Origin of the sequence: Shinella sp. NM-101 (genome assembly GCF_021401195.1) — a bacterium.
Classification (GTDB): Bacteria; Pseudomonadota; Alphaproteobacteria; order Rhizobiales; family Rhizobiaceae; genus Shinella.
In genome coordinates, this window is record NZ_JACBFT010000002.1 from 224,412 (window position 1) to 674,532 (window position 450,121).

General features: G+C 65.5%; 419 protein-coding genes, 4 tRNA genes, 1 other RNA gene and 4 pseudogenes (2 of these 428 only partly in view). 225 read left to right on the forward strand and 203 right to left on the reverse strand.

The window, feature by feature from the left end:
- Positions 1-314, forward strand: partial view of a hypothetical protein gene (locus tag L0976_RS04900; RefSeq protein WP_203316115.1) — the 3' portion only. It extends 91 nt beyond the left edge of the window; 314 of the gene's 405 nt are visible here — the last part of the coding sequence; its start codon lies off the left edge, out of view; it ends in the stop codon at positions 312-314.
- 4 nt (positions 315-318) lie between these two features.
- Here the strand turns inward: L0976_RS04900 and L0976_RS04905 are convergent, their stop codons facing one another.
- A complete protein-coding gene (locus L0976_RS04905; protein WP_234186372.1) occupies positions 319-1,098 on the reverse strand; it encodes a gamma-glutamyl-gamma-aminobutyrate hydrolase family protein in 780 nt (259 codons plus the stop codon).
- 456 nt (positions 1,099-1,554) lie between these two features.
- Between L0976_RS04905 and L0976_RS04910 the strand changes: the two genes are divergently transcribed.
- From L0976_RS04910 to L0976_RS04935, 6 genes are all read left to right on the forward strand, one after another.
- On the forward strand, positions 1,555-3,864 hold the full coding sequence (locus L0976_RS04910; protein ID WP_203316113.1) for a bifunctional diguanylate cyclase/phosphodiesterase: 2,310 nt from the start codon (positions 1,555-1,557) through the stop codon (positions 3,862-3,864).
- Positions 3,865-4,028: 164 nt separating this feature from the next.
- Positions 4,029-4,802: a hypothetical protein gene (locus tag L0976_RS04915; protein WP_234186373.1), complete on the forward strand. Its 774-nt coding sequence runs from the start codon at positions 4,029-4,031 to the stop codon at positions 4,800-4,802.
- Positions 4,803-5,053: 251 nt separating this feature from the next.
- On the forward strand, positions 5,054-5,278 hold the full coding sequence (locus L0976_RS04920) for an aa3-type cytochrome c oxidase subunit IV (protein WP_203316111.1): 225 nt from the start codon (positions 5,054-5,056) through the stop codon (positions 5,276-5,278).
- 84 nt (positions 5,279-5,362) lie between these two features.
- A complete protein-coding gene (locus L0976_RS04925; RefSeq protein ID WP_203316110.1) occupies positions 5,363-6,517 on the forward strand; it encodes a Re/Si-specific NAD(P)(+) transhydrogenase subunit alpha in 1,155 nt (384 codons plus the stop codon).
- On the forward strand, positions 6,517-6,927 hold the full coding sequence (locus L0976_RS04930; RefSeq protein ID WP_203316109.1) for a proton-translocating transhydrogenase family protein: 411 nt from the start codon (positions 6,517-6,519) through the stop codon (positions 6,925-6,927). The genes L0976_RS04925 and L0976_RS04930 overlap by 1 nt, the downstream gene beginning before the upstream one ends.
- Positions 6,928-6,937: 10 nt before the next feature.
- A complete protein-coding gene (locus tag L0976_RS04935) occupies positions 6,938-8,335 on the forward strand; it encodes an NAD(P)(+) transhydrogenase (Re/Si-specific) subunit beta (RefSeq protein ID WP_234186374.1) in 1,398 nt (465 codons plus the stop codon).
- A 454-nt stretch (positions 8,336-8,789) separates the two neighbouring features.
- Here the strand turns inward: L0976_RS04935 and L0976_RS04940 are convergent, their stop codons facing one another.
- A complete protein-coding gene (locus tag L0976_RS04940; RefSeq protein ID WP_234186375.1) occupies positions 8,790-9,353 on the reverse strand; it encodes a recombinase family protein in 564 nt (187 codons plus the stop codon).
- Positions 9,354-9,530: 177 nt separating this feature from the next.
- Between L0976_RS04940 and L0976_RS04945 the strand changes: the two genes are divergently transcribed.
- Positions 9,531-9,848 carry a hypothetical protein gene (locus tag L0976_RS04945; RefSeq protein ID WP_234186376.1) on the forward strand — a complete coding sequence of 106 codons (318 nt, stop codon included), beginning with the start codon at positions 9,531-9,533 and terminating at the stop codon, positions 9,846-9,848.
- Positions 9,849-9,876: 28 nt separating this feature from the next.
- Here L0976_RS04945 and L0976_RS04950 read toward each other — a convergent pair whose 3' ends face one another.
- Positions 9,877-10,776 (reverse strand): tetratricopeptide repeat protein, encoded by a 900-nt coding sequence (locus L0976_RS04950; RefSeq protein ID WP_203316105.1) that lies wholly within the window; start codon positions 10,774-10,776, stop codon positions 9,877-9,879.
- A gap of 224 nt (positions 10,777-11,000) precedes the next feature.
- The gene (rpsU, locus tag L0976_RS04955) at positions 11,001-11,228 is read right to left on the reverse strand and encodes a 30S ribosomal protein S21 (RefSeq protein WP_119256642.1); all 228 of its coding nucleotides are present in this window, start codon (positions 11,226-11,228) and stop codon (positions 11,001-11,003) included.
- A 331-nt stretch (positions 11,229-11,559) separates the two neighbouring features.
- Between rpsU and L0976_RS04960 the strand changes: the two genes are divergently transcribed.
- From L0976_RS04960 to L0976_RS04980, 5 genes are read left to right on the forward strand one after another with little or no spacing between them, the layout of a single operon-like run.
- Positions 11,560-12,813, forward strand: a complete 1,254-nt coding sequence (locus tag L0976_RS04960) for a sarcosine oxidase subunit beta family protein (RefSeq protein ID WP_234186377.1) — start codon at positions 11,560-11,562, stop codon at positions 12,811-12,813.
- Positions 12,813-13,211: a hypothetical protein gene (locus L0976_RS04965; protein WP_203316103.1), complete on the forward strand. Its 399-nt coding sequence runs from the start codon at positions 12,813-12,815 to the stop codon at positions 13,209-13,211. Before L0976_RS04960 ends, L0976_RS04965 begins: the two co-directional genes overlap by 1 nt.
- 14 nt (positions 13,212-13,225) lie before the next feature.
- The gene (locus tag L0976_RS04970) at positions 13,226-13,570 is read left to right on the forward strand and encodes a sarcosine oxidase subunit delta (protein ID WP_234186378.1); all 345 of its coding nucleotides are present in this window, start codon (positions 13,226-13,228) and stop codon (positions 13,568-13,570) included.
- The gene (locus L0976_RS04975; RefSeq protein ID WP_234186379.1) at positions 13,567-16,560 is read left to right on the forward strand and encodes a sarcosine oxidase subunit alpha; all 2,994 of its coding nucleotides are present in this window, start codon (positions 13,567-13,569) and stop codon (positions 16,558-16,560) included. The genes L0976_RS04970 and L0976_RS04975 overlap by 4 nt, the downstream gene beginning before the upstream one ends.
- Positions 16,553-17,101 (forward strand): sarcosine oxidase subunit gamma, encoded by a 549-nt coding sequence (locus L0976_RS04980; protein ID WP_234186380.1) that lies wholly within the window; start codon positions 16,553-16,555, stop codon positions 17,099-17,101. The genes L0976_RS04975 and L0976_RS04980 overlap by 8 nt, the downstream gene beginning before the upstream one ends.
- A gap of 4 nt (positions 17,102-17,105) precedes the next feature.
- On the opposite strand, the gene L0976_RS04985 is transcribed toward L0976_RS04980, so the two are convergent.
- From L0976_RS04985 to ilvD, 15 genes are all read right to left on the reverse strand, one after another.
- Entirely contained in the window at positions 17,106-17,630 is a 525-nt protein-coding gene (locus L0976_RS04985; RefSeq protein WP_234186381.1) for a GNAT family N-acetyltransferase, read from the reverse strand.
- A complete protein-coding gene (locus L0976_RS04990) occupies positions 17,627-18,115 on the reverse strand; it encodes a MaoC family dehydratase (RefSeq protein WP_234186382.1) in 489 nt (162 codons plus the stop codon). Before L0976_RS04990 ends, L0976_RS04985 begins: the two co-directional genes overlap by 4 nt.
- 109 nt (positions 18,116-18,224) lie before the next feature.
- On the reverse strand, positions 18,225-20,198 hold the full coding sequence (gene glgX, locus L0976_RS04995) for a glycogen debranching protein GlgX (RefSeq protein WP_234186383.1): 1,974 nt from the start codon (positions 20,196-20,198) through the stop codon (positions 18,225-18,227).
- Position 20,199: 1 nt separating this feature from the next.
- Positions 20,200-21,831 carry an alpha-D-glucose phosphate-specific phosphoglucomutase gene (locus tag L0976_RS05000; RefSeq protein ID WP_234186384.1) on the reverse strand — a complete coding sequence of 544 codons (1,632 nt, stop codon included), beginning with the start codon at positions 21,829-21,831 and terminating at the stop codon, positions 20,200-20,202.
- A 4-nt stretch (positions 21,832-21,835) separates the two neighbouring features.
- The gene (gene glgA / locus L0976_RS05005; protein ID WP_234186385.1) at positions 21,836-23,275 is read right to left on the reverse strand and encodes a glycogen synthase GlgA; all 1,440 of its coding nucleotides are present in this window, start codon (positions 23,273-23,275) and stop codon (positions 21,836-21,838) included.
- A 7-nt stretch (positions 23,276-23,282) separates the two neighbouring features.
- Positions 23,283-24,545, reverse strand: a complete 1,263-nt coding sequence (gene glgC, locus L0976_RS05010; RefSeq protein ID WP_203316094.1) for a glucose-1-phosphate adenylyltransferase — start codon at positions 24,543-24,545, stop codon at positions 23,283-23,285.
- A gap of 69 nt (positions 24,546-24,614) precedes the next feature.
- Positions 24,615-26,828: a 1,4-alpha-glucan branching protein GlgB gene (gene glgB / locus L0976_RS05015; RefSeq protein WP_203316093.1), complete on the reverse strand. Its 2,214-nt coding sequence runs from the start codon at positions 26,826-26,828 to the stop codon at positions 24,615-24,617.
- A complete protein-coding gene (locus L0976_RS05020; protein WP_370643579.1) occupies positions 26,828-29,287 on the reverse strand; it encodes a glycogen/starch/alpha-glucan phosphorylase in 2,460 nt (819 codons plus the stop codon). The genes glgB and L0976_RS05020 overlap by 1 nt, the downstream gene beginning before the upstream one ends.
- A 206-nt stretch (positions 29,288-29,493) precedes the next feature.
- A complete protein-coding gene (locus tag L0976_RS05025) occupies positions 29,494-30,717 on the reverse strand; it encodes a pilus assembly protein TadG-related protein (protein ID WP_370643580.1) in 1,224 nt (407 codons plus the stop codon).
- Between the two features lie 146 nt (positions 30,718-30,863).
- Positions 30,864-31,748 carry a transglutaminase family protein gene (locus tag L0976_RS05030; RefSeq protein WP_234186386.1) on the reverse strand — a complete coding sequence of 295 codons (885 nt, stop codon included), beginning with the start codon at positions 31,746-31,748 and terminating at the stop codon, positions 30,864-30,866.
- A 22-nt stretch (positions 31,749-31,770) separates the two neighbouring features.
- Complete coding sequence (locus tag L0976_RS05035; protein WP_370643581.1) at positions 31,771-34,206, reverse strand: circularly permuted type 2 ATP-grasp protein; 2,436 nt, start codon at positions 34,204-34,206, stop codon at positions 31,771-31,773.
- A 92-nt stretch (positions 34,207-34,298) separates the two neighbouring features.
- Positions 34,299-37,616 carry a DUF2126 domain-containing protein gene (locus L0976_RS05040; protein WP_234186387.1) on the reverse strand — a complete coding sequence of 1,106 codons (3,318 nt, stop codon included), beginning with the start codon at positions 37,614-37,616 and terminating at the stop codon, positions 34,299-34,301.
- A 118-nt stretch (positions 37,617-37,734) separates the two neighbouring features.
- On the reverse strand, positions 37,735-38,511 hold the full coding sequence (locus L0976_RS05045) for a VOC family protein (protein ID WP_234186388.1): 777 nt from the start codon (positions 38,509-38,511) through the stop codon (positions 37,735-37,737).
- A gap of 34 nt (positions 38,512-38,545) precedes the next feature.
- Positions 38,546-39,280, reverse strand: coding sequence for a thioredoxin family protein (locus L0976_RS05050; RefSeq protein ID WP_234186389.1), 735 nt, complete (start codon positions 39,278-39,280; stop codon positions 38,546-38,548).
- Positions 39,281-39,435: 155 nt separating this feature from the next.
- Positions 39,436-41,271 (reverse strand): dihydroxy-acid dehydratase, encoded by a 1,836-nt coding sequence (gene ilvD / locus L0976_RS05055; RefSeq protein WP_203316087.1) that lies wholly within the window; start codon positions 41,269-41,271, stop codon positions 39,436-39,438.
- A gap of 214 nt (positions 41,272-41,485) precedes the next feature.
- On the opposite strand from ilvD, the gene L0976_RS05060 reads away from it, so the two are divergent.
- Complete coding sequence (locus L0976_RS05060) at positions 41,486-42,502, forward strand: GntR family transcriptional regulator (protein ID WP_234186390.1); 1,017 nt, start codon at positions 41,486-41,488, stop codon at positions 42,500-42,502.
- A 10-nt stretch (positions 42,503-42,512) separates the two neighbouring features.
- On the forward strand, positions 42,513-42,866 hold the full coding sequence (locus tag L0976_RS05065) for a VOC family protein (protein ID WP_234186391.1): 354 nt from the start codon (positions 42,513-42,515) through the stop codon (positions 42,864-42,866).
- Here L0976_RS05065 and L0976_RS05070 read toward each other — a convergent pair whose 3' ends face one another.
- A complete protein-coding gene (locus tag L0976_RS05070; protein WP_234186392.1) occupies positions 42,867-44,396 on the reverse strand; it encodes a UxaA family hydrolase in 1,530 nt (509 codons plus the stop codon).
- 163 nt (positions 44,397-44,559) lie between these two features.
- Here L0976_RS05070 and L0976_RS05075 point away from each other — a divergent pair, with 163 nt between their 5' ends.
- From L0976_RS05075 to L0976_RS05085, 3 genes are all read left to right on the forward strand, one after another.
- Positions 44,560-45,306 carry a FadR/GntR family transcriptional regulator gene (locus tag L0976_RS05075; protein ID WP_234186393.1) on the forward strand — a complete coding sequence of 249 codons (747 nt, stop codon included), beginning with the start codon at positions 44,560-44,562 and terminating at the stop codon, positions 45,304-45,306.
- A gap of 49 nt (positions 45,307-45,355) precedes the next feature.
- Positions 45,356-46,504, forward strand: a complete 1,149-nt coding sequence (gene dgoD / locus L0976_RS05080; RefSeq protein ID WP_234186394.1) for a galactonate dehydratase — start codon at positions 45,356-45,358, stop codon at positions 46,502-46,504.
- A gap of 110 nt (positions 46,505-46,614) precedes the next feature.
- Positions 46,615-46,749 carry a lipoprotein gene (locus L0976_RS05085; RefSeq protein WP_162911367.1) on the forward strand — a complete coding sequence of 45 codons (135 nt, stop codon included), beginning with the start codon at positions 46,615-46,617 and terminating at the stop codon, positions 46,747-46,749.
- A gap of 174 nt (positions 46,750-46,923) precedes the next feature.
- On the opposite strand, the gene L0976_RS05090 is transcribed toward L0976_RS05085, so the two are convergent.
- The 9 genes from L0976_RS05090 to L0976_RS05130 all read right to left on the reverse strand — a co-directional run bounded on the left by L0976_RS05090 (position 46,924) and on the right by L0976_RS05130 (position 53,288).
- Positions 46,924-48,408, reverse strand: coding sequence for a nucleobase:cation symporter-2 family protein (locus L0976_RS05090; protein WP_203316082.1), 1,485 nt, complete (start codon positions 48,406-48,408; stop codon positions 46,924-46,926).
- Between the two features lie 591 nt (positions 48,409-48,999).
- A complete protein-coding gene (locus L0976_RS05095; protein ID WP_234186395.1) occupies positions 49,000-49,302 on the reverse strand; it encodes a hypothetical protein in 303 nt (100 codons plus the stop codon).
- A 331-nt stretch (positions 49,303-49,633) separates the two neighbouring features.
- Positions 49,634-50,035, reverse strand: a complete 402-nt coding sequence (locus tag L0976_RS05100) for a hypothetical protein (protein ID WP_234186396.1) — start codon at positions 50,033-50,035, stop codon at positions 49,634-49,636.
- Positions 50,032-50,334, reverse strand: coding sequence for a hypothetical protein (locus L0976_RS05105; protein ID WP_234186397.1), 303 nt, complete (start codon positions 50,332-50,334; stop codon positions 50,032-50,034). Before L0976_RS05105 ends, L0976_RS05100 begins: the two co-directional genes overlap by 4 nt.
- A gap of 1 nt (position 50,335) precedes the next feature.
- Positions 50,336-50,680 carry a DUF6527 family protein gene (locus L0976_RS05110; RefSeq protein ID WP_234186398.1) on the reverse strand — a complete coding sequence of 115 codons (345 nt, stop codon included), beginning with the start codon at positions 50,678-50,680 and terminating at the stop codon, positions 50,336-50,338.
- Complete coding sequence (locus L0976_RS05115; protein ID WP_234186399.1) at positions 50,680-51,384, reverse strand: TIGR02594 family protein; 705 nt, start codon at positions 51,382-51,384, stop codon at positions 50,680-50,682. The genes L0976_RS05110 and L0976_RS05115 overlap by 1 nt, the downstream gene beginning before the upstream one ends.
- 87 nt (positions 51,385-51,471) lie before the next feature.
- On the reverse strand, positions 51,472-52,629 hold the full coding sequence (locus L0976_RS05120) for a phage late control D family protein (protein ID WP_234186400.1): 1,158 nt from the start codon (positions 52,627-52,629) through the stop codon (positions 51,472-51,474).
- A gap of 10 nt (positions 52,630-52,639) precedes the next feature.
- On the reverse strand, positions 52,640-52,852 hold the full coding sequence (locus L0976_RS05125; protein WP_234186401.1) for a tail protein X: 213 nt from the start codon (positions 52,850-52,852) through the stop codon (positions 52,640-52,642).
- 7 nt (positions 52,853-52,859) lie between these two features.
- Positions 52,860-53,288: a phage tail protein gene (locus L0976_RS05130; protein WP_234186402.1), complete on the reverse strand. Its 429-nt coding sequence runs from the start codon at positions 53,286-53,288 to the stop codon at positions 52,860-52,862.
- Positions 53,289-53,376: 88 nt separating this feature from the next.
- Between L0976_RS05130 and L0976_RS05135 the strand changes: the two genes are divergently transcribed.
- Positions 53,377-53,895, forward strand: a complete 519-nt coding sequence (locus L0976_RS05135) for a hypothetical protein (protein WP_234186403.1) — start codon at positions 53,377-53,379, stop codon at positions 53,893-53,895.
- Positions 53,896-53,911: 16 nt separating this feature from the next.
- On the forward strand, positions 53,912-54,529 hold the full coding sequence (locus L0976_RS05140) for a hypothetical protein (protein ID WP_234186404.1): 618 nt from the start codon (positions 53,912-53,914) through the stop codon (positions 54,527-54,529).
- Positions 54,530-54,537: 8 nt separating this feature from the next.
- Here the strand turns inward: L0976_RS05140 and L0976_RS05145 are convergent, their stop codons facing one another.
- The 39 genes and pseudogenes from L0976_RS05145 to L0976_RS05330 all read right to left on the reverse strand — a co-directional run bounded on the left by L0976_RS05145 (position 54,538) and on the right by L0976_RS05330 (position 88,535).
- A complete protein-coding gene (locus L0976_RS05145; protein ID WP_234186405.1) occupies positions 54,538-56,646 on the reverse strand; it encodes a phage tail tape measure protein in 2,109 nt (702 codons plus the stop codon).
- A gap of 124 nt (positions 56,647-56,770) precedes the next feature.
- Positions 56,771-57,043, reverse strand: coding sequence for a phage tail assembly protein (locus tag L0976_RS05150; RefSeq protein ID WP_234186406.1), 273 nt, complete (start codon positions 57,041-57,043; stop codon positions 56,771-56,773).
- A gap of 43 nt (positions 57,044-57,086) precedes the next feature.
- Positions 57,087-57,596 (reverse strand): phage major tail tube protein, encoded by a 510-nt coding sequence (locus tag L0976_RS05155; RefSeq protein ID WP_234186407.1) that lies wholly within the window; start codon positions 57,594-57,596, stop codon positions 57,087-57,089.
- Between the two features lie 27 nt (positions 57,597-57,623).
- A complete protein-coding gene (locus L0976_RS05160; protein WP_234186408.1) occupies positions 57,624-59,087 on the reverse strand; it encodes a phage tail sheath subtilisin-like domain-containing protein in 1,464 nt (487 codons plus the stop codon).
- 96 nt (positions 59,088-59,183) lie between these two features.
- The gene (locus L0976_RS05165; RefSeq protein ID WP_234186409.1) at positions 59,184-59,777 is read right to left on the reverse strand and encodes a hypothetical protein; all 594 of its coding nucleotides are present in this window, start codon (positions 59,775-59,777) and stop codon (positions 59,184-59,186) included.
- 441 nt (positions 59,778-60,218) lie between these two features.
- The gene (locus L0976_RS05170; protein WP_234186410.1) at positions 60,219-61,682 is read right to left on the reverse strand and encodes a hypothetical protein; all 1,464 of its coding nucleotides are present in this window, start codon (positions 61,680-61,682) and stop codon (positions 60,219-60,221) included.
- Between the two features lie 13 nt (positions 61,683-61,695).
- Positions 61,696-64,911, reverse strand: a complete 3,216-nt coding sequence (locus L0976_RS05175) for a DUF4815 domain-containing protein (protein ID WP_234186411.1) — start codon at positions 64,909-64,911, stop codon at positions 61,696-61,698.
- Between the two features lie 3 nt (positions 64,912-64,914).
- Positions 64,915-66,030: a phage tail protein gene (locus L0976_RS05180; protein ID WP_234186412.1), complete on the reverse strand. Its 1,116-nt coding sequence runs from the start codon at positions 66,028-66,030 to the stop codon at positions 64,915-64,917.
- Entirely contained in the window at positions 66,027-66,896 is an 870-nt protein-coding gene (locus tag L0976_RS05185; protein ID WP_234186413.1) for a baseplate J/gp47 family protein, read from the reverse strand. The genes L0976_RS05180 and L0976_RS05185 overlap by 4 nt, the downstream gene beginning before the upstream one ends.
- Positions 66,893-67,312: a GPW/gp25 family protein gene (locus tag L0976_RS05190; protein WP_234186414.1), complete on the reverse strand. Its 420-nt coding sequence runs from the start codon at positions 67,310-67,312 to the stop codon at positions 66,893-66,895. The genes L0976_RS05185 and L0976_RS05190 overlap by 4 nt, the downstream gene beginning before the upstream one ends.
- A complete protein-coding gene (locus tag L0976_RS05195; protein ID WP_234186415.1) occupies positions 67,263-67,466 on the reverse strand; it encodes a hypothetical protein in 204 nt (67 codons plus the stop codon). The genes L0976_RS05190 and L0976_RS05195 overlap by 50 nt, the downstream gene beginning before the upstream one ends.
- A gap of 9 nt (positions 67,467-67,475) precedes the next feature.
- Positions 67,476-67,733, reverse strand: coding sequence for a PAAR domain-containing protein (locus tag L0976_RS05200; protein WP_234186416.1), 258 nt, complete (start codon positions 67,731-67,733; stop codon positions 67,476-67,478).
- The gene (locus L0976_RS05205; RefSeq protein WP_234186417.1) at positions 67,733-68,158 is read right to left on the reverse strand and encodes a hypothetical protein; all 426 of its coding nucleotides are present in this window, start codon (positions 68,156-68,158) and stop codon (positions 67,733-67,735) included. The genes L0976_RS05200 and L0976_RS05205 overlap by 1 nt, the downstream gene beginning before the upstream one ends.
- The gene (locus L0976_RS05210) at positions 68,155-68,922 is read right to left on the reverse strand and encodes a hypothetical protein (protein WP_234186418.1); all 768 of its coding nucleotides are present in this window, start codon (positions 68,920-68,922) and stop codon (positions 68,155-68,157) included. The genes L0976_RS05205 and L0976_RS05210 overlap by 4 nt, the downstream gene beginning before the upstream one ends.
- Positions 68,922-69,302: a hypothetical protein gene (locus tag L0976_RS05215; RefSeq protein WP_234186419.1), complete on the reverse strand. Its 381-nt coding sequence runs from the start codon at positions 69,300-69,302 to the stop codon at positions 68,922-68,924. Before L0976_RS05215 ends, L0976_RS05210 begins: the two co-directional genes overlap by 1 nt.
- A 4-nt stretch (positions 69,303-69,306) precedes the next feature.
- Complete coding sequence (locus tag L0976_RS05220; protein ID WP_234186420.1) at positions 69,307-69,657, reverse strand: hypothetical protein; 351 nt, start codon at positions 69,655-69,657, stop codon at positions 69,307-69,309.
- A gap of 102 nt (positions 69,658-69,759) precedes the next feature.
- Positions 69,760-70,776 (reverse strand): major capsid protein, encoded by a 1,017-nt coding sequence (locus L0976_RS05225; protein ID WP_234186421.1) that lies wholly within the window; start codon positions 70,774-70,776, stop codon positions 69,760-69,762.
- Between the two features lie 9 nt (positions 70,777-70,785).
- A complete protein-coding gene (locus tag L0976_RS05230) occupies positions 70,786-71,169 on the reverse strand; it encodes a head decoration protein (protein ID WP_234186422.1) in 384 nt (127 codons plus the stop codon).
- Between the two features lie 3 nt (positions 71,170-71,172).
- Entirely contained in the window at positions 71,173-71,583 is a 411-nt protein-coding gene (locus L0976_RS05235; RefSeq protein ID WP_234186423.1) for a hypothetical protein, read from the reverse strand.
- Between the two features lie 124 nt (positions 71,584-71,707).
- The gene (locus L0976_RS28735) at positions 71,708-72,697 is read right to left on the reverse strand and encodes a S49 family peptidase (protein ID WP_234186424.1); all 990 of its coding nucleotides are present in this window, start codon (positions 72,695-72,697) and stop codon (positions 71,708-71,710) included.
- Entirely contained in the window at positions 72,640-72,894 is a 255-nt protein-coding gene (locus L0976_RS05245; protein ID WP_234186425.1) for a gpW family protein, read from the reverse strand. Before L0976_RS05245 ends, L0976_RS28735 begins: the two co-directional genes overlap by 58 nt.
- Positions 72,894-74,495 carry a phage portal protein gene (locus L0976_RS05250; protein WP_234186426.1) on the reverse strand — a complete coding sequence of 534 codons (1,602 nt, stop codon included), beginning with the start codon at positions 74,493-74,495 and terminating at the stop codon, positions 72,894-72,896. Before L0976_RS05250 ends, L0976_RS05245 begins: the two co-directional genes overlap by 1 nt.
- On the reverse strand, positions 74,492-76,480 hold the full coding sequence (locus L0976_RS05255) for a phage terminase large subunit family protein (protein WP_370643582.1): 1,989 nt from the start codon (positions 76,478-76,480) through the stop codon (positions 74,492-74,494). Before L0976_RS05255 ends, L0976_RS05250 begins: the two co-directional genes overlap by 4 nt.
- On the reverse strand, positions 76,477-77,094 hold the full coding sequence (locus tag L0976_RS05260) for a hypothetical protein (protein WP_234186428.1): 618 nt from the start codon (positions 77,092-77,094) through the stop codon (positions 76,477-76,479). The genes L0976_RS05255 and L0976_RS05260 overlap by 4 nt, the downstream gene beginning before the upstream one ends.
- 162 nt (positions 77,095-77,256) lie before the next feature.
- Positions 77,257-77,826, reverse strand: a complete 570-nt coding sequence (locus tag L0976_RS05265; protein WP_234186429.1) for a hypothetical protein — start codon at positions 77,824-77,826, stop codon at positions 77,257-77,259.
- A 100-nt stretch (positions 77,827-77,926) separates the two neighbouring features.
- Complete coding sequence (locus L0976_RS05270) at positions 77,927-78,760, reverse strand: hypothetical protein (protein WP_234186430.1); 834 nt, start codon at positions 78,758-78,760, stop codon at positions 77,927-77,929.
- Between the two features lie 417 nt (positions 78,761-79,177).
- Positions 79,178-81,019, reverse strand: coding sequence for a phage/plasmid primase, P4 family (locus L0976_RS05275; RefSeq protein ID WP_234186431.1), 1,842 nt, complete (start codon positions 81,017-81,019; stop codon positions 79,178-79,180).
- Positions 81,016-82,362, reverse strand: a complete 1,347-nt coding sequence (locus L0976_RS05280) for a P4 alpha zinc-binding domain-containing protein (RefSeq protein WP_234186432.1) — start codon at positions 82,360-82,362, stop codon at positions 81,016-81,018. Before L0976_RS05280 ends, L0976_RS05275 begins: the two co-directional genes overlap by 4 nt.
- Complete coding sequence (locus L0976_RS05285; protein ID WP_234186433.1) at positions 82,359-83,363, reverse strand: phosphoadenosine phosphosulfate reductase family protein; 1,005 nt, start codon at positions 83,361-83,363, stop codon at positions 82,359-82,361. The genes L0976_RS05280 and L0976_RS05285 overlap by 4 nt, the downstream gene beginning before the upstream one ends.
- Before the next feature lie 10 nt (positions 83,364-83,373).
- Complete coding sequence (locus L0976_RS05290) at positions 83,374-84,159, reverse strand: hypothetical protein (RefSeq protein ID WP_234186434.1); 786 nt, start codon at positions 84,157-84,159, stop codon at positions 83,374-83,376.
- A gap of 16 nt (positions 84,160-84,175) precedes the next feature.
- Positions 84,176-84,664: pseudogene (locus tag L0976_RS28740) on the reverse strand (DNA cytosine methyltransferase); the annotation flags it as partial.
- Positions 84,661-84,888 (reverse strand): hypothetical protein, encoded by a 228-nt coding sequence (locus tag L0976_RS05295; protein WP_234186435.1) that lies wholly within the window; start codon positions 84,886-84,888, stop codon positions 84,661-84,663. The pseudogene L0976_RS28740 and the gene L0976_RS05295, both read right to left, overlap by 4 nt.
- Complete coding sequence (locus L0976_RS05300) at positions 84,885-85,154, reverse strand: hypothetical protein (protein ID WP_234186436.1); 270 nt, start codon at positions 85,152-85,154, stop codon at positions 84,885-84,887. Before L0976_RS05300 ends, L0976_RS05295 begins: the two co-directional genes overlap by 4 nt.
- Entirely contained in the window at positions 85,151-85,444 is a 294-nt protein-coding gene (locus tag L0976_RS05305) for a hypothetical protein (protein ID WP_234186437.1), read from the reverse strand. The genes L0976_RS05300 and L0976_RS05305 overlap by 4 nt, the downstream gene beginning before the upstream one ends.
- The gene (locus tag L0976_RS05310; RefSeq protein ID WP_234186438.1) at positions 85,437-85,703 is read right to left on the reverse strand and encodes a hypothetical protein; all 267 of its coding nucleotides are present in this window, start codon (positions 85,701-85,703) and stop codon (positions 85,437-85,439) included. The genes L0976_RS05305 and L0976_RS05310 overlap by 8 nt, the downstream gene beginning before the upstream one ends.
- 13 nt (positions 85,704-85,716) lie before the next feature.
- Positions 85,717-87,213, reverse strand: a complete 1,497-nt coding sequence (locus L0976_RS28690; RefSeq protein ID WP_304951589.1) for a DNA methyltransferase — start codon at positions 87,211-87,213, stop codon at positions 85,717-85,719.
- Positions 87,210-87,731, reverse strand: coding sequence for a GcrA family cell cycle regulator (locus L0976_RS05320; protein WP_234186439.1), 522 nt, complete (start codon positions 87,729-87,731; stop codon positions 87,210-87,212). Before L0976_RS05320 ends, L0976_RS28690 begins: the two co-directional genes overlap by 4 nt.
- Positions 87,728-88,231, reverse strand: a complete 504-nt coding sequence (locus L0976_RS05325) for a hypothetical protein (RefSeq protein ID WP_234186440.1) — start codon at positions 88,229-88,231, stop codon at positions 87,728-87,730. The genes L0976_RS05320 and L0976_RS05325 overlap by 4 nt, the downstream gene beginning before the upstream one ends.
- Before the next feature lie 228 nt (positions 88,232-88,459).
- Positions 88,460-88,535, reverse strand: a tRNA-Met gene (locus tag L0976_RS05330).
- Between the two features lie 373 nt (positions 88,536-88,908).
- Here L0976_RS05330 and L0976_RS05335 point away from each other — a divergent pair.
- From L0976_RS05335 to L0976_RS05430, 20 genes are all read left to right on the forward strand, one after another.
- Complete coding sequence (locus L0976_RS05335) at positions 88,909-89,559, forward strand: S24 family peptidase (RefSeq protein ID WP_234186441.1); 651 nt, start codon at positions 88,909-88,911, stop codon at positions 89,557-89,559.
- Positions 89,560-89,782: 223 nt separating this feature from the next.
- Positions 89,783-90,076, forward strand: a complete 294-nt coding sequence (locus L0976_RS05340; protein WP_234186442.1) for a hypothetical protein — start codon at positions 89,783-89,785, stop codon at positions 90,074-90,076.
- A 286-nt stretch (positions 90,077-90,362) separates the two neighbouring features.
- Entirely contained in the window at positions 90,363-90,542 is a 180-nt protein-coding gene (locus L0976_RS05345; RefSeq protein ID WP_234186443.1) for a hypothetical protein, read from the forward strand.
- The gene (locus L0976_RS05350) at positions 90,539-91,420 is read left to right on the forward strand and encodes a hypothetical protein (RefSeq protein WP_234186444.1); all 882 of its coding nucleotides are present in this window, start codon (positions 90,539-90,541) and stop codon (positions 91,418-91,420) included. The genes L0976_RS05345 and L0976_RS05350 overlap by 4 nt, the downstream gene beginning before the upstream one ends.
- A 54-nt stretch (positions 91,421-91,474) precedes the next feature.
- Positions 91,475-92,008, forward strand: a complete 534-nt coding sequence (locus tag L0976_RS05355) for a hypothetical protein (RefSeq protein ID WP_234186445.1) — start codon at positions 91,475-91,477, stop codon at positions 92,006-92,008.
- 35 nt (positions 92,009-92,043) lie between these two features.
- Positions 92,044-92,664, forward strand: coding sequence for a hypothetical protein (locus tag L0976_RS05360; RefSeq protein WP_234186446.1), 621 nt, complete (start codon positions 92,044-92,046; stop codon positions 92,662-92,664).
- Positions 92,661-93,155 (forward strand): single-stranded DNA-binding protein, encoded by a 495-nt coding sequence (ssb, locus tag L0976_RS05365; protein ID WP_234186682.1) that lies wholly within the window; start codon positions 92,661-92,663, stop codon positions 93,153-93,155. The genes L0976_RS05360 and ssb overlap by 4 nt, the downstream gene beginning before the upstream one ends.
- Positions 93,156-93,171: 16 nt before the next feature.
- Entirely contained in the window at positions 93,172-93,489 is a 318-nt protein-coding gene (locus L0976_RS05370; RefSeq protein WP_234186447.1) for a hypothetical protein, read from the forward strand.
- Between the two features lie 52 nt (positions 93,490-93,541).
- The gene (locus tag L0976_RS05375) at positions 93,542-93,886 is read left to right on the forward strand and encodes a hypothetical protein (RefSeq protein ID WP_234186448.1); all 345 of its coding nucleotides are present in this window, start codon (positions 93,542-93,544) and stop codon (positions 93,884-93,886) included.
- Positions 93,887-93,920: 34 nt separating this feature from the next.
- On the forward strand, positions 93,921-94,886 hold the full coding sequence (locus L0976_RS05380) for a DUF2303 family protein (protein ID WP_234186449.1): 966 nt from the start codon (positions 93,921-93,923) through the stop codon (positions 94,884-94,886).
- Entirely contained in the window at positions 94,883-96,049 is a 1,167-nt protein-coding gene (gene dnaN / locus L0976_RS05385; protein ID WP_234186450.1) for a DNA polymerase III subunit beta, read from the forward strand. The genes L0976_RS05380 and dnaN overlap by 4 nt, the downstream gene beginning before the upstream one ends.
- 3 nt (positions 96,050-96,052) lie before the next feature.
- Complete coding sequence (locus L0976_RS05390) at positions 96,053-96,958, forward strand: dATP/dGTP pyrophosphohydrolase domain-containing protein (protein ID WP_234186451.1); 906 nt, start codon at positions 96,053-96,055, stop codon at positions 96,956-96,958.
- Positions 96,951-97,484 (forward strand): hypothetical protein, encoded by a 534-nt coding sequence (locus L0976_RS05395; RefSeq protein ID WP_234186452.1) that lies wholly within the window; start codon positions 96,951-96,953, stop codon positions 97,482-97,484. Before L0976_RS05390 ends, L0976_RS05395 begins: the two co-directional genes overlap by 8 nt.
- Positions 97,477-98,565 carry a phage Gp37/Gp68 family protein gene (locus tag L0976_RS05400; RefSeq protein WP_234186453.1) on the forward strand — a complete coding sequence of 363 codons (1,089 nt, stop codon included), beginning with the start codon at positions 97,477-97,479 and terminating at the stop codon, positions 98,563-98,565. The genes L0976_RS05395 and L0976_RS05400 overlap by 8 nt, the downstream gene beginning before the upstream one ends.
- Positions 98,562-98,996: a dihydrofolate reductase gene (locus tag L0976_RS05405; protein WP_234186454.1), complete on the forward strand. Its 435-nt coding sequence runs from the start codon at positions 98,562-98,564 to the stop codon at positions 98,994-98,996. Before L0976_RS05400 ends, L0976_RS05405 begins: the two co-directional genes overlap by 4 nt.
- Positions 98,997-99,198: 202 nt before the next feature.
- Positions 99,199-100,131 carry a hypothetical protein gene (locus L0976_RS05410; protein WP_234186455.1) on the forward strand — a complete coding sequence of 311 codons (933 nt, stop codon included), beginning with the start codon at positions 99,199-99,201 and terminating at the stop codon, positions 100,129-100,131.
- Positions 100,132-100,175: 44 nt separating this feature from the next.
- Complete coding sequence (avd, locus tag L0976_RS05415) at positions 100,176-100,553, forward strand: diversity-generating retroelement protein Avd (RefSeq protein WP_234186456.1); 378 nt, start codon at positions 100,176-100,178, stop codon at positions 100,551-100,553.
- Positions 100,511-101,872: a reverse transcriptase/maturase family protein gene (locus tag L0976_RS05420; protein ID WP_234186457.1), complete on the forward strand. Its 1,362-nt coding sequence runs from the start codon at positions 100,511-100,513 to the stop codon at positions 101,870-101,872. The genes avd and L0976_RS05420 overlap by 43 nt, the downstream gene beginning before the upstream one ends.
- 10 nt (positions 101,873-101,882) lie before the next feature.
- Entirely contained in the window at positions 101,883-102,281 is a 399-nt protein-coding gene (locus L0976_RS05425; protein ID WP_234186458.1) for a hypothetical protein, read from the forward strand.
- 110 nt (positions 102,282-102,391) lie between these two features.
- The gene (locus L0976_RS05430; protein WP_234186459.1) at positions 102,392-103,321 is read left to right on the forward strand and encodes a hypothetical protein; all 930 of its coding nucleotides are present in this window, start codon (positions 102,392-102,394) and stop codon (positions 103,319-103,321) included.
- Positions 103,322-103,337: 16 nt separating this feature from the next.
- On the opposite strand, the gene L0976_RS05435 is transcribed toward L0976_RS05430, so the two are convergent.
- Both L0976_RS05435 and cpdR1 read right to left on the reverse strand, forming a co-directional pair.
- Positions 103,338-103,412: transfer RNA gene (locus L0976_RS05435), tRNA-Val, on the reverse strand.
- Between the two features lie 95 nt (positions 103,413-103,507).
- A complete protein-coding gene (cpdR1, locus tag L0976_RS05440; protein WP_069061148.1) occupies positions 103,508-103,870 on the reverse strand; it encodes a response regulator CpdR1 in 363 nt (120 codons plus the stop codon).
- 190 nt (positions 103,871-104,060) lie between these two features.
- Here cpdR1 and L0976_RS05445 point away from each other — a divergent pair, with 190 nt between their 5' ends.
- Positions 104,061-104,945, forward strand: coding sequence for an N-formylglutamate amidohydrolase (locus L0976_RS05445; protein WP_203316081.1), 885 nt, complete (start codon positions 104,061-104,063; stop codon positions 104,943-104,945).
- Positions 104,946-105,214: 269 nt separating this feature from the next.
- Positions 105,215-105,988 (forward strand): histidinol-phosphatase, encoded by a 774-nt coding sequence (hisN, locus tag L0976_RS05450; protein ID WP_234186460.1) that lies wholly within the window; start codon positions 105,215-105,217, stop codon positions 105,986-105,988.
- Between the two features lie 5 nt (positions 105,989-105,993).
- Here hisN and L0976_RS05455 read toward each other — a convergent pair whose 3' ends face one another.
- Complete coding sequence (locus L0976_RS05455; protein ID WP_370643584.1) at positions 105,994-106,989, reverse strand: alpha/beta fold hydrolase; 996 nt, start codon at positions 106,987-106,989, stop codon at positions 105,994-105,996.
- Positions 106,990-107,452: 463 nt separating this feature from the next.
- On the opposite strand from L0976_RS05455, the gene L0976_RS05460 reads away from it, so the two are divergent.
- Positions 107,453-107,914, forward strand: a complete 462-nt coding sequence (locus L0976_RS05460; RefSeq protein WP_203316078.1) for an Hsp20 family protein — start codon at positions 107,453-107,455, stop codon at positions 107,912-107,914.
- A gap of 88 nt (positions 107,915-108,002) precedes the next feature.
- On the opposite strand, the gene L0976_RS05465 is transcribed toward L0976_RS05460, so the two are convergent.
- Complete coding sequence (locus L0976_RS05465; protein WP_234186461.1) at positions 108,003-109,049, reverse strand: low specificity L-threonine aldolase; 1,047 nt, start codon at positions 109,047-109,049, stop codon at positions 108,003-108,005.
- Positions 109,050-109,530: 481 nt separating this feature from the next.
- Between L0976_RS05465 and gltB the strand changes: the two genes are divergently transcribed.
- Together gltB and L0976_RS05475 are read left to right on the forward strand one after the other, a co-directional pair.
- The gene (gene gltB / locus L0976_RS05470; RefSeq protein WP_234186462.1) at positions 109,531-114,255 is read left to right on the forward strand and encodes a glutamate synthase large subunit; all 4,725 of its coding nucleotides are present in this window, start codon (positions 109,531-109,533) and stop codon (positions 114,253-114,255) included.
- Between the two features lie 139 nt (positions 114,256-114,394).
- On the forward strand, positions 114,395-115,852 hold the full coding sequence (locus L0976_RS05475) for a glutamate synthase subunit beta (protein WP_234186463.1): 1,458 nt from the start codon (positions 114,395-114,397) through the stop codon (positions 115,850-115,852).
- A gap of 560 nt (positions 115,853-116,412) precedes the next feature.
- Here L0976_RS05475 and L0976_RS05480 read toward each other — a convergent pair.
- A complete protein-coding gene (locus L0976_RS05480) occupies positions 116,413-117,564 on the reverse strand; it encodes a DUF459 domain-containing protein (protein WP_234186464.1) in 1,152 nt (383 codons plus the stop codon).
- Between the two features lie 135 nt (positions 117,565-117,699).
- Complete coding sequence (locus L0976_RS05485; protein WP_234186465.1) at positions 117,700-118,923, reverse strand: lytic murein transglycosylase; 1,224 nt, start codon at positions 118,921-118,923, stop codon at positions 117,700-117,702.
- Positions 118,924-119,125: 202 nt separating this feature from the next.
- Here L0976_RS05485 and galU point away from each other — a divergent pair, with 202 nt between their 5' ends.
- Complete coding sequence (gene galU / locus L0976_RS05490) at positions 119,126-120,013, forward strand: UTP--glucose-1-phosphate uridylyltransferase GalU (RefSeq protein ID WP_234186466.1); 888 nt, start codon at positions 119,126-119,128, stop codon at positions 120,011-120,013.
- Here galU and L0976_RS05495 read toward each other — a convergent pair whose 3' ends face one another.
- On the reverse strand, positions 120,014-121,519 hold the full coding sequence (locus L0976_RS05495) for an outer membrane beta-barrel protein (protein WP_234186467.1): 1,506 nt from the start codon (positions 121,517-121,519) through the stop codon (positions 120,014-120,016). It abuts the gene before it with no gap.
- A 132-nt stretch (positions 121,520-121,651) separates the two neighbouring features.
- Between L0976_RS05495 and L0976_RS05500 the strand changes: the two genes are divergently transcribed.
- Positions 121,652-122,647: an SIS domain-containing protein gene (locus L0976_RS05500; RefSeq protein ID WP_203316071.1), complete on the forward strand. Its 996-nt coding sequence runs from the start codon at positions 121,652-121,654 to the stop codon at positions 122,645-122,647.
- Here the strand turns inward: L0976_RS05500 and L0976_RS05505 are convergent.
- The 9 genes from L0976_RS05505 to L0976_RS05545 all read right to left on the reverse strand — a co-directional run bounded on the left by L0976_RS05505 (position 122,644) and on the right by L0976_RS05545 (position 133,304).
- The gene (locus L0976_RS05505; RefSeq protein ID WP_203316070.1) at positions 122,644-123,102 is read right to left on the reverse strand and encodes an NfeD family protein; all 459 of its coding nucleotides are present in this window, start codon (positions 123,100-123,102) and stop codon (positions 122,644-122,646) included. The genes L0976_RS05500 and L0976_RS05505 overlap by 4 nt on opposite strands.
- A gap of 2 nt (positions 123,103-123,104) precedes the next feature.
- On the reverse strand, positions 123,105-124,136 hold the full coding sequence (locus L0976_RS05510) for an SPFH domain-containing protein (RefSeq protein WP_234186468.1): 1,032 nt from the start codon (positions 124,134-124,136) through the stop codon (positions 123,105-123,107).
- A 90-nt stretch (positions 124,137-124,226) separates the two neighbouring features.
- Positions 124,227-125,255 (reverse strand): ferrochelatase, encoded by a 1,029-nt coding sequence (gene hemH, locus L0976_RS05515; RefSeq protein ID WP_203316068.1) that lies wholly within the window; start codon positions 125,253-125,255, stop codon positions 124,227-124,229.
- A 125-nt stretch (positions 125,256-125,380) separates the two neighbouring features.
- A complete protein-coding gene (locus L0976_RS05520; RefSeq protein ID WP_234186469.1) occupies positions 125,381-127,324 on the reverse strand; it encodes a 5'-nucleotidase C-terminal domain-containing protein in 1,944 nt (647 codons plus the stop codon).
- Between the two features lie 200 nt (positions 127,325-127,524).
- Positions 127,525-127,896, reverse strand: coding sequence for an outer membrane lipoprotein Omp10 (gene omp10, locus L0976_RS05525; RefSeq protein ID WP_203316066.1), 372 nt, complete (start codon positions 127,894-127,896; stop codon positions 127,525-127,527).
- A gap of 169 nt (positions 127,897-128,065) precedes the next feature.
- On the reverse strand, positions 128,066-129,517 hold the full coding sequence (locus L0976_RS05530; RefSeq protein WP_234186470.1) for a homospermidine synthase: 1,452 nt from the start codon (positions 129,515-129,517) through the stop codon (positions 128,066-128,068).
- Between the two features lie 152 nt (positions 129,518-129,669).
- On the reverse strand, positions 129,670-130,290 hold the full coding sequence (locus tag L0976_RS05535) for an aminotransferase class IV family protein (protein ID WP_234186471.1): 621 nt from the start codon (positions 130,288-130,290) through the stop codon (positions 129,670-129,672).
- The gene (locus L0976_RS05540; RefSeq protein WP_234186472.1) at positions 130,275-131,432 is read right to left on the reverse strand and encodes an aminodeoxychorismate synthase component I; all 1,158 of its coding nucleotides are present in this window, start codon (positions 131,430-131,432) and stop codon (positions 130,275-130,277) included. Before L0976_RS05540 ends, L0976_RS05535 begins: the two co-directional genes overlap by 16 nt.
- Before the next feature lie 18 nt (positions 131,433-131,450).
- Positions 131,451-133,304, reverse strand: a complete 1,854-nt coding sequence (locus tag L0976_RS05545) for a M3 family oligoendopeptidase (RefSeq protein WP_234186473.1) — start codon at positions 133,302-133,304, stop codon at positions 131,451-131,453.
- A gap of 165 nt (positions 133,305-133,469) precedes the next feature.
- Here L0976_RS05545 and L0976_RS05550 point away from each other — a divergent pair, with 165 nt between their 5' ends.
- Complete coding sequence (locus tag L0976_RS05550) at positions 133,470-134,999, forward strand: sigma-54 dependent transcriptional regulator (protein WP_234186474.1); 1,530 nt, start codon at positions 133,470-133,472, stop codon at positions 134,997-134,999.
- A gap of 174 nt (positions 135,000-135,173) precedes the next feature.
- Positions 135,174-136,916 carry a DUF882 domain-containing protein gene (locus L0976_RS05555; RefSeq protein WP_370643585.1) on the forward strand — a complete coding sequence of 581 codons (1,743 nt, stop codon included), beginning with the start codon at positions 135,174-135,176 and terminating at the stop codon, positions 136,914-136,916.
- 73 nt (positions 136,917-136,989) lie between these two features.
- Here L0976_RS05555 and L0976_RS05560 read toward each other — a convergent pair whose 3' ends face one another.
- From L0976_RS05560 to L0976_RS05570, 3 genes are all read right to left on the reverse strand, one after another.
- On the reverse strand, positions 136,990-137,256 hold the full coding sequence (locus tag L0976_RS05560; protein ID WP_160785259.1) for a DUF2312 domain-containing protein: 267 nt from the start codon (positions 137,254-137,256) through the stop codon (positions 136,990-136,992).
- 117 nt (positions 137,257-137,373) lie between these two features.
- On the reverse strand, positions 137,374-137,679 hold the full coding sequence (locus tag L0976_RS05565; RefSeq protein ID WP_203316060.1) for a DUF1244 domain-containing protein: 306 nt from the start codon (positions 137,677-137,679) through the stop codon (positions 137,374-137,376).
- 10 nt (positions 137,680-137,689) lie between these two features.
- On the reverse strand, positions 137,690-138,478 hold the full coding sequence (locus L0976_RS05570) for an N-formylglutamate amidohydrolase (protein ID WP_234186475.1): 789 nt from the start codon (positions 138,476-138,478) through the stop codon (positions 137,690-137,692).
- Positions 138,479-138,773: 295 nt separating this feature from the next.
- Here L0976_RS05570 and L0976_RS05575 point away from each other — a divergent pair.
- Both L0976_RS05575 and pyk read left to right on the forward strand, forming a co-directional pair.
- Positions 138,774-139,151, forward strand: a pseudogene (locus L0976_RS05575) (DUF1036 domain-containing protein); the annotation flags it as partial.
- Complete coding sequence (gene pyk / locus L0976_RS05580; protein ID WP_203316057.1) at positions 139,151-140,590, forward strand: pyruvate kinase; 1,440 nt, start codon at positions 139,151-139,153, stop codon at positions 140,588-140,590. The pseudogene L0976_RS05575 and the gene pyk, both read left to right, overlap by 1 nt.
- 68 nt (positions 140,591-140,658) lie before the next feature.
- On the opposite strand, the gene L0976_RS05585 is transcribed toward pyk, so the two are convergent.
- The 5 genes from L0976_RS05585 to L0976_RS05605 all read right to left on the reverse strand — a co-directional run bounded on the left by L0976_RS05585 (position 140,659) and on the right by L0976_RS05605 (position 143,436).
- The gene (locus L0976_RS05585) at positions 140,659-141,270 is read right to left on the reverse strand and encodes a hypothetical protein (RefSeq protein WP_234186685.1); all 612 of its coding nucleotides are present in this window, start codon (positions 141,268-141,270) and stop codon (positions 140,659-140,661) included.
- 83 nt (positions 141,271-141,353) lie between these two features.
- A complete protein-coding gene (gene ykgO / locus L0976_RS05590; protein WP_119256688.1) occupies positions 141,354-141,479 on the reverse strand; it encodes a type B 50S ribosomal protein L36 in 126 nt (41 codons plus the stop codon).
- Positions 141,480-141,659: 180 nt separating this feature from the next.
- Positions 141,660-142,718: a 5-(carboxyamino)imidazole ribonucleotide synthase gene (locus L0976_RS05595; protein ID WP_234186476.1), complete on the reverse strand. Its 1,059-nt coding sequence runs from the start codon at positions 142,716-142,718 to the stop codon at positions 141,660-141,662.
- Complete coding sequence (purE, locus tag L0976_RS05600) at positions 142,715-143,182, reverse strand: 5-(carboxyamino)imidazole ribonucleotide mutase (RefSeq protein ID WP_160785349.1); 468 nt, start codon at positions 143,180-143,182, stop codon at positions 142,715-142,717. Before purE ends, L0976_RS05595 begins: the two co-directional genes overlap by 4 nt.
- A gap of 50 nt (positions 143,183-143,232) precedes the next feature.
- The gene (locus L0976_RS05605) at positions 143,233-143,436 is read right to left on the reverse strand and encodes a YdcH family protein (RefSeq protein ID WP_203316054.1); all 204 of its coding nucleotides are present in this window, start codon (positions 143,434-143,436) and stop codon (positions 143,233-143,235) included.
- Between the two features lie 215 nt (positions 143,437-143,651).
- Between L0976_RS05605 and L0976_RS05610 the strand changes: the two genes are divergently transcribed.
- Entirely contained in the window at positions 143,652-143,825 is a 174-nt protein-coding gene (locus tag L0976_RS05610) for a YdcH family protein (protein WP_203316053.1), read from the forward strand.
- 189 nt (positions 143,826-144,014) lie between these two features.
- Here L0976_RS05610 and L0976_RS05615 read toward each other — a convergent pair whose 3' ends face one another.
- On the reverse strand, positions 144,015-144,275 hold the full coding sequence (locus L0976_RS05615; protein WP_203316052.1) for a helix-turn-helix transcriptional regulator: 261 nt from the start codon (positions 144,273-144,275) through the stop codon (positions 144,015-144,017).
- A gap of 62 nt (positions 144,276-144,337) precedes the next feature.
- Complete coding sequence (locus L0976_RS05620; RefSeq protein WP_234186477.1) at positions 144,338-145,108, reverse strand: sulfite exporter TauE/SafE family protein; 771 nt, start codon at positions 145,106-145,108, stop codon at positions 144,338-144,340.
- 94 nt (positions 145,109-145,202) lie between these two features.
- Between L0976_RS05620 and L0976_RS05625 the strand changes: the two genes are divergently transcribed.
- The 5 genes from L0976_RS05625 to L0976_RS05645 all read left to right on the forward strand — a co-directional run bounded on the left by L0976_RS05625 (position 145,203) and on the right by L0976_RS05645 (position 150,188).
- Entirely contained in the window at positions 145,203-145,856 is a 654-nt protein-coding gene (locus tag L0976_RS05625; RefSeq protein ID WP_234186478.1) for a thiamine phosphate synthase, read from the forward strand.
- Positions 145,857-145,865: 9 nt separating this feature from the next.
- Positions 145,866-146,993 carry a tetratricopeptide repeat protein gene (locus tag L0976_RS05630; protein WP_234186479.1) on the forward strand — a complete coding sequence of 376 codons (1,128 nt, stop codon included), beginning with the start codon at positions 145,866-145,868 and terminating at the stop codon, positions 146,991-146,993.
- A 179-nt stretch (positions 146,994-147,172) separates the two neighbouring features.
- Complete coding sequence (locus tag L0976_RS05635; RefSeq protein WP_234186480.1) at positions 147,173-147,973, forward strand: inositol monophosphatase family protein; 801 nt, start codon at positions 147,173-147,175, stop codon at positions 147,971-147,973.
- 110 nt (positions 147,974-148,083) lie between these two features.
- The gene (locus L0976_RS05640; RefSeq protein ID WP_234186481.1) at positions 148,084-149,154 is read left to right on the forward strand and encodes a MotA/TolQ/ExbB proton channel family protein; all 1,071 of its coding nucleotides are present in this window, start codon (positions 148,084-148,086) and stop codon (positions 149,152-149,154) included.
- A 2-nt stretch (positions 149,155-149,156) separates the two neighbouring features.
- On the forward strand, positions 149,157-150,188 hold the full coding sequence (locus L0976_RS05645) for a peptidoglycan -binding protein (RefSeq protein WP_203316046.1): 1,032 nt from the start codon (positions 149,157-149,159) through the stop codon (positions 150,186-150,188).
- A 9-nt stretch (positions 150,189-150,197) separates the two neighbouring features.
- Here the strand turns inward: L0976_RS05645 and L0976_RS05650 are convergent, their stop codons facing one another.
- Positions 150,198-152,021 (reverse strand): ABC transporter transmembrane domain-containing protein, encoded by a 1,824-nt coding sequence (locus L0976_RS05650; protein WP_233290608.1) that lies wholly within the window; start codon positions 152,019-152,021, stop codon positions 150,198-150,200.
- 190 nt (positions 152,022-152,211) lie between these two features.
- Here L0976_RS05650 and rpmE point away from each other — a divergent pair, with 190 nt between their 5' ends.
- On the forward strand, positions 152,212-152,433 hold the full coding sequence (rpmE, locus tag L0976_RS05655) for a 50S ribosomal protein L31 (RefSeq protein WP_203316044.1): 222 nt from the start codon (positions 152,212-152,214) through the stop codon (positions 152,431-152,433).
- A gap of 299 nt (positions 152,434-152,732) precedes the next feature.
- Here rpmE and L0976_RS05660 read toward each other — a convergent pair whose 3' ends face one another.
- The 3 genes from L0976_RS05660 to L0976_RS05670 form a co-directional block, all read right to left on the reverse strand.
- Positions 152,733-153,251, reverse strand: a complete 519-nt coding sequence (locus L0976_RS05660; RefSeq protein ID WP_203316043.1) for a DUF1465 family protein — start codon at positions 153,249-153,251, stop codon at positions 152,733-152,735.
- Between the two features lie 381 nt (positions 153,252-153,632).
- Positions 153,633-153,821 (reverse strand): DUF1192 domain-containing protein, encoded by a 189-nt coding sequence (locus L0976_RS05665; RefSeq protein ID WP_203316042.1) that lies wholly within the window; start codon positions 153,819-153,821, stop codon positions 153,633-153,635.
- Positions 153,818-155,095, reverse strand: coding sequence for an MFS transporter (locus L0976_RS05670; protein WP_234186482.1), 1,278 nt, complete (start codon positions 155,093-155,095; stop codon positions 153,818-153,820). Before L0976_RS05670 ends, L0976_RS05665 begins: the two co-directional genes overlap by 4 nt.
- A gap of 150 nt (positions 155,096-155,245) precedes the next feature.
- On the opposite strand from L0976_RS05670, the gene L0976_RS05675 reads away from it, so the two are divergent.
- Positions 155,246-155,401 carry a hypothetical protein gene (locus L0976_RS05675; RefSeq protein ID WP_203316040.1) on the forward strand — a complete coding sequence of 52 codons (156 nt, stop codon included), beginning with the start codon at positions 155,246-155,248 and terminating at the stop codon, positions 155,399-155,401.
- Between the two features lie 275 nt (positions 155,402-155,676).
- Here the strand turns inward: L0976_RS05675 and pgk are convergent, their stop codons facing one another.
- The 4 genes from pgk to tkt all read right to left on the reverse strand — a co-directional run bounded on the left by pgk (position 155,677) and on the right by tkt (position 160,519).
- Positions 155,677-156,876, reverse strand: a complete 1,200-nt coding sequence (pgk, locus tag L0976_RS05680; protein ID WP_234186483.1) for a phosphoglycerate kinase — start codon at positions 156,874-156,876, stop codon at positions 155,677-155,679.
- 15 nt (positions 156,877-156,891) lie between these two features.
- The gene (locus L0976_RS05685) at positions 156,892-157,455 is read right to left on the reverse strand and encodes a putative glycolipid-binding domain-containing protein (protein WP_234186484.1); all 564 of its coding nucleotides are present in this window, start codon (positions 157,453-157,455) and stop codon (positions 156,892-156,894) included.
- Between the two features lie 11 nt (positions 157,456-157,466).
- The gene (gene gap, locus L0976_RS05690; RefSeq protein WP_203316037.1) at positions 157,467-158,468 is read right to left on the reverse strand and encodes a type I glyceraldehyde-3-phosphate dehydrogenase; all 1,002 of its coding nucleotides are present in this window, start codon (positions 158,466-158,468) and stop codon (positions 157,467-157,469) included.
- A gap of 68 nt (positions 158,469-158,536) precedes the next feature.
- The gene (gene tkt / locus L0976_RS05695; RefSeq protein WP_203316036.1) at positions 158,537-160,519 is read right to left on the reverse strand and encodes a transketolase; all 1,983 of its coding nucleotides are present in this window, start codon (positions 160,517-160,519) and stop codon (positions 158,537-158,539) included.
- Positions 160,520-160,848: 329 nt separating this feature from the next.
- Here tkt and L0976_RS05700 point away from each other — a divergent pair, with 329 nt between their 5' ends.
- The 3 genes from L0976_RS05700 (at position 160,849) to ssrS (ending at position 161,772) form a co-directional block, all read left to right on the forward strand.
- Positions 160,849-161,121 (forward strand): DUF4164 domain-containing protein, encoded by a 273-nt coding sequence (locus tag L0976_RS05700; protein WP_203316035.1) that lies wholly within the window; start codon positions 160,849-160,851, stop codon positions 161,119-161,121.
- Between the two features lie 21 nt (positions 161,122-161,142).
- Entirely contained in the window at positions 161,143-161,514 is a 372-nt protein-coding gene (locus L0976_RS05705) for a cell division protein ZapA (protein WP_203316034.1), read from the forward strand.
- Between the two features lie 99 nt (positions 161,515-161,613).
- A non-coding RNA gene (gene ssrS / locus L0976_RS05710) (6S RNA) lies at positions 161,614-161,772 on the forward strand.
- 75 nt (positions 161,773-161,847) lie between these two features.
- Here ssrS and tal read toward each other — a convergent pair.
- Entirely contained in the window at positions 161,848-162,813 is a 966-nt protein-coding gene (gene tal / locus L0976_RS05715) for a transaldolase (RefSeq protein WP_234186485.1), read from the reverse strand.
- A 293-nt stretch (positions 162,814-163,106) separates the two neighbouring features.
- Between tal and L0976_RS05720 the strand changes: the two genes are divergently transcribed.
- Positions 163,107-164,093, forward strand: coding sequence for a sugar-binding transcriptional regulator (locus tag L0976_RS05720; RefSeq protein WP_203316032.1), 987 nt, complete (start codon positions 163,107-163,109; stop codon positions 164,091-164,093).
- Positions 164,094-164,095: 2 nt separating this feature from the next.
- Here the strand turns inward: L0976_RS05720 and L0976_RS05725 are convergent, their stop codons facing one another.
- Entirely contained in the window at positions 164,096-164,320 is a 225-nt protein-coding gene (locus tag L0976_RS05725) for a transcriptional regulator (RefSeq protein WP_234186486.1), read from the reverse strand.
- 187 nt (positions 164,321-164,507) lie between these two features.
- Between L0976_RS05725 and L0976_RS05730 the strand changes: the two genes are divergently transcribed.
- On the forward strand, positions 164,508-165,092 hold the full coding sequence (locus L0976_RS05730) for a 5-formyltetrahydrofolate cyclo-ligase (protein WP_234186487.1): 585 nt from the start codon (positions 164,508-164,510) through the stop codon (positions 165,090-165,092).
- 9 nt (positions 165,093-165,101) lie between these two features.
- Complete coding sequence (locus L0976_RS05735; protein WP_234186488.1) at positions 165,102-165,926, forward strand: YmdB family metallophosphoesterase; 825 nt, start codon at positions 165,102-165,104, stop codon at positions 165,924-165,926.
- Between the two features lie 6 nt (positions 165,927-165,932).
- On the opposite strand, the gene L0976_RS05740 is transcribed toward L0976_RS05735, so the two are convergent.
- Entirely contained in the window at positions 165,933-166,472 is a 540-nt protein-coding gene (locus L0976_RS05740) for a pyridoxamine 5'-phosphate oxidase family protein (protein WP_234186489.1), read from the reverse strand.
- 270 nt (positions 166,473-166,742) lie between these two features.
- On the opposite strand from L0976_RS05740, the gene L0976_RS05745 reads away from it, so the two are divergent.
- Positions 166,743-167,489 (forward strand): YebC/PmpR family DNA-binding transcriptional regulator, encoded by a 747-nt coding sequence (locus L0976_RS05745; RefSeq protein ID WP_203316027.1) that lies wholly within the window; start codon positions 166,743-166,745, stop codon positions 167,487-167,489.
- Between the two features lie 222 nt (positions 167,490-167,711).
- Here L0976_RS05745 and L0976_RS05750 read toward each other — a convergent pair whose 3' ends face one another.
- Entirely contained in the window at positions 167,712-168,713 is a 1,002-nt protein-coding gene (locus tag L0976_RS05750) for an LLM class flavin-dependent oxidoreductase (RefSeq protein ID WP_234186490.1), read from the reverse strand.
- A 315-nt stretch (positions 168,714-169,028) separates the two neighbouring features.
- Between L0976_RS05750 and ruvC the strand changes: the two genes are divergently transcribed.
- The 20 genes from ruvC (at position 169,029) to serA (ending at position 189,145) form a co-directional block, all read left to right on the forward strand.
- Positions 169,029-169,541, forward strand: a complete 513-nt coding sequence (ruvC, locus tag L0976_RS05755; RefSeq protein WP_234186491.1) for a crossover junction endodeoxyribonuclease RuvC — start codon at positions 169,029-169,031, stop codon at positions 169,539-169,541.
- A 55-nt stretch (positions 169,542-169,596) separates the two neighbouring features.
- Positions 169,597-169,857 carry an AbrB/MazE/SpoVT family DNA-binding domain-containing protein gene (locus L0976_RS05760; protein ID WP_203316024.1) on the forward strand — a complete coding sequence of 87 codons (261 nt, stop codon included), beginning with the start codon at positions 169,597-169,599 and terminating at the stop codon, positions 169,855-169,857.
- On the forward strand, positions 169,838-170,254 hold the full coding sequence (locus L0976_RS05765) for a type II toxin-antitoxin system VapC family toxin (RefSeq protein ID WP_234186492.1): 417 nt from the start codon (positions 169,838-169,840) through the stop codon (positions 170,252-170,254). Before L0976_RS05760 ends, L0976_RS05765 begins: the two co-directional genes overlap by 20 nt.
- Positions 170,255-170,265: 11 nt before the next feature.
- On the forward strand, positions 170,266-170,883 hold the full coding sequence (ruvA, locus tag L0976_RS05770; RefSeq protein WP_234186493.1) for a Holliday junction branch migration protein RuvA: 618 nt from the start codon (positions 170,266-170,268) through the stop codon (positions 170,881-170,883).
- Between the two features lie 40 nt (positions 170,884-170,923).
- Positions 170,924-171,964: a Holliday junction branch migration DNA helicase RuvB gene (gene ruvB / locus L0976_RS05775; RefSeq protein ID WP_234186494.1), complete on the forward strand. Its 1,041-nt coding sequence runs from the start codon at positions 170,924-170,926 to the stop codon at positions 171,962-171,964.
- Positions 171,965-171,977: 13 nt separating this feature from the next.
- Entirely contained in the window at positions 171,978-172,463 is a 486-nt protein-coding gene (locus L0976_RS05780) for an NUDIX hydrolase (RefSeq protein ID WP_234186495.1), read from the forward strand.
- Entirely contained in the window at positions 172,460-172,936 is a 477-nt protein-coding gene (gene ybgC, locus L0976_RS05785; RefSeq protein ID WP_234186496.1) for a tol-pal system-associated acyl-CoA thioesterase, read from the forward strand. Before L0976_RS05780 ends, ybgC begins: the two co-directional genes overlap by 4 nt.
- Positions 172,937-173,243: 307 nt before the next feature.
- A complete protein-coding gene (tolQ, locus tag L0976_RS05790) occupies positions 173,244-173,960 on the forward strand; it encodes a protein TolQ (RefSeq protein WP_203316019.1) in 717 nt (238 codons plus the stop codon).
- 30 nt (positions 173,961-173,990) lie between these two features.
- On the forward strand, positions 173,991-174,443 hold the full coding sequence (gene tolR, locus L0976_RS05795) for a protein TolR (protein WP_203316018.1): 453 nt from the start codon (positions 173,991-173,993) through the stop codon (positions 174,441-174,443).
- 9 nt (positions 174,444-174,452) lie between these two features.
- A complete protein-coding gene (locus L0976_RS05800; protein ID WP_203316017.1) occupies positions 174,453-175,565 on the forward strand; it encodes a hypothetical protein in 1,113 nt (370 codons plus the stop codon).
- Positions 175,566-175,586: 21 nt separating this feature from the next.
- Complete coding sequence (gene tolB / locus L0976_RS05805; RefSeq protein ID WP_203316016.1) at positions 175,587-176,891, forward strand: Tol-Pal system beta propeller repeat protein TolB; 1,305 nt, start codon at positions 175,587-175,589, stop codon at positions 176,889-176,891.
- Between the two features lie 312 nt (positions 176,892-177,203).
- On the forward strand, positions 177,204-177,743 hold the full coding sequence (pal, locus tag L0976_RS05810) for a peptidoglycan-associated lipoprotein Pal (RefSeq protein WP_203316015.1): 540 nt from the start codon (positions 177,204-177,206) through the stop codon (positions 177,741-177,743).
- A gap of 150 nt (positions 177,744-177,893) precedes the next feature.
- Positions 177,894-178,895 (forward strand): tol-pal system protein YbgF, encoded by a 1,002-nt coding sequence (gene ybgF / locus L0976_RS05815; protein ID WP_234186497.1) that lies wholly within the window; start codon positions 177,894-177,896, stop codon positions 178,893-178,895.
- Positions 178,896-178,915: 20 nt separating this feature from the next.
- Positions 178,916-180,208, forward strand: a complete 1,293-nt coding sequence (gene tilS, locus L0976_RS05820) for a tRNA lysidine(34) synthetase TilS (protein WP_234186498.1) — start codon at positions 178,916-178,918, stop codon at positions 180,206-180,208.
- Positions 180,209-180,421: 213 nt separating this feature from the next.
- A complete protein-coding gene (gene ftsH / locus L0976_RS05825; protein WP_203316012.1) occupies positions 180,422-182,344 on the forward strand; it encodes an ATP-dependent zinc metalloprotease FtsH in 1,923 nt (640 codons plus the stop codon).
- Positions 182,345-182,625: 281 nt separating this feature from the next.
- A complete protein-coding gene (glmM, locus tag L0976_RS05830) occupies positions 182,626-183,978 on the forward strand; it encodes a phosphoglucosamine mutase (RefSeq protein ID WP_234186499.1) in 1,353 nt (450 codons plus the stop codon).
- 383 nt (positions 183,979-184,361) lie between these two features.
- On the forward strand, positions 184,362-185,207 hold the full coding sequence (locus L0976_RS05835) for an outer membrane protein (protein ID WP_234186500.1): 846 nt from the start codon (positions 184,362-184,364) through the stop codon (positions 185,205-185,207).
- 183 nt (positions 185,208-185,390) lie between these two features.
- Positions 185,391-186,116 carry an outer membrane protein gene (locus L0976_RS05840; RefSeq protein ID WP_234186501.1) on the forward strand — a complete coding sequence of 242 codons (726 nt, stop codon included), beginning with the start codon at positions 185,391-185,393 and terminating at the stop codon, positions 186,114-186,116.
- Between the two features lie 176 nt (positions 186,117-186,292).
- Positions 186,293-187,474, forward strand: a complete 1,182-nt coding sequence (locus tag L0976_RS05845; RefSeq protein ID WP_234186502.1) for a phosphoserine transaminase — start codon at positions 186,293-186,295, stop codon at positions 187,472-187,474.
- Between the two features lie 75 nt (positions 187,475-187,549).
- Complete coding sequence (serA, locus tag L0976_RS05850) at positions 187,550-189,145, forward strand: phosphoglycerate dehydrogenase (RefSeq protein ID WP_234186503.1); 1,596 nt, start codon at positions 187,550-187,552, stop codon at positions 189,143-189,145.
- A 64-nt stretch (positions 189,146-189,209) separates the two neighbouring features.
- Here serA and L0976_RS05855 read toward each other — a convergent pair whose 3' ends face one another.
- On the reverse strand, positions 189,210-190,103 hold the full coding sequence (locus L0976_RS05855) for a DMT family transporter (RefSeq protein ID WP_234186504.1): 894 nt from the start codon (positions 190,101-190,103) through the stop codon (positions 189,210-189,212).
- A gap of 216 nt (positions 190,104-190,319) precedes the next feature.
- Between L0976_RS05855 and L0976_RS05860 the strand changes: the two genes are divergently transcribed.
- Both L0976_RS05860 and L0976_RS05865 read left to right on the forward strand, forming a co-directional pair.
- A complete protein-coding gene (locus L0976_RS05860) occupies positions 190,320-191,615 on the forward strand; it encodes an adenylosuccinate synthase (protein WP_234186505.1) in 1,296 nt (431 codons plus the stop codon).
- Positions 191,616-191,684: 69 nt separating this feature from the next.
- Positions 191,685-193,964, forward strand: a complete 2,280-nt coding sequence (locus L0976_RS05865) for a hypothetical protein (RefSeq protein WP_234186506.1) — start codon at positions 191,685-191,687, stop codon at positions 193,962-193,964.
- Between the two features lie 70 nt (positions 193,965-194,034).
- Here the strand turns inward: L0976_RS05865 and rpoH are convergent, their stop codons facing one another.
- Positions 194,035-194,940 (reverse strand): RNA polymerase sigma factor RpoH, encoded by a 906-nt coding sequence (gene rpoH / locus L0976_RS05870; RefSeq protein ID WP_203316003.1) that lies wholly within the window; start codon positions 194,938-194,940, stop codon positions 194,035-194,037.
- Between the two features lie 238 nt (positions 194,941-195,178).
- Complete coding sequence (locus L0976_RS05875; protein WP_203316002.1) at positions 195,179-196,222, reverse strand: RluA family pseudouridine synthase; 1,044 nt, start codon at positions 196,220-196,222, stop codon at positions 195,179-195,181.
- 37 nt (positions 196,223-196,259) lie between these two features.
- Here L0976_RS05875 and L0976_RS05880 point away from each other — a divergent pair, with 37 nt between their 5' ends.
- Together L0976_RS05880 and L0976_RS05885 are read left to right on the forward strand one after the other, a co-directional pair.
- Positions 196,260-196,649: a hypothetical protein gene (locus L0976_RS05880; protein WP_234186507.1), complete on the forward strand. Its 390-nt coding sequence runs from the start codon at positions 196,260-196,262 to the stop codon at positions 196,647-196,649.
- Positions 196,650-196,655: 6 nt separating this feature from the next.
- A complete protein-coding gene (locus tag L0976_RS05885) occupies positions 196,656-197,486 on the forward strand; it encodes an RNA methyltransferase (RefSeq protein ID WP_234186508.1) in 831 nt (276 codons plus the stop codon).
- Here L0976_RS05885 and L0976_RS05890 read toward each other — a convergent pair.
- Positions 197,483-198,634, reverse strand: coding sequence for a hypothetical protein (locus tag L0976_RS05890; RefSeq protein ID WP_234186509.1), 1,152 nt, complete (start codon positions 198,632-198,634; stop codon positions 197,483-197,485). The two genes, L0976_RS05885 and L0976_RS05890, sit on opposite strands and share 4 nt — an antisense overlap.
- Before the next feature lie 139 nt (positions 198,635-198,773).
- Entirely contained in the window at positions 198,774-199,352 is a 579-nt protein-coding gene (locus L0976_RS05895) for a DUF1134 domain-containing protein (RefSeq protein ID WP_203315999.1), read from the reverse strand.
- A gap of 220 nt (positions 199,353-199,572) precedes the next feature.
- On the opposite strand from L0976_RS05895, the gene chpT reads away from it, so the two are divergent.
- Both chpT and L0976_RS05905 read left to right on the forward strand, forming a co-directional pair.
- Complete coding sequence (chpT, locus tag L0976_RS05900; protein ID WP_203315998.1) at positions 199,573-200,226, forward strand: histidine phosphotransferase ChpT; 654 nt, start codon at positions 199,573-199,575, stop codon at positions 200,224-200,226.
- A 118-nt stretch (positions 200,227-200,344) separates the two neighbouring features.
- Positions 200,345-200,707, forward strand: a complete 363-nt coding sequence (locus tag L0976_RS05905; RefSeq protein ID WP_203315997.1) for a PleD family two-component system response regulator — start codon at positions 200,345-200,347, stop codon at positions 200,705-200,707.
- A gap of 154 nt (positions 200,708-200,861) precedes the next feature.
- Here the strand turns inward: L0976_RS05905 and ctrA are convergent, their stop codons facing one another.
- Positions 200,862-201,563: a response regulator transcription factor CtrA gene (gene ctrA / locus L0976_RS05910; RefSeq protein WP_119256748.1), complete on the reverse strand. Its 702-nt coding sequence runs from the start codon at positions 201,561-201,563 to the stop codon at positions 200,862-200,864.
- Positions 201,564-202,092: 529 nt separating this feature from the next.
- On the opposite strand from ctrA, the gene L0976_RS05915 reads away from it, so the two are divergent.
- Positions 202,093-202,443, forward strand: coding sequence for a flagellar export protein FliJ (locus L0976_RS05915; RefSeq protein ID WP_119256749.1), 351 nt, complete (start codon positions 202,093-202,095; stop codon positions 202,441-202,443).
- 104 nt (positions 202,444-202,547) lie between these two features.
- Here L0976_RS05915 and L0976_RS05920 read toward each other — a convergent pair whose 3' ends face one another.
- Positions 202,548-202,829, reverse strand: coding sequence for a GNAT family N-acetyltransferase (locus L0976_RS05920; protein WP_203315996.1), 282 nt, complete (start codon positions 202,827-202,829; stop codon positions 202,548-202,550).
- A 141-nt stretch (positions 202,830-202,970) separates the two neighbouring features.
- Between L0976_RS05920 and L0976_RS05925 the strand changes: the two genes are divergently transcribed.
- Positions 202,971-203,420: a paraquat-inducible protein A gene (locus L0976_RS05925; protein ID WP_234186510.1), complete on the forward strand. Its 450-nt coding sequence runs from the start codon at positions 202,971-202,973 to the stop codon at positions 203,418-203,420.
- 34 nt (positions 203,421-203,454) lie between these two features.
- On the opposite strand, the gene L0976_RS05930 is transcribed toward L0976_RS05925, so the two are convergent.
- Entirely contained in the window at positions 203,455-203,730 is a 276-nt protein-coding gene (locus L0976_RS05930; protein ID WP_023515011.1) for a DUF1153 domain-containing protein, read from the reverse strand.
- 439 nt (positions 203,731-204,169) lie between these two features.
- On the opposite strand from L0976_RS05930, the gene L0976_RS05935 reads away from it, so the two are divergent.
- From L0976_RS05935 to L0976_RS05955, 5 genes are all read left to right on the forward strand, one after another.
- Complete coding sequence (locus L0976_RS05935; RefSeq protein ID WP_203315994.1) at positions 204,170-204,919, forward strand: LuxR family transcriptional regulator; 750 nt, start codon at positions 204,170-204,172, stop codon at positions 204,917-204,919.
- A 255-nt stretch (positions 204,920-205,174) separates the two neighbouring features.
- The gene (gene mnmA, locus L0976_RS05940; RefSeq protein WP_370643587.1) at positions 205,175-206,371 is read left to right on the forward strand and encodes a tRNA 2-thiouridine(34) synthase MnmA; all 1,197 of its coding nucleotides are present in this window, start codon (positions 205,175-205,177) and stop codon (positions 206,369-206,371) included.
- 133 nt (positions 206,372-206,504) lie between these two features.
- Positions 206,505-206,581, forward strand: a tRNA-Met gene (locus L0976_RS05945).
- Positions 206,582-207,056: 475 nt separating this feature from the next.
- Complete coding sequence (locus L0976_RS05950) at positions 207,057-208,271, forward strand: M24 family metallopeptidase (protein WP_234186687.1); 1,215 nt, start codon at positions 207,057-207,059, stop codon at positions 208,269-208,271.
- Between the two features lie 69 nt (positions 208,272-208,340).
- Positions 208,341-209,216, forward strand: coding sequence for a LysR family transcriptional regulator (locus L0976_RS05955; protein ID WP_203315992.1), 876 nt, complete (start codon positions 208,341-208,343; stop codon positions 209,214-209,216).
- 462 nt (positions 209,217-209,678) lie between these two features.
- Here L0976_RS05955 and L0976_RS05960 read toward each other — a convergent pair whose 3' ends face one another.
- From L0976_RS05960 to L0976_RS05975, 4 genes are all read right to left on the reverse strand, one after another.
- Positions 209,679-210,959, reverse strand: a complete 1,281-nt coding sequence (locus tag L0976_RS05960) for an ArgE/DapE family deacylase (RefSeq protein ID WP_234186511.1) — start codon at positions 210,957-210,959, stop codon at positions 209,679-209,681.
- 72 nt (positions 210,960-211,031) lie between these two features.
- A complete protein-coding gene (locus L0976_RS05965; protein WP_234186512.1) occupies positions 211,032-212,405 on the reverse strand; it encodes an aspartate aminotransferase family protein in 1,374 nt (457 codons plus the stop codon).
- A 34-nt stretch (positions 212,406-212,439) separates the two neighbouring features.
- A complete protein-coding gene (locus L0976_RS05970; RefSeq protein ID WP_234186513.1) occupies positions 212,440-213,936 on the reverse strand; it encodes an NAD-dependent succinate-semialdehyde dehydrogenase in 1,497 nt (498 codons plus the stop codon).
- 117 nt (positions 213,937-214,053) lie between these two features.
- Entirely contained in the window at positions 214,054-214,536 is a 483-nt protein-coding gene (locus L0976_RS05975; RefSeq protein WP_234186514.1) for an Lrp/AsnC family transcriptional regulator, read from the reverse strand.
- Between the two features lie 66 nt (positions 214,537-214,602).
- On the opposite strand from L0976_RS05975, the pseudogene L0976_RS05980 reads away from it, so the two are divergent.
- The 12 genes and pseudogenes from L0976_RS05980 (at position 214,603) to L0976_RS06035 (ending at position 225,412) form a co-directional block, all read left to right on the forward strand.
- Positions 214,603-216,023: pseudogene (locus L0976_RS05980) on the forward strand (PLP-dependent aminotransferase family protein).
- A gap of 122 nt (positions 216,024-216,145) precedes the next feature.
- Positions 216,146-216,931, forward strand: coding sequence for an ectoine/hydroxyectoine ABC transporter ATP-binding protein EhuA (ehuA, locus tag L0976_RS05985; protein ID WP_234186516.1), 786 nt, complete (start codon positions 216,146-216,148; stop codon positions 216,929-216,931).
- A 71-nt stretch (positions 216,932-217,002) separates the two neighbouring features.
- The gene (ehuB, locus tag L0976_RS05990; protein ID WP_370577063.1) at positions 217,003-217,848 is read left to right on the forward strand and encodes an ectoine/hydroxyectoine ABC transporter substrate-binding protein EhuB; all 846 of its coding nucleotides are present in this window, start codon (positions 217,003-217,005) and stop codon (positions 217,846-217,848) included.
- A gap of 214 nt (positions 217,849-218,062) precedes the next feature.
- On the forward strand, positions 218,063-218,722 hold the full coding sequence (gene ehuC / locus L0976_RS05995; protein ID WP_234186517.1) for an ectoine/hydroxyectoine ABC transporter permease subunit EhuC: 660 nt from the start codon (positions 218,063-218,065) through the stop codon (positions 218,720-218,722).
- A gap of 2 nt (positions 218,723-218,724) precedes the next feature.
- Entirely contained in the window at positions 218,725-219,387 is a 663-nt protein-coding gene (ehuD, locus tag L0976_RS06000) for an ectoine/hydroxyectoine ABC transporter permease subunit EhuD (protein ID WP_203315983.1), read from the forward strand.
- The gene (eutA, locus tag L0976_RS06005; protein WP_370643588.1) at positions 219,387-220,163 is read left to right on the forward strand and encodes an ectoine utilization protein EutA; all 777 of its coding nucleotides are present in this window, start codon (positions 219,387-219,389) and stop codon (positions 220,161-220,163) included. The genes ehuD and eutA overlap by 1 nt, the downstream gene beginning before the upstream one ends.
- 3 nt (positions 220,164-220,166) lie before the next feature.
- A complete protein-coding gene (gene eutB, locus L0976_RS06010; RefSeq protein ID WP_234186518.1) occupies positions 220,167-221,168 on the forward strand; it encodes a hydroxyectoine utilization dehydratase EutB in 1,002 nt (333 codons plus the stop codon).
- The gene (gene eutC / locus L0976_RS06015) at positions 221,165-222,157 is read left to right on the forward strand and encodes an ectoine utilization protein EutC (protein ID WP_234186519.1); all 993 of its coding nucleotides are present in this window, start codon (positions 221,165-221,167) and stop codon (positions 222,155-222,157) included. The genes eutB and eutC overlap by 4 nt, the downstream gene beginning before the upstream one ends.
- Positions 222,158-222,191: 34 nt before the next feature.
- Complete coding sequence (gene doeA, locus L0976_RS06020; RefSeq protein WP_234186520.1) at positions 222,192-223,373, forward strand: ectoine hydrolase DoeA; 1,182 nt, start codon at positions 222,192-222,194, stop codon at positions 223,371-223,373.
- Positions 223,374-223,376: 3 nt separating this feature from the next.
- Positions 223,377-224,387, forward strand: a complete 1,011-nt coding sequence (gene doeB, locus L0976_RS06025) for a N(2)-acetyl-L-2,4-diaminobutanoate deacetylase DoeB (RefSeq protein WP_234186521.1) — start codon at positions 223,377-223,379, stop codon at positions 224,385-224,387.
- Between the two features lie 119 nt (positions 224,388-224,506).
- Positions 224,507-225,142 (forward strand): thermonuclease family protein, encoded by a 636-nt coding sequence (locus L0976_RS06030; RefSeq protein WP_203315978.1) that lies wholly within the window; start codon positions 224,507-224,509, stop codon positions 225,140-225,142.
- Positions 225,143-225,250: 108 nt separating this feature from the next.
- Positions 225,251-225,412, forward strand: coding sequence for a hypothetical protein (locus L0976_RS06035; RefSeq protein ID WP_234186522.1), 162 nt, complete (start codon positions 225,251-225,253; stop codon positions 225,410-225,412).
- Between the two features lie 60 nt (positions 225,413-225,472).
- Here the strand turns inward: L0976_RS06035 and L0976_RS06040 are convergent, their stop codons facing one another.
- Positions 225,473-226,312: a fumarylacetoacetate hydrolase family protein gene (locus L0976_RS06040; RefSeq protein WP_234186523.1), complete on the reverse strand. Its 840-nt coding sequence runs from the start codon at positions 226,310-226,312 to the stop codon at positions 225,473-225,475.
- A 107-nt stretch (positions 226,313-226,419) separates the two neighbouring features.
- Between L0976_RS06040 and L0976_RS06045 the strand changes: the two genes are divergently transcribed.
- Complete coding sequence (locus tag L0976_RS06045) at positions 226,420-227,121, forward strand: GntR family transcriptional regulator (RefSeq protein ID WP_234186524.1); 702 nt, start codon at positions 226,420-226,422, stop codon at positions 227,119-227,121.
- Between the two features lie 72 nt (positions 227,122-227,193).
- Here the strand turns inward: L0976_RS06045 and L0976_RS06050 are convergent, their stop codons facing one another.
- The gene (locus L0976_RS06050) at positions 227,194-228,621 is read right to left on the reverse strand and encodes an efflux transporter outer membrane subunit (RefSeq protein ID WP_234186525.1); all 1,428 of its coding nucleotides are present in this window, start codon (positions 228,619-228,621) and stop codon (positions 227,194-227,196) included.
- 63 nt (positions 228,622-228,684) lie between these two features.
- Between L0976_RS06050 and L0976_RS06055 the strand changes: the two genes are divergently transcribed.
- From L0976_RS06055 to L0976_RS06065, 3 genes are all read left to right on the forward strand, one after another.
- Complete coding sequence (locus L0976_RS06055; RefSeq protein ID WP_234186526.1) at positions 228,685-229,209, forward strand: hypothetical protein; 525 nt, start codon at positions 228,685-228,687, stop codon at positions 229,207-229,209.
- Between the two features lie 71 nt (positions 229,210-229,280).
- Positions 229,281-229,499: a hypothetical protein gene (locus L0976_RS06060; protein WP_203315972.1), complete on the forward strand. Its 219-nt coding sequence runs from the start codon at positions 229,281-229,283 to the stop codon at positions 229,497-229,499.
- 152 nt (positions 229,500-229,651) lie between these two features.
- A complete protein-coding gene (locus L0976_RS06065; RefSeq protein ID WP_234186527.1) occupies positions 229,652-231,208 on the forward strand; it encodes a VOC family protein in 1,557 nt (518 codons plus the stop codon).
- Positions 231,209-231,271: 63 nt separating this feature from the next.
- Here L0976_RS06065 and L0976_RS06070 read toward each other — a convergent pair whose 3' ends face one another.
- On the reverse strand, positions 231,272-231,829 hold the full coding sequence (locus L0976_RS06070) for an NADPH-dependent FMN reductase (protein WP_234186528.1): 558 nt from the start codon (positions 231,827-231,829) through the stop codon (positions 231,272-231,274).
- A gap of 68 nt (positions 231,830-231,897) precedes the next feature.
- Positions 231,898-232,851 (reverse strand): ring-cleaving dioxygenase, encoded by a 954-nt coding sequence (locus L0976_RS06075; protein ID WP_203315969.1) that lies wholly within the window; start codon positions 232,849-232,851, stop codon positions 231,898-231,900.
- 389 nt (positions 232,852-233,240) lie between these two features.
- On the opposite strand from L0976_RS06075, the gene L0976_RS06080 reads away from it, so the two are divergent.
- The 4 genes from L0976_RS06080 (at position 233,241) to L0976_RS06095 (ending at position 241,323) form a co-directional block, all read left to right on the forward strand.
- Entirely contained in the window at positions 233,241-235,565 is a 2,325-nt protein-coding gene (locus L0976_RS06080) for a methyl-accepting chemotaxis protein (protein WP_234186529.1), read from the forward strand.
- A 528-nt stretch (positions 235,566-236,093) separates the two neighbouring features.
- Positions 236,094-237,164, forward strand: coding sequence for an efflux RND transporter periplasmic adaptor subunit (locus L0976_RS06085; RefSeq protein WP_234186530.1), 1,071 nt, complete (start codon positions 236,094-236,096; stop codon positions 237,162-237,164).
- Positions 237,161-238,234, forward strand: coding sequence for an efflux RND transporter periplasmic adaptor subunit (locus L0976_RS06090; RefSeq protein ID WP_234186531.1), 1,074 nt, complete (start codon positions 237,161-237,163; stop codon positions 238,232-238,234). The genes L0976_RS06085 and L0976_RS06090 overlap by 4 nt, the downstream gene beginning before the upstream one ends.
- The gene (locus tag L0976_RS06095) at positions 238,231-241,323 is read left to right on the forward strand and encodes an efflux RND transporter permease subunit (RefSeq protein ID WP_234186532.1); all 3,093 of its coding nucleotides are present in this window, start codon (positions 238,231-238,233) and stop codon (positions 241,321-241,323) included. Before L0976_RS06090 ends, L0976_RS06095 begins: the two co-directional genes overlap by 4 nt.
- 207 nt (positions 241,324-241,530) lie before the next feature.
- Here the strand turns inward: L0976_RS06095 and cysQ are convergent, their stop codons facing one another.
- Complete coding sequence (gene cysQ / locus L0976_RS06100; RefSeq protein WP_370643589.1) at positions 241,531-242,346, reverse strand: 3'(2'),5'-bisphosphate nucleotidase CysQ; 816 nt, start codon at positions 242,344-242,346, stop codon at positions 241,531-241,533.
- Between the two features lie 154 nt (positions 242,347-242,500).
- On the opposite strand from cysQ, the gene L0976_RS06105 reads away from it, so the two are divergent.
- The 20 genes from L0976_RS06105 (at position 242,501) to ureG (ending at position 260,676) form a co-directional block, all read left to right on the forward strand.
- Positions 242,501-243,751, forward strand: a complete 1,251-nt coding sequence (locus L0976_RS06105; protein WP_234186533.1) for a sarcosine oxidase subunit beta family protein — start codon at positions 242,501-242,503, stop codon at positions 243,749-243,751.
- Between the two features lie 8 nt (positions 243,752-243,759).
- Entirely contained in the window at positions 243,760-244,035 is a 276-nt protein-coding gene (locus L0976_RS06110; protein WP_234186534.1) for a sarcosine oxidase subunit delta, read from the forward strand.
- Positions 244,032-246,989 carry a sarcosine oxidase subunit alpha family protein gene (locus L0976_RS06115; RefSeq protein WP_234186535.1) on the forward strand — a complete coding sequence of 986 codons (2,958 nt, stop codon included), beginning with the start codon at positions 244,032-244,034 and terminating at the stop codon, positions 246,987-246,989. The genes L0976_RS06110 and L0976_RS06115 overlap by 4 nt, the downstream gene beginning before the upstream one ends.
- A gap of 10 nt (positions 246,990-246,999) precedes the next feature.
- Positions 247,000-247,554: a sarcosine oxidase subunit gamma gene (locus tag L0976_RS06120; RefSeq protein ID WP_234186536.1), complete on the forward strand. Its 555-nt coding sequence runs from the start codon at positions 247,000-247,002 to the stop codon at positions 247,552-247,554.
- Positions 247,555-247,842: 288 nt separating this feature from the next.
- Positions 247,843-248,745, forward strand: a complete 903-nt coding sequence (locus tag L0976_RS06125) for a branched-chain amino acid ABC transporter permease (protein ID WP_203315960.1) — start codon at positions 247,843-247,845, stop codon at positions 248,743-248,745.
- 3 nt (positions 248,746-248,748) lie between these two features.
- Positions 248,749-250,134 carry a high-affinity branched-chain amino acid ABC transporter permease LivM gene (gene livM / locus L0976_RS06130; RefSeq protein WP_234186537.1) on the forward strand — a complete coding sequence of 462 codons (1,386 nt, stop codon included), beginning with the start codon at positions 248,749-248,751 and terminating at the stop codon, positions 250,132-250,134.
- Positions 250,134-251,042: an ABC transporter ATP-binding protein gene (locus L0976_RS06135; RefSeq protein WP_203315958.1), complete on the forward strand. Its 909-nt coding sequence runs from the start codon at positions 250,134-250,136 to the stop codon at positions 251,040-251,042. The genes livM and L0976_RS06135 overlap by 1 nt, the downstream gene beginning before the upstream one ends.
- Positions 251,039-251,764, forward strand: coding sequence for an ABC transporter ATP-binding protein (locus L0976_RS06140; protein WP_203315957.1), 726 nt, complete (start codon positions 251,039-251,041; stop codon positions 251,762-251,764). The genes L0976_RS06135 and L0976_RS06140 overlap by 4 nt, the downstream gene beginning before the upstream one ends.
- A gap of 20 nt (positions 251,765-251,784) precedes the next feature.
- Positions 251,785-252,129: a DUF6867 family protein gene (locus L0976_RS06145; RefSeq protein WP_203315956.1), complete on the forward strand. Its 345-nt coding sequence runs from the start codon at positions 251,785-251,787 to the stop codon at positions 252,127-252,129.
- A gap of 110 nt (positions 252,130-252,239) precedes the next feature.
- A complete protein-coding gene (locus tag L0976_RS06150; protein WP_203315955.1) occupies positions 252,240-253,358 on the forward strand; it encodes a branched-chain amino acid ABC transporter substrate-binding protein in 1,119 nt (372 codons plus the stop codon).
- Between the two features lie 154 nt (positions 253,359-253,512).
- The gene (locus L0976_RS06155) at positions 253,513-254,349 is read left to right on the forward strand and encodes an urease accessory protein UreD (RefSeq protein WP_234186538.1); all 837 of its coding nucleotides are present in this window, start codon (positions 253,513-253,515) and stop codon (positions 254,347-254,349) included.
- Between the two features lie 120 nt (positions 254,350-254,469).
- On the forward strand, positions 254,470-254,772 hold the full coding sequence (locus L0976_RS06160) for an urease subunit gamma (RefSeq protein WP_203315954.1): 303 nt from the start codon (positions 254,470-254,472) through the stop codon (positions 254,770-254,772).
- Positions 254,773-254,776: 4 nt separating this feature from the next.
- Positions 254,777-255,031, forward strand: coding sequence for a DUF1272 domain-containing protein (locus tag L0976_RS06165; RefSeq protein ID WP_203315953.1), 255 nt, complete (start codon positions 254,777-254,779; stop codon positions 255,029-255,031).
- An 8-nt stretch (positions 255,032-255,039) separates the two neighbouring features.
- Positions 255,040-255,345 carry an urease subunit beta gene (locus L0976_RS06170; protein WP_203315952.1) on the forward strand — a complete coding sequence of 102 codons (306 nt, stop codon included), beginning with the start codon at positions 255,040-255,042 and terminating at the stop codon, positions 255,343-255,345.
- A 122-nt stretch (positions 255,346-255,467) separates the two neighbouring features.
- Positions 255,468-256,103, forward strand: coding sequence for a Urease operon accessory protein (locus L0976_RS06175; RefSeq protein ID WP_234186539.1), 636 nt, complete (start codon positions 255,468-255,470; stop codon positions 256,101-256,103).
- Between the two features lie 2 nt (positions 256,104-256,105).
- A complete protein-coding gene (gene ureC / locus L0976_RS06180) occupies positions 256,106-257,812 on the forward strand; it encodes an urease subunit alpha (protein WP_203315950.1) in 1,707 nt (568 codons plus the stop codon).
- Between the two features lie 102 nt (positions 257,813-257,914).
- Positions 257,915-258,745: a GGDEF domain-containing protein gene (locus L0976_RS06185; protein ID WP_234186540.1), complete on the forward strand. Its 831-nt coding sequence runs from the start codon at positions 257,915-257,917 to the stop codon at positions 258,743-258,745.
- 103 nt (positions 258,746-258,848) lie between these two features.
- Positions 258,849-259,313, forward strand: a complete 465-nt coding sequence (ureE, locus tag L0976_RS06190; RefSeq protein ID WP_234186541.1) for an urease accessory protein UreE — start codon at positions 258,849-258,851, stop codon at positions 259,311-259,313.
- The gene (locus tag L0976_RS06195) at positions 259,297-259,971 is read left to right on the forward strand and encodes an urease accessory protein UreF (RefSeq protein WP_370643599.1); all 675 of its coding nucleotides are present in this window, start codon (positions 259,297-259,299) and stop codon (positions 259,969-259,971) included. The genes ureE and L0976_RS06195 overlap by 17 nt, the downstream gene beginning before the upstream one ends.
- A gap of 93 nt (positions 259,972-260,064) precedes the next feature.
- Positions 260,065-260,676 carry an urease accessory protein UreG gene (gene ureG, locus L0976_RS06200; protein WP_234186543.1) on the forward strand — a complete coding sequence of 204 codons (612 nt, stop codon included), beginning with the start codon at positions 260,065-260,067 and terminating at the stop codon, positions 260,674-260,676.
- Here ureG and L0976_RS06205 read toward each other — a convergent pair whose 3' ends face one another.
- From L0976_RS06205 to L0976_RS06260, 12 genes are all read right to left on the reverse strand, one after another.
- Entirely contained in the window at positions 260,677-261,360 is a 684-nt protein-coding gene (locus L0976_RS06205; protein WP_203315946.1) for a Crp/Fnr family transcriptional regulator, read from the reverse strand.
- Between the two features lie 152 nt (positions 261,361-261,512).
- Complete coding sequence (locus L0976_RS06210; RefSeq protein WP_234186544.1) at positions 261,513-264,824, reverse strand: efflux RND transporter permease subunit; 3,312 nt, start codon at positions 264,822-264,824, stop codon at positions 261,513-261,515.
- A 119-nt stretch (positions 264,825-264,943) separates the two neighbouring features.
- Positions 264,944-266,104 (reverse strand): efflux RND transporter periplasmic adaptor subunit, encoded by a 1,161-nt coding sequence (locus L0976_RS06215; RefSeq protein WP_234186690.1) that lies wholly within the window; start codon positions 266,102-266,104, stop codon positions 264,944-264,946.
- A gap of 353 nt (positions 266,105-266,457) precedes the next feature.
- Entirely contained in the window at positions 266,458-267,450 is a 993-nt protein-coding gene (locus L0976_RS06220; protein WP_203315943.1) for an ABC transporter substrate-binding protein, read from the reverse strand.
- 22 nt (positions 267,451-267,472) lie between these two features.
- Positions 267,473-268,342: an ABC transporter permease gene (locus tag L0976_RS06225; protein WP_234186545.1), complete on the reverse strand. Its 870-nt coding sequence runs from the start codon at positions 268,340-268,342 to the stop codon at positions 267,473-267,475.
- Positions 268,339-269,223, reverse strand: coding sequence for an ABC transporter permease (locus L0976_RS06230; protein WP_234186546.1), 885 nt, complete (start codon positions 269,221-269,223; stop codon positions 268,339-268,341). The genes L0976_RS06225 and L0976_RS06230 overlap by 4 nt, the downstream gene beginning before the upstream one ends.
- A 3-nt stretch (positions 269,224-269,226) precedes the next feature.
- Entirely contained in the window at positions 269,227-269,562 is a 336-nt protein-coding gene (locus tag L0976_RS06235; protein ID WP_203315940.1) for a hypothetical protein, read from the reverse strand.
- Positions 269,562-270,356: an ABC transporter ATP-binding protein gene (locus tag L0976_RS06240; protein ID WP_370643593.1), complete on the reverse strand. Its 795-nt coding sequence runs from the start codon at positions 270,354-270,356 to the stop codon at positions 269,562-269,564. The genes L0976_RS06235 and L0976_RS06240 overlap by 1 nt, the downstream gene beginning before the upstream one ends.
- 223 nt (positions 270,357-270,579) lie before the next feature.
- Entirely contained in the window at positions 270,580-270,954 is a 375-nt protein-coding gene (locus L0976_RS06245; RefSeq protein ID WP_234186548.1) for a hypothetical protein, read from the reverse strand.
- Positions 270,954-272,408, reverse strand: coding sequence for a dihydropyrimidinase (gene hydA / locus L0976_RS06250; protein WP_234186549.1), 1,455 nt, complete (start codon positions 272,406-272,408; stop codon positions 270,954-270,956). Before hydA ends, L0976_RS06245 begins: the two co-directional genes overlap by 1 nt.
- Positions 272,405-273,046 (reverse strand): endonuclease domain-containing protein, encoded by a 642-nt coding sequence (locus L0976_RS06255; protein WP_234186550.1) that lies wholly within the window; start codon positions 273,044-273,046, stop codon positions 272,405-272,407. The genes hydA and L0976_RS06255 overlap by 4 nt, the downstream gene beginning before the upstream one ends.
- Before the next feature lie 4 nt (positions 273,047-273,050).
- Positions 273,051-274,301 carry a Zn-dependent hydrolase gene (locus L0976_RS06260; RefSeq protein ID WP_234186551.1) on the reverse strand — a complete coding sequence of 417 codons (1,251 nt, stop codon included), beginning with the start codon at positions 274,299-274,301 and terminating at the stop codon, positions 273,051-273,053.
- A 275-nt stretch (positions 274,302-274,576) separates the two neighbouring features.
- On the opposite strand from L0976_RS06260, the gene L0976_RS06265 reads away from it, so the two are divergent.
- Positions 274,577-275,227, forward strand: coding sequence for a TetR family transcriptional regulator C-terminal domain-containing protein (locus L0976_RS06265; protein WP_203315934.1), 651 nt, complete (start codon positions 274,577-274,579; stop codon positions 275,225-275,227).
- A 3-nt stretch (positions 275,228-275,230) separates the two neighbouring features.
- On the opposite strand, the gene L0976_RS06270 is transcribed toward L0976_RS06265, so the two are convergent.
- Positions 275,231-275,395, reverse strand: a complete 165-nt coding sequence (locus L0976_RS06270) for a hypothetical protein (RefSeq protein ID WP_234186552.1) — start codon at positions 275,393-275,395, stop codon at positions 275,231-275,233.
- Positions 275,396-275,527: 132 nt separating this feature from the next.
- A complete protein-coding gene (locus L0976_RS06275) occupies positions 275,528-276,160 on the reverse strand; it encodes a DMT family transporter (protein ID WP_234186553.1) in 633 nt (210 codons plus the stop codon).
- A 154-nt stretch (positions 276,161-276,314) separates the two neighbouring features.
- On the opposite strand from L0976_RS06275, the gene L0976_RS06280 reads away from it, so the two are divergent.
- Positions 276,315-276,953, forward strand: coding sequence for an exopolysaccharide biosynthesis protein (locus L0976_RS06280; protein ID WP_234186554.1), 639 nt, complete (start codon positions 276,315-276,317; stop codon positions 276,951-276,953).
- A gap of 229 nt (positions 276,954-277,182) precedes the next feature.
- On the opposite strand, the gene preA is transcribed toward L0976_RS06280, so the two are convergent.
- Both preA and L0976_RS06290 read right to left on the reverse strand, forming a co-directional pair.
- Positions 277,183-278,496, reverse strand: coding sequence for an NAD-dependent dihydropyrimidine dehydrogenase subunit PreA (preA, locus tag L0976_RS06285; protein ID WP_234186555.1), 1,314 nt, complete (start codon positions 278,494-278,496; stop codon positions 277,183-277,185).
- A gap of 12 nt (positions 278,497-278,508) precedes the next feature.
- Complete coding sequence (locus L0976_RS06290; protein ID WP_234186556.1) at positions 278,509-279,870, reverse strand: NAD(P)-dependent oxidoreductase; 1,362 nt, start codon at positions 279,868-279,870, stop codon at positions 278,509-278,511.
- A gap of 257 nt (positions 279,871-280,127) precedes the next feature.
- Here L0976_RS06290 and L0976_RS06295 point away from each other — a divergent pair, with 257 nt between their 5' ends.
- The 9 genes from L0976_RS06295 (at position 280,128) to L0976_RS06335 (ending at position 290,231) form a co-directional block, all read left to right on the forward strand.
- Entirely contained in the window at positions 280,128-281,081 is a 954-nt protein-coding gene (locus L0976_RS06295; protein ID WP_203315930.1) for a sugar-binding transcriptional regulator, read from the forward strand.
- A gap of 179 nt (positions 281,082-281,260) precedes the next feature.
- The gene (locus L0976_RS06300; RefSeq protein WP_203315929.1) at positions 281,261-282,571 is read left to right on the forward strand and encodes a sugar ABC transporter substrate-binding protein; all 1,311 of its coding nucleotides are present in this window, start codon (positions 281,261-281,263) and stop codon (positions 282,569-282,571) included.
- A gap of 253 nt (positions 282,572-282,824) precedes the next feature.
- Entirely contained in the window at positions 282,825-283,697 is an 873-nt protein-coding gene (locus tag L0976_RS06305; RefSeq protein WP_203315928.1) for a carbohydrate ABC transporter permease, read from the forward strand.
- Positions 283,698-283,708: 11 nt separating this feature from the next.
- Positions 283,709-284,533: a carbohydrate ABC transporter permease gene (locus tag L0976_RS06310; RefSeq protein ID WP_203315927.1), complete on the forward strand. Its 825-nt coding sequence runs from the start codon at positions 283,709-283,711 to the stop codon at positions 284,531-284,533.
- Positions 284,534-284,560: 27 nt separating this feature from the next.
- The gene (locus L0976_RS06315) at positions 284,561-285,562 is read left to right on the forward strand and encodes an ABC transporter ATP-binding protein (RefSeq protein ID WP_234186557.1); all 1,002 of its coding nucleotides are present in this window, start codon (positions 284,561-284,563) and stop codon (positions 285,560-285,562) included.
- Positions 285,559-286,332, forward strand: coding sequence for an L-iditol 2-dehydrogenase (locus L0976_RS06320; RefSeq protein WP_234186558.1), 774 nt, complete (start codon positions 285,559-285,561; stop codon positions 286,330-286,332). The genes L0976_RS06315 and L0976_RS06320 overlap by 4 nt, the downstream gene beginning before the upstream one ends.
- A 61-nt stretch (positions 286,333-286,393) precedes the next feature.
- Positions 286,394-287,878, forward strand: a complete 1,485-nt coding sequence (locus L0976_RS06325; protein ID WP_234186559.1) for a mannitol dehydrogenase family protein — start codon at positions 286,394-286,396, stop codon at positions 287,876-287,878.
- Between the two features lie 77 nt (positions 287,879-287,955).
- Positions 287,956-288,648 (forward strand): HAD family phosphatase, encoded by a 693-nt coding sequence (locus L0976_RS06330; RefSeq protein WP_203315923.1) that lies wholly within the window; start codon positions 287,956-287,958, stop codon positions 288,646-288,648.
- Positions 288,648-290,231 (forward strand): FGGY-family carbohydrate kinase, encoded by a 1,584-nt coding sequence (locus tag L0976_RS06335; RefSeq protein ID WP_234186560.1) that lies wholly within the window; start codon positions 288,648-288,650, stop codon positions 290,229-290,231. Before L0976_RS06330 ends, L0976_RS06335 begins: the two co-directional genes overlap by 1 nt.
- A gap of 296 nt (positions 290,232-290,527) precedes the next feature.
- Here the strand turns inward: L0976_RS06335 and L0976_RS06340 are convergent, their stop codons facing one another.
- Positions 290,528-291,322, reverse strand: a complete 795-nt coding sequence (locus L0976_RS06340; RefSeq protein ID WP_203315921.1) for a response regulator — start codon at positions 291,320-291,322, stop codon at positions 290,528-290,530.
- 158 nt (positions 291,323-291,480) lie between these two features.
- Between L0976_RS06340 and L0976_RS06345 the strand changes: the two genes are divergently transcribed.
- The 3 genes from L0976_RS06345 to L0976_RS06355 all read left to right on the forward strand — a co-directional run bounded on the left by L0976_RS06345 (position 291,481) and on the right by L0976_RS06355 (position 293,861).
- Positions 291,481-291,669, forward strand: a complete 189-nt coding sequence (locus L0976_RS06345; protein WP_203315920.1) for a NepR family anti-sigma factor — start codon at positions 291,481-291,483, stop codon at positions 291,667-291,669.
- Between the two features lie 7 nt (positions 291,670-291,676).
- Positions 291,677-292,231: an RNA polymerase sigma factor gene (locus L0976_RS06350; RefSeq protein ID WP_203315919.1), complete on the forward strand. Its 555-nt coding sequence runs from the start codon at positions 291,677-291,679 to the stop codon at positions 292,229-292,231.
- A 124-nt stretch (positions 292,232-292,355) separates the two neighbouring features.
- Complete coding sequence (locus L0976_RS06355; RefSeq protein ID WP_234186561.1) at positions 292,356-293,861, forward strand: sensor histidine kinase; 1,506 nt, start codon at positions 292,356-292,358, stop codon at positions 293,859-293,861.
- 45 nt (positions 293,862-293,906) lie between these two features.
- On the opposite strand, the gene L0976_RS06360 is transcribed toward L0976_RS06355, so the two are convergent.
- The 6 genes from L0976_RS06360 to L0976_RS06385 form a co-directional block, all read right to left on the reverse strand.
- Positions 293,907-294,338, reverse strand: coding sequence for a hypothetical protein (locus L0976_RS06360; RefSeq protein ID WP_234186562.1), 432 nt, complete (start codon positions 294,336-294,338; stop codon positions 293,907-293,909).
- Positions 294,339-294,403: 65 nt separating this feature from the next.
- A complete protein-coding gene (locus tag L0976_RS06365) occupies positions 294,404-294,802 on the reverse strand; it encodes a DUF883 family protein (protein WP_203315916.1) in 399 nt (132 codons plus the stop codon).
- A gap of 124 nt (positions 294,803-294,926) precedes the next feature.
- On the reverse strand, positions 294,927-295,715 hold the full coding sequence (locus L0976_RS06370) for a heme ABC transporter ATP-binding protein (protein WP_203315915.1): 789 nt from the start codon (positions 295,713-295,715) through the stop codon (positions 294,927-294,929).
- 4 nt (positions 295,716-295,719) lie between these two features.
- Positions 295,720-296,835 carry a FecCD family ABC transporter permease gene (locus tag L0976_RS06375; protein ID WP_370643595.1) on the reverse strand — a complete coding sequence of 372 codons (1,116 nt, stop codon included), beginning with the start codon at positions 296,833-296,835 and terminating at the stop codon, positions 295,720-295,722.
- Positions 296,822-297,772: a hemin ABC transporter substrate-binding protein gene (locus L0976_RS06380; protein ID WP_203315913.1), complete on the reverse strand. Its 951-nt coding sequence runs from the start codon at positions 297,770-297,772 to the stop codon at positions 296,822-296,824. The genes L0976_RS06375 and L0976_RS06380 overlap by 14 nt, the downstream gene beginning before the upstream one ends.
- A 41-nt stretch (positions 297,773-297,813) precedes the next feature.
- Positions 297,814-298,860: a hemin-degrading factor gene (locus L0976_RS06385; protein WP_234186563.1), complete on the reverse strand. Its 1,047-nt coding sequence runs from the start codon at positions 298,858-298,860 to the stop codon at positions 297,814-297,816.
- Between the two features lie 208 nt (positions 298,861-299,068).
- On the opposite strand from L0976_RS06385, the gene L0976_RS06390 reads away from it, so the two are divergent.
- The 5 genes from L0976_RS06390 (at position 299,069) to L0976_RS06410 (ending at position 301,838) form a co-directional block, all read left to right on the forward strand.
- Positions 299,069-299,500, forward strand: a complete 432-nt coding sequence (locus L0976_RS06390; RefSeq protein ID WP_234186564.1) for a hypothetical protein — start codon at positions 299,069-299,071, stop codon at positions 299,498-299,500.
- Positions 299,501-299,641: 141 nt separating this feature from the next.
- The gene (locus L0976_RS06395; RefSeq protein ID WP_234186565.1) at positions 299,642-300,448 is read left to right on the forward strand and encodes an energy transducer TonB; all 807 of its coding nucleotides are present in this window, start codon (positions 299,642-299,644) and stop codon (positions 300,446-300,448) included.
- A gap of 399 nt (positions 300,449-300,847) precedes the next feature.
- A complete protein-coding gene (locus L0976_RS06400; RefSeq protein ID WP_234186692.1) occupies positions 300,848-301,243 on the forward strand; it encodes a DUF2325 domain-containing protein in 396 nt (131 codons plus the stop codon).
- A 23-nt stretch (positions 301,244-301,266) separates the two neighbouring features.
- Entirely contained in the window at positions 301,267-301,509 is a 243-nt protein-coding gene (locus L0976_RS06405; protein WP_255695809.1) for a hypothetical protein, read from the forward strand.
- A gap of 14 nt (positions 301,510-301,523) precedes the next feature.
- Positions 301,524-301,838: an antibiotic biosynthesis monooxygenase gene (locus tag L0976_RS06410; protein ID WP_203315909.1), complete on the forward strand. Its 315-nt coding sequence runs from the start codon at positions 301,524-301,526 to the stop codon at positions 301,836-301,838.
- Between the two features lie 363 nt (positions 301,839-302,201).
- On the opposite strand, the gene L0976_RS06415 is transcribed toward L0976_RS06410, so the two are convergent.
- Positions 302,202-302,567, reverse strand: coding sequence for a DUF423 domain-containing protein (locus L0976_RS06415; RefSeq protein ID WP_203315908.1), 366 nt, complete (start codon positions 302,565-302,567; stop codon positions 302,202-302,204).
- A 5-nt stretch (positions 302,568-302,572) separates the two neighbouring features.
- Positions 302,573-302,989, reverse strand: coding sequence for a group II truncated hemoglobin (locus L0976_RS06420; protein ID WP_234186567.1), 417 nt, complete (start codon positions 302,987-302,989; stop codon positions 302,573-302,575).
- Between the two features lie 129 nt (positions 302,990-303,118).
- Here L0976_RS06420 and L0976_RS06425 point away from each other — a divergent pair, with 129 nt between their 5' ends.
- From L0976_RS06425 to L0976_RS06440, 4 genes are all read left to right on the forward strand, one after another.
- Positions 303,119-303,679: a TetR/AcrR family transcriptional regulator gene (locus tag L0976_RS06425; protein ID WP_234186568.1), complete on the forward strand. Its 561-nt coding sequence runs from the start codon at positions 303,119-303,121 to the stop codon at positions 303,677-303,679.
- Between the two features lie 38 nt (positions 303,680-303,717).
- Positions 303,718-304,059, forward strand: a complete 342-nt coding sequence (locus L0976_RS06430; RefSeq protein WP_234186569.1) for an SMR family transporter — start codon at positions 303,718-303,720, stop codon at positions 304,057-304,059.
- A 108-nt stretch (positions 304,060-304,167) separates the two neighbouring features.
- Positions 304,168-304,953, forward strand: coding sequence for a ThuA domain-containing protein (locus tag L0976_RS06435; protein WP_203315904.1), 786 nt, complete (start codon positions 304,168-304,170; stop codon positions 304,951-304,953).
- Positions 304,954-304,960: 7 nt separating this feature from the next.
- Positions 304,961-306,004, forward strand: a complete 1,044-nt coding sequence (locus L0976_RS06440; RefSeq protein WP_234186570.1) for a Gfo/Idh/MocA family protein — start codon at positions 304,961-304,963, stop codon at positions 306,002-306,004.
- 1 nt (position 306,005) lies between these two features.
- Here L0976_RS06440 and L0976_RS06445 read toward each other — a convergent pair whose 3' ends face one another.
- A complete protein-coding gene (locus tag L0976_RS06445; RefSeq protein WP_234186571.1) occupies positions 306,006-307,025 on the reverse strand; it encodes a LacI family DNA-binding transcriptional regulator in 1,020 nt (339 codons plus the stop codon).
- Positions 307,026-307,336: 311 nt separating this feature from the next.
- Here L0976_RS06445 and L0976_RS06450 point away from each other — a divergent pair, with 311 nt between their 5' ends.
- The 3 genes and pseudogenes from L0976_RS06450 (at position 307,337) to epsE (ending at position 310,606) form a co-directional block, all read left to right on the forward strand.
- Complete coding sequence (locus tag L0976_RS06450; protein WP_234186572.1) at positions 307,337-308,461, forward strand: hypothetical protein; 1,125 nt, start codon at positions 307,337-307,339, stop codon at positions 308,459-308,461.
- A 387-nt stretch (positions 308,462-308,848) separates the two neighbouring features.
- Positions 308,849-309,203, forward strand: a pseudogene (locus L0976_RS06455) (ABC transporter permease); the annotation flags it as partial.
- Positions 309,204-309,397: 194 nt separating this feature from the next.
- Positions 309,398-310,606: an exopolysaccharide biosynthesis GT4 family glycosyltransferase EpsE gene (gene epsE / locus L0976_RS06460; RefSeq protein WP_234186573.1), complete on the forward strand. Its 1,209-nt coding sequence runs from the start codon at positions 309,398-309,400 to the stop codon at positions 310,604-310,606.
- A 46-nt stretch (positions 310,607-310,652) separates the two neighbouring features.
- Here the strand turns inward: epsE and L0976_RS06465 are convergent, their stop codons facing one another.
- Entirely contained in the window at positions 310,653-311,411 is a 759-nt protein-coding gene (locus tag L0976_RS06465) for a response regulator transcription factor (protein ID WP_203315899.1), read from the reverse strand.
- A 723-nt stretch (positions 311,412-312,134) separates the two neighbouring features.
- Here L0976_RS06465 and rfbC point away from each other — a divergent pair.
- The 6 genes from rfbC (at position 312,135) to L0976_RS06495 (ending at position 320,339) form a co-directional block, all read left to right on the forward strand.
- Entirely contained in the window at positions 312,135-312,713 is a 579-nt protein-coding gene (rfbC, locus tag L0976_RS06470) for a dTDP-4-dehydrorhamnose 3,5-epimerase (protein WP_234186693.1), read from the forward strand.
- Positions 312,714-312,715: 2 nt separating this feature from the next.
- Positions 312,716-313,774 (forward strand): dTDP-glucose 4,6-dehydratase, encoded by a 1,059-nt coding sequence (gene rfbB, locus L0976_RS06475; RefSeq protein WP_234186694.1) that lies wholly within the window; start codon positions 312,716-312,718, stop codon positions 313,772-313,774.
- Positions 313,775-313,779: 5 nt separating this feature from the next.
- Entirely contained in the window at positions 313,780-314,706 is a 927-nt protein-coding gene (rfbD, locus tag L0976_RS06480; RefSeq protein ID WP_234186574.1) for a dTDP-4-dehydrorhamnose reductase, read from the forward strand.
- Complete coding sequence (gene rfbA / locus L0976_RS06485; protein ID WP_234186575.1) at positions 314,703-315,566, forward strand: glucose-1-phosphate thymidylyltransferase RfbA; 864 nt, start codon at positions 314,703-314,705, stop codon at positions 315,564-315,566. Before rfbD ends, rfbA begins: the two co-directional genes overlap by 4 nt.
- A 244-nt stretch (positions 315,567-315,810) precedes the next feature.
- A complete protein-coding gene (locus L0976_RS06490; RefSeq protein WP_234186576.1) occupies positions 315,811-317,940 on the forward strand; it encodes an acyltransferase family protein in 2,130 nt (709 codons plus the stop codon).
- Positions 317,937-320,339 (forward strand): SDR family NAD(P)-dependent oxidoreductase, encoded by a 2,403-nt coding sequence (locus L0976_RS06495; protein ID WP_234186577.1) that lies wholly within the window; start codon positions 317,937-317,939, stop codon positions 320,337-320,339. Before L0976_RS06490 ends, L0976_RS06495 begins: the two co-directional genes overlap by 4 nt.
- A 21-nt stretch (positions 320,340-320,360) precedes the next feature.
- Here the strand turns inward: L0976_RS06495 and L0976_RS06500 are convergent, their stop codons facing one another.
- Both L0976_RS06500 and L0976_RS06505 read right to left on the reverse strand, forming a co-directional pair.
- Positions 320,361-321,434 carry a hypothetical protein gene (locus L0976_RS06500; RefSeq protein ID WP_234186578.1) on the reverse strand — a complete coding sequence of 358 codons (1,074 nt, stop codon included), beginning with the start codon at positions 321,432-321,434 and terminating at the stop codon, positions 320,361-320,363.
- A gap of 58 nt (positions 321,435-321,492) precedes the next feature.
- The gene (locus L0976_RS06505; RefSeq protein WP_234186579.1) at positions 321,493-323,049 is read right to left on the reverse strand and encodes an O-antigen ligase; all 1,557 of its coding nucleotides are present in this window, start codon (positions 323,047-323,049) and stop codon (positions 321,493-321,495) included.
- A 301-nt stretch (positions 323,050-323,350) separates the two neighbouring features.
- Here L0976_RS06505 and L0976_RS06510 point away from each other — a divergent pair, with 301 nt between their 5' ends.
- The 5 genes from L0976_RS06510 to L0976_RS06530 all read left to right on the forward strand — a co-directional run bounded on the left by L0976_RS06510 (position 323,351) and on the right by L0976_RS06530 (position 329,745).
- A complete protein-coding gene (locus L0976_RS06510; RefSeq protein ID WP_234186580.1) occupies positions 323,351-324,868 on the forward strand; it encodes a hypothetical protein in 1,518 nt (505 codons plus the stop codon).
- A gap of 253 nt (positions 324,869-325,121) precedes the next feature.
- Positions 325,122-326,357, forward strand: coding sequence for a polysaccharide biosynthesis/export family protein (locus tag L0976_RS06515; RefSeq protein ID WP_234186581.1), 1,236 nt, complete (start codon positions 325,122-325,124; stop codon positions 326,355-326,357).
- A 30-nt stretch (positions 326,358-326,387) separates the two neighbouring features.
- Complete coding sequence (locus L0976_RS06520) at positions 326,388-327,860, forward strand: hypothetical protein (protein WP_203315893.1); 1,473 nt, start codon at positions 326,388-326,390, stop codon at positions 327,858-327,860.
- A 57-nt stretch (positions 327,861-327,917) separates the two neighbouring features.
- Positions 327,918-328,727, forward strand: a complete 810-nt coding sequence (locus tag L0976_RS06525) for a hypothetical protein (RefSeq protein ID WP_203315892.1) — start codon at positions 327,918-327,920, stop codon at positions 328,725-328,727.
- A gap of 49 nt (positions 328,728-328,776) precedes the next feature.
- On the forward strand, positions 328,777-329,745 hold the full coding sequence (locus L0976_RS06530) for a glycosyltransferase family 2 protein (RefSeq protein ID WP_234186582.1): 969 nt from the start codon (positions 328,777-328,779) through the stop codon (positions 329,743-329,745).
- A gap of 18 nt (positions 329,746-329,763) precedes the next feature.
- On the opposite strand, the gene L0976_RS06535 is transcribed toward L0976_RS06530, so the two are convergent.
- From L0976_RS06535 to L0976_RS06565, 7 genes are all read right to left on the reverse strand, one after another.
- On the reverse strand, positions 329,764-331,848 hold the full coding sequence (locus L0976_RS06535) for an NAD-dependent epimerase/dehydratase family protein (protein WP_234186583.1): 2,085 nt from the start codon (positions 331,846-331,848) through the stop codon (positions 329,764-329,766).
- 7 nt (positions 331,849-331,855) lie between these two features.
- A complete protein-coding gene (locus L0976_RS06540; protein ID WP_234186584.1) occupies positions 331,856-334,078 on the reverse strand; it encodes a glycosyltransferase in 2,223 nt (740 codons plus the stop codon).
- Positions 334,075-335,007, reverse strand: a complete 933-nt coding sequence (locus tag L0976_RS06545) for an NAD(P)-dependent oxidoreductase (protein ID WP_234186585.1) — start codon at positions 335,005-335,007, stop codon at positions 334,075-334,077. The genes L0976_RS06540 and L0976_RS06545 overlap by 4 nt, the downstream gene beginning before the upstream one ends.
- Entirely contained in the window at positions 334,995-336,137 is a 1,143-nt protein-coding gene (locus L0976_RS06550; protein WP_255695796.1) for a Gfo/Idh/MocA family protein, read from the reverse strand. Before L0976_RS06550 ends, L0976_RS06545 begins: the two co-directional genes overlap by 13 nt.
- Before the next feature lie 208 nt (positions 336,138-336,345).
- A complete protein-coding gene (locus tag L0976_RS06555; RefSeq protein ID WP_234186587.1) occupies positions 336,346-336,570 on the reverse strand; it encodes a hypothetical protein in 225 nt (74 codons plus the stop codon).
- 127 nt (positions 336,571-336,697) lie between these two features.
- Positions 336,698-338,137, reverse strand: a complete 1,440-nt coding sequence (locus L0976_RS06560) for an undecaprenyl-phosphate glucose phosphotransferase (RefSeq protein ID WP_234186588.1) — start codon at positions 338,135-338,137, stop codon at positions 336,698-336,700.
- Between the two features lie 296 nt (positions 338,138-338,433).
- Entirely contained in the window at positions 338,434-339,633 is a 1,200-nt protein-coding gene (locus L0976_RS06565) for a glycosyltransferase family 2 protein (RefSeq protein ID WP_234186589.1), read from the reverse strand.
- 230 nt (positions 339,634-339,863) lie between these two features.
- Between L0976_RS06565 and L0976_RS06570 the strand changes: the two genes are divergently transcribed.
- Complete coding sequence (locus L0976_RS06570) at positions 339,864-340,658, forward strand: WecB/TagA/CpsF family glycosyltransferase (protein ID WP_234186590.1); 795 nt, start codon at positions 339,864-339,866, stop codon at positions 340,656-340,658.
- Here L0976_RS06570 and L0976_RS06575 read toward each other — a convergent pair.
- Together L0976_RS06575 and L0976_RS06580 are read right to left on the reverse strand one after the other, a co-directional pair.
- A complete protein-coding gene (locus L0976_RS06575) occupies positions 340,655-341,335 on the reverse strand; it encodes a 4'-phosphopantetheinyl transferase (protein ID WP_234186591.1) in 681 nt (226 codons plus the stop codon). The genes L0976_RS06570 and L0976_RS06575 overlap by 4 nt on opposite strands.
- Position 341,336: 1 nt before the next feature.
- A complete protein-coding gene (locus L0976_RS06580; protein ID WP_234186592.1) occupies positions 341,337-345,953 on the reverse strand; it encodes a MupA/Atu3671 family FMN-dependent luciferase-like monooxygenase in 4,617 nt (1,538 codons plus the stop codon).
- Between the two features lie 327 nt (positions 345,954-346,280).
- Here L0976_RS06580 and L0976_RS06585 point away from each other — a divergent pair, with 327 nt between their 5' ends.
- The 3 genes from L0976_RS06585 (at position 346,281) to L0976_RS06595 (ending at position 355,589) form a co-directional block, all read left to right on the forward strand.
- Positions 346,281-352,805 carry a type I polyketide synthase gene (locus tag L0976_RS06585; protein WP_234186593.1) on the forward strand — a complete coding sequence of 2,175 codons (6,525 nt, stop codon included), beginning with the start codon at positions 346,281-346,283 and terminating at the stop codon, positions 352,803-352,805.
- Positions 352,806-352,845: 40 nt separating this feature from the next.
- Positions 352,846-354,345, forward strand: a complete 1,500-nt coding sequence (locus L0976_RS06590; protein WP_234186594.1) for an oligosaccharide flippase family protein — start codon at positions 352,846-352,848, stop codon at positions 354,343-354,345.
- 317 nt (positions 354,346-354,662) lie between these two features.
- Complete coding sequence (locus tag L0976_RS06595; RefSeq protein ID WP_234186595.1) at positions 354,663-355,589, forward strand: DUF535 family protein; 927 nt, start codon at positions 354,663-354,665, stop codon at positions 355,587-355,589.
- A 33-nt stretch (positions 355,590-355,622) separates the two neighbouring features.
- On the opposite strand, the gene L0976_RS06600 is transcribed toward L0976_RS06595, so the two are convergent.
- The 5 genes from L0976_RS06600 to xylF all read right to left on the reverse strand — a co-directional run bounded on the left by L0976_RS06600 (position 355,623) and on the right by xylF (position 360,669).
- Positions 355,623-356,912, reverse strand: a complete 1,290-nt coding sequence (locus L0976_RS06600) for a glycosyltransferase family 4 protein (RefSeq protein ID WP_234186596.1) — start codon at positions 356,910-356,912, stop codon at positions 355,623-355,625.
- 197 nt (positions 356,913-357,109) lie between these two features.
- A tRNA-Arg gene (locus tag L0976_RS06605) sits at positions 357,110-357,186 on the reverse strand.
- A 152-nt stretch (positions 357,187-357,338) separates the two neighbouring features.
- On the reverse strand, positions 357,339-358,124 hold the full coding sequence (locus tag L0976_RS06610; RefSeq protein WP_234186597.1) for an ATP-binding cassette domain-containing protein: 786 nt from the start codon (positions 358,122-358,124) through the stop codon (positions 357,339-357,341).
- A gap of 14 nt (positions 358,125-358,138) precedes the next feature.
- Positions 358,139-359,452: a sugar ABC transporter permease gene (locus L0976_RS06615; RefSeq protein WP_203319654.1), complete on the reverse strand. Its 1,314-nt coding sequence runs from the start codon at positions 359,450-359,452 to the stop codon at positions 358,139-358,141.
- 176 nt (positions 359,453-359,628) lie between these two features.
- Positions 359,629-360,669, reverse strand: coding sequence for a D-xylose ABC transporter substrate-binding protein (xylF, locus tag L0976_RS06620; protein ID WP_234186598.1), 1,041 nt, complete (start codon positions 360,667-360,669; stop codon positions 359,629-359,631).
- Positions 360,670-360,913: 244 nt separating this feature from the next.
- Here xylF and L0976_RS06625 point away from each other — a divergent pair, with 244 nt between their 5' ends.
- Positions 360,914-362,134 carry an ROK family protein gene (locus tag L0976_RS06625; RefSeq protein WP_234186599.1) on the forward strand — a complete coding sequence of 407 codons (1,221 nt, stop codon included), beginning with the start codon at positions 360,914-360,916 and terminating at the stop codon, positions 362,132-362,134.
- Between the two features lie 72 nt (positions 362,135-362,206).
- Here the strand turns inward: L0976_RS06625 and iolG are convergent, their stop codons facing one another.
- The 6 genes from iolG to L0976_RS06655 form a co-directional block, all read right to left on the reverse strand.
- The gene (iolG, locus tag L0976_RS06630) at positions 362,207-363,199 is read right to left on the reverse strand and encodes an inositol 2-dehydrogenase (RefSeq protein ID WP_203319651.1); all 993 of its coding nucleotides are present in this window, start codon (positions 363,197-363,199) and stop codon (positions 362,207-362,209) included.
- 101 nt (positions 363,200-363,300) lie between these two features.
- Positions 363,301-364,320, reverse strand: a complete 1,020-nt coding sequence (locus tag L0976_RS06635) for an ABC transporter permease (RefSeq protein ID WP_234186600.1) — start codon at positions 364,318-364,320, stop codon at positions 363,301-363,303.
- A gap of 36 nt (positions 364,321-364,356) precedes the next feature.
- Entirely contained in the window at positions 364,357-365,895 is a 1,539-nt protein-coding gene (locus tag L0976_RS06640; RefSeq protein ID WP_234186601.1) for a sugar ABC transporter ATP-binding protein, read from the reverse strand.
- Positions 365,896-365,998: 103 nt separating this feature from the next.
- Complete coding sequence (locus tag L0976_RS06645) at positions 365,999-366,928, reverse strand: sugar ABC transporter substrate-binding protein (protein ID WP_234186602.1); 930 nt, start codon at positions 366,926-366,928, stop codon at positions 365,999-366,001.
- Between the two features lie 255 nt (positions 366,929-367,183).
- Positions 367,184-367,996, reverse strand: coding sequence for a TIM barrel protein (locus tag L0976_RS06650; protein ID WP_234186603.1), 813 nt, complete (start codon positions 367,994-367,996; stop codon positions 367,184-367,186).
- Positions 367,997-368,158: 162 nt separating this feature from the next.
- A complete protein-coding gene (locus L0976_RS06655) occupies positions 368,159-369,190 on the reverse strand; it encodes a LacI family DNA-binding transcriptional regulator (RefSeq protein WP_234186604.1) in 1,032 nt (343 codons plus the stop codon).
- Positions 369,191-369,352: 162 nt separating this feature from the next.
- Here L0976_RS06655 and L0976_RS06660 point away from each other — a divergent pair, with 162 nt between their 5' ends.
- The 5 genes from L0976_RS06660 to L0976_RS06680 all read left to right on the forward strand — a co-directional run bounded on the left by L0976_RS06660 (position 369,353) and on the right by L0976_RS06680 (position 373,282).
- Positions 369,353-370,438, forward strand: a complete 1,086-nt coding sequence (locus L0976_RS06660) for a fatty acid desaturase family protein (RefSeq protein ID WP_234186605.1) — start codon at positions 369,353-369,355, stop codon at positions 370,436-370,438.
- Positions 370,439-370,462: 24 nt separating this feature from the next.
- Entirely contained in the window at positions 370,463-370,777 is a 315-nt protein-coding gene (locus tag L0976_RS06665; protein WP_234186606.1) for a MocE family 2Fe-2S type ferredoxin, read from the forward strand.
- A 74-nt stretch (positions 370,778-370,851) separates the two neighbouring features.
- Positions 370,852-372,075, forward strand: coding sequence for an NAD(P)/FAD-dependent oxidoreductase (locus L0976_RS06670; protein ID WP_234186607.1), 1,224 nt, complete (start codon positions 370,852-370,854; stop codon positions 372,073-372,075).
- 12 nt (positions 372,076-372,087) lie between these two features.
- Positions 372,088-372,882 carry a 3-methyl-2-oxobutanoate hydroxymethyltransferase gene (locus tag L0976_RS06675; RefSeq protein WP_234186608.1) on the forward strand — a complete coding sequence of 265 codons (795 nt, stop codon included), beginning with the start codon at positions 372,088-372,090 and terminating at the stop codon, positions 372,880-372,882.
- Positions 372,883-373,045: 163 nt separating this feature from the next.
- Positions 373,046-373,282: a hypothetical protein gene (locus tag L0976_RS06680; RefSeq protein WP_234186609.1), complete on the forward strand. Its 237-nt coding sequence runs from the start codon at positions 373,046-373,048 to the stop codon at positions 373,280-373,282.
- 146 nt (positions 373,283-373,428) lie between these two features.
- Here L0976_RS06680 and L0976_RS06685 read toward each other — a convergent pair whose 3' ends face one another.
- Together L0976_RS06685 and L0976_RS06690 are read right to left on the reverse strand one after the other, a co-directional pair.
- Entirely contained in the window at positions 373,429-373,908 is a 480-nt protein-coding gene (locus L0976_RS06685) for a hypothetical protein (protein ID WP_234186610.1), read from the reverse strand.
- Between the two features lie 15 nt (positions 373,909-373,923).
- Complete coding sequence (locus L0976_RS06690) at positions 373,924-374,931, reverse strand: LysR family transcriptional regulator (RefSeq protein ID WP_203319641.1); 1,008 nt, start codon at positions 374,929-374,931, stop codon at positions 373,924-373,926.
- Positions 374,932-375,187: 256 nt separating this feature from the next.
- Between L0976_RS06690 and chvE the strand changes: the two genes are divergently transcribed.
- The 6 genes from chvE (at position 375,188) to L0976_RS06720 (ending at position 382,599) form a co-directional block, all read left to right on the forward strand.
- Positions 375,188-376,261: a multiple monosaccharide ABC transporter substrate-binding protein gene (gene chvE / locus L0976_RS06695; protein ID WP_203319640.1), complete on the forward strand. Its 1,074-nt coding sequence runs from the start codon at positions 375,188-375,190 to the stop codon at positions 376,259-376,261.
- 120 nt (positions 376,262-376,381) lie between these two features.
- A complete protein-coding gene (gene mmsA / locus L0976_RS06700) occupies positions 376,382-377,917 on the forward strand; it encodes a multiple monosaccharide ABC transporter ATP-binding protein (RefSeq protein WP_234186611.1) in 1,536 nt (511 codons plus the stop codon).
- A complete protein-coding gene (mmsB, locus tag L0976_RS06705; protein WP_203319638.1) occupies positions 377,917-379,125 on the forward strand; it encodes a multiple monosaccharide ABC transporter permease in 1,209 nt (402 codons plus the stop codon). Before mmsA ends, mmsB begins: the two co-directional genes overlap by 1 nt.
- Before the next feature lie 127 nt (positions 379,126-379,252).
- The gene (araD1, locus tag L0976_RS06710; protein ID WP_234186612.1) at positions 379,253-380,248 is read left to right on the forward strand and encodes an AraD1 family protein; all 996 of its coding nucleotides are present in this window, start codon (positions 379,253-379,255) and stop codon (positions 380,246-380,248) included.
- A 61-nt stretch (positions 380,249-380,309) separates the two neighbouring features.
- Positions 380,310-381,743 carry an aldehyde dehydrogenase family protein gene (locus L0976_RS06715; protein ID WP_203319787.1) on the forward strand — a complete coding sequence of 478 codons (1,434 nt, stop codon included), beginning with the start codon at positions 380,310-380,312 and terminating at the stop codon, positions 381,741-381,743.
- Positions 381,744-381,960: 217 nt separating this feature from the next.
- On the forward strand, positions 381,961-382,599 hold the full coding sequence (locus tag L0976_RS06720) for a hypothetical protein (protein ID WP_234186613.1): 639 nt from the start codon (positions 381,961-381,963) through the stop codon (positions 382,597-382,599).
- Positions 382,600-382,636: 37 nt separating this feature from the next.
- Here the strand turns inward: L0976_RS06720 and L0976_RS06725 are convergent, their stop codons facing one another.
- Genes L0976_RS06725 through L0976_RS06735 form a run of 3 tightly spaced genes read right to left on the reverse strand, consistent with a single transcriptional unit; the run spans position 382,637 to position 385,829 of the window.
- The gene (locus L0976_RS06725; RefSeq protein WP_234186614.1) at positions 382,637-383,473 is read right to left on the reverse strand and encodes a transglutaminase family protein; all 837 of its coding nucleotides are present in this window, start codon (positions 383,471-383,473) and stop codon (positions 382,637-382,639) included.
- A gap of 15 nt (positions 383,474-383,488) precedes the next feature.
- Positions 383,489-384,430 (reverse strand): alpha-E domain-containing protein, encoded by a 942-nt coding sequence (locus L0976_RS06730; RefSeq protein ID WP_234186615.1) that lies wholly within the window; start codon positions 384,428-384,430, stop codon positions 383,489-383,491.
- A gap of 4 nt (positions 384,431-384,434) precedes the next feature.
- Positions 384,435-385,829, reverse strand: a complete 1,395-nt coding sequence (locus L0976_RS06735) for a circularly permuted type 2 ATP-grasp protein (RefSeq protein ID WP_234186616.1) — start codon at positions 385,827-385,829, stop codon at positions 384,435-384,437.
- Positions 385,830-386,152: 323 nt separating this feature from the next.
- Here L0976_RS06735 and L0976_RS06740 point away from each other — a divergent pair, with 323 nt between their 5' ends.
- Positions 386,153-387,037 carry a DMT family transporter gene (locus L0976_RS06740; RefSeq protein WP_234186617.1) on the forward strand — a complete coding sequence of 295 codons (885 nt, stop codon included), beginning with the start codon at positions 386,153-386,155 and terminating at the stop codon, positions 387,035-387,037.
- 63 nt (positions 387,038-387,100) lie between these two features.
- On the opposite strand, the gene L0976_RS06745 is transcribed toward L0976_RS06740, so the two are convergent.
- Positions 387,101-388,525 (reverse strand): DEAD/DEAH box helicase, encoded by a 1,425-nt coding sequence (locus tag L0976_RS06745; protein ID WP_234186618.1) that lies wholly within the window; start codon positions 388,523-388,525, stop codon positions 387,101-387,103.
- 426 nt (positions 388,526-388,951) lie between these two features.
- Here L0976_RS06745 and L0976_RS06750 point away from each other — a divergent pair, with 426 nt between their 5' ends.
- Positions 388,952-389,404 (forward strand): host attachment protein, encoded by a 453-nt coding sequence (locus L0976_RS06750; RefSeq protein WP_203319630.1) that lies wholly within the window; start codon positions 388,952-388,954, stop codon positions 389,402-389,404.
- A 4-nt stretch (positions 389,405-389,408) separates the two neighbouring features.
- Here the strand turns inward: L0976_RS06750 and L0976_RS06755 are convergent, their stop codons facing one another.
- A complete protein-coding gene (locus L0976_RS06755; RefSeq protein WP_234186695.1) occupies positions 389,409-391,001 on the reverse strand; it encodes a trimethylamine methyltransferase family protein in 1,593 nt (530 codons plus the stop codon).
- A 215-nt stretch (positions 391,002-391,216) separates the two neighbouring features.
- Here L0976_RS06755 and L0976_RS06760 point away from each other — a divergent pair, with 215 nt between their 5' ends.
- Positions 391,217-394,861 (forward strand): PAS-domain containing protein, encoded by a 3,645-nt coding sequence (locus tag L0976_RS06760; RefSeq protein WP_234186619.1) that lies wholly within the window; start codon positions 391,217-391,219, stop codon positions 394,859-394,861.
- 4 nt (positions 394,862-394,865) lie between these two features.
- Here L0976_RS06760 and mnmD read toward each other — a convergent pair whose 3' ends face one another.
- Positions 394,866-395,588 (reverse strand): tRNA (5-methylaminomethyl-2-thiouridine)(34)-methyltransferase MnmD, encoded by a 723-nt coding sequence (gene mnmD, locus L0976_RS06765; protein ID WP_234186620.1) that lies wholly within the window; start codon positions 395,586-395,588, stop codon positions 394,866-394,868.
- On the opposite strand from mnmD, the gene L0976_RS06770 reads away from it, so the two are divergent.
- On the forward strand, positions 395,587-396,765 hold the full coding sequence (locus L0976_RS06770; protein WP_234186621.1) for an FAD-binding oxidoreductase: 1,179 nt from the start codon (positions 395,587-395,589) through the stop codon (positions 396,763-396,765). The genes mnmD and L0976_RS06770 overlap by 2 nt on opposite strands.
- Before the next feature lie 6 nt (positions 396,766-396,771).
- Here L0976_RS06770 and L0976_RS06775 read toward each other — a convergent pair whose 3' ends face one another.
- The gene (locus L0976_RS06775; RefSeq protein ID WP_233290776.1) at positions 396,772-397,146 is read right to left on the reverse strand and encodes a PRC-barrel domain-containing protein; all 375 of its coding nucleotides are present in this window, start codon (positions 397,144-397,146) and stop codon (positions 396,772-396,774) included.
- A gap of 139 nt (positions 397,147-397,285) precedes the next feature.
- Here L0976_RS06775 and puuE point away from each other — a divergent pair, with 139 nt between their 5' ends.
- From puuE to L0976_RS06790, 3 genes are read left to right on the forward strand one after another with little or no spacing between them, the layout of a single operon-like run.
- Positions 397,286-398,218, forward strand: a complete 933-nt coding sequence (gene puuE, locus L0976_RS06780; RefSeq protein ID WP_234186622.1) for an allantoinase PuuE — start codon at positions 397,286-397,288, stop codon at positions 398,216-398,218.
- Positions 398,215-398,712 carry a 2-oxo-4-hydroxy-4-carboxy-5-ureidoimidazoline decarboxylase gene (gene uraD, locus L0976_RS06785; RefSeq protein WP_234186623.1) on the forward strand — a complete coding sequence of 166 codons (498 nt, stop codon included), beginning with the start codon at positions 398,215-398,217 and terminating at the stop codon, positions 398,710-398,712. Before puuE ends, uraD begins: the two co-directional genes overlap by 4 nt.
- A gap of 51 nt (positions 398,713-398,763) precedes the next feature.
- Positions 398,764-399,258: an ureidoglycolate lyase gene (locus L0976_RS06790; protein WP_234186624.1), complete on the forward strand. Its 495-nt coding sequence runs from the start codon at positions 398,764-398,766 to the stop codon at positions 399,256-399,258.
- A gap of 205 nt (positions 399,259-399,463) precedes the next feature.
- Here L0976_RS06790 and guaD read toward each other — a convergent pair whose 3' ends face one another.
- From guaD to L0976_RS06805, 3 genes are all read right to left on the reverse strand, one after another.
- Positions 399,464-400,771: a guanine deaminase gene (gene guaD / locus L0976_RS06795; protein ID WP_234186625.1), complete on the reverse strand. Its 1,308-nt coding sequence runs from the start codon at positions 400,769-400,771 to the stop codon at positions 399,464-399,466.
- Between the two features lie 162 nt (positions 400,772-400,933).
- Entirely contained in the window at positions 400,934-402,121 is a 1,188-nt protein-coding gene (locus L0976_RS06800; RefSeq protein ID WP_234186626.1) for an MFS transporter, read from the reverse strand.
- A 176-nt stretch (positions 402,122-402,297) separates the two neighbouring features.
- Positions 402,298-403,212, reverse strand: coding sequence for a LysR substrate-binding domain-containing protein (locus tag L0976_RS06805; RefSeq protein WP_234186627.1), 915 nt, complete (start codon positions 403,210-403,212; stop codon positions 402,298-402,300).
- A 79-nt stretch (positions 403,213-403,291) separates the two neighbouring features.
- On the opposite strand from L0976_RS06805, the gene L0976_RS06810 reads away from it, so the two are divergent.
- Positions 403,292-403,477 (forward strand): hypothetical protein, encoded by a 186-nt coding sequence (locus L0976_RS06810; protein ID WP_234186628.1) that lies wholly within the window; start codon positions 403,292-403,294, stop codon positions 403,475-403,477.
- On the opposite strand, the gene xdhC is transcribed toward L0976_RS06810, so the two are convergent.
- Together xdhC and L0976_RS06820 are read right to left on the reverse strand one after the other, a co-directional pair.
- Positions 403,474-404,295 carry a xanthine dehydrogenase accessory protein XdhC gene (xdhC, locus tag L0976_RS06815; protein ID WP_234186629.1) on the reverse strand — a complete coding sequence of 274 codons (822 nt, stop codon included), beginning with the start codon at positions 404,293-404,295 and terminating at the stop codon, positions 403,474-403,476. The genes L0976_RS06810 and xdhC overlap by 4 nt on opposite strands.
- Before the next feature lie 39 nt (positions 404,296-404,334).
- On the reverse strand, positions 404,335-405,108 hold the full coding sequence (locus L0976_RS06820) for a 3-hydroxybutyrate dehydrogenase (RefSeq protein WP_234186630.1): 774 nt from the start codon (positions 405,106-405,108) through the stop codon (positions 404,335-404,337).
- Positions 405,109-405,300: 192 nt separating this feature from the next.
- Between L0976_RS06820 and glpK the strand changes: the two genes are divergently transcribed.
- From glpK to sbmA, 8 genes are all read left to right on the forward strand, one after another.
- A complete protein-coding gene (glpK, locus tag L0976_RS06825; protein WP_234186631.1) occupies positions 405,301-406,791 on the forward strand; it encodes a glycerol kinase GlpK in 1,491 nt (496 codons plus the stop codon).
- Positions 406,792-406,842: 51 nt separating this feature from the next.
- Positions 406,843-407,247 carry a YkgJ family cysteine cluster protein gene (locus L0976_RS06830; RefSeq protein ID WP_234186632.1) on the forward strand — a complete coding sequence of 135 codons (405 nt, stop codon included), beginning with the start codon at positions 406,843-406,845 and terminating at the stop codon, positions 407,245-407,247.
- A gap of 94 nt (positions 407,248-407,341) precedes the next feature.
- A complete protein-coding gene (locus tag L0976_RS06835; protein ID WP_234186633.1) occupies positions 407,342-407,716 on the forward strand; it encodes a YciI family protein in 375 nt (124 codons plus the stop codon).
- Complete coding sequence (locus L0976_RS06840; protein ID WP_234186634.1) at positions 407,713-408,978, forward strand: RNA polymerase sigma factor; 1,266 nt, start codon at positions 407,713-407,715, stop codon at positions 408,976-408,978. The genes L0976_RS06835 and L0976_RS06840 overlap by 4 nt, the downstream gene beginning before the upstream one ends.
- 81 nt (positions 408,979-409,059) lie before the next feature.
- Positions 409,060-410,121, forward strand: coding sequence for an LLM class flavin-dependent oxidoreductase (locus L0976_RS06845; RefSeq protein WP_234186635.1), 1,062 nt, complete (start codon positions 409,060-409,062; stop codon positions 410,119-410,121).
- A gap of 46 nt (positions 410,122-410,167) precedes the next feature.
- Positions 410,168-410,920, forward strand: coding sequence for a type I methionyl aminopeptidase (map, locus tag L0976_RS06850; protein ID WP_234186636.1), 753 nt, complete (start codon positions 410,168-410,170; stop codon positions 410,918-410,920).
- A gap of 76 nt (positions 410,921-410,996) precedes the next feature.
- The gene (locus tag L0976_RS06855) at positions 410,997-412,187 is read left to right on the forward strand and encodes a YbfB/YjiJ family MFS transporter (RefSeq protein WP_234186637.1); all 1,191 of its coding nucleotides are present in this window, start codon (positions 410,997-410,999) and stop codon (positions 412,185-412,187) included.
- A gap of 103 nt (positions 412,188-412,290) precedes the next feature.
- Entirely contained in the window at positions 412,291-413,568 is a 1,278-nt protein-coding gene (gene sbmA / locus L0976_RS06860; RefSeq protein ID WP_203319610.1) for a peptide antibiotic transporter SbmA, read from the forward strand.
- A gap of 3 nt (positions 413,569-413,571) precedes the next feature.
- On the opposite strand, the gene L0976_RS06865 is transcribed toward sbmA, so the two are convergent.
- Positions 413,572-414,585 carry a polysaccharide deacetylase gene (locus L0976_RS06865; protein ID WP_255695797.1) on the reverse strand — a complete coding sequence of 338 codons (1,014 nt, stop codon included), beginning with the start codon at positions 414,583-414,585 and terminating at the stop codon, positions 413,572-413,574.
- A 137-nt stretch (positions 414,586-414,722) separates the two neighbouring features.
- On the opposite strand from L0976_RS06865, the gene L0976_RS06870 reads away from it, so the two are divergent.
- The 3 genes from L0976_RS06870 (at position 414,723) to der (ending at position 417,550) form a co-directional block, all read left to right on the forward strand.
- On the forward strand, positions 414,723-415,307 hold the full coding sequence (locus L0976_RS06870) for an NnrU family protein (RefSeq protein ID WP_234186639.1): 585 nt from the start codon (positions 414,723-414,725) through the stop codon (positions 415,305-415,307).
- A gap of 103 nt (positions 415,308-415,410) precedes the next feature.
- A complete protein-coding gene (locus L0976_RS06875) occupies positions 415,411-416,082 on the forward strand; it encodes a tetratricopeptide repeat protein (protein ID WP_203319608.1) in 672 nt (223 codons plus the stop codon).
- Positions 416,083-416,119: 37 nt separating this feature from the next.
- Positions 416,120-417,550 (forward strand): ribosome biogenesis GTPase Der, encoded by a 1,431-nt coding sequence (gene der / locus L0976_RS06880; RefSeq protein WP_234186640.1) that lies wholly within the window; start codon positions 416,120-416,122, stop codon positions 417,548-417,550.
- Positions 417,551-417,554: 4 nt separating this feature from the next.
- Here der and L0976_RS06885 read toward each other — a convergent pair whose 3' ends face one another.
- The gene (locus L0976_RS06885) at positions 417,555-418,469 is read right to left on the reverse strand and encodes a sugar kinase (protein ID WP_234186641.1); all 915 of its coding nucleotides are present in this window, start codon (positions 418,467-418,469) and stop codon (positions 417,555-417,557) included.
- A 15-nt stretch (positions 418,470-418,484) separates the two neighbouring features.
- Positions 418,485-419,489, reverse strand: a complete 1,005-nt coding sequence (locus L0976_RS06890; protein WP_234186642.1) for an Ldh family oxidoreductase — start codon at positions 419,487-419,489, stop codon at positions 418,485-418,487.
- 149 nt (positions 419,490-419,638) lie between these two features.
- Between L0976_RS06890 and L0976_RS06895 the strand changes: the two genes are divergently transcribed.
- Positions 419,639-421,282 (forward strand): alpha-glucosidase, encoded by a 1,644-nt coding sequence (locus tag L0976_RS06895; protein WP_234186643.1) that lies wholly within the window; start codon positions 419,639-419,641, stop codon positions 421,280-421,282.
- 163 nt (positions 421,283-421,445) lie between these two features.
- Here the strand turns inward: L0976_RS06895 and L0976_RS06900 are convergent, their stop codons facing one another.
- The 10 genes from L0976_RS06900 to L0976_RS06945 form a co-directional block, all read right to left on the reverse strand.
- Positions 421,446-421,715, reverse strand: a complete 270-nt coding sequence (locus L0976_RS06900; RefSeq protein WP_234186644.1) for a type II toxin-antitoxin system RelE/ParE family toxin — start codon at positions 421,713-421,715, stop codon at positions 421,446-421,448.
- Positions 421,712-421,912, reverse strand: a complete 201-nt coding sequence (locus L0976_RS06905; protein WP_234186645.1) for a hypothetical protein — start codon at positions 421,910-421,912, stop codon at positions 421,712-421,714. The genes L0976_RS06900 and L0976_RS06905 overlap by 4 nt, the downstream gene beginning before the upstream one ends.
- Positions 421,913-421,969: 57 nt before the next feature.
- Complete coding sequence (gene ade / locus L0976_RS06910; RefSeq protein WP_234186646.1) at positions 421,970-423,664, reverse strand: adenine deaminase; 1,695 nt, start codon at positions 423,662-423,664, stop codon at positions 421,970-421,972.
- Positions 423,665-423,833: 169 nt separating this feature from the next.
- Positions 423,834-424,703, reverse strand: a complete 870-nt coding sequence (locus L0976_RS06915; RefSeq protein WP_234186647.1) for an aldose 1-epimerase family protein — start codon at positions 424,701-424,703, stop codon at positions 423,834-423,836.
- Between the two features lie 489 nt (positions 424,704-425,192).
- A complete protein-coding gene (locus L0976_RS06920; protein ID WP_234186648.1) occupies positions 425,193-426,518 on the reverse strand; it encodes an aspartate aminotransferase family protein in 1,326 nt (441 codons plus the stop codon).
- Between the two features lie 175 nt (positions 426,519-426,693).
- Positions 426,694-427,032, reverse strand: coding sequence for a helix-turn-helix transcriptional regulator (locus L0976_RS06925; protein ID WP_234186649.1), 339 nt, complete (start codon positions 427,030-427,032; stop codon positions 426,694-426,696).
- A gap of 175 nt (positions 427,033-427,207) precedes the next feature.
- Positions 427,208-427,972, reverse strand: coding sequence for a HugZ family protein (locus L0976_RS06930; RefSeq protein WP_234186650.1), 765 nt, complete (start codon positions 427,970-427,972; stop codon positions 427,208-427,210).
- An 86-nt stretch (positions 427,973-428,058) separates the two neighbouring features.
- Positions 428,059-429,099, reverse strand: a complete 1,041-nt coding sequence (gene choV / locus L0976_RS06935; protein WP_203319596.1) for a choline ABC transporter ATP-binding protein — start codon at positions 429,097-429,099, stop codon at positions 428,059-428,061.
- On the reverse strand, positions 429,096-429,971 hold the full coding sequence (gene choW, locus L0976_RS06940) for a choline ABC transporter permease subunit (protein WP_203319595.1): 876 nt from the start codon (positions 429,969-429,971) through the stop codon (positions 429,096-429,098). The genes choV and choW overlap by 4 nt, the downstream gene beginning before the upstream one ends.
- Positions 429,972-430,062: 91 nt before the next feature.
- The gene (locus L0976_RS06945) at positions 430,063-431,022 is read right to left on the reverse strand and encodes a choline ABC transporter substrate-binding protein (protein ID WP_203319594.1); all 960 of its coding nucleotides are present in this window, start codon (positions 431,020-431,022) and stop codon (positions 430,063-430,065) included.
- 230 nt (positions 431,023-431,252) lie between these two features.
- On the opposite strand from L0976_RS06945, the gene L0976_RS06950 reads away from it, so the two are divergent.
- From L0976_RS06950 to L0976_RS06985, 8 genes are all read left to right on the forward strand, one after another.
- The gene (locus L0976_RS06950; protein ID WP_203319593.1) at positions 431,253-431,840 is read left to right on the forward strand and encodes a thymidine kinase; all 588 of its coding nucleotides are present in this window, start codon (positions 431,253-431,255) and stop codon (positions 431,838-431,840) included.
- 25 nt (positions 431,841-431,865) lie between these two features.
- Complete coding sequence (locus L0976_RS06955) at positions 431,866-432,246, forward strand: cytochrome c family protein (protein WP_234186651.1); 381 nt, start codon at positions 431,866-431,868, stop codon at positions 432,244-432,246.
- A 162-nt stretch (positions 432,247-432,408) separates the two neighbouring features.
- Positions 432,409-433,497, forward strand: coding sequence for a hypothetical protein (locus tag L0976_RS06960; protein WP_234186652.1), 1,089 nt, complete (start codon positions 432,409-432,411; stop codon positions 433,495-433,497).
- A gap of 202 nt (positions 433,498-433,699) precedes the next feature.
- Entirely contained in the window at positions 433,700-434,848 is a 1,149-nt protein-coding gene (locus L0976_RS06965) for a hypothetical protein (RefSeq protein ID WP_203319590.1), read from the forward strand.
- A gap of 3 nt (positions 434,849-434,851) precedes the next feature.
- Positions 434,852-436,762, forward strand: coding sequence for an AAA family ATPase (locus L0976_RS06970; RefSeq protein ID WP_234186653.1), 1,911 nt, complete (start codon positions 434,852-434,854; stop codon positions 436,760-436,762).
- 10 nt (positions 436,763-436,772) lie between these two features.
- Positions 436,773-438,074 carry a DUF6638 family protein gene (locus L0976_RS06975; protein WP_234186654.1) on the forward strand — a complete coding sequence of 434 codons (1,302 nt, stop codon included), beginning with the start codon at positions 436,773-436,775 and terminating at the stop codon, positions 438,072-438,074.
- Positions 438,067-439,218 (forward strand): DUF2333 family protein, encoded by a 1,152-nt coding sequence (locus tag L0976_RS06980; protein WP_203319587.1) that lies wholly within the window; start codon positions 438,067-438,069, stop codon positions 439,216-439,218. Before L0976_RS06975 ends, L0976_RS06980 begins: the two co-directional genes overlap by 8 nt.
- A 77-nt stretch (positions 439,219-439,295) precedes the next feature.
- A complete protein-coding gene (locus L0976_RS06985; protein ID WP_234186655.1) occupies positions 439,296-440,975 on the forward strand; it encodes a formate--tetrahydrofolate ligase in 1,680 nt (559 codons plus the stop codon).
- Between the two features lie 36 nt (positions 440,976-441,011).
- On the opposite strand, the gene L0976_RS06990 is transcribed toward L0976_RS06985, so the two are convergent.
- The 3 genes from L0976_RS06990 to L0976_RS07000 all read right to left on the reverse strand — a co-directional run bounded on the left by L0976_RS06990 (position 441,012) and on the right by L0976_RS07000 (position 442,767).
- A complete protein-coding gene (locus tag L0976_RS06990) occupies positions 441,012-441,518 on the reverse strand; it encodes a DUF1993 family protein (protein ID WP_234186656.1) in 507 nt (168 codons plus the stop codon).
- Between the two features lie 95 nt (positions 441,519-441,613).
- Entirely contained in the window at positions 441,614-442,363 is a 750-nt protein-coding gene (locus L0976_RS06995) for an extensin family protein (RefSeq protein ID WP_234186657.1), read from the reverse strand.
- Positions 442,364-442,458: 95 nt separating this feature from the next.
- A complete protein-coding gene (locus L0976_RS07000) occupies positions 442,459-442,767 on the reverse strand; it encodes a hypothetical protein (RefSeq protein WP_234186658.1) in 309 nt (102 codons plus the stop codon).
- Positions 442,768-442,778: 11 nt separating this feature from the next.
- Between L0976_RS07000 and L0976_RS07005 the strand changes: the two genes are divergently transcribed.
- From L0976_RS07005 to L0976_RS07020, 4 genes are all read left to right on the forward strand, one after another.
- Positions 442,779-443,018 (forward strand): hypothetical protein, encoded by a 240-nt coding sequence (locus L0976_RS07005; RefSeq protein WP_234186659.1) that lies wholly within the window; start codon positions 442,779-442,781, stop codon positions 443,016-443,018.
- Positions 443,019-443,181: 163 nt separating this feature from the next.
- Positions 443,182-445,398 carry a TonB-dependent hemoglobin/transferrin/lactoferrin family receptor gene (locus tag L0976_RS07010; RefSeq protein WP_234186660.1) on the forward strand — a complete coding sequence of 739 codons (2,217 nt, stop codon included), beginning with the start codon at positions 443,182-443,184 and terminating at the stop codon, positions 445,396-445,398.
- A 269-nt stretch (positions 445,399-445,667) separates the two neighbouring features.
- Entirely contained in the window at positions 445,668-447,857 is a 2,190-nt protein-coding gene (locus tag L0976_RS07015) for an anthranilate synthase (protein WP_234186661.1), read from the forward strand.
- Positions 447,858-448,143: 286 nt separating this feature from the next.
- Positions 448,144-449,070 carry a cation diffusion facilitator family transporter gene (locus L0976_RS07020; protein ID WP_234186662.1) on the forward strand — a complete coding sequence of 309 codons (927 nt, stop codon included), beginning with the start codon at positions 448,144-448,146 and terminating at the stop codon, positions 449,068-449,070.
- 48 nt (positions 449,071-449,118) lie between these two features.
- On the opposite strand, the gene L0976_RS07025 is transcribed toward L0976_RS07020, so the two are convergent.
- Complete coding sequence (locus L0976_RS07025; RefSeq protein ID WP_234186663.1) at positions 449,119-449,697, reverse strand: HupE/UreJ family protein; 579 nt, start codon at positions 449,695-449,697, stop codon at positions 449,119-449,121.
- A gap of 269 nt (positions 449,698-449,966) precedes the next feature.
- On the opposite strand from L0976_RS07025, the gene L0976_RS07030 reads away from it, so the two are divergent.
- On the forward strand, positions 449,967-450,121 hold the beginning of the coding sequence (locus L0976_RS07030) for an ATP-dependent Clp protease proteolytic subunit (protein WP_234186664.1). It continues 424 nt past the right edge of the window; only the first 155 of its 579 coding nucleotides appear in the window; the start codon lies at positions 449,967-449,969; its stop codon lies beyond the right edge, outside the window.

Below are 450,121 nucleotides of genomic sequence, written 5' to 3' on the forward strand. Positions count from 1 at the left end.
TCTCGGGCTCCATTCCGGCCCGGGCCGCGGGGCACAGCTACACGATCTCCAACGCGGTGGCGAACACGGCCTGCCTTGCCGAGCGCGGCAGCCCCATTTCGAGCCGCAGCGCGCGTTTCGAGGCCGGCGCAGACTGCGACGCCGTCTGGCCCGGCCTTTCCAAGGCGCGGACCTGGACGAACAACGGCGACGGCACGGCCGTCGTCGCCGACGCACGGGGCGAGTCGATCCTCACCGTCGTCGATGGCGACGGTTTCGCCTACGAGGCGGTGGAGCCCGCCGACGCCCTGATCACGATGATGTCCGCCGACTGACGGCCTATTCCGCCGCCGTCCGGTGAACCATGCCCTGCCTGGCGGCGGCATACTCCCGCACGGCCTCGCCGAAGGCGGCGAAGAGCCTGTTGGAGGGCTGGTCGGAGCCGACCCAGTATTCCGGATGCCACTGCACGCCGACGGCGAAGGCCTTCGCGCCGATGACCGAGACGGCCTCGACCGTGCCGTCCTCGGCGACGGCTTCCACGGCAAGGCGCGGCGCCATCTCGGAGATGGCCTGGCGGTGGAGGGAGTTCACCTGCACCTCGCCGGCGCCGATGACGCCCGCAAGGCAGCTCCCTTCCTTGACGATCACCTTCTGGCGGATGCCGTAGGCGACGTCGAGCACCGGGGTATCGGGCTTGCGGTGATCCCACATGCCGGGCTGTTCCTGGATCTCGTTGGCGAGCGTGCCGCCAAGCACCACGTTGAGCTCCTGGATGCCGCGGCAGATGGCCAGGAGCGGGATGCCGCGCTCGAGCGCCCGCCGGATGAGCGGCAGGCTGGTCGAGTCGCGCGCCGTGTCGTAGGGGCCTTCCGCCTCGGTGGCTTGCTTGCCGTAGAGGGAGGGATGGACGTTGGTGCGTGAGCCGCTGACCAGAAGCCCGTCCACCCGGTCGAGGATGCCGTCGAAATCGTTGTCGGCTTCCAGCGCCGGGACGAGGAAGACGGTCACGCCCGCGCCCTTCACGGCGGCGCGCACATACTGGTTCGGGGTGGCCTGCCAGACGTTGCCTTCGATTTCCCTGATGTCGGCGGGAATGGCGACGACGGGTTTGGACATGGTGGGCTCCGGAGAATGAAATACCAAAAGAGGATTTGCTATCAAAACCGGCATCAGTCAATTCCCCCTTTCCGGCGAAATGACGACGGAACCGCCGGTCCGGGCGGCATGGCATCCGGCGCGCCGGCACGGCGCTGACCAGTTTTCACGGTGTTTCCTGATGCAGGTTGTTAACCACGCGATTGCAATCCTCATTTGCAGCGCGGCTTTTTTCTTGCGCTGGCATGCGCAATACTCTGTCCTGTACAGGAAAGGAAGTTGCGCGATTGGCATATGTCAGGTTGAGTGACTTGCGCGAAAAGGCTTTTTCCTGCAATATTGAGTTGAATGTATCTTCTCATGGTTGAATGCACGTGCAATAGTGCCGCCACCCTCCCTTTTTATTAGGTAATTTCCCGAAATCATTCATTAAATTTTGGCCGGTAACCCTCGAACGTCATAGGGAGTGCCGAGTCCATGAAGGATAAGGGTCAAAACACACTGCCAGCTGATGTCTATCTGTCGTTCGTCAGCTCGCTGTATGGGAACCGCCAGACCCTTTTCGTGGGCATGATTTCGCATGTCATCACGTTCTCCTTCGTCTACGCCAAGACCGACGATCCATTCTTCCTCGCCTGGAGCGCGCTTGTCATCCTCATCTGGTCGCTGCGCGCGCGCGGGATGCGCCGCTTCGACCGTGCGGACAAGGCCTCGCTCGGCATGGAGGGCATCCGCTACTGGGAAAACTGGTACAATCTCGGCGCCGTCGGCACGACGCTCGCGCTCGGCACGGCCTGCTGCTACAGCCTGATGGTCAGCCGCGACAGCTTTGCGGAGATCGCCTGCCTTTCGGTGACGTTCGCCACCATGGTCTCGGTCGTCGGCCGCAACTACGGTTCGCCGCGGGCGGTCAACTACATGGTGTTCTCCGCCTGCTTTCCGATCGTCGTCGGCTTTCTCGGCCTGCAGGACTTCTACCACGCCGTGCTCGCCTCCCTCGTCCTGCCGTTCGCCATTACCACGCGGACCATGGCGAACGGCGTGCGCACCTTTCTCTACGAGAATGTCCTTGCCGCCCGCGAACTTGCGACCATCGCCGACCGCTTCGACACGGCGCTCAACAACATGCCGCACGGCCTGTTCATGCTGGATGCGGACCACCGCATCCTCGTTGCCAACCGGCGCGCCTGCGAACTCCTGCATCTCGGCAACCAGGACCGGCTGAAGGATTGCCATCTCGACGTGGTGCTGCGCTTCGGCGTGCGCAACACCTTCTTCAACGCCGAGCAGAGCCGGACGATCCTGCGCCAACTCGACGAGCTCCTGAAAGGCGAGCGCTCGCGGGCGCTCGTGCAGGTGACGGACGGGCTCTATCTGGAATTCACCGCCGCGCCGCGCGAGAACGGCGGCGCCGTGCTCATCTTCGAAGACGTGACGGCGCGCGTGCGGGCGGAAAAGAAGATCCTGCACATGGTGCGCTACGACAGCCTCACCGGCCTGCCGAACCGCACCTATTTCGCCGATCTCGTGCAGGAGGCGCTGGCCGAGCGCAGGAAGCCCGGCATGGTCGGCTTCATGGTGCTCGACGTCGACGACTTCAAGCATGTCAACGACATGAAGGGCCACGTCACCGGCGACCGGCTGCTCTGCACCATCGCCGAACGGCTGCGCCGGCTTGCCGGCGAGCGGGAGATCGCCGGCCACCTGATGGGCGACGAGTTCCTGCTGTTCTTCCCGAACGAGGCGAACAGGCGGGACCTCGAGACCCGCATGCGCCGCTTCCACGAACAGTTGCGCGGCAATTACGAGGTCGACGGCACGACGTTCTTCGTATCGTTCAGTGCGGGCTGCGTGACCGTGGCGAGCGACGATTTCCGGCTGGAGGAAATGCAGATCCGCGCGGACCTTGCCCTGTTCGAGACCAAATCGCGCGCCAAGGGCAGCGTCACCATCTTCGAACGGGAGATGGATGCGCGCTACGTGGACCGCCAGAAGCTCAAGGACGACCTGCGCGAGGCGCTTGCCGGCGACGCGCTCTCGGTCGCCTACCAGCCGATGTTCGTGCCGGACGGATCGCGCATCGAGTGCTGCGAGGCGCTGTCGCGCTGGACGCATCCCGAGCGCGGGCCGGTGGCGCCCAACGTCTTCATCCAGATCGCCGAGGAGATGGGGATCGTCTCCGAGATCACGCGCTTCATGATCAACCGCGCCTGCGCCGACTGCGCGACGTGGCCGGCGCATATGGGCGTCTCCGTCAATCTTTCCGTCCAGGACCTGCGCGGCACCGGCATCATCGACGTGGTGGCCGAAGCGCTGGCCAAGGCGGACCTGGAGCCGCACCGCCTGCATCTCGAAGTCACCGAAAGCTGCCTGATGGAGGAGCCGGTCAAGGTGCAGGCGATCCTGCAGGAACTGCGCGCCCGCGGCATCACCATCGCCATCGACGACTTCGGCACGGGCTATTCCAGCCTCAGCTATCTCGACCAGCTTCCGCTCGACGTCATCAAGATCGACCGGTCCTTCGTGCGCAATATCGGCGAGGACCCGCGCCGCTTCAAGCTGCTGCGCGGCACCGTGAACCTCTCGCGCGAACTCGGCCTTCGCATCGTCATCGAAGGCGTCGAGACGCAGGAGCAGCTCGCCCTCATCAACAAGTACCATTGCGCCGACCTGGTGCAGGGCTATGTCTTCGCCGCGCCGATGTCGCCTGACGCGCTGCGCGACCGCTACGAAAGCCTCGGCGACAATCCGGACGAGCCGCGCCGCCGCGGCCGCCGCGTCGCTTGACGATCCCGATGATACGTAATTCGACATGATGTATCAGCTTATTCGAAATTAGCGTTAACCATTTATTAAGGTTAATGAATGGTATTTTACACAAATTGTCCTATATCGGTGATTATGGAGTCGGCGGCGGGTGCGGCCGGCTTTTTCGATCGGGGATATGGGCAATGGCCAATATGGAAATGGCGAACGGTCGCTTTTCCGAAAAGCTTCTCGGGCTGCTCGACAGGGTGGAGTACCGCCGGGTCGAAACGAGCGAGGACATGGAGGACGTCGCGCGCGTCCGCTACAAGGCCTACAAGGCCGGCAGCGTGATGCATCTTGCGGAAGATTCGCATCTTCTCATCGACGAGGTCGATTTCGACAGCCAGGCCTATGTCTTCGGCGTCTACCATGAGGAGCGGCTGATCTCGACGGTGCGCCTGCACCATGTGACGCCGGATCACCGCGTCACCTCGTCGGGCAAGGTTTTCCCGGACGAGATCAAGGCTTTCCTCGATGCGGGCATGTCGCTGATCGATCCGGTCCGGCTTGCCGCCGATCCGGAAATCTGGAGCGAGATGCCGGCGATCCCGTACCTGACGCTGCGCCTTGCCACGATGGCGGCGGACTATTTCGACGCCGACCGCGTCCTGCAGATGGTCAAGCCGGCGCATGCGGCCTTCTACCGGCGCGTCTTCGACGGCGATTTCGTCGCCTCGCCCAAGAGCAACCAGGGCAAGTTCATCATCGACCTGATGCTGATGGCGACGCGCTGCAAGGACGTGCGCTCCTCGCTCTATGCGCGCTTTCCCTTCTTCCAGTCGGAGCCCTTCGAGCGGCGCATGCTGTTTGCCCGCGGCGAGGAGATGCCGTTCAGCCCGCTGACGGTGCGCCCGACCGCCCGCCTTGCCGAATCCCATCGGCGGATCCAGCTTTCCGGCAGTGCCTACGCAGGTTAGGGCTTGCGTTTCAATGTCGCATGACGGGCCGGTTTCCAACGAAACCGGCCCGTTTCGTTTCGGAAACGATGCAGGTGCGAAACGCGGGCGCGCCTTGCCGTTGCGCTTTGCCGATCCATTGTGTATGGCCAGAAAGACGCGCGCTTTCGCGCTTGAGGGAATCGCCGGCCGTTTCGGGGCCGGCCTGTTTTAGGCGCTCATCGGGTGGGGCTTTCCGGCTGGCGGGTGCGGCTGCTTAGGAGAAGGTGACAATGGCTGAACATCATAACGGACCGGTCGAACTCGGCGCTCCGATGGATTATCCCGAGCACGAGAAGACCTACAACTTCTTCCTCAATGCGGCCAAGTACGGCACGCTGTTCTGCGTTGCGCTCCTGATCGCCATGGCCGCAGGCTTCTTCACCAGCGCCGGTTTCTTCAGCGGCGTCCTGCTGTTCATCATCCTCAACGTCGTCGGCTACTTCCTGCTGCGTTGATCTGAAAAGCCGCATTCGCGGTTTGCCGCGGCGTCATCCGGCGCCGTGATCCAACACGGCCAGTCTCGGGGGGAGGACCACGGTTTGAGTCAGTGTGTTTTTGTCGCGCGGGAAAGCGACCCGGCCGAAGGCCGCGTTGCCGGATCCGTTGATACCGTCAAGAAAATGAAGGCCCTCGGGCTTGACGTCGTGGTCGAGGCCGGCGCGGGCCTTGCCTCGCGCATCCTCGATGCGGACTATGAGGCCGCCGGCGCCCGCATCGCCGGAAAGGAAGAGGCGAAGACGGCCGATGTCGTGCTCAAGGTGCGCCGGCCGACCGCTTCGGAGATCGCCGGCTACAAGCCCGGCGCGATCGTCATCGCCACCATGGATCCCTACGGCAACGAGGCCGCCATCGCCGAAATGGCGCGGGCCGGGCTCACCGCCTTTGCCATGGAGCTGATGCCGCGCATCACGCGCGCCCAGTCGATGGACATCCTCTCCTCGCAGGCCAACCTTGCCGGCTACCAGGCCGTCATCGACGCCGCCCATGAATTCGACCGCGCCATGCCGATGATGATGACCGCCGCCGGCACCGTTCCGGCCGCCAAGGTCTTCGTCATGGGCGCGGGCGTCGCGGGCCTGCAGGCCATCGCCACGGCCCGCCGCCTCGGCGCCGCCGTCTCCGCGACGGACGTGCGCCCGGCCGCCAAGGAGCAGGTCGCCTCGCTCGGCGCCAAGTTCATCGCCGTCGAGGACGACGAGTTCAAGGCCGCCGAGACCGCCGGCGGCTATGCCAAGGAAATGTCGAAGGAATACCAGGCCAAGCAGGCGGCGCTCGTCGCCGACCACATCGCCAAGCAGGACATCGTCATCACGACGGCGCTGATCCCCGGCCGGCCGGCGCCGCGCCTCGTGACGCGCCAGATGCTGGCCGCCATGAAGACCGGCTCCGTCGCCGTCGACCTCGCGGTCGAGCGCGGCGGCAATATCGAGGGCTCGGAACCGGGCAAGGTCGTCGAGGTCGAGGGCGTCAGGGTCATCGGCTATCTCAACGTGCCGGGCCGCATTCCGGCCTCCGCCTCGGCGCTCTATGCCAGGAACCTTCTCACCTTCCTGGAGACCATGGTCGACAAGGAAACCAAGACGGTCTCGGTCAATGCCGAGGACGAACTCGTCAAGGCGACGATGCTGACCCATGGCGGGGCCGTGGTGCATCCGAACTTCGGCGGCGCCGTTCATGAAGGGGAGGGCAAGTGATGGCGAACGAACTTCTCGACAAGGCGCTGACCGATCTCGAACGCGCCGTGGAGGCTGTGCGCACCGCCTCCGAATATGTACCCGATGCGGCCGGTGCCGTGGCGCATGGCGTTTCCGGCGGGGCGATCGATCCCTTCGTCTTCCGCCTGGCGATCTTCGTGCTGTCGATCTTCGTCGGCTACTATGTCGTCTGGTCGGTGACGCCGGCGCTGCACACGCCGCTGATGGCCGTCACCAATGCGATCTCATCGGTCATCGTCGTCGGCGCGCTGCTCGCCGTCGGCATCTCGCTCTCGGGTGTTGCCACGGGTTTTGGTTTCGTGGCGCTGATCCTCGCCTCCGTCAACATCTTCGGCGGCTTCCTCGTCACCCAGCGCATGCTGGCGATGTACAAGAAAAAAGAGAAGTGAGGGCGGCCCGATGAACGCAAACTTCGCAGCCTTCCTCTATCTCGTCTCCGGCGTGCTCTTCATCATGGCGCTGCGCGGCCTGTCGCATCCGACGACCAGCCGGCGCGGCAACATGCTCGGCATGGTCGGCATGGGCATCGCCATCGGCACGACGCTGCTGCTGGCGACGCCCTCCTTCGGCGGTCTCGTGCTCATCGTGCTCGGCCTTGCCATCGGCGGGGGCGCCGGCGCCTATATCGCCCGCTCGATCCCGATGACGTCGATGCCGCAGCTCGTCGCCGGCTTCCACTCGCTCGTCGGCCTTGCCGCCGTGCTGGTCGCCGCCGCCGCGCTCTATTCGCCCGTGTCGTTCGGCATCGGCGAGGTCGGCTTCATCCATGGCCAGGCGCTCGTCGAGATGGCGCTCGGCGCGGCCATCGGCGCGATCACCTTCACCGGCTCGATCATCGCCTTCCTGAAGCTCGACGGGCGCATGTCCGGCAAGCCGATCATGCTGCCCTACCGCCATGTCATCAACATCGTGCTGCTTGCGGCGATCGTCGTCTTCATCGTCGGCCTGACGCTGTCGGAAAGCCATTTCGACTTCTGGCTGATCGTCATCCTGGCGCTGGCGCTCGGCGTGCTGCTGATCGTGCCGATCGGCGGGGCGGACATGCCCGTCGTCGTCTCGATGCTCAACTCCTATTCGGGTTGGGCGGCGGCCGGCATCGGCTTCACGCTCGGCAACCTCGCGCTGATCATCACCGGCGCGCTGGTCGGCTCCTCGGGCGCGATCCTGTCCTACATCATGTGCAAGGGCATGAACCGCTCGTTCATCTCGGTCATCCTCGGCGGCTTCGGCGGCGAGACGGCGGCAGCGGCGGACGACGGCGTCCAGCGCACGGTCAAGCAGGGCTCGGCGGACGATGCGGCCTTCCTGATGGCGAACGCCTCCAAGGTCATCATCGTGCCGGGCTACGGCATGGCGGTGGCGCAGGCGCAGCACGCGCTGCGCGAGCTTGCCGACAAGCTCAAGGAGCAGGGCGTCGAGGTGAAATACGCGATCCACCCGGTCGCCGGCCGCATGCCCGGCCACATGAACGTGCTGCTCGCCGAGGCGAACGTGCCCTATGACGAGGTGTTCGAGCTTGAGGACATCAACTCGGAATTCGCCCAGGCCGACGTCGCCTATGTCATCGGCGCCAACGACGTGACGAACCCGGCGGCGCGCGACGACAAGTCCTCGCCGATCTACGGCATGCCGATCCTCGACGTCGACAAGGCCAAGACCTGCCTCTTCGTCAAGCGCTCCCTCGGCTCCGGCTATGCCGGCATCGACAACACGCTGTTCTACAAGGACGGCACGATGATGCTGCTGGGCGACGCCAAGAAGATGACCGAGGACATCGTCAAGGCGATGAACCACTGAGGGCAGGACCCCTCCCGAACCCCTCCCCACAAGGGGGAGGGGCTTACCGTGCCATTCCATTTTGAACGATGAGCACGCCTCCCGCTTTCTCCCCTTGTGGGGGAGATGCCGGCAGGCAGAGGGGGGCCCCACGTAGCAAGAGCGTTACACGGGCAGTCCTCTCCCTAAATCCCTCCCCACAAGGAGAAGGGGCTTACGGTGCCGCGCCCTTTGCATTCCATTTGAACGATGAGCACGCCTCCCGCTTTCTCCCCCCTTGTGGGGGAGATGCCGGCAGGCAGAGGGGGCGCCCCCGCGAAGCCGGGCGTTACGGGAAGACCCATCCCTAAATCCCTCCCCACAAGGGGGAGGACTTGAACTGTCGCTCCGTCTACTTTCCATTTTGAATGATGAGCAAGCCTCCTGCTTTCTCCCCCTTTGCGGGGGAAATGCCGGCAGGCGGAGGATCTTCACTTCACCGGCAGGCTTCCCCCCGCCGCAATGCCCGGGTCATCGTCCAGGGGGCGACGCCGAAGGTGCGGGCGAGGGCGGTGATGGTTTCGCCGTGGCTGAGTCGTTCGCGGGCGAGGCGGAGCTGCCGGTCGTCGAGCTTGGGCGGGCGGCCGAGGCGGGAGCCGCGCTTGCGGGCGGCAAGAAGCCCCTCGCGGGTGCGCTGCGACAGGGTCAGCCGCTCGAATTCCGCCAGCCCGCCCATGACCGTGTAGAGGAAACGGCCGGTCGGCGTCGTCGTGTCGATGCTGAGCTTGGCGATATGGAAGTGGATGCCCCGCTGCTGGAGGGCGTCCAGCTCGGCCAGCGCGTCCCTTGCCGAGCGGTAGGCGCGGTCGAGGTCCCAGATGACGAGGAGGTCGCCGGCCTCAAGGCCCGCGGTGACCGCCTCGTAGACCGGCCGGCGGCGGCTCACCGCCGAGAGCGTCTCGACGTGAAGCTCGTCGCAGAGGTCCCTCAGCCCTTCGATCTGCCGGTCGGGATTCTGGTCGACCGTGCTCACCCGCAGATAACCGATCTTCTTCGCCATGCGCTGCCTTCCGTTTCATGTTGCTTTTTCCAACATAAACGAACGTTTTTGTTGATTGTTCCTTTTCGATGGCGCAAACTCGAATTCTACTTGTCGCCCAAGCAATCAGCCGCACAATTTCGCAAATATATCCCTTCAAATATCCCCGCTCGAAAACGTTCCTTATCGTGGCCCGCAATGAAAATCGCCGAACTGAAAGCGGAGCTTCTGCTCCTCGTCATCGCCGTCCTGCCGATCGTGTCCTTCGTCCTGCGCTATACGGCCGAGCGGGATGTCGTTCAGGTCATCGAGGCCGCCTTCGTGGACGGCTACCATGTCGATGCGCTGCTGAAGGCCGAAGGCCGCAGCGGGATCGTCAGCGTGTGGATAGAGCAGGGCGGCGTGAGGATGTGCGACACGGTCGCCCATCTTCCGCGCGGCGAGCCGCGGAAGGTGACGGTGCTCTGCCCCGAGCTGACGCCGGAGCCCTTCAAGGTGGGCGTGCGGGCGCAGTAGCGCCCGCATGCGGTCACGCGGGTGACGCTCAGGCGGGCTTTGCGGTATTGGCTGCGCCGCGGGTGCGGGCGAGGCCGTCCTTGGCCGGCTTGTAGTTCGGGTCGAGACGAAGCGCCTGCGAATATGAGCGGGCGGCCTTGGCCATGTCGCCGCGGCGCTCGTAGATGAGCGCCTGGTTGGCCCAGGATTCGGCCAGCTTGCCGTCGAGGTTGATGGCGGTGTTGAAATCCGAAAACGCGTTGTCGTCGTCGCCGAGCGCGGCGTAGGAGATGCCGCGGCCGTTATAGGGCTCGGCCGAGTTCGGCGAGAGCGAGATGGCCTTCGAGAAGTCCTCGATGGCCTTGTCGTGCTGGCGGCGCGACTGGTAGATCAGGCCGCGGTTGTGATAGGCGCGCGGATCGGTCGTGTCGAGCTGGATGGCGCGGTTGAAGTCGCGGAAGGCGTCGTCGAGACGGCCGGCCTGGCGATAGAGGTTGCCGCGGCCGATATAGGCAACATCATAGTTCGCGTTGAGCTGGAGCGCGGTGTTGTAGTCGGACGCCGCTTCCGCCTGCCGGCCCATGCTGCGCTGGACGAGCGCGCGGTTGGCGTAGGCCTGGTAGAAGCGCGGGTTGAGCTCGATGGCGCGGTTGAAGTCGTCCATCGCCCGGCGGTACTCGCCGGCGCGGCCATAGGCCGAACCGCGCACGTTGTAGCCTTCCGGATCCTGCGGGTTTGCGGCGATCACCGCCGAAAGCGATGCGATGTTCTCCTGCGAACCCTGCGCGCGCTCGACCTTCAGCACGTCCGTCGATGTCGCGGTCGACTGGCAGCCGGCAAGCACGAGGGCGAGCGAGGCGGCCGCGACGGCGGCCGACAGGGAGCGGCGAATGCGCACGGACGAGGAAGAGAGACGATCGGTCGGGAACCCGGTAGATGCTGCAGCCATGTCCAAGTGCGAATCCTCAAAATGGGCTTCATCGCGCATCATGCGCGAAGAATACGCTACGGCCTTGAAAGGCAATTCCGGAAAGGGTGCGTAGCGGGTGCGCCCGGAATTGCACGGGAAGCGTTTCACAAGGGTGAAATTCTTCAGGTCATGTCAAAAAAGGCGGCGGCGAATTCATCGCCCCCGCCCGGTCTTGCATCCGAAAACGTCGAAAAGACGACCGATCAGCGGGCGCCAGGACGGCCGCCGATGAGGCCTTCGCGCTGGGCGCGCTTGCGGGCCAGCTTGCGAACGCGACGAACGGCTTCGGCCTTTTCACGCGCACGCTTCTGCGACGGCTTCTCGTAATAGTCGCGCATCTTCATTTCACGGAAAATACCTTCGCGCTGCATCTTCTTCTTGAGAGCGCGGAGAGCCTGATCAACGTTGTTGTCGCGGACAAGTACCTGCACGAGAATCCCGTTCCTTTGGTTAGTTGCAAGCCCGGCGATTCCTTGAGGTCGTCAGGCAAATAAGTGACGTTCGCGCAGCCCGGAAGGCTGACGATTGGGGGGTCGGATACCAGAATGCCTGGCAGAAGTCCAGTCTTCCCAGCCGCGATTATCGGGGATTTTACGGGGATGACCGGTAAAACCTTTGCGAAGCCCCCGGCGGGGCATGTCGCATGTGGTACAAGGTGCGCCTGAACGCGTCGCAAAGGATACGGCGTCCGGCGTCAGGATTTGCTTTGTAGTGCAACAGGAAACAGCCGGCGAGGCCGGCGAGACATCGAGGACCTGGGTAATGCGCAAATATTCGGTTTTCGCCGTCGCCCGCGAGGCGATGCGCGGCCACAAGGGATGGGAGGCGCAGTGGACCTCGCCCGAGCCGCGCAAGGAATACGACGTGATCATCGTCGGCGGCGGCGGCCACGGCCTGGGCGCTGCCTACTATCTCGCCAAGGAGCACGGCATCACCAATGTGGCGGTGATCGAGAAGGGCTGGCTCGGCGGCGGCAATACCGGCCGCAACACGACCATCATCCGCTCGAACTATCTCTATGACGAGAGCATGGACATCTACGAGCACTCGCTGAAGCTCTGGGAAGGCCTCAGCCAGGACCTCAACTACAACGTCATGTATTCGCCGCGCGGCGTCATGATGCTGTCGCACAATGTGCACGACAAGCAGTCCTTCCAGCGGCACGTCCACGCCAACCGTCTCTACGGCATCGACAACGAATGGCTGACGCCGCAGCAGGCGAAGGACTTCGTGCCGGTCCTCGACATCTCCGCCACGGCCCGCTACCCGATCAACGGCGCGGCCCTCCAGCGCCGCGGCGGCACGGCCCGCCACGACGCCGTCGCCTGGGGCTATGCCCGCGCGGCGTCGGACCGCGGCGTGCACATCATCCAGAACTGCGAGGTCAAGGGCATCCGCCGCGGGCCGGACGGCGCGGTGACGGGTGTGGAGACCTCCAAGGGCTTCATCGGCGCCAAGAAGATCGCGGTCTCGGCCTCCGGCCACAACTCGGTCATCCTGTCGATGGCCGACGTGAAGCTGCCGCTGCATTCCGTGCCGCTGCAGGCGCTGGTTTCCGAGCCGATGAAGCCGATCTTCCCGTGCGTGGTCATGTCCAATTCGGTGCATGCCTATATCTCGCAGTCGGACAAGGGCGAGCTCGTCATCGGCGCCGGCACGGACCAGTACAACTCCTATTCCCAGACCGGGGGCCTGCAGATCATCACGCATACGCTCGATGCCATCTGCGAGCTCTTCCCGATGTTCCGCCGCGTCAAGATGATGCGCCAGTGGGGCGGCATCACCGACAACACGCCGGACCGCTCGGCGATCCAGGGCGTGACGCCGGTTCCGAACCTCTTCGTCAATTGCGGCTGGGGTACCGGCGGCTTCAAGGCGACGCCGGGTTCGGCCCATCTCTTCGCCCATCTCATCGCGAAGGGCGAGCCGCACAAGCTGGCGGCCGGCCTGACGCTCGACCGCTTCCGCACCGGCCGCCTCATCGACGAGGCGGCGGCGGCGGCCGTCGCCCACTGATGAACGGCGCGCTGCTCGCTGGACTTCTGATGACGGCTGGCGCCGTTCACGCCGGAGACATTATTCCCGAAGCGGGGGATTTCCGGTTCCAGAAGATCCAGAGGGCGGCGGGCGAAGCGGAATGGCCCTTCGTCGCCAGGGGCGGGATGCTGGGGTGCACGAAAGTGCTGGGCAATCGGGCGGTCTATTTCATTCCCGATGAAACGGACATGAACCGTGCCTTCAACCTCGACATGAACGTCTTTGCGATGAGCATCGTCAATTTGGGAATGAACGACATTCTGGCCCCTTACGACAATGTCGAGCAGCTCGTGCACCGGATTGCTCCCTTCGTCACCATGGGCCAGCGACTTTGCGACCAGGCTCCCGGCACGTTCGTGTCGGGACCAGAGCTTTAAACAGGTAGGATAAAATGCTGCTGATCTACTGCCCCTACTGCGAGGAAGAGCGCTCGGAGCTCGAATTCCGCCACGGTGGCGATGCGCACATCGCCCGGCCGACCGGCATCGCCGACATCACCGACGAGGCGTTCGAGGATTATTTCTTCCTGCGCGACAACCCGAAGGGCCTGATCTTCGAGCGCTGGCGCCATATCCATGGCTGCGGCCGCTTCTTCAATGCGGCGCGCGATACGGTCAGCGACAGGTTCTACATGAGCTACAAGGCCGGCGAGCCGAAGCCCGATATTCCGGGCGTCACGCCCGCCACCGAAAAGACCGTCGAAACCTATGAAGCCACGGAAGGAACCGCGAAATGAGCGGTGCTAATCGCATTGCCGGCCAGGGCCGCCTGACGCCCGCCAGAACGGCGCGTTTCACCTTCGACGGAAAGACGTTCGACGCGCTGGAAGGCGATACCGTCGCCTCCGCGCTGCTCGCCAACGGCGTGCATCTCGTCGGTCGTTCCTTCAAGTACCACCGCCCGCGCGGCATCCTGTCCGCCGGCGCGGAAGAGCCGAACGCGCTGGTCGACGTCTCGCGCGATGCCGCGCGCCGCCAGCCGAACGTGCGCGCGCCGGTGCAGGAAGTCTTCGACGGCATGAAGGTGGAATCGCAGAACCGCTGGCCGTCGCTCGCCTTCGATATCGGCGGCGTCAACAACCTGATGTCGCCCTTCTTCGCGGCCGGCTTCTACTACAAGACCTTCATGTGGCCGAAGGTCGCCTGGGAAAAGGTCTACGAGCCCTTCATCCGCAAAGCCGCGGGCCTTGGCGTCGCGCCGACGGAGGAGGATCCGGACCACTACGCCAACCGCTATGCCCATTGCGACGTGCTGGTCGCGGGCGCCGGCGTGGCCGGTCTTTCCGCCGCGCTTGCCGCCGCGGAGGCCGGTGCACGCGTCATCCTCGTCGACGAACAGCCGGAAGTGGGCGGTGCGCTGCATTACGACACGTCGGTGAAGATCGACGGCCAGAACGGCTACGACTGGGCGCAGGCGACGGCCGCCAAGCTCAAGGCGATGGAGAACGTCACCGTCCTCACCCGCACGACGGCCTTCGGCTACTACAACCACAATTTCGTCGGCCTCGTCGAGCGCGTGACGGACCATCTCGCCCGCCCCGACAGGAAGCTGCCGCGCGAGCGGCTGTGGCAGGTGCGCACCAAGCGCGTCATCCTCGCCACCGGCTCCATCGAGCGCCACATGGTGTTCGCCAACAACGACCGGCCGGGCATCATGCTCGCTTCGGCGGCGCGCACCTATCTCAACCATTTCGGCGTCGCGGTCGGTCGCAAGGTCGGCGTCTACACGGCGAACGATTCGGCCTATGAAGCCGCCTTCGACCTGAAGCGTGCCGGCGTCACCGTCGCCGCCATCGTCGATGTCAGGGAAAAGCCCGGCGAGGCGGTGCTGACTGAAGCCCGCAGGCTCGGCATCGAGGTGCTGGCAGGCCATTCGGTGGTCGACACCAAGGGCAAGCTTCGCATCTCCTCCATGTCGGTCGCCCGCAACGGCGGCGGCTCGGTGCGGTCCATCCCGGTCGATGCGCTGCTGATGTCGGCCGGCTGGACGCCTTCCGTCCACCTCTTCTCGCAGTCGCGCGGCAAGGTGGCCTATGACGCGGCCACCGGCCGCTTCCTGCCGGGCACCTATGCGCAGGATTGCCTTTCGGTCGGCTCGTGCAACGGCACGGACGGCCTGCAGGCGACGATCGAAGAATCGCTTGCGGCGGGCGAGCTGATGGCGCGCGCCACCGGCAACGAGGGCGGCGGCAAGGTCGAGCTTTCCGGCGAGAATGCCTTCGACTGGACCGGCGGCATGGCAGGCAGCGGCGAGGGCGCCGGCGTCGACACGACCGTCAAGGCCTTCGTCGACTTCCAGAACGATGTCTGCGCCAAGGACATCCGCCTCGCCGTGCGCGAGGGCATGCACTCGATCGAGCACATCAAGCGCTTCACCACCAACGGCATGGCGACGGACCAGGGCAAGCTGTCCAACATCCACGGCCTTGCCATCGCCTCGGAAGTCTTGAACCGCGAGATCCCGAAGATCGGCCTTACGACCTTCCGCGCGCCCTACACGCCCGTCACCTTCGGCGCGCTGATCAGCCATTCGCGCGGCGATCTCTTCGACCCGACGCGCAAGACGCCGATGCACGACTGGGAAGTGGCGCATGGCGCGGTCTTCGAGGACGTCGGAAACTGGAAGCGCGCCTGGTACTATCCGCGCTCCGGCGAGACCATGCACGATGCGGTCAACCGCGAGTGCCGCACGGTGCGTAACGTTGCCGGCCTGTTCGATGCCTCGACGCTCGGCAAGATCGAGGTCGTCGGCCCGGATGCGGGCGCGTTCATGAACCTCATGTACACCAACGCCTGGGATACGCTGAAGCCGGGCCGCTGCCGCTACGGCATCATGCTGCGCGAGGACGGCTTCGTCTATGACGACGGCGTCGTCGGGCGCCTGGCGGAGGATCGCTTCCACGTCACCACCACGACGGGCGGCGCGCCGCGCGTCATGCACCACATGGAGGACTATCTCCAGACGGAGTTCCCGCATCTCAAGGTCTGGCTGACCTCGACCACCGAACAGTGGGCGGTCATCGCGGTGCAGGGCCCGAAGGCGCGCGAGATCCTCGAACCGCTGGTCGAGGGCATCGACATCTCGAACGAAGCCTTCCCGCATATGAGCGTGCGCGAGGGCAAGATCTGCGGCGTGCCGACCCGGCTCTTCCGCATGTCCTTCACGGGTGAGGCGGGCTACGAAGTCAACGTCCCCGCCGATTACGGCCAGGCCGTCTGGGAAGCCATCTGGGCGCGGGCCGAACCGCTCGGCGCCTGCGCCTACGGCACGGAGACGATGCACGTCCTTCGCGCCGAGAAGGGCTACATCATCGTCGGCCAGGACACGGACGGCACGGTCACGCCGCACGATGCGAGCCTGAGCTGGGCCGTCTCGAAGAAGAAGACGGACTTCGTCGGCATCCGCGGCCTCAAGCGGCCGGACCTCGTCAAGGAGGGCCGCAAGCAGCTTGTCGGCCTCCTGACGAAGGATCCGAACGTGGTGCTGGAGGAGGGTGCGCAGATCGTCGCCGATCCGAACCAGCCGAAGCCGATGACCATGCTCGGCCATGTCACGTCGTCCTACTGGTCGGAAAACTGCGGCCGGTCGATCGCCATGGCGCTCGTCGCCGGCGGCCAGGCCCGCATGGGCCAGACGCTCTACGTGCCAATGCCCGACCGCACCATCGCGGTCGAGGTCAGCGACATGGTGTTTATCGACAAGGATGGAGGACGCCTCAATGGCTGATCAAGTTCTTCGCAAGGCGCCGCTTGGCCGTAGCCACGGCGGCTCCGCCGGCGCGCGCGTCACGCCCGCCGCTCCCGCAACGCGCCTGTCGCTGCGCGCCGGCGCCGATGCGCTCGGCGCTCTCTCGTCGGCCTTCGGCCTGACGCTGCCGACGCGCCCGAAGACCTCGGCCTCGGCGAACGGCCGCCATGCGCTCTGGCTCGGCCCGGACGAATGGCTGCTGATCGACGAGACCGGCGCGGACCTGATGGCGGCTGCCGCCAGTGCCGGCGTGCTGCATTCGGCGACGGACGTCTCCCATCGCAACACGGCGGTCCTCGTTTCCGGGCCGGATGCGGCCGGGGCGATTGCCAGCGCCTGCCCGCTCGATCTCGGCAATGCCGTCTTCCCCGTCGGCGCGGCGGCGCGCACGGTGCTGGGCAAGATCGAGATCGTGCTGTTGCGTTCGGGTGAAGAGGATTACCGCGTCGAATGCTGGCGCTCTTTCGCGCCCTATGCCTTCGGCATTCTCGCGGAAGGCGCGGAAGACGCCGTGCTCTGATCTCTCAGAGAAAACGGTAGAAGAACAGGGCTGTTTCCCGCGTGCCGGGGGACAGCCCTTCGTACAGGTGCCGGTCGTGGCCGCCGAGCACGAAGCCCTGGCGCAGATAGAAGCGGCAGGCGGCGACATTGTTCGTCTGGGTTTCAAGCCGGATGCCCGGAAGGGCTTTCTGTCCTGCCCAGTCGAGCGCCTGATGCATCAGCCGCTGTGCGGCGCCGGTGCCGCGCCATTGTGCGTCGAAGGCGATGTCGTCGACAAAGGCGAGGTTGTTCCAGCCGGCGGAGAGAGCGACATAGCCGACCGGTATCTCGTCGCCGACGGCAACGAAGAGCGCCTTGTCGTCGTCCGCGATATGTTCCTCCATCTCCTGCGGGTCGAAGCCGTAGGCTTTCGGGTAGGGCTCGACCGGCCGGGTGTGCGTCAGCCAGTCGCCCTCGAAAGGCGGCACGGCTTCGCGGGTCACGAGGAAGGAGAAGTCGCAGGCCGCAAGCACCGGCAGGTCTTCCGGCGTGGCGGGGCGGATCCTCACACGTTCTCCGGCCGGTCCTTCGGGTCGAACTGGATGATGGTGATCCAGTCGGCGGTCAGCGCCGGCTTGCGCTCCGCCTCGATTTCCACGGTCACGTCGTAGCGGATCGTCACCATGCCGGCGCCGCGGAAGCGGGCTTCGGCCAGGTTGAAGCGGCCGCGCACCCGCGTGCCGCTCTTCACCGGCGCCATGAAGCGAACCTTCTCGAAACCGTAGTTGATGCCCATCGTCTGCTCGATGATGCGCGGCACGCAGTCGAAGTTCATGGCCGACAGCAGAGAGAGGGTGAGAAAGCCGTGGGCGATGGTGCCGCCAAAGGGCGTTTCGGCCGCCGCGCGCGCGGGATCGGTGTGGATGAACTGGTGGTCTTCGGTCGCATCGGCGAAGCGATCGATCATCGTCTGATCGACGACGAACCATCGCGAGACGCCGAGTACCGTTCCGACGAGGGCTGGAATGTCTTTCAAATGGATATTCGCTGGCATCTGGCTTTCCCGCCCGGCTGGCGTTTCTTTTCAAGCAGTTCCGGACTCGGAATTCCTTCGCACTTTTGCTGGATTTGCTCCAGAGGAACGCCCTGCCCGGTAATCGACTTCAATACTTTTCGACAAAAATCTCCACGGCTCGCGCCTGCAGCATGCCGGCGGGCGGGTGGTTGGCGGTGAGGAGGCTCACCCATTCGCGCCCGTGCGGCGGCGGCAGGGCGAGCGCCTCATGGTCATGGGTGCGATTGATGGCGATAGCGAGGCGGACCGTGCGCCGCTGCTGCAGGTCGGGCGTTTCCAGAAGCATGAGCAGGGTGCCGGCGAAGGGGGCTTCCCAGTTCGCGACTGTCATAGGATTGCCGGCAAGCGTCAGCCATTCGACGTCGCCCGCGCCGCTGAGGAACGTGGTTTCGCCGAGGGCCGGGAAACGCCTGCGGATCGCCGAGAGCATGGCGGTGTGCTCGGCAAGCCCCTCGTCCAGCCTGTCCCAGTGCAGCCAGGTGATGGCGTTGTCCTGGCAATAGGCGTTGTTGTTGCCCTGCTGGCTGCGCCCGCCCTCGTCGCCGGCCGTCAGCATGATGGTGCCGCGCGAGAGGAAGAGGCTGGAAAGCAGGGCCTTTGCGTCCGCGCGGCGGGCGGAGAGCACTGCGCCGTCGGTCGTCTCGCCCTCCGCACCGTTGTTCCAGGAATGGTTCTCGTCGTGGCCGTCGCGGTTGTCCTCGCCGTTCGCCTCGTTGTGCTTCACCCTGTGCGAGACGAGGTCCATCAGGGTAAAGCCGTCATGGGCGGCGAGGAAGTTCACCGTGCGCGTGCGGGTTCCGCCATGGCGCGCGAAGATGTCGGAGGAGCCGGCAAGGGCGGTGACGAAGGCGCCGAGCCGGTAGCTGTCGCCGCGCCAGAACATGCGCGTGTCGTCGCGGAAGCGGTCGTTCCATTCGAGGAAGGGGGCGGGGAAATTGCCGAGCTGGTAGCCGCCCGGGCCGATGTCCCAGGGTTCGGCGATCAGCACGCGGTCCTTCAGGAGCGGATCGGCGCAGATGTCGGAAAGGAGGGCGGCGCTGGCGGAAAAGCCGTCCGCCTGCCGGCCGAGAATGGTGGCGAGGTCGAAGCGGAAGCCGTCGACGCCGGCATGGCGCACGAAATGGCAAAGGCTGTCGAGCACGAGCTGGCGCACGACGGGGTGTTCCCCGGCGATCGTGTTGCCGCAGCCGGTGTCGTTGATCAGCTCGCCCGGCCGGTCGGGCACATGGCGGTAGTAGGTGAGGTTGTCGAGGCCGCGCATGGAGAGCGTCGCGCCGTGGCGGTCGCTCTCGCCGGAATGGTTGAAGACGAGGTCGAGGATGACCCCGACGCCTTCGGCGCGCAGCGCCGCGACGGTGTCGGCGAGCTCCTTCATGCCGCCGGGCACGAGGCGCGGGTCGAGCGCCATCAGGGCGACGGGGTTATAGCCCCAGCTATTGGACAGGCCGAGCGGCGGCAGGTGGCGCTCGTCGATCCAGGCGGTGATCGGCATCAGCTCCACCGCATCGACGCCAAGGCGCTTGAGATGCGCAAGCACGGCGGGATGGGCGAGGGCGCCGACGGTGCCGCGCATTGCCTCCGGCACATCGGGATGCAGCATGGTGAAGGCACGCACGGCGATTTCGTAGACGAAGCCGCCGGGGCGGAAGATCGGCGGCTTCACCGCGACGGGCCGGTCGCGCGTGACGATCGCCTTGGGCACGATGTCGGCCGTGTCCACGCCGAAGCGGGCCAGCCGGCCGTCATGGGCGAAGCGGCGGTCCAGCTCCTTGGCATAGGGATCGACGAGCAGCTTCGCCGGATCGAACCAGAGGCCGTGGTCCGGCGAATAGACGCCGTCGGCGCGGAAGCCGTAGCGCGTGCCGGCCGCCGCGCCTTCGACGAAGACGCGGTGGAAGCCGTTCTCGTCGCGGCCCATGGCAAGGCGGGCCAACTCCCTGTCGCCCTCGTTGTCGAACAGGCAGAGATCGACGCGGGCGGCGTCGCGCGAATAGACGGCAAACTCCACCCCGTCCCCGGAGAGCGTGGCGCCCGGTGCGAAGGAGGGGGCGGTTAAGGCCATGTTACGTGATCACGCTGGGTTGGTCGCGGCCGGTGCGGGTCTTGATGCCGGCGATCTCGTCGGCCACGGCGATGAGGTCGGCAAGGGCCTCCTGCGTGTCGACGTCGTGGCGGGCGGCGTCGGGCTCGAAGCGCTCGATATAGACGCGCAGCGTGGCGCCGGACGTGCCGGTGCCCGAGAGGCGGAAGACCACGCGCGAGCCGCCCTCGAAGAGGATGCGGATGCCCTGGTTCCGGCTGACGGACTGGTCGACCGGGTCGTGATAGGCGAAATCGTCCGCCGTCTCGACCCTGAGCGCGCCGAAGCTCCTGCCGGGAAGGGTGGCGAGCTCTCCGCGCAGGTTCTCCACCAGGCCGTTCGCGGCATCGCTGTCGACCTCCTCGTAGTCGTGGCGGGAATAGTAGTTGCGCCCGTAGGTCGCCCAGTGTTGGCGGACGATGTCGATGACGCTTTCCTTGCGCACGGCGAGGATGTTGAGCCAGAGGAGGACCGCCCAGAGGCCGTCCTTCTCGCGCACATGGCTGGAGCCGGTGCCGGCGCTTTCCTCGCCGCAGATCGTCGCAAGGCCGGCGTCGAGCAGGTTACCGAAGAATTTCCAGCCGGTCGGCGTCTCGTAGAGGCCGATGCCGAGCTTTTCCGCTACGCGGTCGGCCGCGCCCGATGTCGGCATGGAGCGGGCGATGCCGGCAAGGCCCGCGGCATAGCCGGGGGCGAGATGGGCGTTGGCGGCGAGCAGCGCGAGGCTGTCGGAGGGCGTGACGAAGATGCCCTTGCCAATGATGAGATTGCGGTCGCCGTCACCGTCGGAGGCGGCGCCGAAGTCCGGCGCGTCGTCGGCCATCATCGTCTCGTAGAGCGCGCGGGCGTGGACGAGGTTCGGGTCGGGGTGATGGCCGCCGAAATCGGGCAGCGGCATGAAGTTGAGGACGGAACCCTTGACGGCGCCGAGGCGGTTTTCAAGGATTTCCTTGGCATAGGGGCCGGTGACGGCGCTCATCGCGTCGAAGACGATGCGGAAGCCGCCGGCAAGCAGCGCGCGGATCGCCTCGAAGTCGAAGAGGCTTTCCATCAGCTCGGCATAGTCGGCGACGGGGTCGATGACCGTGACGGTCATGCCCTCGATCTCGTGGGTGCCTTCAAGATCGAGGTTGACGTCCGGGACGTCGGCGATCCTGTAGCTATCGATGGCCCTGGTGCGGGCGAAGATGGCGTCGGTGATCTTCTCCGGCGCCGGGCCGCCATTGCCGATATTGTACTTGATGCCGAAGTCCTCGGTCGGGCCGCCCGGATTGTGGCTGGCCGACAGCACGATGCCGCCGAAGGCCTTGTTCTTGCGGATGACGTTGGAGGCGGCAGGCGTCGAGAGGATGCCGCCGCGGCCGACGAGGACGCGGCCGAAGCCGTTGGCCGCGGCCATCTTGATGGCAAGCTGGATGACCTCGCGGTTGTAGAAGCGGCCGTCGCCGCCGATCACCAGCGTCTCGCCCGCAAAACCCTCCAGCGAATCGAAGATCGACTGGATGAAATTCTCCGCATAGTTCTTCTGCTGGAAGACGGGGACCTTCTTGCGCAGGCCCGACGTGCCGGGCTTCTGGTCGGTGTAGGGCGTGGTCGTCACGGTCTTGATGGTCATAGGCTCATACTCGCGAAAGGAGGCTGGAATAGAGGTCGGCGTAGCGCGCGGCGCTGTTTTCCCACGAAACGTCCGACTTCATGCCCTGGTTCTGGATGCGGGCCCAGATTTTCGGTTCATGCCATGCCCTGAAGACCCGGCGCAACGCCTGGCGCAGGCCCTCGGCGTTGATCGGCGTGAACTGGAAGCCCGTGGCGACGCGGGCGGAAAGGGCGGCCTCGTTGGCGTCGATCACCGTATCGGCAAGGCCGCCGGTGCGCGCGACGACGGGGATGCAGCCATAGCGCAGGCCATAGAGCTGGGTGAGGCCGCAGGGCTCGAAGCGCGACGGGATGAGGATCGCGTCGGCGCCGGCCTGCATGAGATGGGACAGCGGCTCGTTGTAGCCGATGACGATGCCGACATGGCCGCGGTGGCGCGAGGCGGCGGCCAGCAACGCGCCTTCCAGCCCCTGGTCGCCGGAGCCGAGCACCGCGAGCTTGCCGCCGTGCTGCACGATCCAGTCGGCGACCTCGGCGATGATGTCGATGCCCTTCTGCCAGGTAAGGCGGCTGACGATGCAGAAGATCGGCCCGTCGTCCTCGACGAGGTTGAAGCGCTCGATGAGGGCCTGGCGGTTGGCCGCGCGCTTCTTCAGCGAGCCGGCCGCGAAGGGACGGGCGATGTGCGCATCCGTCTGCGGGTCCCAGACGGCGGTGTCGATGCCGTTCACGATGCCTACCAGGTCGGCCGCGCGGTCGTTGATGAGGCCTTCGAGCCCCATGCCGTATTCCGGCGTCATGATCTCGTGCGCATAGGTGGGGCTGACGGTGGTGATCGACCAGGCCGTGCGAAGGCCGCCTTTGAGGAAGCCGACGTCGCCGTAATATTCGAGCCCGTCCACGGTGAAGGCTTCCGCCGGCAGGCGCAGATCGGCGAAGATCTCCGGCCCGAACTGGCCCTGGAAGGCGAGGTTGTGCACCGTGACGATGCTGGGAATGTGCCGGAGGCCGGTGTAGCGCATGTAGACGGCCGTCATGGCCGCCTGCCAGTCGTGGGCGTGCACGATGTCGGGTTGCCAGCCGGGCAGGAGGCCGCGGGCGATTTCGGTGCCCGCGAGCGACAGTGCGGCGAAGCGCTGCCAGTTGTCGACGAAATCCTTGCCGGTGGCATCCGTATAGGGCCCGCCCTGACGGTCGAAGAAGCCCGGCGCGTCGAGCACGAGGATGTCGAGGCCCTCGTGCTTGGCGGCGAGGATGCGGGCCGGCTCCCCGAGCAGGTCCTCGAAGGTGGCGACCGGCTCTGTCTTCGCCAGGCGCTGCATGACCGCGGGATAGCCGGGCACCAGCGTGCGCATGTGGATTCCATGCCCGGCGAGCGCGATCGGCAATGCGCCGGCGACGTCGGCGAGGCCTCCCGTCTTGATGAGCGGGAATACTTCGGATGCCACCGAAAGGATTTTCATTTCCGGGCTAGAGCTCCAGCTTGTCGATCATGTTCTGGGTGATGAGGCAGATGCCGTTCTCCGACCGGCGGAAGCGGCGGGCGTCGAGCTCCGGGTCCTCGCCGACGACGAGGCCTTCGGGGATGACGACGCGGCTGTCGATGACGACATTCTTCAACTGCGCATGGCGGCCGATCATGACGTTCGGCAACACGACGGCGCCTTCGAGGCGGGAATAGGAATTGGCGCGGACGCCGGTGAACAGGAGGCTGCGGTTCAGCGAGGCGCCGGAGATGATGCAGTCCCCCGAAATCAGCGAGGAGGTCGCCGAGCCGCGGCGGTTCTCGTCGTCATGCACGAACTTGGCCGGCGGCTTGATCTCCGCGAAGGTCCAGATCGGCCAGGAACCGTCATAGATGTCGAGCTCCGGGGTGATATGCGTCAGGTCGATATTGGCCTGCCAGTAGGCGTCGATGGTGCCGACGTCGCGCCAGTAGGCCTCGCGCTCGAAATCGGAGCGCACGCAGGAGGCGGCGAAGCGGTGGGCGACGGCTTTGCCGTGCTCGACGATATAGGGGATGATGTCCTTGCCGAAGTCGCGGCTCGACGTCGGGTCGGCGGCGTCGCGGCGCAGCAGGTCCATCAGGAACTTCGTGTGGAAGACGTAGATGCCCATGGAGGCGAGCGCCATGTCCGGGTTGCCGGGAATGCCCGGCGGGTCGGCCGGCTTTTCCACGAAGGCGATGATCTCGTCCTTCTCGTCGACATGCATGACGCCGAAGCCGGTCGCCTCCATGCGCGGCACTTCCAGGCAGCCGATGGTGACCTGGGCGCCCGAATCCACATGCTGCTGGAGCATCAGCTCGTAGTCCATCTTGTAGATGTGGTCGCCGGCGAGGATGACCATGTATTCGACGCCGTAGTCCTCGATGATGTCGATGTTCTGGTAGACGGCGTCGGCGGTGCCTTCGTACCACTGGGTCTCGGAGACGCGCTGGCTGGCCGGCAGGATGTCGAAGCTCTCGTTGCGCTCCGGGCGGAAGAAGTTCCAGCCGCGCTGCATATGGCGGATCAGCGAATGGGCCTTGTACTGGGTGGCAACGCCGATGCGGCGGATACCGGAGTTCAGGGCGTTGGAAAGCGCAAAGTCGATGATGCGCGCCTTGCCGCCGAAATAGACGGCGGGCTTTGCGCGCCGGTCGGTCAGTTCCTTGAGGCGGCTGCCGCGTCCCCCCGCCAGAACATAGGCCATCGCGTCACGGGCGAGGGGTTGATTGCGCTTCTGCTCCATAGGTGTCTCCTCCCGACGAGAGCAGTTCCGGCAAAGGTAGCGTTTTGCGCCGGAACTGCGTCAAACTTTCTATGCGTCCAGCTCGAGCATCAGCGTCGCCAGCGGCGGCAGCGTGATGCTGGCTGCGATCTTTCCGTTTCCATGCTTCTTGGCCTGTACGGCGCCGCCGTTCCCCTTGCCGCTGCCGCCGTAGATCTCGGCATCGGTGTTGAGGATCTCCCGCCACCGGCCCTCCACCGGCAGCGGCACCCCGTAGTTCTCGCGGTAGACGGGGGTGAAGTTGGTGACGACGGCGATCGGCTTTTCGCCAGGCGCCTTGCGCAGCCAGGCGAAGACCGAATTGTCGCGGTCGTCGGCGATCAGCCACTCGAAGCCTTCCCCCTCGCAGTCGCGGGCATGCAGCGCGGCCTTGCGGCGATAGGTGCCGTTGAGGTCGCGCACGAGGCGCCGCATGCCTTCGTGCAGCGGATATTCGAGCAAGTTCCAGTCGAGCGTGCGGGCCTCGCTCCATTCCTGCCACTGGGCAAATTCCTGCCCCATGAAGAGCAGCTTCTTGCCGGGATAGCCCCACATGAAACCGTAATAGGCCCTGAGATTGGCGAATTTCTGCCAGTCGTCGCCGGTCATCTTGGCGATCAGCGAGCCCTTGCCGTGCACCACCTCATCGTGGCTGAGCGGCAGCACGAAGTTCTCCGTGAAGGCGTAGATGAGGCCGAAGGTCATGTCGTTGTGGTGGAACTTGCGGTGCACGGGCTCGCGCGAGAGATATTGCAGCGTGTCGTGCATGAAGCCCATGTTCCACTTGAAGCCGAAGCCGAGGCCGCCTTCATGAACGGGGGCCGAGACCTTCGGCCAGGAGGTGGATTCCTCGGCGATCGTCAGGATGCCGGGATGGGCGCCATAGACATGACGGTTCATGGATTGCAGGAAGCGGACCGCCTCCAGGTTCTCGTTACCGCCGTATTCGTTCGGGATCCATTCGCCGTGCTTGCGCGAATAGTCGAGATAGAGCATCGAGGCGACCGCATCGACGCGCAGGCCGTCGAGGTGGAACTTCTCCGCCCAGTAGAGCGCGTTGTTGATGAGATAGGCGAGCACCTCGGCGCGGCCGAAATTGTAGATCGCCGTGTTCCAGTCGGGATGATAGCCCTTGCGCGGGTCCTCGTGCTCGTAGAGCGCCGTGCCGTCGAACCAGCGCAGGCCGTGCGCGTCCGTCGGGAAATGCGCCGGCACCCAGTCGAGGATGACGCCGATGCCGACCTTGTGGCAACCGTTGACGAAGCGCGCGAAGCCCTCCGGCTCGCCGAAGCGGGCGGTCGGCGCATAAAGGCCGGTCGTCTGGTAACCCCAGGAGGGATCGAAGGGATATTCGGAAATCGGCAGGAACTCGATATGGGTGAAGCCCATGTCGATGCAGTAGGGGATGAGACGGTCGGCCATCTCGTCCCAGGTGAGGAAGCTGCCGTCATCGCGCCGCTGCCAGGAGCCGGCATGCACCTCGTAGATCGAGATCGGCTGGCGGCGGGCATCGGCGGCGGCCCAATGGGCAAGGTGCGCCTCGTCTTCCCAGTCCTGCGCAATCGGCCCGGCCGTCATCGACGCGTTGTTGGGACGCAGCTCCGAGCGGCGGGCGAAGGGGTCGGCCTTCAGCGGCAGGACCTCGCCGTTGATGCCGACGATTTCGTATTTGTAGGCGTGGCCCTCGGTGAGGCCGGGCAGGAAGATCTCCCAGATCCCGGTATCCCGGCGCAGGCGCATCGGATTGCGCCGGCCGTCCCAGTCGTTGAAATTGCCGACGATGGAGACGCGGCGGGCATTCGGCGCCCAGACGGCGAAGTGAAAGCCCTCGATGCCTTCAAGCGTCATGGGATGGGCGCCCATCCGGTCGAAGAGGCGCAGATGCGAGCCTTCGCGGATATAATAGTCGTCCATCGGGCCGAGCACGGGGCCGAAGCTGTAGGGGTCGATCACCGTCCACTCGCCGCCCTCGTTGCGGGCGCGATAGCGGATCGGCTGGAGTTTCCTGGCGGCGACCTCGCCGGCGAAGATGCCGGCTTCGTGGAACTGCGCCAGCGTTCCGATCTCCTTGCCGGCCAATGTCTCCGCCACCACCTCGGCGGCGCCGGGCAGGAAGCAGCGGGCGACGTACCTGTCGCCGACCGCATGAAGGCCGAGCACGGCGAAGGGGTCTGAGTGCCGGCTTTCCAGGATCGCGTCGATGTCCGCCTTCGCCAGAAGCTCTGACGGTGTTTCCGTCGTGCCTTGTTTCGGCGGTGCGGTCATCAGGCTCTCCAGATTTCCTTGGCGTATTGGCGAATCGTGCGGTCGGAGGAGAACCAGCCCATGCGGGCAGTGTTCCGTATGGTCTTGGAATACCAGGAGGACTTGTCGTTCCAGATGGAATCGACATCGCGCTGGGCCTTGGCATAGGCCTCGAAATCGGCCGCCACCATGAACCAGTCGTGGTTGTAGATGCCGTCGACGAGGCCGGCGAAACGGCTGCGGTCGTCGGGCGAGAAGACGCCGGAGGAAATGGCGGCGAGCGCCTGGGACAGTTCCCGCGACTGCTCGATGACGGCGCGGGGATTGTGCCCTTCGGCGCGCACCTTCGTCACCTCTTCCGCGGTCATGCCGAAGATCACGATGTTCTCCGCGCCGACATGGTCGCGCATCTCGACATTGGCGCCGTCGAGCGTGCCGATCGTCAGCGCGCCGTTGAGCGCGAACTTCATGTTGCCCGTTCCGGAGGCCTCCATGCCTGCGGTGGAGATCTGCTCGGAGAGGTCGGCGGCGGGCACCATGATCTCGGCGAGCGAGACGTTGTAGTTGGGCACGAAGACGACCTTGAGGAGGCCGCGCACGGCGGGGTCGTTGTTGATCACCTTCGCCACGTCGTTGGCGAGCTTGATGATCAGCTTGGCGTTGTAGTAGCTCGGCGCCGCCTTGCCCGCGAAGAGTTTTACGCGCGGCACCCAATCCAGTTCGGGATGCGAGCGGATCTGGTCGTAGAGCGCCACGGCCTCGATGATGTTGAGGAGCTGGCGCTTGTATTCGTGGATGCGCTTGATCTGGATGTCGAACATCGCGGCGGGATCGATGCGCACGCCCATGCGGCTGCCGACGAGATTGGCGAGGCGGTTCTTGTTCTCCCGCTTGATCGCCGCGAAGCGCTCCTGGAAATCCTTGTTGTCGGCGAAGGCGTCGAGCGCCTTCAGCGCTTCCAGGTCGCTCATGAAGCCGTCGCCGATCGCATCGCGGATCAGGCCGAACAGCCCGGGATTGCACTGCATCAGCCAGCGGCGCGGCGTGATGCCGTTGGTCTTGTTGTTGATGCGGTCCGGATAGAGCTTGTGCAGGTCGGCGAAGACCGTTTCCTTCATCAGTTCGGTGTGCAGTGCCGACACGCCGTTGATCGAATGCGAGCCGACGAAGGCGAGGTTGCCCATGCGCACGCGGCGCTCGCCCGATTCCTCGATCAGCGAGATGTTGCGGATGCGCTGGTCCTCGAAGCTCTTGTCCTTGCGGGCTTCGACGAGGATCTTCGCGTTGATCGCGTAGACGATCTGCATGTGGCGCGGCAAAAGCCGCTCGAAAAGCGGCACCGGCCAGCTTTCCAGCGCTTCGGGCAGCAGCGTGTGGTTGGTGTAGGAGAAGGTGCGGCGCGCGATGTCCCAGGCCGTGTCGAAGTCGAGGCCGTGCACGTCGATGAGGAGGCGCACCAGCTCGGCCACCGACACGGCGGGATGCGTGTCGTTGAGCTGGATGGCGACCGCGTCCGGCAGTGAGGTGAAGTCCGGATACTGCTGGAGATGGCGGCGCAGGATGTCCTGCAGGGATGCCGAGCAGAAGAAGAACTCCTGGCGAAGGCGCAGTTCCTGGCCGGCGGGCGTGGCGTCGGCCGGATAGAGAACGCGCGTCAGGCTTTCCGCCTTGTTGCTCTCGCGAAGGGCGCCGATATGGTCGCCGGCATTGAAGGCGTCGAGCAGGATCGGGTCGATGGGGTTGGCGGCCCACAGGCGCAGCGTGTTGACGCGCTTTGCCTGCCAGCCGACGGCCGGCGTGTCGTAGGCGGTCGCGATGACGCGCTCGGCGGGCTTCCACACGAAGCGCTGCCTGTCCTCGCCGATATTGATCGTCTCGACGGCGCCGCCGAAGCCGATCTCGTAGGAGCTCTCGCGGCGCTCGAATTCCCAGGGATTGCCATGGGCGAGCCAGGTTTCCGGCAGCTCGACCTGCCAGCCGTCCGCCATCTGCTGGCGGAAGAGGCCGTGCTCGTAGCGGATGCCGTAGCCGTAGGCGGGCACGTCGACGGTCGCCATGCTCTCCATGAAACAGGCGGCAAGGCGCCCGAGGCCGCCATTGCCGAGGGCGGCGTCCGGCTCCAGTTCGGCGATGACGTCGAGATCGACGCCGAGCGAGGCCAGCGCCTCGCGCATCTCGTCGAGGATGCCGATATTCGTCATGGCGTCGCGCATCAGGCGGCCGATGAGGAATTCGAGCGAGAGGTAGTAGACGCGCTTTGCGCCGGTCGCATAGGTGCGGCGCGTCGAATCCATCCACTTGTCGGTGACGCGGTCGCGGGCGACGAGAATCGCGGCGGTCAGCCAGTCATGCGGCTTGGCCACTTTCGGGTCCTTGCCGATGCGGTACTTGAGGCGTTCCAGAAGTTCCGTCGCGAGCTGTTCGCGATCCGATGACCGGGGGGCGGGTGCGAGGTCGTTGGTGGTTACCCGGTTCATCATCGGTGCGCTGTGCCCCTCGCATTACCTGCATTCATTCCGCGAAAACCGCGTTTAAATCAATTTATGCATCTATCCGAAGCGCTTGCAATATGCCTTTTCAAGAAAGGGCGCATGCATTTTCGCCATGGCTGAAACATGCCGGAAATGCCAGAAAGCCCGCCGCGCTGAGCGCGACGGGCCTTCGGGGCAGGCCTTGCCGGCGGAGGTTACTGGGTCAGGCGCGAGGCGATGGCTGCCGCGCTTTTGCCGATTTCCTCGAAAGCGGAAATGAGTCCCGTCATATCCTCTGCCGCGTAGTAGTTCGCAGAGCTCGAGGCGCAGCTTCTCAACAGCGTCTGGCCGCGCGTCGGCGCCATGAAGGCGACGGTGTATACCGTTATCTTGGCCGCCTTGGCCGCGGTGCAGGCGGTCAGCGTGTCATCGTCGGACTTCTTCGCATATGTGGTGCCGCTCTTGCCGTCGTAGTGGGTGTTCTCGCCGTCGGTCATGAAGACGATGAACTTGACCGGGTCCAACCCGCTTTTCTTCTTGTGCTCGCCGATTTCCGTCTCCTTGGACGCATCGGTCGGGGCGAGCTTCTCGTAAGCTTTTGCGAAGGCGCTGTGGGAGTCCGTGCCGCCTTCCGGCTTCTCCGGCAGGGCGTTGACGTAACTCATGGCGTTGGCCGTGCCCCAGGCGAGCGGCTTTTCCGTCTGCATGACGTCGTTGTAGGAGACGGCGCCGGCGCGCACATACTCGTTGTTGGGATCGATCTTGTTCAGCACGCCGAAGAGACTTGCCACCGCGGTCTTCAGGGCGCCGATCTTCCTGACGTAGCACGGCGTCGTCGCCTTTGGATTGCCGCCCCAGTTCGAGCTGGTCCAGTTCTGGCAGGCCACGGTCGTGCTTGCGATCTCGTTCGTCTGGAACGACATCGAGCCGGACCTGTCCAGCACGAGGAACATGGACAGCGCGTTCTTCGACCCGGTCGCGCTTTCGGCCGTCCCGGCGGCAGAGATCGTGCTCGACGTCTGGCCCATCAGGCGGGTGAGGGCATTGAATTCGACCTTGAGGTCGGAGGACGTGCTGACCTTGAACGACTTGGCGCTGCCGGCAAGAGCCTTTTCCTGGATGTCGACCTTGAAGGCGGAAGCCGCGCTCGAATCGGCGGTCTTGTTGGTCATCTGGGTCTTGAAGAAGGTCAGGGCGATCGCCTTGGCCTCGGTGACGCTCTTCTTGTCGCTCGACAGGGCGGAGGCGGCGGCCAGCGCGGCGCTGTCGAGCGCATCCTGCAATTCTGCCTTCTTCAACACCATGTTGCTGAGGTCCATGGCAAAGCCGCCGGCGGCCAGGATCACCGGCAGAGCGAATGCCGTCATCATCGCGAAATTGCCTCGGCGGTCACTGCCGAGCCGGGACAGCAACATGCGTTTCTGCGTCATCTTCGTCATGAGACTTCACCCACCATCGTCATAATGTTGGCTGAAGCTAGCAGGGAAATGTTATTCAACGGTTCGGGCGCGTGGTATAGTTTTCGTAAAATTCGAGGGGTCCCGAAGTTCTGCCGTTCACGGCTGTTTCCAAACGGGAATCGGCCTTACGGATGCCGCACCGGGATGACGTCGACGGCCTGGGTGGTCCGGTGCTGGCCGTAGCCCTTCAGCACGCCGATGACCGGGGCGACGTCGGCATAGTCGCGTCCGTAGGCGACGACGATGTGGTCGGTGCCTGCGGGAATGTCGTTGGTCGGGTCGAGCTCCATCCAGCCGTTCACCCGGCCGCACCAGAACCGCACCCAGGCATGCATGGCGTCCGCCCCTTCCAGCCGCTCCTTGCCCGGCGGCGGGATCGTGCGCAGGAAGCCGCTGACATAGCCGGCCGGAATGCCGAGACTTCTCAGCGCCACGATCATCACATGGGAAAAATCCTGGCACACGCCGCGCTTTAGCTTGAAGGCCTCGCGCGGGGTCGTGTCGACGCCGGTCGCCTCGGGGTCGTAGGTGAAGTCCTTGTGGATGCGGGCGCAGATGGCCGTCGCGACCGCGCGGATCGTCATGCCGGGCCGTGCGAGCGCGCGGGCATATTCGGCGATTTCCCGGCAATCACCGAGGCGGGGGCTCGGACCGGTGAAGTGGTGCGGGGAGCCGGCATCGAGCGACCAGTATCCCGCGATCTCCTCCGGCAGGTCGGCGACGAGCGGGGAGAAATCCGCCACCGGCTCCGGCGTGTCGACATGGACGCGCGCCTGCATGCGGATGTCGAGGCTCTCGTGCTGGCTGCGAAAGAGGACCGCGCTCATCGGATTGTCGAAGAAATCGTGATGGTCGACCCGCTCGCCCGGCGCCGGCGCGACGCCGACCGTGCCGGCAACCAGCCGCTGGCGCCCGCTTATCGAGAGCGGCAGCACGCGCACGATATGCCGGCCGCCGGAAACCGGCGTGTCGTAGAGGTAGCTTATATGGAGGTTGACGTCATAGAGCATGGTCGCAGCGCCTCCCCTTTGCTCAGCTCAGATAGGTCTGGGCGAGAATGTCCGACAGCTTTTCGAGTTCGGCCTCCAGGCGCTCGTAGACCGCATCCGTCATCGTCTCCGGCGTCATCACCGCAAGCCCCGCATGAAGGCGCATGGCCTCGCGGTAGAAGGGCGACATCTGGCCGTTGGCATAGGCGTCCGGCAGTTGCTCGATCTCGTTCTTGATCTCGTTGAGCTGGTAGAGGATCGAGCGGGGGTTGAGTGCATCGAGTGCCAGCAGGTCGGTGACGGTGAGGTGGGCCGTGGCCACGTTGTAGCGGCGGCGGTGGGTCATGACGCTGTCGCCGATCTCCAGCAGCATGTCGAGCGCGCCGTCGGGCGCGTCCTCGCCGGAGAGGTGGCCGAGCAGGCGCGTCATGTGCAGGCCGCGTTCGAGATAGCGGCCGATGGACAGGAACCGCCAGCCGGTGAAGCGATACATGTTCTCGTGCACAAGGCCGGCGAAGCCCGCGAGCTTGCGCAGCAGCACCGTCATGGCGCGCGTCGCGTCGTCGCCGGGCTCGATGCTGACATGGAAGCGGCGGGCGGTCTTGGAGAGGTCGTTCAGTGCCAGCCAGCCGTCCGGCGAGAAGCGGTCGCGGATGTTGCTGGCGGAGAAGACGGCGCTGTCGATGTTGCGGATGAGGCTGGTCGGCACCGCCTCGGCCGTGTCGATGTCGAGGGCGTCGAGATAGTCGGTGACGTCCTTGAGGAGCGGCTGCTCGGGGTCGGCATATTCGGCGTAGCGGCCGTGCCAGGCGCGCAGCACGCGCAGCGCCCCCTCCGACCGCTCGATATAGCGGCCGAGCCAGAAGAGGTTGTCGGCCGCCCGGCTCGGCAGGCTGCCGGGCATGGTGCGGGTGAATTCCTCCTCCGCCGGCAGCAGCGAGGTGCGCTCGACGGGCTTGCGGCTGACGATCCACACGTCGGCGGCCGAGCCGCCTTCCTGCATGGCGATGGCCGAGACGTTGTCGCCCGAGCCGATGCGGGCGAAGCCGCCAGGCATGATCTGCCAGCCGTCACGGGTGCGGGCGGCGAAGACGCGCAGCGACATCGGCCGCGGCACCAGCCTGCCATCCACGAAGGCGGGCGTGGTGGAGAGCGTGACGGCTTCCTGGCCGACGAGCCTGGCGCCGTCGGTCGCCAGCCATTCGGTGATCGACTGCCTGGCCGTGTCGCGCAGGCCCGAGCCGAGCACGGACTGTCCGTTGTCGTCGAAGAAGGGGCGGGTGGAATAGGCCGGGCCGATCACCATGCGCCCGACATTGGCGGCGACATGCGCACGCTCTTCCTTCTGGCCGCACCACCAGGTGGCGATGGAGGGAAGGCGCTGCTCCTCGCCCAGCAGGTGGCGACAGATGTTCGGCAGGAAGGCGAGGAAGGCGCGCGTTTCAACGATGCCGGCGCCGAGTGCATTGACGAAGGTGACGGAGCCGGAACGCAGCGCCTCGACCATGCCGGGCGTGCCGATATGGGAGTTCTGGTTGAGCTCCAGCGGATCGGCGAAGGCGGCGTCGAGGCGGCGCCAGAGCACGCCGACGGGCTTGAGGCCGGCGACCGTGCGCACCATGACCCTGCCGCCGACGACCGTCAGGTCCTCGCCCTCCAGCAGCATGAAGCCGAGATAGCGGGCGATGTAGGCGTGCTCGAAATAGGTTTCGTTGGCAAGGCCGGGCGTCAGGACGGCGATACGGTCGTCCGGGGCCTTGCCGGCCTGCAGCGTGCTGCGGAAGGCGCCGAAGAAGCCGGCGAGGCGGTGGGCATGGGTCTCGGCATAGACGTCGGAGAAGGCGCGCGTCGTCGCCACGCGGTTTTCGAGCGCGAAGCCGGCGCCGGAGGGGGCCTGCGTGCGGTCGGAGAGGACCCACCAGTTGCCATCAGGCCCGCGGCCGATCTCGAAGGAGACGAAGTGCAGGAAATGCCGGCCGGCCGGCTGCACGCCGACGAGCGGGCGGAGGAACTCGTCGTTGGAGGCGACGAGGGCGGGCGGCAGGAGGCCGTTCGCGACGAGCGCGTTCGTGCCGTAGATGTCGGCGACGACGGCCTCCAGCAGTTCGGCGCGCTGCACGAGGCCGCGCGACAGGCTCTCCCACTCGTCCTCGTCGATGAGGACCGGAATGTGGGAAAGCGGCCAGGCGCGGTCGGTGCCGGCCTCCTTGCCGTAGGCGCGGTAGAAGACGCCGGCGTCGCGCAGGTACCGGTCGGCGCGCGCGAAGCGGCCGGCGAGCTCGGTCTCGTCCATGCGCTCGAGCGCCGAGAGGAAGGGGCGCCAGACGGGGCGCACCCGGCCTTCCGTATCGACCATCTCGTCGGCGACGCCGGGAAGCGGCGCATAGGCGCGCGCGGGCGCGTCCGCTAGCGCGGCCTCGATGCGTTCGGCTTGCGCATTCGTGGTCTTCAATCGATGTCTCCCAGGAGGCTGCGGCATTTTCGCTTTTCCCGAATCGCGAACACGCTCCAGCCCTTTGTTATCATGCAATTCCGGACGCAAAACCGCTGCGCACTTTTTCCGGAACTGCTTCAGATCCCGGGCGGCCGGCGCAGATCCAGCGTCAGCGGGAAATCCGCCGGCGGTGTTTCCGGCCACAGCGTATAGCCGCCCGCCCTGTGCCCCCATGGCTCGAACCGCGCCAGCCGGCGCGCCTCGGCCTCGTTGCCGTTTACCGGGAAGGTCTCATAGTTGCGTCCTCCCGGATGGGCAACGTGATAAATGCAGCCCCCGATCGCTCTGCGCGACCATGTATCATAAATGTCGAAAGTAAGCGGGGTGTTGACGGGCAGGACGGGATGCAGGCCCGAGGCCGGCTGCCAGGCCTTGAAGCGCACGCCCGCGACCGAGACGCCTTTCGTTCCCGTGGATTTCAGCGGTACCGGACGGCCGTTGCACGCGACGGCGTAGCGCTCGGGATTGGCGGTTTCCAGCTTCACCTGCAGGCGCTCGACGGAGCTGTCGACATAGCGCACCGTGCCGCCGATCGCGCCCTGCTCGCCCATGACGTGCCAGGGCTCCAGCGCCTGCCGCAGTTCGAGGTTCGCGCCCTCGTATTCCACCTCGCCGCAGAAGGGAAAGCGGAATTCGAGCTGTGCGGCGAACCATTCCGGGCGCAGATCGAAGCCGTTCGTCCTGAGGTCGGTAAGGACGTCGAGGAAATCCTGCCAGACATAGTGCGGCAGCATGAAACGGTCGTGCAGCGTGGTGCCCCAGCGCACGAAGCCGCCCTCGGCCGGGTTCTGCCAGAAGCGGGCGATGAGGGCACGCACGAGGAGTTGCTGGGCAAGACTCATGCGGGCGTTCGGCGGCATCTCGAAGCCGCGGAACTCGACGAGGCCGAGCCGGCCGGTCGGCCCGTCCGGCGAGAAGAGCTTGTCGATGCAGATTTCCGAGCGGTGCGTGTTGCCGGTGACATCCGTCAGGAGGTTGCGGAAGAGGCGGTCGACGAGCCAGGGCAGCGGCGGGGCGCCTTCGCCGGGGCGCGGCACCTGCGACAGCGCGATCTCCAGTTCGTAGAGCGCATCGTGCCGGGCCTCGTCGATGCGCGGGGCCTGGCTGGTCGGGCCGATGAAGAGGCCGGAGAAGAGGTAGGAGAGCGAGGGATGGCGCTGCCAGTGCAGAACGAGGCTCTTCAGGAGGTCCGGGCGGCGCAGGAACGGGCTGTCGTTCGGGTTCGCGCCGCCGACGACCACATGGTTGCCGCCGCCGGTGCCGGTGTGGCGGCCGTCGATCATGAACTTGTCGGCGCCGAGGCGGCACTGGCGCGCCTCCTCGTAGATCGCCGTGGTGATGCCGACGCAGTCGTCCCAGTTGGAGGCCGGGTGGATGTTGACCTCGATGACACCGGGGTCGGGCGCGACGCGGATGACATTCACGCGCTCGTCGTGCGGCGGGGCATAGCCCTCGATATGGACGGGCAGGCCAAGCCTGTCGGCGGCGCGCTCGGCGGCGGTCACCAGTTCGAGATAGTCCTCGATCCGCTCGACGGGCGGCATGAAGATACACAGGCGACCGTCGCGGGCCTCGACGCTCATCGCGGTGCGCACCGCGCCGGCAATGTCGCTGCGGACCTGTTCGACGCGCTCCTGTCCGGCCTCGCCCGGCTGGAACGAAGCCTCGGCCATCGCGCGGCCGCGTTCGGCGAAATCCGGCAGCGGAGGTCTGGCCTCGGAGGGATCGGCGGGATTGATGTAGGGATAGTCCGAGGGCGCCAGGTGGGGCAGCGTGCCGAGCGGCAGGCGGTAGCCGACGGGGCTGTCGCCCGGCACGAGGAAGATCTTGCCGCGGCGGGTGCGCCACTTCTCGCTGATCCAGCGCTGGCCTTCGGCGCGGGCGTTCCAGGCCTGGATTGGCAGGATATGGCCGGTCGGCTCGGTCAGGCCGCGCTCGAAGACGCGGGCGATGCGGCTCCTTTCCTCCGGGTCCTTCAGCTTCGAATTGGACGGGTCGACATTGTCAGGCAGGTTGCCTTCCTTGACGATCCATTCGGCGGGGTCCTCGTAGGCCGGCTGTACCATGTCCGGCTCGACGCCGAGTTCCTCGGCGATGCCGGTGAGGATGGCCTTCGCGTCGGCCTGCCCGACGCCGGCATCGCTGCCTTCCTCGGCAATCAGGTCGGCGTTTCGCCAGATCGGCTTGCCGTCGCGCCGCCAGTAGAGCGAGAAGGTCCAGCGCGGCAGGCTTTCGCCGGGATACCACTTGCCCTGCCCGTAATGCAGGAAGCCGCCCGGCGCGAAGCGCTCGCGCAGCCGCCGGATCAGCGTGTCGGCCTTCTCGCGCTTGGTGGGGCCGACGGCGGCGGTGTTCCATTCCTCCGATTCGAAATCGTCGATGGAGACGAAGGTCGGCTCGCCGCCCATGGTGAGGCGGACGTCATTGGCCGAGAGCATGTCATCGACGTCGCGGCCGAGCGCGTTCAGCGCCTCCCAGCTCTCGTCGGAGAAGGGTTTGGTGATGCGCGGGTGCTCGGCGACGCGGGTGACCGTCATGGCGAAGTCGAATTCGGTGTTCGCCGTGCCGAAATAGCCGCCGCTGATGGGAGCGGCGTTGCGATAGTGCGGGGTGGCGGCGAGCGGGATGTGGCTTTCGCCGGTCAGAAGGCCGGAAGTCGGATCGAGGCCGATCCAGCCGGCGCCAGGAATGTAGACCTCGCACCAGGCGTGCAGGTCCGTGAAATCGACCTCGGTGCCGGAGGGGCCGTCGAGCGCCTTGAGGTCGGGCGTCAACTGGATGAGGTAGCCGGAGACGAAGCGGGCGGCCAAACCGAGATTGCGCAGGATCTGGACGAGCAGCCAGCTCGAATCGCGGCACGAGCCCCGCGCGATGGTCAGCGTTTCCTCCGGCGACTGCACGCCGGGCTCCATGCGGATGACGTAGCCGATCTCCTGCTGCAGCCGTGCATTGAGGCCGACAACCATGTCGACCGTGCGCTGGCGCGAACGGTCGACGGTCGCCATGAAGGCTCCGAGTGCCGGGCCCATCGGCTCGGGCGTGCGGTAGATCGCCAGGTCTTCGGCAAGGTCCTCCGGGTAATCGAAGGGCCAGTGCTCGGCCTCCTCCTCCACGAAGAAGTCGAAGGGATTGTAGACCGTCATGTCGGCGACGAGGTCGACCTCGATCTTCAGTTCCGTGACCGGATCGGGGAAGACGTAGCGGGCGAGATAGTTGCCGTAGGGATCCTGCTGGAGGTTCACGAAGTGGTTTTCGGGCGAGACCTTCAGCGAATGGCTGATGACCCTGGTCCTGGAATGCGCCGCCGGCTTCAGCCGGATGATCTGGGGTCCGAGACGGACCGGGTTGTCGTATCTGTAGTGGGTCAGGTGGTAGATACCGGCCTTGATCGACATACGCTTTCTGTTCCCCTCGGTGACGGTCTCATGCCGTCATCGCGGGGAGTTTGTGCAATGCGAAGAGAGATTGCAAGCGAAGAGGTGCCGGCGGGGGCCGGCACCCGGCCTCGGGGGCTCAGCGGGTCATGGCGACCAGCGAGAAATGCGCGCCCTGCGGATCGAGGCAGTTGATAATCCAGGCGCCGCCCGGCACCTCCATCGGCTCCATCAGGATCCTGCCGCCGCCGTCGGTCACCCGCCTGCCGGCGGCATCCAGCCCTTCGACGACGAAATAATAGCCCCAGAAGGGTGGGGCAGGCAGGTCGGCGGGCTTCGTCATCATGCCGCCGACGGCATCGCCGCCACGCACGGAGAAAGTCTGGTAGATGCCCATGCCGCCTTCCGACATGTCCATGGCCCTGTCCTTCGTCCAGCCGAAGGTCTTGGCGTAGAAGTCCCAGGCACCGTCGAGGTCGCCGGCCATCAGTTCGTTCCAGCCGATATGGCCGGGCTTCATCATGCCGGGCTGGTCCGGGGCGTCGTCCTCGGTATTGAAGAGGCAGAAGACCGCGCCGTGCGGATCGGCGACCACGGCGAAGCGGCCGACGCCGGGAATATCCTCCGGCTGGCGATGGATCGCACCGCCATAGGCGGCGATGTCCTTCACCGTCTTTTCGATGTCGTCGGTAAAGATGTAGCCCATCCACATCGCGGGCATGCCCCCGGCCTCGGCGGGGACCTCCATCATGCCGGCCACCTGGCTCTCCCCGGCATAGGCGAGGGTGTAGTTCATGCCCTCCATGCCGGAATCCCTCGTCGACCAGCCGACCACCGACGCATAGAAGCGTTCGGCAGCGGGCACGTCCGGGGTCATCAGTTCGTACCAGCAGAACCGGCCATAGTCCTTGTGCATCGGTCTTTCCTCTTGTCCGTTGGGGTCGGGTGGTTCAGTCGCAGCAGGATTGCGCCTTTTGCGCGCCGGCATACTCGTCCTTCCGCCTGACGAAGCTGAGGGTGCCGGTCTCGTTGCGGCCCTTGGGCGCGCGGTCGAGGATCATCAGCGTGCCGAGCGCCTCCTCGCCGCCGCGGGCATAGTCGGAATAGGTGTGGTAGACCGTGCCTTCCCCATCCTTGAAGAAGGCGCTGAGGCCGGGAAGTTCGTCATGGGCGTCCGCCGCGTCGGTCTCGCGGTAATTGTACATGACCTTGCCGCTGGCCAGTTCCTCCTTCGTGAAGGAGACGTGGTAGTCGAAGTTGAAGTCGCTGCCGTGGGAGGAAACCCAGGGAAATTTCCAGCCCATGCGCTTCCTGTAGGCCTTCAGCTTTTCCAGCGGCGCGCGGGAGGCGGCGATCATCGTGACGTCGTGGTTGTTGAGATGCGGCAGCATGCCGTCGATATGATCCGCCATGAAGGAGCAACCGGGGCAGCCGGCGTCCCAATCCGGGCCATACATGAAGTGGTAGACGATGAGCTGGCTGCGGCCGTCGAACAGCTCCGCCAGCGTCCTGCGGCCTTGCGGCGTGTCGAAGGTGTAGGCCTTGTCGACCTTGACCCAGGGGAGGGCGAGGCGCTCGGCGCGCACCCTGTCGCGCAGCTTCGTTTCCTCCTTCTCCAGGGCGAGCAGGGCCTTGCGGGCGGCCAGCCACGCCTGCCGGGATACGATCTCGTGGTTCGGTCTCATGCTCGGAACTCCTCTTTCACGGGCTTTCGACAAATAAGTTGGTATCAACATTTATTGTCGATGTCAAAGCCGCGCCTCATCGGGCGCTGCGGTGTCGATCGTGGCAGGGAGGCAGAGGCGCGGGCGCAGCCTTTCGGCCGCGCCCGGCGGAACGCTTATTCCGGCAGGATGCGCACGGCGCCCTTGTCGGCGCTGGCGGCGAAGGCGGCATAGGCCTTCAGCGCCGTCGTGACGTTGCGCCTGCGGGGGGCGGCCGGCTTCCAGCCGAGCCTGTCCTGCTCGGCGCGGCGGACGGCGAGTTCCTCTTGCGAAACCGCAAGGTTGATCGTGCGATTGGGGATGTCGATCTCGATGAGGTCGCCCTGGCGCACGAGGCCGATGGCGCCGCCCTGCGCCGCTTCCGGCGAGGCGTGGCCGATGGAAAGGCCCGAGGTGCCGCCGGAGAAGCGGCCGTCGGTGATGAGCGCGCAGGCCTTGCCGAGGCCCTTCGACTTCAGGTAGCTCGTCGGATAGAGCATTTCCTGCATGCCCGGGCCACCCTTCGGGCCTTCGTAGCGGATGACGACGACGTCGCCGGCCTTCACCTCGCCGCCGAGGATGCCCTTGACGGCCGCGTCCTGGCTTTCGAAGACGACGGCGGGGCCGGAGAACTTCAGGATCGATTCATCGACGCCGGCCGTCTTCACGATGCAGCCGTCCAGCGCGATGTTGCCGGAGAGGACGGCAAGGCCGCCGTCCTTGGAGAAGGGATGCTCGACGGAGCGGATGACGCCCTTTTCGCCGTCGGTGTCGAGCTCGTCCCAGCGCGCTTCCTGGCTGAAGGCGACCTGGGTCGGGATACCGCCCGGCGCTGCGCGGAAGAAGGTGCGCACGGTCTCGCTGCTCGTGCGGGTGATGTCCCAGCGGTCGATGGCGTCGCCCAGCGTCTCGGCGTGCACGGTCGGCGTGTCGCGGTGGAGAAGGCCGCCACGGTCGAGCTCGCCGAGGATGCGCATGATGCCGCCGGCGCGGTGCACGTCTTCCATGTGCACGTCCTGCTTAGCGGGCGCGACCTTGGAGAGGCACGGCACCCTGCGCGACAGCTGGTCGATGTCGTCGAGGTCGAAATCGATGCCGCCTTCATAGGCGGCGGCGAGAATGTGCAGGACCGTATTGGTCGAGCCTCCCATGGCGATGTCGAGCGACATGGCGTTCTCGAAGGCCTTCTTGTTGGCGACCGAGCGCGGCAGGATGCTTTCGTCGTTCTGCTCGTAGTAGCGGCGGGCGAGATCGACGATCAGGTGGCCGGCCTCGACGAAGAGGCGCTTGCGGTCGGCATGGGTTGCCAGCGTCGAGCCGTTGCCGGGCAGCGACAGGCCGAGGGCTTCGGTCAGACAGTTCATCGAGTTGGCCGTGAACATGCCGGAGCAGGAGCCGCAAGTCGGGCAGGCGGAGCGCTCGATGGCCTTGACGTCGTCGTCGGAGATGCTGTCGTCGGCGGCGGCGACCATGGCGTCGACGAGGTCTAGCGCGTGGGTCTTGCCGTGGAGAACGACCTTGCCGGCCTCCATCGGGCCGCCGGAGACGAAGACGGCGGGGATGTTGAGGCGCATGGCGGCATTCAGCATGCCGGGGGTGATCTTGTCGCAGTTGGAGATGCAGACCATGGCGTCGGCGCAATGGGCGTTGACCATGTATTCGACCGAGTCGGCGATGATCTCGCGGCTCGGCAGCGAATAGAGCATGCCGTCATGGCCCATGGCGATGCCGTCGTCGACGGCGATCGTGTTGAATTCCTTGGCGACGCCGCCCGCAGCCTCGATCTCGCGCGCGACGAGCTGGCCGAGGTCCTTGAGGTGCACGTGGCCGGGGACGAACTGGGTGAAGGAATTCACCACCGCGATAATCGGCTTTCCGAAATCCGAGTCCTTCATGCCGGTCGCGCGCCAGAGGCCGCGGGCACCGGCCATGTTGCGGCCGTGGGTGGTGGTTCGGGAGCGATATGCGGGCATGGTCAATTCCTCGAGATGGACGCGGCTTGCATATGGGCCCTGAAGGGCCGGATTGCGAGCCTCAGCAAGGTTCCCTAACGCAAAACGCCCCCCGCGTCACGAAAGGAATGGAGATTTTTTGGCGGCGCGGCGCAATTTCCTTGCCGGTCCGGACGGGCAGACATGACCGTTGTCGGCACAGTGCATTCGTGCCATGGTCCGCGCCATGAACGGCATGGCACAGGTTTTGGCGGAAGAGGCGGAGGCGGGGTTCGACAAGAGCCCGCTCTACCTGCGCATCCGCGACGTGCTGGCGGAGGCCATCGCCTCCGGGCGGTTGCCGCGGGGCGCGCTTTTGCTGGAAGGGCCGGTCGCCGGTCTCTTCGCCTCGACGCGAACGCCGGTTCGCCAGGCCTTCGCTCTCCTGGAGGAGGCCGGGGCGATCCGGCGCTTCGACGGGCGCGGCTTCCTCGTGGGGCAGGGGCGGAGCGGGCCGAAGCGCGTGGCGCTGACGGCGGAGATGCTCGGCCTCGGCGAGGAGGCGCCGGCCCTGCGCAAGGCGCCGGGCTGGGAGGCGATCTACGAGAGCCTTGAGCGGGAGATGGTGCATCTTTCCGTCTTCGGCCGCCACCGGATCAACGAGGTGGAACTGGCGCGCGCCCGCGGCGTCGGCCGGCAGGTGGCGCGCGATGCGCTGACCCGGCTGGAAGCGCTCGGCATCGTCGAGAAGGACGAGCGCATGCGCTGGACGCTGGTGCCGCTCGACGAGCAGCGCATGCGCGACCTGCACGATATCCGCGTCTCGCTGGAGCCGCTGGCGCTGGTGCGCGCCGCGCCCTTCCTGCCGCCCGCCGGGCGCAGGGCGATGACGGAGCGGCTGGAGGAGGCGCTGGCGGTTTATCCGGACCTTTCCGTCGAGGCGATGGACGATCTCGAGACGGATCTCCACATCACCTGCCTCGGCTACTGCCCGAACCGGGAGCTGCTGATCGCCCTGCGCCGCGCCCGTTTCATGCTGAATGTCAGCAAGCACATCATCGGCGTCTCGCACCGAATGCCCGCCGACGAGCCCTTCATCGCCGAGCATCTGGCGGTGTTCCGGGCGCTCGACGTCGACGACGGCGCGCGGGCGGCCGAGACGCTGCGCCATCATATCGTCATGTCCCTGCCCAAGGTCATCGGACGTGTCGCGGAACTGCGCGCCGCGCACCGGCCGGACATGCCGGCCTATGCCATGCCCATCGCGCGCTGAGGAGGTTGCCATGAAGGTCAGGCGTATCGTCGCCAATATCGAGACAGCCGATCCGGCCGCCGTCGCGGGCTTCTACCGGGAGGTGCTCGGGCTGGACCTCCTGATGGATCACGGCTGGATCGCCACCTATGGCACCGATGGCACCATGCCCTTGCAGGTGAGCTTCGCCACCGAGGGCGGTTCGGGAACGCCGGTGCCCGGCCTCTCCATCGAGGTGGACGATCTGGAGGCGGTTCATGCGGCCGTCGTGAAGGGCGGCTATCCGATCGAATACGGGCCGGCGGACGAGCCATGGGGCGTGCGGCGCTTCTTCGTGCGCGATCCGGCCGGCACGCTGGTCAACATCCTCATGCACACGGGCTGATCAGGTGATCGCGCCGACCTGCCAGGGCACGAATTCGTTGTCGCCGTAATCGAAGGCCTCGCTCGCCGTCTTGCGGCCGGAGGCGGTCTCGATGACGAATTCGAAGATGCGGCGGCCGGCCTCCTCGATGGTCTCGGTGCCGTCGACGATGGTGCCGCAGTTGATGTCCATGTCCTCCCGGATGTGCTCGTACATGGGGGTGTTGGTGGCGATCTTGATGCAGGGCGCGGGTTTGTAGCCGGAGACGGAGCCGCGGCCCGTGGTGAAGGCGACGAGGTTGCAGCCGCCGGCGATCTGGCCGGTCACGGCAGCCGGGTCGTAGCCGGGCGTGTCCATGAAGACGAAGCCCGGCTCCGTCACCTCTTCGGCATATTCGTAGACGGCGTTGAGCGGCATGGAGCCGCCCTTGGCGACCGCGCCGAGCGACTTTTCGAGGATGGTCGTCAGCCCCCCGGCCTTGTTGCCGTGCGAGGGGTTGTTGTTGAGTTCGGCATCGTTCTTCGCCGTATAGTCCCGCCACCAGTCGATGCGCGACAGCAGCTTCTCCGCGACCTCCGGCCGGGCGGCCCTGCGGGTGAGGAGATGTTCGGCGCCGTAGATCTCCGGCGTTTCGGAAAGCACGGTCGTCGCGCCTTCCTTCACCAGAAGGTCGGAGGCGATGCCGAGGGCGGGGTTGGCGGAGATGCCGGAATAGCCGTCCGAGCCGCCGCATTCGAGCGCCAGCTTGATGCCGGAAAGCGGCAGCACGGTGCGGCGGATGCGGCCGACATCCGGCAGCATGTCGTCGATCATCTCGCAGGCCGCCTCGATGGCCCTGCGCGTGCCGCCGTGGTTCTGGATCATCATGGTGCGGAAGGTCCTGCCTTCCTCCAGCCCCGCCTCCTCGACGAGCGGGCCATACTGGAAGGTCTCGCAGCCGAGGCCGACCATCAGGATGCCACCGAAATTGGGGTTGCGGGCATAGCCCTTGAAGGTGCGGGTGAGGATGCGCCCGCCCTCGGATTTCAGGTTCAGCGCGCAGCCGCCGCCATAGGTCAGCGCCACCACGCCGTCGATATTGTCGTGGCCCGTCTCGCGGAACCGGCGGGCATAGTGCTCCGCAATGTAGCGCGAGACGGTGGCGGAACAGTTCACCGTCGAAAGGATGCCGATATAGTTCCGTGTGCCGATGCGTCCGTTGCCGCGGTCATAGCCCTCGAAGGTGCGGCGCTCGGCTTCGGGCACCATGACGGGCGGGGCGTTGTCGACGCAGAATTCATGCTTCAGCGCGACGTCGAGGATGGCGAGGTTCTGCAGGTGCACATGCTCGCCGGGGCGGATCGCCCGCGTCGCGTAGCCGATGATCTGGCCGTATTTCAGGACCGGCGCGCCTTCCGCGATGGGCGCGATGGCGACCTTGTGGCCGCGCGGAATGCGCTCGGCGGCGGCAATGCCGTTCACCAGCGTCCGGCCCGCATCGACATTGGCGGGAACCACGCCGACATTGTCTTTCGGGTTGAGGACGAGCACGGCGGGCAGATCGGCAAGCATGGCGGCTCCTGCGATGGGGACCGGCGCATTATGCACTTTGTCGGCATAAGTCAATATTGCGAATTATGTTCGCCTGGAAATGCAAGGCCGTGGTGTCCGCCCTTGATATGTCATATAATTGAAAATTATTTGTATGATGAATTATCCGGGTGGTGGAACTGGCGTGGCGGACAGGGCGAAAAGGCAGGCACACCGGTCGTTGTCGCGCCGCCCGCGCGTGCGCCACAACGTGACGGCCGCCATCGGCGCCGACATCTGCGGCGGGCGTTTTCCGCCAGGAACGGCCCTGCCGCGCGAAAGCGACCTGTGCGAGACCTATGATGTCAGCCGCACGGTCATCCGCGAATCGCTGAAGGTGCTGGAGACCAAGGGGCTCGTGCGCGGCCGCCCGCGCGTCGGCACGCTCGTCTCGGACCGCTCCGAGTGGAACGTCCTCGACGCGCAGATCCTCGAATGGATGGGCCCGGACGTGTTTTCGGCGGAGCTGCTCGGCTCGATCCTCGAGGCGCGGCGCACCGTCGAGCCCGCGGCTGCCTTTCTCGCCGCCGCGCGCGCCACGACACAGGAGATCGCGGACCTCGAGCGCGCCTGCGACGAGATGCACGCGGCGCAGGGCGACCTGGAGGCCTTCACCGCCGCGGACACCCGCTTCCACGAGACGCTTCTGAGGGCGAGCCACAACAAGGTCTTCCACCAGCTTTCCTCCATCATCCATGCCGCGCTCTCCCATGCGCTGCATGCCTCCAACAGCGCCTCGCCGCGGCGCGAGGAGGCGCTGGGCGTGCACCGGGAACTCGTCGATGCGCTGCGCCTGCGCGACGGGGCGCGTGCGGAAGCCTGCTCGCGCAGCATCCTGGATCTTGCCGCGCGCGACCTTTCCGGCCTGATGAACAGGACCGGCGGCACCTGACGAATTGCGCGGGGCGACCGGGCATGACCTCACGAGGGAAGCAAACTCCATGAAGATCACGAAGCTGACGACCTATATCGTGCCGCCGCGGTGGCTGTTCCTGAAGGTGGAGACGGACGAGGGGATCGTCGGCTGGGGCGAGCCGGTGGTGGAAGGACGCGCGCTGACCGTGGAGGCGGCGGTGCACGAGCTTTCCGACTATCTCATCGGCAAGGACCCGCTGCTGATCGAGGATCACTGGCAGGTCATGTATCGCGGCGGCTTCTATCGGGGCGGCGCCGTGCACATGTCGGCGCTCGCCGGCATCGACCAGGCGCTCTGGGACATCAAGGGCAAGGCCTATGGCCAGCCGATCCATGCCCTGCTCGGCGGGCAGGTGCGCGACAGGATCAAGGTCTATTCGTGGATCGGCGGCGACCGGCCGTCCGATGTCGCCAACAATGCCCGCGAGGTCGTCGCCCGCGGCTTCAAGGCGATCAAGCTCAACGGCTGCGAGGAAATGCAGATCGTCGACAGCTGGGAGAAGGTGGAGAAGGCGGTGGAGACCATCGCCATCATCCGCGAGGCCATCGGCCCGCATATCGGCATCGGCGTCGATTTCCACGGCCGCGTGCACCGGCCAATGGCCAAGGTGCTGGCGAAGGAACTCCAGCCCTACAACCTGATGTTCATCGAGGAACCGGTGCTTTCGGAGAACCGCGAGGCGCTGAAGGAGATCGCCAACCATTGCTCGACGCCCATCGCGCTCGGGGAGCGGCTGTTCTCGCGCTGGGACTTCAAGTCGGTCCTTTCGGACGGCTATGTCGACATCCTCCAGCCGGACCTGTCGCATGCCGGCGGCATCACGGAATGCCGCAAGATCGCGGCGATGGCGGAAGCCTATGACGTGGCGCTGGCGCCGCATTGCCCGCTGGGGCCGATTGCGCTCGCCGCCTGCCTGCAGGTGGACGCCGTTTCCCACAATGCCTTCATCCAGGAGCAGAGCCTCGGCATCCATTACAACAAGGGCAACGACATCCTCGACTACATCTCCAACAAGGAGGTGTTCCACTATGCGGACGGTTTCGTGTCGATCCCGCAGGGGCCGGGGCTCGGCGTCGCGGTGGACGAGGCCTATGTCATCGAGCGGGCCAGGGAAGGCCATCGCTGGCGCAATCCCGTCTGGCGCCACGAGGACGGCAGCGTCGCCGAGTGGTGAAACCCTTTCGGCCAGGCCCGGATTCGTGCCGGGCTTTTCGGCTTGCGCCCCGGTGGACGGAATCACCGCAAGCCCCTATGTGATAGGGGCACGTCACAAAGGAGAGGACCATGCGCCCCATCACGGGTTTCATCGTTGCCGCGCTCGCGGTTCTGGCGCTTGCCGGTTGCAGCACCACGGCGGCCGACAACACGACCTATGCCCGCCCGGCGGAAACCGGCGGCGTTCGCGTTCCGCTGAACTGATCGATCGGCCCTGCCGAAAGAAAAGCCGGCCCGTGCGAACGGGCCGGCTTTCTGTTTTTCGGGCGCTGCCTTCTAGAGCATTTCCGCTTTTCTTCGAATCGCGAAAACGCTCTATCCTTTTGTTTCTACGCAATTCCGGACGCAAAACCGCTGCGCACTTTTACTGGAATTGCTCTAGTGACTGTCGGCGAGGCGCGCGGCGTCGATCGCGGCGGACTGCTCGAAGCGGATGCCGTTGAAGAAGGCGTTCAGGATAACGGCCGCGATGGAGGCGAGCACGATGCCCGATTCGATGATCGGGTGGATCGCGTGCGGCATCCACATCAGGTAGTTCGGCGCCAGCAGCGGGATGAGGCCGAAGCCGACCGAGACGGCGACCACGAAGAGGTTGTTGCGCGAGGTCTTGAAGTCGACCGTGGCAAGGATGCGCACGCCCGTTGCCGCGACCATGCCGAACATCACGAGGCCAGCGCCGCCGAGGACGAAGGTCGGCACCGCCTCCACCAGCGCACCCATCTTCGGGATGAGGCCGAGCACGATCATGATGATGCCGGCCGCCACGCAGACATAACGGCTCTTGACGCCCGTCACCCCGACGAGGCCGACATTCTGCGAGAAGCTCGTATAGGGGAAGGTGTTGAAGAGGCCGCCGATCATTGTGCCGATGCCGTCGACGCGAAGGCCGGCCGTCAGGTTCTGCTGCGAGATGGTCTTGCCGGTGATCTCGCCGAGGGCGAGGAACATGCCGGTCGATTCGATCATCACCACGATCATCACGAGCGTCATCGTGGCGATGAGGACCGGGTCGAAGATCGGCATGCCGAAGCGCAGCGGCGTGACGACGGCGAACCAGCCGGCGTCCGCCACGCGGTCGAAATGCATCATGCCGAGCACGGCCGCGGCGATGCAGCCGATGACGACGCCGCTCAGGACGGCGATGTTGCTGATGAGGCCGCGGCCGAAGCGGGCGATGACCAGGATGGAGATGAGCACCAGGGCGGAAAGGGCGATATGGGCCGGTTCCGCATAGAAGGGATTGGAGACGGTCGGCGCGAGAGCGAGGCCGTCCGGAACGGCCGGTCCGCCGGTCCCGGCCAGCGTCTTCATCTGCGCCAGCCATTCGGCATGGGCGGGGTCGATCACCTTGGGCGCGGTGGGGCCGAAGGGATTGCCGAAGGTCCAGTTGATCCCCACGCGCATCAGCGACACGCCGATGACGAGGATGATCGTGCCGGTCACGACCGGCGGGAAGAAGCGCAGGAGCCGGCCCATGATCGGGGCGAGCAGGAATGCGACGAAGCCCGCGCCGATGATGGCGCCGAAGATCATGCGCGCCCCTTCGGCGCCCGGCGTCATGGTCGCCATCGAGACCATCGGCCCGACGGAGGCGAAGGTGACGCCCATCATCACGGGCAGTCGGATGCCGACATGGCGGCTGACGCCGAGCGACTGGATGATGGTGACGAGGCCGCAGACGAAGAGGTCTGCGGAAATCAGGAAGGCGACGTCCTGCGGGCTGAGCTGCAGGGCGCGGCCGACGATGAGCGGAACCGCGACGGCGCCGCCATACATGACGAGTACGTGCTGGATGCCCAGCGTCGCAAGCCTGCCTGCGGGCAGCCTTTCGTCCACCGGGTGTATGCTGGATGCGTCGCTCATGGATCCTCCTCCCATCACATCGACCGTCCGAAAGCCCGTCCTCCAACGGGGAGCGCCATCTTTGGGAGCGAGGCGGGAGGCCGCAAGCATAGCCAGGCGATAAACACTTTCCGGTTTTCCGGGGTAATCGTGCGAGGGGGATGGTATGCCGCGTCCCGCCCGCTTGGGCAATTGCGATGGCATTACACCGGCTTGGCGCCGATCTGCGGCGCGCTGCGCGGCATGAACCGACCGGCAGTTGACAGCAAAACACCCGGCGCCGTCAACTCTTTCCTGCAAGGCATATGTGTATTTCCGCGCAGCGCCCGAAAGGGCGCAAGGAAGGCCCGGGGCTGCGCGGAAATACCCCTTGCCGGGCACGTTCGAAGCCCGAAAGCAAAAGGCCTTCCGGTTTCCCGAAAGGCCTCTGGAATTCGAATGGTGGGCGTGACAGGGATTGAACCTGTGACCCCTACGATGTCAACGCAAATGTCAGGAGCCGGAATCGCGGCAGAACGGCGGTTTTCAAGGCAGTTCGCAGCAGAACGTATAGCGAACTATGCGCGAACATGGCAGGTTCTTCCTGCAAGTTGCCTGCAAGTTTGCGGGCGGTCAAGGGCTGCTTAGGCGCTGGATCAGCCATTCAAGGAAACTGTTGCCGATCCACATCAGGAAGCCACCGAGCAGTGTCCACCCCGCGATGATGATGGCGAGGACCGTCTTCGACTTGTCCCTGATAGATCCGAAGTCGCGGGCGAGCGGCTCGATGTCCTTGATCACCTGCTCGGAGTCCTTGAGGCGATCCTCTATGTTGTCGACAACGTTCCCCAGTTCGTCGAGGCGATCATAGACCCGCCGGCGGCTCTCGGATGACCTCTGATCCTGCGCCTCTATGAGACGGGTTAGGTTCTTCACGTCCGACTGCAGGGAACCGATCGCCTTATAAATTTCGTTCAAACTTGTCGGCACAATGCGCCCCTCTCTATGAAAGCAGGACGATCACGGCGAAGGTCGCCGCGATCACCACCCACATCCCCCAGAATTCCAGCCTCAACGTCCTTGCGCCTCGATCGCGCCGATGCCGTCAACAAGGGCGCGATGTCGCCGGCCGCACTCGCCCAGCGCCGAACGATCTGCCCCCCAAAGGCGCGCGACTTCCGCCGATGACAGATCCCGTTCGGGCAAGTCCGTCACGCCCGCGCAGGATTCTTTGAGTGTCGACGGAATGCGCGCCAGTTCCGGCCGGTCAGCGACCGATCGCGTCAAGCTGCCGGGACAGCCCGCGAGGAATGGCAGGGCGGCACACAGGGCCAGCATGGTTGTCGGTTTCCGCATCATCGGTCTCCATCTGTGCGATTGCTGCCTCGAGATCGGCGATCAGCACGGCGTCGCGCTGTCGACCCTTGAGGTAGTCCTGTTCGATCTCGTCGATTCGCAACTGCGCCTTGCGACGCTCGGCGTCCATCTGCTCGCGCAGATCGCGCGTCGCCTTTTCCCATGCGACACGTTCGATAGCCTGGCCCTCACGGAAGCCGGCATGGTGCCGGTAGCCTCCCCATGCCCAGACGCCGGCGGCGGCGAGGGCGAGCATCGCCGCCCAGACGCCGAGGGTCGAGATTCCGGTGAGGCGAGCGATGGTGGTGATCATCCCGGCCTCCCTTCGTCGTCGGCTGGAGGGGCAATGTCGGCCGGCCAACCTTCGGGGGCGCCCGGCCGGTCGCGATAGGCATCGCGGCCGAGGGTCTTCATCACGTTCTTGTCATCCCACGCCGCGCCGAAGACATAGGAGCCGATCACCGAAATGGCCGTGCCGAAAAGGCCGTAGGCGATCGTCTCGTGAAGGCGGCTGTCGGCCTGCCCATAAATCATCAGATAGACGATGCAGCCCGCGCAAAAGCCGAGGGCAGCGATGACGATCCGGCGGCGGACTTTCCAAGAGGGACGCATTTCAAGCCTCATCAAAGGGTTTCAGGGGAACGGCTCGGCCGGCGAGCGCGTGCGTGCAGTCGCCGAGGAACTCGATCTGTCCGTCGCGCACGAAGGAGTGGCAGACGGTCGGCTCCGGCTTGATTGTTTCGCCGGCCATGATGCGACGGTGCTCGTCGTCCGTGATGGCGCGCGAGCCGCGCACGAGGATCGACGGCGTGAATGTCGGCCGCTCATAGTTGCCGTCAAAGCCCCAGCGCGGCCCCGGCCCCGTGCCGACCTGCACCTGATGCGCGCCATCGCAGCCAGGGCACCAGAACATCAGCCGTCCGCCCTCTATCGTTCGGAGAACGCCACGGGCCGCCATTATCGCGTTCCCGCCGCGGTGCCATCCGAATAGGACCGGCCCGTGAACGCCGGGAAAACCCGGATCGGATAGACCTCCGGCCAGCGGAAGGCGATGAACTTGTCGAGCGGAAACCATGTGAGGTTGACGCTGTCGCTCTGGTTTCCACCGAGCAGGAGAACGAGCCTGCGGGCCGCGTCATAGGCTGCCACGAAGCCGACATGACCCGAGGTGGCGCTCCACCGGATCACGCCGATCGACCCGACCTTGGGGCCACCTGCGTCAATGCCGAAATCCTTCCATCCCTGCGCCCAGAACGGATTGTTCGGCACCACGGCGCCGGGCAGCGTCTTGACGATGCAGGTCTCGACGAAATCGCCACACCACGGAAGTTTCGCCGGATCGCCGAGATACTTCCCGAGTTTCAGGAAGGTCGCCAAAACCGCATTGTCGCGACGCTCGTGCAGGTCTATGCGCCGCCTGGCCTCCGCCATCCACGGGGGAAGGGTTTCGGCTGGCGGTTCCGTCGCGGCCACCTTGGACTGCCCCGGCTCGGCACGAAGCGCCGCAACGGTGGCGGCATCGGCGACGCCGGTCTGCCGGATCTTCTTCTGGCGTTGGAACGCGATCAGGGCGCGGGTCGTTTCCCCGCCGATTGCGCCATCCACGGCGATCTTGTGACCGTGCGCGACAAGGCGGCTCTGAAGCCAGGCTTCAAAGGACATGACATCTCCTTCCCCCGACAGGTGCCGGGCGGCTCATGGTTTCGGTTGTGGGCGAGATGGTGCCGCCCTAGTCGGCGGCGGTCTCGGTCAGTTTTCGTCCGTCCGTCCGTAACGACGGGTCGACGCCCATTCGGCGGGCGTTGCCGGCGTGCCGGCCGGCGCATCCTTCGCGACGTTATCCTTCGAAACGGCGGAGCCTGTTTCGCCAGCGGCACCGTCGCCGCCGGCACCATCGCTCTTCTTTTTCGCGGACGAGCCGTCATAGAGCTTCGCGCTGATCTGGGTGCGATAGCCTTCGGACTTGCGATAGGTGTGGGTGGCGGTATCTATAATGAAGGGAACCCCATCAAAACCGGGCCGGACCCCTTCGAACATCAGCGGAGCGCCGGCGACGATCGCGGTATCGCCGACCACCGTCACGGACGCCGCCCCTTCACCCCGCTTCAGTTCCTTGGCTTTCGCCTGGGCCGCCTTGTCCGCCTCGGCGACATCGGCGAAAGGCTCGGGGATACGGTAGACGCTGTCCCCATCCGCGTCCGCGTCCGCCTCGATCTCAACGCGCTCGGCCCTTCCCTTGTCCTGATGATACGAAACGACCTTCTTGTATTTCGTGCGGTCGTTTGCCTCGAAGCTACATGAGCCCTGAATGATGACGCCGGGATGCACAACGACCGAACCGAGAAAACGGCCGCTCGCTGCATTGCCAGACCCGCGCTTGGAGAAGACGAGGCGACCGTCCCGAACCTTGAAGAGCGCATTGTGGCGCTCAGCGAGACGCCGCAGGACATGGACGTTGCTCTCGTCCTGCTGGCCAAACCATTCGTATTCATGGTCGCCAATTTCCTCGTCGACAGAAGCGGAGAGGCCACTGTCCGCGGCAACATCGCCGACGATGTCCTTGACCTTCTTGCGGTCCCAGTGGCGCTCCTGCTTTTCCTTCATCTTGCCGGATCGCATATCGCGTGCCTTCCCGGAGATCGACATGGAGTAGGGAAGACAATTCACCTTCACCTTATCGACGACGAATAGCCCGAGGCTTCGGGCGCCGCCGTAGCCGATGCGGATGTCAACGATCGCGCCCTTGCGCGGAATAGCGAGGAAAGATGGCGGCCCGTCGTTCAGATCCATCTGGAAGGTGTCGGAGGCAAAGCCCTCCTTGTCGGTGACCGAAACGGACACCAGCCTTTCGTAGAATCCGCCGGCAACGGGCGCGCCATCGACAACGATCTCGACTTTCGGATGCATGGCGGCGTTCCTACGTCCAGAGGCTGACGAGTGGTCGCGCCGCCGGCGAGGGAGGGGCATCCGGCATCAGTATCCGCGTGCCCATCGGCAGGACGGCATCGCTCGCGGCGAGAGCCGGGTTGGCGGCAAGCACCAACTCCGTGACATCGGCTGTGCGGCCATAATGGCGATAGCAGGCAAGGTCGATCGTCTCGCCCTGTTTCGTGATGTAGGTCGTCGGCATCGGCACCTCAGCGGAACAGATCGATGATGCGCGTGAGCGAGGACGCGGCGCTGCCGGCTCCGCTGTAGCGCTTCAGGTTGATGGAATAGGCATTGCGCATCGGCGTGCCGCGCGCGGTGTGGAAGGAGCGATCCTCGTCGACAGACTGGACGGTGAACATGCCATGGATGATGCCGGCCGCCTCGCTGCCGGACACGAGCATCATCGGCACGCCGGCGCTCGCGGCAGCGGCGATGCCGTCGAGCGATTCCTGTCCGCCGAGTTCGACGGGAAATAATACCCCTTTGATGATGACTTCATCGGACGTCGGCCCCGTCCATTGCTGCTGATTGAAATCTTGAGCAACAGCGACGTCGGCCCATGGTGTCTGCAGCCGGCGCTGGACACCATCATAGCCAAATCCAAGGGCCTCAAATCCAAAGGAACCCAACATCATTGCGACAGGTCCGGACACAATCAATCCTCTTCTACGTGCACTTGCCCGCAGGCGTATTCACGCCTAGCCTGTGATGGGAGGGCAATACATGGGATGGTTTCTATTACTGATAGCGGTGGCATTCCTCGCTGCGCTGCTCATGCAGAAGAAGGAACGTCGATCTGATCTTCCATCAAATGAGCATCGTGCCTATGGAGCAAAACGCACCGACTACAGCCGCCTGACAATTGATACCTCTGTCTCAACTCCCCAGCGAACCAGAAGCATAGGATCGATGAGTGACGTTAGCATCGAAAGCACCCTCAGAACGCGTCAGGTGACCGTGCGCCAGTATCGCTCCCAGCAAAAAAGGATCAGCAAGCAGACCGAGGCCGCCTCGAAACAATGGAAATTCGATCCCGCCCTTCAGTTGGAGGCGATGAAAGTCCGCACTGACATTCGTCCGATGATTACCGCTCTCCAGCAAATGGAGGACGACGTCCTTCTTGCCTCCGACAAGATCGTCAACAAGCTTGCGGCCTTGATCGACGAACTTGAAGATATCGACGGCTATTTGGAGGAGGCGGTCGACATCCTCGACGATATAAGGGCGCACCCGGAAGAGTGATGACAAGGGAGTGGCAATGATGAAGGAAGTTATGAATGGGTTGTGGGGACTATTTGTACTAAGCTGTCTGGCTGTATTTATGGGATGGATGGATATCCCCAAGCCGATAATAGCCCTAATCGACAAGATTAATGGTGACGACGAGAGCGTGTTCGCAGATGTGGTGAAATACGCACCGGGAAATCAGTTACGCTTCCTTCGTGTGGTCAACGACGCCATGAAAGCTTACCATGATGCCCCTAACGAGATGGCAAAGGGATCTCTCCGACCGAAGAGAAAATTGGCCATTTGTGACCTCAATACTAAAAGTACTGATGGAGATTGGACCGGACTGATTGAAAAATTGTCCACAAACAATGATGGAGAAGGAGTACTAGCAATCAAGATTGCTCCCCATATCGTTGTGAAAACTTGGAACAACAGCCTATCGGATATCGGCAGGGACACCCTCCTTCAGCCCGATAGCCCCGTCTACGCCGCTGCAATAACCCTGCGAGAGGGGGATATGGTGAAGTTCACTGGCACGTTTTTTCCGGACGACATCGATTGCATAGATGAGGCAAGCCTTACGATCGATGGATCGATGACAGCCCCGGAATTCATCATCAAGTTTGCATCCCTGAGTAAATTTTAGAGATGATATTAATCAGTATCCGCTGCCTCGACGGCATCTTTCACCTTTTGCCCCATCTGAGAAATTGCCGCATCTGCAGCGGCCTCTGGAGACGCAATTCCGTTTATTACAATCGAGGCATTAACTGTTACATGCGGCTTTTCTTTATTTGTTACGCGAACATCTTGAATGCCGCGTGATGGCTGCATGATCTGTGAGATCGTATTTGCATCGAGTGCAACGGGTCTGCTTCCCTCTACTGGGCCTGCACCAAGTCCAACTCGATGTCTGCCTCCCTCAAAGGCCACGCCGCCGAAACGGTTCTGCTCTGCCTGCAAACGTGCTGGCAATTCCGGGTCATCCTTTATGGCGCTAGCCATCGCATCATGAGGAACTGAATCCAGCGCTTTGTAACCTGTCAGAAGGGCAAGCAGCGATGGATTCCGAGCAAGAAAGCTCGCGGAGCTTTTGCCGGCGGCGATGAGCGCCGGCAGAATTCCACCTCTGGCGGCGGCACCTGCGGCGGCGGCACCTGCCGCACCCGCTGCGGCGCCAGCAGATCCGCCGGCAGATGCCAGTCCTCCCATACCTAAGATGCCACCGATTTTTCCAACGGTCTTCAAGAGACCAATGGCAGTTGTAATGCCCGTCAAAAAAGCAATAGCGCGCGCTAGCTTCATGATCGCCCCAGCGGCAATAGAGAAGCCAATAGCTGCCAGCATCAGCTTGAAACCATGACCGGCCATTTCCCCGAAGAACTGCGCTATCGGATTGTCGCGGATCGCATCCGACAATTCCCGGACTGAAGCGCCCCATTCCTTCGCCTGCATGAAGATGCGGCCGATCTTGTCCGCTGCGCCGTCTCCGTCCACCTTACCGAACAGCAGGTCGCCGAGATCCTCGACCATCTCGCGGACGCTGCTGTCATAGCCGAGGCCGTTCATGAAGCCTTGAACGCTGGCCGACATCTGATCGAAGATCGACGCGCGCTCACCCAGGGTATCGAGCACATAGCCGATCCCCGCAACGCCCTCCTTGATGGTCGGAAGCCACTCCTTCCCCATCCCCTCGAAGACATAGGCGAACTTGTTGCCGAGGATTTGCAGGGCGTTTTCAACCGTGCTCGCGCGCGCCACGTATTCCTTGAACGCCGAGCCGGCATATTTCGTCCGGTCGCCAACGCTCCCGAGCGCCTGGTCGAGCAACTGGATGTTGCCGACCAGCGGCGCGAAAGCCTTCGCCTCGTCGCCGAAGAAATCGGACAGAAGGGAGATATGCCGGTCCTTCGGTGCCTTGGCGATGGCCGTGAGCACCTTTTTCATGGTGCCTTTCGCGTCCTTCTGCATATCCTTGGCGATGGTCGGCAGATGCAGGCCGAGCGCCTTGGCGGCGTCCTTCTGGCTTTTCTTTGCGGAACTGCCACGCGTCAGGGCCTTCACCACGTTCTGCATGGCCGTGCCGGCGACTTCCGCCTCGGCGCCGGCGGCGATCATCGCGCTGCCGATGGCGGCGATCTCTTCCTTCGCAAAGCCCCCCATCTCGGCAAGTGCGCCGACGCGCAGCATATAGGCGGTGATGTCCTTGGCCTTGGATGCCATGTTGTTCGACAAATGGTTGATGACATCGGCCATGTCGCCGGTCTCGGCCACCGTCAGCCCAAGTTGCGTCTTCAGCTTGGCAAGGCTCTCGCCGGCATCGCCGGCCGACATGTCGAAGGCGATGCCGACGCGGCCCGCCATCTCGGCGAAAGCCTTGAGGTCCGTCGTCGCCACGCCGGATTCGCCCGCCGCGGCATAGAGGGCGGCGATGTCCGTCGCGGTCAACGGGATCTGGCGCGACAGTTCCTTGATCGAGCGCTCCATGTTCTGGAACTGCTCATCCGTGGCGTCGACCACCTTGCGGACATCGGCGAAGGCAGATTCGAACTTGATCGCCGCGCCGACCGTTCGCCCCATGCCTTCGCGAACGCCGAGATAGGCGCCCCCGAAGGCGATGGCCTGCCCCATGATGCCACGCAACGGCGCGGCAAATGCCGTCTGCTGACGGTTGAAGCCGTCGAGCACGCCCATGATGCGCCGGGCACGGCCCGACACCTCGTCGAGCAGCGTCAGCTTGAGAACAGATTGAAGGACACTCATGCGGTTTTCCCGAGCAGTTTGCGCACTTCCATTGCCTTGTCGAAGTACGCGAGCGTTTTCTCAGGGGGCCAGCGCTCGATGACGTCGGGCGCCGGCCCCGTGATGGCGGCGATCAGGCAGACGATCAGTCGCCAGTCGTGTCTTCCGGCGAGCCGTACAGCTCCCCCAGCATGTGCCCGACCTCCTTCATGATGCGGCTGAATTCACGGGCCTTGATCTTGCGAAAGGCCGGCAGGGGCATGTCGCACATGGACGCGAGCACGACCGCCGTGCGGGAAATCTGCCCCTCGTATGTCTCGGCCGCCATCAGGTCGCCGGTCACGGCCTCGCGGAAGGTAAGCGTGGTGTAGGTCTTGCCGGCATGTTCCACCGGCGACGCCAACGTGATCGTGTGCATCGTGTTTCCTTCAGGGAATGTTGGGATGGGTGATGGGCGCCGATCAGTTGATCAGCATGGCATTGTGGATCGCGGCATACTGGGACTGCCCGCGAACCTTGATGTCGAAATCGTCCATTTCAAGCAGTTCGTCGCCGTCGACCTCGATCTTGAAATAGTTGACCGAGACCTGCAGGTCGTTTTCAGGCATGTCGCCGCCCTTCCACGTACCGGCGTCGACCTGCTTGAGGAACCCGCGCAGCGTCATGACGGCCGAATGCACCTCGCCGGTCTCATCGACGAGCGCGCCGGTGATCATGAAGGGGTGCTCGGTGCCCGGCGCGAAGCCGAACAGCGTGACGATCTGCGGATCGAGACCCGGCATCTTGAAGCTGAACTCCAGCTTCTCGTAGCCGAGCCGCACCTCGCGCGGCTTGATCATGCCGCCGTTGCGAACCTCCTCGACCTTGGCCTGCGGCACGGGCGGTGTGATGTCGCCGATCTGGCCAAGCTTCGTCTGGCGATCGGCAAAGAGCGTGCAATCACGCATGATGAAGCGGGGAAGATTGCTCATTGGGTTCTCCTGTTGGCTTGGCCGGAATTATGCCGCGAGCGTCAGTGGGCCGTTTTCGATGGCACCGCGCACGTCGTCGAGCAGAAGCTGGTAGTAGAGAATGTTGCGATGCGTGGTGATGCCGATCTGTTCCATGATGCCGATCGGCTCGAATTCAACTTCGAGGAACACCTTGCCGTTGGCGTTGAGCGCCGGCACGTTGAGATCGGAAAGCCAGACGCGGCCGTCGATGATATCGTCGTTGTTCTTGAAGACACGCATTCCGGCGTTGCCGTCCTCGACGAGCATTTTCAGGTTATACTTGGTGAATTTCCGGTCGACGTAGAGGAAGTAGAGATCCTCAAGGGACTCGTTGATCATGTCGGCCGTCGCCCGCACGCTGTCGAACTGCCAGAGCGGATCGTCGATCGCCAGACGCGAACCCCAGGTGCGGAAGCCGCCGCGCTCGTTGATGATCGTCGAGATCTGGTTTTCGTTCAGGTAGTTGCTGTCGTCCGGATACTGGATCGTGCGGCGCACGCCATCGATCGTGCGGATGATCTTGTTGGAGACCGACCCAGATACACCCTCGGCCGAGGCGACGACACGCGCCCGAACGCCGGCGAAGACCGGCGCGACCGGCTTGGTCACGGGTACGCCGGCGACATTTTTCAGCACCTTTGGATCGATGATCAGGATTCGCCCGCCATTCACGGTCTGGCGGAACCGGACCGCTTCCGCATTCGTGGTGTCGGGGCCGGCGATATAGGCACGCGCGCGGACCTGCGGGCAGATCGTGTTGAAGGCCGATACGAATCCGTTGGAGACGTCGCCGACATTGGCGGTAGCGGCGGGCAGGGTCTTGTCTTCGTCGGCGCCGCCGCCGGTGAACGCGATCACCGGTGCCTCGGACATCTTCTGGCCCGGCGTGACGATGTCGACCCGCACGACCTTGCCTTCGTCGGCGCCCGTACCCATGACGGCAACGAGCGTCGGCAATACCTTGCCGGGATCGCTCCCGCCGCCCGTGGCGGTCACGACCGGAGCTTCGGTCATGTTCGATCCCTGGCTGGAGAGCGAAACGGAAACGAGGCCATCCTCGATCCACGCGCCGGTATTGCCGGCAGTAATGATGACCCGCGGCTGATAGCCAGTCAGGGCCTTGGCGCGCAACGCGGCGTAAAGCCCTGTCCTCTGCACGGCACCGCCGATCAGGTTCGCCTCGAGAACGGCCGGCGTATCGCTGTGCTCGACACGGTTGACCATGACGAAGGAGCCGCCTTCGCCGAAGACGGTCTTCACGTCGTCGAGCAAGGTGCCTGCCGTACCCAGGAGCGCCGCCTGCGTCAGGGAGGTAACAAGCGTCGGGTAGTTGAGCGGAAACGCTGCAACATCGGCATCGGGCGCGGTCCCGTTGACGAACGTCACGTTCTGGCGGGAAACCCGCAGAAGCGACGGGGTATCGGGGCTTTCCACGACCTTCACGCCGTGGTGATAAGAAAGGTCTGCCATCGACAGGCTCCTGTGTTTGGGGTTGGCATGGTGAATTGCGCCGCCACGGACATGGCGACGGCTCAATGGTGTCGAGCGTTCTGGGATCGACCGATGCTACTGCCAGTGGCTGTTGTCGGCGAAGTCGGCCGGGATGGGGACCATGGCCTGCAGGTCGAACGATGCGGAATATATCGGCTGACGATAGGCACCGGCGGCGAGCAAGATCAGTTGCCATTCCGCCGCGGTGACGGCGACCTTGCCGGTGTTGGTCGTGATTTCGATCTCGCCCGCTGGCTGCGCGGCATTGAGATAGGCCTGCGCGAACGGCGTGACCTCGTCCATCCATTTCCGCATGTCGTCGGGCGTTGTGCCGATATGGTGGATGCCGCGCGCATCACCAAAGTCAAAATCGAAACCGAGGGCAAGGCGCCGCTCCCGCTCGGCGATGACGTCGTCGACCGCTGGCGCGGCAATTGCGGGCACCGGCGGCGGGCCGGCCTCCGGAAAACTGAACGGCGCGACTTCGGCCAGAAACGCCGCCTTCGTGTAGCCGAGGCGTTCGATGACCTGCAAATTCTCCTCGGCGACCCACGCGCCATCGGCGAATACCCATGTCGTCATCGATCCGAAAACACCGCGCAGACACGCTTCAAATGCAGGAGTCCCGCGCAGGCTCTCAAGATCGGATCGTGTGTTCGGTAAAACCATCAATGCACCTCCTGGTCGGGCTATGTCGCCACGCAAAATGTGCCGGTCGCGGGTTTCGACGCCGAAGCGCTACTCCCCGCTGTACCGGACCTTGAAATGTATTTGCCTAAGCAGGTCGAAAGGGCTGACCATCATGATGAAATGGTCGACCTGCGGAGCCATAACTGCCGCAGAGTCCGAAACTGATCGTCACAGCGCCCACGCGCGCCAATGTTGGCGTTCGAGTTCGAGGGAAGGTTGTTCCAGTTGGAGGCGCGAGAACCTGAGTTCGCCGCGTTGTCCCAGTTCCCGCCGAGGAGGGCCGCAAAGCCCTGGCACAATACCCCTTTCAACCCCCACAGCACCCCGCCGACCCCGCAGGTGACGGTCAGGGCGAGTAGCTGAAGCCGCAAGCGCGGATCGGCGCCAGCGGAATATCGAAAGCCGCCCCTTTCGGGGCGACTAGGCAAGGACGAGGTGGTCACAGCGCCCACGCGCGCCAATGTGGGCGTACGAGTTCGAGGGAAGGTAGTTCCAGTAGGAGGCGCGAGAACCTGAGTACGCCGCGTCGCCCCAGTTCCCGCCGAGGAGGGCCGCATTGGACAGCATGTAGGCCGAACCGCGCCCCTGGTCGACATAGCTTGCCGCGCCGTAGGAACCACCGAAGTCGCGACCCCATATCCAGAGATTGCCGGTCGCCAGCATCACGCCCCATTTCGAGGTGTAAGCGTTGCGCAAGATCGTGCTGACCGGGTCCGTTCCTCCAGACTGCGCTTCCTTCGTGCCATACATCGCCGCGGCGAATTCGCTATAGGACAGAAGCTCCTTGCCATGGCTCTCCATCACCTCGGCGGCGACGAACCAGGTCAGGTTCGCATAGGTGGTGCTGCCGTTCCCGCCGAAAGCCGCCGGCACCTTCGGCGGGCTGCTACCGTCCGCGATGGTGACATTGTATTTCGACGTGCCGTCCGTGTGGTGGTTTACGCCCAGCAGATAGATGTCGACCCAGAACCGACCGGCCACGAGCGCCATGCCGCGCGGGTCCGCGCATGCCGGACGGAATTTCAGATCCCAGAGCGAGTACTCGTTGATTGCCGGATTGGTGTCTCCGCCGGCATTGTAGCCAGCCGCATTGCCGCCCGGGGCATAGTGGAAACCGCCCAACTTACGGCTGCCGGCAACCGGCGGCGCTGTGTGGTTGCTCGTCGCCTCGATGGTCCAATCCGGCTTTACCCAGATCGCATAGTCAACACCCGCAGACAGCGCCGGCATGACGACGGCGGTGGCTGCATCGAATTTGTGGATGTCGCCGTCAATTCCCACAATAGTCCCGGCTTTAAGGGAAAGCGCGTTCGCACCGGTTTTTGTGAAAACCACCGAGGAGGCGTCAGATTTGATGAAGGCATTCATGCCGACGTTGGAAAGGGCTGTGGCCGTGGCCGCAGCATCCGCCTTGGCGGCAAGGGCTGTGGCCACGGCCGCAGCATCCGCCTTGGCGGCAAGGGCTGTGGCCGTGGCCGCAGCATCCGCCTTGGCGGCAAGGGCTGTGGCAAGGCCGGTGATCTCCGACATCAAGTGGCCGTGGGGACCGAGCGCGGCAAGGGCTGTCGATGGCGCAAATACCCCATCGCCGTTCTTCACCAGTACATAGCCGGTCGGGGCATCCGTAGCACCATCGACGTCGGTTAGGTCATCAAGCTTAAAGGTGGCGTCCGCCGCCATCTTGTTCGCCAACGCATCCACGAGGCCGACGACGCCGGCCATGGCATGGGTGTGGCTCGCTGGGGCGCGTCCGTTGGCATTGTCAAAGATGAGTTTCAACGCCGTATCGACAACACCCCATGCGGTTTGCAGCCGGAAGAACTCCTCCGCAACATCGTCACCTTCGACCGGCATCGGAATGCCGAAATGTTCGGTCAGGGCCATGCCCATTCGCTCCTTAGAAAATGCCTGCGCCAAGGTCGCCGATCAGAACGCGCGCGGAAGGTCCGCCGGTCGCCGTGATCCTGATCTGCGCGATGCTGCCGGTCAGGCCGGTGTCTTGATATTTCCGTTCCGTCCAGTTCGGGAACGCCAGCGCCTCGGTGTCGTCGAGAGGCAACGCGTCCCACGACCCGCCGTCGATCTTGATGTCGACGGCAACGGTTGAGCCGCCGGGCAGAAATGCCTTGAGATACGTCGCGACGCGAACCGCTGCGCCGAGCGCGAAGGCCCGGGTCACATAGGTCAGTTCTTCCGCGATCTCGCCGGCAACCAGTTCGACAGGCGCATAGAGGACCGGCGAAAGCTCGCTGGTCCCTCGCAGCACCGCCCGCAGTTCCACCGTCTCTGTGATGTACTCGGTAAGCTGGAGCACCTGATACGGAGCGAGGCGGTAGATCGTGCCGTTGGTCCGCTCGATCTCGAATTCCACCGAGCAGCCAGGCGACGGCAGTTCCACGATGGCGCGGACCTGCAAATCCGAGCAATCGACGAGATCGAACGAGCCGAGCGTCACGGTCTTCGTCGTCACCGGGTACCGCGCTGCAACGATGCGGAAGGCGAGCGCTTCGTCCTGATGCGCCGTCCACGTCTCGGCGTTCACCGACGAGAAGCGCGGGCCAATCACATAAGGATGGGCAGTCACCCACCGCTGCAAGGCGGCATCGAAAGCGCCGAGCTTCGCCAGCGAGACCGAATGCTCGTTGTCATCGGTCTTGATCACGAAAGCGTGCTTGCGCTCCGGCGAGGTGGTTGCCGGCAGGAGGAAGCGCGGGGACTTCCATCCAACGGCAGCTCCGACCATTGGCACGCGCGCCTCCGCGACGATGCTGTTCGTCGGAAAACCGTTATCCGTGGTCACCTGGTCGACGATAATGTCATGTGATCCACTTCCGATGTTGCAGATGTGGAAGTCCACTCCGACGACCTGGCGTAGACGATCGACCGCGAATAGTTGCGCCTGCGGGTCGCTGTCGCGGCTGCTATCGCCCCGCATCCCGCCACCACGACCGCCGCCGCCGCCACTGTTGATAATGCGCGCTGTCCACGTCTCGACCGTCGTCACGCGCCGCATGACGTCGATAGCCACGGTTCCCTGCCCGACGAACATGGCCGCCGCGCCAGTCCCCCCGGCTCCGGCCGCCTCAACGATCTTGGTGCCAGCGGTCACACCGACCGGAATCGTAAAATTACCGGAAACGACGCCGGAGCCGTTCGCAACAAGTGGCCCCGCCGGCGTGACGTCGCTGCCGTCGAAAACCAGGCTTTCAAGGATTTCCCCCGCGCCGAAGCCTGAGATCGTGAAACTCACCGCGATCTGGCGCAGGAACGGCAGGGCCTCTGTGCGCGAACTGATCCGCTCGGTAGTCGATGACGTCTGCTGAAGTGGTCCGCCATCGATTCGCACCCCGCGATTGAACTCGCGCGTTGCGTCAGACATCCATTCGGTACGGGAGACCGTCCAGAAATCGACGGCCGGCGTCAGCTTCAACACGCCGGGAATCGGCGTGAAGTTTGCATAGGGGTTGATCTTCTCGCAACCGGTCTTGAGCGGCTGCTCGGAAATAACCTCCTCGATCCAGTCCAGCATGACAGGCTCGGCGAGGTCGGCGGCGAAGAACGTCGGCTCGATCGAAAGCATGAGAATACCGTCGACGATTGCGCCACTCTGCGGCGTGCCCTCATCACGGTACGTATCGTCGATGAAAGGATCGACGAACATACCCTTCTTCGCAACCGGCTCCCGGCTGTCGATGCCGCTTTTCAGCCGCTCCAACTGGATCAGCCGATCATGATCGACGATCCGGCGCAGGTACGGCCAGAGTTCGTCCCACGACAGCGAATTCGTGCCATCATTCTCGACGGACGGCGTGCCTGTCCAATCGTTCGTGATCGTCGCCAGCTTGAGCGCTGTCATGGGTACGGCCGGGGGGCGCGGGTTGCTGGTTGCGGATAGGCCGCGCAGGTAGATCGGTGAGCCATCCTGCGCGAGACAAATCCGGTCGATGCGCGGCAAGCGACGCGTGTAAGCGACGATGATGTCGCCGCCGGTCGCGCCACCCGACACGGTGATCGTCGTCAGGGTCGACGCGTCTGCCGTCACCGAGGCGCGATACCGGTACGTCACCGTGTACGTGCTGCCACCGGCCGGTTCCGCGCCCGCCGGAGACCAATCAACCGTGTTGTTCACCCGGTTATAATCGGTCCCCGCAACATAGGTCGTGCCGGCCTGCTTCACCTCGACAAGCTGGATGACGGACGTATCCGGCAGGCCATCGGCCCCATTGACGACCGCGCCGCGCGTGACGGTAACGGTCTTCTCCTTGGTCAGCAGGATCGAGTTGATCACGCCGATCGGGCCGGCGGCCACGGTAAAGGTGTGCGATGCGCCGCCGGGATAGGTGTGGGTCTCGCCGGGAATGGCCAGTTCGTCCCATTCCTCGGCCTCGGCGTGACGCAATGCAGCAAAGCGGGTGCGCTTGTAACCGTTGATATTCGCCTCGCCCTCGGCGATCGAGAAGTGCTGCGCGCCGCCCTGCGCGCCGAGCGCCGTGACCTGACACCCCGAGACGATGTAGTTACCGTTCGGGCGGTCGTACTCGACGACGGCTTGCAGCGCGGGGGCAAGGATGTCCGGGCCGACCTGATCGAGGATTGTCCCATCCTGTAGCGTGTAGACGGCCACGAACATGCCCACGCCGCCGTCGCCCTGATAGGCCCACGCTGCCGCGCGATACTCGCGCGCCGCGCCAGGCTCGCCCTCGGCGTCAGAGCCGGGGACGAGGCCGAGCAAGGTCGGATCATCCTCATGCGTTACGTAGGTCGTCACGATCCGGATACCGATCTCAATGCGGCCGGTCATCGGCACGTCGCTGAGAATGGCGGCATCGACGTCCCAGACGTCCCCATCCGCGTACACGCGGCCAGCCTCAAGAGTGACGGTCTCGGTTTCCTTGTCGACAAACGCATCACCGCGCTCGATGCGGGTGCCGTCGCTGACGATCATGCGACCAACGCGCCGGATGTTTGCGCGATGGATCGTTTGCAGGTCGTTCAACTCGGCGCCCTGAAAATAGGGGCGCTCGCCATAGAACACGAGGCCTTGCAGAGCCGAGCTTGCCTGAAGCGCACGATTGAATGCGTTCGGCAGGCCGGACGGGTGTTCGAATGCCATGGATCAGAACCTCAGAAGGAGTTTCACGCGATCCCGCACAGTCTTGCGCAGGGGCGTATTCGTGGCGGTGACGGCAATCTCCTCGCCGCCGATCAGGTCGCCGGGATCGAGCCATGCCCGGCCCGGGGGAATGCCCTCGGCCCGTGTGGCGCCCACCGTGATGGCCATGCCGCTGGCGACGACGCCATCGGCATCATCGAAATCGGTCATTGCCTCGATGTAGACCCGAGTGCCGCCGGGCGCCGGCTGGTATCGCGTGCCCCCAAACTGATAGGGACCATCGAACTGAGGCTTGACTGGCCATCTGGCACGACACCGGCGATGGCCGATGATCTCGCCCTCCGTATCCCGGAGGGTGAGATAAAGGACTTGATCGCCGAACCACGCCGCCATCAGCGCGCGCCGTTGCGTCTCTGGGGTCTCCGACCAAGAGAAGTTCGCTTCGGCCCATGGATAGTTCATCGCAGTCCACGGGATCAGGCCACCTTCAGGTGGCTCTATCCAGTTGCCGATTGCGGTGCCTTCTTCCTCGGTAAGGACGTGGTCAGCTTCGCGGAGCCGGCCAAACGACCAGATCGTTCCGCCGCCATGAAGACGGATGCCGCTCTCGTGCTCCAGCATGCAGCTATCGAGGCGGGCATGGTCTCCAAGGGCGGGACCGACGTCATACTCGTGCGTCCCACGCCGAAAATCAGAGCGGAAAGGCAGCGATAGGCGAGTGATGCCCTCGATCCGCCCCAGAAGCGGCACGTCATTCGAGGGCAGCGCCGAAAACCGAAGCTGCGAGGAATTCCACCAGATCCGGCCGTGCCAGGCGGGTTCCACCGTCGCGGTCAGGCCGAGGAATGCAAGGCCGCGATCGATGGCGTCATAGGTTCCACGGACGCGAAGCCACCGAACCCCGCGCCCATCGAGCAGCTCGTAGGGATTCGCGACATAAGGCGTCAGCATGCCAAGGCCGAACTCGTACACGAGAAACGGCAAAGCTGCGGGCGGCGGATTGTCCTTCATCGTGGTGATGTACGGCACGGCATCCCACATGCCCGCCCACCGGCCGCTGTGCGACGCCTCGAAAGCAAGCTCGAAACGCCCGGAGCTTGGCGGTAGAAGGGATGTCAAAATGCTCTCCCGCGCAGCGTCAGGCTAACATTACCGATGGAAATTGATCGAGTCGGATCGGCGACGAAGGTAGCCGTTCCAGTGGCAACGACATTCTGTACGCCGCCAATCATGAGTTTTGACGTCCACCAGGCGGCCGTCAGATCGCGTCCGAGCGCCCGTTCTGTCGCCCAGGCTGAACGAAGCACTTCGATTGCCCGAGCAACTGTGCCGTCATCGGCATCCGGAAGCAGCCAGATGTCACCGGCGAGGTCAACCACCTCGCGAACAGCCGATGCGACCATGATCGTATCGTTGACCAGCCGGACCGATTTCGCCTGCAGCGCGGCATCCACAATCGCCAATAATTCGGGTGAAGCCACGCCATCCTGCTCGGTAGAGTAGATGGCAACATGGATCACCGGGCTGCGACCAATTCGGTAAAGCGCTACGCTCTGGACACGAAGATCGGACGCCATGGCGACCGCACGATAGCGCTCTTCCGGCCCGCCAGTCGAGCGGCCCTGAATTTCAAGCACGACACGGTCTTTGAGGCGATCATCCTTTTCATCTGGCAGGCGATAGACATCATAGAAGGCAGCAAGGTGCTCGAGGTTGTTTCCTTCGGCGAATGCCAGAAACCGCGCCAGACCGGCGCGCTTGATGGCTTCGTTGATGACGATCTCGCGATAGCCCTCCGCCTGGATTCCGATCACGGCCGGATCGGTTTCCAGCATCTGGACATCATAGTCTGGCAGTGACGGATCGCCGGCCCGCACCTCGGCCCAGATCGCCTTGAAGGCGGCGATCTGGCGCGCCACGATCACCGAATGGGATGGCTGCGCGATGACCAGCGGTGGCGGCAGGTTTGCGAGATCGATGCTCATGCCGCGACCTCGACTATATAGTTGAAGCTCCGCTCCTCCTGAAGAGAGAAGTCGCCGCGATGTGCTCGCGGATAATAGGTTCCGAAGATTTCGACGCCAAGGAAACCGCCCTCGCCACCGGTCGTCACCTTCCCGTCTCGATTATCTACATAGCCGGCCCGGTTGACGCGCCCCGCCCTCATGCGGAAGCGCGGCTCCCAGCGGGCAATGGCCGAGGCGGCGGCCGAGTAGATGGCGAGAATGTTTTTCTGGATCATTTTCCGGTCGATAAGGTCGGGAAGGCTCGAGCCGAAGTCTCGTCGCATGACGCGGCTCTCAAGCGCGGTATCGAGAATTTTGCGAATGGACTGTTGGGTGTGACCCCAGTCATTGAGAACGACGCCGGTGTCGCCGTTGATACCGGTTGAGTTTGTCATTCGGCGCTTCCTCGTTCTGTTTGCCAGGAAGAAGAACATTGCCGAGCGGCGGCAGGAGTTCCCGCGCCTGGTCCTCGGTCAAACGGATGTCGGATCCGGCTTCACGCCATGCGCCGGCGATTTCGCACCCGATGCGAACCTTGTAGGTTTTCATGTGTGGCTCCTAATCAACCTGCCATTTGCTCGCACCGGATATCAGCACGGCGCCGCAGGCGGTCCTGTCGCCATCCCGGGCGATGTCGGCGTCTTCACAACGCCAGCGCGGGGAACCTTCGACGATGGGGTTCACCCCGTGGATCGGGCATCCATAGAGATCGCCGACGCGAGCGATCGGCGCGCCTTCCGCCCGCCACTTCGTCGCTCCGGTAATGACGGAACCGCCATGCGAGCCGGCATCCCCTCGGCGCACGATCAAGGGCATCAGTTCAGATGCCCACTACTGGCGGTGATGGTGACGCCACTTCCGCTCGCGGCAATGACCGTCTCGCCGATCTTGATATGCAGCGGCACGTTCTCGGCGTTTTCACGCGCCGAGGCGGTCGAGTATGTCGCCATGTCGATGACCGCGTCAGTCAGGTCGCCGCTCTCGGAGGTCACGTCGACCTGTTCGCCCTTCGCGAAGACGACGTCGATCTTCGCGCCGCCGGCGCCCAACGTGCGAGCCTTGATCCAGCCCGTAAGAAACGGCTTGCCGTCCTGGCTGGACAGCGCGATGCGGTACCGGCCTTGGCTGTCTGGCCCATCGGCGACTAACCCGCTCCGACGACGGTTGCGGGCGCGACGCTCCAGTTCCGCGATGCGGTGATAGAGATCTGCAACCTGATCAGTAAAGGCTTTCGGTATCACGGCGACACCTGCTGGGCGTCGGGCGGGTCGATCGCTCCTATCGTCTCAAGTCCGCCGCCGGCAGGCGTCAGGAGCTGCGCGTGCATCTCCTCGATCGTCATGCCAAAGCGGCGCTGCTGAACTGCAGCCTCGGCCGCCGGGACTCCGACAAGGTTCTTCATAAGGTGGGTGTATGGGTGTTGCTTTTCTTCCATGAGGGAAAAAAGCTTCACCCATATTCCCTTTAGCGGCTCGCCGAAGACCGGATCCGGGAGGAGGTCGCCTGTGATGACAAGCTGGTGCGCGGCAATGCGTGCGCCGCTCGCGGCATCGGAGGTGCGCTTACGCTCCATCTTCCGAATGGAGGAAGTCAAGCCGCGCCAAACCTCGGCCCATGGATTTTCGGGATCACTCAGGGCGTTCACAACCTGCCGTCCGACGCTATCGAGGTAAAACTCGAAATCGCGGTCTGTTGCCGGCAACCCGGGAATAACCTGACTCTCGCCGGTCTCGGAATTCATCACAAGCATCGCCGCTGTTACGCCGCTCTCGATCGTAAGGTCCGTATCGCCGGAGCGATGGAGTTCGCGAACAGTCAACCCCTCTTTCGCAAGCGCACCGTCCGTGTAGACGGCAATGAACGGTTTCTCCTGATCCGTGCGAAGCGTGCCGTCTGATGCGACATCAAGCGCGGCAATCTGACTGTCGAGAACGTTGTCGTCGACGAAGGTCCGCCCCTTGATCGCCTCGATCGCGCAAATGCGCCATGCTATGCGTCCGAGCATCACGCTTCACCCATGGTCAAGATGAGCCGCGGTTCGCTTCTGTCGTCCACCGACAGCACCTCGAACCAAGGCTCACCGGGGCGGGCAAGTGCCTTCACCTTGTCACCCCTCTTGAAGGCGATGTCGGGATATTTCGCGCGATCAACGTGCAATTCCGACCGCTGCGACGAGACGCGGCTGCGCCAGTCGCGGTCGGTGCCACCCGATACCGATGCATCCCTGCCAGCATCAGCCCGAAGGATGGCCTCGATCTCGCGTGCGGGCCGGTCGGGATCGAGTGCGCCATCTTTGAAGAAGGACAGCTTCACCGGCTCCGCGCGGAAGCGATCGACTTCCGCAAGGGTGCGATCACGAAGCTGATGGAAGCGGGCGGCAAGCATCGGATCAGGCGCCCGCAGCCAGGTCGGCGATCTTCTTCTCGACTGCATCTGCCTGCTCGGCGAGCTTGGCCTTCTCCGCAGGATCCTGCACTTCCTCGACCTTCGCGCGCAGACCGGCAAGAGTCGCTTCGAGCCGCTGCCGCGCCTCGGCGGAATCGCTGGACGACGGCTTCGTTGCCTTGCCCTTCGGCGTCGCCTCGTAGGCGAAGCGGTCGTGGACGAGGTGCTTCCCGTAGTCGGCGGGGACGCGCACCGGCTCGTGCGCATCCACATCCCGATCCTTGCCGCCGGTGATGGCGGCTGGCAGGATGCCGCCGTTCGGGAATGCGATCCACATGGTTTCCTTGCTGGACATGATGGCATCTCCTTTCGTTTCGCGAAAACCCTCGGCACGAGGATTTTCGGCAAACGAAAGGCGACCCGCCGCGCAGGCCGCCCTTGTCGTTTCTGGCGTCGATCAGGTGAGGGTGAGGCGGCGCAGCACCTTCGGCTTGGTGCAAAGCGAGATGGCGTTCATCTGCACCTCGATCTCGCGGCCCTTGCCGTTCGGCTTCTTGTATTGCCGCATGTAGAACGGCAGGCCGACCGTATTGACGGTCTCCTCGTAGTCGGCGGGCGCGAACCTGGTGATGAAGAGATCGGGAACACCCTTGACCACCACGCGAGCCTCGTCGTTTGCGATGTACGGAGCGCCGAGGTCCGCCACCGCCTTCGCCCCGGTGCGGTAACGCTCCCAGGTGGCGCCAGCGAATTCGAAGGTATCGGGCACGTCCTGCCGCAGCACCGAGGCGCCGCTATTGAACATGAAGGTGTCTCTGACCGACTTGTGCGTCCAGAGAGCCTTATGGAACGTCCTCCCCGTGAAAACGTGGATACCGTCGTAAGGCTCGTCGAGGTCGTCCTCTATCGAATAGATCACGTCCTGAAAGAGACTGGCGGCGACGGTGGCGTCGACGTCGAGTTCGAGAGAAACGGCGGACGGGACCGGGATACCGAACCGGCTGTAAAGGTTGTGCAGCACATTGCCGCTCTTCGAAGTCACGTTGCCCTTGATCGCGCCGACCCGCTGATGCTCCAGCGTCATACTCAAATCCTGAGCATGACGCATGCCCTTACGCTCGACGCGATTCTGGATCGTCTCGAGGGTATCGGTCGTGCCGAAGGCGCGCACGTTCTGAGTTTCGTCAGCCAGCACGGAATCGTCGCGCTGGTAGTGGTCGATGTCGAAGGGGATGCGGCTGCGGTTTTCATCACCCGTCGTCTCGCCGGATGCGCCGCGCGCAGTCGGTTCAACGAGCGAGAGTTTCCCGTCACGCATCTCGATCGAAATGCGCGTCGTGCTCACACCGTCCTCTTCGAAAAGGCCGGTGGCGGAAATCTGCCCCGGCCGATACGGCTCGCTGTTGATCGCAGCCGTGAGCGATTCGATGGTGAAGCCTTCACCATCCCAGATGTCTACCATGGGTCCGGACATGAGGCCCTCCTATCGAGCGATGATCGCGGCTGCGGCAAGCTGACCGAGCTTCGCCGTGCGCTTGTTGGCGTTGTCGACCGACGAATGGAAGATGAGCATCGGCTCCTTCACTTCCGCCTGGCGGCTGATGACCACGGCCTCGACGTCCGCCGACGTGGCGTCGACGCCGTAAGCGAGAATAGCCTTGGCGACCTCCGCGCCTTCGATGCCGACGACCTCGGCGTTCGGCGACGAGGTGTATTTCTTGCTGGCGGTAATGATGCCGAGCAGGGTGCCGGGTTCCAGCTTGCCGGCCCCGGAGGCGATGGTGACGACGTCGCGCGAAATCTTGCCGTTGCCCTCGGACAGCACGAAAGCAAGATTGCGCGGGCCTTCTGTCTTGATGTCGAGCATTGATCAGCCCTCCTGATTCTGCTTGCGCCGCGAGGCGTAGATCGCGGACGTGTCGATGGTTGCCTTCTTGGCGGGGGCCGAAGGGGCCGCAGGCCCAGCGGCGGCGAGGCGCTGCTGTTCGTAGGAGGCAGCGGCGTCGACGGCCTTCGTCGGCGACACGTTCGCCACCACGAAGGCGGCGACGTCGGCACCCGACATGCCCGGCGACTTGACCGCGAGGTCGAGGGCAGCGGCCATGCGGCCGCCGTCACCCTTCACGCCTTCCGCGCCGAGGGCCGCGGCGAGGCGGTCGCTTTCCGCCTTCGCCCCCTCCGCCTTACCGGTCTCCGACGCTGCGGTGACGGCAGCGTCGTGCTCGGCCTGCGAGATGCCGGGCTTCTTGTCGCCGCCGGCGGGCGCATCGTCTTTCGACATTGCATGTTCCTCTTGGTTGGAGTGAGACGCGGACGCGCCGGGTTCGGCCCCTTCGGGCACAGGTTCGGCCGCGTCCCCGAGCATCGCATCGTGGACGGCGGCCAAAATGCTCTTGGCCATGGTTTCAGCCCTTTCGATTGACTTCCTTTACGAAGGCGGCGAACGCCTCCTGTCCGTTACCAACGGCGTCGACGAGGCCGAGCCGAAGCGAGTCCTGCGCGTCGAAGGCGTCGGCTTCCGTCGCCAGCGCCGCGGCCTTCGTCGTGCGACGGCCCCGGCCTTGTGCAACGGCGGCGGCGAAACTATCGCGCATCGCTTCCACCTGCGCCTGCCAGCGCGCCCGCGTTTCGGGCGGCAGCGGCAGGAACGGGCTTCCGTCCACCTTGTGCTTGCCGGCATGGATCAGCGTGACCCTGATGCCGTCCTGTTCGAGATTGCCGCTGAAATCGGCATGCATCATCACGACGCCGATGGAGCCGGCGCCACCGAAGTCCGGCATGACGATCTGGCGGGCCTGGCTGGCGAGCAGATATCCGGCCGAATAGGCGTAGTCGGTCAGGATCGCGATCGTGGGCTTTGCGGCGGACAGCTTCCGGATTGCGGCGGCCGTCTCGAACGCGCCGTTGACCATTCCCCCGAAGGAGTCGATTTCGAACACGACGCCGCCGACATCCTCGTCGCGGGCAGCGCGTGCGATCTGCACCTGCAGGCCCTGATAAGACGTTTCCCCCGATGAGGAACCCACCCATGCGCCCTTGTGGACGAGCGTTCCCTCGATCGGTATCACCGCGACGCGGCCGATCATGTCGAAGGGCCGCGCGCCAGCACGGTCATAGGCCCGGCCCAGCCGATCCCCGAGCACCCCGGCCGATGGCCGCCCTGCCGAGAAGGCAACATGATCGACCGGACCGTCGCCGTTGACGATGCTGACCGGAAAGCCGGTCAGACGCGGGCCGAGCATCCGAATGACCGTCTCGGCCTTCCTCGGATGGTAAAGGTGCGGCTGCTCGAACAAGATCGAGCAGATGCGGTCAAAGGCTGGCATGATCTGCCCTCTCAAACAAAGCGCATGCTCTTGGCAAAGCGCCGGCGGCGACCCTGCGAGGCGGCGCACTCGTTTTCGTATCGCTCGATAAGTTCCCGCAGACGGGCGGCATTTGCCGCGCTCCAACGGACCTCGTCATCGCCGAAGCGGGTCATGGCCACGCCACCGCCGGTCGCAATGATCAATTCGGCCTTCTTGAGTTCCGAGGCGACCTCGCAAGGATTGTTGATGTCGACGGAAACGCCGTTGATCTGCACCGTCGTCATCACGCCCTCTCTTTCTTGCGGGTGTCTTCGTCTTCTTCTTCCCGCTCTCCGCTCGTGTTCGAGGCCGGATTGCGGACGAAGGGCGAAGGCATGCCGGCGGCAACATAGCGTTCATGTTCCCGCTGCCGCTGCTCGAAGACCTCGTCCGGATCCTTCCCCAGTTCGGCGCACTCGTCGGCGAGCGTCGAGGTGCCGTTGAAGATGCGCTCGCTCGACGCCTTCGCGCTCTTGCCGTCATCGGCGGACGGCTTCGCCGGCCCCTGCCATAGCGCCCACGCAAAGCGTTCGCGGTTCGCTGCGAACGCTTCATATCCGCCCTTCACCTCGATCCTGCTTTCGCCGACCTCCTCGTCCAGCCAATTCTCGTAAAGGGACTGGCACGGCGGCGCGGCGATACGCTCGCGGCGCCGGACGACGACCGGCCAGATCGACGAATTCTCCATCCGCACCGACGAATAGGTCGCGTTCTCGTGGTTCATCGTCAGGCCGCCGAACGAGATGCCAATCGCCCGCGCGATGTCGCGCGACAACTCCCTGTTGACCGACAGGAACTCCGGGCTGGGTGTCCGTGTCGAAAGCAGTTCGAGCTTCTCGCCGGGGGCGAGATGCGACACTCGCGGATTGCCGCTGATCGAAATCTCGCTCTCGGCAGCCCGGTCGAGCGCAGCCATGAAGAAATCGCGATAGCTGTCCTTGAACTCCTTGTCCTCGACCGCCTCGATCGCCTCGAAGGCGTCGGCCGAGGGGGAGGCGCTGGTCAGCGCGGCGGCGAAAACGGTCTGCAAGATCGCGGTCTGGATCGTCGTGTCGACCAAGGTCTCGCGAAGGATGTGCTGGCGGAAAGCCGCGGCGAGTCGGCTGATGCCACGAACGTCGCCAGCGTCCATCGGGTCGAAGGCATGCACGACGCGCTGCCGTCCGTCCCTGTCGTAAGCGCGATGGTCGCGCTTCACGATGATTCCCGTCTCCTTCTCCTGAATCCGGTAGGCGACGGGCCTGCCGTTCGGGTCGTGGATGACGCCCTGAAAAAGCCCCTCCATCTCGTTCGTGTCCTGCACGAGCTTGGTGGGGTTTACGAGGCAGAGCTTGGTTCCGCTCGTGATCCCATATTGCCGCCGCTGGGCGCGGGGCATGTATTCGATCAGTCCGAGACCTTCGCCATAGGCCATATCCCAGCGCAGCATGATGTCGATTTGCTGGGGGCCGGAGAACTTGCCCCGGAAGTCGCACTCGCGCGGCTCCCAGAAGTACCGCTTCCACCGCTGCTTGATCGTTTTGACCAGCGCCGCAGTTTCCACCTCGCTATAACCGAGATCGCGGAGATCGGGCTGCGGGTTGAGGACCAGCTCGACGCCGACCGTGTCGGCGATCACCTGGTCCGCCGCGCCGCGAAGCTGGCCCGAATTCTGGATCAGGTCCAGCGCGAGAGCGGCGGTCCGCCGCCAGACAGCACGAACGTCGTCCCGGTGCTCCCGCAGGACTGCCGGCCGCGAGGAGATGACCGCCGACCGCGTATCGCGCAGGTATCCGCTGCGCGGCACCGGCGACGAACGCGCGGGCACGCTCCCGGCCTTCACTCGAACCCTCGGCTTCTCGGTCATTTACGGTTCTTCCACCTCTCCCGCCGCTGGCGTCGTTTCTCTTCTTCGTCGTCCGCCGCCGGCGGGGATTGATCGCCTGGGGCGATCCGCGTGAGCAGATCCTCTATATCGCCCTGCACGGCCTCGGGAGGGCACTCGCGCTCGGCTTCGTATCGGTCCCATATCTGGTCGGGCATCGACCGGATGCCGAACTTGATGGCGGCCGCCTCGGCCTGAAGGTGCGTGTCGAGGCCCTCGTTCGCCTGCGCGGGATCCTTCACCCATTCGTATTTCACGAAGCCGGACTTCGTGCGCACCGCCTTGCGGCTCTCGGCCGTAAGCTGGCGATAGAACTCGTCCTCGAGACCGCGAGGCAGGCCTACGAAGCCGCGCTGCAACGGGTCGTCCTTCGCAAGATTGCGGTAGAGGCCCATTTTCAAAACCGAGGTCGCGAAGTTGAAGAACCGGCGGGAATACCGCTTGACCTTGCCGGTCTTGGTGTTCCGTTCCTTCTTCACCGCTGCGATTAGCGGCGCCGATTCCGATGGCACGCCGCGCACCATGATCAGTCGGGAGGTCGGATGCTTCTTCACCCACCCCCACACGTCCTCGGTCCATGCGTTGCCGTCGATCGCGACCATGTCTGCCTGAATCGGTCGTCCGTGCGCGTTGCGCCACGTCTGCGCCATCAATCCGTCGAGCATGGCCCGGCAACCGTCCTCGCTGATATGGCCGGGAAAGACCACATATTCGATGACGGCGCGGCGAAAGTCGCGGCCCCATGCCACGACCTGCCCCTCGACACGATCCTTCTGGCAGTCGATGCCGATCGTAAGCAGCGGGTATCCGGACGGAATGGAACCGCGCGAATAGAAGGACAATGCGCCCCTGTCCCGCAGGCTTTCCCACCCCGGCGCCTCGCCGAGCGTCCGGTACGCGCGGCCGACCGTATCGTTGAAGAATGTCTGCTCGGACGCCGGGTCACCCTTCGCGCTCAACCATTCGCGCGCGATACGCTCGAAACTCTGCAGGAGCGAATATGCCGACCACAGATGAAACGAACGATGGACTCGCTTCGCCGCCGGGTTGCCGGCCCGCCAGACTTCCTCTCCTTCCGCTTCCCTCCGCCTGGCTTCGCGGAACATCTGCGGCCGATGATATTCTTCGATAACGCCGCCGCATCCCTCCGCGACGCATGTGAAATGCGCGCGCTCCGGATGCTTTTCGTCGATCGATTGCTGGAAATTTTCCCATTCCAGCGTCTGCATTTCGCCACAGTGCGGGCATGGCAGGAAGAGACGTTCCTGACTTCCGTCCTCAAAATTCCGGGTGATCCTGCACCCCGGCTCGACGAGCGGCGTCGAGATTTTGAAGACCTTCGCGAACTCGTGTGCGCGGGATCGGCTGTCGGCTTGCGTCTCCGGATCGCCGGCGGCGTTCATCTCCCATTTCGCAAGGTCGTCCTGCACCTGCCGGCGCATGGTGACTTGCGACAGGGAGGCCGGAGAGTTGGCCCCCGAAATCTGGATCGCACCGCGACCGTCGACCCGTTCCTTGTAGAGAACGCTATCCAGACCGTCGCGCGAACGCATCGGGAAGAGGCGAGCAAGCGCCGTCGTTCCTTTCAGCATCGGCGCCAGCTTCATCTTCGACCAACGCTGCGCGTTCGAATCGGTCGGATGAACGTAAAGAAAGTCGCCGGGGTCCATATCCATGGACCCGCCGCAGAAGATATTGGCGAGCACGGTTCCGCCAAGCTGCGCGGACTTCGCCAATGTGACGATCCGGCAGGGATCGCTCGGAGACAGCGCCCGCAGGATTTCGTCGAAATAGAAAAACAGATCGCGGTTGTACGGACCCGGCAGTGGGCTTTCGCGCTCCGAAAAGACGATGTTGCGCTCGGCCCATGCCAGATAGTTGACCGGCGGCGGCGGTGTCAGAACCTCGGCCAGCACGTCGTTCGCGATGCGCTCTGCATTGGCGACGACGACTGTCATGGAGGTCATGCTTCGCCGCCTTCCTCGATCACGTATTCCACGGTGGCCGGCACGTCCTCGGACTGCCCTTTGGCAACCTGGGCGGCCACGCCCTTCTTCTCGTTTCGCACCTCCCGCAACAGATGCAGGACGTCCCGCTGGGGGAGGCCGAACTTCCCGGCGATGGCGGAAGCGAAGTCGACCAGCATGGCCGCGCTCACCTCGTCCACCTGCCGCGCGAGCCGCGCCATCTGCGCGCGCACGTCGTCGGCCGGGACCAACTTTCCTCGACGGGTCGCCTCTTCGACGGCATCGCGCTCGTTCTTCCGCCGCTCGCTCTTCAGCCGCTCAAGCTGGATCTGGTAGGCGACGTCGTCGGTGCGCAGCGGCGGCGCGGTGCTCGTCGGCTGCTCTGTCGCCGAGGAGGCGCCGAGGAGGCGCGTGCCGATTCCGTTGCCGAGGCTCTGCCCGACGTCGCGGCGCACCTTGATCTGCTCAAGCGCGCGATCGACGATGATCTTCGCGGAGCGCCCTTCGCCTTCCAAGGCGTCCGGGCCGATCTTGCCTTCGGCGATCCACTGGCTCACGCGGCCGGGCGAGACGCCAACTTCACGCGCGAAGTCGCCCTTAGAGAGAACCTGCATTTTAGTCCTCTTTAGGCTCCTCTTTAGGAACGAGTTTAGGCTCCTAAAACTGTGTCTGACTGGCGAAATCCGGCAGTCGCGCTGCCCCGCAGGTCTGGTTTTTCCAGAAACGGTCCCTAGACGGGGGGAGGGGGTGCCCACTATCGGGGCGACCGCCTCGGTCTATGGAAGAAGCTTTGCTATGACGGCCTCGACCCTCTTCTGGAGAAGGGGGCCTGCAATTGCCTCGAAAGCGGCGCGGGTCTGACCAGTCGTCATCTCGACAGGGATGAACATGCCCGAGCGCGCCTGTGTTATCCGCGTCCCCGAAGCATTCAGCCGGCGGTAGACGTGTCCATCGAACTTCGCAACGATCTTGCGGTTCGGAAACCGTCCGCCCTTGAGGAATGTACCCGCATAAAGGTGCGGTTTGCCCCATGGCCGGGCCACCACGCCTGGCCGCGTCTCACGCGGTGCGAGGTATTTCAGCCGGATATTGCCCCCTCTTGTCCGCATCTCGTAAGAGAGCTTGCCGCCATGGGCGCGCGTCGGATCGCCAACCGCCCGAACAATCGTGGCACGGGGAAGGCCCGTCTGCTTTGTCAGGTTTCGGACGACCTGAGTCTTCGCACGATCGCCGACCTGATTGATGATGCGCGGCAGAACAAGCGGAAACCGCTTCTGCAATTCACCGAGCCTTTTGCCGAAGACCTTGACGTTTCGGTCGGCCCATTCGACGCGAACAACAGACATCCACAGGGCTCCAGAAACGCGAAAGCCCCGCAGCGTTTCCGCGCGGGGCTTTCGAACCTTTTTATCCGTGACAAGGTATAGGTCAAATTCCTGCCGCACGTCAAGCGGTTCTTTTCGCCCCAACGCCCGGCCCTGCAATCAGTTGGAGGCACGGGCCTCGGTTGCCCCACGGACGGGCGTCGATGTGCGAATCTGACAGCCGATGCGCGACAAGCTGATTCGCAACGCGCTCGTGAACGCGGTGCAGCGCCACCGCCCACAATTCGCGGTCCAGCCTGGCCATGATGTCGCCGACCGGATCATCGGAAAACTCATATTTGCGATAAGCGCCCCGATATGGCCTGCCGGCCTTGCGGTTAAAACCGTCGATCTCGATCTCGTTCGCCCGGCCGAAAACGTCGCGGACCTGCTTCGCCATGAACCAAGCCGGACGGCCGGCTCGCTCGACCATCTTGATCGACGGAGGCGGCGCGACCCAACCCGGTTCGCGGCCGAGCACGGCGCTGCCGATCACGAGGCTGACAAGGTGCGCGGCCCGGCGGATGCGCGGGCGAAGCGTGAACCGCTCGACTGCGCGCTCGACCGCCTGCGCCGTCAGGCCCGGCATACGGTCGTCGTGCTGTGGCCAGTCCGGCAGCGGATCCCAACCGGACGGAATGACGATCTCGCAATGGGCGAGGTCGGCGACCGCTTCGCCCACCACAAGGGCGTCGTCGTGCGGCGCACCCTGTTCGAGCAGGAAATTATCGTGGTCGCGCGCCGGCGCATCGATCGTCGTCATCAGTTCCGCCCAGTTCGTGATCTTCCCCCAAGACGACGCCTGCAGCATCCGCCATGCCGAATTCGCGTTGTCCAGCCCGTCCACGCCGCCTCCTTTCGGCAGTTCATGCACGAAAGCCCATGCCAGCATTTCCTCAATTACCATCGTTTTCATGTCGGAAACCCCTATCGTCCCAAATTCAGGGCTTCCGCCCCAATTCTCATTCTTCCGCCCCAAAGGGCTTTTTTGATAACCACTTGAAGATACAAACAAAAATCAGAAGTAAGGGACGCTAGGGCCGCTAGGGACGATAAATCTCGCGCTTATATGGAAACGAAATCCCCTGTTTTTTCGGGGATAGCTCTTTCTATTCACGCGCGCGCACGGTGAACTTAGAATTTATCGTCCCTATCGTCCCTATCGTCCTAACGCCATGTTTTCCCACACCCTTTTTTCAGAACCTTGCGCCCCATCATTTCGCCTATCGTCCCTCGCAGCCCAAAATCATCCCGCGCGTTGCGACGATAAGGAGGGAAGACCAAGGCACGGCCTTCGCCAAAAAGGGGGACGAGGGTTCATCGCCACAAAGCATCAGAACTCCTCCGGGAAAGGATCGTCGGAGCCATGCCGCTGCGAATGACTGCCATAGTCCTCGGGAGACGGGCCGGGATCGCGACCGGGCGGGCGCACGAATTCGTCACGGACATGGATGCCGCGATAAACTGTCGTCCCGCTCTTCGATTTCCAGAAGGATCGCATCTGGCCATCAGGACCGGCCCATGACAGGCGCGTGTAGTCAGGGAACTTCCGGGCGAAGGTGGACGCCTTGAACTCCGGGGCGCCCTCCCGTGACGCCCAATTCGAATAGCCGATATGGAGATCTCCCGGCGAGGATACGTCCTCTTCGCGCCCCGTCACGATGCAGGCATTGCGCACGAACGCTCCAATGGGGTCGCTTTCCTCCCGATACTCGCGGGTGGCCGCGAGCACCTTCTCGGGAGGGCGCAGGCCGAAATTCAGATAGTCGAGCGCCCCGGCTATCATCCACGCGAGCACGCCCTCGGCCTCGGCCCGCAACTTGACGGGAAGCTCGCGGTCGACCTCATCGACCGGGATCTGGACCTCCCACGGGACGAGATAGACGCGCCGCCAGATGCCGTCCGACGTGTCGTCGATCCTCGGCTTGTGGTTTCCCGACAGCATGATCTTGAACTGAGGCAGAACCTCGAAGAAGTCCTGATGCAGGCGACGCACGGCGATCTTCTCGCCGCCGGTCAGGGTCTTGATCAACGCGTCCTTCAGTTTCACGCCCATCTCCGGCTCGCTGGCGGCGACGAGGCGCGCGCCGGGAAGCCGGGCAAGATCGGGCGTCGCCTCGCTGCCGCCGCGGCGCGTCTCTCCGGCGAAACTGTCGATCGAGAGTGTGACGGCATAGTCGCCGAGGATTTCGCAGAGCAGATCAACGAAGGTCGACTTACCGTTGCGGCCCGCGCCATAGAAGAAGACGAGGCATTGCTCGACCGTGAGGCCGAGGAGGCAGTAACCCGCGAAGCGCTGCAAGAAGGCGCGAATATCGGGGTCGGGCTGCACGCGCTTGAGGAAAGTCTCGAAGGTGGGCGACCTGGCATGGTCGTCGAAGGCATAGCCGACCAGCTTCGAGATGAAGTCGGCCGGGTTGTGCGGATCGAGCCGGGCGCGCCAGACATAGGTGGGGTTGGTTGGATCGAATTCGTGGCTCTCCTCGCGGACGAAGCGGATCGTGCCCGAGGCGCAGTTGACGGCGAAGAGATCGCGGTTCAAGTCGCCCACCATCATCGCCACATGCGGCAGGGCCTCCTTCATCATGTTGTCGAGCTTCGACGACCCGGCTGAACTCTTGGCGTGGCGGTGCCTGGCCGACTTGCGGCCATTGGCCTTCTTCTTCGCTTCTTCGCCTTCCTCTATGGTTTCCTCAAGCTGCATATAGATGCCGAGCTTCTCCGCGTCCCAGTCCTTCTTCGGGCTTCCCATCTTCTTACGTTCGACGCGGGCGTCCCGCCCGGCCTGTATCAGCTTTTCCTCTTCCTCGGTCGCGGTGAGCAGCGCGGCCTCTTCCGAGATCATCTCGGCCGTCCTCTGCGCCAGCGGGCGGACGACGGAACCGTCCTCGTCCTCCTTCCACCGAGCACCGTCGAATCCGTGCCAGCCGATCCGGGCGACATGCACGACGCTGCGGCCGTAGCGGATCAGGAAGCGTCTGCCGTTGCCGATGTCGGTTTCCGGCTCGAAGGCGCAGTCCGAAAGCATGGTCTGGGGATCCGGCTCCTCCGGCGGAGGCGGCGCGGAACTGGACGATACGAGCGGTCGCCCGCCGTTGTTCGCGCTGCGATAGGCAGCGGCGACGATGGCGTCGACCTCGTCCCATGCCGGATTGTGCTTTTCCCCCTCGCTCACTCGTTCACCTCGTCGTCATAAGAAAATGCGGATGGATGGCCGGCCAGCATGGCCGCGAAATCGGTGCCGCGGCGCGGCATGACAATGGGGATCAGGCGGCCGGGCCGCGCGTGGCGGGCCTTGGCCCGCACCATCGCTGAGGCCGTCATCACCGGCTCGGAATCGCCGTCGCCGATCAGAACAAGCTCGTCGACATGGTCGGGCACGACCATCGCGTCCGGCTCGTCGCCGGCGCGGAACAAGGGGACCGGCCCCGGCACCATGACGGCCCGCTCCCGGCCGTTCTTGTCCTTCTTGCGCAGCGTCGGATGCGCCCGGCGCGACGAAGGGTCGGCCGGTCCGGCCATGTTGCCGAGGTCGCCGGCAGCGAAATAGAAGGTATCGCTGCGGAATCTCTCCCAGCGCGCGAAGGCGAGCGTATTCTCGATCCCTTCCGCGCCGAGCCATCGGCGGGCGGACAGTGCGCCGGCGAGCGGGATCACGCCGCCCTTCTTCGTGCCGCGCATCTTTTTCGTGGCGAGCGGCTCGTAAAGTTCGGCGACAAGATCATCGCGCGTCGGCCATCGATCGTCGGCATGCCATGGCGCGCGCCCGGCTTCTGCGCCTTTCTTGGTCAGGCCGAACAGGACGGGCCGGAACTTCGGCGGCACGTTGAGGTCGATCCATGTGATGTGGCAACCGATAACCTCGCCGGCGGGGTCGATGAACGAGGCGACCATGGCCGCGCCGGAATGGATTTCGAGCAGTTGCCCCCTGTCATCGGTGCCGTGCCAGTAGGGCAGGTCGAACGCCAGATGAAGCCAATCATCATCTGGAATGCCGCAGCCGCGCCGCTGAAGATAGATGCGACCTTCGCCCATGTCGGAATAGCGCAAAGGTCCGGCGCCTTGCCATATGCCCTTCGCCTTCTGCCGCTCACGGTCGCGGAAGGCGTTCTGGCCGGCTTCACGCTCGGCCATTTCCTGATAATGCCGCCGGCGCAGGTCTTCGAGCCGCGCGTGGCGCGCCGCGCGTTCCTCGTCGGTTTCACGCTCGCCGCCGGCAGGAATATCGCGGCCAAGGACGGCCGAGCACGCCTCGAGGAAACCGGCCCGCCGCCGGACGTCGAGTTCGAGGATATGCGCGGCCATGCCGATCGCATCCTGCCCGCCGACCCCGCCGTGTCGGCAGTTCCACTTGTTCTTTTCCGTGTTGAAGGAGAACGTGTCGCGACCGCTGCAAACCGGGCAGGGCTGTGGATGCTCGTGCCGCCAGCCGGTGAACTTCAAGCCGAGACGGTCGGCCGCCTCCTCGATCGTGGCGGCACGGGCCTCTTCAATGAATTCCTCTACCTGTGTGGTCATTCGCACGCGCCCCACTGATTGCAGACCGTGGAAACATCCCGCGCAAAAAGCGAATACTGACGGCCACCCCGATCGGTCTTCGCCCACTCGACCATGCGCCGGATGCCGAAACGGGAAAGGAAGGGGTGTATCGCGTGCGTGGAAGCCGGATCGCCGCCAGCGGCGAGATGAGCGTTCCATTCCGCTTGCATCACCGGGTCGTTGACGATGTTGAAGAATGTCGAGTGACCGCGCTTGCACGCCTCGCTGACAACGCGCTCCCATTCTTCAAGGCGCTCGATCTGCTCGGGGAAATACGTGTCGACGAGCGCCAGTTCGTCCTTGGCGCAGTTGATGCAGGGGAAGCATCCGACGCGGCGCAGGCCCCAGCCATAGAGCGGATTCGGCTCGACGCCGTGTCGGCGACCGATGGCGAAGACCTCGTCGACGCTCTCGATGCGAAGGAGCGGTCGCCAGACGTAGAGCCGGCCCGACAGATCCGCATGCGCCTCGATCCGCTGGAGCGGCGCAAGATGCTTGCGCACGTCGCTCTCGGCCGCGCGGACGCCCTGCCATGAAATGACGGTGCAGCCGGCGGCGAGGAGGGGGCGGGTGACGCCCTCGTCGATCGGCTCGACCTTCAGGGCGGCCGTGCAGAACTGCGCCCGGCGCGAGGGGAAGCGCCCTTTCCAGAGGCACAGGTCGAGGAAGGGATTGCCGGTCGGGTGCAGCACGGCAAGCGCGCGCTCCACCAGATCGGCGGGAACACCATGGGCTTCCCAGTTCTTCTCGATGAAGGCGCGCTTGCCGGCGATGCGGTCGGTGAAGTCGGCCTTCACCCATTCGACCTTCGGCCCGCCGGTCTTGATGTGCAGCGTGTTGACCGCCTCATAGGTGGCGGGATGCTCGTTTCCCGTGTCGGCCGCGACCGCGCGGAACGCAATGCCGCGCTCGATCGCCTTGCAATAGGTGGCGGTGCTGTCCTTCCCGCCCGAGACGGAGACGATGTGCGAAATAGTCATCTCGCCACCATCATCCGAACAAGGCGAGTTGCGCCGGCGGAGCCTCGGGCGGCAAGTCGAGCCGCAAGAACGCGGAACGCATATGCTGCCTGTAGCGGGACAACCCCGTTGCCGAGCATGCGAAGTCGGTCCACGCGAGCAATGTCCAGCCGCGCGGCCAGCCCATCAGCCACTCGACAAAAAGCGGGTTCAAGCTCCGGCGAGGATGCGAGGATGTCCGCCCAACCTGATAGGTCGGATGGGCCAGGCGGGAATAAAGGGCCTTCGCCAGATCGAGATTGATATTCTGGTTCCGGGAATTGCCCGGCTGATGGCTGTCGCCGTAGCTCAACGAGGTGGGCGTGGCCCAGTTCGCCGTCTGCGCCGGAAGAGGGGCGCCCCCCCCCAGGCCGAACGCCTGATTTGGCCCGCCCTTCTCCCCGTCCGAGGCGCGCGGGGTCGACCAGAACCGGGCCTGATTTTCCAGCCCGACTTGTTGCTTCCGCCCTTCCGGCGTCATCCCCGTCGCGGTCGCTTCCGCCGACAGCGTCCGACCGCCGTTCGGCACGTTCGGCGTGTACCAGAGATGCTCGACAAAGTTCGGCAACTGGTCCAGATGCTTCCTCCCCGTTCCGCTTTCCAGATGGTCCGGTGAGTTCGCGCCCTTGTGGTCGCGCGCCGCCGGGGTCGGCCACATCGCGACAACGTCCTCCAGTCGGCCCTTCGCCATCGTGACGTTCTCGTTCAGTAACGACATCGCCCCCGCACTCGCTCGCATCGTCGGCCACGCCGAGGATGAAGATGCGTTCGCGGTCATGGCTTGCACCGACTTCCGCCGCCGTGAACAATCCGCCCTCAACCGCGAAGCCCAGCTTGCGTAGGTCTCGCCAAACCCTTTCGGCTCCAGCGACTTCGTCATCCCCCGGCGAGAGCATGCCGCCGACATTTTCGATGAGGACGAACCACGGCCGCGCCTGCACGATGATGCGGCGGGTCGGGGACCAGAGGTCGCGACCGTCGAGGCTTCCCTGCTTTCGGCCGGCGAGCGAGTGCGGCTGGCACGGGATGCCGCCAACGAGGCCGTCCACGCATCCACGCCAGCGGTGGCCGCCGAAGGTTCGCACATCGCTCCACACAGGAGCCGGATGAAGGAGATGCGCCTCCATCGCTGATACCAGTTGCGCGACCGCGAAGGCTTCCCTCTCCACCATGCAGACGCTTCGAGCGCCGGGAACCGCCAGTCCGATTCCGAGATCGAGGCCGGCTCCGCCGGTACAGATGGAGAGGAGGTCGAGAGGGGCGGAACGTACAGCCACATTCATTCGCCCCCGGCGTCGGCATTGAAGCAGGCGCAGCGGATCGGCACAACGCCGAACCGGATCAGGTCCGAAACCGCGCGTTGCGACCGGCCCAACGCCTTTGCGACGATGGCGAGCGAGAGGCCCATTTCCATCAGGAGGAGGACGCCCTCGCGCTGCATCGCGGCGGGGAGCGCCTCAAGGGCTGCGGGCGTGACGCTGCCGTGGTGGCCGAAGGGAGCGGTCATTGTTCCGGCTCCCAGACAGGACGACGATAGGACTGTATGGCGACGAGGCCCGTCAGGCCGAGGGCGCATCCGCTGCGGCCCTGGATCATCGACCCGCCGCGCCCGTCCGCGACCAGATCGAGCCGGTTGCCGCCGACCACCCCTCGTTCGGCGAGCACCATGGCGATGTCGTCCGCTCCGGCGAGATTGCACTCAAAAGCGAAGGCGAACGCCTTTGGCTCGCCGTCGACGACGATCTGATATTGCGCCCAGAATACCCGCGTCATGGTCGTGCCCTCCCATTTTCCGGGCCGGCGGCCACGGCTGTTTCAGTGCTATTCCCGTGAAACGCGCCCGGCGGGGGCGTGTAGAAGTCGCGAACCTGCAGGCCCAGCCAGTCGCAGACGGCGATCACCTTCGGCGCGGAGACCGGCTGGCCGTTGGCGATGCGGGAAAGGTCCGGCGAGGTGACGCCGATCTCGGCGGCACAGGCGCGCCAGCCGCGCCCGTCATCGTACAGACGACTGCGCAGGATGCGCCCGAGGCCAGCATAATCGTACGCGGCGAGGTCACGCATTTGGCAGGGCCTCCTTCTTGAGGAAAGTGGTGGGCTGCTCGCCGATCCAGTCGGCGAGGGCGAAGAACTCGAAAGCGCCGGGATTGCGGCCGCGTGCCGCGCGCTTCACGGCATCGACCTCGACCATCGCCTCGCGGGCGACGCGAGCCACGGTCTTGCGGCGGTGGATGCGCCGGGCTTCGAGGAAGAGCGCGAAGACCTCGAAGTCGATCGTTTTCGGATCGAAGGCGTCTGCGCTAAGGGCGGTGGCGTCATTCATTCCGCAGCCTCATTCATCGCTTGAGGCCGATCGGGCCGATCGTCCGTCCTGATCGCGGAAGTGGCCGTAAATGCTCCGGCCTGCCCCCCCCCCCCGCTACTCCGGGCGTGCCGAAAAGAGGGCCAATATCCGGCTCGACGCCGGCGCGGGCGGTCTTGACCTTGATCGCGTGCGCGCGCCGCCGGGCGGCGCTGTCGAAGACCCTGTCCATGCGCCGCGCGATGTCGGCCTGATATTCGGCCTCGCGCTCGATCAGGACCGAGAAGAAGCCTTCCTTGACCGCTGCCTCGCCGGTCGTGCCAGTTCCGGCGAAAGGGTCGAGGATCGTTCCGCCCGGCGGGCAGAGCATTCGGCAAAGCCAGCGCATGAGGTCGATGGGCTTGACGGTGGGGTGGCCCGAACCGAGACGGTCCTCGGCCTTCGCCTTGGCGGTGTAGAAGAAGCGCGCGGCCGAGCCGGCATCGCCGCGCGGATCGTGATCGCTGTTCGTCGCAAACGCGCCATAGACCTCGGAGGTCTTCCTGCCGCCGCCGCTATGCGGTCGCACCGGGGCCAACTGGCCGGGCGCATCGGGGAATGCCGCCGCGACGACGTCGCTGCCGTCGTGGGTGATATTGGCGGGCCAACGGTCGAGGGAGTTCGGCGATTCGCCCGGCACCCTGCATCCGCCGATATTGATCGCGCCGGTGCCCGTGGCGAGCACCTGGCATGCCACGCTCTTTTCCGAAAGCGGCTTGCGGGCAAGCGCAATCGGTTCATAGGCGGGCTTGAGGGCGATGTTCCAGCCATCCCAGCGTTCGGCCTCGTCGGTTGCCGGCACATAGGAGCCGGGCTGGTAGGCGCGGCCATTGTCCTTGATCCAGCTTCCCGACGAGTTCTGGTCTGCGCCGGGGATCATGCGCTTGACGGCCGCGCCGGTCGGCACGACCTCGCCCTGCGCACCAAGCTGCTTGTCGATGGCCTTGGCCACGTCCAGCCCCTTCGGGAAGCCGGAGCCGAAGGTCCAGAGCAGATCGCCCAATGGATCGCCGGCGGCGATGATGGCCGCAAACGCATCCGCCTGCGCCGGCGACAGGCTTTCGAGAAAAGCGACCTCGCGCTCGGCGAGGTCATAGAGGTGGACGACGCGGTCGCGCATCTCGAAGCCGGCGCGCTCGATGGCGAAGGCCATCTTGTGGTAGCACTTCGGCGCGGAAAACGCGGCCAGCATACCGCCCGGCTTCAAGACCCGCAGCACGCGCGCCCAGGTCGCCGGGTCGAAGGCGATGTCGCCGCCATCCCACGACTTCCCCATGAAGCCGGCCGAGGCGCGGCGGAAGATGCCGTCCGTACCGAAGCCCGCCTCGGCGGAGCCTTCCTTGCCGAACCGCTGGACGATGGTGTCGAAGTGATAGGGCGGATCCGTGACCACCGCGTCGACGGACGCTTCCGGCAGCGCATCGAGCACGTCGAGGCAATCGCCCGCATGCAGCGTCACGCGCCCGTCGAGGAAGGTGGCCGGCGCGCTCATGCCGCGCGCCCCAGCTTGGCGAGCGCTTCAGGCGCGGTACGCTCGGCGCGGGTTCCCGGTCCTGCCTGCATCTGGCGATGGTGGTGGCAATAGCGGTTCGATATGGATGCTGCTTCGTCCCGGGGGGCACCGCAAACGGGCATATCCGGCCCATTCGGACCGAACGGCTCGCCGGCGAACCATAGGCAACGCTCCTCATCAATCGCCTGCAGGAAGGGGATCGGCCGTCCTGCCGGAACGAGAGGCGGAGGCGACGACGGCGGCGTGACGGGAGGCTGGGCCGGGACAGTGACGCCTTCCGTGAGAACCTGCCTCTGCGATTTGGTGCGAACGATGCCAGGGCGCCGGTTGCCGTTCCACCCTTCCAACTTGCCGAAGCGAGCCTTGTCGCGCGATACCTTGCCGACCACGGCGCTGCGCGAGCAGCCGAGGGTGATGGCGATCGTTCCGGCCGACTTGCCGGATGCGACGAGACCGATGAGTTCCTGCTCGCGCTCGGGTGTCCAGAACCGGGTCATGCCTTGCCCCCGACCACCGAAAGCCCGCCCGAGGCTTGGATGCCGGCCAGTTCGGCGTCGATGCGCGCGCGGATTGTCTCCGCGCGGCGAGAGAGGGCGCGAATCCGATCGCTCTCGGAAGACGAAACGAAGCCATCGGCCTTCGCTCGCACCGTCTCGACCATCATCTGGCCGCAGACTTCTACGAGATCGGCGTTTAGCGCCGACAGGCAGGTGATGCCGTTGCGGCCACCTTCGCCCTCGCCGGACAGTTCCCGGCCGTGGAATTCGGCCATGATGGCGGTGATCAGTGGGCGGCCGGCGTCGGCCTCGAGCATCAGCACGGCGGCGAGCGGCATCAGGTCGCGCTCCAGCCCGCCGTTCCAGCGGCCGACCTGGGATTTCGAATAGCCGGTGCGCTCCACCACGCGGGCGATGCCGCCGCAGGCCTCGACGAGGTCGCGCTGGGCGGCAAGCAGGCGCAGGTTCCAGCGATTGGTGAATTCGTTCGGTTCGGTCATGGCTCACCTTTCTGGGCTGGCCTTTCGGACAAAGGATTTCCCGCGCCGGGAAAACCCGACGTCGTTTCCCGTGGCGGGAACGGCTGGAATGGATCAGGGTGCGGGCATGAAAACCCGGCTTCACATCAATCGGTCATGGCGGCGGCTTCTCGGGAAGAGGCGGCATCGGGAGAGCGCCCAAAGGCACGCCCTCCCGACCCTTCTCGCTCTCACGGGTATGGGTATGGGTGGTTGCGGGGGCCGGATTCGAACCGGCGACCTCCGGCTTATGAGACCGGCGAGCTACCTCTGCTCTACCCGCGCAGAAATCGGAAAGGGCCGGCCTGGATTGAGAAGGTCCGCCATCCAGGCCGGCAGTCGAGACGCGGTCGGCGTCTTGGGAGGAGGAGTGAACGGCGGCCGCTTCGGCCAACCGTTGATAGGTCACATTAGTTATGCCGCGCAAACTGGCCGCGCTGACGATGGACACCCAATATCTCGGGGCGATGGAGTCGCGCCGGCGCATGGTTTTTGCAGCTTCGTAACTGATGCCGATGTCATCAGCGAAATCTGACAAGGAGGGCCAGCAATTGATGATATCCGCGTTCGTCATACCGTAATAGGTGCAATATGCCCCCACGAATGTCAACCCTGCGCAGATGTGATTTTGACCTCGCAGCTTAGGTACAATTCGCACCATGGCAAATCAGACAGAACATTTTGAAAGAGAGAAGCGCGCTGCGCGACTCAAGGAGGCTCGCATAGCCGCCGAGATTGGCGGCTATCGCAAGCTCGCCCAAAAATTCGGCTGGAACGAGAACACATACAAGGGGCACGAGCAGGCGAAGAGCAGCTTCGGTATCGTTGATGCTCGTAAGTACGCCAAGGCTTTCGGTGTTTCCCTGAGGTGGCTCTTTATGGGGGAAGGGTTGCCTGACGATCAGGACGAACCAGACCCTGTTTCTGCAATAGATGTGCCACTGATTTCATGGATTAGCGCCGGCGCACTCGGAGAGCATGACGGAATTACTGACTTTTCCGAGTTTCCAACCATATCTGCGCTAGACCTGCCTGAAGGTGACTGGATTGCTCTTCGCGTCGAAGGTGATTCTATGAACAAGATATCTCCGCCTGGTTCCGTTATTTTTGCGAACCGTCGTGATCGGCGTTTAGTTTACAATGCTTGTTATGTTGTTGCGGATGAACGCGGCAACGCAACATACAAACGGTACAGATCGGATGAAAGTCCGCCATTTCAACCGGCCTCTTACAAGAAAATCTCTCCGCCGGACTTTACTAGCGCCGTCAATGTTATCGGCCGCGTTCGGCGCTCGGTCATTGATATGTAAGACGTCCTGTGTGCTACAAAAAATCCGCCAACGAAATTTCGTTCGCGTGGATAGCGGCTGAAACACGGAGCGAATCGAGCGCCATTAATCGGTCGGTTTTTCCCCTACGGCATGCGCTGAGCATAGATAGGTGCAATATGCCCCTATTTTCTGCTTGACATAAATGGGGGCATATTGCACCTATATCTCCATCGCATCCCCGCGATGGAGGTTCCGTTGTTCAATGTCTTCCAAACAGCCCTTCGACCAGTTCACGCCCGCCAGGTGGCGGGGCTTTACATATCCGACCGATTGTTTCCGCGACGGCGTGCAGCAGGTGGTGGCGCTGTCCTTCGACACGCCGACAGGCATACTGCGCCTGTTGTTGGATGCGCAGACGGCGGACGAGGTGGCGCACGACTGCGGCTACTGGCGGACCGCCCAGTCGCTGAGATCGTCGGAAATCCCGAATTCGGAGATATCGCCCTCGGACGGCCAGTTGCAGGAACCGCCTGCCACCTCCTCGACCGCGACGTGAATGGTGGGATAGCGGCCGATCCACTGTCCGTTGAAGTAGCAGTGCCATGCCAAGTGATTTCGGTCGTTACGCCAGATGATCTCGGCGACGCCCTTCCTGCATCGGTAACTGTAGTGCGTCGCCATCCTCATCTCCCCCTTCGTCGACGCGACCATTCTGACATCTCGCGAGACGCGGGCAAGCCGATTGCCGGCTTCCTCCAAGATCTCGCCAGCCTGATCGCAATCGTCGCCTTCTGCACCGCAGTCAGCGTCATCGCTGCCGGCCTCACGCAAGGATCGCCGGTATGACGGCCCCCGGCATCGCCTGGTCGTCGGACCTCACCGACGACGAGGAGCGCCGGCGCGAACGGCGGCGTGAGAAGCGCGAGCGTTTCCTCTTCTTCCTCCACCTCGCGCTCGCATGCGTGCCGGCGCAGCTCTTCTGCATCCTCCTTCTCTATCTTCTTTACTGGAGCAAACCATGACCAACACGTCGAAACCCGTCATCGTCGATCGCCCCGATCACGCCGCATCGATCCTTTTCACGTCAGGCCCGAACGAGGTCGCCCTTCGCGCCGGCACGGTGCTCCGCATCGACGGCGCCGAACACAGGTTCGCCTCCGACACGCCGGTCGTCCTCGGCACGATGACGCCCGGAGAAGACTATGCCGTCACCATCGGCAAGGACGGAAGGCCCTTCGCAGGCCGTGTCGACGGATATGCCACCCCGCTCGAGGCCGGCTATGTCGCCGGGTTCCATTTCGCCCCCGGCGGCTGCGCGCAGGCCCGCGGCGGCGGCGATGCGGTCCCGGCGGTCAATCCCTTCTCGCTCTGGGACGTGGACTTCCGCTTCGCCGGGCCGGACCCGCGCGGCATGGCGCTGATCGACATGCCGGACGGCGGACGCTTCTGGGCCGACATCTATCTTCTCGGCGTCGACCACCGCCAGCAGGGAACGAGCCGCTGCGGCGTCAGGATCGCCGATGGCCACTCCCTCGACCGTCTCAACTATCACGACGCCGCGGCAATCATGGCGGCGCACGGCAAACGCCTTCTCACCTATGACGAGTTCCGCGTCGCGGCGCTCGGCGTCACCGAGAAATCCGCCGCCGGCAAGCGGGAGGAAGATACCGGACTTGATCCGGCCCGGACCAGCCGCTTCGGCCTCATGCAGGCAACCGGCAACCGCTGGGTCTGGGCCACGGATGGCGACCCCGACGAGCCTCGCCCGTCCATCTTCGGGGGTTCGTGGGTCAACGGCGTCAACGCCGGCTCTCGCTTCGCGGCCCTGGGCTACTGGCCGGATGATTCGTACGAGACTCTCTCGGCCCGCGGCGGCGGCGATCACCTGCAGCCTGCATAACCGCGCGGAAGCGCGGGTTGGCCAATCCTTCAATCGTTTTGTCGGGAGTATCCCATGACCGCAATCTCCACGAACAGCCGCGCCAGCGCGCGCTTTTCCGATCAGGCGAGGACCGACTGGCCGGACGCCGTGCTGACGATCGATCCCGATCTCATGCATCCGCGTGCAATCGCGATGGCCGACCAGCTTCGCGAGGGCGTCGTGACATTCCGGGGCCTGATCGGCGCGGGGTTCACGGCGGCCGAAATCACGGAATTCCTTCCCGAGGCCAAGGCGCTCGCGACCAGCCTGTCGATCCGCCAGTCCGCGCCGGGGGTCGACCTGCTGGCCGAGTTGGTCGCGAAAGCCTGCGCGGCGATCTCGCATCGGCGGCCAACGGTACGGGGAGGCGAGGAATCGGAGGCGAGCTATATCGCCTGGAGCCGGTATTGCCAGGCGAGAAACGCCTATGTGATCGATCCCTGGGCCGGGCAGCGCGAGCGGTGCCTCGACCTCCTGCGCATCTTCTTCCGGACGACGCCGATCGGCGAGGTGGCGATCAACCACATCCTGCATGCCGTCGCTCACACGATGGAGGCCCGGCATTGACCGTCGTCCCCTCCTTCCGCCGAGACGGCACGGTGATGAACCTTGCCGCCCCGCAGGTTTCCGACATCGACTTTGCGGAGATGGCGGCGGGCCTGTCCAAGCTCGCGCGGTTCAACGGCCGCTATGCCTGCGCTTCCTATTCGGTGGCCCAGCATTCGGTCTTCTGCGCTGACGCGCTCCATGCCGAGACCGGCGATGCCGTCTTGGCGGGCTGCGGCCTCCTGCACGACGGGCACGAATATCTCTTCGGCGATCAGCCCACGCCATCGTCGCTGCTGATCAGCGCGAACGTCGCCAACATCATGCGTGACGGAGGGTTCGCGCCGGATGTCGTGGAGCGCGCCGCCAGGGCGGTCGGCGAGGCGATCGACGCCGCCAAGGCCGCGATAGACAGCGCGATCTTCGCTGCGGCCGGCGTGGGCTATCCGCACCTCTACCCGGCCTATGTGAGACAGGTCCGCGATATCGACGCGCGGATGCTCCGCGCCGAAGCGATCGCACTTTTCGGGCGCAAGGCGGGCGCGCACCTGCCCGCGGCGCGGCGTCCCGCACCGAAACTCACCGCGCCGATCGAGCCGTGGGGCGCGATGAAAGCCGAGATGGCCTTCATCGATCGGCTCGAGCGGTATCTCGGCATCATCGCGAGGGCTTCCTGATGTCATCGATCAACAAGGTTCAGATTCTCGGGCGTCTCGGCTCCGATCCCGAAGTCCGGCGCATGACCAACGGCGACCCGATCGTCAACATGCGGCTGGCGACGTCCGAGGTCTGGCGCGACAAGAACTCGGGCGATCGGCGCGAGCGCACCGAATGGCACACCGTCGTCATCTTCAACAAGAACCTCTGCAAGATCGCCGAACAGTACCTGAAGAAAGGTCATCTGGTCTTCGTCGAGGGCATGCTCTGCACCCGGTCGTGGGAGGATCAGAGCGGTCAGAAGCGTTACGCCACCGAGATCGTGCTGAAAGCCTTCGGAGGCGAGCTTGTCCTCATGCCGCAGGGCAACGGCTCCGGTGGCCGTCCCGGCGCGGGCGGGCCTGACGAGTACGGGCTGGAAAGCAGCCGCTCCGACCGAACCTCCGAAACGTCCCGAGGCAATGACGACCGCTCCTTCGAGCGCGACATGGACGACGACATCCCGTTCTAAAAAAGAGGAGAAGACCATGGCCGCAAAAGCCAGCCGCAAGCCGTCCGAGCCGGCGCAGGGCACCGGGCAAACCACCGAGGCGAAGAAAATCGTCGAACTCGAACGGCAGGTCGCCAAGGGTTCCGACCGCATCCGCCATCTTGAGGATCTCCTCGACAATGCGGAGCGGCGTCGCGAAATCCTCGAACGGAACCTCGCGCGCCAGACCATCCTGCTCGACGACGCCCAGCGCACGATCAAGGCGCAGGCCGTCGTGATCGCCGATGCCCGGCACGCCGAGATCGAGGACCGTGTCGCGCGTCTTCGCGACATGACCTCCGACATCCCCTTCTGACGATTCACACCGCCGGCAGGGCCGGCGGATCAACCTTACCCGTGAGGACAAGATGAAACGAATCCGCGACGCGCAAACGATCATCGGCATGCTGGAGGGCGGCGAAGTCGCGGCGGTCCTCGGCAGCGAGATCACCGAGACGCTATCAAAGCTGAAGGAGCTTTCCGGCGACCGCCCGAAGTCGAAGGTCAAGGGCAGCGTCTCGCTCAAGATCAATCTGGAAGTCGAGGCCGGCACGGCCACGATCACCTGCGACATCGATTCCAAGCGCCCGAAGCCACAGCGCGGTTCGTCCTTCTACTGGGTGCTCGATGACGGCTCGCTCTCCACCGAGCACCCCCAGCAGACCGACATGTTCAACGGCCCGCGCGAGGCGAGACCTCGCGCCGCCGAATAGCCGGCCCCTTCCTCCAAACCTGAAAGGTCGAACCATGACAAAAACTGTCACCCCCGCGACGGACGCCGCAGAAGCCAGCGCCACCCCCTTCAGCATCGACCTGGCCGAAGCCGCGCGCCTCGGCGCGGCGGCGCAAGGGATCGAGATCGTCCAGATCGACACGCCCGAGGGCTTCTTCGGCCTGCCGGCGAAGGTGCCGCTGGCGCTGCACCGTGGCAAGGAGCCGGCGGTCAACGCGCTCGCCAACGTGATCGAAAGCTACCGCCTGCACCCGAAGCGCAAGCAGGGCACCGCCGAGGCGCAGACCTTCGAGTCCTTCTGCGAACTGATCAACCGCCACAAGTCCGAGCATTCGGTGATCTTCGCCGATGCGGACTGGCGCGAGCCGTCCTTCACCGCCGTCATCGACTATCACCATCTCGGCGTCGACGGTCAGCCGGATTATGGCAGGCACCGCGTTCATTACGCCTTCCCGCTCTCCGAGGAGTGGCAGGCGTGGAACAAGATGAACGGCCAGAAGATGACGCAGGAGGACTTCGCCTATTTCCTCGAAGACCGCGTCGCGGAACTCTCGGCGCCGACCGCCGAAGAGCGTACCTGGCTTGAACGCGATTTCGCGACGACCGTCGCCACCCCCAGCCAGCTTGTCGAACTGTCGCGCGGCCTTCAGGTCAACGTGGCGAGCAAGGTGAAGGCGGTGCATACCCTTGCCAACGGCGAGGGGCAGATCGCCTGGGAAGAAAGCCATCAGGACGCGAACGGCGCACCGCTCAAGGTGCCGGGCATCTTCATCCTGTCCGTGCCGCCCTTCTTCATGGGCGACAAGATGCGCATCCCCGTGCGCCTGCGCTACCGTGCTGCCGGCGGTTCGGTGACGTGGTTCTACCAGATCTATCGCCCCGACCAGTTCATCACCGAGCACGTCCGCCGCGCCCTCTTCGACGCCCGCGAAAAGACCGGCCTGCCGGCCTATGAGGGCAAGCCGGAGACGGGGGCATGACGGCGGCCGCGATCATCATCGGGCGGGAGGCTTTGCTTCCCGCTCTGGCGCTCGCCGTGCGCGTGGTTGAGCGCCGCACGACGATCCCGATCCTGTCGAACGTCCTGATCCGGGCGGGCGCCAATGGGGATGGGGGCCGGCTGGCGATCACCGGCACCGACCTCGACGCCGAAATCGTCGTCTCGCGCAAATGCGTGATCGAGGGCGGCGCGGCCGAGGTGACGCTACCGGCGAATAATCTGCACGACATCGTGCGCAAGCTGCCCGAGGGCTGCGAGGTCAAGATCGCCGGCAGCGTTGACGCCAAGGACGACGGCGGCATGTGGACCGTTTCGGCCGGGCGCTCGCGTTTCCGCCTGCCGGCCCTGCCTGCATCCGATTTCCACGAACTGTCGGCCGGCGAATTCGCCTGTAGCTTCGATATGGAAGCCGCCACGCTCAAGGCGATGCTCGAAACCGTGCGCTTCGCGATTTCGAGCGAGGAGACTCGATACTACCTTAACGGCATCCACTGGCACGAAGACGTGGTCGACGGGGCCGCGGCGCTGATCGCCGTGGCGACGGACGGGCATCGCCTCGCGAAAGCGACCCTGCCGCTTCCGGATGGCGCGGGCGGCCTGCCGGCGATCATCGTCCCGAGGAAAACGGTCGAACTCGTCCTGAAAATGCTGCCCGAGAAGGGAACTGTCCGCCTCGACGTCTCGGACGTCAAGTTCCGCATCTCCATGGGCGGCGACGAAAACGGCGTAACGCTGGTCTCGAAACTGATCGACGGCACCTTCCCCGATTACAAGCGCGTGGTGCCGGCGGGCAACCCGAACCGCTACACGCTCGCCCGCGCGCCGCTGGCGGACGCCATCGACCGCGTCCTGACCGTGTCCACCGGCAAGGGCAACGCCGTCAAATACGCCTTCGCACGCGACGGGCTGACCGTCACCGCCCATAGCCCGGACGCCGGCAGCGCGGAAGATCAGATCGAGATCGCCGGTGCCGATGGTGACCCTGTCGAGATCGGCTTCAACGGCAAATACTGCCTCGACCTCCTGTCCGCCGCCGGCGGCGACGAGGTGATCTTCGAACTGGGCGATGCCGGTGCGCCTGCCCTCATCCGCCCGGCGCAGGGCGGCGACACGCTTTTCGTTCTCATGCCGATGAGGATTTAACCGATGTCCACCTTCACCGTCGTTTCAACCGTCACCCACCGCTCGCTGCTGAACAAGAGCAAGGACGATCTGGCGCGCTGGATCCTGCACCTGCTCGACTGCCGCGACGACAACGAGCGGCTCCGCGTCCAGCGCGTCGCCGACCTGCTCGAAGCGAACAACCGCTATCAGCAGGAGGCGCGCGACCTGCGCGCGGCGGCGAAGGCGCGCTTCGACCTGGTTGCGCATCTTGAACGGCAGCGAGCCTTCTCCTTGAAGACCTTCGGCCCTGGCACGCGGGCCGCCGGCGTGGTCGATCACATTCGCAAGGAACTGCGCGAGATCGAGGCCGACCCCTCCGACGTCGAGGAATGGATCGACGTCATCATTCTGGCCTTCGACGGCGCATGGCGCGCCGGCTTCGAACCGGCCCGCATCGTCGAGGCCGTCGTCGCCAAGCAGGCGAAGAACGAGAAGCGCCGCTGGCCCGACTGGCGGACGGCCGACCCGGACAAGGCGATCGAGCACGACCGCCGCGGCGAGGCTGCGGAGACGGATGGCGACACGGCTGGGCGTCTCAAGAAGACCGCCGCCGAGTTTGCGCACAATGGCGACCGGACGCGCGTCGCGGTTCTCCTTGGCGATCTTCGGGCCATCCTCCCCATCCTTGAGGCGGCTCCGCAGAAGGCGGTGGCCACCCATCGCCACAAGAAGCGCGGCACCGAATACACGCTGATCGGCATCGGCAAGATGCAGACCGAGCGGTGGATCGAACCGGGAATCTATCCCAACCCCGGCGTCGCCGACATGCGCGACGTCGCCATCTATCGCAGCGTCGACGATGGTTCGCTCTGGGCGCGGCCCTGCGAAGAATTCGAGGACGGCCGCTTCGAGGCCCTCAAGGGTGCCGGGGAGGTGAGCGATGGCTGACTTCGCACACACCCGGCGATGGTGGCCCGCCTGCCTCGTCGACGAGATCATGCCGCCCGGACGCGAGCGCCCGGAAGACTGGCTTTCCCCCGATGCTGCCGGCGTGACGACCGTCCGATGGGATGACGAGAAGGCATCGGTCGCCGGAACCATCGCGCCCGGAGAAACCGTCTCCTTCATGTGGTGGGAGGAACGCGGAAACGTCACGATCACCGTCATGCCGGACGGATCGTGGAACCTCGAAGATCCGCGCGACGGTGGCACCGTCGATATGTTCACCGGCGAGGCCGTGCCGCTGGCGCCGGCTGCTCGTATCGACGAGGCGAACTGGTTTGCCGAGGTGAGCGACTACGAGACGATGTCCGATTCGATGGACAGTTTCGCCAGGAACTGGGCGTCGAACGACACGATCGAACCCGAGGGCGAGCGACTGACCGTCGTTATGGGCTTCTGGCAGGAAGGGGTCGCCTTCGCCGTTTCGGCGGATGGGCGCGCTCTTTCCGGGATCGGAGGCGACCATGGCTGACCATTCCCTTATCGAGTGGACCGACGCGACGTGGAATCCGATCACCGGCTGCTCTGTTATGTCGCCCGGCTGCACGAACTGCTATGCGATGCGCCTGGCCGGGACGCGCCTCAAGCATCATCCGAGTCGCGCGGGCCTGACCATCGACACGAAGGCCGGGGCGGTCTGGAACGGCGAGGTCCGCTTCAACGAGCAATGGATCGGCCAGCCCCTGCGGTGGGCGAAGCCGCGCATGATCTTCGTGTGCGCGCATGGCGACCTCTTTGCCGAAGGCGTGCCGGACGGCTGGATCATGCGCGTCCTCAACGTCATGGCGCAGGCGCAGCGCCACACCTTTCAGGTTCTCACCAAGCGCCCCGACAGGATGCTTGACTTCTTCCGCCGGTGGGCAGACGTGAACGTCGAGCAGGATCTGGACTTCAAGGGCGCGCGTGGGCCGGGCGAGGTTCGGGCGGCGCACCCCAGCGGCCGCGGACAGCTTTTCGCCGACATGCTGGACGCCATGGGAACGCCGCCGTCAGGCTGCGCCTATCCGCTGTTCGATTGGGCCGGCGGCATGGCCAGATGGCCGGATTCCTTCCGCAACATATGGCTCGGCGTTTCGGTCGAGGATCAGACCCGCGCCGACCTTCGGCGGCCCGCAATGGCGGCGCTGGCCGACCATTGCTGGCTGACATGGGTTAGCTACGAGCCGGCACTCGGACCGATCAACTGGAAGGGATGGGAATTTGCCCGCTGGATCGTATCCGGCGGCGAAAGCGGCGACGGTGCCCGGCCGACGCATCCGGAATGGCACCGCGCCACGCGGGACTTCTGCGCGGCGCACGGGATTGCGTTCCTGTTCAAGCAATGGGGTGCATGGTCGGCGTTCTATGATCGCGACGTCGAGGATCCGGACTGGCGCTCGACGCCGAAGGTCGACGGCCAGATGGGCCTCGGCGCGACGCGGTTTCACAATCTGGCCGGTGGCATCGGCTTCCACGGCGAGCGCCTGGTGGCCGTGCGCAATGTCGGCAAGAAGGCGGCGGGTCGGCTGCTCGACGGGATCGAGCACAACGGCCTGCCGAGGGTGCGGCCATGACGGTGCATCTGATCGCCGCCTGCGGCCGCAGAGGCCAGATCGGCCGCGCCGGCGACCTTCCATGGCGGGGCGACCCGGATATGGAAACCGTGATGAAGATGGACCTCGCCGGCTTCCGGCGGCTCACGATGGGCGGCGTCGTCATCCTTGGCCGGCGGACGGCGCGGGGGATGCCGCGGCTCGAAGGCCGATGCGTCTATGAATGGGCCGGCAGCGAGTCGGCCGAGGTGATCGAAACCTGCGGGCAGGAGTGGCCGGGACGGCCCATCTGGATCGCCGGCGGCGCGCATACCTATCGAACGTTCGCGCCCTTCGTCGACGGCCTCAAGCTGATCAGCGCCATTCCCTACGACAACCCGCCCGAGGAAGACCGCGAGCATGTGTTCTTCCCGTTCGACGCTTACGGGTTTCGCTGGGGAGGTGCCGCGTGACGGACTTCCCCTACATTTTCCGGTGGAATCGACAAGGCCGGAAAGGCCAACCGTGCCGGCTTACGGCGCGCGGCAAGATGAACTCGATTCGCGTCGAGTTCGCGGACGGTTTCGTGATGATCACGTCCGGCAACGCCATCCGAAAGGCCGTTTCGGTCTCTCGGAATTCCAAAACTTCCAAGCAACCCGATGGAGTTAGACCATGAACATTGCAACCGCGATGAAGATTTCCCCTATGATCATAAACCGGCCCGACCTGGCTGCGCCGGTTCTCTTCGCCCCCAGCAGGACGGAGATCGGCATCAGGGCTGGCAGCGCGATCCAGATCGAGGGGCGCACGCATGCCTTCGCCTCCGACACGCCGGTCTGCCTCGGCGACCTGACGCCCGGCCGTGACTATGGCGTCAGCATCGACGGGGAGGGCAAGCCCTTTGCCGAGCCGGTTCCGTCGAATCCCCTCGGGAACAGATGGTTCGCAGGGTTCCATTTCGCACCCGGCGGCTGCGCACAGGCCCGCGCCGGCGGCGATGTGGTCCCGGCGGTCAATCCCTTCTCGCTCTGGGATGTGGATTTCCGCTTCGCCGGGCCGGACCCGCGCGGCATGACGATGATCGAACTCGCCGGCGGCCGCAAGGCATGGGTGGACATCTATCTCCCCGGCGTCGATCACCACGAGCACGGCACGAGCCGCTGCGGTGCGACGATCGCGGACGGCCGCGACCTTCCCATGCGCCCGGACGGCAAGACGCGCTTCAAGCGGTTCGACTATGCCGCCGCCGTCGAACTCCTTGCCTATCACGGCAAGCGCCTCCTCACGATCGAGGAATTCTTCGCGGCCGCCATCGGCGTGCAGGAGCGATGCTCACGCGATGGCGACCCTGTCGTGACCGGCGTCCTCAAGGACGGCGCGGAGCGATTCATCAGCCAGCGCGGCGCCTTCGACATCACCGGGACCGTCTGGCAATGGGCCACGGATGGCGACCCCGACGAGCCTCGCCCGTCCCTCATCGGGGGTTCGTGGATCAGCGGCGACAACGCCGGCTCTCGCTACGCGAGCCTGGGCAACTGGCCGGATCTTTCGAACGGGAATCTCTCGGCCCGCGGCGGCGGCGATCACCTGCAGCCTGTCTCCTAACCCGCGCGGAAGCGCGGGCCGACTGAAACGGACGATCGTCAGCCATGACACGCGATGAATTTGTACATCCTCAAGATCTGGCAATCGTCGAAAAATATGAGGCCGTCGTGACCTACCTCTATCCTATCCTCCAGCGATGCCCGCGCCGTCACGGCGCGCTGCGTGACCGGTTGATTGGATTGCTGTTCGATCAGGTCGGCCTTCTCTATCAGGCGGCGAAGAGCAAGCAGCCTTCACGCCTGTACGCGGCGGACGCTCACATGGCGACGCTGCGATTCTGGTTGCGCTTCGCGGCCGATCCGGCGCTGAAAATCGTCACCCCGCGGCAGCATGCCGTGGCGCTCCGCACCATCGCGGAGACCGGGGCGATGCTCGGGCAATGGATCAAGACCACGAAGGGCAACGGGCGGTCGGGGTCATGACGTTGCGGTGCCCGTCCATCATCGGGGGTTCGTGGATCAACGGCGACAACGCCGGCTCTCGCTACGCGAACCTGGGCAACTGGCCGGATAATTCGAACGAGAATCTCTCGGCCCGCGGCGGCGGCGACGACCCTTTCAACGCTCGGCGGCGGTCACGGCCGCGCCGGCAATCTTCCACCGGCGCGGCCGCATTCATGTGGGTCTCGCCAGGGTGGTCGGCCCGACCGTCCGGCTTCGGCGAACACATAGCAGGGTCCGGTGAAGCGGGGAGTAGCGGCGCAGCCGTCGAAACCCGCGACCGGCAGATAGATATACAGGTCATGGGAAAAAAATATCGCAACCTTATCGGCACGATCACGTCTGATGCGAATATGCGGCGGGCCTTCCGGCTGACGTCGCTCGGAAAGCGGCTCACGCCAGGGTTCCTTGAATTCAAGGAATTCTCGATCCTCAATCTTCACAATCTGGCATCGGCCATGCGCGACGGCACCTATCGACCGGGAACGCCCCGTGAGTTCCGGATCTTCGACCCCAAGGTGCGCGTGATCTCAGCGCTTCCGTTCGAGGACCGCATTGCGCAGCATGCGCTATGCGCCGTCATTGGCCCGATTTTCGAGGCGACCCTTCTTCCGAGAACCTACGCGTGCCGACCCGGAAAAGGCACCCACGCCGCAGCGATCGCCCTTCAGGCCGACATGCGCCGGCTCGATCGCGACGGACCGCTTTACGCCCTGAAAACGGATTTTTCGCGCTACTTTTATAGCATTGAGCGCGGCGCGCTCTGGAAGCTCATTGAGGCTAAAATCTCGTGCCGCGCCACGCTGCGACTTATCGAAGCGATTCTCCCGCGTAGCGGGATCGGCCTTCCGATCGGCAACCTCGTCTCGCAAATTTTTGCAAACGTGTACGGCGGGGTTGTGGATCGCCACCTTCAGCAGACGATCGGCGAGCGATACTGGTTCCGCTACATGGACGACATTGTCGTTCTCGGGCGCTCGTCCGATCATCTGCGCAAGGTGCGCGGATCGATCGAGGAATTGTCGCGCGACCGGCTGGGGCTGCGGTTCTCGAAATGGAGCATCCAGCCGGTCGGCCGGGGCGTCAACTTCGTCGGCTATCGCATCTGGACGACTCACAAGCTCCTTCGCAAGGACAGCGTCGTGCGGGCGCGGCGCAAGATCAGGGCCTATCGCGCCGCCGGCGAGCATGAGCGGCTTGATCGGTTTCTCGCCGCGTGGATCGGCCATGCGTCATGGGCGGACAGTCACAACCTGCTTGAAAGCCTGGGCGCCGCCGGCGGCCGACTGGATCGAGTGTAGGGAGGCCACCATGACGCTATCTCGATTCGACGCATTGCTCTCGGAAGATGAAGTCTGCCGCCGATTTTCGGCGCTCGTCGGCGCAAGGGAGTTGCGCAAGGCCCGCCAAAATGGCGAGATAGCCTTCGTTTCAGGCAAGAAGGGGGCGGTCTTCTACCACCCCGAGGCCGTGGCGGCCTATCTGTCGCGCAAGGAGACCGTGTGTCAGAACGACTTTGGGAATACGGGGGATACTGGATTGCGCGCGCCCACGGCACGGCGCGGCTCTATGCCTACTGGTACGACGAGCGAATCCGAAACACTCGTCGCCGATCACTTGGCACGGAAATACTCGAAGAAGCCCGAGACAAGCTCATCGCCCTCGTCGGTGCGGCGAACGCGGACGGGAGCCGATCGCCAGACCGCGTGATGATTCTGTCCGTGCTGGATCACTACTACGAGAACGACATCAAGAATAAGCCCTCCGCCGACCAGGCGTTCCGCGCCATCGCCATCGTGAAGGACTTCCTCGAGGCGAAGATGGCCAAGGGGTCGATGGTGTCGTCCTTCGGGCCGATCCGGCAACGGGAGTTCATGCAATGGTGCCGGTCGGAGCACGATCATTCGGCCGCCTATATCGCGCGCGTTCTGTCGGTCGTGTCGGCGGCGTTCCGTTTCGGCAAGCGGGTCGTCGTCGTCACCGACAGGCTGGGCAACGAGCACGAAGTCCAGCTTCTCGACATGGCGCCGGACGTCGTGACGCAAGCGAAGCGCGTCGCGGAACTGATCGATATCCCCGAGCCGAAGGAGCGCGACTGGCTTCCTACCTTCGAGGAGTTCGGCCGCTTCATTGACGCCATCGACAGGCGGAAGGAAAACCTCTTCCGCTTCGTCATTATCGCGCTCAACACATGGGCGCGGCCGTCGACGATCCTCGACTTCCGCGACAACGAAGCCACGGTGAACCGGCGGTTCGGCACGATCGACCTCAATCCGCCCGGCCGGCGGCAGACGATAAAATACCGCCCGAAGATCCGGCTGACGTCGAACCTGCGCGGCTGGCTGGATCATTGGAGAGAAGAAAATCCCGACGCCGTTGCCCCGATGACCTGGGACGGAGCGCCGATCGATGCGATCAAGCGCACCTTCGTCCGCCATGCGGAGGAGTGCGGCTTGCCGGAGTTTACCCCCGGCCTGATTCGACATTTCATGTCGACGATGGTGCGCCGGGAGAAGCCGCCGGTCTCGAAAGAGCAGCGCGACGTCTGGCTCGGCCACGACGAAAAGCGCACAGCCAATGCCTATGAAGCGTTCGACCCCGACTACCTCGCCGACTGCATGCGAGCGACGGAGTCCGTGATGCGGAAATTGCAGAAACACACCCGCAGACCCCTGTTTTCCTGCAAGTTGCCTGCAAGTGGGGGTCTCGTGGTGATTGAAGGGGGAAGGAAGTCGGCTGTAAGCCATTGACTTCCTTGGGATCGAATGGTGGGCGTGACAGGGATTGAACCTGTGACCCCTACGATGTCAACGTAGTGCTCTCCCGCTGAGCTACACGCCCATCCGATGCGGCGCATAGACCACAAAACCGGATGCTGCGTCAATAGGCTTTTCGAAGCTTTTTTCACGCGCCGATTTTGCGGTCTTTTCCGGGCCTTAGGCGGCCAGCATCTTGTTGACCTCATCGACGAGATCGCGCAGGTGGAAGGGCTTGGACAGGACCTTTGCGTCCTTCGGAGCCTTGGAATCCGGGTTCAGCGCCACGGCGGCGAAACCCGTGATGAACATGACCTTGAGGTCGGGATCGAGCTCGGTGGCGCGGCGCGCCAGCTCGATGCCGTCCATCTCCGGCATCACGATGTCGGTAAGCAGCAGCGAGAAGGGTTCTTCGCGCAGCCGGTCGTATGCGCTGGCGCCGTTGTCGTAGGACAGCACCTGATAGCCCGCCTTTTCGAGCGCCTTCACGAGGAAGCGGCGCATGTCGTTGTCGTCTTCGGCGAGGAGAATCTTGGGGGTCATGGAATCCGGGAACCGTTGCTAAGGTTATCTGCCCGCGAACGGGCGGTGATGTTACGAAATCTCATTCGGGTAAATATCCGGTGAATGTGGCAGGGCAAGCCCGAAGCCGGCAGTTCTTCAGTATGGACACGCGCGCACGCGGCTGGCAACATGGGCAATGCAATACCTTGAGGCATGGTAAAGGACGGCAATGGCGCAAGCTCCAAGCGAAAACAGCCACTTCGAAGTGCTGGAGCCGGTTTCGCAGAGCGTGCCCCTCGTCTTCAATTCGCCGCACAGCGGGCGCCGTTATCCACAGGGCTTTGTCGAGCAGTCGCGTCTCGATGCGCTCGGCATCCGCCGTTCGGAAGACCATTATGTCGACGAGCTGTTCTCCGTCGCGCCGGCGCTCGGCGCGCCGATGCTGATCGCGCATTTCCCGCGCGCCTGGCTCGACGTCAACCGCGAGCCCTATGAGCTCGATCCGCGCATGTTCGACGGGCCGCTGCCGTCCTATGCCAACATCAATTCCATCCGCGTCGCCGGCGGGCTCGGCACCGTGCCGCGGGTCGTCGCGGAAAACATGGAGATCTACCGCCACCGCTTCCCCGTCGAGGAGGCGCTGGACAGGGTGGAGAGCGTCTACAAGCCCTATCACGCGTGCCTGCGCCGGCTCGTGGTGCGCACCCATGTGACCTTCGGCTTCGCGGTGCTTCTCGACTGCCATTCGATGCCGGGCAACATCCGCGTCGCCGGCTCGGGCGTGCGGCCCGATTTCATCATCGGCGACCGCTACGGCACCAGCGCATCCGGCGAGCTTTCGCGCGTCGCCATGCGGCTCCTGGAGGACATGGGCTTTTCCGTCGTGCGCAACAAGCCCTATGCCGGCGGCTTCATCACCGAGCATTACGGCCGGCCGGCCAAGGGGCTGCACGCCTTGCAGATCGAAGTGAACCGCAGCCTCTATGTCGACGAGACGACGCTGGCGAAAAGGCCGGATTTCGCAGTGCTCCAGACGGCGATCTCCGCCTTCCTGCAGGACTTTTCCGAACATGTCGAGGAATATGCCGCGGACCGGACGCTCGCCGCCGAATAGGCCGGCCTCCCCTCCAAAAAAAACCGCGCTTGAGGCGCGGTTCAAGTCTGGGAGGAAACACCCAAGGAGGGTATTTACAGCCACGAGTGACTGTAAGGAAAAAGTAATGTTGCGCTGCACAAATGTCAAGCGCGACCCGGGCGCCAATTTGCGAAGCGTCAACCGCTTGTCCTGCGTCGTGACTGGAGTGATCCCGCGTCAATCCGGTTCCGTTTTCCGCGCCGATACAGTAAGGAGTTGCGATAAGCCATTCCCGCCGAGAGACATTCATGCTGCCTGATCGCGCTTTCTTCGACCGCCTTGCCGATGCCGCAAGGAAGGAAACCCTGCCGCGTTTTCGCGCCGGCGCCGACGTTGTCAACAAGGAGGCGGGCGGCTTCGACCCGGTGACGGAAGGCGACCGCGCCGCCGAAGCTGCGATTCGCGCGCTGATCGAGCAGTATTTCCCCGACCACGGCATTCTCGGCGAGGAGCACGGCTCGGTCGGCCTCGACCGGGAATATGTCTGGGTGATCGACCCGATCGACGGCACGCGCGCCTTCATTTCCGGCGTGCCGGTCTGGGGCACGCTGATCGGCCTTTATCGCAACGGCGAGGCGGTGATGGGCCTCATCGACCAGCCCTTCACGGGCGAGCGCTATTTTGCCGACGGCACGGTGTCTCGCTATGCCGGGCCGGAAGGCAGCAAGGTGCTTTCGACGCGTTCGTGCGAAGGCCTTGCGGACGCGATCATGTTCACGACGTCGCCGCATCTCTTCACCGAGGGCCGCAAACCCCGCTTCGAGGCGGTGCAGGACAAGGTGCGGCTCTTCCGCTATGGCGTCGACTGCTATGCCTATGCGCTGCTGGCGGCCGGACATATCGACCTCGTCGTCGAATGCGGGCTGAAGCCCTACGATGTCGGCGGGCTGATACCGGTGATCGAGCAGGCGGGCGGCATCATCACCGCCTGGGACGGCGGCCCGGCGGAAATGGGCGGCGAGATCATCGCGGCCGGCAGCCGCAAGGTCTATGACGAGGCGGTGGCGCTTCTGAGGGCGTAAGGCGTTCAGGCGCCGAGGCTGGTGTCCTCGGCATCGCTTCCCGGAATGAAGGCTTCGATCGCGGCGAGCGCCTGGGCGCGGTAGCGGTCCGCCTCCTGAAACAGTTCGTGGCGCGCGCCGTCGATCTCGATGAGGCGTGCGGCGCGGAAGATGCGCGCGAGGTCGTCCACCGCCTTGCGCGGCACCAGCGGATCGGCCGTGGGGCAGAGCAGCAGCGTCGGAATGCGGATGCGCGTCAGGTGATTCTGGTGCGTCACGCGCGCCATGGCGCCCAGCATCTCGTTCAGCCAGCGCGCGGACGGCCAGCTTATCGAGAGTTCGGGATGCTCCGCATAGATGGCGGCGTTGCGGGCAAAGCGGCGCCTGTCGGAGGTGACGACGTTGCCTTCGAATTCCAGGAGGGGATCGCCCTTGCGGAAGGTGCGCGTGCCGAAGCCGGTCAGCGAAGCCAGCCGGGCGATGATGGCGATCTTGCGCTGGCTCATCGACTGCCCGCCGAGGGCGACGAAGGGGGCGGCGAGCACCATGCGTTCGATGCGGTTTTCCAGTTCCGGGGCCTGCGAAAGCGCCACGAGCGCGCCGGTCGAATGCGCGACGATGAAGAAGGGCAGGCGCGCATCCGGCAGCACGACCCTTTCGAGGAAGAGCGAAAGGTCGGCCTCGTAATCGGCAAAGCGGGCGATGTGGCCGGCACGATTGCCGGGGACGAGGCGGTCGGAACCGGCCTGTCCGCGCCAGTCGAAGGTCGCGACCCAGAGGCCGCGGGCGGTCAGGTCCTCGATCGTCTCGAAATATTTCTCGATGCATTCGCTGCGGCCCTGCAGCAGAACCACCGTGCCCCTGGCCTCGCGCTCCTTCGAGCGGAATACCGCATAGCGGATATTCACGCCGCCGCGGCCTTCCATGAAACCGGCGACGTGGTTCTCGGGAACGGGATTGTCGGCGGTGGCGTAAAGGATGGAATCCATCGGGCTGGCGGTCTCGGCGACAGGGCGTTGCATGTGGTTCCGCCGGAGAGCGCTGCGCGTCTTGCGGAACTGCCTGTTGGATGGATAGGCGCTGGCCTTGGCGCCGTCAAAGAAAAAAGCCGGATGCATGCGGCACGGGGGTGGCGCACATGCACTCCGGCTCAATTTGACCGGAGAGGAAGGGACGTTACACCCCGGTCGTCGAAAGTATTCGCTTCCGATGCTGCGGTTTTACCAAGCCCAAGCTGAACGCTGTCCGAAGCCGCCGTTCATTTGGCGTTCATATCGCAAAGTTTCTGGAAAGAGGGATTTGCGCCCGCTTTGCACCCCTTGAACGGGCGGAACGCCATTCCCATCTCATCGTCACGGGCGCCGAAAGGGCCCGTCGAGGTTTCCGTCGCCAGGATGGGGCGGAGCCGGATGACCCGGGCTGCACCTTCGGAAATCAGGGGCAGCCTTCTGAAAGACCGCAACCGTTGCTCTGAAGGAGGACACCATGCGTCACGTCGATTTCTCCCCCCTCTACCGCTCCACCGTCGGTTTCGACCGTCTCTTCACCATGCTCGACAGCCTCGGCCAGCCCGACCAGGGCCAGAGCTACCCGCCCTACAATATCGAGCGCACCGGCGAAAACACCTATCGCATCACGATGGCCGTTGCCGGTTTCGATGAGAGCGAACTGTCGATCGAAGCGCGCGAACATGCGCTGACGGTCACGGGCGAGAAGAAGGACGATGCGTCCGATGACAGCCAGTATCTCTATCGCGGCATTGCCAAGCGCGCCTTCGAGCGCCGCTTCCAGCTTGCCGATCATGTGGAAGTGCGCGCCGCTTCGCTGAAGAACGGCCTTCTCCACATCGATCTCCTTCGCGATATCCCGGAAGCCGCCAAGCCGCGCCGTATCGAGATCGCCGCCGTCGGCCGCGAAGCCAAGCAGATCGAAGCGCAGACCAACTAAGCGTTTCGCTGGGCAAGGAACGAGGGCGGTGCCGCAAGGCGCCGCCTTTTTTTGTTTGCAGGCCGGATGAGGGACTACCCCCCGAAAATCACAGCGCCGAAAGGAAGCTGTCGACGTCCGTTTCCGTCGTCGCGAAGCTGGTGACGAGGCGGATGAGCGTTTCATCCTCGCGCATCGTCGCCTTGAGGTCCGGGCCGGTCGGCCAGTCGTAAAAGACCGCGCCCTTTTCCTTGAGGGTCTTTATTGCGTCGTTGCGGATGATGGCGAAGAGCTCGTTAGAGCCCGTCGGCCAGGCAAGGCGGGCCTTTTCGGATGCGGCGAAGCCGTTTGCGAGGCGCGCGGCCATGGCGTTGGAATGGCGGGCGAGCTTCAGCCACAAGCCATCGCGGAAATAGGCGTCGAACTGGGCGGCGATGAAGCGCGACTTGGAGAAGAGCTGGGCCGAGCGCTTGCGCAGGAAATGCATCTGCTGGGCTCTGGCCGGATCGAAGAGCACCAGCGCTTCCGCGCACCAGCAGCCGTTCTTGGTGCCGCCGAAGGAGAGGATGTCCACGCCGCGCTTCCAGGTCATTTCCGCCGGCGTCGTGCCGAGATGGGCGAGGGCATTGGCGAAGCGCGCGCCGTCCATGTGCAGCGGCAGGCCGGCCTTCTTCGCCACCTCGGAAAGGGCGGCGATCTCGTCCAGCGTATAGGCGGTGCCGGCTTCCGTCGCCTGGGTGATGGTGACGGCCATCGGCTGGCCGCCATGCACGAAGTCCGGCGGGAAGCGGCCGATGGCGGCGGCGAGCGCCTCGGACGAAAGCTTGCCGGCAGGGCCGTCGACGGGCACGAGCTTCGCGCCGGTCGCGAAGAATTCCGGGGCGTTGCATTCGTCCACGTTCACATGGGCCTCGCGGTGGCAGAAGACCTGACCGCCCGGCCGGTTGAAGCTGGCGAGAGCCAGCGAATTCGCCGCGGTGCCGGTTCCCACGAAGAAGACGGCGACGTCCCGCTCGAAAATCTCCGAAAAGGTCTTTTCCACATGCTTGTCGAGGTCGCTCGTGCCGTAGGCCGAGGCAAAGCCGCCGGCGGCCTCGACGAGGCTGCGTGCGATGTCGGGATGGGCGCCTGCCCAGTTGTCGGAAGCGAAAAACATGCGGTTTCCAGTGCGGTTGGGGCTTTGCGGGGACCATAATGGAGAAAAAGCGGCGATCAATCGCCGGATTCGGCTCGAAGCCCGCTTTTTCGGGGAAATGAAAGGAACGGAAACAAAGTGCCGGGAGCTCGTAATTTAATTTCAAGCGTTCGGCGGCGTGGGCAATTTTTCTTCATGAGGTGGTGATTATTTGGCATGATGGCCTTGCGGGGTAGGGGTGTTTCTGGCATAGAGCCTATGAAATAGGACAGCGTTACTGTCCTATTTCGGTCACGAGACCGAAGAGGCGCTCTTCCCACCTGCGGAAGGCGCCGGCAAAGGCGCCGGGGCGGAAGCGATTTCCACAGGCCCTCTCGCCACGACGGTTCCGATGATCCACCGGACGGGCCGTCGTTTTACGGCCGCATCAGGTTCATGCAACAGGCGACGCCCTCGGGGGCGACCGGAATGCCCGCACGAAACGGGCCAACAGGAGGAAACAATGGTGGTGAAGACTCAAGCACATGATTATCGGCAGACCCGGGCGCAGACCACTGCGACGGGCGCCAAGACGCGCGCTTCCACTCCGGGCCTGCCGAAAAAACAAGGACTCTACGATCCGCGCAACGAACACGATGCCTGCGGCGTCGGCTTCGTCGCGCATCTGAAAGGCAAGAAGTCGCACCAGATCGTCAAGGACGGGCTTTTCATGCTCGAGAACCTGACGCATCGCGGCGCCGTCGGCGCGGATCCGCTGATGGGCGACGGTGCGGGCATTCTCGTCCAGATTCCGGACCGCTTCTTCCGCGAGGAGATGGCAAGGCAGGGCATCACGCTGCCCAAGGCAGGCGAATATGCCGTCGGCCACATCTTCATGCCGCAGGACGAAAAGCTGGTCGAGTATTTCAAGACGGTCATCGCCGACGTCGTCGCCGAAGAGGGGCAGGTCCTCATCGGCTTCCGCGACGTGCCGGTCGACAATTCCTCGCTCTCCAAGGCCCCCGAGATCGCCGCCACCGAGCCGCGCCATGTGCAGGTCTTCGTCGGCGCGGGCCGCGAGGCCGCGACGAACGACGAGTTCGAGCGCCGGCTCTTCACCCTGCGCAAGGTGATCTCCAACCGCATCTATGACGAATACGAGGGCGAGGAGAGCAACTTCTACCCCGTCTCGCTCTCCTCGACGACCATCGTCTACAAGGGCATGTTCCTCGCCTACCAGGTGGGCGCCTATTACAAGGACCTCGCCGATCCGCGCTTCGAATCGGCCGTCGCCCTCGTGCACCAGCGCTTCTCCACCAACACCTTCCCGTCGTGGAAGCTGGCGCATCCCTATCGCATGGTCGCCCATAACGGCGAGATCAACACGCTGCGCGGCAACGTCAACTGGATGGCGGCCCGCCAGGCCTCCGTCTCCTCGCCGCTCTTCGGCGAGGACATCACCAAGCTCTGGCCGATCTCCTACGAGGGCCAGTCGGATACGGCCTGTTTCGACAATGCGCTCGAATTCCTGGTGCGTGGCGGCTATTCCATGGCCCATGCCGTGATGATGCTGATCCCCGAGGCCTGGGCGGGCAACCAGCTCATGTCCCCCGAGCGCAAGGCCTTCTATGAATACCACGCCGCGCTGATGGAGCCGTGGGACGGTCCCGCCGCCGTCGCCTTCACCGATGGCCGCCAGATCGGCGCGACGCTCGACCGCAACGGCCTGCGCCCCGCCCGCTACCTCGTCACCGACGACGACCGCGTGATCCTCGCCTCCGAGGCCGGCACGCTGCCGGTCAAGGAAGAGAGCATCGTCAGGAAGTGGCGGCTTCAGCCGGGCAAGATGCTGCTCATCGACATGGAAGAGGGCCGCATCATCTCCGACGAGGAGGTGAAGTCCGCGCTTGCCGACAAGCACCCCTATCGCGACTGGCTCGACAACACCCAGATCATCTTGGAAGACCTCGGTCCGGTCGAGCCGCGGGCGCTGCGCCGCGACGTGTCGCTGCGCGACCGCCAGCAGGCCTTCGGCTATACGCAGGAGGACACACGCCTCCTGATGTCGCCGATGGCGACGACGGGGCAGGAGGCGATCGGCTCCATGGGCACGGACACGCCGATCTCGGCCATGTCCGACAAGACCAAGCTGCTCTACACCTATTTCAAGCAGAACTTCGCGCAGGTGACGAACCCGCCCATCGACCCGATCCGCGAGGAACTGGTCATGAGCCTCGTTTCCTTCATCGGCCCGCGCCCGAACATCCTCGACCACGGCGGCGCGGCGAAGGCCAAGCGCATGGAAGTGCGCCAGCCGATCCTGACCAATGGGGACCTCGAAAAGATCCGCTCCATCGGCCATGTCGAGGACCGTTTCGACACCAAGACGCTGGACTTCACCTATGACGTCTCGCGCGGCGCCGACGGCATGCCGGAAATGCTCGACCGGCTCTGCGAGCGCGCCGAGCAGGCCGTCACCTCCGGCTACAACATCATCGTGCTCTCCGACCGCCAGATCGGGCCGGACCGCGTGGCGATCCCGGCGCTGCTGGCGACCGCCGCCGTGCACCATCACCTCATCCGCAAGGGTCTGCGCACCTCCGTCGGCCTCGTCGTGGAGACCGGCGAGCCGCGCGAGGTGCACCATTTCTGCCTTCTCGCCGGCTACGGCGCGGAAGCGATCAACCCCTACCTTGCCTTCGACACGCTCACCGACATGCACAAGCGCGGCGAGTTCCCGAAGGAGGTAGATGGGGAAGAGGTGGTCTATCGCTACATCAAGGCCATCGGCAAGGGCATCCTGAAGGTCATGTCCAAGATGGGGATCTCGACCTACCAGTCCTATTGCGGCGCGCAGATCTTCGACGCCATCGGGCTTTCGTCCGAACTGGTGGACAAGTACTTCTTCGGCACCGCGACGACCATCGAGGGCATCGGCCTCGACGAGATCGCCAAGGAGACCTTCAACCGCCACAAGGCCGCCTTCGGCCGCGATCCGCTGCTTGCCAACACGCTCGATATCGGCGGCGAATATGCCTATCGCATGCGCGGCGAGGAACATGCCTGGACGCCCGACGTCGTCGCGTCCCTCCAGCATGCGGTGCGGGGCAACGCGGTCGACCGCTACAAGGAATTCGCCGAACTGGTAAACGCCTCGGCGCTGCGCATGAACACGATCCGCGGCCTCTTCTCGATCAAGGAGGCGGAAGCTTTCGGCCGTAAGCCGATCTCCGTCGATGAGGTGGAGCCGGCCGTCGATATCGTCAAGCGCTTCTCGACGGGCGCGATGTCCTTCGGCTCGATTTCCCGCGAGGCGCATACGACGCTTGCCGTCGCCATGAACCGGATCGGCGGCAAGTCGAATACCGGCGAAGGCGGCGAAGAGGCGGATCGCTACCTGCCGCTGCCGGACGGCTCTTCCAACCCCGAGCGTTCGGCGATCAAGCAGATCGCGTCCGGCCGCTTCGGCGTGACGACCGAATATCTGGTCAATGCGGACATGCTGCAGATCAAGGTTGCGCAGGGCGCAAAGCCCGGCGAGGGTGGCCAGCTACCCGGCCACAAGGTGGATGCGACGGTCGCCAAGACCCGTCACTCCACGCCGGGCGTCGGCCTCATCTCGCCGCCGCCGCATCACGATATCTATTCCATCGAGGACCTGGCGCAGCTCATCTACGACCTGAAGAACGTCAACCCTGAGGCCGATATCTCGGTCAAGCTCGTCTCGGAAGTCGGCGTCGGCACGGTTGCCGCCGGTGTCGCCAAGGCACGCGCGGACCATATCACCATCGCCGGCTTCGACGGCGGCACCGGCGCCTCGCCGCTCACCTCGCTGAAGCATGCCGGCTCCCCGTGGGAAATCGGCCTTGCCGAGACGCACCAGACGCTGGTGCTCAACAAGCTGCGCTCGCGCATCGCCCTGCAGGTCGACGGGGGCCTCAAGACCGGCCGTGACGTCGTGATCGGCGCGCTGCTCGGCGCGGACGAGTTCGGCTTCGCCACCGCGCCGCTGATCGCTGCCGGCTGCATCATGATGCGCAAGTGCCACCTCAACACCTGTCCGGTGGGGGTCGCCACGCAGGATCCGGTCCTGCGCAAGCGCTTCAAGGGCACGCCCGAGCATGTCATCAACTACTTCTTCTTCGTCGCCGAAGAGGTGCGCGAAATCCTGGCCTCGCTCGGCGTCCGCTCGCTGAACGAGATCATCGGCGCCTCCGAGCTGCTGGAGAAGGAGAGGATGATCTCGCACTGGAAGGCCAACGGTCTCGATTTCTCGCGCATCTTCCACAAGGTCGATGCGCCGAAGGAGGCGACCTACTGGACCGAGCGGCAGAACCATCCGATCCATGACATCCTCGACCGCAAGCTGATCGAGGAAGCCAGGCCCGCGCTCGAAAAGAAGACGCCCGTCGCCTTCGCGGTCGACATCAAGAACGTCGACCGCTCGGCCGGCGCGATGCTCTCCGGCGAGGTCGCCAAGCGCTACGGCTTCAAGGGCCTGAAGGACGACACGATCTCCGTGACGCTCAACGGTACGGCCGGCCAGTCCTTCGGTGCCTTCCTCGCCCGCGGCATCACCTTCGATCTCGTCGGCGCCGGCAACGACTATGTGGGCAAGGGTCTTTCAGGCGGGCGCATCATCGTGCGGCCGCCGGCCGGCAATCGCGCGGTGCCGCATGAATCGATCATCGTCGGCAACACGGTGCTCTACGGCGCGATCGCGGGCGAGTGCTACTTCAACGGGGTGGCCGGCGAACGTTTCGCCGTGCGCAATTCCGGTGCCGTCGCCGTCGTCGAGGGCGTGGGCGACCATGGCTGCGAATACATGACGGGCGGCGTCGTCGTCGTCATCGGCCAGACGGGGCGCAACTTCGCGGCCGGCATGTCCGGGGGCGTCGCCTATGTGCTGGACGAGGCCGGCGATTTCGCCCGCCGCTGCAACATGGCGATGGTCGAGCTGGAGCCGGTGCCGGAGGAGGACGACATGCTGGAGAAGCTGCACCACCACGGCGGCGACCTCATGCACAAGGGCATGGTGGACGTCTCCGACGACATGACGCGCCATGACGAGGAGCGTCTCTACCAGCTCGTCTCGAACCACCTGCACTATACGGGTTCGCCGCGGGCGCGGGAGATCCTCGACAAATGGGCCGAGTATCGTCCCAAATTCCGCAAGGTGATGCCGGTCGAGTATCGCCGCGCGCTCGAAGAGATGGAGCGCATGAGGATGGGGGTCGCTGCCGAGTGAGGCAGCGGTTCACCACCCTTCACTGACCGATTGCGTGAAACGCGATCAGGATCGATTTCATCTTCACCGGCACGACAGCGGAGCTGCGCACCGGTAACGGGACCTCGAAAGGCACCCGTCTTGAGCAAGGATTATTGAAGTGGGCAAGGTAACTGGTTTCATGGAAATCGACCGGCAGGTGATGAAGTATCAGCCGGCCTCCGACCGCATCCGCCATTTCCGCGAATTCACCATCCCGATGTCGGACCCCGAGGTTCAGAAGCAGGCCGCGCGCTGCATGGACTGCGGCATTCCCTATTGCCACGGTCCGACCGGGTGTCCGGTGCACAACCAGATCCCCGACTGGAACGACCTCGTCTATAACGGCAACTGGGAAGAGGCGATCCGCAACCTGCATTCGACCAACAACTTCCCGGAATTCACCGGCCGCGTCTGCCCCGCCCCTTGCGAGGAGGCCTGCACGCTGAACCTGGAAGACACCCCGGTCTCCATCAAGACCGTCGAGCAGGCGATTGCCGACAAGGCCTATGAGATGGGCTATATCGTGCCGCAGCCGGCGACGGTGAAGACCGGCAAGAAGGTCGCCGTCATCGGTTCCGGCCCCTCCGGCATGGCGGCTGCCCAGCAGCTCGCCCGCGCCGGCCACGAGGTGCATCTCTTCGAGCGCGAATCCAAGGCCGGAGGCCTGCTGCGCTACGGCATCCCGGACTTCAAGATGGAGAAGAACTTCATCGATCGCCGCGTCGACCAGATGCGCGGCGAGGGCGTCACCTTCCATTACGGAGTCAATGTCGGCGTCGACAAGCTGATGGACGAGATGCTCGCCGAGCACGATGCCGTGCTCTATTGCGGCGGCTCGGAAACGCCGCGCGATGCCGGCATTCCGGGCGTCGACTTTGCCGGCGTGCACGATGCCATGCCGTACCTCGTGCAGCAGAACCGCCGCGTCGGCCGCGAGAATGTCGACAGCGTCGGCTGGCCCTCCGATCCGATCCTTGCCGGCGGCAAGCATGTCGTCGTCGTCGGCGGCGGGGATACCGCGTCGGACTGCGTCGGCACCGCCTTCCGCCAGGGCGCGGTGAAGGTCACGCAGCTCGACATCCGCCCGCAGCCGCCGGAAAAGGAAGACAAGCTCGCCGTCTGGCCCTTCTGGGCGACGAAGATGCGCACCTCCTCCTCGCAGGCCGAAGGCGCCGTGCGCGAGTTTCAGGTCGGCACGCTCGAATTCGTCGGCGACGAGGACGGCGTGCTGACGGGCGTCAAGTGCTGCCAGGTGGACGACCGCCGCAAGCCGATTGCCGGTACGGAGTTCATCATCAAGGCGGACCTCGCCTTCATCGCCATCGGCTTCCGCGGCCCCTTCACCGACAGCGTGCTGAAGGACCTCGGCGACCGGCTGACGATCAACACCGACAAGCGCGGTTCCTCGAACGTCGTCGCTAACGACCGCGACTACAAGACCTCGGTCGACAAGCTCTGGACCGCCGGCGACGTGCGCCGCGGCCAGTCGCTGGTCGTCTGGGCGATCCGCGAAGGGCGGCAGGCGGCGCGGGCCATCGACGAGGCGCTGATGGGGTCCACCACGCTGCCGCGGTGAGGTTCGACAGAGGCCAGGATTTGAGAGGGCGCGCCGGCATGCCGGCGCGCCTTCATGCGTTCTCGGGCTCCATGCAACTCCCAAGGGTTGCTCCCGCCAAGTCCATCCACCTCTCCTCCGTCATCCTCGGGCTTGACCCGAGGATCCATAGCCCTGGTGCGCAGGTGGATGGATGGTCGGGTCAAGCCCGACCATGACGAAAGAAAGCTGGGTGGACTTGGCGGGAGCAGACCACTTTACGAGATTTGCGGAGTGCCGTGGCTTGCCGCGGTGGAAGACCCCTCCCCAACCCCTCCCCACAAGGGGGAGGGGCTTACGGTGCCGCACTCTCTGCATTCCATTTTGAACGATAAGCACGCCTCCCGCTTTCTCCCCCCCCTTGTGGGGGAGATGCCGGTAGGCAGAGGGGGTGGCCCCGCGCAGCCGGGGCGTTACGGGAAGACCCCTCCCTAGATCCCTCCCCACAAATGGTAGGGACTTAACGTGCCGCATCCTCGGCATTCATTTCGAACGATGAGCGAGCCTCCCGCTTACCGGCAGGCAGAAGGGGACCTTGTTCCCTACGGCGTTGCCGTCTTGTCCAGCCGGAAATCGTCCACACGGCCGAGCGGGGCATCGGCGGTCTCGCCCTTTTCCACCAGCTTGTCGCGCAGGCTCTTGCCGGTGCCCTTGATCGGCGTGCCGCCGAGGAGCGCGGTGCCGCCGTCCAGTGCCGGGTCGGCGAGGCTGATGGGCTGGGTCTTGGTGATCTCGGCGTCTTCCGCCGGAGGCGTCGCGACGACGAGATCCTTGAGGTCGCCCTGCAGGCCCGGGCCGTCGGCGGCGGCGTCGCCGAGCAGGCGGCGGATTTCCTTTTCCACGTAGAAGGCGAGCTTGCGCTTGCCGGCCTTGGTGAAGTTGATGCCGTCTGAGCCGCGCAGGCGCACCTGCTGGCCGTTGATGTCGGAGCCGGAAATGACGAACTTGCCGTCCTCGTCGACGAAACCGTCCCAGATGTCGACGAACTCGCCGCCGGCCTTTTCCGCGCCCGCGCGATAGAGATTGTTGAGCGTCGTCATGTCCGCCGTCAGCGCGGAGGACTGGAAGGGCGGCATGCCCATCCAGAGCAGCGGCTTGCCGCCCTGCCGGGCGAGCGCCGCGATGCGGGCGACGCGCGTCTCGTACTCTTTTGTCCAGGCCTCGGAGCGGAACTTTTCCTTCTCGTCGGCCACAGTCATCTGCTGGCGGTCGTTGGCGCCCATGCTGACGACGATGAGGGCCGGCTGGGTTTCCGCGATCAGGTCGGGAAGCGATGCGGGCCAGTTGTAATAGTCCTCGCGCACGATGCCGGAAGAGCCGTTGGTGCGGCGCTCGACGCGGATGCCGGGCGTCGTCTCGAAGGCGGCGTCGAGGCCGTCGCCGAGGCTGCCGGCGATGAAGTCGCCGACGACGAGCACCACCTTGGCGTCGGGCTGCTTCTCGACCGGCGGCGGCTCGGCCTTCCTGGCGACCGCCGGGGCCGGCTTCTTCTTGCGGATGACGGTGCGCGGCTTCTGGACCTGCGGCTCGGGCTCGGCGGCCTTGCGCTTCGTGCCGAAGAGAAGTTCGAGGATGGTCTTGCGTTCGCGGCGCTGCTCCTGCGCGCCGGCGGGCAGCGAGGTGACGACGACGCTTGCGGCGGCCGCAAGCGCAAGGCCGAGGCGCCCAATCCGGATGGTCGTCGTCCTGTTCATCACGAAGCTCCGTTCTCGCCGCGATCCTGCGGATGCCCGGTGGCGGCATGATGGCAAATGCCGGCGGCGAGCGGAAGCGCCCGCCAGCAAAAAGGGGCGCTAAAGGCGCCCCTCATGCCTGCTTGCGCGCTCCGGTCAGCGGCGCAACGCCCGCAGGAGCTGCTGGCTCGGCTCGCCGTCGGCGGCAAGGCCGATGCGGTTCTGGAAGGCCTGGATGGCGGCCTTGGAGCCGGAGCCGAAATTGCCGTCGACCTCACCCTCGTAGTAGCCGAGTTCCTTGAGGCGGGTCTGGAGCTCGAACTTCTCGGTGATGTCGAGCGCGCCGTCAGGCCGCGGCCAGCGCTGCTTGACGCCGCTGTAGCCGGCGATCTGGTCGGCCAGCATGCCGACGCCCATCGCGTAGGAATCGGATGCGTTGTAGCGCTTGATGACGAAGAAGTTCTTGGTCATCAGGAAGCCCGGCCCGCCGTTCGCCGGCAGCTTGAGCTCGGCCCGGTCGGCGCCGTTCTTGAAGCCGTTGCCGCCCGGGCGCGTGAAGCCGAGCTTGGCCCATTGGGCGAGCGTCTTCGTCTGGCCGGAATACTTGTTGCCGCCCTGCGGCACGACGATCTCGTAGCCCCAGGTCTTGCCGGCCTGCCAGCCGTTCTTGGCCAGCAGGTTCGCGGCGGTCGCCAGCGCGTCCGGCACGGAGTTCCAGATGTCGCGGTGGCCGTTGCCGTCGGCGTCAATGGCGTAGAGCAGGTAGCTCGTCGGGATGAACTGGGTGTGGCCCATGGCGCCGGCCCAGGAGCCGGTCATGTCGGCGGCGTCGATGTCGCCGCGCTGGATGATCTTGAGTGCGGCGATGAGCTGCGTGCGGGCGTATTTCGCGCGCTTCTGGTCGGCATAGGCGAGCGTTGCGAGCGCGCGCGGCACGTAGTGCAGCCGGTCGTCCTTCTTCAGTACAGCGCCGTAGTTCGATTCCATCGACCAGATGGCGAGGAGGATGTTGCGATCGACGCCGAAATGGCGCTCCAGCGCGGTGAGCGTGCGGCCGTGCTTGGCGGCCATCTCGCGGCCGATCTTCACCGTGTAGGGGTTGACGCGCGAATCGAGATAGTCCCAGATCTTGTTGGTGAATTCCGGCTGGTAGGTCGCCTTCTGGATCACATCAGGATCGGGCGTCTTCACGCCGGAAAACGCCTTCTGGTAGGTCGACTTGCTGATGCCCGCCTCGGCCGCCGTCGCGTAGAAATCGGCAATCCATTTCTGGAAGCGCGGGTCGGCCGCGCGGGCCATTGTAGCCTGAGCAAGGAGCCCCGCCGAAAGAAGAAGGGTGAGCGCGGATCGGCGCAGAACGGTTTTCAGATTCTGTGTCATCGGCTGTCGTGTCCGTTTCCTAAATTTCGGTACGATGGCGCGGAACCACCGGCTGAGCGCAAAACTTATAAAAACGAAGTCAACAAATTCTTTACCATCAAAATTTTGCCGCGTCTCTCTTTGTAAAAAAATAGCAATTGAAGTCTATTCCGGCACACATATATGTCCCGGCCATGACGGCTACGGGCTCAACGAGGTGAATATGTCGCAGACACGCAAGGTTCGCAAAGCAGTCTTCCCGGTGGCCGGCCTCGGCACGCGCTTCCTCCCGGCGACGAAAGCCGTCCCGAAGGAAATGCTGACGGTCGTCGACAAGCCGGTGATCCAGTATGTGGTGGACGAGGCGCTTGACGCGGGCATCGAGCACCTGATCTTCGTCACGGGCCGATCCAAGGCCGTCATCGAGGACTATTTCGACATCCAGGTCGAGCTGGAGCAGACGCTGCGCGAGCGCAACAAGACGGCCGAGCTGACGCTGCTCGAAAGCATCCTGCCCGTCGCCGGCTCCACGAGCTTCACCCGCCAGCAGGAGCCGCTGGGCCTTGGCCATGCCGTGTGGTGCGCCCGCGAGTTGGTCGGCAACGAACCGTTCGCGCTGCTCCTGCCCGACATGATCATGAAGGGGGAGAAGGGCTGCATGAAGGGCATGGTCGAGCTCTTCGAGCATTCGGGCGCGAATATCATCGCCGTCGAGGAATGCGCGCCCGACCAGGCGCACAAATACGGTATCGTCGGCGTCGGCGAGAAGGTCGGCGAGGGCTTTGCCATCACGAAGATGGTCGAGAAGCCGGCGCCGGGCACCGCGCCGTCCAACTTCTTCATCAACGGCCGCTACATCCTGCAGCCGGAAATCTTCCCGATCCTCTCCACGCAGGAGCGTGGCGCCGGCAACGAGATCCAGCTCACCGACGCCATGGTGAAGCTTGCCGACAGCCAGAAGTTCGCCGCCTACCACTTCCGCGGCGAGACCTACGACTGCGGCGCCAAGGATGGCTTCATCCTCGCCAACATCGCCTTCGCGCTTGCCCGCGCGGATATCCGCCCGTCGATCGAAGGCCCGCTGAAGCAGCTCGTTTCGGACCTCAGGTAGTCAGCGGCGCAGGACCAGGCCGATGCCGGCGCGTGTAACGCCGGTATTGGCCGCGCCCTTCTGGCGCGTCAACTCGTAGGAGATGTCGCCGGTCATCGCGAGCCAGCGGTTGATGTTCCAGGTAAGGCCGGCGCCGGCCAGATAGATGTTCTGGTTGGCGGCGCCCGCGGCGGGGAAGTCGCGCAGCGTGTAGGCGGCGCTGAGCCGCGCCACGAGATTGTCCCTCAGTTCATGCGTCAGCTCGGCCGTCGCGCCGTAGGAGACGTAGCCGCTCTCGCCCGCCGTCGCGGACGGCTCGAGATCCGTGCGCAGGCCGAGCCTCAGGTCGGTGCCGCGATGGGGGGACCATTGGATGGAACCATCCACCGTGAGGCCTTCGAGGGCGGCAAGCCGGCTGTCGTCGAACGTCGCGCGCTTGTAGCCGGCCCCGAGATCGCCGCGCAGCTTCTCGCCGAGATCGATTTCCACCCCGGCCCGTCCGCCAAGCGTGGAAAAGGAGCGCTGGTAGCCGGACGAATCCAGCTTGTCGTCATAGACGGCCCGACCGACGGAGGCTTCGAGATAGGGGATCAGGGCCGGGGAAAGCTCGTAGCCGATGCGGCCCGTCAGCGTTCCCTCGGTGTAGTTGCGATCGGAAAGGTCGAGCTTGCTGCCGTCGGAAAGGGTCGCCGAACCGTAGGTGCGCCGCTCCGCATCCGCGCCGATCGTACCGCGGATCACGCCGAAATCGCGCGTGACGCGGGCGCCTCCCGTTAGGGTCTGCACGCCGGACTGGACGCTGGCGCCGCTGACGGCATTGGGATCGGTCGAGTTCTCCCGCTCGAAGGCATAGCCGCCGGTGATGTGGGCAATGGTGTCGTCGCTGAGATCGAGGCGGAGATCGCCGGTGACCCGCGCCTGCGGCCGGGTCTCCCCGGTGCCGCTGATGTTGCGCTGGTAGATGCCCTCGGCATCGATGGTGAGCTGGTGGCGCGACCAGTCGGAGGTCAGCGATCCCCGGAAACCGGTCTGGGAATAGGTGCGGCTCGTCGCGGTGGCGCCCGTCTTCGTCTTCTCGTAGCCGAGGTTCTGCGAGATCGAGGGCCGCAGGATGAAGGTGCCGACCCGGATGCCCGTCGGCTCGTAGGGATCGCCGAAGCGGCTGCGTGCACCGTCGACGCTGCCTTCGCGCGTGTTCTGCCGTTCGACCCGGCGCTCCGCGGGGCCATAGCCGTCATCCGCATCGGCAAGCGCTGCCGCGGCCTCATCGGTCAGCACCGGGCGGGCAGGGGGCGAGGATGTGCTGGCTGCATCCGCGCGCGCGGCATCGCCCGCGCCCTGCGTGTCCGCAAAGGGATCGTCGTTGCCTGTTGCCGGCGCCGGGAAGGCGAAGGGCGTGACGGGGGGCGCCTGCTGGGCCAGCGCGGGCATGGCGGCAAGCATGGTGCCGGCGAGCAGAAGCCCGGCCAGTCGCCGTCTCGCGCGAGGCAGCCGTGCCCCGCTTTCCCTTGCCTTTGCCTCTGCCATGATCGGGTCCGCGATTCTTCAATTTCCTAAGCGAACGTAAACCGGCATGGTTAACGCTTGGTTGCCGCCGGCGCGATATGCGCGCCCGACCTTCACAATGGACAGAGGCGGGCAAAAGCGCTAACGAGGCGCATGATCACGAGACAGGTAAAAGTTGACGGCGGCGGCGCCATTGCCTCCGCGATCCGCACGATCGAGACGGAGAAGGCGGGGCTCATCGCCCTTTCCGCGGCGCTGGAAGGCGAGATGCACGACGTGTTCTGCGAGGCTGTCGCCCTCATCGGCGGCATTGCCGGGCGGGTGATCGTCACGGGGATCGGCAAGTCGGGCCATATCGGCACGAAGATCGCCGCCACGCTCGCCTCGACCGGCACGTCCTCCTTCTTCGTCCATCCCGTCGAGGCCAACCATGGCGACCTCGGCATGATCGGCCGCGACGACGTGATTCTCGCGCTGTCGTGGAGCGGCGAGACCGCCGAGCTGCAGGGCATCGTCTCCTATTCCCGCCGCTTCTCCATCCCGCTCATCGCCATGACATCGGGCGAGCGCTCGGCCCTGGCGCGCGCGGCCGACATCGTGCTGCTGCTGCCGAAGACGCAGGAAGCCTGCCCGCATGGCCTTGCGCCCACGACCTCGACGCTGATGCAGCTTGCGCTCGGCGACGCCATCGCCGTGTCGCTGCTGGAGGCGCGCGGCTTCACGGCGACGGATTTCAAGACCTTCCATCCCGGCGGCAAGCTCGGCGCGAGCCTTTCCCATGTCGGCGACATCATGCACGGCGGCGAGCACATGCCGCTCGTCGCGCTCGGCACCTCGATGCCGGATGCCGTGCACATGCTGGCGCAGAAGCGTTACGGCTGCGTCGGCGTCATCGATGGCGAGGGCACGCTGGTCGGCATTGTCACGGACGGGGACATCGCGCGCAATCTTGCACGCAACCTTTCCGAACTCAGCGTCGACGAGGTGATGACGCGCAGCCCCAAGACGGTGAAGCCGTCGACGCTGGCGACGGCCGCGCTCGGCCTTCTCAACCAGCACAACATCTCGGCGCTGATCGTCACCGACGAGGCGTTCCGTCCCGTCGGCATCGTGCATTTCCACGATCTGCTGAGGATCGGCGCGGCCTAGACCGGTTCCACCGTCAGGTCGCGGCCGTTGCTGGCCGTGACGCGCACGCGCGCGCCGACCGGCAGGTCCGGCCCCTGGACGCTCCACATCGTATCGTCGAGCCGGATGCGGCCGCGGCCCTCGGCGATCGGCTGTTCCAGCGTCGCCGTGCGGCCGACGAGGCTCTGGCCGCGCTGGTTGAGGTGCGGCTGGTCGCTCGACTGGCCCCTTGTGCTGACGATGCGCCGGCCGACGAGGGCCGCAACCAGCGACAGCACGGCGAAGACCACCCACTGCGCCTGCCACGCCCAGAAGGCCTCGCCCCAGAGCGCGAGCGACAGGGCGCCGGTGAGGATGGCGGCGATGCCGATCCAGACGAGGAAGACGCCGGGCAGCAGAACCTCGAGGATCAGGAGGACGATCCCCAGCACCCACCAGGCCCATGGACCGAGTTCGGTGACGATGCCGCGGATCATGATCACGTTCCCCGCGGGGTGTCGAACGGGTTGCGGAAGGCGGGCGTCGAGGCCGCCGTGGTCGATGCCGGCGCCGGCTGGCGAGCCGTCGGCGCATTGCCGCCGGGTGCCGGGCCGTCGCCGAACACTTCCCTGGCGATAGCGCCGATGCCGCCGAGCGAGCCGACGAGCGAGGAGGCTTCCATGGGCATCAGCACGATCTTCGAGTTCGGCGCCTTGCCGATGGCGGCCATGGCCTCGGTGTATTTCTGCGCGACGAAGTAGTTGATGGCCTGCACGTTGCCGGAGGCGATGGCCTCGGAAACCACCCTGGTCGCCTTGGCTTCCGCTTCCGCGAGGCGTTCGCGCGCCTCGGCGTCGCGGAAGGCCGCTTCCCGCAGGCCCTCGGCCTCCAGGATGGCGGATTGCTTGGCGCCCTCGGCGCGCAGGATCTGCGCATTGCGGGCGCCTTCGGCTTCCAGCACCTGCGCGCGCTTCTCGCGCTCGGCCTTCATCTGCCGGCCCATCGATTCGACGAGGTCCTTCGGCGGCGCGATGTCCTTGATCTCGACGCGGGTGATCTTGATGCCCCAGGGATTGGCGGCCTCGTCCACCACGCGGAGCAGCTTGTCGTTGATGACATCACGGTTGGACAGGAGCTCGTCCAGATCCATCGAGCCCATGACCGAGCGGATGTTGGTCATGGTGAGGTTGAGGATCGCGTTTTCCAGATGGGCGACCTGATAGGCGGCCTGCGCGGCGTTGAGAATCTGGTAGAAGGCGACGCCGTCGGCCGAAACGCTGGCATTGTCGCGGGTGATGACCTCCTGCGTCGGGATGTCGAGCACCTGTTCCATCACGTTCATCTTCGCCCCGATGCGGTCGATGAAGGGGATGATGAGGTTGAGGCCGGGCTGCAGCGTGCGCGTATAACGGCCGAAGCGTTCCACCGTGTACTGGTAGCCCTGCGGGATCGTCTTGATCCCGGCAAAGAGGATCAGGACGACCAGGACCACGAGGGCGATGACGACGATATCCAGTCCGGCAAAATCCATGTTCTTCTCTCCAAAAGGCATTGCGGCGCTACTGTAAGGGATACGCGCCGCGATGCCAGTCTATTTGGACGGGAAGAGGAATAATCCGGCTCATACCCAGCCGGAGAGCTCCCGCCGCACGACCGTCTCCAGAACGGCCATGCCTTCCGGAGAATCGTTCAGACAGGGGATGTGCGAGAATTTCTCGCCGCCATTGTGCAGGAAGCTCTCGGCGGCCTGCTCGGCGATCTCCTCCAGCGTCTCCAGGCAGTCGGAGACGAAGCCGGGATTGAAGACGGCGATGCGCTTGACGCCTTCCTGCGCCAGCTTCTCCACGGTCTTGTCCGTATAGGGCTGGAGCCATTCCTCCGGGCCGAAGCGGGACTGGAAGGTGAGGACCAGCTTCTCCGCCGACCAGCCGAGGCGCTCGCGCAGCAGCCGCGCGGTCTTCTGGCACTGGCAGTAATAGGGGTCGCCCTTCTCGAAATAGCTTCTGGGAATGCCGTGGAAGGAGGCCAGCACGCGTTCCGGCTCCCAGTCGAGCGTTGCGAGGTGCTTTTCGATGGAGACGGCGAGCGCGTCGATATAGGCGGGGTCGTCGTGGTAGGGCGGCACGGTGCGCAGCGCCGGCTGCCAGCGCATCTTCAGCAGCGTCTCGAAGGCCTTGTCGTTGACGGTCGCCGTCGTCGCGGCCGCATATTGCGGATAGAGCGGGAAGACGAGGATGCGTTCGCAGCCCTGCCTTTGGAGATATTCCATGCGCGAGCCGATGGAGGGCTGGCCGTAGCGCATGGCCCAGTCGACGATGACGCCGGCGTGATCCTTGAGGGCTTCGGCCATCAGCTCCGCCTGGCTGCGCGTATAGGTGCGCAGGTAGCTCTCGTTCCGCTCCTTGTTCCAGATCGTCTCATAGGCCTTGCCGACCTTGCCGGGGCGCGTGTTGAGCACGATGCCGAAGAGGATCGGATACCAGGCGATCTTCGGCCATTCGATGACGCGCTTGTCTGTCAGGAACTCCTTCAGGTAGCGGCGCATCGAGGTGTAGTCCGTACCGTCGGGCGTGCCGAGATTGACGAGCAGCACGCCGACCTTGCCATGCTTGACGGGCGGATGGTTGGCGGGCTTGGCGGCGATGTCCATCGTGGATCCTGTGCGTACGGGTTGTCGTCATTGCCCGGCGGGGCCGGTTCGTTCAGAACGGTTCTAAAAAGAAATGCCGGTCCGGGAAAGCCCGGACCGGCGGAAAAAGTGGAGACAAATTGTCCTTATTCGGCCGGGATCGAGAGCTCCTTGCCGATGGGCAGGGCCCGCGGACGCGGATTGCCGTTGGCTTCGGCGATCCTGCGCCACAGCGTGCCATCGCCATAGGCGGCCTTGGCGAGATCCCAGAGCGTGTCGCCGCGTGCGATGACATGCTTGCCGCCTGCCGTGGCGCCGCTTTCGGCCGCCGTGGTGGCTGGTTCCGATCCGGTCGTCGCGGTGCCGGACCCGGTATCGCCGTCCGTCGCCGCGCCTTCCGTCGAGGTCGCGCCGCTGTCGGCGGGCGCTGCCGCCTTTTCGGTGGTGGCCGGCTTCGTCTCGGTGCCGGTTGCGCCTTCGGCCATGCCGGCGGCTTCGGTGATGCGGCCGTCGGTATAGGGCTTGTAGGGGCGGTGGGCGGAGAGGTAGTCGGCGACCACGAGCTCCAGGTTCGGGCCGAAGTCATAGGGGTTCACGGCGGCCTTCGCGAAGATGGCGTAGCCGTCCCCACCGGCACGCAGGTAGTTGTTGGAGGCGACGCCGTAGGTCTTGTCCGGGTCGAGCGGCACGAAGGCGTCGCCCTCCTTCACCTCGACCGAGACGACCCGGCTGCCGGCCGGCTTCGACTTGTCGAAGGCGTATTTCAGGCCGGAGACCTGCGGGAAGCGGCCCGCGCCTTCCTCGATCTGGCCGAGGCCGTTTTCGAGCGCGGCGACGAGGTCGGCGCCCTTGAGCTGGAAGGTCGCGACGGTGTTCTGGAACGGCAGCACCGAGAGCACCTCGCCCATGGAGACCGGCCCGGCATCGATGGAGGAACGCAGCCCCCCGCCATTGGTGATGGCGACGGTCATGCCCTGGTTTTTCGTGCGGTCGAGGATGGCGTCGGCAACGAGGTTGCCCATGGCGCATTCGGCGGCGCGGCAGGTTTCGCGCGAGCCGTCGATCGGCGCGGCGGTTTCCGCGACGATCTTGTTCTTCAGCTCATCGATGGGGCCGGACAGTTCCTTGATCCGGGCAAGGACCGCTTCGTCCGGCTTGATGGAGGCATCGACGAGGATCGGCTCGCCGGTCGCTTCCTTCACCACGCCGGCATCGTCGAAGACGACCTTCAGGTTGCCGAGATATTTCGAATAGGCGCCGGCCTGCACGACGGGCACCTTGTAGCCGCCGGGATTGTCGACCATCGTCGGGTAGGGGCCTTCCGCCTTGTCCGACGTACTGGAAAGGAAGGTGTGGGAGTGGCCGCCGACCACGACGTCGACGTCCGGGATCCTGGCGATGGCGGCGAGGTCGCGCGGATAGCCGACATGGGTGAGCGCGACGATCTTGTCGACGCCCTCCTTCTTCAACTCGGCGACGGCGGCGGTGATGTCGGCGACATCGTCGCCGATCAGCACGTTCGGGCCGGGAGAGGAGAGTTCTTCCGTGTCGTTGGCGACCGCGCCGACGATGCCGATCTTCTGGCCGCCTTTGTCGAGGACGATGAAGGGCTTGATGCGGTCGCCGATCTTCGAGCTGGCGCCGGCCGCGACATTGGCGGTGACGACGGGGAACTGGACCTTGTCGAGGAAGGTGGCGAGGCCGTCCTCGCTGTCGTCGAATTCATGGTTGCCGACGGTCATCGCGTCGAAGTTCATGAGGTTGAGGAACTCGGCTTCCGCCGCGCCCTTGTAGGTCGTGTAGAAGAGCGAGCCCTGGAAATTGTCGCCGGCATTGAGGAGCAGCACGTTCCTGCCGGAAAGCTTCTGGCGCTCGGCGTCGATGGCGGCCTTCAGGCGCGCGACGCCGCCGAAGCACTCGCCCTTGCCTTCCTCCTCGGCCGAGCAGGTCGAATCGAACTTGTTGATCGATTCGATGCGCGAATGCAGGTCGTTGATATGCAGGATGTTCAGCTCGTAATCGGCGAATGCCGCACCGCTGGAGAGCACAAAGAGGGAGGCGGCCAAAAGGCCGGATCGGATAAGCGTCATGGTCCTGTTCTCCTCGTTTGCCCGCGGCCGAAGACGCGGAAGGGGCTGCGCCTTTCCCAATAAACCGGAAACATGACAGCCGGCCGGTGGATGTTTTCACCGGTCGGAGGCAACTTCAAGCGAAAAGACAGGCCCTTTCGCCACCCGGCTCGAAACGCAAAAAGGGCCTTGCGGCCCTTTTCCGGGATGCCGGGGCCGGCTCAGGCGCGGCGCGAGAGCGAGAACTGCGCGCCTTCGGCCGTGGTGCAGTTGAGTTGGCGCGGATTGACCAGCGCGCAATTGACCTTGGACTGCGTGTTGCGCACCAGCGAGGTCATGTTGATCTCGACCAGCGTCGGCGAGGTCTTGATGTAGGTGCCGGAAGCGAGGAGCTGGTTCGTGTCGGTCGTGCGCGTGGTGAAGGTGCCGCCCGTGAAGGACGAGACGATGCCGTTCGGATCGACCCAGGAACCTTCCACGCCCTGCTGCATAGGCTGCTGGGCGACCGGAAAGCTGCGCGGTGCCGGTTCCGTCTGGCACGATGCGAGGGCTGCGGCTGCGACAAGCAGGCTCAGGGCTGCAACTGGCTTCATCTGATTCTCCAAAGGTCTCGCGGTGCGAACCACCTGTCCGGTTTGCCCGAACATGCCGTGAAGAGGCGTCGAAAGCAAGACGCGCCGGCAGGCGGTCAGGCATTATCCCATTGAAAGCGAAGCGCCCGCGGATTGCCGCGGGCGCCTTTCATTCCGGTTAAAGGCCGGTTCAGCGAACGAGGACGTTCCTGAACTGCCACGGATCCTTCGTGTCGAGGTCTTCCGGGAAGAGGCCCGGGCGGCCGTCGAGCGGGGTCCAGTCGGTATAGTGGCCCTCGACCGGGCCGAGATAGGGCGTCTGCACTTCGAGGCAGCGCTTGTAGTCGACCTCGTCGGCCTCGACGATGCCGGCCTTCGGGTTCTCCAGCGCCCAGACCATGCCGGCGAGCACGGCGGAGGTTACCTGCAGGCCGGTCGCGTTCTGGTAGGGGGCGATGCGGCGGGTTTCCTCCAGCGACAGGCGCGAGCCGTACCAGTAGGCGTTCCTGTCATGGCCGTAGAGCAGAACGCCGAGTTCGTCGACGCCGTCGACCAGTTCGTTCTCGTCGAGGACGTGCAGGACAGGCTGCTGGTGGCCGCCATTGCCGAACATCTCGTGCAGCGACAGCACGGCGTCGTTGCAGGGATGGTAGGCATAGTGGCAGGTCGGGCGGTAGGCGACGTCGCCGTCCTTGTCGCGGACCGTGAAGTAGTCGGCGATCGAGATCGATTCGTTGTGGGTGACGAGGAAGCCGTATTGCGGGCCGGGCGTCGGGCACCAGGAGCGCACGCGCGTGTTGGCGCCGGGCTGCTCCAGGTAGATGGCGGCCTTGCAACCCTTCTTCTGCTTCTTGGCGTTCTTCGGCATCCACTTCTCATGGGTGCCCCAGCCGAGCTCGGCCGGCTGGAGGCCTTCCGAGATGAAGCCCTCGACCGACCAGGTGTTCCAGAAGGTGTTGAAGGGCTTGGGGTTCTTGGTGCGCTGGGTGTCGCGCTCGGCGATGTGCACGCCCTTGACGCCGGCCTTCTTCATCAGCTTGGCCCAGCCTTCGCGGTCGTTCTGCGCGGGCTCCTCGAACTTCATGTCGAGGTCCCCGGCAAGGTTCAGCAGCGCCTGCTTGACGAACCAGGAGACCATGCCGGGGTTTGCGCCGCAGGTGGAGATCGCCGTCGTGCCGCCGGGGTGCTTTTCCTTCTCCTTGCGCACGGTCTCGCGCAGGGCATAGTTCGTGCGGTCGGCGTTCTTCATGTTCTTGTCGAAATAGAAGCCGAGCCACGGCTCGACGACCGTGTCGATATAGAGCACGTCCAGCTTGCGGCAGAACTTGATGAGGTCGAGCGAGCCGGTATCGACGGAGAGGTTGACGCAGAAGGCCTGGCCTTCGCCTTCCGTGAGGAGCGGCTTCAGGAGGTCCTTGTAGTTCTCGCGGGTGACATGCGCCTTGATGTGGCGGGCGCCATGGCGGGCATAGATCTCGGCGTCGGCGGCGTCCTCGCGCGGCTCGATGACGATCAGCCGGTTCCGGTCGTACTTGAAGTGGCGCTCGATCAGCGGCAGCGTGCCGCGGCCGATGGAGCCGAAACCGATCATCACGATCGGGCCGGTGATTTCGCCATATACCGGATAGGTGCTGTCTGCCATTTGGGTCTCCTGCGGACGGCCGCTTTGCGCTGAAAATCAGGGGCTCGAAAGGCCCCTTAGCATAGTATGCCAGCGCTAGAGCACAGATTTCTGTCACAATAAAGGGCGGCCAAGTATTTCTGCGGCGATATGCTTAAGCCGCCGTCGCCGCCTCAGGCGGGGACGCAGCGGATCAGGCCCCGCAGCGAATTGCCGGCGAGGATCGTGCCGCCGGCAAGGTCCTCCGGCCGCAGCACCGCCTCGATGGCCCTGCCGGTTTCCAGCAGCTCCTCGCGCAGCACGCCGGCCAGCAGGCCCGAGCCGAGCGGCGGCGTCTTCAGCGGGCCGGTGCCGTCGTCGAGGAACAGCGAGGTGATGGTGCCCTCGCAGAGTTCGCCGCGTTCGTTGAGGAGGATGACCTCGTCGGCGTCGGCCGCGGGGAATTCGGCGCGGGCCGCGGCGTAGAGGGCGCGGCGGGATGTCTTGTGGCGCAGCAGCGGGTCGGTGGAGGAGAGGCGGGTGGTGGCGAGCTTCACGCGCCAGACCGCATCCGCCGCAAGGGGTGTGAAGGCGGCGGTCTGCACGTCGATCCGGCCGTCGGGGAAGAGTTCGAGGCGGATACGGAGGGGCAGGGCAGAGGGGGGTAGCGCGGCGAACAGCGCATCCCTTGCTTTCTCCGCGCTCGGCAATCCGAGCGCCTCCGCCGACTGCGCCAGCCGCGCCAGATGCCGCTCCAGCCGCACGAAGCCGGTATCGGGTTCCCAGCGCAGGGTCTCGATCAGCGAGATATCCATTGGTCCCCCACGGCGAAGCGCGCCTTCAGCAGGCATTCCTCATATTCCGCCTCGGCGGTAGAATCGAAGACGATGCCGCCGCCGACGTTGAAGACGGCGTTGCCGTCATCGAAGAGCGAGATGGTGCGGATGGCGACGTTGAAGCGCATGGTGCCGTCAGGCGCGATCATGCCGATGGCGCCGCAATAGGCGTCGCGCGGGCCGTCCTCCAGGTCGTGCAGGATCTCCATGGCGCGCATCTTCGGTGCGCCGGTGATGGAGCCGCAGGGAAAGAGGGCGGCGAAGATGTCGCGGAGGGAGGTGCCGGGTGTGAGCTTCGCCCGGACGTGGCTCACCATCTGGTGCACGGTCGGGTAGGTCTCGACGGCGAAGAGTTTCGGCACATGAAGCGTGCCGACCTCGGTGATGCGCGAGATGTCGTTGCGCAGGAGGTCGACGATCATGCGGTTTTCCGCCTGCGTCTTCGGATCGGCCTGCATGGCGGCGACGATGCGCTCGTCCTCGGCCGCGCTCCCCCCACGCGGGGCGGTGCCTTTCATCGGATGCGTCTCGATCCAGCCGTCCTTGCCGACATCGAAAAAGAGTTCCGGCGAGCGGGAGAGAAGCTTCGGACCGTCGAGCGACACGAAGGCGCCGTAGCGCACGGGCTGGCGCTCGATCAGCGACCAGAAGGCGGCGAGTGGGTCGCCGTTCCAGCGGGCGCGGATCGGCATGGTAAGGTTCGCCTGGTAGCAGTCGCCCTGCCGCAGGTGCTGGTGCAGGCGGTCGAAGCGGCTGCGGTAGGCCTCGAAGTTCCAGTCCGCCTTCGGTTCGGTGAGGAAGGGTTCGTTCTCGATGCGCTGGCGCGGGGTGGCGAGCGGGTGATCTTCTGCAGGCTTTTCGAAGATGCCGAAGCTCATCAGCGGCGTCGGGCGGTTTTCCACCGCGAGCGGGGCCAGCTTCCTCTCGAAGAGATGGCCGGCTTCGTAGCTCATGAAGCCGGCGATCCAGTGGCCCTTTTCATGGGCCGCCTGCAGGGCCGCGAAGGCCGGCTCAAAGCCGGCGCGCTCGCGCACGGTGACGACCGCGAGCGGATCGGCGAAAACCACCGTCCGGTCCTCACGGTCGTCCCTGAGGAGCACAAAGCGTTCGCGGTCGGTCATGCGGGCATCCGGCTTCTTTTAAGATGACGCCTTATCAAGCGCTTCCAGTTCGTCGATCAGCCCCTCGATCATCGACAGTCCCTTGCTCCAGAACGACGGATCGCTCGCATCGAGGCCGAAGGGCTTGAGGAGTTCGGTGTGATGCTTGGTGCCGCCGGCCTTGAGCAGGTCGAAATACTTCGCCTGGAAGCCGGTCCCGGCCTGTTGGTAGACGGCATAGAGCGAGTTCACCAGGCAGTCGCCGAAGGCATAGGCATAGACGTAGAAGGGCGAATGGATGAAGTGGGGGATATAGGCCCAGTAGGTCTCGTAGCCCTCGGAGATGCGGATCGCCGGGCCGAGGCTTTCGCCCTGCACGGAAAGCCACAGTTCGCCGATCTGGTCGCTGGTGAGCTCGCCTTCCTTGCGGGCGGTGTGCACCTTGCGCTCGAATTCGTAGAAGGCGATCTGGCGCACGACCGTGTTGATCATGTCCTCCACCTTCTGGGCGAGCATCGCCTTGCGCTCGCGCTTGTCCTTCGTCTTGTCGAGCAGGCTGCGGAAGGTCAGCATCTCGCCGAAGACGGAGGCGGTCTCGGCGAGCGTAAGCGGCGTCGAAGCCATCAGCGCGCCCTGGCCGCCGGCCAGAACCTGGTGCACGCCATGGCCGAGCTCGTGGGCGAGCGTCATCACGTCGCGCGGCTTGCCCATGTAGTTGACGAGAACGTAGGGGTGGGCGGACGGCACGGTCGGATGGGCGAAGGCGCCCGGGGCCTTGCCGGGGCGTACCGGCGCGTCGATCCAGCCCTTGTCGAAGAAGTCCTTTGCGATGGCGGCCATTTCCGGCGCGAAGGCGCTGTAGGCGGAGAGCACCGTGTCGCGCGCCTCATTCCATGGAATGGTCGCGTCAGGTGTCTCGGGAAGGGGCGCATTGCGGTCCCAGTAATTCATCTGCTCCATTCCGAGCCACTTCGCCTTCATCGCATAGTAGCGATGGGAGAGGCGCGGATAGGCTTCGCGCACGGCTTCCGCCAGCGCCGCGACCACCTCAGGCTCAACGCGGTTGGCGAGGTGCCGGCTGTCGGCGATGTCGGCAAAGCCGCGCCAGCGGTCGGCGATTTCCTTGTCCTTCGCGAGCGTGTTGGTGATCAGCGTGAAGGTGCGGATATTGTCCTCGAAGGTCTTCGCCAGCGCCTCGGCAGCCTTGCGGCGCGCCTCGCCGTCCGGCGACTGGAGCTGGTTGAGGGCGATTTCCAGCGGCAGTTCCTCGCCGTCGATCGTGTAGCGCAACGAGGCCATCGTCTCGTCGAAGAGGCGGTTCCAGGCGGCAGCGCCCGTCATCGACTTTTCGAGGAAGAGCTGTTCGGTCCTGTCGTCGAGCTGGTAGGGCTTGTCCTTGCGCAGGTCCTCGATCCAGGGGCGGTAATGGGCGGCAAGGGCGTCGTTCGCCAGCGCCGCCTCGATGCGCTCGTCGTCTATCCTGTTGAGTTCAAGGGAGAAAAACAGGAGATGCGCGCCGAGATCGGTGAGCTTGGCCTGCACGTCGCCATAGAACTTGCCGTTCGCCGGCTCGGTCGTGTTGGTGAAATAGGTAAGGCCTGCAAACGAGATGAGGCGGCCCATCACGTCTTCCAGCGCCTCGAATTCGCGGACGGCCGCGCCGATGCCCTCGTCGCCCGTCTTTTCCGTCGCGGCGTCGAGCTTGCCCTTCCACTTCGCCTCGAAGGCGAGCGAATCCGCCTCGGCCTTCTGCATGTCGGCCTTGAATTCGGGCGAGGCCGGCGCGGGGTAGAGGTCGGTAAGGTTCCAGCCGGGCAGGTCGCCCAGCCCGGCGCCGGCGGCGGCCTCCGCGGTCGCGAAATCGATCCGGGGTTCAAGGAAAGTGCGGGTCATCGGTATCTCTCTTCCTGGTGGGCAGGTCGGGTTCCTTGCTTGCGTCGGCGTTGGTTAAAATGCAAGCCTTTCTCAAAACGGCATGTTCAACCCTTTCTGCCATGGTCCGCTGGTATCCAGTTCCCCAGGGCGTGCATGACGCGCGCCTTCGGCAAGGAGGTTCCAGTGACGGCCCATATTCTTGTCATCGATGACGATCCTGTCCAGCGCAGGCTTCTGAAGAACATGATCGAGCGCTCCGGTCATATCTGCCATATGGCGGAAAACGGCCGCGCGGGCCTCGATCTGCTCGATCGCAAGGGCGGTCTGATCAACGTGATCCTGCTCGACCTGATGATGCCGGAAATGAACGGTTCGGCCTTCCTCGATGCGCTCGCCGAGCGCGAGAATACCATTCCGGTGATCGTGCAGACGGGGCAGGGCGGCATCGAGACGGTGGTCTCGGCCATGCGTGCCGGCGCCTTCGATTTCGTCGTCAAGCCCGTTTCGCCGGAGCGCCTGAGCGTTGCGGTCGGCAATGCGCTGAAGGTCGACCAGCGCGAGGGCCGCAGCCGCGGCGGGCGGCGCGGACGCGCCGAGGCCGTGCACTTCGACGACATCGTTTCGGCCAGCTCCGAAATGCTGCGCGTCATCGATCTCGGCCGCCGCGCGGCGCAGTCGAACATCCCGGTGGTTCTGGAAGGCGAATCCGGCGTCGGCAAGGAAATGGTGGCGCGCGCCATCCAGGCGGGAAGCGACCGGGCGCACAAGCCCTTTGTCACCGTCAATTGCGGCGCGATCCCGCACAATCTGGTCGAAAGCATCCTGTTTGGCCACGAGAAGGGTGCCTTCACCGGCGCGAGCGAGCGCCACACCGGCAAGTTCATGGAGGCCGACGGCGGAACGCTGTTCCTCGACGAGATCGGCGACCTGCCGCTCGATGTGCAGGTGAAGCTGTTGCGTGCCGTGCAACAGGGCGAGATCGAGACGATCGGCGCGCGCTTTCCGCAGAAGGTCAATGTCCGCCTCATCTCGGCGACCAACCGCGACCTCATCAACGAGGTGCGCGAGGGCCGTTTCCGCGAGGACCTCTACTATCGCCTCAACGTCTTCCCGATCACCATCCCGGCGCTGCGCAAGCGCAAGGAGGACATTCCGGTCCTCGTGCGCGCCTTCGTGCAGCGCTTCGCTGGGGAGCAGAAGCTGGCCCGCCCGCTCGGCGTCTCGGCCGGTGCGATGGCGCTTCTGACGGCCTATGACTGGCCGGGCAATATCCGCCAGCTCGAAAACGCGATCTTCCGTGCGGTGGTGCTGTCGGAAGGGGCGGAACTGACCGCCGCCGACTTCCCGCAGATTGCCGCGCAGGTTCCCGGCCACGGGCTTGCGGAAGGCGGCGCGGCGACCTGGGAGACCTCTGGCCTGCCCGCGCAGGAGCCGGCGGCCGAAACGCGCCTTCCCAGCGTCTATCCGGATTTCCGGCCGGGCGAATCAGTCGAGGCCGCCGCGGCGGATAACGCCATCTCCAGCGTCGACAGGGGCGGTCATGTGCGCAAACTGGCCGATGTGGAAGAGGAACTGATCCGTTTCGCCCTGAAATTCTATCATGGGCAAATGAGCCAGGTCGCCCGCAAACTGGGCATCGGGCGCTCGACTCTCTACCGCAAATTGAAGGATTATGGCATCGATCCGGACGATCCGATGAAGGAAGCTGCGTAAAACCCCGGGAATCCCGGCCATCCGGGATTTCTCGATTGCCGTTTATTCCCTGTTAGTGGATTGTTCACTATAACGGGTGCGCGGGGAAGAGTGTGGCGGATTTGCCATGCTCTCACCGCAATTGGCAGTCATCTGGGACAACGGACGTTCGTTGTCCTTCGGACGGGGAAAGAGTTGGCAAATTTGTTCGCATCGATGAAGCGCCCGGGGACCTCCCTGAGCAGCCTCTGCAAGACAGTGTTGCAAAAGCTGCCCAAGGCCCTGACCACGGCCGTGCTCTCTGCTGCCCTCATCCTGCCCGCAGCCATTCCCGCGACCGTCCAGGCCGAGAGCGGCAACCGCACGCTCAAGCTCTATTTCATCCATACCAAGGAAAAGGCCGAGATCACCTTCAAGCGCAACGGCCGCTACGACCCGCGCGGCCTGAAGCAGCTCAACGAGTTCCTGCGCGACTGGCGTCGCAGCGAACCGACGAAGATGGATCCCCGCCTCTTCGACCTCGTCTGGGAAGTCTACCAGAAGGTCGGTGCCTCCGGTTACATCAACGTCGTCTCCGCCTATCGCTCGCCGGCCACCAACGGCATGCTGCGCTCGCGCTCCAAGGGCGTTGCCAAGAAGAGCCAGCACATGCTCGGCAAGGCGATGGACTTCTACATTCCCGGCGTGAAGCTGGCGACGCTGCGCGCCACCGCCATGAAATTCCAGGTCGGCGGCGTCGGCTACTATCCGACCTCCGGCTCGCCCTTCGTCCATCTCGACGTCGGCGGCGTGCGCGCCTGGCCGCGCATGAGCCGCCAGGAACTGGTGAGCCTCTTCCCCGACGGCAAGACGATGCATGTCCCGGCGGACGGCAAGCCGCTGCCCGGCTATCAGCAGGCGGTCGCGGACTACAAGCGCCGCGTCGGCGCGAACGCCATCCAGGTCGCCGGCGGCGGATCGAACCCGTCGGCCTCTTCGTCCAAGCGCAAGGGCGGCTTCCTTGCCGCACTCTTCGGCGGAGGCGGCGACGAGGATGAAGAACCCGAAATGATCGCGAGCAACGCCGTGATCGCGGACGACTTCGACGAAGGCGGCTCCGCCCGCGCGCCGGCAAGGGCCGCGCAGGATACCAAGCCGGCCGCCGCCGAAGCCGAGTCGGAACTGGCCTTCAACGCACCCGTTCCGGGAAACCGCCCCGCCTTCAAGGCCGCCGAGACCGGAGAACTGGCCCTCGTCGCGCCGCAGGCGAACGGCGCCGTCGCGGCCCTCGAGGCGGCCACGACCGAGCAGAAGCCTGAATTCGAAGACCTTGCGGCCTACAAGATCCCGCTTCCCGTCATGCTGGGTGCCCGCACCCAGCCCGGCGACGCCATGATGGCGGAAGCCGCTGTCGAGGACAGCGAGGAACTCGCCATGGTTCCGGTGCCGGGCCTGCGCCCGCAGGTCGAGCTCGACAAGACGCAGACGGCGCTGATGGCGGCCGCGGAGGCCGATGTCGCCCTGCCGACCGGCGCAGACCGCTCCGGCCTTGCGGCTCTCGCCGAGCCGACGACGGGTGGCGGCGAAGGCGTTCCGGTCGAAATGGTGGCGCTCATGCCGTCCGACGGCGGCGGTGCGCGGGCGCTGGAGGAGACGCCCACCAAGGGCGGCCGTCCGAAGAAGAAGGACGCCGATGCGGCAAGCCGCGGCGCGATCCGCACCGAACCGAAGCTGTCGCAGAAGATCCTCTCGCAGTGGGCGCTGGACCAGGAGCGCGTCGCGACGCTCTCCAAGCCCGTCAAGGCGCCGCGCTTCGTCAGCCGCACATTGCGTTCCGCGCCGACGACGGTCTACCTCGCCGGCTTCCAGCCGGAGGGCAAGTCGATCGATGCCGGCCGCTTCAGCGGCACGGCGGTGAATTTCATGGAAGTGCGCAAGTTCGAGAGCGCCGCGAACTGACCGCTTTTCCATGTGCCAGCAAAAAGCCCGCCGGATCGCTCCGGCGGGCTTTTTCGTTGCGGGCTGCGCGGGCCTATTCGGCGTCCGGCGGCAGCTCGATCATGCCGAGGGCCTGGAGATAGGTGTCGAGGATCGCTTCCTGCTCCATGCGCTCGTCCTTGTCCTGCTTGCGGATCTGGATGACCTTGCGCAGGATCTTGGTGTCGAAGCCGGTTCCCTTGGCTTCGCCGTAGACGTCCTTGATGTCGTCGGCGATGGTTTTCTTTTCTTCCTCGAGGCGCTCGATCCGCTCGATGAACGCGCGAAGCTGGTCGCGTGCGACGCCGTGGGCATCCGACATGGTCTTCTCCTTGGATGGGGCTTTTCAGAAATTCGAAGGTGCCGTGACTTGCCGCGAACTTCCGGCAAGATCAAGACCTATCACGCGTTCCTTCAGGATTTTCCCATGCGGCGAGCGTCACTCCCGGGGGCGGTTGACCTCGAAGGCGGCCTTCTGCGCGTCGCTCGCCTCGCGCTGGTAGCGCGCGCGCCATTCCTCATAGGGCATGCCGTAGACGATCCTCCGTGAGGCGTCCTTGTCGAGCGGGACGCCCGCCTCGTTCGCCGCCTCGCGATACCAGTTCGACAGGCAGTTCCGGCAGAAGCCGGCGAGGTTCATCATGTCGATGTTCTGCACGTCGGTGCGCTCGCGCAGGTGCTTGACGAGGCGGCGGAAGGCGGCCGCCTCGAATTCTGTCTGCTGTTCCTTGCTGAGGTCGGTCATCGTCTCGGTCTCAATAGGGTCCGGTGCGGGAAGGGTGGATCTCGTATGTGTGCAGGGCCTCGTGCGCATTCAACCGTGCGAAGATCGGCGCCAGCCTGTCGACCCAGCGGGCGATGCCGGCCGCCTCGCCGATCTCGTCCTGGCGGATCTCGATGAGCGCGTGGGGAATGCCGGGCTTCATGCAATGGCGGAACATGGTGTCGCCGCGCAGCGCCCCGTCATAGGGTTCATTGTCGCCGACGGCGACGTCGCCGGGTGCGCGAAGGGCGGCGAGAAGCGGATGCACGGCGCGAGGGTCGCTGTCCCACAGCACCGTCACCTGCCAGGGACGCGGCACGCCTTTCCAGGCCGGCGTGAAGGAATGCATGGAAAAGACCAGCGGCGCCCGGCCGGTCCTCTGCGCGACCGCTCCGATCGTGCGGGAGACGGCATCGTGGTAGGGGCGGTGGAATGTCTCCAGCCGGTATTGCCATTCTTCGGGCGTGATCGGATGGTTGCCTGGAACGATCGCGCCGTCGGAAATGCGCATGATGAGCGTCGGGTCGTCCTCGCCGCGGTTGGGGTCGATGAGGAGGCGGGAAAAGCGGCTCATGACGGCCGGCGCGTTCAGCCGGGCGGCCAGCCCGCGCACCACGCCCTCGACGCCGATGTCGTAGGCGATGTGGCGCTCGAAGGCGCTTTCCGGCAGGCCGAGGCGCTTGTAGCGCCCGGGCAGCAGATTGGTGGCGTGGTCCGCCAGGATGACGAGCCCGAGGCCGGTATCGCCGTCAATGATCTCGAAAGGGGAGTGGTCCTGCATGTCTTCTGCCGCGTGTTCACCGCCTGCGCCGACTGATCGCACGGGGCGAGCCGGCCCGCAAGGCTCGAGGCCTGCGGTTGTGGCGGCGAGTCACTTCCCCGTCATGGAAATGTAATCGATTAGTGTTGCGTTGACATTCATGCCCCGTCGTCGCAAGAAAGCGCATATTCAAATCAACGGAGTTCCATTGGAAGCCGTGAGAGCCAAGAGCCATAACCCGTTCCTTTCGAAAGCCAGCGGTCTTCTCCAGGCCGGCCTTTTCCTCTTCGCGGGTTTCTTCGCCCTTTCCGTACCGGATGAGGCGAGGGCCGATTTCCGAGTCTGCAACGGCACGCAGAACCTCGTCGGGGTCGCCATCGGCTACCGTGCCAAGGAAGGCTGGATCAGCGAAGGCTGGTGGCAGGTGCCCGCCACGACCTGCGCCACGCTGATCGAGGGCGAGCTGCAGTCGCGCTACTACTATCTCTATGCCGAAGACGCCGCGCGCGGCGGCCGCTGGACCGGCGACGTCAACATGTGCGTCGCCGAGAACGAGTTCAAGGTGACCGGCGTGCAGGACTGCTTCGCGCGCGGCTTCCAGCGCATGGGCTTCAAGGAATACGACACGGGGCGGCAGGGAAGCTGGATGGTACAGCTTTCCGACACGCCAGGGACGCAGGAAAGCCAGAACTGATGAGACGGAACAGAAAAGTCAAAATCCTCGCCACGCTCGGACCGGCATCGTCTGACGAGCAGATGATCCAGAAGCTGCACGAGGCGGGAGCAGACCTGTTCCGCATCAACATGAGCCATGCCAGCCACGACGTGATGCGCACGCTGATCAGCCGCATCCGCGCCGTCGAGGCCCGCTGTGGCCGGCCGATCGGCATCCTCGCCGACCTGCAGGGGCCGAAGCTGCGCGTCGGCAAGTTCGCCAACGGCTCGGAAGAGCTGAAGCCCGGCCAGACCTTCACGCTCGACAACAAGGACGTGCCCGGTGACAACACCCGCGTGTTCCTGCCGCATCCGGAAATCCTGGAAGCGGTCAAGCCCGGCCACCGCCTGCTGATCGACGACGGCAAGCTACACCTGCGCGCCGAGAGCGCCGACGGCAAGTCGATCGTCTGTACCGTCGTCTCCGGCACCAAGATCTCCGACCGCAAGGGCGTCAGCCTGCCCGACACGCTGCTCGGCGTCGGCGCGCTGACGGAGAAGGACCGCGTCGACCTCGATGCGGTTCTTGCGACCGGCAGCGTCGACTGGGTGGCGCTCTCCTTCATCCAGCGCCCGGAAGACCTTGCCGAGGTGCGCAAGGTCGCGCGCGGCCGCGTCGGCCTGATGTCGAAGATCGAAAAGCCCCAGGCCGTCGAGCGGATCGACGAGATCATCGAGCTTTCCGACGCCCTGATGGTCGCCCGCGGCGACCTCGGCGTGGAAATGCCGCTGGAAGCCGTCCCCGGCATCCAGAAGCAGCTCATCCGCGCCTGCCGCCGCGCCGGCAAGCCGGTGGTCGTCGCCACGCAGATGCTGGAATCGATGATCTCGGCGCCGGTGCCGACGCGTGCGGAAGTCTCCGACGTCGCGACCGCCGTCTTCGAGGGCGCGGACGCCGTCATGCTGTCGGCCGAATCGGCTTCCGGCGCCTATCCGGTCGAGGCCGTCTCCACCATGGCGTCGATCGCCAGCACGGTCGAGCGCGACCCGCACTATCCCGGCATCATCTACGCCCAGCGCTCGACGCCGGAAGCGACCGGTGCCGACGCCATCTCGCTGGCCGCCCGCCAGATCGCCGAGACGCTGAAGCTGTCGGCCATCGTCTGTTACACCTCGTCGGGCGCGACGGGCCTGCGCACGGCCCGCGAGCGGCCGGACGTGCCCGTCCTGGCGCTCTCGCCGGTCATCGAGACGGCACGCCGCCTGTCGGTCGTGTGGGGCCTGCACTGCGTCGTCACGGGCGATGCGACGGACCTTGACGACATGGTGAACCGCGCCTGCCGCATCGTCGTCAGCGAGGAATTCGGCAAGCCGGGCGACCGCATCATCATCTCGGCCGGCGTTCCGCTCGGCACGCCCGGTGCGACGAACATGCTGCGCATCGCCTATATCGCCGCGGACGGCGTCAGCGGCGTCTGAGCGGCGATCCCTTCAGGATGCCTGAGAGGCGGGCTTCGGCCCGCCTTTTCGATTCCGGGGAGGGCGTGTCAGGTGCGCTGGCCGGTGAGCTTTTCCGCGAGCTCGCCGAGCTCCTTCTGGGCCTGCCGCTCGGTCGGGTAGATGTCGAGGAACTTTTCCCAGGCTTTCAGCGCCATCTCGTCGCGACCGGTCTGGGACATGATGGCGGCCATGCCGGCCAGCGCGCCGAAATGCCGGGGCTCGATCGCGAGCACCTGGTTTATGTCGGACATCGACTTGCGGTAGTTGCCCATCTTGAAATGCAGGGTCGCGCGGCGGTTCCAGGCTTCGACATAATCGGGCTTCAGGCGAATCGCCTCGTCGAGGTAGTCGAGCGCCGCGACGTTCTTGTCCTCGGTCATGGCCTTGTCGGCCCACTGGATCAGGAGATTGACGGTGGCGCTGCCGGAATCCTGCCATTCCCGGCGGATCTGGTCGGCGATGCCCTTGGCGACGCCCGGATTGCCCTCGCGCTTCAGCGTATCGAAGAGCTTGTCGAGCCGCTGTGCCTGCGTGGGCGTGGCGGAGGTGTCGAGGGAGGCCTTGTCCGCCTGCTGCGCATGGGCAGCGGCCGGCGCGACGGCGACGAGGGGGAAGGCAAGGCAGAGTGCTGAAAGCATGAAAAAGCGCATGGCGGTTATGGTAAACCGCCATGGCGCAACTTCAAACGAATATTTGTCGATCACCGCTTCCCGCCTGGCGGAAAGGCGACCACGACGCCTGGTCAGCCCTGACGAGCCTTGAAGCGCGGGTTCTGCTTGTTGATGATGTAGACACGGCCCTTGCGGCGAACAAGGCGGTTCTCGCGGTGACGAGCCTTGAGCGACTTGAGCGAATTCTTGATCTTCATTTTTCTGATCCGCGTATTGCAGGGCGACTCGAGTTCGCCGGATTTCCTCAATCAAAAACGCGCCGTTTCGGGCGCGCTTTCAGGTTGGCAGGCATGTAACCTGTGACATTTGCGCTGTCAACCGTGGCGGGCGGGTTTTCCGCGCGGCTATGCCGGTTTTCCAGCCCCCGGCGTGGCTTTTCAGCCGAGAATCTGCGTCACATGCCCCATCTTGCGGCCGGGGCGGGCCTCCGTCTTGCCGTAGAGATGGACGAGCACGTCGGGCCTTGCCAGCCAGGCGGGAACGTCGTCGATATCGTCGCCGATCAGGTTCTGCATCACGCAGTCCGAATGGCGGCGGGGATCGCCGAGCGGGTGGCCGGCGACGGCGCGGACGTGCTGGTCGAACTGCGAGATCACGCAGGCCGCCTCCGTCCAGTGGCCGGAATTGTGGACACGCGGCGCGATCTCGTTGGCGACGAGCCCGCCGTCAGGCAACACGAAGAACTCGACGCCGATGACGCCGACATAGCCGAGACTGTCCAGGATCGCCCGCGCGGCCCTGCGGGCCTGGTCGGCCGACGCCTCGTTGACGCGGGCCGGCAGGGTCGAGGTGTGGAGGATGCCGTTGCGGTGGACGTTCTCCGCCGGGTCGTAGCAGGCGATCGTGCCGTCGCGGTCGCGGGCGGCGATGATCGAGATTTCCCGTTCGAAGGGAACGAGGCTCTCCAGGATCAGCGGCACGCCGCCGAGCGCCTCGAAGGCGCCGTCGCGGCTTTCGGCCGGCGAGCGGAACAGGCGCTGGCCCTTGCCGTCATAGCCGAGCCGGCGCGTCTTCAGGACGCCGACGCCGCCGAAGCGGTCGAGCGCGGCTTCGAGGTCGGCCTGGCTGTCGACGGCGGCGAAATCGGCGGTGCGGATGCCGCAGTCGCGGATGAAGCTTTTCTCCACGAGGCGGTCCTGCGAGACCTCCAGCGCGCGCGGCGGCGGGAAGACCGGGACGGCCTCGGCCAGCGCTTCGGCAGCGGCGACCGGCACGTTCTCGAACTCGTAGGTCACGACGTCGCAGAGGCGGGCGAGCTCGGCCAGCGCATCCGGGTCGTCATAGGCCGCGACGATCTGCGCACTGGCGAGCTGGGCGGCTGGGCAATCGGGCTGCGGCTCGAGGATGACGGTGCGCAGGTTGAGGCGGGCGGCCGCCATGGCGAGCATGCGGCCGAGCTGGCCGCCGCCGATGATGCCGATCGTGCGCACGCTCATAGCGGGCCGTCCACGGGATATTCGGCGACGGCGTTGGACTGGTTCTCCCGCCATTCGTCGAGGCGGTGGGCGAGTTCGGGATCGCTGAGGGCCAGCACGGCGGCGGCGAGCAGCGCTGCGTTCACCGCGCCGGCCTTGCCGATGGCGAGCGTGCCGACGGGGATGCCGGCGGGCATCTGCACGATGGAAAGCAGGCTGTCCTGGCCGGACAGTGCCTTGGACTGGACCGGAACGCCGAAGACCGGGAGTGGCGTCATCGCGGCCGCCATGCCGGGCAGGTGGGCCGCTCCGCCTGCCCCGGCGACGATGACCTTGAAGCCTTCCGCCTTGGCGCCGCGGGCGAAGCTGTACAGCCGGTCGGGCGTGCGGTGCGCCGAAATGATGCGGGCCTCGTAGTCGACGCCGAGCGCATCGAGCGTGTCGGCGGCGTTCTTCATCGTCTCCCAGTCGGACTGGCTTCCCATGATGATGGCGACGGGGGGCGTTTCTGTGGTGTCCAAGGCGTCTCGTCCGTTCAGGCGATGATGTCGGGAATGATCTGATCTTCCAGCTTGGAAATCTTGTCCTTGAGGATAAGCTTCTTCTTCTTCATGCGCTGGATTCTGAGGGCTTCGCAGCCGGTCTGGATCATGGCGTTGATCGCGGCATCGTAGTCTTCGTGCTCCTGGCGCAGCCGTGCGACGGCAAGCCGTAATTCAGCCTGTTCCTGGTCTGCCATGCTATTCGTTCCCCTCGGCGGAGAGGCGGCCCGACCGCCTCTTCCAGTCTCTACAAAGGCTGCTCCTACCACGAAAGCCCTGGTAACGGGAAGTTATCCCTTGCCACGTTTTCGCCTTCGACAAATGAAAAATGACATGGCACACTGGTTCTGTTGCAACCTGGACCACCCGGCATGAAAGTGACCGGGTGCAAGCAAAAGGAAGGAACTGTCACATGTCGATTGAGGCACATCTGGCCACGCTCGAAAAGAAGCATTTCGCTCTCGAAGAAGAGCTCCATGCTGCAATGAATCGCCCCTCCGCGGAGGATCAGGCGATTGCGGATCTCAAGCGTCGCAAGCTGCGCATCAAGGATGAGATCGAGCGTCTTCGCTCCACGGCACACTGAAAAGACAGGGATTTTTCCAATGCCATAGCGAGGGTGAGGGTCGCGAAACAGACGGTCTGCATGGGAGGACCAGGGTAGGAGCCCATTTCGCGAAACCGCCCCGAGAAACGCAATGATGGATGTCTGACGCCCTGGCCTGCCGCAACGGCACGCCGGGGCGTTCTGTTTCAGGATGGGACGGGTCGGCTCCTACGACCAGAACTGGTCGAGCCAGAGATTGAGCCTGTCGAAGCCCCTGGCATTGATCGCGTAGATGCGGCGGGTGCCTTCGGCCCGCACGCTGACGAGATTGCAATCGAGCAGGGCCTTCAGGTGCTGCGAGACGGCGGGACGGCTGATCGGCAGGCCTTCGGACAGTTCATTGACCGTGCGCGGCGCGCGCCGCAATTCCTCCAGCAGGAACCTGCGGTGGGGATCGGCAATCGCCGCAAAGGGATCCGGGTGCGCCATGGGCGAAAGCTATGGCAAGGCAGCATTGCCGGCAAGCAATTTGTGCGCTGCCGAAGACCGCGTCAGAGAAAGGCGAGCGCTCCGTCATAGACGAGCTTGAGGCCGGCGATCAGCGCCATGGCATACATGAAGGGGTAGAAGACGTCGGGCTTCATGCGCTTGACGATGAAACCTCCGCAGGCCGTCGCCACGATGGCGAGGGGAACGAGCGTTGCCGAGATCGTCAGGTTCGTCGTGTCGAGCTGGCCCAGCGCGAAATAGGGGCCGAGCTTGATGGCGTTGAGGATGGCGAAGAAGCGCACGCCTGCCCCGGTATAGTCGCGCGGCGGCAGCTTCAGCGGCAGGCCGTAGACCTGGAACGGCGCGCCGCCCGCATGGGCGACGAAGCTGCCATAGCCGGAAAGCGTGCCGAGGAAGGCGGCCGGTGCCAGCCGGTGCGGCTTTGCCGCGATGACGTAGCCGTGCCGGGCGCGCCAGCTGTTGTAGAAATAGCGGGCGACGAAGAGCACGGTGATGAGGCCGATGATGAGGCGCAGCGCATCGCGCGGCACATAGGCCGAGGTCGCCCAGCCGATGGCGATGCCGAGGAGGGCGCCGGGCAGCATCATCTTCAGCAGCGTGCGGTCGTTGTGGTTGCGCCAGATGTAGAGCGACACGCAGTCCATCACCACGAGGATCGGCAGCAGGATGGCGGCGGCCTGCACCGGCGGCACGGCCATGGCCAGCAACGGCACGCCCATGAGGGCGAGCGCCTCGCCCATGCCGCCCTTGGTGAGGCCGACGAGGAGAACGGCGGGGACGGCCGCATAATAGATGGCGGGGTCGACAGGCATGGAAGGCGATTGATCCTCTTCGTCCTTCCGTCTATCCGCTTTGATCTGTTATGACGAGCCCCGAACCATCGTAATCCAAGGGAAGTGCCCATTCATGTCCGACGTTGAAACCCGCTGCCGCCTTGTGCTTATCCTTCCAGAGGGCGAGGACCTTGCTGCGCGGGCTGCCATGCTGGAGGGTGCGCTGAAAGGCGGTGACGTCGCCTCGGTGATCCTGCCGCAATACGAGCTGGACGACGGCCAGTTCCAGAAGCATGCCGAGGCGCTGGTGCCGATCGTCCAGCAGGCGGGCGCGGCGGCGCTCGTCGCAGGGGATACGCGCGTTGCCGGAAGGGCCAAGGCCGATGGCATCCATGTGACGGGCGGGCTTCAGGAACTCGGCGAGGCGGTGGAGAAATTCACGCCGAAGCTCATCGTCGGCGGCGGCAATGCGACGGACCGGCACAGGGCGCTGGAGATCGGCGAGGTGCGGCCGGACTACATCTTCTTCGGCAAGATCGGCGGCGACATCAAGCCGGACGCCCATCCCAAGAACCTTGCGCTCGCCGAATGGTGGGCCTCGATGGTGGAGATTCCCTGCATCGTGCTCGGCGGCACCGATCCGCAATCGGCGCTCGCGGTCGCCGAGGCGGGCGCGGAGTTCGTGGCCCTCGACAAGGCCGTCTTCGCCGATCCCGCGCAGGCCCCGCATGTTGTTGCCGCCGTGAACGCGCTTCTTGACGAAAAAGCGCCACGGTTTGAGGAATAGTAGACGCTCATGATCAGGGCCGTTCTCTTGCAAGCTTGCCGTATATCCTCCGTGGCGCTTTTCGCCGCGGGCGTTCTCGCGGCCGTGCCCGCCGGCGCCGAGACGGTCAGGAAAGGCCCCGCCGTCACGGCAGGCGCTGCGGATGCGGGCGCGAAGGACGCGGCCGGGGACGAGAAGCCTGCCACCACGGAAAAGCCGGCGGGTGGGGACAAGCCCGCCGAGGGGCCTTCGACGGGCCTTACGGTGCTCGACCGCATGGGCGCGGACCTGCCGGCCCTGCCGGAGGAAAAGCCCTTTGCCGGCAAGGTCGACGACGCCTATGGCGCGTTCCAGCGCGGGCGCTACCTGACGGCGATGGACCTCGCCCTGCCGCGCGCCCAGCTCGGCGATCCGGCGGCCCAGACGCTCGTCGCCGAGATCCTCGACCGCGGCCTCGGCGTCAAGCGGGATCGCGACCAGGCCATGTTCTGGTACCAGCAGGCGGCCAATGGCGGCGATCCGACCGGCATGTTCAAATATGCGGTGCTCCTGATGGAGCGCTCGGGTTCCAAGGAGGACCGCAAGAAGGCCGACGAGCTGATGAAGAAGTCGGCCGATCTCGGCAATCCCTCCGCGCAGTTCAATTACGCGCAGGTCCTGGTGGCCGATTCCCCCGGCGAGAAGGGCCTGCGCGAGGCGCTGCCCTACTACGAGAAATCCGCCGAGCAGGGCATCGCGGATGCGCAATACGCGCTGTCGCAGATCTATCTGAACCTGAGCGACCTGCCGCAGGAGAAGACGAAGCGGGCACGCGAATGGCTGCTGCGTGCCGCACGCGCCGGCGTCGACACCGCCCAGCTCGACCTCGGCATGTGGCTCGTGAACGGCACGGCCGGCGAGCGCGACTACGAGGCCGGCTTCAACTGGCTGAAGCGGGCGGCCGAAGGCGGCAATGCCGTCGCCCAGAGCAAGCTCGCCCAGCTCTACATCCACGGTATCGGCACCAGGTCCGATCCGGTGGAAGCGGCGAAATGGTTCGTGCTGGCGCGCCGCGCCGGGCTGAACGACCCGTCGCTGGAGGATTTCTATCTCGGGCTGAACGACCAGCAGCAGAAGGCCGGCATCGACGCGGCGAACAAGTACCGGTCGGGTTCCTGAGGCCCCGGAATTTACCCTGTTGCGCGAAGCGATGCCCTGCATTGCATCGCTTGCAGGGGCGAAGGCTTGAAACTTCGGGGAATTTGTGGTCTTGAGGCGCATCCCGGTCCCGGTGCGCTTCCCGCGCCGCGGTTCCTGCCGTCCCGAAGCGCCGGACATTCCCGAAGGACTCTAGTTGCATGGCTCGTTCAGCTCTTCTCAACGTCATGGTTCAGGCCGCTTTCAAGGCCGGCAAGTCGCTCGCCCGCGATTTCGGCGAAGTGCAGAACCTGCAGGTCTCGCTCAAGGGCCCCGGCGACTACGTCTCGCAGGCCGACCGCAAGGCGGAGAAGCTGATCCGTGAGGAACTGATGAAGGCGCGGCCGACCTACGGTTTCCTCGGCGAGGAATCCGAGGAGATTACCGGTACGGACGGCGCGCACCGCTGGATCGTCGATCCGCTCGACGGCACGACCAACTTCCTGCACGGCATTCCATGCTTCGCCATCTCCATCGCGCTGGAGCGCAATGGCGAGATCGTCGCGGCCGTCGTGCTGAACCCGGCGACGGACGAGCTCTTCACCGCCGAGCGCGGTGGCGGCGCCTTCCTCAACGACCGCCGCCTGCGCGTCGCCGCGCGCAAGAACCTTTCCGACGCCGTCATCGGCTGCGGCGTGCCGCATCTCGGCCGGGGCAACCACGGCAAGTTCCTCATCGAGCTGCGCCATGTGATGGGGGAGGTGGCCGGCATGCGCCGTCTCGGCTCCGCCTCGCTCGACCTTGCCTATGTGGCGGCCGGCCGTTTCGACGGCTTCTGGGAGCGCGATCTCTCGCCCTGGGACATCGCGGCCGGCATCCTGCTGATTCGCGAGGCTGGCGGTTATGCGAGCGACCTGGAGGGCGGCACCGCGATGTTCGACACCGGCACCGTCGTCTGCGGCAACGAATATATCCACAAGGCGCTGCGCGAGGTGCTGCATCGCCCGGTGCCCACGCGCTAAGCGCTTGAAACAGGCGGCGCATTCCGCGCCGCTGTTGCGGCCTTACCCCTTCAATTCGGCGCAATCTTCCTCTAGTCTCCGCCCCGACGAGAAAGCGGAGATGCGACTACATGGCTAAGCTGGCGCTGTCGGGCTGGGGAGGGTCGGCCGAGACCGGGGACGACTACCCGCACAAACTCTCGAGCCCCATGGCCTTCTTCTGGACGATGGTGATCTTCCTCATCATCGTCGGCTTCGTGGCGGCGATCCTCTTCCGCCAGGCGCAGACGGCGTTCCTTTCCAATCCCGGTCTCAACGGCCTCATTCTCGGCGTGCTGCTGATCGGCATCCTCCTGGTGTTCAACCATGTGCTGGCGTTGCGGCCGGAGGTGCGCTGGTTCAACTCGTTCCGCGCGGCCGGAAGCGCCGAGAAGGTCGGGCGCGATCCCGTTCTCCTTGCGCCGATGCGCGCGCTGATCGGCCGGCGCCATTCCGTCGCGCTCTCGACGGCGACCTTGCGCTCGATCCTCGATTCCATCGCAACGCGCCTCGACGAATCGCGCGACACGTCGCGCTACCTGATCGGCCTCCTCGTCTTCCTCGGCCTGCTCGGCACCTTCTGGGGCCTGCTCGGCACGATCGGCTCGATCAGCACCGTCATCCAGTCGCTCGACGCCGGCGGCGGCACGGCGAACGATATCCTCACCGCCCTCAAGCAAGGCCTTTCCGCGCCGTTGACCGGCATGGGCACGGCCTTCTCGACCTCGCTCTTCGGCCTTTCCTCCTCGCTCATCCTCGGCTTCCTCGACCTGCAGGCCGGCCGTGCGCAGAACCGCTTCTACACCGAGCTGGAAAACTGGCTTTCCTCCGTCACGGATGTCGGCTCCGAATTCCAGCCGGCCGCCGACATGCCCGCCACCTCCTCCGCCGACGTCCAGGCGCTCGCCGAGCAGATCCTCAAGCTCGCGCAGGAGGGCGGCGGCAGCAACCGCTCCACCGCCGCCATGGCGAGCCTTGCCGAGGGCATCCAGGGCCTCGTCAAGAACATGCGCAGCGAGCAGCAGATGCTGCGCGACTGGATCGAGGCGCAGCAGGAGGAGGCGAAGGCGCTTCGCCGCACGCTCGACCGGCTTGCCGCGCGCACCGCTGCCGAAAGGGCCGAGCGCGCCGCTGAAAAAGCCCAGACGGCCGGGGGCGAATAACCATGGCGCTTGCCCGCAACCGGCGCAGCCAGCGCGCGGTCGATTACTGGCCGGGCTTCGTCGATGCGCTGTCGACGCTGCTCCTCGCTATCATGTTCCTGCTGACGGTGTTCGTGCTGGCGCAGTTCTTCCTCAGCCGCGAGATTTCCGGCAAGGACGACGTGCTGAACCGGCTGACCAGCCAGATCAACGAGCTGACGCAGCTCCTGGCGCTGGAAAAGAGCGGCAAGCAGGATCTGGAAGATGCGCTCGCCAACCTGCAGGCTTCGCTCGCCCAGTCGGAGAGCGACCGCACGCGGCTCCAGCAATTGCTCGATAGCGGCGCCGGCGCCTCCGATGCGGCCAATGCCCGCGTGACGACGCTGGAAGGCGAGCTGGATACGGAAAAGCAGGTGAGCGCGCGTGCGATGAGCCAGATCGAGCTGCTCAACCAGCAGATCGCCGCCCTGCGCAGCCAGATCGCCGCCGTCGAGGAAGCCCTGCAGGCCTCCGAGGCCAAGGACAAGTCCTCGCAGGCGAAGATCGCCGATCTCGGCCGGCGCCTCAACGTCGCCCTGGCGCAGCGCGTGCAGGAACTGAACCGTTACCGGTCCGACTTCTTCGGCCGCCTGCGTGAAATCCTCTCCGACCGCGAGAACATCCGCATCGTCGGCGACCGCTTCGTCTTCCAGTCGGAAGTGCTCTTCCCTTCGGGCGGCAGCGACCTCAACGAGGCGGGGCAGGCGGAGATGCGCAAGCTCGCGGCCGCGCTGCTCGACCTGGCAAGGGAAATCCCCTCGGAGATCAACTGGGTGCTGCGCGTCGACGGCCACACGGACAACGTGCCTCTGTCAGGCACGGGACGCTACCGCGACAACTGGGAGCTATCCTCCGCCCGCGCGACGTCGGTGGTGAAGTTCCTGATCGCCAACGGGGTGCCTGCCAACCGGCTCGTCGCTGCCGGCTTCGGCGAATTCCAGCCGATCGCCGAGGGCAGTGACGACACCGCCCGCGCCACCAACCGCCGTATCGAGCTGAAACTTACCGAACGATAGCCCGGCCGGTCAGCCGACCGCGCGCGCCTCGCCGAGGAATGCCTGGCCGCCATGGTCGAACTGAAGGCGGGCAAGGCGCGCATAAAGACCGTCCTGCCGGATGAGCGACTGGTGCGTGCCTTCCTCGACGATGCGACCGTCCTCCATGACGAGGATGCGGTCGGCCTTGAGGACGGTGGCGAGGCGGTGCGCGATGACGATGGTCGTGCGCTTGCCCATCTGGCCGTCGAGGGCCTTCTGCACCAGCGTCTCGCTTTCGGCGTCGAGGGCCGATGTGGCCTCGTCGAGCAGCAGGAGCGGCGCGTCCTTGAGGATGGCGCGGGCGATCGCGATGCGCTGGCGCTGGCCGCCGGAAAGCGTCACGCCGCGCTCGCCGACCATCGTGTCGTAGCCGTCGTCGAGCCGTTCGATGAACTCTTCCGCCTGCGCGGCGCGGGCGGCGGCGCGGATCGCCGCGTCGCTGACATCGTTCATGCCGAAGGCGATGTTGTCGCGGATCGTCGCGGCGAAGATGGTGACGTCCTGCGGCACGAGCGCGATGCGGCGGCGCAGCTCTTCGGGATCGGTGGTGCGAAGGTCCACGCCGTCGAGAAGGACGGTGCCGGAATCGGGATCGTAAAAGCGCAGGACGAGCGAGAGGATCGTGCTCTTGCCGGCGCCCGAGGGGCCGACGACGGCGACGGTCTCGCCCTGCTTCACCGAGAAGGAGAGGCCGTTGATGCTGCGGTAGCCGGGACGGGCCGGGTAGGAGAAGTGGACGTCCCTGAAGGCCAGCTCGCCGCGGGCGGGAACCGGCAGGGCAACCGGGTTTGCGGGGGCGGTGATGGCCGGCGGCTCGGCAAGAAGCTCGCTCAGGCGCTCGGCGGCGCCGGCGGCCTGCGACAGCTCGCCCCAGACCTCCGAAAGCGCGCCGAGGCTGCCGGCGGCGAAGACCGCGTAGAGCAGGAACTGGCCGAGCGTGCCGGCCGAAAGCGTGCCCGAGAGCACGTCGCGCGCGCCGAACCAGAGGACGGCGACGACGGAGCCGAAGATCATGGCGATGGCGAAGCCCGTCAGCAGCGACCGGGCGCGGATGGCCGAGCGTGCGGCCTCGTAAGCGCTCTCGACGGCGCCGAAGAAGCGGGCGCGGGCGGCATCTTCCGCATTGAAGGCCTGGAGGGTGCGCGTGGCGCCGATCGCTTCGCCGGCATAGGCGGAGGCGGCGGCCAGCGTATCCTGCGCCTCGCGCGAGCGGCGGCGCACCGAGCGGCCGAAGGCGACGAGCGGAAAGACGATGACGGGGATGGCGGCGATGACGAGGCTCGACAGCTTCGGGCTGGTATAGACCATCATGGCGATGGCGCCGAGACAGAGGATGAGGTTGCGCAGCGCAACGGAGGCGGTGGCGCCGACGGCGGACTTGATCTGCGTCGTGTCGGCCGTCAGCCGCGAGACGATCTCGCCGGACTGGTTGACGTCGAAGAAGGCGGGAGAGAGCTTCGTCACATGGGCGAAGACGTCGCGCCGCAGGTCGGCCACGATGCGTTCGCCGAGCGTGATGACGAAGTAGTAGCGCATGGCGCTTGCCAGCGCGAGGAGGCCGGCCAGCACGAAGAGCATCGTGAAATAGGTGTTGATGAAGCCGGCATCCGCGCCCGAGAAGCCGTGGTCGATCATGCGGCGCACGGCGATCGGCAGGGCCAGCGTCGTCACCGCGGCAAGCACGAGGGCCACGAGGGCCCCGGCCACGAGGCCGCGATAGCGACGGATATAGGGAGCGAGCCTGCCCAGCGGACGAATGTTGCGGCGCGCGGATTTCTCCGGCGCGACTGTCTGACTGTCTATGGACACCATACCCCCGTTTCCAGTGCCTGGCGGCACGAATTGTCTTTCGGCTCTTGTTATCCAGACGGCCTTCATGTATAGGCTCGCCATCGAATTGGGAAGCCGTAGGTCCGACTGACTGCGGCTTCATTTACGTCTTTGGCCCCGCTGTCGCAATCCATTGCGACAAATGGCCTCCGGAACAGGCAGGAAAGTTGTCATGAAGGCTGATATCCATCCCCAGTACCACACCATCAAGGTCGTGATGACCGACGGCACCGAGTACGAAACCCGCTCGACCTGGGGTTCGGAAGGCGCAACGATGAACCTCGAAATCGACCCCAAGTCGCACCCGGCCTGGACGGGCGGCAACCAGCAGCTCATGGACCGCGGCGGCCGCGTCTCCAAGTTCAAGAAGCGCTTCGAAGGCCTCGGCCTTTAATCTGCCTTCCGCAGTGGATTTTCGAGAACCCGGCTTCAGCCGGGTTTTTTGTTGCCTGGTTGCGGGTTTGCCCCGCATCCCCCTGCCGGGACATTCTCCCCGCAAGCGGGGAGAATGGGATGTTGCACCGTTTTCCTCCAAGCGCTGGAAGTGCAGGAAAACGGTTCGCCCAGCGCTCCTCGCCCCGCTTGCGGGGAGAGGATGCCGGCAGGCAGGTGAAGGGGGGAGGGGCCGCAAACAGCAGGCAACAAAAAACCCGGCCGAAGCCGGGTCGTTGCGTCGCTATGCGCGTGTATCGCTCAGTTGTTGCCGAAGGCGGTCTGCAGCAGGTTGAGCTGGGCCTGGACGCTGTTCTGGTTGTCCGGCTGGAAGGTCTGGACTTCCTGCGGGCGGTAGATCTCGCGGTCGAGCAGCGCGACGCGGTTCTGCAGGCGCAGCGAACGCTCGATGAGGTCGCGGAAGGCTTCCGGCAATTCGTTCCAGCCGGGCGCGGTCTTGTCGACGTTGAAGCCGTCGAGGCGAACCTTGTTCTTTTCCGACAGGACCTGTTCGCGGCTCATCTCGCCGTTGTTGACGGCGCGCTGCAAGAGGAGCCAGGAGGCCATCTGCATCAGGCGGGTGGTGAGGCGCATCGATTCCGCCGCATAGAGCACGGAGGCCATGCGCGGCAGGACCTTGGAGGCCTGGCGGCCGACGCCATCGAGATAGCTCGCGGTCTCCTCGACCAGACCCATGCCCTCGGCGTACAGGGACTTGAATTGCGCCGACGACGCAACGTGGCCAGCAAAGCTGACGGTATTCAATCCTCTTTCGGACATGGTTTCATCCCTGTTGACGCAATCACATTTCAGGTAACGGACGCTCGGCCCCGGGTGTTCCAAGTGACCGGTCTATGCCTTGAAGATGATGCCATAACCCAATTCGCGCAAGGGTATTCTTAAGAAAGGGTTAATCTCCACAATTCTTTCGGGACAGGTGCAAAGGGGTGGGGGCGGCAAACAAAAAAAGAGCCGCGGAAAGCGGCTCTCAAGGTAAACAGGGAGAAAAATCAGACCGCTTCCACAAGGGTGAAAATGTCTGAACCCGGAAGAACCGGACGAGCAAGTAATAACGTGTAAGGCTTAATGGCCGGTTAACTCTATTGTCGTTCCGCCTTTCGCTGTGTCTTTTCTGCAAGGCCTGCGGCAATCCGGCGCAGCTCAGCGGAAGAGGTTTTCCGCCGCCGAGCGGCTAGCGCCCTTCCTCGCCTTCTCCGATTCGAGGCGTTCGATCTCCGCGCGCATAAGATCGATTCGTGCGGAAAGCTCATCCACCGAAAGCAGCGACAGGTCGCTGCCGATCTCGTGTGCGATCTTCCTGGCCGGGCGGTCGTCGTCGAAGAGGCTCATGCGGGTCGTTCCTCCTGTTGCTCGTCGGCGACCTGCGAATGGGGCAGGGCGCGCGGCGAAAGCTGAAGGCTTTCCGGCGTGGTGAGCGTGCCGGGGTTGATGGTGGTGTAGGAGTCGCGCATCTCCGCCGGGAGCGCGGCGCGGCGGCGGCTGCGGAAGATGGCGTAGGCGGTGATGAGGATATGCGCCCAGCCGGTGACCATGAAGAGCGCGTAGGGGCTGACCGCCGACATGATGGGGCCGCCGAGGGTCGGGCCGATGATCGTGCCGACGCCGTAGAGCAGCAGCAGGCCGCCCGACACCTTCACGAAGTCCTCGGGGCTGGCGAAGTCGTTGGCGTGGGAAACGGCGATCGGATAGAGCGCGTTGGCCATCGCGCCGTAGAGCGCGGTCAGCACGAGCAGCATCGTCACGGACGCCGGCTGGAAGATGAAGAGCGCAAGGCCCGCGGCGGCGGCGATGGCCGAAAGCACGGCGAGCACGATGCGGCGGTCCACCCTGTCGGAGATGCGGCCGGCCGGAAGCTGCATGACCGCCCCGGCGAAGATGGCGACGCTCATCATGATGGCGATGGTGCTGGACGTGAGGCCCGCATTGGCGCCGAAGACCGCGCCGAGCGTGCCGAAGGCGCCGTTGGCGATGCCGATCAGCACGATGCCGACGCAGGCGATCGGCGACGTGCGGTAAAGGGCGGGAATATCAAGCCTGACCTGCTTCAGCGGCTGGGGCGAGGCGGCGGTCGAAAGCGTCGTCGGCAGCATGGCGAGGCAATAGAGGATGCCCGCGAACATGAACAGGATCGGCGTCGTGACATCGCCGAGGGCGACGGTCATCTGGCCGCCGACGGTGCCGATCAGCGTGATGGCGATGTAGAGCGAGAAGATCAGGCCGCGGCTCTCGTTGGTCGCACGCTCGTTGAGCCAGCTCTCGATGATCATCGACGTACCGGCGATGGAAAAGCCCGTGACGGCGCGCAGCACGATCCACCAGACCGGATCGACCAGGATGCCCGTCAGGAGCGCGATGATGGCGATCAGCGAGGCGAAGCCGGAAAAGGCGCGCACATGGCCGATGCGCTTGACGACGGTCGGCGCCAGAAGGCAGCCGAGGACGAAGCCGCTTGCCCAGGACGTGCCGAGCAGGCCGAGCATCGTCGTCGCATATCCCTCGAAGGCGCCGCGCATCGGCAGGAGCAGGCCGTGCAGGCCGTTGCCCAGGAAGAGGAACAGGGTGCCCATCAGAAGCGCGAAGACGGATATGAGGTTTTTACGCATGAGACTTTCGCAGTTTCGCCGATGGAAGGAATAGCGCACCTGTTGACGATTGCCAGATGGAAAGGCGAGGGCGGGCGCGTTTTTCGGGCTGTGCGCTGTTGGCTTGGAAAAGTGTCCGAGGTGTGACAGGAAGAGGCGAGAAAGGCCGCCATGTCGAAAATCCTCCCCGCCCTGCTTCTCGCCGCCATGCTGCTGCATGTCATCCGGCCCATCGGCCTGCCGGGGCTGCGCCGGCGCACGGATTTCTGGAAGATCGCGGTCGTCGCCATCGCGCTGATGATGCTGACGGTGCTCATCCGGCCGTAGGCGGCTGCGCCCAAGTGCGGGCTGGCGGCCTTGTGTCCTGAAACGCAAAAGGGCCACCCGAAGGTGGCCCCCATGAGGTTTGGTCCCGTGCGGACCCGGGCCTGTCGGCCCGAAGGAAGGTGGGCTCAGAACGAGGGCTGCCTCGTTTCGTTCACCACAATTCCCATGCCCGAAGCCAAGACCGAAATCTCATTAGACATTGGATCACCTTCCTTTCTCTACGTTGACGTTAAGGAGAATGTAGGCGATCTGCGGCGCGGCGCAAGAGGGCAGCGTTATTTCTGCTGGCGCAGGATGTCGACGCCCGGCAGGGGCTTGCCTTCCATCCATTCCAGGAACGCGCCGCCGGCGGTCGAGACATAGGTGAAATCGTCGGCGACGCCCGCATGGTTGAGGGCGGCCACCGTGTCGCCGCCGCCGGCGACGGAGACGAGCTTGCCGGCCTTGGTCTGCTCTGCCGCATGCTTTGCGGCGGAGACCGTCGCGGCGTCGAAGGGGGCGATCTCGAAGGCGCCGAGCGGGCCGTTCCAGACGAGCGTCGAAGCGCGGGAAATCCAGGCATTGACGGCCTCGATGGTCTTCGGGCCGACGTCGAGCATCATGGCGTCGGCAGGGATGGCGTTGACGTCGACGACCTCGTTCTCGGCATTGGCCTTGAACTCGCGGGCGACGACGCCGTCTTCCGGCAGCACGATGGCGCAGGTGGCGGTCGCGGCCTCGATCATGATCTGCTTTGCGGTGTCGGCAAGATCATGCTCGCAGAGCGACTTGCCGACATCAGTGCCGCGGGCGGCCAGGAACGTGTTCGCCATGCCGCCGCCGATGACCAGCGCGTCGACCTTCTTCACGAGGTTCATGAGAAGATCGATCTTGGTGGAGACCTTCGCGCCGCCGACGATGGCGACGACCGGGCGGGCCGGGTTGCCGAGGCCCTTTTCCAGCGCCTCCAGCTCGGCCTGCATGGTGCGGCCGGCATAGGCGGGCAGGAGATGGGCAAGGCCCTCCGTCGAGGAATGGGCGCGGTGGGCGGCGGAGAAGGCGTCGTTGACGTAGATGTCGCCGTTGGCGGCCAGCGCGGCGGTGAAGTCCGGGTCGTTCTTCTCCTCGCCCTTGTGGAAGCGGGTGTTTTCGAGGAGCAGGATGTCGCCGTTCTGCATGGCGGCGATGGCGGCGGCGGCCTTTTCGCCGATGCAGTCGGCGGCGAACTGGACCTTGGTGCCGAGGACGTCGTTCACGGCGGGCAGGATCTGCTCCAGCGACATGTCGGCGACGACCTCACCCTTCGGGCGGCCGAAATGGGCGAGCAGGACGACCTTGGCGCCCTTCTTGGAAAGTTCCCGGATGGTGGGGGCGACGCGCTCGATGCGGGTCGCATCGGTGACCTTGCCGTCCTTGACCGGCACGTTGAGATCGACGCGGACGAGCACGCGCTTGCCGGCGATGTCGGTGAGGTTGTCGAGGGTCTTGAAGGTCATGGGCATTGGCTCCCGTCAGAGTCTTGCGAATAGGGTGGGATAATCGGTTACGAAGCCGTCGGCATCGACCGGAAGCTCCGCGCCGAAGCTGCGATCCGCCGCTTCGTAGAGGTAGCGGCTTGCCGGCGAAAGGCAGGTGTAATGCTGCCCGTCGACGAAGGGCACGAATGTATCGAACGGGACGTACACCATCTTCAGCGTGGTCCTGCCGTGTTCGACGGAAAGTCCCAGCCGCCGGATCGGCAGCGTGTTGGTGAAGGGCGATCCGGCAAGATCGATGTCCATGCAGCCGTCGAAGACGGGAAGCGGCGTTCCATCCTCGTTGCGCCAGCGACCATCGCCATCCGACAGCATCGCGGTGCGCCTGCCGGCCGTATCCTCGACAAGGAAGGCGCGCACGCGCCAGGTGGCATCGAGGTCGATGCGGTAATGGACGCCGAAGGGCCGGTCGCCCTGTTCGCCGATCACGGTGCTTTCGGCCCGAAGGCCGCCGTCGACCGCCCGTACGGTCAGGTGCTCCAGCCCCTCACCCTCGAACGGACGCCAGCGGACCGTCTTGAGGGCGAGGGGCGGGAACATTGTCGGCGTCCTTAGATCAGCTTGCCGAGGGCGACGGCCGTGTCGGACATGCGGTTCGAGAAGCCCCATTCGTTGTCGTACCAGGAGAGGATACGCACGAGGTTGCCGTCGAGGACCTTGGTCTGGTCGGCGGCGAAGTTCGACGAATGGCTGTCGTGGTTGAAGTCGATCGAGACGAGCGGGCCGGTGACGTAGTCGAGGATGCCCTTCAGTTCGCCTTCGGCGGCTGCCTTGATGGCGGCGTTGACTTCCTCGGCGGTGACGTTGCGCTTCGGCACGAACTTCAGGTCGACGACCGAGACGTTCGGGGTCGGCACGCGGATGGCCGAGCCGTCGAGCTTGCCCTTGAGCTGCGGCAGCACGAGGCCGACGGCCTTGGCGGCGCCGGTCGAGGTCGGGATCATCGACAGCGCAGCGGCGCGGGCGCGATAAAGGTCCTTGTGCATGGTGTCGAGGGTCGGCTGGTCACCCGTGTAGGAGTGGACCGTCGTCATGTAGCCCTTCTCGATGCCGAAGGCCTTGTCGAGAACGTAGGCGACCGGTGCAAGGCAGTTCGTCGTGCACGAGGCGTTGGAGATGACGAGGTCGTCCTTGGTCAGCGTGTCGTGGTTGACGCCGAAGACGATGGTCTTGTCGGCATTGTCGCACGGGGCCGAGACGATGACGCGCTTGGAGCCATTGGCAAGGTGCGCGGAGGCCTTTTCCTTGGTGGTGAAGAGGCCGGTGCATTCCAGCGCGATGTCGACGTCGCCCCAGGGCAGTTCCTTCGGGTCGCGGATGGCGGTGACGCGGATCGGGCCGCGGCCGACGTCGATCGTGTCGCCGGAAACGGTGACGGTGCCGGGGAACTTGCCGTGGACGGAATCGTAGCGGACGAGGTGCGCGTTGGTCTCGACCGGGCCGAGGTCGTTGACGGCGACGACTTCGATGTCGGTGCGGCCGGATTCGACGATGGCGCGCAGGACGTTGCGGCCGATGCGGCCAAAGCCGTTGATGGCAACTTTCACAGTCATTTCGGGTCTCTCCCTATGGATAAACGTTTGGCGATGCGAGGCGCGGCCGGGGCCGCGCCCGACGGCGCTCAGGCCAGCTTGGCTTCCGCGGCGGCGACGACGGCCTCCGGCGTGATGCCGAAGTGCTTGTAGAGCTCCTTGTAGGGGCCGGAGGCGCCGAAGGAGGACATGCCGACGAAGATGCCGTCCGAACCGATGAAGTGATCCCAGCCCTGGCGGATGCCGGCTTCGACCGCGATCTTGACCGGCGAGTTGCCGATGACGGCCTGCTGGTAGGCTTCCGGCTGCTCGGCGAAGAGCTCGAAGCAGGGGACCGAGACGACGCGGGTCGAGATGCCCTTGGCCGAAAGGGCCTGCTGGGCCTTTACCGCGATCTCGATTTCCGAGCCGGTGGCGAAGATCGTCACCTGTGCGTCGCTCGCCGAGACGAGATCGTAGGCACCGCGGGCGCAGAGATTCTCTTCCTCATATTCGAGGCGTACCGGCATCAGGTTCTGGCGGGTCAGCGCGATGGCGGACGGGCGGTTGTGGCTTTCGAGCGCAAGCTGCCAGCATTCCGCCGTCTCCGTGGCGTCGGCCGGGCGGAAGACGAGGAGGTTCGGGATGGCGCGCAGCGCGGCCATGTGCTCGACCGGCTGGTGCGTCGGGCCGTCCTCGCCAAGGCCGATGGAATCGTGCGTCAGCACGTGGATGACGCGGATGCCCATCAGGGCTGCAAGGCGGATCGACGGACGGCAATAGTCCGAGAAGATCAGGAAGCCGCCGGAATAGGGGATGAGGCCGCCGTGCAGCGCCATGCCGTTCATCGCGGCCGCCATGCCGTGCTCGCGCACGCCGTAGTGGATGTAGCGGCCGGAGAAGTCGGTCGGGGTGATCGACTTGGTCTGGCTGGTCTTGGTGTTGTTGGAGCCGGTCAGGTCGGCGGAGCCGCCGATGGTTTCCGGCAGGACGCCGTTGATGACTTCCAGCGCATCTTCCGAAGCCTTGCGGGTGGCCGGGTTGGGCTTCGTCTCGGCGAGCTTCCGCTTGTAGGCGGAGATCGCGGAATCGAGGCTGCCTTCGAGGTCGCCGGCAAAGCGGCGGACGAACTGCGCCTTCTTCTCGGCGTCGGTCTTTTCGAGGCGGGCTTCCCATTCCTTGTGCGCCTTGGTGGAGCGCAGGCCGGCGAGGCGCCAGGCGTCGAGCACGTCGGAGGGAACGACGAAGGCTTCCGATTCCCAGTTCAGCGCCTTGCGGGTGGCGGCGATCTCTTCGGCGCCGAGGGGCGAGCCGTGGACCTTGTGCGTGCCGGCCTTGTTCGGCGCGCCGAAGCCGATGGTCGTCTTGCAGGCGATCAGGGTCGGCTTGTCGGACTTGTGGGCTTCCTCGATGGCGGCGGCGATGGCGTCCGGATCGTGGCCGTCGACGGCGATGGTGTGCCACTGGCTGGCGCGGAAGCGGGCGTGCTGGTCGGTCGAGTCGGCAATGGAGATCGGGCCGTCGATCGAGATGTTGTTGTCGTCCCAGAAGACGATCAGCTTGTTGAGCTTCAGGTGGCCGGCGAGCGAGATCGCTTCCTGGCTGATGCCTTCCATGAGGCAGCCGTCACCGACGAGGGTATAGGTGTAGTGCTCGATGAGGTCGGAGCCGAACTCGTCGCGCAGCTTGCGCTCGGCGATCGCCATGCCGACGGCATTGGCGATGCCCTGGCCGAGCGGACCCGTGGTCGTCTCGATGCCGGCGGCGTGGCCGTATTCCGGGTGGCCGGCGGTGCGGGCGCCGAGCTGGCGGAAATTCTTGATCTCGTCGATCGTGATGTCCTCGTAGCCCGTCAGGTAGAGCAGCGAGTAGAGGAGCATCGAGCCGTGGCCGGCCGACAGGACGAAGCGGTCGCGGTTCGGCCAGGACGGCGTCTTCGGGTCGAAGGACAGGAAGCGGGTGAAAAGAACCGTTGCGATGTCTGCTGCGCCCATGGGCAGGCCGGGGTGACCCGAGTTCGCCTTTTCCACGGCATCCATGGAAAGGAAGCGAATTGCGTTCGCCATCCGGTCGTGTTTTTCGCGAGAGATCATGACTGTTCCGTCTTCTTCGTGGTGTCGGGGCCGATGCCGTTCCGGGGTATCGGTTGGAAGCGGGTGACACATAGCAGGTGCACGGTCTAAGTCAACGAATTCGGCGGTTTTTGCGGCACTTGAAGCCCGGTTCTGCGACCTTTTTTAGCGGTTTCGAAAGCGTGTGCGGGACTGTACGCGCACCTGTCCCGAAGCGCCGATCCACAGCGGCTTTGGCGCCGGGATTGCCGCGCTGTTGACGCTCGGGCCCGCTGTTGAATACTGTCAAGGCAAGGGAACCGGCGCTGGCGGCGGCGATTCGTATTTTTGAAACTGCCGGTGAAGGCTTCATGACCAACGGGGAAACAGTCAGGGCGGCGATCGAGGAGCTTCGCAGGGCTCTCGCGAGCCTCGAGAATGCGCTCGACATGCGCTTCGACCGCGAGCGCAACCATGTCGAGGTGGAAGGCGAGGTGCGCCGGGTGAATGCCGACCGCTCGCGGCTCGCCCAGGAGCTCGACCAGTCCGAATTCCGTGCGAACCGCCTTGAGGAGGTGAACCGCGAGGTCTCCCGCCGGCTCGTCACGGCCATGGAAACGATCCGGGCCGTACTCGACCGGTAATCCCAATCAGAAAGCGATGGCATGGCACAGGTAACGGTACAGATCGACGGCAAGGCCTATCGCATGGCCTGCGAGGAAGGGCAGGAAGGGCATCTGGAAGAGCTCGCCGCCGGCTTCGACCGGTACGTCGGTCACCTGAAGAGCCAGTTCGGCGAGATCGGCGACCTGAGGCTCACCGTCATGGCCGGCATCATGGTGATGGACGAACTCAACGACGTCACCCGCCGCCTCGCCAAGCTCGAAAAGGAAACCGAGGACCTGCGCAAGGGCCGGGAGGGCGTGATGAGCGAGGTTTCCCGCAACGAGGAAGCGATCGCGCAGGCGCTGGGCGAACTGACCAGCCAGATCCAGGGCATGGCCGCCAAGCTCACCGGCAAGGCGCCGGTGAACTGATCCCAAGCGTTTCCGCTCTGCTGGGAGTTTCGCGCTCTCGCTTGAGGTGCTCCAGGAATTACCACTGGCGAAAACGCCGCTTTCATCCTATATGTCTAAGGCGATCTGCGCTTCCCGACAGGAACCACAATCCCTGGGGCCATACTCGATCCAAAGGGAGCTGTCCCTGACCCGGCCCGTGGGCTTGGTCACACGGTGCCCACCTACGTTTGTAGGCACCCAGGATCGTAAATCTCCATCGGTCGTCGCGGATCGTACCGTCTTGAAATCATCGCCGAAACGAAAAGGCCGCCCATGGGGCGGCCTTCGTGTCTTGGTCCTGACGCAGGCGGCTTATGCCGCCGCTGCCTTCAGTTCCTTGTCGACCATGGCGCGCAGGCTGCCGAGGTCCTTGGCAAAGGCACGGATGCCTTCGGAGAGCTTTTCCGTCGCCATGGCGTCTTCGTTCAGCATCCAGCGGAAGGCCTTCTCGTCGACCTTGACCGGCGAGACCTTGGTGGCCTTTTCCGGCGAGAGCTTGCGCTCGAGCGCGCCCGATGCGGCGTCGAGTTCCTCCAGCAGGGCGGGGCTGATCGTCAGGCGGTCGCAGCCCGCGAGCGCTTCGATCTCGCCCGTGTTGCGGAAGGAGGCGCCCATGACGATCGTGTCGATGCCGTTGGACTTGTAGTAATCGTAGATCGCGCGGACCGAGAGCACGCCCGGATCCTCTTCCGCCGTGAAGGTCTTGCCGGCTGCCTTGACGTGCCAGTCGAGGATGCGCCCGACGAAGGGCGAAATGAGGAAGACGCCGGCATCGGCGCAGGCGATGGCCTGGGCCTTGTTGAAGAGCAGCGTCAGGTTGCAGTCGATGCCTTCCTTCTGCAGCACTTCGGCGGCGCGGATGCCTTCCCACGTCGAGGCGAGCTTGATCAGGATGCGCTCGCGGGAAATGCCGCGCGCGTCATAGGCCTTGATGATCTCGCGGGCCTTGGCGATGGAGGCCTCGGTGTCGAAGGAGAGGTCGGCGTCGACTTCCGTCGAGACGCGGCCAGGCACCAGTTCTGCAAGCGCTGCGCCGACGGAGATGGCGAGACGGTCGGCGACGGCCGAGACAACGCCCTCGCGGTTGCCGCCCTGCGACTGGCCCCAGCGGATGGCTTCCGCGACGGCGTCGGCGAAGGCGGGCGTGCCGAGCGCCTTCAGCACGATGGTGGGGTTGGTGGTGCAATCGACCGGCTTCAGGCGGCGGACGGCTTCGATGTCGCCGGTATCTGCCACGACGGTCGTCATCGCGCGGAGTTGTTCAAGCTTGGACGTCATATCCGAAATCCCGAATGGTTGTTGCCGGGCCGGCTTTCCCAAGGGGGAACGTCGAACCCTCCTCCATGTTCCTGTGAACGCGCGCCCCGCGACCGTGCTTCCGTTTCGCTCTCTGGGCGTGCCTGCACACACGATCCGCCGGCGGAAAGCCGCCAGCCGATCTCACGGGGACTATCGACATTTCCGCCGGAGAAAGTCAAGCACTTTTGCCTAATCGGATGAACATATGTCGCATTTACCGTTTGATGTGCTATGGTGCCGGCGGAGACGACTTTGAGGAAGATGGAGGCGACGTGGCAAGGCTCCGGCGCGATACGCATACGGCTTATTCGGAATCGGCGGCGCTGCGCCTGCGGGCCGCCTGGCTCTATTACAACCAGGGCCTCACCCAGAAGGACGTGGCGGAAAAGATCGGCGTCAGCCGCACCACGGTCGTGCGCATGCTCGACGAGGCGCTGAAGCGCTCCGAGGTGCAGATCTGGATCAACGAGGGCATCGCCGACTGCGTCGAGCTCGCCGGGCGGCTGGAGAAGGCCTACGGGCTGGACGAGGCCGTGGTGGTGCCGGCGGCCGACAGTGCCGAGGGGACCGCAAAGAGCGTGGGCCTCGCGCTCGGCCAGTTCCTGACGGAAGCGATCCCCGACGACTGCACGGTGGGGGTCGGCTGGGGGCGCACGCTGACGGCCTCGCTCGCCAGCTTCCGCCCGGCGCGGCGCGAGCGGGTCAAGGTCGTCTCGCTGCTCGGCGGCGTGGTCGAGGCGCATCATATCAACCCGATCGAATATACCTGGCGGCTGGCAAGCCAGCTCGGGGCGGAGTGCTACCTGTTCCTCGCGCCGCTGCTGGTCGATTCGCGCGAGACCAAGCGCAGCCTGATCGAGAAATGTGGCCTGAGGACGCTGTTCGACCTGGCGGAGAACATGGACATCGCGGTGGTGAGCTGCGGCGACATCGGGCCGCGCTCGAGCTCGCTGTCGCGCGATTTCATCGCGAGAGAGGAGTTGGAGGAACTGGTGGCCGCCGGCTGCGTGTGCGACACGATGTGCAATTTCCTCGATGCCGAAGGGCACACGATCGACCATCCCATCCGCCACCGCGTCATGTCGATCGACCTCGACACGGTGAAGAAGGCGCGGCACATCGTGCTGGTCTCAGGCGGTGCGCATCGCGCGCCGGCCATCCGCGCCACGATCCGGCGCATCGGCTGCAACACGCTGATCACCGACGAGGGCGCGGCGCACGCCATGCTGCGGCTTGCCGAGACGTCCGCGGCCGCCTGAGGTCAGATGAGATCGAGGCGCAGGGCGCGGGTGATCGCGCCCGTGACGTTGCGGGCGCCCAGCTTGTCGACGGCGTTGCGCATTGCTTCGGCGATGCGCGGCAGGGCGATGTCGGTTTCGAGCGCGATGTCGGCCGGCGTCCTGCCGCGGGCGGCGAGGTCGAGGCACCGTCTTTCGATTTCGGTCAGTTCCGGATGGCGGGGGGAATCGCTTCGAGTGGGTTTCATGCGCCCCGGCTTAAAGAGCCGCCCCGGGTGCGAAAAGCGCTTGTTATTCCAATGCTTAATATCGATCCGCGATGTCCGGCCGCCGTGTCCCGTTGCGGGACAATCCGCTGCCTGTCGCAAAAGGGCGAGGATTTGCATTCCGGCGCTGCTAGCTGATAAGCCACGCTGGAAATCGCTGGAGGCATTCGTGACACCCAAGGAACAGAAGGCGGCCATCCGCAACGAACGGCTGGCGCTGCGCGATGCGATGACGCCGCAGGCGCGCATAGAGGGCAGCCTTGCCATGGTGGAGCGTGCGGGCGACCGCATCGAGTTCGAACCGGGCGCGGTGGTTTCCGGTTTCTGGCCGATCCGCTCGGAAGCGGATGTCCGGCCGCTGATGGCGCATCTGCGCAGCCGCGGCGCGCGGCTTTGCCTGCCCGTCGTGCTCGACCGCGAGACGATCATCTTCCGCGAGCTGGTTGCGGGCGCGCCCGTCGTGAAGACCGGCTTCGGCACGACGGGGCCGGGGCCGGAGGCCGCCGTCATCGATCCCGACATCCTGCTCGTGCCGCTTTCGGCCTTCGACCGCACGGGGCATCGCATCGGCTACGGCGCCGGCCATTACGACCGGGCAATCGACCGGCTGAAGGCGAAGGGCCATTCGCCGAAGCTGATCGGCATTGCGTTCGACTGCCAGGAAGTGGCATCAGTACCCGCCGAGCCGCACGACGTCCCCCTGGACGCGATCCTCACGGAAAGCGGTATCCGCATGTTCCAACAGGTTTCATAAGGCAGTTCGATGCGTTTTCTCTTTCTGGGCGACATGGTGGGCAAGACCGGGCGGACCGCCGTCTGGGAGCGCCTGCCGGGGCTGATCAGCGACTTCAAGCTCGATTTCGTCGTCGTCAACGGCGAGAACGCGGCCGGCGGGTTCGGCATCACGGAAGACATCTTCCTGGGAACGATCAATGCCGGCGCCGATGTCGTGACGACCGGCAACCACGTGTGGGACCAGAAGGAAGCCGTGACCTTCGCGAGCCGCCACGACCAGTTCCTGCGGCCGGCGAACTATCCCGCCGGCACGCCCGGCCGCGGCGCCAACCTGTTCATCGCCCGCAACGGCGCGCGCGTCCTCGTCGCCAACATCATGGGCCGCGTCTTCATGCATCCCGAACTGGACGACCCCTTCACGTCGGGCGAGGCGATCCTCGCCTCCTGCCCGCTCGGGGAGCAGGCGGATGCGGTCATCTTCGATTTCCATGCGGAAGCCACCAGCGAGAAGCAGTGCTTTGGCCATTTCGTCGACGGACGCGCCAGCGTCGTCGTCGGCACGCACACGCATGTGCCGACGGCCGACTGCCATATCCTGAACGGCGGCACGGGCTACATGTCGGATGCCGGAATGTGCGGCGACTACGATTCCTCTCTGGGCATGGACAAGGAAGAACCGCTCAACCGCTTCATCTCCAAGATGCCGCGCGGCCGTTTCGAGGCGGCCTCCGGGCCGGCGACGATCTGCGGCCTTGCGGTCGAGATTTCCGACCGCACCGGCCTTGCCGAGAAGATCGCGCCTTTGCGACTCGGGGCGCGCCTTGCCGAAACGGTGCCGGCCTTCTGGAGCTGACCTCGGTCAGACCATGTGGCGCAGGTGATCCGCCGAGCCCCCGGTGTCGAAGGTGAGATGCGCCTTCACGCCGACATCGGGCTCCTCGTCCGGGTTGAGGTTCGCCTTGGCGATCTCCCAGCCGAATTTCAGCGTGCTGCCGGTCGAGGCCCAGATCTCCGCGTCCTCGATCTCCAGCGCCAGCATGGTGAGCTTGGGATCGTCCTTGCCGTGGTCGAACCACGCTTCGACGACCGAGCTCCAGTATTCGTCGATCTTGACCGGGTCCTTGCGCACGGAAATCCTGCCCGCGACGCAGGCGTGATAGTCGTGGTCCTTGCCGACCACGCAGAAATGCGCGCGAGCGCCCGGGGAAATGGCCTCGACGATCTCGGTATCCGTCCTGGTGAAGAACCAGATGGTCGCGCTCTGGCGATCGAGCTGCGGTGACATCGGCTGCATGTGCATGTGGCTGCCCTCGACGCCGAGCATGCCGGCATGAATCCGGTCGATCTCGTCGAAAAGCTGTTCCTTCGGGTTTTCGCGCGCGCGGGTAAGATCGGACATCGCTGTTCCTCGCAATCGTTGGGTGATGCTGCGGGAAACGTGGATGCGGCGGACAAGTTCCGCATCGAGCCTCAAGGGATCGTGATCGGCGTCGTGGGCCGATCAACGCCGTGCTGCTTTGTTTGCCGGACTGCTGGACGCGCGGCGACAATGAAATTATAAGGCGGCATTCCAAAAATCGGGCTGCAGGCCGGCGCATCGCCGCGGTCGTCATGTCCCGCTCAGCGACCGGCGACCGGAAGGACGGGCGCCAAACTAGACAGGGGTGCCATGGCTGGCCATTCACAGTTCAAGAATATCATGCACCGCAAGGGTCGGCAGGACGCCGTGCGGTCGAAAATGTTCTCCAAGCTTGCCCGTGAAATCACGGTTGCGGCCAAGACCGGCCTGCCCGACCCGGCGATGAACGCCCGCCTGCGTCTGGCGATCCAGAACGCCAAGGCGCAGTCCATGCCGAAGGACAATATCGAGCGCGCGATCAAGAAGGCCTCCGGCGCCGACAGCGAGAACTACGAGGAAGTCCGCTACGAGGGCTACGGCCCGGGCGGCGTCGCCGTCATCGTCGAGGCGCTGACCGACAACCGCAACCGCACCGCCTCCTCCGTCCGCTCGACCTTCTCCAAGGCCGGCGGCGCACTGGGCGAAACCGGCTCGGTCTCCTTCTCCTTCGATCGCGTCGGCGAGATCACCTACAAGCTTTCCGCCGGCAGCGCCGACGCCGTCATGGAAGCCGCCATCGAGGCCGGCGCCGAAGACGTGACGACGGACGAGGACGGCCACACGATCATCTGCGGCTTCGAGGACATCGGCGAGGTCTCCAAGGCGCTGGAAGACACGCTCGGCGAGGCCGAGACCGTCAAGGCGATCTGGAAGCCGCAGAACACCGTGCCGGTCGACGAGGAAAAGGCGCAGTCGCTGATGAAGCTCATCGACACGCTTGACGACGACGACGACGTGCAGAACGTCTATTCGAACTTCGAGGTTTCCGACGAGGTCATGGCCAAGCTCTCGGCCTGATCGGACACCCATCTGCCATGATGAAAGGCCGGGTGCCGCAAGGCCCCGGCCTTCGTTCGTTTTCAAGCCCCCGCTTTACCTTCTTCGTCATCCTCGGCCTCGTGCCGAGGATCTGCCGGCGCATCGAAAACCGGGACGCTGGCGGATGCTCGGGACAGGCCCGAGCATGACGGAAGAGAGCTTTCAGAGTGTCGCCAGCAATCCGAATGCTGTGAGCCTTCGCTATACCGCCTTCGCGAGCGTATGCTGCGCCCCCGCAAACAACCGCAGCGACTTCACCCGCGCCTCCATGTCGTGAACCGGCATGGAGATGATCAGCTCGTCCGCCCGGGTGAGCGCAAGGAAGTCGGTGATCCGGTGTTTGATCTTCTCCGGCCCGCCGACCACCGCATATTGCAGCGTGTGCTCCACCATGATGCGCTCCTGCTCGTTCCAGAAGCCGTCCATGTCGTCGACCGGCGGCGGGAAGGCGCCGGGCGTGCCGCGGCGCAGGCGCACGAAGGATTGCTGCATGGAGGTGAAGAGGTAATCGGCCTCTTCATCCGTATCGGCCGCCGCGCCCATCACGCCGACCATGACATGCGGCCGGTCGAGATATTGCGACGGCTCGAAGCGCTCGCGGTAGATTTCCAGCGCCGTCAGCAGCATGTCCGGCGCGAAATGCGAGGCGAAGGCGAAGGGCAGGCCGAGCATGCCGGCCAGATGCGCCGAATAATGGCTGGAGCCGAGCAGCCAGACCGGCACGTTGCTGTCCGCGCCCGGCACGGCGACGACCTTCTGGTCGGGCGCGGGCGGTCCCATGAGTTGCATCAGCTCGATGACGTCCTGCGGGAAATTGTTGGCGGCGCTGTCGAGGTTGCGGCGCAGCGCCTGCGCGGTGCGCATGTCCGTGCCCGGCGCGCGGCCGAGGCCGAGATCGATGCGATCCGGGAAGAGGGCGGCGAGCGTGCCGAACTGCTCGGCGATGACGAGCGGCGAATGGTTCGGCAGCATGATGCCGCCGGCACCGACGCGGATCCTTTTCGTGCCGGCCGCGACATGCTGGATGACGAGGGACGTTGCGGCGCTGGCGATGCCGCGCATGCCGTGGTGCTCGGCGAGCCAGAAGCGCTGGTAGCCATGCGCCTCGGCCTCCTGCGCCAGGAGGCGGGAATTTTCCAGCGACTGGGCGACGGTGCCGCCTTCGATGACCGGGGACAGGTCGAGGATGGAGAAGGGCACCATGGGAGCGGCCTCTTTGTAAGGGATTTTGATCGCTTCCCCATGTAGGTTCAGTTTTCTCGAATCCAAGCGGGGATTTGATGGAAGCGTGAAACCGTGGGCTGCGGCAAGGTTCGACAACCCTTCTTCCGTCATCCTCGGGCTTGTCCCGAGGATCTGCTGACGTTGTGGTTTTCGATGCGTCGTCATCCTCGGCACGAGGCCGAGGATGACGACGGTATGTGCGGCGGGGTTTGCCGGCAAGCGAAGATGGTGCTTTGTTTTTGTTTTGTTCACATTTCGCTGGCAGGGTCCGGCGGACAGGACTAGGGTTGGACAATGCAGGACACGATTCGCATCATCGGCATCGATCCGGGGCTTCGCCGCACCGGCTGGGGCGTCATCGAGACGCTCGGCAATTCGCTGCGCTTCGTCGCCTCGGGCACCGTGACGTCGGACGGCGAGATGGATCTCGCCTCGCGCCTCTGCCAGTTGCATGACGGGCTTGCCGAGATCGTGCACAGCTACCAGCCCGATGAAGCCGCCGTCGAGCAGACCTTCGTCAACAAGGACGCGACGGCGACCCTGAAGCTCGGCCAGGCGCGCGGCATAGCCATGCTGGTGCCGGCGCGTGCGGGCCTGCACGTCGCCGAATATGCGCCGAACGCCGTCAAGAAGGCGGTCATCGGTGTCGGTCACGGCGAAAAGCAGCAGATCCACATGATGCTGAAGGTGCTGATGCCGAAGGCCACGTTCGTGGGCAACGATGCGGCCGACGCGCTCGCCATCGCCATCTGCCACGCCCACAACCGCCAGGGCCTCTCCGGCCGCCTCGCCAAGCTCGCCGGTTGATTTGTTCTTGACTTGTTCCGGTTGCAACGATAAGTAATACCTCAGAGGTATTACCATGCGTGTGACGGAAAAAGGTCAGGTGACGATCCCGAAGGATATCCGCGACCGGCTCGCCATCGAGCCCGGTTCGGAGGTGGACTTCGTTGTCTCGAACAACGGCGTGATGCTGGTGAAGGTGGGCGACGGCAAAGGCGATTTCGAGGATTTCGACGCCTGGGCGGCAAGTGTAAAGGGAACGTGGGATCTCGACGGCATGACGCCCGACGAATATTTCGAATGGCTGCGGGGGCCGCGTGATGACCTCGACCCTCGTTGATACCAATGTTCTGATCGACATCCTCGGACCGGATCGCCCTCAACGGGTGTGGTCGCTTGCGGCCTTGAAGCGATGCGTGGAAGAGGGGGAACTGGTTCTGCATTCCGTCGTGTGGTCGGAGCTTGCGGCATCGCCCCTTAGCGAACTGGAGCTGAATCTGGCCTTTGGTTGGCTTCGCATGCGGCGGGAACCCTTTTCCTACGAGGCGGCATTCGCTGCCGGCAAGGCGCACTATGCCTATCGCCGGGCGGGTGGGCTTCGGGAGCGTACGCTGCCCGACTTCCTCGTCGGGGCGCATGCCGCGGCGCGCTCCCACCGGCTGCTCACCCGCGATGCCGCCCGCTACCGCTCCTATTTCCCCGCGCTCGACATCATCTCCCCCGAAACCCATCCCTGACGGACCTTCCCATGATCGGCAAACTCAAAGGCACCATCGACGAGATCGGCGAGGATCATGTGATTCTCGACGTGCACGGCGTCGGCTATGTCGCCCATTGCTCGGCGCGCACGCTCGGCAGGCTCGGCTCGGCCGGAGAGGCGGCGGTGCTGTTCATCGAGACCTACGTGCGGGAGGACCAGTTCCGCCTCTTCGGCTTCCTGACGGCGCTGGAGCGGGAATGGTTCCGGCTGCTGCAGAGCGTGCAGGGCGTCGGCTCCAAGGTGGCGCTGGCGGTGCTGTCCACGCTGACGCCGGGGGAGCTGGCGAATGCCATCGCGCTGCAGGACAAGACGGCCGTCTCGCGCGCGCCGGGCGTCGGGCCGAAGGTGGCGGTGCGCATCGTCACCGAATTGCGCAACAAGGCGCCGGCCTTTGCCGGCGAGGCCTCGGCCGCCATCGGGCTCAAGCAGGAGATCGGCGAGGGGGTTGCCTCGGCGCCCGTCGCCGATGCGGTCTCGGCGCTCACCAATCTCGGCTATTCGCGCGACCAGGCGGCCAATGCGGTCGCGGCGGCGCTCAAGAACGGCGGGGAGGGGGCGGACAGCGCCAAGCTCATCCGCCTCGGCCTCAAGGAATTGTCGCGGTGATGCGGTTGCTTTGCGCCGTGGACAATGGGATTAGGGCTCAATGAGCGACGAGACGAGACTGCTTTCGCCCGACAAGCGCGGCGAGGACATCGATACGGCCCTGCGGCCGCAGACGCTGGACGACTTCACCGGCCAGGCGGAGGCGCGCGCGAACCTGAAGATCTTCATCGAGGCGGCGAAGAACCGCGGCGAGGCGCTCGACCATGTGCTCTTCGTCGGGCCGCCCGGCCTCGGCAAGACGACGCTGGCGCAGATCATGGCCAAGGAGCTCGGCGTCAATTTCCGCTCGACCTCCGGCCCGGTCATCGCCAAGGCCGGCGACCTTGCGGCGTTGCTCACCAATCTCGAAGAGCGCGACGTGCTCTTCATCGACGAGATCCACCGCCTCAACCCGGCCGTCGAGGAAATCCTCTATCCGGCCATGGAGGATTTCCAGCTCGACCTCATCATCGGTGAAGGCCCGGCGGCCCGCTCGGTGAAGATCGACCTGTCGAAATTCACGCTCGTCGCCGCCACCACGCGCCTCGGCCTGCTGACGACGCCGCTGCGCGACCGTTTCGGCATTCCGGTGCGGCTCAATTTCTACACCGTCGAGGAGCTGGAATCGATCGTGCGCCGCGGCGCGCGGCTGATGGCGCTCGGCATGACGGACGGCGGCGCGCGGGAGATCGCCCGGCGCGCCCGCGGCACGCCGCGCATCGCCGGCCGGCTGCTGCGCCGCGTGCGCGACTTCGCCGAGGTGGCGCGGGCGGAGGCGGTGACGCAGAAGATCGCCGACGAGGCGCTGACGCGGCTTCTCGTCGACAATATGGGCCTCGACCAGCTCGACCGGCGCTATCTCTCGATGATCGCCCACAATTTCGGCGGCGGGCCGGTCGGCATCGAGACCATCGCGGCGGGGCTGTCCGAGCCACGCGACGCCATCGAGGATATCATCGAGCCCTACATGATCCAGCAGGGCTTCATCCAGCGCACGCCGCGCGGGCGCGTGCTGACCGCCAATGCCTGGAAGCATCTCGGCCTCACACCGCCGAAGGATATCGAGGCGACGCAGTTCCGGCTCGGGCTCGAGGATGAGTGAGCCGGACCGCCACATGATCCGGATCGACCGCAAGCCGCAGCTCTTCAGCTTCCGCGTGGCGGGCCTGATCTTCCGGGAGGGACATGTTCTCGCCCAGCGCGGCGTGAAGGACGATTACTGGGCGCTGCCCGGCGGGCGGGCGGAGATCGGCGAGGATTCGCAGGAGACGATCGTCCGCGAGATGCGCGAGGAGCTTCATCGAGAGGCGCGCGTCGAGCGCCTCCTGTGGACCGTGGAGAACTTCTTCTCCTACGAGGGCTACACGGCGCACGAGCTCGGCTTCTACTACCTGCTTTCGCTCGCCGAGCCGTTTCCCTTCCATGAGGAGGACATCGTGCACCGCGTGGTCGACGGCGTGGACGTGGAGTTCCGCTGGCTGAAAGCCACCCCCCAGGCGCTCGCCATGCACCGGCTGAAACCGCAGTTCGTCGCCGAGCGCATCGACCGGCTGCCGGCGGCGGGCGAGCATCACATCGTCAGGGAAAGGGTGGCAGCGTGACCGGAACGACCCATCCGCTTTCGGGCGAACTCACCGAGGCAGGCCACCGGCTCGTGCAGCGCGTCTATTACGAGGACACCGATTTCTCCGGCGTCGTCTACCACGCCCGCTACCTGCATTTCCTGGAGCGCGGGCGGACGGATTACCTGCGGCTGCTCGGCGTCGAGCAGGGCAGCCTCGTCCTGGAGGAAGACCGCGAGGGCCTCGTCTTCGTCGTCCATCGCATGGAGATCGACTTCAAGGCGCCGGCGCGCATGGACGACATCCTGACGATCCTCACCTCCACCGAGAAGGCGGGCGGGGCGAAGATGATCCTCAACCAGGAGATCCGCCGCGGCGAACAGCTCCTGATCGCCGCGCGTGTCATCATCGCCGTCATCAATGCGGCCGGCCGGCCGCGGCGCCTGCCGGAGGCGCTGGCCGCGCGTTTTCTTGCCAAGACGCAAGAAAACGCCGGTGCGGCCCCGCGGTAACACTCCCTTAACCATAATGATGTCTTACTCGGCTGGTGAGGGTTTTGTGCGCTGCACGTCATCCTTTAACCAAAATTGCCGTGAAGAAGGCAGGTTGTAAGCGTTTGACCGGCATGGCGGCCGGCGGCATCAACCGGACATTCTTGACGGGCTGCGAAGCGGGTACGGATCCTCATCCCTGGCTGCGACGCGCGTTTGTGAATGCTGATGCGATATCCACCTCCCAGGAGATCGCGAAGGCGTGAATGAGACCCGGTTCGAGCTGCGAAGGCCCGTGCCGGGTGTTTGGATTCGGGGACATAGGTCTATGGAACAAGTGGGTTTGGAAGCGGCAGGCAGCGTGACCCTTTGGGGTCTGTTCATGCAGGCCGGGTTCGTCGTGAAGCTGGTCATGCTCGGCCTGATCGCCGCGTCCGTCTGGACCTGGGCCATCGTCGTCGACAAGACGGTGACCTACGGCAAGGCACGTCGCCAGCTCGATCATTTCGAGCAGGTCTTCTGGTCGGGGCAGTCGCTGGAGGAGCTCTATCGCACGCTCTCCGACCGCCAGACCTCCGGCATGAGCGCCATCTTCGTGGCGGCGATGCGGGAATGGAAGAAGAGTTTCGAGCGCGGCGCGCGATCTCCGATCGGGCTGCAGATGCGTATCGACCGGGCGATGGACGTCACGCTCTCCCGCGAATCGGAAGGATTGGAAGCGCGCCTCGGCTCGCTCGCCACCATCGGCTCGGCAGCGCCGTTCGTCGGCCTCTTCGGCACGGTCGTCGGCATCATGACCTCCTTCCAGGCCATTGCCGGCTCGAAGCAGACGAGCCTTGCGGTCGTCGCGCCCGGCATCGCCGAAGCGCTCCTGGCGACCGCCATCGGCCTTCTCGCCGCCATCCCGGCCGTCATCGCCTACAACAAGTTCTCCGCCGATGCCGGCAAGCTGACGGCGCGCATGGAGGGCTTTGCGGACGAGTTCTCCGCCATCCTTTCGCGCCAGATCGACGAGAAGCTCCAGCCGCGCGCCGCGGCGCAGTAACGCGCGATCACAGAAGACGGAGACGACGCCATGGGCATGTCAGTCGGAGCGAAGAATTCAGGCGGTGGCCGCCGCCGCCGCGGTGGCGGCAAGAGGGCGCCGATGAGCGAGATCAACGTGACGCCGTTCGTCGACGTCATGCTCGTGCTGCTCATCATCTTCATGGTCGCCGCGCCGCTGATGACGGTCGGCGTGCCGATCGACCTGCCGAAGACGCAGGCGAAGGCCCTCAACGCCGACACCCAGCCGATCACCGTGTCGGTCAAGTCGGACGGTCAGGTGTTCCTGCAGGAAACGCCGATCCCGATCGAGGAGATCGCCGCCAAGCTGCAGGCCGTGGCGACCACCGGCTATACCGAGCGCGTCTTCGTGCGCGGCGACGGCAATGCGCCCTATGGCGTCGTCGCCGACGTCATGTCGCGCATCCAGGCCGGCGGTTTTACCAATATCGGCCTCGTCACCGAGCAGAAACCGGACAGGTAAACGCACGCCATGAAGGGCAGCCTTGCCACATCCGCCGTTCTCCACGCCATGGTTCTCACCTGGGCGCTGGTCTCGCTCGGCAGTCCGGAAAGCTTCGACGTCGCCGATGTCGAGGCCCTGCCGGTCGATATCGTGTCGATCGAGGAGCTGACGCAGATCCAGCAGGGTGACAAGAAGGCCGAGATGAAGGAAAAGGCCGCGCCCGTTCCGACCAAGAAGCAGACGCCGGTCGAGAATGCGGAGAATGTCGGCGACAACGAGATCGACCTGAAGAACCTGCCGACGCCGGAGGAAAAGCCGCGCGACATCGAGACCGCCGCCTCGCCGGAAAAGGCCGAGAAGGTCGTCCAGACGCCGGACAGCAAGCCCCCCGAGGAAGCAAAGCCGGTCGAAAAGGCGAGCGAGCCCTCGACCGAGGTTGCCGCCCTCCCCGAGGCCAAGCAGGAGGTCAAGCCGGATCCGAAGCCCGAGGCCAAGCCGGCCGAGGAAAAGCCCGCCGAGGACCCGCAGGCCGAGGCGCTGCCCGACAAGGTGCCGCTGCCCGAGATGAGGCCGAAGGTCGAGACGGCCAAGGCCGAGCCGGAGAAGAAGCCGGAGGAAAAAAAGACCGAGACGGCGAAGGCCCAGACGGCCAAGACGCCCGACCGGAAGAAGGACGAGAAGAAGAAGCAGGAGAAGGCGAGTTCGCTGAACGAGAGCGACTTCAACGCCGACGAGGTCGCTGCGCTTCTCAACAAGGAAAAGGCGGCCGGCGGCGGCGCCAAGCGCTCTCAGGAGCAGGCGGCGCTCGGCGGCAAGAAGACGACGACCGGCACCAAGCTCTCGATGAGCGAGATGGATGCGCTGCGCGGCCAGATCCAGAACAACTGGTCGATCATCCCCGGCCTTTCGGATGCCGCCGACGTGCGCATCAAGGTCACGATGCAGCTCGACCAGAACGGCGACATCATCGGCGAGCCGGACGTCGTGGCGACCGGCGGCTCTGAAGCTGCGCGCCGGGCGCTTGCCGGCGGCGCGCGCCGCGCCATCATGAAATCGCGGCCCTTCAAGGGGCTGCCCCCGGAAAAATACGATGCCTGGAGCGAAGTCGTCGTGAACTTCGATCCAAGCGAAATGATGTAAGAACCAGGAAGGCCCAGATAGATGTTCAGACGCAATCTTCTCCGTTTGCTGGTCGTGCTGACTGGCCTTGCGGTGTCCCTGCCGCAGGCCTTTGCGAAAGTGGAAATCAACATCAACAAGGGCAACGTCGAGCCGCTGCCGGTCGCGGTGACGGACTTCGTCGCCAGCGGTGACCTCGGCCAGCGCATCACCGACGTGATCGCCGCCGACCTCAAGCGCTCCGGCCTCTTCGCGCCGGTCAACAAGAAGGCCTTCATCGAGAAGATCTCCAACCCGGACCAGCCGCCGCGCTTCGACGACTGGAAGGTCATCAATGCGCAGGCGCTCGTCACGGGCCGCGTGACGCAGGAGGGCGACGGGCGCCTGCGCGCCGAGTTCCGCCTCTGGGACACGTTTGCCGGCCAGCAGCTCACCGGCCAGCAGTTCTATACCCAGCCGGAAAACTGGCGCCGCGTGGCGCATATCATCGCCGATGCGATCTATGAACGCCTGACGGGCGAAAAGGGCTACTTCGACACGCGCATCGTCTATGTCGCCGAAAGCGGCCCGAAGACGGACCGCAAGCGCCAGCTCGCCATCATGGACCAGGACGGCTTCAATGCCCGGGCGCTGACGAATTCGAATGAACTCGTGCTCACGCCGCGCTTCTCGCCGAACCGCCAGGAAATCACCTACATGTCCTTCGAGGGCAACCAGCCGCGCGTCTACCTGCTCCAGCTCGAGACGGGGCAGCGCGAGGTGGTCGGCAACTTCCCGGGCATGACCTTCTCGCCGCGCTTCTCGCCGGATGGCCAGAAGGTCATCATGAGCCTGCAGCAGGAGGGCAACTCCAACATCTACACGATGGACCTGCGCTCGCGCACCACGACGCGGCTGACCTCGACCGCGGCGATCGACACCTCGCCGTCCTATTCGCCCGACGGCAGCCAGATCGTCTTCGAAAGCGACCGCGGCGGCCGGCCGCAGCTCTACGTGATGGGCGCCGACGGCTCGGGCCAGCGCCGCATCTCCTTCGGCGACGGCTCCTATTCCACGCCGGTCTGGTCCCCGCGCGGCGACCTCATCGCCTTCACCAAGCAGTCGGGCGGCAAGTTCTCCATCGGCGTGATGAAGACGGACGGTTCGGGCGAGCGCATCCTGACCACGGGCTTCCACAACGAAGGCCCGACCTGGGCGCCGAACGGTCGCGTGCTGATGTTCTTCCGCCAGTCGGCCGGCGCCGGCGGCCCGCAGATCTACTCGATCGACCTGACGGGCTACAACGAGCAACTCATCCAGACCAAGGGCTTTGCCTCCGACCCGGCCTGGTCGCCGCTGCTCGAATAGTCTTCGGAGCATCCCGAATGGGGCGGGTCTGCCGCGTTCTTGCCGCAAAGTCCTGTAAATCAGGCGCCACGGCGAGAAGCGGCGGGCCCGCTTCCGTTTCGGCATGCTGCCCGCGCGGATATGTGACGAGGTTCCGCGCCCGAGCATGCGACAGCATGATGAAATGCGAGGGGCCGGGGACGGTCTTACAAGCAATCGTTAACCATAACCGTTGAAGGCGGATTAACCGCTCCGGGTTACAGTCTGGCAACCCTGATTGAAACCCGCGCTTCAACGAACTTGACGCAAGAACTGATGCAAGGAGACCGGCTCATGAGCCGCATTCATACTCCGGCCGCTGGCCGCATGCAGACCATCGCCCGCAACCCGGTGATGATCGCGCTCTTCATGACGCTCGCCCTGGCGGGCTGCGCCTCCAAGAAGAACCTGCCGAACAGCGCCGGCGACCTCGGCCTCAACGGCGGCGCCGGCGGTTCGGCCACGCCCGGCTCGCAGCAGGACTTCACGGTCAATGTCGGCGACCGCATCTTCTTCGACACCGACTCCACGTCGATCCGTGCCGACGCCGCCTCGACGCTCGACCGCCAGGCCCAGTGGCTGCAGCGCTACCCGAACTACGCGATCACGGTCGAAGGCCATGCCGACGAACGCGGCACGCGCGAATACAACCTCGCGCTCGGCGCACGCCGCGCCGCGGCGACCCGCCAGTACCTCGCTTCGCGCGGTATCCCGGCAAACCGCATCAAGACGATCTCCTACGGCAAGGAACGTCCGGTCGCCGTGTGCGACGACATTTCCTGCTGGTCGCAGAACCGTCGTGCCGTCACCGTTCTCGGCGGCGCGGGCATGTAATTCCCCTCGGGGAACGCATGGGAAAGGCGGCCTTTTGGCCGCCTTTCTTTTTTCAACACACTTTGGCCGAACTCCGTTGCTTTTTGAGGATATTTGGAAAACTCTTCGGCAGCGCCTCGGCGCACAATCGGACCAACAGGACGAAGATAGATGAAGAAACTTGTCGCGGCAGGCGTTCTCAGTCTCGCAGCGGTCGCAGGCACGGTCGGGCCGATCAGCGCATCGCCGCTCTCGACTCTGGCCAACGGCTTCCTTTCCCACAAGAGCGCGGGGGCCGGCGACGGCAACGTGGTTCTGGCCCAGGCCATGGATCCGCGGGTCGGCCAGCTCGAGGAGGAGATCCGTAACCTCAACGGCCGCATCGAGGAGATGAGCTACCAGCTTCTGCAGATGCAGGAACAGATCCGCAAGGCGCAGGAAGACAACGAATACCGTTTCCAGGACCTGGAGAACGGCAAGGGCAAGGCCAGCGGCAAGAGCGGCGCGCTCGACAAGCCGGTCAACGGCGGAACGCCCGACCAGCAGATCGCTTCGAACCGGGCGCCGGCGGATGACACCGCCGGGGCCGGCACGCCCGGCGAGCCCGGCGGGGGCGGGGCCCAGCCGCAGGAACTCGGCTCCATCAAGTTCGACGAGAACGGCAACCCGATCGGCGCGGAGACCAATCCGGACCTCAACAACCGGAGCGCCTCGATCGGCAGCGGCAACACGGCGCCCGGCACGGATGGCGGCCTGCCGCAGGCTTCGCAGTCCACGACCGCCTCGCTCGACAATCCGGACGATCTCTACCAGTCGGCCTATGGCCATGTGCTTTCCGGCGACTACCAGGTGGCCGAGCGCGAATTCCGCGACTATCTCGACATCTTCCCGAGCAGCGAGAAGGCGGCCGACGCCAATTTCTGGCTCGGCGAGGCGCAATATTCGCAGGGCAACTTCAACGACGCGGCCAAGACTTTCCTCAACGCCCACCAGACCTACGCCAAGTCTAAGAAGGCGCCGGAAATGCTGCTCAAGCTCGGCATGTCGCTCGCCGCGCTCGATAACCGCGAAACCGCCTGCGCGACGCTGCGCGAAGTCAACAAGCGCTATCCGAATGCCTCCAAGGCCGTGAAGAACAAGGTTTCTTCCGAGCAGAGCCGCCTGTCCTGCTGATTGCGGACGGAGCGAAGGTCGTGGCCCGCGCGGACAATCCCGTCGTCGAGGCAGCCGATCGCCTTCTTGCAAGTTTCAAACGCCCCGCACGGCTGCTGATCGCCATTTCCGGCGGCAGCGATTCGACCGGGCTCCTCGTGGCGCTCGCCACCCTTTGCGCCGCCGGGCGCTACCCTCACATCACGCTCATGGCCTGTACCGTCGACCATGCCCTTCGTGCCGGTTCGGCCGGGGAGGCGTCCGCCGTCGCGGCCCTTTGCGCGCGCCACGGCGTTGCGCATCTCACGCGCCGCTGGGAAGGACCGAAGCCGGCGGCCGGTCTGCAGGCCGCCGCCCGGGCCCGGCGCTACGCGCTTCTCGTCGATGCCGCCGTGCAAGCCGGCGCCGATGCGATCCTTGCCGCCCATACGCGCGACGACCAGAACGAGACCGTCGCCATGCGTGCCGCCCGCACGGGCGAAGGCGTCGGGCTTTCCGGCATGGCGGATGCGGTCCTGCTGGAGGGGGCGGTCTGGCTGCTCCGGCCGCTTCTCGGCATCGACCGGGCCGCGATCCGCGCCTTCCTCGATGCGCACGGCGAAGGCTGGATCGACGATCCGAGCAATCTCAATCGTCGCTTCGAGCGGGTGCGCATCCGCGCGGAAGGCGTCGTGCCGGCCCTGCAGCCAGCGCCCGGCGAACGGCTCGTGCTGGCCAAGCGCGCGGCGGATTTCCTTGCCGCCGCGGTGCGGAGGGACGGCTCATGCTTCACGCTATCGCTTGCCGGCATCGCCGTCGCCCTTTCGGAACCTGCCGCCTGGCGCGGTCTCCTGCTGCTCGCGGCGACGGCGGGCGGCCGCGTCCATGTGCTCGAAGCCCGCTCCGCCGGCCGCCTGAAGACCTTTCTTGCCAGCGGCACACTGTCGCGTATGACGGCCGGACGGGTGGTGTTCGACCGCCGCCGCGACGGCCTTCATCTCTACAGGGAATGCCGCGGCATCGCTCCCCTGCTGCTGCGGCCGGGAGAGGCCGGCGTTTGGGACGGGCGGTATCGTGTCGTCGTCCGGGCGGAGCGCGCCGTCGTGGTTTGCGCCTGTTGCGAGGGGGGAGGCGAGGGCGCGCTTGCGCACCTGCACGGCCCCGCCCTGCGCGCCGCCCGCGCCGCGCCGTGCCTGAGATTCGAGGACGGCGGCGCGGCGACGCGCACGGCGGCGGATGTCGAGCCGGCGATCGCGCCCTACGCGTATTTCCTGCCGCGATTCGATCTGCCGGTCGCGCAGGCGCTGGCGGACCTTGCAGGGTGCCCGCGTTTCCCCCCTCCGCCGAACGAATGAGGGCGCGGACGACTGCGTTGTGGTAATATGCGGGAAAGTGTCGATGGTGGCACGACCCGCGCGCTGGCGCCGGTCGCGCCTGTTGTTGACGATAGTTTGAGAAAAGCCCCGGGGTGCGAGCGCTTTGCCTTGGCAAGGCCGCAAGGCGACCCTATGTTAGGGGACAAAGAAGCGGCCAGGAGCCCTTGGTCGAGAAAGTGCCCGGAAAGCTCGATGAATCCCAACTTCCGCAACTTCGCCCTCTGGGCGATCATCGCCCTTCTGCTGATCGCGCTGTTCAGCATGTTCCAGACGAGTCCGGCCCAGACCGGCTCGCGGGAAATCCCGTATTCGCAGTTCCTCAAGGAAGTGGACGCGAGCCGGGTGAAGGAGGTCGTCATCACCGGTGAAAAGATCGTCGGCAGTTATGTCGAGACCGGCGCGACCTTCCAGACCTATGCGCCGAACGGCGACAACTCGCTCGTCCAGCGTCTGGAGGCGAAGAACGTCGTCGTCAGCGCGCGGCCCGAGACGGACGGCTCGTCCGGCTTCCTCAGCTATATCGGCACGCTGCTGCCCATGCTCCTGATCCTCGGCGTCTGGCTGTTCTTCATGCGCCAGATGCAGGGCGGCTCGCGCGGGGCGATGGGCTTCGGCAAGTCCAAGGCCAAGCTTCTGACCGAGGCGCATGGCCGGGTGACCTTCGCGGATGTCGCGGGCGTCGACGAGGCCAAGCAGGACCTGGAAGAGATCGTGGAATTCCTGCGCGACCCGCAGAAGTTCCAGCGCCTTGGCGGCCGCATTCCGCGCGGCGTGCTGCTCGTCGGCCCGCCCGGCACCGGCAAGACGCTGCTCGCCCGCTCCGTCGCGGGTGAGGCGAACGTGCCCTTCTTCACCATTTCGGGCTCCGACTTCGTGGAAATGTTCGTCGGCGTCGGCGCCAGCCGCGTGCGCGACATGTTCGAGCAGGCCAAGAAGAACGCGCCCTGCATCATCTTCATCGACGAAATCGACGCCGTCGGCCGCCATCGCGGCGCCGGCCTCGGCGGCGGCAACGACGAGCGCGAGCAGACGCTGAACCAGCTTCTCGTCGAGATGGACGGCTTCGAGGCGAACGAGGGCATCATCCTCATCGCCGCGACCAACCGCCCCGACGTGCTCGACCCGGCGCTGCTGCGTCCCGGCCGTTTCGACCGCCAGGTCGTCGTGCCGAACCCGGACATCGTCGGCCGCGAGCGCATCCTCAAGGTGCATGTGCGCAACGTGCCGCTCGCCCCGAATGTCGACCTCAAGATCCTTGCCCGCGGCACGCCCGGCTTTTCCGGCGCCGACCTCATGAACCTCGTCAACGAGGCCGCGCTGATGGCCGCGCGCCGCAACAAGCGCCTCGTCACCATGCAGGAATTCGAGGACGCCAAGGACAAGATCATGATGGGCGCCGAGCGCCGCTCCTCGGCCATGACCGAGGCGGAAAAGAAGCTCACCGCCTATCACGAGGCCGGCCACGCCATCGTCGCGCTCAAGGTGCCGCTCGCCGATCCGCTGCACAAGGCGACGATCATCCCGCGCGGCCGCGCGCTCGGCATGGTCATGCAGCTTCCCGAGGGCGACCGCTACTCGATGAGCTACAAGTGGATGGTCTCGCGCCTCGCCATCATGATGGGCGGCCGTGTCGCCGAGGAGATCACCTTCGGCAAGGACAACATCACCTCGGGCGCATCCTCTGACATCGAGCAGGCGACCAAGCTTGCCCGCGCCATGGTCACCCAGTGGGGCTTCTCCGACCAGCTCGGCCAGGTCGCCTATGGCGAGAACCAGCAGGAAGTGTTCCTCGGCCATTCCGTCGCGCAGCAGAAGAACGTTTCCGAAGCCACCGCGCAGAAGATCGACAACGAAATCCGCCGCCTGATCGACGAGGCCTATTCCGAGGCCAAGCGCATCATCACCGAGCAGAACCACGAATTCGTGGCGCTCGCCGAAGGCCTTCTCGAATACGAGACGCTGACCGGCGACGAGATCAAGGCCCTCATCCGCGGCGAGAAGCCGGCGCGCGACCTCGGCGACGATACGCCGCCGCACCGCGGCTCCGCCGTTCCGAAGGCCGGCCAGAAGAAGGGCGGCGAGCCGGAAGGCGGGCTGGAGCCCCAGCCGCAGTAATCTCCGGGCAAAGAAAGATCGAAACGGCCGGGACGCAGCTCCCGGCCGTTTTCTTTCGGTAACGCGCTGTAACGAATTCTGATTCCGGGGTGGATGTTCTTTGCCGGCTTTTGTGGCAAGAAGCACGAAAGCCGCATGTCTTAAGGTTAAAGTTACGCGACGGGACGAGACTGTTTCCATCGCCGGTGCGCTGCTATAGGGCACCTTGGACGCGGCAGACGAGGCGCGTATCGCGTTGGCGCGGGGGAAGACCGCAGGAGCCAGCGATTTCAGGAGCGAAGATGAAACGTCGTTATTTCGGCACGGATGGCATCCGGGGTCAATCCAACACCTTCCCGATGACGCCGGACCTCGCCATGCGGGTCGGCATCGCCGTGGGCACGATCTTCCGGCGCGGCGCGCACCGCCACCGGGTGGTGATCGGCAAGGACACGCGCCTTTCCGGCTACATGCTGGAAAACGCCATGGTTGCGGGATTCACCGCCGCCGGCATCGACGCCTTCGTCCTCGGCCCGATCCCGACGCCCGCCGTCGCCATGCTGACCCGGTCGCTGCGCGCCGATATCGGCGTCATGATCTCGGCCTCGCACAATCCCTTCTACGACAACGGCATCAAGCTCTTCGGCCCTGATGGCTACAAGCTCTCCGACGAGCTTGAGATGGAGATCGAGGACCTGCTCGAAAAGGACATGATGGCGCAGCTTGCCAAGTCCGCCGAGATCGGCCGGGCAAAGCGCATCGACGGCGTGCACGACCGCTATATCGAGCACGCCAAGCGCACGCTGCCGCGGGACGTGACCCTGCAGGGCCTGCGCATCGCCATCGACTGTGCCAACGGCGCGGCCTATCGCGTGGCGCCCGCGGCCCTGTGGGAGCTCGGCGCCGACGTCGTGACGATCGGCAACGAGCCAGACGGCCTCAACATCAATCTCGACTGCGGCTCGACCCATCCGGAAACGCTGCAGCGCAAGGTGCACGAGGTGCGCGCCGATATCGGCATCGCGCTCGATGGCGATGCCGACCGCGTGCAGATCATTGACGAGAACGGCAAGATCATCGACGGCGACCAGCTCATGGCCGTCATCGCGGAAAGCTGGGCGGCGGACGGCATGCTGCGCGGCGGCGGCATCGTGGCGACCGTCATGTCCAATCTCGGCCTGGAACGCTTCCTGACCGGCAAGGGCCTCGGCCTCCAGCGCACCAAGGTCGGCGACCGCTATGTCGTCGAGCACATGCGCCAGAACGATCACAATGTCGGCGGCGAGCAGTCCGGCCATATCGTGCTGTCGGATTTCGGCACGACCGGAGATGGCCTCGTGGCGGCGCTGCAGATCCTTGCCTGCGTCAAGCGCAGCGGCAGGACCGTCAGCGAGGTGTGCAACCGTTTCGAGCCCGTGCCGCAGATCCTCAAGAATGTTCGCGTGCAGGCCGGCAAGCCGCTGGAAGACGCCGCGGTGCGCCAGGCCATCGCGGATGCGGAGAGCGAGCTTGCCCGCAACGGCCGCCTCCTCATCCGCCCTTCCGGCACGGAGCCGCTGATCCGCGTGATGGCGGAAGGCGACGACCGCGCCCAGGTGGAGCGCATCGTGGACCAGCTCGTCGGCGTCATCGGCGCGGTGCGCAGCGCCGCTTGAGGCACCGGCCGCATTTTCCGAAGGCAGGGCTGTGCGGCGCGCGGTCCGGATCACCGACACGGTGTGTAAGCCGCCGTTCGTCATGCTCGGGCTCTCCCGCGCATTTGCGAAGCTGCGATCGTCTGATGTGTTCGCAGATCTTCGGCACAAGGCCGAGGATGACGCCTGGGGACCGAGGCTCTGGTTCGGCTTTCCTTTCGGCTAGTTGAAATTGGACCGTTACTTAAAGATTTACCGAATTTGTGAATGGTTGTTAACGAATAGAGTAAACTTTCGTAGTTAATCGGGCCTTAACCTTTCTTCGCCATTATCCATAGCCGATCGAGGGACTTGGAAAGCCGGCGTGCCGGGCGTGCCAAGCACAAGCCTATTGGAGCAAGGCGATGAGGAAAGTTTTGAGTGGCGTCGCGGCCGTCCTGCTGTCAGGCATGCCGGTTTACGCAGCCGATTTGTATGAACCGCAGGTCATCGAGGCTCCGGTCCAGGAAACCGCCGTGGTCGAGACCGGCGGCTGGTACCTACGTGGCGACGCGGGCTGGTCCTTCAACAAGATGCGCGGGGCGCACTACTTCCCGAATGGCACGAATGTGTCGAGCGAGTTCACATCCACCCGCTTGAAGAGCGGCTTCGTTCTCGGCGGCGGTGTCGGCTACCAGATCAACGACCATTTCCGCACGGATGTCACGCTGGACTACATGTTCAAGTCCAATTTCCGTGGATCGACAACCGGCGGCTGCGGCGTCCTTCCCGCCGGACCGTGCACATCGCGGGATGTCGCTTCCATGACGGCCCTTAGTCTGCTCGCGAATGCGTATGTGGACATTGGTCACTATGGAGCGATAACGCCCTATGTCGGTGCCGGTATCGGCGGTACATACGTCCGCTGGGGCGATCTGAAAAATACGTCTTGCGAAACGGCCGACCCCACGAATTGCGATCCGACCATTACCCATCGCGGCAAGAAGAGCTGGCGGTTCACGTACGCCCTCATGGCTGGTGCTTCGGTTGATGTGACCTGCAATCTAAAGGCGGATATCGGCTATCGCTTCCGCCATGTTACGAAGGGCGAGATGTTCAGCTTTGCCGGTGGCGCCGGCGGTCCCGGTTACGACAAGGGCTTCTACAGCCACGAAGCCCGCGCCGGCCTGCGCTACTCGTTCAACGGCTGCGAAACGGCCTCCTATATCCCGCCGGCCGATATCCCGATCGAGCCGCCGGTCTACAAGTAAGCCGGTTGACGCCGACCTTTCAAGGCCGCCCTTCGGGGCGGCCTTTTGCGTTTCGGGCGGGCGGGGCCGTTTAACGGTTTCTTCATTCCTTAAGAAATATGGTTAACCGACGGTATATGGCGGCATGGTGCCGGCCGGCCGCGCGCAACTGCCGGCAAGACCGGCCTGTCAGGGATCGAGACCATGTTCTGCCGAATCGCCCCGTTCGGGATCGCCGCCCTTCTCGCGACGAGCGCCGCCGCGAGCGATATCGAGATCATCGACGCGCCCGAGATCGACGTGTCGAAAAGCGTCGCGGCAGAGGGCTGGTATATCCGCGGCGATCTCGGTTACTCCGGATGGATCAAGGGCGGAAGGCCCCGCGTCGTGGAGGCGGGCGGGACGCAGGCTTTCGACGAGCGCCGCTTCTCCCGGCCGCTCTCCTATGGCGTCGGTCTCGGCTATCAGTTCAGCGATCTGCTGCGTGCCGACCTGACGGCCGATTTCTCCAAGGGCGATTTTCGTGGCGGCGCGGCCTGCGCGGGCGGCGATTGCGCCTTCAAGGCCGATTATTCCGCTGCCGGCCTGATGGCCAACGGCTATGTCGACCTCGGCACGCTCGCCGGCTTCACGCCCTATCTCGGCGCCGGACTGGGCGCCACCTGGCTCGACTGGCGCAACGCCGCCTGCGCGGGCGCGGGTTGCACGAGCACGAGCCTTGAGGGCAGGGACGGCCTCCGCTTCACCTATGCCCTGATGGCGGGCGCCTCCGTCGACCTTTCCTCACGCCTCAAGCTCGACGTCGGCTACCGCTTCTCCGGCATCGCCGGCGGCGACGCCTTCCGCACCGGCACGGGCGACATGGAAATTCGCGACCGCGGTTTCCACAAGCACGAGTTCCGCGTGGGTCTGCGCGTGCCTCTCTGGTAGCCGCTGCATCGCTTTCTTTCGCGGCGCGCCCGGGCAACCGGCGCGCCGTTTCCATTGCGCCCTATTATTTTTCGATCGCGACATATTCCGCTTGACTTGAAAACGGCTCTCCCATATTTCCGGCGGCGGGACACTCCTCCCCAACGAGGAGCTATCTATCTGGAAGGATAGCGATCATGACGAAGACCGTCACACCGCCGGACGTGCGTCCGAACAATACCCATTTTTCTTCTGGCCCCTGCTCGAAGCGCCCCGACTGGTCGCTCGAAGCGCTTTCCGATGCCCCGCTCGGTCGTTCGCACCGCGCCAAGATCGGCAAGGCCAAGCTCAAGCAGGCCATCGATCTCACCCGCGACGTCCTGGAAGTGCCGGCGGATTACCGCATCGGCATCGTGCCGGCCTCCGATACCGGTGCCGTCGAGATGGCGCTGTGGTCGCTGCTCGGGCCCCGCGGCGTCGACATGGTCGCCTGGGAAAGCTTCGGTTCGGGCTGGGTCTCTGACGTCGTGAAGGAGCTGAAGCTCCCCGACGTCAGGAAGATCACCGCCGATTACGGTTTGCTTCCCGACCTTTCCACGATCGATTTCGACCGTGACGTGGTCTTCACCTGGAACGGCACGACCTCGGGCGTGCGCGTCCCGAACGCCGACTTCATCCCGGCCGACCGCAAGGGCCTAACCATCTGCGACGCGACCTCGGCCGCCTTCGCGCAGAACCTCGATTTCGCCAAGCTCGATGTCGTCACCTTCTCCTGGCAGAAGGTGCTGGGCGGCGAGGGCGCGCATGGCGTCATCATCCTGTCGCCCCGCGCGGTCGAACGCCTTGAAAGCTACACGCCGGCCTGGCCGATGCCGAAGATCTTCCGCATGACCAAGGGCGGCAAGCTGATCGAGGGCATCTTCCAGGGCGAGACGATCAACACGCCCTCCATGCTCTGCGTCGAGGACTATATCGATGCGCTCCTCTGGGCCAGGCAGGTCGGCGGCCTCAAGGGCCTGATGGCCCGCGCCGACGCCAATGCCAAGGTCATTTTCGACTTCGTCGAGAAGAACGACTGGATCGCCAATCTCGCCAGGGACCCGGCGACGCGCTCCAACACCTCGGTCTGCCTGACGATCGCCGACAAGGACGTGCTGGCGCTCGACGCCGAGGCTCAAGGCGCTTTCGCCAAGGGCCTCGTCTCGCTGCTCGACAGAGAGGGTGTCGCCTATGACATCGGCGCGTACCGCGATGCCCCGTCGGGCCTTCGCATCTGGGCCGGCGCCACCATCGACACCGCCGACCTTGAGGCGCTGATGCCCTGGCTGACCTGGGCCTTCGAGACCCAGAAGGCGACGCTTTCCAAGGCTGCGGCCTGATTTCGCGACCGGCTTCGTCCTCCGGGCGAAGCCACCCTTTATCTCATCTTCCAAGACCGATTTAAGGAGGCCATCGTGGCACCTCGCGTACTCGTATCCGACGAACTCTCGGAAACCGCCGTCCAGATCTTTCGCGATCGCGGCGTGGACGTCGACTTCCAGCCGAAGCTCGGCAAGGACAAGGAAAAGCTCGCCGAGATCATCGGCAATTATGACGGCCTCGCCATCCGTTCCGCCACCAAGGCGACGGAAAAGCTGATCGCGGCGGCGACCAACCTCAAGGTCATCGGCCGCGCCGGCATCGGCGTCGACAATGTCGATATCCCGGCCGCCTCGCGCCGCGGCATCATCGTCATGAACACGCCCTTCGGCAACTCGATCACCACGGCCGAGCACGCCATCGCGCTGATGTTCGCCGTCGCCCGCCAGCTTCCCGCCGCCGATACCTCCACCCAGGCCGGCAAGTGGGAGAAGTCCAAGTTCATGGGCGTCGAGATCACCGGCAAGACGCTCGGCGTCATCGGTGCCGGCAATATCGGCGGCATCGTCTGCAAGAAGGCCATCGGCATCGGCATGCATGTCATCGCCTACGATCCCTTCCTGTCGGCCGAGCGTGCCGTGGAAATGGGCGTCGAGAAGGTGGAACTGGACGACCTCCTTGCCCGCGCCGACTTCATCACGCTCCACGTGCCGATGACCGACAAGACGCGCGGCATCCTCGGCAAGGAAGCGCTCGCCAGGACCAAGAAGGGCGTGCGCATCATCAACTGCGCCCGCGGCGGCCTCGTCGACGAGGCGGCGCTGGCCGAAGCCATCAAGTCCGGCCATGTCGCCGGCGCCGGCTTCGACGTGTTCGAGGTCGAGCCCGCGACCGAAAGCCCGCTCTTCGGCCTCGATAACGTCGTCTGCACGCCGCATCTCGGCGCGTCGACCACGGAAGCGCAGGAGAACGTCGCCCTGCAGGTCGCAGAGCAGATGTCGGACTACCTCGTCAAGGGCGCCGTCTCGAACGCCATCAACATGCCGTCGATCACGGCCGAGGAAGCGCCGATCCTGAAGCCCTTCATCCGCCTTGCGGACGTGCTCGGCGCCTTCGTCGGCCAGGTCACGGAAAGCGCGATCAAGGAAATCGAGATCCTCTACGACGGTTCGACCGCCGCGATGAACACCAAGGCGCTGACGAGCGCGGTGCTTGCCGGCCTCATCCGCCCGCAGGTGGCCGACGTGAACATGGTCTCGGCGCCCGTCATGATCAAGGAGAAGGGCGTCATCCTCTCCGAGGTCAAGCGCGACAAGTCGGGCGTCTTCGACGGCTACATCCGCCTGACGGTCAAGACCGCCAACCAGACCCGCTCGGTCGCCGGCACGGTCTTCTCGGACGGCAAGCCGCGCTTCATCCAGATCAAGGGCATCAACCTCGACGCCGATGTCGGCCGCCACATGGTCTACATCACCAATACCGACGTTCCCGGCATGATCGGCTTCATCGGCATGACGCTCGGCGAGGCGGGCGTCAACATCGCGAACTTCCAGCTCGGCCGCGAGAAGGAAGGGGGCGACGCCATCGCGCTGCTTTATGTTGACCGCCCGATCTCCGACGAGGTGCTGGCCAAGCTCGGCGCCAACCCGGCTATCCGCCAGGTCAAGCCGCTCGTCTTCAACGTCGACTGATCCTCGTCCCTCCCAAGACGAAACGAAAAAGGCCCGCCGGAACTGTCCGGCGGGTCTTTTTCGTTCAGCCCTTTCTTTCCGTCGGCCTGCCCCATTCGGCGATCGCGATGCCGCCGAGGACGAGGAGGAGGGCGACGAGGTGAAAGAGATGCATCGTCTCGCCGATCAGCAGGACCGAGAGGATGGTGCCGAAGACGGGGATGGCGTTGATGAAGAGGCCGGCCCGGTTCGCGCCGATCATTTCCACGCCGCGCACGTAGAGCACCTGCGAGAGCAGCGAGGGGAAGATGCCAGCATAGAGCACGATGGCCCAGCCGGTCGCGTCCGGGAAGATGGCATCGCCGCGCGACATTTCCCAGAGCAGGAGCGGAATGGCACTCACGAGCGCGCCGAAGACCGGGGCTGCGATGAAGCTCTGCCAGTGCAGGTCCGGCTTCCAGCGAAGCGAGACCGTGTAGGCGGCATAGACGATCCCGGCGACGAGCATCAGGGCGTCGCCGTAATTGAACTCCAGCTCCGCCAGTGCCGAGAATTCGCCATGAGCGGCTGTTACCAGAACGCCGACAAGCGTCACCGTGGAGCCGAGCACCTGGGCAAGCGAGGCCTGGATGCGGAAGAGTAGGAAGTTGAAGACGAAGATCAGCATCGGGATGCCGGCCTGCTCGATGACGGCGTTGATGGCGCTGGTATAGCCGAGCGCCGTGTAGAGCAGGGCGTTGAAGGCGGTGAAGCCGAAGACGCCGTAGAGCAGGAGCTGGAGCCAGTGCCTGCGGATCGCCGGCCAGTCGCGCCTCACCTGCGGCAGCATGAGGACGAGGATGACGACAAGCGCGACGATCCACCGGAGCGTCGTCAGCACCATGGGGCTGACATGGCCGACGGCGAGCTTGCCGGCCACCGAGTTCGCGCCCCAGAAAAGCGCGGTGATGCAAAGGTAGAAATAGGCTCTGCTGTTCAAGGCGTCGTTGTCCGGGTCGTGGGAGGGGTGCGCGGGGCGCGCCGGCGGGCGCTGCACATAAGGCGAAAAACCGCGCAATGTCATGCAAAAAGCGGATGCCGGCCGTCATAACAGGGTCGCATTCCCAAAGACAACACAGTATAGATGCGCGGGTTTGTGTCAGGCGCATGCGCGCGTAACGGTTTGCTGCGTGTCCGCGAAAACGGGAAAGATGAAATGGCAAGTGTCGTAGTTGTCGGTTCGCAATGGGGTGACGAAGGCAAGGGCAAGATTGTCGACTGGCTTTCGGAACGGGCGGAAGTGATCGTTCGCTACCAGGGCGGCCACAATGCCGGCCACACCCTTGTCATCGACGGTGTCAGCTACAAGCTGGCTTTGCTGCCTTCGGGCCTCGTGCGCGGGAAGCTCAGCGTCATCGGGAACGGCGTCGTCGTCGATCCGCACCATTTCGTCGCGGAAGTGGAAAAGCTGCGTGCCCAGGGCGTGGCGGTAACGCCAGAGGTGTTGCGCATCGCGGACAATGCGCCGCTCATCCTTTCCCTGCACCGGGACCTCGATGCGCTGCGTGAAGACGCGGCCTCCAGCAACGGCACCAAGATCGGCACGACGCGCCGCGGCATCGGCCCGGCTTATGAGGACAAGGTCGGTCGCCGCGCCATTCGCGTGATCGATCTGGCGGAGCCCGAGACGCTCCGGCCGAAGATCGAGCGGCTGCTGACCCACCACAACGCACTGCGCCGCGGCATGGGGCTCGCCGAGATTTCCGTCGAGTCGCTCGAGGCCGAGCTGACGTCGGTCGCCGCGCACATCCTGCCCTATGTCGACCGGGTCTGGGACCTCCTCGACAAGCAGCGGAAGTCCGGCGCGCGTATTCTCTTCGAAGGGGCGCAGGGCGCGCTGCTCGACAACGACCACGGCACCTACCCGTTCGTGACGTCGTCCAACACCGTTGCGGGACAGGCGGCAGCCGGTTCGGGCCTCGGCCCGACGGCGATCAGCTACGTGCTGGGGATCACGAAGGCCTACACCACCCGCGTCGGCGAGGGGCCGTTCCCCTGCGAACTGGACGACGAGATCGGCAAGCACCTTGCGACCGTCGGCCGCGAGGTGGGCGTCAATACGGGCCGTCCGCGCCGTTGCGGCTGGTTCGATGCCGTGCTGGTGCGCCAGACCGTCAAGACCAGCGGCATCACCGGCATCGCGCTCACCAAGCTCGACGTCCTCGACGGCCTCGACGAACTGAAGATCTGCGTCGGCTACAAGCTGGACGGCAAGGAGATCGATCACCTGCCGGCAAGCCAGGGCCAGCAGGCCCGCGTCGAGCCGATCTACATCACGCTGGAAGGCTGGAAGGAATCGACGGTCGGCGCGCGGAGCTGGGCAGACCTGCCGGCGCAGGCGATCAAGTATGTCCGCCAGGTCGAAGAGCTGATCGGCGCGCCCGTCGCCCTGCTTTCGACCAGCCCGGAGCGTGACGATACCATACTTGTGACCGACCCGTTTGAGGACTAATCTCAAGCTCAACACCAGTTCCGTGACCTATTCCAATAAGATAGCGCACGGGCACGACGGAAAGTTCTGATGGCGGATTTTGTAGCAGTCATTCGAAGGGCCGTGGACGGCCTCTCGGACAACAATGCCGAGATGCGGCAGAAGGTTTACGAGAAGGCCCGCGGCGCCGTCCGCCGGCAGCTCGAATCCATGAACCCGCGCCCTTCCGACGAGCTCATGAAGCGCCAGCTCGACAAGCTCGAAGCGGCGATCCTGAACGTCGAGAGCGATCACGCCGAAGCGCTCCCCGCCGAGGAGCCCGTGCCCGAACCCGTCGAGGCGGTGGTTCCGGTCGCGCCGCCGCCCGAGGAGCCCCCGGTCGAGGAACCCGTCGCCGAAGAGCCGGTTGCCGTCGCGGAGCCGGAGCCCTGGCCTGCTGAACCCGAGCCGGCGCCGCACGAAGAGCCGATCACGGAGCATCACGCGGAAGAGGGCCCCTTCGCGGAGCCCACTGCCGAGGAGCCTGTCGCCGAAGAGCCCGTTGCCGGGGAGCACTTTGCCGAAGAGCCGATCGCCGAGGAGCCGGCGATCGAGGAACCGGCGGCCGAGGCTTCGGTCGAAGAAAGCGTCGAGGAGCCCGTTTCCGAGCGTGTCGCCTGGGACGAGCCTGCGCGCGAGGAACCCGTCACCTGGGAAGAACCGGTGCGCGAGGAGCCTGTCGCCGTCGAGGCCCATACCGAGCCGTCGTGGCGGGTCGAGGCCGAGCCGGCGGAGGACTACGTGCCTTCCTGGCAAGAGCCGGTGCACGACGTCGCCGCGGAGGCTGGCGCCGAGACCGTCGAGGTGAGCGAGCCCGAGCCGCAGGCCTATCCGGTTCACGACGAGGAGGCGCCCGAGGCCGAGCCGGTGGCCGAGGCGCGCATGCCCGCGAGCGAAGCGCAGTGGGACTGGAACGAGGCGGCGGCCGCCACCATAACCGGCGAAAACCGCGAGCAGACCGCTGCCGTCGAGCCTGATCCGCTTGCCTGGGAATGGCCGGACGAAAAGGCGTCGCGGCCCGGAGCCGGATCGGCCGAGCTCGCGAAGAAAAACGACTGGGACGATCTCGACGACCTGATCGGCTTCACGCCGAAGGCGGAGCCTTCAGTCCCGGCGGCAACGTCGCCCGTGCCCGAAGCCGCTCCTGCCGGTGCCGCCGCATCCCCCGCCGGGGTGGAAGCGGCCCGCGCGCCGCAACAGCGTTCCTTCCGCGCCGAGCCGCGCAAGTCGCGCTTCAACCTCGGGGCGCTCGTTGCTACCGTCGCGCTTCTCGCGATCGTGGGCGGCGCTGGCGCGGCCTACTGGTTCAACCGCGATTCCGTGAACGGCTGGGTCAACGAGAAGATCGCCTCCTTCACCGCGCCCTCGGCCGGAACGCCGGCCGAGACCACCCCGACGACGGATACGACGGACGGCGGGGCAAGCACCGCGCCGACCGGCACCGCGCCGACGGCGGACACCGCCTCGTCCGGCACGGCCGGCAATACCGAGGTCGCCTCCGCCGCGCAGAACGCCGGCGGCAAGTTCACCCAGCGCCTGCTGACGGACGGCTCGGAAGTGGATGCAGGCCCGGCGGCGGCGCTGGACGGCGGTGCGGCGGAAGAAGGCAAGTCCGTCGCGGCGCAGTCCACGGAAACCGCGTCCGCCGAGGGCGGCGCGACGACGGACGGCCAGGCTCCTGCCGCCGGTGCCGTGAATGCCCCCCAGGCGCCGGCCGGCGCCACGACGACGGACACGCAGGCGCCTGCCGCGACCGGCGACCAGGCCGCCGCCGTCGGCGCGACGCAAAAGATGTTCCTCTACGAGGAGCGGCTCGGCCAGACGTCGCCGACGGCGATCGAAGGCACGGTCGCATGGTCGAGCGCCGAGGAATCGCCGGGCGGCGACGCCAAGCCCGAGCCGGTGGTGCGCGCGCAGATCAACGTGCCCTCGAAGGGCCTGACGGCGCTCGTCACCTTCCGCCGCAACGCGGACAAGTCGCTGCCAGCGAGCCATATCATCGAGCTGGTGTTCTCGCTGCCCGAGAACTTCGAAGGCGGCGGCATCGAAAGCGTGCAGCGCGTGGCGATGAAGCGGAATGAGCAGGATCGCGGCGACGCGCTGATCGCCGTGCCGGCCAAGATCACCGACGACTTCCACATGATCGCGCTGAACGATTTCCCCGAGGCGATCGCCAAGAACACGGAGCTTCTGCGCACGCGGGGCTGGATCGACATTCCGATCACCTATCGCAACGGCCGCCGCGCGCTGCTGACCCTCGACAAGGGCCCGGCCGGCGCCGAGGCCTTCGACACGGTGATGAAGGCGTGGGCGACGCCCGGCGGCCAGTAATATTCCCCAATGAGCACAAAAAAGGCCCGGCAGCGATGCCGGGCCTTCTGCATTTTCATTGGCGCGTGGTTTACGCGTCCTCGATGACGCGGACGGCGCGGGCCTGCTCGGCCGCGTATTTCTGCACCGCTTCCTGCACCTTCTCGAAGGCGCGGACCTCGATCTGGCGGACGCGCTCGCGGCTGATGTCGAACTCGGTGGACAGCTCTTCCAGCGTCACCGGGTCTTCGGCAAGGCGGCGGGCCTCGAAGATGCGGCGCTCGCGCTCGTTCAGCACGCCCATGGCGCGGGCGAGCATGGCGCGGCGTGTTTCGAGTTCGTCCTGCTCGATCAGCGTCTGTTCCTGGCTGTCGTGGTCGTCGACCAGCCAATCCTGCCACTGGCCGCTGTCGCCTTCCGACGCCTTGATGGGCGCGTTGAGCGAGGCGTCGCCGGACAGGCGGCGGTTCATCGAGACGACCTCGTCCTCGGAGACCTTGAGCTTGGTCGCGATCTCCTTGACCTGGTCGGGGCGCAGGTCGCCATCGTCGATGGCCTGGATCTTGCCCTTCATGCGGCGCAGGTTGAAGAACAGGCGCTTCTGGTTGGCGGTCGTGCCCATCTTCACCAGCGACCAGGACCGCAGGATATATTCCTGGATCGAGGCCTTGATCCACCACATGGCATAGGTCGCAAGGCGGAAGCCGCGTTCCGGGTCGAATTTCTTCACGGCCTGCATCAGGCCGACATTGCCCTCGGAAACGACTTCGCCGATCGGCAGGCCGTAGCCGCGATAACCCATGGCGATCTTGGCCACGAGGCGAAGGTGGCTGGTGACGAGCTGGTGCGCGGCGTTGCGGTCGCCGTGCTCCTGGTAACGCTTGGCGAGCATGTATTCCTGCTGCGGCTCAAGCATCGGAAATTTGCGGATTTCATCGAGATAGCGGTTGAGACCGCCTTCTCCGGCCGTGATCGACGGCAGCGTATTGCGGGCCATTCAGCACCCCTTTCTGAAACGGCTTCCATTCCGGCAAGCCTCGGTACGGAGCTTGATCCCGAAGACCGGATCCCCGTCAGCGACCATGCTCCCCGTGGGTCATGGCGACCCCACCGATCCTACAGATAGGTATGGCGAAACAATGTTTCAAGACGCCGCGGGCCTTCACGGCTGCGTGAAGGCGGGCAGGGAAAGGATAATGCGGCACATCCCCAAGATGGGGTCCTGCGCCGGGAAATCAAGGGTTCTGCGCCTCATCCATGGTGCGCAGCGCCCCGATCAGGCGCTCCAGGTCTTCCGGCGGCGGTGCCTCGAAATGCATGGTCTCGCCGGTCGAGGGATGCTCGAACTGCAGCAGGAAGGCGTGCAGCGCCTGGCGCCGGAAGCCGTTCACCACCTTGCGTGCCTCGTCCGGCAGGCGGTTCGCCTTGGTCTTGAAGGCCGCGCCATATTCCGGGTCGCCGATCAGCGGATGGCCGATATGGGCCATGTGCACGCGGATCTGGTGCGTGCGGCCGGTTTCCAGATGGCATTCGACCAGCGAGGCGAGGCTCGTGCCGTCCTCGGTCTCGCCGTAGCGTTCCACCACCTCGTAATGGGTGATCGCCTCGCGGGCATCGTCCGCGTCCTCGCGCTTGACGGCCCGTTTCGTGCGGTCGGCGCCGCGGCCGAGCGGGGCGTCGATCGTGCCCTTGATCTGTCGCGGGCGGCCCCAGACGATGGCCTGGTAGGCGCGTTCCAGCGGGCCGGTGCGGCCGTGGTCGGCGAACTGGTCGGAGAGGTGGCGGTGGGCCGCGTCGTTCTTGGCGACGACCATGACGCCGCTCGTCTCCTTGTCGAGCCGGTGGACGATGCCGGGGCGGCGCACGCCGCCGATGCCGGAAAGGCTTTCCCCGCAATGGTGGATGAGAGCGTTGACGAGCGTGCCCGTCCAGTTGCCGACGGCGGGATGCACGACGAGGCCGGCGGGCTTGACGAGGACGATCAGGTCGGCGTCCTCATAGAGCACGTCGAGCGGGATGTCCTCGCCCTTCGGCTCCGGGTCGCGCGGGGCGGGCATGGTGAATTCGACGACGTCGCCGGGATGCACCTTGCGCTTCGGCTCGATCATGACAGCGCCGTTGACGAGGGCCGCGCCCTCCTCGATCAGCGCCTTGATGCGGCTGCGCGAATAATCGCCGGCGAGCGTGGCGGCGAGCCAGGCATCGATGCGCCCTTCGGCGTCTTCAGGCACGGTCAGGACTTTTCTTGTGGCTTCGGCTTCTTTAAAGGGGTCGGTCATCGTTTCACTTATGCTCATTGCCGGAAGGGCGCCCGACATGTCCAATATCGAAAACGACGATCAGGAAGACAAGCCGCTCGATCCGGTGATGGAGAATGTGCGCCGCAAGATGATGCGCCTGCAACTCGTTTCGGGCGGCATCATGCTTTTGATGTTCATGGCGGTCCTTGCGGCCATTGTCTATAAGATCAGCAACCGGGATGGCAAGCCGGAAGCGGTGGCGAGCGCGGGCGGTCTGTCCGTGCCGAGCGACGCGCCCGCCAAGGCGACCGCCACGCTGCCGGCCGGCTTTGCCGTTTCGGCCGTGTCGCACTCCGCCGGGCAGATCCTGTTCTACGGCGCGATGGCCGACGGTGCGCGCAAGGCCTTCCTCTTCGACATCGCCGCCGGGCGGGTCGTCGCCGAAATCGACGTTCCGGGGAACTGATCCGGCGTGGCGGCGCAACCGGTCCGCATCGACGATCCCGGCGATCCGCGCATTGCCGGCTTCGTCTCGATCCGCGAGCGGGACCTGACGGGCCGCGACGGGCTATTCGTCGCCGAGGGCACGGTGGTGCTGCGCATGCTCGGGCAGGCGCAGGCCCGCGCCAACGGCTTTGCCGCCGAGGCCATCCTCCTTCTGGAAAACCGTCTCGCCGGGATGGGCGAGGTCCTCGCCGCCTTTCCGCCGAGCGTGCCGGTCTATGTCGCCGCGCAGGCGGTCTTCGATGCGATTGCCGGCTTCCACATGCATCGCGGCGTGCTGGCGCTCGGGCGCAGGCCGGCGGCCGAGATCGGTGCATCGCTCCTCGGCCGCCTGCCGGAGACCAGCCTGGTGCTGGCCGGCTGCGGCCTTTCCAACCATGACAATGCCGGCTCCATCTTCCGCAATGCCGCGGCCTTTGGCGCCGACGCGGTGTTTCTCGACGAAACGTCGTGCGATCCGCTCTACCGGAAGGCGATCCGGGTGTCGGTCGGCTCCGTTCTGACCGTGCCGTTCGCGCGGGGGCGCAACTCCGAAGCCATGCTGCGCGACCTGGCGGCGGCGGGTTTCGAGATATGGGGGCTTTCGCCGCGCGGCGCGGTGCCCGTCGCGGCCATTCCGGCGGCGCGGCGCATCGCGCTCGTGCTGGGAACGGAAGGCGAGGGGCTGCCGGAGACGATCCTCACCTCGTTCCGCACGGCCCGCATCCCGCAGCGCCCGGGGCTCGACAGCCTCAACGTGGCGACGGCGAGCGGCATCGCGCTCTACCAGATTGCGCTTGCGATGGGGCGGGTGGCCTAGCTCTCGTCGCGGCCGATCCGTTCGCGCACCCGCCGGGCAAGGCTGTGCTCGTCGCCGTCGAGGTCGGGGTCGATGGTGGCGATGAGATCGTGCACGGGGGAACTCGCGCCCTCGCGCGCGGCGGTCAGCACGATCATCTTGCTGGCAAGATCGGCCATCTCCTCGCGCAGGGCCGGGTCGTTGGCGTCGGACCTTGCCGCAAGGAGGCGCTCCGTCAGCGCGGTGCCCTGGTTGCGCGCCTCGTCCTCCAGCGCGGCGATGTCGATCGGGGGGACGGGCTGCATCTTCTCCGTCCGGCGGCTGGAAATGCGGCTTGCCGCGATGGACCGGGCGAGCCCGGTGGAGCGGCTTGCCTTCATCGCTTCCTTGCTTTCCGTCGTCAGCGTCTTCACTTTTTCGCGAAGGCGGTTGATTTCCGCGATGCGCCGCTCGATCGCGTTGTCCTTGTCGGCGCTGCCGGCCACCTCGCGCGTCAGCTTCGCCTCGAGCTGCCGCACGCGGCCTTCCTCGCGCGACAGGCGGATTTCGAGCGCCTTGGCCTTCTCTATGGCGGTCCTGGCCTCCTCGCGCAGCCTGTCGCGCTCGTCCTTCAGGTTGCCGATGCGGCTCTGCAGGTTCTCCATCGCCGTGTCGCGGGTGGCGAGGTCTATCTTCATGTTGTCGATCTCGGCGTGCAGATGATCGATGCTGTTCTGCAGCGTGTCGATCTCGGCCGTCCGCGCGCGAATCTCGCGGTCGGCGGCGGAGAGGGCGCTTTTCAGTTGCTCGCTCTTCATCTCCTCGCGCCGCAGCGTCGAGCGCATGTCGCCGGCCTCGATGTTCATGTCGGCGATCTGCGCGTGGAGTTCGGCATTCTCCGTGCCGATCGCGCCGGCCGCGGCCATCAGCTTCTCGTTCCGCACCATTTCGAGCGTGAGCTTTTCACGTTCGCGCCTGACGTTCTGGGAGAGGCGGGCGTTTTCGGCCGCATAGGCGGCGCGCGCCATGTCCTTCTGCGCGCGCACTTCCTGCGGGCTCAGCGGCATGGTGGCGCGCATCCGCGCCTCGGTGAACCTGACGATTCGTTTCTGGATGGCCGGCGCGACGAGCAGGCCGGCAAGCGTGGCGGCGAGAAAGCCGAGCGCGAAGAGAAGGGCGTACTCGATCACGGATCCACTCGTTCCAAACATGGCCCAAAACGGGTCCCGAACGAGCGCACTATAGCGGCTCGTTCCGGCTTGCACAGGGGGGCGCGCCCGCGAAATCGACGCCCGGTCGTCAGACGGGCGGGGCGCCGGTTTCATTCGTTCAGAAGGGATTCCAGGTCGGCTGGCGCGTCAGCTTGAGGTAGCCGGCGCTGATGCCGATGCGGGCGCCGACGCCGGTGCGGATCGGCACGAGCACGATGTCGTTGTTGACATTGACCTGCATGCCGAGGCCGGCGATCACGTAGACCGAGCCGGAGACGCCGCCGAAACGGGTAAAGAGCGCATTGACGTCGGGCAGATTGTAGACGAGCATCATGGTGCGGCTGCCCTGACCGCCCCAGTCGAGGCCGAGGGAGGGGCCCTGCCAGAAGACCGAGTGCTGGCCGGCATTCTTGGTGTTGAGCGTGCCTTCGCCGTAGGTCAGGCCGGCGACGAAGGCGCCCGAGCCCTCCTGGCCGAGGATGTAGCCGTTCGGCAGGCCGTAGGATTCGAAGGCGCGCTCGACCAGCTTGGCAAGGCCGCCGGACGTCTCGCCGAAGAAGCCGTGGCCGGCGTCGACGATCTCCTGCATGGAATATTGGCTGCTTTGCTGCGCGGCGGCCGGCAAGGCAAGCAGGAAGGTCATGCAAGCCGCCGCAACGACCGCGAATGCCTTCGTGACCAGATTTGAAATACCCATGTCCCGTTCGCCTTCCTTGATGTCTCGGCCCCGTTCCATGCAGCAATTTGACCCGATGGTCTTAACAATCGGTTTACCAAATGTGGTGTCATTATGGCTGTCTTGAAATCGAGCACGCCTCGCGCAATTTCGGCGTGCTATGCGTCGCGCGGAATGTGCCCGCGTGCGCCTTGCGAAAGGCGTCCCGCGATGAACGAATGCGTGGATCTGGGAGAATTTTATGGCGAAAAATCCGAACCTCACGCTGACCGGTCCCGATCTGGCAGCGCTTTTGTGCAGCCGCGTCTGCCATGACGTCATCTCGCCGGTCGGGGCGATCAACAACGGCCTCGAACTGCTCGACGAGGGCGGGGCCGATGCCGAGGCCATGGACCTCATCCGCACCAGCGCGCTGAATGCGTCGGTCCGGCTGAAGTTCGCACGCCTCGCCTTCGGTGCTTCCGGCTCCGTCGGCGCGTCCATCGACACGGGCGAGGCGGAAAAGGCCGCGCGCGACTTCGCCGCCGCCGAGAAGAAGACGGAGATCACCTGGTCCGGCCCGCGCGCCATCGTCGCGAAGAACAGGGTCAAGCTGCTGCTCAACCTGTTCCTCGTCGCCTACGGCGCCATTCCGCGCGGCGGCTCGATCGACGTGACGCTGGAAAACCCGGAATTCGACGCGGTGTTCAAGCTGGCCGTGAAGGGGCGCATGCTGCGGGTGCCGCCGAAGTTCACGGAAATCCTGTCCGGCACGCCGGAAGAGGCGGTCGATGCCCATTCCATCCAGCCCTACTACACCGTGCTGCTCGCCGACGAGGCCGGCATGGAGCTGGATGTCGAGGTCAACCCGGAAGAGATCGTCTTCAGCGCCCGCACGGTTGCGGCATCCGAGTGAGATTGCCGGCGGCCGTGGTCCGTTAACCATGGCCGCTAACGCTTTGTTTGCCAGGCGCCGGTAGAGTTGCAGGCTGTATCGTTCCCGTTTAGCGGACGGGAGACCCTAGGAGCAGCTAATGCAGCGGTTGATGATCGCCGACGGTTCCGATGTCGTCCGGAAGGTCGGCAAGCGTATTCTTTCCGGTTTCGATTTCCTCGTGCTGGAAGCCTCGAGTTCGCTCGAGGCGCTGGTGCGCTGCGAGGCGGAACTGCCCAACATCCTGATCGTCGATTCCACCATGGACGGCGCTCTCGAACTGATCGGCAATATCCGCAACCTGCCGCAGGGCAAGTCGGTGCGCATCTACTATTGCGTCGTCGAGGCCGACCTCAAGAAGATGATGATGGGCAAGCGCGCCGGCGCGGACGACTTCCTGCTGAAGCCGTTCGACCGCAAGATCCTTACCCAGGTCTTCGGCAATCTCTCGATCGCCGCCTGAAGCGATCGCCCATAGCCAAAGCAAAAGCGGCCGCTCCCGAGGGAGCCGGCCGCTTTTTTGTTTATTTCGCCGGTGCCATGGAAGCTCCGGCATCGGCGCAAAAGAAAACCCGCCGGCGAGCGGCGGGTCGAATGCGGGAGCGGGGAGGGTGCCGTCAGGCGCTTTCGAGATAGTCGCCGCCCTCGGGCTCGCGCAGCACATAGCCGCGACCCCAGACCGTCTCGATATAGTTGGCGCCGCCGGCGGCGTTCGCCAGCTTCTTGCGCAGCTTGCAGATGAAGACGTCGATGATCTTCAGTTCCGGCTCGTCCATGCCGCCATAGAGGTGGTTGAGGAACATTTCCTTGGTGAGCGTCGTGCCCTTGCGCAGCGAGAGCAGCTCGAGCATCTGGTATTCCTTGCCCGTCAGGTGCACGCGCTGGCCGCCGACCTCGACCGTCTTGGCGTCGAGGTTGACGATGAGCTCGCCCGTCGAGATGACCGACTGGGCATGGCCCTTGGAGCGGCGCACGATGGCGTGGATGCGGGCGACGAGCTCGTCCTTGTGGAACGGCTTCGTCATGTAGTCGTCGGCGCCGAAGCCGAGGCCGCGCACCTTGTCCTCGATGCCGGCCATGCCGGAGAGGATGAGGATCGGCGTCTTGACCTTGGAAAGGCGCAGCGTGCGCAGAACCTCGTAACCCGACATGTCGGGGAGGTTGAGGTCGAGCAAGATGATGTCGTAATCGTACAACTTGCCCAGGTCGACACCTTCCTCGCCGAGGTCGGTGGTATACACATTAAAACTTTCGGACTTCAGCATCAGCTCGATGCTCTGCGCCGTGGCGCTATCGTCCTCAATGAGTAGAACCCGCATATCTGTCCCCTTTTCCGCCGCTCAAGGTATCTGGCCCCCTACGCGATACGGATCCAGTCGTTGCCTGATTTGGAGGCTGCCACGAAATGGTTAACAAATCCTGATTCACTTTGGCAAGGTGTATCGATCTGTTAATTATTTTAGGCAGACTCCTGATTTCATACATGAATCAGAATTGTGTCTCTTAAGATTTCGCTTTAGGAAACACGGTTAACCGACTCTTTCGACTCAGCAATGCGACCCACCTTCTTTTTTGCGAATCGTATTTACGGAGCCTTAAATCATCGGGCCTATGATTAACGATGCCCGTAAACGAAAGGTTACCAGCGGTAGGATTTTATTAATCTCGCTGGATTTTTTCACGGTTCGGCAGGGTTTGCCGGGTTACGGGAGGAATGCCGGTCTCCGGCGCGCGGCCGAACCTCGCGCTTCGGGTACTGATTTGGAATGCCGGGTGGGAGGTTCGCCAGCGTTTTCGGCGGCCTTTCGCTCCAATGCCGGGGTCTCGCTATCCACGGGAGTATTGCGTATGAAGTCGCGTGAGAGCCTAGTTCGCCTGAAGGAATTTCAGGTGAAAGACAAGAGACGGCAGCTGGCCCAGCTTCAGCTCATGATGTCCGAATTCGAACGGATGTCGAAGGAGCTGGAAAGCCAGATCGCCATCGAAGAGAAGAAGTCCGGGATCACCGATCCGGGCCACTTCGCCTATCCGACCTTCGCCAAGGCGGCGCGGCAGCGTTCCGACAACCTCCAGGTCTCCATAAGGGAGCTGAAGGTGCAGCAGGATGCGGCCGAACTGGCACTGGAAGAGGCGGAGGCGGAATTCGCCAAGGCTTCGGCGCTGGAAGAGCGCGACAACGCGGTCCGGATGCGCGCCTGATCCAGGTGCCATCCTGAAGAACCCTCGCGAGCGGCCGAAAGACCGCTCACGAGGGCTCTTCGCGTTTTTTCAAGGCTTGTTGCGTCCCTGTCGCAAGGCCGGCGTCAGAGATTGACGACGTCCTGCCAGTCCTTGTGGCGCATGGCCTGCGCCCGGAAGAAGGGGCAGAGCGGCATGATCTTCCAGCCGCCCTTGCGGGCCTCTTCCACGGCATGGGCCGCCAGCGCCTGGCCGACGCCCTTGCCGCGCAGCGCATCCGGTACGCCGGTATGGTCGACGATCACGAGTTGCGGCGACGTGCGGGAATAGGTCATCTCCGCCTCGTGCCCCTCGACGACCGCGTAGTAGCGGCCCTTCGTGCCGTTGTCCTCGTGCAGGATGTCCATGGCGTGCTCCTTGCTGCCGTTGCGTCGGGACCATCCTTTCCCGTCCCGCCGTTTCCCGCAAGGTGCGCGGTGTGAACAGTGCGTGCTGCATCGAAGCGGCCGCGATGGTATGCAACGGGGAATCGAAACCGCGAAACCGCCATGATCCTTGTCGTTCCCGCCCTTCTCGTCCTGTCGGCGCTGTGTCTGGCCTTCGGCCTCGTGCTGCCGCTGGTGCGGTTCGAAAAACTCTACTTCTTCGACGAGACGCCCTCGCTGGTCGACGTCGTCGTCTCGATCTGGCAGCAGGGGAACGGCGGGCTTGCGGTGCTGGTCGGGCTCTTTTCCATCGTCTTTCCGGTCGTGAAGCTGTTCGGCATCGCGCTGGAGGCGACCGCGCCCTCCCGGCCGGGCGACACGGCGGGCCTGCTCTCCCGGCTGCTGCCGGTGCTCGGAAAATGGTCGATGATGGACGTGATGCTGGTGGCGCTGGTCATCGTCGCGGCGAAGACGAGCGGCATGGCCTCCGCCTTCACGCAGCCGGGCCTCTGGTTCTATGCCGCCTCGGCGATCATGACCGGCCTTCTGCAAATGAAACTGCGGCCGCATTGAGCGGCCGCAGGGTCGTGACGGGAAATGGAGCTGCCTAGTGGCGGTACTGCTGGATGCGCGTCGTGCGCAGGCCGGCCAGGCCATGGTCGTTGATGGAGGATTGCCAGGACAGGAATTCTTCGACCGTCAGCGTGTAGCGTTCGCAGGCTTCTTCGAGGCTGAGGAGCCCGCCGCGTACGGCGGCGACGACTTCTGCCTTCCGGCGAATCACCCAGCGCCGCGTGTTGGCCGGCGGCAGATCGGCGATCGTCAGGGGGCTGCCATCGGGGCCGATGACGTATTTCACGCGGGGTCGTATCAGATCGGTCATTGGACTCTCTACATATACTCAAGACCATATGCGGGGACTGTAGCCCGCCACATTTAAGATTTGCCTAAGCGCATGCTAACAATTTTCTAATCTTTTGAGCGGCTTCGCCGGAGCAGCCGGCCTTCGCACACCGCTGCCTCCCCTAACGTGGGGCGGATTTCCCTCCGCCCGGCCCGCATGGGAGCCATGCAAATATTTCATTTCCATTTGAATCAAATACTGCTAATACGCGCCAAAATTCGGAGGCGGCGTCGGATCGATGCCACCGGAAGCCTCCAGGACGCATCCAAATGAATTGCCTCCGCGAGCTGTTTCCCATCGGGATATGGCTTCCGCGGCGTTTTTCGTCGCCGCCGGTCTGTCGGGGTGCGCCTGAAATTTTCCGAACCGAGAATGCACACAAGCCCGGCGCCCGCGCGCCGGTTGTTGGAAACGGAAAATGAGAGACCCAGACAACACGCTCTTGCAGCAGGGTTGGTCGCCAGAATTCCTCTCTTCGGCCAATATCGAATCCGTGCAGACCGAATACGAGGTCCTGCACCTCATGCGGCAGTGCGCCAGCCATTTCAGCTTCAGCCACTTCCTGGTGGCGCGCTTCCCGGCCAACCAGCAGCAGCGCTTCGCCGAGCGCCTGCTCGTCAGCAACTGGCCGGCCGACCTCGTGCGCAAGTACGATGCCATGAACCTCTTCCACGTCAGCCGGCTGGCTCTCGATACCGGCATGACCAAGCTGCCGGTGCAGGGCGACAGCGCGCTGCTGGCCCCGGCCGACTGGGAAAGCGCGCAGGCCGGCGAGGCGATCGCGCTTGCCGAAAGCTACGGGCTTTCCGCCTCCACGGCCCTGCTGCTGCATTCCACGACGTCCGATCCCTATCTGATGGTGTTTTCCGGCACGCGCCCGCCGCTTGCCCGCCCGGAGCTGACGGAACTGCATTTCGCCGCCCTCCAGCTTTTCGAATGCCTCGAGAAGACCTTCGTCTCGGCGACGGCGAGCCGCGAGAAGCTTTCCAGCCGCGAGGTCGAGTGTCTGCGCTGGGCGGCGGCCGGCAAGAGCAGCGACGAGATCGCCATCATCCTCGGCATCTCGGTCTATACGGTAAGCAGCTATTTCAAGAGCGCCACCCGCAAGCTGCAGGCCGTCAACCGCATGCAGGCCATCGCCATCGCCCTGCGTCTGCGCTTGATCTGACTTCGACCGGAGGTCGTTTCCGGCGCGGCAAAGGACGAGGTTTCCGGCCTTCTCTTGCTCTCGGAGCGGCAAGTTTCTATATGTCGCCGGGAAAGGCATTCTGCCGATTGCAGAACGTCAAGTCTGGCCGGTTTCGGCCGAGAGCAGTTCCGGCGGATATGTGCAGCAGCCTTGCATCCGGAACTGCGTGAAGCCAACCAAGTCAAAGGTGCCGCCGCCCGCCACGGGTGGAAGCAGCACCGGAACGGACCTCGCGTGAACAGTCTCGATTTCGATCGCAAGCCGGAAGATACGCGCGTCGTCGTCGCCATGTCGGGCGGCGTCGACAGTTCCGTGGTGGCCGGGATCCTCAAGCGCGAGGGCTATGACGTTCTCGGCATCACCCTGCAGCTCTACGATCACGGCGCCGCCGTGCACCGTGCCGGCTCCTGCTGCGCCGGACAGGACATCGACGATGCGCGCCGCGTCTGCGAAACGCTCGGCATCCCGCATTACGTCCTCGATTATGAAAAGCGGTTCCGCGAGACTGTTATCAACCCCTTCGCCGAAAGCTACATTGCCGGCGAGACGCCGATCCCCTGCGTTGCCTGCAACCAGACCGTCAAGTTCGCCGATCTGCTCGCCACCGCCAAGGACCTCGGCGCGGATGCGCTGGCGACGGGCCACTATATCCGCTCGCGCCCCAACCCCGCGCCTGGCGCGCCGCACCGCCGCGCACTCTACCGGCCTGTCGATGCGGAGCGCGACCAGAGCTACTTCCTCTTCGCGACCACGCAGGAACAGATCGACTACCTGCGCTTCCCGCTCGGCCATCTTTCCAAGGCCGAGACGCGGGCGCTCGCCGAGGACATGGGGCTCGTCGTCGCCAAGAAGGCCGACAGCCAGGACATCTGCTTCGTGCCGCAGGGCAAGTATTCGGACATCGTCAACAAGCTGAAGCCGAACGCGGCGCTCGCCGGCGAGATCGTGCATATCGACGGCCGCGTGCTCGGCCGGCACGAGGGCATCCTGCACTACACGATCGGCCAGCGCCGCGGCATCGGCATCGCGACCGGCGAGCCGCTCTATGTCGTCTATCTCGACGCGCGCTCGCGCCGCGTCATCGTCGGGCCGAAGGAGGCGCTGGAAACGCGCCGCCTCTATCTGCGCGATATCAACTGGCTGGGCGACGGCGATCTCGATACGGTCGCCGCCGCCGGCTTCGAATGCTACGCCAAGGTGCGCTCCACGCGCCCGCCGCGTCCCGCGCGCCTGAAGGCGAACGAGGGGGGCATCTATGTGGAGCTCGCCGAGGGCGAGCCCGGCGTCGCCCCCGGCCAGGCCTGCGCGCTCTATTCCGGCCAGGGCGAGGACGCCCGCATCTATGGCGGCGGCTTCATCCTGCGCTCGGAACGGGAGGCGGCTGCCGAGGATGCCCTCAAGCGCATCCTTTCCACGCCGGTGGCGGCCTGAGGCGCCGCGCCCGGCAAAGCCCTTGCGGACAAAGCGATTTTTCTTCGAACCTCGCTTGACACCCCCGGGAACCCCGCCTTATAAGCCGCGCACCGGACGGAAACGGACATCGCTCTCGATCGTCCCTTCGGGCGGCGGAGTAGCTCAGTAGGTTAGAGCAGAGGAATCATAATCCTTGTGTCGGGGGTTCGAATCCCTCCTCCGCTACCATTCTTCCCCAAATCCATGCACATATACGACCCGAGATTCCTTCGCGGTTCGGCGACGGTAATGCTTGTCGAAATCCGCATTCGGATGGTTTCGATTGCGCATCTTTTCCGTGCGCCGGTTGCCGGGCGAGGGGGGAGGCGAACTTCGGGCGGGTGCCCTTCATGACGGTCGGGCCGCGGTCTTGTCCGTTTCCGGCGACAACGTAACCAATTGCGCGCTCCATCATGGGCTGTCCCCCTCCTCGACAGACGGCTGATCAGCCGGAAACATACGGTGCGACTGCAAGTCGACGGAAATTTCATTCGCAAATGCCGGCATTAGCGCCGGCCTTCCGATCGAGCGCTTGCAAATCCCTTATGGCCGCATTGGAACTTCTAATTTTCCAGCGGCGGTGAAGCTTCCTACCCTGTGCCTCGTCAAACGGCGCGATTGGCCGCGGAGAAGGAGTTTTCACATGAACATGTTTGCGCGGGGGATGCCCAACCAGCTTCTGCGGCTGCAGGAGATGCACAATGGCAAGAAGGTACAGCCGACCTTCTCGGCGGGCGAGATGGAGCGGCGGCAGAACGCGATGCGCCGCATCCTGGAAGAACTGAAGCTCGATGCGGCGATCCTGACCTCGTATCACAACATCTGCTACTTCTCCGATTTCCTCTATTGCTCCTTCGGCCGGCGCTACGCCTTCGTCATCACGCCGGAAAAGGCCACCTCCGTTTCCGCCGGCATCGATGCCGGCCAGCCCTGGCGCCGCACCTTCGGCGACAACATCACCTATACGGACTGGCAGCGCGACAATTTCTTCCATGCCCTGCAAACGCTCCTGCCGAAGGCTTCGCGCATCGGCATCGAGTTCGATCAGGTCGATCTCGAGCTGCGCCGCCTGCTGGAAGAGGCCTTCCCGAATGTCGAATTCGTCGACATCGGCTCGCCGACCATGTGGCTGCGCACGATCAAGTCGGACGAGGAGATCGCCCTCATCAAGGAAGGCGCCGCGACCGCCGATGTCGGCGGGGCCGCCGTCGCGAAGGCGGTGCGCGAGGGCGTGCCGGAATACGAGGTGGCGCTCGCCGGCACGCAGGCCATGGTCCGCCATATCGCAAGCCGCTTCCCCCATGCCGAGCTGATGGACACCTGGGTCTGGTTCCAGTCGGGCATCAACACCGACGGGGCGCACAATCCCGTCACCTCGCGCCGCGTCGAGAAGGGCGACATCCTCTCGCTCAACTGCTTCCCGATGATATCAGGCTACTATACGGCGCTGGAACGTACGCTGTTCCTCGACCATGCCAGCGACGAGCACCTGCGCATCTGGGAGATCAACTGCGCTGTGCACCGTCGGGGCCTCGAACTGCTCAAGCCCGGCGCGCGCTGCGGCGATGTGGCGGCGGAGCTCAACGAGATCTACCGCGATCACGGCCTGCTCGGCTACCGCTCCTTCGGCTACGGCCATTCCTTCGGCGTGCTCTCGCATTATTACGGCCGCGAGGCGGGCGTGGAGTTGCGCGAGGACATCAACACGGTGCTCCAGCCGGGCATGGTGGTCTCCATGGAGCCGATGCTGACCATTCCGGACGGCATGCCTGGGGCCGGCGGCTACCGCGAGCACGACATCCTGGTCATGACCGAAACCGGCAGCGAGAACATCACGGGCTTCCCCTTCGGTCCGGAGCATAATATCCTCCCCGCCTGACCCCGTCCGCGGGCAACTTGGAACGGGCCGTCCGATCGGCCCGTTTCCTTTTGGAAGCGGTGCCGCCCCGTGAGAAACATCCCGACCGACCTTCTTCGCACCTTCCTGGCGGTCATCGACCTGCGCAGCCACACGCGCGCCGCCGAACAGCTCGGCCGCACCCAGCCGGCCATCAGCCTTCAGATGAAGAAGCTGCAGGAACTGCTCAACGTTTCCCTCTTCACCAAGGATGCCAGCGCCCAGCCGACCGAGGCGGGCGAGCTTGTCGCGAGCTATGCCCGGCAGATGCTGGCGCTCAACGACGAGATGGTGCTGCGCCTGTCGCGGCGCGACCAGCACGGCAAGATCCGCCTCGGCATTCCCAACGACTATGCCGATCATTTCCTGCCGAAGCTGATGCCGCGCCTTGCGCGCAGCGGCCACGACTTCCGCTTCGAGGTCGTCTGCGATCTCTCCCACGTTCTCCTCCAGGGGCTGCGCAACGGGCTCTACGACCTCGTCGTGGCGATGACGCCGGACGGGCCGGCGGAAGGCGCGTTCATGACCTGGAAGGAGCCCCTCGCCTGGGTGGGCGACAGCTCGACCTCGCTCGTCACCGACGGCGGCGGCAACCTGCGCATCGTCTGCTATCCGGAGGGTTGCCTCTACCGGCGGGCGATGCTGACGGCGCTGCAACGCGACGGGCGCGGCTACGATCTCGTCTATACCAGCCCCAGCCTTTCCGGCCTGGAGGCGGCGGTCGGCTCCGGCTTCGGCAATACGGTCCTCGCCCGCCGCATCCTGCCGCCGAAGCTTGCAACGCTCGATGATGCCCTCGGCCTGCCGAGGCTCGCGGACGTCGTCGTCGGTATCTACCTGAGCTCGGACCGCAAGCGCTCCGCGGTGGCGGAGAGCTTTGCCGCGCATTTTGCCGATGCGTTTCTCGCGGGGACCGGCAGCCTGTGATCGGGCCAGCCGCATGGCCGGCGGGAATGCGAGGAAAAATTCCTTATTGCAACCATGGTTGTAGTTTTGTAATGTGCAACCTATGGGCGGAGAAAAGAGGAGGTAGTGCGTAACTTTTCTGCGAAATGCGCGTTCGAGCCTGACGAACTCGCGCAACTGAAAACGATCTTCGACGATGTCACATCCGCGCACTGGTTTCCAAAAAGCGAAAGCTGCCGAAGAAGCTTTGCAAGATACCTTTTGGAGACCTTTCCGGGCGTGACGCACGATCTTCGCAGGTACAAGGCCGAAGTCGAAGCTGTGGCTGGTACACGTTGCGTAGAGGGCAATGCCGGGTGACGCCCGCATGGGCAAAAGGGTGGTCACCTCTGATCGGGCCGGGCAGGCCGCGAGTGCTTCGGCTTCGCGACCTGTCCGGCCCCGTCATTTCGGCCCTTCGCCCGCAATACCCGAAACTGTCCGTCAGCGTTCCTCCGTCCCGCACCAGTGCGCGGCGAAGAGGGCGAGCGTCCTGGTGACGCGTTTCAGCGAGGAAAGGCTGACGCGCTCGTCGATGCCGTGGATGTTCTCGGCGATCGGGCCGTAGACGAGCGAGGGGATGTTGCCGTGCACGGCAAAGACGGCTGCGTCGAGATAGCAGGCCATCACGTAGGACGGCAGGTCGGCCCCCTCATGCGTGAGGGCGTGGGCGGAGCGGAGGATGTTTTCAGCGGAGGACCCCTCGGCCAGCTCGTAGCCTGCATGCATCACGCCGACCCAGCTGAGGGCGACCAGGCGCTCGCCTGCAAAGGCCGGGTCTTCCGCCTGGACGCGATCGAGGAAGGCTTCGAATTCGGCGGCGCGTGCCTTCGGGTCCTCGCCGGGGTAAAAGCCGATCCGGCCTTCCGCGGTGCAATCGCTCGGGATGGAGGCGATCCAGTCGCCGCCTTCGATCGTGCCGATCGTCAGGGCGACGGGGTTCGGCAGATCCTTGAACAGGTGCTTGTCCCGGCGCTCCCCGATCCATTTGCGTTCCAGCGTTCTTAGGTGGCCGATGAGGCGGATCATCAGGTCGATGGCGCTCTGGCCGGATTCGGGATCACGGGGATGGGCCGGGCGGCCCTTCGTTTCCAGCCGGAACTTGATGACGCCGGCATTGGCGCGCACCAGTTGCTCGTCGGTCGGCTCGGGGCTGACGACCACATCGGCGATGAAACCGCGGGAAAAGAGGGTTGCCGCGCCGTTGCCAGTGATCTCCTCCTCCACGACCGACTGGACCTGGACATCGCCCCGCAGGCAAAGCCCGGCCGCGGCGATGGCGTCGAGCGCGAAGATGGAGGCGGCAAGGCCGGCCTTCATGTCGCCGGCGCCGCGACCATGGAGCCAGTCGCCGCGACGGACGGGCTGGAAGGGCGGGGAGGTCCAGCGATGGCCGCTTCCCGCCGGCACGATGTCGACATGGGAGTTGAAGGCGAGCGAGCGCCCGCCGGTTCCGGTCGCCGCCTTCCGGCCGACGACGTTCCAGCTTTCTGCATAGTCGACGGTGGCAGGCGAAAAGGCCGGATGGTGCCCGATCTTCGGGCCGTCGGTGCGCAGGCGCTCCACCGAGAAGCCGCGTTGCCGCAGGGCCTCAGCGATGAAATCCTGCGCTTCGGCTTCTTCGTTGCGCAGGGACCGGAATCCGACCAGCTTTTCCAGAAAGCGCACCTCGTCGTCGAAAAGCCGGTCGACGGCGTCGAGGATGCGGTCGTTTATGGATGTCATGGCGGGCGGGGTCCGGGGTTCGGTGGCGGATGCGGGGCAGCCTAGCCGCTGCCCCGATCGGTTCAAGCGGAATCAGCCGAGAACGGACTTCACAGCATCGGCCGTCGCCTTCACCACGATGTCCGCCTCCTGCCGCGTCAGGCAGAGCGGCGGGGCGAAGCCGAGGATGTCGCCCTGCGGCATGGCGCGGCCGATGACGCCGCGTTCCAGAAGGGCGGCGGAGACCTGCGGGCCGATCTTCCTTGCGGGGTCGAAGAAGGTGCGGTCGTCCCTGTCCTCGACGAACTCGATGGCGGCCATCAGGCCGTCGCCCCGCACCTCGCCGACATTCCTGTGGTCGCCGACGGCGCTGGCGAGCTCAGCGCGGAAATAGGCGCCGGTCGAGCGGGCATTCTCGACGAGGCCGAGTTCGTCGATGAGTTCGAGATTGGCGACGCCGGCGGCGGCGCAGATCGGGTGCGAGGAATAGGTCCAGCCGTGTCCGATGGCGCCGAGCTCGTCCGAACCCTTCACCAGCACCTGCCACATCCTGTCCGAGACGATGGTGCCGGAGAGCGGCGCGTAGGCGGAGGTGAGGCCCTTGGCGATGGTGATGAGATCGGGCTTCATGCCGTAGTGGTCCGAGCCGAACATCGTGCCGAGGCGGCCGAAGCCGGTGACGACCTCGTCGGCGACGAGCAGGATATCGTACCTGCCGAGCACGGCCTGGATCTTCTGCCAGTAGCCCTTCGGCGGCGGCACGATGCCGCCGGTGCCGAGGATCGGCTCGCCGATGAAGGCGGCGACGGTGTCCGGGCCTTCGGCGAGGATCATCTCCTCCAGCTTGTCGGCGCAATATTGCGAGAACTGCTCCTCGTCCATCGAGCGGTCGGGCCGGCGGAAGAAATAGGGCGCTTCCGTGTGCAGGATCGGCGCGCGCGGCAGGTCGAAGGCGTTGTGGAAGAGGTGGAGGCCGGTCAGTGATCCCGTCATGACGCCCGAGCCGTGATAGCCGCGCCAGCGCGAGATGATCTTCTTCTTCTCCGGCCGGCCGAGGACGTTGTTGTAGTACCAGATGAGCTTGATGTTGGTCTCGTTGGCATCCGAGCCGGAAAGGCCGAAATAGACGCGGCTCATGCCCTCGGGCGCGCGGTCGATGATCATCTTGGACAGCGTGATCGAGGCTTCCGTGCCGTGGCCGACATAGGCGTGATAATAGGCGAGGTTCTTCGCCTGTTCGGCGATCGCGTCGGCGATCTTCTGGCGGCCGTAGCCGACATTGACGCAATAGAGGCCGGCAAAGGCGTCGAGGCTGGTCTTGCCGTTGAGGTCGGTGATGTAGACGCCTTCGCCGCCGCCGATGACGCGGGTCGGCGTCTCGCCGCGGGCGTGCATGCCCATATGCGTGGATGGATGGAAGAAGTGGTCGCGGTCCCAGGCGGTGAGTTCGTTGCGGCGGTCGAGCATGGTCTTTCCTTTCGGTGTGGTTCGGCGCCCGGGATCAGGCGGCCGTGTCGATGCAGAGATATTTCAGTTCGGTGAAGGCTTCCATGCCGTGGCGCGAGCCTTCGCGGCCGAGGCCGGATTGCTTCCAGCCGCCGAAGGGGATCGGGCCGCCGGTGATCTTCACGCGGTTGATCGCCACCATGCCGTATTCGAGCGCACGGGCAAGGCGCATCTGGCGCGCGCCGTTTTCGGTCACGACATAGGCGACGAGGCCGTATTCGGTATCGTTGGCGCGGGCGATCACCTCCGCCTCGCTGTCGAAGGCAGTGACGGCGGCGACGGGGCCGAAGGTCTCCTCGCGCATGATGAGGGCGTCGTCGGGAACATCCGCGAGCAGCGTCGGCTGGAAGAAAAGCGGGCCTGCCTTGTGCCGCTTGCCGCCCGTCAGGAGCTTTGCGCCGCGCTGCAGCGCGTCGGCGACCTGTTCCTCCACCTTGGCGATGGCGCGCTCGTGCATCAGCGGACCGATCTCGACGCCGGCCTCCAGCCCCGCGCCGACCTTCAGCGCCTCGATGCGCGCCTTGAAGGCCCGGGTGAAGGCGGCGAGCGCCGGGCGCTCGACATAGATGCGGTTGGCGGCAAGGCAATCCTGGCCCGATGTGGCGAACTTGGCGTTGACGGCGATCTCGGCGGCCTTGTCGATGTCGGCATCGGCGAAGACGATCAGCGGCGCATGGCCGCCCAGTTCCATGATGAGCCGCTTCATCGTCGGCGCGCACCGGGCGGCGATCAGCCGGCCGATCTCTGTCGAACCGGTGAAGCTCATCGCCCGGACGCGGGGCTCGGCGTTCAGGCGGCCGACGATGGTCGCGGCATCGCCGGTCACGACGTTGAAGACGCCGGCGGGAAGGCCGGCGCGCTCGCCGAGCTCGGCAAGGGCGAGCGCCGAAAGCGGCGTCTCGCTGGAGGGATGCGCGACGACGGTGCAGCCGGCCGCCAGTGCCGCGGCGGCCTTGCGGGTGAGCATGGCGGAGGGGAAGTTCCACGGCGTGACGATGCCGACGACGCCCAGCGCCTCGCGGCGCACGATCATCTCCGCGCCCGGCAGGTGGCTGGTGACGCCCTCCGCGTTGAGGCGCTTGCCTTCCTCGGCGTACCATTCGAGGAAGGAGGCGGCATAGTCGATCTCGCCGCGGGATTCGGCCAGCGGCTTGCCCTGTTCCAGCGTCATCAGCAGGGCGAGGTCCTCGCGGGCCTCCAGCATCAGCGCGTGCCACTTGCGCAGGATGGTCGCGCGTTGCTGCGGCAGCATGTCCCGCCATGCCGGAAAGGCGCCGGCTGCGGCGGAGACGGCATCAGCAGCCTGGTCGCCGTCGAGGGCGGCCACCCAACCAAGCGTTGCGCCGGACGAGGGGTCCTTGACCTCGAAACCGTTGCCGTCGCGGCCCGCCACCCAGCGGCCGCCAACATAGGAGAGCGCGCGCAGCAGGTGCGGATCGGCAAGGCGGGCGAGGGCGTCGTGGAAGGTCGTGCGGGCGAATACGGCGGTCATGGCGGCCTCCTTGGCTGTTGGAGGGGAGTCTGCCAGAGGCGGGGCGACAGATTGTCTATTGCCGGGGCGGGGCGCAGAGACTTTGGCCAAAGGCGCCGGTCGGCGTAGACAATCTCTCTACTGCGCGGCGGGGAGGAGGGTGGCGAGCGGCAGCACGGTCTCCTCCTTCACCGTCTTGGTGACGATGTAGGTGAAGTAGCGGTCGATGCCGAGTTCGCGGTCGAGCAGTCCATCGACGAGGCGCTGGTAGGCGTCGATGTCCGCCGCCATGATTTTCAGGATGTAGTCGACGCCGCCGCCGACCGACCAGCAGGCGACGATCTCCGGCGTCGCGGCCACGGCGCGCTCGAAGCGGTCGAAATCGGACTGCCGGTGGTTGGCGAGCGTCACCTCCATCAGGACGCTGGCGACCGGCGCGACGCGCCGCACGGCGACGCGGGCATGGTAGCCCGAAACGATGCCCGCCTTTTCCAGCTTGCGCAGCCGCAGCCAGCAGGGCGTGGGCGAAAGCCCGGCCTTTTCCGCCAGCGCCAGCTTGGTGATACGCCCGTTCTCCTGGATGGCCTCCAGGATGCGCAGGTCGATGGCGTCGAGTTTCATGCGGGCGCCCTCCGGGCGAAGATCATATCAAAGGAAGGAAAAAGACAATGGGAGGGCATTTTGGCGTTGTCAATTGAACTGAATTTGAGCACTGTGAAATCATGACAAATTGGCGACCCGATACATCCCAATTGCGCCGGCCGGCCTACCTCTCCCTTGCCGAGCAGATTGCCCGCGCCATCCAGGAGGGGCTGCTGCCGAACGGTACACGTCTCCTGCCGCATCGCAAGCTCGCCGACGACCTGAAGCTTTCCGTGCAGACCGTCAGCCGCGCCTATGACGAGCTGATCCGCCGCGGGCTCATCTCGGGCGAGATCGGCCGGGGCTCCTTCGTGCAGACCCGGCCGCGGGAGCCGGAGCCGCCCTACCTGCCCGAGCGTCTCGGCGAACTGGTCGATCTTTCGATCCTCAAGCCGGTCTGCGAGCAGCTTCATCTCGAAAGGATGCGCGAGGCCTTCGGCTGGCTGGCAGAAAACCTGCCGTCGAGTTCGGCGCTGTCCTTCCGGCCCAACATGGTGTTCCCGCGCCATCGCAACGTTGCCGCCGAATGGCTGGCGCGCTGCGGCCTCGACATCTCGCCGCTCAATGTCAGCCTCACCAACGGCGCCACGTCGGGCATGACGGTGGCGCTGATGAGCGTCGCCCCGCCCGGCGCGACCGTCGCCACGGAGGCGATCAGCCACCATACGCTGGTGCCGCTCTCCACCTATCTCGGCCTGCATCTGGAGGGCCTGCCGATTGATCGCGACGGCATGATCCCCGAGGCGCTGGACGAGGCCTGCCGCAAGGGCGTGATCCGCGCGGTCTTCCTGCAGCCCTCGGTCATCAACCCGACCGCCACGCTGATGAGCGCGGAGCGCCGCCAGGCGCTGGCCGAGGTGGCGCGGCGCCACGACATCGCGATCATCGAGAACGACATCCTCGGGCCGCTCGTCGCGGACAGGGCGCCGCCGATCGCCGCCTATGCGCCGGAGCGAACGCTCTACATCACGAGCTTCACCAAGATCACCGTGCCGGGGCTGCGCATCGGCTATCTCGCCGCGCCCGACCGCTATGTCGCGGCCGTCGCCAACCGCCATCTCGTCTCCAACTGGATGGCGACGCCCTCGATCGCCGAGATCGCGACGCGCTGGGTGTCCGACGGCACGGCGATGGAGCTCGTCAACTGGCAGCGCAAGGCCCTTGCCGCGCGTCACGCCATTGCCGCGGAAGCCTTCGCGGGCCTGCCCTACCATGCGCATCCGCAGAGCCTCCACGTCTGGCTGCCGCTGCCGGAGGGGCACATGGAGGAGGGGTTCGTCTCGCAGGCCCGCCTGCGCGGCGTGGCCATAGCGCCGGGCTCGTCCTTCCGCACCTGCGACCAGCGCTGGCACCCGGCCGTGCGCATCTCGCTCGGCTCGACCACCGAGCAGGAGCTTCGCACCGGCCTCGGCATCCTGGCCTCGCTGGCCAGCGGAAGTCCGGAGGCGCTGCTGCTCGCGATTTGAGGAAAACGCCCGCCAATTGGGCATTCGAAGAATAATTGTACTGATATTATTATTCGGATTGACATGATTTTGATCGCCGCGCATCGTTAGGCCATAACTTGTCTCAACAGGGAGAGACATGCATGGCCGCACCGATCATCCGCATCGACAACATCACCAAGCGCTACGGTCCCTTGACCGTGCTCGACGGGTTGTCGATGGAGGTGCTGCCGGGCGAGAAGCTCGCCCTTATCGGCCCGTCCGGCTCGGGCAAGACGACGATCCTGCGCATCCTCATGACGCTCGAGACGATCAGCGGCGGCCATATCGAGGTCGACGGCGACCAGCTTTACCACATGCCGAAGAACGGCAGCCTCGTGCCGGCGGACGACCGCCATCTGCACCGGATGCGCGAGAAGATCGGCATGGTCTTCCAGCACTTCAATCTCTTTCCGCACAAATGCGTGCTCGACAACGTGACGCTCGCGCCGATGCTGACGAAGGGCGTGGCGAAGGCGGCGGCGCAGAAGCGGGCGATGGAACTTCTCGACATGGTCGGCCTTGCCGACAAGGCGAAGAGCATGCCCTCGCAACTCTCCGGCGGGCAGAAGCAGCGCGTCGCCATCGCCCGGGCGCTGGCGCTTTCGCCGAAGATCATGCTGTTCGACGAAGTCACCTCCGCGCTCGATCCGGAACTGGTGGAGGAGGTGCTGAACGTCATGCGCAAGCTCGCCGCCGAGACGGACATGACCATGCTGCTCGTGACGCATGAAATGGGCTTTGCCCACGACTTTGCCGACCGCATCCTGTTCTTCGACCGCGGCCGGATCGTCGAGGAAGGCAAGCCGGACGAGATTTTCCGCAATCCCAGGCAGGAACGCACGCAGACCTTCCTGCGCAAGATCATCGCGGCAGGGCACCGCGTCTGAGGGGATCTTCCCGCTCGGAAACAAGGCTCCAAGCAAAACCAGGACAGCCAGAGGAGTTCGGAACAATGAGCATGAGGACATTTTTGACCATGGCCGCCGGCGCGAGCGCGCTGATGGCAATTGTCGCCGCCGCGCCGGCTTCGGCCGACGACGCGAAGCTGGAACAGTTGAAGGAACAGGGCTTTGCCCGCGTCGCCATCGCCAACGAGCCGCCGTTCACGGCGGTCGCGGCGGACGGCAAGGTTTCCGGCGCGGCCCCCGACGTGGCGCGTGAAGTCTTCAAGCGCCTCGGCGTCGGCGACATCGTCGCCTCGATCTCGGAATACGGGGCGATGATCCCCGGCCTCCAGGCCGGCCGCCACGACGTCATCACCGCCGGCCTCTTCATGAAGCCGGAGCGCTGCGCGGCGGTCGCCTATTCCGAGCCGATCCTGTGCGATGCCGAGGCCTTCGCGCTGAAGAAGGGCAATCCGCTCGCCCTCAAGAGCTACAAGGACATCGCCGACAATCCCGATGCGAAGATCGGCGCGCCCGGCGGCGGCACGGAAGAAAAGCTGGCGCTGGAAGCCGGCGTGCCGCGCGATCGCGTCATCGTCGTGCCGGATGGCCAGAGCGGCCTGAAGATGCTGCAGGACGGCCGCATCGATGTCTACTCGCTGCCGGTTCTGTCGATCAACGACCTCGTTTCCAAGGCGAACGATCCGGGCATCGAGGTCGTGGCGCCCGTCGAGGGCGCACCGGTCTATTGCGACGGCGCGGCCTTCAGGAAGGGCGACGAGGCCCTGCGCGACGCCTTCGACGTGGAGCTCGCCAAGCTGAAGGAATCGGGTGAGTTCGCCAAGATCATCGAGCCCTACGGCTTCTCCGCCGCGGCAGCGATGTCGACGACCCGCGAAAAGCTCTGCGCGGCGCAGTGACGAGAGGAATGTAGTCGCGAGTTTGCCCCTCATCCCGCTGCCGCGACCTTCTTACCGCAAACGGGGAGAAGGAGCAGGTGGCCGGGGTTTCCCGCATCGCTTCGTTCGACGTTCGGGATATCGCGGCCTGTTCGCCCTTCTCCCCGTTGACGGGGGGAAGGTGCCGGCAGGCAGGTGATGGGCAGATTCTTTCGTTATCAACTTGGGACGCACGATGACCGACTGGTCCGGCTACATAGGTCTGATCCTGCAAGGCGCGCTGGTGACGGTGGAACTCACCGTCATGGGCTCGGTGCTGGCCGTCGTCATGGCGTTCGCCGCCGGGCTCGGCCGCGTCAGCCGCTTCATGGCGGTCAGGGCGCTGGCCACGACCTATATCGAATTCTTCCGCGGCACGTCGATCTTCGTGCAGCTCTTCTGGGCCTATTTCGTGCTGCCCTTCGCGGGCATCACGCTCTCGCCGCTGCAGGCCGGGGTGCTGGCGCTGGGGCTGAATGTCGGGGCCTACGGGGCGGAGGTCGTGCGCGGCGCGGTCAAGGCCATCGGCCGCGAGCAGCGGGAGGCCTGCATCGCGCTGAACCTGACGCGCAGCCAGGCGATGCGCCACGTCATCCTGCCGCAGGCGCTGCCTTTGATGCTGCCGACCTTCGGCAATAATGCGATTGAACTGCTGAAGGCCACGGCCGTGGTCTCGCTGATCTCGCTCACCGACATGACCTTCCAGGCGCAGGTCGTGCGCGCGCAGACCGGCAGCACGCTGATCCCCTTTACGGTCATCCTCGTGCTCTATTTCCTGATGGCGCTCGCCATCTCCTACGGCATGCGCTGGCTGGAGCGCCGGGTCACCCGCGGCCTCGACGGTGTGAGGACCTGACGATGGAATGGGACTGGAACTTCGTCTGGCAGATCATGCCGACCCTCATCGAGGGCCTGAAGATCACGATCCTTGCGACCGTGCTCGGCGCCGCCCTTGCCGCCGCCGTCGGCCTCCTCTTCGCGATCCTGCGCATGACCGCGCCGAAGCCCGTCGCGAAGGTGACAGGCTTCGTGGTCGAGTTCATCCGCGGCACGCCGCTGCTCGTGCAGCTCTATTTCATCTTCTATGTGCTGCCGGACGTGGGCATCCGCCTGCCGGCGCTCGCGGCCGGCGTCATCGGGCTCGGACTGCACTACGGTACCTATGCCGCGGAGGTCTACCGCGCCGGCATCGAGAACGTGCCGCGCGGCCAGTGGGAGGCGGCGAAGGCGACGAACCTCACCGGCCGGCAGACATGGATCCATGTGGTGCTGCCGCAGGCGATCCCGCCGATGATCCCGGCGCTCGCCAACTACCTGATCGCCATGTTCAAGGAGACGCCGCTGCTCTCCGCGATCACGGTGCTCGAACTGATGAACCAGGCCAAGAGCGTCGCCAACAGCAGCTATCGCTACATCGAGCCGATGACGCTGGTCGGGGTGTTCTTCCTGGTCATGAGCCTGATCTCCGTCGTCTTCCTGCGCTGGCTGGAAGAACGCTATGCCCGCGTGGAGGAACGCTGATGCAGACGCTCGAACTATCCCTTGCTTCCCGCGCGCCGAGGCTCGACGACCGCCCGCTGGAAAAGCGAGTCGGCCTGATCATCCTGGCGACAGACCATACGACGGAGGTGGATTTCCAGCGCATGGTCGCAAGCGACCGGATCGGCGTCTACGCCACGCGCATTCCCTATGCCAACCCGGTGACGCCGGAGAACCTGCGCGCCATGCAGCCCTCGCTGACGGCCGGCGCCGCGCTCATCCTGCCGGACGAGCCGCTCGACGTCGTCATGTATTCCTGCACCTCCGCCTCGGTGGTGATCGGTGACGATGCGGTGGAGGCGGCCGTCAAGGCCGCCAAGCCGGACGCTGCCGTCGTGACGCCGACCGCCGCCGCCGTCTGCGGCCTCAAGGCCCTCGGCGCGAGGCGCATCTCGGTGCTGACGCCCTATACGCTCGAAACCAGCCGGCCGATGGCGGATTATTTCCTGGCGCTCGGCTTCGACATCGCCCGCTTCACCTGCCTCGGCCTTTCCGACGACCGGGAGATGGCGCGCATTTCCCCCGACGAGATCGTCGCTTTCGCCCGGGAAGCGACGGCTCCCGATTGCGACGCGCTCTTCATCTCCTGCACGGCCGTTCGCGCGGCGGGCGTGGCGGCAGAGATCGAGGCCGCCATCGGCAAGCCGGTCGTCACCAGCAACCTCGCCACCGCCTGGGCGTGCCTGAGGCTTTGCGGCGACGCGGCGCCACGGCCGGAACTCGGCCGGTTGATGACGCGCGCCTATCCGGGCCGATAGACCATGACGACGCTTCCCGTGACCCTTTCGGACATCGAGCAGGCGGCCCGGCGCATCGAGGGCCGCGTCCTGCACACGCCTTTCACGCTTTCCGCCGCGCTGGCGGAGCGCTGCGGCGTACCGGTCGGGCTCAAGCTCGAGCATCACCAGACGACGGGCAGCTTCAAGCTGCGCGGGGCGACGAATGCCGTGCTGTCGCTGTCGCCGGAGGAAAGGGCGAGGGGCGTGGTCGCCGCCTCGACGGGCAATCACGGACGCGCACTCGCCCATGCCGCCAGCGCGGAAGGCTCCGTCGCGACGATCTGCATGTCCCGGCTGGTGCCCGACAACAAGGTTTCGGAAATCCGCCGCCTCGGCGCGACCGTGCGCATCGTCGGCCGGTCGCAGGACGAGGCGCAGCTCGAGGTCGACCGGCTGGTCGCCGAGGACGGGCTCGTCATGGTGCCGCCTTTCGATGCGCCCGCCATCGTCGCGGGGCAGGGCACGCTCGGGCTGGAGATCGTCGAGGCGATGCCCGATGTCGCGACGGTGCTGGTGCCGCTTTCCGGCGGCGGGCTGGCCGCCGGCGTCGCTGCGGCCGTCAAGGGACGCTCGCCGAAGACGTGCGTCATCGGCCTCACGATGGCGCGGGGGGCGGCGATGAAGCCGAGCCTCGATGCGGGGCTGCCGGTGGCGGTCGAGGAGGTGGCGAGCCTTGCCGATTCGCTCGGCGGCGGCATCGGGCTCGACAATGCCGTGACATTCGGGATGTGCCGCGCGCTGCTCGACGATGTGATCCTGCTCTCCGAGCCCGAGATCGCCGCCGGCATGCGGCACGTCTATGCGCAGGAGCGGGAGGTTGTCGAGGGCGCGGGGGCGGTCGGCATCGCGGCGCTGCTTTCGGGCCGGCTCGGCAGGCTCGACGGTCCCGTGGCCGTCATCCTGTCCGGCCGCAATGTGGACATGGACCTGCACCGGCGGGTCATCAACGGTGAAACCGATCCGTTCGGGGAGAAGACGGCGTGACGAGGATGAAGATACTGACCGAGGCGGAGCTGAGGCGGATCGTTCCGCTCGATCTCGAAGCGATCGCCTGCGTGGAGGAGGCCTTCCACGCGCTCGCCACCAAGGCCGTCGCCATGCCGCCGATCCTCCGGCTCGACATGCCCGAGCAGCGCGGCGAGGTGGACGTGAAGACCGCCTATGTGCCCGGTCTCGACGGCTTCGCCATCAAGATCAGCCCCGGCTTCTTCGACAATCCGAAGATCGGCCTGCCGAGCACGAACGGCCTGATGGTGCTGTTCTCGACCAGGACCGGCCTCGTGCAGGCGGTTCTCCTCGACAACGGCTACCTCACGGATGTGCGCACCGCCGCCGCCGGGGCCGTCGCGGCGCGCCATCTCTCGCGCCCGGATGCGTCCGTTGCCGCGATCTTCGGCGCGGGCATGCAGGCACGGCTCCAGCTCGAAGCCCTGAGCCTCGTGCGTCCCATCCGCGAGGCGCGGATCTGGGCACGCGATGCGGCCAAGGCCGAGGCGACGGCCCTCGACCTGACGGCAAGGCTCGGTTTCCCCGTGCGGGCGGAAGCCGAAGGGCGCGCGGCGGTCGACGGCGCCGACATCATCGTCACCACCACGCCATCCGAAAAGCCTGTTCTCAGGGCGGAATGGCTCCAGCCGGGCCAGCACGTCACCGCCATGGGCTCGGATGCCGAGCACAAGAACGAGCTGGAGCCCGCCGTCATCACCGGCGCCGGCCTCTATGTCGCCGACAGCCTCGCGCAGACGCGCCGGCTCGGCGAGTTGCACCATGCCATCGCGGCGGGCCTCGTGACCGAGGGCACGACCTTCCCCGAACTCGGCGAGATCATCGCCGGGCTCAAGCCGGGCCGCGGCGGCCCCGACGACATCACCGTGGCGGACCTGACCGGCACGGGCATCCAGGACACGGCCATCGCAACGCTTGCTGCCGCCCGCGCGGCAGCGACGGGCACCGGCACGACCTTCGAGAGTTGAGACCGGCCCCGCGCCGGGTATAGAGGAAAAACCGATGAAACAAGCGAACCTGAAGTTCTCACTTCCGGAGTATGAAGCGCGCCTGCAGAAGACGCGCAAGGCGATGGAAGCCAAGGGCATCGACGTGCTGATCGTGAGCGATCCGTCGAACATGAACTGGCTGACGGGGTATGACGGCTGGTCCTTCTACGTGCACCAGTGCGTCGTCGTGCCGCCGACGGGCGAGCCGATCTGGTACGGCCGCGGGCAGGATGCCAACGGCGCCAAGTTCACCGCCTATCTCAAGCACGAGAACATCATTGGCTATCCGGACCACTATGTGCAGTCCACCGAGCGCCACCCGATGGACTACCTTTCCGCCAAGCTTGCCGAGCGCGGTCTCGACACGCTGACGATCGGCGTGGAGATGGACAATTACTGGTTCTCCGCCGCCGCCTTCGCCTCGCTGCAGAAGCACCTGCCGAACGCCCGTTTCGTCGACGCCACCGCGCTCGTCAACTGGCAGCGCGCGGTCAAGAGCGAGACGGAGATCCGCTACATGCGCAATGCCGCGCGCATCGTCGAGAAGATGCATGAGCGCATCTTCGACAGGATCGAGGTCGGCATGCGCAAATGCGATCTCGTGGCGGAAATCTACGACGCCGGCACGCGCGGCGTGGACGGGATCGGCGGCGATTACCCGGCCATCGTGCCGCTGCTGCCCTCGGGCGTGGAAGCCTCCGCGCCGCACCTGACCTGGGACGACAGGCCGATGAAGTGGGGCGAGGGCACCTTCTTCGAGATCGCCGGCTGCTACAACCGCTACCATGTGCCGCTCTCGCGCACGGTCTTCCTCGGCAAGCCGACGCAGGCCTTCCTCGATGCGGAAAAGGCGACGCTGGAAGGCATGGAGGCGGGCCTTGCCGTCGCCCGGCCCGGTAATACCTGCGAGGACATCGCCAACGCCTTCTTCGCGGTGCTCAAGAAATACGGCATCGTGAAGGACAACCGCACGGGCTACGGCATCGGGGTCTCCTATCCGCCGGACTGGGGCGAGCGTACGATGAGCCTGCGTCCCGGCGACCGGAGCGAATTGAAGCCGGGCATGACCTTCCATTTCATGACGGGGCTCTGGCTTGAGGACATGGGTTTCGAGACGACGGAAAGCATCCTCATCACCGAGACCGGCGTCGAGTGCCTTGCCGATGTGCCGCGCAAGCTCCTCGTGAAGGATTGAGCCATGCCGGAACGCACACTCCGCCCGTCGCCGCTCAGCCCGACCGTCGATTTCTCGGCCGACGGCGTGCAGCACGGTTTCCTGCGCCTGCCCTACAGCCGGGACGATTCCGCCTGGGGCTCGGTCATGATCCCGGTGACGGTCGTGAAGAACGGGGAGGGCCCGACGGCCCTCCTGACCGGCGGCAACCATGGCGACGAATATGAGGGGCCGATCGCGCTCTTCGATCTCGCCCGCTCGCTGAAGGCGGAAGCGGTGACGGGTCGCGTCATCATCGTGCCGGCGATGAACTACCCGGCCTTCCTTGCCGGCACGCGCACCTCGCCGATCGACCGGGGCAACATGAACCGCAGCTTTCCGGGCGCGCCTGATGGTACGGTCACCCAGAAGATCGCAGACTATTTCCAGCGCACGCTGCTGCCGCTCGCCGATATCGTCCTCGACTTCCATTCGGGCGGCAGGACGCTGGATTTCCTGCCCTTTTGCGCGGCCCATATCCTGCCCGACAAGGCGGAGGAGGCGAAAGCCTTCGATCTCGTGCGCGCCTTCGGCGCGCCGTGGTCGATGAAGATGCTGGAGATCGACGCGGTCGGCATGTACGACACGGCCGCGGAGGAGATGGGCAAGGTCTTCATCACCACCGAGCTCGGCGGTGGCGGCACGGCCACGGCGAAAAGCGCGGCCATCGCCAAGACCGGCGTCGCCAACGTGCTCAAAGCCGCGGGCATCCTCAGCGGCGGCGTGGAGACGCGGGCGACCACCTGGCTCGACATGCCGGACGGCAACTGCTTCTCCTTTGCCGAGGACGGCGGCCTCATCGAGCCACTCTTCGATCTCGGCGACACCGTTGGCAATGGTGATGTCGTCGCCCGCATCTACCCGGTCGGGCGCACCGGCGCGCCGCCGCTCGAGGTGAAGGCGAAGATGGACGGCATTCTTGCCGCCCGCCACTTCCCGGGCCTCGTGAAACCCGGGGACTGCGTCAGCGTGCTTGCGACCGTCGTTGCGGAATGAGGCTTCGACCGCAAGTTCGATGAAACCGCGCGATGGGGGCAGCAGAGCCGGCGCCTTTCCACATTCCGGTAACCATATCTTCAATAGATCGTCGCACTGTCTCGCGCAGGAGACAGGCGATGGCGAAGAAGACGAACCGGCGAAGGAAAACCTCGGCAGCGAAGCGCTCCGGCGCGCGGCGCGGCGGCATGGCGCATTGGTATGTGCTGGGCGCCGCCATCATCGGCGGGGTTCTCTACATGGACAACTGGACGCCGGGGCCGGAGACGGCCGCCACGGCGATCCGCACGGCGTCCATCGAGCGGAAGGCGAGGACGGGCGAGCGGCAGACGGCGCTGGCGCGGCCGATGCCGAAGCCTGCCGAACGGGTGGAGCCGAAGATCGCCGTCGAGGAAAAGCTGCCCGCCTTTTCCGGCAAGTGGTTCATCTGCACGACGCAGACCGACTATTGCGTGCTCGACGGCAGCACGATCCTCTATGCCGGCCGCAAGGTTCGGCTCGCCGACATCGATGCGCCGGCGATCGCCGATGCGCGCTGCGATGCGGAGCGCTCGCGCGGCGGCGACGCCAAGCTGCGGCTGCGTGAAATCCTGAGCGAGGGCGATGTCACGCTGGTGGCGGCGAAGGGCGCGACCGGCAAGGCGGGCGCCGCGCCCCATGTCGTGATGCGGAGCGGGCAGTCCGTCGGCCAGCGGCTGGTGCGCGAGGGCCTGGCGAGGCCCTGGACGGGGCGGCATCAATCCTGGTGCGGTTGACGTTTCGATCTTGCGCGCCATGTGTCTTTACGGCACAAGCCAGGCGCAAGCCTGCGTCCCTAAGCTTCCATCAACCGGGATGGTGCCGGCTGGAAAGGGGACAATGACATGTCGAACGACCTCGAGCGCTACAGCGATCCGGACAATGCAACGGTTGCGCTCTTCCTTCTCGAAAACGATTCCGACGAACTGACGGATATCCTGGTGGCCGCGCTGGACGAGGCCTTCCGCATTCTCGACGAGGAATTCTCACCGGCAACGGTGCACTGACCGCTGACACGGAAGAGGGGCCCTTGAGGCCCCTCTCGCTTTCCAGGCGGATCGATCCGGTCAGCCGGCCGCCACGGCCTGGCGCTGCGTGCCGAGGCCGGCAATGGAGACTTCCATGCGGTCTCCGGCCTTGAGGTAGCGCGGGGGCTTCATGCCCATGCCGACGCCGGGCGGCGTGCCCGTCGTGATGACGTCGCCGGGTTCGAGGATCATGAACTGCGAGATGTAGTGCACGAGGAAGGGCACCTTGAAGACCATGGTGCTCGACGACCCGTTCTGCACCAGTTCGCCGTTGACGCTGAGCGTCATGGCAAGGTCGCTCGTATCGACCTCGTCCTTCGTCACCAGCCAGGGGCCGATGGGGCCGAAGGTCGGGCAGCCCTTGCCCTTGGTCCACTGGCCGCCGCGCTCGATCTGATAGGCGCGTTCGGAAACGTCGTTGCAGACGCAGTAGCCCGCCACATAGTCCAGCGCATCGGCTTCCGAGACATAGGAGGCGCGCTCGCCGATCACGACGGCAAGCTCCACTTCCCAGTCCGTCTTCTCGGAACCGCGGGGGATGAGGACCGTGTCGTCCGGGCCGACGATGCAGGAGGGGGCCTTGTTGAACAGCACCGGCTCGCTCGGAACGGCCATGCCGCTTTCGGCGGCGTGGTCGGCATAGTTGAGGCCGACGGCGATGAAATTGCCGACGCGGCCGACGCAGGCGCCGAAGCGGCTGCCTTCGGGGGCGAGCGGCAGGGTCTTCGGATCGAGCGCGCGCAGGCGCTCCAGCCCGGCCCGGCCGAGCACGTCGCCGGCAATGTCCGGCACCACGCCGGAAAGGTCGCGGATCGCGCCGTCCGCGTCGATCAGTCCGGGCTTTTCCGCGCCCGCCGTGCCAAAGCGCACCAGCTTCATATCGTCCTCCGTTGAGTGCCGGCCATGCCGATTTCGGTTGCGCCCACCTTCCATCCGGTTTTACATGATGTCAACGATTTTCGAAAATCCTCCAGGGTTTATAAGATATGCGCCGGACAGATCACAAGCGGGCAGGGGGGCGGACGCTGGCGGGGGACGCCTACGAGGCGATCCGGCAGGCGATTCGCTCCGGCCGGTTCAAGCCGGGGGACCGCCTGCGCTTTGCCGACCTGCAGGCGCTGTGCGGCATGAGTGTGACGCCGGTGCGCGAGGCGCTGGCGCGGCTGACGGCCGAGGGCTTCACCGTTCTCGACGACCACCGGGGCTATAGCGTCGCCTCGCTGTCTCTCGCCGAGCTGCGGGACATCACCGCGGCCCGGCAGCTTTGCGAGAGCGAAGCGTTGCGGCTTTCGGTGGAGAAGGGGGACGCCGACTGGGAGGGGCGGGTGATCGCCGCGCACCACCTGATGACGCGCATCCCGCAGGTGCGCGAGGACATTCCCTCGGCGATGCGGGAGGATTGGGAGGCACGGCACGCCGCCTTCCACGCCGCGCTGATTTCCGCCTGCGGGTCGCCGATCCTGCTTGAAATCTGCGAGAAGCTGTTTTCGCGGGCCGACCACTACCGGCGCATGTCGATCAGCCTGTCCGGCGGCATGCGCGATGTGGCGGGCGAGCACCGCAGGGTCATGGAGCTTGCGCTGGCGCGCGATGCCGAGGGGGCCGCGGCCGTTCTGCGCGACCATTACGGGCGGACGGCGGCCGCGCTCGACAGCTTCTTCCAAAGCGAAAACGGCGATCCCGCCTGAGCTGGACCGCCGCTTCCGATTTCCGTCTGCAGGCCGCCGGATGAGGTCATCCGGGGCGCGTGCCGCTTGCGTCTACTTGCTGGCGATCGTCGTCGCACCGATTTCCGAGCCGCCGCCGATCGCCACGTTGAGCGCGACGTAGTCGCGGGCGAGCTGGCGGATCGCCGCGGCAAGCGACAGGCGGGCCGAAGCGACGTTGCGCTCGGCGTCGAGCACGTCGAGGATCGTGCTTGCGCCGCCGCGGTAGCTTTCGCGGGCAAGGTTCAGCGTCTGCTCGTAGGACTGCACGACCTTGCGCAGGGCCGCGACCGTCTGGCCGTCGCGGATCAGCGCGGTCTGGGCATTCTCCACTTCCTCGACCGCGTTCAGCACCGTGGACTTCCAGGTCAGGTATTGCTGCTCGGCTTCCGAGCGGGCGATCTTGACCTGGGCCTTCAGGGCGCCGCCGTTGAAGATCGGCAGGGTCAGCGTCGGGCCGAACGACCAGCTCGACAGGCTGCCGGTCACGGCATTGAAGTTCCGCGCGACGCCGATGGAACCGCCGAGCTGGATGCTCGGATAGAGCTGCGATTCGGCAAAGCCGATCTGGGCCGTCAGGGCATGCAGGCGGCGCTCGGCCGCGCGGATGTCGGGGCGGTTGCGGATGAGGTCGGCCGGAATGCCCGTGCGCGTCGCATAGCGCGGCATCGGCTGGGACGAACCCTTGATCAGGCTGGAGGTGATCGTGCTGGCGGGGACGCCGAGCAGGGTGGCGATGTGGTTCGCGGACTGGTGGAAGCCGGTTTCGAGCGCCGGCAGGTCGGCCAGCGTCTGGTTGACGAGGCCCTCGGACTGCAGCACGTCGAGGCTGGATGCGGCGCCCGCTTCCTTGATCTCGTTGGTCAGCTTCAGCGTCTCGCGGCGCGACTGCAGGTTCTTGCGGTTCAGCGCCAGCGCTTCCTGATAGTAGCGCGCGTTGACATAGCTCGACACGAGATCGGAGAGATAGGCGAGGCGCGCGACGTTGACGTCGTCATAGGCGGCGTCGAGCGAGGCGTTCGCCGCTTCCTTGGAACGGCGGTACTGGCCGAAGAAGTCGAGCAGCCAGGAGGCGCCGAAGCCCGCGCTCATGGATTTCGATTCGGAGTGGTCGCCGCCGCTGCCGGGCGAACGGCGCAGGTAGCTGCCGTCCTGGCCGCTCGCCGTCGCGTCGGCGGTCAAGCCGATGCTCGGCAGCGAGCCGGAACCGGCGACGATGACATTCGCTTCGGCGGCCTCGATGCGTTCCAGCGCCTGCCGAACGGTGAGGTTCTCGGCCATGCCCTGATGGACGAGGTCGTTGAGGCGCCGGTCGCGGAAGGATTCCCACCAGGGATTGAGCGTGACATTCTCCGCGCTCGCGGCCCTGCTCTCGGAGAATTTGGCTGGAAGAGCGGCGTCCGGCTTCTGGTAATCGGGGCCGACGACGCAGCCCGAGAGGAGAAGCATGCTCAGAGGGAAAAGCGTCCGTGTGAAATTCATGTTCGTCCCTGCCAGTCACTCACGGCTTTTTAGCACAATAAAATATCGATTCACTCTTTATTCATGTTCGGCCGGAAGATCGAGCCTCTTTCCGAAAAAGAATGGTCCCACAGCGTTTTTTCCCCGCTTCACCGCATCGGTGTGTCCCTCGTGCAACTGATGCAATTGCCCGATCCGGTGACTCTCGCTCATGGCGTGAAGATTGCGGGCGCGCGCTGCGCCGTGCGGTTGCACCACGAGATTTCCCCGGAATATTCGTCTTCGCGACATATTTTTCTGAAATATGCTGCATCCGCGAAAACTATTTTGCGATTCGAATTGTCACACAAATCTGGCAGCAATTTTTTCCAAAATTCTGCGGATTTCCTTGACAAGAAAGGGAGGGCCGCTTATGTGTTGGAGCATCGCATGAGGACCGCATGCGTTCATTTCGGTCCGCCCCTGACGCGTCCATATTTCAGCGTCAGCGCCAACCAAAGGGAGTGTGTCATGTACGATATTACCAACTGCATCGCCTCCGTGCGTGTGGCGTGCTCCTGTCGTGAAACGATCAAAGGGAAAGCGCATACGGCCCTTTGCCGAATGTGATCTGAAGTCCCCTCCGTCGAAATAAGCGCAATATTGAATTGGCTGTGCCTTCGGGTGTGGCAGGAGTTGTTATGCAAAAGCAGGTTATCGAAATCGGTGGTGAGGCCGTCGGCGTCGTCGTTCCCGATGAGGATCGGCTGAAGTTCGTGGCCGTCAAGTATTCCGTGTGGGACCTGGATTCCCAGCGTTTCTCCTCGGCAGACGAGGTGCGCGCCGCGATCCGCCGTCTCCTCAACGATCCGTCCGCCTCGGTGCGGGCGATGTCGCCGGCCAACATTGCGGCCGCCTGAACCCCAATCGGAAACGCCGGCGCGAAGGCGCCGGCATTGTCGGCCTCGCCAGGCGGCGGGGCCGGTTTCGTTTTGTGGACAGTCCATTCACCGGGCGCCGGCTGGTGCGGCCCGGCAAATCCTGATTGGGTGTGTGCGAAAGGAGGTGCCCCATGACAAGCGGCATCCATCACATCACGGGCATCACCCGCAAGATCCAGGCGAATGTCGATTTCTACGCCGGTTTCCTCGGCCTTCGGCTCGTCAAGCGTACGGCGGGCTTTGAAGACGCCGACCAGCTCCATCTCTTCTATGGCGACGCGGCGGCAAGCCCGGGTTCGCTGATCACCTTCCTCGCCTGGGAGGATGGCTCCCCCGGACGGGTCGGGCTCGGCCAGCCCTCGGAGATCGTCCTTGCCATCCGGCCGGAGGCGATCGGCTTCTGGCTGACGCGCGCGCTGACGCAGAACATCGCCCTCACGGGGCCGGCGCAGGAGTTCGGCGAGCCCGTGCTCCGGCTGAAGGACCCGGACGGCATCATCGTCAAGCTGGTCGGCGAGGCGGGCGTGGAAGGTCCCGCGCCGCATGTCACGAAGGACATAGCGGCGGGGAATGCGATCCAGCGCATCCGCGGCGCGACGATCCTGTCGGAAAGGCCGGCGGAGACGGCGGCATTCATCGGCGGGCATTTCGGCTTCCGCACGGTGGCCGAGGCCGGTGGCGTCACGCGGCTAGCCGGCGATGCGGGCGACGTGCTCGACATCCGCGATGCGCGCGGGTTCTGGACCTCGGCGCCCGGCACGGGCACGATCGACCATGTCGCGCTGCGAGCCCCGGACCGGGCGGCCGTGGAAGCGGCTGCCGCGCGGTTCGCCGAAGGGGATGCGGGCGACACCAACATGCACGACCGCACCTATTTCTACTCGCTCTATGTCCGCGAACCGGGCGGTTCGCTCGTCGAATATGCGACGGACGGTCCCGGCATGACGACAGACGAGCCGCTGGAGGCGCTTGGAACGAGGCTGTTCGTTCCCGCGCATTTCCTGACCGACCCGGACGACGTGCGCGCCCGGCTTCCGCAATTTTCCCTGCCCGGAGAAGAAAGAATGAGCGAACGGGACCTGCCCTTCATCCACCGGGTGCATCGCCCGGAAAACCCCGATGGCACCGCGGTCGTGCTGCTGCACGGCACGGGCGGCAACGAGACGAGCCTTTTGCCCTTCGGCGCGCGGCTCGCGCCGAGTGCCATCCTGCTCAGCCCGCGCGGCCGCAGCGCCGATGAAGGCTATCCGCGGTTCTTCCGCCGCCTGACGGCCGTCACCTTCGACCAGAAGGATATCGCCAGCGAGGCGGAAGCTTTCGCGGCCTTTATCGAAGGGGCGAATACGGCCTATGGGCTCGATCCGCAAAAGACCGTGTTCGTCGGCTACTCCAACGGCGCGAACATGATCGGCGCGGTGATGCTGCTGCATCCGGGCCTGATCCGCAATGCCGTTCTGCTGCGCGGCATGAACGTTCTGGAGACGGTGCCGGACGCCGATCTTTCCGGCGTGAGCGTACTGATGGTGAGCGGTGCGGCGGATCCCTACGGCCGCTATGCCGGCGACCTCGAAGCCCGACTGACGGCGGCCGGGGCAACGGTCGAGCACACGCTGCTGGCTGCGGGCCACGACATCGGTGCGGCCGATCTGGACCTGGCGAAGGACTTCAAGGACCGCGTGACCGGCTGACGCCGGGGATTGCGAACAGGAAGGGCGCGCCGATGCGGCGCGCCCTTTGCGTTTTGTGTGCTGTCAGCGCCTGTATTCGGTGACGAAGGCGGCGAAGCCGGCAACGAAATCGCGCAGCCTCTTTTCGATCGCCTCGTCGGCTATCCTGCCGTCCTGGATGACGGTGCCCGCGCGCGAGACCATCAGCTTGGCGCCGAACCACGGCACGGTGCCGAGCGTGCGCATGGTGGGCAGCCAGGCTTCCTGCGAGAGGAGGGTGCCGAAATTGCCCGGCGAGGCGCCGGTGATGGCGAAGGGCTTGCCGCCGAAGACGCGCGGAATGTCGTTGGACGGACGGCTCATCCAGTCGATGGCGTTCTTGAAGACGCCGGGAATGCCGTTGTTGTATTCGGGGGTGAAGAGGATCACGCCGTCCGCCCCGGCCACCTGCTCCTTGAGGCGGGCGACCGCTTCGGGAATGCCGTCGGCAGCCTCCACGTCGGCATCGTAGAGCGGGATGCCGCGGATCGAACCTTCCTCGATCGTCACGCCCTCCGGCGCCATGGCAAGGGCCGCACGCAGCAGCGCCGTGTTGAAGGAGCCCTTGCGCAGGCTGCCCGAGATTGCCACCAGTGTCGTCATGTGAACTCTCCTGTTCCAGCATGAAAACCCCGGCGGGACGGGATTGTCGCGCCGGGGTTCGGGTCAGGTTATGCGAGCGGCTTCAGCCGGGCCTCGATCTGCGCGCGGCGCGGCTCAAGGAAGGGCGGCAGCGACAGGCTCTCGCCGAGGGTTTCGAGCGGTTCGTCGACGGCGAAGCCGGGGCCGTCCGTGGCGATCTCGAAGAGGATGCCGTTCGGCTCGCGGAAATAGAGCGAGCGGAAATAGAAGCGCTCGACCTCGCCGCTCGACGGCAGGCGGAAGCCGCGCAGGCGCTCCGTCCAGGCGTGCAGCGCCTCGACATCCGGGGCGCGGAAGGCGACGTGGTGCACGGCGCCCGCGCCCTGGTGGGCGGCCGGAAGATCCGGCTCGACGGCGACATGCAGTTCCGCTGCGGGGCCGCCGTCGCCCATCGAGAAGACGTGGACATCGCCGGCGCCGTCCGGGTTCGGATAGGTCGAGGTCTCATTCATGTTCATCACCTCGGTGAGCACGATCTCCGTATTGCGGATGTCGGGCACGCTGAGGGTGATGGGGCCGAGGCCCTTGATCTGGTGTTCGGCCGGAACCGGGCTCTTTTCCCAGGGATTGGCCGGCGCCCCGGCCTCGTCTACCGTCAGGCGGAAGCGCTGGCCTTCGCCGTCCTCGAAGTCGAGCGTCGCCCGGCCGCCGACATCGCGGATCCCGCCGGCCTTGACCTTCAGGTCGGCGAAGCGGTCCTTCCACCATTCGAGGGTGGCGAGGGTGGCGACACGCAGGCCCGTGCGGGAGACGCTGTGCGTGCCGCGCCGCTCGTGGCCGACGGGCCAGTCGAAGAAGGTGAGGTCCGTGCCCGGCGAGGCGAGCCCGTCGGCATAGAAGAGATGGTAGGCGCTGGTATCGTCCTGGTTGACGGTCTTCTTGACGAGGCGAAGGCCGAGCACCTGCGTATAGAAGCGCAGGTTCTCCGGCGCGTTCGCGGTGATCGCCGTCAGGTGGTGGATGCCTGTAAGCTGCTGGGTCATGATGGCTCCTCTCCCGGATATTTCCGGGGCGTTCGCACGCTTGCCCCGCTTCCGGGGCCTTGCATTGAGGCAAATATCGCCCCTCGTCCCCGTTTGCGGAAGATCGGCCGGGACGAACGGATCGTTCACTATTGCTGAACGGCCGGAAATGCGTGCCGTGGGACGGTCATGGCCTTCGATTCCCTCGAAAACGGCCCCGCAAGAGCGGTTTTTCCGTCTTCTCCGCGTTCCGGAGGGCGGTTCATTCGAATTTTATCGTTTCATAAACCAGTGCGTGCCACGCTGCCTGTCTGCGAAATGACTTCGTCTCTGTAACGCCGCGCCAATCGGCATGTTCCGCCATTTCTGATTGCCGGCGCGGACCCGTGCCGGGTGCAAGGAGACGTTTCATGCTGCCAAGGACTGCGACTGCCCGGAACATGTTCGCCATCGTGGCGGCAGGTGTCGCTACCACTGTCGCGACGGCGGGCGTTCTGCTCTGGCTGTCCTACCGAGCCGTCGAGGAACGGTCGATCTCGGAAATGGTGAACGCGGCGGAGGCGAGCGCCGGCAAGGTCGATACCTACTTCGCCAAGGTCAAGGCGCTGAGCTTGAACATGCGCTCGACGCTCTATGCGATGAAGGCGACGGGCGCGCCGAGCCGCGAGACGATGAACGGCATCTTCGACCGCCTGATGGCCGACAATCCCTTCGCGCTCGGCGTCAGCACCGGCTGGGAGCCGAATGCCTTCGACGGCAAGGACGAGGCATACAGGAACGCGCCCGGCCATGACGCGACGGGCCGATACATCCCCTATTTCGTCCGCAACGACGGCAAGGTCGGCATGGAGGCGCTGGTCGACTACGACAAGCCCGGTCCCGGCGACTACTACCAGGTGCCGAAGGCGACCGGAAAGGACTTCCTGACCGAGCCCTACAGCTATGTCATCGGCGGCAAGAACGTGCTGATGACCTCCTTCATGGTGCCGCTGATGTTCGACGGCGCGTTCCAGGGCGAGACGGGCGTCGACATCGCGCTCGATGCGCTTGCCGCCGACATGGCGAGCCTCAAGCCGCTGGGCGAGGGCTATGTCGCGCTGCTGAGCCAGGGCGGCAGCATCATCAGCCATCCCGACCAGGCGACGCTCGGCAAGACGCTGGCCGATTCCGGCCTCGACGCGGCGGCCTGGCAGGCGCTGATCGCCAACCCGGAAAAGGCGATGGAGATCAAGGATGCGGGCGGCGTCCCGTCCATCGTGGTCGCGGTGCCCGTGCCGCTTGCGCCGGGAACGACCTGGTTCACCGTGGTTTCGGTGCCGAAGTCGGTGCTCTTTGCCAATCTCTCCGCCCTCGCCATCACGTCCATCGTGGTGATCGCCGGTGCCGCCGGCCTGATGATCGCGATCGGCTGGCTGCTGGCGGCGCGCTTCCGCAAGCGCCTCGACAAGGTCATCGCGGCGACGAGCGCCATTGCCGGCGGCCGCACGGATGTCGACCTTTCGGAATCGGAGCACCAGGACGAGATCGGCGAGATGGCCCGTTCGCTCGCCGTGCTGCGCGATGCGACGCTCGCCAAGGTGCGGCTGGAAGGCGAAGCCGAGCAGAACCGCGCGCTGACGGAGGAAGAGCGGCGCCAGCGCGCCGAGGAGGCGGCCGAGCGCGAACACCAGACGCGGGTTGCGGTCGAAGCGCTGGCCGAGGGCCTGCAGAGGCTCGCGGACGGCGACATGACGCACCGCATCGAGCAAGCCTTTGCCGGCTCGCTCGATCAGGTCCGCCAGGACTTCAACGCTTCCGTCGAAAAGCTTCAGTCGGCGCTTCGCTCGGTCGGCAGCAATGCCAATGCGATCGGCGCGGGCTCGGCGGAGATCCGCTCGGCTTCCGACGATCTTGCCAAGCGCACCGAGCAGCAGGCGGCTTCCGTCGAGGAGACCGCGGCGGCGCTGGAGGAGATCACCACCTCGCTCAAGGATGCGACCAAGCGCGCGGAGGATGCCGGCCAGCTCGTCGAGCGCACCCGCGTCGGCGCCGAGAAGTCCGGTGAAGTCGTGCGCCGGGCGGTGGACGCGATGAGCGGCATCGAGACGTCCTCGCGGGAAATCTCCAACATCATCGGCGTGATCGACGAGATCGCCTTCCAGACGAACCTCCTGGCGCTGAATGCCGGCGTGGAAGCCGCGCGCGCAGGGGAGGCCGGCAAGGGCTTTGCCGTCGTCGCGCAGGAAGTGCGCGAACTCGCCCAGCGTTCGGCCAATGCCGCCAAGGAGATCAAGGCGCTCATCACCAAGTCCGGCGAGCAGGTGCATCTCGGCGTCGCGCTTGTCGGCGAGACCGGGTCGGCGCTTTCGGAAATCGTCAACCAGGTGCAGGAGATCGACCAGAACGTCGCGGCGATCGTGCGGTCCGCGCGCGAGCAGTCGACGGGCCTCAACGAGATCAGCTCGGCCGTCAACTCCATCGACCAGGGCACGCAGAAGAATGCGGCCATGGTAGAGGAGCAGACGGCAGCGAGCCACGCGCTGGCGACCGAAGCGGCGGCACTGAACGATCTCATCGCGCAGTTCCAGCTCGGCACGCGCGTCACCGTCAACCGAACCGTCGCGGCCGCTCCCGCCGAACAACGCCCTGCGGCATCCGGCGCGCGGGCGCTCGGCAACAAGCTTGCCCGCGCCTTCGGCGGCGCAGGGCAGGCTGCCGCGGCGAATGCGGCGGCGCAGGACTGGGAAGAGTTCTGAGGCGTATCATCCTGGATTAGAAAGGAGGGCAGTCCGGCAGGGCTGCCCTTTTTTGCTGCGCTCAAGTTTTGTGCGTTGCCCGGCTTTTGAACAAATCCGTTACGCCGACTGCCATGCGTGCCGAAGGGCTGGTCTTCCAACGTATTGAAATAATTTACTTATGTGATCCAGTTCCAGTCTGGCACGGTTCCTGCTTTTCTATGGGAGGTCCAGAGGGGACCAGGATAGAAGCGCCGGCAAACGGCGCTCCGAAAAAGCCGTCGCGCAGCCGCAGAGGAACACCAACGTTTCCGCGCTGCCGGCGGCTTTCTTGTCGTGCTGGCGGCGAGGGGCAGCCAGGTTCCTGAAACATATGATTCATCACATTTCCCCGCCGCCGGGCCTTCCCCGATTGGCTTTTCGCGTGGACTCCGCCACACTCGCCCGCGGCATGTTCAAAGTCTGATGGTACGGCGGCTTGCCAGTCTGCTCTTCGCGATATAATGAGGACCCACATTAAAATGGGTTTCTGCAACGGTGGAGACGACGATGACCCGATCGGGCGGAATGATGCTGGCGGCGCTCCTGCTGTCTGCCACGGCGATACCGGCGCTTGCCGACGGCCTGGCGCGGCCGGTGCGCACGGCGCCGGTGCACTTCGAGGAGCGCGAGCAGACGGTCACCATCACCGGCGAGGTGGTGGCCCGCGTCGAGACGGACCTGTCCTTCCGCGTCGGCGGGCGCATCACCGGCTGGTTCGTCGATGTGGGCGATGCGGTGAAGGAAGGCCAGGTGATGGCGCGTCTCGATCCGGAGGAGCAGAGGGCGGACGTGGAGGCCGCGGAAGCGGGCGTTCGCGCCGCCGAAGCCCAGCTCAAGCTGGCCCGCGCCAATTTCGACCGCCAGAAATCCCTTCTCAACGACGGCATCAGCACGCGGCGCGATTTCGATGACGCCGAGACCGCGCTGCGCACCGCCGAGAGCGCCCGGGAGGCGTCCATCGCCCAGCGCGACACGGCGAAGGAAGTGCTTTCCTACACGGAACTGCGTGCACCGGCCGACGGCATCGTGACCGCGCGCCTCGCGGAGGCCGGGCAGGTGGCGCAGGCGGCGCAGGTCATGTTCACCATCGCCGACAACGGCGCGCGCGACGCCGTCTTCAACGTCTACGAATCGCTGTTCTTCGCGCAGCCCTCGAAGGACGGGGTGATCGTCACGCTGCTCAGCGACGACAGGGTGCGCACGACCGGCCATGTGCGCGAGGTCTCGCCGACCATCGACACGCAGACGGGCACGGTGCGGGTGAAGGTGGCCATGGACCGGACGCCGCCGGAAATGACGCTCGGGGCTTCCGTGGTCGGCGTCGGCGCGCTGGCGCCCCGCCGGGTCGCGCTCGTGCCCTGGCAGGCGCTTTCCGGCATCGGCAGCACCCCGGCGCTCTGGGTCGTCGACAAGGCGAACAGCACGGTGAGCCTGCGCCCGGTGGAGGTCCTTTCCTTCGAGACCGGCTCGGCGATGGTTTCCGGCGGGATCGAGGAAGGGGAAATCTATGTCGCCGACGGCACCAAGCTCCTGCGGCCCGGCCAGACCGTTACCCTGACCGAAGGAGTCGCCGAATGAGGATGTCCGTTCCCACGGCGCTTGCCGTCGCCGCCGCCATGGCGCTTGCCGGCTGCAAGAAGGAGGAGGAGGCGGCCGCGCCGCCGCGGCCGGTGCTCTCGCTGGTCGTCAAGCCCACGGCGCTGCCGGGCACGCGGTTCGCCGGCACGGTGCAGGCGAGGGTGCAGGCCGCGCTCGGCTCGCGCGTCGCCGGCCGCCTCGTCTCCCGTACCGTCCATGTCGGCGACCTCGTCAAGAAGGGCGACGCGCTCGCCGTGCTCGACGCGACGGCCTACGAACTGGCCGTCCGCTCCGCGCGCGCCGAGCTCTCCAGCGCCGAGGCGACGCTTGCAAGCGCCATCGCCAACCAGGATCGGCAGAAAACCCTGCTCCAGTCCAATGCCGCGGCCAAGGCGGCCGTCGAGAGCGCCGAACAGACCCGCGAGGCGGCGGATGCCGGCGTGACGCGGGCGCGCACGGCGCTGGTGAAGGCCGAAGAGCAGCTCTCCTATACCCGCATCCTCGCCGAATTCGACGGCGTCGTGGTCGCGACGGGCGCCGAGGTGGGCCAGACGGTCTCGCCCGGCGAGGCCATCGTCACCGTTGCCCGGCCGGACGAGCGCGATGCGGTCGTCGACATTCCCGAGACGGCGGAGGGCATCTCCGCCGGCAGCCGGTTCCTCGTCTCGCTGCAGATCAATCCCGCCGTCACCGTCAAGGGAACGGTGCGCGAGGTCGCGCCCTCGGCGGATGCCGTGACGCGCACGCGCCGCGTCAAGATCGCGCTGGAAGACCCGCCGGACACCGTCCGGCTCGGCACGACAATCACCGCCGAGCTCGAGGGACCCGACCTCACGGCCTTCATGGTGCCGGAAACGGCGCTGGTCCGGAAGGACGACAAGCCGCATGTCTGGCTGGTCGATGCGGGCAAGGGCGAGGTGCATCTCGTGCCCGTCGAGACCGGCGCGACGGCCGGGCGGTCGCTGGCCGTGACCGAAGGCCTGAAGGAGGGCGACCGCGTCGTCACCGCCGGCGTGAACAGCCTTGAAGAAGGCCAGAAAGTGAAGATCGAGGACGAGGCAAGCCTATGAAGAAGTTCAACCTTTCGGACTGGGCGCTCGAACATGCTTCGCTCGTCTGGTACTTCATGATCGTCTTCGCGCTGCTCGGTTTCTTCACCTACCAGAATCTCGGCCGCGAAGAGGATCCGTCCTTCGTCATCAAGACGATGACGATCAGCGCGGCCTGGCCCGGCGCCTCCGTCGAGGAGACGACGCGGCAGGTGACCGAGCGCATCGAGCGCAAGCTGGAAGAACTGGAATCGCTCGATTTCAGCCGCAGCATCACGACGCCCGGCCAGACGCTCGTCTTCGTCAACCTGAAGCCGACGACCCGCGCGCGCGACGTCGCGCCGACCTGGCTTACCGTCCGCAACATGATCAACGACATTCGCGGGGAGTTTCCCTCGGGGGTCATCGGGCCGGCCTTCAACGACCGCTTCGGCGACGTCTTCGGCAATATCTACGCCTTCACCGCGGACGGGCTCACCCCCCGGCAGCTTCGCGACTATGTCGAGGACGCGCGCCGGCGCGTCCTGACGGTGCCGAATATCGGCAAGGTCGACCTCATCGGCGCGCAGGACGAGGTGATCTATCTCGAATTCTCGACGCGCCAGCTCGCCGCGCTCGGCATTTCCACCCAGCAGGTCGTCGCCACGCTGCAGGCGCAGAACGCGATTTCGCCCTCCGGCGTCGTGCAGGGCGACGGCGAGCGCGTCGCCGTGCGGGTCGGCGGGCAGTTCAGCTCCGAGGAAAGCCTTCGCGAGGTGAACCTGCGCGTCAACAACCGCTTCTTCCGCCTCAGCGACATCGCGACCATCACCCGCGGCTACCAGGATCCGCCGTCGGCGCTCTTCCGCTTCAACGGCGAGCCGGCCATCGGCCTTGCCATCGGCATGAAGCAGGGCTCGAACCTGCTGGAGTTCGGCGCGGCGGTGGAGAAGGAGATCGAGCAGCTTTCGAACGAACTGCCTGTCGGCGTCGACGTGCACCTCGTCTCCGACCAGCCGAAGGTGGTGGAGGAGGCCGTTTCCGGCTTCACCCGCGCGCTCTTCGAGGCGGTCGCCATCGTTCTCATCGTCAGCTTCATCAGCCTCGGCCTTCGGGCCGGGCTCGTCGTGGCGCTCTCCATCCCGCTGACGCTCGGCATCACCTTCGTCTTCATGTATTACGACGACATATCGCTGCAACGCGTGTCGCTCGGGGCCCTGATCATCGCGCTCGGCCTTCTGGTCGACGACGCCATGATCGCCGTCGAGATGATGGTGGCGCGGCTGGAGGCGGGCGATTCGCTGCGCAAGGCGGCGACCTACGTCTACACCTCCACCGCCTTCCCGATGCTGACCGGCACGCTGGTGACGGTGGCAGGCTTCATCCCGATCGGCCTCAACAACAGCGCGGCCGGCGAGTTCACCTTCAGCCTCTTCGTCGTCATCGCCATCTCGCTCGTCGTCTCCTGGGTGGTCGCGGTCGTCTTCACGCCGCTGCTCGGCGTCACGATCCTGCCGAAGAGCATGAAGAAGCATCACGAGCAGAAGGGCTGGTTCGCCCGCACCTTCGCGCGCATCCTCGATGTCTGCATGCGCTGGAAGTGGACGACCATCGTGGCGACCGTGCTCGTCTTCTGCGTCTCGGTCTTCGGCATGCGCTTCGTGCAGGAGCAGTTCTTCCCCTCGTCGGACCGGCCGGAACTGGTCATCGACTGGGCGCTGCCGCAGAACGCCTCGATTGCCGAGACCAATGCGCAGATCGCCAAGCTCGAGGAGGAAAAGCTCAAGGGCAATCCGGATATCGAGCGGTGGTCCTCCTATGTCGGCGAGGGCGCGGTGCGCTTCCTGCTGTCCTTCGACGTGCAGCCGCCCTCGCCGGCCTTCGGCCAGACGGTCATCGTCAGCAAGGACCTGGAGGCGCGCGACCGCCTGAAGGCGGATCTGGAGGCATACCTGCGCACGACGTTCGTCGGCACGGACGCGCTCGTCAAGCTGCTCGACATCGGCCCGCCGGTCGGCCGGCCGATCCAGTACCGCGTCAGCGGCCCCGACATCCAGGAGGTGCGCAAGCAGGCGCTCGCCTTCGGCGAGCTCCTCGGCGGCAACGACCGGCTCGGCGACATCGTCTACGACTGGAACGAGCCGGCGCGCGTGGTGAAGGTCGACGTGCTGCAGGACAAGGCGCGCCAGCTCGGCGTGACCTCGCAGGACATTTCCTCGGCGCTGAACGGCGTCGTCGGCGGAACGACCGTCACGCAGATCCGCGACGACGTCTACCTGATCGACGTCATCGGCCGGGCGAGGGCGAGCGAGCGCCAGTCCATCGAGACGCTGCGCCAGCTCCAGCTCCCCACGGCGAACGGCACGTCGGTGCCGCTCGCGGCCGTCGCGAATTTCCGCTACGAGATGGAGCAGCCGGTCGTCTGGCGCCGCTCGCGCCAGCCCACCATCACCGTCAAGGCGAGCATCACCGGCGGCGTGCAGCCGGCGACCATCGTCTCGCAGATGGAAAAGGACGTCGGCAGCTTCCGGCAAAGCCTGCCATCCGGCTACAGCATCGACGTCGGCGGTTCCGTCGAGGAAAGCGCCAACAGCCAGGCGCCGATCGTCGCCGTCGTTCCGCTGATGCTCTTCGCCATGGCGACGATCCTGATGCTGCAGCTCCAGAGCTTCTCGCGGCTCTTCCTCGTCTTCGCGGTGGCGCCGCTGGCGCTCATCGGGGTGGTCATAGCCCTCCTCGGCAGCGGAGCGCCGCTCGGCTTCGTCGCGATCCTCGGGGTGCTGGCGCTCATCGGCATCCTCATCCGCAACTCGGTCATCCTCGTCGTGCAGATCGAGGACCTGAGGCGGGAGGGCATGCATGCCTGGGATGCGGTGCGCGAGGCGACGGAGCACCGTATGCGGCCAATCATGCTGACGGCGGCGGCGGCAAGCCTGGCGCTCATTCCCATCTCGCGCGAGGTGTTCTGGGGCCCGATGGCCTATGCCATGATGGGCGGCATCATCGTCGGCACGGTGCTGACGCTGCTCTTCCTGCCGGCGCTCTACGTCGCCTGGTTCCGCATCAAGCCGGAGGACAGGGAAGGGGAGGCGCCTGCGCCCGACCCCGTCGAGCCGCTTCCGGCGGCGTGACGTGTGCGGTGCGACTGAGTGTGTCAATTGCTAAGCCTCACCTGCGAGGCGTGAAGTGCGCGCCAGGCGTGACTCGCGTCGCCACGACCGCACCCTCCCTCTTCCGTCATGCCCGGGCTTGACCCGAGCATCTGCAACGTCGCGGTTTTCAATGCGTTGGCAAATCCTCGGCACAAGGCCGAGGATGACGACGTTGGAGCTGCTTCGTCAGTTTCCCCCGCCGGAGCTCCACCCTGTTCTTGCGGCTATGAAGTTCGGGTTGGCGAAATCCGCGTCGTGCGCCTGGTTGCGCTTGCCGTAGGCGAGCGGCTGGCCGTCGAGCGTCCGCGTCTCGCCGCCGGCGGCACGCAGCACGGCGTCGCCGGCCGCCGTATCCCATTCCATCGTGCGGCTGAAGCGGGGATAGACGTCGGCGAGGCCCTCGGCGACGAGGCAGAATTTCAGCGACGAGCCGATGGCCGTGCAGGCGCCGATGCCATGCGCATCGAGGAAGCGCGCCGTCTCGGGCGTGTCGTGCGAGCGGCTGGCGACGGCCGTCAATACGCTGCCGCGGCCGCGACAGCCGATCGTCTGGCGTTCGCCAATCGTGCTGCCGGCGACGGTGAAGCGTTCCGCCCGGCCGTCCACTGCCGTAAAGCCGCTCGAAAGCGCCGGCGCGTAGACGATGCCGGCGACCGGAACACCTTTCCGGACAAGGGCGATATTGACCGTGAACTCGCTGCGCCCGGCGACGAACTCCCTGGTGCCGTCGAGCGGATCGACGAGGAAGAACAGCCCGCCGGAAATATCCGGTATGAGGCCGGCGGCGACCGCCTCCTCCGCGACGACCGGAACGGTGGGGAAATGCTGGCGCAAGGCAGCGAGGATCACCCGCTCGGCCTCCTCGTCGGCTTCCGTCACCGGGGAACGGTCCGGCTTGTAGTGGACATCCGGCCCGGCGGCATGGACGGCCATGATGGCGCGGCCGGCGGCCAGCGCCGCGCTTTCCATCACCTGCTTCAACTCTTCCGCTTCGATCTGCATGGTCCGATGGATTAGCCCCGCGCCGAGGCGAAAGCAATGTCGTGTGCCGCCGCAGCGATGTGGAAAGATCCGCCGTCGAGGGGGCTGCGACGCTCTCCCGACTTGCCGTTTGTAATGCATATGCGAATGTGGGGCGACTGATCCGGGATTTCGCATGCGCTACTCCGCCCTTTCCATCCTGAAACAAGCCTTTGCCGGAAACCTCGGCTGGAAGCCCGCCTGGCGGGAGCCGCAGCCGAAGCCGCATTACGACGTGATCATCGTCGGCGGCGGCGGGCATGGCCTCGCCACGGCCTATTACCTCGCCAAGGAATTCGGCGTGCGCAACGTCGCGGTGGTGGAAAAGGGCTATCTCGGCTCCGGCAATGTCGGCCGCAACACGACCATCGTGCGCTCCAACTACATGCTGCCCGGCAACGAGCCGTTCTACGAATTCTCCCTGAAGCTCTGGGAAGGGCTGGAGCGGGAGCTGAACTACAATGTGATGTTCTCGCAGCGCGGCATCATCAACCTCTATCACAATGACGGCCAGCGCGATCAGTACATCCGGCGCGGCAACGCCATGATGATGGAGGGCGTGGCGGCCGAACTGCTCGACCGCGAGACGCTGAGGAAGATGATGCCCTTCCTGAATTTCGACCATGCCCGCTTCCCGATCATGGGCGGCCTCCTGCAGCGGCGTGCGGGAACGGCGCGGCACGATGCGGTCGCCTGGGGTTTTGCGCGCGGGGCGGACCGGCTCGGCGTCGATCTCATCCAGAACTGCGAGGTGACGGGCATCCGCCGCGAGAACGGCGCTGTCACCGGCGTGGAGACGACGAAGGGGTTCATCGGCTGCAACAAGCTGGCGCTGGCCGCCGCCGGCAACACCTCCCGTGTCGGCGAGATGGCCGGGCTGAAGCTGCCGCTCGAAAGCCATGTGCTGCAGGCCTTCGTGACGGAGGGGCTGAAGCCCTGCCTCGACCATGTCGTCACCTATGGCGCGGGCCATTTCTACATTTCCCAGTCCGACAAGGGCGGGCTGGTCTTCGGCGCGGAGATCGACGGCTATTCCTCCTATGCCCAGCGCGGCAATCTTGCGACGGTGGAGCATGTGATGGAGGAGGGGGTGGCGATGATCCCGGGCCTTTCCCGCGTGCGGGTGCTGCGCGCCTGGGGCGGCGTCATGGACATGTCGATGGACGGCTCGCCGATCATCGACCGCACGCCCGTCGACAACCTCTATCTCAACTGCGGCTGGTGCTACGGCGGCTTCAAGGCGACGCCCGCCTCCGGCTTCTGCTTCGCGCATCTCATCGCCCGGGACGAGAGCCATCATGTGGCGCGCGCGCTGCGGCTCGACCGGTTCGAGCGCGGTTTCCCGATCGACGAGGCGGGTGCCGGCACCCAGCCCAACCTGCATTGAGTCGAGCCATGGCGAGCCTGATTTCCTGTCCGCACTGCGGTAGCCGCCCCAAGGAAGAATTCTCCATTCGTGGCGATGCGACGCCCATCCGTCCCGCGCCGATGGCCGATGACGAGGCGTGGCACGACTATGTGCATGTGCGCGCCAACCCGCGCGGGCGCATCCGCGAGCACTGGCAGCACGTCGCCGGCTGCCGGCGCTGGCTGGTGGTGGAACGGGACAACTTCACCCACGAGGTCTTTTCCGTGATGGATGCCGCGGCCGGGCGGGGAGGGGTGTCATGACGGGCTATCGCCTTTCCTCGGGCGGGCTCGTCGACCGCAGCCATGCCGTCAGCTTCTCTTTCGACGGCGCAAGCCTTTCCGGCCATGCCGGCGATACGCTCGCCTCGGCGCTGCTCGCCAATGACCGGCTGCTGGTCGGCCGCAGCTTCAAGTACCATCGCCCGCGCGGCATCGTGACGGCCGGTCCCTCCGAGCCGAACGCGCTCGTCACCATCGGCAGCGGCGTGCGGCGCGATCCGAACACCAGGGCGACGGTCGCCGAACTCCATGACGGCCTCGTCGCCACGAGCCAGAACCGCTGGCCGAGCCTTGCCCGCGACATCGGCGCGGTGAACGACCTGATGTCGCGGTTCCTTTCGGCCGGGTTCTACTACAAGACCTTCATGTGGCCGGCCGCCTTCTGGGAGAAGGTCTACGAACCCCTCATCCGCCGCGCCGCCGGCCTCGGACGCACGGCGCTGCCGCGCGACCCCGATTCCTACGAGAAAAGCTGGGCGCATTGCGACCTGCTGGTGGTCGGCTCCGGCCCGGCGGGGCTTGCCGCGGCGCTGGTGGCGGCGCGGGCGGGCCTGCGCGTCATCCTTGCCGAGCAGGATTTCGTTCTCGGCGGGGCCCTGCTCCATGAGACGACGCCGCTTGACGGCGAAGCGCCCTTCGTCTTCGCACGCCGGGCGGCCGACGAGCTTCGCGGCAACCCGAACGTCACCCTCCTGCCGCGCACCACGGTCTTCGGCTGGTACGACGACAACGTCTTCGGCGCCATCGAGCGCGTGCAGAAGCACGGCGCGGCGGTGGATGCGGCGGGGCCAGTGGAGCGCCTGTGGCGCATCGTGGCGAAGCACGCGATCCTCGCCACCGGCGCGGAGGAGCGCCCGCTGGTCTTCGGCGGCAACGACCGGCCGGGCGTGATGATGGCCGGGGCCGTCAGCACCTATGCCAACCGCTTCGGCGTCGCCGCCGGCAAGTCGGTCGCGATCTTCACCAACGGCTCGTCCGGCTATCGCACGGCGGCGGACCTCGTGGCGCAGGGCATCGGCATTGCGGCGCTCGTCGATGCACGGGCAAGTGCTTCGGATGCGGTGCCGGAGGGCGTGCGGCTCATTCGCGGCGGTTCCGTCGTCGACACCAGGGGCCGCCGGCGGGTCCGGGCGATCGTCACGGATCGTGGCGGCTTCGAGGAGCTGATCCCCTGCGATGCCGTTGCCATGTCGGGCGGTTGGAGCCCGGTCATCCATCTTGCCTGCCAGCGCGGCGGCCGGCCGGTCTGGTCGGATGCCTTGCAGGCGTTCCTGGCGCCGGAGGTTGGCCCGGGCCTGGTGACGGCCGGTGCGGCGGCCGGACACTATCGCCTTTCGGAATGCTTCGAGGACGGCGCGCGCAAGGCGTCGGCCATCGCCGAGGCGCTCGGCCGACCGGCCGCCGGCTTCGAGCGGCCTGTCCTCGGGGAGGAGGCCGATCCTTCCTTCACCGCGCTCTGGCATGTGCCCGGCGCGAAATCCAAGGCCTTCGTCGATTTGCAGAACGACGTCCATACCGGGGATCTCGGCCTTGCCGTGCGCGAGGGCTTCGGCCATGTCGAGCATGCCAAGCGCTACACGACGAGCGGCATGGCGACGGACCAGGGCAAGCTCGGCAATATCAACGCGACAGGCATTCTCGCCGCGATGCGCGGCGTGAGCACCGGCGAGGTCGGCACGACGACCTTCCGGCCGTTCTATACGCCCGTCTCCTTCGGCGCGCTCGCCGGCGCCTCCGTCGGCGCGCACGCGATGCCGGCCCGCCGCTCGCCCCTCCATGGCTGGGCGGCGCGCAACGGCGCGGTCTTCATCGATGCGGGGCTGTGGCATCGCGCGTCCTGGTTCCCGAGGGCGGGCGAGAAGACCTGGCGCGAAAGTGTCGACCGCGAGGTGCGGACCGTGCGCGAGAATGCGGGCCTCTGCGACGTCTCGACGCTCGGCAAGATCGAGGTGTTCGGGCCGGATGCCGCCGAGTTCCTCAACCGGATCTATTGCAATCCCATGCTCCGGCTGCCCGTCGGAAAAGCCCGCTACGGCCTGATGCTGCGCGAGGACGGCATGGTCTATGACGACGGCACGGTGAGCCGGCTCGCCGAGGCGCATTTCCTCGTCACCACCACGACGGCCATGGCCGGCGGCGTGCTGTCGCACATGGAATTCGCCGCGCAGGTGCTCTGGCCGGAACTCATCGTGCGCTTCCTTTCCGTTTCCGACCAGTGGGCGCAGATGTCGATCGCCGGGCCGAAGGCGCGAACGATCCTGCAGGCCGTGGTCGAGGACGATATTTCCGATGCTGCGGTTCCGTTCCTTGCGGCGCGCGCGGTGCGCCTCAAGGGCAATCTCAGGGCGCGGCTCTTCCGCATCTCCTTCTCCGGCGAGCTGGCCTACGAGCTGGCGGTGTCGGCCGGCTACGGCGAGGCGGTGGCCGATGCCCTGATGCAGGCGGGCGCGCCGCACGGCATCTGCGCCTATGGCGTCGAGGCGCTCAACGTGCTGCGCATCGAGAAGGGCCACGTCACCCACGCCGAACTCGACGGCCGCGTCACGCCTGACGATGCCGGCCTCGGCCGCATGATGGCGGGCGGCAAGGCGGACTTCATCGGCAAGCGGCTTTCCACCCGCTTCGGCCTGACGGCGGCCGACCGCGCGCAGCTCGTGGGGCTGAGGGCGCTGGAGGCGGACAAGGACCTGCGCGCCGGTGCGCATCTGCTGAAGGACGGCGCCAAGCCCTCGACACTGAACGACCAGGGCTGGGTGAGCTCCGCCTGCTTCTCGCCGACGCTCGGCGGGCACATCGCGCTCGCCTTCCTGAAATCCGGCCGCGAGCGTTACGGCGAGAAGATCGTCGTCTGGGACCGGCTGCGCGGCGTGGAGGCCCTGGCGGAGGTCTGCGACCCGGTCTTCGTCGATCCCGGCAATGCGAAGCTGATGGCGTGAGGTGAGGGCGATGGCTTACGAATATCAGGCGGTGCACGCGCTGGACGGCACGATCGGGGCAATCTCCACCCGGCGGGCGAACCACCTTGCCGTCCATCGCACGACCGCGGTCGCGGCCGTTCTGGCCATGCCGGGTCATGATGCCGAGGCGGCGGAAACCCTGTCTGCCAGCGGTGAGTTCGAGGCGCGCTTTGCCGGCCCCGGCGAATGGCTGGTGCTGTCCGGGGTGCATGCGCCCGAGACGCTCGCCGCCGAGCTCTCGCTCCGCCTCGGCGACCATGCCCATGTGGTCGACCAGAGCCATGGCCGAATCGTCCTGACGCTCTCCGGCCCCGATGCCGCGCGCATCCTGGCGAACGGCGTCGGCATCGATCTCCATGCCGAGGCGTTTCCGGCCGGGCGCGCGGCGAACGTTCTGTGCAACCACGTCTCCGTCAATCTTGCCCGGACCGGCGAAGCGCGTTTCGACCTCGTGGCGGCACGCAGCTTTGCCGAAGCCCTGGTGAAAGACCTGAAGATCATGGCGCGCAGCCACGACCTGTCGGTGGATTTCGCCACGCGCTGAGGAAAACCGCGCGCGGCGACGCGGGGCTTTGCGTCATGCGCCCGCTCAGGCGTCGGGCGATTGGGGTCGTTTTGGGCAAAGCCACTGCTTTTCCTGCCGGTTTTTTGTTTTCCATGGCGTGAAATGCGCCATTTGCCGCTTCCTGTTAAAGAAATTGTCGATCCGGACTTTTTGGGCTTCCCTTTTATCTCGAAAGCGGTATGGAATCCTCCTTGTCGACAAGCTCGAAAAAGAGCGGCAAAAACAAGAGATGCGGCCGTCAGGAACCGTATCCGGGGGATTATATATATGGAATACTTCGTCCAGCAGCTCGTCAACGGGCTGACGCTTGGCTCGATTTATGGTCTGATAGCCATTGGCTATACCATGGTTTACGGCATCATCGGCATGATCAACTTCGCCCATGGCGATATCTTCATGCTCGGAGGGTTCGCAGCCCTCATCACCTTCCTCATCCTCACCAGCGTATTCGTCGGCCTCCCGGTCGTGCTTCTGTTGCTGGTGATGATGGCCGCGGCGATGCTCACGGCATCGCTGTGGAACTGGACGATCGAGAAGGTGGCCTACCGGCCGCTGCGCGGTTCCTTCCGCCTCGCGCCGCTGATCACGGCCATCGGCATGTCGATCGCGCTGTCCAACTTCATCCAGGTCACGCAGGGTCCGCGCAACAAGCCGATCCCGCCGCTGGTGTCGTCGGTCTACAACGTCTTCGGCATCGCGATCTCGCTCAAGCAGATCATCATCATGGTGCTGACGATCGTGCTGCTGACGACCTTCTGGTACATCGTCAACAAGACCGCGCTCGGCCGCGCCCAGCGCGCCACCGAGCAGGACCGCAAGATGGCGGCGCTGCTCGGCATCGACGTCGACCGGACGATCTCCGTGACCTTCATCATGGGCGCCTCGCTCGCCGCCGTCGCCGGCACCATGTACCTGATGTATTACGGCGTGACCGTCTTCACCGACGGCTTCATCCCCGGCGTCAAGGCCTTCACGGCCGCGGTGCTGGGCGGTATCGGCTCGCTGCCGGGCGCCGTTCTCGGGGGCATGCTCATCGGCCTCATCGAGAGCCTGTGGTCCGCATACTTCACCATCGACTACAAGGACGTCGCGACGTTCTCCATCCTCGCTATCGTCCTGATCTTCAAGCCGTCCGGCATTCTCGGACGACCGGAAGTCGAGAAGGTTTGATCCATGTCCCACATTTCGAATACCCCTGAGAGCGCCGGCGGGAACCTGACGGTGCGGGCTCTGCGCGAGGGCTTTTTCGCCGGCCTCGTCTCGCTCGGTCTCTTCGTCCTCTTCGTCGGTCTGGAGACCACGCAGAACATCCGCAACGAGCTGGTGCTCAACCAGCGCTGGGGGCTGCTGGCGATCTTCGTGATCGTCGCCGCCGTCGGCCGCTTCCTCACCGTCGCCTACCTGCGCCCCTGGATGGCCGCCCGCAAGGCCGCCGCCGCGGCAAGGCCGGCCGCGGAGGAAAGCTTCTTCAAGCGCAATTTCAGCATGATCGCCATCGCGGCGCTGATCGTCTATCCGCCGCTCATGGTGACGCTCTTCGGCGTGCAGGGCTCGCTGAAATGGGTCGACAACTTCGGCATCCAGATCCTCATCTACGTGATGCTGGCCTGGGGTCTCAACATCGTGGTCGGCCTTGCCGGCCTGCTCGACCTCGGCTATGTCGCCTTCTACGCGGTCGGCGCCTATTCCTATGCGTTGCTCTCGCAGCAGTTCGGCTTCTCCTTCTGGGTCCTGCTGCCCCTCGCCGGCATCCTTGCCGCCTTCTGGGGCATGATCCTCGGCTTCCCGGTGCTGCGCCTCAAGGGCGATTACCTCGCCATCGTGACGCTCGCCTTCGGCGAGATCATCCGCCTCGTCCTCATCAACTGGACCGAAGTGACCCGCGGCACCTTCGGCGTCTCGGGCATTCCGAAGGCTTCGGTCTTCGGCATCTGGTCCTTCGACGTCAGCGCGCCGAACAACTTCGCCAAGGCTTTCGACCTGCCGATGTCGTCGGCCTACTACAAGATCTTCCTGTTCTATCTCATCCTGGCGCTGGCACTTCTGACCGCCTATGTGACGATCCGCCTGCGCCGCATGCCGATCGGCAGGGCCTGGGAAGCGCTGCGCGAGGACGAGATCGCCTGCCGCTCGCTCGGCATCAACACGGTGACGACCAAGCTGACGGCCTTTTCCATCGGCGCCATGTTCGGCGGCTTCGCCGGCTCCTTCTTCGCGGTGCGCCAGGGCTTCGTCTCGCCGGAGAGCTTCGTCTTCCTCGAATCGGCAATCATCCTCGCCATCGTGGTCCTCGGCGGCATGGGCTCGCTCGTCGGCATCGCGGTCGCCGCGGTGGTGATGGTCGGCGGCACGGAACTCCTGCGCGAGATGCAGTTCCTCAAGCAGGTCTTCGGACCCGACTTCACGCCGGAACTCTACCGCATGCTGATCTTCGGCATTGCCATGGTCACGGTCATGGTCTGGAAACCGCGCGGCTTCGTGGGAAGTCGTGAGCCGACCGCGTTCCTCAAGGAGCGCAAGGCGGTCTCCGGCAGCTTCACCAAGGAAGGGCACGGCTGATGGCCCCCGTGACAGATACGGCGAAGAACACGATGACGAACGATCCCATCCTCACAGTCGAGCATCTCTCGATGCGCTTCGGCGGCCTGATGGCCATCAACGACCTCTCCTTCGAGGCGCAGCGCGGCGAGATCACGGCCCTCATCGGCCCGAACGGCGCCGGAAAGACCACGGTCTTCAACTGCGTCACCGGCTTCTACAAGCCGACCATGGGCATGATCACCATGCGCCAGAAGGAGGGCAGGGAATTCCTCCTCGAGCGGATGGCCGATTTCGAGATCACCCGCGATGCGAAGGTGGCGCGCACCTTCCAGAACATCCGGCTCTTCTCGGGCCTGACGGTTCTCGAAAACCTGCTCGTCGCCCAGCACAACAAGCTGATGAAGGCGTCCGGCTACACGATCCTCGGCCTCCTCGGCTTTCCCACCTACAGGCAAGCCTCGGCCGAATCGATCGATATCGCAAAGTACTGGCTGGAAAAGGCGCATCTCATCGAGCGTGCGGACGATCCGGCCGGGGACCTGCCCTATGGCGCGCAGCGACGCCTGGAAATCGCCCGCGCCATGTGCACGGGGCCGGAATTCCTGTGCCTCGACGAGCCGGCGGCGGGCCTCAACCCGCGCGAGTCGCTCGCGCTCAACGAACTCCTGCGCTCCATCCGCAAGGACAGCGGCACGTCGATCCTGCTCATCGAGCACGACATGTCGGTCGTCATGGAAATCTCCGACCATGTGGTCGTCCTCGAATACGGGCAGAAGATCTCCGACGGCACGCCGGACCATGTGAAGAACGATCCGAAGGTTATCGCGGCCTATCTGGGTGTCGAAGATGATGAGGTCGAAGAGGTGATCGAGGAAATCGAGGTGATCGCGGAGATCGAAGGCACGCAGGGAGGGTCGCAGGAATGAGCGATACGCTTCTCAGCGTCCAGGGCGTGGAAACCTACTACGGCAATATCCGCGCGCTCGCCGGTGTCGATGTCGAGGTCAAGAAGGGCGAGATCGTCAGCCTCATCGGCGCGAACGGCGCCGGCAAGTCGACCCTGATGATGACGATCTGCGGCAGCCCGCAGGCCCGGGCCGGCACCGTCATCTTCGACGGCGAGGACATCACGCGTCAGCCGACGCATCTCATCGCGCGCCGGCGCATCGCGCAGTCGCCCGAGGGACGCCGCATCTTCCCGCGCATGACCGTGTACGAAAACCTGCAGATGGGCGCGAGCCTCGACAATCTGAAGTATTTCGACGAGGACGTGGAGAAGATCTTCACGCTCTTCCCGCGCCTCAAGGAGCGCCAGAGCCAGCGCGGCGGCACGCTTTCGGGCGGCGAGCAGCAGATGCTGTCCATCGGCCGCGCGCTGATGGCCCGCCCGAAGCTCCTGCTTCTCGACGAACCCTCGCTCGGCCTTGCGCCGCTGATCGTCAAGGGCATCTTCGATGCCATCAAGGTGCTGAACCAGGAGCAGGGCCTGACCGTGTTCCTCGTCGAGCAGAACGCCTTCGCCGCCCTGAAACTCTCCGACCGGGCCTATGTGATGGTCAACGGCAAGGTGACGATGAGCGGCTCGGGCAAGGAGCTTCTGGCCAACCCGGAAGTGCGCGCGGCCTATCTCGAAGGCGGGCGCCACTAAGGCGGGAGGGAGACAAGATCATGCAGGGAATTCTCTACGAAGAACCGTCCGTCTGGCAGTTCCTCTTCATCACCATCATCATGGGCGGCTGGACCGCCTGGCGCACGGGCAAGAGCGTCGCGGAGAACTGGCAGAGCTACGGGACGCTGGTCATCTACGTTCTGCTGCTCGGCGCCGCCATCCGTTTCATCCACCATGCGCTGTTCCACGGTACCATGCTCACGCTGCAATACTATGTCGTGGACACCGCCGTGCTTTTGTTGTTTGCTACGCTCGGCTTCCGCTACTACCGCACGCGGCAGATGACCAACAATTATTACTGGCTCTATGAAAAGGCCTCGCCTTTTTCCTGGAAGTCCAAATAACCAGAGGGAACCCCGCCGCCAGCCCGGCTGCGGAACAACTATATCGGCGCAATGAATGCGGGTGTTGCGACCGGTTGAAACCAACCCGCTATAAATTTGGGAGTAACAATATGAAGAAGTCTCTCATGTCGGCTGTTGCTTTGGCTGCAATGGTCGCGTTCAGCGGCAGCGCCTGGGCCGACATCCTGGTCGGCGTCGGCGGCCCGATCACCGGTCCGAACGCCGCCTTCGGCGCGCAGATCCAGAAGGGCGTCGAGCAGGCCGCGGCCGATATCAACGCAGCCGGCGGCATCAATGGCGAGCAGATCAAGGTCGTGCTGGGCGACGACGTATCCGACCCGAAGCAGGGCGTTTCGGTCGCCAACAAGTTCGTCGCCGACGGTGTGAAGTTCGTTGTCGGCCACTTCAACTCCGGCGTTTCCATCCCGGCTTCGGAAATCTACGCCGAAAACGGCATCCTGCAGGTTTCGCCGGCCTCGACGAACCCGACCTACACCGAGCGCGGCCTGTGGAACACCTTCCGCACCTGCGGCCGCGACGACCAGCAGGGCGCCGTAGCAGGCTCCTTCATCGCCGCGAACTTCAAGGACGCCAAGCTTGCCGTTCTGCACGACAAGACCCCGTACGGTCAGGGTCTTGCCGACGAAACCAAGAAGTCGGCCAACGAAGCCGGCGTCACGGAAGCCATCTATGAAGGCGTCAATGTCGGCGACAAGGACTTCTCGGCCCTGATCGCCAAGATGAAGGAAGCCGGCGTGTCCGTCGTCTACTGGGGCGGCCTGCACACCGAATTCGGCCTCATCGAGCGCCAGGCCGCCGACCAGGGCCTGAAGGCGACCTTCATCTCGGGTGACGGCATCGTCTCGAACGAACTGGCCTCGATCGCCGGCGACGCCGTCGACGGCACGCTGATGACCTTCGCTCCGGACCCGCGCAAGAACCCGGCCGCCAAGGAACTCGTCGAGAAGTTCCGCGCTGCCGGCTTCGAGCCGGAAGCCTACACGCTGTACTCCTACGCTGCCCTCCAGGTCATCGCCGAAGCTGCCAAGGCTGCCGGCGGCATCGACCCGCAGGCTGTTGCCGAAGCCCTCAAGTCGAAGGGTCCGTTCCAGACGGCCATCGGCGAACTCGGCTTCGACGAAAAGGGCGACATCACCCGCCCGGACTACGTCATGTACACCTGGAAGAAGGGTGACGACGGCAAGTACACCTACTTCGAGAACGAGTAATCGTCCTGACGGAACGGGCGGCGCATGCGCGCCGCCCGGCCGCCTTGCTTCAGCCCGGCCCCGCGCCGGGCTTTTTCGTGGGAGCCGTCGCTTGCGCCGCGGGCTGCCATGGTGGAACCTGCCTGCCGAAAAGGCCCGGGGATTGCATTCGCACATGACCGCACCGACACAGGAACCGGCCGTTCTGCAAGGCCGCCCGCAACGGGCGCGCGGGGAGGGCAGGCTGGCCACGAAAGCCTCCGCCGCCGGCACGCGGCTGGACGTGTTCTATCAGGAGGGCTGCGCCAAGATCCGCCTGCCCAGGACGTTCGACGGCACGATGGAGGCGGTGCTCATCAACACCGCCGGCGGCCTGACGGGCGGCGACCGCATCGACTGGCGGCTGGACGCGGCGGCCGGAACGCACCTGACGGCAACGACGCAGGCCTGCGAGCGGATCTACAAGGCGAGCGCCGCCACCGCCGCCGTCGAAACGCGCATTGCGGTGGGAACATCGGCGCGCGTGGACTGGCTGCCGCAGGAGACCATTCTCTTCGACCGTTCCTCGCTCACGCGCCGGCTGGAGGTGGACCTTGCCGGGGACGCGGCGTTCCTTGCCGTGGAGGCCGTCCTGCTCGGCCGCAAGGCGATGGGCGAGGAGGTCACCGCCGGCTTCTTCCGCGACCGCTGGCGCATCCGCCGGGCGGGCAGGCTGATCCATGCGGAAGAGGCGCGTCTGGAGGGGGAGGTGGCTCGCCTTGCGGGAGAACGGGCAGTGCTTGCCGGCGCGCGGGCCTTTGCCACCGTGCTCTTTTGCGGCGCCGCGGCCGATGCGCAACTGGAGCCTTTGCGCCGGCTCCTGGACGGCGCGCAGGGCGGCGTCAGCCAGTGGCAGAGCAAGCTCGTCGCCCGCCTTGTCGCGGACGACGGCCTGGCGCTCAGAAAAATACTCGTTCCCGTCATTTCGCACTTGCGTAATGGCGCGGGCGTGCCGAAAGTCTGGAGTCTCTAGAGCGTTTCCGCGCTGCTCCGAATCGCGAGACCGCTCCAGTCTTTTGTTTTCGCAATTCCCGACGCAAGACCGCACGCATTTCCGGCGGACCTGCTCCTGGAGACGAACCATGGATCGCCGATGAACCTGACCCCACGCGAAAAGGACAAACTGCTCATCGCCATGGCGGCGATCGTGGCGCGCAGGCGTCTGGAGCGCGGCGTGAAGCTCAATCATCCCGAAGCGATCGCGCTCATCACCGATTTCGTCGTCGAGGGCGCGCGCGACGGCCGCCCCGTCGCCGAATTGATGGAGGCAGGCGCGCATGTGCTGACCCGCGACCAGGTGATGGACGGCATTGCCGAGATGATCCACGACATCCAGGTCGAAGCCACCTTTCCCGACGGCACCAAGCTGGTGACCGTCCACGAGCCGATAAGGTAGCACCATGCTGGAACTCAGGCCGAACTGCGAATGCTGCGACCGCGACCTTCCGCCGGAAAGCCCGGATGCGATGATCTGCACCTTCGAATGCACGTTCTGCGCGGATTGCGTGGCGGGCATCCTCGGCGGCGCCTGTCCGAATTGCGGCGGCGAGTTCGTGCGACGGCCGGTTCGGCCGGCGGCGCTGCTCGGGAAACATCCGGCATCCACCCGGCGGGTCCTCAAGGCCGAAGGCTGCGGACCGTCGAAAGCTGCGTGAGGAAGAGCATGATACCGGGCGAAATCATTGCCGCCGAAGGCGAGATCGAACTCAATGCCGGCCTGCCGGTCACGACGCTCGATGTTTCCAATACCGGCGACCGGCCGATCCAGGTCGGCAGCCACTATCATTTCTACGAGACCAATCCCGGCCTGTCCTTCGATCGCGAGAAGACGCGGGGCCTGCGGCTCGACATTCCCGCCGGCACCGCCGTCCGCTTCGAACCGGGCCAGACGCGCAGCGTCCATCTTGTTCCCTTCGCCGGCAAGCGGGAAATCTACGGGTTCCGCCAGGGCGTGATGGGGAAGCTCTGACATGTGCGCCCGCGTCCTTACGGCCGCCGCCCTTCATCCGTCGGGGAGGGCGTTCGCCGCGATGGGCGAGGGCAGGGCCGGATTGCAGGCCGTCCCCGGACGGGAAAACTGAGGGAGCGCCGGTGCCGCGCAGGATCGTCATCGTGGGAAACGGCAGCATTGCGCAGGGTGTCGCAGAAACGATCGACGCCGCCGATCTCGTGATCCGCTTCAACGGCTGCCGCTCGGCCGGACCCGGCGGCCTCAAGACCGATGTCGTCGCCGTCTGCAACACGGGCCGCCCGGCGCTGGACATGCTCGCCGGCGGGCGCTGGAAGGCGAGCGCCACCGTGCGGCAGGCGCGTGAAATCTGGTGCGTGCGCTCCCCGGACGTCTTTGCGGCGCTGCGCGCCCCGCTTGCCGAAAGCCATCCCGACCTCGACGATTTCTGCGACGACTACACCACCGGTTTCGAGACCTTCGCACAGGCGACGGGCCGGCGGCTGGCGATCGTCCCGGCCGACGTGCACCATGGGCTCGACGCCGCGCTCGCCGCGTTCGATCCGCCGCCCTATGTGGTGCCGAGCTCCGGGCTGATCGTCATCGCCCATGTGCTCGACAATCTCGCCACGGCCGGTGACCGTGTCCTCCTCGCCGGCTTCGGCCATGCTGGCTGGCAGTGGCATCCCTTCGCCGCCGAGCGGCGCTGGGTGGATGCCCGCATCGCCGCCGGCCATCTCGACCGCCTCGATCCTCCTTCCGCCTCCCGGAGAAGCTGACCATGTCCTACAGAATGTCCCGCGCCGCCTATGCCGGCATGTTCGGCCCCACCACCGGCGACAGGGTGCGCCTTGCCGATACGGAGCTCTTCGCCGAGGTGGAGAAGGACTTCACCACTTATGGCGACGAGGTGAAGTTCGGCGGCGGCAAGGTCATCCGCGACGGCATGGGGCAGAGCCAGGCAACGCGGGCGGAGGGCGCCGTCGATACCGTCATCACCAATGCGCTGATCATCGACCATGCCGGCATCTTCAAGGCCGATGTCGGGCTGAAGGACGGGCGCATCGCCGCGCTCGGCAAGGCCGGGAACCCGGATACGCAGCCGGGCGTCACCATCGTCGTCGGGCCTTCGACGGAGGTGATCGCCGGCGAGGGCAAGATCCTGACGGCGGGCGGCATGGATGCGCATATCCACTATATCTGTCCGCAGCAGATCGAGGAGGCGCTGGCAAGCGGCATCACCATGATGCTCGGCGGCGGCTCCGGCCCGGCGCACGGCACGCTCGCCACCACCTGCACGGGTGCCTGGCACATCGAGCGCATGATTGAGAGCTTCGACGCCTTCCCGATGAACCTGGCGCTCGCCGGCAAGGGCAATGCCTCGCTGCCGGCGCCGCTCGAGGAAATGGTGAAGGCGGGGGCCTCCTCGCTGAAGCTGCACGAGGACTGGGGCACGACGCCGGGCGCCATCGACTGCTGCCTTTCCGTCGCGGACGAATACGACGTACAGGTGATGATCCATACGGACACGCTCAACGAGAGCGGCTTCGTGGAGGATACGATGGCGGCCATCCGGGGCCGGACGATCCACGCCTTCCATACCGAAGGGGCCGGCGGCGGCCATGCGCCCGACATCATCAAGGTCTGCGGCCACGCCAACGTCATCCCCTCGTCGACCAATCCGACGCGGCCCTATACGGTCAACACCATCGCCGAGCATCTCGACATGCTGATGGTCTGCCACCACCTGTCGCCGTCGATCCCGGAGGACATCGCCTTTGCCGAAAGCCGCATCCGCAAGGAGACCATCGCGGCGGAGGACATCCTTCACGATATCGGCGCCTTCTCCATCATCTCCTCCGACAGCCAGGCCATGGGCCGCGTCGGGGAGGTGGCGATCCGCACCTGGCAGACGGCCGACAAGATGAAGCGCCAGCGCGGCCGGCTTGCCGGCGAGACGGGCGACAACGACAACCTGCGCATCCGCCGCTACATCGCCAAATACACGATCAACCCGGCTATCGCGCACGGCCTCAGCCACGAGATCGGTTCCGTGGAGGCCGGCAAGCGGGCGGATCTCGTGTTGTGGAACCCGGCCTTCTTCGGCGTGAAGCCGGACATGGTGCTGATCGGCGGTTCGATCGCGATGGCGCCCATGGGCGATCCCAATGCGTCGATCCCGACGCCGCAGCCGGTGCATTACCGGCCGATGTTCGGTGCCTTCGGCAAGATGCGCACGAATTCCTCCGTCACCTTCGTCTCCCAGGCCGCCATCGACCTCGGCCTGCGCGAACGGCTCGGCGTCGCCAAGCAACTGCTCGCGGTCCGCAATACCCGCGCCATTTCCAAGGCCTCGATGATCCTCAACGACCTGACGCCGCATGTCGAGGTGGACCCGGAGACCTATGAGGTGCGGGCGGACGGGGAACTGCTGACCTGTGAGCCCGCAACGGTGCTGCCGATGGCGCAGCGCTACTTCCTCTTCTGAGGCCGGCCGTTCCCCAACGGGATGGTTAAAGTTCTACCGAATGCATTAGACATCCCTGAAGGCGCGCCCTGTAGAATCTCTTCGTGCACCATGGAGAGATTTATGCGCGGCAGGCTGGCCCTCTGGCTGAGGGCCCAGATCGAACTCGGCGTCTTCGAGACGAAGGCCGACATTTCGGCTTTCGTGCTGAACACCGTTCTGGTGGCGACGGCGCTTGCGACCGCGACTTATCTCATCGCCGCCACGGTCCTCGCCTATTTCGACCTCCTGCCCTATTCCCTCAGCTCCGCCATCAGCTTCGGCGGGTCGACGACGCTGGTGATCGCGGCGAGCGTGACCGCGCTGCTTGCCTGGGTGATCGGCATGGCGATCCATGAACTCTCGCTCTCGCGCGCCGAATTCGAGCGGCGGAGCCGGCTGGATCCCTTGTCCGGCCTCTTCAACCGGCGGGCCTTCACCGAGGCGTTCTCGCAAACGGCGGAGAACGGCTTCTTCGTGCTGTTCGACATAGATCGCTTCAAGGCGGTCAACGACGGCCATGGCCATGCGGCCGGCGATGCGACGATCGCCGCCGTTTCGCAGGAACTGCGCCGGGTCTTCCTGCCGGCGCATCTCGTCGGCCGCTTTGGCGGCGAGGAGTTCACCGCCTTCATCCGCAGCGAGGACCGCGGAGACTGCTGGCTGCTGGTGGAGGAAGCGCGCCGCTCCGTCGCCGCACGGCGGATCGAGGCGGGCGAGGGGGCGATCGCCGTCACCCTGTCCGCCGGCATCGCCGACCGGCGGGACGGGCGGTCCCTGGAGGCCGTCTTCGAGGCGGCGGACAGGGCGCTCTATCTCGCCAAGTCGCTTGGCCGCGACCGGGCCATCCACGAGGACGAGGGCGAGGAACTGCTTGCGCCGAGCCGCAAGGTGGCGGGCGGGCGCCGGCGTTGAGGTCGACCGGCGGCAAATGATGCGGTGCAGCGTATCTGCGGTTCCCTTGGCCGGACAAACATGCTTTTCTCGGGAAACACCCATCGACTCCCGAGGTCCCTCCTTGCCCTATCGCTGCACCACAATCCTGCCGCACGGCACCGGCGGAAACCGCACGCCCATCGACGTCGTGGTGCTGGCGCACGACCAGCGGCATGTGCGCCGCAAGCTGCTGCACATGCAGCATGACGACGTGGTCATGCTCGACCTCAAGGAGCCGGTGCAGCTTGGCCAGGGCGATCTCCTGCTGACGGAGACGGGCGAGACCATCGAGGTGATCGCGGCGGAGGAGGCGCTTTACGAGGTGACGCCGAAGGACCGGCTGCATCTCGTGGAACTTGCCTGGCATCTCGGCAATCGCCACCTGCCGGCGCAGATCGAGGGGGAGCGGATCCTCATCCTTCGCGACCATGTCATCCGCGACATGCTGACGGGGCTCGGCGCAGGCGTGCGCGAGATTTCCGAACCGTTCCATCCGCTGCGCGGCGCCTATCACGGCAACGGGCACCATCATCACGGCCATGGCTGATACCGTAGCGCTCGTCCGGCTGATGACGTGGCTTTCGCCGGCCTTCCCGGTCGGCGCCTTCTCCTATTCCGGCGGACTGGAGCAGGCGGTGGCCGATGGCGACGTGGGCGATGCGCAGACGTTGCGCGGCTGGCTCCTCTGCCTGCTGGCCCATGGCACCCTGTGGAACGATGCCGTGCTGCTGGCCGCCGCGCACCGCGCCTTTGACGATGCGGAACGGCTTGCGGAGATCGCAGCGCTGGCCGGGGCGTTGTCCGGCTCGGCGGAGCGGCACCTCGAAACCATGCTGCAGGGCGGGGCCTTCCTCGCGGCCGCGGCAAGCTGGCCGCATCCGGTTCTGGACGCGCTGGGGGAGGCGGCGGCCTATCCGGTCGCGGTCGGCGCGGTTTCGGCCGCGCATGGTATCGGCGCGGAGGCGGCGCTTGCGGCCTTCCTCCATGCCGTCGCCTCGAACCTCGTGTCGGTCGCCATCCGTTGCGGCGTCATCGGCCAGAAGAACGCCGTGTCGGTGCTGGCCGGGCTGGAGGAGGAGATCATCGCCCTTGCCGCAGCGGCGGCGGGCTCCACGCTCGATGATGACCTCGGCTCCGCGACCATCCGCGCGGATATCGCCAGCCTGCGGCACGAGACGCTGCCGACGCGGCTGTTCCGCTCATGAACGCGCTTGCTGCCGCGCCCGTCCCGGCGCAGACACGAATGAAGGGGTGGCGGCGTTCCCGGCCGGCCGCTCCGTATCCTCCGGAGGTTCACCATGACATCGAAGAACGGTCCCCTGCGCGTCGGCATCGGCGGTCCCGTCGGCTCGGGCAAGACGGCACTCACCGAAAAGCTCTGCAAGGCGATGCGCGAAAGCTATTCCGTCGCCGTCGTCACCAACGACATCTATACCAAGGAGGATGCGGAGGCGCTGGTGCGCATGCAGGCGCTGTCCTCCGACCGCATCGTCGGCGTGGAGACGGGCGGCTGCCCGCATACGGCGATCCGCGAGGATGCCTCGATCAACCTCCAGGCCATCGCCGATCTCAACCGGCGTTTTCCCGATCTCGACGTGGTCTTCATCGAATCGGGCGGCGACAATCTGGCGGCGACCTTCTCGCCCGATCTGGCGGACCTGACGATCTACGTGATCTCCGTCTGCCAGGGGGAGGAAATCCCGCGCAAGGGCGGGCCGGGGATCACGCGTTCGGACCTTCTCGTCATCAACAAGAAGGACCTTGCCCCGCATGTCGGGGCCGATCTCGATGTGATGGAACGGGATGCGGAGCGCATGCGCGCGGCACGGCCCTTCGTGTTCTCGGACATGAAGCGCGGCGAGGGCGTCGAGCGGATCGTCGATTTCCTGCGGGTTCAGGGCGGGCTGTGATCAGACCCGCCGCAATGCCTCGGGGTCGCCGATATGGACGAGGCGGCCGCGCACGCTGACGCCGTGGCCCCGCAGCAGCGAGAAGGCGCGCGAGAGGGCTTCCGGCGCAAGGCCGAGCTTTCCGGCGAGCAGGCTCTTCTGGTAGGGCAGGCGGAAGCTGGACGCCCTGCCGTCCGCCGTGCAATGGGAGAGCAGGTAGCGGGCGACCCGTTGCGGCGCCGTGTGCAGCCGGTCATCGGCCAGGCTGCCGAAGACCCTGGAAAGCTGGCCCGAGAGCGCGGTGGCAAGCGCGACGGCGAGGTCCGACCGGCGGGCGGCGATGTCGCGCACGCGCTTGAGGTCGAAACGGGCGATCAGCGAAGGTTCCGCCGCCTGTGCCGTGGCGGGATAACGGCCGCCGTCGAGCACGACGCTCGCGCCGATCAGGTCGCCGGGACCGTAGAGTTCCACATCGGCTTCCCGGCCGTCGGGATCGAGCTTGTAGACGCGGACATAGCCCGAGAGAACGCAGTGCAGCATGTCGGCAGGCTCGCCCTCGCGGAACAGCATCTGGCGCGCCGGCAGGTTGCCGATGACCGCGATCTCCATCATCGCCGTGACGCTCTCCACGCCGAGCATGGAAAGAAGGCCCGAGTTCAGCAGGGTTTCGCGTTCCCGTGCGCCGGGTTTCATCAGCCTGTTCATCGATCTCACTCCGTGCTCCCGCAGGCATCTTTGGGTCTTCGATGGGAGAAAGATAGTCGAGGTCGGGCAAGCCTTACTTGATTTCGATCAATGAACTATCAAACGGCCGGCCCGGTGCATGCCGGACCGGCCGTTCGTGCAGTAAAGGCGACTTATTCGGCGGCAAGCGGCGAATGATGCACCACGCTGAAGGGTTTGCGCTCGCCGTTCTTCTTTTCGAGCGTCTCGATCCGCTTCTCCAGATCGCTGACGTCGCGCGCGGTCTGGTCGGCAAGCCGGGTGAGGGCTTCCGGTTCCATGGCCAGCAGTTCCTCGTCCTTCTTGCCGACGAAGCGGCCGAACAGCCAGCCGAGGAAGCGCGAAAGGTCGTCCATGATGAGGAAGAAGGACGGCACGACGACCAGCGAAAGCACCGTCGAGACGATGATGCCGCCGATCACCGCGATCGCCATGGGCGAGCGGAACGAGCCGCCTTCGCCGACGCCGAGCGCGGAGGGCAGCATGCCCGCCGACATGGCGATGGAGGTCATGACGATCGGGCGGGCGCGCTTGCGGCCGGCCTCGATCATGGCGTGCACGCGCTCCATGCCGTGGTGCATCATCTCGATGGCGAAGTCGACGAGCAGGATTGCGTTCTTCGTCACGATGCCCATCAGCATGAGGATGCCGATGAGGACGGGCATGGAGAGCGCGTTCTGCGTCAGGATCAGGCCCGCTGCCACGCCGCCGATGGCGAGCGGCAGCGAGAGCAGGATCGTGAAGGGCTGGATCACGTCCTTGAAGAGCAGGATCAGCACCATCAGCACGAGCAGGACGCCGAGCAGCATGGCATTGGCGAAGGACTGCTGCATCTCACCCTGGATTTCCGCGTCGCCGCTTTCCGCGAACTGCACGGTCGACGGCATGTCGATGCCGGAGGCGATCTCCTTGAAGCGGGCCGTCGCCGTGTCGAGCGCGACGCCCTGCTGGAGGTCGGAGCCGATCGAGACGACGCGGTTGCGGTTGTGCCGCTTCACCGCGCTCGGGCCTTCGGAATAGGAGATGTCCGCGACGGAGGAGAGCGGCACGAACTGGCCGCCCGCCGTCTGTATCTTGAGGTTGCGGATGGCGGCGAGGTCGGTGCGGAAGCTGCGATCGACCTTTACGCGGATGGGGATGAGGCGGTCGTCGAGCGAGACCTTGCTGAGCTGGGAATCGATGTCGCCGATGGTGGCGACGCGCACGACTTCCGAGATCTGCGCCGTCGTGATGCCGAGGCGGGCCATCTGGTCGTCGCGCGGGCGGATCTGCAGTTCGGGCCGCGGCAGCGAGCCTTCCGAGCTAACATTCGCCAGCAGCGGATCGGCGCGCAGCTTCGATTCCAGAACGGCGACGGTGTCGTTGAGGTCCGCCTCGTTGTCGGAGAGCAGGTTGAACGCGAGGTCCCGCTCGCCGCGGTCGTTGAGCTTGATGATGCGCACGTCCGGAATGTCGCGCAGGGTCGCGAAGAGCTCCTTTTCGATGTCCCATTGCGGGCGCAGGCGGCCCTTGGCCTCCATCTTCGGCAGGTGCGGGCCGATCAGCGGGATACGGCCGATGACGTCGTTCACCAGCCTGTGGGCAAGCGAATGCTCCAGCTTGTCGAGGATGACCGTCACCGAGGCGCGGCGCAGTTCGATGTCGCCCTTCGGCGAGGAGCCGCCGAGCACGAAGACGCTCTCGACGCCGTCGATGTTCTTGATCCGATCATAGATCTGCGTGGTGGTGCGGTCGGTGTCGTCAAGCATCGCATCGGGCGGCAGCTCGACGGAGAGCACGACGCGCGAGGCGTCGTCCGGCGGCAGGAAGCTGCCCGGCACGGTGAAGAGCAGGCCGACGGAAGCGATCAGGAAGACGATGGCGGCGGCGAGCGTCGCATAGCGGGCGTACCATGTGCTCGTCGTCTTGCTGACGAGCCAGGTATAGAAGCGCATGAAGGCGCCTTCCTTCTCCTCGCCATGGCCGTCGGCGTCGCCCGACTTCATGAGGTAGGCCGCCATGACGGGGGTGATGAGGCGGGCCACCATGAGGGAGAAGAACACCGCGACGGCGACCGTCAGGCCGAACTGGATGAAATACTGGCCCGGAATGCCCGGCATGAAGGAGACCGGCACGAAGACCGCGATGATGGTGAAGGTCGTCGCGATGACCGCAAGGCCGATCTCGTCGGCGGCCTCGATCGCTGCCCGGTAGGGCGTCTTGCCCATGCGGATATGCCGCGCGATGTTCTCGATTTCCACGATGGCGTCGTCGACGAGGATGCCGGTCGCCAGCGTCAGCGCCAGGAACGAGACGAGGTTCAGCGAGAAGCCCATCAGGTCCATGACGAAGAAGGTCGGGATGGCCGACAGCGGCAGCGCCACGGCGGAAATCAGCGTCGCCCGCCAGTTGCGCAGGAACAGGAACACGACGATGACGGCGAGGAGCGCGCCCTCCATCAGCGTGTGGAGCGCGGCCTCGTAGTTGCCGTAGGTGAAGTAGACGGAATCGTCGACCAGCTCGATGGAGACGTCGGGATATTGCGTGCGCACCGTGTCGAGCGACTTGGCGACGGATTCGGCGACCGTCACTTCGCTGGCGCCCTTGGAGCGGAAGACCGCGAAGGTCACGACCGGGTTGCCGTTGAAGCGCGAGAAGGAGCGCGGCTCCTCGTAGGTGTCGGTGACCTTGCCGAGATCGGAAAGCCGCACGAACCGGCCGTTCGGCAGGGCGATCATCGTGTTGGTCAGCTTCTCGACGGAGCGGGCGTCGCCCAGCGTGCGGATCGCCTGTTCCGCGCCGGCGATCTGGCCGCGGCCCGAGCCGATATCCGCGTTCATGCTGCGGATCTGGCGGTTCACGTCGGCGGCGGAAATGCCGAAGGATTCGAGCTTGTCGGGGTTGAGGTCGACGCGCACCTCGCGGTCGGCGCCGCCGAAGCGGTCGATCTTGCCGATGCCGGGCTGGCCCTGCAGGGCGCGCTTGACCTTGTCGTCGACGAACCAGGACAGCTCTTCGAGCGTCATGTTGGGCGAGGAGACCGCGAAGGTCTGGATCGCCTGGCCTTCCACGTCGATCTTGCTGACGACCGGCTCCTCGATCGAGGCCGGCAGGTCGCTGCGGATGCGGTCGATCGCATCCTTGACGTCCTGGAGCGCCTGGTTCGTCGGCTTCTCGATCTTGAAAAGCACCGACGTGATGGAACTGCCGTCGGTGACGGTGGACATGATGTCGTCGACGCCCTCGATGCCGGCGACCGCGTCCTCGATCTCCTTGGTGACCTGGACCTCGAGCTCGGCCGGCGCGGCGCCGCTCTGCGTCACGGAAATGGCGATGACCGGCACGTCGATATTGGGAAAGCGCGTGATCGGCAGCGCATAGAAGGACTGGATGCCGACATAGAGCAGCAGGAAGAATGCGAGCAGCGGCGCAATCGGGTTGCGAATGGACCAAGCTGAAAAATTCATGTCCCCAAAGTCCTTCTTGCGAGACCGGACGTTCACCCGGATCGACCCGTCCCGGATCGCCCGTCATGCATCCGGGCGCTGCGCCCGGCATTGCGGCCCCGCCATCGCGGAGCCTGGCGTCATTTCGTGGCCGAAGCCTGTTCGCCGTGGACCGGGTTGATGCGGTCGCCGTCACGGACATAGGCGCCGGCCTTGGCGACCACCTCGTCGCCTGCGGCAAGGCCGCTGACGATCTCGATCACCTGGCCGTCCTGGATGCCGGTCTCGACCGGAACCAGTTTCACCATGCCGTTCTCGACCTTGCGGGTCACCGTCCTGCCGTCCGCCGTCGTGATGGCGGAAAGCGGCAGGGTGATGCCCTCCCTTTCCTCAATGACGACCTCCGCATTGGCGAACATGCCGGCGCGCGCCTTGCCCGGTTCGTCGAAGCGGATGTAGACGCGGCCGAGGCGGCTTTGCGCATCGAGGGTCGGTTCGACCAGGCGCACCGCGCCGGTGAGCCGTGCCGCGCCGCCTGCCAGCGTGACGGTTGCCTTCTGCCCCGGCGCAAGCTTGAGGACGGCATCCTCCGAAACGTCCGCCTTGAGCTCGATCTCGCCGTCGCGGATGACGGTGAAGAGCGGAGAGGAGGCGCCGCTGGCGATGGCGCCGATCTTCGCCGTGCGGGCGGAAACGAGACCGGCGACGGGCGACTTGACCGAGGTGCGGGCAAGTTTCAGGTCGATGTCGTCGATCTGTGACTGCGCCACCTTGATGTCGGCCTCGGAAACGGCGATCGCCTGCTCGGCAGAATTGACGCGGGCCAGCGCGGCATCGGCGGCGGCGACGGCCTGGTCGGCATTGGCCTGCGACTGCGAGCCGGACTTGACGAGACGCTGGGCGCGGTCGCGGACGCGAACGGCCTCGTCCGCATTGGCCCTGGCCTCGACGAGCTGGGCCTTGATCTGGGCAAGCGCGGCATTCGCCTTGGCCAGCGAAGCCTCGGTCTGGCTCTTCTGCAGGACCAGCGCGTCGTCGTTCAGCGTCGCCAGCGTGCCGTTCGCTTCCACCCGGTCGCCGACATCGGCGGCGAGCGTGCGGATGGAAAGGCCTTCGACGAGCGGGGTGACATAGACCTCCTCGACCGCCTGGACGGTGCCGGTGGCGATCACGCGGTCCACGATGGGGCGCTTTTCAGCGGCGGTGACGACGATCGCGGGGAGGTTCTGCACCTGTTGCTGCCCGGCATCTTCACCCGTTGCCGCATCGGCGGCGAGGGCGAGCACCGGAACGGCCGTCATGAAGGCGGCGAGGGAAAAAGAGAGAACTATCCTGCGTCCAGAAGCCATAGGCCGAACTTTCCCAAAGAGCATGACTTTATGATGGTCGTCCGGATGTTCTTCTCGTGGTTCTGCCGGACCTTCATTTCCTTGCCAGCATGGCGGACACGGAATGGCGTCAGGCCTCTCCAGGTTCCAACTGTGCGGTCTATGTAGTCGGCGTCCGGCGGGCTTACAAGGGGTAACGAAATGGTGCCTCATTATTTAGCGCGTCCGGTATTTCGACGGTAGCGCGCCACCGCGGACCTTCCTGCGTTCAAAACGAAACGTGCGGGGCAGGGCCCCGCACGCGGCGTTGTTCCCGTGGCGAAAGCCTATTTGAGCGCCTCGTCGGTGACCTCGTGCGTCCAGGCGCCTTCCGGCTCCTTGGAGATGACCGGGTCCGAACCGCCAGCAAGCAGCGATTCGACGGTGCGCTTGTAATCGGCCTCGTCGAGGGCGCCGTTGGAGCCGGCGGTCAGCTTGCTGACCTCGCCCATCATGAACTTCTGGTGCGCCTCGGTCTGCGCGCCGGTCGAGTCGTTCTCCAGGACGATCTCGGCGGCCTCGTCCGGGTGCTCCTCGGCATATTTCCAGCCCTTCATGGAGGCGCGCACGAACTTGACCATCTTCTCCTTGAAGGCCGGGTCCTTGAGCTTGTCCTCCAGCACGTAGAGACCGTCTTCCAGCGTCGCGACGCCCTGGTCCTCGTATTTGAAGGTGACGAGGTCCTCCGGCTTGATGCCCGCATCGAGCACCTGGCCGTATTCGTTGTAGGTCATGGTGGAGATGCAGGCGGCCTGCTTCTGGATCAGCGGGTCGACGTTGAAGCCCTGCTTGAGGACGGTCACGCCGTCCGGCCCGCCCTCGGTCGGGATCTTCAGGTGCGCCATCCAGGACAGGAACGGATATTCGTTGCCGAAGAACCAGACGCCGAGTGTCTTGCCCTTGAAGTCGTCCGGGCCCTTGACGCCGGAATCCTTCAGACAGGTCAGCATCATGCCGGAGGACTTGAAGGGCTGGGCGATGTTGACGAGCGGCACGCCCTTTTCGCGCGTTGCGAGCGCCGAGGGCATCCAGTCGACGATGACGTCGGCGCCGCCGCCGGCGATCACCTGCGCGGGGGCGATGTCCGGGCCGCCCGGCTTGATCTCGACGTCGAGGCCCTCTTCCTCGTAGAAGCCCTTGTCCTTCGCGACATAATAGCCGCCGAACTGGGCCTGGGTCACCCATTTGAGCTGGAGGACGACCTTGTCGGCGGCCCCGGCCTGGAACGCGGCAAGCGAGAAGGCGCTTGCCATCAGCAGCGATGCGATCTTCGTTTTCATGTCAGTTCCCTCTTTCTTCTTGTTACGCCTGTCCACCGCGGACAGACGGATGCCAGAACGTGACGACCCGCTCGATAAGCGCGACGATCCCGTAGAACAGGGAGCCAGCCACCGCGGCGACCGCGATTTCGGCCCAGACCATGTCGACATTCATGCGGCCCACTTCCGTGGAGATGCGGAAACCCATGCCGACGATGGGCGTTCCGAAGAACTCGGCCACGATGGCGCCGATGAGGGCCAGCGTGGAATTGATCTTGAGGGCATTGAAGATGAAGGGCCAGGCGGCCGGCAGGCGCAGCTTGAGGAGCGTCTGGAACCAGTCGGCGGCATAGGTGCGCATCAGGTCGCGCTCCATGTGGCTGGTGGCGGCAAGGCCGGACACGGTGTTCACCAGCATGGGGAAGAAGGTCATGATGACGACGACGGCGACCTTCGACTGCCAGTCGAAGCCGAACCACATGACCATGATGGGCGCGACGCCGATGACCGGCAGGGCCGAGACGAAATTGCCGAGCGGCAGCAGGCCCTTCTGCAGGAAGGGCGAGCGGTCGATGAGGATGGCGACGAGGAAGCCGAGGCCGCAGCCGAGCGCATAGCCGACCAGTACGGATTTCAGGAAGGTCTGGCGGAAATCCGCCCAGAGCGTCGGCACGGATCCGACGAGCCGCGTCCAGATCATGCTCGGCGGCGGCAGCAGGACGGAGGGGACGTTGAAGCCCCGGACGATGCCCTCCCAGAGCACGAGGATGGTGGCGCCGAAGATCAGCGGCACGGCGAGGCGCGCGGCGCGGTCGGCGGCGGGACTCAGGAATTTCCGGCGCACCAGCCACTCGTTGAACGCCCAGGCGGCGAGCCAGAAGACGACGGCGGCTATCAGGATCGATGCATTCATGCCCGTGCCCCCATGCGCTTGAGGACGAGATTGTGCGCGATGCCGACGATGATGACGAGCAGCGCAGCGACGCCCGCCGCCATGAAGAGCGCCGCCCAGATCTGCACCGTCTGGCCGTAATAGGAGCCGGCGAGGAGGCGCGCGCCGAGGCCGGCGACGGCGCCCGTCGGCAGCTCCCCGACGATGGCGCCGACCAGCGAGATGGCGATCGCCACCTTCAGCGAGGTGAAGAGGTAGGGCATGGAGGCGGGCCAGCGCAGTTTCCAGAAGGTCTGCGCCGGGGAGGCGTTGTAGGTGTGCATCAGGTCGAGCTGGATCTGCTCGGGGCTGCGCAGTCCCTTCACCATGCCGACGACGACCGGGAAGAAGGAGAGGTATGTCGAGATCAGCGCCTTCGGCATCAGGCCGGAAATGCCGATGGCGTTCAGCACCACGATGATCATCGGCGCGATGGCGAGGATGGGGATGGTCTGGCTGGCGATGACCCAGGGCATCAGCGAGCGGTCCATGGCGCGATTGTGCACGATGGCGATGGCGAGCAGGATGCCGAGCACGGCGCCCATGGCAAAGCCGAGAAGCGTCGCGGAAAGGGTGATCCAGGCGTGGTAGACGAGGCTGCGCTTGGAGGTGATGGCCTTGTTGACGGTCGTGTCCCAGAGTTCGGCGAAGACCTGGTGCGGCGCGGGCAGGACCGGGCGCTCCTGCGCCATGGTCTTCGGCAGCAGCTCCATGAAGCCGATCGTCGTGCCGGCCCGGGCCGCCGTGTCGCGCTCGAAGGGGGCGTTGAGCACGGCGGCGAAGACGTACCAGAGGGCGAGGAGTGCGAGGAGGACGGTGCCTATCGGGAGCAGGCGGTCACGAAGGAAGCTTGCCTGTTCCATGGATCAGCTCCTCGAGGGGGCGGGCAGCAGCATCAGCCCCATGGCGAGGATGCCGAGACCGACGCCGGCAAGCTGGGTGTTGCTCAGCCGCTCGCCGAAGAACGCGAAGGCGATGACATTGATGACGAGAAGCTGGGTGATGGCGGAAAGCGATATGGCAAGACCCAGCCCGCCCTCGCGCATCAGCCGCAGCATCATCAGGTTGCCGATGACGTAGAGCGTCATCGAGAGCAGCAGGTAAAGGATATTGGTCGTGTGGACATAGACGCGCGAGGCGGAGGCGGCGGTGATGAACACGGCCGTCGCGCCGAAGAGCCAGAGGACGAAGGAGAGCCTCATCAGGCGTGCTCCTCGTAGCTGTGGCCGGCGCGCAGGCCCTCGCGCACACGGTGTGCGATTTCCAGGAATTCGGGCGACTCGCGAATGTCGAGCGGGCGGTCCTTGGGCAGCGGGGATTCGATCACGTCGGTGACGCGGCCGGGGCGGGGGCTCATGACGACGATCCTCGTCGAGAGATAGACCGCCTCGGGGATGGAGTGGGTGACGAAGCAGATGGTCTTGCGGGTCGCGGCCCAGAGCTTCAGGAGCTGCTCGTTGAGATGGTCGCGGACGATCTCGTCGAGCGCGCCGAAGGGCTCGTCCATCAGGAGCAGGTCGGCGTCGAAGGCGAGCGCGCGGGCGATGGAGGCGCGCTGCTGCATGCCGCCGGAGAGCTGCCAGGGATATTTCTTGCCGAAACCCGAGAGGTTGACGAGGTCGAGCGTGCGCTCGATGCGCGCCTTCCGGTCCGCCTTGGAATAGCCCATGATTTCCAGCGGCAGGGCGATGTTCTCCTCGATTGTGCGCCAGGGATAGAGCGCGGCGGCCTGGAAGACATAGCCGTAGGCACGGCGTTTGCGCGCCTCCTCCGGGGTCATGCCGTTGACGGTGATCGTGCCCGATGTCGGCTTTTCGAGGTCGGCGATGACGCGCAGGAACGTCGTCTTGCCGCAGCCGGACGGCCCGATGAAGGAGACGAAATCGCCCTTCTCCACGGAAAGGTCGACGCCGGTCAGGGCCGTGACGGGCCCATCGGCCGTCTGGAACGTCAGGCCGAGGTCTCTTGCTGCAACGACGGTATCGGATGGGGCCATGCTGTTCATCTTTCGGCGCTTCGCACAGCGCGGTTTTCGGCAGACTGCATGGCCCTCACCGGCATTGCAATCGGCATTGTCTGGCGTATCGTCCCGCGCGTGGAATTGCCGGGGAAGGCACCGCCGGGTGCCGGGCCCCGGCAGTGCCCCATGAGCTGGAGCGCGCGGTGATTGGTGCGGTGCCGGTTCCCGCGCAGGCGTCCATGGGCCGGTCGTCCCGCCGTCACTTCCCGCACCTCGCCAGCGGCCCCCAGCGCGTGCCGTCCGCAAAGCTGATCGTGTAGCCGCCATTGTCCAGCGTCAATGTCAGCTCGTAGGGGGTGACCTCTTCCGAACCCTCCTCATGGCAGCCCGCCTTGACGAGCGTGGCGCCGCCGACCTTCCTTCCCTCGCCCTGGAACTCGCAATAGGAGACGGCGGTGGTGATACCCTCCTTGTCGAGCAGGAAGAAGAAATCGGCGCCCGAGGATTCGCCGGTCTCGACATAGCGACAGCCTTCCTTGTCGCCATAGCTACCGTCGATGTCGACCGCCGCCCCGGCCGGGCCGGCGAGGGCGATGCCGAGGAGAAGGGCTGGAAGCGAACGGCCGGCGCGCATCAGACGCCGCTCGCCGGGATGCCGGTGCGCTCCACCTTGCGCGGCGCGGTGATCTCCTTCCAGGTCGACAGCGCCTTGTTGACGGCGGCGAAGGGCTCGCGCTTGACGAACTGGCCGTGCCCCTCGCGGGTCCTGATGGTGCTCTCCTCGATGGCGACGACGCCGCGCGTCAGCGTATAGCGCGGCAGGCCCGTGACTTCCTTGCCCTCGAAGACGTTGTAGTCGATGGAGGATTGCTGGCTCTTCGCCGAGATGGTCTTGCTGCGCTTCGGATCCCAGACGACGATGTCCGCGTCGGCCCCGACGAGGATCGCGCCCTTGCGCGGGTAGACGTTGAGGATCTTGGCGATATTGGTGGAGGTGACGGCGACGAACTCGTTCATCGTCAGGCGGCCGGTGTTGACGCCGTGCGTCCACAGCATCGGCATGCGGTCTTCGAGGCCCCCGGTGCCGTTGGGGATCTTGCGGAAATCGCCGGCGCCGGTGCGCTTCTGCTCGGTCGTGAAGGCGCAGTGGTCGGTCGCCACCACCTGCAGCGAGCCGCTGGCAAGGCCGGCCCAGAGCGAGTCCTGGTGCTGCCGGTTGCGGAAGGGCGGGCTCATGACGCGGCGGGCGGCATGGTCCCAGTCCTTGTCGAAATATTCGCTCTCGTCGAGCGTCAGGTGCTGGATCAGCGGCTCGCCATAGACGCGCATGCCGTTCTGCCGGGCGCGGCGGATCGCCTCGTGCGACTGCTCGCAGGAGGTGTGCACGACATAGAGCGGGGCGCCCGCCATGTCGGCGATGATGATGGCGCGGTTCGTCGCCTCGCCCTCGACGGAGGGCGGGCGGGAATAGGCGTGGCCCTCCGGCCCGTTGTTGCCCTCGTCCATCAGCTTGGCCTGCATGGCGGCGACCACGTCGCCGTTCTCCGCATGGACGAGCGGCAGCGCGCCGAGCGCGGCGCAACGCTGGAATGAGGCGAACATCTCGTCGTCGTTCACCATCAACGCGCCCTTGTAGGCCATGAAGTGCTTGAAGGTGTTGATGCCCTTTTCCTCGACGACGGTCTTCATCTCGTCGAAGACCTGCTCGCCCCACCAGGTCACGGACATGTGGAAGGAGTAGTCGCAATTGGCGCGGGTCGACTTGTTGTCCCAGCGCTTCAGCGCGTCGAGCAGCGACTGGCCGGGATCGGGCAGACAGAAATCGACCACCATGGTCGTGCCGCCGGCAAGGCCGGCGCGCGTGCCGCTTTCGAAATCGTCGGCCGAATAGGTGCCCATGAAGGGCATTTCGAGATGGACGTGCGGGTCGATGCCGCCCGGCATGACATAACAGCCCGCCGCATCCAGCACCTCGTCGCCGGAAAGGTCCGGCCCGATCTCGACGATCTTCCCGCCCTCGATCTTGACGTCCGCCTTGTAGGTCAGGTCGGCGGTGACAATGGTACCGCCCTTGATGACTGTGCTCATGTTGTTTCCCCTGTTTTCCGGGTTTCGGCAGGAATGGCCGGGTAGAAACGCGCTACATGACAACGCTCGGTCATTCGACCGTCCAGCGCGGCAAGGATTGTTTCGAGGACTGCGCGCCGATCGCGGGTCACTTCATGATTCCAGAAGCGGAGGAGGGAATAGCCGAATGCGTTAAGACGATGGGTCCGCAATTCGTCGGAAGGACTCTCAGCGTGCTGAAAGCCATCGATTTCGACTATGAGATGCCGGTCGCGACAGAGAAAATCGACGATGTACGCTCCTAGCGGTATTTGTCTGGAGAACTTGAAGCCGTTGAGACGGCGGTCGCGGAGGTCGCTCCAGAGAAGGCGCTCCTCTTCCGTCTCGATCCGCCTCAGTCGCCTGGCTTGGCCTGTCTTGCCGGAGCGTCGTTTCGTGATGTCGTTCGCGTTCGGCATAACCCCCTCATCCGACCCTTCGGGCCACCTTCTCCCCGCTGGGGAGAAGGGGATACTTGTGGCACCGTTTTTCTTCCCTCTGCGGCACAGCACATGCGGCGATGGATCAAGCGACATGGTCGTGCCGAGCCTTCCCTTCTCCCCAGCGGGGAGAAGGTGGCCCGAAGGGCCGGATGAGGGGGTGTTCACCAGCAAAAACATCCGCTCACTCCGTAATCCCCGCCGTCTCGATCACCGCGTGGAGCAGCACGTCGGCGCCGGCGGCGGCCCATTCCTTCGAAATGTCCTCCGCCTCGTTGTGGGAGAGGCCGCCGACGCAGGGGCACATGATCATCGTGGCGGGGGCGACCTTTGCGGCCCAGCAGGCGTCGTGGCCGGCGCCGGAGATGATGTTCATGTGGCTGTAGCCGAGGTCTTCCGCTGCCTTGCGGACGGTGGCGACGAGCGTCGGGTCGAAGGTGACGGGGTCGAAATGGCCGACCGCCTCGACGGAACAGCCGACGCCGAGCGCCTCGCAGATGGCAGGCGCTTCCGCCTCGATGCGGGCGCGCATGGTGTCGAGCTTCTTCTGGTCGGGCGAGCGGATGTCGACGGTGAAGACGACCTTGCCGGGCAGGACGTTGCGTGAATTCGGCGAGAAGAAGACCTGGCCGACGCCGCCGACGGCGCCCGGCTGGTTCTCCATGGCGACCGTCTGCACCATTTCGAGGATGCGCGCCATGGCAAGGCCGGCATTGACGCGCATCGCCATCGGCGTCGAGCCGGTATGCGCCTCGCGGCCGGTCAGCGTGAATTCCAGCCACCACAGACCCTGACAGTGGGTGACGACGCCGATCTCCTTCTTCTCCGCTTCGAGGATCGGTCCCTGCTCGATGTGATATTCGAAGTAGGCGTGCATCCGGCGCGCGCCGACTTCCTCGTCGCCGACCCAGCCGATGCGCTTCAGCTCGTCGCCGAAGGCCTTTCCTTCCGGGTCCTTGCGGCCATAGGCGTAATCCTGCGTGTGCACGCCGGCGAAGACGCCGGAGGCGAGCATGGCGGGGGCGAAGCGGGCGCCTTCCTCGTTCGTCCAGTTGGTGACGACGATCGGGTGCTTCGTTTCGATGCCGAGGTCGTTCAGCGAACGGACGACTTCAAGGCCGGCGAGCACGCCGAGCACGCCGTCATATTTCCCGCCGGTCGGCTGGGTATCGAGATGCGAGCCGACATAGACGGGCAGGGCGTCCGGGTCGGTGCCGGCGCGCGTCATGAACATGTTGCCCATCGTGTCGACGCCCATGGTCAGGCCCGCCTCGTCGCACCATGTCTGGAAGAGGCGCCGGCCCTCGGCGTCGGCGTCGGTCAACGTCTGGCGATTGTTGCCGCCGGCGATGCCGGGGCCGATCTTCGCCATGTCCATGAGGGAATCCCACAGGCGGTCCGCGTTGACACGCATGTTCTCGCCGGGTGCGGCCATGTCGTATGCTCCCACGTCTTCGGGCTCTTCAGGCCCCATTTTGTTCCCACCGGCCGGCAGCGCGATTGTTGTTTTTGCGCCGTCCGTTCAGAGCAGTTGCCTTTATTTGATAACTGTCTGATAATTTGACCGGTTGGTAAACATTACAGCTTCCGTTGCGGCACTCAAGCCGAAAAACCAAAAACCTTGGGCGAGCGCCCAAGAAAATGGCGGCGGGTAAAAGTGGTGAATTTGGCGGCACTTTTCCGGGCGGCGGAGGGTGGCGAGGGGGCACGATGGCATTACCGAGGGCGGCCAGGACTCAGCGGCGCACGCGCATTCAGGAAGCCAAGGAAGAGCAGATCCTCGAAGCGGCGCTGGAGGTCTTCTCGCTGCACGGCTTCCGCGGTGCGACGGTGGACCAGATCGCCGAGGTGGCCGGCATGTCGAAGCCGAACCTGCTCTATTATTTCCGCACCAAGGAGGCGATGCACCGGGCGCTGATCACCCGCGTGCTCGACACCTGGCTCGATCCGCTGCGCGAGTTCGATGCGGGCGGCAACCCGGTCTCGGAGATCCGCAGCTACATCCGGCGCAAGCTGGAGATGGCGCGCGATTTCCCCCGCGAAAGCCGGCTCTTCGCCAACGAGATCCTGCAGGGCGCGCCCAACATCGAGGACGAGTTGAAGGGGCCGCTGAAGGCGTTGGTGGACGAGAAGGCGGAGGTCATCCGCAGCTGGGCGAAGGCCGGCAAGATCGCGCAATGCGATCCCTATCACCTGATCTTCTCGATCTGGTCGACGACGCAGCATTATGCCGACTTCGACGTGCAGGTGCGTGCCGTCCTGGGGCAGGATCATTCCGGCGAGGGGCGTTTCGAGGATGCGGCGCGCTTTCTCGAACAGCTCTTCGTCACCGGGCTGAACATCAGCGAGCAGCCGGCGTGAGCGTCAGTCCGGCAGAAGCGCCATCAGCGCCAGCCCGCAGGCCGTGACGAGCGCACCCGCCAGCACCGGCGGGCTCGCCCAGCCGTGGCCCAAAAGACCCTCGAGAAGGATGATGAAGCTCGGCGTCAGGTAGCCGTAGCCGAGCACCTTGGAGGCCGGCAGGCGCATCGAGGCATATTGCAGGAGCAGGAAGGTTCCGGCCGTGGTGACGACCGCCAGATAGGCGACGGCGGCGTAGACGACGACGGGCAGGGCGGAAAAATCGGCTTCGACGAGCCCGCGGATACCGGGCGCGACCAGCTAGGCCGTCGCGCCGGCCGTGACCCAGAAGCCGAAGGCGACGGCCGGTTCCCCGCGGTCGAAGCGGCGGATCAGCGGCACGTAGAGCGCGTGGCAGACGACGCCGACGAAGAAGATCATCTCGCCGGCGCCGATGTCGAAGGCAAGGATCGCCGCGACATCGCCGCGGAAGATCACCCAGACGGCGCCGCCGGCCGCGATGACGAGGCCGGCAAGCACGCCCGGCTTCGTCTTCTGACCGAGCACGGGCAGCGCGAAGGCGGCGCTGAGAAGCGGCATCAGGGTGAAGACGGCGCCGGTGGAGACGGGGCTCGTGAATTCCAGCGCCATGAACATGGTCAGCATGTAGAGGGCGATGAGGCCGCCGAGCACGAGGAAGCGCCATGCCTGCCGCGGCCAGACCGCCGGAACGCGGAAGACGCCGAAGGCGAGCGCCGCCATGACGGCGATGGTCAGCATGTAGCGCCAGAGCGTCAGCGGCTCGGCGTCCATGTGGCGCGCCGCGAGCCCGCCGAAGGAAAAGGACCCGGCGATAAGCACCGCGAAGAGCAGCATGGCAAGATGCCCCTTGAGCTTTTCATGGCCTTTGGCGTGAACGGAAAGGCCAGCCGGGGGCGGCATACGCTTCGTCAAGACATTCACCCTATCGTCTGGGGCTCGGGCCCGCGGCACATTGCCGGGGTCGCTCACAGCCATGCGCGCGGGGCCATGCGCGCGGGCGTATGCCAGCCCCATAGGAAAGCCGCATTCCTCGCCCATAGGCGCGCGGCACAGCAAAGGACACTTCATGACGACGGCGATCGGCTTCAAGGACACGGACCGCAAGACGAGCGAACTGCTCGAGGATATTCTCCATTCGATCAAGGGGGAGTACGTCACGCTGCGCGACCTCCTGACGATGATGGGCGAAAGCGGCCTGCTGCTCCTGTGCGCCTTCCTGTCGCTGCCCTTCCTTTTCCCGGTCTCGATCCCCGGCGTCTCGACCGTCTTCGGGGCCGGCATCGTGCTGATCAGCGCGGCGATCACGCTGAACCGGCTGCCCTGGCTGCCGGAAAAGGTCGCCGACCGCCGGCTTGAAAACCGCAAGCTGCGGCCCGTGCTGGAGCGCGGGGTGACGTTCCTGCGCCGGATCGACCGGTTCTTCAAGCCGCGGCTCGCCGCGTTCACCACGGGCGCCGTCATGAACCGCATCAACGGGCTGGTGCTGATGGGGGCAGGGCTCCTGCTCATGGCGCCGCTCGGGCTCATCCCCTTCTCCAACACGCTGCCGGGCATCGCCATCCTGCTGCTTGCCGCCGGCATTTCGCAGCGCGACGGGCTGGTGGTGCTTGCCGGCTACGTGATGGTCGTGCTGACGATCGTGTATTTCTCGGCACTTGCGCTCCTCGCCTACAGCGCCGGACAGAGCTTCAACATCTTCGGATGAGGTGGACTCAAAGGCTTCGTTTCGCCTTTCGATTCCTTCGGTTTGCACAGCCGCAAGCTTTCCGGTTCACATCATCCGCAAACCTTTCCTCCGTCATCCTCGGGCCAAGTCCGAGGATGACGAACGGGAGGGGAGCGGGTTTGATGGAGAAACGGTTGCCTCAATCGCGCGGACCGTCGATGTGGATGAAATCAGAAAGGCCGGGGCTCGTTACCCCGGCCGTTTCGTTTCATTCCGCCGCCTGCCGCGCCATCGGATTGTTCGGATGGGTCGTCCAGTTGGCGTAGTTCGGATCGACCGGCTTGCCGGTGCGCTGATCGAGCGTGCCGGGTTCGAGGCTCACCATGGTGATGCAGTTCTCGACCGGGCAGACGTTGACGCAGAGATTGCAGCCGACGCATTCGTCTTCCATCACCTCGAAATGCCTGATGCCGTCGACGAACTGCGTGATCGCCTGGTGCGAGGTGTCCTCGCAGGCGATGTGGCAGCGGCCGCACTTGATGCAGGCATCCTGGTCGATGCGGGCTTTGGCGATGTAGTTGAGGTTGAGGTACTGCCAGTCCGTGACGTTCGGCACGGCGCGCCCGCAGATGTCGTCGAGGTTGCGGTGGCCCTTGGCGTCCATCCAGTCGGAAAGGCCGGAGATCATCTCCTCGACGATCTTGAAGCCGTAGGTCATGGCCGCCGTGCAGACCTGCACGTTGCCGGCGCCGAGCGCCAGGAATTCGGCAGCGTCCCGCCAGGTCGTCACGCCGCCGATGCCCGAGATCGGCAGGCCGTAGGTTTCCGGGTCGCGGGCGATCTCGGCCACCATGTTGAGCGCGATGGGCTTGACCGCCGGGCCGCAATAGCCGCCATGCGTGCCCTTGCCGCCGACCGTCGGGTTCGGGGCGAAGCTGTCGAGGTCGACCGAGACGATCGAGTTGATCGTGTTGATCAGCGACACGGCGTCGGTGCCGCCGGCCTTGGCCGCGCGGGCGGGCTTGCGGATGTCGGTGATGTTGGGCGTCAGCTTGGTGATGACGGGCATTCGTGTGTACTGCTTGCACCAGCGCACGACCATCTCGATATATTCCGGCACCTGGCCGACCGCCGCGCCCATGCCGCGCTCGGACATGCCGTGCGGACAGCCGAAATTGAGCTCGATGCCGTCCGCGCCCGTCTCTTCCACCAGCGGCAGGATCGCCTTCCAGCTCTCCTCCTCGCAGGGCACCATGATCGAGGCGATCAGCGCCCGGTCCGGCCAGCTCATCTTGACCTGCTTCATCTCGATCAGGTTCGTGTAGAGATCGCGATCGGTGATGAGCTCGATATTGTTGAGGCCGAGGAGGCGGCGGTCGGCGCCCCAGATCGCGCCGTAGCGCGGGCCGTTGACGTTGACGACCGGCGGGCCCTCCTCGCCGAGCGTCTTCCAGACCACGCCGCCCCAGCCCGCCCTGAAGGCGCGCTCGACATTGTAGGCCTTGTCGGTCGGCGGGGCGGAGGCGAGCCAGAACGGGTTGGGCGACTTGATGCCGACGAAGTTGTTGCGAAGATCAGCCATGTCTCATCTCCCTCAAGCGACGGCAACGGAAGGCTGCGCGGCGGCAGCCAGCATGCGGTTGATCGAATCGGCCGCATCGCGCCCTTGCGCGACGGAGGTGACCGTCAGGTCCTCGCCGGCCTTCACGCAGTCGCCGCCCGCCCAGACATGGGGAACGGAGGTGCGGCCCTCCGCGTCGATGGCGATGCGGCCGGCCGCCATGGTGAGCGAGCCGAGGCCCGCGGCCTCGAAGGTCTGGCCGATGGCCTTGAAGATCTGGTCGGCGGCAAGTGCCCCGGTCTCGCCGGTGCCGACGAGCCTGCCGTCGCGCATCTCGGTATATTCCATCTCGATGCCCGCGACGTGGCCGTCCCGCGCGATGACGCGCTTCGGCTGGAGCCAGTGGCGGATCATCACGCCCTTCGAGGTGGCGAGGTCCTGCTCGAAGGGCGAGGCGTTCATGTGCTCCTTGCCGCGGCGGTAGCAGATCGTCACCTCTTCCGCGCCGAGGAGCTTTGCCTGCACGGCGGCGTCGATGGCCGTCATGCCGCCGCCGATGACGACGACGCGCCGGCCGACCGGCACGGTGGCCTTGTCCTCGGCCTGGCGCAGTTCGGCGATGAAATCGACGGCATCGGTGACGCCCGGAAGGGTCTCGCCTTCCGCGCCGAGTGCGTTGACGCCGGCAAGGCCCATGCCGAGGAACACGGCGTCGAAATTGGCGGTGAGGTCGGCCAGCGTGAAGTCGCGGCCGAGCTTCAGGCCGTTCTTCACCTCGATGCCGCCGATGGAGAGCACATAGTCGACCTCGCGCCGGGCGAAATCGTCGACGGCCTTGTAGGTGGCGATGCCGTATTCGTTGAGGCCGCCGGCCTTCTCGCGCGCCTCGAAGATCACGACGTCGTGGCCGTTCATGGCAAGGCGGTGGGCGCAGGCAAGGCCCGCCGGGCCGGCGCCAACGACCGCGACGGCCTTGCCGGTGCGGGCCGCGCGTTCGTAGAAATGCTTGTTTTCCGTCATCGCGACGTCGGTCGCGTAGCGCTGGAGGCGGCCGATCTCGACGGGGCGGTGTTCCGCGGTGTTGCGCACGCAGGCCTGCTCGCAGAGCGTCTCGGTGGGACAGACGCGGGCGCACATGCCGCCGAGGATGTTCTGGTCGAAGATCGTCTTGGCCGAGCCGATCGGGTTGCCCGTCGAGATCTGGCGGATGAACAGCGGAATGTCGATGGAGGTGGGACAGGCCGTCATGCACGGCGCGTCGTAGCAGAAGTAGCAGCGGTCGGCTGCGACCAGCGCCTCATGGTCGTCGAGGCGTGGGTGGAGGTCGGAAAAGTTCGTCTCGTATTCGGCCGGCGCAAGGCGCCCGCGATGGATCCCAGATTGCGTCGTTCCCATAGTTATCTCCCATTCGAGTGGGCTTTTTGAATGGAAGAACGGTAACTCAGGTTTATTTTTTTATCAAACGGTAAAATTTCAAACGGAATGCCGGTTTTCCAGGGCCTGCAGCGAAAATAAACATGAGTATTCCAGTTGCCTTTTCGTGACGTCAACGGGGTGATGCGGCCATGGCTGTCTCCTGTGCGCCATCACATGACGTTTGACAGGTGGGGTGAAAAGATGCAGCAAATCGTGGGAAACAACCGGGGAATACGATGGCGAAGCGGACGGAAGCAGCGGGGCGGCTGGACGATGCGGCAAGGGCCGGCTGGCTTTATTATGTCGCCGGCCGCACGCAGGACGAGATCGCCTCGGCCATGGGCATTTCCCGCCAGTCGGCGCAACGCCTCGTCTCGCTTGCCGTCGCCGAGCGGCTGATCAAGGTTCGTCTCGACCACCCCATCGCCGAATGCCTGGAGCTGGGCGAGGCGCTCAAGCAGAAGTTCGACCTTGTGCATGTCGACATCGTGCCGGGTGACCCGGGCTCCACCTCCACGACGGTCGGCATCGCCGAGGCGGGGGCGGCGGAGATCGAGCGCTGGCTGAAGAAGAGCGAGCCGATCGTGCTGGCGGTCGGCACGGGGCGCACGCTCAAGGCGGCGATCGACCAGCTTCCGACGATGGAATGTCCGCAGCACCGCATCATGTCGCTGACCGGCAATATCGGGCCGGACGGTTCGGCCGCCTATTACAACGTCATCTTCTCCATGGCCGATGCGGTGAAGGCGCGGCACTATCCGATGCCGCTGCCGGTGCTCGTCTCCTCCACGGAGGAGCGCGATCTCCTGCACAAGCAGAGCCTCGTGCAATCGACGCTCCAGCTCGGCCGCGAGGCCGATGTCGCCTTCGTCGGCATCGGCGAGCTCGGCGCCGACGCGCCGCTCTGCCTCGACGGCTTCCTCGATCCCGAGGAGATGGCGCGGCTGATGAAGGAGGGGGCCACGGGCGAGATCTGCGGCTGGATGTTCGACAGCAACGGCAAGCTGCTGGAGGGCAGCATCAACGAGCGCGTCGCCTCCGTGCCGCTGCCGCCGCGCGAGACGACCACCGTCATCGGCCTTGCCAAGGGCAAGCGCAAATATGCCGCGCTTCTCGCCGCCCTTCGCGGCCGCATGATCAACGGCGTCATTACCGACGAAGCGACGGCGCGCTACCTGCTTTCCGCCTGACAGGCGGCTGCGGCACGCGGCCGGCTGCATTCGCCGCGCACAAATTTCCCATGCGATTCAAGCTCCGCCTGCCTGCATTGTGCAGCGCAGCAACGAATAGCCATTGACTTCGTGCGGCAATTTATGAGTAATTGCCCATGAGCGAAGCAAATGCTCATAACCCTTCTGGGAGGAAGACGATGAATTTGAGAACCCTTCTGCTGGGCACCTGCTCGGCTGCTCTGCTTGCCGGTTTCGCCAATGCCGAAACCCTGACGATCGCCACCGTCAACAACGGCGACATGATTCGCATGCAGGGGCTGACGGAAGACTTCACGACGAAGAACCCGGACATTCAGCTCGAGTGGGTGACGCTCGAGGAAAACGTGCTGCGCGAGCGCGTGACGACCGACATCGCGACGAAGGGCGGCCAGTACGACATCGTCACGATCGGCAACTACGAAGTTCCGATCTGGGCGAAGCAGGGCTGGCTGGTCGCGCTCGACGGCCTTGGCGACGACTATGACGTCGACGACCTGCTGCCGGCGATTCGCGGCGGCCTTTCCGTCGACGGCAAGCTCTATGCCGCGCCGTTCTACGGCGAATCCGCCATGATCATGTACCGCAAGGACCTGTTCGAGAAGGCCGGCCTCACCATGCCCGATTCCCCGACGTGGGAATTCATCGGCGATGCCGCCCGCAAGATCACCGACCGCGGCGCCGACATCAGCGGCATCTGCCTGCGCGGCAAGGCCGGCTGGGGCGAGAACATGGCGTTCCTCACCGCGCTCAACAACTCCTTCGGCGGTCGCTGGTTCGACGAGAACTGGCAGCCCCAGTTCGACCAGCCGGAATGGAAGGCTTCCCTCCAGTTCTACGTCGACATGATGAAGGACGCCGGCCCGCAGGGCGCTTCGTCCAACGGCTTCAACGAGAACCTGACGCTCTTCCAGCAGGGCAAGTGCGGCATGTGGATCGACGCGACGGTCGCCGCTTCCTTCGTCTCCAACCCGAAGGACTCGACGGTCGCCGACAAGGTCGGCTACGCGATCTTCCCGGATACCGGCAACGGCAACCATGGCCATTGGCTGTGGTCGTGGAACCTCGCCGTTCCGGCAAGCTCGACCAAGGCCGAGGCCGCGCAGAAGTTCATCTCCTGGGCGACCAGCAAGGGCTACACCGAGCTCGTCGCGTCCAAGGAAGGCTGGGCGAACGTTCCTCCGGGCACGCGCACCTCGCTCTACAAGAACGCCGAATACGAGAAGGCAGCCCCCTTCGCAGCCCCGACCCTTGCGGCGATGGATGCGGCCGACATCACCAAGCCCTCGGTCAAGCCGGTGCCCTATACGGGTGGCCAGTTTGTCGCGATCCCGGAATTCCAGGGTCTCGGCACGACGGTCGGCCAGCTCTTCTCGGCCGTGCTCGCAGGCCAGTCCTCCGTGGACGACGCGCTGGCACAGGCCCAGACCACGGCCGTTCGCGAAATGACCCGCGCCGGCTACATCAAGTAAGCCTCCTCCCCAAGGACAGGCTGCCCGGAATGCGTTCCGGGCAGCCGAGGACGCGGGGTGCCGTGCTCGGCGTTTGCCCCTCATCCCCCTGCCGGGACCTTCTCCCCGCAGGCGGGGAGAAGGAGGAAAGCGGCACGCCCATCGTTCCTCTCCCCGCCTGCGGGGAGCGGATGCCGGCAGGCAGGTGAGGGGCCGCTGACGGCATATATGATCTGACAGCGTGGCCGGCCGCACCGGCTCTCGGGAGGAAATCATGGCAACGGAAAATACGCGCGGGCTCGCGCGGCTGATGCTGGCGCCCTCGGTGGGTCTGCTTCTGATCTGGATGATCGTGCCGCTGGCGATGACGCTGTGGTTCTCGTTCCAGAACTACAACCTCCTGAACCCGGCGAATGTGAGCTGGACGGGGCTGTTCAACTACAAGTTCTTCTACACCGATCCGGCCTTCTTCCAGTCGATCTGGAACACGCTGCTGATCGTCGGCGGGGTGCTTCTCATCACCATCGTCGGGGGGACCGCCATCGCGCTGCTGCTCGACCAGCCCATGTGGGGGCAGGGGATCGTGCGCATCATGATCATCTCGCCCTTCTTCGTCATGCCGCCGGTCGCCGCGCTGGTGTGGAAGAACATGATCATGCATCCGGGATACGGGGTGCTGGCCGACATCAACCGCGCCTTCGGCTTCCAGCCCATCGACTGGTTCGCGCAGTTCCCGCTGCTCTCCATCATCATCATCGTCGCCTGGCAATGGCTGCCCTTCGCCACGCTCATCCTCCTGACGGCGCTGCAGTCGCTCGACGGCGAGCAGAAGGAGGCGGCCGAGATGGACGGCGCGGGCTTCGTTTCCCGCTTCATCTACCTGACGCTGCCGCACCTTGCGCGCGCCATCACCGTCGTCATCCTCATCCAGACGATCTTCCTGCTCGGCGTCTATGCGGAAATCCTCGTCACCACGAACGGCGGGCCGGGCTATGCCTCGACGAACCTCGCCTTCCTGATCTACCGCACCGCGCTTCTCGGCTACGACGTGGGCGGCGCCTCCGCCGGCGGCATCATCGCCGTCATCCTCGCCAATATCGTCGCCATCTTCCTGATGCGCGCCGTCGGCAAGAACCTGGACAAGTAGGAGGAAAGACCATGGCACGAGCCGTTTCGACCCGCCACAAGGTCCTCGCCACGACCGCCGCCTGGATCGTCGCGCTGATCATCTTCTTCCCGATCCTCTATACGATCATCACGTCGCTGAAGACGGAGCCGGAAGCGATCAAGGGCTTCAGCCTGATCCCCTCCTTCACGCTGGAAAGCTACGTGACGGTGCAGACGCAGCGCGACTACTTCAAGCCCTTCATGAACTCGGTGGTCCTCTCCGTCGGCTCCACGCTGCTGGCGCTCGCCATCGCCATCCCGGCGGCATGGTCGATGGCCTTCTCGCCGACGCGGCGCACCAAGGACATCCTGATGTGGATGCTCTCGACCAAGATGATGCCGGCCGTCGCCGTTCTGGTGCCGATCTACCTCATCTTCCGCGACACCGGCCTTCTCGATACGCGCCTCGGCCTCACCGTCATGCTGACGCTGATCAACCTGCCGATCGTCGTGTGGATGCTCTACACCTACTTCCGGGAAATCCCCGGCGAGATCCTCGAAGCGGCCCGCATGGACGGCGCGGGCCTGCTGCAGGAGATCGTCTACGTGCTGACGCCGATGGCGGTGCCCGGCATCGCCTCGACGCTGCTGCTCAACATCATCCTCGCCTGGAACGAATCCTTCTGGACGATCCGCCTGACGACGACGAACGCCGCGCCGCTGACGGCCTTCATCGCCTCGTTCTCGAGCCCGCAGGGCCTGTTCTGGGCCAAACTCTCGGCAGCCTCCACGCTCGCCATCGCGCCCATCCTCATCATGGGATGGTTCAGCCAGAAACAGCTTGTCCGCGGCCTGACCTTCGGCGCCGTGAAGTAAGACGACCAGAGATCGGGGAGGAAACCCATGGGCAAGATCATTCTCAAGAAAGTCAACAAGGCCTTCGGCGCCACGCAGGTCATCCCGGGCATCGACCTCACCATCGAGGACGGCGAGTTCGTCGTCTTCGTCGGCCCGTCGGGCTGCGGCAAGTCCACGCTGCTGCGCCTCATCGCGGGCCTTGAGGACACCACGAGCGGCACCATCGAGATCGACGGCAAGGACGTGACCGCCGCCGCTCCCGCCAAACGCGGGCTCGCCATGGTGTTCCAGTCCTATGCGCTCTATCCGCACATGACGGTACGCAACAACATCGCCTTCCCGCTGAAGATGGCGAAGACCGATCCTGCCATCATCGACAAGAAGGTGACGGAAGCAGCACGCGTGCTGAACCTCACCAACTACCTGGAGCGGCGGCCGGGTCAACTTTCCGGCGGTCAGCGCCAGCGCGTGGCCATCGGCCGCGCCATCGTGCGCGAACCGTCGGCCTTTTTATTCGACGAGCCGCTGTCCAACCTCGACGCGGCGCTGCGCGGCACGATGCGGCTCGAGATCTCCGAGCTGCACTACCAGCTCAAGACCACGATGATCTACGTCACCCACGACCAGGTGGAGGCCATGACCATGGCCGACAAGATCGTGGTGCTGAATGCCGGCAATATCGAGCAGGTCGGCTCGCCGCTCGACCTCTACAACAAGCCGGACAACCTCTTCGTCGCCGGCTTCATCGGCTCGCCGCGCATGAACTTCGTCACGGGCGAGGCGGCAAGGCCCTGGAATGCGCCGACCGTCGGCGTCCGTCCGGAGCACCTGAAGCTCTCCAGGGAGAGCGGCACCTGGAAGGGCCTCGTCGGCGTCGCCGAGCACCTCGGCTCCGATACCTTCCTGCACGTCAATGTCGAGGGCATCGGCATGATGACGGTGCGCGCCGGCGGCGACTTCGGCGTCACCCACGGCGATACGGTCTACCTGACGCCCGACGACACCCGCATCCATCGCTTCGACGACAAGGGAATGGCAATCCGATGAACAGACTGGAAGGCAAGAGCGCGCTCATCACGGGATCGGCGCGCGGCATCGGCCGGGCCTTTGCGGAGGCCTATGTGCGCGAGGGTGCCCGGGTCGCCATCGCCGACATCAATATCGAGCGGGCGCAGGCGACCGCCAGCGAGATCGGTCCCGCGGCCTATGCGGTCCAGATGGACGTGACGCGGCAGGAATCCATCGATGCGGCGATCGGGACCTGCGTGAAGGAAGCCGGCGGGCTCGACATCCTCGTCAACAACGCCGCGCTCTTCGACCTCGCGCCGATCGTTGAGATCACGCGGGAGAGCTATGACAGGCTGTTCTCGATCAATGTCGCCGGCACGCTCTTCACGCTGCAGGCGGCGGCGAAACAGATGATCGCACAGGGCCGCGGCGGCAAGATCATCAACATGGCGAGCCAGGCCGGCCGGCGCGGCGAGGCGCTCGTCGCCATCTACTGCGCCACCAAGGCCGCGGTGATCAGCCTCACCCAGTCGGCCGGGCTGAACCTCATCAGGCACGGCATCAACGTCAATGCCATCGCCCCCGGCGTGGTCGACGGCGAGCACTGGGACGGCGTCGACGCGCTCTTTGCGAAATACGAGAACCGGCCGCTCGGCGAGAAGAAGCGCCTCGTCGGCGCCGAAGTGCCCTTCGGCCGCATGGGGACGGCGGACGACCTCACCGGCATGGCGATCTTCCTTGCCTCGCAGGAGAGCAACTACGTCGTCGCCCAGACCTACAATGTCGATGGCGGCAACTGGATGAGCTGAGCCCGCGCTATCCACGCGGACCCGCACGAGAAAAGACCGGATAGACCGGAAGGACTGGACCATGACCACGAAACTGTCGCTCGCCAATCTCAAGGAAATCGCCCGGACGGCAAGCGTGCCCGCCCATGAGCGCGGCAGCCTTGCGGCCGGCATCGTCCATTTCGGCGTCGGCAATTTCCACCGGGCGCACCAGGCGGTCTATCTCGACGACCTTTTCAATCTCGGCCTCGACCATGACTGGGCGATCATCGGCGCGGGCGTCCTGCCCTCCGATGCGGCGATGCGCGACAAGCTCGCGGGCCAAGATTTCCTGACGACCGTGGTCGAGCAGGACAACAATCGTTCCGGCGCGCGCGTCACGGGCGCGATGATCGACTATCTCGCCCCCGGCAATGCGGCGGCGACCATCGCCCAGCTCTCGGACCCGGCGATCCGCATCGTCTCGCTGACGATCACCGAGGGCGGCTATTTCATCAATCCGGCCTCCGGCGTCTTCGATCCGACCCATCCGGCGATTGCCGCCGACGCCGCCGATCCGGGCAACCCGAAGACCGTCTTCGGCCTCATCCTTGCCGGGCTCAAGGCACGCCGGGAGAAGGGCATTGCGCCCTATACCGTCATGTCCTGCGACAACATTCCCGGCAATGGCGAGGTCACGCACGCCGCCGTCTCCGGCCTTGCCCGCCTTTCCGATCCGGCGCTCGCCGACTGGATCGACGCCAATGTCGCCTTCCCGAACGGCATGGTCGACCGGATCACGCCCGCGACCGGCCCGCGCGAGATCACCATCGCCGCCGACGACTACGGCATCGACGACGCCTGGCCGGTCTTCTGCGAGGAATTCAAGCAATGGGTGCTGGAGGATCATTTCCCGCAAGGCCGCCCGGCGCTGGAAAAGGCCGGCGTCCAGTTCGTGCCGGACGTCGCGCCCTACGAGCACATGAAGATCCGCATCCTCAACGGCGGCCATGCGGCCATTGCCTATCCGGCGGCGCTGCTCGACATCCATTTCGTGCACGAGGCGATGGAGGACGCGGACATCCGCGCCTTCCTCGCCAAGCTGGAGCGGGACGAGATCATCCCCGTCATCCCGCCCGTGCCGGACACCAATCTTGACGATTATTTCGCGCTGATCGAGCACCGCTTCCTCAACCCGAAGATCGGCGACACGATCCCGCGGCTTGCCCAGGACGGCTCGAACCGCCAGCCGAAATTCATCCTGCCGTCCACCGCCGACCGGCTTTCGCGCGGCGAGGACGTCATCGGCCTGTCGCTGGTCTCGGCGCTCTGGTGCCATTATCTCGCCGGCACGTCGGACAGCGGCAAGACCATCACTTTCAACGACCCCAATATCGACCGCATCCATGCGGCCGCCAAGGCCGCGACGAGCGATCCCTTCGCCTTCCTCGAACTCAAGGACATCTTCGGCACGGTCGCCGCGTCGGACCTCTTCCGCGCGCGCTTTGCCAACGCCCTTGCATCCCTCCAGCAGTTCGGAACGCGCGCGACGCTCAAGCGCTACCTGGAAGACCGGCTCGCAAACTGAGGAGACCGTGCAGGCGGGGCTTTTCATCGCGAGGGCCAGCCAGTACCAACGGGGGCCTGAAAACGGAACGGAACGCCATGGCCGCCAAAGCGACAGAACTGGTCATCTTCGATTGCGACGGCGTGCTGGTCGACAGCGAGCCGATCTCGATCACCGTCCTCGTCGAGGCGCTCGCGGCGGCGGGCGTGGCGATGAGCGAGGCGGAAGCGCATGACCGCTTCCTCGGCCGCAGCCTGCAGAGCATGTCGGAAATCCTGCATGATGAATACGGCCTTGCCATAGACGCGGCCTTCCTGGATGCGATGCGCAGGGTGCTCTACGAGCGGTTCCGCGCCGAATTGCAGCCGATAGAGGGCATCGCCGAGACTGTCGACGGGCTCGGCATCGCCCATTGCGTCGCCTCGTCCAGCCAGCCGGAGCGCATCCGGCTGTCGCTTTCCGTCACCGGCCTCATCGATCGTTTCGAGCCGAACATCTTCAGCGCCAGCATGGTCGCGCACGGCAAGCCGGCGCCCGATCTCTTCCTGCATGCCAGTGCCGTGATGGGCGTGGAGCCGGCGCGCTGCGTCGTGGTGGAGGATAGCCCGGCCGGCATCGTGGCGGCGAAATCCGCGGGCATGCGGGTCGTCGCCTTCACCGGCGGCTCCCATGCGCGCACGCCGCAGCACCGACAAACCCTGCTGGCCCTCGAACCCGACGCCCTGTTTGACGACATGCGGGAATTGTTACAGTTTGTCCGCAAAGAAAAGGTCGACGGGAAAGAGCATTGATGCGCGATCTGATCGTTGCGGTGGACATCGGCACCGGCAGTGCCCGTGCCGGTGTGTTCGACCGGAGCGGTGCGCTGCTCGGGCGTTCCGAGCATCCGATCGCCATGCGCCGGCCGAGTGCGGACCATGCCGAACACGATTCCGAGGAGATCTGGCGCGCCGTCTGCGTGGCGGTCAGGGCCGCCTGCGCCGCCGCTGGCGCGAGCGCCGCGCGGGTCGCCTCGCTCGGCATCGACGCGACGTGCTCGCTGGTCGTGCGGGACAGGGCGGGAAAGCCCCTTGCCGTGTCCGGCGGCGAGGAGGCGCGCTGGGATACGATCGTCTGGCTCGATCATCGTGCGCTGAAGGAAGCCGATGTCTGCACGGCGACGGAGCATCCGGTGCTCGCCCATTCCGGCCGGGTCATGTCGCCGGAAATGGAGATGCCGAAGCTCATGTGGCTCAAGCGGCACCGGCCGGAGCAATGGGCGAAGGCCGGCTATTTCTTCGATCTCGCCGACTTCGTCACCTGGCGCGCGACGGGCTCGAACGCCCGCTCGCGCTGCACGATGGCGGCCAAGTGGAACTATCTCTCCCATGACGAGAAGCCCTGGAGCGAGAGCTTCCTGAAGGCGCTGGGGCTCGAGGACGTGCGCGAGCGGGGCTCGCTGCCGGAGACGACCCTCGCGGTCGGCGATGCCGTCGGGCGGCTGACCGCGGAGGCGGCACTCGACCTTGGCCTCGATACGGGCTGCGTGGTCGCGGCAGCCCTCATCGACGCGTATGCCGGTGCGCTCGGCGTGCTCGGCTCCTTCGCGGCCGAGCCGGAGACGCTGGAGCGGCAGCTCGCGCTGATCGGCGGCACGTCGAGCTGCATCGTCGCCTTCTCGCGCGAAAGGAAGTTCGGCTTCGGCATGTGGGGGCCGTATTACGAGGCGGTGCTGCCGGGATGGTGGCTGGTGGAGGGCGGGCAATCCGCGGCGGGCGCCCTGCTCGACCATGTCGTGCGCACGCATGGCGCCGGCGGCGAACCGTCCGCGGAGCACCATGCGCGCATCGCCGCGCGCATCGGCGAGATGCGGGTCGAGGAAGGCGAGGATTTCGCCGCGCGACTGCATGTGCTGCCGGACTTCCACGGCAACCGCTCGCCGCTCGCCGACCCGCACGCCCTCGGCGTGATCAGCGGGCTGGCGCTCGATGCGTCCTTTGACGGGCTCTGCCGGCTCTATTGGCGAACCTCGGTGGCCATCGCGCTCGGTATCCGCCACATCCTCGAAAAGCTCGGCGAAAGCGGATATGCGCTCGATACGCTTCACGTCGCCGGCGGCCATGTGCGCAATCCGCTGCTGATGGAGCTTTACCGCGACGTCACGGGTCGCCGCGTCGTGGTGCCGGATACCGGCGATGCGGTGCTGCTCGGAACCGCCATTGCCGCTGCCGTCGCCGGCGGCCTCTACCCGGACCTGCCGGCTGCGGGCGCGGGCATGTATCCCGGGGGCACCGCATTCCTGCCCGATGCGCGCCGCAAGGCCGGCTACGACCGGGACTATCGCCGGTTCCTCGCGCTCTATCGCCACCGGGCGGAGCTTGAAGCGATCGATTGACGATTGCAAAAAAAATCCTCGGCCGGTGGAACCAAATGGCGTGCGGCGTGTTTTTAGCTCGTCACCGGTCTGCGCATATCCCCCAGATGCGAGGCCCTCGACCGGTGATCGACCACGACACCGTGTCCCCCTCCGGTCCGTGGATACTCAAGCAGCCAGTGCCTCCCCGGCGCTGGCTGTTTCTCTTTGTGGACCCGGCAATATCGGCAATATCAGGTGGACAAGCAAAGACGGCGGTGGGCGTGCCGTCCCACCGCCGCCAGCCGCGCCGCCGCTGCGGCTATCCGGGAGCGAGATCAGGCCGCTGCGCGGGTCTGCGGCGTAAAGAGAAGGGCCTGGTTGATCAGCACCTTCACCTGTTCGGGGTTGAAAGGCTTGGAGACGAGGAAGGCCGGTTCCGGCCGCTCGCCCGTCAGGAGTTTTTCCGGGTAGGCGGTAATGAAGATCACGGGAATGGTCGTGCGCGAGAGGATCGTGTTGACGGCGTCGATGCCGGAGGAACCGTCCGCGAGCTTGACGTCGGCGAGCACGAGGCCGGGGCGGCTATCGCTCCACAGCGTCTCGGCTTCTGCCTGCGTGCGGGCGATGCCGGTGACCCGGTGGCCCATGCCGCTGACCATATGGGCAAGGTCGAGCGCGATCAGCGGTTCGTCCTCGATGATCATGATGCCCGTCTCGGCCTGCGCGGCGATTTCCGCGAAGGCGGCGTCGAGCAGCGTGCGGATGGCGGTTTCTTCTGCTTCCAGGATGTCGGCCGTCTGCTCGACCGAAAAGCCCTCGACCGTCGCCAGCAGCAGCGCCTGGCGGCCGAGCGGGGGAACGTCGGACAGATCGAACGGCGCTTCCGCACCCGGGACGATGGCGCCCGCGCCGCCGCTCATCGACAGGGGCAGCGAGGAGATGATACGGCTGAGCAGGCCGAAGAGCCTTGCCTTGTCATCGTCGCATTCCAGCATTGTGACGGGGTCTATGAGAATGGTTTCGAGCGTGGCGGCCACATAGGCGTCACCGGAGGATTGGGTTCCCGTCAGGGCGCGCGCGTAACGGCGCAACGCCGGGAGGTGCGGCCCGATGCGGTCGGAAATCGGCATGATATGTTCCCCGTTCTTAATTTGTTGCAATCGCAGTTGACGGTTTGAACGCGGAAGCCAAATTTAGGTTCCAGAGCATGGAACTTTTTTTGGCAGGAGGCATTTCCACGGCGAAATCACCATTCGGGGGCGGGAAACAGAAATGAAAGTGGCCAAGAGTGAATAGCTTAGAAAAACAGACGGACGGGAGAAAGACTCCCAAGGGTGCCGACGACCCAAATGCACAGATCGCGACGAAGCTTCGCGCCTTCTATCATTCCGTGCAGGACGAGGCGCTTCCCCAGAGGTTCCTGGATCTTCTCGAAAAATTGGACGCTGTCGAAAGCAGCGTTCAACGGGCCGAGTGAGGATGTGATGGACCAGGGACAGACCACTTTCAAGCGTGAGTTGCTGGCGGTACTGCCGAGCCTTCGCGCCTTCGCCATCTCCCTGATCGGCCGCCACGACCAGGCCGACGACCTCGTGCAGGACACGATCATGAAAGCGTGGGCCAAGCAGGAGCAGTTCGAGATGGGCACGAACATGAAGGCATGGCTCTTCACGATCCTGCGCAACGAGCTCTACAGCAAGCTGCGCAAGCGTGGCCGCGAGGTTCAGGATTCCGACGGTATCTTCACCGAGAACCTCGCGCAGCATCCCTCGCAATACGGTTCGCTCGACATGCAGGACTTCAAGAAGGCGCTGGAAAAGCTGCCGGACGAGCAGCGCGAGGCGATCATCCTTGTGGGGGCGTCGGGCTTTTCCTATGAGGAGGCGGCGGAGATTTGCGGTTGCGCGCTCGGTACGATCAAGAGCCGCGTGAACCGCGCCCGCCAGCGCCTGCAGGAGCTTCTGCAGGTCAGCGGTGAAAGCGACTACGGTCCCGACGCGGTGTCGGCGCCGATCACGTCGCGCGCCTTCGCATCCTGACGGACACGCCAGGCCGTCCGCCGTTACGGCGGACGGCGAGAAGATTGAGGGGAAACAGACGTGATTGCCACCGTCCTCGCGTGTTGCGGGTGAAAACGGGCACGGAATCGCGTACCGGAAAAGCATGAAGGATAACATTCAGCCATTGCCGTCCGATGTTGCCGCGGTTCTGGGGGCGCCGAAGCGTCTTGCGGCGCTCGACGCCGCCATGCCGATGTTCCTTGGGCCGGACCCTGATTTCGACGATATCGCCGCCCTTGCCGCCGCGCTCTTTTCCGCACCGATTTCCCTCGTCACCATTCTCGGCCGCACGGACCAGTGGTTCCTGGCGCGACAGGGCACGCCGGAAATCCGGGCGCCTTCGGAGGATTCCTTCTGCGCGCGCATGATCGCGCTGGGCGGCGGCAAGCCGCTTATCCTGGCCGACGCCCGCGCGGACAGCGATTTTTCCAAGCTGCCCAGCGTCACGGACGAGCCGCACCTGCGCTTTTATGCGGGGGTGCCGATCATCGCCGACGGGGAGGCGATCGGCACGGTCTGCGTCTTCGATACGAAGCCCCATGCACGCACCGCGCCTGATCTCCTGCCGCGGCTGGAGCGACTCGCCTCGCTCGCCGGCTCGCTGATCAAGCTGAAGGAGGAGGCGCGGCGGCGCATGTTGGCGGCAGAGGCTCTCTCGCGTGATGAAAAGCGCCATGCGCTGGCGCTCGATGCGGCCAATGTCGCAAGCTGGCTCTGGGAAATCCCGACCGGCGTCGTTGCCGGCAACGAGATCTTCTACCGCATGCTCGGCGTCAAGCCGGCCAGGCCGATGAGCGCGCGGAAGTTCTTCGCGGCGGTGCATCCGCTCGACCGCAAGGCGACCATAGACCACCTGCGCAATGCGCTCGCCTCGGGCAAGGAATATGACGGTCTGTTCCGTGCGGCCAAGTCCGGCCGCTGGCTGCTCGGCCGCGGCCGCGTGCACGAATGGGATGCGGACGGCCGCCCCTCCGTGTTCCTCGGCATCAACGTCGATGTCACGGACGGGCAACTCGCCTCCGAGCGCACGCGGCTTTTGCTGCGCGAACTGAACCACCGGGTCAAGAACACGCTCGCCATGCTGCAATCGCTGGCCCGCCAGACCCTCCGGCAGACGAGCGATCCCGTCGAGTTCATGGATGCCTTCGCGGGACGCCTGCAGTCGCTCTCCGAGGCGCATGGCCTGCTCAGCGATCACGAATGGGGCGTCATCCACCTGAAGATGCTGCTGCAGAAGCAGATCATGCCCTATGCGCTCGACTACGACAGCCAGGTCGAGATCCACAAGGACGAGGTGGAACTCGGGCCGGACCAGGCGGTCGGTCTCGGCCTGGTGCTGCACGAACTCGCCACCAATGCCCGCAAGTACGGGGCCCTCTCGGTGCGGAGCGGCAAGGTGGTGATCGCAGCCCGCGTGGTCAGCGAGGAGGGCCAGCGCGTGCTCCACATGACCTGGCACGAGGTTGGCGGGCCGCCGGTGCATCCGGACGGACGGCGCGGCTTCGGCTCGGTGCTGATCGAGCGCAGCCTCGACAAGATTCTCGGCAGCAGCGTGCATGTCGAGTATCTGCCGAAGGGCGCCACCGCTGTCATCCGCATGCCGCTCTGAGCGGCCTTTTCAGGGAATTGCCGTTTCCAGGGAAGTGCCGGGTGATCAGTCGACGCGGCGGCGGGATTTCGGCGCGAGCATGAATCCGAGCGCGAGCGCGACGGCCGTGGCGGCGAAGGGTTTCCTTGAGGCGGCCGTAGCCGCGGCGGCCATCAGGTCACGCCGGGCGGCGAGCTGGTCGCGGCGGATGCGGCGAAGTTCCCGCTCCCGCTTGTTGCGCGCGGCGACGACGGCAAGAACGATGAGCGCCAGGACCAGGAAACCACCGGCAAGGCCGAAGAGGGCAGGGACGGCGCCATAGCGATGGGCGAGTGCCACGGCGGCGCCGACCACCGCCAGCACATAGGCGGTGATGAGGAGGAGGCCGATGAGGACGCCGCCGATCGCGTTGCGCTTGGCGACCTCGACCGTCTCGTCCACCCGGTCGGTGACGCGGGTGACGAGGTTTTGCATGAGAATGGCCCCCAGTGACAGCATGCCGTGTGCTCCGGATGAGATTGCGGGGCCGCCCGGCGGGCGTCCCCTGTCATGAAAGAAGGAAATCAGCGACGCAGCAGGGCGGCGAGAACGAAGCCGGCAGCGGCGGCGACGCCGAGCGTGGTGAGCGGATGATCCTGCACGGCCTTGCGGGCCTTGCGGCCGGAATCCTGGTAGCGGGCCTGGAACTCGGCGAGGATGTCTTCCCCGGCGGCGATCATGTCGCGGACGTCGCTTTCCGCCCGGTCCTTGAGGCCGTGCGCAGCGTCGCTCACGCCGGCCTTGGCGGCGCGGGCCTTCTTGCGGATGCTGCCGGCGCGGCTGGACGCGTCGTCGGCGAGAACGCGGGCGAGCGAGGCGATCTCCTCGCGCAGGTCCGCGATCTGGTCCTCGACGGCCTGCGCATCTTCCTTGAGCCCATCGCGAAGGTTCTTGCTGCGAGACGAAAACATTCCGTTGGCCATGCCGTTTCTCCTTTTAGGGTCGCCCGCGGGCGCGGGCAGAACAGCGCTCCACCCTCTTGGCGGAACGGTCTTTCGGGGCGGGAAACGCGCACTGCGGCAAAAGGTTCCGTAAGGCGCTGGAAAATCAGGCCGAAGCGGTGTGGGGCAGGACGAAGGGCACGCCTGCGGCAGGCACGCCATTGATGCGCATGCGGCAGCCGAAGACGGCCTCCATCGCATCGTCCGTCATCACCTCGACCGGCGGTCCGGCGCGCTCGATGCGCCCGCCCTTCATCATCACCATGTGGTCGGCGAACATGGCGGTGAGGTTGAGGTCGTGCATGACGGCGATCACGCCGCCGCCGCCTTCGCAATAGCGCCGGGCAAGCTGCATGATGGCGAGCTGGTGGCGGATGTCGAGGGCGGAGACCGGCTCGTCGAGCATCAGGAAGCAGGGCTCGCCGTCGAGCATCGGCTCCCAGATCTGCGAGAGCACGCGGGCAAGCTGCACGCGCTGCTGCTCGCCGCCCGAAAGCTCCTGGTAGAAGCGGCCGGCGAAGCCCGCGAGATCAACGGCGGCCAGCGCGTCTGCGGTAATGGCATCGACGCGCTCGGCGTGGCGGTTGGGGCCGACGGTGAGGCCGAGGCGGACGATCTCGCGCACGGTGAAGGGAAAGGCGATGGTGGCGGCCTGCGGCAGCACGGCACGCTTGATGGCGAGCTGCCAGGGTTCGAGCGCGCGGATGTCGTGGCCGTTGATGGCGATGTCGCCCTTGCTGGCCAGTTCCCCGGCGATCGCCTTCAGCGTCGTCGTCTTGCCCGAGCCGTTGGGGCCGACGATGGCGGTGAGCGCGCCGGCCTTCGCCTGGAGCGACACGCCGTGCACGATGGTCTTGCCGGACAGGCTGACCGTGAGGTTCCTTGCGGTGATCATGGTCCTACCAGCCGTTGCGCGTGCGGTCGCGCAGCAGCACCCAGAGGAAGAAGGGCGCGCCGGCAAGCGCGGTGATGATGCCGATGGGCAGTTCGGCGGGGGCGACGAGGGTGCGCGCCAGCATGTCGGCGCCGAGCATCAGCACGCCGCCGAGCAGCGCGGAGGCCGGCAGCAGGTAGCGGTGGTCCGGGCCGATGACGATGCGCAGGAGATGCGGCACGACGATGCCGACGAAGCCGATGCCGCCGCTGACGGCGACCGAGGCGCCGACCGCGCCCGCCACGGCGACGACGGCGGTGTATTTCAGCCGCTGCACCTTCACGCCCATGTGAAAGGCGGCCGCCTCGCCGAGCGTGATGGCGTTCAGCCCGCGCGACAGGAACGGCACGACGAGAAGGGCGATGAGGATGATCGGGCCGGCGGCGAAGAGCTTCACCCAGGTCATGCCGGAGAGCGAGCCGAGGCCCCAGAAGGTGATGTCGCGAAGCTGCTTGTCGTCGGCCATGTAGATGAGGATGCCGGTGACGGCGCCGGCGAGGGCGGCGATGGCGATGCCGGCAAGGAGCATCGTGGCGACGGAGGTCTGTCCGCCGCGCGTGGCGATGCGGTAGAGCAGCAGCGTCGTGAGGAGGCCGCCGACGAAGGCGGCGAGCGGCAGCGCATAGGCGCCGAGCGCCAGCATGACGCCCGCGGGCAGGGCGCTGCCGAGCACGATCATCAGCACCGCGCCGAGCGCGGCGCCGGAGGAGATGCCGACGAGGCCGGGATCGGCGAGCGGATTGCGGAAAAGCCCCTGCATGACCGCGCCGGACATGGCGAGCGCCGCGCCGATGAGGAAGCCGAGCAGGGCGCGGGGCATGCGGATGTCGAAGACGATGATGCGGTCGCGCATGCTGAGCGCAGTGTCGTCGGCGCCGGTGAGGAGCGCGCCGATGACATTGACGGCGGAGGCATCCGAGGCCCCGGTTGCCACCGACAGGGCGAGCGCGACGGCCGAGAGGATGACGAGCACGACCAGCGTCAGGCGTGCGATCGCCGTCCGGTCGCCGGCCGTCGTGCCGGAGCGCATCAGAAGGGAACCACGCGCAAACGGATTGCGCACGGCATCATTGAGAGACATTGCCGGGCTTGCCGTAGAGTTCTTTGTTGAGGTCGCTGATGGCGGAGGCGGTGCGCGGGCCGAAGCCGAGCAGGTGCAGGCTGTTCATGCGCAGGATCGCCTTGTTCTGGCCGGCCGGCGTCACGGCGATTGCCGGATGGGCGAGGACTTCCTCGTCCGTGCTGCCGGCGCCGGGGCGCGTCATGACCATGACGACATCGGGCTTTGCGTTGATGACCGCCTCGTCGGTGAGGGGCTTGTAGCCTTCGAAGGTACTGTCGGTGGCGTTGACCGCGCCGGCAAGGCCGATGATGCCGTCCGCCGCCGTATGGTTGCCGGCGGCCATGATGCGGCCGTTCTGGAAACTGAGGACGAAGAGCACGCGCTTGCGCTGGTCCGCCGGTCGCTTGGCGGCGTCGGCGATGGCGGCGTCGAGTTCCGCGCCGACCTTGTCCTCCAGCGCCTTTGCCTTTTCCGGCACGCCGAGGAAATTGCCGACGACATCGATCTTCCGGAGGATCGCGGCGCGGTCATAGCCTTCCGGCACGGTCTCGAAGGGGATGCCGGCGCTCTTGAGCACGGCCAGCGCATCGGCCGGGCCGCTGCCTTCGACGGCGAGGATCGCGGTCGGGTTGACGGCGATGACGCCTTCCGGCGAGAGGGCGCGCATGTAGCCGACGTCGGGCAGCTTCATCGCCTCCTCGGGATACATGCTGGTGGAATCGCGCGCGACGATCCGGCCGCCTTCGCCGAGCGCGTAGACGATTTCCGTCACCGCGCCGCCGATCGTCACGAGCTTGGAGGTATCGACCTGCTGCATTTCCTGCGCGACGGCCCTGCGGATGAAGCCGCCGTCGCCGTGGGCGACAAAGGGCACCAGAAGCGGCGCGGAAAGCGCAAAGACGGTGAGGGCCACTTCCCACGGGCGGGCGCGGCGGAGGTCGAAGCTCTTGCTCATGGTCGTGGTCCTTGGATCGTGATCCCTGGTGGCATTCGTCTTCAGGCTGCGGCGCTGTCGGGGCGCGGCAGGCTGCCGAGGATTTCGCGCCAGTCGGTGCGCTCGCTCATGCCTTCCTTCCGCTTGCCGAAGAACTGGACGATCATCTCGCCGCTCGCGTCATAGGCTTCGAGCGAGGTGACGTGGCCGTCCGAGGTCGGCTTGCGGACGACCCAGCACTCGGCGATGTGGTCCGTGCGCAGGTGCATGTGGAAGGTCGGGTCCATGACGTTGATCCACGGGCCCATCGGCTGGATGTTCTTCACCGGACCGGTGTGGATCTGGATCGTGCCGTGGTTGCCGACGAAGCACATGATGTCGGCCTCGCGCTCGGCGGAGGCGCGGAGCAGCGCGGTAACGGAATCGGCACGGACCTCGTGGGCGAAATCCTCGCCGACGCTGCGCACGGCGTCCTGGCGGGCGATCTTCAGCTTGCGCAGCATGCCGAAGAACTGGTGCGTGTCCGTCATGGCGCTCCAGCTCTCGCGCAGCGCCGCGACGTCGACAGGCCCGGTCTCCACGGTCTTTTCGGAGACGACCTCGACGAATTCCTGCGACTGGTCCTCCAGGCGGAAGTCGGCTACGATGGCCTCGTAGGCTTCCAGGCTGGAGGCCGGGCGCAGGTGGACCTTGTGCACGGCGTTGCCGGCCTTGTCGAAGAACTGCAAGCTCCGGCGGACCTGGTCGCCGTCCGTCTTGGTCACGGCGAAGCCATGCGCCCAGACGCCGGGGAAGATGCGCAGGTCGATGTTCTCGCCGAGCACGATGGAGGCGTGCTTGCCGGTGTTGATCTTCTCGAACACGCCGATCTTCTCGTGCACGACGCTTTCGTTGCGGGTGAGCGCCATGACCTCGCCGAGCGCTTCGGAGCGCTCCAGGAACCGGTTGGCGTCGCCGTCGATGCGGATGGCCGTCAGGCCGACCTCGGCCGCGACCAGGGCCGCCTCGGAAATGCCGAGCTGGGCGGCGATGTCGCGCTCGCGCATCTTGGGGTTCTCGGCGCGGAATGCGCGGATCTCGGCGGGGGTGGGTCGGGTCGTGTTGGTCATGGCGCGGCCTTCATCCAAATGCTCGATGCCACTTTCCGCGGCTCTCCGCGCACTTGATTTTCCAAGCGAAACAGAGGTTTGACGGGGAATTTGGCGTTTCTATCTTGACTTGCTTACTCATATTTATTTATACGCGCAATACCGGTGCCGTAAAGTCATGTTAATTCTTTGTGAGGCTGCCGGGGCGGAATTTCGAACAGGCGAGGCCATGACCGTGCGCACCATTTTTCTCTCGTCGATGCTTGCCGTCGCTGCCGCGAGCGGCGCCGCCGCGCAGGAGGCCGCCGCGGCCAAGGGGCTCGTTGTCGAGCTCAATGCGCTTGCCGGTTCGCAGAAGGGCTGCCTCTTTACCTTCGTCGCCGAGAACGGCTTGGCGCAGAACATTTCGAAGGTCTCCTTCGAATTCGTCATCTTCAACGACAAGGGCACTGTCGAGCGCCTGGCGCTGCTCGATTTCCGCGACCTGCCGGCGGGCAAGTCCAAGGTGCGCCAGTTCGATGTGCCGGGCATCAAGTGCGAGACGGTGAAGAACCTCCTGATCAACGACGCGCCGGTCTGCGAGGGCGAGGGGCTCGACAAGGGCCGCTGCATGGACGGCATCGTCACGCGCAGCAAGGCGTCGGCGGGTCTGGAAGGCTGAGGCGAGTGGCGCGCCGCATGATGCGGGCAGCGCAAGAAACGCAATGACGGGTGTAGTACGATGGCTGGAAGCAAGTGGCTCTGGATCGGTGCGGGTGTCCTTTCCCTGCTGGCCCATGCCGGGGCGGCCGCGATTCTCTCCATGACGCCGGCGCCGCCGGAAGAAGAGGCCCAGATCGCCGGGGGCGTCGTCGCTGAAGTGGCGATGCTCGGCAGCAGCGCCTTCGACGCGGTCGAATCCGGCAATCCGGAAGAGGCGATCACGCCGGAGGAGATCCAGCCCGACATCACCGAACCGCAGGCGGTTGCGGCGATCCAGCCCACCGAAATTGAGCCCGAGACGACCGAGATCGCGCCGGTCGATCCTGTCGTGTCCGAACAGACGCCGGAATTGATCGTTCCCTCTGCCGAGGTGGAGATCGCGGCGATCCCGATCCCGGAGATCAAGCCCGAGATCGAACCGGAAGAGGTGATCAAGCCGGTCCCCCAAGTGAAAAAGGAAGAGCCGGTCAAGAAGGTCGAGCGCAAGAAGCCGAAGCAGAAGGTCGCCAGCAGGGCCGGCGAGAAGGGTAACGCCAAGAAGAACGAGACCAAGGGCCAGATCGACGGATCGCTCGACGTGCGTACGGCTTCCGTCGGCGGCGATAAACGCGGCAATTCGACCAGGGCCGGCAACGCTGCCGTCGACAATTATCCCGGCAAGGTCCGTAACAAGATCAATCGCGCCAAGCGGCGCGCCTCGGGTGGGGCAAAGGGCAGCGTGGTCGTGAGCTTCGTCGTGGGTGCCAGCGGACAGGCCAGCAGCATTCGCGTGGCGCGCAGCTCCGGCAGCGCAGCCCTCGATCAGGCGGCAGTCGATTCGGTGCAGCGGGCCGCGCCCTTCGCGAAGATTCCCGATGCCGCCGGGCGCGCATCCTGGCCTTTCAACGTGCCGATCGTCTTCAACTGAGACCGTCTTTCCCGCCGTCCTCCAGCCGGCGGGATTTTTTTGCCCTAAAATATGAGTTTGATAGTCATGTTTATACTTTACTCTGAAAATCAAGTTTTGTAGGTTGCCCCGAACTGAGGCTCCGCCAACGCGGAGTGCCAAAGGGGATGCTGCATGAATTCGATGACTGCGGGCCGCATGGAATCGGTCCTGAAGGCAATGATCGCCGAGCGCGACCGGCGGATCGGGGACCTGGAGCGCCAGCTTGCCGCGCTGCGCAAGCAGATGGCGACGGCCACGCAAGAAGGGACGGCCGCTGCGCCGGCCGCCCCGCGCATGGAGCCACGCGCGCCGCAGGCGCCCCGCAGCGTGGAAGTCAGCAAGGTCAAGCGCCGGACCGGCGAAGCGGAGAGGAAGGCGATGCGCGAGAAGCACAGGCAACAGCAGCAGGCCCGCCAGCGGCAGGACAGCGACGAGAAGGCCGAGAGCAAGGCCGGCCTCGAAGGACGCAGCTTCCTCTATGTCGGCGGCCGCGACTGCCAGGTGGCGCATCTGCGCCAGATCGCCAGCTCGTATGGCGCCAACCTCATCCACCACGACGGCGGCCTTCGCGAGGCGGTGTCCCGCATCGACAACGTCCTGCCTTCGGTCGACTGCGTCTTCTGCCCCATCGACTGTATCAGCCACGATGCCTGCATCCGCGTGAAGACGGGCTGCAAGAAGTGGGAGAAGGCCTTCGTGCCGCTGCGCAACGGCAGCAAATCCTCCTTCGAGCGGGCCCTGCAGAGCATGACCCAGGGAGACAATACGCAGTGAGCGACGAAAGACCCGAGGCCTTCATGATGATCGGCCTGCACAAGCTGGCCGCCCAGAACGGCGACGGCCTCGTGCCGGAACTCTATGCCCTGCTGGCGCGCCGGGCGGACATGCTGGAAAGCGCGAATGTCACGGAATTTCCGGCGCGAAGCGTCCGCCCGCCGGCCCGCGCCGCGGCCTTCGAGGGCGAATCCGCCCTTGAAGCGCGCAACGACAATGTCGTAGCCTTCCCCGTGCCGCGCCGTGCGCGGCGGGATTCGTTCTGACTGAGAGGTCCTGCATGTTCGTCGCCATGAACCGCTTCCGCATCGCCGTCGGCCATGAGGAAGCCTTTGAGAACATCTGGAAGGGGCGGGATTCGAGCCTTGCCGAAATGCCCGGCTTCAAGTCCTTCCACCTGCTGCGCGGCGATACGAACGCCGAGGAGGGCTATACGCTCTTCGCCTCCCACACGATCTGGGCGAGCAAGGACGATTTCGTCGCCTGGACCCAGTCCGAAAACTTCCGCCAGGCCCACAAGAGCGCCGGCGACAACCGGGGCATCTATCTCGGCCCGCCGAAGTTCGAAGGGTTCACCGCCGTCGTCGGCGCGTGAGCGCGGCGGTCGATACCGACCGCGTCGATAATTCAGCCCGTCCTGCGGTCGCTCGACATCGGGTAGGCGAAAGACGTGCGCAGCCGGTTCCTCGGTCCTGCCGAACTGGCCTGTGAGACGGGGGACGATCTTATCGTCCGCCGACCGGCATGGAGCTGCATTTCCGGTTGACCTTTAACCCGGCACACTGCGCGGGCGTCTGCTTTCTGCGCGGCCGTGGCGTTGCCGATCTGCACCACGAATTCGGAGAGCGGAGCGTGCCGGGCCTCACGCCGAGGGCGGTGCGGCCGTGGAGCATGGAAGAGTTCTGCCTGGGCGATCCGGCAGGCTGCTGCGCTCCGGCCGCATCCCGCAGCGCTGAGCTCAGGCGGCTTCTCGCGGCAGGAAAGCGCCGAGCGCCACCGCGAGCCAGCCCGCCATCATTATGACGCCGCCGGTCGGCGCCGACATGGGGAAGAGGCCGTGCCCCGCGAAATGGCGGAAGACGAGGTCGCCGGCAAAGAGCGCGGTGCCGAGGGCCAGGAGCAGGGCGGCGAGCGGCGCCGTCCGCACGGCGCGCCAGCCGGCATGGAGGGCCACCAGCGCCGGCGCATGGGCGAGGCACATGGCGGAGGCACCGGCCATCAGGCGCGGATCGCTGCCATGGGATGCGGCCGCCGCCGCTGCCACGCCGGCAAGGCCCATGAGGCCGGCGACGAGAAGGCTTGCCGATCGGAGCGAGAAGGACATCGGATTCATTCCTGGTTCTGCATGTGGTGGGCGAGCCGCGTCACGGGCTCGAGGATGATCTTGCGCAAGCCTTCGCCCGGCACCGTTTCTTCCAGCGCGCGAACGAAGCAGAGCAGCCATTCGTCCCGTTCCGCCGGGCCGATCGGCGCCACGAAATGGCGGCGGCGCAGCATGGGGTGGCCGCGCTTCTGCGTGTAGATCGGCGGTCCGCCCAGCCAGCCCGTCAGGTATTCGTAGAGCTTTTCCTCGCTGCCGGTCAGGTCCGGCGGGTGGATCGCGCGGCAGCGGGCGGCTTCCGGCAGGCTGTCCATCAGCTCGTAGAAGCGGTGCGTCAGCGCCCGCACGGCGGCATCGCCGCCGACCGCCTCGTAAAGGGTTATCGTCTCGCCCTGCCGATCCTGGCTTTCCGTCTTGTCCGTCATGGCTTTTCCCGTTCGTCCCGGTCTTACCGCTGCCCCATGCGGCACGCAATGCCCGTCTTGCGGCTGCGACGAAGCGCTCGACCGCGCCACTCCGATTGACATGAAACCGTCTGGACGGTATGTTTTTGCATGAGCAAAGCCCATCACCGCAAGAAGCAACCCGAAACCGTCCGCCAGCAATTGCTGGATGTCGTGGCACGGCTTTCCCTGGAAAAGGGACCGGCGAGCGTGACGCTCGATGCCGTCTCGCAGGCGGCGGGCGTCAGCAAGGGCGGCCTGCTGCACCACTTCCCCAACAAGCTCTCGCTGCTCGACGGGCTGTTCGACGACCTGACGGAAAAGTTCGAGCGGGCGCTTGCCGGGCGGATGCGCGACGATCCCGAGCCGAAGGGACGCTTCACGCGGGCCTATGCCGCCATCTGGTTCCTGCCCGAGGGCATGGCGGACGGGGAGCAGTGGAAGGTGCTGACCGTCGCCCTCATCTCCGAGCCGCACCTGCGCGAGCGCTGGCGGCAATGGATCGAGCGGCACGTCGCGGAAAATGTCGGCACCGATTCTTCGCTCGACGCCATACTCGTGCGCTATGCGGTGGACGGCCTCTGGCTTGCCGACCTGCTCGGCGCGCCGACCATGGATACCGAAACGCGCGGCGCCATGCTCAAGCGGCTGCTGACGCTTTCGCGCACCTGATTCCACCTCTTTTCGCGCGCGAGCGTCGGAGACCCGTCATGAACCTCACCGCCGTCTATGCCGTCCTCGTCGTCGCCATCGTCTTCGAGGTGCTCGGCACCTCCGCCATGCAGGCGGCGCAGCACTTCACGCGGCTGGTGCCGACCGTTGCCATGGTGGTCTGCTATGCCATCGCGTTCTATTTTCTTTCCTCGAGCCTTCGCTATGTGCCCGTTGGAATCGCCTATGCGATCTGGAGCGGACTCGGCATCGTGCTGATCTCGCTCGTCGGCTATTTCCTGTTCGGCCAGAAGCTCGATCTTGCCGCCGTCATCGGCCTCGGTCTCATCATTGCCGGCGTCGTCGTGCTGAACCTTTTCTCCAAATCGACATTCCACTGAAAGCGAGGCGGAATCGAACGGACCCCGCTTGCCAAGAAGCGGGCCGGCCTCTATGCGATTCCGGTGAATTGAAAGCGGTTTCAATTTTCGGCTTCAAAGGAACGGCACATGGCAATACGCACCATCGTATGGGGTGAGAACATCCACGAGCAGACGAACGAGATCGTGCGCTCGATCTATCCGGACGGCATGCACAACACGATCGCCGGCGCGCTCAACAAGGACCCCGCCATAAAGGCCACGACGGCGACCCTGCAGGAGCCGGAACACGGCCTCAGCGAGGCGCGCCTTGCCGAGACGGACGTGCTGGTCTGGTGGGGGCACAAGGATCACGGCGCGGTCAGCGACGCGGTGGTCGAGCGCGTGGCGCAGCGCGTTTGGGAGGGCATGGGTCTCCTCGTCCTCCACTCCGGCCATTTCTCCAAGATCTTCAAGCGCCTGATGGGCACGCCCTGCGCGCTGAAATGGCGCGAGGCCGGCGAGCGCGAGCGTCTCTGGGTCGTCAATCCGCGCCACCCCATCGCCGAAGGGCTCGGCGAGAGCTTCGTGCTGGAGAACGAGGAGATGTACGGCGAGCAGTTCTCCGTGCCGGAGCCGCTGGAAACGGTCTTCATCTCGTGGTTCGCGGGCGGCGAGGTCTTCCGCTCGGGCCTCACCTGGCGCCGCGGCGCCGGCAACATCTTCTATTTTCGCCCGGGCCATGAAACCTACCCCACCTATCACGATGCCACCGTGCAGAAGGTGCTCGTCAACGGCGTGAAATGGGCCTTCAACCCGCAGGGCACCTATGCGGCGATCCATGACGCGCCGAACGTGCCGGTGGAAAAGGCGCCGGAGCCGATCGTCGAGCGCGGTCCGAAACTGCATGAAGCCGGCGAAGCCGGTTACCGCTGAGGCAGCCATGCGTCTTCTCGTTCTTGGAACAGGCGGCATGGCCAATGCCCATGCCCGGCATTTCGCGGCGATCGAGGGTGTCGAGCTGGTCGGCGCCGTCGACGTCGATCCTTCGCGCGTCAAGGCCTTTGCCGACCTGCATGGCATTCCCGGCGTCTTCACCTCGCTGGAGGAGGCGATCGCCTGGGGCGGCTTCGATGCGGCGACCAACGTGACGCCCGACCGCGCGCATCACCCGACCACGCTGGCGCTGCTGGCGGCGGGCAAGCATGTGATGTGCGAAAAGCCGCTTGCGGAGAACTATGCGAAGGCGGACGAGATGGCGCGCGCGGCCGAAGCCTCCGGCCTCGTCACCATGGTCAACCTGACCTACCGCAACGTGGCGCCGCTGCAGAAGGCGCGCGAGATGGTGCTGGCCGGCACGATCGGCCGGGTGCGCCATGTCGAGGCCTCCTACCTGCAAAGCTGGCTCGTCTCGAAGGCCTGGGGCAACTGGGCGACGGAAAGCCAGTGGCTCTGGCGGCTTTCCACGCGGCACGGCTCGAACGGCGTGCTGGGGGACGTCGGCATCCATATCCTCGACTTCGCCAGCTACGGCGCGGCGAGCGACGTGGACCACATATTCGCGCGGCTGAAGGCCTTCGACAAGGCGCCGGACAACCGCATCGGCGAATATGACCTCGACGCGAACGACAGCTTCACCATGACGGTCGATTTCGCCAACGGCGCGCTCGGCGTCATCCATGCCAGCCGCTGGGCGACCGGCCATCTCAACGAACTGCGCCTGCGCATGCATGGCGACAAGGGCGCGCTCGAGGTCATCCATTCGACCGAGGGCTCGAAGCTGCGCGGCTGCCTCGGCGAGGATGTAGAGCAGGCCGTCTGGCGGGAGATCGATGCCGGCACGGTGCCGACCAACTACGAGCGCTTCGCGGCTGCCGTTGCGGCGCGCCAGACGATAGAACCCGGCTTCCGCCACGCGGCCGAACTCCAGAAGGTCCTCGATCTCGCCATCGAGACGGAGAGGGGACGCTGCGAGCTGAAGGTCTAGCTCAAGGCGGCGGGGCAGGGCCTGTCGAGCCCCGGACAAGGAATTCGACGGGCCAGACCTCCTGCAAGGTTTCCGGCGCCGCCCCCTGCAACAGATGCAACGCCATGTCGCCGATCCGCTCGCCCGCCGCACGGATCGGCGATTGCGTCGTGGTGACGGCCGGGACGAGGTTTTCGGGGCTGAGATAGGGAAACACGTCGTCATGGGCGATGAGGGAGACGTCCTCGCCCACCGTCAGCCCCGCGATGCGGATCGCCCGCATGGCCCCGAGCGCCGACATCATGGACCCGGCAATGACGGCCGTTGGCGGCGAGGAGAGGGCAAGGAAGGCCTGCATCAGCCGGAAGCCGTTCTCGTCCGTGAACTCGCCCTGGCCGACAAGGGCCGGGTCGAAAGGGAGCCCGCGGGCGGCGAGCGTCCTGCGATAGCCCTCGTCGCGATCATGCGCATAGGTGCTTGCCGTATCGCCGTTGATGAGCGCGATGCGCCGGTGGCCGAGATCGGCCAGATGCGTCGTCGCTGTCTCGATGGCGCCGAAATTGTCGATGTCGAGAAAGGCGAAGGGCGTCTTCGCCGTGCTGCGGCCGTGCACGATGAAGGGCAGGCCGAGCGTGTGCAGCAGCGCGATGCGTGCGTCCGTGCAGGCCGGCGTGTGCACGATCACCGCGTCCACCCGCTTGCTGGCGGCAAGCCGGCGGTAGGCGGCCTCTTCCTCCTCGCCGGTCTCGACGGTCGAGACGAGGATGTCGATGCCGTCCCGTTGCAGGCGCGTCGAAAGCCCGCCCATGAACTCGCTGGAATGGGGACCGAAGCGCCCGCCGCCCTGGAAGACGATGCCGATCGCGCCGGCCCGGCCGGTGGCGAGCCGCTGCGCGCTGCTGTTCGGCCGGTAGCCGAGCCGCTCGGCGGCTTCCAGCACGCGGGCCCGCGTCTCGGGCCTCACCTCCGGATACCCGCTCATCGCCCGGCTGACCGTCGTCGGGGAGAGGCCGATGCGGGCGGCAAATTCCTTGAGGTTCATCCTGCTCTCTGGAAGCGTTCTATCGGTCGCGGCCTTTATGGACGTTCCGGCCCTCCGCGGCAAGCGAGGGCGGATTGTCCGGCTGCTCCGATGCACGCCGATGTTTCGTCCAGGTTGTAGAATTCCGCTTGAAATTTGTTAACGACAAGTTAAGGTCTGGATATAAACGACATGGTTGCGTTTTCTGGCAAGGTTCGCCTTTGTCCGGGAAATTGCCGGGCGACGCGGCACAGGACATCTGGCCGCTGTTCAATCCCTTCGGAGCACGATGGCTTCGGCAGGGAATCTGCGACGATTTTCGAGGAGAGGCCATGCAGGCGAGCTTGGAGCTGCCGGCGAAGTCGAATGCGTCCTTGCGTTCGGATTTCCTGTCGGAGAACCCCGCAGCGGAGATTTCCCGTCCGTCCCGGCGGCTATGGGCACGGACGGGGCGAGGGCCCGGCGCGCCGGATGCGCCGCTCGTCTACGCCCGGAGCGAGACCGGCCGGCGTGCCGCCTATTTCCGTACGGTCGCGCGCCTGTTCGGTGCCCGCCGTGCCCGGCTTCGCGACCTTTTCCTTTCGCGTGCGCCCGTGCTCTTTCTGGCCGCCGAGGAAACATTCCTCCTCTATGTCCTGACCGGCCTGCTGCGCGCGCTGACCGGTCGCCGCACGACCGGGCTGCTGCTCCGGCCCATGCCGCTCACAGCGTCAGCGCGCTGGCCGCACCGCTGGAAGCGGGCGGTGCTCAAGCGGCTGAAACGCCATCGCCTCGTCCAGACCCTCACCGTCCTTCCCTTCAGCGTCTTCCCGGCCTTCTCGTCGATCGCCGACGGCTGGATCCATGATTTCCAGCTTTGGGACCTGACGGAGGAGGAGCGCACCGCCGTGAACCTCCTTCGCGATACGCGGCGGCCGGGCGACCGGGCGGTGCTGACGGCGATCGGCGGACAGAGCGTGCAGAAGGGGTTCGATCTCTTCGCCGACGTCTATGCCCGATCCGGGCGGCTGCGCCTGCGCTATCAGTTCATCGCTTGCGGCAAGGTCGCGGCGGCCGCGGCCGAACATGCCGAGGTGCTGCGCGAGGCGGGCGGCGTCACGGTCGACCGGGTCGTCTCGGATGCCGAGCTGCTCGGCGCCTATGCCGCGAGCGATGCGGTGTGGTGTCATTATCCACGAACCGGCGATCATGCCTCCGGCATTCTCGGCCGCGCCGCACAGCTCGGGATCCCGGTCGTCGTCCGCCAGGGATCGCTCGCCCATCGCCTGTGCGTCTGCGAAAACCTCCTGCATGTCGCCGCAACGGCGGAGGGCGTCGCCGAACGGCTTTCCGGCCCGTTGCCGCCACGGGATGAAGCGCGCGGCCGCCTTTGCGCCGCACGGTTCGCCGAGCAGAGCGAAGCGAGGCTTCGCGCAGCCCTCGGCCTTGCCGAAAGCAGGGTATCGGCGGAAGGATGAGCTGGCGGTTTACGGCGGCGTTGCCGCCTGCCTTGAAAAATGGCTTCCGGCCTCATCGCCGGTGTGGGGACGTCATGACATCAGGACGTTCGCCGGCAGCGTAAAATCCGATCCGGAAGGAAAGCATGCGGCAAGCTGGCTTGGGGCAAGCGGCGGCGAAAGCAGGTATCCCTGCCGAAATCGCAGCCGAGAGCCTGCAACTGCTCCAGTTGGCAAGTCGTTTCGATGCCTTCGGCCACCACGGTCATGCCGAGCGCATGGCAAGCCCGATGATCGCGCGGACGATGGTGCAGGTGTCCTGCCCGCCGCACATGCGGGAGACGAAGCCGCGATCGATCTTGATGCGCTTGATCGGAAACGGCGGGCGCCATGATGGCCTGCGCCGCCGCGGCCTATCTCTCCGGGATCGACACGCGCCGCATCGTCATGATCGCGTTCGCGGTGTCGGGCGGGCTTTCCGCCTTCGGCGGGGTCCTCCTCGCCGGCTATGCCTCGAAGGCCGCGCAGTCCATGGGCGACGCCTACCTGCTGCCGGCCACCGCCGCCGTCGTGCTCGGCGGGACTTCCATTCTCGGGGGGGCGCGGCTCGTATATGGGGACCGTCGCCGGCGTCATCCTCATCACGCTGCTGCAATCGATCCTCTCCGTCATGCAGATGCCGGAAGCCGGCCGCCAGATCATCTACGGCGTGGTGATCGTTCTCATGCCGCTTCTCTACGGGCGCGCGCCGGCAAGCCGTTAAGGCGGTCCGGAGCGGATATGCTCGAACGCCCGTCCGCCATTCGGCGGCCCTGCGGGTGGCCATGGGTGTGTCGCTTCGGCAAAACCGGCGTGTCCTTGCGAGGGAGGTTGCCAAACGGTGCGGTCTGTGGCCAATCTTGCTGTCTGGACATGCCCGCCTGTTTTTGAAAACCCCTCACCAAGACAAGGTTTTTTATGGCTGCCCCTTTGCGTCTAGGCTATCTCGTTCCGCAGTTTCCCGGACAGACGCATATCTTTTTCTGGCGCGAAATGCTGGCCCTGCGCGAACGCGGCGTCGAGCTCGTGATGCTATCGACCCGCCCGCCTCCGCCGGGCCTGATCTCGCATGACTGGTCGGACGAGGCGACGCGCAGCACGACCTATCTCGCCAGCCGCGATCCGCGCCTTGCGGCGGATGCGCTGCGTCGATTGTCGCCGGCCGAATTGTGGCGCGCCGGGAGCGGGCAGCCCGCCGCCATGGTGCGCGACCTGGCTGTCTCGATCGTGGCGGCCCGCCGGCTGGTCGACGTGGCGATCCGCGAGCGCATCGATCACGTCCACGCTCATTCCTGCGGACGCGCCGCCCTGATCGCGGCGTTGGCCCACCGCATGGGCGGCCCGCGCTATTCGCTGACCCTCCACGGTCCGCTCGAAGACTATGGTCCGGGGCAGCCTTACAAATGGCGCCATGCCGGCTTTGCGACCGTCATCACCGAGAAGCTGCGCAGGGAGGTGGAGGTCGCGCTCGCCGGTCATCTGCCGCCGCGCATTGCCGTACAGGCGATGGGGGTGGATACCGAGCGGTTTTCGCGTCCCGAGCCCTGGCAGCCGCCGCCTGCGGGGCAGCCGGTGCGCATATTCTCCTGCGCGCGCCTCAACGTGGTGAAGGGCCACCAGGACCTGATGGAGGCCGTTCGCCTGCTGCGCGCGCAGGGCCGGGATGTCCGCTTGAACATTGCCGGGGAGGACGACAATGGCGGTTCGGGCTATCGCAAGGTGCTGGAGACGCGGATCGCCGACCTTGGCCTGGAAGGGTCGGTCACATTGCTGGGCGCGGTTTCGGAAGGCGAGGTGCGCCGGCAGTTGCTGGATGCGCATGTCTTCGTGCTGGCAAGCTGGCACGAGCCGCTCGGGGTCGCCCTGATGGAGGCGATGTCCTGCGAGGTGCCGACGATCAGCACGGCCGCGGGAGGGGTGCCGGAACTGATCGCAAACGGCAAGCATGGATTGCTGGTGCAGCCGAAAACGCCAGAGGCCCTGGCCGGGGCCATCACGGAATTACTGACGGATCCCGCACGGGCGCGAACCCTCGGGCAGGCCGGCCGTGCGCGCGTCGTCGCCGACTTCAGCGCGGCGACAGGGGCCGATACCCTGATCCGGCTCATTGGCGAGACGCGCCGGTGAAAATATCGGAATCTGGTGGTGCCCCGAAAAGCCGGGACACCGTCGTTCAGGAGTCGAGCGGGAACAGCTCGTTGAGTTTGTAGGCCACTTCCGTCCGGTTGGTCGCCTTCATCTTCTTCATGATGTTCCTGATATGCACCTTGACCGTGCTTTCACGAAGATTGAGCTCGTAGGCGATGATCTTGTTGGCCTTGCCGCGGCGCAATGCGTTTACGACCTCGATCTGCCGCGCTGTGAACATGCTGTCGAGCGGGCGTTCCACCGAGACTTCGCTTTCAAGCACCTGGCGCATCGCAAGCACGCTGCTGGCCGGCAGGAACACGCCGCCCGCAAGCGACAATGCTATTGCCTCGATGCAGACATCGATCGTCACCGACGATGGGATATAGCCCTTCGCCCCGAATTCGAGCGCCTTCATGATCTGCAGGAGGTCCACGGAATCCGCCAGCAGGATGACGGGCACGTCGAATTCCATCGAGAGAGCCCTGACGCATTCGGCCACGGACGGATCGTCGGCGCTCTCGCCTCCGATGTTGAGCAGGATCGCCACGAGCGGAGGGGCATCGTCCGCCAGCGACTTCCAGTGCTCTGCCGACGTGACGGCGATGAATTCCATCTCGGCCTTCTGCGATGCCAGGCATCTTGCCAGACACTGCCCGTTCAAGGCCCTTCTATCCAACACCATTATGGATTTCTCCAGCAGCGAAAACCCTGCCGGAATCTGCTTTCCGTTGATCGCCTGTATATCAGAGAACTTATGAGCGGAATGATTTGCGATGCCTGTGTGTATCTGTGCTGACGCCATGACTACGATACTCCATGTCAAGACACATGATTCGATATTCTTCCTTCGATGTGATTTAGGCTCGATCTAGCTATTTGGCTTCCACGTTTTCCCCATAAGCCCCCCGGCACAGGAAAACACACGATGACTGCACGTCTCGTAAAGAAGTTATCCCTAATTTAACGTAAATAAATTCGTCTGTATAGCTCTTTCGTACAATTTGGCTTCCCCAGTTAGTTGCAAAGGTGAATGCTCATTCCGGGTATCGATAATTCTAATTATACTTTAAGGAACTCCATGCGAAGCAAGTCCGGGTTATATTTCAGGTATCATCATGTTTTTATTGAATAATTGCGTTTCATCAATTTGATGGGCAATTGCGGTGCCTGTCGGGCAGCCGGTCTGGCGGCATGTGCGGCGGCTGTTTACGCGGACTTCCATAGACGGTCTTTCCAAGCGGGCTGCTTTCAAGCAGAGTGCTTATGATCAATGCGTTGTGTGTCATTTTGAACAATGGCATGTCAGGAAGAACGTTCATCCCGCGAGATAAATTCAGTCCCCGATGCTGTTTTTCTGCATTTATTGCTACTAAATTGGGGCTAATCCCTCCTAATCCTTCGAAGCGATCTCTACTTCTTTTGTACTAGATGGCGGCCGGGGCATCGGCCAATATTTGTAAAACCATGAACTTTTGGCGCGAATAGGCGCGGCGGCCTTTGATGATAGAAATATCGGGGGGCCATGATGCAACTGGAACGCCTTGCCATCGCAGACGTCGTGAAGATCGTACCGCCGAGGTACGGTGACGACAGGGGCTATTTTTCCGAGGTGTTCAAGGATGCCTGGTTCCGCAGCCAGGTCGAGGACGTCGGCTTCGTGCAGGACAACCAGTCGCTTTCGGCGGCGAAGGGCACGGTGCGGGGACTGCATTACCAGTTGCCTCCCTTCGCGCAGGGCAAGCTGGTGCGCTGCATCACCGGCGCGGTCTTCGACGTCGCGGTGGATTTGCGGGCGGGTTCCCCGACCTACGGCCGCTGGGTAGGGACCGAGCTTTCGGGCCGGAGCGGCGCTCAGCTGTGGATCCCTGTCGGCTTTGCCCATGGTTTTGCGACGCTCGAGCCGGATTCGATCGTCCACTACAAGGTCACCGCGCCCTATAGCGCCGGGCACGATCGTGGATTGCTCTGGAACGACCCCGGGATCGGCATCGCCTGGCCGGTCGGTGCCGACGACGCCATTCTTTCCGAAAAGGACAGGAAGCAGCCGCCGCTGGCGGAGATTGCACCTTCCGATCGCTTTTCCCTGTATGTGGAGAGGACTTGACGATGCGTATTCTCGTCACCGGCGGCGCCGGCTTCATCGGATCGGCTCTCGTGCGCCATCTCGTGCGCGATGCCGGGGCCGAGGTGCTCAATGTCGACAAGCTGACCTATGCCGGCAATCTCGCCTCGTTGAGGGCCATCGAGAACGCGCCCAACTACCGTTTCGTGCGGGCGGACATCTGTGCTGCTGATGCGATGGCCGAGGCTTTCGCCAGCTTCCGGCCCGACCGCGTGATGCATCTGGCCGCAGAAAGCCATGTGGATCGCTCGATCACCGGCGCGGACGCGTTCATAAAGACCAATGTCGTGGGCACGTTCACGCTGCTGGAGGCCGCCCGGCGCTATTGGGACGGTCTTTCGGGCTCAGCGAAAAGCGACTTCCGCTTTCTGCATGTCTCCACGGACGAGGTCTACGGCTCTCTCGGCGACTGGGGCCTGTTCCACGAGGGCACGCCCTATGATCCGTCGTCGCCCTACTCGGCCTCGAAGGCTGCAAGCGACCATCTGGCCATCGCCTGGTATCGCACCTATGGCCTGCCCGTCATCGTCTCCAACTGTTCGAACAATTATGGACCCTACCATTTTCCCGAAAAGCTCATACCGCTCGTCATCCTCAATGCGCTCGAAGGACGCCCGCTGCCCGTCTATGGCAAGGGCACGAACATCCGGGACTGGCTTCACGTCGAAGACCATGCCCGCGCGCTCCACCTCATCGCCGAAAGGGGGCGGCCCGGCGAGAAATACAATGTCGGCGGCCGCAACGAGCGGCGCAACATCGATGTCGTCAAGCGCATCTGCGCGATCATGGACAGGATGCGGCCCGGCACGGCTTCGCATGCGCGGCTGATCCACCATGTCGGCGACCGGCCGGGCCACGATGCCCGCTATGCCATCGACGCGACGCGCCTTGAGAGCGAGCTTGGCTGGAAAGCAAGGGAGACATTCGAGACGGGCATAGAAAAGACCGTCGCCTGGTATCTCGACAACGAATGGTGGTGGCGACCCTTGCGCGACAAGGTCTATGCCGGCGAGCGCCTCGGCTCGCTGGAAAAGCAGGCGTGAGGCCGATGCGGATCGCGGTCACGGGCAGTAAGGGACAGGTCGCGCGCTGCCTTGCGGCGGTCGGCCCGTCCATGGGCGTCGACATCGTCGCGATCGGCCGGCCGGAGCTCGATCTTCTCCACCCGGAGACGGTCCTGTCCGCATTGTCCGCCGTCCGCCCGGACGCGATCGTCTCGGCAGCCGCCTATACCGCGGTCGACAAGGCCGAGACGGAACGGGACCTCGCCTTCGCGATCAACGGGGCAGGGGCGGGCGCCGTGGCGGAAGCCGCCGTGCGTTGCGGCGTGCCGATCCTCCATCTTTCGACGGACTACGTCTATGACGGAACAAAGGCCGGCCGTTACGTGGAGAGCGACCCGACGCGGCCGGTTTCCGTCTATGGCGCTTCCAAGCTGGATGGCGAGCGCCGCGTCGCGGCGGCCAATGCCGACCACGCGATCTTCCGCACCGCCTGGGTCTATTCCCCCCATGGGACGAACTTCGTTCGCAGCATGCTCCGGCTGGGCGAGAGCAAGGAGAGGCTTTCCGTGGTTGCCGACCAGCGGGGATGCCCGACATCGGCGGAAGAGATCGCCCGCGCGCTGATCCGCGCCGCCCGGCGAATGGCCGCGGATCGGGATGAGAAATATCGCGGCATCTTCCATCTGACGGGAAGCGGCGAGGCGAGCTGGGCGGAATTCGCGCGGGAAGTCCTGCATGCGGCAGAGGCCTATGGACGTCCTCCCGTCGAGGTGATGCCGATCGCTTCGGACCAGTATCCCTCGGTCGCCAGGCGGCCCGCCAATTCCAGGCTTTCCGGCGAAAAGCTCCGGCAGGTCCACGGCATCGTGCTGCCGGACTGGCGAATATCGACCCGGAAGGTGGTGGACATACTTCTCGGGCGAAGCACTCCTCTAACCGCGTCTTGTATTGGGATGGGAGAACGGCAATGAAAGGCATCATTCTCGCCGGCGGCAACGGCACGCGGCTGCATCCGATGACGATCGCGATCAGCAAGCAGATCCTGCCGGTCTACGACAAGCCGATGATCTACTACCCCCTGACGACGTTGATGCTGGCGGGGATCCGCGAAATCCTCATCATATCGACCCCGCACGACATGCCGCACTTCCAGACGCTGCTGGGCGACGGCTCGCAGTGGGGCCTCAGTCTGACCTATGCCATCCAGCCCCGGCCGGAAGGGCTGGCGCAGGCCTTCGTGATCGGCGCGGATTTCATCGACGGGTCGCATTGTTGCCTGATCCTCGGAGACAACATCTTCTTCGGCCATGGGCTTCCCCAGCTCATGGCCGATGCGCAGGGCAATGCTACCGGCGGCACCGTCTTCGCCTATCATGTCGTCGATCCGGAGCGCTACGGCGTCGTCGAGTTCGACAAGGCCATGAACGCGCTTTCCATCGAGGAAAAGCCTTCCGTGCCCAAGTCGAACTGGGCCGTCGCGGGGCTTTATTTCTACGATCCCCGCGTGATCGAGATCGCCGCCAACCTGAAGCCTTCCGCGCGCGGCGAATACGAGATCACCGATGTCAACCGCGCCTATCTCGAACGCGGCCAGTTGAAGGTCTCCATCATGGGGCGCGGCTATGCCTGGCTGGACACGGGTACGCCGGAAAGCCTGCTCGAAGCGGGCGAGTTCGTGCGCACGCTCGAAAAGCGCCAGGGCTTCAAGATCGCCTGCCCGGAGGAGGTTGCCCTCGGCCAGGGCTTCATCTCCATCTGCGAGTTCGAAAAACAGGCGGGGCGGTACGGCAAAAGCGATTACGGAAACTACCTGAGGGAGCTGATTCAGTAGGAAGGGCCGTCGTGCATCGTGGCGAGCGTGCCCCGGTCGCCCGTCCAACCGTCGCCGGGGCGGCGGACACGGCGCCCCGATTTGTCCCGGCCTATCCTAAAGGCTTATGCAGGACGACTTTTCCACCATCCAAGGCCTGCAAGTCTACTCCGATCGAATTCTTGACGATTACCGCCCTGTTGCCATTTCATTTCCCCCTCAGACGCGCTCGCGTGGGCGTATTCTTTCGTGCCGGGTGAACGCAATGAGCCTGTTCGATCTGCTTGCCTCCCGACGACAATCCGCGCATGACGCGGCGCCCCCGCCGTCCGTGCGGGCAGGCGTGCAGGCGCATGGCGGCCGCAATGCCGGGCATCGCCGGGAGATCGACGGACTGCGGGCGATCGCGGTGCTTTCGGTGGTCTTCTACCACTTCCGCCTGCCGGGATTTGGCGGCGGCTTTGTCGGTGTCGACATCTTCTTCGTCATCTCCGGCTTCCTGATCGGGGGAATTCTCTGGAGAGATGTCTGCGTGCGGCGTACGATCTCGCTGAAGACGTTCTATGTCCGCCGGATCCTCAGGATCGCGCCCGCCTATGTCGCGATGGCCGCGGTCAGCGGGCTCGTCGGCTACATGATCCTGCTGCCTTTCGAGTTCCGTGAATTCGGAAAGGACCTCATCGCCTCCGTGGCCTATCTGTCCAATGTGCAGTTCTTTCGCGACGCGGGCTATTTCGACGCCGCGGCCGAGAGCAAGATCCTCCTGCATACGTGGTCGCTGTCGCTCGAGGAGCAATTCTACATCCTCCTGCCGGTGCTGATGCTCCTGCTGCGGCGGCGCCGCAGGCTGCTTGTGGCGGCTTTGGGCGCCGTCTTCGCGATCTCGCTTGCCATGTGCGTTCTCGTCACCCCGATCTCGAACGTCGCGACCTTCTATCTCCTGCCGTTCCGCATCTGGGAGCTGCTGGCCGGGGTCCTGCTGGCGATCCACATGTACGGGCGGGGAGAGGACCAGGCGACCTCGCCCGTCCTTTCCTGGGCAGGTCTTGCGGCGATTTGCGGAGCGGTGGTGTTCGTCGTCCCCGGATCGGCGTTCCCCGGCTCCCAGGCGGTTCTTCCGGTCGCCGGCACCGTGCTGGTCATATGGGGCGGACGCGGCGACAACGCGGTCAACCGCCTGCTGTCGTCACCGCCCGCCGTGTTCTTCGGCTTGATATCCTATTCGCTTTACCTGTGGCACTGGCCTGCCCTGACGCTCTCGGAATACTACCTCGATGCGGCCATCGCCGGGCCGCTCCATGTCACCACGCTGTTTGCGGCGGTCGTGGGCCTCTCCTGGCTGTCCTGGCGCTTCGTCGAGCGGCCGTTCCGGGAAATGCGGTTCAGGAAGCCGGCCGGGATTTTCGCCGGCGCGGCCGCCTCCTCCGCCGTGCTGCTCGCCCTCGGGGGCACGGCCTATGTCCGTGACGGGATGGCGGAGCGTTTCGCGACCCCGGTGCGCATGCATATCGATGCCTCCGCCGACTTCCTGCAGGATTGGAGCCGCTGCAGCGTGCCTGCGTCAGGGGCGTTCGAGGGGGTGGAAGTCTGCCCGATCGGCCCCGACAAGCCGCCGACCTTCGTGGTCTGGGGAGATTCCCATGTCCGGGCCTTCAAGGAAGGGCTGGCGCGGCTGGCGGACGAGACGGGCAGCGCGGGCCTGATCATCTGGCGGGCGGGATGCCCGCCGCTGTTCGACATCCGCAAGGAGGAAAGCGCCGCCACCCGCAGCCAGGACGCGGATTGCACGCGGGCGAATGCCCGTATCCGCGAGGCGTTCGCGGAGCTTCCAGGCATCGAAAGAGTGCTGCTGATCGGCCGCTGGGCATATTATGCCGAGGGCAAGGGGGTCGGGCGCGACAGTGCCAACACGATCCGCCTGTCGCCGGCGGAGGGAACGGCCGGCGAGGACCTTCCGCAGCCGGCGCTTTTCGAGAAGGCGGTGCTTGCGACGATCGGGGAACTGTCGCAGCGCTTCGAGGTCCTCGTGCTGCAACAGGTGCCGGAGGTGCCGTTCTACGATTCCCGCGAAGTGGCGCGCCGGCTCGTTCATTCCGGCAGTGCCGCCCAGGCGGAGACCGCGGCGCGATTTGCCGTCTCCAGGCCCGATCTGGTACGCCGCACGGCGCTCTCGGAAAAGCCGTTCCACGAGCTGGCCGCCGAGCACAGGATCGTGTGGCTGTCTTCCTGGAACGGGCTTTGCGCCGCCGATACCTGCTCGGTGCTTCACAACGGCCGGTCCTATTACTTCGACAACAATCACATCACCAATTCAGCCGCGCTTGATCTCCGGCATCTGTTCGATCCGGTCATGGATGACGCCAGGCGGATGACTGCGCAGGCAAGGGTGCAATGATGAATCCCGATGTCGTCGAGAAACTCTGGGACGTCATCGTTATAGGAACGGGCATCGGCGGGGGTACGATCGCACGCTGCCTTGCCGAAAAGGGCTTGTCCGTCCTGATGGTGGAGAAGGGGCCCTTCGGCCCGCGGGCGGAGCAGCAATCCCTGAGGAGCGACGTCGACGACGAGCATGCGCGCCATGTGCGCGGCTACTGGCCGAAGCCCCTGCATGCCGTGATCGACGGGCGCGCATCGCTGTTCTACGGACCGTTGGGCGCCGGCGTCGGTGGCTCGTCGGCCTTCTATGCGGCAACGCTGGAGCGGCCGGAACGGCACGACATCGACCATGTGGAGGGCCGTTCGCATCCAAGCGGCGGCTGGCCGGAGAGCTACGACGCCTTTCTGCCCTATTTCGAAAGAACGGAGCGGATGTACCAGGTCTGCGGAAGCGCCGATCCGCTGTCGGGGGAGCCTGGTTCGAGCCTGCTTCCGGCGCCGGCCCTTCCGCATGCGGACAGCGCCATGCGGGACACGTTCGAGAAGATAGGGTTGCATCCCTATCACATTCACCTCGGGGTGCGGTTCGTGCCCGGCTGCACGATGTGCTTCGGCTACAAGTGCCCAAGGTCCTGCAAGATGGACGGCCGTTCCGCCGGCGTCGAGCCGGCCCTGCGGCAGGCGAATGCCGCTCTTCTCGACGATTGCGAAATCAAGGTCATCCACGGGGAGAAGGACAGCGTCTCCCATCTGGTGGCGCAGCGCGGCGGGGAGGTCCTCACGTTGCGCGCGAGGCGATATGTGCTGGCGGCGGGCGCGCTCGGGTCACCCCGGCTGCTGCTGGCCTCGAAGTCCGAGGCCTGGCCGCAGGGGTGCGCCAACAGCAGCGGCCTCGTCGGGCGCAACCTGATGTTCCACCTTTCCGAGATGGTGGCGATCTGGCCCAAGCGCGATGCGCTGTCGGAGGGGCCGACGCGCTCGATCGCCATGCGTGACTTCTACTATGCCGGAAACCGCAGGTTCGGTTCCTTCCAGGCCATGGGCGTGGATGCCTCCTACGGCGAGATCACGCATTACCTGAAGAACATCTTCGACAGGTCGGCCCTGCGCCGGCTGAAGGCGATCCGGCCCTTCCTTCGCATCCCCGCCTTTCTCGCGGCGCGCTTCTTCGGCCGCGCGAAGGTCTTCGTCGGAATCATCGAGGATTTCCCCTACGAGCACAATCGGGTGATGCTCGATGCGGAGGACCCCGGCCGCCTGCATTTCGAATATCGGATCTCGAGCGAGCTGACGGAACGGCGGCGGGCCTACCGGAAAATGGTCAAGCGCAAGCTGCGTGGGCAGCGCTCGATGTTCCTCTCGTTCCAGCCGGAACTGAATTTCGCGCATTGCTGCGGCACGCTCCGCTTCGGCAACGATCCCCGCACCAGCGTTCTCGATCGCGATTGCCGCGCGCATGACGTGCGCAACCTCTATGTCGTCGATGCATCCTTCATGCCGACCTCGATGGGGATCAATCCCAGCCTCACGATCGCGGCGAACGCCCTGAGGGTGGGGGACAAGCTGGCGGCGGAACTGGCGGATGAAAAACTCTCAAGTGATCCTTCGATGGAGTGCCCGATGCTGTTGAGCAATTCCAATGCGGGTGCAAGCGGCGACGTCGCGGTGGTTACCGGGGCGGGCGCGGGACTGGGACAGGCCCTCGCCGTCGAACTGACCAGGCGCGGCGTGCGCGTCGTCGGCTTCGCTCGCCGCAAGGCCGGACTTGACGACACCGCGGGACGCGCCGCCGAAGGGCTGTTCGTTCCAAGGCTCGTCGACGTCGGCGACGGCGCGGCGGTCCAACGCGCCTTCACCGACATCCAGCGAACGATCGGCAATGTCACGATCCTCGTCAACAACGCGGCGGTCTATCCCCATCGCGATTTCATGGAGGAAACGCCGGAAAGCTTCATGGAAACGGTCGCGGTCAACCTCGGCGGCGTGGTCGCGTGCACCCGCGCAGCGCTTGCCACGATGACGCGCTCCGGTGCCGGGCGCATCGTGAATGTGGGAAGTTTCGCCGATCTGGCGCCGCAGCCTGCCAGTTCCGCCTACAGCGTTTCCAAAGGCGCCGCGCGCATCCTCACGAAGGCCCTGGTCGCCGATTTTTCCGATCGGTTCCCCGATATCGTGATCACCACCTGGATGCCCGGCATCATGGCCACCGATATGGGACGGCCGGACGGCCTCGATCCCGGCGTCGCCGCGCGGTGGGGCGCGGAACTGGCGCTCTGGCGCGACCGTTCGCTGAACGGAGCCATCTTCGAGCGCGACCGTGAAATCCTGGAGCCGCATTCCCTCAAGCGCCGTGTTCGGGACCGGCTGCTGCTGCGGCCGAGGGCTGTTCCGCGGCAACTGGTTCCCGCTGGCTGACAGGCGAAGCTTCGCGTCGGCCTATCCCAGGCCTTTGCGGAACCGCAGGGCGAAGCGAATGAACTCCCGGACTTGCCGCAGCTTCGATGACACGATGCCCAATTCCGCGCGATGATAGGTGCGTTCGGTATAGCTCACATAGCGGGCGATGAAGGAGAGCGGAACGGGGCTTCTACAGGCCGTTTCGTCTTGCGCGGGGGCGCTTGCGGCCGCCGATGCGACGAATTCGGCCGCAAGGCTGCGTATCGCTGCGCCCTGCGCGGCATCGGCCTGCGCAGGAAGCGGCATGGCATCGGCCGAGCCGCCGTAGATCCAGAGATAGCTCACCGCCGCGGTATAGAACACGCCCAGCGCCGTCAGGTGGACATCGTCGGTGAAAAGCGCCTGGAGCCTTGCGCCCGGTTCCATCGCATCGAAGCCGGCCGGCGCGTCATCGCGCCAAAGCCTCTCGACGAGATATGCAAGGGAAAGCGAGGCCGGCAGAAGCCTGATCCTGTCGGATCGGCCGGAGGCGGCAATGTCCTGGTTGACCCGGTCGACGACGCATTGCCACACGGGTAACGCCGCCTTCTCATAGTCGATCCAGGCGCCCGGATCCTGCCGGTCGGAAAGACCGATCCAGGGCGTATAGAAATAGGTCGTCCCGCGGGGGCTTCCCTCCATGTAGGCATCCTGGAAGGCGCGCAGGGCGCGGACGGTGTCCTGCCAGACGAGCGAATCGAGCAGGCGGTGCTGTTCCGTGATGATCAGGACATCGTATCCCCCGCCGGGTATCGTCGGCCGGACAAGTTCCTGCCGGGCGTCGATGAGGCGGCCGTTGCGATCGAGGCTCGGCATCCCGTTCTGCGGCATTGCTTCGGGGGGCTGGTAACGGCTTCGCATGGACGAGCCGCCCATGCCTTGCATGTTCCACCGGATCGGCTTGCCGGCCTCGGCCGCGATGGCCGCGAGGTAGTCGGGAAAGGGCGGCGCTGTCAGGCTGTGGCCGGAAATGAAGACATTGCCGCCGGTGCCGTCGAGCGATGGGAGGGGGCCGCGTCCAGCGGGCTCCGCCGCCGTTGACGGATTGGCGAAAGGAAGGGGCTGTGCGGCCATTCCGACGCCGAGGACCGCCGTGCATGCCCATCCTGAAAACCCTCTTGCGCTCATCGGATCAGGTCCGGTGCCGGCCGAGAATGCGCGGGCGCAGTTCCGGCGATGTGCCGAAGGCGCCCGGGGAAGGCCCGGATGCCGGTTCCGGTCGCCGGACGGATGCGCGCGCGGGCGATCCGACCCTGAGCGCGGCAACGCACAGACCCGAGAAAGCCCAATACAGATACGGGATGAAGGTGACGCTGCTGGTCGTGGAGATCGTGAACAGCATTCCGACAAGTATGCCCAGGAGAGCGGAATAGGCGATCGTGTTCGTCTCGTCCGTTCGGTAGGACACGAAGAGCCTGACGGCGACATAGGCGAAATAGCCGGTGAACAGGAAGAGGCCGGCGAGGCCGAATTCCAGCGCGACCTGCAGATAGCTGTTCACGAGGTCGATAATGCCCTGTCCTTGGATCATCCGCAGCATTTCCGGTTCGCTGAGGAAGGTGACCGAGCCGAACAGAGGGTTGCGCTCGATGACGATGAGCGCGTTCCTGAAGAGTTCGGACCGGTAGGTCTCGCTCCCCGGATCCGCGCTGCCGACGAAGGGCAGGAGATTGATGAAGCGGTCCAGCCGGTGCTCGAAAATGAAGATCAGCGCCAAGGCGGGAATGATCGACGCGCAGAAGAGCTTGATGCTGGTTTTAGGCCTGGCGAGCATCATGACCATGCAGCACACGGCAAAGCCGAGCCAGGGACCGCGCGATATGCTTGCCAGCAAGCCCCCGATCAACACGCCGAGCCCGCAGAGGCGCCAGGTGGATGCGACGGCGTTCCCGCGCAATGCAAGCAGGCAACCGGCGCCCGTCATGCAGACGAAGCCGTAGGCGATCGGTTCGATGGCGGTGACGGCCGCGCGCAGCATGCCGTCCCGAAACAGGTACGGCACGGTGAGAAAGGCGCCCCACCCCTCCACCGACGGATTGTAGAGCCGCCAGCTCTTCAGAAACTCGACGGCGCCGATGGCTGCCGCGGGCATCGTGGCCACCGCAAATGCGAGCAGGACGCTGTTGACGTCGTGCGCAGTCCGCACGCCGCGGCTGAAGACGAAATAGGGCAGGGCGATATCGAGGATGTAGCCGGCGATGAGGCGCGGTATTGAGGTTGCAAGCGGATCGCGTATGGCGAGGATCGAGATCAGCAGGACGAAGGCGCCCACCAGCATGTCGGCGGTGGTCAGCTTCTGGTTTCGTTCCTCACGCCACAATCTGACGGCGACAGGCAGGAGGATGAACAGGGCGAGCAGGCGGGGCGGATTGAGGTCGACGATTTTCCCGAAAAGACCCGGAATGCCGGTAACCACCGAGATGCAGGGCGCCACGAACATCAGGACGATATACAAATGCAGCGGGCTGGCGGATCGATGATGGATGAAGACGCAAAGCGGCAGCATCACGAGGGCGAAGATGAAGAAATTACTGGTGAAGAACAGGGCGACGGTCGCCAGGAACCAGCAGTTTCGCCAGAGCTTGAACTCGGCAAGCGGAATGAAGGGAACCGCGATCCTTTTCGCGAGCACGAATACCGGTATGGAGATGACCAGGATATATACCAGAGATTTCAAATAGTCTGGCATCGATGTTCGCTTCCCAGTGTTTTTCCGTGCGGTTTTCTTCCTGAAATTCGATAATTATGCTATTTTAGAAAATAGAAATCTTCCTGTCGATTAAAGTTCAAGTTCTCTGGGAAGAATTTTACATCAACTCGATTCACATTCCCACCCTCGCCAAAGGAGGTAGGCGATCTCTCCTTATGGTTGGGCCGGATGCTGATCGAAGCGCTTGCGCTCGCTTTGAATGTTGCTTCTTAATCGGGGAGGGCCGGGGATGCCTGCCCGGTCTTGCGCCGGGCGACCGGTGGGCGAAAGGAGAGCGACGATGGACCGGAGAACCTTCCTGGAGCTGTTGTGCGCGGCCGGTGCCCTGCCTTTTCTCCCGACGAGCGAAAGCGCGGCAGCGCCTGTCGCTGCGGGAAGAGGGCCGCTCGGGCTCAATCTTGCGAGCCTGGTCTACTGGTCGACCGAACGGCCCTTCTCCAATCTCGCCGTGGGTGCGTCCCGCTGGCGGATGCAGACCAGGGGCGCTGCCTTCACCTGGGACGAGCCTCTGCCGCCGATGCGGGCCGATGGCTATCCCACCGTCGTCCCGCGCGGGTCCTTTCTCGAGAGCTTCCTGGTCTGGAATCGCCGTGAGCAGCTCCCGGGCGAGCTTCTGGTCATGTATGACGGAAAGGGGCGGCTCGACTATCAGGGCGGGGCGCGGCTGGAGGCCCGCACGCCCGGCTGCGACCGGGTGAGGAACCTGCGCAACGATGCGGCCATCATAGCGCAGCTGGTCGATACGGACGCGAAGGACCCGCTGCGCAACCTGCGTGTCTACGAGCACGAGCCGGACGGCACTTTCCGCAAGGCGTTCCTCGACCGGCTCGGCGGCATGACGACGCTGCGCTTCATGGACTGGATGAGCACGAACAACTCCCCCAAGCGTCACTGGGACGACCGCCCGAGGCTTGACGTCTTCGGGCAGGCCGAAACGGGCGCTCCGCTGGAATACATGGTCGAGCTTTGCAATCTCCTGCAGCTCCGCCCCTGGTTCAACATGCCCCATCTTGCGGACGACGAGCATGTCCGCCGCTTTGCCGAGGGGGTACGCGACACGCTCGCTCCATCCCTGCCCGTTTATGTCGAATATTCGAACGAGGTGTGGAACTCGCTGTTCGACCAGGCGAGCTACGCCCGGGAACAGGGGCTGAAGCTCGGGCTTTCCTCGAACGATTACGAAGCGCAATTGCTCTACTATGCGCGACGGACGACGGAAATCCTCTCGATCTGGGAGGAGGTGTTCGGTAAGGACCGCGATCGCGTGATCGGCGTCTATGCGGCGCACTCCGCCAACATCTGGACAAGCACGACGATCCTTTCCTCGGAAGGCGTCGGCGACCATGCCGACGTTCTGGCGATCGCCCCCTATTTCGGCGCGGGGCTGGGCTCGCCCGAGCGGGCCGAGGCGGTCAGCGGCTGGTCGACCGACATGGTGTTCGAAGCGCTTTCCGGGGAGGTGGCGGGCGAGAACAGAAGCCTGATTCGCGCCCAGGCGGATATCGCCCGGCAGCATGGCCTCAAGCTCGTCGCCTATGAGGGCGGGCAGCATCTGGTCGGCCATGGCGGCGCCGAGAACAACGACAAGCTGACCGCGCTGTTCATCGCCGCCAACCGGGACCCCCGCATGGGGGCGCTCTATGTCGATCATCTCAGGAACTGGTGGGAGGCGGGCGGCGATGTCTATGCGCTGTTTTCCTCCATGTCGGAACCGAGCAAATGGGGAAGCTGGGGACTGCAGGAGTATGAAGGCGACGCCCATGCCAAATGGGAAGCCGTGCGATCGTTCCTGCGTTGATGGCGACATGCGCAAAAACCTGCCGGATCGGTATGCGCATCCTGTCCGAAAGGATGAGGCCCGATCATCCGTGTGGGTGTGCGTATTCGCACACGGCTCTCAAGCGCCTACGCCATTGGGCTTTGTTTTCAGAGACTGCCCGGGGACGTACGATTTCCAAGTCTCCTAACCCTGCGTCAGGGATAGGAAAATGTCTGGTCCGGGGTGTGCTATGCGTTTGATGCTCGGTTTGGCGGGAATGCTCCTATGCCTCATGATGGGCAGTGCGAGCGGCCAGAGCACCTATCGCCTGCAACCGGGGGACAGCATCGCGATCTGGGTCTCCGAACAGGAAGGCCTTCGCCGGCAGGTTACCATCGGGCCGGACGGCTGGCTGTCCTTTCCCCTCGCGGGGCACCTGAAGGGGGAGGGGCTTTCCCTGGAGGAACTGGAGGCCGCGCTCTCCGAGAGGCTTCGCGTCTATTTCAAGAATTCCGTGAACCTCACCATCATGCTGCAGCCCAATCCCATGCATCTCCAGACGATCTATGTCGCGGGAGACGTCATGACGCCGGGCGCCTTTCCTTACCGCGCGGGCATGACGGTGCTGCACGCGATCAGCGTTGCGGGCGGGCGCTACCGCGCCGTCGTCTCGGCGACGGACCAGGACCGCGTCGTGACCGTCCGGCGCGCCATCGAGGTGGCCCAGGAACGGGAACGGATGACCGCGGCCCGCATCAAGCGCCTCGAGGCGGAAATCAAGGGGGAAACCTCCATCAACATGACGCAGGAGGACGGCAGCGATCCCCTGCTGGCGCAGGAGCAGGTCCTGATGGACGCCCGCCGCCAGGCATTGGCGACGCAGGAAGACGCCCGCCGCCAGGCGGGGCAGTTGTACGGCCAGGGAAGCGCTGCGCTGCGCGAGCAGGTTCAGGCGGTCGAGCGGCAGATCGGACTGGCCAGGCAACGCTACGACACCACCGCGCGACTGATCGCCAAGGGTGGGGCGGAAGCGTCGCGGCTGATCGAGCGGGAAAGCGAGATCGCGGAGCTGGAAGGCCGGCTGAGCCAGTTGAAAACCGAAATGGCGGCATCCGACCGGGCTGTCGTCGCCGAGGAGGCACGGTTCAAGACGCTGATGGAGGAGCGCAAGACGCAACTGCTTGTCGAGTTGCAGGAGGCGCGCCGCCTGCAGGAGGAAACGCGCGCCGGCATCGCCAACAGCGAGGGTATCCTTGCCATCTACGGGCAGAATGCCAATGCGGGCTCGCGCGGCCAGACACAGGAGCTTGCCTACAGCATCATTCGCTCGGCCGGCGGAACGACGGGCGAGATCGAGGCGACGGAGACGAGCCTGGTGCAGCCCGGCGATCTTGTGCGCGTGCATTACATGAGCGTGGGCGAAGCCGTCGCCCGCCAAACGGGGGCGATACCCGGTCCGGAACTGCCGGAAGGTGCGGGTGCGGGGTCGGCACGTTCGGAAGCCACGGCCACGACCCAGGTCCAGTAATTTTCAGGTTCCGGCTCAAGAGAGGCTCGTATGGACGAGGTAATCCGCAACATTCGTTACTATGCCGAACTGGTTATCAAGCGGCCGTTGTATTTCCTGTTGCCTGTTGCGATCGTTCTTCTCGTGGGCGGCTTCTTTATCTCGAAAATCACCAGGAATTATTATTCCGAGGGAATTCTCAGCATGGAATTCCAGCAGATTCCGTCGTCGCTGGTCAATCCGACCGTGGGGAACGAACGATTGCAGCTCATCGAGCAGCGTCTGCTGACGCGCGAGAGCCTGCTTGCCCTTGCCGACAAGTTCAACCTGTTCCCGGAAGCGCGGGCAACGCTTCCCAAGGCCAAACTGGCCGAGCTGGTGCGCAACCATCTGGTGCTCGATACGATGGTCGCGGAAGCCACGGCACAATACGGCGGCAGCGCCACCATCCGCATCGGCTTCAACTACGGTGATCCCGAGACCGCCGCCAGCGTTGCCCGGGACCTGACGGACCGCATCATGGACGAGCACCGGCGAGCCCGGCTGGCCCGCGCCGCCGAGGCGGTGGAGTTTCTCGGAAGCGAGGTGAGCAAGCTGGACGCCCGCATGGCGGAGCGGGAAGCCGAGTGGACGCGTTACCTGACGGCCAACCAGGAGGCCTTGCCCAACCGTGTCTCGGCCGTTCTCGTGGAATTGCAGGCCAAGGGACAGGAACTGACCGCGCTGGACCAGTCGATTTCCTCCCTCAATGCCGAGCGCAGCCTTCTGGAAGGGCAGTTGCGGCTCGGCATCGAACAGTCCAGCCTGCCTTCGCGCGCGCGGACCCAGCTTACCCTGCTGCGCGAGGAAATCGCGCAGAAGTCCCTGACGTATGCGCCGACGCATCCCGAGCTGGTCGCCCTGAAGCAGAAGGCGCAGGAGCTGGAAATCCAGGTCGGCAGGGAAAAGCCGGATGAGGCCACGGCATTGCCTGCCCGCAGCGACGTGTCGAGCCTGCCCGAGGGGCTGGCGCTCATCGCCGAGCGGATCACCAATACCGGCGTGCGGCAGGATGCCCTGAACGAACAGCGGCAGCGCCTGGTCGCTCGCATCGCGCAGCTCAACGCATCGGTGGCGCGCGCGCCGGAAGTGGAGGCGCAGTTCGACGCGATCCGGGCCGAGAAGGAAAGCCTGTCACGCAGCCTGCAGGACATGACGAACCGTTATGAGGCGGCCCGGCTCGGCCAGAGGCTGGAGCAGAGCGAGACGGCGTCCCCCATCGAAATGATCGAGGCGCCCGACCTGCCGGCTTATCCGACCAATTCCTGGCGGACGGCGATCATCGCCGTCGTGGGGCTTGCGGGCCTTGCGGGCATGGCCGGCGTCTATCTCGGGGATTTCTTCCGGAAAACGGTTCGCGGCGCGTTCGATCTGGAGGAGTTGCTTCAGGGGCGGGCCCTCGTGCTCATCCCGGAATGGGATCCCAGGCGGCGGGGGTGGCTGCGGTCCTGGCTGGGCGGGAGACGAGCACCGAGAGGAATATGAATGGCAGTTTCAGCACTTTTTCCGCGTAGGCTGATGACGATCGGGAGTACGGGTACCATGGATACGACGACCAAGCTGTTCCAGCGATCCAGAGGGGAGGCGGCATCGATGGCAGCGGATTTCGCCTCGCCAAATCCGACTGTTCCCGAGAACCTGGGTGCTCTGGTCCTGACGGTCGATCTTTCGACGGCGCTCGGTCCCGTGGAGGTCAACCGGCCGTCGATGACGTTCCTGCGGTCACAGCGGGTGGTCGCGTTCGACAACAGCCATTGGGTGACGCGCTACTACGACATGCTCCGCAACCTGCTGCGCGATGCCTGCGAGGGGCAGCCGTACACGATCGCGGTCACCTCGCCCACGGCCGGCTGCGGGGCCACGGTTTCAGCCGTCAATCTCGCGCTCAGCTTCGCCCGCATGCCGGGGGCCAGCGTCCTTCTCGTGGATGCCAACATACGGTTTCCCGCCATGGCCCGGCTGTTCGGGCTGCCGTCCCTGACGCGCAGGCGGGCCGACAACGAGATGGTGCCGGACATGCTGACGACGCTGGAATTCGGCAATATCAGGACCCATTTCCTGCGCCCCTGCTGGGACGACATGAACATGACCCCGGCAAGCGCCCTCCAGCGCCTCAAGACCCAGGTCGAATATGCCAGGCAATGCCTGAAGCCGTCGGTCGTCATCCTGGACGTGGCGCCGATGCTGGAAACGGATGAGACGGTTCCTCTCGTTCTGGATGCGGATTGCGTCGTTATGGTGCTGGCCGCCGACGGTACGAAGCTTTCCGATGTCGAGGTCTGCCAGACCCTGCTCGGATCGAGGACGAACGTCCAGTTCGTGTTGAACAAGAGCGGGAAGCACGGCCTCTGAACGCGGGGGCATGCTGGTGATGCATATCGAGTAACGCCGCGGAGGTTTCATGCGTTCCTCTCCGAAACTGCTGGTCGTCATCGTCAATTACCGGACCGCCCGAATGGTGTCGGATTGCCTTGCGGCGCTGGCGGTGCCCGGAACGGTTCCGCAGGATACGCAGATCGTCGTCGTCGACGGTGCGTCGGGCGACGATTCCACCGAGGTCATTCCGGCAGCGATCCGGCAAAATGCCCTGTCGGACCGGATGAGTTTCCTGCCGCTCGCCGTCAACGGCGGTTTTGCCTACGGCAACAACCGGGGGATGGAACATGCCATCGGGCGGTTCGGCAAGCCGGACTATGTGTTGTTTCTCAATCCCGACACGGTGCCGCGGCCCGGCGGCGTGTCGCCCCTCGTCGCGTTCATGGATGCCTCGCCGCGTACCGGCATCGCCGGCAGCCGGCTGGAGGATCCCGACGGGACGCAGCAGGCCTGCGCCTTCCGCTTTCCCTCGCCGATCGCCGAATTCGAGAGCCAGGTCCGCTTCGGCCCGATGACCCGGATCCTTGAGCGGTGGCGGGTCGTGCGGGAATTCAGCGAGGCGCCCATTCGCGTCGACTGGGTATCGGGCGCCAGCATGATCGTCCGCATGGAGGTCATCGACGAGATCGGCGGGATGGACGAGGATTTCTTCCTCTACTACGAGGAAGTCGATTTCTGCCGGCGCGCCGCCCGCCGTGGATGGGAATGCTGGCATGTGCCGGAGAGCAGGGTGGTTCACCTCGTCGGGCAGTCGACGGGGGTAACGGCGCGCGACCGGAAGATCGGGCGTCGCCCGCCCTACTGGTTCGAATCGCGCCAGCGCTACTATTCCAAGCATCATCGCCGGCTCTACGGGCGGCTGGCCGACATGGCCTGGATAGCGGGGCAATCTCTTTGGCAGGCGCGGCAGCGGCTTCAACGCAGGCCCGCGATCGATCCGCCCCATCTCCTGCGCGACTTCATCCGCCATGCGGGCGTGCCGAAAGCCCCCTGAATCGAGGGGATTGCAACATCACCAGAAGAGATGGGCCTCGTCGATCGCGCGGCGAAGGAAGGCCTCGCGGTCGGTCTCCGGCTGCCAGCCGAGGAGGCGCTTCGGCTTGCCGTTGTCGAAGGGCGATAGATGCCCTCGCGATTTCCAGTCGGCAAGCGAGGGGCGCGTCGTTCCCTTGCGTTGCAGCCCATAGCGCTTGAGCAGGTACTTGCCGCCGTCCGCCAGCCAGAGGGCCGCAAGGCTGGATCCCGTGACCTTCAGCTTCGCGCCCGCCCGGCGATGGATCGCCTCGAAATAGTCATGGCCGGTGAACATGGGCTCGCCGGTCAGGTTGAAGCTCTCGCCGATGGCCTGCGGATGCTCCATCATCGCGATCAGACCGTCCGACACGTCGTCCGCCAGCACGAAGGGCAGGATGTTGCGTCCGTTGCCCCAGAGCTTGACCGCCCCGGGCCCGTGCCAGCGGCCGATCCCCCAATGCTGCAGCGGGCCGCCGTCGCCGACGACGATGCCGGGGCGGGCGATGACGAGGGAAAGGCCATCGGTCTCCCTGAGGCGCTTCTCGCATTCCGCCTTGGAACGGGCGTAGAGATTGCGCGAAGTCAGGTCGCCGAAGGGCATGTCCTCGGTAATCGGGCGATCCGGCCGCGACATGTCATAGGAGGCGATGGTGCCGGTATAGATCAGGCGTCCGACGCCAGCCCTGCGGCAGGCGCGGGCGATGCGAAGGGCCGTTCCGACGTCGTTTTCGAGCGCGGCATCCCATGTCTTGTCCATGGACCTGGCAAGATTGAAGACGCAATCGATGCCCTCCATCGCGCGCGCCAGCCCGTCTTCGTCCCGCAGCGACACGCCGACGGTCTCGACATGGGCGGCGATGTCGGCGAAGGGACCGGGCCCGCCACGCGAGAGGACGCGGACATCGATGCCTTTCCGCACCAGGCTGCGGGTTAGGTTGCGGCCGATGAAGCCCGTGCCGCCGATGACCATGACGCGCGGCTGCGGCTTGCGCGCGGGGGCCGGAAGCGGCGCCGGCGGGGCGGGGATCTTCTCAAGGCTGGCATCGATCGCCTGCATGACCTGCAAGGCGGAACGGGGAGAGAAACGCTCGTCGGGAACGCCGCTCGCCAGACCGCGATAGAATGCTCGTATCGTATTGCGGAAGCTCAGGCCGTAGGGGCTTTTCCGGTTCAGCGAGCTGGCCTGGCGGAACCCGTTGACGACGGCTTCCCGGGCGTGGCTTGCGGCCTTTCCCATTTCCTTCAGGAACGCATTGGCCACGAGGTCGGCGGTGTTGTCCTTCGACACGACGAGCGTGTCGGCGGCGTAGTCGAGCCTTGCCGTGGCGGAGGAGCCCCGCAGGGTGACGGACCGGTCGTCGTACGTCTCCACCAGGGACAGCGAGAGGGTGATGTCGACATTGCCGGCGCGTGCGAGGATCCGCCAGCTTTGCGGCCTGCGCTCGCCGCCCGGCAGGGTGATCCATTGGCCGAGGCTGACATGCTCGACATCGAGCGGGCCGAACAGGTCGATGGCGAAGGAGAAGGGATGCGGTCCGAGTTCGAGCAGGAGGTTGCGCGTGTCGCGCATGAGCCAGATGCCGTATGGGCCGGAACGCAGCGGCGCGAGCGGCAGCGACCAGTCTATCTGGGCGCGCGAAACCAGCCCGAGTTCTCCTTCCTGCTTCAGCTTCCGGAGCCGTTCATAGGCGGGAAGCCCCAGGAAGTTGTGGCTGACGCCGAAACCGCGGCCGGCCGCTTCCGCGGCGGCGATGATGGTTTCCACCTCCCGCGCCGACAAGGCGACCGGCTTTTCGATGAACACATGCAGGCCGGCCTTCAGGCATTTCTCGGCAAGGTCGCGATGAAGGTTCGGCGGCGTGAGGATATGCACCGCATCGCAGAGGCCGGCGGTGATCATCGTGTCGAGGTCGGTGAAGGCGGGCACGCCATAGGTGCGGGCGAGGGATCCGGCGGCCTCTTCCGCGGGGTCGCAGACCGCGGCAAGGGCCAGCCCCGCGGTGGCGCGGATGGCGTCCGCATGCCAGGTCGCGATATATCCCGCGCCGATGATTCCGATCCTGACGGCCGCCTGCATGGACATGGCATCCTTACTTGTACTCGATGATCTGCATATCCCGCCCCGCCCAGCTTCGCCGGTAATAGGTGAGCATTCCCAGGAGGTTCGGCAGTTTCGCCAGCGTCAGAAGCGCGGCCTGCTTGATCGCCAGGGTCCGGCCGAGGCCCTTCCGGTTGAGATCGCGCGCGGTCTTGGTGAAGGAGAGCGCGTAGACCGACAAGGCCGCCAGCGACAACCACGGGGTTATGACATAGCCGAGAAGAAAGACCAGCGGCAGCGTCGAGCCGTAGAGCCAGACGCGGAGGCGCTCGCGTTGCAGGTGGGGCGGATGCATGACGCCCAGCTGGGCGAAGCCGTGGCCGTTGCGCACCGAGCGCTTCCACCATTGGCTGAAACGCCGCATGTCGGCGTCGTGCAGGGTCATGGAAACCGGCAGGCGCCGCAGCCGCCAGCCGGCCTTGCCGAGGCGCAGGCAGAATTCGTCGTCTTCCGCCGCGATCACGGTCGGATCGAAGCCTCCGACGGCGGCGAAGGCTTCCGCCCGCACCATCATGTCGCCGCCGCATGTCGATATGTCCCCGGCGGGGCGATGCCATTCGACCTCGCACATGGCGTTGTAGACGCTTGCCTGCGGGTGAAGCTCCGAGCGCCAGCCCGTGACGAGCCCGAGCTCCGGGTCAGCGGCGAGCGTTTCGGCACCGGTCCGCAGCCATTGCCCGGCGACCACGCAATCGCCATCGACGAATTGCACCGCATCGACCGGCTCGGTATCGAGGAGCGCCTGGAAACCCGCGTTGCGTGCCTTCGCGGCCGAGAAGGGGGTTGCCGTATCGAGCTCGACGACGGTAAGGCCGAGGCTGCGGGCGAAGTCGGGGCTGCCATCGGCAGAGCCGCTGTCGACATAGACGACCCGTCGGCCAAGCGGTGCGAGCGAGGCGAGGCACGCCTTCAGCCTTTCCCCTTCATTGCGGCCGATCACCACGGCGCCGAGCGTCGGGACCGGCGTCTCTTTTCGCCGGGTGGCCGGTCGCCGGCCGGCGTTCTCGACACGGGCGCCCGCCTCGATGAGACGCATCAGCTTCGCCGCCTCCGTCATGCTGTCGAAGTCCCGCGCGACCCTTTCCCGTCCGTTTTCGCCCATGCGCCGCGCCTCGGCGCCGTCGGCGAAAACGCGGCGGATCGCGGCCGCCAGGGCAAAGGGATCGCCCGGCGGTACAAGCGCTCCGGTCACGCCCTCTTCCACCAGTTCGGGGATGCCGGCGATCTGCGGGGCGATGACCGGCAAACGGGCAGCAAGCGCCTCCATCAGCACGATCGGCAATCCTTCCGCGAAGGAGGCCAGCACCAGGGCGTCCGCCTGCGCAAGAGCGTCGGCCACGTCGTCCTGCGAGCGGTAGCCGAGAAAGCGGACCGGCAGACCCTGCGTGCGCGCGCGTGCTTCGAGCATCTCGCGGTCCGGTCCGTCTCCGATCAGCGTCAGCCGGATGCCTTCCAGGTCGAGGAGCGTCTCCAGCGCCTCGAACAGGACCGGCACGCCCTTGACCGCCGCGAGGCGCCCGATGAACAGCAGTTCCCGGCCGCTTTCGGCTTTCGGCCGGTCGTACCGCGCCGGGTCGATGCCGCAGTGAACGATGTGCAGCTTGTTCCAGTGCTCCGGCGGCGAAAACAGCATGGCCTGCGACCGGCAGAACCGCGAGATGCAGGCCACGAAACGCGCGCGGGCGATCTTTTCGTCGAGACGCCAGTGGTAGGGTTCGAAGAAGATGTCCGGGCCGTGCAGCGTAAAGGAATAGGGTATGCCGGAGACCGCGCTTGCCAGCATCGCCACGGTGCAACTCGACTTTGCGATGTGATTGTGGAGATGCGTGACGCCGTTCCGCGCCATCCATCCGGCGAGGACCACGGCTTCGGCGAAATAGATCAGGTTGTAGAGATGTCCCTTCACGCCGCCCGGGGCGGTCTTCCATGCCAGCCGCAAGCCATGCAGATAGCGCAGCGGGTGTTTCAGCGCGGCAAGATGCGCGCCGAGAAGCGTCAGGGGGCGCGATGCGGCTTCCAGGACATGGAAGGTGCTTGCGGCCTCGGCCTTCTGTTCGGCGCCGACCAGATGTTCGGCGCCGGTGCGGCGGATGGAGCAGGTCCGCACATCGAGGCCCTGCCTGCGGAGCGCCGCGACCTCGCGCTGGATGAACGTATCCGTGGCGCGCGGATATTCCCCGGTCAGGAAGGCCGTGACGGGACGCGAGGCGCTCATGCCGGTTCCTCCATGACTGTGCGCCAATCCACGGCGGGGATGGGGCCGAGACGGGCCTGCATGTGCGTGTTGGGGTAGGAAAGGGGCTTCAGGCGGGCGGCGATCACCGGGCGCCGCAGCAGGCCCGGCCCCCGATCATGCAGCAGGCCGGCGAAGAAGTGCGGTATGCGCCACTCGAGCGGCAGGTGACAGGCGACGTCGCCGCGGGCCTTCAGGGCGGCGATATACGCTTTGCGGTCCGGCAGCGGATCGTCGACGACATTGACGATCTCGGTGCCCCGGGACGGGCGCTCCGCAGCGCCGATCAAGGCGGCCGCGGCGGTGCGTACATGGCATAGCGGCAACTCTCCCTTGCCGGGACCGACGACGAGGCGGCCGATCCGCTGGCCGAGATGGGGGTTCCACAGCCGGCCCGCGCCGTAGAGAATGCCGATCCGCAGGATCCATGCGCTCACGCCCGATTGCAGCACCGCGGCCTCCTGGGCGAGTTTGGCGCGGCAATAGGCGTCGCGCAGATCCGCCGCCTGTTCCGTGCCGCTGCTTTCGTCGATCCTGCCGTGGGGCGACAGCGTTCCCGCATCGTAGACCGCCATCGAGCTTGCCAGCACCAGGCGGCGGGGCGGGAGGGCGAGCAGGGCGCGGGTAGGCGCAAGCGTCCCCTCGCGCATCTGCGCGTCGTTGCCCGTCATTCGCGCGGCGAGATGCAGGAGGCAGTCGGCTTCGGCAATCGCCTGCCGCGCCGCATGCCCCGGATCGGAAAGGTCTGCCGCCACAACCGTGATCCCCGCATCGCCGGCCCATGCGGCGGGGGCCCGGGATTCACGTCGCAGGAGGGCGCGCACCTCATAACCGCGGCGACGCGCCTCAAGGACGGCCGCCTGTCCCAGAAAGCCTCCTGCACCGGTTATGCCGATAATCAGACCGCCCATGGCATCGGCTCCATCGGCGTGCAACTGGTCGTCATCTTCGTCGCTCCGCCCCATTGGCCGGCCGACTGGATGGCGAGCGTGACCTCGTTCAGGTGAAGGGCGAAGTCGGCGGTCAGCCGGCAGGGGCGGTCCTCGTGCAGGGCTTCCAGCATCTCGGCGGGGCCGAGCGCGAAATTCATCGACGCCGCGCCGGTGCGCCCCACCCGCGGATGGGTCGGTCCCTTCAATCGCAGCTTCTTGCGAAACGGGCTTTCCACGAGCCGACGGCGCAGCGCGAAGCGGCGGCGGAAGCGAAGGGGGGCGAAGTTGTCCCAGGCACGGTCGAGCTCCAGAACGCCCCTGTCGGTGAAGATCCTGATCCGGTGATCGTGGCTGGCCGTGATCGAGCAGGTCAGCCGTGCGACCATGCCTTCCCTGAAGAACAGCGTTGCCGTCGAGAAATCGGGCGCGCAATCGCTGACCCCCCGCTTGTCGGGCTGGGTGGTCGCGGAGGCGGCGGTCACGCTTTCCACCGGCCCGAAGAAGGCGATGAGCCAGCTCAGGTAGTAGCCTGCATGTTCCAGCGTGCAGCCCGTCCTGAACTCGTCCTGGTAATGCCAGGGCGCGCCGCTTTCGCTCTGCCATTTTTCGATCGGCGCCTGCGGAATGAAGCCGTCGTCCAGTTCGGCATAGATCAGCCGCGGCTGCCCGGCTAGATCGTGGCGCAGGGCGTGGCCAAGGGTTTGCGCCGCCTCGCCCAGCACCGAGCAGGGGGCGGAGGCGAGGAGTAGGCGCTTTTCGCGGGCGAGCATGCAGAGCGCCTCGGCCTCCGGCATGGCCATCGCCAGCGGCTTTTCCGACCAGCAGGCAAACCCCGCCTCCAGAATGGCGCGGTTTACGGCATAGTGCTGGGACGGATTGGTAAGGTTGAGGAAAACGGTCTTGTCGTCCGCGGCCGCAAAGGCCTCTTCCAGCGTGGCAAAGGCCGGTATTTTCCATCGCCGGCAGAAGGTCGCCAGCCGATCGGGCTGAAGGTCGTGGGCGCCGAGCAGGACGATGTCGGGAAAGCTTGCGAGGGAACGCATGTAGAGGTCGGCAACGAAGCCGCATCCCGTCAGGAAAACAGATTTGCGTGCCCGCCCGTTACGCATGAACTCCACTCTAGCGAACCCCTGTGGAGCCGATGGTCGAGGCGCGCTGCCGCGCCTGTCGAGGTTCTCCGCGACAGGCTCGAGGCTCCCCGGGCTCTCGATGTCATGTATAGCAAAACGCGACCATCGCCGCTTACTCCACAATAGGATGAGGAGGAGGGCCGAGGGTCCTTCGAAAGTAGATGGTGGAAGGTTCGGGGGACATCGCCTAACGCGGCGCGGACCACCAGCGGCGGACCAGGGCGCCCAGGAGATAGCCGATATTCAGGATGACGAGGTAGAGGAGGCCTATGACGAGCTTTTCCATGCTGAGGCCGCCGTTCAGCACCCAATAGGCCGCGGTCATGGCGAGGAACAGGGCAGAGACCGGGACGAGCGCGATCGGTGCCAGGAAGAAGCCAGTCGACATGCCGACGAGGAAGGCGAGAAACATCGTGTGGGCCGGTAGGGTTGCTGGCTTTTGCAGTTCGCGTCCCTTCATCCCTATAGGCATGTTTGGTTAACGCGCCGTTAGGAGCGCTGCGGCGCTCCGGCAAATGCCGAGGAAACCGGGACGGCGATCAATAGACTTTGCTGACGTCCTGCAGGCAGACGAACGTGCGGCAGATGATCTTGATGTCCAGCCAGAACGACCAGTTGTCGATGTACCAGAGATCGTAACTGATGCGTTCCTCCATCCGGTCGACCGTCGGCGTTTCGCCGCGGCAGCCGTTGACCTGAGCCCATCCGGTCAGACCGGGCTTGACGTGACGGCGGAAGGCGTACTGCTCTATCAGGTTGCTGTAGAGCTGATCGTGGGCGAGAGCGTGCGGACGGGGGCCGACCACGGACATGTCGCCGCACAGCACGTTCCAGAGCTGCGGCAACTCGTCGATGCTCGTGGAGCGGATGAAGCGGCCCACCCGGGTGACGCGCTTGTCGTTCCGTGTCGCCTGCTGGATTTCGCTGCCGTCTTCCATGACGGTCATGCTGCGGAATTTCAGGATGCGGAAGGCTCGGTTGCCGTGACCGTTGCGCGACTGGACGAACAAGGCGGGCCCCTTGCTCTCGATCCTGACCGCGAGCGCCACGATGAGGAGCATCGGGCTGAGGACCGCCAGCGACACCAGCGCGAAGACGACGTCGAACGCCCTTTTCAGGCTGCGCTCGAGGAATGTCAGGGGCGGGCGCTGCGTCTGGAATGCGGCCATGCCGCCGATGCGCTCGCAGCCGTAGCACATGATGCCGGCCATGAAGCCGTCGAAGACGACGTTCACGGGCAGGGTCGAGCGTCTCAACGCCACGAGACACTCCTTCAGGGCCGCGCTGTTGGCCTCGCTCCATACGATCAGCACCTCATCGATGCCGCCGGAATAGACGCTGTGGAGAATTTCGCTGGAACACGGCATCGTCGCGTCGTCGCCCGAAAGCCGGATGACCTGCGCGATGGCCATGCCGCTTTCGGCGGCCCTCCATTCCAGCGGCTCGACGGAGAACTCGTCCCGGCAGATCAGCAGAACCTGCTTCATCAGGAACGTGCCGCGCGCGATGGCATGGGGAAGGCGATAGCGCCAGAGATAGCGCATGCTCACAAGGCCGGCGAGCGAGCCGGAGGCCGCGAAAAGCGTCGCGCCGCGCGAGAAGGTCGAGCCGAGCTTCAGGAAGAAAAGCACGGTGAACAGGAAGGCGAGCGTGCTGGTGAAGAGCACGCAGATACTGAAGATCTGCTGTCCCGGCAGGACCAGCTTTTCCGGCTGGTACGCGCCGGCCCCGCTCATGGCGAGGACGAAGATCGTGGAAACCACCAACCCGATCCCGACATGGAGGGACAGGTCGTCATAGATGCCGAAGGCGACATATTCATAGGCGATATAGCCGAGGGTGCTTGCGCTGAAGAGCCACAGGAAGTCGATGGCGGCGGCGATGTAGGCGATAGCCTCGTAGCTCAGCCCGCCGCGCGCGCGGGAGCGCTTCAGCGAAGAATAGGATAGCCCCGCCACAGGGTCGATATGCATAACCATTTATTCAGCCCCAGGTTGACATCGGAAAATATCACGGGGGCCGCGAGGGCAACAACGCGGCGGGGACTACGCCTTAAGAGGTGTACCCGCGGCCTGCCTCAGCATGCCGGAGGTAAGCCCTTGGAAGAAGCGCAATCCCGGTTCAGACTTTCGGTGGATCGGATACTTTTGCGGATAGGATGGGGGGGACACAGACCCGGCTTGCCGGGGTAGGCCGCCGTACCCGGCGCCACGCCGGCCGGAGAGCGGCCGGTGGCGGGCTTGGAAGGCCTCTGAAAGAGGGGAGCCAGACGCTATCAGCGGTCGTCGCTGCCCGAGCGATCCGTTCGAATCCAGCCGCTCCGCGTCCGCCCGAGGATCAGGCGCGGATAGAGCCCGATTTTCCCCAGCGCATAGACGGGCACGGCGGCGAGGGCGCGCGCGGGCAGCACCGTGCGGCCGAAAGCCGACCATGCAAGCATGCTCGCTGCGACGAGAAGGAAGAGATTGATGGCCGCAAGGATGAGCGATGCGAGCGAGGCACCGCCCGCCGCCAGGGCCGCGCCTGCGACAAGGGCCAATCCGAGAAGCAGGCAAAGAAGCGACAGCGGGGGCACGATCACGTCGAGGATCATGGCGAGGTAGGCCGGATTGCGATAGGTGGCAGTCTCCAGCAATGCGCCGAGCGCGACGCGTCCCATGGCAAGGTGCCCGCTTTCCCAGCGTTGCCGCTGCGTGCGTGTTCCCTTTTCGGAGGCGGGAAACCGGCTGGTGACCAGCGCTTCGTCGCAGAAGCAGGGTGCGTGCCCCGCGCGCGCCAGATCGAGACCGAGCTTCATGTCCTCGACTAGGTGCGCATTGGCAAGCGGGGCGCTCCTGAGCAGTTCCCATGGAAAGGCCATGCCGGACCCGGTGAGCTGGCAGGGCAGGCCGAGCGCGTCCAGCCCCAGGGGCCTCACCCGGTTCTTGACGAGAAAGGCGAAGGCCGCCACCGTCTGCCCCAGCGAAGCGTCCGCCGGCGCCGTCATCAGGTAGCGGGCCTGGACCGGCCTGCCCGACGCGAGCGCCTGCCGGGCCAAAAGGTCGACGGCATCGGGGCCGACCCGGCAATCCGCATCGACCAGGATGACGACGGGTGGCGGTGCGTTCGCCAGTCCGGCAATCCCGGCATCGAGCGCGTAGCCCTTGCCCCGGCGCGCCGCATCGTGTCGTTCGATGACTTCGGCGCCGGCTTCGCGCGCTAGCAGGGCCGTCCGGTCGTCGCAGTTGTCGGCGACCACGACCAGCCGGTCGCCTTCGCGCAGTTGCGGCCATATGGTCGACAATGTGCGGGAAATCCCGTCTTCCTCGTTGTGCGCCGGCACCACGACGGCCACGGCGGGGCGCGCTTCGGGGGCGCGCCGTTCACCCTTGCGGGAAAAGGCGGCCGCCGCGCATTCGGCCGCGTAAACCGCCGTCGGAACGGAAAGCAGGGCCGACAGGGAAACGGCGACGGTGTTCAGGAGACTATCGAGCACATGACCCCCCGCCCCGGTGATACGTCCGGGTTTCCATGGGATTAATGTAAAGGGAACCTAAATTACACCTCAAGACGCCTGGCTAAGACCTTCGGTTGAAGGGGCGCTAGTGCTTTCTTGCCGGTGCCTGCCGATATTGCGGCCTGCTAACCCGTTTTGATGCGCGTGGGGAGAATTGAGCCGGAACCGGCCGGAGCTAGACTTTTCCGTCAGTCAGGGAGTCTGGTTCGATGGCAATCGCAGAAACGCAGCCGCCTGTCATGGTGCCTTCCGGCAATCGAAGCCGTACGGCGTTTCTCGGCGCGCCTTTCGACGCGTTGACCCCCGAAAACGTGGTGGACCTGCTCAAGGCATCCGGTCCGGGCGTGCGGTTCCGCTACGTGGTGACGCCGAATGTCGATCATGTCGTCCGGCTCAACAAGGACCGCACGCTGGCGCGGCACTACAACAAGGCGTGGCTGTCGCTGTGCGACAGCCGGCCGATCGCGACGCTCGCCCGCCTTGCCTCCGTACGGTTGCCGCTGGTGACGGGCTCCGACCTGACCGTGGCCCTGTTCCAGTCGGTCATCCAGAGCGGCGATGTCATCAGCGTGATCGCTGCCAACCAGGCGCTGGTGCGGTCCCTGGAGCGGTCTTATCCGTCCCTCCGGTTTTGCGCCTTCGTGCCGCCGCCCGATGTCCTTTCCAACGAGCAGGCGTTGCGCGATTGCGTGGAGTTCGTCGCCAAGGAAAGGGCGCGGTTCATCTTCATCTGCATCGGCTCGCCGCAATCGGAGAGGATCGCGTCTGCGCTGACCCTGCATGCCCAGGCAAGCGGAACGGCGTTCTGCGTCGGCGCCGCGCTGGAATTCCTGGTCGGAGCCAAGAAGCGCGCGCCGTCCTGGATGCGCCGTGCGGGCCTTGAATGGCTGCACAGGCTGTCGTCCGACCCGAGGCGGCTCTGGCATCGCTACGCCTCGTCGGTGCTGCCGCTGCTGTTGCTGTTCTCGGGCGAGATCTCCGGGCGGCAGAAGCGGCCGGGCTAGACGGGAGCCGCGCGATCCTTTCCATCGTCCCGGATGGACATGGCCGAGACGATATGGCCGTGTCTCAGGCGGATGCGTCCGGCAAGGCGATCGCCGCATCCGAAGGGAAGGGCATCCTTCAGGAACTGTGCGGTGAAGCGTTCTCCCGCCATATCCAGATCGAGCGAAAGATCCTGAAAATCCAGCAACGTCCCGCTCAGCGGATACTGGCATTTGTAGGCGCATTCCTTCGCGCTGAAGATCGCCTTGAGCAGCAGTCCACGGTGCCCTGCCGGTTGCCGCGCAAGCCAGTCGCGTTCCCCGGCGGTGCAGATGTCGTCCGCAAGACCTTCCTCGACCGGTTCGGCTTCCTCGATGTCGAGGCCGAGGGCGAGGAAGCCGTCGGACCTCAAGGCGACGGCTGCGGCGCAATGGGTGCGGTCATGGCTGATCGTGCCGACAAGTCCCTGCGGCCATACGGGCGCGCGGTCGCTCCCCATCGGCAACGCAAGCGCCGGCAGGCCCAATCGCTCCATGGCATTTCGGGCACAGGCGCGGCCGGCGGAAAATTCGTGCCGCCGGTTCGCCACGGCGCCGGCAACGGCCGCCGCTTCTTCCGGATGCAAGGCTGCGCCCTGGCCGGCGATCATGCTCTCGCTCGTGCGAATCCCCGCCGCGAACAGACCTTCCAGCAGCATGTCACACCGTATCGCGCACGCGCTGCAGGTCTGCCCGGCGCTGTCCAAGCGCGTTGCGGCGCATGGCGGCGCGGTCCGCGACCTTGCTGAGTTCCGCGCTGGCCTTGCCGCGGTCGGAAAGATGGCCCGCGAGCGCCGAAACCGTCGGGAAGCGGAAGATGTCGGTGATGGTCAGGTCGGGCGCGAGGCCGGCCTTCAATTCGCGATGCACCTGGACGGCGAGCAGCGAATGCCCTCCCAGCGCGAAGAAACTGTCGAAGATGCCGACGCGGTCGAGCCCGAGCGCCCGGCGGAACGTCTCGGCAATCGTCTGCTGGAGCGCATCGGCGGGTGCGACGAAGGCCTCGGCGACGTGGGGTTTCCTGGCCTCCTCGGGCCTTGGAAGCCGCTTGCGGTCTACCTTGGCGTTTGGGGTCAGCGGGAATTCGGCGAGCGTGACGAAGTGGCCGGGGATCATATAATCCGGCAGCACCGTCGCCAGATGCTGCCGCAGGGCCGCGTCATCGACGGCTGCCGCCGTGCGCATGTAGGCCACGATGCGCACGTCGCCGGCCTTGTCCTCGCGCGACATCGCCACCGCTTCGAGAACGCCGGGGAAGGCCGCGATCTTCGCCTCGATCTCCCCGAGTTCTATCCGGTAGCCGCGCACCTTGACCTGGTGATCCGCCCGGCCGAGGAACTGAAATTCGCCCTGTGCGGTCAAGCGAACGAGGTCGCCCGTGCGGTAGATCCGGCCCGGTGCGAAGGGGTTCGGCAGGAAGCGCTCGGCCGTCAATTCCTCGCGGTGCAGGTAGCCGCGCGCGACGCCGTCGCCGCCGATATACAGTTCTCCCGGCGTGCCGGGGGGAACGGGCTCCAGCGCCTCGTCCAGAACGTAGAGCCGGGTGTTGGCGATCGGGCGGCCGAGCGGTACCACGCCGTCCGTCGGGGCGGCGGTGCATGTGGAGGACCATATGGTCGTCTCCGTCGGGCCGTACATGTTCTCGACGCTGGCATCGGTGACGCGCGCAAGCTCGGCAAGGAGCGATCCGGGCAAGGCCTCGCCGCCGATGAACATATGCCTGACCGCTCCGAGCGCCTTGCGATCCTCCGGCGTGACCATGAACATGCGCACCATGGAGGGCGTGCATTGCAGATGCGTCACGCCATGCCGGTCGATCTGCGCGGTCAGGCTGAAATCGTCGCCGGCCTCTTCGGGGATGGGTGCGCGCACCTGCCCGACGAGCTTTGCGAGCGGTTCCAGCCGTTCGAGCACGATGTCGGACGACAGGCCGAAGTCGATCAGGCAGGCGACGTCATCCACGCCGATGGCGGCCAGCCGCTCGATGCGCGCCTTCGCGTCGGCGACCGTTCCGAACAGGCCGCTGTCCTCGAAGTAACGCAGGAAGGCGAATTCGAGGATGGCGTCCATTTCCTCCGGCGCCAGCGATTGCAGGTCGATGTCCATCGGCTGGGAGACGCCCTGCGGCTTCTTGAAGGCGGGGAAGGCCCAGGCATATTGCTTGATGAGGGCCGCCGCGCTGCGCAGGTAGTCCTTCATCGGTTCACGCGCGAGAGCGCGCACCTCCTCGCGGTCCTCGCCGAGCAACGTATGCAGCATGACGGTGACGGTATGGTCGCGCGGGTCGCGCTCGGTTTCCGCCAGCGTCTGCCTGTAGATGCGGATCTTCTCCTCCAATTCGTCTATGGACTGGCCGAGGAGATGCGTCAGCACATTGGCGCCGAGGCGCGCGGCTTCGCGATAGGTCTCGGGATTGCCCGCCGTCGTCAGCCAGACGGGCAGTTCCTTCTGCACGGGCCGCGGCTGGGTGACGACCCCGACGCGCCCCGCCCCGAAATCGAACTCGACGCTTTCGCCGCGCCACAGTTTGCGGACCGTCTCGATGTCCCGGATCATGCTCGCCTTGTTGTGGGGCGGGGCATTCTCGGGGCGCAGGACGAAGTCCTCGGGCATCCAGCCGGAGGCAAAGGCGATGGCGGCACGGCCATTGCTGATATTGTCGATGACCGCCCATTCCTCGGCGACGCGCAGGGGATGATGCAGCGGCAGCACGCAGCTTCCGGCCCGGATCGAGAGGCTGCTCGTCACCGCCGCCACGGCCGCGCCGGTGACGGAGGGGTTCGGATAGGGGCCGCCGAAGGCATGGAAATGCCGTTCGGGCGTCCACAGGGACTGGAAGCCGTTGCGGTCGGCGAATTTCGCGCCCTCGAGGAGGAGCCGGTATTTTGCCGGGCCTGCGCCGGCATCGTTGCCCCAGTAGAAGAGGCCGAAATCCATCGGCTTGCCGCTGGCGGTGCGCGATGTGTGCGCCTTGGCAAGGCTCGCCTGATTGACATGGATGACGACCTTGAAGCCGCGCGCCAGCGTCCAGAAAAGCTCCAGGACGGAAATGTCGAAGGAGAGGCTGGTGACGGCGAGCCAGACGTCCTGCGCCTCCGCGCTCCTCGGGATGCGCTCGTCCATGCCGGCGAAGAAGTTGACGACGTTGCGATGCTCGACCATCACGCCCTTCGGCTGCCCCGTCGAGCCCGATGTATAGATCACATAGGCAAGGTTTTCCGGCGCGCTGCGGTGCGAGAGACGCTCGCCCTCGGGCTCCTGCGCCAGGACATCCGCGATGGCGAGCGTCTCCACGCCGGCAAGCCCAGCGAAGCCGGATTGATCGCTTCCTGTCAGCACGAACCTGGCGCCGGAATCGCGTGCCATGAAGGCAAGCCGTTCCGCCGGGAAATCGGGGTCGAGGGGCACATAGGCCCCGCCGGCCTTCTGGATCGCGAGCGCGCCCACCACCAGGTCGAGCGAGCGCGGCAGGTGCAGCCCGACCAGAACGTCCGGCCCGACGCCGCGCCTGACCAGCGCGCGCGCCATGCGGTTCGCCCGCTCATCCATCTGGCGGTAGGTGAGGGTCTGCGCGCCGAAGCAAAGGGCGGGCGCGTCGGGCGTGAGGTCGACCTGCCGCTCGATGAGCTCGTGGACGCAGGCGTCGCGGTCATAGTCCCGTTCGGTTCTGTTCGCATCGTGCAGAATTTCCCGGCGCTCGTCCGCCGAAAGCAGCGGGAGCTGCCCGACGAGGCCTTCGCCATCGTCGAAATGGCCGGCGAGGATGGCGAAACGGCGGGCGAGCGCCTCCACGCTTTCCTCGCTGATGCGGGTACCGTCATAGACAAGCCGGCTGCCCTGCGGGCTGAATTCGAAGACGAGGGCGCATGTGCCCAACGCCGCGTTCTCGTCGGCGGCCGGGCCGTCCGCGATGCCGATGGAGAGGCGCGCCGCCCGCAGGGACGGATAGCGGTCCACGATGTCGGTCAGGTAGGTGATCCGTCTCGTCACCCTTTCGAGCGTGCCTTGCACGGCGGCCTTGAAGCCCGAAACCGTCATGCCGTCGGCAACATCGATCCGCAGGGGGACGGACGTTGCGAAATGCCCCGGATGGCGGGCGCAGAGCTCCCGCATGCGGTTGCCGGAATAAGCGAGATCGAACGTCTTCTGGCCGGTAAGCCGGGTCAGCAGCGCGCCGAGCAGGGCGATGCGTTCGCCGACCGGCATTCCATCGGGCGCCGGGAGCGGCATGGTCCGGATTTCGGGTGTTGCGGCGGGGTCGTGCGCCTTGATGTCGCCGAGGTCGACGTCCTCGCAGGCCTCCAGCGCCTGCCGGAAGGCCGCCTCATGCGGTGTCACGGTGGCAATGGCGGCTTCCAGGGCCGCCACCTCGGCCTCGCTCGGGATGGGAAGCCTCATGCCGGGGGCAAGGGCGGCGGAAAGCGGGACGGTGCCGCCGTCGGTGCGCCGCGCGCCGCGCAGGGCGACCGCCCTGTCCGCCGTTGCGATGATCGCCTCATCCGCATCGACTGAAATGACGGTGCCCGGCTCCCCGGTGCAGGCGTCAAGGACCCGCAGGCGCGAAACGGTGAAGAGGTCCGCGCCGACGCGAAGTCGCGGAAGCGCCAGCCTGTTCGTATAGTTCTGACCGAAATCGAGGGCGCGCACGAGGCGGGAGAGCTCTTCGGCCGGCCGGTCGAGGCGCAGGAGAGCGAGGGGTCGGTCGTTCCGTCCGAAATAGGCGCGGCCGGCAATGTCCTGCCGGCGCGGGGCGAGCGACCCGGATTCCAGACCGGCCAGCATGGCGTCGAACGTCGCGATGCCGGCCTCGAAACACTTTGTGTTCAGCGTCAGCGCCGTTTCTTCGGGATCGATGTCGAAGTCGCGCGATGCATGGATGTCCCCTTCGTCGATGCCGGCGGTGATCGCATGCCAGCTCACGCCGTGGCGGTCGGCGCCGTTCAGGATCGCCCAGCTCGGCGTGTTGAGGCCGGCGAGCTTCGGCAGCGGACCGTCGTGGAAATTGATCGCCCCGCGGCGTGCGCTGCGCCAGACGGGCTCCGGCACGATCCTCAGATTTGCGATGCTGAAGAGCCAGTCATAGTGGAAGGGGGCGAGGCTTGCGGTGAGGTCGCCTTCCGGATCGAGGACGGGGATCGCCTTCTGCCTTGCCCAGTTGCCAACCGCAGGGCTGGCGGTCACGACAGCCTCGATCGCGTGCCCGTGGGAAAGAAGGATTTCTCCGCATTGCGCCAGAAGCAGTTCGTCGCCGATCATTACGCAGGTCAGCTTTGTCATCTACGCCACCATCCAAAGCCTGAAACACGATCGTTTCGATGAAATCCCCCGACAGTTGAAAGATCAACATGCGCGACCTTGCGCATAAGGTTTAGACGCTGCGGCTGATCGAAGGCGCGGGACGAACCGAGGCTTCCTTTTGGCGTAGGCGCTTCTAACTCCCCTCACCGAAAGAGGTAATTGTACTTGCGCGCCCGCAGGTCACAATCGGAGACTGCGGCGCTGTTTCAGCCGTACAGGCATTTTGGGGATCCGATCACAAAAGGGAGCCGCAAGTCTGGCGGTCATTCGTCAAGAATATCCGCAGTGGTTCGGCGGTTGAGTAATATGCTGGACAGTACAGGTCAGGACGCCATCAGCGACATCGCCATCGTGGGCATGGCGCTGCGCGTGCCGGGAGCCCGCAATGTGGGGGAGTTCTGGCGCAATCTGCGTGAAGGAGTGGAATCCATCCGCAGCCTTACGCCGGACGAGCTGATGCAGGCCGGGGAGGCTCCCGATCGCCTCCACCACCCGCATTATGTGCGACGTACCGCGGACCTGCCGGGAATGGATCAGTTCGACGCCGATTTCTTCGGGCTCAGCCCCAAGGATGCCGCGATCATGGATCCCCAGCACCGCCAGTTCCTCGAATGCGCCTGGGAGGCGATGGAGGACGCCAACCGCACGCCCGACCGCAACAGCGGCCCCGTCGGGGTCTTCGCCGGCTGCGGGATGGGGAGCTACTTCTACTTCAACGTCTGCAGCAACAGGCAGCTCGTCGACCAGATCGGCATGTTCCTGCTGCGCCATACCGGCAACGACAAGGATTTCCTGTCGACGCGCGCCTCGTTCACGTTCAACCTGCGTGGCCCGAGCGTCAATGTCCAGACGGCCTGTTCCACGTCGCTGGTGGCCATCCACTATGCCAGCCAGAGCCTGCTGAACGGCGAGTGCGACATGGCGCTGGCGGGCGGCGTCACCATCGAGTTTCCCCATGGCAGGGGCTATCTCTACCAGGAGGGCGAGATCCTCTCGCCGGACGGGCATTGCCGCGCCTTCGACCATCGCGCGGCCGGAACCGTCTTCGGCAGCGGCGTCGGTGTCGTGGTCCTGCGGCGGCTGGCGGATGCGCTGGCCGATGGCGACATCATCCATGCGGTCATCAAGAGCTCGGCGATCAACAATGACGGCGGCAACAAGGCGGGCTACCTGGCGCCGAGCGTGACGGGCCAGGCGGAAGCGATCATCGAGGCGCAGGCGCTCGGGGGCATTTCCGCCGATTCCATCCAGTATGTCGAATGCCACGGCACGGGCACCGCCATCGGCGATCCCATCGAGATCGAAGCGCTCACGCAGGCCTTCCGGCAAAGCACGAAGCGGACCGGGTTCTGCTATGTCGGCTCGGTGAAGACCAATATCGGGCACCTCGACACCGCGGCCGGGGTCGTCGGCGTCATCAAGGCGGCATTGGCCGTCAGGCATGGGGAAATCCCGCCCACGCTGGGGTTCGAAAAGCCCAATCCGGCGATCGATTTCGCGGCCAGCCCCTTCCTCGTCGCCGACAGGCTGGCGGCTTGGCCGGCCGGCGGCGGGCCGCGCCGGGCGGCCGTCAACTCGCTCGGTGTCGGCGGAACGAACGCCCATGTCATCCTGGAGCAGCCGCCCGTCCGCCAGGCCGGTCTCGTCGCCGCGCAGGAGCCCCTGCTGCTGTTCCTTTCGGCGCGCCAGCGCAAGGCCGTGGAGCAGGCCGCGACGCGGCTGGCCTCCGCGCTTTCGGACCAGCCGGGCCTCGCGCTCGGCGATGTCGCCCATACGCTGTTTTCCGGCCGAAGGCATTTCGAGCATCGCATGGTGCTGGCCGCGGCAAGCGGCGAGGAGGCCGTCGCGATCCTTTCCGATCCGAAGTCGAAACGGGCCTTCTTCCATGTGCCGGTCGAGGCGAATGCGGGCGCCGTCTTCCTGTTTCCCGGCGGCGGGGTTCAGCACCCCGGCATGGCGCGCTGCCTCTACCGGGACGATGCCGCCTTCCGCGCGACCATCGATGAGGGGTTGTCCTATCTTCCGGCCGCGGCCGCCGAGGAAATACGCGGCGTGTGGCTCGGGTCCGGCGGCGAGGATGCCGGCCGGGCATTCCAGCGGCCGTCGGTGCAATTGCCGGCCATCCTGATCCTCGAAGTCGCGCTCGCCCGGGCATGGATGTCCTGGGGCGTGGTTCCGGCGGCCCTGCACGGCCATTCGATGGGCGAGAACGCCGCCGCCTGCATTGCGGGCGTGATGAGCTTCCGCGATGCGGTGCATCTGGTGCGGCTGAGAGGCGAGCTTTTCGACAGCGTCGAACCGGGCGGCATGCTCAGCGTTCCCATGGACCACGAAAGCCTGCTGGCGCTGTTGCCGCCCGAACTCGATGTCGCCTCCGTCAACGCACCCGGGCTGTGCGTGGTGTCGGGCCGCAATCGGGACCTCGACCGCTTCCGGACGCGCCTGGAGGAACGCGGCGTGGATGCCACCCGCATTCCGATCGACATCGCCGCGCATTCGCGCATGCTCGAACCCATTCTGCCGCGCTTCGAGGCATTCCTTCGGGGCCTCTCCCTGCGGGCGCCGGAAATCCCGATCGTTTCCAACCGCAGCGGCGGCTGGCTGACCGCCGAGGAGGCGACCGATCCCGCCTACTGGGTCGATCACCTGCGCTCAACGGTGCTCTTTGCCAAGGGCATGGAAACGCTCGCGAAGAGCGCGCCGTACATCTACATCGAGGCCGGGCCGGGCCGCGTCCTGTCCTCGCTCGCCAAGGCGCAGGGCAGCATCGAGGCCAACCAGATCATCAACAGCCTGCCGCATCCCGACGAAGAGTGGGACGACAGGCGCCACTTCCTGTGCGCGCTGGGGCGCGGCTGGGCGACCGGCCTTCCCGTCGCCGTATCGCGCCTGTGGGAGGGCGGCAGGCCCAGCTTCGTGACGCTGCCGGCCTATCCGTTCCAGCATCGGCGCTACTTCATCGAAAGGGCTTCGGGCGCCGATGAACGGCGCGAGGACGAAAAGGCCGTCACCAGGGAGCCCGACATGGCCCGCTGGGGCTACAGGCCGGCCTGGAAGCAGGCGCTCGTCGATTATGTCAGCGGCGCGGAGGCGACCCCGCGTTCGTGGCTTTTCTTCCTCGATGAGGCGGGGGTCGGCATGCAACTGGCCACGCGGCTGCGCGGGCTCGGCCACCGGGTCGTCACCGTTTCCCTGGGCGACGCGTTCTTCCGGCACGATGGCGACCATTACGTGCTTTGCGCGGAAGCCGGAAAGGCGGGATACGATGCGCTCGTATCGGCGCTGGCCGCCGACGATGCCCTGCCGTCCCGCATCGTTCACATGTGGCTGCTGACCGAGACGGAAAGCTTCCGTCCCGGCTCGAACTTCTTCCATCGCAATCAGGAATGCGGTTTCTACAGCCTGCTGCACCTGGCGCAGGCGCTGGGCGACGTTGCAAGGGCCGAGGACCTGCATGTCACGGTCGTGGCCAACGGCATGCAGCGCGTTTTCGACGAGGCCCTTGCCTATCCGGAAAAGGCGACCGTGCTGGGCCCGGCCCTGGTGATCCCCCGGGAAATGCCCGGCACGACGGTCAAGCTTGTCGATGTCCAACTCGACAAGCCGGTCGCGGCGCGGCGATTTGCCGAGCGCTGGCGCAGGAGCCCCGCGCCTGCCGAGCCGGGCGGACAGCGGCAGGCGCTCACCGACACATTGTGGGAGGACCTGCTGTCCCGGCCGGCCTCGGAAGTCGTCGCCTATCGCAAGGGGCGCCGCTGGCTGCGGTTCCACGACAGGCTGGCGCTCGAAGGCGGCGCCGACGGTGCCGCGCTGTTCCGGGAGAAGGGCGTCTATCTGTTCACCGGCGGTCTCGGGGACCTCGCCTTCGTCATCGAGAACGAACTTGCCGCGCGGTTCAGGGCCAGGCTCGTGCTTGTCGGGCGAACCGCGCTTCCGCCACGCGAGGAATGGCAGGCTTACGACCGGCTGCACGGCCACGACGCCGTGCGCCGCGCGACCTCGGCAATCCGCAGGCTGGAGGCGCAAGGGGCCGAGGTGCTTTACCTTTCCGGCGATGTGACCAACCCGCAGGAGATGGACGACATCGTCGCCGCGACGCTTGCGCAGTATGGCGAGATCAACGGCGTCTTCCATGCCGCCGGGATCGTCGACGACGGCCTCATCCAGGGCAAGTCGCAGGAAGGCATCGAGCGGGTCCTGGCGCCGAAGGTGCTCGGCACGACGGTCCTGGACGCGGCGCTGGAGGCCGTGGCGCTCGATTTCGTCCTCCTGTTCTCCTCGACCAGCACCGACACCGCGCCGGCAGGGCAGGTGGACTACGTGGCGGCCAACGCCTATCTCAACGCCTATGCCGAAAGCCGGTCGCAGAGGACCGATCGCCGTACCATCGCGCTTCACTGGGGCATCTGGAACGAGGTCGGGATAGCCGCCCGCGCGTCGAGCGCCGCGGCACGCGAGAGCATCGTCCTGCCGGTTGACGCGGCAACGAAGGGGCCGTTCTTCGAACGCTGGGTCGAGGACGAGGATGGCGTGCCGTGGCTGGAAGCCGTGGTCGGCCCGCAAACGCATTGGGTTCTGGACGAGCATCGGCTCGTGTCCGGCCAGTCGGTCATGCCCGGTGCGGCCTATATCGATCTCGTCGCGCAATCGGCGCGGGAATACGGCCTGTCGTTTTCTGCCGACGTCACCGAGCTGGTCTTCCTGCGGCCGCTCGTCGTCGCCGACGGAGAAACGCGGGTCGTCCGGCTGCGGCATGCGGCGGCCCGGGACGGATATCGTATCACGCTCTCGGCCGCGCGGGCCGACGGCGGGTTCGAGAAGATCGTGGAAGCGCACCTGCGCTTCCGTGACGAAGCGGCGCCCGCCGTCCGTGACGTTGCCCCGGTCGTTGCCCGGTGCGGCAGGTGGCAGACGGCCCGGCCCGGCTCCAGCCTGCGCGCGGCGCAGGAGGACCACATCCGCTTCGGGCCGCGCTGGGGCGTCCTGAAATCCGTCGCCTATGGAGACGGAGAGGCCCTTGCGGAGCTCGAACTGCCGGCGGACTACCGGCACGACAGCGCGGACGGCGTTCTGGTCCACCCTGCGATGCTCGACCTTGCCACCGGCTTTGCGATGGAACTGATTGCCGGATACGATCCGGCGGCGGTCCTCTGGGCGCCCGCCGCCTATGGCCATGTTTCGCTGTTCAAGCCGCTTCCCTCACGCATCCTGAGCTGGGTCCGCCTTGCCGACAGCAGCGATTTCGGCGAGGGCTATGCGGCCTTCGACGTCACGATCGTGGCGCCGGATGGCGAGGTCCTGCTGGACATCCGGCGTTTCGTCGTCCGGCGGCTGGATCACGATCTCAGTTTCGCCGATCCGCCCGCCCTGGCCGAGGCGCCTGCGGCCGTTGCCGGAACGAGGCGGCCGCCGCCGTCACCGGCCATGCTGAAGCTGGATGCGATGGTGCACCAGGGAATTCGGCCCGGCGAAGGTTTCGAGGCCCTTGTGCGGGCGCTCGCCACCGCGGAGGTGCAGCCCATCGTCAGTTCCATCGATCTCGACGCCCTTTGCCGCCACGCCGCGATGTCCGCCGAGGAGGCGCCGTCGCGGAGCATCGGCTTCGAGCGCCCGGACCTCGAAAGCGAATATATCGCGCCGCGCAATCCGGTGGAGGAGACGCTTGCGGGATATTGGCGGGAACTGCTCGGCGTCGGGCAGGTCGGTGTCCATGACAGCTTCTTCGACATGGGCGGACATTCGTTGATCGCCGTGCGCCTGTTCCGCATGATCAAGGCACAGTACGGGCTGGATCTTCCGATCTCGACGCTGTTCGAGGCGCCGACCATTGCCCTGTGCGCCGATCTCGTCCTCGCGCAGGTTCCCCAGGCGAACGGCGCCGTGGATGAAGCGGCAATCGCGATCGACGCGCCTCCGCCGCAGGCCAAGCCCACCCATGTCGTCCTGATGCATCCCGGCCGCGACAGCCGGGCGACGCCTCTCTTCATCTGCGCCGGCATGTTCGGCAACGTGCTCAACCTGAGGCACCTGGCGCAGATCCTCGGGGGCGACAGGCCCGTCTACGGCCTGCAGGCGCGCGGGCTTTACGGCGGGCTCGATCCGCACGAGACCTTCGAGGACATGGCGCGCGACTACATCGCGGAAATCCGCACGGTCCAGCCGTCCGGCCCCTATCTTCTGGCCGGCTATTCCGGCGGCGGCATCGTCGCCTATGAAATCGCCCACCAGCTTTCGGCGCTGGATGAGGAGGTCGCCCATCTCGTGATGCTCGACACGCCCCTGCCGACCCAGCCGCCATTGGGGTTGCAGGACCGGATCCTGATGAAGCTGCAGGACATTCGCCGTCACAAGGGCGCCTTCGTACAGAAATGGCTGCACGACCGCAGGTGCTGGGAGGCGGAAAAGCGCGAGAAGCGCCTTGCACAGGCGCGCGACACCGCGCCCGACCAGTTCAACAACAGCCGGATCGAGAGCGCCTTCCTGCGCGCCTTGCAGCGCTACGAGCTGAAGCCCTATGCGGGCGCGGTCACGCTTCTGCGGCCGAAGCCCGTCGTCCACTACCGGTTGACGGGCGGGCGGCGGCTGCAGAAGAGCCGCAACATCCTGCTCGACGACAACGGCTGGACGCCGCACATTCCCAATCTGTGCGTCCATGAGGTTCCCGGCGATCACGACAGCATGGTTCTGGAACCCTATGTGCGTGTTCTCGCGGAGCGGGTTTTGACCGCGATCCGTGTCGCGGCGCCCGTCGTGGACCTCGTCCGGCGCGATGAGAAGATATGCGAAATGCCGGTTCACGTTCGCCAGCAGAGGCTCGTCGAGCCCGCGTAGGAAACAAAGGGGCCAGAGATGTTGAAGAGGGAGAGGGCTATTGGCGTCTGTCACGCGTTCCGTCAGGGGCGCCGCAAAGCTGTATCCGATCGACGAGGAACAGGGTCAGCCGTGTTCTGATACCCTCCCGCCGCCCGAGGTCGAGAGTGCCCGCGCGCCGACGAGCTGGGAAGGCATCCGGGGCCTGGTCCTGCGCGCGGCCGGATGGTCCATGGGCGGCTACATCGCCTCCCAGTTCCTGCGAATCCTGAGCAACCTCATCCTGACGCGGCTGCTCATTCCCGAAATGTTCGGTCTCATGGCCGTCGCCATGATGGTGCAGGTCATCATCTTCATGCTGTCCGATATCGGCCTGCGCCAGGCGGTCGTTCAGAGCGCGAAAGGGGACACCCCGGATTTTCTCGATACCGCATGGACGCTGCAGGCGATACGCGGCTTCCTGATCTGGCTCGCCTGCATCGCCGTCGCGTTCGGCATCGCGCAGGCGGACCGCTTCGGTGCCTTCAAGGCCGGGTCCGTCTATACCTCGCCCGAGCTGCCGCCGATCATCATCGCCGTGGCGTTCACGGCCGTCATCGGCGGTTTCCAGTCGACGAAGCTCATATCCTGCGCACGCCATCTCGATCTGGGGCGTGCGACGGCCATCGAGATGTTTGCGCAGGTGCTGGGCCTTGCCGTTGCCATTCTGCTTGCATGGTACACGCGGTCGATCTGGTCCTTCGTCGCCTCGGCGCTGGCTTCCTCGCTCGCTCTCACCGTCTTGAGCCATACCCACCTGGCAGGCCGGGGCAACCGCTTCCGCCTGGAGCCCACGGCGGCGGGAGAGCTTCTCCGGTTCGGCCGCTGGATCATGCTGTCGTCGACCACGTCGGTGCTGGCCTCCAACGGGGACAGGATGCTGCTGGCCGGCTGGATCAGCCAGGCCGCCCTCGGCCTTTACGTCCTGGCATACAGTCTCGTTGCCATCCTGGAGGGGGCAGGCGGCCGCCTCTTCACGTCCGTCGCCTCTCCCGCGCTCAGCAAGGTGGCGCGCGAGCGTCCGGAAATGCTGCGCAGCGTCTATTACAAGTTCCGCCTGCCGTTCGACATGTTCTTCGTGGGCGGGGCCGGCCTTCTCTACGGGTCCGGCGAGGCGATCATCGACGTGCTCTACGACGATCGCTACATGGGCGCCGCCACCGTGCTCGAAATATTGTCCTGCGGGCTTCTGGTCTCCCGCTTCACCGTATTCTCGCTGGCCTATCTCGCGCTCGGCGAACCGCGTTACCTGAGCATCCTCAATATCGTCAAGGCGCTGTGTCTCTTCACCATCGTTCCGCTTTGCTATTGGATATTCGGCTTCGATGGCGCACTATGGGCCATTGCACTGCATGCATTGCCGACGGTTCCGATGATCATATACTTCAATCGGCGGTACCAGTTCAACAGCCTCGCCTTCGAGGCGGGGATTCTGTTGCTGTGGCCCATCGGCTACGCGACAGGCAGACTGCTTGCTTACGCGCTGGAGAGCTTGCCCAACCTTGGAGGTGTCGTCCTTTGACGGAAGATGTACTTCAGGATGGGCAAGGCAGACGCCAGGATACGGTTCGTTCGAACCTCGTCGAAGGGAGGCTTGCATGGAGCATCGTCGGGTAGCGGAAAGGCTGTCGCTCTTTCCGGGGATGGAGGCGGGTGACAGCCGTCGCCGACAGGAAGCTCCGTTTCGGCGGTTCGGGCAACGCGGTGTTTATCCCGATGTTTAGCAATCTCTACGCTTCGGACGAGGCATGTGACGAAAGGGCCGGACCTTTCGATGCGGAGACGGCTGGCGCCTCGGCGCCGGCCGTCGGAGAGGCCCATAGCCTCAAGATGAAGATCATGTCCTATCTCTGGATGGCGGGGCTCGTCATCCGCGCAATGCCGCGCATCGCGTTCAGGCGCGACCTGGAGCACTTCAAGCTGCGCGTCCAGCTCCTGGTGGCGGCCGTGCGTCACGCTTCGCAGGTGGCGACGTTGTTTCGCCAGAGCGCGCCCGCGCTGCAACGCATCGCGCGCGAACGGCCCGAGGCCGTGGTCGGCCCTCTGCTGTGGTCCTATCTCTGCGCGAGCTGGAGCGTGAAGGAACGGCTGCGGTGCATAAGCGACCACTACCGGATCGTCGGCCTGCTGGATGGCCCTTTCCCCATCGCCGTCGCCGAGCGGCTGGTCATCACGTCGCTGGACGAGATCTATCCCGGCTTGCGCGTCGTCATCGACCAGCCGCACTGGCTCATCCGGGAAGGCGGGCTGACGCTCAACCTGTTCGTCGAAGACTTTCGCGCCTATTCCCTGGCCTTCTCCTTCATGGAAGTCGTGAGGGGGCGGGGGATTCATTGCCTGATCGGCTCGGTGCAGGGACGCAATACCGACGAGGCCAAGGACCTCTATCGCCAGTTGACCAAGGCGGCCTACGGTCTTCGTCCCAGGGATCTTTTGATCGAGCTTTGCCGGATGCTCTGCCGTCACTGGCAGGTGCAGCGGCTTCTCGGTGTGCGGGACAGCGAGCGCTACGACCGGCACCCCTTCTTTGGCGGGCATCCCGCGACGACGCAGGATTACGACCGCATATGGGAAGACCGGGGAGGCGTCGAGGACGGCCCGTACTTCTATGCCTTGCCGCTGGCGACCGGGCAAAGGGACACCGACAGCATCAAGCCGAACAAGCGGTCGCTGTACAGGTCCCGCTACCGCTTCCTGGACAAGCTGGAAGCAGACATCGTCCGATGCCTGCCCGACCTCCAGCCGCAACGATTTGTCGATCGCTGATCCGACTGCCGGCGGCCGAATCGTGACAGCGGATCAGAGATAGTCGGTGAGGTCCGCAAGCGAACGACGCGCCATGACGGCATCGTAGATCCTGGCCGTATAGGCGGCCTTGGCCTCCCAGGTGTATAGCCCAACGGCATAATCATGGGCCGCGCTTGCCATGGCGGCATGCGCTTCGGGATCGGCAAGGCATGCCTCCATCGCGGCGCGATTTGCGGCAACGAGCCCGTCGAGCGGCTGCAAGGGCACCCGGACGCCCCGTCCGTTGGCCGTCAGGTCGCCCGGTGCGCCATAGGCGGTGACGATGCAGACCGGGCCGCAGGCCATGGCTTCGACGACCACGCCCGCGCCAAGCTCCCGGATGGAGGGGAATATGAAGGCATCGACGCCGCGCATCATCCCGGCGACCTCGGCCTGGCTTTTCCGCCCCTCGAAGATCACCCTGTCCTGCGCATGCGCCTCCGCCACGATCTGGCGCAGGCGCGGCTCTTCGGGGCCGTCGCCGACGATGTGCAGGCGGTGGGGCCGCAATGCATCGGAGCCGACGAAGGCGCGGACCGCCACTTCGGGAACCTTGTAAGGCACGAGGCGGCCGGCATAGAGGAACCGGTAGGGACCGCCCCCCGAAAACGGGCGGCGGCGGCCGTCCGAATGAAAGATGGCGGGATCGAATCCCACCTCGGGAAAGGGGACGACGCGGGCATCTACCCCAGGCGGCAGATCGTCGACCGTATGCCGGAAGGCTGCCAGGATCGCGGCGGCCTTGGTGAAAGTAGTCCGGGCAAAGGGCAGCGCCTTGTAAAGGTTCCGCAGGCGGCGCATGCCTTCCCGTTCCCGCTTCTGCTCCGACTGGAAGGCGCGTGGCCAGTCGAGGTTGCCGTTGAGCGGGCCGATCACGAAGGGGACGGGACCACGGCTGGCCGCGATGCTCGGCAGCGTCGGCGACATCGGCGTTATGCGATGGACAAGATCGAACGCACCATCGGCGAGTTCCTCCCGAAAAGTGCGCAGGGCCTGTCGCTCGAATTCGAGATAGGGCAGGTAGGCCATGATCTGGTGCGTCGACCACGCCACTTCCGAGCCGCCGCGCAAGATCTCCGACAGCTTGTGCATCCTTCCCGCGATCCACTCATTGTCGATGTAGACAACCTTGTCGCCAAACTCACCGGCCGCCTCGATCGCCGGCCGGTTGCGCACATGGGTCGCGACCTTCACATCCGCGACCGACGCGAGCGCCCGCGCATATTTGTAGCCCACCACCGGCAGGGACGGCCATTCCGGATTACAGATTTCCGCCAGCAGAAGAACGCGTGGTCTCGACATCGACGCAATCCTGTCGCTGATCGTGGATCCTGTTGAACGGTATCGAGGCTAACGGTTCAGCCAGCAAGGTCAAGGTTGCCACCTATCCCCGCACGCCACCAAGTAGTTGAAGCCGAAAGCGTTCCGAGCGAGGGGGCGTTATCATCGATACGTCTTTTGGCGGAGTATCCCGGAGAACAATTGATCTTGGCGAAGAATGGCGCACCCGACAGGATTCGAACCTGTGACCTTTGGAATCGGAATCCAACACTCTATCCAGCTGAGCTACGGGTGCATGCAGGGCGATGACTCGCCTGTCCGATGAAAGGGTTCTTAACCCAGGTGGGGGCGGGCTTCAATGCGGAAATTGCGGAAATGGCAAACTGTTATGGGTTTGCCGGTGATGAGATGAAAAGGCCGCCCATTGGGGCGGCCTTGGCGAGGGGATCAGGCGGTCTGCATGGCGCCGGGGCCGGGGATGGCTTTTTCCGGGACCTTGCCGAGGATGATCATGCCGAGCACCTCGTCCTTGGTGACGTCCTCGGTGCGGGCGTGGCCCACCACCTGGCCATTCTTCATGACAGAGACGCGGTCGGCGAGGTCGAAGACGTCGTGGATGTCGTGGCTGATGAGGAAGATGCCGATGCCTTCCTTCTTGAGCTGCTTGATCAGCTCGCCGACCTGTGCAGTCTCCTGGGGGCCGAGCGCCGCTGTCGGCTCGTCCATGATGAGGATGCGGGCGTTGAAGAGGATGGCCCTTGCGATCGCCACCGACTGGCGCTGGCCGCCGGAAAGCGCCTTCACCGGTTCCTTGAAGCGCTGGAAGTTGGGGTTGAGGCGGCCCATCACCTCGCGGGTCTTGGCCTCCATCGCGACGTCGTCGAGCGTGCCCCAGGGGGTGCGCAACTCGCGGCCGAGATAGAGGTTGGCGGCGGCGTCGACATTGTCGGCGACGGCGAGCGTCTGGTAGATCGTCTCGATGCCGTATTTCTTGGCGTCGCGCGGGTTGCTTATCTCGGCGGGTTCGCCGTTGATCAGGATCTCGCCGCCGTCGCGCCTGTAGGCGCCGGAGAGGATCTTGATCAGCGTCGACTTGCCGGCGCCGTTGTGGCCGAGCAGGGCGACGACCTCTCCGGGATAGAGATCGATAGAGGCATTGTCCACGGCATGGATGCCGCCGAAGGAGATGGAGATGTTCTTCATCTCCACGAGGGGCGTACGGGTGTCCGTCATTGGGTGGGCTCCTCTTACTTGGCGCGGGCGCGGTAGATCGTGTCGAGCCAGACGGCGACCACGAGGACCACACCGACAACGATGCGCTGGAACGGGGTGTCGATGCCGACCAGCACCATGCCCGATTGCAGCGATTGCATGACGAGGGCGCCGAGCATGGCGCCCGCGATGGTGCCCATGCCGCCGCCGAGCGAGGTGCCGCCGATGACGGCGGCCGCGATGGTGTAGAGCTCGTCGAGCTCGCCCTGCGCATTGGTCGCGGCGTTGAGGCGGGCGGTCGAGATGGCGGCGGCGATGGCGCAGAGCATGCCCATCAGCGCGAAGATCTTGACCGTGACCCAGCGCGTCTTGATGCCGGCGAGCTCGGCGGCTTCCTGGTTGCCGCCGATGGCGAAGACATAGCGGCCGAAGCGCAGGCGCGTCGAGATGAAGGTCATGACGATGCCGACGACGATGGCGATCAGCACGGGAATGGCGATGCCGTGCGGGATGAAGAGGCCGCCGTCCGGCCAAGCGATGCCGTTGGCATCGGCATATCTGCGGGCGATGGCGACGGGCCAGGGGTAGCTGTTGACGACCCCGACGGCGCCGAGCACCAGCGCGCAGCCGATGGCGACGAGGAAATATTCGGCCCACATGGGGCGCAGCGGAAAGCCGAAGCGCTTGCGCTGCTTGCGGGAATTGGCGATCGTCGCGACGATGGCGACGCAGGCGAGGGCGCCGACGATCCAGCTCGCCGTCGCGCCGATCGAGCCCTCGGTGCCGCCGCCCATCAGGCGGAAGGTGGCGTCCATCGGGGCGACGGTGCGCCCGCTCGTGACGAACCAGGTGGCGCCGCGCCAGACGAGCAGGCCCCCGAGCGTCACGATGAAGGACGGCACGTTCATGAAGGCGATGATCGAGCCTTGCAGCGCGCCGATGGCGGCGCCGAGCAGAAGGCCGGCGAGCAGCGTGACGATCCAGGTGGCCGGATGGTTGAAGCCGAGAAGCTGCGGCAGCAGCTCGGCCTGCAGCACGCCCATGATCATGCCGACGAAACCGAGGATCGAGCCGACGGAAAGATCGATGTTGCGCGTGACGATGACCAGCACCATGCCGGTCGCCATCACGGCGACGGAGGCGGTCTGGACGGAGAGGTTCCAGAGGTTTCGCGGCGTCAGGAAGAGGCCGCCGGACAGGAAGTTGAAGCCGATCCAGATGATCAGCAGCGCGCCGACCATGCCGAGCAGGCGCGTATCGATCTCGGTCGCGCGGAAGAAGCGCTTTACCGGATTCTCGCTCGCCGAGCGCGCACGGTTGGCATGTGCGGTATTCGTGATGTCGGCCATGGTCTTGCCGTCCCCCTCACTTCTGTTGAACGTTCGTTTCGGGCGCACAGTTCGGGTGCTGCTTCTTGAAAGGATGGATCCGCATCATCCTCCGCCCGCTGCCCATCTTGCGCAAGCGCCGCAACGATGTCGTTGCGGCGCCTGGCGATGGTCAGGTCGTTACCGGTTGATCGGGCTCAGTCGCAGGCTGCGACCGAGCCGGCCTTCACGCCCTGGCAGGCCGCGTCCTTGGAGATCCAGCCGGCGTCGATGACGACGTTCAGGTTGTCCTTGGTGACGGGCAGGGGGGCGAGGAAGACGGACTTCATCTCGACGCCCTTCGGGCCGCCGTTGAAGGTGGTGACGCCTTCGATCTCGTCCATGGTCTTGCCGCCGGCGAGCTCGGCCGCGATTTCCGCGGCGCGCTTGCCGAGTTCACGCGAGTCCTTCCAGACCGAGACGGTCTGCGTGCCGAGCGCGACGCGGTTGAGCGCGGCGTGGTCGGCGTCCTGGCCGGAGACCGGAACGGAGCCGGCAAGGCCCTGGGCCGCGAGCGCCGCGATCGCGCCGCCGGCGGTGCCGTCGTTCGAGGCGACGACCGCGTCGACCTTGTTGTCGTTCGCCGTCAGGAACTGCTCCATGTTCTTCTGGGCATTTTCCGGCTTCCAGCCGTCGGTATAGGCTTCGCCGACATTCTTGATCTTGCCGGCGTCGATCGCTTCCTTCAGCACTTCCTGCTGGCCAGCGAAGAGGAAGTCGGCGTTCGGGTCGGCGGAGTTGCCCTTGATGAAGACATAGTTGCCTTCCGGCTTCACCTTGAACACTTCGCGGGCCTGCATGCGGCCGACTTCCTTGTTGTCGAAGGTGATGTAGAAGGCGGCCGGGTTTTCGATCAGGCGGTCGTAGCCGACGACCGGGATGCCTTCCGCCGCGGCCTTCTCGATGGCCGGGCCGATGGCATCCGAATCCTGCGCCAGGACGATGATGGCGTTGGCGCCCTGCGAGATCAGCGATTCGACGTCGGTGAGCTGCTTTGCGGCGGACGACTGGGCGTCAGCGGAAATGTACTTGTCGCCGGAAGCCTCGAGCGCTGCCTTGATGGCGGCTTCGTCGGTTTTCCAGCGCTCTTCCTGGAAGTTGGACCAGGAGACGCCGACGACGAGGTCCTTGGCGTGAACGGCGGAATGCATGGAAACGATGAAGGCAGCCCCTGCCATCAGCTTCAAAACGGATTTCATCTTATCTCCTCCCAAGTGAACACCGGCCGCCTGGACGAACCCCGTCCTTTCAACGACCGGCCACGATAGCACTGTCTCGACAACCCCTCCCGACACGTCGGGACTTTTTTCTCGACAGTCGAGAAAATAAATGTCAGATCTTTCGAAGGCTGTCAACAAGCCTTTGACGGCTCTTGAACGGCGGCGTGACAGGTGCTTTGGAGGGGCATGTGTTGCATCTCATGAAAGCGAGCGGAAACAGGCGATGCTGGTGAAGTCGAGCACGGAGCTAGTGCGTCAGCAGAACAGCGCGCTCGTGCTCGCCTCGCTGCGCCGGCATGGACCGCTCGCCCATACCGACATTTCCCAGCATACCGGCCTTGCCTCGGCGACCGTCTCGGCCATCACGGCGGAGCTCGAAAAGGCCGATGTGCTGGAGCGGCGCGAGCAGCAGGCGACCGCGATGCGTGGGCGGCCCCGCGTCATCTTCGGCCAGCGGCGTGCGGCGGGCTATCTCATCGCGGTGCGCATTTCCTCCGACATCGTGCAATATTCGCTGGCGGACTATGGCGGCACGCTGATCGACCGGTTCGAGGAAGCGCGTAATCACGCGGACAGCTCGACGCAGCCCTTTGCGGAGGCCTTCGTGGCGGCGCTGGAGAAGCTTGCGAGCCGGTCGCGGATCGCGCGGGAAGACGTGCTCGTCGTTTCGATCAGCAGCAAGGGGCTCGTCGTTCCGGCGCTTGCGCGGCTCGTCTGGTCGCCGATCTTCGGTTCGCAGCAGGTGGATTTCGCCGCGCTGCTCCAGCCGCCCTGGCGGGCGAAGATCCTGCTCAGCAACGAGACGCTGCTCGTGGCCCATGCCATGGCGCTGCGCATGGAGCGGGCCGGCATGGAAAACCTGCATTCCGTCGCCGCGCTGTCGCTCGGCCACAGCATCGGGCTCGGCATCGCACGGTTCGACCGCTCCGGCGAACTGTCGGTGACGGCGCCGAATTTCGGGCACATGCTGAATTCGTCGGACGGCAAGCTCTGCCGCTGCGGCTCGCAGGGGTGCATCGAGGCCTCCGCCGGCTTCTACGGCATCCTGCGCACGGCCTTCGAGGTGCCGCCGGATACGATTCCCGCCAAGTTCGTGCCGCTGGCCGAGATGGACAAGATCGCGCTCCGGGCCCGGCAGGGGCACCGCATGTCGGAATATGCCTTCCGCCAGGCCGGCCTTGCGCTGGGGCAGGGGCTGTCGCGCATGGTCAGCCTCCACGAGAGCATGCCCATCGCCATCACCGGACCGGGCACGCGCTATTTCGATCTCATGCGGCGCGGCCTCGAGGAGGGGCTGGCGCAATCGCAGCAGGTCCGCCTCTTCGGCGCGCCGCCGATCACCGTCGTGCCGGAGGAGGCGACGCTGGTGCTGGAGGGGCATCTCGACCGGGCATTGGCGGAGATGGACCATGACATCATCGCGGCGCGGACGAGCGGGGATTAGGGCGCGCTCGCCGGACGCAAAAAGACCGGGCGATGGAACCGCCCGGTCAGGTGCCTTGGGAGTCGTCTTCCGTCAGGCGACGGAGATCTGGCGCTTTTCTTCCACCGACTTCACGGCCGCATCGGCCAGCGCGAGGGCGGCGAGGCCGTCGGCGCCGGAGGGCGAGATGGCGGCGCCCTTCTCGATGGCGGCGATGAAGGCCGCGATCTCGTTGGCATAGGCTTCGGTGTAGCGGGTCATGAAGAAATCGTGCAGCGGCGGGCGGGTGTAGCCGTCGCCGTTGGCGATCTCGATGGAGACCGGGCGCTGGTTCTCGGCGGAGACGACGCCCTTGGAGCCGTGCACCTCGATGCGCTGGTCGTAGCCGTAGGTGGCGCGGCGGGAGTTCGAGATGATCGCCTGCTTGCCGGACTTCGTCTGGAGGATGACGGAGACGCTGTCATAGTCGCCGGCCTTGCCGATCTCCGGATCGACCAGCACGGCGGCCGTCGCGAAGACCGAGGCGACCTCCTCGCCGAGCAGGAAGCGGGCCATGTCGAAGTCGTGGATCGTCATGTCGCGGAAGATGCCGCCGGAGCGCTTGATATAGTCGACCGGCGGGGCGCCGGGGTCGCGCGAGGTGATCGTCACCATCTCGACGTCGCCGATCCGGCCGTCGTCGATTGCCTTGCGGACGGCCATGAAATGCGGGTCGAAGCGGCGGTTGAAGCCGACCATCAGCTTGCCCCTGGTCTCCTCGACCACCTTCATGCAGGCGCGGACGCGGTCGACGTCGAGGTCGATGGGCTTTTCGCAGAAGATCGCCTTGCCGGCGCGGGAGAAGCGCTCGATGAGGTCGGCATGGGTGTCGGTCGGCGTGCAGATCACGACGGCGTCGATGTCCTTGGCGGCTTCGATCGCCTCGATGGTGCGGACCTCGCAGCCATACTGCTTGGCGATGGCGTCGGCAGCGGCGGGGAAGGCATCGGCGACGGCGACGAGCACGGCATCGGGATTGCCGGTCACGGCCTTGGCGTGGACCTTGCCGATACGGCCTGCGCCGAGAAGACCAAATCTCACAGTCATCTTCATTCTCTCTGGTGTACTGCCGGCCGCGCCGGCGGGGAGGGACGGGGCGATGCGCTCGCCCCGCGAAGGCGCCGCGGCCGGGGCCGCGGAGATTGGGATCAGACCTTGCGCTTCTTCTGGCGGTAGACGTCGACGACGACGGCGGCGACGATGATCACGCCCTTGACGATCTCCTGGTAGAAAGCATCGACGCGCAGGAACGTAAAGCCCGATGTCATGACGCCGAGGATGACGGTGCCGATGACCGTGCCGGTGATGCGGCCGACGCCGCCGGCAAGCGAGGTGCCGCCGATGACGGTCGCGGCGATGGCGTCGAGTTCGTACATCACGCCCATGCCGGCCTGCGCGGTCTGAGCTCTCGCCGCGGTGACGACGCCGGCAAGACCGGCAAGCGCCCCGGCAATGGCATAGACCTTCACGAGGTGGGACTCGACGTTGATGCCGGAGACGCGGGCAGCCTGCACGTTGGCGCCGATGGCATAGGTGAACTTGCCGTAGCGGGTGTAGCGCAGCGCGATGTGGAAGATCACCGCGACGACGAGGAAGATCACGACGGGCCAGATGCCGGTGCCGATGAAGTTGAACTGCTCGGTGAGGCCCGAGACTGGCTGGCCCTTGGTATACCACTTGGAGATGCCGCGGGCGGAGACCATCATGCCGAGCGTGGCGATGAAGGGCGGGATCTTGGTCTTGGCGATGAGTTGGCCGTTGATGAAGCCGGCCAGAAGGCCGACGCCGATGCCGACGACGACCGGCACGATGACCGGAAGGTCGGTCAGCGAGGGATAGAGCGCGCGCGGCCATGTCGAGGCCTGGGCGAGCGAGGCGGTGAACATCGCCGTCATGCCGACCACCGAGCCGGACGACAGGTCGATGCCGCCGGTGATGATGACCTGCGTCACCCCGACGGCGATGATGCCGATGACCGAGACCTGAAGGATGATGATCGTCAGGCGCTGCGAGTTCATCAGGAAGCTCTGGCCGACGAAGATCCAGCCGAGGATCTCGTAGACCAGCGCGATGCCGACGAGGACGAGAAAGATGCTGAGTTCCGGCGGCAGCCGGCGGGCAGATTTCTGCGCGGCGACCTGGGCCTGCGCTGCGGAATTCGTGCTCATGATTACCTCCCTTGCGGCCGCTCGGCGGCCCTGAACTTATTGGGCCGCCAGTTCCATGACCTTGACCTGCGTCGCCTCGGCGCGGTCGAGGATGCCGGTGACGCGGCCCTCGTGCATGACCATGACGCGGTCGCTCATGCCGAGCACTTCCGGCATTTCCGACGAGATCATGACGACGGCGACGCCGTCGCGGGCAAGCTCCGTGACGAAGCGGTGGATTTCCGCCTTCGCGCCGACGTCGATGCCGCGCGTCGGCTCGTCGAGGATGAGGATGCGCGGATTGGTGAGCAGCCAGCGGCCGATCAGCACCTTCTGCTGGTTGCCGCCCGAAAGGTTCTCGATCCTTTCGGAAAGGTTCGGCGTCTTGACGCGCAGCTTCCGGCTCATCTCCTCGCAGACCTTGCTCAGCGCGCCCTCCTGGACGAAGCCGTTCTTGACGAACTTGTCCTGGAGGACGGCGATCTGCATGTTCTCCAGAATATCGAGGATCAGGAGACAGCCGGTGTCCTTGCGGTCTTCCGTCAGGAAGGCCATGCGGTGGCGGATCGCCGTGTTCGGGCTGTCGATGTTTACCTGCTTGCCGTTGATCGAGATCGTGCCTGACGTGGCGGGCGTCACGCCGAAGATCGTCTCGGCGACATTCGAGCGGCCCGAGCCGACGAGGCCGGCTAGGCCGAGGATCTCGCCGGCGCGCACGTCGAAGGAAACGTCGTGGAAGACGCCCTTGAGAGTGAGGTTCTTTACCGACAGGACGACGTCGCCGATCGGCACCTCCTCCTTCGGGAACATCTGGGTGATCTCGCGGCCGACCATCATGCGGATGATGTCGTCGCGCGTCACGTCGGTCGAGGCGTGGGTGCCGATATACTTGCCGTCGCGGAACACCGAGAATTCGTCGGCGATCTCGAACAGCTCGTTCATCTTGTGGGTGATGTAGACGATGCCGATGCCCTGCGAGCGCAGGTCGCGGATGATCGTGAAGAGGTGTTCCACCTCGCGTTCCGTCAGGGCCGAGGTCGGCTCGTCCATGATGAGGACGTCGCTCTCGTAGGAGACGGCTTTCGCGATCTCGACCATCTGGCGGTTGGCGACGGAGAGGTCGCGCACCTGCGTTTCCGGGTCCATCGCGATGTTGAGGCGCTTGAAGAGCTCGGCCGTCTTGCGGTGCATCTCGCCGTGATCGACGAAGCCGAAGCGGTTCTTCGGCTCGCGGCGGATCCAGATGTTCTCCGCGACCGTCATGAAGGGCATCAGGTTGAGCTCCTGATGGATCATGGCGATGCCGTTCTCCAGCGCGTCCAGCGGCGATGCGAGCCGGATCTTCTGGCCCTTCAGCAGCACCTCGCCCTGGTCGGGCGTGTAGATGCCGGCGAGGATCTTCATCAGGGTGGACTTGCCGGCGCCGTTCTCGCCCATCAGGGCATGCACGGTGCCGCGCTTCAGCTTGAACTGGACGTCGTCGAGCGCGACGACGCCGGGGAATTCCTTGCGGATGCCTTCCGCGGACAGAAGATAATCCGCATTCGGAATGGCGCCGCTTGCACGAACCGCGGCCATGGTGGTCGGACTGACCATCGTGTTCCTCCCTCCCGGAGCACCTGAAACGGGTCGGACGCGCGCACGCAGGCGTGCGCGCGTCCATGGCAGTCTAATCGGGTTTCGTTTGCCGGCGAGCCGGTCAGTTCTTCGCCTGGAAGTCGGCGATGTTCGCCGGGGTCACGAGCTGGAAGGGGATGTAGACCTTGGTATCCACCTTCTCGCCCTTGGCGAGCTTCAGCGCGGCGTCGACCGAGCCCTTGCCCTGGCCGGCGGCATCCTGGAACACGGTGACGTCGAGGTCGCCGGCAGCCATGGCGGCAAGCGCGTCCTGCGTGGCGTCGACACCGGCGACGACGACGCTGTCCATCGAGCGCCCTGCGGCCTTCAGGGCCTGGATGGCGCCGATGGCCATTTCGTCATTGTTGGAAATGACGGCGTCGAATTCCAGGCCGGCGGAGAGCCAGTTGGTCATCAGGTCCGAGCCCTGGGTGCGCGACCAGTTGGCGGTCTGCTCCTCGACGATCTCGAGGCCCTTGCACTCGTCGGTCGCGATCACGTCCTTGATGTCCTGCGTGCGCATGCGGGCGGCCTGGTTGGACAGCTCGCCCATCATGACGACGACCTTGCCCTTGCCGTTCAGCAGGCGGCAGACTTCCTGGGTTTCCAGCGTGCCGGATTCCTGCTCGTTGGAGGCGACGAAGGCCTGCTTTTCCGGCAGCTCGTTGATGTTGACCGGCTCGCGGTTGACATAGACCAGCGGAATGCCGGCATCGGCGGCGGCCTTGGAGAGCGCGGCGGTCGCGTCGGTATCGACCGGGTTCACGATGATGGCGCTGACGCCCGAGGCGATGAAGTTCTGGACCTGGCTCTGCTGCTTGGCGACGTCGTTCTGGGCGTCCTCGATCTGCAGCTCGACGCCGTCGAGCGTCTTGGCATAGTCGGACATGCCGTTGCGCAGGACGGTCAGGAAGTTGTCGTCGAACAGCGCCATGGAAACGCCGATCGTTTCGGCATGGGCGGCCGTGGACATCATGACGGCGAGCGCCGAACCAAGAATGAATTTTTTCATGTTGTTCTCCTCCTCAACATGGTGTCCGGCGGCACCACAGATCAACCGGATGACCGGCCCTTGCGGGACGGCCCGCCCCTTGCTCCTCCCGGGATGCAAAAGGTCAAAACAGAATAAACAAACCGCGAATTCCGTATTGCGGAATGTTTATTCCATTTTCTGCCCGGGACGTCAAGCCCGTTCCATTTCGGCGATAAGGCAAGGCCCGGGTCCTGGGGAAAAATACCGGCGGCGGGGCCGCCGGCGTGAGGCTTTTCAGATATTTGCGCTGAGGAAAGCGACGCTTTCGGCAACGGCGGCCTTCGGGTCCGCGACGTCGTGGACCGAAGGCGAGAAGGGCTCGAAGGAGAGCGGGCCGGCATAGCCGGCGGCCAGCAGGGCCTTGATCTGGCCGGCATTATCGAGACGGTCCTTCGGGCCGACGAGGACGCGGTGGCCGTCGCGCATGTCGGAAACGGAGACCGCCGGGTCCTCGACGCCGGAAATGTGCACGAGGCCGGTGAGGCCGGCGAAGAGGTCGGGCTCGCCGGCAAGGTGGTGGTGGAACGTATCGTGCACCAGGCGGAACGTCGCTTCGCCGCCGACGGCGCGGATCGCCTCGGCCGCCTCGCGCTTGGAGCGCAGCGAGCAGATCTCAAAGCCGAGCGGCTCGACGAGGCCGATGATGCCGGCGGCGTCGAGCAGGGGCTTCAGGGCCGTCAACGCCGTGCGCAGGTTCTCCTGCCGCTCGCCGTCAGCCTGGCCGGTGCCGTCGTTCTTCGGCACGAGCACGAGCGCGCGGGCGCCGCAGGCGCTCGCATAGTCGATGAGGTCCTTCGCCTCGGCGACGCGGGCGGGCGTCCATTCGTTGAAGCGCTGGAGCGCGTTGATCGAGATGATCGTGACGCCGTGGCGCTCGGCGAGCGCCTTCACCTGGGCCGGCGTCGTGCCGTCGAGGATGGCGTTGCCGTCGAGGTCGTTGCGAATCTCCACCGCCTTCATGCCGAGGGAGACGGCAAGGGCGAAGAAGGCGTCCAGCTTGAGGCCGGGGGCCGTCATGTGGTTCAGGGCGAAATCAAGGGGCGGCATGGAATGGGTGTCCTCCGATTTTCGAGGCCGCCGACAGGGGGCCTCGCATGCACGCATGAGGATCGGGACGCACTTGACGGGCGTCAAAGCCGAAGGCGCGGCGGGCACCTTCATCGCTGAGAGATTTGGCCAAGGGCGTGATGGAAAACCCTCATCCCGGCGTCAGATATTTTCCGGCAGGAGGATGTCGAAGGGCAGGAAGGTCTGCCCCGGCACGGCATTGCCACCCTTCTCGATGGCGGTGACCATCAGCGAGACGAGCTCGCGGCAGAGGGCCGGCAGCGGGGTATTGATCGCCATGGTAACGACGTCGTCGGCAAGGCCGGCCTTCGATTCGGGCGTCAGCTCGTTGACGATGAGCTGGATCCGTCCGGCGTAACCTTCCTCGCGGATCGCCGAGATCGCCCCCTCCATGCCGCCGCCGGCGACATAGAGGCCGACGAGGTCGGGATGCTGGGCGAGAAGGTTCGCCGTCGCCTCGTGGGTGATCTCGCTGGTATCGAGATTGACCAGCGTGTCCAGCACCTCGAAATCCTGGCCCTTCTCGCGGAAGAAGGAGCGGAAGCCCATCTCGCGCAGCTCGTGGCCGTGGAAGCGGTGGCTGCCGACGAAGATCGCCACCTTGCCCGGCCGTTTCGCACCCTTGGCGATCATCCAGGCCGCCGTGCGCCCGACCTTCATGTTGTTGAGGCCGATATAGCCCTGCCGCACGTCCATGGCGAAGTCGGAGAGCAGGCAGAACAGCGGAAGGCCGCGGTCCTTCAGTTCCTCCACCATGGCGGTCGTCGCCGGATAGTCCGGCGCGACGACGGCGAGCGCCTGGTTGCGCGCGGAAAGCTGGCGCAGCATCTCCGTCATCGCCGCCGGGGTCTGCGCGTTGATGAAGTCGACCTGCGGCACGATGCGGGCGGTCGTGCAGGCATTGCAGGCGATCTCGATCTCGCGGGCGAAGTTCTGGTAGAAGGCCTGGCTCGGGCGCTGCAGGCTGAAGCCGAGCCTATATTGCGGCAGGTCCTCGAAGACGCGCTGCCGGATGAGGCCGATGGCATGGTAGCCGATCGCATTGGCCGCCTCGTAGACCCGGCGCGCCGTCTCCTCGCGGACCTTATGGCGGCCGTTCAGCACCCGGTCGACCGTCGCGACGCTGACGCCGGCGGCCCGGGCGAGATCCGAGATGGTGGGTCTCGATGCCATTTTCCCCTCCCTGAAATCTTTCCATCAAGGACGAATGATAGCGGATGATGGAATTTGATGCATTCTATCATGGCAGGATTGAGAGACGCAAGGAGCGGCGCTATCGTTTGGTCACTGGACGAGGCGTGGAGCGGAAACGCCCCCTCATGGAGGAGACGAGCGATGAAGCCGACGAAGCGGGACTACAGCCTTCTTGGCCGGGATGCCGAGGCCGCCGTTGCCAACGGTCTTGCGGCAGCCGAGTGGTACCACACCGAAATCCCCCGCAAGGAGATGAAGGCGTTGATGCAGCGCAGCGACGCCCCGGCGATCCGCGACACCGCGATCTGGCTCGGCTGTCTCGTCGTGTCCGGCGGGCTCGGCGCGTGGTTCTGGGGAACCTGGGCCTGCGTGCCGTTCTTCCTCATCTATGGCGTGCTCTACGGCTCGGCCTCCGACAGCCGCTGGCACGAATGCGGCCACGGCACGGCCTTCAAGACGATGTGGATGAACAATGCGGTCTACCAGATCGCCTGCTTCATGATCATGCGCAATCCGGTGACCTGGCGCTGGAGCCATACGCGCCACCATACGGATACGGTGATCGTCGGCCGCGATCCGGAAATCGCCGTCATGCGCCCGCCGGATCTTGCGCGCCTCGTGCTGAACGTCTTCGGCCTTCTCGATGCCTGGCATGCCGTCATCGACATGCTGCTCAATGCGGCAGGCAGGATGAGCGCCGCCGAAAAGACCTTCATTCCCGAATCCGAGCAGCCGAAGGCGATCCGCATTGCCCGCATCTGGCTCGCCATCCATGTCGCCACCATCGCCGCCTGCTTCGCCTTCGGCTCGATCCTGCCGGCCATGCTGATCGGCCTGCCGCGGCTCTACGGTGCCTGGCATCATGTGCTGACGGGCCTTCTCCAGCACGGCGGCCTTGCCGACAATGTCATCGACCACCGGCTGAACAGCCGCACGGTCTACATGAACCCGGTCAGCCGCTTCATCTACTGGAACATGAACTACCATGTGGAGCACCACATGTTCCCGATGGTGCCCTACCATGCGCTGCCGAGGCTGCACGCCATGATCAGGCACGACCTGCCGGAACCGAACCCGTCGATGTGGCACGGCTACAGGGAGATGATCCCGGCCTTCCTGCGCCAGCTTCGCAACGAGGATTACTTCCTGAAGCGCGAGCTGCCGCCGACGGCGCGGCCCTACAAGGAAGAACTCCACGCGGAACCGGCCTTTGCTGCCGCCGAATAACCAACAGTCACTGGAGGAGAGACCATGAGCGACACCTGGATCGAGGTCTGCGCGGCGGACGAGATCGACGAGGAGGACGTCATCCGCTTCGACCATGCGGGCCGGACCTTCGCGATCTACCGCAGCCCGGAAGACACCTATTACGCGACGGACGGGCTCTGCACGCACGAGAAGATCCACCTCGCCGACGGCCTCGTGATGGACCACGTCATCGAATGTCCCAAGCACAACGGCCGCTTCAACTACAAGAGCGGCGAGGCGCTGGGCGCGCCGGTCTGCATCGACCTCAAGACCTATCCGGTCAAGGTCGAGGGCGGCACCGTCTTCATCGGTCTCTAGAGCAATTCCGGCAAAAGTGTGCAGCGGTTTTGCGTCCGGAATTGCGTGGAAACAAAGAGATAGAGGATATCGCCATGATGAGCTTCGTCATCGTCGGTGCCGGCGAATGCGGCGCACGCGCGGCCTTCGCGCTGCGCGAAAGGGGCTTCGACGGCGCGATCACCCTGATCGGCAGCGAAACCCATCTGCCCTATGAGCGCCCGCCGCTCTCCAAGGAGGCGCTGGTCGCGGGCGCCGGCCCGAAGCTGGTCGCGCAGGCGGAACGCTATGTCGAGGCCGGCATCGACCTTCTGCTCGGCCGCACGGTCTCCGAGATCGACCGCGCCGCAAGGCATGTCGTGCTGGGGGACGGCACGGTCGTTGCCTATGACAGGCTGCTGATTGCCACCGGCGCGCGCCCGCGCGCCCTGCCGGGAACGAACTATGGCGGCCGCATCGCGACGCTGCGCAGCCATGACGATACGGCCCGCATCCGCGCGCATCTGGTGGAGGGCAGCCACGTCGCCATTCTCGGCGGCGGCTTCATCGGGCTGGAACTTGCCGCGAGCGCCCGCAAGCTCGGCGCTTCCGTCACGCTGGTCGAGGGCCTGCCGCGCGTGCTGACGCGGGGCGTGCCGCCCGAGATCGCCGAGATCGTCGCCAACCGGCACATGGCCGAAGGCGTGGAAATCCTCTGCGGCGCGAAGGTCACGGGGATCGAGGACCTGCCGGGTGAGGTGCGCATTGCGCTGGAGGATGGCCGCGTCGTTTCGGCAAGCCTCCTCGTCGTCGGTATCGGCGCGGTGCCGAACACGGAGCTGGCGGAGGCCGCCGGCCTTGCGGTGGACAACGGCATTGCCGTCGACGGCCATCTGCGCACCTCCGATGCTGATATCTTCGCTGCGGGAGACTGCACGTCCTGGCCGCTTCCGCTTTACGGCGACCGCCGCATTCGCCTCGAATCCTGGCGCAACGCGCAGGAGCAGGGCCAGCTTGCCGCCGCCAACATGCTGGGCGGCGAGGACGTTCATTCGGCCGTGCCATGGTTCTGGTCGGACCAGTACGACATGACGCTCCAGATCGCCGGTCTTGCCGACGGGACGGTGACGACGGTGCGGCGCGAGATGGGCGAGGGAGCCTTCATCCTCTTCCATCTCGACGGCGAGGGTCGGCTGATCGCGGCGAGCGGCATCGGGCCGGGCAATGCGGTTGCCCGCGACATCCGCCTTGCGGAAATGCTGATCGCCGCCCGCATCCATCCCGACCCGGCGGAGCTCGCCGCGCCGGAAACCAAGCTCAAGAAACTGCTCGCCGCCTGAGGAGAACACCCCGTGAAGACCAAGAGACCGACCGTCGCCGACCTCCAGGCCATGAAGGGCAAGCGCCAGCTCACCATGCTGCGCGTCGTGACGCTGGAGGAGGCGGAGGCCGCCGAGCAGGCGGGCATCGACCTCGTCTCCGTGCCGCCCGCCCTGCTGGGGCCTGCCTTCCGCGAGGCCGCGCCGACGGTCTTCGCCTTCCCGGGCCTCGAATATGGCGACTTCGTCACCGCCGACGATTACCTGCGCGGCGCCTTCCAGGCGATGAAGGCGGGGGGCGATGCCGTCTATTGCGCGGCCGGCCTTTCGACCGTGCGGCGCCTGCGCGAGGAGGGCATCCCGGTCTGCGGCCATGTCGGCCTCATCCCCTCCAAGGCGACGTGGACGGGCGGCTTCCGCGCCGTCGGCAAGACGGCGGAGAGCGCGCTGGATATCTTCCGGCAGGTCAAGGCGCTGGAGGAGGCGGGCGCCTTCGCGGCCGAGATCGAGGTCGTGCCGGGCGAGGTCGCCGCCGCGATCAGCGCGAAGACGTCGCTCGTCATGCTCTCCATGGGCGCGGGCACCGGCTGCGACGCGCAATATCTCTTCGCCGAGGACGTGCTCGGCCAGAACCGCGGCCACTATCCACGCCATGCCAAGGTTTACCGCAACTTCGCCGCCGAATACGACCGGCTGCAGCAGGAGCGCATCGCCGCCTTCCGCGAATATGCCGACGACGTGCGCTCCGGCGCCTATCCGGAAAAGGGCCATCTCGTCGGCATCGAGGCGGCGGAGCTTGCCGCCTTCCTCGAACGGCTGGATGGTTGAAAGCCGGTTTCCTCGCGCCGGAAAACCACCTATGTAAGCGCTGAAGCAATTCCGGAAAACGTGCGCAGCGGTTTTGCGTCCGGAATTGCGGGGAGCCGGGATAGGGCGCTTTCGCGATTTCCGAGAAAAGCGGGAAACGCCCTGGACGCGCGAGGAGACGTTCATGAAATTCATCGATCCCGACCATCCGTTCTACCGCCCGCTCTGGCGGCGGCTGCTCCTGGTCGGGGCCTGCGCGGCATGGACGGCGGTGGAGTTCTACAACGGCGAGCAGGCCTGGGGTACGATCTTCCTCATCGTGACCGCCTATGCCTTCGCCAACCTCATCCTCTTCTTCAAGCCCTCCGCGCCGGCCGCCACACCGCCGGTCGAGGGCGGCGAAACGAAGAGCGACGGCTAAGGCAGTTCATCGGCAAACCTTGCTTCGTCATCCTCGGTCTTGTGCCGAGGGTCTGCCAGCGCTTTGAAAGATCGCAACGTTTGCGGATGCCCGGGACAGGCACGAGCATGACGGAAGAGGGGGGCGGACATTGCCGGCAGCCGGGGCTAGAGGCCGAGGCTCTTTTCCACATGGATCCGCCGGATCGTCTCGTCGATCAGCATGTTGGCGATCTTCATGCGGAGCGTCGCATTGGCGCGCAGCTCGGCCGGGGCGCGGTCCGGGTGGTTTTCGCGTGCGAAGCTGCGGCGGCGCGCGGCGAGGTCGTCGATGCTTTCGCGTCCGGCAAGGGCAAGGTCTTCCGCGACCGCCTCCGGCGTGATGCGCAGGAAATGTTCCGGCACGGTGGCGGGCTCTTCCGGCGGGCTTTCCGGCTCCGGCGGGACGGGCGCCTCGTAGAGGTCGAGATAGGCGGCGGCGGCCTGCGAGCCGGACATGAAGGCGCCCGTCGCGCCGAGGCCGGCAAAGCCGGAGGTGAGGCCGCGAACAGCGGCGGGGCCCTGCTCTTCCGTTATCTCTTCTTCCGCCTCGCGCGCCTCGGCCCGCAGCCGTTCCAGCACGGATTCGAATACGGTCATGCCGAACATGGTCTCTCCGATCGATCAGTCCGGCGAAAGCATCCGGCTGCGTTGCAGGATGAGATCATAGAGCAGTTTGGCGCTCGGGGGGAGCGCCCGGCCTTTGACGGAAATGAGGCTGTAGGGCTTGATGTCGATCTCGAAATCCGTGTCGAGGATGCGGATCTCGCCGGCCTGCGCGCCGACATCCGCGATGAAGGTCGCCATGTCGCGCGCGACGGGCGCGATCGCATTGGAGCCGCAGACGATGGCGGTGGTGAGCAGGATGGACGAGGTGTTGACCACGGTGGAGGGGAGCGGCACGCCCGCCGCGATGAAAAGCTCCTCGATGCGGCGCCGCAGCAGCGTGCCCGCCGGCTGGAACACCCAGTCGTAATGCGGCAGGTCGGCAAGGCCGACGACCGGTTTTTCCGTCAGCGGATGCCCCTTGCGCACGATGAGACAGGCCCGCTCGATGCCGATCTCGGTGACGTTGAAGAGGCGCGGGTTGAGGTCGTCCGGCACGCGGGCGATGATGAAGTCCTGCTGGGCGGCGAGCAGCTCGCGGGCGAGCACGTTGCTCGTCTCCACCCGCACGTTCACCTCGATGCCGGGATAGGCGGCGCTGACCTGCTGGATCGCCGGCACGGCGAGGCTGATGGCGGGCGCCGTCACCGAGCCGAGGAAGACCGAGCCGCCGGTGCCGGATTTCAGCGCCGAGAGCTCGCGGTCGACCTCGCGCAGTTCGAGCAGGATGGTGCGGGCGCGGCGCGCGAAGGCGCGGCCGAAGGCGGTGAGGGCGACGCCGCGCGAGACGCGCTCGCAGAGCTGGGCCTTGAGGATCGTCTCCATTTCCGTCAGCATGCGCGAGGCGGCGGGCTGGGAGATGTTGAGCGCGTCGGCGGCCGCGCTCACCTGCTTGTGCTCCTCGATGGCGACGATCATGCGCAGGTGGCTGAGCTTCAGGCCGCTGCGCAGAAGGCCCACCCCCTGCAGGTTGTCGAAGCCCTCGCCGGCAAAAAGTTGCTCCTGGCCATCGCCGTGCAGATGCATGGTTTCTCCGATCGATAAAAAATAGTATATTTCGGTCACTACATATCAAATTTGATATCGGTTTAGAAGTTCATTGCATTTGACAGTTATGGCAATTCGGTAGACCTTGCGCCAATGTGCGCTGGGGTCCTTGGGAGTGGGGATCGGCGGGCTTTTGCCCGACCAGTCCAGGCGTCGCCTGAATGCGGCCCCGCCGGCGCACGGAACAATGCCTGGCTGCAATTTCGGCCAGTGCGCACCAGGGAGAGACCGTTCAATGAAAATGATCACTTCGCTTCTCGCCGCCGCTGCCATCAGCGTCGCGTCGTTCGTGGCGCCGTCCTTTGCCCAGGACAAGGGCATGGTCGGCATTTCCATGCCCACCAAGACCTCGACCCGCTGGATCTCGGACGGCGAGACGATGGAAAAGCTGTTCAAGGACGCCGGCTACACGCCGGACCTGCAGTTCGCTGACGACGACATCCCGAACCAGCTTGCCCAGATCGAGAACATGGTCACCAAGGGCGCCAAGGTCCTCGTGATCGGCGCCATCGACGGCACGACGCTCTCGGACATCCTCCAGAAGTCTGCCGATGCCGGCGTCAAGGTCATCGCCTATGACCGCCTGATCCGCGATTCGGGCAATGTCGACTACTACGCCACCTTCGACAACTTCCAGGTCGGCGTCCTGCAGGCCACCAGCCTCGTCGACGGCCTGAAGGCGAAGTTCCCGGACACCAAGCCGTGGAACGTCGAGCTCTTCGGCGGTTCGCCGGACGACAACAACGCCTTCTTCTTCTATGACGGCGCCATGTCGGTCATCCAGCCGCTGATCGACAAGGGCGACATCGTCATCAAGTCGGGCCAGACCGGCATGGAAACCGTCGGCACGCTGCGCTGGGACGGCGCGGTCGCGCAGGCCCGCATGGAGAACCTTCTCTCCTCGACCTACACCGATGGCCGCGTCGATGGCGTGCTTTCGCCCTATGACGGCCTGTCCATCGGCATCCTGTCGGCCCTGAAGGGCGTCGGCTACGGCTCGGGCGACCAGCCGATGGCTGTTGTCACCGGCCAGGACGCCGAGCTTCCGTCGGTCAAGTCGATCCTCGCCGACGAGCAGTATTCGACGGTCTTCAAGGACACGCGCGAACTCGCCAAGGTCGCTGTCAACATGGTCAACGCGATCATGGAAGGCAAGGAACCGGAAGTGAACGACACCAAGACCTACGACAACGGCGTCAAGGTCGTTCCGTCCTACCTGCTGAAGCCGGTCGCCGTCGACAAGTCCAACGCCGAGAAGATCCTCGTCGAGGACTCCGGCTACTACACGGCCGACCAGCTCAAGAACTGATCGTTCTTCCATTGCAAGGGGTTCGCGCTTCCCGCGCGAACCCTCTTTTATCCGGATCGCAGAGCGAATAGGCTCGCCTTGCCTGCCCTCTTGCAGGCGATGGCCGCTGGAAACTGGTATATGAGCAAGACCCTTCTCGAAATGCGCGGCATCACGAAGACGTTCCCCGGCGTAAAGGCGCTCGACAACGTCAACCTGAAGGTCCGCGAAGGCGAGATCCACGCGCTTGTCGGCGAGAACGGCGCAGGCAAATCCACCCTCATGAAAGTACTGAGCGGCGTCTATCCGGACGGCTCCTACGAGGGGGAAATCCATTTCGACGGCGAGGTCCGCCATTTCTCCACGATCTCCGACAGCGAGCATCTGGGCATCATCATCATCCACCAGGAACTGGCGCTGGTGCCGCTCCTGTCGATCGCCGAGAACATCTTCCTCGGCAACGAGGTGGCGACGAACGGCGTGATCGACTGGAAGGCCACCTTCCGCCGCACGCAGGAACTGCTCGACAAGGTGGGCCTCAGGGAGCCGCCGGGCACGCTGATCACCAATATCGGCGTCGGCAAGCAGCAGCTCGTCGAGATCGCCAAGGCGCTCTCCAAGAAGGTGCGCCTGCTCATCCTCGACGAGCCGACCGCCTCGCTGAACGAGAAGGACTCCGACGCGCTGCTCAAGCTGCTCGTGGAGTTTCGCACGCAGGGCATGACCTCGATCATCATCTCGCACAAGCTGAACGAAATCAAAAAGGTCGCCGACCAGATCACCATCCTGCGCGACGGCGGCACGGTCGAGACGCTCGACTGCCACACCGGGGATATCTCGGAAGACCGCATCATCAAGGGCATGGTCGGCCGCGAGATGGAAGACCGCTATCCGCCGCGCGAGGTCGCGATCGGCGAGACGCTCCTGGAGGTGAAGAACTGGAACGTCTTCCACCAGCAGCACCGCGACCGGCAGTTCCTGCATGACGTGAGCTTCACCGTGCGCGCCGGCGAGGTGGTCGGCATCGCCGGCCTCATGGGGGCCGGGCGCACCGAGACGGCGATGAGCCTCTTCGGCAGGAGCTGGGGCCACAAGATCACCGGCGACGTCACCATGCGCGGCAAGCCCGTGGACGTGAGCACGATCCCGAAGGCCATCGACGCGGGCCTTGCCTATGTGACGGAAGACCGCAAGCAGCTCGGCCTCGTGCTGATCGACAACATCATGCACAACACGACGCTCGCCAACCTGAACGACGTTTCCCGGGCGAGCGTGATCGACAACCGGCAGGAAGCGAAGGTCGCCTCCGGCTACCGCCAGAAGCTGCGCATCCGCTCGCATTCGATCTACCAGGAAGCGGTCAACCTTTCGGGCGGCAACCAGCAGAAGGTGGTGCTGTCGAAGTGGCTCTTCACCAATCCCGAGGTGCTGATCCTCGATGAACCCACGCGCGGCATCGATGTCGGCGCCAAGTTCGAAATCTATACCATCATCAACCAGCTTGCCGCCGAGGGCAAGGGCATCCTGATGATCTCGTCGGAGATGCCGGAACTGCTCGGGACCTGCGATCGCATCTATGTCATGAACGAAGGACGCATCGTGGCCGAGCTCTCCAAGGCGGAAGCAAGCCAGGAATCCATCATGCGCGCCATCATGCGCTCCGGGGAGAAACATTAATGGCCACCGACACCGCGACCAAGACGACCCAGACCTCGGTGGGGGACTATCTCAGGAAGAACATCCGCGAATACGGCCTGCTCGTGGCGCTCGTCGTGATCATGATCTTCTTCCAGGCCATCACCAACGGCGTGCTCTTCCGCCCGATCAACATCACCAACCTGGTGCTGCAGAACTCGTTCATCGTCATCATGGCGCTGGGCATGCTGCTGATCATCGTGGCGGGGCACATCGATCTCTCGGTCGGCTCCATCGTCGCCTTCATCGGCGCCATATCGGCGATCATGCTGGTGAAATGGGGGCTGCCGGCGATCGTCGTCGTGCCGGCCTGCATCCTCGTCGGCGCTGTCATGGGCGCGGCGCAGGGCTATTGGGTCGCCTACCAGAAGATCCCGTCCTTCATCGTGACGCTGGCCGGCATGCTCGTCTTCCGCGGCATGACCTATGTCGTGCTCGGCGGCCGGCCGGTCGGCCCTTTCCCGAAGGAGTTCCAGATCCTCTCCACGGGCTTCGTGCCGGACTTCCTGTCGTTCACGGACCCGGCGACCAGCCTCATCAAGAACTATGTCGCGCTCATCGCCGTGCTGGCGCTCGTCGCCTATGCCGTCTATGCGGGCCTGCGCGAGCGGCGCATGAACACGCTGCACGAGACGGAGAACGAGCCCTTCGCCTTCTTCGCCGTGCAGATGGCGGTCATCGGTGCCGTGGCGATCTTCCTCGGCTTCCAGCTCTCGACCTATCGCGGCCTGCCCAACGTGCTGGTCGTCATGGGCCTCCTGATCGCGCTCTATACGTTCGTGACGACGCGCACGACCATCGGCCGGCGCATCTATGCGATGGGCGGCAACGAGAAGGCGGCGAAGCTGTCGGGCATCAACACCGAGCGGCTGACCTTCTACACCTTCGTCAACATGGGCGCGCTCGCCGCGCTTGCCGGCATGATCATCGCGGCCCGCCTCAACTCGGCGACGCCGAAGGCCGGCGTCGGCTTCGAGCTCGACGTCATCGCGGCCTGCTTCATCGGCGGCGCCTCGGCGTCGGGCGGGGTCGGCAAGATCACCGGCGCGGTCATCGGTGCCTTCATCATGGGCGTGATGAACAACGGCATGTCGATCATGGGCATCGGCATCGACTACCAGCAGCTCATCAAGGGCCTGGTGCTGCTCGCCGCCGTGTTCTTCGACGTCTACAACAAGAACAAGGGCTGACCGGGAAACCGGCCGGCCGCCCCATCGCAAGCGTATTTGACCGGCCGCCAGCGCGGCCAGAGCGGGGACCTTCGTCCGCCGCAAGTGCGGAGCTCGGCTTGCTGCCGGCTTCAGGAAGGAAACGAAGATGCTGATTTCGCAGGTAGGAAATGCCGATGGCTCGATCACCGTGGTCGTGCGCGAGGAGGGCGGCAGGGGCCGTGCGGTGAAGGGCGCGGAGAGCGTTCACGCGCTCGCTATGGAAGCGGCCAATGGCGGACAATCGCTGAAGGCCGTCATCGACGCGAAAGGTCTCGGCGCGGAGGTCGATCTCGAAGCGGCCTATGCCGAGGGCCGGCTGCTGTCGCCGATCACCCATCCCGATGCCGCGCACCTCCACCTGACCGGCACGGGCTTGACCCATCTCGGCTCCGCCGCCACGCGCGATTCCATGCACAAGAAGGCGGCGGAAGCGGCCGAGGAGACGCTGACGGACTCGATGAAGATGTTCCGCATGGGTCTTGAGAACGGCAAGCCGAAGGCCGGCGAGAAGGGCGTGCAGCCCGAATGGTTCTACAAGGGCAACGGGACGCAGGCCGTCGCGCCGGGCGCGGCATTGACCTCGCCCTCCTTCGCGCTCGACGGCGGCGAGGAGCCGGAAATGGCCGGCATCTACGTCATCGCGAAGGACGGCTCGCCCTTCCGCATCGGCTTTGCCGTGTCGAACGAGTTCTCCGACCATGTGACGGAGCGGATCAACTATCTCTACCTCGCCCATTCCAAGCTGCGGCAGGCGAGCTTCGGCCCGGAAATCCGCGTCGGTGCCGCGCCGGAGGATATCCGCGGCTTCTCGCGCATCCTGCGCGCGGGCAAGGTGCTGTGGGAAAAGCCGTTCGTCTCGGGCGAGGCGAACATGTCGCATAGCTTCGCCAATCTCGAATACCATCACTTCAAGTACGGCCTGTTCCGTTCGCCGGGTGACGTGCATGTGCACATGTTCGGCACGGCGACGCTGTCCTTCGGCGACGGCATCCGCACGGAAGAGGGCGACGTGTTCGAGATCGGCGCGGAGGGCTTCGGCCTGCCGCTGCGCAATCCGCTGGCGGTCGCCACGGAAGAAGAAATCGTCATTCGCCAATTGTAATTCCGGTCGCGGCCCGGTTTTATCGGGCCGCATCATGACAGACAGGAGGCTTGTCGAGCCCATGACCATCCACCAGAACCTGATTGCCGGCGAATGGGTCGGCTCCGAGGCGATCAAGAACGTCAATCCGTCGAACACCGACGACGTGGTCGGCGAATATGCCCGCGCCTCCGCCGACGACACGAAGGCGGCGATCGCCGCCGCCAAGGCGGCCTTCCCGGCCTGGTCGCGTTCCGGCATCCTGGAGCGCCACGCGATCCTGAGGAAGACCGCCGACGAGATCCTCGCCCGCAAGGACGAACTCGGCCGGCTGCTCTCGCGCGAGGAAGGCAAGACGCTGGCCGAGGGGATCGGCGAGACGGTGCGCGCCGGCCAGATCTTCGATTTCTTTGCGGGCGAGTGCCTTCGCCTTGCCGGGGAGACGCTGCCGTCCGTGCGCCCGAATATCGGCGTCGAGATCACCCGCGAGCCGGTCGGCGTCGTCGGCATCATCACGCCCTGGAACTTCCCCATCGCCATTCCCGCCTGGAAGATCGCGCCGGCGCTCTGCTACGGCAACACGGTCGTCTTCAAGCCGGCCGAGCTGGTGCCGGGCTGCTCCTGGGCCATCGTCGACATCCTCGTGCGCGCCGGCCTGCCGAAGGGCGTCCTCAACCTCGTCATGGGCAAGGGCTCGGTCGTCGGCCAGACGATGCTCGACAGCCCCGACGTCCACGCCATCACCTTCACCGGCTCCACGGGCACGGGCAAGCGCGTCGCTGCCGCCTCCGTCGAGCATAACCGCAAGTACCAGCTCGAAATGGGCGGCAAGAACCCCTTCGTCGTGCTCGACGACGCGGACCTCACCGTCGCGGTGGAAGCCGCCGTCAACTCGGCCTTCTTCTCCACCGGCCAGCGCTGCACGGCCTCCTCGCGCGTCATCGTGACGGAAGGCATCCATGACCGCTTCGTCGCCGCCGTCGGCGAGCGGCTGAAGAGCGTGGTGGTGGACGACGCACTGAAGGCCGGCACCCATATCGGCCCGGTCGTGGACGAGAGCCAGCTCAAGCAGGATACCGACTATATCGAGATCGGCAGGCAGGAAGGCGCGAAGCTCGCCTTCGGCGGCGAGCTCCTCAAGCGCGACACGCCCGGCTTCTATCTAGCGCCCGCGCTCTTCACCGAGGCGACGAACGACATGCGCATCGCGCGCGAGGAGATCTTCGGCCCGGTCGCCGCGGTCATCCGCGTCAAGGACTACGAGGAAGCGCTGGCCGTCGCCAACGACACGCCCTTCGGCCTTTCCTCGGGCATCGCGACGACCAGCCTCAAGCATGCGACGCACTTCAAGCGCAATGCGGAGGCCGGCATGGTCATGGTGAACCTGCCGACGGCGGGCGTCGATTTCCATGTGCCCTTCGGCGGCCGCAAGGGCTCCTCGCACGGTTCGCGCGAGCAGGGCAGATATGCCAACGAGTTCTACACCACGGTGAAGACCGCCTATACGCTGGCCTGAGGCCGTGCAGTCGTTTCCTTGCTCGGGCGTGGCCTTTGCGGGCCACGCCCGAACTGTCTCGAAACGGCACGGCGGCGTGGCTTGCTCTTCCGTGTAAACCCTTCGTTTTCCCTGCCGGAGAATGGCTGCCGTTCCGCGGGAACAAGCGGCGCCTGCTCAACCTTCCGTTTTGCGATGCCGGCTCAATCCCGGGCCGGATGCTGAATTGGAGGTTCCCATGTTCACAGCATCACGTTCAGTGTCGATCCCCAGGCTTTCGGCTGTTCTGGTCGCGGCGGTTCTTGCCGTGCCGGCGCATGGTCTGGCGCAGGAAGGCCGGGGGCTCGGCGTGGGTGTCAGCGTCGGCGGCGTAAAGGCCGGCGTCGGGGCAACGGTCGGCGGCGGCAACGGGCTCGCCGGCGCGCGGGTCGGCGCCAGCGTCGGCGGGTCGAATGGCATCAATGCCGGCGTCAAAGCGAATGTCGGCGGCACGCGCGGTCTCGTCGATTCCGATGTGAACGCGTCCGTCGGCGGCAGAAACGGCGTGAATGCCCGTGCGAAAGCCAATGTCGGCGGATCCAACGGGCTGCTGGACGCCAATGTGCGGGCCAATGTCGGTGGCACCGGCGGGCTTGGAGCGAACGTCGGCGCGAATGTCGGCGGCGGCAGCCTGCTCGATGCGAATATCGACATCGGTATCGGCGGCGGGGCGGGCGGTGGCCTGACGCCGGGCGACCGCACCGTGCTGCGCGAGTTCTCGCAACTGCCCCAACGCGACCGAATGCAGATGATCAAGCGCTGCCGCGGCATCGGCAGCGGCGGCTATGATGCCGGCCTGGTCAAGCTCTGCCGCCTGCTCCAGACGGCCTCCCGCTGAGCGTTACGAGAGGGGCGGCGGCCGCAGGCTGCCGCCCTCAGCTCTGGCTCTGCGCCTGGCTCTGCGCCTGGCTCTGGCCGGCGGACGGCGCCACTGTTATGGAGACGCTCATCGTCTCGGCCGCCTTGCCCACCACCATGCCGGAGACGGGCGCCGCATCCTTGTAGTCGAGGCCCGTCGAGAGGCGCACGTAGCGCGCATCCGGGCAGATCTTGTTCGCCGCGTCGAAACCGACCCAGCCGAGACCCTGCAAGTGCACCTCGGCCCAGGCATGGCTCGCCGTCTGTTCGGGCGTCTCCATCATAAGGTAGCCGGAGACATAGCGGGCCGGAATGCCGAGATGGCGGGCGGCGGCGATGAAGATGTGCGCATGGTCCTGGCAGACGCCCTGCTTGCTTTCGAGCGCCTGTTCGGCCGTGGTAGTGGCCGCGGTTTCGCCCGGCCTGTAGGCGACGGTCTCGTGCAGCATCGCCATCAGGTCGTGCATGCGCGCGAGTTCGTTGTCGCCGGCGGAGGCCTTGGCCATGTCGCGGATCAGCTTGCCCGGCCGGGTCAGCGGCGTTTCGCGCAGGTAGAGCCAGAGCGGCACGAACCCCTGGTGCGGGCCGAAGACGCCCGCCCGGTCCTCCGTCTCCACTTCGCCCTCGGCGACGATGCGGATGGCCACCTGCTCGGCATTGGTGCTGACGAGATCGACATGGTTGCCGAAATGATCGGTATAGCCGGCCTCCTGGCGGGCGCCGTCCACGATGGTCCTCCAGTGCAGCACGATCTGGCCCGGCTGGTTCTTCGGCGTCAGCCGCAGCCGTTGCAGGGAATATTGGACGGGGTCGTCATAGCGATATTCGGTCGTGTGGCTGATCTTCAGTCGCATCGCGCGTCCCCGGCCCTAGCGATAGAAACGGTAGCCTTCGGAGATTTCCTCCCCGAGGCGATTGTTGTGCACGATGAATTCCTCGATGAACTCGTGGAGCCCCTGTTCCATGATGTCGTCCATGCTGCGGCTTCTCAGCAGCATCAGCGTCGAGGACGCGGTCTCGTGCGCGGCATGGGTCTCGCCGTAGAGTTTTGCCAGATAGCCGAGATTGCTGACGATCTTGTCGTAGCTGTAGGCGAGCGAGCGCGGCATGCGCTCGTTGAGGATCAGGAAGTCGGCGATGTTGGCCGCGGAATGGTCGCCGTCGTAGACCCAGCTATAGGAGCGGTGCGCCGAGACCGAGCGCAAGATCGATTCCCACTGCCTGTTGTCGAGCGAAGAGCCCACCTTGGCGATCGCCGGCAGCAGCACGTAGTATTTCACGTCGAGGATGCGCGCCGTGTTGTCCGCCCGCTCGATGAAGGTGCCGATGCGTGAGAAGTTGTAGATGTCGTCGCGCAGCATCGTGCCGTGGAAGGCGCCGCGGATGAGGCCCGTGCGCCGCTTGATCGCATCGATCACCTCCGGCATCTCGGCCGGGCGGACGCGCCTGGCGAGCATCTCCTTGAACTCGATCCAGCATTCGTTCGTCGCTTCCCAGGTCTCGCGCGTCAGCGCCGTGCGGACCATGCGGGCATTGTTGCGCGCCGATTCGATGCAGGACATGACGCTCGACGGATTGGACCGGTCGCGCAGGAGGTAGTCGATGGCGTCGGCGCTCGTCAGCGCACCGTGCACGCTGTCGAAATCCTCGCGCACGCCGGCGCTTTGCAGGACGCCGTCCCAGTCCTCGTCGGAGGAGCCGGAGCGCGTCAGCGCCATGCGCAGGCCCGCGTCGACGAGGCGGGCGATGTTCTCGCCGCGCTCGATATAGCGGAACATCCAGTAGAGGCCGTTTGCAGTTCTTCCCAGCATCGGCTCAGTCCTCCAGAACCCAGGTGTCCTTCGTGCCGCCGCCCTGGCTGGAATTGACCACCAGCGAGCCTTCCTTCAGCGCCACGCGGGTCAGCCCGCCGGGAATGATCTGCACCTTGTCGGAAACCAGCACATAGGGCCTGAGGTCGACATGCCGGGGCGCGATGCCCTTGTTGACGAGGATCGGGACCGTGGAGAGCGAGAGTGTCGGCTGGGCGATGTAGTTCGCCGGCCGGGCCTTCAGCTTTTCGGCGAAGGCCGCGCATTCCTTCTTCGAGGCGGTCGGGCCCACCAGCATGCCGTAGCCGCCCGAGCCGTGCACTTCCTTGACAACCAGTTCCTCCAGATGCTCGAGCACGTATTTCAGGCTGTCCGCTTCCGAGCAGCGCCAGGTCGGCACGTTTTCCAGAAGCGCCTTGCGGCCCGTATAGAACTCGACGATCTCCGGCATGTAAGAATAGATCGCCTTGTCGTCGGAAATGCCGGTGCCCGGCGCATTGGCGATGGTGACGTTGCCGGCCCTGTAGACATCCATGATGCCGGGAATGCCGAGGGCCGAATCCGGCCGGAAGGTGAGGGGGTCGAGGAAGTCGTCGTCGACACGGCGATAGATGACGTCGATGGCCTCGTAGCCGCGGGTCGTGCGCATCTTCACCTTGCCGTCGACGACGCGCAGGTCCGAGCCTTCCACCAGTTCCACGCCCATCATGTCGGCGAGGAAGGCGTGCTCGTAATAGGCGGAGTTGAAGATGCCGGGCGTCAGCACCGCCACGCGCGGCTTGCCCGAACAGCCGGGCGGGGCGAGCGAGGAAAGGCTCTGGCGCAGCAGCTTCGGGTAGTCCTCGACCGGCCGCACCTTGTTGAGGTGGAACAGCTCGGGGAACATCTGCATCATGGTTTCGCGGTTTTCCAGCATGTAGCTGACGCCGGAGGGGGTGCGGGCATTGTCCTCCAGCACGTAGAACTGGTCTTCGCCCGTGCGCACGATGTCGGTGCCGACGATGTGGGTATAGACGCCGCCCGGCGGCTTGAAGCCGATCATCTGCGGCAGGAACGCCTCGTTGCGCTCGATCAGCTCGCGCGGGATGCGGCCCGCCTTGATGATCTCCTGCTTGTGGTAGATGTCTTCGAGGAAGGCGTTGAGGGCGATGACCCGCTGCTCGATGCCCTGGGCGAGCTTGCGCCATTCGCGGCCGGAGATGATGCGGGGAATGATGTCGAAGGGGATGAGCTTTTCGGAGCTGTCCGCGTGCCCGTAGACCGCGAAGGTGATGCCGGTTTTGCGAAAGAGGTTCTCGGCGTCCCTCGATTTGGCGATCAGGCGGGCCCGATCCTGTGCTGCGTACCATTCATGGTAGTTCTGATATGGCTGCCGCGCACCGGAGTCCGCGTTCATCATTTCATCAAATGCCAAAGGCGTGTTCCCCATTTTTCGTCATTTGAGTACAACATCCCCGGCAATGCAAGAACCATGCTCAATTAGCGGTCAAGAATTCTCACACCGCTTTGGAAGCATCCAGAACCGGCCATCGCGACGGTTCTTGCCGGAAATGTCCCCGCAGGTCGCGCCCCACCCGATTGGGGTTGCCGAAAACATGGGCAGGTGCCGAAAGACTGTTCGCGCTGCCTTTGCCTGAACCTAAGCATCAAGGAAATTCCTTTGACCATCACCGGCGCGATGCCTATCGCTCGCGCATCGATTGTCCCGTCCGCGGAAACACCATGTCCCTCGATCGCCTCGCCCCGGTCATCTTCGTCCTGCTCTGGTCCACCGGCTGGGTCGTCGCCAAGTTCGGCGCCATCGTCTCCGAGCCGCTGACCTTCCTCAGCATCCGCTATGTCGTCGCCGCGCTGCTGTTCGGCGGCCTTTGCGTGGCATCCGGCGTGTCCTGGCCGCGCGATCCGCGCACGGTCCTGCATGCCGTCGTCTCCGGCGCCTTCCTGCACGGCATCTATCTCGGCGCGGTCTGGTGGGCGATCGGCGAGGGGGTTCCCGCGGCGCTCTCGTCCATCATCGCCGCCCTCCAGCCCCTGATGACGGCGCTGGCGGCGCCGTTCTTCATCGGCGAGCGGCTGGGCACGACGCAGAAGCTCGGGCTCTGTCTCGGTTTCCTCGGCGTGCTCCTCGCCGTCCTGCCGAAATTCTTCGGCCACGGTTCGGCGGAGATCCCGGCCTTCGCCATCGTCGTCAACATGTTCGGCATGGCGGCCGTCACCTACGGCACCATCTACCAGAAGCAGCACCTGCATACCGGCGACATCCGCGCCATCGCGACGCTGCAATATGTCGGCGCGCTGATCGTCACCGTCCCCTTCGCGCTCGCGCTCGAAAGCCTGCATGTCGATTTCGGCTTCGCCTTCGTCGCGCTGCTCGCCTGGTCGGTGCTCGGCATCTCGATGGGGGCGATCCTGCTGCTGCTCTATCTGCTGCGCCGCGGCCAGGTCTCGCGCGCCGCCTCGCTCATCTACCTTGTCCCGCCCATCGCCGCCCTGCAGGCCGCCGCCATATTCGGGGAGGAGCTGACGATCCCGATGATCCTCGGAACCGTCATCGTGGCGGTCGGCGTCTATCTCACGAACCGCAAGGACCCGGCGCCGGCGAAGTGAGGCGCTCCACAAACGAAAACGGCGGGCCGAGGCCCGCCGTTTCTCAATTCATGACCGACCGGCTTACGCCTGTTCGCGGCGCTGGCCTTCAGCACGGCGCGGCTTGCCGCGGTGCTGCGGGCGGCCGGGCTGGCCGTTGCCGCCGCCGTGGTTGCGGTTCTGGCGCTCGCCCTGCTTCTGGGCGGGACGGGCGTGCTGCGGGCGCTTGGCGCCTGCCGGTGCGCCGGCTTCCGCCTGCGCGCCGTCGCCGAAGGGCTGGCGCTGCGGACGCTGGCCGGCGCGGCCGTTGCCGGCGCGCTGGCCGCCGGCGTTGCGGCCCTTGCGCGACTTGCCGCCGGGGCCTGCCGTGCTTTCGGCCGGGGCCTCGCCGCTCGCGACAGCGATCTTGATGCCCATCAGCCGCTCGATGTCGCGCAGGAGATGCGCTTCGTCCGGTGCGCAGAAGGCGATGGCGATGCCGTCGCGGCCGTTGCGGGCCGTGCGGCCGATGCGGTGGACATAGGCGTCCGGCACTTCCGGCAGGTCGTAGTTGTAGACGTGGGTGACGCCCGGGATGTCGATGCCGCGGGCGGCGACGTCGGTGGCCACCAGCACGCGGATTTCGCCGTCACGGAAGGCCTTGAGGGCGCGCTCGCGCTGGCCCTGGCTCTTGTTGCCGTGGATGGAGGCGGCCTTGAAGCCGACCTGGTCGAGGTGCTTCATCAGCTTTTCCGCACCGTGCTTGGTGCGCGAGAAGACGAGCGACAGGCCGTCCGGATTGGCGGTGAGCGTCTGCTTGAGGATCTGCGTCTTCTGGTCCTTGCCGGGCACGAAGTGCACGTACTGCTCCACCTTGTCGGCAGCCTTGCCGGGCGGGGTGACCTCGACCTTCTTCGGGTTGACGAGGTATTCGCCGGCAAGGTCGGCGATCAGCTTGGGCATGGTGGCCGAGAAGAGCAGCGTCTGGCGGTTCTTCGGCACCATCTTCGAAATCTTGCGCAGGTCGTGGATGAAGCCGAGGTCCAGCATCTGGTCGGCCTCGTCGAGCACGAGGTAGCGTGCCTGCGTCAGCGTCACGGACTTGCGGGCGATAAGGTCGAGCAGGCGGCCGGGGGTGGCGACGAGGATGTCGGTGCCGCGGTTCAGCATTTCCGACTGCTTGTTGATCGAGGCGCCGCCGACGACGGTGACGACGCGCAGCGGCGTCTTCTTGACGAAATCGCGCAGGTTGTCGGCGATCTGGTTCACCAGTTCGCGGGTCGGGGCGAGGATGAGGGCGCGGATGTTGCGCGGGTCGGGGCGGCGGGCTTCCAGGAGGAGCTTTTCGATCATCGGCAGGCCGAAGGCGGCCGTCTTGCCGGTGCCGGTCTGGGCGAGGCCGATGAGGTCGCTGCCTTCCATGACGAGCGGAATGGCCTTTTCCTGGATCGGGGTCGCTTTTTCAAAGCCGAGGGTGGAGAGCGTGGCGACGATGGTCTTCGAGAGGCCGAGGTCGTGGAAAGTGGTCAAGTGAATACCTTTCGGGGCGCCAAACGCGATTGCCCGGAACGCACCATGCGCTTCCGGTTTCGTCTGGCGTCAAGAACCCCGCGTGAATTGGGAACTTGTGGGTTGGTTGGCTATCGTCAGCGCAGTCTTCCGCAATCGAGGCGGATCGTTCTCTTGCGCTTGTCCTTCTTAGCATCCCAAGGTCGGGAAATCGCAGGCTCGCTCACGCGGCGGCCGAAGGGCGACGCTTCGGCTCATGTCGTTGTTTTGCGCCGAAAAGTCAAGTGCTAGTTTCGTAGCGCGCGAAAGGATGGCCTCGCCGCGACCCTGCCGGAACATGCGCCTGCGCGTTGCGTTGGGTCAGCACGCATCCTGCCACAATCCTGTTGGATGCTCGCCGACGCAGAAGGATCTGCGTTCCGATGAACCTCGCCACGGGAGTGAAAAATGACCGCTACGACTTGGATTCTCGCCGCCGACGGAAATCAGGCCCGCCTGCTCAAGGGAGTGAACCTGTTGAAGGATGGCCAGCAGAACCCGGAGCAGGAGGTCTTTCGCTGGGAGCCGAAGAAGGCGCAGGACATCATGGCCGACAAGCCCGGCCGCAGCCATTCCTCGGTCGGTCCCGGCCGCTCCGCCATGGAATATTCGAGCGATCCGGTGCGCGAGGAGCAGCAGAAATTCACCGCCGAGGTGGCCAGCCGGATCGATGACTATGCCGCCGAGGGCGCGTTCGACCGGCTCGTCGTGTGCGCCGCCCCGCAGACGCTGGGCGACCTGCGCAGCAAGCTGTCGGACAAGGCCCGCACGCTGACCACGGCCGAGATCGACAAGAACTTCTCCAACCTGCCGACGGAGAAGCTGATCTCCTCCGTCCGGTCGATCATGTTCGACGCCTGATCTTCTAAAGGTGTGCCGGAGCGCCGCCCTCTTCCTTGCGTCTTGCGACGAACGCATCCAGTTCGTCCTCGACCGCAGGGTCGAGCGGCGGCCTTTCGTAGGCGTTGAGCTTTTCCTTGAAGATCCGGTTGGCGTGGTCGTAGGTCGTCGGCCGGCCGGCTTCGGACCATGCCTCGAAGTTGCGCCAGTCGGAGAGGATCGGTGAATAGAAGGCCGTCTCGTAGCGCGCCAGCGTGTGCGGCGTGCCGAAGAAGTGGCCGCCGGGGCCGACGTCGCGCATCGCTTCCAGGCCGAGGGCGTCCGCGCTCACGTCGAGCGGCGCGAGGTATTCCGCCACCATCTGCAGCATGTCGACGTCGAGGATGAATTTCTCGAAGGAAGCCGTCAGCCCGCCCTCCGTCCAGCCGGCCGAATGCATGATGAAATTGCCCCCGCCCTGGGTCAGCGCCCAGAGGGAGAAGGCGGATTCGTAGGCGGCCTGTGCGTCCAGCGTGTTGGAGGCGTTGGTGTTGGAAGTCCGGTAGGGGATGTCGTACTTGCGGGCGAGCTGGCCGCCGGCGACGACAGCCTTCATGTATTCCGGCGTGCCGAAGGCCGGTGCGCCCGTCTTCATGTCGATATTGGAGGTGAAGCCGCCATACATGACCGGCGCGCCCCTGCGCACCATCTGCGTGAAGGCGATGCCCGCCAGCGCCTCGGCATTCTGCTGCACCAGCGCGCCGGCGATCGTTACGGGCGCCATGGCGCCGGCCAGCGTGAAGGGCGTCACCACCACGACCTGGCCCCGTGCGGACATCTCGATGATGCCCTGGAGCATCGGCGCGTCGAGGCGCAGCGGCGAGGAGGTGTTGATGATGGTGAAAAGCGAGGGCTCGCGCTCCATCTGCTCCATCGAGATGCCGCGGCCGATGCGGGCGATCTCGATGCCGTCGCGGTTGCGCTGGCGGCCGAGCGAATAGACGTGGAAAACCTTGTCCGTCAGCTTCACGAGGTCGGACAGGCAGTCGAGATGGCGCACCGGGGCGGGGATGTCGACCGGCTCGACCGGGTAGCCGCCCGTCGTGTGGACGATGTCGTAGCACTGGGCGAGCTTGACGAGCTTGCGGAAATCCTCCCGGTTGCCGGCCCGGCGCCCGCCGTCGCGGTCCGCGACGAAGGGGGCCGAGGCGACCTGGGCGAAGACGAGGTTGTCGCCGCCGATCTCCACGTTCCGCACGGGGTTGCGGGCGTGCATGGTGAAGCGCGGGGGGACCGAGGCGAGCATCTCCATGATGAGGCCGCGGTCGAAGCGCACACGGTCGGTGCCCGGCGTCACCTCCGCCCCGGCCGCCTTCATGCGGTCGCGCGCCTCCGGCAGGATGATGTCCATGCCGATTTCCTCGAGGATCGTCAGGGAGGCCTGGTGCACGGCTTCCAAGGCATCCTCCGACAGCACGGCGGACCTTGCGGTGGCGTTGACGAGGTTGAGGTATTTCGAGGTCGCCGGTGCGCGGGGACCATGCTCGGCGGCGCGCCCGCTGTGCCGCCGCCTTTCGACGGGCGTTTCGCCCGCGGCGCCGGTCGATTGGCGATTTTCGAGCTTGATCACGTCACCCATATGCAGCGCAGCCCTGGTCTGGTTTGCCTTCGCGTTCTTGTCGCACATCCCGGGGCGCCATGTCCCGTCATTTGCGACAGGCAAGCGCCCTCACCGGATAAGCGCCAGGCACCTTCAGTTCCGGCAACGAAGTGTTAACCATCCGTTCAAGGATTGGTGATACTCCCCGAGGGGTATGAATCCCTCCTTCCTTGCCGCTTTGGGGAGCGCCTGGCGTGGCTGAATCTCAGGACGAATTGCTGGTGGCGGCCTGTGCGCGCGTTCGCGAGCACCCGCATCCGGCCTACGTCAAGAGCAGCGAATTGCGCTATCTGGCGGTGAACGATGCCTATGCGTTGCTGTTCGGCCATGCCCCGGCGGAGATGATCGGCCTGCGCAGCGACGAGGTCGGCGAGGCGCCCGGCCACAGCGACCGGGATGATCCGGAACGGCGCTGCCTGATCTTCGGCCATCCCGAGCGCGCCCGTTACCTGCATCCCTTCGGCGGCAGTTTCGAAATATCCTTGAAGCGCGAGCGGATCTCCCCGACGCTTTCCATCCTCGTCGGCTTCTTCACGCCTTGCGTTGATGCGGCGGCGGTCCGTCTGGCCGCCAATGCGAATGCCGATACCCTCCAGAGGACGGCGGGCGCGGAGACCGATCCCGGCAGGACGCGTGCGGCCGAGCATGTCGAAGACGCGCTCGACGCGATGGGGGCGGGGGTTGCCGTTTTCGGTGCGGACAACCGGCTGTGCTATGCCAATCCCAACATGCGGGATTTCTACCGGGTGCTCGTCGGCGATCTCGCGGACGGTCCGGTCAGCCTCGCCACGATCACCGAGGCCCTGCACGACCTGGAGGTCGGGCGCCTACCGGCAGCCGAGCGTGCGCCCTGGGTCGCCGCCCGGCTCGCCTGCTACGACCTGCCGCTCTACGAATCGGTGACGCGCATGGCGGGCGACTGGAGCCGCCTCGTCACGCAGCGCCGACCGGACGGCGTGCTCGTCGTGCTGCGGCTGGACGTCACCGCCCTCAAGGAGAGCGAAGGCCGGCTGAAGCAGCATTCGCAGGAGATCAGCCTCTATCGCGCGCTGCTCGACGAGTTGCCGGTCGCAAGCTTCATGCGTGACGAGGACCAGCGCATGATCTTCGCCAACCGGGCCTATGTCGAGATGACGGGCCGGCCGCCGGAAGACCTGCTCGGCGTCACCACGCGCCACATGTATCCCAAGCAGGGAGAGGAATTCCACCAGCAGAACCAGCTCGTGCTGGATACCGGCGAACTGTTCGAATCCGAGATCGACTATATCCGCGCGGACGGCTCGGTGCTGCCGACGATCTCGCGGCTTTATCGCGTCACGACGCTGGACGACAAAAGATACCTGATCGGCTCGCTCACCGACACGACGGTGCTGAAGAAGCGCGAGGACCAGCTCATCGAGGCGCAGCGCCAGGGGGAAGCCGCGCGGTCGGATCTGGAAAGCATCGTGGAGTCGCTTCCCGTCGGGATCGTCGTCGTCGAGGAGGACGACACGATCGAGCTGGTCAACGGCGCCTTCGAGGAGCTGTGGGGTGGTACCCTGCTGCCGATGAAGGGCCGCCCCATCGTCGAACTCCTGCGCTTCCAGGAGGCGCAGGGCGGAATATGCTGGGACGGCAGCCCCAATCCGGGCGGCCATGCGGGGTATCTGGCCGGCATCCGCGCGGGCGAGACGCCGGTGCGCGAGGTGACCTATACCACCGGCCGGACGGTGATCGAGGCCGGCTGCGCGATCTCCGGCGGCCGCTGCCTGCTCACCTATATCGACATCACGGAGCGGCGCGAGCGCGAACGCGAGGTGCTGGAGACGCGTACCGCGCTGGAAGAGGTCGGCAGCCTGCTCAAGGACGCGGTCTCCTCCATGAGCCAGGGCCTGCTGATCATCGAGGACGATGCGGTGGTGCTCTCCAACGAGGCGCTTTCCACCATGATCGCCATGCCGCGTGAACTCCTGCGGCCCGGCACGCCCGTCAAGCATGTGCTGCAGAGCTGCATCGACCGGGGCATTTCCGGGTATCTCGGCGAGCGGCCCGTCGCGGCCGACGAATTCGGGGCCATCCTTTTCACCGGTTTGCCGGCCTCGTTGACGGTGTTCAGCGGCTACAGCCGCTGGCTGCGCCTCGACGTGACGCCGACGCGGCGCGGCCGCAGCGTCCTGGTCTTTTCCGACATCACGGACCTGAAGAGCCGCGAGGACGAACTGCGCCGGCTCGTCACCCGCGCCGAGACGGCCGACAAGGCCAAGTCGGAATTCCTTGCCAACATGAGCCACGAGATCCGCACGCCGATGAACGGCGTGCTCGGCATGGCGGAACTGCTCGCGAAATCGAACCTCGATACCCGCCAGAAGACCTTCATCGACATCATGGTGAAGTCCGGCAATGCGCTGCTGACGATCATCAACGACATCCTCGACTTCTCCAAGATCGACGCCGGCCAGATGATCCTGCGCGACGTCGCCTTCAATCCGGTCGAGGCGATCGAGGACGTGGCGACGCTTCTTTCGGCAAAGGCGGCGGAAAAGGACATCGAGCTCGTCGTGCGCGGGGCGGCGGGCATGCCGGCCTCTGTCATGGGCGATGCCGGCCGCTTCCGGCAGATCGTCACCAATCTCGTCGGCAATGCCGTCAAGTTCACCGACCGCGGCCATGTGCTGATCGACCTCTCCTCGCGGACGACCGGGGATGGTGTCGAGATCGTCATCCGCGTCGAGGATACCGGCGCCGGCATCCCGCCCGAAAAGATGGACTCGATCTTCGAGAAGTTCTCGCAGGTGGATGCCTCCTCGACGCGCCGCCACGAGGGCACCGGCCTCGGCCTTGCCATCACCGAAGGGCTGACGCGCCTTTTCGGCGGCACGCTGGAGGCGGAGAGCGAGGTCGGCAAGGGGTCCGTCTTCACGGTGCGCCTGCCCATGGCGCTCGCCGCTGCCGCGCTGCCGGCCCGCATCGCGCCGGCGAAGGCGGCCGGCGCGCGCATTCTCGTCGTCGACGCGCACGCGCTTTCCCGCAAGGCCGCGCATGACATGCTGCTCGACTGGGGATACGACGCGACCGCCGTCGGCTCCGAGGCCGAGGCGCTGGCGGTGCTCGCCGCGGCCGCGGACATGAAGGTGTGCGTGGACGCGATCCTGCTCGACTACGAGCCGGAGCGGTCGCCCGCCTTCGTGCGATCGTTGCGGGAAAGCGCCTCGATCGCCGGCATTTCCGTGATCGTGCTCGCCTCCATGAACCTTTCCGCCGAGGATCCGCTGCTGTCCTCGCACGACGTCCAGGCCCATCTGATGAAGCCCGTCCGCGCCGACCTCCTGCGCGAGACGGTCTGCGAGGTCCTGCGCGTGGCGCGGGGCGCGGCGCCGTCTTCCGCTCCGGCCGCGAAGGAGGACAATGTCCTGCCGCTGCGCCCGCAGGCGGCGGCGCCCGCGGAAGAAGGCGGGTCGCTGGACGTGCTGGTCGCCGAGGACAACGAGGTCAACACGATCCTCTTCACCCAGATGCTGATGGCGTCGGGCCTGCGCTTCCAGATCGTGGAGAACGGCGAAGCGGCCGTCGAGGCCTTCCGCATGCGCCGTCCCGGCATGATCCTCATGGATATTTCAATGCCCGTCATGGACGGCCTGCAGGCAAGCCGGAAGATCCGCGAACTGGAAAGCGGCACGGGCCGCCGCGTGCCGATCGTCGCCGTGACCGCGCATGTGCTGGACGGCGACCGCGAGGAATGCCTCGCTTCTGGCATGGACGATTACCTGACGAAGCCGATCAGCGCCGAGAAGCTGGAGGAAAAGATCGACCGCTGGCTGAAGCGCGCGCCCGCATCCGCCTCCAAGGGCAAGCTTCACTGAGCACCTAGGCCGGCGGCCTTTCCCCGCAGAGCATTTCGCGCTTGCCGGCAAAGCCCGGCCGGCGTTCCACCGAAAAGCCCGCCGCCGCAAGATTGCGCCGCACGAAGCCTGCGGCCGCATAGGTGGCGAAGCGCCCGCCCGGAAGGGTCAGGCGATGGACCTCCGCCATCAGTTCGGCCGACCACATGTCCGGATTGCGCGAGGGGGCAAAGCCGTCGAGATACCAGGCGTCGAACGGCTCCTGTTCGCTCAAGAGGCTGTCGAGCGCCGCGCCGCAGACGACGGTAAGGCGCATGCCGGGTTCGAGGTCGATCTCGACGCGGCCCGCCGGCGCGTCCGGCCATGCGGCGGACAGGATCGCGCGCTCCCGGTCGATTTCCGGCCAGTGCGCCAGCGCCCGGGCGATGTCGGCGCGCGCCATGGGAAAGCGCTCGAAGGAGGTGAAGTGGAGGCTCGCGCCCTCCGGCGCCGTCTCCCGCCATTGCCGCCAGGTCTCCGCCAGATTGAGGCCGGTGCCGAAGCCGAGCTCGGCGATGCGGAACGGCGCCTGGCGCTGCCACCGGCGCGGCAGGTCGTTGCCGGCGAGGAAGACATGGGCGCATTCCAGGCGGCCGTCGCTGCGACAATAAAAGTGATCGTCAAAGGCGCGGGAATAGGGCATATCGCCCTCGTGCCAGTCGAGGATCGCTTCGGTCCGGATCGGGTTTTCAGGATTGTGATCAGCCATGGCAGATGCCGATAATCGCGCGAAGGCCGCCGGTCAACCGGCCGTCGACCTCCTTGTCGCGGGCGGCGGGGTCATGGGCCTGTGGACCGCGCTCCGCGCAGCACGGGAGGGGCTTTCCGTGCGCCTCCTCGAAAGAAGCCGCATCGGGGCCGGCGCCAGCGGCGGCCTGCTCGGCGCCCTGATGCCCCACCTGCCGGATCGCTGGAACGCCAAGAAGGCATTCCAGTTCGACGCGCTTGTTTCGCTGGAGGAGGAAGTCGCCGTGCTGGAGGACGAGACCGGGCTTTCCACCGGTTATCGACGCGCCGGCCGCCACATTCCGCTGGCAAGGCCGCACAACCGCGCCATTGCGCTCGGCCATGCGCGCGATGCGCTTTCGGTGTGGAACGCCGGTGAACACGCCTTCGCCTTCGAGGTTCTCGATGCCGCGCCCGTCGCAGGCTGGCCCTCAGAAGAGGCGACGGAATGCGGGCTCGTCCGGGAACAACTTTCGGCCCGCCTTGCTCCCCGCGCGCTTCTTGCTGCGCTGCGCGCCGCGCTTGCGCGCCTGCCCAACGCCACGATCGTCGAAGGCACCGGCATCGCGGCGCTCGATCCTGCCGCCGCCGTTGCCCGTCTGGATGACGGGAGCAGCCTTGCCTTCGGCAACTGCGTTCTTGCGGCCGGCGTGGAGACCTTTGCCCTCGTCGCGCCGCTCGGGCCACCGCTCGCCAGGCCCTCCGGCATGGGGGTGAAGGGGCAGGCGGCCCTGCTGCGGGCGTCCATCGACCCGGCTCTTCCGGTGATCTTCGCCGACGGTCTCTACATCGTGCCGCACGAGGCCGGCTTCGTTGCCGTCGGCAGCACCAGCGAGACCGATTTCGCCGATGCGACGGGCACCGACGGGCTTCTGGACGCGCTTGTCGAGAGAGCGCGCCGCATGGCGCCGGCGCTTGCGGATGCTCCGGTGGTCGAGCGGTGGGCTGGCCTCAGGCCCAAGGCGATCGGCCGCGAACCGATGGTCGGGCGGCATCCCGAGCACGCGAATATCAGCCTGATGACGGGCGGCTTCAAGGTGAGCTTCGGGCTTGCGCACGAGCTCGCCCGTGCCGTCCTCGACGAAATAAAGGGCGGCACGCTCGACGTGCCGCCCTCTTTCACCGTTCCGGCACACTTCGAGGAAGCCGGACGGGTGTGAAACGCCTTACATCCAGTAGGGGGGAACACCGTAGTAGTCGTGGATCGCCTTGCCGTTGCGGCGGTCCCAATCGTATTCGGCGTCACTTTCGTAGTGCGGGGCGTTTTCGACCTGTTCCTTCGTCACGTCCACGCGATAGCCGCCGAGGCCTTCGTCATAGCTCAGCTTGGCCCAGGGCAGCGGATAATGGTCCTGGCCGATGCCGAGGAAGCCGCCAAAGCTGAGGACGGCATAGGAAACGTGGCCGCTCCGCTTGTCGAGGATCAGGCGTTCGACCGAGCCGATGCGCTCGCCGTCGGCGCCGTAGACGTTCGTGCCCTCGACCTTGTCGCTGGCGATCAGATCCTGGGTTTCGCGAATGTTTGCATCCTGCATGGCCATAAGTGTTTCTCCTTGGTTGTCATGGACAGGAAACGGGCCAAGGCGGTAATGGTTCCTCACTACGGGGCTATCTATGCCCCGGATTCAATTCGACTTCCGGCCATCCGGTGCTAGGGTGGCCCATTCCCGAGGTGAGCGAATGACTGAGAAAACCTATGCGCGCGACCTGATCGGCTACGGCCGCAACCCGCCGCAGGTGCGCTGGCCGGGCGATGCGAATATCGCCGTGCAGTTCGTCGTGAATTACGAGGAGGGCGGCGAAAGCTGCATCCTCGACGGCGACGCGGCGTCGGAATGCCTGTTGTCGGAAATCGTCGGCGCGCAGCCCTGGCAAGGCCAGCGCAACCTCAACATGGAATCGATCTACGAATACGGCTCGCGCGCCGGCTTCTGGCGGCTGCACCGGCTCTTCACCAGCCGCAACGTCACCACGACCGTCTACGGCGTGACGCTCGCCATGGCGCGCAACCCGGAAGCCGTCGCGGCCATGAAGGAAGCCGGCTGGGAGATCGCCAGCCACGGCTATCGCTGGCTGGAATACAAGGACTTCTCCGAGGAGCAGGAGCGCGAGCACATCCGCGAGGCCGTGCGCCTGCACAAGGAACTGACCGGCTCGCATCCGCTCGGCATGTACCAGGGCAAGCCGTCGTCCAACACGCTGCGGCTCGTGATGGAGGAGGGCGGCTTCGTCTATTCCTCCGATTCCTACGCCGACGACCTGCCCTACTGGGTGCCGGGCGTCGACGGCGAGCCCTTCCTCATCATTCCCTACACGCTCGAAACGAACGACATGCGTTTCGCCACGCCGCAGGGCTTCAATGCCGGCGACCAGTTCTTCAACTACCTGAAGGACGCCTTCGACGTGCTCTACCAGGAGGGCAAGGAAGGCAGCCCGAAGATGCTGAACATCGGCCTGCACTGCCGCCTCGTCGGCCGCCCGGGCCGCGTCGCGGCGCTCGCCCGCTTCGTCGACTACGTGCTCGGCCACGAGAAGGTCTGGATCCCGCGCCGCATCGACATCGCCCGCCACTGGATCGAGCATCACCACCCCTCGAAGGACAAGACCGCATGATCGACCGCGCCGACTTCCTCGACCGCTTCGGTGGCGTCTTCGAGCATTCCCCCTTCATCGCCGAGAGCGCGCTCGATGCCGGTGCGGTCACCCTGCCGTTGACCGCGCAGGGCGTCCATGCGGCGTTGACCGATGCCTTCCGCAAGGCGAGCCGCGACGAACAGATGGGCGTTCTCACCGCGCATCCCGATCTTGCCGGCAAGCTCGCCATTTCCGGCGAACTGACGGAGGACAGCCGCAAGGAACAGGCCGGCGCCGGCCTCGACCGGCTGAGCCCGGCCGAGCACGCCCGCTTCACGGAGCTCAACACCGCCTATACGGAAAAATTCGGTTTCCCCTTCATCATCGCGGTGAAAGGGCTTACCAAGGACGACATCCTCGCCGCCTTCGAGGCCCGCATCGGCAACACCGCCGAGAAGGAATTCCAGACGGCGAAAGCCCAGGTGGAGCGCATCGCGCTCCTGAGATTGACTGCTCTGCTCCCCGGAGATTGAAAATGCCCGACGACCCACGACCGCCCTTCCTCTCCCCGGGAGGGCTGTCCGATGGCTGAGACACTGACGATCCGCCCGCTGACTCCTGAAGCCTTCGCCCCGTTCGGCACGGTGATCGAGGCCGATCCCGCCGCCATGCGCCATATCAACGGCGGCAACACCGAGCGCTACCATGCGCTCGCCGAGGCCGAAGCCGTCGGCGAGGATGCGAAGGTCATCATCAACATCTTCCGCGGCAGCCCGCGAAGCTTCCCCTATGCCGTCGACATGATGGAGCGCCACCCCTTCGGCAGCCAGAGCTTCTCGCCGATCGACGACCGGCCCTGGCTGGTGATCGTGGCGGAGGACGAGGGCGGCAGGCCGGGCCGGCCGCAGGTGTTCCGCGCCGGCGGGCGGCAGGGCGTGAACTACCGCCGCAACGTCTGGCACCACCCGCTGATGACGGTCGGCGCCACCAGCGACTTCATCGTCGTCGACCGCCTCGGCGGCGGTGTGAACCTTGAGGAATACTTCTTCGACACGCCGTTCATCGTCGAGCGGCCCTGACGTGCTTGAGGACGGTCGCTTTGCGACTGATCCCCCGACTGTCGAAATAGCGTGAAAGCCTCTCTTTCGTCATGCTCGGGCTTGTCCCGAGCATCTGCAACGTCTCGATCTTACAATGCATCGGCAGATCCTCGGCACGAGGCCGAGGATGACGGCAGTGGTGAGGCGAGCTTGTCCGTAAGCTGGGGAGCGGCCGCTCCTTATCTCAAAGCATCGCCTTCATCGGCCTGCCGGCCACATAGGTCTCGCGCACGGCGCGGTCGTCGCCGAGGGTCTGGAGCAGGAAGAGCTCGTCGGTGAGCGAGCGCACCACTTCCATCTTCAGCGCCATGGCCGGCGTCGCGGCGGCGTCGAGCACCACGAAATCGGCGTCGGTGCCGGCCTCCAGCGTGCCGATGCGGTCCGCCAGCGAGAGCGCTTCGGCATTGCCGAGGGTCATGTGGTAGAAGCTCTCGTAGGGGTTCAGCCGCTCGCCGAGCAATTGCTGGATCTTGTAGGCCTCGTCCATCGTCTTCAGCATGGAATAGCTCGTGCCGCCGCCGACATCGGTGGCGACGCCGATGCGCACGGGCTTTTCCCGCCGCGACAGGCTCTTCAGCGGGAAGAGGCCGGAGCCGAGGAAGAGGTTGGAGGTCGGGCAATGCACCGCCACCGCGCCCGCCTCGCTCATCGCATCCGCCTCGCGCTCGGAAAGATGGATGCAGTGGCCGAAGAGGCTTTTCGGCCCGAGCAGGCCGTATTTCGCATAGACATCCGTATAGTCGATGGCGTCCGGGTAGAGCTCGCCGGTGAAGCGGATCTCGTCGTGATTCTCCGAAAGATGGGTCTGGATGTGCAGGTCCGGGAACTCGCGGGCGAGCGCGGCGGTCATTTCCATCTGCGCCGGCGTCGAGGTGATGGCGAAGCGCGGGGTGATGGCGACGTGGTTGCGGCCCTTGCCGTGCCATTCGGCGATCACCGCGCGGGTCTCGTCATAGCCCATTTGCGGCGTGTCGAGCAGGCCCTGCGGGGCGTTGCGGTCCATCATCACCTTGCCGCCGATCATGCGCATGCCGCGCTTCAGCGCCTCGGCGAAATAGGCGTCGGCCGAGGCCTTGTGCACGGAACAGTAGGCGACCGCCGTCGTCGTGCCGTGGCGGATCATCTCGTCGTAGAAATGGCGGGCGATGCGGGCGGCGTGCTCGCTCTCGACGAAGCGGCATTCCTCGGGGAAGGTGTAGGTGTTCAGCCATTCCAGGAGGTTGGCGGCATAGGAGCCGATCACCTGCATCTGCGGGAAATGCAGGTGCGTGTCTATGAGCCCCGGCAGGATGAGATGGGGGCGGTGGTCGATCTCCTCGGCATCCCCGGCGGCTTCGGCGCTGACGGCGGCATAGGGGCCGGAGGCGAGGATCCTGCCGTCGGCGACCAGCAGGCCGCCGTCCTCCTCGTAGCGGTAGCTTGCGGCGTCGTCGATGGCTTCAGGGCGGCGGAGGAAGGAGAGCAGGCGTCCGCGGATCAGGGTCTGGGTCATGGCGGTCGGCGTCCTTCTGCGGCTGGTTCGAACGGGATGGTGAGGGCGTGTGTCATCTGTTTCCATATTGTGCAAGCTTTGCGGGCGAAGAAAGGGCGGGTGCCGGTTTTCCGCCCGCGCGAAGGCTGTCCGCGCGGGCGATCTTCACGCATCCGTGGATTGCTATGCGGCGGCCGCGAGGCTTTTGCGCCTGAGCGACAGCGCGATCACGAAGCCCGCCGCCGCCGCGATGCCGCCGATGAGGAAGACGCTGTCATAGCCGGCATGGTCGGCGAGCAGCCCAGCAAAGGGGCCGGTGAGGCCATAGGCGGCGTCCTGGAAGGCCGAGAAGCCGCCGAGCGCCGTGCCGCGCAGATGCGGCGGCACGCGATGCACGACCTCCCGCCCGAGCGAGGGAAAGATCATCGAGCAGCCGATGCCGGTGAGGAACGCGCCGACGAGGGCGAGCGTGGGATCGTTCGCGCTCCAGATGAGCATCTGGCCGGCGGCCTCGACGGCGAGCGAGCCGATCGCCACCGGCAGGCCGCCGATGCGGTCCGGCAGGTGGCCGAAGAAGATGCGCATCAGCACGAAGCCGCTGCCGAAGGCCGTGAGGCCGAGGCCGGCATGGCTCCAGTGCTGGTCGCGGAAATAGAGGGCGAAGAACGCGCCGATGGCGGCAAAGCCGATGCCCTGCAGGCAGATGATCGTGCCGTGCAGCCAGATGCGGTTGATCACGTTGCGGAACGAGGGCCTTTCCTGTTCGGGATGGGGCGCGACGGCCGGGATGCGCCAGATGGCCAGCAGGCCGAGCGCCGGCAGGAGGGCGCTGATCGTCATCGCCCCGGCAAAGCCGACCGACTGGAGCAGCGCAAGGCCGAGCGGCCCGCCGATGGCGAGCGCGCCGTACATGGCCGCGCCGACCATCGCCAGCACGCGGCCCGAATTGGCAGGGCCGACGATGCCGACGCCCCAGGCGATGACGCCGACGGCGACGAGGCTTTCGCCGAGGCCGAGAAGCAGGCGGCCGGCGAGGAGAATGGCGAAGGCGGCCAGGGGCTGGCCGGGCAAGAGGCCGGCGGCGAGCGAAGCCAGCGCGCCCGCGATGTAGAAGACAAGGCCCCGCGCGACGGCGGTCTTGGCGCCGCGGCCGTCGGCAAGCCGGCCGGCATGGGCGCGCGTCAGGATCGTGGACAGGAAGGCGCTGCCGACGCCGAGCCCGGCCCAGACATTGCCGAGGCCAAGCGAGCCCGTGACGAAGACGGGAACGATGGGCAGCGAGATCGCGACGCAGAGATAGGAGACGAGCAGGATGGCCGTCAGCAACAGAAGCCGGCCCGGCGGGGCCGCGCGCATGAATTGGGGAGCCATGGTTTCCTCCAGGCTTTCCCTCGTCCGACGGCGCATGAAAAACGCACTCCGACCGGCGAGGGTCGTTGTGCGTTGCTTGACGTCAGACGCTTACGGCCAGAACACTGGCGTAAAAACGCAATAGATTTTCCCGCACGGCAAGTCAACGGCTTGCGGCAGCGAAGGCGGCCGGTGGCTCATGCCTCCTGCGGCATGATCGCGAGGATCCAGTCGCGGAAGGCCCTGATCTTCGGGATGTTGCGGCGGTTTTCCGGGTAGGCGAGCCAATAGTCCCGCCCGTCGTTGCAGGTCAGTGCGAAGGGCTGGAAGAGCTGGCCGGCGGCGACCTCCATGCGGAAATGGCCGGGATTGAGGACGGCGACGCCCTGGCCGGCCATGGCGATCTGCGCGTCGATGGTCTGCGTGCCGAGCTCGTTGGGCGGGAAGCGTTCGAGATCGGGATTGTCGACGCCGGCGGCGGAAAACCAGGTGCGCCACCAGATGTCGCGCGCGCTGATGATCGGCAGCTTCAGGAGGTCGGCCGGCTCCTTCACGCCGCCGATGGTCTCGGCGAGTGCCGGGCTCAGCATGGGGGTGAAGTTCATGCGCATGACGCGGTGACTGGCAAGGCCGGGCCAGTCGCCCTTGCCCCAGCGGATCGCGACGTCCGCCTCCTCCTTGGCGAAATCGATCACGTCCTGCGAGGTGGTGAGGCGGACGGCGATGTTCGGGTGCCTGAGCTGGAAATCGCCGACGGTGCGGCTCAGCCATTGCAGGGCGAAGGTGGGCGTGGAGTGGATGCAGAGCTTCTGCTCCGTCGCGCCGCGCAGGTCCGCGACGGCCTCGGCGAGCTTGCCGAGCCCCTCGGCCACCTTCGGCGCGAGGCGTTCCCCCGCCTCGCTGAGGATGACCTGCCGGGGCTGGCGCAGGAACAGCGGCTCGCCGAGCGTCTCCTCCAGCAGCTTGATCTGGTAGCTGACGGCCGTCTGCGTCATGCCCAGCTCGTCGCCGGCGCGGGTGAAGCTCGCATGCCGGGCCGCCGCGTCGAAGACGCGCAGCGCATTGAGCGGGAAGTTGCGGGACATCTTCAAGGCAAAGTTCTCTTCATGCATGCAGACGAAGCTTCGATTGGAATTCCATCATCTTTCGGCGCACCCTGCAAGCAATGGATGGAATTCACGAGGTTTTCCCATGACATGCATCGCCGACCCGGCACGGGCGGGCGCCCTGCTATTCCGCAAGCCCGGCCTCTGGCATAAGCTCTCCATCGCCTTGCGCCCGGGTGCGAGGAAGCGTCGTCCGCGGCTCGATCCGCGGGAACTGTCCGATCACATCAAGCGCGATCTCGGTTTTCTCGACGGGCGCAGCGGCCGCTAAACCGTCTCGCCCCGCCATGCGGCGAAGGCGAGCAGCACCTCGGCCGCCGTCATCGCGGCGATGACCTCCGGGCGCTTGTCGTCGACCGCCGTTCCGCCGATGGGCAGGACGAGCCGGTCGGCCATGGCGCGGTCGACGCCTTCCTCCTCCAGATAGTGGAGGAAGCTGCCGCGCTTCGATTTCGAGCCGACCATGCCGATATAGGCAAGGTCCGTGCGGGCCAGCGCCTCGCGGCCGATCAGGAAATCGAGCGCGTGGTCATGGGTGACGATGACCACCGCCGAGCCCGGCGGGATATCGGCGACGAGCGATTCCGGCATGGCGTCCAGCCGGTGGTGCACCTCGGAGGTGAGTTGGTCGAGTTCGCTCTCACGCGCCTCGACGACGAAGACCTTGAGCGGCAGGAGCGTCAGCGCCTCGGCGAGCGCCCGGCCGACATGACCGGCGCCGAACACCCAGACCTGTGGCTTTCGCCGTTCCTCTTCCTTCAGCCTTGCATCGAGGGCCTTGCGGGCCGCCTCGTCGGCGACGGTGAAGGTCAGCTCGACGCGGCCGCCGCAACACTGGCCGATATCCGGGCCGAGGGGAATGTCGAGGCTCGCCTCGCCGCCGGCGCCCGCCAGGAGCTTGCGGGCATTCTCGATTGCCACATATTCGAGCTGGCCGCCGCCGATCGTGCCGTGGATCTCGGTCGGTGCGACCAGCATGAAGGTGCCCTTGTCGCGCGGGGCGGAGCCTTTCGTTGCACTGACCTCGACGATGACGACACGGTGCTCGCGGGCGAGAAAGCCCTCGAGGCTGTCCTGTAGAAAGTTCATTTCGTCCTTCTTGCGCGCCCCGCCATCGGGGGCGCCTTCTTATTGGGCGGTCCAGCCGCCGTCGACGGATATATGGGTGCCGTTGATCGACTTTGCCGCATCCGAGGCGAGGAACAGTGCGATGGCCGCCACCTCATCGGTGCCGACGAATTCCTTGGTCGGCTGGAATTTCAGCATGACGTCGGTCTTCACCTCGGCCTCACTGATGCCGCGGGCCTTGGCCGTATCGGGGATCTGCTTTTCGACGAGCGGCGTCAGCACGTAGCCGGGGCAGATGGCGTTGGCGGTGATGCCGTTCTCGGCGACTTCCAGCGCGACGGTCTTTGTGAGGCCCATGACGCCGTGCTTGGCCGCGACATAGGCGGCCTTGAAGGGCGAGGCGACGAGGCCGTGCGCGGAGGCGACGTTGACGATGCGGCCCCAGCCCTTGCGCTTCATGTGCGGCACGGCGCAGCGGATGGTGTGGAAGGAGCTGGAGAGGTTGATCGCGATGATCTGGTCCCATTTCTCGACCGGAAAATCCTCGATCTTCTCGACATGCTGGATGCCGGCATTGTTGACGAGGATGTCGACGCCGTCGAACTCCTCCACCGCCGTCTCGATGAGGTCTGCGATCTCGTGCGGCCTGGTCATGTCGGCGGGATGGTAGATGACGCGGCCCTTGCCGAGCCCGTCGAGCTTTGCCCGGATGGCCTCGATCTCGTCCGCCGCGCCGAAGCCGTTGATGACGACATTGGCGCCGGTTTCGGCAAAGGCGGTGGCGATGGCAAGGCCGATGCCGCTGGTGGAGCCGGTGACGACGACGCTCTTCATGACTATCTCCCGATATGCTGCGTTGCGGCAGCCTACGCCTAAAACTCAAGCGATGACAATTGCGTTTTCCGCGCGGTACAGTCCCGCTGGAGGCAAAGCGCGACTTGCGTTTTATTTTCCTTTGACATTCGTTTTTGTATCGTATTGAAGATTCCGAAGGGCCTGGGAGCGGCCCTTCACCGGGAGGGAAGCATGGGCGGATATGTTCTCGCGATCGATCAGGGCACGACATCGAGCCGGGCGATCGTCTTCGACGGCAACCAGAAGGTCGTCGGGTCCGGCCAGAAGGAATTCACGCAGATCTTTCCGCAATCCGGCTGGGTCGAGCACGATCCCGAGGAAATCTGGGAAAGCGTCGTCTGGTCGGTGAAGGCCGCGCTGAAGAAGGCCGGCGTCAAGGCGTCCGACATCGCCGCCATCGGCATCACCAACCAGCGCGAGACGGTCGTCGTCTGGGAACGCGAGAGCGGCAGGCCTATCCACAACGCCATCGTCTGGCAGGACCGCCGCACCGCCTCCTATTGCGAGAAGCTGAAGAAGCAGGACCTCGAAAAGACCTTCACGAAGAAGACGGGCCTGCTGCTCGATCCCTATTTCTCCGGCACCAAGCTCTCCTGGATGCTCTCCAACGTGAAGGGCGCGCGGGCGCGGGGCGCGAAAGGCGATCTCTGCTTCGGCACCATCGACACGTTCCTCATCTGGCGGCTGACGGGCGGCCGGTCCCATGTCACCGACGCCACCAATGCCAGCCGCACGCTGATGTACAACATCGCGGCGAACGAATGGGACGACGAACTGCTGGAGATCCTGCGTGTGCCGAAGGCCATGCTGCCGGAGGTGCTGGACTGCGCGGCCGATTTCGGAGTGACGGAGAAGGGCCTGTTCGGCGCGGAAATCCCGATCCTCGGCGTTGCCGGCGACCAGCAGGCGGCGACCATCGGCCAGGCCTGCTTCGAGCCGGGCATGATGAAATCCACCTACGGCACCGGCTGCTTCGCGCTGCTCAATACCGGCCCGGACATGGTGCGCTCGAAGAACCGCCTGCTCACCACCATCGCCTACCGGCTCGACGGCGAGACGACCTATGCGCTGGAGGGCTCGATCTTCATCGCGGGTGCCGCCGTGCAATGGCTGCGCGACGGGCTGAAGGTCATCAAGGCCGCGCCCGACACCGGCGATCTTGCCGCCAAGGCCGACCCGACGCAGAACGTCTATCTCGTGCCAGCCTTCACCGGCCTCGGCGCGCCGCACTGGGACCCCGAGGCGCGCGCGGCGATCTACGGCATGACGCGCAACACGGGACCGGCGGAATTCGCCCGCGCGGCGCTGGAGGCCGTCTGCTACCAGACGCGCGACCTGCTCGACGCCATGCACAAGGACTGGAAGGCGAACGGCAAGGAAACGGTGCTGCGTGTCGACGGCGGCATGGTCGCCTCCGACTGGACCATGCAGCGCCTTTCCGACATCCTCGACGCCCCCGTCGACCGACCGACCATCCTCGAAACGACCGCCCTCGGCGCGGCATGGCTCGCCGGCCAGCGCGCCGGCGTCTGGCCGGACCGCAAGGGCTTCGCCAAGTCCTGGGCGCGCGACACGCGCTTCACGCCCAAGATGGACGAGAAGACGCGCGCGGTGAAGATCAGGGGCTGGAAGGACGCGGTGCGGCGGACGCTGAGCGCGTAATTCCCATAATCGGCGCTTCTAGGCTTGGCGGCCGGATGCTATGCACCGGCCATGCAACCATCCCCGACCATCGCCGCGGGCCGATCCTGCGGGACCTGCACGCTCTGCTGCCGGCTGCCCGACATCGATCTCCTCGACAAGCCGGCGAATGCCTGGTGCCGGCACTGCGTCGCGGGCGAAGGGTGCTCGATCTATGCGGATCGGCCATCGGTCTGCCGGGATTTCCTCTGTTTGTGGATGACCGACGAAGGGCTCGCGGAAGCGTGGGAGCCGTCGCGCTCGCACATGATGATATACCGGCAGGGGCCGCAGGTTACGGTGCTGGTCGATCCCGACCACCCCGATATTTGGCGGCGCGAGCCGTACCATTCGCAATTGCTGGACTGGGCGCGTGAAGCGGAAGCGACGGGCGGCTACGTCATCGTGTTCCGGCAGGACGACGTGTTCAAGATCTGAGCGGGCGGCACTTCCTGCCGAAAATCAAAAATATTCCGGTGCGCCCTGTCGGCTGAGGCGTTACTCCTGCGTCTATCAACCACGGGAGTTCACCATGCTGTATGCCGTTCTTTGTTACGATGCCGAAAGCGAAGTCTGCGCCTGGTCGAAGGAGCTGGACGAGAAGGTCATGGCCGATCTCGGCGCGGTCAACCAGCGTTATGCCGAGGCCGGCAAGCTCGGGCCCGTCGCGCGGCTGATGCCGACGACGGCGGCCGTCACCGTGCGCAAGGGCCCGACGGACAATATCGTCATGGACGGTCCCTTCGCCGAGACCAAGGAGCAGTTCCTCGGCTTCTTCGTGCTTCAGGCTGAAACGCTGGAGGAGGCGATCCAGTTCGCCCGCGAGCTTTCCGCCGCCAATCCGGCGAACGGGACCTATGAGATCCGGCCGTTGCAGTTCTTCAATCCGGGAGTGCCCATAACATGACGGACCTTGCCTGGATCGACCTGGCGCTCACCTCGGCGCGGCCGCAGGCCATGGGGGCGCTGCTGCGCTACTTCCGTGACCTCGACATGGCGCAGGAGGCCTTTCAGGAGGCCTGCCTTCGCGCGCTGAGGACATGGCCCGACAAGGGCCCGCCGCGCGATCCGGCAGCATGGCTCATCTTCGTCGGCCGCAACAGCGGCATCGACCAGGTGCGGAAGCGCGCGAAAACCCGGCCGCTGCCGCCCGAGGAGGTGCTGTCCGACCTTGAGGACACCGAGAGCGACCTGGCCGACCGGCTGGACGGCGCGCATTACCGCGACGACATCCTGCGCCTGCTCTTCGTCTGCTGCCATCCGGACCTGCCGGCGACGCAGCAGATCGCGCTGGCGCTGCGCATCGTCTCCGGGCTTTCGGTCAGGCAGATCGCTCGGGCCTTCCTCGTCTCCGAAGCGGCGATGGAGCAGCGCATCACCCGCGCCAAGGCCAAGGTCGGCGCGGCCGGCATTCCCTTCGAGACGCCGGATGCGTTGGCGCGGGCCGAACGGCTCGGCCTCGTCGCGGCGATGATCTATCTCGTCTTCAACGAGGGTTATTCGGCCGGCGTGCCGGAAAAGGCGGATACGCCCTTCTGCACGGAGGCGATCCGGCTCGCCCGGCTGCTGCTCAAGCTCTTTCCGGCGGAGCCGGAGATCATGGGGCTGACGGCGCTGCTGCTCATCCAGCATTCCCGGCTCGCCGCCCGCTTCGACGGGGACGGGCAGATCGTGCTGCTGGAGGATCAGGATCGTTCGCTCTGGGATCGCGCGCTCATCGACGAGGCGCTTGTGCTGATCGACAAGGCGCTGCGCCACCGCGCGCCCGGTCCCTTCCAGATACAGGCGGCGATTGCCGCGCTGCATGCCCGCGCCGCGACGGCGGCGGAGACGGACTGGGTGGAGATCGACCTTCTCTATCAGACGCTGGAGCGCCTCCAGCCCTCGCCGGTGGTGCGGCTCAACCGGGCCGTCGCGGTCTCCAAGCGCGAAGGGCCGGAGGCGGCGCTGGCGCTGATCGAGCCGCTGGCGGAAAAGCTCGACGGCTATTTCTATTTCCATGGCCTGCGCGGCGGCCTCCTCAAGCAGCTTGGCCGCTATGCGGAGGCGCATCAGGCCTTCGACCGCGCCATCGCGCTCGCCACCACCTCGGCCGAGGCGGCCCATATCCGCCAGCACCTCGACAGCATGCAGCGCGAGGCCGCCGGCGCGGTGTTTCCGGCCTCGTGAACACACTGTTTCCCCGGCGCCTCTTCCAACCTCCGCCCGCGCGCCATATCTGAGGGAAAATCCTCTCATATGGAACATCCCATGGAACTTGGCCTCTATACCTTCGCCGATGTCGATCCCAATGCCGCCGACAAGGGGCGGGAAGGGGAGCGGCGGCTGAAGAACCTGCTGGAAGAGATCGAGCTTGCCGATCAGGTGGGGCTCGATGTCTTCGGGCTCGGCGAGCATCACCGGCCGGATTATGCGGCCTCGGCGCCGGCCGTCATCCTGGCCGCGGCGGCGGCGCGCACGAAGACCATCCGTCTTTCGAGCGCGGTGACGGTGCTGTCGTCGGACGATCCGGTGCGCGTGTTCCAGCAGTTCTCGACGGTCGATCTCCTGTCCGGCGGCCGGGCGGAGATCATGGCGGGGCGCGGCTCCTTCATCGAATCCTTCCCGCTCTTCGGCTATGCGCTCGACGACTACGACCAGCTCTTCGAGGAAAAGCTCGACCTGCTGCTCGCCCTCAACGAAAGTGAAAAGGTCTCGTGGAACGGCGTCATGCGCGCGCCGCTTTCGGGCATCGGCGTCTATCCGCGGCCCCTCCATGGCCGGCTGCCTGTCTGGATCGCCGTCGGCGGCACGCCGCAGTCGGTGGCGCGGGCAGGGGCCTATGGCCTGCCGCTGGCGCTCGCCATCATCGGCGGCACGCCGGCGCGCTATGCGCCGCTCTTCGATCTCTACCGCGAGGCCGCGCGGCGGGCGGGACAGGACGAGGCGAAGCTGAAGACCAGCATCAACGTGCACGGCTTCATCGCCGATACGACGGCGGAAGCGGCCGACACCTTCTACGGGCCGCAGGCCGAGGTGATGAACCGCATCGGCCGCGAGCGCGGCTGGGGGCCGACGAGCCGGGCGCAGTTCGACCAGTCGACCGGGCCGGACGGCCATCTCTTCCTCGGCGATCCGGAGACGGTCGCGAAGAAGATCGTCGCCCACCACAAGATCTTCCGCAACGACCGCTTCCTGCTCCAGATGGCCATCGGCATGATGCCACACGACCGCATCCTGCGCGGGATCGAGCTTTACGGCACGAAGGTCGCGCCGCTGGTGCGCGAGATGCTGGCGGACGAGCCCAGGGCGGAAATGGCCCCTTCCGCCTGACAGCGCGGCGCGGACGTGCTAGGACGCCCCGCGAAAGAGAGATGCGATGACCCTTGGAAACGATGAAGACCTGAGCGGCCTGAAGGCGATCGGCCGGATCTGCGCGAACGTGCTGCAGCACATGTCGACCGCCGTCCGGCCCGGCATGACGACGGCCGAGCTCGACCTGATCGGCCGGCGCATGCTGGAGGCGGCGGGCGCCCGCTCGGCGCCGGAAAGCTGCTACAATTTTCCGGGTGCGACCTGCATTTCCATCAACGAAGAGGTGGCGCATGGCATTCCGGGCGAGCGGGTGATCAAGGAAGGGGACCTCGTCAATATCGACGTTTCCGCCGAGCTCGAAGGCTATTTCGCCGATACGGGCGCATCCTTCACGGTCGGCCGGTCGGTGCCGGCGGTGGAGCGGCTCTGCCGTGACGGCAAGCGGGCGCTCTGGGTCGGCCTCAAGGAAGTCAAGGCCGGCAAGCCGCTGGCCGAAGTCGGCAACGCCATCGGCGCCTTCGCGCGCAAGAACCGCTATACGCTGATCGCCAACCTCGCCAGCCACGGCGTCGGCCGTTCGCTGCACGAGGAGCCGACGGAAATCGCCACCTGGCCGGACCCGCAGGAAAAGCGCCGCATGACGGAAGGCCTCGTCTTCACTGTCGAGCCGTTCCTCTCGCTCGGGGCGAACTGGGCCGAAGGCGGCGACAAGGATGAATGGACGCTCTACAGCGAGCCGAGCGCGCCGACGGTGCAGTTCGAGCACACGGTCGTCGCCACGCGCAACGGCCCGCTGGTGGTGACGCTGCCGGGCTGAAAGCCTTCACCGGCGCTGATCCGTCGATCAATAAATGTCGTTTGCCGCGGCCATGTTGCAGTGCAATGGTCCCGCCATGATGCACCGCACAGCCGCTTCTTCGCGCGAGATCCTGCGCGCCGCCATTGCCGGCGCGCTCGCCATGGCGGTGGCCATGGGGCTCGGCCGCTTCTTCTACACGCCCGTCCTGCCCGGCATGATGGCGGGCCTCGGCCTCAATGCCGCCGATGCCGGCATCATCGCGGCGGCGAATTTCGCCGGTTATCTCCTCGGCGCGGTGCTGGCCGCCTATGGCTGGGCGGCCGGCCACGAGCGGCGCCTTGCGGTCGGCGCGATCGCCGCGACCGTGCTGCTGCTCCTCGCCATGGGGCTTCTTTCCGGTGTCGGGGCGCTTTCGCTGGTCCGCTTCGCGGCCGGCCTTGCCAGTGCCTTCGGCCTTATCTTCACCTCGGGCATCGTGCTGTCCATCGGCCTTGCGCATCGCGATCCGCGCGTGCAGATGGCGCATTTCTCCGGGGTCGGCGGCGGCATCGCGGTTTCGGCGGTGCTGGTCTACCTCCTTTCGCTGGCGCCCGTCTGCGCCATCCCGGCATGGCGGGTGGACTGGATCGCCGGCGCGCTTCTGGGCGCGGGCGGGCTTGCCGCCGTCGCATGGCTTCTGCCGCGACCGACGGGCAGCGCCAGGGCCGTGCGCGAGCGGCCTATCGCCTGGACGCGGCCGCTGGTGGCCCTGATGCTGAGCTATGGCCTCTTCGGCATCGGCTACGTGGTCACCGCCACCTTCCTCGTCGCCATCGCCCGGGAAGGCGCCGGGAGCCCGCTGCTCGAATGCCTCACCTGGTTCGTCACCGGGGTCGCTGCAGCGGTCTCGCTGCTTCTCTGGAAACCCCTGGAGCGGCGCCACGGCGTCGCTGCCGCCTATCTCCTTGCGATCCTCGTGGAAATGGCGGGCGTCGTGGCGACGGTGACGCTGCCCTTTCCCTCGTCGGCGCTCATCGGCGGGGCGCTGCTGGGGCTGACCTTCGTCGTCATCACGGCCTATGGCCTGCAGCTTGGGCGCGTGCTCGCCAGCGAAAGCCCGCGCCGCGCCCTGGCGCTGATGACGGCGGCCTTCGGCATCGGGCAGATCCTCGGGCCGCTCGGTGCCGGCTTCCTCGCCGCGCACACGGGCAGCTATGTCCTGCCGAGCCTTGCCGCGGCCGGCATCCTCCTGCTTGCCGCGGCCATCACCGCACTCGGCGGGGTGCTTTCCATTAAATCTCGGTAATGCCTCAGGGCACCAATTGTTGTGCTGCGCAAACTCCTTTAGGTTCTGCGCATCTTCGGTGCGCTTCGCGCTGCCCGGCCTATGAGAAACGAAAGCTATTCCTTTGTTCGTCTCCTTCTTTCCCTATCCCAGATTGTTCTTCCCTTCCGTCATCCTATGGTCGGCCCTCGCCATGGCGATCTGGTACGCCGGCGGGGAAAGTCTGGGCGCCTATATCGGGCTGCCGCCGTTGAAACCGGGCGAGGAGGCGATCATCGGGGTCTCCGTCTTCTGGTCTGCGCCCTTCCTCTGGTTCTACATCTATTATGCGGTGATGGTCGGGCTGTTCGCGGCCTTCTGGTTCACCTACAGCCCGCATAAATGGCAGTTCTGGTCCGTGCTCGGTTCGGCGCTCATCATCTTCAACACCTATTTCTCGGTGCAGGTGAGCGTTGCGATCAACGCCTGGTACGGGCCGTTCTACGACATGATCCAGCGCGGCCTCGCGCGCACCGAGCCGATCCCGACGGAAACCGAGATCTATGTCGGCATGATCGGCTTTGCGGGCATCGCCTTCGTCGCGATCACCGTCGGCACGCTGAACCTCTTCTTCGTCAGCCACTACGTCTTCCGCTGGCGCACGGCGATGAACGATTTCTACATGTCCCACTGGGACAAGCTGCGCCATATCGAGGGCGCCTCGCAGCGCGTGCAGGACGATACGATGCGTTTCTCGCGCACGGTGGAAGGTCTCGGCGTCAGCCTCGTTTCCTCGATCATGACGCTCGTCGCCTTCCTCCCGGTGCTCTTCAAGTTCTCCAGCACGGTGACGGTGCTGCCCTTCATCGGCGAGGTTCCGCATGCGCTGGTCTGGGCGGCGATCTGCTGGGCGCTGTTCGGCACGGTGTTCCTTGCCGCGGTCGGCATCAAGCTGCCGGGCCTGGAATTCCGCAACCAGCGCGTCGAGGCGGCCTACCGCAAGGAGCTGGTCTATGGCGAGGACCATGCCGACCGGGCGCAGCCGCCGACGGTGGCCGAGCTCTTCGCCAATGTGCGCAAGAACTATTTCCGCCTTTATTTCCACTATCTCTATTTCAACGTCGCCCGCATCTTCTACCTGCAGGCCGACAATCTCTTCGGCACCTTCGTTCTGGTACCCTCCATCGTCGCGGGCAAGCTGACGCTCGGCGTGATGAGCCAGATCCAGAACGTGTTCGGGCAGGTGCGCGAGTCGTTCCAGTATCTGGTCAATTCCTGGACGACGATCGTCGAGCTTTTGTCGATCTACAAGCGCCTCAAGGCCTTCGAGGCTGCGATCTACGACCAGCCGCTGCCCGATATCGACGAGCGCTACCTGCAAAAGGCGGCGGTCGAAGGCGAGCTTGCGGCCAACGAGCCGTAAGCCTCAGAGGGCGGCTCCGGCCGCCTTCTTCTCCCTGGCGAGGATGTCCAGCGCGCCGGCATAGCTGACGCAGGCGACATCCGCCTTGCCGCAGGTTTCCGTCAGGAAGCGGTCGAGCGCCCGCCAGTAGGCGCCGGCATTCATCTCCACGAAATGGAAGCCGAGCTGCAGCGGGATGCGTTCGCCGTCATATTGTTTGGCGAAGGCGTCGCGATAGGCCGTAAGGGTGCTCTCCTCGAAGGCGGCGCTCTTTTCCGGGGCTTCCTTGCCCTTGGAATGGCGGACATAGAGATTGTAGTCCATGGCGATGACGGGTCGCTGCGCCGCGCCCTCCGGGATGAGTGGCAGGCCGAAGCGGGCGATGTCGCCGCTTGCGACCGGCATGGCCGGCCCCTTGGTGACGAGGCTTGCATCATATGTGAAGCCGTTCGCCTCCAGCGCCTTGACGAGGCCGCTTCCGGCGGAAAGATAGGGCGCGCGGAACCCTTTGATGTCTTCCCTTGCGAAACGCTTCCAGTCCGCCGGCTCGCGTTCGCCGACGCCGGCATTCTGCCAGGCGTTTTCCAGCGCGTCGCGGAAGAAGGCGAATTCGGCCTTCCAGTCCCCAGCGCTCCATTTGCCGCCGTCGAAGTGGCCGCAGGCATGGCTGCCGATGTCGTGGCCTTCGAGTTTCGCCAGCCAGATCTCGCCGAGGCGCAGGATCGTCTCGTCCTTGTCCTGCGAAAAGCCCACATTGGAGCGGCCGTGCTTTTCGTGCGGCGCCTGGTACTTCGCGCGCTCGGCCTTCGGGAACAGGAAGGTGCAGGAGAGGAAATAGGTGAAATGCGCGCCGGTGCGCCTGGCCATGGCGCGGCTCTTTTCCCAGAGCTGGTTGTCGTGCGCGCCGTCGAAGGAGACGATGACGAGTTGCTTGCGCCTTGCCGGCTCCACCGCGTCGTCCTTTGCAGAGGCCGTACCTGCGGCAAGCGCCAGGGCGAGGGGGAGAAGGAGGATTCGAGGCGAAAACAACGACAACATGGCGACCCGTGACAATTTGCAAAGGGTCTCTCATCGGTTCGGAATGCGGCAATCCTTTGATCGGGCTGGAATTGTCGCCCGGTGACGGATATTCCATAGACGGCGGCCGTCGGCCGATATTCATCAAGGGGTTTTCCATGACGTTACTCATCGCCGGTCTCGTTCTCTTCATCGTCACCCACCTGCTGCGCCCCGTCGCGCCGGGCCTGCGCAATGCCGGCATCGCGGCGCTCGGCAAGCCGGGCTGGATGGCGTTGCACGGCATCGTCTCGCTGGTGAGCCTTGCCCTCATCGTGTACGGCTTCATCTATGCGCGGGAGAACGACGGCGCGATGCTCTATTTCCCGCCGGCCTTCATGACGCATATCACTTTGACGCTGATGGCGATCGCCTCGGTCTGTCTCGTCGCGGGCTTCCTGCCTGCCGGCCATATCCGCACGAAGCTGAAGTTTCCGATCCTCGTCGCCATCAAGATCTGGGCGCTGGCGCACCTGCTGTCGAACGGCGAGAGCTATTCCGTGCTGCTCTTCGTGACGATCCTCGCCTGGGCGGTCATCCTGCGCATCACGCTCAAGCGGCGCATCGCCGCCGGCGAGACGGTGCTGCCCGTTTTCGTCTCGGCGAAATACGACATCGTCTCCATCGTCGTCGGTCTTGCGCTCTATGCCGCGATCGTCTTCAAGCTGCACGAATGGCTGATCGGCGTCGCGCCGCTCGGCTGACCGATTGCCGTTCCCCGGGGCTTTTCGCGTCTGCCCCCTTACAACGCCGAGAAAATCGGGTAGAAGGCGCTAACTTCAAACGTCAGTTGGCGCCGGGCAGGACATGGTAAATCAGGACGACAGCTTTATCCGCGAGGTGAACGAGGAACTGCGCTCCGACCAGATGCGCCTGGTCTGGAAGCGTTTCGGCCGCATCTTCATCGGCGCGGCCGTTCTCCTCGTGCTCGGCACGATCGGCAAGGTGGGCTACGAGTACTGGCGCGACAGCGAGGCTTCCGCTGCCGGCGACGAGTTCCTGGCTGCCCTCACCCTTGCGCGCGACGGCAAGAAGGACGAGGCGCTGGCAGCGCTCGGCAAGCTGGAAAAGGAGGGCTTCGGTTCCTATCCGGTGCTCGCCCGCATGCGCTCGGCCTCGCTGCTGGCCGAAACGGATGCCGAAGGCGCCATCAACGCCTTCACGGCGATCTCCAAGGACAGCTCGGTGCCGCAGGCGCTGCGCGATGCCGCGCGCCTTCGCGCCGCCTACCTGCTGGTCGACACGGGCACCTACGAACAGGTTTCCGCCGAGGTCGAGCAGCTTGCCACGCCCCAGGGCGCGCAGCGCCATTCCGCCCGCGAGGTTCTCGGCCTTTCCGCCTACAAGCACCAGGACTATGCGCGCGCCAAGGAATGGTTCGACGCCATCCTCAACGACAGCGAAAGCCCGCGCAACGTCGCCAACCGCGCGCAGATGCTGCTTGACCTGATTACGGCAAGCGGCAAGCTGTCCTCCTGACCTGGCATCTGCCGGGTCACTACAACGGAACACGTTCATGAGCTTCACCGTCGCCATTGTCGGACGCCCCAATGTCGGCAAGTCCACCCTGTTCAACAGGCTCGTGGGCAAGAAGCTCGCGCTCGTCGACGACACGCCCGGCGTCACCCGTGACCGCCGGCCGGGCGATGCCCGCCTCATCGACCTGAAGTTCCGCATCATCGATACGGCCGGTCTCGAAGAGGCCGCGCCGGAGACGCTGCAGGGCCGCATGCGCGCCCAGACGGAAGCGGCGATCGAGGAAGCCGACCTCTCGCTCTTCGTGGTCGATGCCAAGATGGGCCTCACCCCCGTCGACCAGACGCTTGCCGAGATGCTGCGCCGCAAGGGCAAGCCGGTCGTGCTGGTCGCCAACAAGTCGGAAGCCCGCGGCTCCGACGGCGGCTTCTACGATTCCTATACGCTCGGCCTCGGCGAGCCGACGCCGATCTCCGCCGAGCACGGCCAGGGCATGCTGGACCTGCGCGACGCCATCGTCGCCGCCATCGGCGAAGAGCGGGCCTATCCCGAGGACGACGAGGCCGTCACCAATATCGATGTGCGCGCCGAATTGGCCGAAGGCGCGGAAGCGGACGAGGACTTCGAGCCGGAATACGACGAGACGAAGCCGCTGCGCGTGGCCATCGTCGGTCGTCCGAATGCCGGCAAGTCGACGCTGATCAACCGTTTCCTCGGCGAGGACCGCCTGCTGACCGGCCCGGAGGCCGGCATCACGCGCGATTCCATTTCCGTCGAATGGGACTGGAAGGGCCGCACCATCAAGATGTTCGACACGGCCGGCATGCGGCGCAAGGCGAAGGTGCAGGAGAAGCTGGAAAAGCTTTCCGTCGCCGACGGCCTGCGCGCCATCCGTTTTGCCGAGACCGTGGTCATCGTCTTCGATTCCACCATTCCGTTCGAGAAGCAGGACCTGCAGATCGTCGACCTCGTGCTGCGCGAGGGACGCGCCGCCGTGCTCGCCTTCAACAAGTGGGACCTGATCGACGACCCGCAGGCCGTGCTTGCCGAACTTCGCGAGAAGACCGACCGCCTCCTGCCGCAGGCGCGCGGCATCCGCGCCGTGCCGGTCTCCGGCCAGACGGGCCGCGGCCTCGACAAGCTGATGCAGGCCGTCATCGACACGGACCGCACCTGGAACCGCCGCATCTCCACCGCCAAGCTCAACCGCTGGCTGGATGCGGTGCAGACGCAGCATCCGCCGCCGGCCGTCTCCGGCCGCCGCCTGAAGCTGAAATACATGACGCAGGTGAAGGCCCGCCCGCCGGGCTTCATGATCTCCTGCACGCGTCCCGACGCGCTGCCGGAATCCTATATCCGCTATCTCACCAACGGCCTGCGCAACGACTTCAACCTGCCGGGCGTGCCGATCCGCATCCATTTCAAGGCGGCGGACAACCCGTTCGCCGGCAAGGCCAAGAAGAAGCGCTGAGCGCTCATCCCTCCGGCAGCCTGTCCTTCGCCACCAGCGCGCCGTGATGCTGGATGACGGCGGCGGCGACCTTTGCCGCGAAGCGGGCGGCGTCCCCTGGCGTTGCGCCCGTTGCGAGACGGGCCAGGAATGCGCCGTTGAAGCTGTCGCCCGCGCTCGTCGTGTCGACGATCTTCTCCACCTGCGCCGAAGGCACATGGCTGCGCTTTTCGCCGAAGACGAGCGTCGCGCCCTTGCCGCCATCCTTGACCACCTGTTCCGCGACGCCGAGCGCATTGTAACGGCCGATGGTTTCCTCCAGCGAGGCGTCGCCGAAATGGGTCGTCTCGTCGTCGAGGCTCGGCATGACGAGCGTGGCGGCGCGCGCGCCCTCGGTGATCGTCGCGCGCATGCGCTCCGCATCGTCCCACAGGCGCGGGCGGATATTGGGATCGAAGACGACGCGCTTGCCGGCGGCCCTGGCACGGCGCAGTTCTGCAAGCAGGGTCTCCACGTCCTCCGGGGGCAGGATGGCGAGCGTGATGCCGGAAAAGACGATGATGTCCGAGGCCTCAATCGCGGCACGCAGCCGGTCGCCGTCCTGTGCGAGGCGCTTTGCGGCGGATGCCGAGCGCCAGTAGGAGAAGCTGCGCTCGCCGTCCTTGAGGTGGATCATGTAGAGGCCCGGCGCGCGGCCTTCGATGCGGGCGACATGGGTCGTGCCGATGCCGTGGCCCTCCATGAAGGCCAGCATCTCGCCAGAGATCGTGTCCGTGCCGACGGCGGAGAGATAATCGACGCTCCAGTCGGACGGCAGGTACTGGCGGGCGTAATAGGCGGTGTTGAACGTGTCGCCGGCGAAGCTCTTGCGCATCAGGCCGCCTTCGGCCTGCATCAGTTCCACCATGCACTCGCCGATCGCCAGCAGCCGTCCCGCCATGCCCGTTCCTCCCGGTCAACTTCGCCGGAAAGAGGAAATACTGTCAAAGAGTTGGCGGGGCAAGACGATGCCGGCGCTTTCTGCCTGCCGCCGACGCTCCAGGCGTTCGAGGCCGGGAATGTAGACGCCGTAATCGCCGGAAAGGCGCTGCACCTGGCCGGAGAGCCGGGCCGGGAAGTCGTCGGCGAAAAGCGTCGGCGAGAGGGCAAGGACGAAGAGGCCGACGCCGGGCGTGACCTCGCCCGCCTGGAAGTCCGGCGCGTCGAGCGACCAGTTAGCACCCGTGAGGCCCGCGGCCAGAACCTCCACCATGAGGGCGATGTTCGCCCCACGCGCGCCGCCGAAGGCCAGCAGCGCGCCCTGCATGGCCGCGAAGGGGTCGGTGGTCGGCTCGCCGTCCTGATCGAGCGCCCAGCCCTCGGGAAGCGCCTCGCCGCGCGCCGCGGCCGCGCGGATGTTGACGAAGGCGGTGGCGCTCGAGGCCTGGTCGACCAGCAGCAGCCGGCCGTCCGCCAACGGGGCGGCGAAGGCGAGCGGATTGGTGCAGTAGACCGGCTGGCGGCTGCCCGAACCGGCGAGAAGCGCCGGGCCGTTGGTGGCGGCCAGCGCCACGAGGCCTTCTTCGGCGAGGCGGGCGGCATACCAGCCGAGCTCGCCGGCGGTATAGCTGTTTTGCGAGGCGAAGACGGCGATGCCGAAGGTCTTGGCCTTCGATACCAGTTCCTCGCAGGCGGCCGAGAAGCCGTGCTGCGCCACGCCGCCCATCGCGTCGCATTTCATGATGGCGGGCACGGGCGAGGTGATGAGCGGCTCGGCCCGGCCTGCGATGCGGCCGTCGACGAGGCCGCGCATGTAGTCCGTGAGGTGCTGGAGGCCCATGGTCCGCCTGCCGGCCATCTCGGCATCGACGGTGGCGCGGGCGAGCGCCGCGGCGGCGGCCTCCGCCATGCCCACGCGCGCAAGCGCGGCACGGGCGAAGTCGATCGCCTCGGTCGGGGAAAGGGTGACGTTATCGGCCATATGGTCAACCTTCTCTATGGAATTGGCCGGCATCATCGAGACCGGCCGGTCTTTCGTCAACCTTCGAAAAATCGGGGCATGTGCCGTTTACGCTCCGGGGGGTGCGCGTTACATCTTGCCCGAGACAAACAGCAGCGGAGCAGGAACGCATGGCAAAGCCCCATAAGAAGATCGACGACTGGTGGCGCGGCGCGGTCATCTACCAGGTCTATCCCCGCTCGTTCCAGGACACGACCGGCGACGGCATGGGGGACCTCAGGGGCATCACCAGGCGGCTCGGGCACATCGCCTCGCTCGGCGTCGACGCCATCTGGCTTTCGCCCTTCTTCAAGTCGCCGATGGCGGACATGGGCTATGACGTCTCGGACTATTGCGATGTCGATCCGATGTTCGGCACGCTCGCCGATTTCGACGCGATGCTGGCCGAGGCCCATCGCCTCGGCATCAAGGTCATCATCGACCAGGTGATCTCGCACACGTCCGACCAGCATCCCTGGTTCGTCGAGAGCCGGTCCAGCCGATCCAACCCGAAGGCGGACTGGTATGTCTGGGCCGATCCCAAGCCGGACGGCACGGCGCCCAACAACTGGCTGTCGATCTTCGGCGGGCCGGGCTGGGAATGGGACGGCGTGCGCAAGCAATATTACATGCACAACTTCCTGACCTCGCAGCCGGATCTCAACTTCCATAACAAGGCCGTGCGGGACGCGCTGCTGAAGACCGTGCGCTTCTGGCTCGACCGCGGCGTGGACGGCTTCCGCCTCGACACGGTGAACTTCTATTTCCACGACCGGAAGCTGCGCGACAACCCGCCCCACGAGCCGAACCCGGACGAGATCGGCCTCGATGCGCCTGATGTGAACCCTTATGGCATGCAGACGCATCGCTACGACAAGACGCAGCCGGAGAATGTCGATTTCCTCAGGCGCTTCCGCGCGCTGCTCGACGAATACGAGGGGCGCATGACGGTGGGCGAGGTCGGCGACGGCGCGCGCTCGCTGAAGACGGTCGCCGAATACACGGGCGGCGGCGACAAGCTGAACATGTGCTACACGTTCGACCTGCTCGGGCCGGATTTCACCGCCGACCATATCCGCAAATGCGTGCAGGGCTTCCAGCGGGCGGTGACGGACGGCTGGGTCTGCTGGGCCTTCTCCAACCACGACGTCAACCGCCATGTCAGCCGCTTCATCCATGCCCCGGAGGAGCGCGAGCGCGTCGCCAAGCTGGCGATTACCCTGCTTTCGACGCTGCGCGGCTCGATCTGCCTCTACCAGGGCGAGGAACTGGGTCTCACGGAGGCCGAGCTTGCGTTCGAGGACCTGCGCGATCCCTATGGCATCCGCTTCTGGCCGGCCTTCAAGGGCCGCGACGGATGCCGCACGCCGATGCCCTGGCAGCGCGGCGAGGCCCATGCCGGCTTCAGCACCGCCAAGCCCTGGCTGCCGGTGCCGGAGGACCACGCCCGCCTTGCCGTCGATACGCAGGAGAAGATCGCCGGCTCCGTGCTCAATCACTACCGCGCGACGCTCGCCTTCCGCAAAGAGCACGAAACACTGCACGACGGCGACATGTCCTTCCTCCATTCCAACCACGACATCCTCGCCTTCACCCGCGAGAAGGCCGGCGAGAAGCTGCTCTTCGTCTTCAACCTGACGCGCGAGAAGGCGGAATTCGTGCCGGCGAAATCGCTGAAGCTCGGCGAACCGCTGCCGGTCCCCGGCTTCGGCGCGAAGCTGAAGGACGGGACGATCGAGCTGGACGCGCTGGACATGGCCTGCGTGCGGCTCTAACAGACTGCTGATTGACCTCGCCACGCGCACTGCCGTCATCCTCGGCCTTGAGCCGAGGATTCATTTTCCTCAAAGGGTTATGGATGCTCGGGTCAAGCCCGAGCATGACGAAGGAGAGGCTTTCCGGATGGCAAGACTGCCGCGCGCTTTTGCTCGAAATGCTTTAGCGTTTGCGTCCGACGAGCCGGTCGTATTCGGCGTGCGAGCCTATCCAGAACCAGACGAGCGTTTCGCTCTCAGGAACCTTGACGGCCAATGCCCGCCAGGAAAGGCCAACCCGCGCGGACCAGAATCGACCGACAGGCTTCAGCTGAAGGGACGGATGTTCGGGATTCGCCTTGAGCAGATCAAAGTTCTTGTCTGCCTGCTGGCGTATATGCGGGGGAAGCGCATCGTAGCATTTCCAGAATGCTTCCGTTGCGTGGTGTTTCAAAGCGGACGCGTCCGTTGGCTACGGAACTGGGCGAGGGCAAGTTCCGCAAGTTCATCCAGCGTTCCGTTGGCGACGTCTTCCGCCATGTCTCGATCCCAGCGCTCGGCCTGAAGCGCCTCGAACCATGCGGAAAATCGCTCGAATTCCTCCGGGCTGAGTTCCGATACGCTTTTTTCGATCTGCTCCAGCTTCGTCATATCCGCGATCCTTTCGTACATATTGTACGGGAAGAAGGATTATACGGAAAGCCGGCCTCACCCGATCAGCGCGAACCGGTCCACATCCACCATCCCCCTGTCGGAAATCTTCAGGTGCGGGATGACCGGTAGCGGCAGGAAGGCGAGCTGGAGGAAGGGTTCTTCCAGCGTAGCGCCGAGGGCGAAGGCGGCCTGGCGCAGGTGATGCAGGGTGTCGCGCACGGCCTCGTAGGGTTCGAGGCTCATCAGGCCGGCGACGGGCAGGGCGATCTCGCCGGTGACCTTGCCGTTCTCCACCACGACGAAGCCGCCCTTGATCTCGCCGAGGCGGTTCGCCGCGAGCGCCATGTCGTCCTCGTCGACGCCGACGACGCAGATATTGTGGCTGTCGTGCCCGACCGTCGAGGCGATGGCGCCCTTCTTGAGGCCGAAGCCCTGCACGAAGCCGTTGGCGTGGTTGCCGTTCTTGCCGTGGCGCTCGATGACGGCGACCTTGATGATATCCTGTGCGAGGTCGACGGCGGTCTGGTTGCCGCCGGCCGGCAGGCGGTAGCGGCGGTGCTCGGTGATGATCTTGCCGGGCAGGACACCGATGACCGAAGTCTCGCCTTCGGTGACGGGGACGGCGAAATGGGCGGCGCTGACGGGGCGAGCCTTGACGCTGTCGAGGCCGACCGGCTCGACCGTCTTGCGGGTCGCGAAGAGCGCGTCGTCCACCTTGCGGCCGGCGGAGAAGACCATCCCGGCCTTGCAGGTCTCCAGCGTATCGACGACGACGAGGTCGGCCCGCCAGCCGGGGGCGACGAGGCCGCGGTCGCGGAGGCCGAAGGCCTTGGCCGCGGAGATGGAGGCGGCGCGGTAGACGGCGAGCGGGGCGCGGCCGTGGGCGATGGCCGTGCGGATCATGTAGTCGAGATGGCCCTGCTCGGCGATGTCGAGCGGGTTGCGGTCGTCGGTGCAGAGGGCGAGGAAGGGCGAGAGCCGTTCGGTGAGGATCGGCATCAGGGCGAGGAGGTCCTTGGAGACGGAGCCCTCGCGGATGAGGATGTGCATGCCCTTGCGGATCTTCTCCAGCGCTTCCTCGGCCGTCGTGCATTCGTGCTCGGTGCGGATGCCGGCGGAAAGATAGCCGTTGAGGTCGTTGCCGCGAAGGAGCGGCGCGTGGCCGTCGATATGGCCGCCCTGGAAGGCCTCCAGCTTGGCGAGGCAGACGGGATCCTTGTGGATGACGCCCGGGAAATTCATGAATTCGGCAAGGCCGATGACCTTGGGATGGTCGCGGAAGGGGAGCAGGCGCTCGACCGGCAGGTCGGCGCCGGAGGTTTCCAGATGCGTTGCCGGCACGCAGCTCGACAGCTGCACGCGGATATCCATGATCGTTTCCATCGCGCTGTCGAGGAAGAACTGGATGCCTTCGGTGCCGAGCACGTTGGCGATCTCATGCGGGTCGCAGATGACGGTGGTGACGCCATAGGGCAGCACGCAGCGGTCGAATTCGTGCGGCGTCACCAGCGAGGATTCGATATGGAGATGCGTATCGATGAAGCCGGGCACGACGATGCGGTCGGTGATGTCGATTTCCGTCCGGCCCTTGTATTCGCCGCAGGTGCCGACGATGCGCTCGCCGCAGATGGCGATATCGGAGGCGACGAGCTCGCCCGTCACGAGGTCGAAGAACTGCCCGCCCTTCAGCACGATATCGGCATCCTCGCGGCCGGTTCCCTGGTCGATGAAGCGTTCCAAGTCGGTCATGGCTGGTCTCCGAATCCTTTTCGCAGACTCTAGAGCATTTCCGCTTTTCTCCGAGTCGCGAAAATGCGCCAACTCTTTGCTTGCCGCATTTCCCTACGCAAAATCGCTTCGCATTTTTGCTGGAAATGCTCTGGCCGCCGCAGGAAGAAAGGGCCGGGGCGGCGGATCTTCAGCGCGGGAAGGTCACGGTGAAGGCGAAGCGCGTGCGTGCGCCCGCGGCAAGCAGGGTGGTGAAGGGCCGGTCCTTCAGCTCGCGCGCGCCGCCATATTCGGCGGCCGTGCCATGCCACGGCTCGATGCAAAGGAAGGGCGCGCCGGGCTTGGTCCAGAGCGCGAGGTTCGGCAGGCTTTCGAAACGGAAGCGCAGCGCCGGGCCATCCTCGGCGGCATAGCTGAGGCCGGTGCCGGCGCCTTGCGGGAAGACGAGGGCGTCGTTTTCGAAGAGCGCATGGGCGAGCGTGAGCCGGCCATCGCTGAAGGGCGAGGGGAGCCGGTGGGGCGAGAGGAGGCCCTTTTCCAGCGGCTGGCGCTCCGGCATTCCTCCATTGTCGAGCGTGACGGTGTGCGGCCGGCCGGCGGCGCCCGGCAGGGGCCAGAGGAAGGCGGGGTGGAAGCCGCAGCCGAAGGGCATGGGGACCGCGCCGCGGTTCTCCACTTCGGCGGAGACGGTCAGCGCCGGGCCATCCAGGCGGTGCTCGACGGAAAGCCGGAAATCGAACGGATAGGCGGCGCGGGTTTCCTCCGATGCTTCCAGCACGTAGCGGCAGGCGCTGTCCTTGGCCGCTTCGAGCGAGAATTCCCGCCGGCGGGCAAAGCCGTGCTGCGCCATCGGATAGGGCTTGCCGTCGATCACCAGCGTATCGTCCGGCGCCTTGCCGACGATGGGGAAGAGGACCGGCGAGCGGCCGGTCCAGAAGGCGGCGTCGCCGTTCCACAGCCAGTCCGCCCCGTCGCGCGTCGTCGCGGATTGCATCTCGGCGCCGAGGGCGGAGACCTCGATGGAGAGGAATTCGTTCGCTATGCGGGTCATGGTCGGCATCGGCTGGCCCTCGTCGTGGTGGCCGCACAATTGCGCTGAACGGGGCGGACTTGCAAGAGCGGCGGTCGATGATGGCATGTGCCGCTTGCCCCTCATCCGGCCTGCCGGCCACCTTCTCCTCGGCTGTGGGGCGAAGGGGATATGCCGCGCCGGTTTCCCCAAGTTGTCAACGTTGCGTGAAGCAAGACTCGTCTCCCCGCTAGCGGCAGACTTCGACGTTGCCCCATTCCCCTGCTCCCCAGCGGGGAGAAGGTGCCGGCAGGCGGATGAGGGGGATGTCGAAGGGAAGAAGGGAAGTCTTTCCGTAACTCGCCCCCTCATCCGACCCTTCGGGCCACCTTCTCCCCGAGGGGAGAAGGGAAGAGAGGTTGCTTCGAATTCCATATCCGGTAGCCCTGCCACTAGCAGGAGAGGGGGCAAATGCCACCCTGTGCCGCGAGAAACAAAAATGGCGGCCGAAGCCGCCATTTTCCTGAAAATCCGCCCGGCTCAGATATTGTTCTGCAGGACCTCGCGCAGCTTGCCGAACAGTTCGTCGATCTCAGGCTTCTCGATGATGAGCGGCGGGGAGAGGGCGATGATGTCGCCGGTCGTGCGGATGAGCAGGCCCTTCTCGTAGGCCTTGAGGAAGGCGTTGAAGGCGCGCTTGGTCGGCTCGCCGGGGATGGAGGCGAGCTCGACGGCGCCGATCAGGCCGACATTGCGGATGTCGATGACGTTCGGGCAATCCTTCAGCGAGTGCAGGCCCTCTTCCCAATAGGAGGCAAGCTCGCTGGCGCGGGTCAGAAGGCCCTCTTCCTTGTAGGTGTCGAGCGTGCCGAGGGCGGCGGCGCAGGCGATCGGGTTGCCGGAATAGGTATAGCCGTGGAAGAACTCGATCATGTGTTCCGGGCCGTTCATGAAGGCGTCGTGGATTTCCGACGTCACGAAGACGGCACCCATCGGGATCACGCCGTTGGTGAGGCCCTTGGCGGTGGTGATGATATCAGGCTTCACGTCGAAATACTGCGCGGCGAAGGGCGCGCCGAGGCGGCCGAAGCCGGTGATGACCTCGTCGAAGATCAGGAGGATGCCGTGCTGCGTGCAGATCTCGCGCAGCTTCTGGAGATAGCCCTTCGGCGGGATGAGGACGCCGGTGGAGCCGGCGACCGGCTCGACGATGACGGCCGCGATGGTCGAGGCGTCATGCAGGGTGATGATGCGCTGGAGTTCGCTGGCGATGTCGCCGCCATGCTCCGGCTCGCCGCGGGAGAAGGCGTTCTTGTCCGGGAAGTGCGTGTGCGGCATGTGGTCGACGCCGGTCAGCAGCGTGCCAAACATCTTGCGGTTGGAGACGATACCGCCGACGGAGATGCCGCCGAAATTGACGCCGTGATAGCCGCGCTCGCGGCCGATCAGGCGGAAGCGCGAGCCGTCGCCCTTGGCGCGGTGATAGGCGAGCGCCACCTTCAGCGCGGTCTCGACCGATTCGGAGCCGGAATTGGTGTAGAGGACGTGGTCCATGCCATCGGGGGCGATGTCGACGAGGCGGTTGGCGAGTTCGAAGGCCTTGGGATGGCCGAGCTGGAAGGCGGGGGCGTAGTCGAGCTCGCCCGCCTGCTCGCGGATCGCCTCGGTGATCTTCGGCCGGCAGTGGCCGGCGTTGACGCACCACAGGCCCGCCGTGCCGTCGAGCACCTGACGGCCGTCATGGGTGGTGTAGTACATGTCCTTCGCGCCGACGAAGAGGCGCGGCTCCTTCTTGAACTGCCGGTTCGCCGTGAAGGGCATCCAGAAGGCACGCAGATCGTTGGGGGTGTTGAGGCGGTTGGACATGCGGTCTCTCCATGGCCTTTGAATGCGGGGGCCGTCCCGGCTGGCGGTGCGGAAGGGGCGGGATTTTACCCGATGGTCAAACTATCAAGGCGCCCGGAGGCGTCAAGCGGAGCTTCCATGCGAAACGCCCCGGATTTTCATCCGGGGCGCTGGAAGGCGGAGGATTTCGGGGATTTCAGGCGATGCGGAGCTTCTTTTCCGCCGCGCCGTTGCTCGAGCCCCGGTAGATTTGATCGAGCGCTTCGAGAATGGTCATCACGGCATCCGACTTGCTGGAATAGTAGATGGTCTGCGCATCGCGACGGGTGGTCACGAGGTTCTGCGCGCGCAGTTTCGAAAGATGCTGCGACAGGGCCGACTGGCTGAGGCCGACCTGATTTGCAAGCGCGCCGACGGCGATTTCGCCGCTCACCAGGACCTTCAGGATGAGAAGGCGCTTGGGATTGGCCATGGCGGAAAGAAAATCGGATGCAACTTCGGCCTGTGCGTGTTCTGCGTCTGAAATCTTGTCCATCTGAAACTCCTTTGGGCGTTTCCGCTTTCAAATCATGTGATTTTATGTGAATCCGCTTGTTAGCATATAAACAAAACCTACCTCATCAAGAGCAAGAAATGGGGGTAGGGTGCACGTATGACGCTAAATTCCCCCCGCAATGACGGGGGGCGCGAACAGCGAATTCGTCGGCGGGTCAGCCCGCTGCTCTTGCTTCCCGAAGCAAACGTGCAAGCTCGCTGCGAAGTTCCCCGGCGTTTTCAAGCTCATGGGGAAATTCGAGGCGCTTCAGCCTGTCCCCGCTCGCAAGGTCGACGCCGGCCGCGTCCAGTCCGACGATGATCCAGTCGCCGTCCCTCGCGCGGCAATAGTGGCGGGCATAGACGCCGGCGGCCTCTGCGTGGTCGCTGTTCATGTGCTCGACGGCGCCGGTTTCCATCGCCGCAAGCGCGCTGCGGGCGGGAGAGCGAATCAGAAGGTCGTCGGCGGTGAGCAGAAAGGCCTTGCCGAAACCGCCGTTGAGGAAGGCGCGCTCGGGCACCAGGCGGAAGAAGGTGAAGTCGGGGAAATCAACGTAGAGTTTTGCCTTGGGGTGGCGGCGGACGAAGCGCTCGCGCAGCGCCGCGCGCGCTTCACTTTCGCGTGATACTTCCTCGGCGGTGCAGATGACGGTGAGGCGCGGGTGGGCGAGGGGATCGCCCTTGCCGGGCTCGCCCGCCAGCAGCGAGGCGCGGGGGTCGGCCCGCAGCGCCTGGGTATGCGAGGAGAGCGCGGAGACGAGGATGACGGGCGTGCCGTCCGTATCGGTGCCCGTCAGCGTGCGGCTGGCGAAGGGCGCGCCGGTTTCCGGCTCCAGCACGGCGAGCGCGCAGCTTCGCGCCGAGCGCAGCAGGGTGCGGGCGAGGTTCCGCGCCTCGTCGTCCGTTTCGCGCAGAACGCCCGGTTTGTCCTTTTCGCTCATGATGTCGGCTCTCCTGCTGGCGGCGATGAAAAAGGCAGCGCCCTTGCTGCGGGCGCTGCCCTATCTAATCCGATCGCGGCCGGCTGTCAGCCGCGTCTTCGATGCCGCGTCAATCCGTTCACGATGTCCTGCGCGTTGATCGTGCCGATCACCGTGCCGTTGTCGACGACGCCGACATTGCCGGGCGTGCGGGCCATGGCGTCGAGCACGTCGACGAGGGGCGTCGCCGCCGTCGCCGTCGCCGTGACGCCGCCATCGCCGGAGGCGCCCTGCTGCATGACGTCCCCGGCCGTCAGCATGTTGATCGGGTTCATGTTCTGCACGAAATCCGCGACATACTGGTTGGCGGGGTTCTTCACGATCTCCTGCGGCGTGCCGCACTGGATGATGCGCCCGCCTTCCATGATGGCGATGCGGTTGCCGATGCGGAAAGCCTCGTCGAGGTCGTGGCTGACGAAGATGATGGTCTTCTTCAGCCGGCGCTGGAACTCCAGCAACTCGTCCTGCAGGCGCGTGCGGATCAGCGGGTCGAGCGCCGAGAACGGCTCGTCCATGAGCAGGATCGGCGCGCCGGTCGCGAAGGCGCGGGCAAGGCCGACGCGCTGCTGCATGCCGCCGGAGAGTTCGTCCACCTTGCGGTCCGCCCATTTGGCGAGGTTGACGAGTTCGAGCTGTTCGGCGACGCGCGCCTTGCGCTCGCCGTCCGGCACGCCGGCAAGCTCCAGCCCGAAGCCGACATTGTCGGCGACGGTGCGCCAGGGCAGCAGGGCGAACTGCTGGAACACCATGGAGACGGTGTGCATGCGGAAATCGCGCAGCGCCTTCGGCGTCGACGCATAGGGGTTCACGCTGGCGCCGCCGGCCTTGACCTCCACCTCGCCGCGTACCACGGGCGCCAGCCCGTTGACGGCACGCAGCAGCGTCGACTTGCCCGAGCCGGAAAGGCCCATCAGCACGAGGATCTCGCCCTCGGTGATGGAGAGCGTGGCATCGGCAACGCCGAGCACGAGGCCGGTTTCCGCACCGATCTCGTCGCGGGTCCTGCCTGCGTCGACCATCGCCAGCGCCTTTTGTGGGTTGTCGCCGAAGATGATGGAGACGTTCTTGAAAACGACGGTCTCGGTCATTTCGCGTCTCCCTCGTCGGAGGAGCGGAAGAGGCGGTCGAGGATGATCGCGAGGATCACGATACACAGACCCGCTTCGAAGCCCATGGAGATGTTCACGGTGTTGAGCGCGCGCACGACGGGAACGCCGAGGCCCTTGGCGCCGACGAGCGCGGCGATGACCACCATCGACAGCGAGAGCATGATGGTCTGGGTGAGGCCCGCCATGATCTGCGGCGTGGCGAAGGGCAGCTCCACCTTGCGCAGCACCTGGCCCGGCGTCGCGCCGAAGGCCTGCGCGGCCTCCACCAGCGAGGGCGGCGTCGAGATGATGCCGAGGCGCGTCAGGCGGATCGGCGCGGGGATGGCGAAGATCACCGTGGCGATCAGGCCCGGCACCATGCCGAGGCCGAAGAGGATGAGCGCCGGGATGAGGTAGACGAAGGTCGGGATCGTCTGCATGAGGTCGAGGATCGGCCGGAGGATCGAGTAGAACCACGGCCGGCGCGCGGCGGCGATGCCGAGCGGCACGCCGACGACCATGCTGACCCCCGTCGCCGCCAGCACCAGCGCCAGCGTCTCCGTCGTCTCCTTCCAGTAGCCCTGGTTCACGATGAGCAGGAGGCCGAGGAAGGTGAAGGCGGCAACGCCGAGCGAGCGGCGGAAATACCAGCTGAGGCCGGTGACCAGCGCGATGAGGAACAGCGCATAGGCGAGCTTGCCGCCGGCGCTGGTGATGAAGGGTCCCTGCAGGAGGACGAGCAGGATGTCGATGCCGGCCTGCAGGAAGACCTTGAGGAAGTCGAACAGGCCCTTGCCGTTGGTCGTCAGCCAGCTGACGGCTTCCTTGGCGATCGGGCCGATCGGAATTTTTGAGACGGTAAGCCAATCCACGGCAGCAAGCCCCTGGCTGGATGTTGACGATGTACGACTGTGCGCAGCGAAGAAGGGCGGGAAAGTTTCCTTCCCGCCCTGTTCCTGCCTGTCAGAGGCCGAGTGCCGTCTTGACGGCCGGCAGGGCCTCGCCGCTGCCGTCCTTCGTCGTCACGCCTGCAAGCCACGGCTCGACGGCGGAAGGATTGGCCTTCAGCCATTCGGCGGCCGCCGTTTCCGGATCCTGGCCGTCGTTCAGGATCTTGCCCATGATCTGGTTTTCCATCTCCAGCGAGAACTTGAGGTTCTGCAGGAACTTGCCGACGTTCGGGCATTCGGTGGTGTAGCCCTGGCGAACGTTTGTATAGATGGTCGCGCCGCCGAAGTCGGGTCCGAAGACGTCGTCGCCGCCGGTCAGGTAGGTCAGCTTGAAGTTGGCGTTCATCGGATGCGGTTCCCAGCCGAGGAAGACAACGGGCGTGCCTTCCTGCTCGGCGCGGGCGACCTCGGCCAGCATGCCCTGCTCGGAGGATTCGACGACCTCGAAGCCGGAAAGGCCGAACTTGTCGGACGAGACCATGTCGATGATCAGGCGGTTGCCGTCATTGCCCGGCTCGATGCCGTAGATCTTGGCGCCGAGCGCGTCCTTCTGCTTGGCGATGTCGGCGAAGTCCTTGATGCCGAGCTCGGCGCCCTTGGCGTTGGTCGCCAGCGTGTACTTCGCGCCCTCGAGGTTTTCGCGCACGACCTCGACGCTGCCGTTGTCGCGGAACGGCTTGATGTCGGCTTCCATGGTCGGCATCCAGTTGCCGAGGAAGACGTCGATGTCCTTGTTGCTGAGCGAGGTGTAGGTGACGGGTACCGAGAGAACCGTGACTTCCGTCTCGTAGCCGAGGCTCTTCAGGATCGTCGTCGCGGTTGCGGTGGTGGCCGTGATGTCCGTCCAGCCCACATCCGAAAAGCGGACCTTGCCACAGCTTTCCGCTTCGGCGGCCGAAACATCGGCGATGCCGAACGCGAGGACGGACACGGCTGCGGCAAGAAATGTCTTTAATGTCGATGCAGTCTTCATTTTATTTGCTCCCCTTATGACCGGTGTTTTAGCCAATCACCAAAACGGCAGGCTTTCAAGCGCCTTGGCGTAGCCCGAAGCCTCTGAAAGGTCCAATAAATTTCAGACCTGTTCGCAATTGCGCACATGGATGTCGCAAAGGATGGGCCGTGCTGTTTTCTGTGGTTTGCAGGGCTTTGCGACTGGAAAATCGGCGGTCGCCGGGCGATGAGGCTGGAACGGAGAAAATCATGGCCAAGCTCTATTTCAGTTATGCGACGATGAATGCCGGCAAGTCGACGCTGCTCCTGCAGGCATCCTACAACTACCGCGAACGCGGCATGCGCACGGCGATCTTCATCGCCTCCTTCGACGACCGCGCCGGGCAGGGCCGAATCTCCTCGCGCATCGGCCTTGCCGCCGACGCCATCGCCTTCGACCATTCCGACGATCTTTACCGGCATATCGAAGCGCTGAACGGCGACGGGGCGGGGGAGATCGCCTGCGTCTTCGTCGACGAGGCGCAGTTCCTGTCGCCCGAGCAGGTCTGGCAGCTCGCCCGCGTCGCCGACCGGCTGCATGTCCCCGTCATGGCCTATGGCCTGCGCACGGACTTCCAGGGCAAGCTGTTTCCCGGCTCGCAGGCGCTGCTCGCCATTGCCGACGAGCTGCGCGAGGTGCGCACCATCTGCCATTGCGGCCGCAAGGCGACGATGGTCGTCCGGCTCGGCGCCGACGGCAAGGCGGTGCGGGAGGGCGCGCAGGTGGAAATCGGCGGCAACGACAAGTACGTTTCCTATTGCCGTCGCCACTGGGACGACATCATGAGCGCCGAATGAGGCGAGGGCGGCGAAAGGACGGACCATGAAAAAGCTTCCCGCACTCGCTGCCGGCATCCTCTGTCTTGCCGTCGGCCCCGCCCTGGCGGACGGCGATGCCGTCGCGGGCAAGGCGGTGTTCCGCAAATGCGCGCCGTGCCATTCGGTGGAACCGGTCAACCGCGTCGGCCCGACGCTCGCCGGCGTCGTCGGCCGGCCGGTCGCCTCCGTCGGCGACTACGGCTATACGGCCGCGATGACGGCCTTTTCCGCGGGCGGCAAGGTATGGAGCGAGGCCCTGATCGCCGAATACCTGCTGTCGCCAAGGGCCATGGTGCCCGGCACCCGCATGACCTTCGCGGGGTTGAGGAAGCAGCAGGACATCGCCGACCTCATCGCCTACCTGAAGGCGCCGGCGACCCGGTAGCGGCCAGCCGGATATTTTTCCGCCGGCCTTGCACGCCGTCGCGGGCGTCCCACATCTTGTGCGGGGCAGGTTCCTATCTGTCTGAAATCGTATAGTGTTGCCGCGTCGGAATAAATCGGGCGGCGCAGACGTCTGCCGTGGAGAGCGCAAGGGAAAAGGCATATGGCCACACTTCAGAACTTCGATGCCGAGATTGAAAAGACCCGCGGCGTCGTCAACCAGATGCGCGGCAAGCTGGAGCAGTCCGGCGTCGTGCTGGAGCAGTTCGCCAAGGCGGACACCAAGCTCGGCGACGTCAATTTCGACATCGAGAATGCCCGCATCCAGGACGTCATCGCCCAGCAGAAGGTGATGGAAGGCAATATCGCCGACCTGATCATCGGGCTCGAGGACGCCACCAATATCTTCGGCACCGAATTCGAGAGCATGAAGAGCTATACGGGCTACGAGAAGTTCATCGGCATCTTCTCCAAGCAGAAGATGCAGCGCATGCGCACCGACCGCGTGCGCAACATGTCGCTTGCCGGCAATCTCCAGGAGCTGCTCTCCAAGTCCGACACGATCGTCGGCATCCTGAAGGAGCAGAAATCGATCCTCGACCAGCGCTACAAGACCTCCGAGGCGAGCCTCGTGCAGGTGATCGAGCGCCGCAAGGCCACGATGGCGAACCTGGAGGCGACGCAGAAGCGCATCGAGGAGCTCAACCCGCTTCTCATGGACATCGAGAACCGCATCGCCGCCTCGACGGACCAGAAGACCCGCACGGACCTCGAAGGCGAGCGCTCGGGACTTGCGACCGAGTACAACCAGATGCAGGCGAAGGAGCAGGAGCTTCTGGCCGAAAGCCAGACGCTGGAGCGCTACACCTCGATGTTCCAGACCTTCGTCGATTCGCTCAACAACCAGATCGCGGCGCAGAACACGCTGATCAACAAGCTGACCATCGATACCGAGCAGCGCATCGTGCTTTACAAGGCGCTGGAGGACTCGTTGAAGACGGCCGCCCAGCAGGACGTGGCGCACAAGATCAACACGCTCGGCTCGCAGGTCGACACCGCCGCGGAGGAGACCATGGCCGGCATCGGCTCGGCCGCCCAGCGCCATATCGGCGACCTTCTGGAGATGCACGAGAAGAACATGCTGGCCACGCAGGACATCCAGCGCCGCAAGAAGCTCGCCGACGACGCCTTCGCGCGGCGTTTCCAGGCCGTCATGGACAAGCACAACGCCGCGAACTACGTGAAGTCGTGATGACGGGCGCCGTGCATTTTCCTGCCGGTTTGCCCCTCACCACAACCCTCACCCCGCAAGCGGGGAGAGGGGGCTTGCCCCACGAATGGTTATGGGCTGGGGAAAAGAGCGCGGCATATCCCCTTCTCCCCGCAGCCAGGGAGAAGGGGGCCGGCAGGCCGGACGAGGGGCGGCGCTGTGCCCTGCGCGGGACGGCTGCGCCATGAACATCCCCGCCGACAGCCCCGTCGCGCAGTATTTCTCCGCCATCCGCGCCGCCCTCGGCGGGCTGGAGATATTCCTCGGCGACCGCAATTCCCCGCTCTACCGCAACTCCGTGGTGGGCGAGGTGGTCATGCCGTATCTCGCGCGGCTGAGGGCGTCCTTCGCCTGCTGGGAGAACCGCATCGGCTTCGTGCGGCAGTTCCGCATCTCGCGCGCCGAGAGCGGCTTTCCCGTCTTCCAGAACGTGATGGAGCTGGAGAACGACCGGCAAAGCGCGGAAAAGCGCCTCGCCGCCATGCCGGATGCCGACCAGCTCCGCGCGGAGATGGCGGATTTCATCCTGCGGCAGAAGGCGTTTCCGGCCGATCTCCAGGCGCGCATGGCCGAGCGGCTCTATCTCGAACAGATCGGCAAGGGCGACATCTTCTCGCCCTTCGTGCTGCCGGAAACGATCCGGGTCGCCGTCAACCCCAAGACCCTGCGGCCCTACTACGTCGTCTGCTGGGGCGCCTTCGACGGCACCGCGACGCTGCCGACGGTTTATATGGCGACCATCGAGGATTCGAGCGAGAACGTCGTCAAGATGCTGGTGACGGCCGACGGCAGGCTCAACCCGGATGTCGACATACCGCTGCCCGTCGGCGGGCTGCTCAATCCCGAGCTCGCCAGCCGCTTCGACGATTTCGCGCTGAAGAACAGCGCCTATTCGCTGACGCCGGTGACGATCGCCACCAATCTCGACAAGGATTTTCCCACGCTGCATCCCAAGCAACTCCGCCGCATCGTGCTCGGCCCCTTCTATTCGGCCGGCATCACCGAGAACAATGCGCGCGTCAACGAGATCCTCTCCAAGGTGCGCAAGCCCGAAAATGCCTGGCTGCTCACCTGGACGGTGCAGGAGGTGTTTTCCAAGGCCGAGCGCCCGGCGCAGAAGGGCTTCTGGAACTCGACGCCCGCGCAGGAGGAATTCCACATCGAGACCGACGACCTGGAAGCCGCCCGCATGGGCGTCAGCGCGTATGAAAAGCATGCGCTCGTGCCGCACGATGCCTATCAGGCGCTCTATGCCGCGGGCGAGACCGCCGGCATCTTCGGCGGCTACAAGGTTCATGTGATCTCGGGAAACCAGGTGATCAGCGAGGGATAGCCGATGAGCCTCAATGCCGGACTGACGACCATCCACGAGGACGACATCGCCAAGCACCAGGCGGCGGCGCAGAGCCTCGTCACCCGGCTCGTCATCCTCGAAAGCGATGATGGCAGGAACGGCACGGCGCTGGCCGGAACCGGCCGCCGTTTCGTCTCCACCGTTTCGACCGCCGGCGCGCGCCGCACGCACGAGGTGGAGCTGGTGAAGACCATCCAGTCCGTGCGCGCGTCCGATCCGCTGTTCTCGCCGCCGCAGCATGCGGTGCTCTTCCGCGCCCGCCGCGGGCTCCAGGTGGCGCTGGCGGTGACGGATGCCTTTTCCCGGCAGACGAACCTCGAAGGCCTTCAGGCGCGCAATCTTTCCGCGCCGCTCACCGGCGACGAGGCGAACCGGTTCAAGGCGCTGCTGGCCGCGTCCGCCTATATCGCCGCCTTCACCTTCGCCGCCTATCTCGGCGCCACGCTGCCGGGCGAGGGGGAACCGGTGGAGGACGGCGGGGAACCGGACTATCTCTTCGATACGCCGCAGGATGCGCTGAAGAGCATGGTGGCCGGGCTCGACCGCACTCTCGCCGGGGCGCCCGACGATACGGCGCTCGTCAGCCGGGCGCGCGCCTTCTCGCGCGTCGCCATCGAGGGGCTGATCGGCCGCCGGGCGCGGTTCACCGGCCTTGCCGGCTTCGAGAACGCCCATATCCGCATCGAGCAGGACGATTTCACGCTGTCCGGCTTCGACGTTGCGCCCGGCCAGAAGCGCAAGCCGCTCGTCATGACCTTCAAGAAGCCGAACGAGATCATCGGCAACCACATTGCCAAGTACCAGGCGATGAAGCTCGCCAAGATGCTCGTCGCCTATGATTTCGAGCGGCAGATGAACCCGTTCGTCGAGCTCGGCGGCTTCCTCTTCACCTTCATCGGCGACGGGATGCCGGGCACGGGCAAGACGATCCTCATCCAGATGCTGGCCGGCCTCGTCAACGACTACTGCCAGGTCGCCGGCTATGCCTTCCACTACGAGAATTTCGGCGTCGACCAGATCTCGTCCTACCAGGGCAAGTCCGGCCAGAACTGCAAGGAATTCGTCACCAACGTCATGAACCCGAAGGCCATCGGCTTCGGCACGATCGACGACGTCGACCAGGTCGCCGCCAAGCGATCCGACGACCGCGCCTCGGCCGGCCAGCACGAGGTGACGGCCGTGCTGATGGAGAGCTTCGCGGGCGCCTCGACGGTGGTGCGGGGCAACTGCACCTTCGGCATGTTCTCCAATTATCCGGAAAATGTCGACGATGCGCTGCGCCAGCGCGCCGGCGCCCGCTGGCTGGTGGATGGGCCGCAGACAGAAGACGACTATATCGACATCTTCGCCATGCTGGTCGGCAGGAACCATTCGATCCCGCTCGGCGGGCACGCGCTGTTCGAAGGGCAGGAGATCCGGCGCGCCGTCTCCAGTTCCTACGGCCAGCATGCGCGTCCGCAGGAGGAGGGGCTTCTCGCCGTCTGGGAGCGGCACGAGAAGGAGCACGGCGCGATCCGCACGCTGGAGGACATCGGCAGCTACCTGCATGCGATCAAGGTCGCCGAGCCGCGCTTCACCGGCCGCGCCATCAAGAACATCACCGATGCGATCAAGATGCGCGCCATGGACGTGGACCTGCCGGACGACTGGTTCACGACGGCCGACGCCTTCATGCACAAGGGCTACGACGAGAAGAAGGCGATGATCGAGGAACTGCGCGGCCCGATCACCATGGAGATGGTCCTCCAGGAGATCAACCGCTACGCCGACAGCGAATTCCGCTACACCGACAAGTCCGACGACGCCGCCGTCTCCGACATCATCCGCCGCGAGCGCCAGCGCGAGAAGGCGGTCCGCGAGATCGAGGCGATGAAGGCGGAGGGGCGGTGGTGAGGATGCCCGAATGAACCGCCTCCTCGAAGCCGAATTGATCTATGGGCGGCTCCTGCCGGTCGACGAGCCGCATCTGGTCGAGCGCTACAACAAGGCGCTGGACGGGTTCGGGATGCGGCGCACCGGGCTTTCCAGCTTCCGCATCGACATGACCGGCTTTTCGCCGGAGATCGCCGACGAGCTGGGGGACCGGGATTATCTCGACCCGAACCGGGTCAACCGGCGCTTCATCATCATGACGCCGGACCAGGTGAACCTGCCGGTGGTGCATACGAGCTTTTCCAACACCGCCGCGCTGATGCACGAGTTCTTCTCGGCCAATGCAAGGGCGATCAACGCGATCACCATCCGCGACGCGCTCTATGGCGAGATCGAGGATTCCGTCTCTGTCGTCAACGACATCGACGACCTGCTCTCGATCAACGAGGTGCGCTTCCGGGTGCTTTCGGCCGAGGACATGCTCGGCAAGGCGGGGGAGCTGCGCGGGCTGGTCGACCGGCTGAAGACGGTGCCGAACGCCTGGGCGGACGACGCCATGCTGGACCGCATGGTCGAGCTCGCCAGGCAGACCGGCGACATAAGGCAGAACGCGCTGGTGCCGGACCAGCTCGTCTTCCGCCACGAGGCCTACTGGGCGAACCATTTCGGCGGCGTCTACGTCTTCCTCGACGACAGGACGACGACCGTGATCTGCGATCCCACCGTGCCCGGCTTCCGCCGCTCGCGGCCCTGGCAGGTGAGCTACATCGCGCTCGACGACCACAAGCGCATCTTCGACTTTCTGGCCTCGACGAAGCGCCTTGAGCTGCCGCGCGCCTCCTGGGTCGAGCCTTCCGGCCTCTTCCAGCACCGGGCGGACATGACGATCGCCGGCCTCGTCAACAGGAGCGACCCGACGGCGGACCTGCAGAAGACGGACCGCATCTGGCTGCAGACCTGGATGCACCGCAATGCCGCTCTCGTTTCCGAGGAAGGCACCTATCCGTTCCTGCAGGAGGCGATCCGCACCGTTACGGCGACCGGCGAGATCAAGATCGCCGAGGTGGCGCCGGAACGGCGCTTCCTTCTGGTGCGCGCGGCGCCCGACCATCCCGACCAGTGGCTGGTCAACCGCCTGATTTCGCAGATGGTTCCGCATGACTTCGTGTCGCGCTTCGTCTTCGACAAGCAGGGCTTCTACGCGGCCTACGAGCACTACAGCGAAAAGTTCCGCGAATACGTTGTTGCGACATTGACGCGAACCTATCTGCAGGACAAGGCTGCGTTCCGCAGGAAACTCTTCGGCATCAGAGAGGACGACCCCAATGCTTGACCCGATCGTCGCGTTCTTCCAGCGCATCTTCGCGGCCATCGGCCGGGGCATCGGCCTCGTCATCGCCTGGATCCTCTGGCCGTTCATCACGGTGGGCAACTGGTATCGCGCGCGCGGCTGGATCATCAAGGGGCCGATCGGCATCGCGCTCCTCGTCCTCGCCGGCTTCTACGCCTATTTCATCTGGCAGACGCAGGTGTGGAGCGGCTTCAATCCCGATTACGTGAACGCCTACAATCTCGGTCAGCGCAAGCAGGACGCCGGTACCGCGGCTGCGGGCGCGGCACCGGCGACGCCGGCGGCGGGAGAGGTGAGCGAGCCGGCCCCGAAGACCTGCACGCGATCTGCCATCGTCGACGTGACCGCCGATCTCATCGACTTCAACGTCAACCAGAATGCCTGGATCTCCTCGATGCTGCTCTACAAGCTCGGGCTGTTCGGGCTCGACTGGGACAGGACGCCCTGGTTCGACAACAAGGCCTCCTTCCAGCGCGGCATCAACCAGGCGGTCCGCCGCACGGCCGTCGAGCTGGTGGATGCGCTCGGCCGCGTGCGCGGCACGTCCGGCATCAACAACGATCTCCAGCGCGCCCGCGGCAACCTGCAGTTCGACGAGGAGACCTGGTATTTCGGCTCCAATTCGCTGCTGCCGAAGACGCCGACCCCCACCTATTACCGCACGGCGATGACGGACCTGCGCAAGTTCAACACCTCCCTGGAGGCGTGCGACGCGATCTTCGACGGGCGTTCGGACAACCTGATCGAATTCCTCGACCGGATCACCAACGACATCGGCGCGACGACCGCGATGATCCGCGAGCGCTCGGAGTTCTATAACGGCGGCTGGTTCGATACGCGGGCGGACGACCGCTTCTGGTTCGCCTATGGCCAGCTCTACGGCTATTACGGCATCCTTTCGGCCGCCGGCGCGGATTTCGACGCGGTGATCAAGGCGCGCGGCATCGAGCCGCTGTGGATCGAGAGCATCAAGCAGCTCCGCTCTGCGCTGAACATCCAGCCGGCGATCATTTCCAACGGTCGCGAGGATGGCTGGATCATGCCGACGCATCTTGCCACCATGGGCTTCTATATCCTGCGCGTGCGCTCCAACCTCGTGGAAATGCGCGACGTGCTGGCCCGATGAGCGGGCAAACGGGAAGTTGCGGATAGCGGCGAGGAGAGGGATTTTCGCTATTCGCTGTTTTGGGGAGGAAACACCGCATGGCAGACGTGAAGTCCGACATCGAAATTGCCCGCGCAGCGAAGAAGAAGCCGATCCTGGAGATCGGCGAAAGGCTCGGCATTCCGCCCGAGCATCTCCTGCCTTACGGGCATGACAAGGCGAAGATCAGCGCCGAATTCATCGCCGCGCAGAAGGGCAGGCCGAACGGCAAGCTGATCCTCGTGACGGCGATCAATCCGACGCCGGCCGGCGAGGGCAAGACGACGACGACGGTGGGCCTGGGGGACGGGCTCAACCGCATCGGCCGCAAGGCGATCACCTGCATCCGCGAGGCTTCGCTCGGTCCCTGCTTCGGGGTGAAGGGCGGGGCGGCCGGCGGCGGCTATGCGCAGGTGGTGCCCATGGAGGACATGAACCTCCACTTCACCGGCGACTTCCACGCCATCACCTCGGCGCACAATCTCCTGTCCGCGCTCATCGACAACCACGTCTACTGGGGCAACGAGCAGAACATCGACATCCGCCGCATCGCCTGGCGGCGCGTGATGGACATGAACGACCGGGCGCTGCGCCACATCGTCGCCTCGCTGGGCGGCGTGGCCAACGGCTATCCGCGCGAGACCGGCTTCGACATCACCGTCGCCTCGGAGGTCATGGCGATCCTCTGTCTTGCGACGGACCTGCGTGACCTCGAACGGCGGCTCGGCAACATCATCGTCGGCTATCGCCGCGACAAGTCGCCGGTCTTCGCCCGCGACATCAAGGCCGACGGGGCGATGACGGTGCTCCTGAAGGACGCCATGCAGCCGAACCTCGTGCAGACAATGGAGAACAACCCGGCCTTCGTGCACGGCGGTCCCTTCGCCAATATCGCGCATGGCTGCAATTCGGTCATCGCCACCACGACGGCGCTGAAGCTTGCCGATTACGTGGTGACGGAAGCCGGCTTCGGCGCCGATCTCGGGGCTGAGAAGTTCTTCGACATCAAGTGCCGCAAGGCGGGCCTCAAGCCGGACGCCGCCGTCATCGTCGCCACCGTCCGCGCCATGAAGATGAACGGCGGCGTGAAGAAGGACGATCTCGGCAGGGAGAATGTCGAGGCGGTGATGAAGGGCTGTGCCAATCTCGGCCGGCATGTGCAGAACGTCAAGAAGTTCGGCGTGCCTGTCGTGGTCGCCATCAATCACTTCACATCGGACACCGAGGCGGAAATCCGGGCGGTGAAGGAGTATGTCGCAACGCTCGGGGCGGAGGCGATCCTGTGCAGGCACTGGGCGCTGGGTTCGGCCGGCATCGAGGAACTGGCGCAGAAGGTCGTCGACCTTGCCGAATCCGGCCTTGCGCAGTTCTCGCCGCTCTATCCGGACGAGATGCCGCTGTTCGAGAAGATCGAGACGATCGCCAGGGACATCTACCATGCCGGCGAGGTGATCGCCGACAAGGCGGTGCGCGACCAGCTGCGCGTCTGGGAGGAGCAGGGCTATGGCAGGCTGCCGGTCTGCATGGCCAAGACGCAATATTCCTTCTCGACGGACCCTAACCTGCGCGGCGCGCCCACCGGCCATACGGTGCCGGTGCGCGAGGTGCGCCTGTCGGCGGGCGCCGGCTTCGTCGTCGTCATCACCGGCGAGATCATGACCATGCCGGGCCTGCCGAGGGTGCCCTCGTCGGAAAAGATCTTCCTCAACGAGGAAGGCCATATAGAGGGCCTCTTCTGAGAGAAGGGGCGCCTCGGGCGCCCCATGTGATGGCGGTCACGTCCGGCCGAGGAAATCGAGCTTGCCGACGGCAACGCCGTTGTGGCGCAGGATCGCGTAGGCGGTCGTCAGGTGGAAATAGAAGTTCGGCAGCACGAAGGTGAGGAGATATTCCTTGCCGGAGGAACTCGTCTCGCCGCCGCGCGTCTTCAGGACGACGGTGCGTTCCGCCGCGCCCTCGAAGGCGGCTTCCGGCACGGAGGCGAGGTAGGCCGTCGTCTTTTCGATGCGGGCGCGCAGGTCCGCCAGCGTCGTCTCGTCGTCGGCAAAGCTCGGCGCCTCGGTGCCGGTAAGGCGTGCGGCGGCGCCCTTGGCGGTATCGCTCATGCGCTGTACCTGGCCGGCGAGCGGGAGCATGTCGGGCGCAAGGCGTGCATTGACCAGGATCTGCGGATCGATCTTCCTTTCCTGTGCGAAGGCTTCGGCCTTGTCGAGCAGCCTGGACAGGACGGCGAAGCCGCGTTGAAACGCCGGAACGGAGAGGTCGTAGGGAGAGATCGACATGGAAAGCCTCTGGATGGGAATGACGGAAGGCCGCGGCGGGCCATGCTAGAGATAGGTGGCGGCGGGCCGTCTTTTGAGGCGCGGGGAAAAATATCTCACCAGCAATAGCGATAGCCGCCGCGCCGCTCCTTGACGTCGAGATGCAGGTGGTTCTGGTGCGCCGCGTCGCTGCCGGGATCGAGCACGGTGGTGAAATAGAGGCAGGCGGCCTCCGTGATGGCGCGCTGGAAGGCGCCCTCCAGCGTCGAGTCCTTGTCCGCCGGGCGGATGGTGACGGCCTTGCCGCTTTTCAGCGTGAAGCCGGCAAGGTCGATGGCATTGCCGAAGGCGTGCTCGGATATTTTTCCCTCAGTCGCGCCGTTGCGGTTGCGGCAGACATAGGCGGACGCCTGGGAAAGGCGCGCGATCGTTTCGCCGGGCATGGCGGCTTCGAGCGCGGGCTTCACCGATCCGTCCATCCAGCGGGCAAGCTGCAGCGCGGTTTCGCAGCGTATGGTCGCTTCCGGCTCGACCGTAACGCCGCCGGCCAGCCCCTTGAGCAACACGGGCTTGTCTATGCCGCAGGCCTTGCCGTCGTCGACGACCTTCGCCTCCTCGAATGTCGCTCCGATTTGCGCCAGTGCCGCCCGGCAGGCGGCCTCCGCCTTGTCGTCCTCGTGCGGCCGTTCCTTCGCCTTTTCCGCCTCCTCCTTCTCCTTCACGTCTTCGGCGGGTTCCTTTTCCTTTGCGTCCCCGGCGGGCGCCGTCTTCGTCTCGTCCGCGGCCTGAGGCACAGGCCGGGAGAGCGGCAAGGGGCCGTCCTTCGGCAGGTCGGCGGCGGCGGCGAGCACGAGGATGGAGGCCATGAGGGCTATGGGGCGGAGCGTGGCGATGGTCGATCTCCCGGCTGGCAAGAACAGCGGGGAAACGTCCGGGAACGGATTTGGTTGCCGGCGGGCGGCTAGATGCCGGCGCCGTGGGCGATTTCCATCACCTGGGCGCGAAGCCCGCCGCACGTCTCGACGATCGTGCGGACGTGCTGGATGAGGTGCGCGTTATCGCCCGCGTCTTTGTCCTCGATGAGATCGAGGAAGAAGCCCGCCATGGTGCGCGCTTCCTGCGCATCACGCGGCGCGTGGCGGCATATGTCCAGGAAAACGCGGGCGATGTCGCCGTCCAGCGCCTTGAACTCGGGCGTTTCGTGTCGTTCGATCGTCTCCGCGAGCCTGACCTGCAGGTCGCGGAACGCTTCCACCAGGACGGAAACCATGGGGCTGTGCCTTGCTGTCGATGTTCTTTTCGCGGGTGCCTTTAGCACATGCTCAAAAAGGCGGCAAATGTCCGGGCATGGCGAAAATTCGCGATCTTGACAGTTTGTTTCGCGGCATCGGCGCGTTTCGGCCTGGAGCGAATGCATCGGCCCTGGTCGGCGCAATATCCGCAAAGGGTGGAATGGCGCGCCTTCGCCGAAACTTGAAAATTGGCATTTATGTGACAGGGGCGCCTATCCCTTATAGTTGATTGATAAACTCACCTTTTTTATGTTGACAAATTTAATCATGTTTCATAGCGATGTGGCGGGCCACAGACCCGACCCCGTTTTGCCATATTTCCGCATGGCTTGAGCCGGCGCATATCTTGCGCCGGAGCGATGCCGCGCGCGCTGACCAGTAAGAGGATAGACATGCAGGCTCGCCGTTCCCGTTCCGCCCTCCTGGCCTGCACGGCGCTCGCCGTGCTTTCGCTTTCAACCCACGCTCTCGCGCAGGATGCCGCAAATGCGGGCGCTGCCAATGGCGATGCGACAACGCTGAAGCCCATTGTCGTGAAGGGCAAGCGGGTGAAAGTCGGCGCGATCTCCGCTACGCCGCTGGCGAGCGAGACGACGGCGGACCAGATCCGCAAGAAGGAAATCGCCAATGCGCGCGACCTCGGCAACACGACCGAGCCGGGCGTCGATTATTCGGAGTCCCGTCCGGGCAAGGTGGGCGGCCTTTATATCCGCGGCCTTGGCGCGCCGCGTATCCTTACCCTCGTCGACGGCGTTCCGATCTCGTCCTTCGGAAACCTGGTTCGCGCCGGCGGAACTTCGCCCACGACCGGTCTCAGCGATGGTGCCAATTCTTTCGACTTTTCCTCGCTTTCGACCGTGGACGTCTTGCGCGGCGCGGACTCCAGCCGTCTTGGCTCCGGTGCGCTCGGCGGCGCGCTGGTCATGCGCACGCTTGAACCGGAAGACCTGATCGAGGAAGGCCGGGACTGGGGCGGTTTGGCAAAGCTGGGCTTCGACAGCTCCGACAGGAGCGTCGGCGGCTCTGTCGCGGTGGCCAAGAAGTTCCAGGACACGTCCGTCCTGTTCCAGGGCGCCTACAAGAAGGGACATGAGCGGGACAACAAGGGAAGTGTCGATAGTCTCGGCTTCACGCGCACCGAGCCCAATCCGACCGACTTCGACCAGAGCAATCTGCTCTTCAAGGTAAGGCATGACCTGGAGGGCGGGCATCGCATCGGCATGACGGCCGAGCGTTACGATCTCGACAACGATTTCGAATTGAAAACGATGCAGAGCGCGACCGTCCTTCCCGGTCCCTTCCCGCCGATGACCTACCTGCCTGGGCAGGGCCGGGGTTTTGAAAACACCCATCGCGATCGTGTCTCCCTGGACTACAGCTTTGAAGCTCCTTCCGCGGATGCGCTCATCGATGCAGCCTCGCTGACGCTCTACTGGCAGAAGCTGGAGAAAGAAGCGGGCTCGGATGGCACGCGAACAAGCACGAATGCTCGCTACTACCGCGACAACAGTGTCGAGGAGCGATCCTACGGCGTCACCGGCAACCTGCTCTCCGAATTCACCACGGGCAACCTCTCCCATGAGGTTCGCTTCGGCGGCTCGCTTCAGTTCCTGGATACGGATCAATATCTCGCCGGCTTCCCGGTCGGTGGTGCGGTCAACAAGTCCGACATGCCGCATGTCGACGGGACGAAGCTGGGGCTTTATCTCGATGACCGCATCAGCTGGGGCGATAGCGGGTTCGCGTTGACGCCCGGGGTGCGCTTCGACTGGTACGATTACAGCCCGAAGAGTGCGCCCGGCTATACGGGCAGCCTCGACTCACGCGACGGTTCGCGTGTGTCGCCGAAGCTGCTGGCCACATATCAGTTGACGCCCGAAACGGAGTTGTTCGCGCAGTGGTCGATGTCCTATCGCGCTCCGACCATCGATGAACTCTACATCTATTTCCCGAATACGGGCTATCTGGTGCGCGGCAACACCGCCCTCAAGGATGAAACCGGCCAGGGCTTCGAAGTCGGCGCCAGCTACGAGAGCGGCGATCTCTCCGGGAAGCTGACGCTGTTCCACAATCAGTACAAGAATTTCATCGAGGACTACACGGTCACCAGCGCTCCGTTGGTCATGTCCTGGCGAAACATCGACAAGGTGGCGATTTCCGGTATCGAGCTGAAGGCGCGCAAGGAATTCGACAACGGGTTCTTCCTGAACGGCTCCCTTGCCTATGCCTATGGCAAGAACGAGACGGACAAGACCTACCTGCGCTCCGTCGCGCCGTTCAAGGGCATCCTCGGAATCGGTTACGAACAGGACGTCTGGGGGACCGAGCTGACCGGGATTTTCTCGGCCGGCATGCGTGACGACCACCAGGCAAACACGTTCGATGCACCCGGATACGGTATCTTCAACCTGACCGGCTGGTGGGAGCCGGAGCAGATGAACGGCCTGCGCGTCCAGGCCGGCGTCTACAACATCTTCGACAGGAAGTACTGGAACGCGGTGGGCGTCCGCGATGTCAACCCCGTCTCGCAGTCGGGTGGCAACCAGCCGCCGGACTTCTATTCCGAGCCGGGACGTTCGTTCAAAATCTCGCTGACCAAGAAGTTCTGAGCTTCGGTGTCTTCACTGTTCGGAGGCGGCCTGCGGGTCGCCTCCTTGCGTTTTTACAGCAAGCGGAATTGCCGCTTGCGCGAGCCCTTCCGCCGCGCTAACAATTCCGCCCATGACAAACGCACGTATCATCGCTGGTTGGTGGTGGGCTCGCTGAGGCGGCCTTGACCAGTCATGCGTGATTGAGACGACAAGCCGCCCGGAAAATTCGAGGCGGCTTTTTTGTGTTCGGCCGCCTTGCAGGGACCGGGCCCGAAACGGAGTTGGGAATGGCCACGAGAATTCTGGAAGACGGCGGTGAAGCCTATGAGACGCGCGGCGGGGTGGCCGTCACGCGCCGTCGCCGGGCGGCGGACTATGCGCATGCGATCTCCGCCTATGTCGACAAGCTCGACGAGCGGCGCGGCGCGGTCTTTTCCTCGAACTATGAATATCCGGGCCGCTATACGCGCTGGGACACGGCCGTCGTCGATCCGCCGCTCGGCATCTCCTCCTTCGGCCGCGCCGTCTGGATCGAGGCCTATAATGCGCGCGGCGAGGTGCTGCTGTCGCTCATCGCCGATCGCCTGGCGAACGTGCCGGAACTGGCGCTCGGCGCGCGCAGCGCTAGCCGCCTCGACCTTGCGGTGAAGATGCCCGACCGGGTGTTCACCGAGGAAGAGCGCTCCAAGATGCCGACGGTGTTCACGGTGCTGCGCGCCGTCACCGACCTCTTCCATTCGGCCGAGGATGCCAGCCTCGGCCTCTACGGGGCCTTCGGCTACGACCTCGCCTTCCAGTTCGACGCCATCGACCTGAAGCTCAAGCGGCCGGACGACCAGCGAGACATGGTGCTCTTCCTGCCCGACGAGATCCTCGTCGTCGACCACTATGCCGCCAAGGCCTGGATCGACCGCTACGATTTCGCCAAGGGCGGCCTTTCGACGGAAGGCAAGGGCGAGGCGATCGCGGCCGAACCGTTCCGGACCGTCGACGTGATCCCGCCGCACGGCGATCATCGCCCCGGCGAATATGCAGAGCTCGTCGTCAAGGCGAAGGAGAGTTTCCGGCGCGGCGACCTCTTCGAGGTGGTGCCGGGGCAGAAGTTCTTCGAGCGCTGCGAGAGCAGGCCCTCGGAAATCTCCCGCCGCCTCAAGGCGATCAACCCGTCGCCCTATTCCTTCTTCATCAACCTCGGCAACCAGGAATATCTCGTCGGCGCCTCGCCGGAAATGTTCGTGCGCGTGTCGGGCCGGCGCATCGAGACCTGCCCGATTTCCGGCACGATCAAGCGCGGCGACGACCCGATCGCCGATTCGGAGCAGATCCTGAAGCTGCTCAACTCGAAGAAGGACGAGTCCGAGCTCACCATGTGCTCGGACGTCGACCGCAACGACAAGAGCCGCGTGTGCGAGCCGGGCTCCGTCAAGGTCATCGGCCGCCGGCAGATCGAGATGTATTCGCGCCTCATCCACACCGTCGACCATATCGAGGGGCGCCTTCGCGACGACATGGACGCCTTCGACGGCTTCCTCTCGCATGCCTGGGCCGTCACGGTGACGGGCGCGCCGAAACTCTGGGCGATGCGCTTCATCGAGGCACATGAGAAGAGCCCGCGGGCGTGGTATGGTGGGGCGATCGGCATGGTCGGCTTCAATGGCGACATGAACACGGGCCTGACGCTGCGCACCATCCGCATCAAGGACGGTATCGCCGAGGTGCGGGCCGGCGCCACGCTGCTCTACGATTCCAACCCCGACGAAGAAGAAGCCGAAACCGAACTGAAGGCCTCCGCCATGATCGCAGCCATCCGGGACGCCAAGTCCGGCAACGCCGCCAAGGTGCAGCGCGACGTCGCGGCCGTCGGGGCAGGGGTGAACATCCTGCTCGTCGACCACGAGGACAGCTTCGTCCACACGCTTGCCAACTATTTCCGCCAGACCGGCGCGAACGTGACCACGGTGCGCACGCCGGTTCCCGAAGAGGTGTTCGACCGCATCAAGCCGGATCTCGTCGTGCTTTCGCCCGGGCCGGGCAACCCGAAGGATTTCGACTGCAAGGCGACGATCAGGAAGGCGCGGGCGCGGAGCCTGCCGATCTTCGGCGTCTGCCTCGGGCTCCAGGCGCTGGCCGAGGCCTATGGCGGCGAGTTGCGCCAGCTCGCCGTTCCCATGCACGGCAAGCCTTCGCGCATCCGCGTGCTGGAGCCGGGCATCGTCTTCTCCGGCCTCGGCAAGGAGGTGACGGTCGGGCGCTATCATTCGATCTTCGCCGATCCGGCGTCGCTGCCGCGCGACTTCGTCATCACGGCGGAAAGCGAGGACGGCACGATCATGGGCATCGAACATGCCAGCGAGCCGGTGGCCGCCGTGCAGTTCCATCCGGAATCGATCATGACGCTGGGGCAGGACGCCGGCATGCGCATGATCGAGAATGTGGTGGCGCACCTGTCGAAGAAGGCGAAGGTGAAGGCGGCGTAGCCGATTTGCCTGTCACCTGCCCGCAGGAATCCTCTCCCTGCAAGCGGGGCGAGGAGGGGTGGGCTCATCGTTTTCCTCCTTCTCCCCGCCTGCGGGGAGAAGGTCCCGGCCGGGGGATGAGGAGCGGCGCCCAGCCTGTGCGTCGAGCCGAACGGGCTTTGACAAAGCCGGCCTGCTGGTCCATAGCAAACCCGAGAGAAAAACCGCGTGCACGCTCCCGTGCGCGCGGTTTTGCGTTGATGGGCCAAGGTTTTTGCAACTCGGTTGCATGCGCATGGAGAACGAGATGGAAAACAGGGACAGCAGCACGGTCAAGCGACTGGCGCTCTGGGGCATTCCGCTTGCGCTCGGGGTGATGGGGCTGAAGCTCGTCGCCTGGTGGGTGACGGGCTCGGTGGCGCTGCTTTCGGACGGGATGGAATCGAGCGTCAACGTGGTCGCCGCCATCGTCGCCTTCGCGGCGGTCAGCTATGCCGCCAAGCCGGCCGACAAGACCCATCCCTTCGGGCACCACAAGGCGGAATACCTTTCGGCGGTCCTGGAGGGTGTGCTGATCGTCGTGGCGGCGCTGCTGATCGTCATGGAGGCGTTGCCGGCCGTGCTGGCGCCGACGCCCATGGAGGCGCCGATCCTCGGTCTCGCCATCAATTTCCTGGCCGGGATGATCAATGCCGCCTGGGCCTTCGTGCTCATTCGCGCCGGCCGGCGCTATCGCTCGCCGGCGCTGGCCGCCGACGGCCAGCACATCCTTTCGGACGTCGTCACCTCGGCCGGCGTGCTTGTTGGCCTCGTGCTGGCGATCACGACCGGCTATGCGGTGCTCGATCCGCTGCTGGCGGTGCTCGTCGCCCTCAACATCCTCTATCAGGGCTGGAAGGTCATCACCCATTCGGTCGACGGGCTGATGGACCATGCGGTGGAATCGGGGGAAGCCGAAGCGATCAAGGCCGCCATCGCCGCACACGGCGCGGGCTCGCTCGGCGCGCACGACCTGAAGACCCGGCGGGCGGGATCGGCCACCTTCGTCGATTTCCACCTCGTGGTGCCGGCGTCGATGCCGGTGGGCGAGGCGCATGAGATCTGCGACCGGCTGGAGGACGCCATCCGGGAGGTGCTGCCCGGCGCGCAGATCGCCATCCATGTGGAGCCGGAAACGGAGAGGGCGCATGGCGAGCGCGTGCGCCTCGGGCCGCCGGCGGGAGCGGCAACGTAGAACCGCGGCGTTTTTCGCGCCGCCGTTCCATGGCCGAGCCGGTGCTTTTCAGCCGAAGGCGAGCGCGAGGCCGGTAAGCGCCGTCAGGCCGCCGATGATGCGGGCTGCGACCGCGCCGCCGGAAAGGCGGGCGATGCCGAGGCCGACGGCGATGCCGGCGAGGTGCAGCAGCGCCGTCGCGGCGACGAAGCCGATGCCGAAGGGCAGGGCGCCGGCCGCGCCGAGTTCACCGCCATGGGCATGGCCGTGGAAGAGCGCGAAGACGGCGACGAGCGCTGCGGACGCCGCCGTGTCGAGCTTCACCGCCATGGCGACCAGCAGCCCGAGCGCGACGACCGAGGCAAGGATCGCCGGCTCGACGAAAGGCAGGCCGATGCCGCAGACGGCAAGGCCGAAGCCCGCGGCCATGGTGGCGACGAAGGCGGCCGGCACGGCCCATAGCGCCCGGCCGCCGGTCTGCGCCGCCCAGAGGCCGACGGCGACCATGACGAGGATATGGTCGAGGCCGAAGAGCGGATGGGAGAGGCCGGCCATGAAGGAGCCGTGCTCTTGCGGGTTGAGATGGGCGAAGGCCGGCGCGGCCGTGGCGCCGAGCGTGGCGAATGCCAGCGTGATGCGTCTGATCATGATGTCCCCTGTTTGCGCCGACCCTTGGGAGCAGGCCGGGTGTCTTGTCGATGAGCGCCCGCATCCTAGGAGCGACTGCAAGGCCAAGTCCATACGCAAATTGCGGCGGTGCGGCGCCGGGGCAAAGGCCGTTCCCCGCGCATTTACCGTGTTTTCCGGTGGCGGCGGCAAGCTCTATCGCCCCCTATCGGTTTTGTTGCATTGTCTTGGCAGGTGAGTCGCATTATCTGACAGCGACAGGACCATTACGAGCAATCCGGAGACTTTGGATGAGCGACGAGGACGACAAGAAGACGGAACTGCCCCTGGGCAAGGAAACGGAGGCGAACCTTTTCAAGTCGCGTTCGATCTTCATCTACGGGCCGATCAACCAGGAACTGGCGCAGAAGGTCTGCTCGCAGCTCGTGGCGCTCGCCGCCGCCAG

Excerpts from the sequence above, each read along its gene's own strand:
- L0976_RS05835 (WP_234186500.1), top strand. The coding sequence starts at position 184,362 with ATGAGGAAAGTTTTGAGTGGCGTCGCGGCCGTCCTGCTGTCAGGCATG.
- L0976_RS05335 (WP_234186441.1), top strand. The coding sequence starts at position 88,909 with ATGGCAAATCAGACAGAACATTTTGAAAGAGAGAAGCGCGCTGCGCGA.
- L0976_RS06750 (WP_203319630.1), top strand. The coding sequence starts at position 388,952 with ATGACCGCTACGACTTGGATTCTCGCCGCCGACGGAAATCAGGCCCGC.
- rfbB (WP_234186694.1), top strand. The coding sequence starts at position 312,716 with ATGCGTATTCTCGTCACCGGCGGCGCCGGCTTCATCGGATCGGCTCTC.
- L0976_RS06315 (WP_234186557.1), top strand. The coding sequence starts at position 284,561 with ATGGGCAAGATCATTCTCAAGAAAGTCAACAAGGCCTTCGGCGCCACG.
- L0976_RS05915 (WP_119256749.1), top strand. The coding sequence starts at position 202,093 with ATGAAGTCGCGTGAGAGCCTAGTTCGCCTGAAGGAATTTCAGGTGAAA.
- ybgF (WP_234186497.1), top strand. The coding sequence starts at position 177,894 with ATGAAGAAACTTGTCGCGGCAGGCGTTCTCAGTCTCGCAGCGGTCGCA.
- eutA (WP_370643588.1), top strand. The coding sequence starts at position 219,387 with ATGCAGACGCTCGAACTATCCCTTGCTTCCCGCGCGCCGAGGCTCGAC.
- L0976_RS05325 (WP_234186440.1), bottom strand. The coding sequence starts at position 88,231 with ATGACCGAACCGAACGAATTCACCAATCGCTGGAACCTGCGCCTGCTT.
- L0976_RS05970 (WP_234186513.1), bottom strand. The coding sequence starts at position 213,936 with ATGACCGCCGTATTCGCCCGCACGACCTTCCACGACGCCCTCGCCCGC.
- L0976_RS06440 (WP_234186570.1), top strand. The coding sequence starts at position 304,961 with ATGCGTCTTCTCGTTCTTGGAACAGGCGGCATGGCCAATGCCCATGCC.
- guaD (WP_234186625.1), bottom strand. The coding sequence starts at position 400,771 with ATGACCCAGACCCTGATCCGCGGACGCCTGCTCTCCTTCCTCCGCCGC.
- L0976_RS05880 (WP_234186507.1), top strand. The coding sequence starts at position 196,260 with ATGTCCAATATCGAAAACGACGATCAGGAAGACAAGCCGCTCGATCCG.
- L0976_RS05960 (WP_234186511.1), bottom strand. The coding sequence starts at position 210,959 with ATGACATCCATAAACGACCGCATCCTCGACGCCGTCGACCGGCTTTTC.
- L0976_RS06055 (WP_234186526.1), top strand. The coding sequence starts at position 228,685 with ATGTTCGGCCGGAAGATCGAGCCTCTTTCCGAAAAAGAATGGTCCCAC.
- L0976_RS05430 (WP_234186459.1), top strand. The coding sequence starts at position 102,392 with ATGGCCAAGGGGTCGATGGTGTCGTCCTTCGGGCCGATCCGGCAACGG.
- L0976_RS06585 (WP_234186593.1), top strand. The coding sequence starts at position 346,281 with ATGCTGGACAGTACAGGTCAGGACGCCATCAGCGACATCGCCATCGTG.
- L0976_RS06075 (WP_203315969.1), bottom strand. The coding sequence starts at position 232,851 with ATGACCCAGCAGCTTACAGGCATCCACCACCTGACGGCGATCACCGCG.
- L0976_RS05800 (WP_203316017.1), top strand. The coding sequence starts at position 174,453 with ATGAAGGGCAGCCTTGCCACATCCGCCGTTCTCCACGCCATGGTTCTC.
- glgC (WP_203316094.1), bottom strand. The coding sequence starts at position 24,545 with ATGGAGCAGAAGCGCAATCAACCCCTCGCCCGTGACGCGATGGCCTAT.
- L0976_RS06625 (WP_234186599.1), top strand. The coding sequence starts at position 360,914 with ATGCTGGTGAAGTCGAGCACGGAGCTAGTGCGTCAGCAGAACAGCGCG.
- L0976_RS06035 (WP_234186522.1), top strand. The coding sequence starts at position 225,251 with ATGTCGAACGACCTCGAGCGCTACAGCGATCCGGACAATGCAACGGTT.
- L0976_RS04920 (WP_203316111.1), top strand. The coding sequence starts at position 5,054 with ATGGCTGAACATCATAACGGACCGGTCGAACTCGGCGCTCCGATGGAT.
- L0976_RS06915 (WP_234186647.1), bottom strand. The coding sequence starts at position 424,703 with ATGCCGACCATGACCCGCATAGCGAACGAATTCCTCTCCATCGAGGTC.
- L0976_RS06615 (WP_203319654.1), bottom strand. The coding sequence starts at position 359,452 with ATGGCCGACATCACGAATACCGCACATGCCAACCGTGCGCGCTCGGCG.
- iolG (WP_203319651.1), bottom strand. The coding sequence starts at position 363,199 with ATGACTGTGAGATTTGGTCTTCTCGGCGCAGGCCGTATCGGCAAGGTC.
- L0976_RS05070 (WP_234186392.1), bottom strand. The coding sequence starts at position 44,396 with ATGCTTGCCGATCTGCCCGCCGTGCTCGTCCTCAACCCGAAAGACAAT.
- rfbD (WP_234186574.1), top strand. The coding sequence starts at position 313,780 with ATGCGGATCGCGGTCACGGGCAGTAAGGGACAGGTCGCGCGCTGCCTT.
- L0976_RS05310 (WP_234186438.1), bottom strand. The coding sequence starts at position 85,703 with ATGAATGACGCCACCGCCCTTAGCGCAGACGCCTTCGATCCGAAAACG.
- L0976_RS06945 (WP_203319594.1), bottom strand. The coding sequence starts at position 431,022 with ATGAAGACTGCATCGACATTAAAGACATTTCTTGCCGCAGCCGTGTCC.
- L0976_RS05035 (WP_370643581.1), bottom strand. The coding sequence starts at position 34,206 with ATGCCGCAGCCTCCTGGGAGACATCGATTGAAGACCACGAATGCGCAA.
- L0976_RS06715 (WP_203319787.1), top strand. The coding sequence starts at position 380,310 with ATGACCATCCACCAGAACCTGATTGCCGGCGAATGGGTCGGCTCCGAG.
- L0976_RS06085 (WP_234186530.1), top strand. The coding sequence starts at position 236,094 with ATGACCCGATCGGGCGGAATGATGCTGGCGGCGCTCCTGCTGTCTGCC.
- L0976_RS05200 (WP_234186416.1), bottom strand. The coding sequence starts at position 67,733 with ATGCCCTTGATCGTGCGCCGAGGGGATGCCGGCTCGCATGGCGGTTCC.
- L0976_RS06290 (WP_234186556.1), bottom strand. The coding sequence starts at position 279,870 with ATGGGAACGACGCAATCTGGGATCCATCGCGGGCGCCTTGCGCCGGCC.
- L0976_RS05400 (WP_234186453.1), top strand. The coding sequence starts at position 97,477 with ATGGCTGACCATTCCCTTATCGAGTGGACCGACGCGACGTGGAATCCG.
- puuE (WP_234186622.1), top strand. The coding sequence starts at position 397,286 with ATGACTGAGAAAACCTATGCGCGCGACCTGATCGGCTACGGCCGCAAC.
- L0976_RS05570 (WP_234186475.1), bottom strand. The coding sequence starts at position 138,478 with ATGCAGGACCACTCCCCTTTCGAGATCATTGACGGCGATACCGGCCTC.
- L0976_RS06170 (WP_203315952.1), top strand. The coding sequence starts at position 255,040 with ATGATACCGGGCGAAATCATTGCCGCCGAAGGCGAGATCGAACTCAAT.
- L0976_RS06230 (WP_234186546.1), bottom strand. The coding sequence starts at position 269,223 with ATGGAACAGGCAAGCTTCCTTCGTGACCGCCTGCTCCCGATAGGCACC.
- L0976_RS06660 (WP_234186605.1), top strand. The coding sequence starts at position 369,353 with ATGAAGCCGACGAAGCGGGACTACAGCCTTCTTGGCCGGGATGCCGAG.
- tolR (WP_203316018.1), top strand. The coding sequence starts at position 173,991 with ATGGGCATGTCAGTCGGAGCGAAGAATTCAGGCGGTGGCCGCCGCCGC.
- gltB (WP_234186462.1), top strand. The coding sequence starts at position 109,531 with ATGGTGGTGAAGACTCAAGCACATGATTATCGGCAGACCCGGGCGCAG.
- L0976_RS05840 (WP_234186501.1), top strand. The coding sequence starts at position 185,391 with ATGTTCTGCCGAATCGCCCCGTTCGGGATCGCCGCCCTTCTCGCGACG.
- L0976_RS06770 (WP_234186621.1), top strand. The coding sequence starts at position 395,587 with ATGGCAGATGCCGATAATCGCGCGAAGGCCGCCGGTCAACCGGCCGTC.
- L0976_RS06165 (WP_203315953.1), top strand. The coding sequence starts at position 254,777 with ATGCTGGAACTCAGGCCGAACTGCGAATGCTGCGACCGCGACCTTCCG.
- L0976_RS05640 (WP_234186481.1), top strand. The coding sequence starts at position 148,084 with ATGGCTAAGCTGGCGCTGTCGGGCTGGGGAGGGTCGGCCGAGACCGGG.
- L0976_RS05350 (WP_234186444.1), top strand. The coding sequence starts at position 90,539 with ATGACCAACACGTCGAAACCCGTCATCGTCGATCGCCCCGATCACGCC.
- L0976_RS05405 (WP_234186454.1), top strand. The coding sequence starts at position 98,562 with ATGACGGTGCATCTGATCGCCGCCTGCGGCCGCAGAGGCCAGATCGGC.
- L0976_RS05535 (WP_234186471.1), bottom strand. The coding sequence starts at position 130,290 with ATGGATATCTCGCTGATCGAGACCCTGCGCTGGGAACCCGATACCGGC.
- pyk (WP_203316057.1), top strand. The coding sequence starts at position 139,151 with ATGAGACGGAACAGAAAAGTCAAAATCCTCGCCACGCTCGGACCGGCA.
- eutB (WP_234186518.1), top strand. The coding sequence starts at position 220,167 with ATGACGACGCTTCCCGTGACCCTTTCGGACATCGAGCAGGCGGCCCGG.
- uraD (WP_234186623.1), top strand. The coding sequence starts at position 398,215 with ATGATCGACCGCGCCGACTTCCTCGACCGCTTCGGTGGCGTCTTCGAG.
- ftsH (WP_203316012.1), top strand. The coding sequence starts at position 180,422 with ATGAATCCCAACTTCCGCAACTTCGCCCTCTGGGCGATCATCGCCCTT.
- L0976_RS06525 (WP_203315892.1), top strand. The coding sequence starts at position 327,918 with ATGGATACGACGACCAAGCTGTTCCAGCGATCCAGAGGGGAGGCGGCA.
- L0976_RS06495 (WP_234186577.1), top strand. The coding sequence starts at position 317,937 with ATGATGAATCCCGATGTCGTCGAGAAACTCTGGGACGTCATCGTTATA.
- L0976_RS06640 (WP_234186601.1), bottom strand. The coding sequence starts at position 365,895 with ATGGTCAGTCCGACCACCATGGCCGCGGTTCGTGCAAGCGGCGCCATT.
- L0976_RS06295 (WP_203315930.1), top strand. The coding sequence starts at position 280,128 with ATGGCGAAGCGGACGGAAGCAGCGGGGCGGCTGGACGATGCGGCAAGG.
- L0976_RS06340 (WP_203315921.1), bottom strand. The coding sequence starts at position 291,322 with ATGCCGATTTCCGACCGCATCGGGCCGCACCTCCCGGCGTTGCGCCGT.
- L0976_RS05375 (WP_234186448.1), top strand. The coding sequence starts at position 93,542 with ATGAAACGAATCCGCGACGCGCAAACGATCATCGGCATGCTGGAGGGC.
- L0976_RS06260 (WP_234186551.1), bottom strand. The coding sequence starts at position 274,301 with ATGGCCGCACCCGGCGAGAACATGCGTGTCAACGCGGACCGCCTGTGG.
- glmM (WP_234186499.1), top strand. The coding sequence starts at position 182,626 with ATGAAACGTCGTTATTTCGGCACGGATGGCATCCGGGGTCAATCCAAC.
- L0976_RS05635 (WP_234186480.1), top strand. The coding sequence starts at position 147,173 with ATGGCTCGTTCAGCTCTTCTCAACGTCATGGTTCAGGCCGCTTTCAAG.
- L0976_RS05605 (WP_203316054.1), bottom strand. The coding sequence starts at position 143,436 with ATGGCAGACCAGGAACAGGCTGAATTACGGCTTGCCGTCGCACGGCTG.
- L0976_RS05340 (WP_234186442.1), top strand. The coding sequence starts at position 89,783 with ATGTCTTCCAAACAGCCCTTCGACCAGTTCACGCCCGCCAGGTGGCGG.
- hydA (WP_234186549.1), bottom strand. The coding sequence starts at position 272,408 with ATGAGCACAGTCATCAAGGGCGGTACCATTGTCACCGCCGACCTGACC.
- L0976_RS04975 (WP_234186379.1), top strand. The coding sequence starts at position 13,567 with ATGAGCGGTGCTAATCGCATTGCCGGCCAGGGCCGCCTGACGCCCGCC.
- ureC (WP_203315950.1), top strand. The coding sequence starts at position 256,106 with ATGTCCTACAGAATGTCCCGCGCCGCCTATGCCGGCATGTTCGGCCCC.
- L0976_RS06865 (WP_255695797.1), bottom strand. The coding sequence starts at position 414,585 with ATGTTGTCGTTGTTTTCGCCTCGAATCCTCCTTCTCCCCCTCGCCCTG.
- L0976_RS06450 (WP_234186572.1), top strand. The coding sequence starts at position 307,337 with ATGCAGGCGAGCTTGGAGCTGCCGGCGAAGTCGAATGCGTCCTTGCGT.
- doeB (WP_234186521.1), top strand. The coding sequence starts at position 223,377 with ATGCCGGAACGCACACTCCGCCCGTCGCCGCTCAGCCCGACCGTCGAT.
- pal (WP_203316015.1), top strand. The coding sequence starts at position 177,204 with ATGAGCCGCATTCATACTCCGGCCGCTGGCCGCATGCAGACCATCGCC.
- L0976_RS05860 (WP_234186505.1), top strand. The coding sequence starts at position 190,320 with ATGGCAAGTGTCGTAGTTGTCGGTTCGCAATGGGGTGACGAAGGCAAG.
- L0976_RS05485 (WP_234186465.1), bottom strand. The coding sequence starts at position 118,923 with ATGACACAGAATCTGAAAACCGTTCTGCGCCGATCCGCGCTCACCCTT.
- L0976_RS06735 (WP_234186616.1), bottom strand. The coding sequence starts at position 385,829 with ATGATGAACGCGGACTCCGGTGCGCGGCAGCCATATCAGAACTACCAT.
- L0976_RS05670 (WP_234186482.1), bottom strand. The coding sequence starts at position 155,095 with ATGCGTAAAAACCTCATATCCGTCTTCGCGCTTCTGATGGGCACCCTG.
- L0976_RS05685 (WP_234186484.1), bottom strand. The coding sequence starts at position 157,455 with ATGTTCCCGCCCCTCGCCCTCAAGACGGTCCGCTGGCGTCCGTTCGAG.
- L0976_RS04915 (WP_234186373.1), top strand. The coding sequence starts at position 4,029 with ATGGCCAATATGGAAATGGCGAACGGTCGCTTTTCCGAAAAGCTTCTC.
- L0976_RS06550 (WP_255695796.1), bottom strand. The coding sequence starts at position 336,137 with ATGCGTAACGGGCGGGCACGCAAATCTGTTTTCCTGACGGGATGCGGC.
- L0976_RS06810 (WP_234186628.1), top strand. The coding sequence starts at position 403,292 with ATGACATGCATCGCCGACCCGGCACGGGCGGGCGCCCTGCTATTCCGC.
- L0976_RS05285 (WP_234186433.1), bottom strand. The coding sequence starts at position 83,363 with ATGACTATTTCGCACATCGTCTCCGTCTCGGGCGGGAAGGACAGCACC.
- L0976_RS05220 (WP_234186420.1), bottom strand. The coding sequence starts at position 69,657 with ATGTCCAGCAAGGAAACCATGTGGATCGCATTCCCGAACGGCGGCATC.
- L0976_RS06685 (WP_234186610.1), bottom strand. The coding sequence starts at position 373,908 with ATGTTCGGCATGACCGTATTCGAATCCGTGCTGGAACGGCTGCGGGCC.
- L0976_RS06105 (WP_234186533.1), top strand. The coding sequence starts at position 242,501 with ATGCGCTACTCCGCCCTTTCCATCCTGAAACAAGCCTTTGCCGGAAAC.
- L0976_RS06520 (WP_203315893.1), top strand. The coding sequence starts at position 326,388 with ATGGACGAGGTAATCCGCAACATTCGTTACTATGCCGAACTGGTTATC.
- L0976_RS05480 (WP_234186464.1), bottom strand. The coding sequence starts at position 117,564 with ATGAACAGGACGACGACCATCCGGATTGGGCGCCTCGGCCTTGCGCTT.
- rpoH (WP_203316003.1), bottom strand. The coding sequence starts at position 194,940 with ATGGCCCGCAATACGCTGCCGTCGATCACGGCCGGAGAAGGCGGTCTC.
- L0976_RS05665 (WP_203316042.1), bottom strand. The coding sequence starts at position 153,821 with ATGAGCCTCTTCGACGACGACCGCCCGGCCAGGAAGATCGCACACGAG.
- L0976_RS05735 (WP_234186488.1), top strand. The coding sequence starts at position 165,102 with ATGCGTTTTCTCTTTCTGGGCGACATGGTGGGCAAGACCGGGCGGACC.
- L0976_RS06730 (WP_234186615.1), bottom strand. The coding sequence starts at position 384,430 with ATGCTGGGAAGAACTGCAAACGGCCTCTACTGGATGTTCCGCTATATC.
- L0976_RS06210 (WP_234186544.1), bottom strand. The coding sequence starts at position 264,824 with ATGAATTTTTCAGCTTGGTCCATTCGCAACCCGATTGCGCCGCTGCTC.
- L0976_RS06875 (WP_203319608.1), top strand. The coding sequence starts at position 415,411 with ATGGTAAATCAGGACGACAGCTTTATCCGCGAGGTGAACGAGGAACTG.
- L0976_RS05495 (WP_234186467.1), bottom strand. The coding sequence starts at position 121,519 with ATGGCAGAGGCAAAGGCAAGGGAAAGCGGGGCACGGCTGCCTCGCGCG.
- L0976_RS06490 (WP_234186576.1), top strand. The coding sequence starts at position 315,811 with ATGAGCCTGTTCGATCTGCTTGCCTCCCGACGACAATCCGCGCATGAC.
- L0976_RS06970 (WP_234186653.1), top strand. The coding sequence starts at position 434,852 with ATGAGCCTCAATGCCGGACTGACGACCATCCACGAGGACGACATCGCC.
- L0976_RS05395 (WP_234186452.1), top strand. The coding sequence starts at position 96,951 with ATGGCTGACTTCGCACACACCCGGCGATGGTGGCCCGCCTGCCTCGTC.
- L0976_RS05225 (WP_234186421.1), bottom strand. The coding sequence starts at position 70,776 with ATGTCCGGACCCATGGTAGACATCTGGGATGGTGAAGGCTTCACCATC.
- L0976_RS05925 (WP_234186510.1), top strand. The coding sequence starts at position 202,971 with ATGATCCTTGTCGTTCCCGCCCTTCTCGTCCTGTCGGCGCTGTGTCTG.
- L0976_RS05300 (WP_234186436.1), bottom strand. The coding sequence starts at position 85,154 with ATGACGCGGGTATTCTGGGCGCAATATCAGATCGTCGTCGACGGCGAG.
- L0976_RS05175 (WP_234186411.1), bottom strand. The coding sequence starts at position 64,911 with ATGGCATTCGAACACCCGTCCGGCCTGCCGAACGCATTCAATCGTGCG.
- L0976_RS05930 (WP_023515011.1), bottom strand. The coding sequence starts at position 203,730 with ATGACCGATCTGATACGACCCCGCGTGAAATACGTCATCGGCCCCGAT.
- L0976_RS06890 (WP_234186642.1), bottom strand. The coding sequence starts at position 419,489 with ATGGCCGATAACGTCACCCTTTCCCCGACCGAGGCGATCGACTTCGCC.
- L0976_RS06220 (WP_203315943.1), bottom strand. The coding sequence starts at position 267,450 with ATGAAAACGAAGATCGCATCGCTGCTGATGGCAAGCGCCTTCTCGCTT.
- L0976_RS06595 (WP_234186595.1), top strand. The coding sequence starts at position 354,663 with ATGTCCTATCTCTGGATGGCGGGGCTCGTCATCCGCGCAATGCCGCGC.
- L0976_RS06140 (WP_203315957.1), top strand. The coding sequence starts at position 251,039 with ATGAGCGATACGCTTCTCAGCGTCCAGGGCGTGGAAACCTACTACGGC.
- dnaN (WP_234186450.1), top strand. The coding sequence starts at position 94,883 with ATGACGGCGGCCGCGATCATCATCGGGCGGGAGGCTTTGCTTCCCGCT.
- L0976_RS06280 (WP_234186554.1), top strand. The coding sequence starts at position 276,315 with ATGACGACGGCGATCGGCTTCAAGGACACGGACCGCAAGACGAGCGAA.
- L0976_RS05660 (WP_203316043.1), bottom strand. The coding sequence starts at position 153,251 with ATGTCCGAAAGAGGATTGAATACCGTCAGCTTTGCTGGCCACGTTGCG.
- epsE (WP_234186573.1), top strand. The coding sequence starts at position 309,398 with ATGGCTGCCCCTTTGCGTCTAGGCTATCTCGTTCCGCAGTTTCCCGGA.
- L0976_RS06235 (WP_203315940.1), bottom strand. The coding sequence starts at position 269,562 with ATGAGGCTCTCCTTCGTCCTCTGGCTCTTCGGCGCGACGGCCGTGTTC.
- L0976_RS05295 (WP_234186435.1), bottom strand. The coding sequence starts at position 84,888 with ATGACCGCTCCCTTCGGCCACCACGGCAGCGTCACGCCCGCAGCCCTT.
- L0976_RS05595 (WP_234186476.1), bottom strand. The coding sequence starts at position 142,718 with ATGAGCGTGCGCACGATCGGCATCATCGGCGGCGGCCAGCTCGGCCGC.
- L0976_RS05125 (WP_234186401.1), bottom strand. The coding sequence starts at position 52,852 with ATGCCGACGACCTACATCACGAAACAGGGCGAGACGATCGACCTTGCC.
- xdhC (WP_234186629.1), bottom strand. The coding sequence starts at position 404,295 with ATGAACTTTCTACAGGACAGCCTCGAGGGCTTTCTCGCCCGCGAGCAC.
- L0976_RS06800 (WP_234186626.1), bottom strand. The coding sequence starts at position 402,121 with ATGGCTCCCCAATTCATGCGCGCGGCCCCGCCGGGCCGGCTTCTGTTG.
- L0976_RS06650 (WP_234186603.1), bottom strand. The coding sequence starts at position 367,996 with ATGCCGCCCCTTGATTTCGCCCTGAACCACATGACGGCCCCCGGCCTC.
- L0976_RS05500 (WP_203316071.1), top strand. The coding sequence starts at position 121,652 with ATGATCACGAGACAGGTAAAAGTTGACGGCGGCGGCGCCATTGCCTCC.
- L0976_RS06755 (WP_234186695.1), bottom strand. The coding sequence starts at position 391,001 with ATGGGTGACGTGATCAAGCTCGAAAATCGCCAATCGACCGGCGCCGCG.
- L0976_RS05520 (WP_234186469.1), bottom strand. The coding sequence starts at position 127,324 with ATGACGCTTATCCGATCCGGCCTTTTGGCCGCCTCCCTCTTTGTGCTC.
- L0976_RS05145 (WP_234186405.1), bottom strand. The coding sequence starts at position 56,646 with ATGAGTGTCCTTCAATCTGTTCTCAAGCTGACGCTGCTCGACGAGGTG.
- L0976_RS05465 (WP_234186461.1), bottom strand. The coding sequence starts at position 109,049 with ATGTTTTTCGCTTCCGACAACTGGGCAGGCGCCCATCCCGACATCGCA.
- L0976_RS05130 (WP_234186402.1), bottom strand. The coding sequence starts at position 53,288 with ATGATGTTGGGTTCCTTTGGATTTGAGGCCCTTGGATTTGGCTATGAT.
- L0976_RS06600 (WP_234186596.1), bottom strand. The coding sequence starts at position 356,912 with ATGTCGAGACCACGCGTTCTTCTGCTGGCGGAAATCTGTAATCCGGAA.
- L0976_RS05355 (WP_234186445.1), top strand. The coding sequence starts at position 91,475 with ATGACCGCAATCTCCACGAACAGCCGCGCCAGCGCGCGCTTTTCCGAT.
- L0976_RS05195 (WP_234186415.1), bottom strand. The coding sequence starts at position 67,466 with ATGAAAACCTACAAGGTTCGCATCGGGTGCGAAATCGCCGGCGCATGG.
- L0976_RS06545 (WP_234186585.1), bottom strand. The coding sequence starts at position 335,007 with ATGGGCGGTCTGATTATCGGCATAACCGGTGCAGGAGGCTTTCTGGGA.
- L0976_RS06920 (WP_234186648.1), bottom strand. The coding sequence starts at position 426,518 with ATGTCCAACCGCCTCAACACCCCCAACGATCTGCGTGCCTTCTGGATG.
- L0976_RS05425 (WP_234186458.1), top strand. The coding sequence starts at position 101,883 with ATGACGCTATCTCGATTCGACGCATTGCTCTCGGAAGATGAAGTCTGC.
- L0976_RS05875 (WP_203316002.1), bottom strand. The coding sequence starts at position 196,222 with ATGACCGACCCCTTTAAAGAAGCCGAAGCCACAAGAAAAGTCCTGACC.
- L0976_RS06125 (WP_203315960.1), top strand. The coding sequence starts at position 247,843 with ATGGAATACTTCGTCCAGCAGCTCGTCAACGGGCTGACGCTTGGCTCG.
- L0976_RS05165 (WP_234186409.1), bottom strand. The coding sequence starts at position 59,777 with ATGGTTTTACCGAACACACGATCCGATCTTGAGAGCCTGCGCGGGACT.
- L0976_RS06845 (WP_234186635.1), top strand. The coding sequence starts at position 409,060 with ATGGAACTTGGCCTCTATACCTTCGCCGATGTCGATCCCAATGCCGCC.
- pgk (WP_234186483.1), bottom strand. The coding sequence starts at position 156,876 with ATGACCTTCAAGACCCTCGACAACCTCACCGACATCGCCGGCAAGCGC.
- L0976_RS05950 (WP_234186687.1), top strand. The coding sequence starts at position 207,057 with ATGCCCAACCAGCTTCTGCGGCTGCAGGAGATGCACAATGGCAAGAAG.
- L0976_RS07025 (WP_234186663.1), bottom strand. The coding sequence starts at position 449,697 with ATGATCAGACGCATCACGCTGGCATTCGCCACGCTCGGCGCCACGGCC.
- cpdR1 (WP_069061148.1), bottom strand. The coding sequence starts at position 103,870 with ATGACCCCCAAGATTCTCCTCGCCGAAGACGACAACGACATGCGCCGC.
- L0976_RS05845 (WP_234186502.1), top strand. The coding sequence starts at position 186,293 with ATGACGAAGACCGTCACACCGCCGGACGTGCGTCCGAACAATACCCAT.
- L0976_RS06835 (WP_234186633.1), top strand. The coding sequence starts at position 407,342 with ATGCTGTATGCCGTTCTTTGTTACGATGCCGAAAGCGAAGTCTGCGCC.
- L0976_RS06655 (WP_234186604.1), bottom strand. The coding sequence starts at position 369,190 with ATGGCATCGAGACCCACCATCTCGGATCTCGCCCGGGCCGCCGGCGTC.
- L0976_RS06950 (WP_203319593.1), top strand. The coding sequence starts at position 431,253 with ATGGCCAAGCTCTATTTCAGTTATGCGACGATGAATGCCGGCAAGTCG.
- L0976_RS05245 (WP_234186425.1), bottom strand. The coding sequence starts at position 72,894 with ATGACGACGGTGCAGATCAACGGCGTTTCCGTCGACATCAACAATCCT.
- L0976_RS04970 (WP_234186378.1), top strand. The coding sequence starts at position 13,226 with ATGCTGCTGATCTACTGCCCCTACTGCGAGGAAGAGCGCTCGGAGCTC.
- L0976_RS06240 (WP_370643593.1), bottom strand. The coding sequence starts at position 270,356 with ATGGCCCCATCCGATACCGTCGTTGCAGCAAGAGACCTCGGCCTGACG.
- L0976_RS06560 (WP_234186588.1), bottom strand. The coding sequence starts at position 338,137 with ATGGTTATGCATATCGACCCTGTGGCGGGGCTATCCTATTCTTCGCTG.
- L0976_RS06535 (WP_234186583.1), bottom strand. The coding sequence starts at position 331,848 with ATGTCCATGCAGGCGGCCGTCAGGATCGGAATCATCGGCGCGGGATAT.
- L0976_RS06380 (WP_203315913.1), bottom strand. The coding sequence starts at position 297,772 with ATGAGCAAGAGCTTCGACCTCCGCCGCGCCCGCCCGTGGGAAGTGGCC.
- L0976_RS05170 (WP_234186410.1), bottom strand. The coding sequence starts at position 61,682 with ATGGCCCTGACCGAACATTTCGGCATTCCGATGCCGGTCGAAGGTGAC.
- ehuC (WP_234186517.1), top strand. The coding sequence starts at position 218,063 with ATGACCGACTGGTCCGGCTACATAGGTCTGATCCTGCAAGGCGCGCTG.
- L0976_RS06215 (WP_234186690.1), bottom strand. The coding sequence starts at position 266,104 with ATGACGGCCGTTCCGGTGCTCGCCCTCGCCGCCGATGCGGCAACGGGT.
- L0976_RS06505 (WP_234186579.1), bottom strand. The coding sequence starts at position 323,049 with ATGCCAGACTATTTGAAATCTCTGGTATATATCCTGGTCATCTCCATA.
- L0976_RS06510 (WP_234186580.1), top strand. The coding sequence starts at position 323,351 with ATGGACCGGAGAACCTTCCTGGAGCTGTTGTGCGCGGCCGGTGCCCTG.
- avd (WP_234186456.1), top strand. The coding sequence starts at position 100,176 with ATGACACGCGATGAATTTGTACATCCTCAAGATCTGGCAATCGTCGAA.
- L0976_RS06080 (WP_234186529.1), top strand. The coding sequence starts at position 233,241 with ATGCTGCCAAGGACTGCGACTGCCCGGAACATGTTCGCCATCGTGGCG.
- L0976_RS05215 (WP_234186419.1), bottom strand. The coding sequence starts at position 69,302 with ATGCTTGCCGCCCGCTTCCATCAGCTTCGTGATCGCACCCTTGCGGAA.
- ehuD (WP_203315983.1), top strand. The coding sequence starts at position 218,725 with ATGGAATGGGACTGGAACTTCGTCTGGCAGATCATGCCGACCCTCATC.
- L0976_RS06185 (WP_234186540.1), top strand. The coding sequence starts at position 257,915 with ATGCGCGGCAGGCTGGCCCTCTGGCTGAGGGCCCAGATCGAACTCGGC.
- L0976_RS04950 (WP_203316105.1), bottom strand. The coding sequence starts at position 10,776 with ATGGCTGCAGCATCTACCGGGTTCCCGACCGATCGTCTCTCTTCCTCG.
- L0976_RS06300 (WP_203315929.1), top strand. The coding sequence starts at position 281,261 with ATGAATTTGAGAACCCTTCTGCTGGGCACCTGCTCGGCTGCTCTGCTT.
- L0976_RS06855 (WP_234186637.1), top strand. The coding sequence starts at position 410,997 with ATGATGCACCGCACAGCCGCTTCTTCGCGCGAGATCCTGCGCGCCGCC.
- galU (WP_234186466.1), top strand. The coding sequence starts at position 119,126 with ATGTCGCAGACACGCAAGGTTCGCAAAGCAGTCTTCCCGGTGGCCGGC.
- cysQ (WP_370643589.1), bottom strand. The coding sequence starts at position 242,346 with ATGCAGATCGAAGCGGAAGAGTTGAAGCAGGTGATGGAAAGCGCGGCG.
- L0976_RS05865 (WP_234186506.1), top strand. The coding sequence starts at position 191,685 with ATGGCGGATTTTGTAGCAGTCATTCGAAGGGCCGTGGACGGCCTCTCG.
- L0976_RS07000 (WP_234186658.1), bottom strand. The coding sequence starts at position 442,767 with ATGGTTTCCGTCCTGGTGGAAGCGTTCCGCGACCTGCAGGTCAGGCTC.
- L0976_RS06205 (WP_203315946.1), bottom strand. The coding sequence starts at position 261,360 with ATGAACAGGCTGATGAAACCCGGCGCACGGGAACGCGAAACCCTGCTG.
- L0976_RS06305 (WP_203315928.1), top strand. The coding sequence starts at position 282,825 with ATGGCAACGGAAAATACGCGCGGGCTCGCGCGGCTGATGCTGGCGCCC.
- L0976_RS05110 (WP_234186398.1), bottom strand. The coding sequence starts at position 50,680 with ATGGCGGCCCGTGGCGTTCTCCGAACGATAGAGGGCGGACGGCTGATG.
- L0976_RS05615 (WP_203316052.1), bottom strand. The coding sequence starts at position 144,275 with ATGGCGCACCCGGATCCCTTTGCGGCGATTGCCGATCCCCACCGCAGG.
- L0976_RS06120 (WP_234186536.1), top strand. The coding sequence starts at position 247,000 with ATGGCTTACGAATATCAGGCGGTGCACGCGCTGGACGGCACGATCGGG.
- L0976_RS06350 (WP_203315919.1), top strand. The coding sequence starts at position 291,677 with ATGGACCAGGGACAGACCACTTTCAAGCGTGAGTTGCTGGCGGTACTG.
- L0976_RS05760 (WP_203316024.1), top strand. The coding sequence starts at position 169,597 with ATGCGTGTGACGGAAAAAGGTCAGGTGACGATCCCGAAGGATATCCGC.
- ade (WP_234186646.1), bottom strand. The coding sequence starts at position 423,664 with ATGACCGACTTGGAACGCTTCATCGACCAGGGAACCGGCCGCGAGGAT.
- L0976_RS06980 (WP_203319587.1), top strand. The coding sequence starts at position 438,067 with ATGCTTGACCCGATCGTCGCGTTCTTCCAGCGCATCTTCGCGGCCATC.
- glpK (WP_234186631.1), top strand. The coding sequence starts at position 405,301 with ATGGGCGGATATGTTCTCGCGATCGATCAGGGCACGACATCGAGCCGG.
- L0976_RS04930 (WP_203316109.1), top strand. The coding sequence starts at position 6,517 with ATGGCGAACGAACTTCTCGACAAGGCGCTGACCGATCTCGAACGCGCC.
- L0976_RS06335 (WP_234186560.1), top strand. The coding sequence starts at position 288,648 with ATGCGCGATCTGATCGTTGCGGTGGACATCGGCACCGGCAGTGCCCGT.
- L0976_RS04940 (WP_234186375.1), bottom strand. The coding sequence starts at position 9,353 with ATGGCGAAGAAGATCGGTTATCTGCGGGTGAGCACGGTCGACCAGAAT.
- L0976_RS05650 (WP_233290608.1), bottom strand. The coding sequence starts at position 152,021 with ATGGTGTCCATAGACAGTCAGACAGTCGCGCCGGAGAAATCCGCGCGC.
- L0976_RS06405 (WP_255695809.1), top strand. The coding sequence starts at position 301,267 with ATGATGATCGGCCTGCACAAGCTGGCCGCCCAGAACGGCGACGGCCTC.
- L0976_RS05305 (WP_234186437.1), bottom strand. The coding sequence starts at position 85,444 with ATGCGTGACCTCGCCGCGTACGATTATGCTGGCCTCGGGCGCATCCTG.
- L0976_RS06610 (WP_234186597.1), bottom strand. The coding sequence starts at position 358,124 with ATGACGGACACCCGTACGCCCCTCGTGGAGATGAAGAACATCTCCATC.
- glgX (WP_234186383.1), bottom strand. The coding sequence starts at position 20,198 with ATGGCCTTAACCGCCCCCTCCTTCGCACCGGGCGCCACGCTCTCCGGG.
- L0976_RS06990 (WP_234186656.1), bottom strand. The coding sequence starts at position 441,518 with ATGTCGATCTCTCCCTACGACCTCTCCGTTCCGGCGTTTCAACGCGGC.
- L0976_RS06355 (WP_234186561.1), top strand. The coding sequence starts at position 292,356 with ATGAAGGATAACATTCAGCCATTGCCGTCCGATGTTGCCGCGGTTCTG.
- ykgO (WP_119256688.1), bottom strand. The coding sequence starts at position 141,479 with ATGAAGATCAAGAATTCGCTCAAGTCGCTCAAGGCTCGTCACCGCGAG.
- L0976_RS05115 (WP_234186399.1), bottom strand. The coding sequence starts at position 51,384 with ATGTCCTTTGAAGCCTGGCTTCAGAGCCGCCTTGTCGCGCACGGTCAC.
- tkt (WP_203316036.1), bottom strand. The coding sequence starts at position 160,519 with ATGATCTCTCGCGAAAAACACGACCGGATGGCGAACGCAATTCGCTTC.
- L0976_RS05625 (WP_234186478.1), top strand. The coding sequence starts at position 145,203 with ATGTCCGACGTTGAAACCCGCTGCCGCCTTGTGCTTATCCTTCCAGAG.
- L0976_RS05060 (WP_234186390.1), top strand. The coding sequence starts at position 41,486 with ATGGCACAGGTTTTGGCGGAAGAGGCGGAGGCGGGGTTCGACAAGAGC.
- L0976_RS06540 (WP_234186584.1), bottom strand. The coding sequence starts at position 334,078 with ATGAGCGCCTCGCGTCCCGTCACGGCCTTCCTGACCGGGGAATATCCG.
- L0976_RS06330 (WP_203315923.1), top strand. The coding sequence starts at position 287,956 with ATGGCCGCCAAAGCGACAGAACTGGTCATCTTCGATTGCGACGGCGTG.
- L0976_RS05020 (WP_370643579.1), bottom strand. The coding sequence starts at position 29,287 with ATGATGAACCGGGTAACCACCAACGACCTCGCACCCGCCCCCCGGTCA.
- hisN (WP_234186460.1), top strand. The coding sequence starts at position 105,215 with ATGCTGCCTGATCGCGCTTTCTTCGACCGCCTTGCCGATGCCGCAAGG.
- mmsA (WP_234186611.1), top strand. The coding sequence starts at position 376,382 with ATGAGCAAGACCCTTCTCGAAATGCGCGGCATCACGAAGACGTTCCCC.
- L0976_RS05725 (WP_234186486.1), bottom strand. The coding sequence starts at position 164,320 with ATGAAACCCACTCGAAGCGATTCCCCCCGCCATCCGGAACTGACCGAA.
- L0976_RS05155 (WP_234186407.1), bottom strand. The coding sequence starts at position 57,596 with ATGAGCAATCTTCCCCGCTTCATCATGCGTGATTGCACGCTCTTTGCC.
- L0976_RS06270 (WP_234186552.1), bottom strand. The coding sequence starts at position 275,395 with ATGCGCCTGCCGGCCTCCAAGGTGCTCGGCTACGGCTACCTGACGCCG.
- ehuA (WP_234186516.1), top strand. The coding sequence starts at position 216,146 with ATGGCCGCACCGATCATCCGCATCGACAACATCACCAAGCGCTACGGT.
- L0976_RS06955 (WP_234186651.1), top strand. The coding sequence starts at position 431,866 with ATGAAAAAGCTTCCCGCACTCGCTGCCGGCATCCTCTGTCTTGCCGTC.
- L0976_RS06960 (WP_234186652.1), top strand. The coding sequence starts at position 432,409 with ATGGCCACACTTCAGAACTTCGATGCCGAGATTGAAAAGACCCGCGGC.
- L0976_RS06420 (WP_234186567.1), bottom strand. The coding sequence starts at position 302,989 with ATGACGGACAAGACGGAAAGCCAGGATCGGCAGGGCGAGACGATAACC.
- L0976_RS05320 (WP_234186439.1), bottom strand. The coding sequence starts at position 87,731 with ATGACCCGGTTCTGGACACCCGAGCGCGAGCAGGAACTCATCGGTCTC.
- L0976_RS06365 (WP_203315916.1), bottom strand. The coding sequence starts at position 294,802 with ATGGCCAACGGAATGTTTTCGTCTCGCAGCAAGAACCTTCGCGATGGG.
- L0976_RS06830 (WP_234186632.1), top strand. The coding sequence starts at position 406,843 with ATGCAACCATCCCCGACCATCGCCGCGGGCCGATCCTGCGGGACCTGC.
- L0976_RS06400 (WP_234186692.1), top strand. The coding sequence starts at position 300,848 with ATGCGCGAGAAGCACAGGCAACAGCAGCAGGCCCGCCAGCGGCAGGAC.
- L0976_RS05750 (WP_234186490.1), bottom strand. The coding sequence starts at position 168,713 with ATGGTGCCCTTCTCCATCCTCGACCTGTCCCCGGTCATCGAAGGCGGC.
- L0976_RS05445 (WP_203316081.1), top strand. The coding sequence starts at position 104,061 with ATGGCGCAAGCTCCAAGCGAAAACAGCCACTTCGAAGTGCTGGAGCCG.
- L0976_RS05250 (WP_234186426.1), bottom strand. The coding sequence starts at position 74,495 with ATGACCGAGAAGCCGAGGGTTCGAGTGAAGGCCGGGAGCGTGCCCGCG.
- L0976_RS06415 (WP_203315908.1), bottom strand. The coding sequence starts at position 302,567 with ATGTCCTTCTCGCTCCGATCGGCAAGCCTTCTCGTCGCCGGCCTCATG.
- rfbA (WP_234186575.1), top strand. The coding sequence starts at position 314,703 with ATGAAAGGCATCATTCTCGCCGGCGGCAACGGCACGCGGCTGCATCCG.
- L0976_RS06320 (WP_234186558.1), top strand. The coding sequence starts at position 285,559 with ATGAACAGACTGGAAGGCAAGAGCGCGCTCATCACGGGATCGGCGCGC.
- L0976_RS05895 (WP_203315999.1), bottom strand. The coding sequence starts at position 199,352 with ATGGGTATTTCAAATCTGGTCACGAAGGCATTCGCGGTCGTTGCGGCG.
- L0976_RS06435 (WP_203315904.1), top strand. The coding sequence starts at position 304,168 with ATGGCAATACGCACCATCGTATGGGGTGAGAACATCCACGAGCAGACG.
- L0976_RS05780 (WP_234186495.1), top strand. The coding sequence starts at position 171,978 with ATGATCCGGATCGACCGCAAGCCGCAGCTCTTCAGCTTCCGCGTGGCG.
- L0976_RS05965 (WP_234186512.1), bottom strand. The coding sequence starts at position 212,405 with ATGCTCGACCGCCGCAACGAACTCACCGCCTGGGACCGCGACCACTTC.
- L0976_RS05545 (WP_234186473.1), bottom strand. The coding sequence starts at position 133,304 with ATGACCCGCACTTTCCTTGAACCCCGGATCGATTTCGCGACCGCGGAG.
- L0976_RS06145 (WP_203315956.1), top strand. The coding sequence starts at position 251,785 with ATGCAGGGAATTCTCTACGAAGAACCGTCCGTCTGGCAGTTCCTCTTC.
- L0976_RS06895 (WP_234186643.1), top strand. The coding sequence starts at position 419,639 with ATGGCAAAGCCCCATAAGAAGATCGACGACTGGTGGCGCGGCGCGGTC.
- L0976_RS06065 (WP_234186527.1), top strand. The coding sequence starts at position 229,652 with ATGACAAGCGGCATCCATCACATCACGGGCATCACCCGCAAGATCCAG.
- L0976_RS05420 (WP_234186457.1), top strand. The coding sequence starts at position 100,511 with ATGGATCAAGACCACGAAGGGCAACGGGCGGTCGGGGTCATGACGTTG.
- L0976_RS05565 (WP_203316060.1), bottom strand. The coding sequence starts at position 137,679 with ATGACCGACCTCAGCAAGGAACAGCAGACAGAATTCGAGGCGGCCGCC.
- L0976_RS06390 (WP_234186564.1), top strand. The coding sequence starts at position 299,069 with ATGACCGTGCGCACCATTTTTCTCTCGTCGATGCTTGCCGTCGCTGCC.
- L0976_RS05370 (WP_234186447.1), top strand. The coding sequence starts at position 93,172 with ATGGCCGCAAAAGCCAGCCGCAAGCCGTCCGAGCCGGCGCAGGGCACC.
- L0976_RS07015 (WP_234186661.1), top strand. The coding sequence starts at position 445,668 with ATGGCCACGAGAATTCTGGAAGACGGCGGTGAAGCCTATGAGACGCGC.
- mmsB (WP_203319638.1), top strand. The coding sequence starts at position 377,917 with ATGGCCACCGACACCGCGACCAAGACGACCCAGACCTCGGTGGGGGAC.
- L0976_RS06635 (WP_234186600.1), bottom strand. The coding sequence starts at position 364,320 with ATGAGCACGAATTCCGCAGCGCAGGCCCAGGTCGCCGCGCAGAAATCT.
- L0976_RS05540 (WP_234186472.1), bottom strand. The coding sequence starts at position 131,432 with ATGACCGACCGCGAACGCTTTGTGCTCCTCAGGGACGACCGTGAGGAC.
- L0976_RS06225 (WP_234186545.1), bottom strand. The coding sequence starts at position 268,342 with ATGAATGCATCGATCCTGATAGCCGCCGTCGTCTTCTGGCTCGCCGCC.
- L0976_RS06050 (WP_234186525.1), bottom strand. The coding sequence starts at position 228,621 with ATGAATTTCACACGGACGCTTTTCCCTCTGAGCATGCTTCTCCTCTCG.
- L0976_RS06430 (WP_234186569.1), top strand. The coding sequence starts at position 303,718 with ATGAACCTCACCGCCGTCTATGCCGTCCTCGTCGTCGCCATCGTCTTC.
- L0976_RS06975 (WP_234186654.1), top strand. The coding sequence starts at position 436,773 with ATGAACCGCCTCCTCGAAGCCGAATTGATCTATGGGCGGCTCCTGCCG.
- L0976_RS05345 (WP_234186443.1), top strand. The coding sequence starts at position 90,363 with ATGACGGCCCCCGGCATCGCCTGGTCGTCGGACCTCACCGACGACGAG.
- L0976_RS06925 (WP_234186649.1), bottom strand. The coding sequence starts at position 427,032 with ATGGACAAGATTTCAGACGCAGAACACGCACAGGCCGAAGTTGCATCC.
- L0976_RS05975 (WP_234186514.1), bottom strand. The coding sequence starts at position 214,536 with ATGAAACTCGACGCCATCGACCTGCGCATCCTGGAGGCCATCCAGGAG.
- L0976_RS05265 (WP_234186429.1), bottom strand. The coding sequence starts at position 77,826 with ATGTCTGTTGTTCGCGTCGAATGGGCCGACCGAAACGTCAAGGTCTTC.
- L0976_RS06555 (WP_234186587.1), bottom strand. The coding sequence starts at position 336,570 with ATGTTTCTCGCCTTCCTCGTCGGCATGTCGACTGGCTTCTTCCTGGCA.
- L0976_RS05190 (WP_234186414.1), bottom strand. The coding sequence starts at position 67,312 with ATGACAAACTCAACCGGTATCAACGGCGACACCGGCGTCGTTCTCAAT.
- glgB (WP_203316093.1), bottom strand. The coding sequence starts at position 26,828 with ATGACCGCACCGCCGAAACAAGGCACGACGGAAACACCGTCAGAGCTT.
- L0976_RS06245 (WP_234186548.1), bottom strand. The coding sequence starts at position 270,954 with ATGCGCGCCGGCCGTTCGCTTCCAGCCCTTCTCCTCGGCATCGCCCTC.
- L0976_RS05645 (WP_203316046.1), top strand. The coding sequence starts at position 149,157 with ATGGCGCTTGCCCGCAACCGGCGCAGCCAGCGCGCGGTCGATTACTGG.
- L0976_RS06155 (WP_234186538.1), top strand. The coding sequence starts at position 253,513 with ATGACCGCACCGACACAGGAACCGGCCGTTCTGCAAGGCCGCCCGCAA.
- L0976_RS05620 (WP_234186477.1), bottom strand. The coding sequence starts at position 145,108 with ATGCCTGTCGACCCCGCCATCTATTATGCGGCCGTCCCCGCCGTTCTC.
- L0976_RS06150 (WP_203315955.1), top strand. The coding sequence starts at position 252,240 with ATGAAGAAGTCTCTCATGTCGGCTGTTGCTTTGGCTGCAATGGTCGCG.
- L0976_RS05090 (WP_203316082.1), bottom strand. The coding sequence starts at position 48,408 with ATGAGCGACGCATCCAGCATACACCCGGTGGACGAAAGGCTGCCCGCA.
- L0976_RS05630 (WP_234186479.1), top strand. The coding sequence starts at position 145,866 with ATGATCAGGGCCGTTCTCTTGCAAGCTTGCCGTATATCCTCCGTGGCG.
- L0976_RS06060 (WP_203315972.1), top strand. The coding sequence starts at position 229,281 with ATGCAAAAGCAGGTTATCGAAATCGGTGGTGAGGCCGTCGGCGTCGTC.
- L0976_RS06465 (WP_203315899.1), bottom strand. The coding sequence starts at position 311,411 with ATGGCGTCAGCACAGATACACACAGGCATCGCAAATCATTCCGCTCAT.
- L0976_RS05675 (WP_203316040.1), top strand. The coding sequence starts at position 155,246 with ATGTCGAAAATCCTCCCCGCCCTGCTTCTCGCCGCCATGCTGCTGCAT.
- hemH (WP_203316068.1), bottom strand. The coding sequence starts at position 125,255 with ATGGACATCGCCGCCAAGCCCGCCAACCATCCGCCCGTCAAGCATGGC.
- L0976_RS06530 (WP_234186582.1), top strand. The coding sequence starts at position 328,777 with ATGCGTTCCTCTCCGAAACTGCTGGTCGTCATCGTCAATTACCGGACC.
- L0976_RS05410 (WP_234186455.1), top strand. The coding sequence starts at position 99,199 with ATGAACATTGCAACCGCGATGAAGATTTCCCCTATGATCATAAACCGG.
- L0976_RS06500 (WP_234186578.1), bottom strand. The coding sequence starts at position 321,434 with ATGGCCGCACAGCCCCTTCCTTTCGCCAATCCGTCAACGGCGGCGGAG.
- ruvC (WP_234186491.1), top strand. The coding sequence starts at position 169,029 with ATGCAGGACACGATTCGCATCATCGGCATCGATCCGGGGCTTCGCCGC.
- L0976_RS06310 (WP_203315927.1), top strand. The coding sequence starts at position 283,709 with ATGGCACGAGCCGTTTCGACCCGCCACAAGGTCCTCGCCACGACCGCC.
- L0976_RS05905 (WP_203315997.1), top strand. The coding sequence starts at position 200,345 with ATGCAGCGGTTGATGATCGCCGACGGTTCCGATGTCGTCCGGAAGGTC.
- L0976_RS05045 (WP_234186388.1), bottom strand. The coding sequence starts at position 38,511 with ATGCACAAGGACTATGGCCGGTTCTGCTGGTACGAACTGATGACCCCG.
- L0976_RS05380 (WP_234186449.1), top strand. The coding sequence starts at position 93,921 with ATGACAAAAACTGTCACCCCCGCGACGGACGCCGCAGAAGCCAGCGCC.
- L0976_RS06905 (WP_234186645.1), bottom strand. The coding sequence starts at position 421,912 with ATGACGAAGCTGGAGCAGATCGAAAAAAGCGTATCGGAACTCAGCCCG.
- gap (WP_203316037.1), bottom strand. The coding sequence starts at position 158,468 with ATGACTGTGAAAGTTGCCATCAACGGCTTTGGCCGCATCGGCCGCAAC.
- L0976_RS05270 (WP_234186430.1), bottom strand. The coding sequence starts at position 78,760 with ATGAAAACGATGGTAATTGAGGAAATGCTGGCATGGGCTTTCGTGCAT.
- L0976_RS05150 (WP_234186406.1), bottom strand. The coding sequence starts at position 57,043 with ATGCACACGATCACGTTGGCGTCGCCGGTGGAACATGCCGGCAAGACC.
- ureG (WP_234186543.1), top strand. The coding sequence starts at position 260,065 with ATGACATCGAAGAACGGTCCCCTGCGCGTCGGCATCGGCGGTCCCGTC.
- L0976_RS05460 (WP_203316078.1), top strand. The coding sequence starts at position 107,453 with ATGCGTCACGTCGATTTCTCCCCCCTCTACCGCTCCACCGTCGGTTTC.
- L0976_RS05560 (WP_160785259.1), bottom strand. The coding sequence starts at position 137,256 with ATGTCGGATGCCCACGGCGTCGCACGCGACCAGCTTCGCGCGTTCATC.
- chvE (WP_203319640.1), top strand. The coding sequence starts at position 375,188 with ATGAAAATGATCACTTCGCTTCTCGCCGCCGCTGCCATCAGCGTCGCG.
- L0976_RS04945 (WP_234186376.1), top strand. The coding sequence starts at position 9,531 with ATGAAAATCGCCGAACTGAAAGCGGAGCTTCTGCTCCTCGTCATCGCC.
- L0976_RS06720 (WP_234186613.1), top strand. The coding sequence starts at position 381,961 with ATGTTCACAGCATCACGTTCAGTGTCGATCCCCAGGCTTTCGGCTGTT.
- L0976_RS04965 (WP_203316103.1), top strand. The coding sequence starts at position 12,813 with ATGAACGGCGCGCTGCTCGCTGGACTTCTGATGACGGCTGGCGCCGTT.
- L0976_RS06680 (WP_234186609.1), top strand. The coding sequence starts at position 373,046 with ATGAAATTCATCGATCCCGACCATCCGTTCTACCGCCCGCTCTGGCGG.
- doeA (WP_234186520.1), top strand. The coding sequence starts at position 222,192 with ATGAAACAAGCGAACCTGAAGTTCTCACTTCCGGAGTATGAAGCGCGC.
- L0976_RS05745 (WP_203316027.1), top strand. The coding sequence starts at position 166,743 with ATGGCTGGCCATTCACAGTTCAAGAATATCATGCACCGCAAGGGTCGG.
- xylF (WP_234186598.1), bottom strand. The coding sequence starts at position 360,669 with ATGAAATCCGTTTTGAAGCTGATGGCAGGGGCTGCCTTCATCGTTTCC.
- L0976_RS05210 (WP_234186418.1), bottom strand. The coding sequence starts at position 68,922 with ATGCTCGGACGCATAGCATGGCGCATTTGCGCGATCGAGGCGATCAAG.
- L0976_RS06670 (WP_234186607.1), top strand. The coding sequence starts at position 370,852 with ATGATGAGCTTCGTCATCGTCGGTGCCGGCGAATGCGGCGCACGCGCG.
- L0976_RS04905 (WP_234186372.1), bottom strand. The coding sequence starts at position 1,098 with ATGTCCAAACCCGTCGTCGCCATTCCCGCCGACATCAGGGAAATCGAA.
- L0976_RS06385 (WP_234186563.1), bottom strand. The coding sequence starts at position 298,860 with ATGACCAACACGACCCGACCCACCCCCGCCGAGATCCGCGCATTCCGC.
- L0976_RS06110 (WP_234186534.1), top strand. The coding sequence starts at position 243,760 with ATGGCGAGCCTGATTTCCTGTCCGCACTGCGGTAGCCGCCCCAAGGAA.
- L0976_RS05610 (WP_203316053.1), top strand. The coding sequence starts at position 143,652 with ATGTCGATTGAGGCACATCTGGCCACGCTCGAAAAGAAGCATTTCGCT.
- L0976_RS28690 (WP_304951589.1), bottom strand. The coding sequence starts at position 87,213 with ATGAGCGCGCCGGCCACCTTCCTCGACGGGCGCGTGACGCTGCATGCG.
- L0976_RS05085 (WP_162911367.1), top strand. The coding sequence starts at position 46,615 with ATGCGCCCCATCACGGGTTTCATCGTTGCCGCGCTCGCGGTTCTGGCG.
- L0976_RS05280 (WP_234186432.1), bottom strand. The coding sequence starts at position 82,362 with ATGACCACACAGGTAGAGGAATTCATTGAAGAGGCCCGTGCCGCCACG.
- L0976_RS06095 (WP_234186532.1), top strand. The coding sequence starts at position 238,231 with ATGAAGAAGTTCAACCTTTCGGACTGGGCGCTCGAACATGCTTCGCTC.
- L0976_RS06870 (WP_234186639.1), top strand. The coding sequence starts at position 414,723 with ATGACGTTACTCATCGCCGGTCTCGTTCTCTTCATCGTCACCCACCTG.
- L0976_RS06820 (WP_234186630.1), bottom strand. The coding sequence starts at position 405,108 with ATGAAGAGCGTCGTCGTCACCGGCTCCACCAGCGGCATCGGCCTTGCC.
- L0976_RS06840 (WP_234186634.1), top strand. The coding sequence starts at position 407,713 with ATGACGGACCTTGCCTGGATCGACCTGGCGCTCACCTCGGCGCGGCCG.
- preA (WP_234186555.1), bottom strand. The coding sequence starts at position 278,496 with ATGGCTGATCTTCGCAACAACTTCGTCGGCATCAAGTCGCCCAACCCG.
- L0976_RS06690 (WP_203319641.1), bottom strand. The coding sequence starts at position 374,931 with ATGCATCTGCACGGCGATGGCCAGGAGCAACTTTTTGCCGGCGAGGGC.
- L0976_RS05235 (WP_234186423.1), bottom strand. The coding sequence starts at position 71,583 with ATGTCGAAAGACGATGCGCCCGCCGGCGGCGACAAGAAGCCCGGCATC.
- L0976_RS06930 (WP_234186650.1), bottom strand. The coding sequence starts at position 427,972 with ATGAGCGAAAAGGACAAACCGGGCGTTCTGCGCGAAACGGACGACGAG.
- livM (WP_234186537.1), top strand. The coding sequence starts at position 248,749 with ATGTCCCACATTTCGAATACCCCTGAGAGCGCCGGCGGGAACCTGACG.
- der (WP_234186640.1), top strand. The coding sequence starts at position 416,120 with ATGAGCTTCACCGTCGCCATTGTCGGACGCCCCAATGTCGGCAAGTCC.
- L0976_RS06665 (WP_234186606.1), top strand. The coding sequence starts at position 370,463 with ATGAGCGACACCTGGATCGAGGTCTGCGCGGCGGACGAGATCGACGAG.
- L0976_RS05530 (WP_234186470.1), bottom strand. The coding sequence starts at position 129,517 with ATGGCAGACAGCACCTATCCGGTATATGGCGAAATCACCGGCCCGATC.
- mnmD (WP_234186620.1), bottom strand. The coding sequence starts at position 395,588 with ATGGCTGATCACAATCCTGAAAACCCGATCCGGACCGAAGCGATCCTC.
- L0976_RS05140 (WP_234186404.1), top strand. The coding sequence starts at position 53,912 with ATGATGAAGGAAGTTATGAATGGGTTGTGGGGACTATTTGTACTAAGC.
- L0976_RS06885 (WP_234186641.1), bottom strand. The coding sequence starts at position 418,469 with ATGGCGGGACGGCTGCTGGCGATCGGCGAGTGCATGGTGGAACTGATG.
- L0976_RS05025 (WP_370643580.1), bottom strand. The coding sequence starts at position 30,717 with ATGACGAAGATGACGCAGAAACGCATGTTGCTGTCCCGGCTCGGCAGT.
- L0976_RS06395 (WP_234186565.1), top strand. The coding sequence starts at position 299,642 with ATGACGCCGGCGCCGCCGGAAGAAGAGGCCCAGATCGCCGGGGGCGTC.
- L0976_RS04990 (WP_234186382.1), bottom strand. The coding sequence starts at position 18,115 with ATGCCAGCGAATATCCATTTGAAAGACATTCCAGCCCTCGTCGGAACG.
- L0976_RS05040 (WP_234186387.1), bottom strand. The coding sequence starts at position 37,616 with ATGTCGATCAAGGCCGGTATCTACCACCTGACCCACTACAGATACGAC.
- L0976_RS06805 (WP_234186627.1), bottom strand. The coding sequence starts at position 403,212 with ATGCATGAAGAGAACTTTGCCTTGAAGATGTCCCGCAACTTCCCGCTC.
- ctrA (WP_119256748.1), bottom strand. The coding sequence starts at position 201,563 with ATGCGGGTTCTACTCATTGAGGACGATAGCGCCACGGCGCAGAGCATC.
- L0976_RS06160 (WP_203315954.1), top strand. The coding sequence starts at position 254,470 with ATGAACCTGACCCCACGCGAAAAGGACAAACTGCTCATCGCCATGGCG.
- glgA (WP_234186385.1), bottom strand. The coding sequence starts at position 23,275 with ATGAAAATCCTTTCGGTGGCATCCGAAGTATTCCCGCTCATCAAGACG.
- L0976_RS05160 (WP_234186408.1), bottom strand. The coding sequence starts at position 59,087 with ATGGCAGACCTTTCTTATCACCACGGCGTGAAGGTCGTGGAAAGCCCC.
- L0976_RS06740 (WP_234186617.1), top strand. The coding sequence starts at position 386,153 with ATGTCCCTCGATCGCCTCGCCCCGGTCATCTTCGTCCTGCTCTGGTCC.
- omp10 (WP_203316066.1), bottom strand. The coding sequence starts at position 127,896 with ATGAAGCCAGTTGCAGCCCTGAGCCTGCTTGTCGCAGCCGCAGCCCTC.
- L0976_RS04935 (WP_234186374.1), top strand. The coding sequence starts at position 6,938 with ATGAACGCAAACTTCGCAGCCTTCCTCTATCTCGTCTCCGGCGTGCTC.
- L0976_RS04910 (WP_203316113.1), top strand. The coding sequence starts at position 1,555 with ATGAAGGATAAGGGTCAAAACACACTGCCAGCTGATGTCTATCTGTCG.
- L0976_RS06255 (WP_234186550.1), bottom strand. The coding sequence starts at position 273,046 with ATGTTTTTGCTGGTGAACACCCCCTCATCCGGCCCTTCGGGCCACCTT.
- L0976_RS05510 (WP_234186468.1), bottom strand. The coding sequence starts at position 124,136 with ATGGATTTTGCCGGACTGGATATCGTCGTCATCGCCCTCGTGGTCCTG.
- L0976_RS06995 (WP_234186657.1), bottom strand. The coding sequence starts at position 442,363 with ATGGCCTCCATCCTCGTGCTCGCCGCCGCCGCCGACCTGCCGAAGGAC.
- tal (WP_234186485.1), bottom strand. The coding sequence starts at position 162,813 with ATGACGTCCAAGCTTGAACAACTCCGCGCGATGACGACCGTCGTGGCA.
- L0976_RS06360 (WP_234186562.1), bottom strand. The coding sequence starts at position 294,338 with ATGCTGTCACTGGGGGCCATTCTCATGCAAAACCTCGTCACCCGCGTC.
- L0976_RS06070 (WP_234186528.1), bottom strand. The coding sequence starts at position 231,829 with ATGACGACACTGGTGGCAATCTCGGGCAGCCTGCGCAAGGGCTCCTTC.
- L0976_RS06090 (WP_234186531.1), top strand. The coding sequence starts at position 237,161 with ATGAGGATGTCCGTTCCCACGGCGCTTGCCGTCGCCGCCGCCATGGCG.
- L0976_RS05705 (WP_203316034.1), top strand. The coding sequence starts at position 161,143 with ATGGCACAGGTAACGGTACAGATCGACGGCAAGGCCTATCGCATGGCC.
- L0976_RS05360 (WP_234186446.1), top strand. The coding sequence starts at position 92,044 with ATGAACCTTGCCGCCCCGCAGGTTTCCGACATCGACTTTGCGGAGATG.
- L0976_RS06515 (WP_234186581.1), top strand. The coding sequence starts at position 325,122 with ATGATGGGCAGTGCGAGCGGCCAGAGCACCTATCGCCTGCAACCGGGG.
- L0976_RS04980 (WP_234186380.1), top strand. The coding sequence starts at position 16,553 with ATGGCTGATCAAGTTCTTCGCAAGGCGCCGCTTGGCCGTAGCCACGGC.
- L0976_RS05505 (WP_203316070.1), bottom strand. The coding sequence starts at position 123,102 with ATGATCCGCGGCATCGTCACCGAACTCGGTCCATGGGCCTGGTGGGTG.
- L0976_RS06370 (WP_203315915.1), bottom strand. The coding sequence starts at position 295,715 with ATGATCACCGCAAGGAACCTCACGGTCAGCCTGTCCGGCAAGACCATC.
- L0976_RS06570 (WP_234186590.1), top strand. The coding sequence starts at position 339,864 with ATGGCAATCGCAGAAACGCAGCCGCCTGTCATGGTGCCTTCCGGCAAT.
- L0976_RS06985 (WP_234186655.1), top strand. The coding sequence starts at position 439,296 with ATGGCAGACGTGAAGTCCGACATCGAAATTGCCCGCGCAGCGAAGAAG.
- L0976_RS06115 (WP_234186535.1), top strand. The coding sequence starts at position 244,032 with ATGACGGGCTATCGCCTTTCCTCGGGCGGGCTCGTCGACCGCAGCCAT.
- L0976_RS05260 (WP_234186428.1), bottom strand. The coding sequence starts at position 77,094 with ATGCAGGTTCTCTCTAAGGGCGACTTCGCGCGTGAAGTTGGCGTCTCG.
- L0976_RS05765 (WP_234186492.1), top strand. The coding sequence starts at position 169,838 with ATGACCTCGACCCTCGTTGATACCAATGTTCTGATCGACATCCTCGGA.
- rpmE (WP_203316044.1), top strand. The coding sequence starts at position 152,212 with ATGAAGGCTGATATCCATCCCCAGTACCACACCATCAAGGTCGTGATG.
- L0976_RS06965 (WP_203319590.1), top strand. The coding sequence starts at position 433,700 with ATGAACATCCCCGCCGACAGCCCCGTCGCGCAGTATTTCTCCGCCATC.
- L0976_RS05230 (WP_234186422.1), bottom strand. The coding sequence starts at position 71,169 with ATGCTCGACATCAAGACAGAAGGCCCGCGCAATCTTGCTTTCGTGCTG.
- ruvA (WP_234186493.1), top strand. The coding sequence starts at position 170,266 with ATGATCGGCAAACTCAAAGGCACCATCGACGAGATCGGCGAGGATCAT.
- L0976_RS06410 (WP_203315909.1), top strand. The coding sequence starts at position 301,524 with ATGTTCGTCGCCATGAACCGCTTCCGCATCGCCGTCGGCCATGAGGAA.
- L0976_RS05100 (WP_234186396.1), bottom strand. The coding sequence starts at position 50,035 with ATGATCACCACCATCGCTCGCCTCACCGGAATCTCGACCCTCGGCGTC.
- L0976_RS05185 (WP_234186413.1), bottom strand. The coding sequence starts at position 66,896 with ATGAGCATCGATCTCGCAAACCTGCCGCCACCGCTGGTCATCGCGCAG.
- chpT (WP_203315998.1), top strand. The coding sequence starts at position 199,573 with ATGGCGAAAAATCCGAACCTCACGCTGACCGGTCCCGATCTGGCAGCG.
- L0976_RS06325 (WP_234186559.1), top strand. The coding sequence starts at position 286,394 with ATGACCACGAAACTGTCGCTCGCCAATCTCAAGGAAATCGCCCGGACG.
- L0976_RS05120 (WP_234186400.1), bottom strand. The coding sequence starts at position 52,629 with ATGCATCCGAAAGTCGAGATCGTTGTCGATGGCGCGCCCGTTGCCGGC.
- tolQ (WP_203316019.1), top strand. The coding sequence starts at position 173,244 with ATGGAACAAGTGGGTTTGGAAGCGGCAGGCAGCGTGACCCTTTGGGGT.
- L0976_RS06030 (WP_203315978.1), top strand. The coding sequence starts at position 224,507 with ATGGCGAAGAAGACGAACCGGCGAAGGAAAACCTCGGCAGCGAAGCGC.
- L0976_RS05290 (WP_234186434.1), bottom strand. The coding sequence starts at position 84,159 with ATGACCGCGAACGCATCTTCATCCTCGGCGTGGCCGACGATGCGAGCG.
- L0976_RS06045 (WP_234186524.1), top strand. The coding sequence starts at position 226,420 with ATGCGCCGGACAGATCACAAGCGGGCAGGGGGGCGGACGCTGGCGGGG.
- L0976_RS05105 (WP_234186397.1), bottom strand. The coding sequence starts at position 50,334 with ATGCGTCCCTCTTGGAAAGTCCGCCGCCGGATCGTCATCGCTGCCCTC.
- L0976_RS06645 (WP_234186602.1), bottom strand. The coding sequence starts at position 366,928 with ATGAAAAAATTCATTCTTGGTTCGGCGCTCGCCGTCATGATGTCCACG.
- L0976_RS06580 (WP_234186592.1), bottom strand. The coding sequence starts at position 345,953 with ATGACAAAGCTGACCTGCGTAATGATCGGCGACGAACTGCTTCTGGCG.
- dgoD (WP_234186394.1), top strand. The coding sequence starts at position 45,356 with ATGAAGATCACGAAGCTGACGACCTATATCGTGCCGCCGCGGTGGCTG.
- tolB (WP_203316016.1), top strand. The coding sequence starts at position 175,587 with ATGTTCAGACGCAATCTTCTCCGTTTGCTGGTCGTGCTGACTGGCCTT.
- ehuB (WP_370577063.1), top strand. The coding sequence starts at position 217,003 with ATGAGGACATTTTTGACCATGGCCGCCGGCGCGAGCGCGCTGATGGCA.
- araD1 (WP_234186612.1), top strand. The coding sequence starts at position 379,253 with ATGCTGATTTCGCAGGTAGGAAATGCCGATGGCTCGATCACCGTGGTC.
- L0976_RS05000 (WP_234186384.1), bottom strand. The coding sequence starts at position 21,831 with ATGACCATCAAGACCGTGACGACCACGCCCTACACCGACCAGAAGCCC.
- L0976_RS05050 (WP_234186389.1), bottom strand. The coding sequence starts at position 39,280 with ATGAGACCGAACCACGAGATCGTATCCCGGCAGGCGTGGCTGGCCGCC.
- L0976_RS05935 (WP_203315994.1), top strand. The coding sequence starts at position 204,170 with ATGAGAGACCCAGACAACACGCTCTTGCAGCAGGGTTGGTCGCCAGAA.
- ilvD (WP_203316087.1), bottom strand. The coding sequence starts at position 41,271 with ATGCCCGCATATCGCTCCCGAACCACCACCCACGGCCGCAACATGGCC.
- L0976_RS04960 (WP_234186377.1), top strand. The coding sequence starts at position 11,560 with ATGCGCAAATATTCGGTTTTCGCCGTCGCCCGCGAGGCGATGCGCGGC.
- L0976_RS06425 (WP_234186568.1), top strand. The coding sequence starts at position 303,119 with ATGAGCAAAGCCCATCACCGCAAGAAGCAACCCGAAACCGTCCGCCAG.
- rfbC (WP_234186693.1), top strand. The coding sequence starts at position 312,135 with ATGCAACTGGAACGCCTTGCCATCGCAGACGTCGTGAAGATCGTACCG.
- L0976_RS05030 (WP_234186386.1), bottom strand. The coding sequence starts at position 31,748 with ATGCTCTATGACGTCAACCTCCATATAAGCTACCTCTACGACACGCCG.
- L0976_RS05390 (WP_234186451.1), top strand. The coding sequence starts at position 96,053 with ATGTCCACCTTCACCGTCGTTTCAACCGTCACCCACCGCTCGCTGCTG.
- L0976_RS06790 (WP_234186624.1), top strand. The coding sequence starts at position 398,764 with ATGGCTGAGACACTGACGATCCGCCCGCTGACTCCTGAAGCCTTCGCC.
- purE (WP_160785349.1), bottom strand. The coding sequence starts at position 143,182 with ATGGGAAGCCAGTCCGACTGGGAGACGATGAAGAACGCCGCCGACACG.
- L0976_RS05920 (WP_203315996.1), bottom strand. The coding sequence starts at position 202,829 with ATGGACATCCTGCACGAGGACAACGGCACGAAGGGCCGCTACTACGCG.
- L0976_RS06040 (WP_234186523.1), bottom strand. The coding sequence starts at position 226,312 with ATGAAGCTGGTGCGCTTTGGCACGGCGGGCGCGGAAAAGCCCGGACTG.
- L0976_RS05740 (WP_234186489.1), bottom strand. The coding sequence starts at position 166,472 with ATGTCCGATCTTACCCGCGCGCGCGAAAACCCGAAGGAACAGCTTTTC.
- L0976_RS06375 (WP_370643595.1), bottom strand. The coding sequence starts at position 296,835 with ATGTCTCTCAATGATGCCGTGCGCAATCCGTTTGCGCGTGGTTCCCTT.
- L0976_RS06775 (WP_233290776.1), bottom strand. The coding sequence starts at position 397,146 with ATGGCCATGCAGGATGCAAACATTCGCGAAACCCAGGATCTGATCGCC.
- L0976_RS07010 (WP_234186660.1), top strand. The coding sequence starts at position 443,182 with ATGCAGGCTCGCCGTTCCCGTTCCGCCCTCCTGGCCTGCACGGCGCTC.
- choV (WP_203319596.1), bottom strand. The coding sequence starts at position 429,099 with ATGACCGAGACCGTCGTTTTCAAGAACGTCTCCATCATCTTCGGCGAC.
- L0976_RS05135 (WP_234186403.1), top strand. The coding sequence starts at position 53,377 with ATGGGATGGTTTCTATTACTGATAGCGGTGGCATTCCTCGCTGCGCTG.
- L0976_RS05700 (WP_203316035.1), top strand. The coding sequence starts at position 160,849 with ATGACCAACGGGGAAACAGTCAGGGCGGCGATCGAGGAGCTTCGCAGG.
- L0976_RS06265 (WP_203315934.1), top strand. The coding sequence starts at position 274,577 with ATGGCATTACCGAGGGCGGCCAGGACTCAGCGGCGCACGCGCATTCAG.
- L0976_RS05065 (WP_234186391.1), top strand. The coding sequence starts at position 42,513 with ATGAAGGTCAGGCGTATCGTCGCCAATATCGAGACAGCCGATCCGGCC.
- L0976_RS06135 (WP_203315958.1), top strand. The coding sequence starts at position 250,134 with ATGGCCCCCGTGACAGATACGGCGAAGAACACGATGACGAACGATCCC.
- ruvB (WP_234186494.1), top strand. The coding sequence starts at position 170,924 with ATGAGCGACGAGACGAGACTGCTTTCGCCCGACAAGCGCGGCGAGGAC.
- L0976_RS06575 (WP_234186591.1), bottom strand. The coding sequence starts at position 341,335 with ATGCTGCTGGAAGGTCTGTTCGCGGCGGGGATTCGCACGAGCGAGAGC.
- L0976_RS05455 (WP_370643584.1), bottom strand. The coding sequence starts at position 106,989 with ATGCAACGCCCTGTCGCCGAGACCGCCAGCCCGATGGATTCCATCCTT.
- L0976_RS07020 (WP_234186662.1), top strand. The coding sequence starts at position 448,144 with ATGGAAAACAGGGACAGCAGCACGGTCAAGCGACTGGCGCTCTGGGGC.
- L0976_RS05255 (WP_370643582.1), bottom strand. The coding sequence starts at position 76,480 with ATGACCTCCATGACAGTCGTCGTCGCCAATGCAGAGCGCATCGCGAAC.
- L0976_RS06725 (WP_234186614.1), bottom strand. The coding sequence starts at position 383,473 with ATGCGACTGAAGATCAGCCACACGACCGAATATCGCTATGACGACCCC.
- map (WP_234186636.1), top strand. The coding sequence starts at position 410,168 with ATGACCCTTGGAAACGATGAAGACCTGAGCGGCCTGAAGGCGATCGGC.
- L0976_RS06445 (WP_234186571.1), bottom strand. The coding sequence starts at position 307,025 with ATGAACCTCAAGGAATTTGCCGCCCGCATCGGCCTCTCCCCGACGACG.